The 334,449-nt window shown below is 51.3% G+C and carries 332 protein-coding genes, 5 tRNA genes, 2 pseudogenes and 1 riboswitch (1 of these 340 only partly in view); of the genes and pseudogenes, 169 read left to right on the forward strand and 170 right to left on the reverse strand.

The window, feature by feature from the left end; translation table 11 throughout:
• Window positions 1-172 carry the 3' portion of an arsenate reductase family protein gene (locus HRQ87_RS06635; protein ID WP_174136550.1) on the forward strand. 152 nt of this gene lie to the left of the window's left edge, so 172 of the gene's 324 nt are visible here — the last part of the coding sequence; the start codon falls outside the window, past its left edge; its stop codon occupies window positions 170-172.
• Here HRQ87_RS06635 and HRQ87_RS06640 read toward each other — a convergent pair.
• From HRQ87_RS06640 to HRQ87_RS06695, 12 genes are all read right to left on the reverse strand, one after another.
• Window positions 156-692 (reverse strand): DoxX family protein, encoded by a 537-nt coding sequence (locus tag HRQ87_RS06640; protein WP_174136552.1) that lies wholly within the window; start codon window positions 690-692, stop codon window positions 156-158. The genes HRQ87_RS06635 and HRQ87_RS06640 overlap by 17 nt on opposite strands.
• Window positions 693-694: 2 nt before the next feature.
• Window positions 695-1,441 (reverse strand): HvfC/BufC N-terminal domain-containing protein, encoded by a 747-nt coding sequence (locus tag HRQ87_RS06645; protein ID WP_174136554.1) that lies wholly within the window; start codon window positions 1,439-1,441, stop codon window positions 695-697.
• A complete protein-coding gene (gene bufB / locus HRQ87_RS06650) occupies window positions 1,438-2,295 on the reverse strand; it encodes an MNIO family bufferin maturase (RefSeq protein WP_174136557.1) in 858 nt (285 codons plus the stop codon). Before bufB ends, HRQ87_RS06645 begins: the two co-directional genes overlap by 4 nt.
• 59 nt (window positions 2,296-2,354) lie before the next feature.
• On the reverse strand, window positions 2,355-2,660 hold the full coding sequence (locus HRQ87_RS06655; protein ID WP_174136559.1) for a BufA1 family periplasmic bufferin-type metallophore: 306 nt from the start codon (window positions 2,658-2,660) through the stop codon (window positions 2,355-2,357).
• Window positions 2,661-2,920: 260 nt separating this feature from the next.
• A complete protein-coding gene (gene thrS / locus HRQ87_RS06660) occupies window positions 2,921-4,870 on the reverse strand; it encodes a threonine--tRNA ligase (protein ID WP_174136561.1) in 1,950 nt (649 codons plus the stop codon).
• A gap of 104 nt (window positions 4,871-4,974) precedes the next feature.
• Window positions 4,975-6,069 (reverse strand): TFIIB-type zinc finger domain-containing protein, encoded by a 1,095-nt coding sequence (locus tag HRQ87_RS06665; protein ID WP_174136563.1) that lies wholly within the window; start codon window positions 6,067-6,069, stop codon window positions 4,975-4,977.
• A 6-nt stretch (window positions 6,070-6,075) separates the two neighbouring features.
• Window positions 6,076-7,185 carry an SPFH domain-containing protein gene (locus tag HRQ87_RS06670; RefSeq protein WP_174136565.1) on the reverse strand — a complete coding sequence of 370 codons (1,110 nt, stop codon included), beginning with the start codon at window positions 7,183-7,185 and terminating at the stop codon, window positions 6,076-6,078.
• A gap of 90 nt (window positions 7,186-7,275) precedes the next feature.
• Window positions 7,276-8,205, reverse strand: a complete 930-nt coding sequence (locus HRQ87_RS06675) for a DUF2927 domain-containing protein (RefSeq protein ID WP_343035161.1) — start codon at window positions 8,203-8,205, stop codon at window positions 7,276-7,278.
• Between the two features lie 44 nt (window positions 8,206-8,249).
• A complete protein-coding gene (locus tag HRQ87_RS06680; RefSeq protein ID WP_174136567.1) occupies window positions 8,250-9,443 on the reverse strand; it encodes a toxic anion resistance protein in 1,194 nt (397 codons plus the stop codon).
• Between the two features lie 22 nt (window positions 9,444-9,465).
• Entirely contained in the window at window positions 9,466-10,350 is an 885-nt protein-coding gene (locus tag HRQ87_RS06685; RefSeq protein ID WP_174136569.1) for a 5-bromo-4-chloroindolyl phosphate hydrolysis family protein, read from the reverse strand.
• 152 nt (window positions 10,351-10,502) lie between these two features.
• Window positions 10,503-11,321, reverse strand: a complete 819-nt coding sequence (locus HRQ87_RS06690; RefSeq protein ID WP_174136571.1) for a TerC family protein — start codon at window positions 11,319-11,321, stop codon at window positions 10,503-10,505.
• Window positions 11,322-11,399: 78 nt separating this feature from the next.
• Window positions 11,400-12,176, reverse strand: coding sequence for a pseudouridine synthase (locus HRQ87_RS06695; RefSeq protein WP_174136573.1), 777 nt, complete (start codon window positions 12,174-12,176; stop codon window positions 11,400-11,402).
• A gap of 66 nt (window positions 12,177-12,242) precedes the next feature.
• On the opposite strand from HRQ87_RS06695, the gene HRQ87_RS06700 reads away from it, so the two are divergent.
• Window positions 12,243-12,692, forward strand: a complete 450-nt coding sequence (locus HRQ87_RS06700; protein ID WP_174136575.1) for a nucleoside deaminase — start codon at window positions 12,243-12,245, stop codon at window positions 12,690-12,692.
• 352 nt (window positions 12,693-13,044) lie between these two features.
• Entirely contained in the window at window positions 13,045-13,809 is a 765-nt protein-coding gene (locus HRQ87_RS06705) for an MgtC/SapB family protein (protein ID WP_174136576.1), read from the forward strand.
• 157 nt (window positions 13,810-13,966) lie between these two features.
• Here the strand turns inward: HRQ87_RS06705 and HRQ87_RS06710 are convergent, their stop codons facing one another.
• Window positions 13,967-15,652: an acyl-CoA dehydrogenase family protein gene (locus HRQ87_RS06710; RefSeq protein WP_174136578.1), complete on the reverse strand. Its 1,686-nt coding sequence runs from the start codon at window positions 15,650-15,652 to the stop codon at window positions 13,967-13,969.
• Window positions 15,653-15,799: 147 nt separating this feature from the next.
• Here HRQ87_RS06710 and HRQ87_RS06715 point away from each other — a divergent pair, with 147 nt between their 5' ends.
• Entirely contained in the window at window positions 15,800-16,567 is a 768-nt protein-coding gene (locus HRQ87_RS06715) for a sulfite exporter TauE/SafE family protein (RefSeq protein WP_174136580.1), read from the forward strand.
• Between the two features lie 45 nt (window positions 16,568-16,612).
• Here the strand turns inward: HRQ87_RS06715 and HRQ87_RS06720 are convergent, their stop codons facing one another.
• Window positions 16,613-18,211, reverse strand: a complete 1,599-nt coding sequence (locus HRQ87_RS06720; RefSeq protein WP_174136582.1) for a phosphoenolpyruvate carboxykinase — start codon at window positions 18,209-18,211, stop codon at window positions 16,613-16,615.
• A 287-nt stretch (window positions 18,212-18,498) separates the two neighbouring features.
• Here HRQ87_RS06720 and HRQ87_RS06725 point away from each other — a divergent pair, with 287 nt between their 5' ends.
• The 7 genes from HRQ87_RS06725 to HRQ87_RS06755 are packed head-to-tail and all read left to right on the forward strand — an operon-like array spanning window position 18,499 to window position 23,869.
• Window positions 18,499-19,200: a response regulator transcription factor gene (locus HRQ87_RS06725; RefSeq protein ID WP_174136584.1), complete on the forward strand. Its 702-nt coding sequence runs from the start codon at window positions 18,499-18,501 to the stop codon at window positions 19,198-19,200.
• Window positions 19,200-20,930: a sensor histidine kinase gene (locus HRQ87_RS06730; RefSeq protein ID WP_174136586.1), complete on the forward strand. Its 1,731-nt coding sequence runs from the start codon at window positions 19,200-19,202 to the stop codon at window positions 20,928-20,930. The genes HRQ87_RS06725 and HRQ87_RS06730 overlap by 1 nt, the downstream gene beginning before the upstream one ends.
• 15 nt (window positions 20,931-20,945) lie before the next feature.
• Window positions 20,946-21,377, forward strand: a complete 432-nt coding sequence (locus HRQ87_RS06735; RefSeq protein WP_174136588.1) for an HPr kinase/phosphorylase — start codon at window positions 20,946-20,948, stop codon at window positions 21,375-21,377.
• Complete coding sequence (gene rapZ, locus HRQ87_RS06740) at window positions 21,377-22,282, forward strand: RNase adapter RapZ (RefSeq protein WP_174136590.1); 906 nt, start codon at window positions 21,377-21,379, stop codon at window positions 22,280-22,282. Before HRQ87_RS06735 ends, rapZ begins: the two co-directional genes overlap by 1 nt.
• A 7-nt stretch (window positions 22,283-22,289) precedes the next feature.
• Window positions 22,290-22,694, forward strand: a complete 405-nt coding sequence (locus HRQ87_RS06745) for a PTS sugar transporter subunit IIA (protein WP_174136592.1) — start codon at window positions 22,290-22,292, stop codon at window positions 22,692-22,694.
• Window positions 22,691-22,969 carry an HPr family phosphocarrier protein gene (locus HRQ87_RS06750; RefSeq protein ID WP_174136594.1) on the forward strand — a complete coding sequence of 93 codons (279 nt, stop codon included), beginning with the start codon at window positions 22,691-22,693 and terminating at the stop codon, window positions 22,967-22,969. Before HRQ87_RS06745 ends, HRQ87_RS06750 begins: the two co-directional genes overlap by 4 nt.
• 27 nt (window positions 22,970-22,996) lie before the next feature.
• Window positions 22,997-23,869: a lysophospholipid acyltransferase family protein gene (locus HRQ87_RS06755; RefSeq protein ID WP_217430403.1), complete on the forward strand. Its 873-nt coding sequence runs from the start codon at window positions 22,997-22,999 to the stop codon at window positions 23,867-23,869.
• A 68-nt stretch (window positions 23,870-23,937) separates the two neighbouring features.
• Here HRQ87_RS06755 and HRQ87_RS06760 read toward each other — a convergent pair whose 3' ends face one another.
• The 4 genes from HRQ87_RS06760 to HRQ87_RS06775 form a co-directional block, all read right to left on the reverse strand.
• Entirely contained in the window at window positions 23,938-24,813 is an 876-nt protein-coding gene (locus HRQ87_RS06760; RefSeq protein ID WP_174136596.1) for a 3-hydroxybutyryl-CoA dehydrogenase, read from the reverse strand.
• A 64-nt stretch (window positions 24,814-24,877) separates the two neighbouring features.
• Window positions 24,878-26,107, reverse strand: a complete 1,230-nt coding sequence (locus HRQ87_RS06765; protein ID WP_174136598.1) for a cytochrome b/b6 domain-containing protein — start codon at window positions 26,105-26,107, stop codon at window positions 24,878-24,880.
• A gap of 96 nt (window positions 26,108-26,203) precedes the next feature.
• Entirely contained in the window at window positions 26,204-26,701 is a 498-nt protein-coding gene (locus HRQ87_RS06770) for a hypothetical protein (RefSeq protein WP_174136600.1), read from the reverse strand.
• Between the two features lie 21 nt (window positions 26,702-26,722).
• Window positions 26,723-27,154: a hypothetical protein gene (locus HRQ87_RS06775; protein WP_174136602.1), complete on the reverse strand. Its 432-nt coding sequence runs from the start codon at window positions 27,152-27,154 to the stop codon at window positions 26,723-26,725.
• 146 nt (window positions 27,155-27,300) lie between these two features.
• Between HRQ87_RS06775 and fabD the strand changes: the two genes are divergently transcribed.
• From fabD to HRQ87_RS06890, 23 genes are all read left to right on the forward strand, one after another.
• The gene (fabD, locus tag HRQ87_RS06780; RefSeq protein WP_425501523.1) at window positions 27,301-28,236 is read left to right on the forward strand and encodes an ACP S-malonyltransferase; all 936 of its coding nucleotides are present in this window, start codon (window positions 27,301-27,303) and stop codon (window positions 28,234-28,236) included.
• A 10-nt stretch (window positions 28,237-28,246) separates the two neighbouring features.
• On the forward strand, window positions 28,247-28,984 hold the full coding sequence (gene fabG, locus HRQ87_RS06785) for a 3-oxoacyl-ACP reductase FabG (RefSeq protein ID WP_174136606.1): 738 nt from the start codon (window positions 28,247-28,249) through the stop codon (window positions 28,982-28,984).
• 289 nt (window positions 28,985-29,273) lie between these two features.
• Window positions 29,274-29,510 carry an acyl carrier protein gene (locus HRQ87_RS06790; RefSeq protein WP_174136608.1) on the forward strand — a complete coding sequence of 79 codons (237 nt, stop codon included), beginning with the start codon at window positions 29,274-29,276 and terminating at the stop codon, window positions 29,508-29,510.
• Window positions 29,511-29,742: 232 nt separating this feature from the next.
• Window positions 29,743-31,002, forward strand: a complete 1,260-nt coding sequence (gene fabF / locus HRQ87_RS06795) for a beta-ketoacyl-ACP synthase II (protein ID WP_174136610.1) — start codon at window positions 29,743-29,745, stop codon at window positions 31,000-31,002.
• Window positions 31,002-32,168: an endolytic transglycosylase MltG gene (gene mltG, locus HRQ87_RS06800; RefSeq protein WP_174136612.1), complete on the forward strand. Its 1,167-nt coding sequence runs from the start codon at window positions 31,002-31,004 to the stop codon at window positions 32,166-32,168. The genes fabF and mltG overlap by 1 nt, the downstream gene beginning before the upstream one ends.
• A 292-nt stretch (window positions 32,169-32,460) precedes the next feature.
• Window positions 32,461-32,994 (forward strand): NuoB/complex I 20 kDa subunit family protein, encoded by a 534-nt coding sequence (locus HRQ87_RS06805; RefSeq protein ID WP_174136614.1) that lies wholly within the window; start codon window positions 32,461-32,463, stop codon window positions 32,992-32,994.
• Window positions 32,991-33,596 (forward strand): NADH-quinone oxidoreductase subunit C, encoded by a 606-nt coding sequence (locus HRQ87_RS06810; protein WP_174136616.1) that lies wholly within the window; start codon window positions 32,991-32,993, stop codon window positions 33,594-33,596. Before HRQ87_RS06805 ends, HRQ87_RS06810 begins: the two co-directional genes overlap by 4 nt.
• A 291-nt stretch (window positions 33,597-33,887) precedes the next feature.
• Entirely contained in the window at window positions 33,888-34,787 is a 900-nt protein-coding gene (locus tag HRQ87_RS06815) for a sulfotransferase (protein ID WP_174136618.1), read from the forward strand.
• A 55-nt stretch (window positions 34,788-34,842) separates the two neighbouring features.
• Window positions 34,843-35,079: a DUF805 domain-containing protein gene (locus tag HRQ87_RS06820; RefSeq protein ID WP_174136620.1), complete on the forward strand. Its 237-nt coding sequence runs from the start codon at window positions 34,843-34,845 to the stop codon at window positions 35,077-35,079.
• Window positions 35,079-36,290 (forward strand): NADH-quinone oxidoreductase subunit D, encoded by a 1,212-nt coding sequence (locus HRQ87_RS06825; protein ID WP_174137179.1) that lies wholly within the window; start codon window positions 35,079-35,081, stop codon window positions 36,288-36,290. The genes HRQ87_RS06820 and HRQ87_RS06825 overlap by 1 nt, the downstream gene beginning before the upstream one ends.
• Window positions 36,290-36,448: a hypothetical protein gene (locus tag HRQ87_RS06830; RefSeq protein ID WP_174136621.1), complete on the forward strand. Its 159-nt coding sequence runs from the start codon at window positions 36,290-36,292 to the stop codon at window positions 36,446-36,448. The genes HRQ87_RS06825 and HRQ87_RS06830 overlap by 1 nt, the downstream gene beginning before the upstream one ends.
• 271 nt (window positions 36,449-36,719) lie before the next feature.
• Window positions 36,720-37,829, forward strand: a complete 1,110-nt coding sequence (gene nuoE / locus HRQ87_RS06835; protein WP_174136623.1) for an NADH-quinone oxidoreductase subunit NuoE — start codon at window positions 36,720-36,722, stop codon at window positions 37,827-37,829.
• Between the two features lie 125 nt (window positions 37,830-37,954).
• Entirely contained in the window at window positions 37,955-38,734 is a 780-nt protein-coding gene (locus HRQ87_RS06840; protein ID WP_174136625.1) for an NADH-quinone oxidoreductase subunit E, read from the forward strand.
• Between the two features lie 127 nt (window positions 38,735-38,861).
• Window positions 38,862-39,608: a hypothetical protein gene (locus HRQ87_RS06845; protein WP_174136626.1), complete on the forward strand. Its 747-nt coding sequence runs from the start codon at window positions 38,862-38,864 to the stop codon at window positions 39,606-39,608.
• Complete coding sequence (locus tag HRQ87_RS06850) at window positions 39,609-39,833, forward strand: DUF5337 domain-containing protein (RefSeq protein WP_174136628.1); 225 nt, start codon at window positions 39,609-39,611, stop codon at window positions 39,831-39,833. It abuts the gene before it with no gap.
• Between the two features lie 6 nt (window positions 39,834-39,839).
• The gene (gene nuoF / locus HRQ87_RS06855; protein WP_174136630.1) at window positions 39,840-41,138 is read left to right on the forward strand and encodes an NADH-quinone oxidoreductase subunit NuoF; all 1,299 of its coding nucleotides are present in this window, start codon (window positions 39,840-39,842) and stop codon (window positions 41,136-41,138) included.
• 282 nt (window positions 41,139-41,420) lie between these two features.
• On the forward strand, window positions 41,421-42,458 hold the full coding sequence (locus HRQ87_RS06860; RefSeq protein WP_174136632.1) for a LacI family DNA-binding transcriptional regulator: 1,038 nt from the start codon (window positions 41,421-41,423) through the stop codon (window positions 42,456-42,458).
• A 106-nt stretch (window positions 42,459-42,564) separates the two neighbouring features.
• The gene (locus tag HRQ87_RS06865; RefSeq protein ID WP_174136634.1) at window positions 42,565-43,881 is read left to right on the forward strand and encodes an ABC transporter substrate-binding protein; all 1,317 of its coding nucleotides are present in this window, start codon (window positions 42,565-42,567) and stop codon (window positions 43,879-43,881) included.
• A gap of 149 nt (window positions 43,882-44,030) precedes the next feature.
• The gene (locus tag HRQ87_RS06870; protein WP_174136636.1) at window positions 44,031-44,903 is read left to right on the forward strand and encodes a carbohydrate ABC transporter permease; all 873 of its coding nucleotides are present in this window, start codon (window positions 44,031-44,033) and stop codon (window positions 44,901-44,903) included.
• Window positions 44,904-44,906: 3 nt separating this feature from the next.
• Window positions 44,907-45,737, forward strand: coding sequence for a carbohydrate ABC transporter permease (locus HRQ87_RS06875; protein WP_174136639.1), 831 nt, complete (start codon window positions 44,907-44,909; stop codon window positions 45,735-45,737).
• Complete coding sequence (locus HRQ87_RS06880) at window positions 45,737-46,741, forward strand: ABC transporter ATP-binding protein (protein ID WP_174136641.1); 1,005 nt, start codon at window positions 45,737-45,739, stop codon at window positions 46,739-46,741. Before HRQ87_RS06875 ends, HRQ87_RS06880 begins: the two co-directional genes overlap by 1 nt.
• Window positions 46,738-47,511 carry an L-iditol 2-dehydrogenase gene (locus tag HRQ87_RS06885; protein ID WP_174136643.1) on the forward strand — a complete coding sequence of 258 codons (774 nt, stop codon included), beginning with the start codon at window positions 46,738-46,740 and terminating at the stop codon, window positions 47,509-47,511. Before HRQ87_RS06880 ends, HRQ87_RS06885 begins: the two co-directional genes overlap by 4 nt.
• Window positions 47,511-48,977 (forward strand): mannitol dehydrogenase family protein, encoded by a 1,467-nt coding sequence (locus tag HRQ87_RS06890; RefSeq protein ID WP_174136644.1) that lies wholly within the window; start codon window positions 47,511-47,513, stop codon window positions 48,975-48,977. The genes HRQ87_RS06885 and HRQ87_RS06890 overlap by 1 nt, the downstream gene beginning before the upstream one ends.
• 12 nt (window positions 48,978-48,989) lie before the next feature.
• On the opposite strand, the gene HRQ87_RS06895 is transcribed toward HRQ87_RS06890, so the two are convergent.
• Window positions 48,990-49,421 carry a DUF1489 family protein gene (locus HRQ87_RS06895; RefSeq protein ID WP_174136646.1) on the reverse strand — a complete coding sequence of 144 codons (432 nt, stop codon included), beginning with the start codon at window positions 49,419-49,421 and terminating at the stop codon, window positions 48,990-48,992.
• Window positions 49,422-49,532: 111 nt separating this feature from the next.
• Here HRQ87_RS06895 and HRQ87_RS06900 point away from each other — a divergent pair, with 111 nt between their 5' ends.
• Entirely contained in the window at window positions 49,533-51,809 is a 2,277-nt protein-coding gene (locus tag HRQ87_RS06900; RefSeq protein WP_174136648.1) for an adenosylcobalamin-dependent ribonucleoside-diphosphate reductase, read from the forward strand.
• Between the two features lie 227 nt (window positions 51,810-52,036).
• Window positions 52,037-52,579 carry an aldo/keto reductase gene (locus HRQ87_RS06905; RefSeq protein WP_246251837.1) on the forward strand — a complete coding sequence of 181 codons (543 nt, stop codon included), beginning with the start codon at window positions 52,037-52,039 and terminating at the stop codon, window positions 52,577-52,579.
• 182 nt (window positions 52,580-52,761) lie between these two features.
• Here the strand turns inward: HRQ87_RS06905 and HRQ87_RS06910 are convergent, their stop codons facing one another.
• From HRQ87_RS06910 to HRQ87_RS06945, 8 genes are all read right to left on the reverse strand, one after another.
• A complete protein-coding gene (locus tag HRQ87_RS06910) occupies window positions 52,762-53,907 on the reverse strand; it encodes an iron-containing alcohol dehydrogenase (RefSeq protein ID WP_174136653.1) in 1,146 nt (381 codons plus the stop codon).
• Window positions 53,908-53,911: 4 nt separating this feature from the next.
• Window positions 53,912-55,297 (reverse strand): aldehyde dehydrogenase family protein, encoded by a 1,386-nt coding sequence (locus tag HRQ87_RS06915; protein ID WP_174136655.1) that lies wholly within the window; start codon window positions 55,295-55,297, stop codon window positions 53,912-53,914.
• Window positions 55,298-55,300: 3 nt separating this feature from the next.
• Entirely contained in the window at window positions 55,301-56,665 is a 1,365-nt protein-coding gene (locus HRQ87_RS06920) for a glutamine synthetase family protein (protein ID WP_174136657.1), read from the reverse strand.
• A gap of 95 nt (window positions 56,666-56,760) precedes the next feature.
• Window positions 56,761-57,795, reverse strand: a complete 1,035-nt coding sequence (locus HRQ87_RS06925; RefSeq protein WP_174136659.1) for a TRAP transporter substrate-binding protein — start codon at window positions 57,793-57,795, stop codon at window positions 56,761-56,763.
• A 50-nt stretch (window positions 57,796-57,845) separates the two neighbouring features.
• Window positions 57,846-58,556 carry a hypothetical protein gene (locus tag HRQ87_RS06930; protein ID WP_174136661.1) on the reverse strand — a complete coding sequence of 237 codons (711 nt, stop codon included), beginning with the start codon at window positions 58,554-58,556 and terminating at the stop codon, window positions 57,846-57,848.
• 3 nt (window positions 58,557-58,559) lie between these two features.
• Window positions 58,560-59,885, reverse strand: coding sequence for a TRAP transporter large permease (locus HRQ87_RS06935; RefSeq protein ID WP_174136663.1), 1,326 nt, complete (start codon window positions 59,883-59,885; stop codon window positions 58,560-58,562).
• Entirely contained in the window at window positions 59,885-60,454 is a 570-nt protein-coding gene (locus tag HRQ87_RS06940) for a TRAP transporter small permease subunit (protein WP_174136665.1), read from the reverse strand. Before HRQ87_RS06940 ends, HRQ87_RS06935 begins: the two co-directional genes overlap by 1 nt.
• On the reverse strand, window positions 60,454-61,221 hold the full coding sequence (locus HRQ87_RS06945; RefSeq protein WP_174136667.1) for an N-formylglutamate amidohydrolase: 768 nt from the start codon (window positions 61,219-61,221) through the stop codon (window positions 60,454-60,456). Before HRQ87_RS06945 ends, HRQ87_RS06940 begins: the two co-directional genes overlap by 1 nt.
• Before the next feature lie 113 nt (window positions 61,222-61,334).
• On the opposite strand from HRQ87_RS06945, the gene HRQ87_RS06950 reads away from it, so the two are divergent.
• Window positions 61,335-62,207 carry a MurR/RpiR family transcriptional regulator gene (locus HRQ87_RS06950; RefSeq protein ID WP_174136669.1) on the forward strand — a complete coding sequence of 291 codons (873 nt, stop codon included), beginning with the start codon at window positions 61,335-61,337 and terminating at the stop codon, window positions 62,205-62,207.
• A 35-nt stretch (window positions 62,208-62,242) separates the two neighbouring features.
• Here HRQ87_RS06950 and HRQ87_RS06955 read toward each other — a convergent pair whose 3' ends face one another.
• From HRQ87_RS06955 to betI, 7 genes are all read right to left on the reverse strand, one after another.
• The gene (locus HRQ87_RS06955) at window positions 62,243-62,563 is read right to left on the reverse strand and encodes a hypothetical protein (protein ID WP_174136671.1); all 321 of its coding nucleotides are present in this window, start codon (window positions 62,561-62,563) and stop codon (window positions 62,243-62,245) included.
• A 580-nt stretch (window positions 62,564-63,143) separates the two neighbouring features.
• The gene (gene gcvP / locus HRQ87_RS06960; RefSeq protein ID WP_174136674.1) at window positions 63,144-65,987 is read right to left on the reverse strand and encodes an aminomethyl-transferring glycine dehydrogenase; all 2,844 of its coding nucleotides are present in this window, start codon (window positions 65,985-65,987) and stop codon (window positions 63,144-63,146) included.
• A 22-nt stretch (window positions 65,988-66,009) separates the two neighbouring features.
• Window positions 66,010-66,369: a glycine cleavage system protein GcvH gene (gcvH, locus tag HRQ87_RS06965; protein WP_174136676.1), complete on the reverse strand. Its 360-nt coding sequence runs from the start codon at window positions 66,367-66,369 to the stop codon at window positions 66,010-66,012.
• A 19-nt stretch (window positions 66,370-66,388) separates the two neighbouring features.
• Entirely contained in the window at window positions 66,389-67,513 is a 1,125-nt protein-coding gene (gene gcvT, locus HRQ87_RS06970) for a glycine cleavage system aminomethyltransferase GcvT (RefSeq protein WP_174136678.1), read from the reverse strand.
• 161 nt (window positions 67,514-67,674) lie between these two features.
• A riboswitch (glycine riboswitch) is annotated at window positions 67,675-67,760 on the reverse strand.
• Window positions 67,761-67,812: 52 nt separating this feature from the next.
• Window positions 67,813-69,459, reverse strand: a complete 1,647-nt coding sequence (gene betA / locus HRQ87_RS06975; RefSeq protein WP_174136680.1) for a choline dehydrogenase — start codon at window positions 69,457-69,459, stop codon at window positions 67,813-67,815.
• The gene (betB, locus tag HRQ87_RS06980) at window positions 69,459-70,910 is read right to left on the reverse strand and encodes a betaine-aldehyde dehydrogenase (protein ID WP_174136682.1); all 1,452 of its coding nucleotides are present in this window, start codon (window positions 70,908-70,910) and stop codon (window positions 69,459-69,461) included. The genes betA and betB overlap by 1 nt, the downstream gene beginning before the upstream one ends.
• 6 nt (window positions 70,911-70,916) lie before the next feature.
• Window positions 70,917-71,498 carry a choline-binding transcriptional repressor BetI gene (gene betI, locus HRQ87_RS06985; RefSeq protein WP_174136683.1) on the reverse strand — a complete coding sequence of 194 codons (582 nt, stop codon included), beginning with the start codon at window positions 71,496-71,498 and terminating at the stop codon, window positions 70,917-70,919.
• Between the two features lie 92 nt (window positions 71,499-71,590).
• On the opposite strand from betI, the gene HRQ87_RS06990 reads away from it, so the two are divergent.
• From HRQ87_RS06990 to choV, 3 genes are read left to right on the forward strand one after another with little or no spacing between them, the layout of a single operon-like run.
• On the forward strand, window positions 71,591-72,514 hold the full coding sequence (locus HRQ87_RS06990) for a choline ABC transporter substrate-binding protein (RefSeq protein WP_174136685.1): 924 nt from the start codon (window positions 71,591-71,593) through the stop codon (window positions 72,512-72,514).
• Window positions 72,515-72,555: 41 nt separating this feature from the next.
• A complete protein-coding gene (gene choW, locus HRQ87_RS06995; RefSeq protein WP_174136687.1) occupies window positions 72,556-73,386 on the forward strand; it encodes a choline ABC transporter permease subunit in 831 nt (276 codons plus the stop codon).
• Window positions 73,383-74,393 (forward strand): choline ABC transporter ATP-binding protein, encoded by a 1,011-nt coding sequence (gene choV, locus HRQ87_RS07000; RefSeq protein ID WP_174136689.1) that lies wholly within the window; start codon window positions 73,383-73,385, stop codon window positions 74,391-74,393. The genes choW and choV overlap by 4 nt, the downstream gene beginning before the upstream one ends.
• A gap of 4 nt (window positions 74,394-74,397) precedes the next feature.
• Here the strand turns inward: choV and HRQ87_RS07005 are convergent, their stop codons facing one another.
• A complete protein-coding gene (locus HRQ87_RS07005; RefSeq protein ID WP_174136691.1) occupies window positions 74,398-75,309 on the reverse strand; it encodes a LysR substrate-binding domain-containing protein in 912 nt (303 codons plus the stop codon).
• Window positions 75,310-75,421: 112 nt separating this feature from the next.
• On the opposite strand from HRQ87_RS07005, the gene HRQ87_RS07010 reads away from it, so the two are divergent.
• The 6 genes from HRQ87_RS07010 to HRQ87_RS07035 are packed head-to-tail and all read left to right on the forward strand — an operon-like array spanning window position 75,422 to window position 81,692.
• Window positions 75,422-76,480 carry a dipeptidase gene (locus HRQ87_RS07010; RefSeq protein ID WP_174136693.1) on the forward strand — a complete coding sequence of 353 codons (1,059 nt, stop codon included), beginning with the start codon at window positions 75,422-75,424 and terminating at the stop codon, window positions 76,478-76,480.
• 46 nt (window positions 76,481-76,526) lie between these two features.
• Window positions 76,527-78,125 (forward strand): ABC transporter substrate-binding protein, encoded by a 1,599-nt coding sequence (locus HRQ87_RS07015; RefSeq protein ID WP_174136695.1) that lies wholly within the window; start codon window positions 76,527-76,529, stop codon window positions 78,123-78,125.
• Entirely contained in the window at window positions 78,126-79,184 is a 1,059-nt protein-coding gene (locus HRQ87_RS07020; protein ID WP_174136697.1) for an ABC transporter permease, read from the forward strand.
• On the forward strand, window positions 79,184-80,101 hold the full coding sequence (locus tag HRQ87_RS07025) for an ABC transporter permease (protein WP_174136699.1): 918 nt from the start codon (window positions 79,184-79,186) through the stop codon (window positions 80,099-80,101). Before HRQ87_RS07020 ends, HRQ87_RS07025 begins: the two co-directional genes overlap by 1 nt.
• Window positions 80,098-80,952 (forward strand): ABC transporter ATP-binding protein, encoded by an 855-nt coding sequence (locus HRQ87_RS07030; protein ID WP_174136701.1) that lies wholly within the window; start codon window positions 80,098-80,100, stop codon window positions 80,950-80,952. Before HRQ87_RS07025 ends, HRQ87_RS07030 begins: the two co-directional genes overlap by 4 nt.
• Window positions 80,949-81,692, forward strand: coding sequence for an ABC transporter ATP-binding protein (locus tag HRQ87_RS07035; protein WP_174136703.1), 744 nt, complete (start codon window positions 80,949-80,951; stop codon window positions 81,690-81,692). Before HRQ87_RS07030 ends, HRQ87_RS07035 begins: the two co-directional genes overlap by 4 nt.
• Here HRQ87_RS07035 and HRQ87_RS07040 read toward each other — a convergent pair.
• Window positions 81,689-82,285 (reverse strand): lysozyme, encoded by a 597-nt coding sequence (locus tag HRQ87_RS07040; protein WP_174136705.1) that lies wholly within the window; start codon window positions 82,283-82,285, stop codon window positions 81,689-81,691. The two genes, HRQ87_RS07035 and HRQ87_RS07040, sit on opposite strands and share 4 nt — an antisense overlap.
• 253 nt (window positions 82,286-82,538) lie before the next feature.
• On the opposite strand from HRQ87_RS07040, the gene HRQ87_RS07045 reads away from it, so the two are divergent.
• From HRQ87_RS07045 to HRQ87_RS07070, 6 genes are all read left to right on the forward strand, one after another.
• A complete protein-coding gene (locus HRQ87_RS07045) occupies window positions 82,539-83,888 on the forward strand; it encodes an MATE family efflux transporter (RefSeq protein WP_174136707.1) in 1,350 nt (449 codons plus the stop codon).
• Between the two features lie 75 nt (window positions 83,889-83,963).
• Window positions 83,964-84,629, forward strand: coding sequence for a helix-turn-helix transcriptional regulator (locus HRQ87_RS07050; RefSeq protein ID WP_174136709.1), 666 nt, complete (start codon window positions 83,964-83,966; stop codon window positions 84,627-84,629).
• Between the two features lie 364 nt (window positions 84,630-84,993).
• Entirely contained in the window at window positions 84,994-85,557 is a 564-nt protein-coding gene (locus HRQ87_RS07055) for a hypothetical protein (protein ID WP_174136711.1), read from the forward strand.
• Between the two features lie 5 nt (window positions 85,558-85,562).
• On the forward strand, window positions 85,563-87,221 hold the full coding sequence (locus HRQ87_RS07060; protein WP_174136713.1) for an ATP-binding cassette domain-containing protein: 1,659 nt from the start codon (window positions 85,563-85,565) through the stop codon (window positions 87,219-87,221).
• Window positions 87,218-88,177: a GNAT family N-acetyltransferase gene (locus HRQ87_RS07065; protein ID WP_174136715.1), complete on the forward strand. Its 960-nt coding sequence runs from the start codon at window positions 87,218-87,220 to the stop codon at window positions 88,175-88,177. The genes HRQ87_RS07060 and HRQ87_RS07065 overlap by 4 nt, the downstream gene beginning before the upstream one ends.
• Before the next feature lie 236 nt (window positions 88,178-88,413).
• The gene (locus tag HRQ87_RS07070; RefSeq protein WP_174136717.1) at window positions 88,414-89,610 is read left to right on the forward strand and encodes a DegT/DnrJ/EryC1/StrS family aminotransferase; all 1,197 of its coding nucleotides are present in this window, start codon (window positions 88,414-88,416) and stop codon (window positions 89,608-89,610) included.
• 64 nt (window positions 89,611-89,674) lie between these two features.
• On the opposite strand, the gene HRQ87_RS07075 is transcribed toward HRQ87_RS07070, so the two are convergent.
• Complete coding sequence (locus HRQ87_RS07075; protein ID WP_174136719.1) at window positions 89,675-90,133, reverse strand: Lrp/AsnC family transcriptional regulator; 459 nt, start codon at window positions 90,131-90,133, stop codon at window positions 89,675-89,677.
• 108 nt (window positions 90,134-90,241) lie between these two features.
• On the opposite strand from HRQ87_RS07075, the gene HRQ87_RS07080 reads away from it, so the two are divergent.
• Window positions 90,242-91,123: an EamA family transporter gene (locus HRQ87_RS07080; RefSeq protein ID WP_174136721.1), complete on the forward strand. Its 882-nt coding sequence runs from the start codon at window positions 90,242-90,244 to the stop codon at window positions 91,121-91,123.
• 48 nt (window positions 91,124-91,171) lie between these two features.
• Here the strand turns inward: HRQ87_RS07080 and HRQ87_RS07085 are convergent, their stop codons facing one another.
• The 8 genes from HRQ87_RS07085 to HRQ87_RS07120 form a co-directional block, all read right to left on the reverse strand.
• On the reverse strand, window positions 91,172-91,666 hold the full coding sequence (locus HRQ87_RS07085) for a copper chaperone PCu(A)C (protein WP_174136723.1): 495 nt from the start codon (window positions 91,664-91,666) through the stop codon (window positions 91,172-91,174).
• A 53-nt stretch (window positions 91,667-91,719) separates the two neighbouring features.
• Complete coding sequence (locus HRQ87_RS07090; protein WP_174136725.1) at window positions 91,720-92,049, reverse strand: hypothetical protein; 330 nt, start codon at window positions 92,047-92,049, stop codon at window positions 91,720-91,722.
• A 101-nt stretch (window positions 92,050-92,150) separates the two neighbouring features.
• The gene (gene rpmB / locus HRQ87_RS07095) at window positions 92,151-92,438 is read right to left on the reverse strand and encodes a 50S ribosomal protein L28 (protein ID WP_174136727.1); all 288 of its coding nucleotides are present in this window, start codon (window positions 92,436-92,438) and stop codon (window positions 92,151-92,153) included.
• A gap of 166 nt (window positions 92,439-92,604) precedes the next feature.
• On the reverse strand, window positions 92,605-93,873 hold the full coding sequence (locus HRQ87_RS07100) for an amidohydrolase family protein (RefSeq protein ID WP_174136729.1): 1,269 nt from the start codon (window positions 93,871-93,873) through the stop codon (window positions 92,605-92,607).
• Window positions 93,873-94,817: an ABC transporter permease gene (locus HRQ87_RS07105; RefSeq protein ID WP_174136731.1), complete on the reverse strand. Its 945-nt coding sequence runs from the start codon at window positions 94,815-94,817 to the stop codon at window positions 93,873-93,875. Before HRQ87_RS07105 ends, HRQ87_RS07100 begins: the two co-directional genes overlap by 1 nt.
• 2 nt (window positions 94,818-94,819) lie before the next feature.
• Window positions 94,820-95,869, reverse strand: coding sequence for an ABC transporter permease (locus tag HRQ87_RS07110; protein WP_174136733.1), 1,050 nt, complete (start codon window positions 95,867-95,869; stop codon window positions 94,820-94,822).
• Entirely contained in the window at window positions 95,859-97,400 is a 1,542-nt protein-coding gene (locus HRQ87_RS07115) for an ABC transporter ATP-binding protein (RefSeq protein WP_174136735.1), read from the reverse strand. The genes HRQ87_RS07110 and HRQ87_RS07115 overlap by 11 nt, the downstream gene beginning before the upstream one ends.
• Before the next feature lie 6 nt (window positions 97,401-97,406).
• Window positions 97,407-98,360 (reverse strand): BMP family protein, encoded by a 954-nt coding sequence (locus HRQ87_RS07120; RefSeq protein ID WP_174137181.1) that lies wholly within the window; start codon window positions 98,358-98,360, stop codon window positions 97,407-97,409.
• 329 nt (window positions 98,361-98,689) lie between these two features.
• Here HRQ87_RS07120 and msrB point away from each other — a divergent pair, with 329 nt between their 5' ends.
• A complete protein-coding gene (msrB, locus tag HRQ87_RS07125; RefSeq protein ID WP_174136737.1) occupies window positions 98,690-99,154 on the forward strand; it encodes a peptide-methionine (R)-S-oxide reductase MsrB in 465 nt (154 codons plus the stop codon).
• Window positions 99,155-99,399: 245 nt separating this feature from the next.
• A complete protein-coding gene (locus HRQ87_RS07130) occupies window positions 99,400-100,050 on the forward strand; it encodes a DJ-1/PfpI family protein (protein WP_246251840.1) in 651 nt (216 codons plus the stop codon).
• A gap of 107 nt (window positions 100,051-100,157) precedes the next feature.
• Here the strand turns inward: HRQ87_RS07130 and HRQ87_RS07135 are convergent, their stop codons facing one another.
• The 3 genes from HRQ87_RS07135 to sseA form a co-directional block, all read right to left on the reverse strand.
• Window positions 100,158-100,637, reverse strand: coding sequence for a hypothetical protein (locus HRQ87_RS07135; RefSeq protein WP_174136739.1), 480 nt, complete (start codon window positions 100,635-100,637; stop codon window positions 100,158-100,160).
• Between the two features lie 241 nt (window positions 100,638-100,878).
• Window positions 100,879-102,060 (reverse strand): amino acid aminotransferase, encoded by a 1,182-nt coding sequence (locus HRQ87_RS07140; protein ID WP_174136741.1) that lies wholly within the window; start codon window positions 102,058-102,060, stop codon window positions 100,879-100,881.
• On the reverse strand, window positions 102,060-102,917 hold the full coding sequence (gene sseA / locus HRQ87_RS07145; protein WP_174136742.1) for a 3-mercaptopyruvate sulfurtransferase: 858 nt from the start codon (window positions 102,915-102,917) through the stop codon (window positions 102,060-102,062). Before sseA ends, HRQ87_RS07140 begins: the two co-directional genes overlap by 1 nt.
• Before the next feature lie 163 nt (window positions 102,918-103,080).
• On the opposite strand from sseA, the gene HRQ87_RS07150 reads away from it, so the two are divergent.
• Window positions 103,081-104,346, forward strand: coding sequence for a sensor domain-containing phosphodiesterase (locus tag HRQ87_RS07150; RefSeq protein WP_343035171.1), 1,266 nt, complete (start codon window positions 103,081-103,083; stop codon window positions 104,344-104,346).
• Window position 104,347: 1 nt separating this feature from the next.
• Here HRQ87_RS07150 and HRQ87_RS07155 read toward each other — a convergent pair whose 3' ends face one another.
• The 4 genes from HRQ87_RS07155 to HRQ87_RS07170 are packed head-to-tail and all read right to left on the reverse strand — an operon-like array spanning window position 104,348 to window position 108,411.
• Window positions 104,348-105,613 (reverse strand): glutamate ligase domain-containing protein, encoded by a 1,266-nt coding sequence (locus HRQ87_RS07155; RefSeq protein WP_174136744.1) that lies wholly within the window; start codon window positions 105,611-105,613, stop codon window positions 104,348-104,350.
• Window positions 105,610-106,563, reverse strand: coding sequence for an acetyl-CoA carboxylase, carboxyltransferase subunit beta (gene accD / locus HRQ87_RS07160; RefSeq protein ID WP_174136746.1), 954 nt, complete (start codon window positions 106,561-106,563; stop codon window positions 105,610-105,612). Before accD ends, HRQ87_RS07155 begins: the two co-directional genes overlap by 4 nt.
• Before the next feature lie 57 nt (window positions 106,564-106,620).
• On the reverse strand, window positions 106,621-107,517 hold the full coding sequence (locus HRQ87_RS07165) for a CPBP family intramembrane glutamic endopeptidase (protein WP_174136748.1): 897 nt from the start codon (window positions 107,515-107,517) through the stop codon (window positions 106,621-106,623).
• Between the two features lie 3 nt (window positions 107,518-107,520).
• Window positions 107,521-108,411, reverse strand: coding sequence for a CPBP family intramembrane glutamic endopeptidase (locus HRQ87_RS07170; protein ID WP_174136750.1), 891 nt, complete (start codon window positions 108,409-108,411; stop codon window positions 107,521-107,523).
• Between the two features lie 86 nt (window positions 108,412-108,497).
• Here HRQ87_RS07170 and ilvD point away from each other — a divergent pair, with 86 nt between their 5' ends.
• The 6 genes from ilvD (at window position 108,498) to HRQ87_RS07200 (ending at window position 115,298) form a co-directional block, all read left to right on the forward strand.
• Window positions 108,498-110,231 carry a dihydroxy-acid dehydratase gene (gene ilvD / locus HRQ87_RS07175; RefSeq protein WP_174136753.1) on the forward strand — a complete coding sequence of 578 codons (1,734 nt, stop codon included), beginning with the start codon at window positions 108,498-108,500 and terminating at the stop codon, window positions 110,229-110,231.
• Complete coding sequence (locus HRQ87_RS07180; RefSeq protein WP_174136755.1) at window positions 110,212-110,910, forward strand: hypothetical protein; 699 nt, start codon at window positions 110,212-110,214, stop codon at window positions 110,908-110,910. Before ilvD ends, HRQ87_RS07180 begins: the two co-directional genes overlap by 20 nt.
• A 31-nt stretch (window positions 110,911-110,941) precedes the next feature.
• A complete protein-coding gene (locus HRQ87_RS07185; RefSeq protein WP_174136757.1) occupies window positions 110,942-111,715 on the forward strand; it encodes a DUF6478 family protein in 774 nt (257 codons plus the stop codon).
• Window positions 111,716-111,729: 14 nt separating this feature from the next.
• Window positions 111,730-112,083, forward strand: a complete 354-nt coding sequence (locus HRQ87_RS07190; protein WP_343035173.1) for a hypothetical protein — start codon at window positions 111,730-111,732, stop codon at window positions 112,081-112,083.
• A gap of 149 nt (window positions 112,084-112,232) precedes the next feature.
• Window positions 112,233-114,260 carry an NADPH-dependent 2,4-dienoyl-CoA reductase gene (locus tag HRQ87_RS07195; RefSeq protein ID WP_174136761.1) on the forward strand — a complete coding sequence of 676 codons (2,028 nt, stop codon included), beginning with the start codon at window positions 112,233-112,235 and terminating at the stop codon, window positions 114,258-114,260.
• A gap of 132 nt (window positions 114,261-114,392) precedes the next feature.
• Window positions 114,393-115,298 carry a LysR family transcriptional regulator gene (locus HRQ87_RS07200; RefSeq protein WP_174136763.1) on the forward strand — a complete coding sequence of 302 codons (906 nt, stop codon included), beginning with the start codon at window positions 114,393-114,395 and terminating at the stop codon, window positions 115,296-115,298.
• 3 nt (window positions 115,299-115,301) lie between these two features.
• Here HRQ87_RS07200 and HRQ87_RS07205 read toward each other — a convergent pair whose 3' ends face one another.
• From HRQ87_RS07205 to HRQ87_RS07225, 5 genes are read right to left on the reverse strand one after another with little or no spacing between them, the layout of a single operon-like run.
• Window positions 115,302-116,249 (reverse strand): 1-phosphofructokinase family hexose kinase, encoded by a 948-nt coding sequence (locus tag HRQ87_RS07205; RefSeq protein WP_174136765.1) that lies wholly within the window; start codon window positions 116,247-116,249, stop codon window positions 115,302-115,304.
• Window positions 116,250-116,277: 28 nt separating this feature from the next.
• The gene (locus tag HRQ87_RS07210) at window positions 116,278-117,231 is read right to left on the reverse strand and encodes an OmpA family protein (protein WP_174136767.1); all 954 of its coding nucleotides are present in this window, start codon (window positions 117,229-117,231) and stop codon (window positions 116,278-116,280) included.
• Window positions 117,228-117,800 (reverse strand): peroxidase-related enzyme, encoded by a 573-nt coding sequence (locus HRQ87_RS07215; RefSeq protein ID WP_174136769.1) that lies wholly within the window; start codon window positions 117,798-117,800, stop codon window positions 117,228-117,230. Before HRQ87_RS07215 ends, HRQ87_RS07210 begins: the two co-directional genes overlap by 4 nt.
• Window positions 117,797-118,519: a GNAT family N-acetyltransferase gene (locus HRQ87_RS07220; protein ID WP_174136771.1), complete on the reverse strand. Its 723-nt coding sequence runs from the start codon at window positions 118,517-118,519 to the stop codon at window positions 117,797-117,799. The genes HRQ87_RS07215 and HRQ87_RS07220 overlap by 4 nt, the downstream gene beginning before the upstream one ends.
• The gene (locus tag HRQ87_RS07225) at window positions 118,516-119,238 is read right to left on the reverse strand and encodes a competence/damage-inducible protein A (RefSeq protein ID WP_174136773.1); all 723 of its coding nucleotides are present in this window, start codon (window positions 119,236-119,238) and stop codon (window positions 118,516-118,518) included. The genes HRQ87_RS07220 and HRQ87_RS07225 overlap by 4 nt, the downstream gene beginning before the upstream one ends.
• Before the next feature lie 46 nt (window positions 119,239-119,284).
• Between HRQ87_RS07225 and sfsA the strand changes: the two genes are divergently transcribed.
• Window positions 119,285-120,010, forward strand: a complete 726-nt coding sequence (sfsA, locus tag HRQ87_RS07230) for a DNA/RNA nuclease SfsA (RefSeq protein ID WP_174136775.1) — start codon at window positions 119,285-119,287, stop codon at window positions 120,008-120,010.
• Between the two features lies 1 nt (window position 120,011).
• Here the strand turns inward: sfsA and HRQ87_RS07235 are convergent, their stop codons facing one another.
• A complete protein-coding gene (locus tag HRQ87_RS07235; protein ID WP_174136777.1) occupies window positions 120,012-120,611 on the reverse strand; it encodes a hypothetical protein in 600 nt (199 codons plus the stop codon).
• Between the two features lie 135 nt (window positions 120,612-120,746).
• On the opposite strand from HRQ87_RS07235, the gene map reads away from it, so the two are divergent.
• The 4 genes from map to HRQ87_RS07255 all read left to right on the forward strand — a co-directional run bounded on the left by map (window position 120,747) and on the right by HRQ87_RS07255 (window position 123,219).
• A complete protein-coding gene (gene map / locus HRQ87_RS07240) occupies window positions 120,747-121,559 on the forward strand; it encodes a type I methionyl aminopeptidase (RefSeq protein WP_174136780.1) in 813 nt (270 codons plus the stop codon).
• A gap of 163 nt (window positions 121,560-121,722) precedes the next feature.
• The gene (locus tag HRQ87_RS07245) at window positions 121,723-121,992 is read left to right on the forward strand and encodes a type II toxin-antitoxin system Phd/YefM family antitoxin (protein WP_174136781.1); all 270 of its coding nucleotides are present in this window, start codon (window positions 121,723-121,725) and stop codon (window positions 121,990-121,992) included.
• Window positions 121,993-122,410: 418 nt separating this feature from the next.
• The gene (locus HRQ87_RS07250; RefSeq protein ID WP_174136783.1) at window positions 122,411-122,779 is read left to right on the forward strand and encodes a DUF4258 domain-containing protein; all 369 of its coding nucleotides are present in this window, start codon (window positions 122,411-122,413) and stop codon (window positions 122,777-122,779) included.
• Window positions 122,776-123,219 carry a helix-turn-helix transcriptional regulator gene (locus HRQ87_RS07255; RefSeq protein ID WP_174136785.1) on the forward strand — a complete coding sequence of 148 codons (444 nt, stop codon included), beginning with the start codon at window positions 122,776-122,778 and terminating at the stop codon, window positions 123,217-123,219. Before HRQ87_RS07250 ends, HRQ87_RS07255 begins: the two co-directional genes overlap by 4 nt.
• Window positions 123,220-123,249: 30 nt before the next feature.
• Here HRQ87_RS07255 and lepA read toward each other — a convergent pair whose 3' ends face one another.
• Window positions 123,250-125,049 (reverse strand): translation elongation factor 4, encoded by a 1,800-nt coding sequence (gene lepA, locus HRQ87_RS07260; protein ID WP_174136787.1) that lies wholly within the window; start codon window positions 125,047-125,049, stop codon window positions 123,250-123,252.
• Here lepA and HRQ87_RS07265 point away from each other — a divergent pair.
• Window positions 125,048-126,172 carry a TraB/GumN family protein gene (locus HRQ87_RS07265; protein ID WP_174136789.1) on the forward strand — a complete coding sequence of 375 codons (1,125 nt, stop codon included), beginning with the start codon at window positions 125,048-125,050 and terminating at the stop codon, window positions 126,170-126,172. The two genes, lepA and HRQ87_RS07265, sit on opposite strands and share 2 nt — an antisense overlap.
• Window positions 126,173-126,181: 9 nt before the next feature.
• On the opposite strand, the gene HRQ87_RS07270 is transcribed toward HRQ87_RS07265, so the two are convergent.
• On the reverse strand, window positions 126,182-127,090 hold the full coding sequence (locus tag HRQ87_RS07270; RefSeq protein WP_246251843.1) for an acyl-CoA desaturase: 909 nt from the start codon (window positions 127,088-127,090) through the stop codon (window positions 126,182-126,184).
• A gap of 68 nt (window positions 127,091-127,158) precedes the next feature.
• Between HRQ87_RS07270 and HRQ87_RS07275 the strand changes: the two genes are divergently transcribed.
• The gene (locus HRQ87_RS07275; RefSeq protein WP_174136793.1) at window positions 127,159-127,470 is read left to right on the forward strand and encodes a metalloregulator ArsR/SmtB family transcription factor; all 312 of its coding nucleotides are present in this window, start codon (window positions 127,159-127,161) and stop codon (window positions 127,468-127,470) included.
• 123 nt (window positions 127,471-127,593) lie between these two features.
• Here the strand turns inward: HRQ87_RS07275 and HRQ87_RS07280 are convergent, their stop codons facing one another.
• From HRQ87_RS07280 to HRQ87_RS07340, 13 genes are all read right to left on the reverse strand, one after another.
• Complete coding sequence (locus HRQ87_RS07280; RefSeq protein WP_174136795.1) at window positions 127,594-128,520, reverse strand: electron transfer flavoprotein subunit alpha/FixB family protein; 927 nt, start codon at window positions 128,518-128,520, stop codon at window positions 127,594-127,596.
• Window positions 128,520-129,281: an electron transfer flavoprotein subunit beta/FixA family protein gene (locus tag HRQ87_RS07285; RefSeq protein ID WP_174136797.1), complete on the reverse strand. Its 762-nt coding sequence runs from the start codon at window positions 129,279-129,281 to the stop codon at window positions 128,520-128,522. The genes HRQ87_RS07280 and HRQ87_RS07285 overlap by 1 nt, the downstream gene beginning before the upstream one ends.
• Window positions 129,282-129,456: 175 nt before the next feature.
• Entirely contained in the window at window positions 129,457-130,227 is a 771-nt protein-coding gene (locus HRQ87_RS07290) for a glutathione S-transferase family protein (protein WP_174136799.1), read from the reverse strand.
• 24 nt (window positions 130,228-130,251) lie between these two features.
• A complete protein-coding gene (locus HRQ87_RS07295; RefSeq protein ID WP_174136801.1) occupies window positions 130,252-131,613 on the reverse strand; it encodes a cytochrome P450 in 1,362 nt (453 codons plus the stop codon).
• An 18-nt stretch (window positions 131,614-131,631) separates the two neighbouring features.
• Entirely contained in the window at window positions 131,632-133,293 is a 1,662-nt protein-coding gene (locus tag HRQ87_RS07300; protein WP_174136803.1) for a Dyp-type peroxidase, read from the reverse strand.
• Between the two features lie 18 nt (window positions 133,294-133,311).
• Window positions 133,312-134,325, reverse strand: coding sequence for a hypothetical protein (locus HRQ87_RS07305; RefSeq protein ID WP_174136806.1), 1,014 nt, complete (start codon window positions 134,323-134,325; stop codon window positions 133,312-133,314).
• A 1-nt stretch (window position 134,326) separates the two neighbouring features.
• Entirely contained in the window at window positions 134,327-135,013 is a 687-nt protein-coding gene (locus HRQ87_RS07310) for a hypothetical protein (protein ID WP_174136808.1), read from the reverse strand.
• 582 nt (window positions 135,014-135,595) lie between these two features.
• Window positions 135,596-136,534 (reverse strand): phosphate ABC transporter substrate-binding/OmpA family protein, encoded by a 939-nt coding sequence (locus HRQ87_RS20565; RefSeq protein WP_343035191.1) that lies wholly within the window; start codon window positions 136,532-136,534, stop codon window positions 135,596-135,598.
• 45 nt (window positions 136,535-136,579) lie between these two features.
• Window positions 136,580-136,654, reverse strand: a tRNA-Glu gene (locus tag HRQ87_RS07320).
• Between the two features lie 76 nt (window positions 136,655-136,730).
• Window positions 136,731-138,473: a single-stranded-DNA-specific exonuclease RecJ gene (recJ, locus tag HRQ87_RS07325; protein ID WP_174136812.1), complete on the reverse strand. Its 1,743-nt coding sequence runs from the start codon at window positions 138,471-138,473 to the stop codon at window positions 136,731-136,733.
• A 9-nt stretch (window positions 138,474-138,482) separates the two neighbouring features.
• A complete protein-coding gene (gene glpX / locus HRQ87_RS07330; RefSeq protein WP_174136814.1) occupies window positions 138,483-139,445 on the reverse strand; it encodes a class II fructose-bisphosphatase in 963 nt (320 codons plus the stop codon).
• A 51-nt stretch (window positions 139,446-139,496) separates the two neighbouring features.
• The gene (locus HRQ87_RS07335; protein WP_174136816.1) at window positions 139,497-140,783 is read right to left on the reverse strand and encodes a homoserine dehydrogenase; all 1,287 of its coding nucleotides are present in this window, start codon (window positions 140,781-140,783) and stop codon (window positions 139,497-139,499) included.
• A 144-nt stretch (window positions 140,784-140,927) separates the two neighbouring features.
• Window positions 140,928-141,158 carry a hypothetical protein gene (locus tag HRQ87_RS07340; protein ID WP_174136819.1) on the reverse strand — a complete coding sequence of 77 codons (231 nt, stop codon included), beginning with the start codon at window positions 141,156-141,158 and terminating at the stop codon, window positions 140,928-140,930.
• Between the two features lie 79 nt (window positions 141,159-141,237).
• Here HRQ87_RS07340 and HRQ87_RS07345 point away from each other — a divergent pair, with 79 nt between their 5' ends.
• The 3 genes from HRQ87_RS07345 (at window position 141,238) to xsc (ending at window position 145,216) form a co-directional block, all read left to right on the forward strand.
• The gene (locus HRQ87_RS07345) at window positions 141,238-141,825 is read left to right on the forward strand and encodes a TetR/AcrR family transcriptional regulator (protein ID WP_174136821.1); all 588 of its coding nucleotides are present in this window, start codon (window positions 141,238-141,240) and stop codon (window positions 141,823-141,825) included.
• Window positions 141,826-141,869: 44 nt separating this feature from the next.
• Window positions 141,870-143,342, forward strand: a complete 1,473-nt coding sequence (pdxR, locus tag HRQ87_RS07350) for a MocR-like pyridoxine biosynthesis transcription factor PdxR (protein WP_174137186.1) — start codon at window positions 141,870-141,872, stop codon at window positions 143,340-143,342.
• Window positions 143,343-143,446: 104 nt separating this feature from the next.
• Window positions 143,447-145,216: a sulfoacetaldehyde acetyltransferase gene (gene xsc, locus HRQ87_RS07355; RefSeq protein WP_174136823.1), complete on the forward strand. Its 1,770-nt coding sequence runs from the start codon at window positions 143,447-143,449 to the stop codon at window positions 145,214-145,216.
• Window positions 145,217-145,240: 24 nt separating this feature from the next.
• Here xsc and HRQ87_RS07360 read toward each other — a convergent pair.
• Together HRQ87_RS07360 and HRQ87_RS07365 are read right to left on the reverse strand one after the other, a co-directional pair.
• Window positions 145,241-145,317, reverse strand: a tRNA-His gene (locus HRQ87_RS07360).
• Between the two features lie 74 nt (window positions 145,318-145,391).
• Window positions 145,392-146,807, reverse strand: a complete 1,416-nt coding sequence (locus tag HRQ87_RS07365; protein WP_174136826.1) for an extracellular solute-binding protein — start codon at window positions 146,805-146,807, stop codon at window positions 145,392-145,394.
• Window positions 146,808-146,896: 89 nt separating this feature from the next.
• Between HRQ87_RS07365 and HRQ87_RS07370 the strand changes: the two genes are divergently transcribed.
• Together HRQ87_RS07370 and HRQ87_RS07375 are read left to right on the forward strand one after the other, a co-directional pair.
• Complete coding sequence (locus tag HRQ87_RS07370) at window positions 146,897-148,825, forward strand: ATP-binding protein (RefSeq protein WP_174136828.1); 1,929 nt, start codon at window positions 146,897-146,899, stop codon at window positions 148,823-148,825.
• Complete coding sequence (locus HRQ87_RS07375) at window positions 148,815-149,198, forward strand: response regulator (protein WP_174136830.1); 384 nt, start codon at window positions 148,815-148,817, stop codon at window positions 149,196-149,198. The genes HRQ87_RS07370 and HRQ87_RS07375 overlap by 11 nt, the downstream gene beginning before the upstream one ends.
• Here the strand turns inward: HRQ87_RS07375 and HRQ87_RS07380 are convergent.
• Both HRQ87_RS07380 and HRQ87_RS07385 read right to left on the reverse strand, forming a co-directional pair.
• A complete protein-coding gene (locus HRQ87_RS07380; protein ID WP_174136832.1) occupies window positions 149,195-149,596 on the reverse strand; it encodes a response regulator in 402 nt (133 codons plus the stop codon). The two genes, HRQ87_RS07375 and HRQ87_RS07380, sit on opposite strands and share 4 nt — an antisense overlap.
• A gap of 147 nt (window positions 149,597-149,743) precedes the next feature.
• The gene (locus HRQ87_RS07385) at window positions 149,744-150,415 is read right to left on the reverse strand and encodes a YARHG domain-containing protein (protein WP_174136834.1); all 672 of its coding nucleotides are present in this window, start codon (window positions 150,413-150,415) and stop codon (window positions 149,744-149,746) included.
• Window positions 150,416-150,707: 292 nt separating this feature from the next.
• On the opposite strand from HRQ87_RS07385, the gene HRQ87_RS07390 reads away from it, so the two are divergent.
• The 3 genes from HRQ87_RS07390 (at window position 150,708) to HRQ87_RS07400 (ending at window position 154,299) form a co-directional block, all read left to right on the forward strand.
• A complete protein-coding gene (locus tag HRQ87_RS07390; protein WP_174136836.1) occupies window positions 150,708-152,066 on the forward strand; it encodes a DEAD/DEAH box helicase in 1,359 nt (452 codons plus the stop codon).
• A 183-nt stretch (window positions 152,067-152,249) separates the two neighbouring features.
• Entirely contained in the window at window positions 152,250-153,542 is a 1,293-nt protein-coding gene (locus HRQ87_RS07395) for a hypothetical protein (RefSeq protein ID WP_343035175.1), read from the forward strand.
• Window position 153,543: 1 nt separating this feature from the next.
• Entirely contained in the window at window positions 153,544-154,299 is a 756-nt protein-coding gene (locus tag HRQ87_RS07400) for a COG3904 family protein (RefSeq protein ID WP_174136838.1), read from the forward strand.
• Window positions 154,300-154,304: 5 nt separating this feature from the next.
• Here the strand turns inward: HRQ87_RS07400 and HRQ87_RS07405 are convergent, their stop codons facing one another.
• The 3 genes from HRQ87_RS07405 to HRQ87_RS07415 form a co-directional block, all read right to left on the reverse strand.
• A complete protein-coding gene (locus HRQ87_RS07405; protein ID WP_281356597.1) occupies window positions 154,305-155,684 on the reverse strand; it encodes an aminotransferase family protein in 1,380 nt (459 codons plus the stop codon).
• A gap of 110 nt (window positions 155,685-155,794) precedes the next feature.
• A complete protein-coding gene (locus tag HRQ87_RS07410) occupies window positions 155,795-158,986 on the reverse strand; it encodes a reductive dehalogenase (RefSeq protein WP_174136840.1) in 3,192 nt (1,063 codons plus the stop codon).
• A 9-nt stretch (window positions 158,987-158,995) separates the two neighbouring features.
• On the reverse strand, window positions 158,996-159,487 hold the full coding sequence (locus HRQ87_RS07415) for a MarR family winged helix-turn-helix transcriptional regulator (RefSeq protein WP_246251849.1): 492 nt from the start codon (window positions 159,485-159,487) through the stop codon (window positions 158,996-158,998).
• Between the two features lie 125 nt (window positions 159,488-159,612).
• On the opposite strand from HRQ87_RS07415, the gene HRQ87_RS07420 reads away from it, so the two are divergent.
• The 4 genes from HRQ87_RS07420 (at window position 159,613) to HRQ87_RS20470 (ending at window position 163,724) form a co-directional block, all read left to right on the forward strand.
• Window positions 159,613-160,317: an HAD family hydrolase gene (locus HRQ87_RS07420; protein WP_174137193.1), complete on the forward strand. Its 705-nt coding sequence runs from the start codon at window positions 159,613-159,615 to the stop codon at window positions 160,315-160,317.
• Between the two features lie 92 nt (window positions 160,318-160,409).
• Window positions 160,410-161,969 (forward strand): trimethylamine methyltransferase family protein, encoded by a 1,560-nt coding sequence (locus tag HRQ87_RS07425; protein ID WP_174136841.1) that lies wholly within the window; start codon window positions 160,410-160,412, stop codon window positions 161,967-161,969.
• A 126-nt stretch (window positions 161,970-162,095) separates the two neighbouring features.
• Window positions 162,096-162,686, forward strand: a complete 591-nt coding sequence (locus tag HRQ87_RS07430) for a heme NO-binding domain-containing protein (RefSeq protein WP_174136843.1) — start codon at window positions 162,096-162,098, stop codon at window positions 162,684-162,686.
• A gap of 3 nt (window positions 162,687-162,689) precedes the next feature.
• The gene (locus HRQ87_RS20470; RefSeq protein ID WP_174136844.1) at window positions 162,690-163,724 is read left to right on the forward strand and encodes a diguanylate cyclase domain-containing protein; all 1,035 of its coding nucleotides are present in this window, start codon (window positions 162,690-162,692) and stop codon (window positions 163,722-163,724) included.
• A 79-nt stretch (window positions 163,725-163,803) separates the two neighbouring features.
• On the opposite strand, the gene HRQ87_RS07440 is transcribed toward HRQ87_RS20470, so the two are convergent.
• The 10 genes from HRQ87_RS07440 to HRQ87_RS07485 all read right to left on the reverse strand — a co-directional run bounded on the left by HRQ87_RS07440 (window position 163,804) and on the right by HRQ87_RS07485 (window position 173,477).
• A complete protein-coding gene (locus HRQ87_RS07440) occupies window positions 163,804-164,499 on the reverse strand; it encodes an RraA family protein (protein WP_174136846.1) in 696 nt (231 codons plus the stop codon).
• Window positions 164,496-165,191, reverse strand: a complete 696-nt coding sequence (locus HRQ87_RS07445) for an alpha/beta fold hydrolase (RefSeq protein WP_174136848.1) — start codon at window positions 165,189-165,191, stop codon at window positions 164,496-164,498. The genes HRQ87_RS07440 and HRQ87_RS07445 overlap by 4 nt, the downstream gene beginning before the upstream one ends.
• Window positions 165,188-166,312: a cobalamin-independent methionine synthase II family protein gene (locus HRQ87_RS07450; RefSeq protein WP_174136850.1), complete on the reverse strand. Its 1,125-nt coding sequence runs from the start codon at window positions 166,310-166,312 to the stop codon at window positions 165,188-165,190. Before HRQ87_RS07450 ends, HRQ87_RS07445 begins: the two co-directional genes overlap by 4 nt.
• Before the next feature lies 1 nt (window position 166,313).
• The gene (locus HRQ87_RS07455) at window positions 166,314-167,276 is read right to left on the reverse strand and encodes a cupin domain-containing protein (RefSeq protein WP_174136852.1); all 963 of its coding nucleotides are present in this window, start codon (window positions 167,274-167,276) and stop codon (window positions 166,314-166,316) included.
• A 76-nt stretch (window positions 167,277-167,352) separates the two neighbouring features.
• Window positions 167,353-168,327 carry a nuclear transport factor 2 family protein gene (locus HRQ87_RS07460; protein ID WP_174136853.1) on the reverse strand — a complete coding sequence of 325 codons (975 nt, stop codon included), beginning with the start codon at window positions 168,325-168,327 and terminating at the stop codon, window positions 167,353-167,355.
• Window positions 168,324-169,346 (reverse strand): LacI family DNA-binding transcriptional regulator, encoded by a 1,023-nt coding sequence (locus tag HRQ87_RS07465; protein ID WP_174136855.1) that lies wholly within the window; start codon window positions 169,344-169,346, stop codon window positions 168,324-168,326. Before HRQ87_RS07465 ends, HRQ87_RS07460 begins: the two co-directional genes overlap by 4 nt.
• On the reverse strand, window positions 169,346-170,110 hold the full coding sequence (locus HRQ87_RS07470; protein WP_174136856.1) for an SDR family NAD(P)-dependent oxidoreductase: 765 nt from the start codon (window positions 170,108-170,110) through the stop codon (window positions 169,346-169,348). The genes HRQ87_RS07465 and HRQ87_RS07470 overlap by 1 nt, the downstream gene beginning before the upstream one ends.
• Entirely contained in the window at window positions 170,107-171,114 is a 1,008-nt protein-coding gene (locus HRQ87_RS07475) for an ester cyclase (RefSeq protein WP_174136858.1), read from the reverse strand. The genes HRQ87_RS07470 and HRQ87_RS07475 overlap by 4 nt, the downstream gene beginning before the upstream one ends.
• Window positions 171,111-172,421: a histidinol dehydrogenase gene (gene hisD / locus HRQ87_RS07480; RefSeq protein WP_174136860.1), complete on the reverse strand. Its 1,311-nt coding sequence runs from the start codon at window positions 172,419-172,421 to the stop codon at window positions 171,111-171,113. The genes HRQ87_RS07475 and hisD overlap by 4 nt, the downstream gene beginning before the upstream one ends.
• A 12-nt stretch (window positions 172,422-172,433) precedes the next feature.
• Window positions 172,434-173,477 carry an ABC transporter ATP-binding protein gene (locus HRQ87_RS07485; protein ID WP_174136862.1) on the reverse strand — a complete coding sequence of 348 codons (1,044 nt, stop codon included), beginning with the start codon at window positions 173,475-173,477 and terminating at the stop codon, window positions 172,434-172,436.
• 252 nt (window positions 173,478-173,729) lie between these two features.
• Between HRQ87_RS07485 and HRQ87_RS07490 the strand changes: the two genes are divergently transcribed.
• From HRQ87_RS07490 to cobO, 12 genes are all read left to right on the forward strand, one after another.
• Window positions 173,730-174,965 carry an ABC transporter substrate-binding protein gene (locus tag HRQ87_RS07490; protein WP_425501531.1) on the forward strand — a complete coding sequence of 412 codons (1,236 nt, stop codon included), beginning with the start codon at window positions 173,730-173,732 and terminating at the stop codon, window positions 174,963-174,965.
• 53 nt (window positions 174,966-175,018) lie between these two features.
• Window positions 175,019-176,047 carry a carbohydrate ABC transporter permease gene (locus HRQ87_RS07495; protein ID WP_174136865.1) on the forward strand — a complete coding sequence of 343 codons (1,029 nt, stop codon included), beginning with the start codon at window positions 175,019-175,021 and terminating at the stop codon, window positions 176,045-176,047.
• Entirely contained in the window at window positions 176,047-176,928 is an 882-nt protein-coding gene (locus HRQ87_RS07500) for a carbohydrate ABC transporter permease (protein ID WP_174136867.1), read from the forward strand. Before HRQ87_RS07495 ends, HRQ87_RS07500 begins: the two co-directional genes overlap by 1 nt.
• 1 nt (window position 176,929) lies before the next feature.
• Entirely contained in the window at window positions 176,930-177,937 is a 1,008-nt protein-coding gene (locus HRQ87_RS07505; protein ID WP_174136869.1) for an ester cyclase, read from the forward strand.
• Complete coding sequence (locus HRQ87_RS07510) at window positions 177,934-178,575, forward strand: phytanoyl-CoA dioxygenase family protein (RefSeq protein WP_174136872.1); 642 nt, start codon at window positions 177,934-177,936, stop codon at window positions 178,573-178,575. Before HRQ87_RS07505 ends, HRQ87_RS07510 begins: the two co-directional genes overlap by 4 nt.
• 85 nt (window positions 178,576-178,660) lie before the next feature.
• Window positions 178,661-179,362, forward strand: a complete 702-nt coding sequence (locus HRQ87_RS07515) for a hypothetical protein (RefSeq protein ID WP_174136874.1) — start codon at window positions 178,661-178,663, stop codon at window positions 179,360-179,362.
• Window positions 179,363-179,473: 111 nt separating this feature from the next.
• The gene (locus HRQ87_RS07520; RefSeq protein ID WP_174136876.1) at window positions 179,474-180,727 is read left to right on the forward strand and encodes a sarcosine oxidase subunit beta family protein; all 1,254 of its coding nucleotides are present in this window, start codon (window positions 179,474-179,476) and stop codon (window positions 180,725-180,727) included.
• Window positions 180,728-180,904: 177 nt separating this feature from the next.
• Window positions 180,905-181,168 (forward strand): sarcosine oxidase subunit delta, encoded by a 264-nt coding sequence (locus tag HRQ87_RS07525; protein WP_174136878.1) that lies wholly within the window; start codon window positions 180,905-180,907, stop codon window positions 181,166-181,168.
• The gene (locus tag HRQ87_RS07530; RefSeq protein ID WP_174136880.1) at window positions 181,165-184,089 is read left to right on the forward strand and encodes a sarcosine oxidase subunit alpha family protein; all 2,925 of its coding nucleotides are present in this window, start codon (window positions 181,165-181,167) and stop codon (window positions 184,087-184,089) included. Before HRQ87_RS07525 ends, HRQ87_RS07530 begins: the two co-directional genes overlap by 4 nt.
• Complete coding sequence (locus tag HRQ87_RS07535) at window positions 184,082-184,621, forward strand: sarcosine oxidase subunit gamma (RefSeq protein WP_174136882.1); 540 nt, start codon at window positions 184,082-184,084, stop codon at window positions 184,619-184,621. Before HRQ87_RS07530 ends, HRQ87_RS07535 begins: the two co-directional genes overlap by 8 nt.
• A gap of 194 nt (window positions 184,622-184,815) precedes the next feature.
• Window positions 184,816-185,001 carry a hypothetical protein gene (locus tag HRQ87_RS07540; protein ID WP_174136884.1) on the forward strand — a complete coding sequence of 62 codons (186 nt, stop codon included), beginning with the start codon at window positions 184,816-184,818 and terminating at the stop codon, window positions 184,999-185,001.
• Window positions 185,002-185,101: 100 nt separating this feature from the next.
• Window positions 185,102-185,698: a cob(I)yrinic acid a,c-diamide adenosyltransferase gene (cobO, locus tag HRQ87_RS07545; protein WP_174136886.1), complete on the forward strand. Its 597-nt coding sequence runs from the start codon at window positions 185,102-185,104 to the stop codon at window positions 185,696-185,698.
• On the opposite strand, the gene HRQ87_RS07550 is transcribed toward cobO, so the two are convergent.
• The 5 genes from HRQ87_RS07550 to fliF all read right to left on the reverse strand — a co-directional run bounded on the left by HRQ87_RS07550 (window position 185,695) and on the right by fliF (window position 189,758).
• Window positions 185,695-186,414: a hypothetical protein gene (locus HRQ87_RS07550; protein WP_174136888.1), complete on the reverse strand. Its 720-nt coding sequence runs from the start codon at window positions 186,412-186,414 to the stop codon at window positions 185,695-185,697. The two genes, cobO and HRQ87_RS07550, sit on opposite strands and share 4 nt — an antisense overlap.
• Window positions 186,415-186,528: 114 nt before the next feature.
• Window positions 186,529-187,257 carry a flagellar type III secretion system pore protein FliP gene (fliP, locus tag HRQ87_RS07555; protein ID WP_174136890.1) on the reverse strand — a complete coding sequence of 243 codons (729 nt, stop codon included), beginning with the start codon at window positions 187,255-187,257 and terminating at the stop codon, window positions 186,529-186,531.
• Window positions 187,254-187,547, reverse strand: coding sequence for a FliM/FliN family flagellar motor switch protein (locus HRQ87_RS07560; protein ID WP_174136892.1), 294 nt, complete (start codon window positions 187,545-187,547; stop codon window positions 187,254-187,256). The genes fliP and HRQ87_RS07560 overlap by 4 nt, the downstream gene beginning before the upstream one ends.
• A complete protein-coding gene (locus HRQ87_RS07565; protein WP_174136894.1) occupies window positions 187,519-188,133 on the reverse strand; it encodes a FliH/SctL family protein in 615 nt (204 codons plus the stop codon). The genes HRQ87_RS07560 and HRQ87_RS07565 overlap by 29 nt, the downstream gene beginning before the upstream one ends.
• Window positions 188,133-189,758, reverse strand: a complete 1,626-nt coding sequence (fliF, locus tag HRQ87_RS07570) for a flagellar basal-body MS-ring/collar protein FliF (protein WP_174136896.1) — start codon at window positions 189,756-189,758, stop codon at window positions 188,133-188,135. Before fliF ends, HRQ87_RS07565 begins: the two co-directional genes overlap by 1 nt.
• Before the next feature lie 124 nt (window positions 189,759-189,882).
• Between fliF and HRQ87_RS07575 the strand changes: the two genes are divergently transcribed.
• The 10 genes from HRQ87_RS07575 (at window position 189,883) to HRQ87_RS07620 (ending at window position 199,620) form a co-directional block, all read left to right on the forward strand.
• On the forward strand, window positions 189,883-190,365 hold the full coding sequence (locus tag HRQ87_RS07575) for a flagellar basal body-associated FliL family protein (RefSeq protein ID WP_174136898.1): 483 nt from the start codon (window positions 189,883-189,885) through the stop codon (window positions 190,363-190,365).
• A gap of 11 nt (window positions 190,366-190,376) precedes the next feature.
• The gene (locus HRQ87_RS07580) at window positions 190,377-190,751 is read left to right on the forward strand and encodes a hypothetical protein (protein ID WP_174136900.1); all 375 of its coding nucleotides are present in this window, start codon (window positions 190,377-190,379) and stop codon (window positions 190,749-190,751) included.
• Window positions 190,752-191,321, forward strand: coding sequence for a MotE family protein (locus HRQ87_RS07585; RefSeq protein WP_174136902.1), 570 nt, complete (start codon window positions 190,752-190,754; stop codon window positions 191,319-191,321).
• A 73-nt stretch (window positions 191,322-191,394) separates the two neighbouring features.
• The gene (gene motA, locus HRQ87_RS07590; RefSeq protein ID WP_174136904.1) at window positions 191,395-192,261 is read left to right on the forward strand and encodes a flagellar motor stator protein MotA; all 867 of its coding nucleotides are present in this window, start codon (window positions 191,395-191,397) and stop codon (window positions 192,259-192,261) included.
• A 2-nt stretch (window positions 192,262-192,263) separates the two neighbouring features.
• Window positions 192,264-194,447: a tetratricopeptide repeat protein gene (locus HRQ87_RS07595; RefSeq protein ID WP_174136906.1), complete on the forward strand. Its 2,184-nt coding sequence runs from the start codon at window positions 192,264-192,266 to the stop codon at window positions 194,445-194,447.
• A gap of 77 nt (window positions 194,448-194,524) precedes the next feature.
• Window positions 194,525-195,325: a transglycosylase SLT domain-containing protein gene (locus HRQ87_RS07600; RefSeq protein ID WP_246251852.1), complete on the forward strand. Its 801-nt coding sequence runs from the start codon at window positions 194,525-194,527 to the stop codon at window positions 195,323-195,325.
• A 2-nt stretch (window positions 195,326-195,327) separates the two neighbouring features.
• Window positions 195,328-197,418: a flagellar biosynthesis protein FlhA gene (gene flhA / locus HRQ87_RS07605; protein WP_174136908.1), complete on the forward strand. Its 2,091-nt coding sequence runs from the start codon at window positions 195,328-195,330 to the stop codon at window positions 197,416-197,418.
• A complete protein-coding gene (locus HRQ87_RS07610; RefSeq protein WP_174137199.1) occupies window positions 197,418-198,188 on the forward strand; it encodes a flagellar biosynthetic protein FliR in 771 nt (256 codons plus the stop codon). Before flhA ends, HRQ87_RS07610 begins: the two co-directional genes overlap by 1 nt.
• Window positions 198,188-199,273: an EscU/YscU/HrcU family type III secretion system export apparatus switch protein gene (locus HRQ87_RS07615; RefSeq protein ID WP_174136910.1), complete on the forward strand. Its 1,086-nt coding sequence runs from the start codon at window positions 198,188-198,190 to the stop codon at window positions 199,271-199,273. Before HRQ87_RS07610 ends, HRQ87_RS07615 begins: the two co-directional genes overlap by 1 nt.
• The gene (locus tag HRQ87_RS07620) at window positions 199,270-199,620 is read left to right on the forward strand and encodes a hypothetical protein (protein ID WP_174136912.1); all 351 of its coding nucleotides are present in this window, start codon (window positions 199,270-199,272) and stop codon (window positions 199,618-199,620) included. The genes HRQ87_RS07615 and HRQ87_RS07620 overlap by 4 nt, the downstream gene beginning before the upstream one ends.
• Here HRQ87_RS07620 and HRQ87_RS07625 read toward each other — a convergent pair.
• The 9 genes from HRQ87_RS07625 to HRQ87_RS07665 are packed head-to-tail and all read right to left on the reverse strand — an operon-like array spanning window position 199,617 to window position 204,196.
• Entirely contained in the window at window positions 199,617-200,132 is a 516-nt protein-coding gene (locus HRQ87_RS07625) for a flagellar basal body-associated FliL family protein (protein WP_217430406.1), read from the reverse strand. The genes HRQ87_RS07620 and HRQ87_RS07625 overlap by 4 nt on opposite strands.
• Before the next feature lie 9 nt (window positions 200,133-200,141).
• Complete coding sequence (gene flgH / locus HRQ87_RS07630; protein ID WP_174136914.1) at window positions 200,142-200,867, reverse strand: flagellar basal body L-ring protein FlgH; 726 nt, start codon at window positions 200,865-200,867, stop codon at window positions 200,142-200,144.
• A 12-nt stretch (window positions 200,868-200,879) separates the two neighbouring features.
• Window positions 200,880-201,305, reverse strand: a complete 426-nt coding sequence (gene flgA, locus HRQ87_RS07635; protein ID WP_174136916.1) for a flagellar basal body P-ring formation chaperone FlgA — start codon at window positions 201,303-201,305, stop codon at window positions 200,880-200,882.
• Entirely contained in the window at window positions 201,302-202,087 is a 786-nt protein-coding gene (gene flgG / locus HRQ87_RS07640) for a flagellar basal-body rod protein FlgG (protein ID WP_174136917.1), read from the reverse strand. The genes flgA and flgG overlap by 4 nt, the downstream gene beginning before the upstream one ends.
• A 15-nt stretch (window positions 202,088-202,102) precedes the next feature.
• Window positions 202,103-202,816: a flagellar hook-basal body complex protein gene (locus HRQ87_RS07645; protein WP_174136919.1), complete on the reverse strand. Its 714-nt coding sequence runs from the start codon at window positions 202,814-202,816 to the stop codon at window positions 202,103-202,105.
• A gap of 2 nt (window positions 202,817-202,818) precedes the next feature.
• Window positions 202,819-203,088 carry a flagellar biosynthetic protein FliQ gene (locus HRQ87_RS07650; protein ID WP_174136922.1) on the reverse strand — a complete coding sequence of 90 codons (270 nt, stop codon included), beginning with the start codon at window positions 203,086-203,088 and terminating at the stop codon, window positions 202,819-202,821.
• A gap of 3 nt (window positions 203,089-203,091) precedes the next feature.
• Window positions 203,092-203,379 (reverse strand): flagellar hook-basal body complex protein FliE, encoded by a 288-nt coding sequence (gene fliE, locus HRQ87_RS07655; RefSeq protein ID WP_174136924.1) that lies wholly within the window; start codon window positions 203,377-203,379, stop codon window positions 203,092-203,094.
• Window positions 203,380-203,396: 17 nt separating this feature from the next.
• Window positions 203,397-203,789: a flagellar basal body rod protein FlgC gene (flgC, locus tag HRQ87_RS07660; RefSeq protein WP_174136926.1), complete on the reverse strand. Its 393-nt coding sequence runs from the start codon at window positions 203,787-203,789 to the stop codon at window positions 203,397-203,399.
• A 14-nt stretch (window positions 203,790-203,803) separates the two neighbouring features.
• Window positions 203,804-204,196 (reverse strand): FlgB family protein, encoded by a 393-nt coding sequence (locus HRQ87_RS07665; RefSeq protein WP_174136928.1) that lies wholly within the window; start codon window positions 204,194-204,196, stop codon window positions 203,804-203,806.
• A gap of 89 nt (window positions 204,197-204,285) precedes the next feature.
• On the opposite strand from HRQ87_RS07665, the gene HRQ87_RS07670 reads away from it, so the two are divergent.
• Both HRQ87_RS07670 and HRQ87_RS07675 read left to right on the forward strand, forming a co-directional pair.
• Window positions 204,286-205,665: a FliI/YscN family ATPase gene (locus tag HRQ87_RS07670; RefSeq protein ID WP_174136930.1), complete on the forward strand. Its 1,380-nt coding sequence runs from the start codon at window positions 204,286-204,288 to the stop codon at window positions 205,663-205,665.
• A 227-nt stretch (window positions 205,666-205,892) separates the two neighbouring features.
• Window positions 205,893-206,651 carry an SDR family oxidoreductase gene (locus HRQ87_RS07675; RefSeq protein ID WP_174136932.1) on the forward strand — a complete coding sequence of 253 codons (759 nt, stop codon included), beginning with the start codon at window positions 205,893-205,895 and terminating at the stop codon, window positions 206,649-206,651.
• A 108-nt stretch (window positions 206,652-206,759) separates the two neighbouring features.
• Here HRQ87_RS07675 and HRQ87_RS07680 read toward each other — a convergent pair whose 3' ends face one another.
• The gene (locus HRQ87_RS07680) at window positions 206,760-208,418 is read right to left on the reverse strand and encodes an NAD+ synthase (protein ID WP_174136934.1); all 1,659 of its coding nucleotides are present in this window, start codon (window positions 208,416-208,418) and stop codon (window positions 206,760-206,762) included.
• A gap of 176 nt (window positions 208,419-208,594) precedes the next feature.
• Here HRQ87_RS07680 and HRQ87_RS07685 point away from each other — a divergent pair, with 176 nt between their 5' ends.
• The 5 genes from HRQ87_RS07685 to HRQ87_RS07705 all read left to right on the forward strand — a co-directional run bounded on the left by HRQ87_RS07685 (window position 208,595) and on the right by HRQ87_RS07705 (window position 214,313).
• On the forward strand, window positions 208,595-209,977 hold the full coding sequence (locus HRQ87_RS07685) for an MORN repeat-containing protein (RefSeq protein ID WP_174137204.1): 1,383 nt from the start codon (window positions 208,595-208,597) through the stop codon (window positions 209,975-209,977).
• 11 nt (window positions 209,978-209,988) lie between these two features.
• Window positions 209,989-210,972: a cbb3-type cytochrome c oxidase subunit I gene (locus HRQ87_RS07690; protein WP_174136936.1), complete on the forward strand. Its 984-nt coding sequence runs from the start codon at window positions 209,989-209,991 to the stop codon at window positions 210,970-210,972.
• A gap of 197 nt (window positions 210,973-211,169) precedes the next feature.
• The gene (gene ctaD / locus HRQ87_RS07695) at window positions 211,170-212,846 is read left to right on the forward strand and encodes a cytochrome c oxidase subunit I (protein ID WP_174136938.1); all 1,677 of its coding nucleotides are present in this window, start codon (window positions 211,170-211,172) and stop codon (window positions 212,844-212,846) included.
• A gap of 5 nt (window positions 212,847-212,851) precedes the next feature.
• A complete protein-coding gene (locus HRQ87_RS07700; RefSeq protein ID WP_174136940.1) occupies window positions 212,852-213,391 on the forward strand; it encodes a DUF2244 domain-containing protein in 540 nt (179 codons plus the stop codon).
• A 1-nt stretch (window position 213,392) separates the two neighbouring features.
• Entirely contained in the window at window positions 213,393-214,313 is a 921-nt protein-coding gene (locus HRQ87_RS07705) for a glycosyltransferase family A protein (RefSeq protein WP_174136942.1), read from the forward strand.
• A gap of 20 nt (window positions 214,314-214,333) precedes the next feature.
• On the opposite strand, the gene HRQ87_RS07710 is transcribed toward HRQ87_RS07705, so the two are convergent.
• Window positions 214,334-214,792 (reverse strand): GatB/YqeY domain-containing protein, encoded by a 459-nt coding sequence (locus tag HRQ87_RS07710; protein ID WP_174136944.1) that lies wholly within the window; start codon window positions 214,790-214,792, stop codon window positions 214,334-214,336.
• A gap of 187 nt (window positions 214,793-214,979) precedes the next feature.
• On the opposite strand from HRQ87_RS07710, the gene carA reads away from it, so the two are divergent.
• Window positions 214,980-216,131 carry a glutamine-hydrolyzing carbamoyl-phosphate synthase small subunit gene (carA, locus tag HRQ87_RS07715; RefSeq protein ID WP_174136946.1) on the forward strand — a complete coding sequence of 384 codons (1,152 nt, stop codon included), beginning with the start codon at window positions 214,980-214,982 and terminating at the stop codon, window positions 216,129-216,131.
• A 69-nt stretch (window positions 216,132-216,200) separates the two neighbouring features.
• Entirely contained in the window at window positions 216,201-218,177 is a 1,977-nt protein-coding gene (locus HRQ87_RS07720) for a glycosyltransferase (protein ID WP_174136949.1), read from the forward strand.
• On the opposite strand, the gene HRQ87_RS07725 is transcribed toward HRQ87_RS07720, so the two are convergent.
• Window positions 218,065-218,718 carry a GntR family transcriptional regulator gene (locus HRQ87_RS07725; RefSeq protein ID WP_174136951.1) on the reverse strand — a complete coding sequence of 218 codons (654 nt, stop codon included), beginning with the start codon at window positions 218,716-218,718 and terminating at the stop codon, window positions 218,065-218,067. The two genes, HRQ87_RS07720 and HRQ87_RS07725, sit on opposite strands and share 113 nt — an antisense overlap.
• Before the next feature lie 98 nt (window positions 218,719-218,816).
• Between HRQ87_RS07725 and HRQ87_RS07730 the strand changes: the two genes are divergently transcribed.
• From HRQ87_RS07730 to HRQ87_RS07740, 3 genes are all read left to right on the forward strand, one after another.
• Complete coding sequence (locus HRQ87_RS07730) at window positions 218,817-219,461, forward strand: pyrimidine 5'-nucleotidase (RefSeq protein WP_174136953.1); 645 nt, start codon at window positions 218,817-218,819, stop codon at window positions 219,459-219,461.
• Between the two features lie 77 nt (window positions 219,462-219,538).
• Window positions 219,539-219,775, forward strand: a complete 237-nt coding sequence (locus tag HRQ87_RS07735; RefSeq protein ID WP_174136954.1) for a hypothetical protein — start codon at window positions 219,539-219,541, stop codon at window positions 219,773-219,775.
• A 60-nt stretch (window positions 219,776-219,835) separates the two neighbouring features.
• Window positions 219,836-221,038: a UbiH/UbiF family hydroxylase gene (locus HRQ87_RS07740; RefSeq protein WP_174136956.1), complete on the forward strand. Its 1,203-nt coding sequence runs from the start codon at window positions 219,836-219,838 to the stop codon at window positions 221,036-221,038.
• Here HRQ87_RS07740 and HRQ87_RS07745 read toward each other — a convergent pair.
• Window positions 221,035-221,493, reverse strand: a complete 459-nt coding sequence (locus tag HRQ87_RS07745; protein WP_174136958.1) for an Lrp/AsnC family transcriptional regulator — start codon at window positions 221,491-221,493, stop codon at window positions 221,035-221,037. The two genes, HRQ87_RS07740 and HRQ87_RS07745, sit on opposite strands and share 4 nt — an antisense overlap.
• Entirely contained in the window at window positions 221,490-221,945 is a 456-nt protein-coding gene (locus HRQ87_RS07750) for an Lrp/AsnC family transcriptional regulator (protein WP_174136960.1), read from the reverse strand. Before HRQ87_RS07750 ends, HRQ87_RS07745 begins: the two co-directional genes overlap by 4 nt.
• Before the next feature lie 124 nt (window positions 221,946-222,069).
• Here HRQ87_RS07750 and ilvC point away from each other — a divergent pair, with 124 nt between their 5' ends.
• The 3 genes from ilvC to HRQ87_RS07765 all read left to right on the forward strand — a co-directional run bounded on the left by ilvC (window position 222,070) and on the right by HRQ87_RS07765 (window position 225,121).
• On the forward strand, window positions 222,070-223,092 hold the full coding sequence (gene ilvC / locus HRQ87_RS07755; protein ID WP_174136962.1) for a ketol-acid reductoisomerase: 1,023 nt from the start codon (window positions 222,070-222,072) through the stop codon (window positions 223,090-223,092).
• 80 nt (window positions 223,093-223,172) lie between these two features.
• Window positions 223,173-224,111, forward strand: a complete 939-nt coding sequence (locus HRQ87_RS07760) for a CgeB family protein (RefSeq protein WP_174136964.1) — start codon at window positions 223,173-223,175, stop codon at window positions 224,109-224,111.
• A 95-nt stretch (window positions 224,112-224,206) separates the two neighbouring features.
• Window positions 224,207-225,121: a DMT family transporter gene (locus HRQ87_RS07765; RefSeq protein ID WP_246251855.1), complete on the forward strand. Its 915-nt coding sequence runs from the start codon at window positions 224,207-224,209 to the stop codon at window positions 225,119-225,121.
• A 10-nt stretch (window positions 225,122-225,131) separates the two neighbouring features.
• On the opposite strand, the gene glmM is transcribed toward HRQ87_RS07765, so the two are convergent.
• From glmM to HRQ87_RS07810, 9 genes are all read right to left on the reverse strand, one after another.
• Window positions 225,132-226,469, reverse strand: coding sequence for a phosphoglucosamine mutase (gene glmM, locus HRQ87_RS07770; protein WP_174136966.1), 1,338 nt, complete (start codon window positions 226,467-226,469; stop codon window positions 225,132-225,134).
• The gene (gene folP, locus HRQ87_RS07775) at window positions 226,466-227,476 is read right to left on the reverse strand and encodes a dihydropteroate synthase (protein ID WP_174136968.1); all 1,011 of its coding nucleotides are present in this window, start codon (window positions 227,474-227,476) and stop codon (window positions 226,466-226,468) included. Before folP ends, glmM begins: the two co-directional genes overlap by 4 nt.
• A gap of 9 nt (window positions 227,477-227,485) precedes the next feature.
• Complete coding sequence (locus HRQ87_RS07780) at window positions 227,486-228,403, reverse strand: dihydroneopterin aldolase (RefSeq protein ID WP_174136970.1); 918 nt, start codon at window positions 228,401-228,403, stop codon at window positions 227,486-227,488.
• 60 nt (window positions 228,404-228,463) lie between these two features.
• Window positions 228,464-229,129: a cell wall hydrolase gene (locus HRQ87_RS07785; protein WP_246251858.1), complete on the reverse strand. Its 666-nt coding sequence runs from the start codon at window positions 229,127-229,129 to the stop codon at window positions 228,464-228,466.
• Window positions 229,130-229,284: 155 nt separating this feature from the next.
• Window positions 229,285-231,825: a putative PEP-binding protein gene (locus HRQ87_RS07790; protein WP_174136971.1), complete on the reverse strand. Its 2,541-nt coding sequence runs from the start codon at window positions 231,823-231,825 to the stop codon at window positions 229,285-229,287.
• Window positions 231,826-231,998: 173 nt separating this feature from the next.
• The gene (gene glyS, locus HRQ87_RS07795) at window positions 231,999-234,212 is read right to left on the reverse strand and encodes a glycine--tRNA ligase subunit beta (protein WP_174136973.1); all 2,214 of its coding nucleotides are present in this window, start codon (window positions 234,210-234,212) and stop codon (window positions 231,999-232,001) included.
• On the reverse strand, window positions 234,213-234,743 hold the full coding sequence (locus HRQ87_RS07800; RefSeq protein ID WP_174136975.1) for a DUF6446 family protein: 531 nt from the start codon (window positions 234,741-234,743) through the stop codon (window positions 234,213-234,215).
• A gap of 77 nt (window positions 234,744-234,820) precedes the next feature.
• Window positions 234,821-235,519 carry an FkbM family methyltransferase gene (locus HRQ87_RS07805; RefSeq protein WP_174136977.1) on the reverse strand — a complete coding sequence of 233 codons (699 nt, stop codon included), beginning with the start codon at window positions 235,517-235,519 and terminating at the stop codon, window positions 234,821-234,823.
• Complete coding sequence (locus HRQ87_RS07810; RefSeq protein ID WP_174136979.1) at window positions 235,512-236,465, reverse strand: glycine--tRNA ligase subunit alpha; 954 nt, start codon at window positions 236,463-236,465, stop codon at window positions 235,512-235,514. Before HRQ87_RS07810 ends, HRQ87_RS07805 begins: the two co-directional genes overlap by 8 nt.
• A 152-nt stretch (window positions 236,466-236,617) precedes the next feature.
• Here HRQ87_RS07810 and HRQ87_RS07815 point away from each other — a divergent pair, with 152 nt between their 5' ends.
• Window positions 236,618-238,357 (forward strand): serine protease, encoded by a 1,740-nt coding sequence (locus HRQ87_RS07815; RefSeq protein WP_174136981.1) that lies wholly within the window; start codon window positions 236,618-236,620, stop codon window positions 238,355-238,357.
• Between the two features lie 196 nt (window positions 238,358-238,553).
• Here the strand turns inward: HRQ87_RS07815 and HRQ87_RS07820 are convergent, their stop codons facing one another.
• From HRQ87_RS07820 to HRQ87_RS07835, 4 genes are read right to left on the reverse strand one after another with little or no spacing between them, the layout of a single operon-like run.
• Window positions 238,554-239,084: an adenine phosphoribosyltransferase gene (locus HRQ87_RS07820; RefSeq protein WP_174136984.1), complete on the reverse strand. Its 531-nt coding sequence runs from the start codon at window positions 239,082-239,084 to the stop codon at window positions 238,554-238,556.
• Window positions 239,071-240,090, reverse strand: coding sequence for a DUF418 domain-containing protein (locus HRQ87_RS07825; RefSeq protein WP_174136986.1), 1,020 nt, complete (start codon window positions 240,088-240,090; stop codon window positions 239,071-239,073). Before HRQ87_RS07825 ends, HRQ87_RS07820 begins: the two co-directional genes overlap by 14 nt.
• Complete coding sequence (locus HRQ87_RS07830; RefSeq protein ID WP_174136988.1) at window positions 240,087-240,959, reverse strand: S-methyl-5'-thioadenosine phosphorylase; 873 nt, start codon at window positions 240,957-240,959, stop codon at window positions 240,087-240,089. The genes HRQ87_RS07825 and HRQ87_RS07830 overlap by 4 nt, the downstream gene beginning before the upstream one ends.
• Before the next feature lie 16 nt (window positions 240,960-240,975).
• Window positions 240,976-241,581: a flavin reductase family protein gene (locus HRQ87_RS07835; RefSeq protein WP_174136990.1), complete on the reverse strand. Its 606-nt coding sequence runs from the start codon at window positions 241,579-241,581 to the stop codon at window positions 240,976-240,978.
• A 74-nt stretch (window positions 241,582-241,655) separates the two neighbouring features.
• Here HRQ87_RS07835 and HRQ87_RS07840 point away from each other — a divergent pair, with 74 nt between their 5' ends.
• Window positions 241,656-242,138, forward strand: coding sequence for a GNAT family N-acetyltransferase (locus HRQ87_RS07840; protein ID WP_174136992.1), 483 nt, complete (start codon window positions 241,656-241,658; stop codon window positions 242,136-242,138).
• Window positions 242,139-242,300: 162 nt separating this feature from the next.
• Window positions 242,301-242,747, forward strand: coding sequence for a hypothetical protein (locus HRQ87_RS07845; RefSeq protein WP_174136994.1), 447 nt, complete (start codon window positions 242,301-242,303; stop codon window positions 242,745-242,747).
• Window positions 242,748-242,837: 90 nt separating this feature from the next.
• Here HRQ87_RS07845 and HRQ87_RS07850 read toward each other — a convergent pair whose 3' ends face one another.
• The 7 genes from HRQ87_RS07850 to HRQ87_RS07880 form a co-directional block, all read right to left on the reverse strand.
• On the reverse strand, window positions 242,838-245,177 hold the full coding sequence (locus tag HRQ87_RS07850; RefSeq protein ID WP_174136996.1) for a methyl-accepting chemotaxis protein: 2,340 nt from the start codon (window positions 245,175-245,177) through the stop codon (window positions 242,838-242,840).
• 107 nt (window positions 245,178-245,284) lie between these two features.
• Window positions 245,285-247,471 (reverse strand): phosphoenolpyruvate--protein phosphotransferase, encoded by a 2,187-nt coding sequence (gene ptsP / locus HRQ87_RS07855; RefSeq protein WP_425501532.1) that lies wholly within the window; start codon window positions 247,469-247,471, stop codon window positions 245,285-245,287.
• Window positions 247,472-247,546: 75 nt separating this feature from the next.
• Window positions 247,547-248,287, reverse strand: coding sequence for a DUF4344 domain-containing metallopeptidase (locus HRQ87_RS07860; RefSeq protein WP_174137001.1), 741 nt, complete (start codon window positions 248,285-248,287; stop codon window positions 247,547-247,549).
• Window positions 248,288-248,327: 40 nt separating this feature from the next.
• Window positions 248,328-249,566, reverse strand: a complete 1,239-nt coding sequence (locus HRQ87_RS07865) for an aspartate kinase (protein ID WP_174137003.1) — start codon at window positions 249,564-249,566, stop codon at window positions 248,328-248,330.
• A 143-nt stretch (window positions 249,567-249,709) separates the two neighbouring features.
• The gene (locus HRQ87_RS07870) at window positions 249,710-250,363 is read right to left on the reverse strand and encodes an SDR family NAD(P)-dependent oxidoreductase (protein ID WP_174137005.1); all 654 of its coding nucleotides are present in this window, start codon (window positions 250,361-250,363) and stop codon (window positions 249,710-249,712) included.
• The gene (locus tag HRQ87_RS07875; protein ID WP_174137007.1) at window positions 250,363-250,803 is read right to left on the reverse strand and encodes a DUF1178 family protein; all 441 of its coding nucleotides are present in this window, start codon (window positions 250,801-250,803) and stop codon (window positions 250,363-250,365) included. The genes HRQ87_RS07870 and HRQ87_RS07875 overlap by 1 nt, the downstream gene beginning before the upstream one ends.
• Before the next feature lie 47 nt (window positions 250,804-250,850).
• Window positions 250,851-251,333 carry an NUDIX hydrolase gene (locus HRQ87_RS07880; protein ID WP_174137009.1) on the reverse strand — a complete coding sequence of 161 codons (483 nt, stop codon included), beginning with the start codon at window positions 251,331-251,333 and terminating at the stop codon, window positions 250,851-250,853.
• Window positions 251,334-251,513: 180 nt separating this feature from the next.
• On the opposite strand from HRQ87_RS07880, the gene HRQ87_RS07885 reads away from it, so the two are divergent.
• Both HRQ87_RS07885 and HRQ87_RS07890 read left to right on the forward strand, forming a co-directional pair.
• Window positions 251,514-252,008: a glutathione peroxidase gene (locus HRQ87_RS07885; protein WP_246251872.1), complete on the forward strand. Its 495-nt coding sequence runs from the start codon at window positions 251,514-251,516 to the stop codon at window positions 252,006-252,008.
• Window positions 251,998-253,110: an acetoin utilization protein AcuC gene (locus tag HRQ87_RS07890; RefSeq protein ID WP_343035184.1), complete on the forward strand. Its 1,113-nt coding sequence runs from the start codon at window positions 251,998-252,000 to the stop codon at window positions 253,108-253,110. Before HRQ87_RS07885 ends, HRQ87_RS07890 begins: the two co-directional genes overlap by 11 nt.
• Here the strand turns inward: HRQ87_RS07890 and HRQ87_RS07895 are convergent.
• Together HRQ87_RS07895 and HRQ87_RS07900 are read right to left on the reverse strand one after the other, a co-directional pair.
• Window positions 253,101-254,354: a 3-deoxy-D-manno-octulosonic acid transferase gene (locus HRQ87_RS07895; RefSeq protein ID WP_174137013.1), complete on the reverse strand. Its 1,254-nt coding sequence runs from the start codon at window positions 254,352-254,354 to the stop codon at window positions 253,101-253,103. The genes HRQ87_RS07890 and HRQ87_RS07895 overlap by 10 nt on opposite strands.
• A gap of 14 nt (window positions 254,355-254,368) precedes the next feature.
• Window positions 254,369-254,454 (reverse strand) — tRNA-Leu (locus tag HRQ87_RS07900).
• A 165-nt stretch (window positions 254,455-254,619) separates the two neighbouring features.
• Between HRQ87_RS07900 and HRQ87_RS07905 the strand changes: the two genes are divergently transcribed.
• Window positions 254,620-255,348: a rhomboid family intramembrane serine protease gene (locus tag HRQ87_RS07905; protein WP_174137015.1), complete on the forward strand. Its 729-nt coding sequence runs from the start codon at window positions 254,620-254,622 to the stop codon at window positions 255,346-255,348.
• A 121-nt stretch (window positions 255,349-255,469) separates the two neighbouring features.
• Here HRQ87_RS07905 and HRQ87_RS07910 read toward each other — a convergent pair whose 3' ends face one another.
• Window positions 255,470-255,685, reverse strand: coding sequence for a DUF1127 domain-containing protein (locus HRQ87_RS07910; RefSeq protein ID WP_174137016.1), 216 nt, complete (start codon window positions 255,683-255,685; stop codon window positions 255,470-255,472).
• 218 nt (window positions 255,686-255,903) lie between these two features.
• Here HRQ87_RS07910 and HRQ87_RS07915 point away from each other — a divergent pair, with 218 nt between their 5' ends.
• On the forward strand, window positions 255,904-256,980 hold the full coding sequence (locus HRQ87_RS07915) for an Mrp/NBP35 family ATP-binding protein (protein ID WP_174137018.1): 1,077 nt from the start codon (window positions 255,904-255,906) through the stop codon (window positions 256,978-256,980).
• A gap of 163 nt (window positions 256,981-257,143) precedes the next feature.
• On the opposite strand, the gene HRQ87_RS07920 is transcribed toward HRQ87_RS07915, so the two are convergent.
• Window positions 257,144-257,476: a DUF1801 domain-containing protein gene (locus HRQ87_RS07920; RefSeq protein ID WP_174137020.1), complete on the reverse strand. Its 333-nt coding sequence runs from the start codon at window positions 257,474-257,476 to the stop codon at window positions 257,144-257,146.
• 726 nt (window positions 257,477-258,202) lie between these two features.
• Here HRQ87_RS07920 and mraZ point away from each other — a divergent pair.
• The 8 genes from mraZ to murD are packed head-to-tail and all read left to right on the forward strand — an operon-like array spanning window position 258,203 to window position 267,276.
• Window positions 258,203-258,706 (forward strand): division/cell wall cluster transcriptional repressor MraZ, encoded by a 504-nt coding sequence (gene mraZ, locus HRQ87_RS07925; RefSeq protein ID WP_174137022.1) that lies wholly within the window; start codon window positions 258,203-258,205, stop codon window positions 258,704-258,706.
• A 3-nt stretch (window positions 258,707-258,709) separates the two neighbouring features.
• Complete coding sequence (gene rsmH / locus HRQ87_RS07930) at window positions 258,710-259,705, forward strand: 16S rRNA (cytosine(1402)-N(4))-methyltransferase RsmH (RefSeq protein ID WP_174137024.1); 996 nt, start codon at window positions 258,710-258,712, stop codon at window positions 259,703-259,705.
• Window positions 259,702-260,049, forward strand: coding sequence for a cell division protein FtsL (gene ftsL / locus HRQ87_RS07935; protein WP_174137026.1), 348 nt, complete (start codon window positions 259,702-259,704; stop codon window positions 260,047-260,049). The genes rsmH and ftsL overlap by 4 nt, the downstream gene beginning before the upstream one ends.
• Entirely contained in the window at window positions 260,046-261,830 is a 1,785-nt protein-coding gene (locus HRQ87_RS07940; RefSeq protein WP_174137027.1) for a peptidoglycan D,D-transpeptidase FtsI family protein, read from the forward strand. Before ftsL ends, HRQ87_RS07940 begins: the two co-directional genes overlap by 4 nt.
• 14 nt (window positions 261,831-261,844) lie before the next feature.
• The gene (locus HRQ87_RS07945) at window positions 261,845-263,338 is read left to right on the forward strand and encodes a UDP-N-acetylmuramoyl-L-alanyl-D-glutamate--2,6-diaminopimelate ligase (protein ID WP_174137030.1); all 1,494 of its coding nucleotides are present in this window, start codon (window positions 261,845-261,847) and stop codon (window positions 263,336-263,338) included.
• A complete protein-coding gene (locus tag HRQ87_RS07950) occupies window positions 263,335-264,777 on the forward strand; it encodes a UDP-N-acetylmuramoyl-tripeptide--D-alanyl-D-alanine ligase (RefSeq protein WP_174137032.1) in 1,443 nt (480 codons plus the stop codon). The genes HRQ87_RS07945 and HRQ87_RS07950 overlap by 4 nt, the downstream gene beginning before the upstream one ends.
• The gene (mraY, locus tag HRQ87_RS07955) at window positions 264,778-265,869 is read left to right on the forward strand and encodes a phospho-N-acetylmuramoyl-pentapeptide-transferase (protein WP_174137034.1); all 1,092 of its coding nucleotides are present in this window, start codon (window positions 264,778-264,780) and stop codon (window positions 265,867-265,869) included.
• A gap of 3 nt (window positions 265,870-265,872) precedes the next feature.
• Complete coding sequence (gene murD, locus HRQ87_RS07960; protein WP_174137036.1) at window positions 265,873-267,276, forward strand: UDP-N-acetylmuramoyl-L-alanine--D-glutamate ligase; 1,404 nt, start codon at window positions 265,873-265,875, stop codon at window positions 267,274-267,276.
• Window positions 267,277-267,346: 70 nt separating this feature from the next.
• Here the strand turns inward: murD and HRQ87_RS07965 are convergent, their stop codons facing one another.
• Complete coding sequence (locus HRQ87_RS07965; RefSeq protein ID WP_174137038.1) at window positions 267,347-268,531, reverse strand: DegT/DnrJ/EryC1/StrS family aminotransferase; 1,185 nt, start codon at window positions 268,529-268,531, stop codon at window positions 267,347-267,349.
• 108 nt (window positions 268,532-268,639) lie between these two features.
• Between HRQ87_RS07965 and HRQ87_RS07970 the strand changes: the two genes are divergently transcribed.
• Window positions 268,640-269,032, forward strand: coding sequence for a hypothetical protein (locus tag HRQ87_RS07970; protein ID WP_174137040.1), 393 nt, complete (start codon window positions 268,640-268,642; stop codon window positions 269,030-269,032).
• Window positions 269,033-269,098: 66 nt separating this feature from the next.
• Window positions 269,099-270,022: a DoxX family membrane protein gene (locus HRQ87_RS07975; protein WP_174137043.1), complete on the forward strand. Its 924-nt coding sequence runs from the start codon at window positions 269,099-269,101 to the stop codon at window positions 270,020-270,022.
• A gap of 37 nt (window positions 270,023-270,059) precedes the next feature.
• Here HRQ87_RS07975 and HRQ87_RS07980 read toward each other — a convergent pair whose 3' ends face one another.
• The 5 genes from HRQ87_RS07980 to HRQ87_RS08000 all read right to left on the reverse strand — a co-directional run bounded on the left by HRQ87_RS07980 (window position 270,060) and on the right by HRQ87_RS08000 (window position 275,834).
• Window positions 270,060-271,067 carry a serine hydrolase domain-containing protein gene (locus HRQ87_RS07980; protein WP_174137045.1) on the reverse strand — a complete coding sequence of 336 codons (1,008 nt, stop codon included), beginning with the start codon at window positions 271,065-271,067 and terminating at the stop codon, window positions 270,060-270,062.
• Window positions 271,068-271,150: 83 nt separating this feature from the next.
• A complete protein-coding gene (locus HRQ87_RS07985; protein ID WP_174137048.1) occupies window positions 271,151-272,440 on the reverse strand; it encodes an NAD(P)/FAD-dependent oxidoreductase in 1,290 nt (429 codons plus the stop codon).
• Window positions 272,437-273,792 (reverse strand): glutamine synthetase family protein, encoded by a 1,356-nt coding sequence (locus tag HRQ87_RS07990; RefSeq protein ID WP_174137050.1) that lies wholly within the window; start codon window positions 273,790-273,792, stop codon window positions 272,437-272,439. Before HRQ87_RS07990 ends, HRQ87_RS07985 begins: the two co-directional genes overlap by 4 nt.
• Window positions 273,792-274,481, reverse strand: coding sequence for a type 1 glutamine amidotransferase (locus HRQ87_RS07995; protein WP_174137052.1), 690 nt, complete (start codon window positions 274,479-274,481; stop codon window positions 273,792-273,794). The genes HRQ87_RS07990 and HRQ87_RS07995 overlap by 1 nt, the downstream gene beginning before the upstream one ends.
• A gap of 60 nt (window positions 274,482-274,541) precedes the next feature.
• A complete protein-coding gene (locus HRQ87_RS08000; RefSeq protein WP_343035185.1) occupies window positions 274,542-275,834 on the reverse strand; it encodes a glutamine synthetase family protein in 1,293 nt (430 codons plus the stop codon).
• 260 nt (window positions 275,835-276,094) lie between these two features.
• On the opposite strand from HRQ87_RS08000, the gene HRQ87_RS08005 reads away from it, so the two are divergent.
• Window positions 276,095-276,943: a hypothetical protein gene (locus tag HRQ87_RS08005; RefSeq protein WP_174137055.1), complete on the forward strand. Its 849-nt coding sequence runs from the start codon at window positions 276,095-276,097 to the stop codon at window positions 276,941-276,943.
• Between the two features lie 6 nt (window positions 276,944-276,949).
• Here HRQ87_RS08005 and HRQ87_RS08010 read toward each other — a convergent pair whose 3' ends face one another.
• The 6 genes from HRQ87_RS08010 to HRQ87_RS08035 all read right to left on the reverse strand — a co-directional run bounded on the left by HRQ87_RS08010 (window position 276,950) and on the right by HRQ87_RS08035 (window position 281,520).
• Complete coding sequence (locus HRQ87_RS08010; protein ID WP_174137057.1) at window positions 276,950-277,756, reverse strand: ABC transporter permease; 807 nt, start codon at window positions 277,754-277,756, stop codon at window positions 276,950-276,952.
• Window positions 277,753-278,634, reverse strand: coding sequence for an ABC transporter permease (locus tag HRQ87_RS08015; RefSeq protein ID WP_174137059.1), 882 nt, complete (start codon window positions 278,632-278,634; stop codon window positions 277,753-277,755). Before HRQ87_RS08015 ends, HRQ87_RS08010 begins: the two co-directional genes overlap by 4 nt.
• A gap of 45 nt (window positions 278,635-278,679) precedes the next feature.
• Entirely contained in the window at window positions 278,680-279,414 is a 735-nt protein-coding gene (locus HRQ87_RS08020; RefSeq protein ID WP_174137061.1) for a transporter substrate-binding domain-containing protein, read from the reverse strand.
• Between the two features lie 33 nt (window positions 279,415-279,447).
• Entirely contained in the window at window positions 279,448-280,221 is a 774-nt protein-coding gene (locus tag HRQ87_RS08025; protein ID WP_174137063.1) for an ATP-binding cassette domain-containing protein, read from the reverse strand.
• A 127-nt stretch (window positions 280,222-280,348) separates the two neighbouring features.
• Window positions 280,349-281,062: a phosphate/phosphite/phosphonate ABC transporter substrate-binding protein gene (locus HRQ87_RS08030; protein WP_246251876.1), complete on the reverse strand. Its 714-nt coding sequence runs from the start codon at window positions 281,060-281,062 to the stop codon at window positions 280,349-280,351.
• A 14-nt stretch (window positions 281,063-281,076) separates the two neighbouring features.
• Complete coding sequence (locus HRQ87_RS08035) at window positions 281,077-281,520, reverse strand: tellurite resistance TerB family protein (RefSeq protein WP_174137214.1); 444 nt, start codon at window positions 281,518-281,520, stop codon at window positions 281,077-281,079.
• A gap of 165 nt (window positions 281,521-281,685) precedes the next feature.
• Here HRQ87_RS08035 and HRQ87_RS08040 point away from each other — a divergent pair, with 165 nt between their 5' ends.
• Complete coding sequence (locus HRQ87_RS08040) at window positions 281,686-282,813, forward strand: efflux RND transporter periplasmic adaptor subunit (RefSeq protein WP_174137067.1); 1,128 nt, start codon at window positions 281,686-281,688, stop codon at window positions 282,811-282,813.
• A gap of 12 nt (window positions 282,814-282,825) precedes the next feature.
• Window positions 282,826-286,002, forward strand: coding sequence for an efflux RND transporter permease subunit (locus HRQ87_RS08045; RefSeq protein ID WP_174137069.1), 3,177 nt, complete (start codon window positions 282,826-282,828; stop codon window positions 286,000-286,002).
• 277 nt (window positions 286,003-286,279) lie between these two features.
• Here the strand turns inward: HRQ87_RS08045 and HRQ87_RS08050 are convergent, their stop codons facing one another.
• Together HRQ87_RS08050 and HRQ87_RS20570 are read right to left on the reverse strand one after the other, a co-directional pair.
• Window positions 286,280-286,540, reverse strand: a complete 261-nt coding sequence (locus HRQ87_RS08050) for a hypothetical protein (RefSeq protein WP_174137072.1) — start codon at window positions 286,538-286,540, stop codon at window positions 286,280-286,282.
• 364 nt (window positions 286,541-286,904) lie between these two features.
• Window positions 286,905-287,066, reverse strand: coding sequence for an RHS repeat-associated core domain-containing protein (locus HRQ87_RS20570; RefSeq protein ID WP_343035193.1), 162 nt, complete (start codon window positions 287,064-287,066; stop codon window positions 286,905-286,907).
• A 291-nt stretch (window positions 287,067-287,357) separates the two neighbouring features.
• Between HRQ87_RS20570 and HRQ87_RS08060 the strand changes: the two genes are divergently transcribed.
• Window positions 287,358-287,966: a hypothetical protein gene (locus tag HRQ87_RS08060; RefSeq protein ID WP_174137074.1), complete on the forward strand. Its 609-nt coding sequence runs from the start codon at window positions 287,358-287,360 to the stop codon at window positions 287,964-287,966.
• 285 nt (window positions 287,967-288,251) lie between these two features.
• On the forward strand, window positions 288,252-289,697 hold the full coding sequence (locus HRQ87_RS08065; RefSeq protein WP_174137076.1) for a TrkH family potassium uptake protein: 1,446 nt from the start codon (window positions 288,252-288,254) through the stop codon (window positions 289,695-289,697).
• Here HRQ87_RS08065 and HRQ87_RS08070 read toward each other — a convergent pair whose 3' ends face one another.
• A complete protein-coding gene (locus HRQ87_RS08070) occupies window positions 289,698-291,572 on the reverse strand; it encodes a monovalent cation:proton antiporter-2 (CPA2) family protein (RefSeq protein WP_174137078.1) in 1,875 nt (624 codons plus the stop codon).
• Between the two features lie 9 nt (window positions 291,573-291,581).
• Window positions 291,582-292,040: an Lrp/AsnC family transcriptional regulator gene (locus tag HRQ87_RS08075; RefSeq protein ID WP_174137080.1), complete on the reverse strand. Its 459-nt coding sequence runs from the start codon at window positions 292,038-292,040 to the stop codon at window positions 291,582-291,584.
• Window positions 292,041-292,174: 134 nt separating this feature from the next.
• On the opposite strand from HRQ87_RS08075, the gene hppD reads away from it, so the two are divergent.
• On the forward strand, window positions 292,175-293,275 hold the full coding sequence (gene hppD / locus HRQ87_RS08080) for a 4-hydroxyphenylpyruvate dioxygenase (RefSeq protein ID WP_174137082.1): 1,101 nt from the start codon (window positions 292,175-292,177) through the stop codon (window positions 293,273-293,275).
• Window positions 293,276-293,281: 6 nt separating this feature from the next.
• On the opposite strand, the gene HRQ87_RS08085 is transcribed toward hppD, so the two are convergent.
• Complete coding sequence (locus tag HRQ87_RS08085; RefSeq protein ID WP_174137084.1) at window positions 293,282-295,387, reverse strand: hypothetical protein; 2,106 nt, start codon at window positions 295,385-295,387, stop codon at window positions 293,282-293,284.
• A gap of 162 nt (window positions 295,388-295,549) precedes the next feature.
• On the opposite strand from HRQ87_RS08085, the gene HRQ87_RS08090 reads away from it, so the two are divergent.
• Window positions 295,550-296,239 carry an SIMPL domain-containing protein gene (locus HRQ87_RS08090; protein ID WP_174137087.1) on the forward strand — a complete coding sequence of 230 codons (690 nt, stop codon included), beginning with the start codon at window positions 295,550-295,552 and terminating at the stop codon, window positions 296,237-296,239.
• A gap of 6 nt (window positions 296,240-296,245) precedes the next feature.
• On the opposite strand, the gene HRQ87_RS08095 is transcribed toward HRQ87_RS08090, so the two are convergent.
• The 4 genes from HRQ87_RS08095 to HRQ87_RS08110 all read right to left on the reverse strand — a co-directional run bounded on the left by HRQ87_RS08095 (window position 296,246) and on the right by HRQ87_RS08110 (window position 299,043).
• Window positions 296,246-296,878 (reverse strand): CAP domain-containing protein, encoded by a 633-nt coding sequence (locus HRQ87_RS08095; RefSeq protein ID WP_174137088.1) that lies wholly within the window; start codon window positions 296,876-296,878, stop codon window positions 296,246-296,248.
• Between the two features lie 81 nt (window positions 296,879-296,959).
• Window positions 296,960-297,712, reverse strand: coding sequence for a triose-phosphate isomerase (gene tpiA, locus HRQ87_RS08100; protein WP_174137090.1), 753 nt, complete (start codon window positions 297,710-297,712; stop codon window positions 296,960-296,962).
• A 70-nt stretch (window positions 297,713-297,782) separates the two neighbouring features.
• A complete protein-coding gene (locus HRQ87_RS08105) occupies window positions 297,783-298,148 on the reverse strand; it encodes a HesB/IscA family protein (protein WP_174137093.1) in 366 nt (121 codons plus the stop codon).
• A 46-nt stretch (window positions 298,149-298,194) separates the two neighbouring features.
• Window positions 298,195-299,043 (reverse strand): LysR family transcriptional regulator, encoded by an 849-nt coding sequence (locus HRQ87_RS08110; protein WP_174137095.1) that lies wholly within the window; start codon window positions 299,041-299,043, stop codon window positions 298,195-298,197.
• A gap of 89 nt (window positions 299,044-299,132) precedes the next feature.
• Between HRQ87_RS08110 and HRQ87_RS08115 the strand changes: the two genes are divergently transcribed.
• Complete coding sequence (locus HRQ87_RS08115; RefSeq protein WP_174137097.1) at window positions 299,133-299,297, forward strand: hypothetical protein; 165 nt, start codon at window positions 299,133-299,135, stop codon at window positions 299,295-299,297.
• A 9-nt stretch (window positions 299,298-299,306) separates the two neighbouring features.
• Here the strand turns inward: HRQ87_RS08115 and HRQ87_RS08120 are convergent, their stop codons facing one another.
• The 3 genes from HRQ87_RS08120 to gyrA form a co-directional block, all read right to left on the reverse strand.
• The gene (locus tag HRQ87_RS08120; RefSeq protein ID WP_174137099.1) at window positions 299,307-299,669 is read right to left on the reverse strand and encodes an SUF system Fe-S cluster assembly protein; all 363 of its coding nucleotides are present in this window, start codon (window positions 299,667-299,669) and stop codon (window positions 299,307-299,309) included.
• 133 nt (window positions 299,670-299,802) lie between these two features.
• On the reverse strand, window positions 299,803-300,525 hold the full coding sequence (locus tag HRQ87_RS08125) for an outer membrane beta-barrel protein (RefSeq protein WP_174137101.1): 723 nt from the start codon (window positions 300,523-300,525) through the stop codon (window positions 299,803-299,805).
• 171 nt (window positions 300,526-300,696) lie between these two features.
• Window positions 300,697-303,432, reverse strand: a complete 2,736-nt coding sequence (gyrA, locus tag HRQ87_RS08130) for a DNA gyrase subunit A (protein WP_174137103.1) — start codon at window positions 303,430-303,432, stop codon at window positions 300,697-300,699.
• A 190-nt stretch (window positions 303,433-303,622) separates the two neighbouring features.
• On the opposite strand from gyrA, the gene HRQ87_RS08135 reads away from it, so the two are divergent.
• Window positions 303,623-303,892, forward strand: coding sequence for an usg protein (locus HRQ87_RS08135; protein WP_174137216.1), 270 nt, complete (start codon window positions 303,623-303,625; stop codon window positions 303,890-303,892).
• A gap of 3 nt (window positions 303,893-303,895) precedes the next feature.
• Here the strand turns inward: HRQ87_RS08135 and HRQ87_RS08140 are convergent, their stop codons facing one another.
• Together HRQ87_RS08140 and HRQ87_RS20475 are read right to left on the reverse strand one after the other, a co-directional pair.
• On the reverse strand, window positions 303,896-304,225 hold the full coding sequence (locus HRQ87_RS08140; protein ID WP_174137105.1) for a NirD/YgiW/YdeI family stress tolerance protein: 330 nt from the start codon (window positions 304,223-304,225) through the stop codon (window positions 303,896-303,898).
• Window positions 304,226-304,249: 24 nt separating this feature from the next.
• A complete protein-coding gene (locus HRQ87_RS20475) occupies window positions 304,250-304,384 on the reverse strand; it encodes a hypothetical protein (RefSeq protein ID WP_281356602.1) in 135 nt (44 codons plus the stop codon).
• Between the two features lie 254 nt (window positions 304,385-304,638).
• On the opposite strand from HRQ87_RS20475, the gene HRQ87_RS08145 reads away from it, so the two are divergent.
• From HRQ87_RS08145 to HRQ87_RS08165, 5 genes are all read left to right on the forward strand, one after another.
• Window positions 304,639-305,679, forward strand: coding sequence for a TRAP transporter substrate-binding protein (locus tag HRQ87_RS08145; RefSeq protein ID WP_174137108.1), 1,041 nt, complete (start codon window positions 304,639-304,641; stop codon window positions 305,677-305,679).
• A 50-nt stretch (window positions 305,680-305,729) separates the two neighbouring features.
• Window positions 305,730-306,983 (forward strand): flavin-dependent oxidoreductase, encoded by a 1,254-nt coding sequence (locus HRQ87_RS08150; RefSeq protein ID WP_174137110.1) that lies wholly within the window; start codon window positions 305,730-305,732, stop codon window positions 306,981-306,983.
• 11 nt (window positions 306,984-306,994) lie between these two features.
• A complete protein-coding gene (locus HRQ87_RS08155) occupies window positions 306,995-307,570 on the forward strand; it encodes a TRAP transporter small permease (protein WP_174137111.1) in 576 nt (191 codons plus the stop codon).
• Entirely contained in the window at window positions 307,567-309,096 is a 1,530-nt protein-coding gene (locus tag HRQ87_RS08160) for a TRAP transporter large permease (RefSeq protein WP_174137113.1), read from the forward strand. The genes HRQ87_RS08155 and HRQ87_RS08160 overlap by 4 nt, the downstream gene beginning before the upstream one ends.
• Window positions 309,097-309,201: 105 nt before the next feature.
• Window positions 309,202-309,287, forward strand: a tRNA-Leu gene (locus HRQ87_RS08165).
• A 177-nt stretch (window positions 309,288-309,464) separates the two neighbouring features.
• Here the strand turns inward: HRQ87_RS08165 and HRQ87_RS08170 are convergent.
• Window positions 309,465-309,620, reverse strand: coding sequence for a hypothetical protein (locus HRQ87_RS08170; RefSeq protein ID WP_174137115.1), 156 nt, complete (start codon window positions 309,618-309,620; stop codon window positions 309,465-309,467).
• Between the two features lie 259 nt (window positions 309,621-309,879).
• Here HRQ87_RS08170 and HRQ87_RS08175 point away from each other — a divergent pair, with 259 nt between their 5' ends.
• The 3 genes from HRQ87_RS08175 to HRQ87_RS20215 all read left to right on the forward strand — a co-directional run bounded on the left by HRQ87_RS08175 (window position 309,880) and on the right by HRQ87_RS20215 (window position 310,922).
• Complete coding sequence (locus tag HRQ87_RS08175; protein WP_174137218.1) at window positions 309,880-310,134, forward strand: recombinase family protein; 255 nt, start codon at window positions 309,880-309,882, stop codon at window positions 310,132-310,134.
• A gap of 22 nt (window positions 310,135-310,156) precedes the next feature.
• Window positions 310,157-310,498 (forward strand): AAA domain-containing protein, encoded by a 342-nt coding sequence (locus tag HRQ87_RS20210; RefSeq protein ID WP_343035187.1) that lies wholly within the window; start codon window positions 310,157-310,159, stop codon window positions 310,496-310,498.
• A 130-nt stretch (window positions 310,499-310,628) separates the two neighbouring features.
• Complete coding sequence (locus HRQ87_RS20215) at window positions 310,629-310,922, forward strand: hypothetical protein (protein WP_246251883.1); 294 nt, start codon at window positions 310,629-310,631, stop codon at window positions 310,920-310,922.
• Here HRQ87_RS20215 and HRQ87_RS08185 read toward each other — a convergent pair.
• Window positions 310,811-311,593, reverse strand: a complete 783-nt coding sequence (locus HRQ87_RS08185; protein WP_246251886.1) for a DUF4123 domain-containing protein — start codon at window positions 311,591-311,593, stop codon at window positions 310,811-310,813. The two genes, HRQ87_RS20215 and HRQ87_RS08185, sit on opposite strands and share 112 nt — an antisense overlap.
• Window positions 311,594-311,758: 165 nt before the next feature.
• Between HRQ87_RS08185 and HRQ87_RS20220 the strand changes: the two are divergent.
• A pseudogene (locus tag HRQ87_RS20220) lies at window positions 311,759-311,875 on the forward strand (IS3 family transposase); the annotation flags it as partial.
• A 47-nt stretch (window positions 311,876-311,922) separates the two neighbouring features.
• Here the strand turns inward: HRQ87_RS20220 and HRQ87_RS08195 are convergent.
• On the reverse strand, window positions 311,923-312,696 hold the full coding sequence (locus HRQ87_RS08195) for a substrate-binding periplasmic protein (RefSeq protein ID WP_174137119.1): 774 nt from the start codon (window positions 312,694-312,696) through the stop codon (window positions 311,923-311,925).
• 362 nt (window positions 312,697-313,058) lie between these two features.
• Between HRQ87_RS08195 and HRQ87_RS20225 the strand changes: the two genes are divergently transcribed.
• From HRQ87_RS20225 to HRQ87_RS08220, 4 genes are all read left to right on the forward strand, one after another.
• Entirely contained in the window at window positions 313,059-314,627 is a 1,569-nt protein-coding gene (locus tag HRQ87_RS20225; protein WP_246251889.1) for a hypothetical protein, read from the forward strand.
• A gap of 78 nt (window positions 314,628-314,705) precedes the next feature.
• Window positions 314,706-315,587: a hypothetical protein gene (locus HRQ87_RS08210; RefSeq protein ID WP_174137121.1), complete on the forward strand. Its 882-nt coding sequence runs from the start codon at window positions 314,706-314,708 to the stop codon at window positions 315,585-315,587.
• Between the two features lie 3 nt (window positions 315,588-315,590).
• Window positions 315,591-316,925 (forward strand): glycosyltransferase family 25 protein, encoded by a 1,335-nt coding sequence (locus HRQ87_RS08215; RefSeq protein ID WP_174137123.1) that lies wholly within the window; start codon window positions 315,591-315,593, stop codon window positions 316,923-316,925.
• On the forward strand, window positions 316,915-317,814 hold the full coding sequence (locus HRQ87_RS08220; RefSeq protein ID WP_174137125.1) for a hypothetical protein: 900 nt from the start codon (window positions 316,915-316,917) through the stop codon (window positions 317,812-317,814). The genes HRQ87_RS08215 and HRQ87_RS08220 overlap by 11 nt, the downstream gene beginning before the upstream one ends.
• A 79-nt stretch (window positions 317,815-317,893) precedes the next feature.
• Here the strand turns inward: HRQ87_RS08220 and HRQ87_RS08225 are convergent, their stop codons facing one another.
• The 7 genes from HRQ87_RS08225 to HRQ87_RS08255 form a co-directional block, all read right to left on the reverse strand.
• The gene (locus tag HRQ87_RS08225; protein WP_174137127.1) at window positions 317,894-318,661 is read right to left on the reverse strand and encodes an energy transducer TonB; all 768 of its coding nucleotides are present in this window, start codon (window positions 318,659-318,661) and stop codon (window positions 317,894-317,896) included.
• Window positions 318,661-319,041, reverse strand: a complete 381-nt coding sequence (locus tag HRQ87_RS08230; RefSeq protein ID WP_174137130.1) for an ExbD/TolR family protein — start codon at window positions 319,039-319,041, stop codon at window positions 318,661-318,663. The genes HRQ87_RS08225 and HRQ87_RS08230 overlap by 1 nt, the downstream gene beginning before the upstream one ends.
• Window positions 319,042-319,044: 3 nt before the next feature.
• Window positions 319,045-319,428, reverse strand: coding sequence for an ExbD/TolR family protein (locus HRQ87_RS08235; RefSeq protein WP_174137133.1), 384 nt, complete (start codon window positions 319,426-319,428; stop codon window positions 319,045-319,047).
• Window positions 319,425-320,078, reverse strand: coding sequence for a MotA/TolQ/ExbB proton channel family protein (locus HRQ87_RS08240; RefSeq protein ID WP_174137135.1), 654 nt, complete (start codon window positions 320,076-320,078; stop codon window positions 319,425-319,427). The genes HRQ87_RS08235 and HRQ87_RS08240 overlap by 4 nt, the downstream gene beginning before the upstream one ends.
• A gap of 94 nt (window positions 320,079-320,172) precedes the next feature.
• Window positions 320,173-320,430, reverse strand: coding sequence for a PAAR domain-containing protein (locus HRQ87_RS08245; RefSeq protein ID WP_174137137.1), 258 nt, complete (start codon window positions 320,428-320,430; stop codon window positions 320,173-320,175).
• Entirely contained in the window at window positions 320,430-322,523 is a 2,094-nt protein-coding gene (locus tag HRQ87_RS08250) for a type VI secretion system Vgr family protein (protein ID WP_246251892.1), read from the reverse strand. Before HRQ87_RS08250 ends, HRQ87_RS08245 begins: the two co-directional genes overlap by 1 nt.
• Before the next feature lie 343 nt (window positions 322,524-322,866).
• Window positions 322,867-324,360, reverse strand: a complete 1,494-nt coding sequence (locus HRQ87_RS08255) for a hypothetical protein (RefSeq protein WP_174137139.1) — start codon at window positions 324,358-324,360, stop codon at window positions 322,867-322,869.
• Window positions 324,361-324,513: 153 nt separating this feature from the next.
• Here HRQ87_RS08255 and HRQ87_RS08260 point away from each other — a divergent pair, with 153 nt between their 5' ends.
• The 12 genes and pseudogenes from HRQ87_RS08260 to HRQ87_RS08315 all read left to right on the forward strand — a co-directional run bounded on the left by HRQ87_RS08260 (window position 324,514) and on the right by HRQ87_RS08315 (window position 333,475).
• Window positions 324,514-325,167: a thiamine diphosphokinase gene (locus HRQ87_RS08260; RefSeq protein WP_246251895.1), complete on the forward strand. Its 654-nt coding sequence runs from the start codon at window positions 324,514-324,516 to the stop codon at window positions 325,165-325,167.
• Between the two features lie 107 nt (window positions 325,168-325,274).
• Entirely contained in the window at window positions 325,275-326,729 is a 1,455-nt protein-coding gene (gene guaB / locus HRQ87_RS08265; RefSeq protein ID WP_174137143.1) for an IMP dehydrogenase, read from the forward strand.
• Window positions 326,730-326,978: 249 nt separating this feature from the next.
• Complete coding sequence (gene infA, locus HRQ87_RS08270) at window positions 326,979-327,197, forward strand: translation initiation factor IF-1 (protein WP_007205486.1); 219 nt, start codon at window positions 326,979-326,981, stop codon at window positions 327,195-327,197.
• 1 nt (window position 327,198) lies between these two features.
• Window positions 327,199-327,774, forward strand: a complete 576-nt coding sequence (locus tag HRQ87_RS08275) for a Maf family protein (protein WP_174137145.1) — start codon at window positions 327,199-327,201, stop codon at window positions 327,772-327,774.
• Window positions 327,771-328,796 carry a ribonuclease E/G gene (locus HRQ87_RS08280; protein WP_174137147.1) on the forward strand — a complete coding sequence of 342 codons (1,026 nt, stop codon included), beginning with the start codon at window positions 327,771-327,773 and terminating at the stop codon, window positions 328,794-328,796. Before HRQ87_RS08275 ends, HRQ87_RS08280 begins: the two co-directional genes overlap by 4 nt.
• Entirely contained in the window at window positions 328,793-328,966 is a 174-nt protein-coding gene (locus HRQ87_RS08285; RefSeq protein WP_174137149.1) for a DNA gyrase inhibitor YacG, read from the forward strand. Before HRQ87_RS08280 ends, HRQ87_RS08285 begins: the two co-directional genes overlap by 4 nt.
• Window positions 328,967-329,046: 80 nt before the next feature.
• Window positions 329,047-329,121, forward strand: a tRNA-Phe gene (locus HRQ87_RS08290).
• Between the two features lie 769 nt (window positions 329,122-329,890).
• Window positions 329,891-330,541, forward strand: coding sequence for a hypothetical protein (locus HRQ87_RS08295; protein ID WP_174137150.1), 651 nt, complete (start codon window positions 329,891-329,893; stop codon window positions 330,539-330,541).
• Window positions 330,542-330,781: 240 nt separating this feature from the next.
• A pseudogene (locus tag HRQ87_RS08300) lies at window positions 330,782-330,922 on the forward strand (ATP-binding protein); the annotation flags it as partial.
• Between the two features lie 339 nt (window positions 330,923-331,261).
• The gene (locus tag HRQ87_RS08305) at window positions 331,262-332,164 is read left to right on the forward strand and encodes an ArdC family protein (RefSeq protein WP_174137152.1); all 903 of its coding nucleotides are present in this window, start codon (window positions 331,262-331,264) and stop codon (window positions 332,162-332,164) included.
• A 238-nt stretch (window positions 332,165-332,402) separates the two neighbouring features.
• The gene (locus tag HRQ87_RS08310) at window positions 332,403-332,867 is read left to right on the forward strand and encodes a mobile mystery protein A (RefSeq protein ID WP_174137154.1); all 465 of its coding nucleotides are present in this window, start codon (window positions 332,403-332,405) and stop codon (window positions 332,865-332,867) included.
• On the forward strand, window positions 332,864-333,475 hold the full coding sequence (locus HRQ87_RS08315) for a mobile mystery protein B (RefSeq protein WP_174137155.1): 612 nt from the start codon (window positions 332,864-332,866) through the stop codon (window positions 333,473-333,475). The genes HRQ87_RS08310 and HRQ87_RS08315 overlap by 4 nt, the downstream gene beginning before the upstream one ends.
• Window positions 333,476-333,579: 104 nt before the next feature.
• Here HRQ87_RS08315 and HRQ87_RS08320 read toward each other — a convergent pair whose 3' ends face one another.
• Window positions 333,580-333,918, reverse strand: a complete 339-nt coding sequence (locus HRQ87_RS08320) for a hypothetical protein (RefSeq protein ID WP_174137157.1) — start codon at window positions 333,916-333,918, stop codon at window positions 333,580-333,582.
• Window positions 333,919-334,449: the final 531 nt, after the last annotated feature.

The raw sequence follows: 334,449 nt of genomic DNA on the forward strand, positions 1-334,449 counted from the left end.
TCTGCTGAACAAAAGATCAAAGACATGGCGCGATCTGGATGAAGATCAGCGCGCACTTGTACCGCTTGCGCTTTTACAGGCCCACCCGCTTGTGATGAAACGCCCCGTCATTGATGACGGAACGCTTTATTTGGGGTGGGGCAATGATGTGCAGGCTAAGCTGATCGGTTAAGCAATCGGTCCAGCGACAGTGGTCCTGCACCGCGTACGATCAGAACGATCAATAAAAAGACCCAGAATGCGCGCTGATCAGAAATAATGCCGGATGATACATTGTCGAACCACGCACCGGGTGCCTGTCCATGGCCCGTAATGTCCACCAGGCTTTGCATGGCGACAAATCCGATCATACCCAAGGCGGCCAAACGGGTTAGCAAGCCTACAACGATCAATGCAGGCAGAATAAATTCTGCCCATGTCCCGGCCACGACGACAAGCCAATGAAAGATACCAAGTTGGCTGGCGTCATAGCTGATGGCCTCCATCGTTTTGGGAAAAATTTGTGCATATGCATTGAAGGATGGGCTAAACAGCCCCGTAAATCCTTCGCCTAGTTTGGTCATCGCTGAATTCCAGTAATAGATCAGTAAGACACCCGCAAAAACGATCCGGGCCAATGTTGGCGTGATCCAGTCGCCAACATTCTGAATAGGGGTGAAAATAGAGGAGTGGAGTGCGGCGATACGGTTCATTCTTATGTCTCGATTATGTTTGTGATGGCGCCACCAGCAAGCAGTGCGCCAAGCGTTATGGTCAGGTCGAAATCAGGTGTCAGTTCTGCGGCATCGCTAAAAGCTTCGCCGAAGGATTTCGTGCGCAAAGCCGTGATAAACGTTGCTGCGCCGGGCGGCAGCAGTGCGACTTGCGGATCATACTCGGGCCGGGTGATCAGCACCTCTTCGGCCTGCATCTGTGGCTTGGGTGCGCCAGATGACATGTTCACTTGCCAGATTGCATGGATTGGCCACGGGGACGTTACCATCTGCATAGATGGGGCAAGCGATAGTCGCGCCGTCATCAACTGATCTGGTGGCATGTTTTGCAATACATCAGGTGCAATGGCACTGCTGTCGGCGGCATGGTAAGATTGACGGATCGCCAGTTCTAACTGTGCGATATCCGGCAGATAGCCAATTTTCTGAGCAGGTTCAAACTGTTGCAGGAATGCAGGCATATCTTGGCCGTAAAACATCATCATCGGTGTTTTTGGCGGATGTTGCCGCAAATAGATTCCAGCCATAGCGCGAAAGAAATCCGGGCCGACCAGTTTATAGATGACCGGAAACGCGGCCTCTAAAGCATCTGTCAGACTGACGGCCACGTTGTTACGATAAACAGCGAAACGTTTCGGTGTCGGCAAGCCCTTGGGGTCCAGAAGGCCGGCAGGCAAAGCCATGGATGGATCCAATAAAGCGGCTGTAAATTCGGTTTGATCGGTCATTGGACCAGTGCAGCAAGGGCTGCATCTGCGCGATCGGCTTCGGCGGCCAGTATGGGCCATTCGGGCACATCGGTGTCCCATTCGATTAATGTTGGCACGGGTCCGGTGCGGCTAATTGTGTGGGCATAAAGGGCCCAAACCGGATCAACGACTTCGCACCCGTGACTGTCGATCAACAGCGGCGCACCATGATCATCTTTGTCTTCATCGTGCCCACCAAGATGGATTTCGCCGACATATTCCACTGGAAAGCTGTTGATATAGCTGACGGGATCGGTGTGTTGGTTTGTGGCAGATACAAACACATTATTCACATCCAGCAGCAGCCCACATTCTGTACGGGCGACGATCTGTGCAAGAAAGTCAACCTCGGCCATGGTTGACGCTTCAAACGCCAGATAATTTGATGGGTTTTCCAGCAGCATCTGACGGCCAAGAAAATCTTGCACATGTTTGATGTGATCTGCCACGCGGGCCAGGCTGGTTTCATTATAAGGTACGGGCAGCAGGTCGTTCAGGAAATGGGTGTCATGTGTTGACCAGGCTAAATGTTCTGAAAAGCTGGCGGGATTCAGCCAGTCAATCAGATGCTTTAAGCGGGCAAGGTGATCGGGGTCCAACTGGGCCTCTCCGCCGATGGACAGGCCAACGCCGTGAACAGAAATTGGAAAACGCTGTGCAAGATGTTTCAGCTGCGCGATGGGGCGACCGCCGTCCCCCATATAGTTTTCAGCATGAATTTCCAGCCAGCAAACAGGGCCGGGGTCTTTCATGATATCAGAAAAATGCTGGGGCTTGTATCCAACACCGGGTTTGGCAGGCAGGGCGTCAAAACAGGGGCTGGTGTCAAGCATGAGCAAGTCTCCGAAGCAGTGTTGCGCCCCCCGCAAGATAGGGGAGGGCGCAAAATGACTTATGCAGGCAGGTCGCGATCCAGTGCTTCAAGCGAACCTTCACGCTCTGATCCGTCAGCCATTGCAGGTAGTTCGATGTCTGCACATGTGCCAGCTTCAACCAGGGTCCATGCGTTACCTTGGTAATCAACTGTTGATGTACCGGCGCATGATGTGCCTGGGCCAGCTGCACAACCGTTTTCACCAGCAAGAGATACGCCATAGCATTTTTCTTGGGCTTGAGCGTTAACAGTTGTTGTAGAATATGCAGTCAGAGCAGCTGCGACAGCGCCGGCAACGGCAAGAGTTTTAACTTGGTTGGACATGGTGTTCCTCGTGTTTTTTCATTCGCATACCGCTTGTTGCGGTGTCTTAGTGGTAGCGAACTATCATACTATCTTACCACTCACGACGGCGTGTGTCGCATGCGCGTCAGCAAATGTGAGCTTTTTGTGAGGAATGTTTCAGCATATTCTGGCCAATCTTATGAAAATAGCGCATCTTTTCCCTGTTTAAAGGAATGGAATGTGCGACAGATTGGCACAAATGTTACAAACTCGATCACGAGAATCGGGCATATAAAAGATTATTTCAACAAATCTGGGGGCGTTGCTTCCTTGGAAAGCTGATCCGTCAGTTCTTTTAGCTCCTGAACCGATGTCTGTTTTTCACCCAAACGTCGTACCGATACAGTCCGATCGGCCACTTCCTTCATTCCACACGCCAGAATGACAGGTACTTTGCCAACAGAATGTTCACGGACCTTATAGTTGATCTTTTCATTGCGAATATCTGCCTCAGCTCGGATGCCTGCGGCTTTCAGCGTTTCTACGACTTCACGCACATAGTCATCAGCGTCCGACACGATCGAGGCCACAACAATCTGACGTGGGGCCAGCCAGAATGGTAATCTTCCTGCTGAGTTTTCGATCAAGATGCCGATAAAGCGTTCAAAAGACCCAAGGCAAGCGCGATGCAGCATATAAGGGCGATGTTTCGCGCCATCTTCACCGATGTAAGTTGCTTCAAGCCTTTCCGGCAGGTTTGGATCAACCTGGAAAGTACCGCACTGCCATTCGCGACCAATCGCGTCGGTTAGTTTGAAATCAAGCTTGGGTCCGTAAAACGCCCCTTCGCCTTCATCCAGCGTATAGGGGTGACCTGTTGCTTTGATCGCATTTTCCAACGCGCTTTCGACATGATCCCAGCTTTCTTCGGATCCGACCCGTTTTTCAGGTCGCGTGGCGAACATGATCTCGAATGTCTCGAACCCAAGGTCTTTATAAACGCCGGCCAGGTAATCGATAAAGGCGGCGCATTCTGCCTCAATCTGGTCTTCGCGGCAAAAGATATGCCCATCATCCTGTGTAAAGCCCCGCACGCGCATGATGCCATGCAGCGCGCCAGAGGGTTCATAGCGGTTACAAGATCCGAATTCCGCCATTCGCAGCGGCAGATCGCGATAGGATTTCAGGCCCTGATTATAGATCTGTACGTGGCACGGACAGTTCATAGGCTTCAGCGCGTTGATCGCCTTTTCGCGGGCGTGTTCTTCGTCAACCTCAACGATGAACATGTGTTCCTGATATTTGTCCCAATGCCCCGAGGCTTCCCAAAGTTTGCGATCTACGACCTGAGGCGTGTTGACCTCTTGATACCCTGCCGCACGTTGTTTGCGGCGCATATAATCTTGAAGTTCTGTATAGATCTGCCAGCCGTTGGGATGCCAAAAGACCTGGCCGGGGGCCTCTTCCTGCATATGGAACAGGTCCATTTCGCGGCCCAGTTTGCGGTGGTCACGCTTGGCGGCTTCTTCCAGGAAATGCAGATGCTTTTTCAGCCCTTCTTTATTCAGAAATGCCACACCATAAATGCGTTGTAGCATTTGGCGATCGCTGTCCCCACGCCAATAGGCACCGGCGACTGACATCAACTTGAATGCATCGGCAGGCACTTGGCCAGTGTGCTGCAAATGTGGCCCGCGACACAGATCTTGCCAATCTCCATGCCAATACATCCGTAAAGGTTCATCCCCCGGAATGGCGTCGATCAGTTCGACCTTATAAGGCTCATTATTATCCTGATAGTGCTTTACAGCACGGGCGCGATCCCAGACTTCGGTCGTCACGACATCACGCTTGTTGATGATCTCTTTCATCTTCTTTTCAATGGTGGCCAGATCTTCGGGGGTAAATGTTTCCTTGCGATCAAAATCATAATACCAGCCGTTTTGGATCACAGGACCGATTGTGACTTTCACGTCTGGCCAGATTTCCTGCACTGCGCGGGCCATAATGTGCGCCAGATCGTGGCGTATTAGTTCCAGCGCCTGTGGTTCATCTTTCAATGTATGAATAGCGATGGAGGCATCAGCTTTAATCGGCCACTGCAGATCCCAATGTGTGTCATTCACAGTGGCCGAAACTGCTTTTTTCGCCAAAGAACTGGAAATGCTGGCCGCAACGTCAGCAGCTGTTATGCCAGCTTCATAACTGCGCGCATTGCCATCGGGAAAAGTAAGGGAAATCTGTGCCATTGTCTGGCTCTCCTCGTCGGTTTGGCGCCCACGGAACGCCCGATTGCGGGTTAAAATCTGAGCTGTCTTTTGACGAGTGGGCCGAAACAAGTCAAGCCGTGACGTTATCCATCCATTGCGATAACAAAACCAACAGCGCCAGCCACGATAGCAAATAAGATAACAGCCATTGCAATTTTCCAGGCGGACCAGGGGCGTTCGCCCTGGACACGGCCAGTGCAGCCGTTCACGACAAAGCGATAGGTTTCACCGCGATATTTATAGGCGGCCAGCCAAACCGGTAACAGAACATGTTTGAATGTAATGGCGCTTATTTGCGTATTCATATCGCTGATACGTTGCCGATCACCACCGATGTCAAATTTCACGTCCCGCTCAATCACACGGTTCATAATCTCACGTGCTTCAACAAAACCGTCGTCCAGTTCGACCGTGTATCCTTCGGCGCGAAACCCTGCCAGAAATTCGGGCTGATAAGGTTCAAGCTGCGACAGATCCCAAGGCTGCAAAGCGTCTGTATATCGCTTTGGCAAACTGTGTGATGCCAGAACAAGCACGTCATCGAAAAAGCGACCGACCCGCCCAGACGCACTGGTCCAGCGGACCTTGGCAACCTGTTCCTTACGTCGTTCACCATTCACAACGCGCGTTCGGGTTTCATAGTAAACCGTCCCGCGCTGGCCACGGTATTGGGTCTTTGTATCGGCATCAAAGGTCCAATAGGGCACGTAGATACCATCCATTTTCCGACCCTTACGTGCAAATTCCTGCAATCCATTAGGGGCAAACCACAATCGTCCCAGCCAATTGGTCATCGCTTTGCGTGCGTCGGTTTCATCCAGAATAAAGGGCAGCACACCTTTGGGTTTGATATGGCGATGGATGCCGGTGCCTGTGACAATAGGCGTTGCACAGAATGGGCATTCAGTGGCGTGTGTTGCGCCATCAAATTCCACCTGTGCACCGCAATTATCGCATTGAAGCACACGGGTTTCTTCGATTTCATCATCCGTCAGATCGTGAGCAAGCGCTTTGCGAAAATCCAACTCTTTGATTGAATTGCCCCAGAAACCTTTTTCGCGCAACTGTTCCTGATTACCACAATGATCACAGATCAAAAGACCTTCGCCGGGCGCGAACCGATAGTCTGCGCCACAGTTATCACAGGGAAAGCGGTGTTCCTGAACACCGTCAGCCATTGTGGTTTACGCCCCTGGCGGGGGCGGGGGTGGCATCACAGTGAAAAGCTGCGCCAATTCGTTCACATCTTCGGCTTTCATCCAGCCATCCTGACCTGCGGTCCAAACGAAGGTTTCGCGCGTCAGATTGCCGTCAGATGCCATACGGCCCATATCCGCCTTGGAATAGGGGCCTTTGGTTTGACCGTTTTCCGCAACATGCCAGACGTGTTCGACAGGTGGCGGCGGCGGTGCGGCAGAAGCGGGCTGTTGCCCCCATTGCCCGGCATTATTCATCTGGTTGGCCATTGCCATGCCCATACCCAAGCCCATGCCCGCACTCATTTCGCCACCGCCACTTGGATTGCTGGCAGCTGTCGTCATGGCTTGGGCTGCGGAATATTGTGTGAACTTGTTCAGATCGCCCGTAATACCGATCGACGTACGTTTATCCAATGCCTGTTCCACCGCAGGGGGCAGTGAGATATTTTCGATATAAAGTTCAGGCAATGACAGGCCATAACTTGCGATGGTTTCAGTGATCGCGGCAGCAACCAGCTTGCCCATTTCACCTGTATTGGCGGCCATATCCAAAACCGGCACACCGGATGAGGCCAGTACACGACTGAATTCCTGCACGATGATATTGCGGATCTGAAAGCTGATCTCATCCATCGTGAATTCGCCGTCAGTGCCCACGATTTCCTGCATGAACTTTGCGGCATCCGTCACGCGCACGCTGTAAGTGCCAAAAGCACGCAAACGCACAGGGCCAAATTCCGGATCACGACACATGATCGGGTTTTTCGTACCCCATTTCATGTCATTGAAGCGGGTCGTATTTACGAAATAAATCTCGGACTTGAACGGGCTTTGAAAACCATGATCCCAATGCTGCAGCGTGGTCATGATCGGCATGTTGTTGGTCTCAAGCATGTAAAGACCGGGCTTGAAAACATCGGCCAACTGGCCTTCGTGAATAAATACAGCAGCCTGACCTTCGCGCACGGTCAGTTTGGCGCCGTATTTGATAGCATGCCCTTGCCGTTCAAATCGCCAGACCATGGTGTCACGCGTGTCATCCGTCCAATGGATAACATCGATCAGTTCGCCTTTTAGAAAATCCAGAATACGCATGGATACGCCTACCAATGATAAAGTTTCTATGTCCCCATAAAGCTGGGCATTGTTTGTATTTAAGTCAACATCCTACTGCAAATTCAATCGTTATGACTGGTTGCGGCCAACGATAAGTTCTCGTGCAACCTTTTCTGCAATTGGGCGTGCTTCACGTGCGGTCATTCCACTTTTCATGCGTGGATCATAAAGCATTTTCAAAAGAAATTCGTCATGATCAGTCAGAAGCCCAAATTCTTCGTCATCATTAAAGATAGATGGCCGCGCCAGCGCGCTGTCGTTGGCCAGCCCAAGACCTTGGGCAAGTTCTTCGTGAATGCACGATAGCCGCATCAGATCAGGATGTTCGCCGCGAATGATCGCAATCGCTTTGGAATACGAACTGCTCTCTGCATCGGCAGAAAACGCAAAAACCAGACATAACGTTGACCTTGGCATATCCACGACTGTACGAATGGATGTGTCTGAAATACCCGGTACAATTTCTTTCAATCGCGGGGCAATGGCGCGCCTGTCGTCTTCGTTCAGAAGTAAAACATGAAAGTTTGCAGTATCGTTAGAAACTGATATCGGCACCTTTGTCAGGTTCGATAGACGACTGGAATAGGATATGACGCGATTCATATCCAACGTGCGCTGTGCTTTTGGTATCGTACGTCCGAATTCGATTTTCATACGAATGGGTTGTTCCCATTTTCGCAGACGACTTTCCGTTTCGCGCGCGATCATGATGTCACCAGCGGGGCGGTATTCATCAAAAAGTGCGATCCGGATGAAGTTTTCAACCAGATTGCGCGTGTTGAAGGGGACATCAGGGCCACCGCCATCTTGGCGTAACAGACCTTGTGCGACCAGATCACGCTCAAGCTCATTGTAATGGCGTTCAAGCGCAAAACTTTCGGCAGACCGTCGAATAACGCGTGGCGCAGGCTGAGTGCGCGGGGCGATATTTGCCTCGGCTTCAGGCGGGGTTTCGGGTGCTTCTAGCTGAGTACACCCGGCAGCCCCTATCAATCCCACGATCCCGGCCGTTCGAAGAAATGTTTGCGCCCCCAGCAATGTGTTTAGCCTTGCGTCTGGGTGTCAGCTGCATCCGGACGCGCGCGGACTTGACCAGCGCTTGCGGCGGATAATGTATCGCGCAGTTCGACTTCCATGTTTTGCAGCTCTTTTTCTGCTTCGGCCCGCTTGCGTTTACCTTCATCAGCAATTTGCAGGCTTTCTTCAATCGTAGCGATCAATTCTGAATTAGCGATTTTGACAGCTTCAATATCGAAAACGCCGCGTTCCATTTCCTGGCGAACCTGCTTATTGGCCTCGCGCAGGTTTTTCGCATTTGCCGTCAATAGTTCATTCGTCAGATCGGTGGCATCGCGCACGGCGGCGGCGGCTTCTGACGAACGTTGGATCGTTACAGCTTGTGCCAGTTGGGTTTCCCAAAGCGGAACTGTGTTGACCAGCGTCGATTTGATCTTATTGACCAATGATTTGTCATTTTCCTGGACAAGACGGATCGACGGCAATGATTGCATCGTCACCTGACGTGTTAGTTTCAGATCATGAACACGACGTTCCAGATCGTCACGGGCGGCGCGTAAATCACGTAATTCCTGCGCTTCCATGACCTGTTTGTCTTCGTCAGCGGCTTTGACTTCGGCCTCTTTCGCCGGAATAATCTGGGTATCCAGACGTTTGATTTTTTCTTCACCTGCCGCGATGTAAAGCGCCAGTTCATCATAGAAATTCAGTGTTTTTCCATAAAGCTGATCGAGCGATTCAATATCTTTCAAAAGCGTGTGTTCGTGGCCCAGAAGCTGGTCCGTGATCATATCAATCTGATTTTGCACGCCTTCGAACTTTGCCATGAATTTGGCCGCAGGTGCCACGCGTCCAAGAAGCTTTTCCCACCAAGACAGCTTGCGATTGGTATCCAGTTCGCTGACATTGAACCCCCGAATTGTTGTCACGATTTCACGCAGGCTATCGCCAGCAGGTCCGACATCTTTGTTACGGACATCGGCCAGCATAGATTGGCTGATCTGTTGAATTTCAGACTGCGAGGCGGAGCCAAATTCGATGATCGACTGTGTATTGGACATGTCGATTTCAGCCATACGTTTTTCGATCTCGGCGCTGGATGGCGCATCGGCCTGGTCAAGCGTGATTAATTCGCCTTTGGGTTCGGGCAAAACTACTGCTGTGATCTTTTCTACGTCCTGAAGCGTTGCTTCGGCCTTTTTACGCACATCTTCTGACATCATTTACTCCTTAATTTGGGCTTTAATCTGTTTTCAGCCCTTCACGCTGCAAGCGATCACGCAGCACTTTAATTTCAATGTCCATATCACTACGATCATCAAGTAACATTTTTTCGGTTTTGGCCGCAAAGTTGTCTTCAAGATCGGTTAAAAGGGTTTCATATTCGGTTCGGATTTCCCCATCCCTCTTGCGGGGATAAAGATCGGAAAACTTAATCGTCGCGTCCCGCGCGCCTTTTAGATAAACACTTAGATACTTGCGCGCAGCCGTCAGATCGCGCGGGTCATCTTCGATTGTGCGAAACATCTTGCGGGCGGTTTCGGAAAACCGATCCACCCGTCGTTCTAACGCCCTGTCCCCAAGTCGTTTGATCGCATCGTTCATCGCCACCACATGTTTTTCAGCATCGCCAACAGCCCGTGCGACACGGTCCTGCTGAAAGGTATCGACATCTTCCATGCCCTTGTTGGTCAGCGGATCGATGCCAAAAGCGAACATATGCAGCGCGGTGCCAACAGTGGCAAAGATGATCGGCGTAAGCAGCGTATCAAGCCCTGAAAAACCAGCCAAACCCAAACCCCAGCCCGTCAGGATTGAGGCAAAGATTTTGCGCGGGATTGCAGGGCGCTTGGCAACACGCCGCGCGTCATAGGCTTCGTGGGCCAGCATTCCTTCGCGCGTCAACCAGGCGGCCAGGATCAACAAACCAAACGCAGTCAGGTTCAGGGCAAGACCGACCGGTTCGGACCAGAATGCCCGTATTGCCAAAGGAAAAGGTGCGAAAAACAGCAGATTGACACGTCCGCCGACACGCGTTCGCTTTTTGCCAGTATAGGCATTGGGAACGTCAGCTGGTGTTTCAGATTTTCCATCGGGGCTGAATTTGCCGCCAAATCGTTGCGCCATTACGCCCCCCCGGACAAGGAAACATATAAAATAAAGGCAATGAGCAGAAAAAAAGCAATCTTCTGCAAACCAGTTCCAGACATTTATTCCCCCGGTGTGTGGCACCACATGTGCTTATACATAGGCGATGCCCTTTGATGTTGCCAGATAATTTAGCGTTGTTGGCCTGTCCGGCGTTCTGCATTAAGCTTGCGCGTGTATCCAGATTGCAGAATTTCGACGGCGACCAAGACGATCACAGCGAAGTAGAATGTGGTTTTCGACATTGGGATCAACGGATAGCCAAAGATTTTCAGCTGAAGATCATCATCATGCATGGCGTGTGATGCCGCGACGCCAGCTTCGCCCAATAAGACAACTCCGACGATCAACAGAATAAACAGGCCAAGAACTTCGTACATGCGATTTTTTTCCAAAAACCGCGTAACGCCATCTGCAAGAACAAGCATTGCAAGCCCCGATAGAAGGATCGCTGTCGCAAGGATGGGGAAGACATCCGTGATTGCAATGGCCGATAGAACAGAGTCAAAACTAAAGATCAGGTTCATAAAGACAATCAAAAGAACGACCTGCCGCGCTGACTTGCCGGATTTTGCTTCAACATCCGTATTCAGATGTTCGATAGACAACATGTGGCCGATTTCTTTGACTGCTGTGTAGATGATAAAGATACCACCGACGATAAAGACGCATGTGGCAAAGTTTATCCCGCCTTCCAGAATACCTGTCCAATTGAAGATATAAAACGGTTCGGCCAGCATTTCGATCAGCTGGATCATCACAAACAGCAAGATAACCCGCAAGGCAACGGCGATAATGATCCCCCAGAAACGTACTGCTTTTTGTTGCGCAACGGGCGCGCGTTGGCTTTCGATACTGATATAAAGCAGGTTATCAAATCCCAAAACTGCTTGTAAAAAGCACAGCATCAACAGATTGCCAAGGTTCTCGATGGTCAATAAATCAGCCATAGTCACGTGTCCCAGAAATTATTGTTTAAAAGCAGCAATAACGCCACGGCTTATAAAAGCAACTGTTCTAAGGTAAGATCAGTTCCGTCTTGGTCTGCGTCTTTTGGGCTGTGGCTTTGGTGTTTCGTGTAATCCAAGCTGATCTTTGACCACGCGCTGTTTGATTTCTTCGACCTCGCCGGGTTTCAGATCTGCCAATTGAAACGGGCCATAGCTGATCCGCAAAAGCCGGTTGACCGTGATGCCGACAGCCTCCATTGCACGGCGGATTTCGCGGTTTTTACCTTCGCGCAGGCCAACGGTCAGCCAGACATTTGCGCCTTGCTGGCGGTCAAGACGCACGTCCATCGGTTGATACCGGACGCCGTCGACTGTCATGCCTTTGCGCAATGGCTCTAGCGTTTCGTCTGAGGGCGTTCCCTTGGCGCGAACGCGGTATTTCCGCACCCATCCTGTTGAAGGCAGTTCCAGTTTTCGTTTGACCTCACCGTCATTTGTCAGCAGCAACAGTCCTTCTGAATTCAGATCAAGCCGCCCGATTGACATCACCCGCGGCAAATCATCGGGCAGCGTATCAAAAACAGTTTCGCGCCCCTTTTCATCGCGCGCACTGGTCACAAGGCCAATCGGTTTATAATAAAGCCAAAGACGCGGGGGTTCGGGGTCGGCCAACGGCTTGCCGTCAAAGGCAATTTTATCTGCTGTGGTTACGTTCAGCGCAGGGCTGGTGATTGTCTTACCATTGACGCTGACGCGCCCGGCTTCGATCAGCCGTTCGGCTTCGCGCCGGGATGCAAGGCCAGCACGGGCCAGAACTTTGGCGATCCGGTCGCCCTTGGGTGTGTTTTCGGTCATGATCGCCGATGTAGCGGGTTTTGTTATGTCTTGCCAGCGTATCCTGTTTTGGGGCATTTGCGGATAATGGTCTTTAAAAGTCATATGGATTTAGCGTTAGATCAGGCACGTTTGGCCGCAGATCGGGGCGAGGTGCCAGTGGGCGCTGTGTTGGTCGCGCCTTCTGGTCAGATCGTGGCAAAAGCAGGTAACCGAACACGTGAATTATCAGATCCCACAGCCCATGCCGAGGTTTTGGTATTGCGCGAAGGCTGCAAGGCATTGGGCAGTGAACGTCTGTCCGGATATGATCTGTATGTCACGTTAGAGCCGTGTCCGATGTGCGCCGCTGTCATATCAAATGCACGGATTGCACGGTTGTATTATGCGGCGGCTGATCCAAAATCGGGTGGTGTTGCGCATGGGGCCAAAGTGTTCAGCCATTCGCAATGCCATCACAGGCCAGAGATCTACGATGGGCTTTCAGCAACCGAAGCAGAAGATTTGCTAAAAACATTCTTTGCAAACCGCCGTTAGGGGGGAACCTCAGGTGCGTTTGACTTTTCGGTCAGAGTTTTGCCCATGAAAGCCTGCCGCTCGTGCGCTTCGCTGTGAAGGGCAGGCTCATACTTTTCAATTCGGTTTTCTTCACTACAGCAAATGGCGACTTATATAAGCGGCGGCGGACTCATACGCAAAACGAATGCATCTTCACCAGTTACCTTGTCACACCGAACGATACGGTCAGTGGCGGTGATTTTCTCGGCTAGTATATGAACTTTACCAGTAAACGGCTTGAAACGCACGATTGCTTCAAGAGTATACGCCGGCTGAGCGATGATAGGCTGTATTTACCCAAGCGGGTGTTGTGTTCTTTTAACTGGGCAATATGATCACTCAGCTCATAATCGTGGAAAGCCTTGCAGTGGTTCAAGTTTATTCTGACATCAATATATCTTTGCTTTTTGCAACGATTAACATGGGTTTTGCGTTAGCTATGGGCGCCATCATCGGATCCGAGCGGCAGTTTCGCGGGCGGATGGCGGGGCTTCGGACGAATGCATTGGTTGCCCTTGGCGCTGCTGGCTTTGTTGTTTTTGCAGCACTGTTTCCCGATGATATTAACCCCACACGTGTCGCGGCTCAGGTCGTTTCGGGCATTGGGTTTCTGGGGGCCGGCATCATCTTTCGAGATGGATTTAATATCCAGGGTATAAACACTGCAGCCACGTTATGGTGCTCTGCTGCGGTTGGATTGATTTCGGGGTCTGGGCATCTTGGTTATGCGGCAGTGCTGACATCTTTGATTGTATTTGCGAACTTGGGGCTGAGGCCGGTTGTTCGAAAGTTAAAAAAGGCTGAAATCAGAAACGCACAAGGCTTTCAAACGTATCAGTTAAAGGCGGCTTGTCTTCATAAAGATGGTAAGGAAATTCGTACGATCCTGCTTGGCAGTCTTGGCGATCTGGGGCTTGGCTTGTGCCAGATTGTAAACCGTGGGGACGGTGACACCGCAGAGATCATCGTAGAGGTTCAAGGTATGGCTGCCGATACTGGTAAAGTAGAGAAGGTAATCGGTCAGTTGTCGCTGGATTCCCGTGTTTTACGCGCAAGTTGGAGCACTATGGATGATGACGATATTACAGCCGTTTGAATAGATGACTGGGGTCAGTCCAACCCGTCAAAAACTGCCATCAGCTAGTATAATCGCGTTCAACATCTTATCAAACATGAGACCTGAAAAGTGAATTGATCGCTTTTTCCGGCCAAGTATTCAGCGCTTGTCCTGCTAGGCGATGATAGGCTGGTATTTATCCAAGCAAACGGCGTGCAATCACTTGTGCCTGAATTTCAGCGGCCCCTTCGAAGATGTTCAGGATACGTGCGTCGCACATGATGCGACTGATCGCGTATTCCAGCGCGAAACCGTTCCCCCCGTGAATCTGCAATCCGTTATCTGCGGCAGCCCACGCCACGCGGGCACCAAGAAGCTTGGCCATGCCAGCCTCAAGATCACAACGGCGACCCTCGTCTTTTTCGCGTGCAGAAAAATAGGTCAGCTGGCGTGCAACCATGATTTCGACCGCCATCATTGCAAGTTTACCGGACACCCGGGGAAATTCGATCAGCGATTTGCCGAATTGTTTGCGATCAATGGCATATTGCATGGACACGTCCAGCGCGGATTGTGCGACGCCGATTGCGCGGGCCGCTGTCTGAATGCGCGCAGACTCAAACGTCTCCATCAGTTGCTTGAAGCCTCTGCCCTCTTGCCCACCAAGCAGATTTTCACCTTTTACATGAAAATTATCAAAGGCCAGTTCGTATTCCTTCATACCGCGATAACCCAGTACTTCAATTTCCCCCCCCGTCATTCCATCGGTTGGAAAGGGATTTTCATCAGTGCCGGGTTCTTTTTCGGCCAGAAACATTGAAAGGCCTTTGTAATCGGTCGTGTCTGGATCTGTCCGCGCCAGTAGCGTCATCATTTGAGTGCGTGCAGCATGTGTGATCCAAGTCTTGTTGCCAGTCACACGATAGTCGTCACCGTCTTTCACGGCGCGTGCACGCAGACTGCCCAGATCAGAGCCTGTATTAGGTTCTGTGAAAACGGCTGTCGGCAGGGTTTCTGCACTGGACAGACGGGGCAGCCATTTCTGTTTTTGTTCTTCCGTACCACCGCACAGGATCAGTTCAGCGGCGATTTCAGACCTGGTACCCAAAGACCCGACCCCGATATAGCCACGCGATAGTTCCTCGGACACGACACACATGGCCGATTTCGACATGCCAAATCCGCCGTATTCCTCGGGGATGGTCAGGCCGAAGACACCCATTTCGGCCAGCTCCTGAATGATCTCGATCGGGATCAGTTCATCTTTCAGATGCCAGTCGTGGGCATAGGGTTCGACTTTATCCACGCTGAACCGGCGAAATTGTTCACGCACCATTTCCAGTTCGTCATCCAGTCCGGTCGCGCCAACAGTAATATTGGCTGATTGTTCCTGCATCAGTTCGACAAGGCGTGTGCGCGCAGCTTGTGTATTTCCTGACTGAGTCAGTGTCATGATCGCGGGGACCATCATATCGCGCTGGTCATCCTGGATCAGACCGATATCCTGCAACCGCAGGATTTCCCCCTGGTTCATGGGAATGCCACCATAAATCTGCCAAAGGTATTCACCAAAAGCGATTTGATGGATCAGTTGTTCTGTCTCACCAAACTTATCATCTGCATTCAAGCGTTCTGCCCAAGTCTGCATCTGACGCAGTCCTTCGACATATGTGGCCAGCCAGGCAAATCCGTGGGCCGCTGTCTGATTTTCCTCGATCAGGTGTCCAGACACCCGACCATTTTCGATGACGTGTGCCTGCAATGCCGACTTGGCTTTTTCAAGAATTGCTTCGATCGGTGCAATGGACGCAGCCGTTAAAGCCAGCAAATCAGGTAAAAGCGCAGTATTGGCTTTGTGCATATCCTGTCCGTCGTGTGCCATGAATCAAGTCCTTGTATAAGTTGATCCTGAGATAAGATGTTTGCAAGTGCGGCGCAACAATAATTCAATAAAACGTTAAGTTAAGCACGAAAATGTCGCATAAATTTTTGCGATGCAGCGAGATTCAAAACTGGCTATGACGCTTGAATGGATATGTTTTTCCCAATGATTTCGGTCACAACGTTTGTATTTGCCTTTCTGATCGCCTTTGTCGCTGGATGGGTGAAGGGCGTTGTTGGGTTTGCGATGCCGATGATTATGATTTCAGGGCTTGCATCAGTCGTGGAACCACAGTTGGCGCTTGCCGGGCTAATTTTGCCGACACTCGTTACAAATACCATGCAGGCGCTGCGCCAAGGAATTGCGCAGGCTTACAAAGCCTTGCGCAAGTTCTGGGCTTTTCTACTGGTCGGCTTGGTCTTTTTGCTGGCCAGTGCTCAGCTGGTTGCGGTTTTGCCGACGCGGTGGTTGTTTTTGGGGATTGGCGTGCCGATCATCCTGTTTTCAGCCGCGCAATTGCTGGGATGGAAGCCGTCACAATTGACGCAATCGTTTCGTTTGGATGCAATTGTTGGGGCATTTGCTGGTTTTATCGGTGGATTGTCGGGCATATGGGGGCCCCCAACGGTAGTATATCTGACGGCCCTTAATACCCCAAAAGAAGAACAGATCCGGCTTCAGGGGGTTATCTATGGTTTGGGTGCGTTCGCCTTGTTGGGCGCGCATTTTCAGTCAGGCGTAATAAGTGCAGAAACATTGCCATTTTCGGCAGCCTTGATCGTGCCAAGTGTCTTGGGCATGTGGTTGGGTCTGAAAGTGCAAGGCAAGATCGATCAGAACGCCTTTCGAATGGCGACGCTTGTCGTTTTGCTGGTAGTCGGACTAAATTTGGTCCGCAGGGCATTGATGGGCTAGCGGATGAGGACAGAAGCCCCGGATCACATCCGGGGCAACATATGGTTAACCGATTGCCGCTGCTTTCACATCATCATCAATGAACGGCACATATTGCGCAAAGTTTTCGGCAAACATTTCAACCAACTTCTTGGCTTGCGCATCATAGGCGGCCGTGTCAGCCCATGTGCTGCGTGGGTCCAAAAGGCGGGCATCAACGTCCGGCACAGTAACGGGCACTTCAAAGCCAAAGTTATTGTCTTTGCGGAAGGTAGATTCGTTTAGTGACCCGTCCAATGCCGCAGTCAAAAGCGCGCGTGTGGCCTTGATCGGCATCCGCGATCCCGTGCCATACGCCCCACCGGTCCAGCCCGTATTCACCAGCCAACAAGTTGCGCCGTGCTTTGCGATCTTGTCACGCAACAGATTACCGTAGGCTTCGGGTCTGCGGGGCATAAAAGGCGCACCAAAGCATGTGCTAAATGTTGGTTCTGGTTCAGTCACGCCGCGTTCGGTGCCCGCAACCTTGGACGTGAAACCCGACAGAAAATGATACATCGCCTGTGCAGGCGTCAGCCGCGCGATGGGGGGTAAAACGCCAAAAGCATCGCATGTCAGCATGATGATATTCTTGGGATGCCCGCCAAGCGCCGTGTCCGATGCGTTTGAGATATAGTCCAGTGGATAGGCACAGCGCATGTTTGCAGTCAGGCTGTCATCATCAAAATCCAGCTCAAGCGTTTCTTTATCAAAGACCATGTTTTCAATGACAGTGCCGAATTTTTGGGTCGTGGCATAGATCTCTGGCTCGGCTTCGGGATTTAGGTTGATAGTCTTGGCGTAACATCCGCCTTCAAAATTAAAGGTTCCGCGGTCAGACCACCCATGTTCGTCATCGCCAATCAAGGTACGGGCGGGATCGGCAGATAATGTGGTTTTACCGGTCCCCGACAGACCAAAGAAAACAGCTGTATCCACAGGATTGCCATTTGCATGATTAGCAGAACAATGCATCGGCATAATTCCCTTTTCCGGCAGCAGATAATTCAGCAGTGTGAAGACCGATTTTTTGTTTTCACCTGCGTACTCTGTCCCGCCGATCAGGATCAGCTTTCGTTCAAAGTTCATGGCAATGACAGTATCGCTGCGACAATCGTGTTTGGCAGGATCTGCTTTGAAGGTCGGGCAGTTGATTACTGTGAAGTCAGGGGTAAAGCTGTCCAGCTCTGCCCGGTCGGGGCGGCGCAACAGATGGCGGATAAACAGACCATGCCATGCCAGTTCTGTGACAACACGAACGTCCAGCCGGTGGGCGGGATCGGCGCCACCGAACAGGTCTTGCACAAAATAATCGCCGCCCTTCATATGGGCGAGCATATCGTTATAAAGGGCATCGAAGCCTTCGGGTGACATGGCCGCGTTGTTATCCCACCAGATATGCGGCTCAACCGAGGGTGTCTTGACCACATGTTTGTCCTTGGGGGACCGCCCGGTGAATTTTCCAGTGGTGACAAGAAATGCCCCACCGTTGCCCAGGGTGCCTTCATCGCGCTGTAAAGCCGCCTGAATAAGCGCAGGTTCTGTCAGATTATAGCGGACGGTTTTCAGCCCGGTGATCCCTTGATCTTCCAGCCTATGGTCTGGGTTGACGCGTCCGATAATCATATTCTGTCTCCTGTCATCGCGCAAAAACAAGCGCGTTTGAGGTTCCATTAACATGATGATTTATCAATTGAACAGGATACAAAACGCAGTTAGCGCAACCAACCGCAGGTTAGCGCAATCACTGGCGGATCCTTGCGTTAAATTGACCCAAGGACGCTTGTTTCAGGGCGCTATATGAAAAGACTGCTGGGCCGAATCGCACTTAACAGTTGCGTCTTATTCAGAAAAACGTGACATTGGCCAAACAGTCGAACCCAAATGAATTGGGCTTTAAAGAGGAAGAAAATATGTCGAAGATCGCGTTGGTTGATGACGACAGGAATATTTTAACGTCCGTGTCGATCACCCTTGAGGCAGAGGGTTTTGAGGTTGAAACCTATAATGATGGCCAATCAGCGCTGGATGCTTTCAACAAAAAGCTTCCCGATATTGCGGTTCTTGATATCAAGATGCCGCGCATGGATGGTATGGATCTGTTGCAGCGTTTGCGTCAGAAAACCAAGATGCCAATCATCATGTTGACTTCAAAAGATGATGAGATTGACGAAGTGCTCGGGTTGCGAATGGGGGCTGATGATTATGTCAAAAAGCCATTTTCACAGCGTCTTCTGGTTGAACGCATTCGGGCGCTTTTGCGCAGACAGGATGCGCTTGAAACGAACGAGGTCGGGCAAACTGAAGAAACTAAGATCATGGTGCGCGGTGAACTCAGCATGGATCCACTAAGACACTCGGTCAGCTGGAAGGGCCGGGACGTGTCGCTGACGGTCACAGAATTTTTGCTACTTCAGGCTTTGGCGCAGCGCCCTGGATTTGTAAAAAGCCGTGACCAGCTGATGGATGTGGCCTATGATGATCAGGTCTATGTGGATGATCGGACAATCGACAGCCATATAAAGCGACTTCGCAAAAAGATGCGTACCGCCGATAATGAGTTTTCCGCAATCGAAACCCTTTATGGGATCGGATACAGATATAACGAAGAGTAATGGCTCTTTCACCGAAGATCGACGTACATGACTTAAATTCCGTCCGCGACGCCGATGTTGTTTTGGGCGATGATTTTGTTGCGCCAGAAGGATCGGTTGATAAAGAATTGCGTGCTAGACGCGAACGTCGCCGCGTTGTGTCGATCAACAGATCACCTTTGGCGCGGAAAATTATCACATTCAATCTGCTTGCGCTGATTTTGCTGGTTTCGGCTGTTCTTTACATGAACCCCTCACGCGACAACCTTGCGTTTCAACGTGCATCTGCCCTTGTAGGCGAAGCCGAGTTGATTGCAGATGTCTTTGAAGCACAAATTCCGGATGGGCAGCTGGTCAACCTGGATGTCAGCGCAATGGTTGATGTAGACAAAACACTTGTCGGCCTTGATTTGCGCAATGCAATTGATGTGTACGTGTTTAGCGGAAATCAGCAATTGTTGGTATCTACCATCGGAATGGAACGCACTGGATTAACCCAAATTGATGGCCTGACTTCTAATATAAAAACAACGTTTATTACGGATTTCTTGAATTCTGCCTGGACTGGTCTGACAAAGATTCTTTCGCCGATTTTGATCCAGGAACCTGATCTGACATCCGAACAACAAGCACGGTTGCTTTTGCGTGACGCGCTTCAAGGTGTGACTAAGGTCAGTGCTGGTCGTGATAAATTCGGTTTGACAGTCTTTACCGTTGTCACCCCGATTTTTCACAACGAAACAATTATTGGTGCTGTTGCCATCAGCAGTGCGACGGGCGAAATTGATTTGCTTGTTCGCGCAGAACGAGAACAGGTTTTACAGATATTTGTCATCGCGATGTTGGTCTCAATAGGTCTCAGTCTTGTTTTGGCTTCGACTATTGCCAATCCGCTGGCTGATCTTGCGGCTGCGGCTGAATTAGGGCGTGATCGGAATGCGCGTAAAATGTCACCGGGTCGCATCCGTATTCCTGATCTAACGGCTCGCCCCGATGAAATTGGTCGTTTGTCGGGTGCGTTGCACGGCATGGTGGGCGCCTTATACGACCGTATTGAAGCCAATGAACAGTTTGCGGCAGATGTCGCGCATGAGATCAAAAATCCACTGGCCAGCCTTAGATCAGCTGTGGGTACAATGCGTGTTGCCAAGCGCGAGGATCAGCGCGACCGTTTGCTGGATGTAATCGAACATGATGTGCGCAGATTGGATCGCTTAGTTAGTGATATTTCAAATGCATCGCGCTTGGATAGTGAGCTGGTCAAAGAAGAAGAAGAGACGTTTGATTTGATCAATCTTCTTCGACGCCTAAGTGATCATTTGGGCAAGGAAGCACAGGAAAAAGGTGTCGAATTCGTTATTGATCTGCCCGACAAGCCAACGCGAATACAAGGCTTGGAAGAACGCTTGGCACAGGTTTTTGTTAACTTGATTACAAATGCTGTTTCCTTCTGTGAAAACGGCGATGCAATACGTATTTGGGCCCGCAAACGCGAAAACCGTGTGTTGGTCGTGGTCGAAGATACAGGTCCAGGTATTCCGGAACAGGCACTGACAAAAATATTCAAACGCTTCTACTCGGAACGTCCTGAAGGACAATTTGGTAACAATTCCGGTTTAGGCTTGGCGATTTCAAAGCAAATTGTCGAAGCACATGGTGGTGTGATATGGGCAGAAAACATTCGTGCAACCGAAGGCGATGGATCGTCAGCGTCGTTAGGCGCACGCTTTGTCGTGGGCTTGCCGGTTTAGACGGCGATATCGCCAATGTCTGATACCCCTTTTCGTGGAACAACGGTTGCATTCAATCAATACGCCTTGACGATCATTGGGGTATCGGGGTCGGGCAAGTCATCTCTTGCGTTGCAAATGATGTCTTTGGGTTGCCGGTTGGTGTCAGATGATTACACTGTTTTGAAAAAATCAGGCGATGCTTTGATAGCAAGTGCCCCGTCTTCCATCAAAGGAAAGATCGAAGTGCACGGGATTGGCATTTTAGCCGCCAAGACCATTGATGAGGCAAAAGTTATTGGAATTATCGATCTTGACCTAACAGAAACGCAACGATTGCCTTTGCTGTGCTATAAAACAATTGATGGGATTGCCATTCGTCTTTTTCACAAAATCGAGGGGTGCCATTTTCCCGCCGCTCTTTTACAATACATAAAGTCATACGGTGATAATCAGGATCACATGTGATGGATCAATCTGCTAAAGAAACGAATGGGAACAGGATTGTTCTTGTCACGGGCCCATCTGGCGCGGGACGTTCTACAACAATCAATGTGTTGGAAGATGCCGGGTTCGAAGCCATTGATAATCTGCCGCTTAGTTTATTGCCACGACTGCTAGATGGTCCGCCACTATTGCGCCCCATGGCTTTGGGCATTGATGTGCGTAATCGTGATTTCAGCGCAACAGCCTTGATCGAGATGATCGATAAGTTGCGCGACATGCCAAATCTGACCAGCGAGCTTTTGTATATCGATTGCAGAACAGATGTTTTGTTGCGCCGCTATTCTGAAACCCGCCGCAGACACCCGATGGCACCAGGGGAAAGCCCTGAACAGGGTATCACGCGCGAACTTGATCTTTTGGCCCCGATCCGTGCGCGGGCAGATGTTTTGCTGGATACGTCTAATCTGACCCCACATGATCTGCGCGCCGACATCGAAAAATGGTATGCGCCCGGCGGAATTGTGCAACTGGCAATCTCAATTCACTCATTTTCCTATAAACGTGGTTTGCCACGCGGCATTGATATGGTCTTTGATTGTCGGTTTTTACGAAACCCCTATTGGGATGAATCACTTCGCGCAATGACAGGGCAGTCCAGTCAGGTTGCTGATTACATTGCTGCAGATGATCGGTTCACACCGTTTTTTGATCACGTCAACAGCCTTGCACAGATGCTGTTACCTGCCTACATCGATGAAGGAAAAGCGCATTTTTCAATTGGCTTTGGCTGTACCGGAGGGCAACACAGATCTGTTGCCGTGGCGGAACAGCTTGCAAAGGCACTTGCAGACGCGGATTGGCAGGTGTCTATAAGACACAGGGAATTGGAACGTCACGCCGGGGCAGCTGTGGCACAGGAAAGGTAAGACCCGTTTGATCGGTATTGTGATTGTTGCGCATGGTGGGTTGGCTAAGGAATATCTTGCCGCCGTTGAACATGTTGTGGGTAAACAGCCCAAAATGCGCGCGATATCCATTGACAGCGATGATGATCGTGGACTGAAGCAAGACGAAATCTGTCGCGCGGCTGATGATGTTGATACAGGCGACGGTGTTGTGATTGTGACTGATATGTTTGGTGGATCGCCGTCAAATTTATCTTTGCGTGCCTGCGGACCCGAAAACAGACGTATTTTATATGGTGCAAATTTGCCGTTATTGGTTAAATTGGCAAAGTGTCGGAACAGTAATGTTGATGATGCCACGGAAAAAGCGCGTATTGCAGGCCGTAAATACATTGACACACTAGATGTGAGTGCCAAAGAACAGTCTTCATGATTAGTACAAACGCCCGTGTTTTTGAAATTGTCAATGAAAAGGGGCTTCATGCCCGCGCTTCTGCCAAACTGGTCGAGGTTGTTGAAGCCCATGATGCTGATGCTGATGTGTCAAAAGATGGCTTGAATGCATCAGGCGACAGTATAATGGGTCTTTTGATGTTGGCAGCATCGAAAGGAAGTTTTATTAAAGTTGAAACTAGCGGGCCCGAAGCCCAGAAACTAGCGGATGCGCTTGAAGCGCTTGTTGCCGATAAATTCGGCGAAGACGTTTGACGCGGCGCAAGGTACAGGTGACACACTTTGGTCGACAGCTATCAGGATATAACAGTGCGCCCTGAAGATGACCCGGATTTTGTGCCCTATGACAAGCGCAGGCTTTCTTATGCGAATACATTTCGCAATCCGTGGAAATCAAATCTGATCCGGACGATGGAGTGGGCAACGGGCAAGTTGACCTTATTGCGTTTGATCCGAAAGTTTGAACGCATTGGTGCGCCACACGGACAAGCGTTCTGGCGCCAAGCGTTGGACCTGATGGGTATTCCGCTTCTGACGCCGCAAAATCAAATTGAACACATCCCCGCATCGGGTCCTGTGATAATCGTGGCCAATCATCCGCATGGCCTTGTGGATGGTATGGTTCTGGCTGATCTGATTGGACGTGTGCGTACAGACTATAAAATCCTGACAAGGTCTCTGCTGACAGGCGTTGAGGAAATTGAGCAATTCATGATCCCTGTGCCGTTTCCTCATGAAGAGGATGCATTGAAGAAAAACTTAGAAATGCGCAAAGACGCGATGGATCATCTGAAGAAAAATGGCGCAATCATTCTTTTTCCATCTGGTGTTGTCGCATCTGCAAAAACCATGTTCGGTCCCGCGATTGAGGCTGAGTGGAATCCATTTACTGCAAAGATGATCCAACGATCCGGTGCGACTGTGGTGCCCGTTTATTTCCCAGGGCAAAATTCACGCCTGTATCAGATTGCCAATAAAATCTCGGCCACGCTGCGGCAGGGATTGCTGATTTATGAAGTTGTCCACGCGTTGAACAGGCCGCAAAGCCCTGTTGTTGGCGAACCGCTTGATGGTGATGAGATCAAAGAATGGTCGGACAATCCGCGCGGGTTTGTAAGTTGGCTACGCGATCACACTTTAGGCCTTAAACCATAAAGTATCATACACAGGCTTGCTGAGCGCTGTCTCGTATTGTTTGAATACTTGGCAAAGGTTAGGCACTGCTAGCGCGTTGGCACTGGTACATCACCACGATAATCATAAAAGCCGCGATCCGTTTTACGGCCAAGCCACCCAGCTTCAACGTATTTTGTCAGCAAAGGGCAGGGGCGATATTTTGTGTCTGCAAGACCGTCGTGAAGCACATTCATAATCGCAAGACAGGTATCCAGACCTATAAAATCAGCCAGCTCAAGTGGGCCCATTGGGTGATTGGCGCCAAGCTTCATGGATGTATCGATTGATTTGACCGATCCAACACCTTCGTAAAGGGTATATATCGCTTCGTTAATCATGGGCATCAAAATGCGGTTCACGATAAAGGCGGGAAAATCTTCGGCTGTGGCTGAGGTTTTTCCGAGTTTTTCAACAACTTTCAAACAAGCATCAAAGGTTTGGGCATCGGTGGCAATCCCACGGATTAGCTCAACCAGCTGCATAATGGGCACAGGGTTCATAAAGTGGAAGCCCATGAATTTTTCAGGTCTGTCTGTGCGTGACGCAAGACGGGTGATCGAAATAGACGACGTATTCGATGTCAGTATGGTGTGTGGCAGTAAATGCGGTTGAAGATCTTCAAAAATCGCGGTTTTGATCGTCTCGCGTTCTGTTGCGGCTTCGATCACCAGATCACTTTGCCCAAGATCGGGTAGCTTCAGGGTTGTCGTAATGCGCCCCAATGCATCATTTTTCTGGCTTTCGGTGATTTTATCGCGGCTTACCTGACGGTCCAGATTTGCGGAAATCAAGGCTTGGGCTTTATCCAGGTTATCCGCGCTGACGTCATTCAAAAGGACATCATATCCTGCCAGCGAAAAGACATGAGCGATGCCACTGCCCATCTGCCCTGCGCCAACAACGCCGACTTTTTGGATTTCCATAATCACGTCCTTTAGCCTGTTTGCGTGCAACTATGCCCAGCTGGGGACCGGCTGCAAGGGCGAATTACGGGGTTCGGGTGGCTGTCAGTTCGATATTCACCTGAACCTCAAACGCCAGGTTGCTGGCATCGCTGATATTGTCGCCAATGCCAAAGGTGCGACGATCCAGCGTCGTTCTGCCGGTCATGTCTGCGACATCACCATCAACGGTTAAGGTGAATGGAAAGCTGATCGGTGTTTCGACATCTTTCAGCGTCAAAACCCCATCAGCGACATATATCCCATCATCCTGGGACGTAATGTCGGCTGTGAATGTCGCGGTCGGAAAGTTTTCGGCATTGAAAAAATCTGGTCCAAGCGCTTGGCCCGTGACTGACCCAAGGCTAAGGGACGGGATTGCGACTGTTACTTCGACATCGCCCGCCGGTGTAAACGGATCTTGTGGTTCAAAATTGATCGCGGCGGTCCAATCGGCAAAGCTGCCTGTCACTTCATTACCGAACTGCGTTACAGATATGCCTAGTGTTCCGGTTTGAACCTGCCAGCCGGTTTCAACCTGATCAAGCTGCGCAATGGGGGCAGACGTACTGTGATCATGTGCGAAAAGCCCAAGTGCCATGCCAACACCCAAGGCCGCAACATAGACGCCTATGGCCGTCACAAACGGTAAGATCACCCCTTTGTGCTGTGCAGTGTTAGCGGTTTGTGCCCGGCCCGGTAACATCCGGCGCAGGGTGGCGTCGCGGTCAACAAAATGATGTTTCAGCGCACCTGCGACATGCAGCAGGAAGGCCAGCACAAGCACACGTTCAAAAATCATATGCAGGCTGGCAAATGTATGTGCGATACTGGGATCCTTAGGTACAAAAGGCAGACTTTGGCCAAAGGGCCACCATATGGGTGCAAAACCTGTGGTCGCCGCGTGATGTATCCAACCTGTCATGGGCACAAGCACTAAGGATGCGTAAAGTAGCCAATGCACAGTTGCGGCTGCGAAGTGTTCAATTGGTTTATGGCTTGCCAGGGGGGCGGGTTTAGGTTGGGTGATCGTCCAAAGTATACGCCCCAGGGCCAGGAAAAAGATCGTTACGCCAATTGTTTTATGCATTGAAAACAGAAATGCGGCCAATTCCACTTGGTCTTGTGTTGTCGCGATCGACGGATCTTCGATCTGATGGGCTATGTTATGGCCGATCACGCCAAGGGGGATCACCGTCAGGATCAGCAAAACGATCGCCCAGTGAAAGGACTTTGCCAAAGTTCCATAAGATGTTGTCGTGTTCGAAAGTGCCATAAGTCTACCCTTAACCAGTTATGGCCAAGGTAACCTGTTCTGAAACATGTTCAAACCAAAGTTCTGCACATGGTATGTGCAGAACTTTGTACCAGCTTAGGATGGCGCAGGCGTGCCACCACCAGGATTTGTCGGGTCTTTTGATCTGACAAACTTCATTAGTATTGTCCGCAGTGCGTTGAAAATTGGCCAGGATAATGTGCCCATCATCATTACGATACCCAAAGCAAACATTTTCTTGGACAATGGCGCTGCGCCATCTGCATAGGCCAGGATTTGATCTAAAACCGGCATTGGGCTTGATCCCCAATCGCCGGACAACGTGAAAGACCATGCCGGGCTGGATAGAAAAAACATCACAACCGAAGCGACCCCGACCTTGGACCAATGCGTTTTCCCGTTCAGTTTTAAAACGCAAGCAACCATGACGCCGAATGCGAAAACGCACGCTGCTAAAACAATAACAGCCAATTCACGACTCATATCTATGCCCGCAAAGCTGACCAGAGTTTGCAAAGCCCCTTCGATATTGGCGTCTTGGGGGGTGATGACAGTTCCAGCTGTAAGTTGTTCAGATGAAATTGTGGGTGCCATATCTAATTTCCTTTCCCACTCTTATTGTTGTGTAAACAGGTTGCTGGGACGCGATGCTTTGCCCCATTCTGTCCATCCAAGCGTTGCTTTTGACGCATTAACTGCGCGTGGGTTCTTGATCTGAATCCAGCGTATTGTCTGGTTATTCTGCCAGATGTCGACATAGTCGCCGACAATCAGCGTATTTGGCAGCCGCATGGTTGCAGGTTGTACAACGAACCCGTTGCCACTTTTGGGGTCGGGTTTAAGTGGATGAAGGGCAATACCACCACTTTCAACGCGCAAAGCTGCTTTGGCACGGGGCATTTGTGTAAAAACAGCGTTCGGAGGACCAGAATAAAGAACCACATTTTGGCGTGGTGTGATCATCATTCCTTTGGGGGAGGGCAAGACCTTTTCGGCAATCGCAACTTGTGTAAATAACATAAAAAACAGCAATAATAAGCGTTTCATAGCAATCTCGATTCTAAAATAAATTTTGCAAAAATAAAAAATGAATGAGGCTTGATATCATAGAATCGCAAAAGCTCCAAATTTTATCCTGACCATTGCCCGTACAGGGCGCGCTTGTTAGACCGCAGTGGGACAGGAGGAGTTTGATGAAAGCATTCGTATTTCCGGGCCAAGGGGCCCAGACGATCGGAATGGGTAAAGCCTTGGCCGATGCATACCCTGCATCCAAAGCGGTGTTTGATGAGGTGGACGATGCGCTGGGCGAAGCCTTAAGCGTATTGATCTGGGAGGGTGATCAGGACCAGCTGACACTGACCCAGAACGCACAACCCGCGCTGATGGCAACATCTTTGGCGGCTGTACGTGCCCTTGAAACCGAAGGCGTGACCATCGATGCTGCATCTTTTGTGGCGGGCCATTCCTTGGGTGAATATTCGGCACTGGCCGCAGCGGGTGTTTTTAGCGTTGGTGACACGGCCAGACTTCTGCGCACACGCGGATTGGCCATGCAAGAGGCGGTGCCAGTCGGTGTCGGTGCCATGGCGGCTTTGCTTGGTCTTGATTTTGCGACGGCCCAGACCGTTGCTGATGAAGCATCACAAGGTGAAGTTTGCCAAGCGGCTAACGACAACGATCCCGGTCAGGTTGTCGTATCTGGCCATAAGGCAGCAGTTGAGCGTGCAGTTGAAATCGCCAAGGAAAAAGGGGCAAAGCGCGCAGTTTTGTTGCCAGTCAGCGCCCCGTTTCATTGCAGCCTGATGGAGCCTGCTGCGAAAATCATGGCAGATGCCCTGTCAAATGTGAACATGAATGCACCCGTCGTACCATTGGTTGCCAACGTTCTGGCCAGTGATGTCAGTGATCCAACCACAATCAGATCGTTGCTTGTTGAACAGGTCACAGGATCAGTGCGTTGGCGCGAATCTGTGGAATGGATGGCAGGCAAGGGCGTGACCGAAATATGGGAAATTGGGGCAGGCAAGGCTTTATCGGGCATGATCAGGCGTATTGATAAATCTGTTGTTATGCGTGCAATTGGCACACCAGATGATGTCAAAGCCGCAATTGAAAGTTTAAGCTGAAGGGACGAACATGTTTGATCTAAAGGAAAAAAATGCGCTGATCACGGGGGCGTCGGGTGGAATTGGCGGCGATATTGCAAAGATGTTGCACGGGGCAGGTGCCACTGTCGGGATTTCGGGAACACGTGTTGAACCGCTTGAGGCATTGGCCGCTGAACTGGGTGAGCGCGTTCATATTCTGCCCTGTAATCTTAGCGATGCCGAAGCGGTCGACGCGCTACCCAAACAGGCGGCCGAAGCGATGGGATCAGTGGATATTCTGGTCAACAATGCTGGTATTACCCGCGATAACCTGTTCATGCGCATGTCAGATGACGAATGGCAAAGCGTGATCAATGTAAACCTGACGGCGACCATGAAACTGTGCAAAGGCGTGTTGCGTGGAATGATGAAGGCACGTTGGGGTCGGATTGTGAATATCAGCTCGGTCGTGGGTGCAACGGGTAATCCAGGACAGGCAAACTATGCTGCGTCCAAAGCAGGTATGGTTGGTATGTCAAAATCCCTTGCCTATGAGGTTGCCAGCCGTGGTATCACCGTCAATTGTGTGGCACCTGGCTTTATCACTACTGCAATGACTGACAAGCTGACCGATGATCAAAAGGATGCGATTCTCAAGCAAGTCCCCGCCGGTCGCATGGGCGATCCTTCGGAAATTGCATCGGCTGTTTTATATCTGGCCAGCGCTGAAGGTGGCTATGTCACAGGCACCACACTGCATGTGAATGGTGGCATGGCAATGCTTTAGAAATAAGCTGATCCCCTGATTTTTGATACATCTGATAGGATGTGCAAAAGTGGGGGAATTGCAGTATTGACTTGAAACTTGGCGCTGGAATAGGCACGTACTGCAGACTGTTGCCGCTAAGTTGAAAGCGTTTGCCTTCGCGTATTGTTGTGCTATAGGCGGCGCAGATTGGCCGCGAGGTCGCGAGAATGCGATGGACGGTGGGGCCCTGGATCAGGGCCGATGAGACGCCCGTTTGGGCATTGAAAAAAGACTGGGCCATTGCCCTTGAACATAATGAGGACTGGATATGAGCGACGTCGCAGATCGCGTTAAAAAGATCGTTGTAGAGCACCTTGGTGTTGAAGAAGACAAAGTTGTGGACAATGCATCTTTCATTGATGACCTGGGCGCAGACAGTCTTGACACTGTTGAGCTGGTTATGGCGTTCGAAGAAGAATTCGGCATTGAAATTCCCGATGATGCGGCTGAAACCATTCAGACGTTTGGCGATGCTGTAAAATTCATCAACGAAGCAGCAGCTTAGTCATCATAACGATATTTCGAAACAACGGCGTCCTTTGGGCGCCGTTTTTTGCTTTAATACAAAACCTTTGCGTTTTTTTCGTAAGGCCATAATGGTTGGGAATGATCAGTTATTTATCATTCACGCCGTAAGGTTACGGCATAGCCTTGCTTAAACTTAGATATGTGGTCTTGCCCTGTGGGGCTATCGCGCGGTATCTAGGGCGAAACCTGACGGAGAGATGGGGGACAATATGCGACGAGTGGTAGTAACGGGCCTGGGAATGGTCACCCCGTTGGCATGTGGTGTAGAACACACATGGAGCCGCCTTTTGGAAGGCCAATCTGGTGCAGGCACCATCACACGATTTGATGCAGGCCATCTGGCAACGACTTATGCTTGCGAGATACCGTTTGGCGACGGTTCGGATGGTACTTTCAACCCAGATGATTGGATGGAACCGAAAGAACGTCGCAAAGTCGATGATTTCATTCTATACGGCATTTCTGCGGCAGAACAGGCCGTGACAGATGCGGGTTGGACGCCCGAAGATGAAGAAAGCCGCGTGCGCACGGGGGTCATGATTGGATCCGGCATTGGTGGTTTGAACACGATTGCAGAAACTGCCCTTCTTGTTAAAGAACGCGGTCCGCGCCGTGTTTCGCCGTTTTTTATTCCTGGCGCTTTGATCAACCTGATCAGCGGGCAAGTCAGCATTAAATATGGCTTCAAAGGGCCAAACCACGCGGTTGTGACAGCCTGTTCCACAGGCGCACACGCGATCGGTGATGCGTCGCGTCTGATCATGATGGATGATGCGGATGTTATGATTGCTGGTGGTGCGGAAAGCCCGATCAGTGAACTGGGTATTGCCGGATTCAATGCTTGCCGGGCGCTTTCCACGAAGCGTGGAAATGAACCCGAAATGGCCAGCCGCCCCTGGGACGAAGACCGTGATGGCTTTGTCATGGGCGAAGGCGCGGGCGTGGTTGTTCTGGAAGAATATGAACACGCAATGGCGCGTGGTGCCAAAATCTATGCCGAAGTTCTGGGTTATGGGATGTCAGGTGATGCATATCACATTACAGCCCCGCCCCCCGATCACGAGGGGGCCGAACGTGCCATGCGGGCCGCTTTGCGACATGCCAAGCTAAAACCGTCTGACATCGATTATCTGAACGCCCATGGTACATCGACTATGGCCGACACGATTGAGTTGGGTGCGGTTGAACGGATGATGGGGGATGATGCAGATCGTGCCACGATGAGTTCAACCAAGTCGTCAATCGGTCATTTGCTAGGGGCCGCAGGCGCCGTGGAAAGCATATTTTCGGTGCTGGCGATCCGCGATCAGGTTGCGCCACCCACGATTAATCTGGATACGCCATCTGTGCAAAGCCCGATTCATCTTGCGCCAAACGCAAAGCATGAGCGTGAGATCAAAGTGGCCCTCTCAAACTCATTCGGGTTTGGCGGAACCAATGCATCACTTGTTTTTGGAAAGGTCGACTGATGTGGCGTCACATCGCCTCTAACGCGCTGACTTTGTTTGTGTTCCTGTTGTTCATCGGCGGTGGTGCCGTTGTTTGGGGAACGAACAAATACACCAGCGAAGGTCCTTTGGACCAGGCGATATGTTTGCAGGTGCCATCAGGTTCATCCATGTCTGGCGTATCACAATCTTTGGTGGAAAAAGGTGCGATCAGCGATGGGACCATCTTTCGTATCGGTGCTGATTACGAGGGAAAAACAACAGCGATCAAAGCTGGCAGCTTTTTGATCCCAGAAAATGCATCGATGTCTGACATATTGCAATTGATCACCCAAAGCGGTCGCAGCACCTGTGGCACAGTGATCAACTATCGCATTGGCGTGCTTAGCAATAGTGTGCAGGTGAATGAGCTGAACACTCAGACACAGGCCTATCAGGAAATCGCGCGCTTTAATCTTGAAAGCGAAGAGCGCCCCGCAGAATATCAAATCGCTAAAGACTCTGCAGGAACACGGTTTCAGATTGTCGTTGCCGAAGGCACCACGACATGGGGTGTAGTTGAGGCATTAAAACAGATCGATATTCTAGAAGGTGAAATCGAAGAGGTTCCGACCGAAGGCAGCTTGGCCCCCGAAGGTTACGAGGTGCGCGCCGGCATGGATCGGAACGCCTTTATCGCACAACTGGCTGCGTTGCAGCAGCAGCGTGTTGAAAAAGCATGGACCGAACGTGTAGATGGTCTGCCATTAGAAAACCGCGAAGAAGTGCTGATTCTTGCGTCAATTATTGAAAAAGAAACTGGAGTGGCGCGCGAGCGTGGTCAGGTTGCTTCGGTCTTTGTCAATCGCTTGAATCAGGGTATGAAATTACAAACTGATCCCACGGTAATTTATGGAATTACCAATGGTCGTGGCGCATTGGGACGTGGTCTGCGCCGCAGCGAATTGCGCGCGGCGACTGAATACAACACCTATGTCATTCCTGCGATGCCTCCGACCCCAATTGCCAACCCTGGCCTGGCCAGTATCGAAGCGGCCGTGAATCCCGAAAATACGGATTATATTTTCTTTGTAGCTGACGGAACGGGTGGTCATGCGTTTGCTGAAACACTGGATGAACACAACCGCAATGTAGCACGCTGGCGCGAAATCGAGGCTGAGCGTGCAAATCAAAGCAGCAATAATTAACAATTATACAAGGCTGTTTAGCTTTTAAAAATATCAAGAGCCTGCGCATTCAGGTATTCAGTAACTTTTGCCTGTTTCGTTCATGATGCCGTGTTCTGCTTACAAATCGGTGTCATAAGTAAGTATGACGCGACTCAGATGTGATAATTGTCCTGTTCATCATTGGATTAGAAACATTCTGGGCGCGCATGTCGCGTTGCAACGGTTCAAACCATTCGTTAGACAGATATCGTAACACATACATTCTATTTCGCTGCGAAAGTTTGGCGCAGCAACCCAGGAGGTTCAGCACATGTCAGTTGCTACAAATGCCAACACGGCGGGCCCCGACCGCGAGGTCGCAACACAAGAGTTGAACCGCGAGTTGCAGGATAAAGGATTTCTTGTCACCTCGACCGAAGATATCATTAACTGGGCGCGTACCGGGTCGCTGCACTGGATGACGTTTGGTTTGGCCTGCTGTGCGGTTGAGATGATGCACACCTCAATGCCGCGCTATGATCTTGAACGTTTTGGCACAGCCCCGCGCGCCAGCCCACGCCAGTCGGATCTGATGATCGTTGCTGGCACGTTGACCAACAAGATGGCCCCGGCATTGCGCAAGGTTTATGACCAAATGCCCGAGCCACGTTATGTGATCAGCATGGGGTCCTGCGCCAACGGGGGCGGTTATTATCATTATAGCTATTCGGTTGTGCGTGGTTGTGATCGCATCGTGCCAGTAGACATCTACGTACCAGGCTGTCCGCCCACAGCCGAAGCGCTGTTGTATGGTATTTTGCAATTACAACGTAAAATTCGCCGCACAGGGACGATTATACGATGACTGAAGCCTTGCAAGAACTCGGCGCACTGATCGCCGCAAAGCGCCCGGATTGTGTTTTAACTTTTGCTGTTGAACATGACGAACTGAATGTTGATGTTGCACCTGCGTCGCTTTTTGGATTGATCGAGTTTTTGAAAAATGATCCGTCCTGCCAATTTTCGACTCTTGTGGATCTAACGGCTGTTGATTATCCATCTCGGGCAAAACGGTTTGATGTCGTTTACCACTTCCTGTCGATGTATCAAAACCATCGTATTCGTCTGCGCGTATCGATCCGCGAAGAGGACATGTTGCCGTCGATCATCGACGTGCACCCAAGCGCCAATTGGTTTGAACGCGAAGTCTTTGATATGTTTGGAATTTTATTTTCCGGCCACCCTGATTTGCGTCGTATCCTGACGGATTATGGGTTTCGTGGACACCCATTGCGTAAAGATTTCCCAACAACGGGTTATACCGAAGTCCGCTATGACGAGGCGGAAAAGCGTGTGGTATATGAGCCTGTTAGCCTTGTGCAGGAATATCGTCAGTTTGATTTCATGTCGCCTTGGGAAGGTGCGGAGTATATTTTACCAGGTGATGAGAAAAAAGACACACCATAGTGTCAGAGACAGATATACTTGCATCACAATTGGCATGGAGGATTTTCCTTGATCTTATCCCATTGCTTATTGGTTGGCTTGTGATGGCCATTCCTGTTTTTTTGCTCATGATGCGTTTAAAGCTATCGTATTGGTGGAATCTTCTGCAGCTGATCCCATTCTTCGGTACCTTGATCTTGTTATGGATTGTGACATTAAAGCGTTGGCCGGGGCGATGATTTTGTTCTAAGTTTTAAACGAGTGGCATTGCAAAAGTGATTGTTTTGTTTCGATCCAAAGGACTGAAATCAGGTGACAACGTCTAAGCCCACCGTTCTTTTTTGTGTTGGTGCGACGAAAGCTGGGACAACTTGGCTGCACCGTTACCTGCAGGATCATCCGCAATGTGCCACGTCTTTTCTTAAAGAGCTTCATTATTTCGATTTTGTTGAAAACGAGAATTTCATGCGATCTGTTGATCGTATTATCAAGCGGCGTGTTGAAATGCGCTTTAGACTGCAAGAGGCAGAGCAAGAACAGCGCGCTTATTTGTATCGGCAGTTAGCTGAATTGGACCGATGGTTGTCGATCATAGCCGAGCGGGCAGAAAATATACCACGTTATGTCGCCTTTCTGCATTCGCTTAATCCGACAGCTAAAGTGGTTGCTGATATCACGCCAGCCTATTCAACGCTGCAGGCATCAACGATTAAGAGTATGGTGCATTTGAATGGCGGTGATACGCGCTTCATTTACATCATGCGTGATCCGATAGACCGTATGTGGTCGCATATCCGGATGAATACGCGGCGGGCAAAATATAAATCAAAGGACATGGCTGTAAGTGCAGATGTTATTTTAACCCAAGTTGAAAATGGCCAAGATCCTTTGATGATTGCGCGAAGTGATTATGCTGAGGCTTTACAGAAATTGGAGTCTATCGTTCCAGAACGGCAAAGGCTGGTGCTGTTTTTTGAAGAGTTTTTCAATCAAGATGCTTTGAACCGCATCTGCAATTTTCTTGAGGTTGATTTTGAACCCGCACAGTCGGATGACCGGATTCATGAAGGTATTCAACTGAACTGGACGTCAGAGCAATTTTACCGCATGGGCCGATTGTTAAAACCGCAATATACTGCTGTTGAAAAGCAGATGGGGTCGTTACCAGCACGATGGCATCAACATTATGATATGCTGAAAGTGGCTTTATGATACAATCCATGGAATTGCAGCGCTTAGTGACGCTGCACCTTATAAAAGACGTACTATGCTTACAGAAAGCTATTATATGCTGAATATACCTATTGCGACATTGATCATCATTATGGTGCTTTGGTCAGCCATGAGTGTGCCCGTCTTTATCGTTATCAGACGATTGGGTCTTTCGCCGTGGTGGAATGTGATGCATATCGTCCCTTTCTATGGTGGTTTGATTTTGCTATGGATTGTTGCCTTAAAGCGTTGGCCAGAACACAGCGTTGATCCAGTGGAGGTTTTTGAATGATGGATGGTTCTAAATTCGATGATGTCCTGACGGGCGAACAGAAGATCCGGAATTTCAATATCAACTTCGGGCCACAGCACCCCGCGGCACACGGGGTGTTGCGTTTGGTGCTTGAGTTGGACGGCGAGATTGTTGAACGTTGTGATCCGCATATTGGTCTGCTGCATCGTGGCACTGAAAAGTTGATGGAAAGCCGTACCTATCTGCAGAACCTACCTTATCTGGATCGATTGGATTATGTGGCCCCGATGAACCAGGAACATGCCTGGTGTCTAGCGATTGAAAAGCTGACCGGCGTTGAAGTTCCGCGTCGCGCATCTTTGATCCGGGTGCTGTATTCCGAAATCGGACGTATTTTAAGCCATCTGCTGAATGTCACGACGCAAGCCATGGATGTGGGGGCGCTAACGCCACCGCTTTGGGGCTTTGAAGAGCGTGAAAAACTGATGATCTTTTATGAACGCGCGTGTGGCGCGCGTTTGCATGCCGCTTATTTTAGACCCGGTGGCGTGCATCAGGATCTGCCTGATGATCTGCTGGATGATATCGAAGAATGGGCGATTAACTTTCCGTCTGCACTGAACGACATAGACGAATTACTGACTGAAAACCGCATTTTCAAGCAACGTAATGCAGACATCGGTGTTGTGACCGAAGAAGACATTCAAGACTATGGTTTCAGCGGTGTTATGGTGCGCGGATCTGGGTTGGCGTGGGATTTGCGCCGTGCACAACCCTATGAATGCTATGATGAATTTGATTTCCAAATCCCCGTGGGTAAAAATGGCGATTGCTATGACCGTTATCTATGCCGGATGGAGGAGATGCGCCAATCTACAAGCATTATCCGCCAAGCGATTGTAAAGCTGCGCGAAGCCACGGGTGATGTGCTGGCGCGGGGTAAAATCACACCTCCAAGTCGGGGTGAAATGAAAACGTCGATGGAGGCGCTGATCCATCACTTTAAACTTTACACCGAAGGCTTTCACGTACCTGCAGGTGAGGTTTATTGCGCGGTTGAGGCGCCAAAGGGCGAATTTGGTGTCTATCTGGTGGCTGACGGAACAAATCGGCCTTATCGCGCGAAGTTGCGGGCACCGGGTTATCTGCATCTTCAGGCGATGGATTATATCTGCAAAGGCCATCAGCTGGCTGATGTGGCAGCGATTATCGGTACTATGGATGTGGTTTTTGGCGAGATTGATCGGTGATGACAACAATTACGATTAACCTTTGGCTTTTGTTTGTTGGCGCTGCTGCGGGTTTGGCTGCAGCTTATGCCGCAAAAGGGCGTAACCGATTGATCAAGGCTGCTGTAATAGGTGCTGTTGTTGCATTCGTTATTGGGCTTGCGCGAACATATCTTTAAAATAACAGAGGCGCGCTGACGCGCGCCACATCTTTTATCTCGTGTCCTATCCGACACTCGGGGTGCCTTCGGCGAGAATATTTTTACCAAGAAGAAGGCGATTGGCCGTGATTGATCGACCAGTGTGGTGTTAAGTGATCAATGTCTGACTTTGATCAACCTGCTCTTTACGATTTCAGCGCCATATTGTAAGGCAAACGCCAACCATGGATTGTGTGTTTGTAAGCTGTGAAAATGGTTTACGCGAAGAAATGAAAAGGACGTTCCAGGGATGCTTCGCCGACTTCACCACGAACAACCTGATATATTCGCTTTCACCCCAGCCAATCAGGCTTGGGCAGAAGCGCAGATGACAAAATATCCAGACGGTCGTCAGGCCAGCGCGATTATCCCGCTTTTATGGCGTGCGCAGGAGCAGGAAGGTTGGCTGTCGCGCCCTGCAATTGAACACGTAGCCGAGATGCTCGGCCTTGCTTATATTCGCGCGCTTGAAGTGGCTTCATTCTATTTCATGTTCCAACTTCAACCTGTCGGATCTGTTGCTAATATTCAGGTATGTGGCACGACATCCTGCATGATTTGCGGGGCCGAAGATTTGATTGGCGTATGCCAAGAAAAGATCGCGACCGAGCCACATCAGCTAAGTTCAGATGGCAAATTCAGCTGGGAAGAAGTTGAATGTCTGGGATCTTGTGCGAATGCGCCAATGGCACAAATTGGCAAGGATTATTACGAAGATCTGACAACCGAACGCCTGGCGGAAATCATTGATGAATTGGCCGCAGGTAACGTGCCAACTCCAGGGCCGCAGAATGGGCGCTATGCGGCAGAGCCTGCTTCGGGTTTGACCAGCTTGACAGAATACGAGGCGACCAAGCCACCACTGAACGCATCTGCGGCACTTGCTGTGGATATCGGGGATACGGTTAAGCGCATTGATGGGACCGAAGTACCGCTTTTGACGCCATGGAAAGCGCCAGGAAACGCCGCAAATTCTAAAAAAACGACGCGTGGGCAAGGAATGGCCCGCCGTTCAGAAGCGGCCGTATCAAAGGGTGCCAGCGATGCAAAACTTGCAGCTATTCCATCTGATGTTGGGCAAAAACCAAAGACATTGGATAAGCCGCGTGAGACTGGCGTAGACAATCTGAAGTTGATAAAAGGTGTGGGCCCTAAATTAGAGAAAGTGTTGCATTCCCTTGGGTTTTACCATTTTGATCAGATTGCAACCTTGAGCGCGGATGAAATCGCCTGGGTTGATGAAAATCTGGAAGGTTTCAAAGGGCGGGTTAGCCGCGACGATTGGGTGTCACAGGCAAAAATTTTGGCGAAAGGCGGAGAGACGGAATTCTCAGCTAAGTCCAAAAAAGGAGAGAACTGAGCGGGGCGAATTGAATTAGGGACGGGGAGACGGATGATATGACGCAAAATTCAGGGGGTGCGGGTGCCGCGCTGACATGTTGGGCAATCGCAGGATTGGGCGCTTTCTTGGCGTTGGTCCTGCTGATGCTTTTGGGCGATTGGTTGTTTATTCAAGCGGCATTTGTTGCGTTCCTTATATTTTTCATTGCAGGCGGTCTTTTGTCTTGGGTCATGCTGAAACCACTCCCGGGCCCGAATGAAGTGAGCGTAAATCGTGCCGGCCAGGCACCGACAGTTGGTGACGCGATTGCTGCAAAGCCCGTTTCTGATGAAGTGGTTGAACCCGCTGCTCCGACGCCGCGTCCGGCGGCGGCTAAACGCACTGTAGAACGTGCGGCTGCACAAGCGGCAAAGCTAGATGACACCTCTGAATCGGAGCCTGTTGTTGATGAGCCCGCCGAAAAGCCAGCTGCTAAGGCTACGCCAGTTGAAAAAGCTAAAGCGCCAAAGCCTGAAACGCCTAAGCCAGTGCCTGCTAAGAAAACTGTAACCAAAAAGCCGCCTGCTAAGAAAGCGGCTACTAAGAAGCCAGCAGCGAAAAAACCTGCTGCGGAAACAGAAAAGGCTGTTTCGGCAGATGGAAAGCCGGAATTCATGAAAGCAGCACGCAAAGGTGGCCCTGATGATCTGAAGCAGATCAAAGGTATTGGACCTAAGCTTGAAAAATTGCTTCATTCGATGGGAGTTTTCCATTTTGATCAAATCGGCGGCTGGCGCAAAAAGGAAGTCGAATGGGTTGACCAAAACCTAGAAGGCTTTAAGGGCCGCGTTACCCGTGATGAATGGGTCAAACAAGCAAAGCTGTTGGCAAAAGGCGAACAGACTGAGTTTTCTAAGAAGGTGAAAAAAGGCGATGTCTATTAACGCCTTTCGTGATTTGCTGCGATCCGGTTAATATCGGGCCACAGTGACCAGCACCGGTGGGAGGAGCGGGGCAGCAACAGCAGCCACATGGATATGTGGTCTGTCCTCTTAATCATTGGAGCAAACGATGAGCGATACGATACGATTTTTTAATAAACCTTCAGAACTGACAGCGACTGCGATCAGCATGACAGCCCCAACTGCTGCGATGGCTGCTGTTGGTGTCTATTACTGGCGTATGGCATGGGCAGCCCCTGTGCTCAATATGCGTGCGATGACAGGCCTGCCTGTAGTGTCTGATGATGGTGTTATGGATATACCAACGAAAGCTGTAAAGCCTGTGAAATCAGCCGTTAAAACCGCGCAGCCGACCAAACTTGTTACGAAAAAAGCGGCTGTTAAAAAAGCAGAACCGGTTATGGCGAAGGTGAACGTTAAGAAAACAGTTGCAAAACCAAAAGCGGCTGAAACCCAGGCCAAGATAGTTTCTAAGGTTGCAGCGCCCAAAAAAGCGGCCAAGGTTGATGTAAAAAAGCCTGCGACTGAAATTTATCAAGCGAAATCAAGTAGCGGTGCCAAAAAGGGTCCTGTTACACTTGCTGCAATGCCTAATGTCAAAAAGGTAGATAATACCAAACCTGCGCTTTTAAAGGTGGCCAAGAATGGCAAGGCAGATGATTTAAAGTTGATAAAGGGCGTTGGTCCAAAGTTGGAAAAGCAGCTAAATGCACTGGGCATATACCACTTTGATCAGGTTGCCAGTTGGAACGATAAGCAAGTGGGTTGGATTGATGATCAATTGGATGCCATTAAAGGTATGCCAATGCGCGATAAGTGGGTCACACAAGCTAAATCGCTGGTGAAAAACAAATAAATGACGAAGCAAGACGATAAGGTTCGCGCAAACCAAGGCTTAACCGCGGGCCTGGTGATGGCCGGTGCGGGGGTGTTAACGATTGTTGCGCCCTGGCTTGTCCAAATTCTTGGTTTGGAACCGCGCGTCGAGTTCTTGTTTTATCTGATTTCCATGGCTGCGTTCATTTGGGCACTTTTCCTGACATGGCAAATCTGGCAAAAGAACCGCAAACCAAAAGGATGATATTGGATGCTGGACGATAAGGATCGTATCTTTACCAATCTTTACGGGATGCATGACCGGACACTTGCTGGCGCCAAAAAGCGGGGTCATTGGGATGGTACGGCCAAGCTGATCAAAAACGGTCGCGACTGGATCATTGACCAAATGAAGGCCAGCGGTTTGCGGGGCCGTGGTGGCGCGGGTTTCCCTACCGGTCTGAAGTGGTCTTTTATGCCCAAGGAAAGCGACGGGCGCCCTGCCTATCTGGTTGTGAATGCAGACGAATCTGAACCCGGTACCTGCAAAGACCGCGAGATTATGCGTCATGATCCGCACACATTGATCGAAGGGTGTCTGATCGCCAGCTTCGCGATGAATGCGAATGCCTGCTATATCTATATTCGGGGTGAATATATCCGCGAAAAAGAGGCTCTGCAGAACGCCATTGATGAGGCTTACGATGCGGGGCTATTGGGCAAGAATGCCGCCAAGTCGGGTTGGGATTTCGATCTGTATCTGCACCATGGCGCTGGCGCCTATATCTGCGGCGAGGAAACCGCGTTGCTCGAAAGCCTTGAGGGTAAGAAGGGTATGCCACGTATGAAGCCACCATTCCCTGCCGGGGCCGGGCTTTATGGGTGTCCAACGACTGTGAATAATGTTGAATCCATCGCTGTTGTACCAACAATCCTGCGGCGTGGGCCTGAATGGTTTTCCAGTTTTGGTCGTGCGAATAATGCGGGCACCAAGCTGTTCGCGATCTCGGGCCATGTGAATAACCCATGCGTTGTTGAAGAAGCGATGTCGATTCCGTTTGCAGAATTGATTGACAAGCATTGCGGCGGCATTCGGGGGGGCTGGGATAACCTGAAAGCAGTGATCCCGGGCGGATCATCTGTGCCGATGATCCCGGGCAAACAAATGCACGAAGACGCAATTATGGATTTCGATTGGCTGCGCGAACAGAAATCGGGTTTGGGTACTGCGGCGGTTATCGTGATGGACAATTCGACCGATGTGATCAAAGCGATCTGGCGTCTGTCAAAGTTCTATAAACACGAAAGCTGCGGTCAATGTACACCTTGTCGCGAAGGTACAGGTTGGATGATGCGTGTAATGGATCGTCTGGTCAAGGGCGAGGCTGAAGTTGAGGAAATCGACATGCTTCTTGATGTCACCAAGCAGGTTGAAGGCCATACAATCTGTGCCTTGGGCGATGCAGCAGCGTGGCCGATTCAGGGATTAATACGCCATTTCCGAGATGAGATTGAAGATCGCATCAAGCATAAACGTACAGGCCGGGTAAGCGCGGTTGCTGCAGAGTAATTGATATAATTGATCCCATTAATTCAGAAATGTACGTGCTTTTGGGACGATGAATTATTTCTGACTGTGGCAATCAATCAAAGCGATATGTTTCTACAACATGGAAATCTGCTAATTGGTATGGCTTGATCCGTCATATCAATTACTGCGTTGTGTATGTGCTAAAGCTTATATGTATATTCCAGCCGCAAAAATAGTTTACGCGTGTTAAAATATTTTGATGTAATATGCTAAACTAGACTAGCTTGTGGTGTGAGTTGCTAAAATGAGGTTTGACAGTCGATGAAAAAGCCAAAAATAAAAACAATGGAAGAGCTTTCAGTCGCAATCGGCGTGTCCCGTCCAACCCTATCGCGCTATTTTCAAAGCCCTGACAGTGTGCGCGGATCAACAGCGAAGAAAATTCAACTTGGGTTGGAGCGTGTTGAATACGTTCCAAATTTCTTTGCAACGCGGTTGAATCGGAAGTCGACCGGAATGATTGGCGTCATCATTCCGTACTTGAATGATTTGTTTTTCACGAAACTACTTGAGTCCATTGAAATGGCTGCAATGGATGCGGGATACACCGTTATTACGCAGTGTTCGCATTCAGATCGAGCCATCGAAGCACGTGCGGCAGAGACTTTCATGTCAATGAATGTCGACGGTACGCTTGTCGTGCCATTGGGCAACCGAAGCGATCTAGTTGTGCATCAGCGCCTACAATCCCGATTGCCATTTGTACTTGTGGATTCAAGACCTGCGACGATGCTTGAGGTTGATTTCGTTGGGACGGACCACAAGCAAAGCACTGGTTTAATTACAAAATATTTGTGTCGCGTAGGCAAACCGCCAATCTTCCTTGCTATGCCCCGGGTGAATTTCAACGCGATGGAGCGTGAAAAAGCATACATGGACTGTATCACGGCGTTAGGGCACAAACCTGTCGTCATTGGAACCGATTTGGTCGAAGATCAGTGGTATTTCGAAGCTCACGGTGAAGCTGTTTTGAATGATTTCTTTGCCCGTGGACAGTTTACTGACAGATCGATTCTGTGTGTGAATGACCGTGTTGCAATCGGCGCGCTTCGCGCTGCATCGCGGCACGGGCTAGTTCCTGGTCGCGGCGCCAAAGGCGGATTACGCATCGCAGGGCATGATGATTACCCACTGTGCCCATTTACGACCCCAGCACTGACGACAGTTGCCCAAGATTTCGAAGCTATTGGAAAGGCAGCGGTTTCAAGGCTGATTGAGGTGATCAACAACGAAGACACCGATGATACGCCGCGAATTCAGCTTTTTGATGGGGTATTAAAATTGCGCGAGTCCGCATGATTTCAAAATAATGCTGCAATGCAGAAGTTTCGGTTGAAAATTTTTAAGTTGACGTAACTGTCATATCCCTAGTAAATTTTACACACGTAAAAATGGGAGGTCACTTATGATTATCAGACGCGCATTGCTGAATACAGCTGCGGGAATAGGGCTTGTGGCTGGTATTACATCCGCCGTTTCAGCCGAGGAAATTACCATCGCGACAGTCAACAACGGTGACATGATCCGTATGCAAGAGCTCTCTTCGCAATGGGAAGAAGCAACGGGGAACACGATTGAATGGGCTGTTCTAGAAGAGAACGCCCTGCGTCAGCGGGTTACAACCGATATTGCCACAGGTGGTGGTCAGTACGATGTTATGACCATCGGTACATACGAAGTGCCGATCTGGGGCAAGCAGGGCTGGTTGATGTCATTGAACGATCTGCCTGCTGAATGGGATCAGGCTGATATTTTGCCTGCGATTGCTGGTGGTTTGACAGTAGAGGGTGAGCTTTACGCAGCCCCTTTTTATGGCGAAAGCTCTATGGTCATGTATCGGACGGACTTGATGGAGGCCGCCGGTCTTGAAATGCCCGAAGCGCCGACCTGGACGTTCATTCGTGAAGCGGCCGCCGAAATGACGGATCGCGAAAATGAAATCTATGGCATCTGTGCGCGTGGAAAAGCGGGTTGGGGTGAAAACATGGCTTTTCTGACAGCCATGTCGAATTCGTTCGGGGCACGTTGGTTTGATGAAGAATGGAATGCACAGTTTGACGGGGAAGCCTGGGCGAACACCCTGAACTTCTATGTTGATATGATGAACGAATCCGGACCTCCTGGTGCATCAAGCAACGGATTTAATGAAAACCTGACGTTATTCCAGACAGGTAAGTGTGGTATGTGGATTGATGCAACTGTTGCTGCATCCTTTATAACCAATCCTAATGACAGCCAGGTGGCTGACAGTGTCGGGTTTGCGTTGGCGCCTGACAATGGTCTTGGTCCACGTGGCAATTGGCTTTGGGCTTGGTCACTTGCTGTGCCCACAAGCACAGATGCACCTGATGCAGCCAAATCATTTGTCGCATGGGCAACATCCAAGGAATACACGGAACTTGTCGCTGAAAACGAAGGGTGGGCAAACGTACCTCCGGGAACGCGGACGTCGCTTTACGAAAACCCCAACTATGCGTCTGTTCCTTTCGCAAAGATGACGCTGGACAGCATCAATTCTGCTGATCCGAATAATCCAACTGTGGATCCGGTTCCATACACGGGCGTTCAGTTTGTTGCGATCCCGGAATTTCAGGGCATTGCAACAGCCGTTGGTCAGCAGTTTTCGGCGGCCCTTGCGGGTACGACAAGCGTTGAAGACGCACTTGCAAACGCGCAAGAGTTGACGACGTCGGAAATGCAGGACGCAGGTTACCAAGACTGATCTACGCCTCATGATGAGCAGGGCTAACGGCCTTCCAATTGGCCCTGCTTGTACAGCATTTGCACGATAGGCGTCATGCAGTGTCAGATGATCTGACGCCAAGCATGTGATGATCAGCAAGGTCGGCCTTTCCAAGGGGGGAAGACAAAATGTCTACACAGCATTCAAGATCCGCAGCCCGTATAATGATCGCACCGGCAACATTTCTTTTGTTGGCATGGATGCTGATTCCCTTGTGTATGACGCTTTATTATTCGTTCCGTCGTTATCGACTATTAACACCTGACCGCCAAGGCTGGGTAGGGTTTCGAAACTATGAAAACTTCCTGACAAATCCGGCGTTTACAAGTGCGCTGATTAATACCCTTGTCCTTGTATTAGGCGTTTTGATCATAACTGTGGTGTTAGGTATTCTGCTGGCCATATTGCTGGACCAACCTTTCAAGGGGCAGGGGATTGTTCGAATACTGGTGATCGCGCCGTTTTTCGTGATGCCAACAGTGTCGGCCTTGGTCTGGAAGAATATGTTTATGAATCCGGTCAATGGGTTGTTTGCCTATGCTGCAAAAGCCGTGGGGCTTGAACCTTATGATTTTCTGTCTCAGGCACCGCTTATGTCGATCATCGGCATCGTTAGCTGGCAATGGCTGCCATTCGCAACTTTGATCCTGCTGACAGCTATTCAGTCGCTTGATAGTGAACAGATGGAAGCCGCCGAGATGGACGGTGCCAGTGCGCTGAACCGGTTCTGGTTCATTACATTACCACATCTGTCCCGCGCGATCACAGTGGTGATCTTGATCCAGACGATCTTCCTTTTGTCGATCTTCGCCGAGATACTTGTGACCACAAACGGCGGCCCAGGGACGGCTAGCACGAACCTGACCTATCTGGTCTATGCCGAAAGCCTTCTGAATTATGACGTGGGCGAAGGTTCCGCCGGTGGCGTTGTCGCCATCATCCTTGCAAACATTGTTGCGATCTTCCTGATGCGGGCGATCGGCAAGAACCTGGACGCTTAAGATATGGCACGCGCAATCTCAAAACGTCGAACCGTCATCGTAACAATTCTGGCTTGGACCATCGGATTACTGATCTTTTTCCCGATCCTGTGGACGGTGATCACCAGTTTCAAGACAGAAGCCGAAGCCATCGCTGACCCGCCGTCCCTGTTCTGGTTCAACTGGACGCTAGAAAACTATAATGTTGTTAATGCCCGGTCGAATTATCCGCTCCACTTTATGAATTCGGTGATCATTTCGTTAGGATCAACGCTGATCGGTCTGGCAATTGCAGTTCCTGCTGCATGGTCTATGGCGTTTGTGCCAAGTAAGCAGACTAAGAATATATTGATGTGGATGCTGTCCACCAAGATGTTGCCATCCGTTGGTGTGTTGATCCCGATCTACCTGATCAGTCGCAATCTTGGGCTGTTGGACAGCCGCATTGCGCTGGTGGTTATTCTGACCCTGATCAATTTGCCGATCATTGTGTGGATGCTGTACACATATTTCAAGGAAATCCCCATCGACATTCTTGAAGCCGCGCGCATGGACGGGGCAAGCCTGAAGTCAGAAATTCTGTATATTCTGACACCGATGGCCTTGCCTGGTATCGCGTCGACGATGTTGTTGAATATCATTCTTGCCTGGAACGAAGCGTTCTGGACACTCAACCTTACGGCTGCAAAAGCGGCCCCTTTAACGGCGTTCATTGCAAGTTATTCCAGCCCAGAAGGGCTGTTTTACGCCAAACTCAGCGCTGCCAGCACGATGGCAATCGCACCAATCCTGATTATGGGTTGGTTTTCACAGAAACAGCTCGTTCGGGGCCTTACATTCGGAGCGGTTAAATAATGGGCCAGATAAGTCTTAACCAAGTCACAAAAAGCTTTGGTGATGTCCAGGTCATTCCTCCGCTTGATCTGGATATCAACGAAGGTGAATTCGTCGTTTTTGTCGGCCCCTCAGGATGCGGCAAGTCCACATTGCTGCGGCTGATCGCCGGGCTTGAGGATACGACATCAGGTGTGATCAAAATTGATGATACGGATGCGACTGCTCTGCCACCCGCCAAGCGTGGCCTTGCCATGGTGTTTCAATCTTACGCCCTTTATCCGCATATGTCGGTGCGCAAGAATATCGCGTTTCCATTGCGCATGGCCGGGATGGATCAGGCGGCACAGGATGCCAAGATAAATGCCGCGGCCACAGCTTTGAACCTGACTGATTACCTTGATCGCCGTCCTGGGCAGTTGTCTGGTGGTCAGCGACAGCGCGTTGCAATTGGCCGCGCGATTGTGCGGGAACCTTCGGCGTTTTTGTTTGATGAACCTCTGTCCAACCTGGATGCAGCCTTGCGTGTCGGCATGCGGCTTGAGATATCGGAACTGCACAAAAAGCTTGAAACGACGATGATTTATGTCACCCACGATCAGGTTGAAGCGATGACCATGGCCGACAAGATTGTTGTGTTGCAGGCTGGTGTGATTGAACAGGTCGGTAGCCCGCTTGAGTTGTACCATAAGCCACGCAACAAGTTCGTGGCTGGTTTTATCGGCTCACCTAAAATGAACCTGATTGAAGGGGCGGAAGCTGAAAAGCACGGCGCGGCAACGATCGGTATTCGCCCTGAACATATGACGGTTTCCAAATCCGAAGGTACTTGGAAAGGTGTTGTTGGTGTGGCCGAACATCTTGGGTCTGATACATTCATACATGTCCACGAAACGGGTCTGATGGATACAATGACCCTGCGGATCACCGGCGATATCGAAGCGCGCCATGGGGACACGATCTTTCTGTCGCCCGAGATGGATAAATTGCACCGGTTTGATGCACAGGGGTTGCGGTTGGTATGACGCGACTGACTGGAAAGTCAGCTTTGATTACCGGGTCTGCCCGCGGTATTGGTCGTGGCTTTGCGCAGGCCTATATTGCCGAAGGGGCCACGGTTGCGATTGCTGATGTGAACGATAGCGCGGCCCAAGATACAGCCGATGAACTTGGCGATCAGGCCTACGCGGTGTACATGGATGTGACCCGTCAGGACAGTATTGATGCCGCGATCAAGACGGTTGTGGCCAAGGCTGGTAAGCTGGATATCTTGATTAACAACGCCGCGATTTTCGATGCCGCGCGAACCGTGGATATCACGCGCGACAGCTATGAAACGCTTTATGCCGTCAATGTTTCGGGTATGCTTTTCACCCTACAGGCCGCCGCCCGCCAGATGATTAAACAGGGTCATGGTGGTAAAATTATAAATATGGCCAGTCAGGCTGGACGTCGTGGTGAACCGTTGGTTGCTGTCTATTGTTCGACCAAAGCGGCTGTTATTTCGTTAACGCAATCAACAGGTCTTGATCTGATTAAGGACGGCATAAATGTTAATGCCATTGCGCCGGGTGTGGTCGATGGGGACCACTGGGACCACGTTGATGCGATGTTTTCAAAGCTTGAAGGCAAAAAACTGGGCCAGAAAAAATCTGAAGTTGCAGCAGGCGTCCCTGCGGGTCGATTTGCTGTTCCAGAAGACCTGACAGGGATGGCGGTTTTTCTGGCATCAAAAGAGTCCGATTATATCGTATCCCAGACGTATAACGTCGATGGCGGCCAATGGATGAGCTGATGAAACTTGGCTTGAACACCATTAATGATTTACCAACTGATGTCGCGCGTCCATCCTATGATCGTGGTGATCTTAAGCCAGGCATTGTACATGTCGGGCTAGGTAACTTTCACCGTGCGCACATGGCGCTGTATCTGCACGACCTGTTCCAGCTGGGTCGTGACCATGATTGGGCTATCATTGGCGCTGGTGTGCGTGCATCTGATCATACAATCCGCGATGATCTTGCTGCCCAGGATTGGCTAACAACCGTATACGAGATGGATCCGTCAGGTGATCGCGCCATTGTGACGGGCACCATGATCGACTTTCTGCCCGTACAGCAAGACAACCGGCCACTGATTTCCGCTATGTCCGGTAAAGCGATCCGCATCGTATCGCTGACCGTAACCGAAGGTGGATATTACATTGATGCATCAACGGGACTGTTTGACCCGACCCACCCGGATATGCAGCATGATGCCAAAAATCCTGATACGCCGCGCAGCGTCTTCGGTGCGATCATCGCCGCGCTCAAGATTCGACGGGCGTTGGATATACCCCCGTTTACGGTGATGTCATGCGATAATCTGCCTGACAATGGCCATGTCGCACGTGCAACTGTCATTGGACTGGCCCAGCAAATTGATGTGGATTTGGCGGATTGGATTACCGATCATGTGGTCTTTCCATGTGCGATGGTTGATCGGATTACACCGGCCACTTCTGATCGCGAACGTGCAATGATCCGCGACCGCTTTGGTATCCATGATCGACGCCCCGTAACGTGCGAAAGCTTTCGTCAGTGGGTGTTAGAGGATAACTTTCCGACAGGGCGCCCTGCTTTTCATGCGATAGGTGTCACGCTGACCGATGATGTTGCACCGTACGAGCTTATGAAAATCCGCATTTTGAACGGCGGTCATGCAGCCATGGCCTATCCTGCAGCGCTGCTTGGCATTCATTTTGTTCATGACGCAGCGCACCATCCGTTGATCCGGGGTTTTCTGAACAAGCTTGAGACAGAAGAAATCCTGCCCAATGTGCCACCTGTGCCGAATACTGATCTGGCAGAGTACTATAAAAAGGTGATTGAACGCCTGGAAAACCCAGGCGTGGCCGATACAATTCCGCGTTTGTGTCAAGATGGCTCGAACCGTCAGCCCAAATTTATACTGCCAACAGTCCGAGATCAGTTGGCACGGGGTGGATCTATAAACGGGTTATCGCTGGTGTCTGCATTGTGGTGTCGTTACTTGCAAGGAACAGACGATAACGGGGCTGCTATCAAAATTGATGATCCGTCAGCGGATCTGTTGAAAGATCATGCAAAGCGCGCCAAGACAAATCCACAGGCTTTTTTACAGCTTAAGGTTATTTTTGGCGACCTTGCGGACAACGCGGCATTTTCATCCAGTTTTCAACGCAACCTAGAAGCGTTATATACACAAGGCACCGAAGCCGTTCTGAAAACATATATCGGCTAGCTTTGTAAGCGATTATCTGACACCGATATCGGCAAGTGCAGCACTAAGTTGCGGGGGTAATTCCTGTTCGTTTTGGCGTGCCTGGGTCAGGTCAGCGGGCGCATCTGCAGGGCTCAGATAGCGCCAGCCTTGAAAAGGGCGTTTGTTCACAGCCTCAGTCCGGATGATGTCGGGTTTCAGTACAATTCCACAGCGGCGGATGCCGTCTTGGCTAATCACTTCATCCAATCTCAGGATTGTTTGGCGGCACAGGATCACGCCTTTGATCACCCAGTAAATCGAACCACCGTTCAAAATCTCGGCCTCGCGCTTGGGCCACATGCGCGTTACATGGCGGGGCATGCCATCTGGTCCCTTGGCCCGCGATTGCTTTTGCCAGTTCATCAGGGTTTCAACAGTTTCGCTGCCCACGCTTAATTTCACAAGATTGACGAATTTTGTCATGAAGAACCCAAGATATGGTGATAATCTTTAAACTTAACCTAGTTATTGCGAAGATCAACCAAAAGCCTTATCGTAGAACCCCTGCCACGTTTATCTAAGGATCCTGCGCCCATGAGCCGTTTCACTGCCCCCATTGCTGAGCAGATCTGGGACATGAAATATCGTTTCAAACAGGCGGATGGCATACCTATTGATAAAAGGGTCGAAGATTCGTGGCGTCGGATCGCGCGTGCACTGGCGGTGGTTGAAACGGACGCGGCGCATTGGGAAGAAAAATTCTATCACGCGCTTGAAGATTTCAAATATCTGCCTGCCGGTCGCATCACAGCGGGTGCTGGCACCGAACGGTCGGTAACGCTGTTCAATTGCTTTGTCATGGGCACGATCCCTGACAGTATGGGCGGCATTTTCGATATGTTGAAAGAAGCCGCACTGACCATGCAACAAGGTGGCGGGATCGGTTATGATTTCAGCACGATCCGGCCCAAGGGTGCAGATGTGAAAGGTGTGGCTGCGGATGCATCTGGCCCCTTGTCGTTCATGGATGTTTGGGATTCGATGTGTCGCACAATTATGTCCGCAGGCAGCCGTCGCGGTGCGATGATGGCCACGATGCGCTGTGATCATCCTGATATCAAAGATTTCATCACTGCCAAATCTGACCCCGTCCGCCTGCGTATGTTCAATATGAGTGTTCTGATCACGGATGATTTCATGCAGGCCGTGAAGGCCGACACAAGCTGGGATCTAATGTTCGAGGACCGAGTTTACCACACGGTTCAGGCACGTGATTTATGGAACAACATCATGCAGTCGACATATGATTATGCCGAACCGGGCGTGATTTTTATCGACCGCATCAACGCGATGAACAACCTGAATTATTGTGAAAACATTGCGGCGACCAACCCATGTGGTGAACAGCCCTTGCCGCCTTATGGGGCCTGTTTATTGGGGTCGGTCAATATGACGCGATTGGTGCAGGACCCGTTTGAGGAGGACGCCGCGCTGGATCAGGACGCGCTGGATGATCTGGTCGCCACCGCCGTTCGGATGATGGATAATGTGGTCGATGCCAGCCGCTTTCCGTTGGACGCCCAAGCGGCTGAGGCGCAGGCGAAGCGGCGGATCGGGCTGGGCGTCACGGGCCTGGCTGATGCGCTGCTGATGGTCGGGCTGCGCTATGGCTCGGATGAGGCCGCCGCACAGACGGAACGCTGGATGCGCCAGATCGCGCGGGCCGCCTATCTGGCCTCGGTCGATCTGGCCCGCGAAAAGGGCGCGTTCCCGCTGTTTGACGCAGACAAATTTCTAGCCACCGGTCACATGCAGGACATGGACGACGACGTCCGCGCCGCTATCGCAGAACACGGCATCCGCAACGCGCTGCTGACCTCGATCGCGCCGACGGGCACGATCAGCCTTTACGCAGGCAACGTCAGTTCAGGGATCGAGCCCGTCTTCGCCTATGCCTACACCCGCAAAGTGCTGCAGAAAGACGGATCGCGGACCGAGGAAGAGGTCGTCGATTACGCCGTTCAGCTGTGGCGCGACAAATTCGGCGATGCGCCCTTGCCGGATTACTTCGTCAACGCCCAGACCCTGCCCCCACTGGATCACGTCAAGATGCAGGCGGCGGCTCAGAAGTGGGTGGACAGTTCGATATCCAAGACCATCAACTGCCCGGAAGACATTGGTTTCGACGATTTCAAGGACGTCTATATGCAGGCCTGGGACACCGGCTGCAAAGGTTGCACGACCTACCGCCCGAACGACGTGACGGGGTCAGTTTTAAGCGTGTCGGAAAAGGACGAAGCGCCGCTGTCCGAGGCCCCGGAGCAAGTCCGGGGCGATGGCGAAGTCGTCTATATCAGCGAACCGCTCGACCGCCCGCAGGAACTGGAAGGCAGCACCTATAAACTGAAGTGGCCCGATAGCGAACATGCGATCTACATCACGATCAATGATATCGTGCTGAACGGCCACAGGCGGCCCTTCGAAGTGTTCATCAATTCCAAGAATATGGAGCACTTCGCCTGGACGGTCGCCCTAACCCGCATGATCAGCGCCGTGTTCCGGCGCGGCGGCGACGTCAGTTTCGTGGTTGAAGAACTGAAGGCTGTCTTCGACCCCCGCGGCGGCGCTTGGATGAATGGGAAATACGTGCCTTCGATCCTGGCAGCGATCGGTGGTGTCATCGAACGCCACCTCATCACGATCGGTTTTATCGACGGCGAAGGCATGGGTCTGAAAACCGACCCACAGGCCGCCGTCGTCAACCTGAACGGCCCCCGCGGCAAAGCCTGCCCCAACTGCGGCAGCTACGACCTGCGCATGATCGAAGGTTGCATGACCTGCGGCAGCTGCGGCCATTCGAAATGTAGTTGACCTTAAAGAAATGTAACTTCTGGAATGACACGTAAGGTGACACTTGTTGACGCCGAGTTGCCACTTTTTGACAGCTAACATGCAATTTCTGGGCTTTGACGTCGATGTGACGTTAGCAATGCTACCTCATTGAGCGTCATTCTGTATTTATGGCGCGGACATATGTCAGTCTTGCTGTTGTTCCGGGTGACCTGCCTCCCGAAACTTCCCTCACTTTTATGTGGAGTTTGCTCAACCTGAATACCTTGCGGCGGGCGCACGCCGAACTGCCTGTAAGTGCCGTGCAGAATGAATATTCGATGTTGTGGCGTGGGCCGGAAGACGAGTTGCTCGCGCTCTGCGATGAGCTCGGTATCGGCTTTGTCCCGTTCAGCCCACTGGGATACGGATTTTTGACCGGCGCTATCGATATGGGGACAAGCTTTGCCCCGGGCGACTTCCGCGCCGGCACCTCTCGTATGGACCCCGAAAACAGACAGGCAAACATGGCTTTGGTTGAATTGCTCCAATTATGGGCTGTGCGCAAGAACGCAGCACCCGGTCAGATCGCGTTGGCTTGGCTTCTTGCACAGGGACCTTCGGTTGTGCCCATCCCTGGAACAACGCAGATGCCGCATTTAATGGAAAACATTGGCGCAACCGAGATAGATTTCACATCTGTCGAGCTAGCCGAGCTGAACCGCGCGGTGGCCGCCATCGAAATTCAAGGCACGCGCGCACCACAGATGGTCGCGGAATGGTCAGATGTAGAGGCGCCTTCTAGGATCTAAAGGTATTGAAATCTAAGCGTTTGGGCCGTTTAAAACGGGCGGTCCAAATTCAAAAAAGTTAGTGCCATTCCATCAGATCTTCGATTGCACCAATTAGATCTGCCGTTGTCGTCGCTAACCCTGTGCTGAATAGATTGGTCAAAAGCACTTCATATCAAAGATCTATTAATCGCCATCACTCTTCAAAGGCATGCCATAAGCAATTTTCTGGTATTTTCCCTTGTTAGCTCAATGGGATTACCGCCACAACTCGGGTCTTTCAAAGCAGATGTGACAAGGACGTCGATATCGGGGTTTTTGACACCCAGATCAGTCAGGGATTTTGGAATACCCAACGTCGTGTTAATCTTGCCCACAAAGTCATAAAACCCGTCAAAACCGCCTGATATGCCCAGATAGTTTGCCGCCATGGCAAGCCGATCTGCAATTGCAGGCTTGTTGAACAACAGCACCTGTTGCATGACAACGGCATTGGTTGTGCCGTGGTGGGTGTGGTGGACAGCGCCTATGGGGTGCGACAGCGCATGGATCGCCCCCAGACCCTTTTGAAAGGCCGTGGCGCCCATAGCGGCGGCCGACATCATATGGGCGCGGGCGTCAATATTGGTACCGTCGGCATAAACCAGCGGCAGATTTTCTTTGACCAGCCGCATGCCTTCCAGTGCGATACCTTGCGACATAGGGTGGTAATGCGGGGAACAGTATGCCTCAAGACAATGGGCAAAGGCGTCCATTCCGGTGCCTGCGGTGATGGCGGGTGGCATCCCAACGGTCAGTTTTGGGTCGCAGATCACGATTGTAGGCAGAAACTTCGGATGAAAGATAATCTTTTTTTCATGCGTTTGGCTGTTGGTGATGACAGAAGCGCGCCCAACCTCGGACCCGGTACCGGCAGTGGTGGGCACAGCCACAATGGGGGCGATGGCATCCGCATCTGCACGGGTCCACCAGTCACCGATATCTTCAAAATCCCAGATCGGGCGGGTTTGACCTGCCATGAACGCAACCAGCTTACCAAGATCCAATCCCGAACCGCCGCCGAACGCGACCACACCGTCATGCCCACCATCGCGGAACATCTTTATGCCCGCGTCTGCATTCACCTCGGTCGGGTTGGGGTCCACATCTGAAAACATAGCGCGGCCCAGTCCGGCGGTCTCTAGCAGGTCCAGGGTATTTTGGGTGATTGGCAGACTAGCCAGGCCTTTGTCAGTAACAAGCAATGGCTTAGTGATCCCGGCCGATGCACAGGCATCAGCGATTTCTGAAATACGGCCAGCGCCAAAACGGATGGCGGTGGGGTAGGACCAGGTTGCGGTGATCGTCATAACGTCAGGCTTTCTTAAGGTGATAGGATTTGGGACGGGTCAGATTGTGATACCCGATCACTGACAGCCCACCACCACGTCCGGTGTCCTTGCAGCCAGTCCAGCACAGGGCGGGGTCAAGGTAATCGGCCCGGTTCTGAAACACGGTGCCGGTGTCGATCTGATCGCCAATCGCCTCCGCCCGCGCGCGGTCTTCGGTCCAAAGCGATGCGGTCAGGCCGTAAGGGCTGTCGTTCATCAGATCAACCGCTTCGTGGTCGTCTTTCACAGGCATGATCCCAACCACAGGTCCAAAACTTTCTTCACGCATCACGCGCATGTCGTGGGTCACATTGGTCAGAATTTGTGGCATCAGATAGGCACCGCTATCATTGGGGAACAGCGCGGGATCAATATGAGCCTTGGCACCTGCCGCGATGGCCTCGGCCGTTTGGGAACGGACGGTGTCGGCAAAGCGCGTTTGTGCCATCGGGCCAAGTGTTGTGTCAGGGTCCAGCGGATTGCCCAGCTTATAACCATTGACAATATTGACCGCCTTTTCGACGAACGCGTCAAACAGCGGCTCGGCCACATAGATCCGTTCGATCCCGCAACAACATTGCCCTGAATTGAACATCGCGCCATCGATCAGCGTATCGACTGCGGCGTCCAGATTTGCGTCTTCCATCACATAGCCCGGGTCTTTGCCGCCCAGTTCCAGACCAAGCCCGGTGAAGTTGCCCACTGCGGCTTTTTCAATGGACTTCCCACCCTGAACCGAGCCTGTGAAATTCACGTAATCGATGACGCGATAATTCAGGGGCCGGGCATTGATCATATGCGATGTAAGCTGATGATCCCAGAATACATTGCGAAAGATGTCTGGCCAAATCCCGGCATCCTCGAACGCCTTGGCCATGCGTTCGCCCACAAGCGGGGTTTGCGAAGCATGTTTCAAAATAACGGCATTACCAGCAATCAGTGCTGGGACGACCGTGTTGATCGCCGTCATATAAGGGTAGTTCCACGGTGCGATCACAAGAACAACACCATGGGGGACACGCTTGATCATGCGGTGAAATTTTTCACTGTCTTCGACCGTGGTCGGGGTCAGGCCTTCTTGTGCAATCTTGGCCATATGGCTGGCCCGTTCATTCACGCCGCCGAATTCACCACCATACCGGATCGGTCGCCCCATTTGCCATGCCAGTTCTGGCACGATATCGTCATTCATTGCGCCCAGATTTTCGACAGCCTTCATGACCAGATCAATCCGCGTTTCAAGCGGGGTTTGCGCCCACGCCCGTTGTGCCGCCTGTGATCGTGTGACGGCAATAACAGCGTCTTCCTGGCTCATTACCTCACGCTCTGCGTAAATGGATCCATCGATCGGGGAAATACATTTGATCATAGTTCAGGCCCTTTCAAAGCCACGGGCGATTTCCCAATCGGTCACCGCCTTGTCGAATTCTTCCTGTTCCCATTCAGCCGCGCGGACGTAATGGTCGATAACTTCATCGCCCATTTCTGTGCGCAACATATCAGATCCACGCAGGGTTTCCGTTGCCGCGCGCAACGTGCGGGGGATTTCCTGGGCACCTGCATCCTCGTATACATCGCCCTTGGTGGCGGGGGCCAATTCCAGCTTATCTTCAATGCCCTTTATCCCGGCCGCCAGCATCGCGGCTTGTGCCAGATAGGGGTTCAGGTCAGACCCACCGATGCGACATTCGACCCGGATCCCATTGGTGTTATCACCGCAAAGACGGAAGCCTGCGGTGCGATTGTCCACGGACCAAACGGTTTTTGTTGGTGCAAATGTCCCTTTGGCAAACCGCTTGTAACTGTTTACATATGGGGCCAGAAAGTAAGTGTATTCAGGGGCATATGCGATCAGTCCGGCCATATAATTGCGCATCAGATCGGACATGCCAAGTGGGTCGGATGTGTTGACAAAGGCAGGCATGTCATCTTGCCAAAGGGACTGATGCACGTGGGATGAACTGCCCACGCGATCTGCAGACCACTTGGGCAGGAACGTTGCCGCGTGGCCCTGCGACCATGCGATTTCTTTGACCGCGTGCTTGGCAATTGTGTGATGATCCGCGCAATCAAGGGCAGCAGCATAGCGGATATTCAGTTCTTCCTGACCTGCTTCGGCCTCGCCCTTGGTGTTTTCAACAGGGATACCAGCGGCATACAAATGGTTCCGCAAAGGCCGCATGATGCCTTCTTCCTTGGTGGTCTGAAGGATATGGTAATCTTCGTTATAGCCGCTGATTGGTTGTAGGTTTCTGAACCCGTCTTTGCAAATTGTATCAAGGCTGCCTTCAAACAGGAAAAACTCTAGTTCGGTTGCCATCATGGCGGTGAACCCCAAACCTTCTAACCGGGCAATCTGCTTTTTCAAAATCGCGCGGGGGGAATGGGGGATCGGGTCATGTGTGTGGTGATCCAGCACATCGCACAGAACCATCGCGGTGCCTTCCAGCCATGGAACGGGGCGAATTGTTGTCAGGTCCGGCTTCATGACGTAATCGCCATATCCGGTCTGCCAACTTGTTGCGGCATAGCCATCCGGTGTGGCCATTTCCAGATCAGTGGCCAGCAGATAGTTGCAGCAATGGGTTTCTTTATAAGAGGTTTCTATGAAATTAACCGCATGAAAGCGCTTTCCCATCAGGCGACCCTGCATATCGACAAGGCAGACAAGAACCGTGTCAATCGTACGCTTTTGAACGCGCGATTTCAGATCATCAAAACTTAGGGTGCCGGGCATGAATGTGTCCTTTATCGCGAAAGCTGCCCCGGATTTACTCCGGGGCCTCTGAGTGTGTATGATAAGGTTCCGGGACAAGCCCGGAACTTCACGGATCAGGTATAGCGGTAAGGTCTGCCCGCTTTTTCCATGTCTTCGTTATACTTTTTGATAATATCCACGACTTTGCGTTTGGTCGGGGATTCAGCCGCAATTTCTTCCCAGAATTCGCGTGCAGCAGATTCAACTGTGGCCCATTCTTCATCAGGGATCGTGGTTAGCTGCAGCTTGTCGCCATTCACGCGCAAGTTGGCTTCTCCGCCCCAATACCACCATTGCCGATAGTAATGCGATTGATCACAGCAAACGCGGAAAAGGGTCTGCAGATCTTCGGGCAGTTCATTCCAGCGTTCCATATTGGCAAAGAAAGATCCGGCCCATGCGCCCGAAATGTTATTAGTTAGGAAGTAATTCGTCACATCGGCCCAACCAACGGTATAGTCTTCTGTGATGCCCGACCATGCGATTCCATCCAATTCGCCGGTTTGTACAGCCACTTCGATATCTTCCCAAGGCAGGTTCACCGGAACGACGCCGAACTGCGACATAAAGCGACCCGCAGTAGGGAACGTAAAGATGCGCTTGCCTTCCAAGTCCGCCAGGCTGCGGATAGGATCTTTGGTCGCAAAGTGACACGGATCCCAAGCGCCGGCACTGATGTGTTTAACGCCAACAGCGGAATATTCTTCGTCCCAAATTTCGTTCAGGCCATATTGGTTAAACAGCACCGGCACATCCAGAGAATAGCGACTGGCAAACGGGAAATAGCCCCCGAAAACAGTCACTTCGGTGGGGGATGCCATGCTGTCGTCATCCGATTGTACGGCATCAATTGTGCCCCGTTGCATAGCCTGAAACAGCTCGCCCGTTGGAACAAGCTGGTCAGCATAAAACAATTCGATCTGCATGCGGTCACCTGCGATGGTATTGAACATTTTGATCGCAGGGTCGATCACATGTTCGGCCAAAGCCGCCCCGGCATAGGTCTGCATTCGCCATTTGATCTGGCTTTGGGCCAGTGCGGGTGTCGCCAGCGTTGTTGCCGCCGCGCCGATTGAAGCGGTGGCTAGAAACTTGCGTCTTGTTGTCATTTTTCCGTCTCCTTGTTGGGTGATGCGCCGTTTGCGGCGTCTTTTGGTTTTTAATAATACGGCTCGGTTCCGTGACCGCGGTCTGACCAGAAAATGGCCCATCTTGCAGCCTGATCTACGATATGTACTTTCCCTTCGGGGCTAGTTTCATCAAAATCTGCATTTTTCTGACCCAGAATATGTTGAACCTGATGCGTCTCGGCATAGGCATCAGCCGCGGCGCGAAGGTCTTTCCCATAGGTCGCCAGATCATAGGCCAGCATGGGGTCCCAGGCTTTTTCCAGCAAAGCAGAGCCAATCACGTCCTTACACGTCTTCAGAAATTTGCCGCGAAAACTTGTGCGGTCCACGCCATCATAAAGGCCTGCATGCGTATAAATCGGAAAGCCGTCGCAATCGGGCATGGCTTCAAGGGCATAGTACCCGTCCATTGCCAGCATGGCATCTTCAAGTGTTTTGGCGTCTTTGATTGAACCAGCTTCAAACTGTTGCTGAACCCATTCATTGGCGGCGGCATCTTTGCCAACAACAGGCGCACCGATTGAGATATAGGCCGGAATGCTGATCTGTTGGAACCGTTCAATCAGCGTATCAATGTCGACCTGCGGTCGTGTTGCAAAAAGGCGTTTGAAAAAGCCCATATCAACCGTGTCAGGGTTTGGCAGTTTCCCATCATAGATCTTAATTTTAGTCCAGATCTCGGCGAACTCATCCTCGTTTCCGGGTGTGGGTTTTGGCAAAAGATTGATGTCTAAGCCCATGATTTATTTCCCGTACACATAATTTGGCAGCCACGTTGCGATGCCAGGGAAAATCATGACCAGCGTCAAGGCCAGTACCATCACCAACACAAACGGCGTGATCGATGCATAGATGTCGCGCAATGCGATCTCAGGCGGGGCCATGGCGCGCATCAGAAACAGATTATAGCCAAACGGCGGTGTCATATAAGCGATCTGGGTCGTGATCGTATAAAGGATGCCATACCAGATCAGATCAAACCCAAGTGCTGCCACCAACGGCACATAAAGCGGCGCCACGATGACCAACATGGCTGTATCATCCAAAAATGTGCCCATGATGATAAAGCTAAGTTGCATCAGGATCAGAATGACCCACGGGTTTAGGTTCAGTCTGTCTGTAAAAACGCTTTCGATGGCTTTGACTGCGCCCAGGCCATCAAACACTGCGCCAAACGCCAGTGCGGCCAGAATGATCCACATGAACATGCAGGTGATGCCAAGCGTATTGCGGACAGAGTTCTCAAACACCTCGCGTGTCATACGGCCTTTGAATACGGCCGCCATGAACGCCGCCAGCGCACCGATTGCAGAGCTTTCGACCAGGGATGTCCAACCATTGATAAAGGGCACCATCATGATTGCAAAGATAACCAGCGGCAAAAGTCCTGCGCGCAGCAATTTAAGTTTATCCGCCATCGGCATGTTGCGGTCACTTTGATCCAGCACAGGTCCGAGGCCGGGGTTCATACGGCAGCGGATCACGATATAGGCAACAAACATCGCTGCCATCATTAGACCCGGAATGACACCAGCCAACCACAGCTGTCCCACAGGTTGGCGCGCGATCATCGAATACAGGACCAGAACAACCGAAGGCGGCACAAGGATCCCAAGCGATGACCCGGCCTGAATCACGCCCGTGACCATGCGTTTGTCATAGCCACGTTTTAACAGTTCCGGCAGTGCGATGGTGGCTCCGATGGCCATGCCCGCCACGCTAAGCCCGTTCATCGCCGAAATCAGGACCATCAACCCGATGGTGCCAACTGCCAGCCCGCCACGCAGTCCGCCCATCCAGACGTGAAACATCTTGTAAAGATCATCGGCAATTTTGCTTTCCGACAGAACGTAACCCATGAAAATAAACATTGGCAGCGTCAGAAGTGGGTACCATTTCATCAGCTTCATCGCGGCTGCAAAGCCCAGATCATAGCCACCACGATCGCCCCACAACAGCAGTGCCGCGACAACGGCGACAAAGCCGATTGCACCAAAGACACGCTGGCCGGTCAGAAGCATCAGCATCATGGTGGCGAACATCAGGGTGGCAATCAGCTCATAGGGCATCAGATCGTTTCACCCTTTAATCGTAGTATGTCTTTCAGCAGTTCGGATGTGCATTGCAGCAGCATTAGAAAAATGCCCACGATCATCACCGTTTTGATGGGCCACAGATATGGACGCCAGGCTGTTGGGGATCGTTCTGTTCGGCCAATTTCTTCGGATCCGGTAATCAGACCTGCAAAGAATGACATCGGCTCACTGCCCCAATACCCCAATGAATAAGCGGTTGAGGCGATGGCGCCGTACAAAAGCACACCCAGATAAAATATCAAAAAGAGAACTGTAAACAGATCAACCCAGGCCTTTTTGCGCAAAGACCAATTACCATACAGCAGATCCATTCGCACGTTTGAGCCCATCTGGATGGAATAAGGCCCGCCCAAGATGTAATAGGCAACCATAGCGAACTGCGCCATTTCAAGTGTCCAGAGTGTTGGGTTCAAAAAAGTTTTGCTAAAAGACGACCAAAGCAAAATACCCATCAGGACAAAGATGCCGTACATGACAATGCGACCTATACGGTGATTAACAGCATCTACAGCGCGGATGTATCCCAAGGCTGCTTTGTGCATCACGCTGTACTCTTTGTTTGTAGATGTGCCAGTGCGGCGGTCAGCCATGCGGCCAGCATTTCAGCCATTTCGGCCTGATCATGTTGCGTAATGATCAGATCATTGCGAATTTCCAGCATGACATTCAGATGGCCACCGGAAATGGCATGCTCTTTCAGGGTATGTGTGACCCCATGTTCCGGGCCATACGGCTGATTTCGGCGAACTTGAAGGTGCGTATGCTTTGGGGCGATATCTAAAAGAGCATTGGCAAGGCGCATGTCACTATCATGCAAAATACCGATATCCACATCGCGTTTTTCGCCATGATAGACAGGCGTAAAGCTATGAATTGTCATGATGATCGGGGCTGAGGTTGCGGCTATGGTCTGCGCCAACGTTGTGCGAAATGGCTCATAATAGCGCGCAGCGCGGTGCGCACGGGCAATGACATCAAGGCCCTTATTGCCGGGAATTTCGATTAATTCACTTCGGTCGGGCATCGCGTCAGGCGCATCGGGGGGGCGGTTGCAATCATAAACCAGCCGCGACACACCGCTGATCACCAGCTTTGCGTTCAAGCTTTTGGAAAGCCGTTCAGCGATAACAAGTGCGCCAGGATCCCAAGCTGCGTGACTGTCACGATCTTTTTGCGACAGCCCCAAATGATCAAGATGGTCGGGAATAAACCGTGATGCGTGTTCACAAACCAAAACAACGCGCGATGTCGCATCCGCATTCACCACGCGCACGATATCATAAGAGTTTTTGATCTTGCTTTGCGCCATTCATCCCCCGGTTCAAATAAACTTCTTGCGCAAAGTGGATTCTGTCAACAAAATTATGTAATAAAAAACAACAAGACAAATCATGCTGTAATTTTAATCATCAAAAAGATGCCATGACCGATACTGATCTTACCATCTCGGACCGAATTCAGCTTGAGCTGGATAGTCTGACACGCGCAGAACGGCAGCTGGCTCATTCCATATTGGAAAATTATCCTGCGTCAGGGCTTGGTCCGCTGGCGCAATTGGCGAAAGACGCAAATGTTTCGGCACCTACGGTGGCGCGTATGGTTCAGAAACTGGGATTCAAAGGATATCCCGAATTTCAGACCGAACTGCGCAAAGAGCTGCGCGCCAAGGTCAAAAATCCCATCGCCAAACATGACACTTGGGCAGAAGGCGCGCCGTCGGGTCACGTACTGAACCGCTTTACCGATGCCGTCATCGACAATATCCGGCATACGCTGGCCCAGATCGAACCTGAGACATTTGATCAAGCCTGCGCATTGATCGCAGATCCCAAAAGGGCACTTTATATCGTTGGTGGCCGGATTACCCATACGCTTGCGGAATATCTGTTTCTCCATGCACAGGTTATTCGCCCCGCGGTGACGCATATTCAATCCACATCAAACGCCTGGCCGCATTATCTGCTGGATGTGCAGCAGGGGGATGTATTCGTCATTTTCGACATGCGGCGATATGAAAATAATACCCTGAAACTGGCTGAAATGGCGCGGGACAAAGGCGCAAAGATCATCCTGTTTACCGATCAGTGGCGATCACCGGTCCATTCGATATCTGACATCTGCTTCAGTGGCCGGATCGTCGTGCCGTCTGCATGGGATTCCGTCGCCACAACGCTTTTGCTGGTGGAAACAGTGATATCGTCGATCCAGGACATCAACTGGGCCGATACAAAAGACCGGATGGAGGGACTGGAAGATATGTTCGATCAGACCAAGCTGTTCCGGAAGTTTACTTGATGAGTGAAGCGCTTGTATGCTGACTTCTTAGCATCCTATTTATCTCTATTGGACTTGCCACAAAGTATGCTGAGCCAATACAGATTGTGGACTTCATTGGATGGATCAACCTGAAAATTTTGATGATCTGCGTCCTGACATTCATATACCGCCGCGCCCGCGCTGACTAATGCGCTTCCCATATTGGTCCGTTCTCGTGTGCGCGCATATTCAACATTGGGCAAATGTTTCGTATCAAATCCCCAAAAATCAATGCCGCAATCCACCCTTTTAAATTCAACCGTTTCATACAGCACAAAACAAGAGAGGTCTCTGTTCAATGCCGCAAGTTCGAGTGTGAAGGGTGGCACGTCCATTCCTGCGAGCTTAATTCTTACAAGATCGGCTTATGGATCATCCGCTGGCTGAAACAACATGATACGCTCACTATTGATTATGTCGACCACGCGACCGTTAAGACGCAGCCATGAGTCTTTCATAAGATCTGCGTAAGTCTCTGTCGTCCAAACAAACGAAAGGATCAAAGCCGTAAGTAGTGAATATGTAATTGAATTAGATCGCATGACGAACAACTCCCAATACCTTTGTCAGTACACACCACTTCAATTCCTGAATATCTCTCATATTTATAGTGGATCAAAACCCATGAATTCGATCATTTTGAAAATGCCGCAGATTCTGTAATCTATGAACATACTTCAAAAGTACATTATTTGGTCAACAATCCCAGCCATGATCATAACTGGAACGTTGCAGCAGCTTTTGGGGTTTTCTGGAATGGTTCTGGCAATTCTCTTGTTTTTCGGTGGCATCGTTATTTGCGTCAGATCCGCAAAATAATAACAAATATTGCACCATCTCTAATCTCAACCGGATCAATTGCGCGATCCGGTTGAGTGGGCTTTATAAATTCAGTCGCCTTGAAAGATGTTCTGGTTACTCTGCCGCCTCGGCGTATTCCTCCATCGGGGGGCAGGTACAGGTCAGGTTGCGGTCGCCCCAGACGTTGTCGACGCGGTTGACGGGCGCCCAGTATTTGTCCACGCGGAACGCACCGGGGGGAAAGCACCCAGCTTCGCGCGGGTAAGGGCGGTTCCAATCGCCGACCAGATCTTCGACCGTATGTGGGGCGTTTTTCAGCGGGTTATTTTCCGCATCCATCGTGCCGTTCTCAATGGCCGCGATATCAGCGCGAATGGACAGCATCGCGTCGCAGAAACGATCCAACTCGGCCTTCGTTTCGGACTCTGTGGGTTCAATCATCAGCGTACCTGCAACTGGCCAACTCATCGTGGGGGCGTGAAAGCCGCAATCAATCAGGCGCTTGGCGATGTCGTCCACGGTCACATGAGCGCTTTCGTTGAAAGGCCGTGTATCGATGATGCATTCATGCGCGACGCGGCCTGTCGGACCTTTGTAAAGCACATCGAACGCCCCTTCGAGCCGTTTGGCAATATAATTTGCATTCAATATCGCGACGCGCGTGGCTTGCGTCAGACCTTCGCCGCCCATCATCAGACAATACGCCCATGAGATCGGCAGCAAAGATGGTGACCCATAAGGGGCTGCGGACACAGCGCCGGTGCCAGTGTTGGGGTCACCGGGCAAATAATCGATCAAGTGGCTTTTTACACCAATCGGACCCATGCCGGGCCCACCGCCGCCATGGGGGATGCAGAACGTTTTGTGCAGGTTCAAGTGGCTGACATCACCACCCAGATCACCGGGGCGCGACAAACCGACCATTGCATTCATATTGGCCCCATCAATATAGACCTGACCGCCGTTATCATGGGTGATCTTGCACACCTCGATCACGGTTTCTTCGAACACACCGTGCGTCGACGGATAGGTGATCATGCAGCCCGCCAGATTATCCGCGTGTTCAGTCGCTTTGGCTTTGAAATCTTTCAGGTCAATATCGCCGTTTTCATCGGACTGGATTGGTACGACCTTCCAACCAACCATCTGTGCCGAGGCCGGGTTGGTGCCATGGGCGCTCATCGGAATAAGGCATATGTTTCTGTGGCCCTGGCCTTGGGCTCGGTGATAGCCCGCGATGGTCAAAAGACCCGCATATTCGCCTTGCGCGCCCGAATTTGGTTGCATCGAGATCGCATTATACCCGGTTACATCACATAGTTTTTCTGACAGATCCTCGATCATTTCGAGATAGCCTGCTGCCTGATCTTTAGGCACAAATGGGTGCAGGAGAGAAAATTCATCCCATGTGACGGGCATCATTTCTGCAGCTGAATTCAGCTTCATGGTACAACTGCCAAGCGGGATCATCGCGCGGTCTAACGCCAGATCGCGATCCGCCAAACGCCGCATGTAACGCATCATTTCGGTTTCGGCGCGGTTCATGTGGAAAACCGGGTGGGTCAGATAGCTGGACTGTCGGATCAGCGGATCGGGCATGCGGTATTCTGCCGTCAGATCGGTGCCACGGTCCGTGATGCCGAAGGCGCGCCAGACTTGCCGGATCGTGGCGGGGCGGGTGCGTTCATCCAGCGTAATGCCAACCTTGGTTGTGCCGACACGGCGCAGATTGATACCTTCGTCCACCGCCGATTTCATGACCGCTTCCTGCAAGGGACCTACATCGACAGTGATCGTGTCAAAGAATGTGTCGGGTTCAATTGAAAAGCCTGCATCTTGCAATCCACGGGCCAGACGAACTGTCTTGCGATGGATCCGCTGCGCGATGGCTTTCAGACCATCCGGGCCATGAAAGACCGCGTAAAAGCCTGCCATAACGGCTAAAAGAGCCTGAGCCGTGCACACATTTGATGTCGCTTTTTCCCGGCGGATATGCTGTTCGCGGGTTTGCAGTGACAAACGATACGCACGATTGCCGCGACTGTCGATTGATACGCCCACAATACGACCTGGCATGTTGCGAGCATAATTGGCCTTGGTCGCCATATAGGCTGCGTGCGGTCCGCCATATCCAACCGGCACCCCAAAGCGTTGCGTTGACCCCACCGCGATATCAGCGCCCATTGCGCCTGGTTCCTTGAGTAATGTCAAAGACAATGGATCGGCAGCGATGATGCCAATGGCCTTGTGTTCATGCAGTTGCGAAATTTGGTCAGTGAAATCGCGCAGATGTCCGTGTGTGCCGGGATATTGGAAAATTGCACCAAAGACTTGGGCTGCATTCAGTGTATCAGGATTACCGACAATGATGTCTATCCCCAAAGGAGCTGCGCGGGTTTTCATAACGGCAATGTTTTGTGGATGGCAGTTTTCGTCGATAAAAAAGCCTTGCACTTTGGTTTTGGCAACACGTTGCGCCATTGTCATCGCTTCGGCACAGGCGGTCGCTTCGTCCAGAAGTGACGCATTTGCGATGTCCAGACCCGTGAGGTCAGATACCATTGTTTGAAAGTTCAACAAAGCCTCAAGCCGACCTTGGGAAATTTCCGGCTGATAGGGGGTGTAGGCCGTATACCACGCCGGATTTTCAAAGATGTTACGCTGAATTGCCGGGGGCGTGACCGTGCCATGATAGCCTTGCCCAATAAGTGATGTCAGAACTTTGTTCTTCGCCGCTGTTATTTTCATGTGGTGCAGCAACTCACGCTCGGATTTGGCCTTCCCAAACTCAAGCGGCTCTTTTTGCCGGATTTTTGCAGGAAGCGTATCGTCGATCAGTGCGTCCAGATCTTTGGCGCCAACGATCTGCAGCATCTCGGCCATCTCAGCGGGTGAGGGGCCGATATGGCGGCGATTGGCAAAATCATAAGGCAGATAGTCGGTTGGTACGAAAGTCATCTGGTCACGCTCCGCAATGGCTTTAGGAAATCAGCTTCTGGTACGCAGCAGCGTCCATATAGGTATCCATCTGACTAAGGTCAGAGGCCTTGATCTTGAAAAACCACCCCGCACTTAGCGGGTCTTCGTTCACAAGCGCTGCATTGGTGGTCAGTGCATCGTTGATCTCGACAATTTCGCCATCAATGGGGGCCATAATATCTGAGGCCGCTTTGACGCTTTCGATAACGACAATTTCTTCGTCTTTGGTCACTGTTGTCCCTTCTTCGGGCAGTTCAACAAAGACAATATCGCCTAACTGTGTGGCCGCATGTTCGGTAATGCCAACTGTGACAATGTCGCCTTCGACATCAAGCCATTCGTGTTCTTCTGTGAATTTCATATGTTTGATCCCTGTTTTCTTATCGTTTGAAGTTGGCAGGCGTGAACGGCAATTTGATCACCGTCAGCGGTAATCGTTTGCCACGTAATTCGCCATAAATCGTTGTTCCAAGTGTGGTGTGGTCAGCTTGGATCATACCCATGGCCACCGGGTGTTCAACCGTGGGGCCAAATCCACCAGATGTGATCTTGCCTATTGTATCAGTTGCGGTTTCCGAGGTGAAAAGTTCAACGCCCTCGCGCATGGGTGCACGACCTTCGGGCTTTAAGCCAACACGTTTGCGCGGCGCACCGTGATCCAACTGTTCCAAAATGCGCGATGCACCTGGAAAACCGGCCGCCCGGTCACCGCCCAATCGTCTGACTTTCTGAATGGCCCAGGTCAACCCGGCTTCAACCGGGGTCGTGGTCGTGTTGATGTCGTGACCGTACAGACATAATCCTGCTTCCAGCCGCAGTGAATCGCGCGCGCCAAGGCCGATGGGCTCGACATCGTCATGGGCCAGCAGTGTCTTTGCAAGATCAGTCGCCTGTTCTGCCGGGACTGAGATTTCATAGCCGTCTTCGCCCGTATAACCAGATCGCGATACCCAGCATTCCGCACCGTTCAGCATCAGCGTAGCCACATCCATGAAGCGCATATTCGCAGCTTTTGGATCAAGGGCTGCCAACACCGCTTCGGCACGGGGGCCTTGTAGTGCCAAAAGTCCGCGATCTGTAATCGGTGTTACTGTCAGTTCGGGCTCAAGATGGGCCTTCATATGGGCAATGTCAGCGGTTTTGCACGCGGCATTCACCACCACAAACACATGATCCTGACGATTTGCCAGCATCAGATCATCCATGATGCCGCTCTGATCATTCGTAAAAAAACCATAGCGCTGACGATTTTCGCCCAAACCCGAAATATCGACAGGGATCAATTTTTCCAGACCCAACGCGATAGTTTCATAGGTGGGGCCGTCTATGCGCACTTGACCCATATGACTGACATCAAACAGCCCGGCCTTCGTTCGCGTGTGCTGATGTTCCTTCATCACGCCAAGCGCATATTGCACAGGCATCTCATAGCCTGCGAATGGCACCATTTTGGCACCCAGTTCAACGTGCAGCGCATACAGTGGCGTTTGCAAAAGGTCAGACATTGATCGCCCCTTATTCCATTCGCCTGTCCGATTTCGCAAGATCAAACGGCATCACTATGTTTGCACATGGATAGTCCATATGCGTGATGCCCCCTCTGTCCTTTCGCCTGAGATCGTTATCCCTTCGGCGGACGCAATCGCGTCACTCTCCAGAGTCTGTCGTCGGCACGGCGGTCCCTTTGGCCTGAGAGTTTCCGAGGCGGTTGCTCCTTCGGCATCAGCGATCTGATTCTCCCGTCGTGCTTTGGATAAACTAGCCCAGCCAAATGCGGATCGCAACGCGGGTGACTTATGTGCTTTTATCTTTGCGCTTTTTCCCAGTCCGGATGTATCCATGGTCTGCTATCATCCGCAGGCAGGGGCGCGCGCCCAAGAACATGATCGCTGGCTTTTTCGCCAACCATAATACTGGGACCGTTTAAATTACCGTTCGTAATGCGGGGAAAGATTGAACTGTCTGCGACCCGCAATCCGTCCACGCCAATCACGCGGTTTTCAGGGTCAACGACAGCCATCGGATCGTCTTTCGCACCCATTTTGCAGGTTCCGCAGGGGTGATAGGCACTTTCGGCATGATCGCGGATAAATGCATCCAATTCGTCATCGGTGTGCACAGCATTACCCGGTTGTAATTCGTATTTCACAAATGGTTCAAAGGCTTTTTGCGCAAAAATTTCACGGGTCAGGCGGATGCAGGTGCGAAAATCCTGCCAATCCTCGGGGGTGCTCATGTAGTTGAACAGAATATTTGGCGGTGCGGATGGATCAGCGCTGTTTAGCGTCACGGCCCCACGTGACGTTGATCGCATGGGGCCAACATGGGCCTGAAATCCATGCTCTTTCGCGGCGATTGTACCATCATAGCGCACGGCAAGCGGTAGAAAATGGTACTGGATATCAGGATAATCCACCCCTGCGCGCGATCGAATAAAAGCCGCACTTTCAAACTGGTTTGATGTCCCAAGCCCGGTTTTTGTGAACAGCCATTGCGCGCCGATCATCGCTTTGCTGACGTAGTTCCAATATTTATAAAGTGTGATGGGCATGCGTGACGCCATCTGGATATACAATTCAAGATGATCCTGCAGGTTTTGACCCACACCGGGGCGATCTGCAATGACATCAATCCCATGTTCAGCCAGATGCTGTGCCGGGCCAATGCCTGACAGCATCAGCAGTTTTGGTGAATTGATCGAAGACGCTGCCAAAATGACCTCGCGCCTTGCACGGATAAATTCGCGTTTGCCTGCGCGTATAACTTCAACCCCGATTGCACGGCCATCTTCGATGACAATTTTACTGGCAAGTGCACGGACCAGATTACAGTTATGACGCTTTAGCGCAGGCCGAAGATAGGCATTCGCCGCAGACCAGCGCCGCCCTTGATGGACCGTTTGTTCCATTGGGCCGAAGCCCTCTTGTTTTTGGCCATTATAGTCGTTTGTCAATTGATACCCAGCCTGGCGCCCCGCCTCGACAAAGGCTTGGTACAGAGGGTTTTTACGCGGGCCGCGTGTTACATGAAGCGGGCCGTTTGTGCCGCGCCAATTCGGATCGCCCGCGGTGGCGGTTTCCATCCGCTGAAAATAGGGCAGCACATCCGCATAGGACCATCCTGTTGCACCGCTGTCGCGCCAGTGATCGAAATCTTTGGCGTGACCACGCACATAGACCATACCGTTGATGCTGGATGATCCGCCGATAACCTTACCGCGCGGCGTGGCCAGTCGGCGTCCGCCCAGATGGGGTTCGGGTTGGGTGGAAAACCCCCAATCATAGGTCGACATATTCATCGGAAAAGACAACGCAGCAGGCATCTGAATAAAGGGGCCGATATCAGTGCCACCGTATTCGATCACAAGCACATATGCGCCGGCTTCGGCCAAACGGTAAGCCATGGCGCAGCCAGCACTGCCCGCGCCAACGATGACGAAATCGGCCTGCATCAGTAGGGTGCCTCGACATCACCCATGCGGACATAGACGGATTTCAACTGGCTATAATGATTGATGGCTTCTTTTGAATTTTCACGCCCCACGCCGGACAGTTTCATACCGCCAAAGGGGGCCTCAACCGGTGCATCGTTATAGGAATTGATAAAACAACTGCCAGCCTCCATTTGCGCAATCACACTGTGCGCACGGGTCAGGTTTTGTGTGAAGACACCGGCGGACAGACCAAAGTCGGTGGCATTGGCGCGGGTAATCACCTCGTCTTCTGTCTCAAAATCCAGAACGGCCATGACTGGACCAAATATTTCGTCTTGGGCAATGACCATATCATCGTTGACATCGGCAAAAACAGTGGGTTGGATATAGAAACCGGGCTGATCCAAGGCGCCGCCACCATAAATCAGACGTGCGCCTTCGGCTTTGCCTTTGGCGATGTAATCCAATGTGATTTGCAGCTGCGCTTGATTGGCCATCGGACCGAATGTGGTGGCCTGATCCATCGGATCGCCAATCACAGCATTCTTAAGACGTTTTGCCAAGCGTTTCAGAAACTGATCTTTGATACCCTTTTGTACAAAAACACGCGTGCCGTTCGAACAGACCTGACCCGAGGAATAGAAATTCGCCAGAATTGCCCCGCCAACGGCATTTTCCAGATCGGCATCATCAAAGATAATCAGGGGCGATTTGCCGCCAAGCTCCATCGTGACATGCTTTAGATCCTGGGCTGCAGCGGCATAGACCTTGCGCCCTGTCGGCACGGATCCGGTCAGCGATACCTTGTTGACGCGGGCATCAGAAATCAACGGTGCCCCAACAGGTCCGCCGCCTTGAATGACGTTGAATACACCTGCGGGCAGGCCAGCTTCGATTAGGATTTCTGCAATTTTCAGGGCGCAAAGTGGTGTTGTTTCTGATGGCTTGAAAATCATCGCATTGCCGCAAGCCAAGGCGGGTGCTGCTTTCCAACAGGCGATCTGAGTGGGATAATTCCAGGCCCCAATACCCACACAAAGCCCCAAAGGTTCGCGCCGTGTATAGACCCAATCCTGCCCAAGCTGGATATGTTCACCGGTCAGCGACCCGGACAGACCGCCAAAATATTCCAGCGCATCCGCGCCGCTTGTGGCATCTGCGACCAGAGTTTCCGACAAAGGTTTGCCGGTGTCATAAGTTTCCAAAACCGAAAGATCATGGTTTCGTTCGCGAATGATATCAGCCGCCTTGCGTAAGACGCGGCCGCGTTCGGTGCCTGACAGTGCCGCCCATTGCTGCTGTGCGCGGTGGGCAGATGTGATCGCCTGTTCAATGATGGCTGGTGTTGCCTCGTGCAAATGCGCGATTGTTTCGCCTGTTGCCGGATAGATTACGGGCAAGGCGGTACCATCGGTGTCTTCGACATACTTACCATTAATAAAATGGCTGGCTTTGGGTTGGATGTGCATCGTTTGTCAGGCCTTGTTAGGTGAAATCAGGCGATCTGCTGTTGCCATGATACGGGCTGTTGCCTCTTGTGCAGGAACGGATGTGTCGTTCAAAGCCTGGCGCAGATAAAGTCCGTCGATAAGGGCGGACAGCGTATCGGCGACCATCTCGGGAGTATCAGTCAGGGGGCGCAGCGCGAACGTCAGATTTGACCGTAACCGGCATCTATAGATATTCAGCAGGCGTTGTGCTGCCGGTAATCGCTGGGCCAGAACATAAAAATTCAACCATGCCGAGATCATGGCAGGCTGGAAATGCATTTGTGAAAAACTGGTGTGAATGATCATTTCCAGACGCTGTCGCGGGCAGTGTGTACCTTGCATAGCATTGCGGGTTTCGGTGCCATACAGGGTCAGAATATGGCGCATGGCAGCGATAAAAATGTCCTCTTTGCCGCCCAGATAATGATGTGCCAACCCCGATGACATACCCGCGCGACGTGCAATTTGCGAAACTGTCACATCAAGAGTACCGCGCGCGCTAATTTCCGCTATAGTCGCGTTCAGCAAAGCGTTGCGGCGGATGGGTTCCATTCCAACTTTGGGCATTTTATATCCTGACGCACATGGTGATTTGAATTGGTTTTTAATTGACTGATCAATCAACAAAACGCAAGTTGAATGAGTAGAGGGAGATAAGAATGAGAATAAAAGCAACAATTTCGGCGCTGGCCGTGTTGATCGCATCACCTGTGTTTGCCAATTGCGAAAAGGTCACCTTTTCCGATGTGGGTTGGACTGATATCACGGCCACGACCGCTGCGACCACAGTTGTGCTGGATGCGCTTGGATATGAAACGGATATTAAAATTCTTTCTGTTCCAGTGACTTACACATCCATGGCCGCCGGGGATATTGATGTGTTTCTTGGCAATTGGATGCCAACCATGGAAGGGGATATCGCAAAGTATCGCGATGAAGGCAGCGTTGATACAGTGCGTGCAAACCTTGAGGGTGCAAAATACACGCTGGCCGTCAATAAAGTTGCCGCCGACATGGGCATCAAAAGCTTTGCCGATATCGCGACAAATCAGGATGCGCTTGAGGGTAAGATCTATGGGATTGAACCAGGCAATGATGGTAACCGTCTGATCCAGTCCATGATTGATGACAACGCGTTTGGTCTTGGTGATTTTGAAGTCGCTGAAAGTTCGGAACAGGGGATGCTTGCACAGGTTTCAAGGGCCAGTCGTCGGGGTGAACCAATTGTCTTTCTTGGATGGGAACCGCATCCGATGAATACCAATTTTGAAATGTCCTATCTGACAGGTGGCGATGATTTCTTTGGACCAAATCTGGGCGGTGCAACTGTTTATACGAACACTCGTGCGGGCTATGCTGCGGAATGTGAAAACGTGGGCAAGTTGCTGAACAACCTGGAATTTTCGCTGGCCATGGAAAACGAAATCATGGGCGCTATCCTGGATGACGGACTTGATCCGCCCGAGGCTGCTGCGACGTGGCTAAAAGCCAACCCCGATGCGTTCATGGCCTGGCTTGATGGTGTCACAACACTTGATGGTGGCGATGCTGTTGCAGCTGTCAAAACCAAGCTTGAGATGTAGGCAAAACGCCCCGGAGAAATCCGGGGCATGCCAATATTTTCATGGATTTTTTGACCGATTATAAAATTCCGTTGGGCAAATGGGCTGAAGTGCTGTTTGATTGGCTGCAAGCCAATGGCGCGTGGTTTTTCGATTTTTTGTCCGATGTTCTGGAAGGCATGATTGATGCAATCCTGTGGTGTCTGCAAACGCCCCATCCGTTTATGATTATTGCGGGTTTTGCGGCTATCACCTGGGGTCTGCAACGCAATTGGTGGACTGTCTTGGGTGTTGTTATTGGCCTGATTTTCATCGTCAACCAAGGCTATTGGGAAGAAACCACCGAAAGCCTGACACTTGTTTTATCAGCTTGTGTGGTTTGCATGGGCATCGGTGTTCCGATCGGGATTGGACTGGCGCATCGTCCGCAGCTATATCGCTTTATCGCCCCAATTCTTGATCTGATGCAGACATTGCCGACTTTTGTTTATCTGATCCCGGCGATTGTGTTCTTTGGCATCGGTATGGTGCCGGGTCTGATCGCGACGGTTATCTTTGTATTACCTGCGCCAATCCGGCTGACGCATCTTGGGGTCACATCGACGCCCAGAGCCCTGCTTGAGGCGGCAGAGGCCTTTGGCGCGACACCCACACAAAAGCTTTGGAAGGTCGAACTGCCGTATGCGCGGCCACAAATTATGGCGGGGTTGAACCAGACGATCATGCTGTCACTTTCTATGGTCGTGATCGCAGCCCTTGTGGGGGCAGATGGGCTGGGCGTGCCGGTTGTGCGCGCGCTTAATCAGGTTAATACGTCTCTTGGATTTGAAAGTGGTTTTATCATTGTGGTGATCGCAATCATTCTGGACCGCATGCTTAGGATCACGAAATGAGCGCCGTCATTTTTGATGAAGTTTGTATTGTTTTCGGAAACCGTCCCAAGCGGGCTTTGCCCCTGATGGATTATGGCGAAACACGCACTGAGGTTGAGCAGAAAACGGGTCAAATTCTTGGAGTGCACAACTGCTCTCTTAAAGTCAGCGAAGGCGAAATTCTGGTTCTGATGGGCTTGTCCGGATCTGGGAAATCCACGCTTTTACGTGCGGTCAACGGTTTGAACCCTGTGGTTCGTGGTGCCGTTCATGTGGCTAAGAACGGCAAAATGGTCAATATCACGGATGCAGATCCCAAAACCCTGCGCAATATGCGGTTGCGGACGATTGCAATGGTATTTCAACAATTTGGACTATTGCCTTGGCGGACGGTCGCGGAAAATGTCGGACTGGGTCTTGAGCTTGGCGGTATGCCCAAAGCGCAGCGGCGCGAAAAGGTGTTGGAGCATTTGGATATTGTTTGCCTGTCAGACTGGGCCGACCGCAAAGTTGGCGAATTGTCGGGGGGTATGCAGCAGCGTGTCGGTCTGGCGCGTGCCTTTGCGACCGAAGCGCCTGTCTTGCTGATGGACGAACCGTTTTCAGCTCTTGATCCACTGATACGGACTAAATTACAGGACGAATTGCTGGACCTGCAGTCCCGACTTGGGAAAACGATTATTTTTGTCAGTCACGATCTGGACGAGGCCTTTAAGTTGGGCGATCGCATCGCCATCATGGAAGGTGGCCGGATCGTGCAATGTGGCACCCCGCAAGAAATCTATTCTGACCCAGCCAATGATTATGTCGCAGATTTCGTGGCTCATATGAACCCGCTTGAGGTTTTGGTGGCGCGCGATGTCATGGCGCAGGGCAGTCCTGGCACAGATCGTCAGATCGCATGGGATACGGATTTGAAAACCGTCATGACGTTATTGTCTGTAGATCCGAAACCGCTTGCAGTTATCAAAGAAAATCAGATTGTGGGACAGATTTCACCTTGTGATGTTTTTTCACGGCTGGCTTGAGACTTTAGCCTTTTTGCGAAAATGGATCGGCAGGGGTGTTTAACCGCAAGTGGCGCATAAAGGCCCGTGCGATGCGCGGTACGGGGCGCTGGTCGGACACCACAAAGTGCGTCTGATAACGGATTGGTGATGCAAATGGCACAAACGCCAGATCATTTGACCGATAATAATACAGCGGAAAAGGGTTCACCACGGCAAGCCCAAGACCACCCAATGCCAAATCTGCAGCCGCGAATGAGGTCGAGACCTCGGCCAATATGCGCGGAGTGCTTCGGGCCTGTTGCAAAATGCGTTCCAACTGACCCCTGCGTGCGTGGCGATGGGTTAGGGCAACGATATCTTGATTATGCAAATCTTTTGGGTCGATCTCTTTTTTCGGTGCCAGCGAATGATCCAGTGTCATGACACATACAGCTTGTGACTGGCGATAGCGTATTAATTTGACGCCAGCGCGCGACAGTTCAACGCCCGTCACACCAAGATCGAAACGATCATCCAGAATGCCGCGCGTGACCTCATCAGATGTATTGACCTCAAAGCTTACGAAAAAATGTGGGTTCGTTTTCAGAAAACTACTGATCTGCGTAACCAGAAACCGGTGTGCATAGGTGGGTGGTGAAATCAGGCGCAGGGTTTCCTGAACTGGCTCAGCAGGGCCATCAATACGGTTCAGTGCATCAAACAGCGGATCAAGCCTGCGATTCAGACGCACGGCTTCTTGTGTGGGGCTTAGCCTGCCACTATCGCGTTCGAACAATGTGGTGCCAACGCGATTTTCCAGATTGGCAATTGACCGGCTAACCGCAGATTGTGACATGCCCAGGTGACGTGCCGCCGCGGTTGTTGTTCCCACCTGCATCACCGCACGCAATGCCTGGTATTCTGGGATCGAGTGCCAATTTTTGGGTTTATTCACTTGTGTTTGGCCTGTTATGACTAGATTTATGATTAAAACGCATAGCATTTTATGTACGATATGCAAAAGAGGTCTGTTAACCTTTCGTTAACTTGGGGGAAGGTCAACGTCTTTGTCGTACACAACGCCTATCATTTTTGATGGCCATAATGATGTATTGTCCAAACTTTATCGCGCGGGCGGTCTGCCTGCTGCGGAAACATTTGTGACGGGTCGTGATGGTGCAATTGATCTTAAAAAAGCAGCAAAGGGCGGTTTTGGCGGTGGTTTTTTCGCCCTTTATGTCCCGTCCCCCATTGATGTAGATTTTAAGTTTCAGCAAATGACCAAGCCGCAATACGATCTGCCCTTGCCAGAGCCGATTGATTGGGAAGATGCGCTGCCTGTTGTGATGTCACAGGCCGCTATCCTGTTTGATCTGGAACGGCGGGATGTTCTGAAAGTGTGCCGCACAGTGGATGACATTCGAAATGCGATGGCTGCAGACAAGATCGCCGCCATCTTTCATATCGAAGGGGCTGAAGCGATTGATCCGGATTTGCACACTTTGGAGGTGCTCTATCAAGCAGGGCTGCGGTCCCTTGGCCCAGTTTGGAGCCGTAATACAGTCTTTGGTCACGGTGTACCATTCCGGTACCCGTCGAGCCCCGATATTGGCGATGGTCTTACGGATCACGGCCTGCGGCTGGTGCGGCGTTGTAGTGAATTAAGCATTATGATTGATCTGTCGCATCTGAATGAAGCTGGGTTTTGGGATGTTGCACGTCATTCGCAAAAACCGTTAGTCGCAACCCATTCGAATGCGCATGCCATTTGTCCACATGCCCGCAATCTGACCGATGATCAGCTAATGGCTATCGCAGAAAGTGACGGTATGGTGGGGGTGAATTTCGCTGTTGCCTTTTTGCGCGATGACGGGCGGATGGTGGCGGATGTACCGATAGAACAGATGCTGCGACATCTGGATCATCTGATCACCAAATTGGGCGAAGACCGCGTTGGGCTTGGCTCTGATTATGACGGTGCGGTTATGCCTGAAGGTTTGACCAGTGTCGCTGACTTGCCGAAACTAAGACAAACAATGAAAGAGCACGGATACGATAATATGCTTATCGAAAAACTGTGCCATGCCAACTGGTTGCGCGTTCTTGAAAAGACCTGGGGGTCATGAACAAATGCGTTTCCACAACAAAAACGACAACAGAAGAGGTAACTTTATGAAAACCTTAAATACCCTTATGAAAGGCGCCGCACTTGGGCTGGCGCTTGGCCTTATGGCGGCTCCTGCGACATTCGCGGAAACGCCATCTAACATGCTGGTGATTGCGCACCGAATTGATGATCTGACGTCGATGGATCCGGCTGAAAGCTTTGAAATTCAAGGCTCTGACGCAAGCCGTAACATGTATATGAAGCTGGTCAATCTTGATCCGACGAACCTTGACGGTGGCTATGTCGCTGAGCTGGCTGAAAGCTGGACCGTCAGCGAAGATGGACGCACGATCACGTTCACAATTCGGGATGATATCAATTTCCATTCGGGCAATCCCGTGCGTGCTGAAGACGCTGAATTTTCACTGCGACGCGCAATTCTTTTGGACAAAACGCCCGCGTTTATCCTAAAGCAATTCGGCTTTACCCCCGAAAATGTAGAGCAGACTATTGTTGCAGACGGCAATACGTTGTCGATCACAACTGACAAGCGTTATGCGACATCTTTTGTTCTGAACTGTCTGACCGCGACCATAGGTGGAATTGTAGACAAAGAACTGGTTATGGCCAATGAAGTTGACGGTGATATGGGCAACACATGGTTGCGCACAAACTCAGCGGGATCTGGTGCATATCGTCTGGTTAGCTGGAAGCCAGATGAGAGCCTGACACTGCAATCCAATCCTGACTTCCATCTAGGCGCACCTGCGATGGAACGTGTGATCGTCCGTCATGTGATCGAAAGCGCGTCCCAAAGACTGTTGCTGGAACGCGGTGATATTGATGTCGCCCGCAACCTGAACCCTGAAGACGTTGCCGGTGCATCTAATGCTGACAATGTTGTCATTCATGACGAACTGCGCGGCAGACTGATGTACGCAGCTTTGAACCAAAAACACCCAGAGCTGTCAAAGCCGCAGGTGCGTCAGGCATTCAAGTACCTAATCGACTATGAAGGCATGCAAAACAGTTTTCTGAAAGGGCAGTACACAACGCATCAGAACTTCTTGCCCAAGACCTATCTGGGTGCAGTTGATGAAAATCCGTTCAGTCTTGATATCGAAAAAGCCAAGGCGCTTTTGGCGGAAGCCGGTGTCGATGGCATGGAGCTGGAACTGGGTGTGCGTGAAGCACAGGAACGTATCGAGATCGCGCAATCCTTGCAAAATACAGCCGCTCAGGTTGGGATAAAGATCAATATAACCGTAGGGACATCCAAGCAAATTCTGGCACGCTACCGTGCGCGCGAACTGGATATCTATGTGGGCGCTTGGGGGCCGGATTACCCTGATCCACATACAAATGCGGGTACATTTGCCTATAACCCTGACAACAGTGACGAAGCGAACGCCACAGGTCTGCTGGCGTGGCGCAATGGTTGGGATACTGGTGGTTTAACTGAAATGGTCGATGCAGCCGTTGTCGAGAATGATCGTGAAACACGTGCGCAGATGTACCGTGATATTCAGGCACAGTTCCGCGAAACATCGCCCTTTATTGTGATGTTCCAGCTGACTGAACAAATTGGTCGTCAGGAAAACGTACAGGGCCTTAGCCTTGGTGGGCCGATCACGAATGCTGCTTACTGGAATGTGACCAAGTAAATGGCCGTAACCGACACAAATCGTGAAAGGCGCCGTCGTGCGCCTTTTGCAAAATGGGTCAAAACCACGCTTTTGACGCTTGGCTCAATCGCCGTGACGATGCTGGGTCTGGTCTTTGTGACCTTTATCATCGGCCGCGTGATGCCGATTGACCCGGTTTTGTCGATCGTGGGCGAACGCGCCTCGCAATCGACGTATGATGCAGTTTATCTGCAGCTTGGGCTGGATAAACCGCTGATCGTGCAATTCTGGTATTATCTTTGGGATGTCATACAGGGTGATTTTGGCATGTCATTGCGGACAGCCCGTCCTGTGTCGGATGATATCGCCCGCGTTTTTCCTGCAACGCTAGAACTGGCAACCATTGGTGTTTTCATAGGCATTTTTCTGGGTGTACCTCTTGGCGTAATCGCAGCCGTTCGTCGTGGATCGTGGATCGACCAGATCGCGCGGGTTGTGGCGTTAGTGGGATATTCCATGCCGATCTTCTGGCTGGGACTGATGGGGCTTTTGCTGTTTTACGGCATTCTTGGCTGGGTCAGCGGACCCGGCAGATTGGGTATTTTTTACGAAGACATCGTACCCACCCGAACCGGCATGATCCTTATCGATTCCGCCATTGCAGGGGAATGGGCCGTTTTCCGAAATGCCTTTAGCCATATTATTCTGCCTGCATCGCTGTTGGGGTATTATTCACTGGCCTATATCAGCCGAATGACCCGGTCGTTCATGCTGGAACAGTTAAGTGCCGAATACATCACCACTGCGCGCGTCAAAGGCATGTCGGAAAGTGCTGTGATCTGGCGCCATGCGTTCAAAAACATCCGTGTGCAATTGATCACTGTGATCGCCTTGTCTTACGCAAACCTGCTGGAAGGGTCGGTCCTGACCGAGATAATCTTTTCCTGGCCTGGCATCGGTAGCTATATCACAACGTCCCTTCTTAGCGCGGATATGAATGCGGTTTTGGGTGGCACCGTTGTTGTAGGGCTGATCTTTATCCTGCTGAATATATTTTCGGACCTGCTTTACAGGTTCTTTGATCCGAGATCGAAATAATGAACACGCCAACCTCCTATCGTGCATGGTTGCTGACGGATGCGCCGACATCGCGAAATCATGCACGCCTGTCCAGCTTTTACAAAGGCTGGCTGTCGTTTCGATCCAATCCAATGGCGATGTTCGGTTTGGGTATTCTGATCGCCTTGCTGTTGATTGCCCTTTTTGCGCCCATTCTTGCCCCCCATGATTGGCAAGCACAGGATTTGTCAAACCGATTGCAACCCCTGGGCACGCCGGGTCACATCCTAGGCACCGACAGTCTGGGTCGCGATATTCTAAGTCGTTTGATCGAGGGCACTCAGATCACACTTTATATCGTGACGCTGGTTGCCCTGATTGCACCAGTGGCCGGGTTGCTGGTCGGAACGGTGGCAGGATATGCCGGTGGCTGGGTTGATGTGGTCCTGATGCGGATTACAGATATATTTCTGGCTTTTCCGCGCCTTGTTCTGGCGCTGGCGTTCGTTGCCGCTCTTGGGGCCGGAATCGAAAATGCAGTGCTGGCGATTTCGCTGACGGCCTGGCCGCCTTATGCGCGGATCGCGCGCGCGGAAACGCTGACAATACGATCATCCGATTATATCGCTGCGATCAGATTGCAGGGGGCAGGTCCGTTTAGGATCATCATCAAACACATCTGGCCGCTTTGTATTTCGTCGTTAATTGTGCGCGTGACGCTTGATATGGCCGGTATTATTCTGGCCGCAGCTGGCCTTGGCTTTTTGGGGCTTGGCGCGCAACCCCCAAGCCCGGAATGGGGTGCGATGATTTCCGAAGGGCGTCGCTTTATTCTGGATCACTGGTGGGTTGCCACTATGCCTGGTCTTGCAATTTTTACCGTATCGTTGGCGTTCAATCTTTTGGGGGATGGTTTGCGTGATGTGCTGGATCCAAAAGACGGGGACAGCCAATGACCCTGCTTGATGTACAAAACCTGTGGGTGAAATTCCCAAACCGGCAGGGCGTCTTTGACGCTGTGCGCGGTGTTTCGTTTTCGCTTGGTCGTGAACGGTTAGGCATTGTTGGGGAAAGCGGGTCGGGCAAATCCATGACCGGGCGTGCCATTCTGCGGCTGATCCGTAAGCCTGGCATTGTTCAGGCTGATCATATCGCATTGGAAGGCCGCAATCTGCTGAACCTGCCCGAGGTCGAGATGCGCAAGGTGCGCGGGCAGCAGATTTCAATGGTGATGCAGGATCCAAAGTTTTCATTGAACCCGGTGATGCGTATCGGTGATCAGATTATGGAAGCCTATCTGCTGCACAATCGTACCTCCAAAGCGCAGGCGCGCGCCAAATCGCTTGAGATGCTACGCGCGGTATCCATCAACGACCCGGAACGTGTCATGCGTGCCTATCCGCACGAGATGTCAGGCGGGATGGGGCAACGTATCATGATCGCAATGATGCTGATCCCCGATCCGAAAATTCTGATTGCGGATGAACCAACATCCGCTTTGGATGTATCGGTCCAGCGTCAAGTGCTTGATATCATGGATGGCTTGGTCAAAGAGCGTGGCATGGGGTTAATCTTTATCAGTCACGATTTGAACCTTGTGTCCGAATTTTGTGACCGCGTACTGATCATGTATGCAGGCCAAATTGTTGAAGTTTGCGATGCTGATAAATTGCACGATGCACAACACCCCTATACGCAAGGGTTATTGCAATCCTTGCCGCGTCTGGACCAGCCACGGAAATATTTGCCCGTTCTGCAACGAGAAGACGACTGGCAAAAGGCGCCAATTGCAGGGGATCAGGCATGATCAAAGTTGAAAATCTGAATGTCTGGTTTGATGATGGATATGACCGCGTTGACGCTGTGCGCGGCGCAAGTTTTAACGTCAATCAGGGCGAAAGTTTTGGCCTTGTCGGCGAAAGCGGGTCAGGAAAATCGACTATTTTGCGTGCAATGACAGGGCTTGCACCAACGTGGTCAGGTCGGATCGAAATTGATGGGTTGGCCTTACATGGCCACAAACGGAACCGTGATTTTTATAAAACTGTACAAATGGTGTTTCAGGACCCCTATGCATCGCTGCACCCACGTCATTCTGTTGATCAGGTTCTGGGCGAAGCCCTGCACCTGCAAGGGTTTCGCGATATCGATACGCGTGTTGTTAAACTGCTGGATGATGTGGGGTTGGATCGTAAGTTCCGGTTCCGATACCCCCACCAGCTGTCTGGCGGTCAACGTCAACGCGTCGCCATCGCCCGTGCATTGGCAGGTGAACCCAAGGTGCTGTTGCTTGATGAACCTACATCCGCGCTTGATGTGTCAGTGCAGGCCGAGATTTTGAATCTGCTTACCGATTTGCGCGAAGAACATGGGCTAACCTATCTGATGGTGTCACACGACTTGCCTGTTATCGGCCATATGTGTGAACGTCTGGCTGTGATGAAAAGCGGTGAAATTGTCGAGGTGATGGATGTCACACAACTGCGCCAAATGCAGGCCAAACATCCGTATTCCCAAGAACTTATCGGCGTTTCCGTGGCGCATTAAGCATTTGCGTCTGCTGATATCGGTTTGCCAGATTCCACAAGTGCGGGCCGTCCCAGAAGCGCATCCAATTCATTGCGAATATCAATCTGTATGGCGCTGCTGAAAATAGGGCTGTAATTTGCGGTAAGACGTGTGATTTCAGTGATCGTTCCGCGGTTTGACCAGATGCCATCAAAAAACAGATCGCGTTCTTTTTCCCGACGTGGAATAATTTCGGGCGGTCTGCGCCAATTCAAAAAAGCGCGCCGTGCGCCGGAAATATCATCTGCTTTCCAAAGCTGAACCCAAGTCGCACGGGTAATACCACCGGTGTTATAATCAAATGACAAGGCGGCGGCGAATTGCGGCTCGGTCAGTTCAAACCCGTCAAAGGCACTGCGCACCCTGCGTGCATAGCGGTCCAATACCCAAAGCCAAACTTCAAGACAGCGAATGAGCGGTTGCGGATTATCGATATAACGCTCGACACTATGACCGCTGGAATTGGTTACCCCAATGCTCCAAGTCCAGACACCAACGCTATCGCGATAGGCTTGTCGAACCAAAGCCTCGTGATGGGCAATTTCAAGTGCGGTTCTTACGGTAATCTGCATATGTGGCCCATTCATTGCAAAAACGATCAACATAGCTAGGCTGTGCTTGATACTTTTTATGCGTTCTGTTTGTCATACTTGTGGACCTGCCGCATCGGACTGTCCCTATTATCGATATTTTTGGCCGTTCCCTGCTGAAACTGATCAAGCCGATACGCAAAACATCGCAGACAGTAGAATCTGCCGGTACGGCAAACTTTGCACTGTCACACTAATCTGGTGTCAAATCATCAAAATCTGTTAAGGGCGGGCTATGACGCTGCTTACCCCCCTTCGGCAGGCCTTGTCCGAGGTTCCCGATACGCTTCGTTTGGCCGTTCCGATTATTGTCGGTTTATCAGCGGCAATGCTGATTGGCGTGGTCGATACAATTATGATTGCCCCTTTGGGCACAACCGCTTTGGCGGCGGTGGGGCTGGCAAGCGCTGCTTTGGTTATCCTGTACTCTGCGCTTTATGGATTGGTGTCAGTGGTCGGTATCGAAATCGCGCGTCGCTATGGTACCGGGCGATCCGATGATGTTGCATCATCGCTTCGCAATGGCACGGTTTTGGGTTTGGTTGCGGGCAGTCTTGCAGCGGTTGGAATGATGGTTGCATTTCCACTGCTTAGATATCTGGATCAACCGCCTGAAGTGCTGCCGGTTTTGTGGCCCTATTGGGTTACGATGGCCATGGTTCTGATCCCGTTTTCAATGCTTTATGTGTTCAAGGGATTTTATGACGCCATTGGCCGCCCTTGGGTTGGCGCAGGTTTTGCAATGCTAAGCGTTCTGGTCAACATTCCACTGAATTGGCTGTTGATCCATGGTGTTGGGGGCTGGCAAGGACTTGGATTGATGGGGGCAGGGATCGCGAGCTTTCTGTCAGAATGTACGGCCCTTCTGGCTGCTTGGGCCTTTTGGCGATACAGAAATACCATGGCTGAATTTCGAGGCGCAGCTGCGATATCAATTCGCGATATGAGCCGCCAATTGCACGATGGAGGGCCAATTGCGTTGGCTTATACCGGCGAAGGTGCATCCTATTCCTTTGTTGGTATTATGCTGGGCTGGTTGGGGGTCGTCGCCCTTGCTGCCAATCAGATTGTTGGTTCGATCAGCACGGTGATTTATATGCTACCGCTTGGTATGTCTGCGGCGGTGGGTATTCGTATCAGCCTGGCAATGGGTGCGGGACAAGTCGAACGCGTCCGTAGTATCGGCATCGGGGCAATTGCAGCAGTTGTTGTTTGGATGCTATTCATAACGCTTCTTTTGATTGCATTTCGCGATAATATTGCGCGTGGCCTGTCAGCGGATCCCGCAGTGATAACCGTTGCGTCCACAATGTTTTTGAGCGTTGCACTCATGCAGGTCTTTGATGGTGTTCAGTCCACGGCCCTTGGTGCATTGCGTGGCCTGATGGACAATCGCGCGCCTTCAATCATCTCATTGATTGCATATTGGCCCGTGGCTTTGCCAGCAGCCTATTTATTCGGTTTCGTTCTGGATCTGGGCCCAAGCGGAATCTGGATTGGATATGGTATTGGCCTGTCGGTGGCGGCCTTTGCGCTTTTGTTCAGGTTCTATCGCAAATCGCAACTTTCCAGCGAAGATATATGATGCCCATAGACAAAGGCACATTCTATATTAAGTATACAGAAACGCATTGATAGCTTTGGGTGCTGGTAACACAATATGCTTGCAACACTCATTCCCAACTTTGATGAAGAAATTGCCAAAATTCATGAAATTGGGCGATCAGGTGTGTTCATGGTTTTTGGTTTCTCATTTTTTGGACCAGAACATGTTTACCAAAATTATCCCAAGGAATGGAGCGAGCTTTACCAAAAGCGCAATTATTATTTCGCGGATCCTGTTTTTGCATGGTCGCTCTCTTATACCGGCCGTAAACGGTGGTCTGATTTAAAGATGCATGACATGCGCAATGTCATGAAGGATTCCAAACAATTTGGACTAAAATATGGGGCAAGCTTTTCCAAGAAAAATGGCTTGACGCAATCATTTCTGTCAGTGGCTCGGCCAGATCGCGAACTGACAGATGTTGAGATGGAATTCATTGATGCAAAGTTTTGCACATGGGTGCAGCTGGTAATGGAAAAGCCACGCCTGACGGATGCCGAGTTAGATGTTCTGCGATGCCTTAGGGACGGGTTTTCGCAAAGCGAGATTGCAGAGATTTTGCAGATATCGGAATCTACCGTTAAACAGCGTGCGATCAAATCATGCAAAAAGCTAAATGCGCGCACTAGAACGCAAGCTGTGGCAATTGCTGTTGCGCGCAATTACCTGACCACTGAATATGGTCAGCAAAGCAAATTAGCTGTCCAATTATCCAAGTAATTAAGGCATTTTTATATTTTATAAAAACCGATCAACCACTAAATATAATTTAATTGTGTAGAATATGTCTTATTGGACATGCCCAAAAGACATTTTAACGGTATTTCTCTTTTTTAACGCAATGCAATAAAGTATAAAAGTTACGTTAATTATCTGTATCAGGAGTATTATAAATATGACGACCAATACAAAAAAAGTAATCGGTGTACGTTTCTGTGGTGGTGATGACTCTGGTAAATCCGGTGGCGGTGGAACAACCCCTATTGGCGTTTTCCGCTAAGTTATTTCAGCAGCATGGGCGGGCCGCATCTGTGGCTCGTCCTATTTTTATTGTAGTTTAAAACAAGTTTTTTTAAGGTGTGCAGTGGTTGATCTTGCGATTGATGGACACATTTTAAGACAGTCCAAAATAGAAGACTGTGAAACCCTTGGCCCGCATTTACGCAAAGCTGATATTGAAGAATTGCATCTTGCTGAATACCCAAGCTCTGTCGAAGCCTTGATAAAAAGTTTCAAAAATTCAAAAAAAGCGATCACTGTTTTGTCGCAAGATGGACAAGCTCAGATGATGTTTGGTGTCGGTTGGACCAGAACACCACGTGTTGGTCTGGTTTGGCTTTTGGCTTCGGATTATATTTTCGAGTGTCAGAAAACATTTCTTAGGTATTCACGGCCAGCGGTTAATTGGATGCTTGAAGATCATGATCTTATTCTGAATTGTGTGCACGATGAAAACACAGTCAGTTTGAATTGGTTGCGCTGGCTATCTTTTGAGGCGATTCAACATTATCCAGATTACGGTATTGGCGCACCGTTCACCGAAATGGCGCTGTTCAAGGACGAGGTAACAAAGTCCATGTATCTTTCCAAAAGCTGGCCACAAGGGCGGTCGTTTGAAGATGTTTTTGCACCGACGCGGCACGTGTGACGAACGTGTCCAACATCAAAACAATCTCGCCTTGGCGATCTTTGCACGGACCGGTTTTATTTCGATTTGCGGTGCTTGGCGTGGTATCGATTATGTTGGGCGGTGTCGAGATATTGCGCCTGTGGGAATTGTCGCGCCTTGTGTCTGACCTGTTGCAGGACAATACAGAAACGCCCGCAACCTGGCGATTGGTTTATGTTCTGGCCTTGTTTTGCATCGTACATCCAGCGTTATACGCAGCGACAGTCTATACTCGAAATGTGTTGATCCAGCTCAAATCCTATAATGAAATTCGCCAGGATTTCTTTACCAGGGTTCTGACACAACCCTACCAAACAATGCGCCGTTTGAGCACGGGCAAGGTGCTGGCTTATGCCACCTCTTACCCGGGATCTGTTGTGTCATTGGGCAGTGTCCTGTTGTCTGATTTAGGGTATTTTATTGCGTTCTTGGTCATGCTTGGCATTGTCTTGGTGAATGCCAGTAACCTATTGATCATACCGGTTTTATTCTGGATCATCGCTTTGTTTGTTGTGGCCGGGATCAGTTATCGCAGTATTGATCGTGCAGCATCTAAATCTATTGCGGCCAGCTCTGATCTGAATGGGGCCAAATCTGATTTTCTAGATAATTTCGCGCTGATCAAGACCAGTGGCAATGACAGCTTTCATCACAATGAATTGGACCGCCGCTTTTCAGATGCAAAGGCCAAGGCAGTTGCTGTTGGTAATCGCACAACGGGTTTACTAAGTGCTGTAAATTTCGTCAATTCCACCACAATTGCAATGGGCGTGGGCATTCTGGCCTTTCTGCAGATGCGTGGCGAAGCGGATGTTGCACTTTTTGTGCTGTTCGTTCCGGTCATGTTGCAATTGGCGGCGATTTCGCAGATTGCGATGGGCTCAATTAACTCTGGCCTGATTGCGATTGGTGAAATTCGTGCTGTGCGCAAATCATTTTCTGACACCGATGTCACACTGGCAGATCATAACGCAAACCAGACGGGTGAAATCACAGCCAATGCGATGACGATCATTCATCCGCGCGGTGATAACCCCATTCTTAAAGACATCGACTTCACCTTTACATCTGGCAGCCGTATTGGAATTGCAGCGCCATCAGGGGCAGGTAAAAGCACATTGTTGTTGGCAATTGCAGGTCTGGTGCCGCGTCAGTCTGGTGCCCTGAATGTTGGCAAAATCGAAGATCGTATCGCGATTTGTATGCAAGAGCCGCAGGTGCTGAACACCAGTATTTCCAATAATTTGCTTTATGGCGCAGCGTCTGATGCCACAGATCGCTTGACCGAGATCTTGCATGTCGTTGAGCTGGACGAGGTTCTGATCCCCGGCGGCATGGCTGAAAATGGTTTGGAAACAGTCATTAGTCCGAATGGTAGCAATTTATCAGGTGGACAAAAGCAACGTCTTGCTTTGGCGCGGGCTATCCTGTCTAGGCCAGAAATCCTGATTTTGGACGAGGCATTATCGGGCGTTGACGAGGCACAAGAACTTCGCATCCTGGGTGCTATAGATACACTTTTGCCAAATACCACGTTCATTATCGCATCACATCGCGCAAGCAGCCTGTTTCATTGTACACGGATGTTTTCAATCGAAAACGCGCGATTGGTTGAGATCGACAAAGCACCTTTGGCCCAATGAAATTGTTGCATTACTTTCGAAATTTAAAAGCGCCGGTTGCAGCTGAGATCCCGACCATAGATGCGATAATCGATGATCACAAAGTTCAGCTAAGACAAGCCAAAGCCGCAGATGCGCCAATCGCGACAGCAATGTTCCAGCGGGCCTTTGTCGAAGAACGGGCAGTGCGTTTGAGCGATGATATAAGTCCTGATCTTGCAGCAAATGTTGAGCAGGCCCAGGATTATTCAAATTCGACTGTTATTCTGGTTGATGATCAAATTGTTGGCTTTAGCTATTTTATGATTGCGGGAAACGATATGCGCCGGGCTCGTGAAATGCTGATAAAATATATCTATATCGTGCCGGAACATCGTTCTATCCATCTGATCAAACTTGCGATGGACCAGTTGGAAGGCGTGGCCCGTAACACCGGGTGCGCGCGACTTTATTGGGGGTTTGATACTGGTAAAGATCTGAAGCGCAAACGCAGTTTGGCCCGTTTTTTGGGGTTTAAGCATATTGATGATACGCTGTTTCTTTCCCTAAAGGATCAACAGCAATCGAATGATGCTCAAAGCGATTTGCAAAGTCTTAGTCGGCGCACCTATACGGCATACAGGCGCGTGTATGATGGGTTATTTTTTGAATTTCTGATCTTATCTATACTATCTTTTTTCGTATTTCGAAGCAAAGCCAAGAGTGGAATGAAGTTCTTTGAGACTCGTCAAAATGGTTATCTTTTTGCGTTTCTTTCAAAGAATTTCGAAGAAAACCTGATTTTCTGCCACGTCAATCACTGCTATCGCCCAACCAAGGATAACGTTGACGATTTGATCCAATGGGGGCTGGGCAACAACTGCAAATACATTTTGGTCGATACACAGCCCGTTGCACCACTGGATACTGAAAGTAAGAACGATCTGATCGAAAGCGGCTTTGAGGTATTAGGAGCTAATTTTTACAAGATAATTTGAAAGCCGCTGATTTCCCGGGTTTGAGCTATCCATTGAACGCCTCAAAGCCGATCAACTGATTTTTTAAAATTCTTCCTAATCAGTTTGCGTGTATGCATTGATACTAATTATACTTAGCGACATGCTTCATAGCATGCGGGCTTTGCCCACAAGTCTGCGATTGAACTACAAAATAATTTATAGACGCGAAAAACGGTGATTGACGCAAGGATGGTTTCCATCCCAATGTCCAATGCATGAGCGAGATATTTGATGGATCCTTCACCCAGCAAGAGCCTATCCCCGAAGAGGGTATTGCCGCGGCCATGAATGTGCTGCGGCATGGGCGTTTGCATCGCTATAATGTTGATGTCGGCGAAACGTCTGAAACGGCATTGCTTGAGCTTGAATTTGCACGGATGATGGATGCCAAGTATTGTCTTGCAGTGGCATCGGGTGGCTATGCGATGGCAACGGCATTGCGCACAGTTGGGGTCAAGCCGGGCGATAAAGTTCTGAGCAATGCATTTACATTGGCCCCTGTTCCAGGTGCGATTGCAAGTTTGGGCGCACAACCTGTTTTTGTGGATGTGACCGAAGATCTGACAATTGATCTGGATGATCTTGACCAAAAACTGGATCAGGCGAACGTGCTGCTGCTAAGCCATATGCGGGGCCATATCTGCGACATGGACCGTCTAATGGCGATGTGTGATGCGGCAGGCGTTGTGGTGATTGAAGATTGCGCACATACGATGGGCGCCAAATGGGGGGATACCTGGTCAGGGCGGTTTGGGGTATTTGGATGTTATTCCTGCCAGACCTACAAACATATGAACTCAGGCGAAGGTGGCCTGCTTATTAGTGATAATCCCGAATTGATGGCCAAGGCGATTATGCTGTCGGGGTCCTATATGATGTATGGTCGGCATGATGCAGGACCACCAGCAGAAGTGTTCGATCAGATCCGTTTTGAGACGCCGAATATTTCGGGCCGGATGGATAATTTACGGGCGGCAATTTTGCGGCCACAGCTGGATATTCTGATGGATCAGGCTGCACGCTGGAATGAACGGTATTGTGTTTTGGAAGACGGTTTGAAAAATACACCCGGGTTGACGGTGATCGACCGACCAAATCAGGAACATTATGTCGCGTCCTCTTTTCAGTTTTTGCTGTTGGATTGGAGCCCTGTGCATATCCGTGACGTCATCACACGATGCCTGAACCGCGGTGTTGAATTGAAATGGTTTGGCGCTGACGACCCCGTGGCTTTTACATCGAAATACGACAGCTGGCGCTATGCTGACCCGGCACCGATGCCCAAAACGGATCGTATCTTGCAAAGCGTGATGGACATGCGTCTGCCGCTGACGTTCAGTCTTGAAGATTGCGCCATGATCGCCCGCATCATCCGTGCCGAGGTCAGCGCCGTCTGGCAGGGGCACAGCTGACGGTTATCAAATCATGCTGAATAATCTTGATCGGCTGTATAACTTTCCCGTGCTTGCGCAATAATCATGAAAGGGGCGGGGCACGCCGTTCAATGATCGTTCTTTTTACCAAAGAAGTACTGGTAGATGCCTTTTCGGAAATCTTCTCTAGAATTATGTCGATTTCGTCCATTGATCTAACATAAAGCGTGGCAACGAAACAGTCATCACCAGTAACCTTGCTGCATTCTGTGATCTGTGGGGTTTCTATAATCAGTTGTTCCACAGGCTGAACTTTACCTGGCATAGGCCGGATCCGGACGATAGCTTTCAACACATAACCAAGTGCATGTGAATCCAGATCAACTGTGAAATTACGGATAATACCAATCTTTTCAAGTCGTCGTATTCGTTCAGCCACACTTGGGGCGCTTAGCCCTATATCCCCTGATATTTCCTTTAAAGACGATCTGGAGTCGTTCAGTAGGGAAATTATGATTCGTTGGTCTTTTTCATCTAAGCTTAGGTTTTGAATATCATTCAAAGGTTTTGCCTTTCAATAAATGGTAATCCGGTGTTCAAGCCTTTATGAAATTATATATGAGATAAGCGTGTTTAGCTATCCTGTGTTTTTCGCAAGACAGGATAGCACGTGACAACACATATACGCGGCGTAACTGAAATGACGTTGGCAATGACAATCTCCGGTACAATCGGGTGGTTTGTGCTGGCGTCCGCCCAACCTGCAATAGATGTCGTATTCTGGCGTTGTGTCTTTGCCGCAATTGCGTTGATGCTCTATTGCTATGTTACCGGGGCGTTTTCGGCGCGTGTAACAGGCCGGCAGTTTATGATCGCAATCCTAGGCGGTATCGCTATTGTGCTGAATTGGCTCTTTCTTTTTGCCTCGTATCGTTATGCTTCCGTCTCGATTTCAACGGCTATCTATAACGTACAGCCGTTTATTTTGCTGGGCTTCGGTGTGTTCATATTTGGCGAAAAATTTTCATTGGCAAAAGTTGGTTGGTTGGCTGTAGCTTTTGCAGGCTTGCTATTGATCCTGCTTGAAAGGCCGACGGCCGATTATATTGGCGGTAGCTATGCCTGGGGGGTGACGCTGGTTCTTGCGGCTGCTACGGGATGGGCCATTGCCGCTGCGACTACAAAGTACCTGTCAGAAGTGCCGCCGCAACTGATTGCGCTGATCCATGTTGTTACTGGCATTTTCATTTTACTGCCCTTTGCGGATCTTACCAATTTGCCAAGTGGTGGACGCACTTGGGCTATGCTTATTATTTTGGGGGTGTTTCATACGGGTCTGATGTATGCGCTGATGTACAGCGCAGTTCAGCGATTACCAACACATCTTCAAGGTACGCTAACCTTTATCAACCCGGTTATTGCGATTTTGACAGATGTATTCGCACTTGGTCATATCTTGCATTGGATACAGATTTTAGGGGTTGTTGTAATCCTTATTTCCGCAGCGGGAACGACGGTATTGCCGCGTCTTATGGCCAGACGCTCGGCGTAGGTTTTGTATGAATAAAAGCCCCGAAGAATATTCGGGGCCCATTCTTTTTTACATATTATCGCTGTGTCCGTTGTGATCGGCATGACCATTATGGTTCGGCTTACGTTCAAGATCGACAGGGATTTGCACCTGAACCTGGCCTGCCTTTTCGAACGTCAGTGTGACGTCGATCATTTCACCCTGAACCAGCGGCTGTTTTAGGCCCATAAGCATTACATGATCACCGCCGCGTTGCAGCATGTGGGTTTCACCGGCGGCGATGGGAAAGCCTTCTTCGACCTCCAGCATCATCATAATGCCGTCTTCTTCTTTGTGTGTATGCAGTTCAACACGTGCGGCCGCATCTGAACTGGCTGAAATCAGGCGATCATCCTGATCGGTGTGGTTCATAATGCTCATGAATGCCGCGCCCGATTTGGAGGTCGGTGTAGAAGATCGCGCATAGGGATCCGTAACCATGATTTTGTTCATCTTCTCGGCAAAAGCAGGAAGAGCAAGTGAAACTGCAACGGCTGTTGCAAGCAAAGTTTTCGATAAAGACATCCGGATGTCATCCTTTGATTTGTTCTGAATATAGAAAAGGAGTTGAACAAAACTCAGGCAGGGGGCGCACGTGCTCCAACTGTGTAAATAGCGGATAAATCAGCATGCTGAAGGGTGGGAAGATCAATTCTACATACCTGAAACCGCATCCGCAGCATCAAAGATGCAGGTTCTGAAATATTAGCAATCAGCGTTGCTGTGCAATCGGGGCAGATATGCGGATGGTCCACAGGGTTGCCGTCTGCATCGATCAGAACGGTCATTGTGCCATTGCCGTTGCAGATCACCATTTCGCCTGCAACAGCAGCCTGTCCGCGGGCCACAGCCATGCTTTGGCTGGTTGCCACGATCAACAGTACAAAGCAGATGGACAAAAAGCGCATGATCATGTGCGCCATATATCTGCACTGGGCGAAAGACCCAAGTGACAAAATGAAACAGCCCCGCCGGATGGCAGGGCCGTTTCAATTACATCAATCAAAAATCAGGCTGACGCCTGAGCCTTGGCAATGTCTTTTTTCACTTTCAGTGCCGAAGCAGACAATTCAGCGTCTTTTGCTTTGGCCATAAAGGCATCAAGTCCACCACGGTGATCAACGGTGCGCAGGGCAGCGGAAGACGCACGGAACTTGAATGAGCGGCCTAATACTTCGGACTGAAGGGTCACATCCTGCAGGTTTGGCAGAAAGCGACGCTTGGTTTTATTATTTGCATGGCTGACGTTGTTACCAGACATGGGACCTTTACCGGTCAATTCGCAGCGGCGCGACATAGGTGTATCCTCAGGTTTTTTAAACAGGCGAAAGCCTCGCAGGCGCAAGGCTGGAATTCAGTTCGTGCCGTTTAAGCGCCAATGCCCAATAGGTCAAGCGATTCATTTATGATTTGACCCAAAGTTTCATATTTTAAACTGGCATTTTAGGATCAGCAGCAATGATTTAATGCCGTCTTCGGATATTGCCTGGACGGCCCTTTATTTGAAGCACGGCATCGGACCGTTCAGATTGACTGATCACGCGGCCATTTGCGATGACAAACAGGCGATTGGCCCTTAGGCGCAATGCCTCGATCGGGTTGCCTGCATCCAGGATAACAAGCGATGCTTTGGCACCAATTTTCAAGCCGTAATCTGTCAGGCCCATCGTTTTGGCATTATCGACGGTGATCATGTCAAAGCATTTCCGCATTTCGTCAGGACTGGTCATTTGCGCGACATGCAGACCCATAAAAGCCACGTCCAGCATATCGGCGGTTCCCAATGAATACCACGGGTCCAGAACGCAATCCTGCCCCCAGCCCACATTGATACCCATTGCCAGCATTTCTTTCACGCGGGTCAGGCCGCGGCGCTTGGGGAATGTATCATGCCGCCCTTGCAAAACGATATTGATCAGTGGGTTCGGAATGACCGAGATTTCGGCTTCGGCGATCAGGGGCAGCAATTTTGAAACATAGTAATTATCCATCGAATGCATCGACGTCAGATGCGATCCCGCAACACGCCCCTGCAAGCCAAGGCGCTTTGTTTCATAGGCCAGCGTTTCGATGTGACGCGACAGCGGGTCGTCGGTTTCGTCACAATGCATATCAACGGGCAGGCCGCGATCTGCTGCAATCTCGCATAGCTCTTTCACCGAAGCAGCACCATCCACCATGGTGCGTTCAAAATGGGGTATGCCGCCCACAACATCCACGCCCATGTCCAAAGCGCGGATCGTGTTTGCGCGGGCGCCCGGGTCGCGGTAAAAGCCATCCTGCGGGAACGCGACCAATTGCAGGTCGATATAATTTTTGACCTGTTCGCGGACCTCAAGCAGCGCCTGAACGCCTTTCAGGCTGTCGTCGCATGTGTCGACATGGCTGCGAATGGCCAAAAGCCCCATGCTGGCGGCCCAGTCGCAATATTGCAGCGCGCGTGTGACAACATCGTCCTGCGTCATGACCTGTTTCAGTTCATTCCACAGACCGATCCCTTCCAGCAGTGTGCCAGACGCATTTATGCGCGGTGTGCCATAAGACAGTGTGGCATCCATGTGAAAATGTGGATCAACAAAGGGTGGGCTGACAAGATCGCCGCTTGCGTCGATGATCTGTGCGGCTTCTGCACTGCCTAAAAGTTCTATCGCTTTGATCCGGGTGCCGGTTATTCCGATGTCGGCGACCGTCCCATCGGGCAGCGTTCCACCTTTGACGATTAGATCAAACATCACCGTTCTCCTTTGTTGAATGGGACCATAAGGGCGGCGGGAACCTGTGCGCGGCGCGACATCAGCACCAACGCGAGGATTGACAGGATGTAAGGCATCATCAGGAATATCTGATAGGGAATATCGGCAGCAAGGCTTGTCTGTTGCACACGAATTTGCAACGCATCAAAGGCTGCAAACAGCACAGCCCCCAGCAACGCTTTACCGGGCTTCCACGACCCAAAGACCACAAGTGCAATGCAAATCCAGCCACGTCCGTTGACCATTTCGAAAAAGAAGCTGTCAAAAGCGGACATGGTCAGAAAGGCACCGCCCATTGCCATAAAACCGCTGCCAATGATGACGGCCCCCATGCGGATCGCAGTGACTGATAGTCCTTGGGCCGCCACGGCTGCGGGGTTTTCACCAGCCGCACGGACGGCCAGACCAAGCGGGGTGCGATACAGAACCAGACTAACGACCAGCACTAAAATGAAAGCCAGATAGGTAAAGGGCGTTTGCGAAAACAGCGCCGGGCCAAGCAGCGGAATGTCGGATAAAAGTGGTATATCCCACGGCTGAAAGGCTTGGATTTTCGGAGGGCTTGTGACCTCGGGCAGGGCAAGGCGATAGGCGTAATAGGTGGCGGATGTGGCCAGCAGTGTGACGCCAAGCCCAACGACATGCTGCGACAAGCCGAATGGCACTGTCAGTGTGCTGTGCAAAAGGCCAAACAGCATCCCCACCAGCATCGCAGTGCCGACGCCGATCCAAAGCCCAGTGCCCGAATAAACTGCCATCCACCCTGCGAAGGCACCTGCGACCATGATCCCTTCGATCCCAAGGTTCAGCACCCCGGCACGTTCGCATATCAGTTCGCCCAATGTAGCGAAGATCAGCGGGCTGGCGATACGGATGGCCGCGGCCCAAAAGCTGGCAGATAGCAGGATATCGATAATCTCCATATCTAGCCCCTGACAATCCGAAAGCGCGTCAACATAATGGCCAGAACCATCAGCAACAGCGCAGTGGCCAGCATTATGTCAGCTAGATAGGTGGGCACGTCTGCCGCGCGGCTCATACTATCGGCGCCAACAAAGATGCCTGCCACGAACAAGGCGGCCATGATCACGGCCAGCGGGTTCAGCAAGGCCAGCATTGCGACGATAATCCCAGTATATCCAAACCCCGGACTTAGATCGAGCGTCAGGCTGCCTTTTAGCCCTGCCACTTCAGAAAAGCCGGCCAGTGCGGCCAGACCGCCGGATAGAAGAGCGGTTTTGATCAAGACAAGGTTCACAGGAATTCCCGCAAAAGCGGCGGCTTGCCGGTTCAGGCCAACCGCGCGCATCTCGTACCCCAAAGTGGTGCGCGCTTGGATGACCCAAACGATAATGGCCGACATGATTGCCAGCGCGAAACCCCAGTGCAGCCGAAGCCCGTCAATGATGCGGGGCAAGCGGGCCTCGGGCAGGACGCGGGCGGATTTTGGCCAACCCATGCCCATTGGGTCCTTTAGTGGGCCTTCAAGCAACATCGAGATGAACAGCAGAAAAATGAAGTTGAACAGCAGCGTAGTCACAACTTCATCGACGCCAAAGCGCGTCTTTAAAAGGGCTGGGATCAAAAGTAGGATGGCGCCTGCTAAAATCGACAGAATCGCAAGCGTCGGCAGAATGGCAAAGCTGGGCCAGGCCAGTGCCCCGGTGCCCAAAAGAACCGTGATCAACGCGCCTGCATAAAGCTGTGCCTCGGCCCCGATATTCCAGAATTTGGCGCGGAACGCGACGGCGACGGCAAGGCCTGTGAAGATCAAGGGTGTTGCGCGGTTCAGCGTTTCAAGCAATGCGAATTTTGATCCGAATGCACCTTTGACGATCAAACCCAATACGGAAAAAGGATTGGCCCCTGCGATCATTGCCAGAAGCGCTGTAATCACGACTGTCGCAATTATTGCCAAAGCAGGTGGGACCAGTTTGCGCGCCAGCGTCGGGTTTTCGATGGGTTCAAGACGCATGGGCAACCCCAGTGTCAAAGCCCTGACCCGACATCCAAATACCCAGCTCAGCCGGGGACATCTGATTGCGCAGAAAGGCTGGCGACAGTTGTCCGTCTGCGATCACATGGATGATATCCGACAGTGCGATGATTTCGTCCAGATCTTCTGAGATCAAAAGTATCGCGGCCCCACGATCCCGTGCGGCCAGAAGTTGACTGTGAACATAGTTTACCGCCCCGATATCAAGACCACGCACAGGTTGATTGGCAAGAACGATCTTGGGGTCAGCCTCAAGCACGCGGCCCAGGATCAGCTTTTGCATGTTTCCGCCGGACAGCAACCGGATCGGTGTATCAGGCCCAGGGCATCGCACATCGTATTTGGCAATGATATCCTTGGCAAATAGACGTGATTTTCGCCAGTTCAGCCAGCCACCTTTGCTGAACGGTGCGCCGACATAACGTTCCAAAATAGCGTTCTCGGTCAGATCAAAATCTGACACAGTTCCAGTTTTATGACGGTCTTCAGGAATACGCGCGATGCCGTTTTTCACGGCCTCGCGCGGGGTCCATTTCTGTATGGTTTTCCCGTTCAGGCTGATCGTGCCCGTGTGCGGAAAGTGTACGCCGCCCACAATGTCAGCCAAAGGTGCTTGGCCGTTACCGGATACCCCTGCAAGGCCTATGATCTGACCGGCTTTTAAAGCAAGGGATATGGACTTTAGGCCCGGTGCGGTACCGATATTTGGTGTACTGACATTCTCCAACACTAACAGTGGCGCGCCAGTGGTTGCAGGGGCGATATTCGGTGGGGTTGCGTTCGCCCCCATCATCATCGCAGCCAAGGCTTGTTTGTTTGTATCCGTGGTATTTACGCTGCCCACCAGTTTGCCGTGCCGCAACACGACCACACGATCTGATATCGCCATCACCTCGTGCAGTTTATGCGAGATGAAGATAATCGACAGGCCGTTTGCGATCGCTTGTTTCAGGGTTGCGAACAGATCGTTTGTTTCCTGTGGTGTCAGGACTGCGGTTGGTTCATCAAGTATCAAGATGCGCACATCACGATAAAGCGCCTTGAGGATTTCGACACGCTGGCGTTCACCCACCGTCAGATTGCCCACTTTTTCGTCAGGTGAAATAGCCAGTTGAAAGGTTTCTGACAGCTCTTTAATCCGATCACGGGCTGCATTGATGTCCAGTCGGGGGACGAACAGCGAACGCGTGCCAAGGATGATATTCTCCAGAACACTCATATTATCCGCCAGCGTAAAATGCTGATGCACCATGCCCACACCCGCATCCAAAGCTGCGCGCGAATTGCCGGGTGGCAGAGGGTTTCCAAATACCTCAACAGATCCGCTATCGGCTGTGTACTGGCCGAAAAGGATATTCATTAATGTGGTCTTGCCCGCCCCGTTTTCCCCGAGCAGGGCAACAACTTCACCCTTGCGCAGTGAAAAGCTGATCGCATCGTTTGCGACCAGCTTTCCGAAGCGTTTGGTAATAGCATCAAGGCAAAGAACCGTGGGCGCATCGTGGTCCATTACAACCTAGGATGACTTGGGTTCTTCATCATTAATTTCGACAACAAAGTCGCCCGATTTAATTTCAGCCTGACGCTTCATCACCAATTCCATAGCGTTTTCAGGCACTTTGCCTTCGAACGTACCCAGTGGCGCTAGCGATGCGCCGCCTTCGTTCATAAACGAATAGATACCGTAATCCGCAGCGGTGAAACTGCCAGCCTGAACTTCGGCGATGGCTTTATCCAGCGTTGGCTCAAAGTGCCAGATGGCTGATGCCACAACTGTGTCGGGATATTCTGCTTGCGTATCGATCACATTTCCGATGGCCAGAACGCCTTTTTCCTTGGCTGCATCCGAGACCCCGAAACGTTCTGCATAAAGCATGTCCGCGCCGTTTTCGATCATCGCAAAGGCCGTTTCTTTTGCCTTGGGTGGATCGAACCAGCTGCCGATAAAGCTAACCTGAAAGGTGATATCAGCGTTCATTTCGCGCGCGCCAGCCATGAAGGCGTGCATCAGGCGATTCACTTCGGGGATGGGAAAGCCACCGACCATTCCGATATTTCCAGTTTCGGTCATAGCCCCCGCGATGATGCCTGACAGATAGGATGCATCCTGAATATAATTATCAAAGACAGCAAAATTAGGCAGGGCGGCATCTTCTTTGAAGCTAGATCCCATCAGGAATGCGACATTTGGATAGTCCGCAGCAACTTCGCGTGCTTCTTGTTCGGCGCCGAAAACTTCGCCTATGATCAGTGTGTTACCGGCTTCGGCGTATTCACGCAGCACGCGCGCATAGTCGGTATTGCTGACATTTTCCGAAAAGCTGTATGCGATATCGCCACGGGCCTGCGCGGTCAGGGCGGCCTGATGAATGCGGCTGACCCATTGCTGTTCGACAGGCACGGTATAGACGCCTGCGGTTTTAATGGGTTCGGCAGCCATTGCGCGTGTGGCACCCAAAGGTCCGATCATCAGCGAAGTCGCCGCAGTTGTTGCAAGAAAATACCGGCGGTTGATTTCAGATTTATGTTTCAATTCAATGGTCCCCCTGTGATTCCTGCTATGTAGCAGGCAATCGGAACAATGGGTCAAGGATTGAATAGCGCTGCACCCTTCAAGTGATTGAAATTTCGCATCAATTATCTGACCTTGATTGAAAACTGTGCGGTGTGATCTGCGTTTACGGTGACGCGGAAATTGCTTTGCACTTTATGATTGTACTCACTTATCAGTCACATGAAAGTGCATCGTCTGAAATACTATTTTCATATAAAAGTAATACGAAATCAGAAGGTTATATTATGCAACGTCGTTCATTTATCGCAGCAACTCTTGCTGTTACAGCCGCCCCGGGTGCCATGTTCGCTGCCACGGGAAAATTCGAAATCACAAGGACCAAAGCCGAGTGGCGTGCAATGCTGACGGACGCGGAATATCGCGTCATGCGGGATGAAGGAACAGAGCGTCCTTTTTCAAGCCCGCTGGATAAGAATTATGTCGATGGCACCTATTTTTGCAGGGGCTGTGATCTGGCGCTTTATAGTTCCGAGACCAAATATGACAGCCGCACGGGTTGGCCAAGTTTCTATGCCAGCCTTGATAATGCGATTGGCACCAAGCCTGATCGCAAGCTGTTTACAGTGCGCACAGAATGCCATTGCCGCCGCTGTGGCAGCCATCTGGGACATATCTTTGATGACGGCCCCAAACCCACCGGAAAGCGGCATTGCCTGAACGGTGTCAGTCTGGTGTTTCGCGCGGCCTAAGGGGTGAGCAGGCCCTGCGTGCGGTGCTTATGAACGCACCGTACACAAGAAGTACGGGCATCAATTACCATCTGATTTCACGAGATTTGTATAATTTGTACATAGGTTTTGTACCAAAAATTTTGTACAAAATTCTGATAAAGCGCGATATCTGTCCGGTATCGCCACTAAAACGGCGTCTGGTGGTGTAAGGAAAAATTAAGGGTTAACCTTGGTTATATTTGCGTTAATTCTGCTGAGAATTGATGGCAGATTTTGTCGCAGTGTTTAGACATGGGAATAAGAATATGCGTACAATTGCGGCGTTGGTTTTTCCTGGTTTTGAGTTGCTTGATTTGTTCGGACCAATGGAGATGTTCGGATTATTGGACAAGGAATTCGATCTAAAACTTGTAGCTGAAAGTATGACACCCGTTGCAAGTAACCAGCGTCTTAAGGTGAAACCTGACATCACAACAGACGCCAATATTCAGTATGATATTCTTTTCGTTCCTGGCGGCGCGGGTGTGCGGCGGGAGGTTAACAACAAAGCTCTTATCGAATGGATAGTACAGACGTCTAATACTGCAGAGTTTACGCTTAGTGTGTGTACGGGAAGTGCTTTGCTTGCAAAATCGGGCGTTCTTGATGGTCATCGTGCAACGACGAATAAAGCCGCATTTTCTTGGGTTGTTGAGCAAGGTCCGAAAGTTGAATGGATTCGACAAGCCAGGTGGGTTGAAGATGGACCTTTTATCACGTCATCCGGCGTGTCTGCGGGCATGGATATGACGCTTGGTGCGCTTGCTTTAATGCATGGTATTGAGATCGCCGAAAAAGTGGCGATGTGGTGCGAGTATACATGGCATCGTGACAAGGAAAATGATCCATTTGCCAAACTGCACGGGCTTGTTTGATATCGATACGCACAGCCAAATCAAAAAAATTAAGCATAAAAACCCCTGACATTGTGATACGTCAGGGGCGGTATAGCTTGACCAAGGGCAGTCAAGCACAGGGATTGTTATCTTAGATTTTCCACGACATTTTCGGCAAATGCGCCGACCATGGCTTCGTAGAATTCGGTGCTGCTGGTCGTGATGACTTTGGTATCGGATCCAGCGGGCAGATACGGGGTTGCCTGTTTTGCGGACACGGTCAGGGTGTATTTGTCATTATTCAGAATGCCGGGCACTTTCACGTTCACTTCGCCTGCCAGAACAGAGCTTTCGACACCCATTTGGGTTTCAAATATATTGGCAAGTTCCAATTCATCAATATCAATGACGATACTTGCGCCTTCTTCGGAAATCCGATTGACCAAACGCTGCGCGATTGCATTTTCCAGATCGGCGGACAGATTGGACCAGTTTTGTGCTGCATCCATATCCTGGATGGCGGTCAGATCTGCTTCGACCTCGACTTCGCTGATCATTGTTCGGGCCATGGCAGATGTCGCGGCAAGGGTCAGGGCCAGCGTAGTTCCCAGAAATATCTTTTTCATCGGTCGTCTCCGTTCTGTTTTCGTATCTGATGGCATTAACTGACCAGCTAACCAAAGATGGATGCAAAAGTTCCCGACATTTTGGATGTTTGTTTTTACGTGCAGGATGCCGCGCAAAATCAGATTCAGATTGCGCAAATCTCCGCCCGGTGGGGCGGGTAGGCCACACAGGGGTAATGCCCTTTGCCGTTGGTTACACCTGCAAAAAGGCGGTAACCACGAAGGTGGGATGCCTTGTGATTTACGATGCTACTTTGACAATGGCCTTGGCCAGCACAGGGATTGTGTCGTCGTTCAGGCCTGCGATATTGATGCGGCTGTCGCCCACCATATAGATGGCGTGGTCACTGCGCAGTGTTTCGACCTGATCAGTGGTCAGACCAAGGCGTGAAAACATACCCCGGTGATTGGCCAGAAAATCAAAGCGGTCGGAATTGGTCAGCCGTTTCAGTTCGCCCGCCAATGCGGTACGTAGGCGCAGCATGCCATTGCGCACATCCTTCAATTCGGCCTGCCAATCGGCACGCAGGTTGTCGTCGGACAAGATTAATGTGACCAGTCGCGCGCCATGATCGGGTGGAAAGGAATAGTTCTGGCGGTTCAGAAAGGCCATGTTGTCCTGGGCCATTTTGACGCTTTCGCCCTGAGCCACGGCCATCAGGATGCCGGTCCGTTCGCGGTAGATGCCGAAGTTTTTCGAACAGCTAGCCGCGATCAGAGTTTCAGGCAGCGATGACGCCACAAGCCGGGTGGCGGCTGCGTCTTCGTCCAGACCGTCGCCAAAGCCCTGATAGGCGATGTCGATCATCGGTTTCAGATCCTTGTCCTGCATCAGGGTGACCAGTTGGCCCCATTGATCCATGGTCAGGTTCGCGCCTGTCGGGTTGTGGCAGCATCCATGTAGCAGAACGACATCGCCGGGTTTTGCTTCGGACAGATCCTGTCGCATACCTTCGAAATTGACGGTGCCTGTTTGCGCGTTGAAGTATCGATATGTACGGGTGGGCATCCCAAGGTATTTCAGAATGCTGATATGGTTTGGCCAAGTGGGGTCGGACACCCATATGACGGCTTTTGAACTGGCCATGCGGATCAGCTCAAACCCTTGCCGAACGGCGCCTGTGCCGCCGGGTGTGGCGATGGATGCAACATTGTCGCGCATCACACTGTCAGACAGCACCAAATCCACCATCGCGTCGTTAAAGGCCGGATCCCCCGCAAGACCGACATAGGTTTTGGTATCTTCGCGGTTCCACCATTGCTGTTCGGCGGTTTTCACAGCGCGCATGATCGGGGTGTGGCCGTCAGCGTTCTTATAGACACCCACGCCAAGGTCGATTTTCGTCATACGTGGGTCGTCGCGATACATCTGCATCAACGCAAGGATTTTGTCTTTGGGCTGTTCCTGAAGGGCTTCGAACATCAGTCGTTTCCTGTTGCGATAGGCAAGTCGGGGTACATGCCCCATTCTGCCCATGATCCATCATAAAGCGCGTGGTCGGTTTTGCCGATCCGTTCCATGGCCAGACTCAGAATGGCGGCTGTTATGCCTGACCCGCAGGTGGTGATCGCGGGTTTGGTCAGGTTGACATCGGCATTGCGAAACGCGGCGCGAATGCCGTTTTCGTTTTTCATCGTCCCGTCGGCGTTCAGCAATTCCGAATAATGAACATTTTTCGAATTGGGGATATGGCCTGCACGCAGACCGGGGCGGGGTTCGGGATCATCGCCGCGGAACCGGCTGGGGCTGCGGGCATCAACAATTTCATAATCGCCCAATTTTGCAGCGGCGGCGACTTGGGTGACATCTTTGATCAACTGATTTTGCTTTTGCACAGTCATATGGCGATCGCGGATGATGGGGGGCAGGTCTTCGGTCTGGCGATTTTCAGCCAGCCATTTGGGCAAGCCGCCATCCAGCACTGCCACATTACGTTTACCCATCAACCGAAACAGCCACCACACGCGGGCAGCAGAAAAGATGCCCATGCCGTCGTACACCACGACCTGATGGCCGTCGCCTACACCCATGGCGCGCAGGCGGCTCATGAATTTTTCGATGGGCGGGGCCATGTGGGGCATGTCGGATCTGTTGTCGCTGATATCGTCAAGATCGAAAAAGCGGGCACCTGGGATATGCTGATCACGATATTCGGCCTTGGCATCGCGGTTCATATCCGGCAGATACCAGGACGCATCCAGAAGACGCAGATCAGGATCGTTCAGATGATCGGCCAACCAATCGGTTGAAACGAGTGTTTTTGGATCGTCACCAGACATGAAGGCCCCCCAGACATAGTTTAACTAACTGAGTAAACGGGCAAAACCTTGCTTGCAAGTGTCTATAGCTTTTGAAGGTTTATGGATGACCGTAAAAATTTTAATTTATTCTTATGTAAAATTTGCAGCGGATTAAGGGTTTCGTATCGACTTGGAAGCTAGCGTGACGGTGACTGATAAAGAGGCTGACATGCAACCAGAAACCCCGCTTATAACGACGGCGCTGATTTCAGACGCTGATGATGATATCATCCAGACATCCTTGGATTTTGTGCGTGAACATCTTGATATGGAGGTGGGCTACCTTTCAGAATTCGTGGGTGAAAACCTGGTTTTTCGCCATATCAGTGCGCCGGGACTGGAAGACATGATCGCAGTGGGCGATGGGATGCCGCTGGATCAGGTTTATTGCCCATATATATTGGATGGGCGTTTGCCTGAACTGATCCCGGATACGGCCGATGTGCCACTGACCCAGGATATTGCAATGACCCATGCGCTACCAATCCGGTCGCATGTCAGCATTCCCATAAAGCGTCGTGATGGGTCGACTTATGGGATGTTTTGCTGTCTTAGCCGCACACCACGTCCGTCGTTGAATGATCGTGATCTGAACGTGATGCGCGCCTTTGCGCGGCTGTCCAGCGAAACGATCAATGGTGTTCTGGATGAACGCATGCGTCATACGGAAATGCGCAACCGGATCAGTCAAGCTATCGACGGTAAGGAATTTACTATATTTTATCAGCCGATCATGGATGCAAAAACACGTACCGCCAAAGGGTATGAGGCCTTGTGTAGGTTTCATCATGAACCTTACCGCACACCTGATTTGTGGTTCGAAGATGCACGTCAGGTCGGTTTGCAGGTCGATCTTGAGATTGCCGCCATTTCCAAAGCGTTGAGAGCGCTGAACAAATTGCCTGAAGATATCTATGTTTCGGTCAATGCATCGCCGAAAACTGTGGAAAGCGGCAGGCTTATGGATGTATTTGCCGATTTTCCCTGTGATCGCATTGTGTTGGAATTGACCGAACACGTAGAGATTGGTTGCTATGACAGGCTGATGAAAAAGCTGGAAGTGTTGCGCTTTCATGGTATTCGGATTGCGATCGATGATGCGGGTGCCGGATATGCAGGCCTGCAGCACATTGTGCGCCTGCGCCCCGATATTATCAAACTGGACATATCGCTGACCTCGAACATTGATCAGGATCTTGTGCGCCGGTCACTGGCCACAGCTTTGGTTGGATTTGCGAATGAAACCAACGCTTTGATGGTTGCCGAAGGGGTCGAGACCGAAATGGAATTTGCCACCCTGAAGTATCTGGGCATCGACTTGATGCAAGGATATCTGCTGGGGCGACCGGCTGATCTGTCTGTTGCGATGGTTGATTTTGGCAGTGTGGCCCGCCGCAAGGTTGGCTGATCTAGCCGTTATCGCGCAAAATGCGGCCCGCCAGGTAAAGTGATCCGCAGATCATCACACGGGCGCAGGGGCTGTGGGCTGTGATATCCTGAAGCGCTGTTATCACATCGGGGGCCGTTTTTGCAGCAAGGCCCACGGATTTGGCAGCCGCAACCGTATCTGCCGCGTCAAGGGTGTTGGGTTCACCGGGAATATCCACGGCAGTTAAATCAATGGCCTGTTCGGCCAGGGGTCTTAGAAAGCCCGCGACATCCTTGGTGTTCATCATACCGCAGATCAGGTGGGTGGGTCGTTTGGGAAAAGCCCCCAATGCTGCTGCAAGGGCGTGGCCAGCGGCGGGGTTATGGCCACCATCCAGCCACAGATCGATATTGGGGGCGATATCTTTCAGTGGACCGGTATGCAGTTTTTGCATGCGGGCCGGCCAGGTGGCATCCTGCATCGCAGCATCCGGGTTTCCCTGGCCCAATTCGCGCAACACTGCCAGCGCCATGCCTGCATTCTGAATCTGATGCGCGCCGATCAGACAGGGCAGGGGCAGATCAAGCAGACCTTTTTCATCCTGAAAAACCAACCGCTCATTCTCGCGGTAGACATGCCAGTGCTGATTGTGCACCTGAAGCGGCGCGCCGAGACGTGTGGCTTTGTCTTCGATCACTTCAAGTGCTGGATCCTGTTGTGGCCCGACGATACAAGACACGCCAGGTTTTATGACCCCGGCCTTTTCACCAGCGATTTCGGGCAGTGTGTCGCCTAGATATTGCTGGTGATCCAGATCAACGGGGGTGATCACCGTGGCGCGGGGTTTGGCGATCACGTTTGTTGCATCCAGACGCCCGCCCAGACCGACCTCAAGCAAAGTATAGTCAGCGGGTGTTTCGGAAAAAGCCAACAGGCCTGCGACGGTCGTAATTTCAAAATATGTGATGGGCGCGCCATCATTTGCGGCCTCGCACCGGTCCAGCGCATCGGTCAAGGCTGCTTCGCTGATCAGATCGCCTGCCACACGGATACGTTCGTGAAAACGCGCCAGATGCGGCGATGTATAGGCGTGACAGGTCAAGCCCGATCCTTCGAGTCCTGCGCGGATCATCGCAAGCGTGGATCCTTTGCCATTCGTGCCCGCGATATGAATGACGGGCGGTAATTTTTCGTGTGGATTGCCCAAAGCATCCAGCAGACGCCAGACGCGGTCCAATGTCAGATCAATGATTTTAGGATGCAATGACATCATCCGGTCAAGGATCATGTCAGAGCCAACCGTCACGGTTTGTTGTCCTGAGACAGGGCCTCCTCGACCAATTCGGCAGAGTCAGGTCCGGCATCCGGGCCTTCGGCGGGGGCAGGCAGATCGGCTTTGATGGCAGGGGGCAGCTGCATCATCATGCGGGTGATTGTGATCAGTTCATCGCGCATTTCAACGCGTGGCGTCACACGGTCCACCATACCATGTTCCAACAGATATTCGGCGCGCTGGAACCCTTCGGGCAGTTTTTCGCGGATGGTCTGTTCGATCACGCTTGGGCCAGCAAAACAAATCAGTGCGTTGGGTTCGGCGATATGAACATCACCCAGCATCGCGTAACTGGCGGTCACGCCGCCGGATGTCGGATTGGTGAGCACGACGATATAGGGCAGGTTTGCTTCTTTCAGCATTTGTACGGCGACAGTGGTACGGGGCATTTGCATCAGGCTTAAGATGCCTTCTTGCATGCGCGCGCCGCCAGTTGATGAAAACAGGATCAGCGGGCGGTTCAACTTGATCGCACGCTCGGCCGCTGCAATCACGGCATTGCCCACATACATGCCCATCGAGCCACCGATGAACCGAAAATCCTGACCTGCGGCCACAACCGGCGTACGGCCGATTTCGCCTTCGACCACCAGCATGGCGTCTTTTTCACCGGTGGCTTTCATTGCCGCGCGCAGTTTGTCGGGATAGCGCTTTTGATCGCGGAAATGCAGCGGATCCTGAATGGGTTCGGGCACGTCGACTTCGCTGAAGATGCCGCCATCGAACAGGCTGTTGAAGCGGTCGCGCGGGGAAATATACATGTGATGCCCGCAGTTTGTGCAGACATTCAGATTTTCGGTCAATTCGCGGTGAAACAACATTGTGCTGCATTCATCGCATTTATGCCACAGATTTTCAGGGATCTCGCGGCGCGAAAAGATCGAATTGATGCGTGGGCGGACGTAGTTGGAAATCCAGTTCATCGGCGAACCTTATTTTACTGTTAATGCTCATTTAATCGGGGTTCAGACAAATTGCAATCAGCGCCGCAACGCATTGCGGGCTGTAAGCCATATGATCAGAAGAAAGCCAAGTTGATAGATCAGGCCTATCGAAAGGATTGTTTCAGCGGATTGGCCTTGTGCGATGTCAGCGTCAACGGATGGAAACAAGATCAACGCCAGGCCCGAACCTTGACCGCCGTGTTCACCATAAAGCAGCATGGCCGCAATATTATTTGCCAGATGCAGTGCGAAGGCAGGGCCAAGATTGCCAGACCGCGCAGTCAGATCAGATGCCACAAGTCCAAAGCTGAACGTCCAGATCATAGTTTGCATATTGCTGGTATAGTCTGCTTCGCTTGAATAATGCGCCCATGCAAACAGGATGTTCGGGACGATCAGCCAGATCAGCGGGCTGTTGAAGCGGGCGGCCAGTTGTTGCTGGACATAGCCGCGATAGAACAATTCTTCGGATCCGGTTTGGATCAGCAATGCCAGAACCGAGATCGGCAAAAGGGCGGCCCACCTAAAAACGTTCCGCACCTCAAGAATTTGCGATCCATAGAATGTCAGATAGATGACTTCTAACAGAACCATGATCATGCAAAGCGCGATAAAGGTCGCCCGGAAGTCACGCACCACATGAAATGGATTACCGATCAGGCTGAGAAAATCGCGATTGTGGCGTAGTTCGGCGACCAGAATGACCGCGATGCCAAAGAAGGCAAAGGTGAAAAGCTGTATCAGCATGCCGCCCGCTGTGGTGCCCTGGTAAATAGCGTCAGGATCTTGGGACAGCACAGTCATAACGCCGTACATGATGATAAAGCCAAAAATAAATGCCAGCTCTATAAAGATAATGCCAAGGATCAGGGAACCCAGATCGGATTTTGGACGCGCAGGGTCTACAAAGGCATCGTGATTGCGATAAGCCATCCGTTATCTGCTGATCGCGACGCGTGCAGCCAGCCAGCCCACAACAATTGTCGCAAAATCCTGGGGCAGGTGGGCCATAATTTCGGCGTCTGCCATCCCAAAGGGATAGGTATAAAGCGCCACACCTGACAGCGGCCCTTGGGTTGAGATAAAGGTGATTGCAATGAGATTGTTCAGAAAATGCATCGCGATGGCCGGGCCCAGGTTTCCAGCGCGCGCGGTCAAATCAGCGGCGATGACACCGAAAAGCGTGGCCCATCCCACAATGAACCAAGTGTTATCACCCGCCATTTCAGGGCTGAAATGCATCAAGCCAAAGATCACAGAAGGAACGATCATCCAGATCAAAGGTGACGCAAAACGCGCTGCAAGCTGACTTTGAAGATAGCCGCGAAAGACGATTTCTTCAGCACTGGTCTGGATCAGAACACCAAGAATGGCGATGGGCAGCAATTTCAGCCACAGGCCTGTATCAAGGTTTTGCACCGGTGTTTCGTCAGGGCCGCTTGGCAACGGTAACATCAGCAAGACAATGCTAAGCAGCATCAACACACCTAACACCCGCAGGAAGTCAGCCGCCATCATTCGAAACGGTCCCAACAGCGACAACAGGCCGCGCCGATGCAGTGCAAGGGTCGCGATAACGATCCCGCCGGTCATGCACACAAAGCTAAACAACATCATCAGTGTGCCTGCCGGCGTGGCTTGCGCTTCCGGGTCTGCAAAGCTGAGAAGGCTTTCGATATCGCCACTTAACGCACCGAACAGCGCAACAAACATCATCGCCAGGATTGCGTAAATCGCAAAACCCAGCACAAAACCCAATAAAGTGCGCCACAATTGGGCATAACTGCGGGCGGGTTGAACCATATATTCGTGATCTTGATAATTCATGGAAATATCCATGGCGATGCAAACCCGCTTGTGCAAGAGGCGGCGCTATCTTATTCCCGGATTATCGCATTTTCGGGAGGCCAGTGATGCTGAAAGGCAAGCAAGACAAATCCAGACTGCCAAGTCGCCACGTAACCGAAGGGCCATCGCGCGCGCCGCACCGGTCCTATTACTATGCCATGGGGCTGAGCGAGGACGAGATTGCGCAGCCCTTCGTGGGCGTGGCCACCTGCTGGAACGAGGCAGCACCTTGCAATATATCGCTGAATCGACAGGCGCAGGCGGTCAAGTTGGGCGTGAAAAGTGCCGCTGGCACCCCGCGTGAATTCACAACGATCACAGTGACAGACGGGATTGCGATGGGTCACGAAGGCATGCGGTCATCGCTGGCCAGTCGCGAGGCGATTGCCGATACGGTCGAATTGACGATGCGCGGGCATTGCTATGACGCGATTGTGGGGCTTGCGGGCTGCGACAAATCGCTGCCGGGCATGATGATGGCAATGGTGCGGCTGAACGTACCGTCGGTTTTTATCTATGGGGGTTCGATTTTGCCGGGTCGTCTGGATGGCAAGGATGTGACCGTTCAGGATGTTTTTGAAGCCGTGGGCCAACATCAGGCGGGGAACATGTCGGATGATGCACTGCGCACGCTAGAACGCGTCGCTTGCCCATCCGCAGGCGCTTGTGGTGGCCAGTTCACCGCCAACACGATGGCTTGTGTGTCCGAGGCGATCGGGTTGGCACTGCCCAATTCGTCAGGTGCCCCGGCCCCTTATGAAAGCCGCGATCAATATGCGATTGCATCTGGCGAAGCGGTTATGGAACTTTTGGAAAAAAACATTCGCGCCCGCGATATCGTGACGCTGAAGTCACTGCAAAATGCCGCGCGGATCGTGGCTTGTACGGGTGGATCCACCAATGCAGGGCTGCATCTGCCCGCGATTGCCCATGAGGCCGGAATTGATTTCGATCTGGATGATGTCTGCGAGATTTTCCGCGATACGCCCTATTTCGTCGATCTGAAGCCTGGCGGCAGTTACGTGGCCAAAGATCTTTACGAGGCGGGCGGCGTGCCTGTTGTGATGAAAGAGTTGCGCAAAGCCGGTCTGATCCATGAAGATTGCATGACTGTAACGGGCCGCAGTATTGGTGAAGAGCTTGATATCGTCACGAAAGAGGCCGACGGTACCGTGATCTATCCGGTGGAAAATCCGCTTAGCAAAACTGGCGGCGTTGTCGGACTAAAGGGTAATTTGGCCCCCGAAGGCGCGATTGTGAAAGTGGCGGGCATCGACAGCCAGCACCAGATTTTTACGGGTCCAGCGCGCGTGTTTGAGTGTGAAGAAGATGCCTTTGAGGCCGTACAAAAGCGCGCATATGAGGAAGGCGAAGTGATCGTGATCCGCAACGAAGGCCCCGCCGGTGGCCCCGGTATGCGCGAAATGCTGGCGACTACGGCGGCGTTGTCGGGTCAGGGCATGGGCAAAAAGGTTGCCCTGATCACCGATGGGCGTTTTTCTGGCGCGACGCGCGGGTTCTGTGTGGGTCATGTCGGCCCCGAGGCGGCCCATGGCGGGCCCATTGCACTGATCAAAAATGGCGATGTCATCACGATCAATGCGATCGAAGGTATCCTAAGGGTTGATCTGACAGAGGATGAATTGGCCGAACGCAAGGAAAACTGGACAGGTCCCCGCGAAACGATCTATGCCAGTGGCGCACTGTGGAAATTCGCGCAGCTTGTAGGCGGCGCGAAATTGGGGGCGGTGACACACCCAGGGGGCAAAGCCGAACGGCATGTCTATATGGACCTATAAAGCAACGCTTTGCGCGCTTGTGTTTGCCATCGCGGGATGCAGCGATGGCGGACCGCAGGCATTTTTAAGCATGTCGAACCTGAATGGGTCTGCGAACACAGCCCTGCGTGAAGTGCGACTGGCAGACCGCAACGTGACCATCAGTGGTTTGTCAGACTATTGCATAGACAAAACACTACTGCGTCCCAATGTGGCGGCGCTGTTTCCATGCGCCAACCTTGGGATGCGTCGTGCAGAATGGCCGCAAACACGGGCGGCCTTTGTTGTGACGGTCGGGCAACCGGGCGGCGCGGATTTGCTGGTTAACCCTGATGATACGCAGGCATTCCTGAAATCAAATCGCGGTCGTCAAGTGCTAAGTCGGACCGGTAATGCTGCCACTGTGACTGTTGCCAGGACAGTGGCGCGCCGGGATGCAATTTATGTTTTGGCCAGTGATACCAGTCCCAATCCCTTTGGGCAAAATCAGCTGCGTCACTGGCGTGCGTTTACTATGCTAAACGGACGGTTAACCACTGTCAGCGCAACCGGATATGGCGAAGTGTCTTTAGCTGAAGATCAGGGTTTTGCCATGCTTGAACGGTTTGTAAAGCGTTTGCGTTCAGACAATGGCGCAGTGTCGGAAATTGTTGTGACCAGATCAGGAAAAGCGGCCGCACTGGCGGGCTATGCGCCCTGATTGGGCACTTGCGTTGAAAGGTTAAGACAGAATGGGCCGGTCTGGCAGCAAAATCACCGAACGCGTTTTGCACCGTATGGCGCGGCGGCATTGGGCGCGTGTGGCAGATCAGGCAGACAACATCAATATCTCAAATCTGCGCACGTATCGAAAAGATGCGCGAGAATTACGCAAACATATCAATGCGTTGATCGCGGTCGCAGACGGCAGGTTGGCCTTGCCGCGCTTAGGATCAAACCTGACTCAGTCTCCTGCGCACAGTGATTGGGTTTGGCGGCCAGAGATCTGGGCTGTTCCGCTGGAGATCCCCGGCGTTGTGGATACGCAGAACAATGCAAAGATCGGAACGCAAGCGCAGTTATTTCATGATGGTACACATGGTGATCTTATGTTGCGCCAGATGCGCAACAATAGCCGCTCCGACCTGGCGCCATTCAGTCTGAAGATGGATGTGTTTGACACAGGTGGCAGCTATGTGTCGGTTGTGGTGGACCTGCCGGAAAGCGCATTGGACGGGTTAACCAAAAATCATATCATTCGGGCAGATATCTGGGCCCAGATTGAACGCCCGATTGGCACATCGTTCCGGCTGAACATCCAGCATGGACCGAATTCGGAACAGATTTTGAATTATGCGCAGTTTGATCAGGATCATGCTGTTGTAGAATTTGATCTGGCCTATGCCAAAATACATGAAAAGCGGGTGGAAAAAATCTGGATTGATTTGATTTTTGAAAAACCGTGGATGACACAGATTGTGTTGCGGGATGTGACGTTCAGCCGCCAGATCAGAGCCGAGCTTTAGTAGGGATGGCACATATGACATTAACTAAGACACGAATGCAGGACGGTATTTGGGAGGGATTATTGCAATCGCCCGGTGATCCACCCCGATTGTCGGTTACTTTTCTGGATAGCCCTGTTGATGGTGTCGAAATTCTGCCCTGTGACGAAGGATTTTTGGTGCGCATTCCCATTCCCCGTCAGGCGATATCAGATGGTGTCCAGACGATTGTGATCAGTGTTGCCGACAGCGGGCTTGTGTTGGACCATATTCCGCTGATGGCTGGTGATCCGCAGGCTCATGATATCCGTGCCGAAGTCGATCTTTTACGCGCGGAACTGGACGTTCTAAAGCGTGCTTTTCGTCGGCATTGCAAGGAAACAATGTGACATTCTTTGATGTGTTGTGCGCATTTGGTTTGCTGACCCAAATCCTAAAATACTCGAAGAACAATGACCTGATTTGACTATGACGCGGCGTTTGGGATGACTTTGGCGCCAAAGCAAATCAGATTACCGCTATGCTATGGGAGGCCCGCATGACTGATTATCCACATCTTTTGGCACCACTTGATCTTGGGTTCACGACCTTGAAAAACCGCGTGTTGATGGGGTCGATGCATACCGGATTGGAAGAGGCCAAAGACTGGGACCGGTTTGCGGAATTTTACACTGAACGCGCGCGCGGGCAGGTGGGTTTGATGGTCACCGGTGGCATGGCCCCCAATCTTGAAGGTGGCGTTTATCCGGGTGCGGCGGGGCTTTTCAGCGATGAAGATATCGCCAACCATAAGATCATGACGGACCGTGTACATGACGCAGGCGGCAAGATCGCGATGCAGATTTTGCATGCGGGGCGGTATGCGTACGGGCCGGAATGCGTCAGTGCATCGGCGATCAAATCCCCGATTTCGCCATTTCCACCCAAAGAGCTGGATGAAGATGGGATCGAAAAACAGATTGCTGATATCGCAACGTCTGCTGTTCGGGCACGTCAGGCAGGTTATGACGGGGTCGAGGTCATGGGTTCAGAGGGATATTTTCTGAATCAGTTTTTAGTGACCCATACGAACAAGCGCACAGATCGTTGGGGTGGATCTTATGAGAACCGGATGCGCTTGCCGATTGAGGTGGTCAAGCGTGTCCGACAGGCTGTTGGTGATGATTTTATCGTGATTTACCGACTGTCGATGATCGATCTGATCCCCAATGGATCGACCTGGGATGAAGTTGTTTTGCTGGCCAAGGAGATCGAAAAGGCAGGTGCGACCATAATCAATACCGGTATCGGCTGGCACGAAGCGCGTATTCCGACGATTGCCACATCGGTGCCCCGGGCTGCGTTTACATGGGTGACCAAAAAACTGATGGGCGAGGTGTCGATCCCGGTGATTACGTCAAATCGGATCAATACACCTGGTGTAGGTGAAGAGGTGTTGGCTGAGGGCTGTGCCGATATGATCTCGATGGCGCGGCCGTTCTTGGCGGATAGTCATTTTGTGGCCAAGGCGATGGAGGCGCGCGCCGCCGAGATTGCGCCTTGTATCGCGTGTAATCAGGCTTGCCTGGATCATACGTTTAGCGGCAAAATCTCAAGCTGTTTGGTTAACCCACGGGCGTGCCATGAGACGGAATTGGTGATCAAGGCCGCCGACCTGATTAAGACAGTGGCAGTTGTGGGCGCAGGCCCTGCTGGGCTGTCGGCGGCGCTGACAGCTTCGGAACGAGGGCACAAGGTGACTTTGTTCGATAAAGCTGATGAAATTGGCGGTCAGTTGAACATGGCCAAACAGGTCCCGGGCAAAGAGGAATTCTGGGGCTTTGTCGATTGGTATCGCACGATGGTTGCACGATCGACCATTGACCTGCGCCTTAAGACGGAAGCATCCGCAGATGATCTGGCCGGATTTGACGAGGTGATTATCGCCACCGGCGTCTTGCCGCGCGATCCAGGGATTGAGGGGCAGGACGGCCCAAATGTGCTGGGCTATATTGATGTGCTGCGCAAAAAGGCGCCGGTCGGTAAAAAGGTTGCTGTGATCGGCGCGGGTGGCATTGGTTTTGATGTGTCTGAATATCTTGTGCACGAAGGCGAAAGCCCGACCGAAAATCTGGACGAATGGCGCGAAGAATGGGGCGTGGGTGATCCCGCAGAACAGCGGGGCGGCTTGGTGCCCGAAGGACCGCAACCAGATGCGCCGGCACGCGATGTGACGTTGTTGCAGCGTAAGTCGGAAAAACTGGGAAAACGGCTTGGAAAAACCACCGGTTGGATCCACCGCGCCAGCCTGAAGATGAAAGAGGTCCAGATGATCGGTGGTGTAAATTATGAACGGATTGATGATCAGGGCTTGCATGTCAGTTTTGGTGAGGCACGGGAAAATCCGCAGGTGATTCAAGCTGATACAGTCGTATTATGTGCAGGTCAGATACCAGCACGTGACCTGGCCGATGAGTTGGAAAGACGTAACGTCACATTCCACCTGATCGGGGGTGCAAATGTGGCGGCCGAACTTGATGCAAAACGTGCAATTGATCAAGGAACACGGGTTGCCGCGGCCCTTTAGTGGGGTTTGATGTGGCACAAAAAGTGCCTAATTTTGGTCACGAAATCCCGATAATGTCTGCTAAGTGTCCAATTCCTGCCCGAATTCGACACAATAGTTGTCACAAGCAAGTATTGGGGACAGAGGTACGGAATGGATCGGCTGACCGAGATGGAAGCATTTGCGACCGTCGTTGACCAGGGCGGGTTTACAGACGCTGCCAAGAAAATGGGTATTTCGAAGTCAGCTGTGTCAAAGCACGTGTCTTCGTTGGAAGCCCGCTTGGGCGCACGCCTTTTAAATCGCACGACCCGTCGGGTAAGCCCGACTGAAATCGGATTGGCTTATTATGACCGTGCACGCCGCGTATTGAATGACGCTGGCGAAGCGGACGCTTTGGTCACATCCATGCAAAGCGCGCCATCAGGTGTGTTGCGTATTTCGGTGGCCACAGATTTTGGCGTGAACCACCTCTCACCGGTTTTGGGCAGTTTTTTGCAATCCTATCCGGATATCACAGTAAATATGGTGCTGAACAATCGCTATGTCGAACTGATTTCCGAAGGCTTTGATATGGCCATCCGTATTGGTGAGCTGGAAGACAGTACTCTGCGCGCGCGCAAATTGACCGATACCACACGCCGTATGATTGCCAGCCCTGAATATTTTGCACGCCACGGGCGGCCAACGCGCATTGATGATCTGAATGAACACAAGCTGTTGCATTATTCGAACCAAAGTTCTGGCAATGTGTGGAAACTGACTGCGCCATCTGGCGAAAAACGTCAGGTGCGTACGGCCGGATGGCTGACCGTCAATGACGGGCAATCGCTGTTGAATGCTGCGATTTCGGGTCTTGGTATCGCTTATTTGCCAAGTTTTCTTTATGCAGATGCTTTGGAAACCGGTCTGGTTCAGGAAGCAATGCCCGATCTGCCGATCGAGATGCAGGGGATCTATGCCGTCTATCCGCCGGGTCGTTTCACACAGCCCAAAGTGCGTGCATTTATCGATTTTCTTGTAAAATCATTCGGTGAAAAGGGTCCTGAAATCTGGTAAATCTCAGATGTCGCTTAGGGTGCATTGACTTAATAAACGCTCAACATCGTCTTTTATACATAATGCGGTCGCGTCCGTCATGACTGCAGCACTTGCTGCTGCAACGCCGTATTGAAGCGCAATATCAAGGCTTTGGCCTTCTGCCATCTTTAAAGTAAATCCACCAACAAAGCTGTCACCGGCCCCGGTTTTACTTTTCACAGAAACCTGTGCCGCCTTGCAAAACAAACGTTGGTTTTTCGTCGCCAGAACAGATCCCTGGTCACCGCGGGCGAGAATAATGATATCTGCAACACCGTCCAGAACACTTTTTTGCGCAAAATCAGCACTATCTTTAAATGTGCGCAATGGACCGCCAGCGGCCTGTTCTGCTTCAAGCATATCAAGGCGCAACAACGTTGGTTTATTTTGATGCGGCTGAAACAATGCGGGCAGGGCAGGACCCGCAGTATCAATGTAAAGGCGGATATTTTTCGCCGCCAATGTATCTGCGATCTGTTGGGGTAAATTATCGGCGACGCCTGGTGGCATGCTGCCGCTAAGTACGACGATACTTTCCTGCTGTGCATAATCGGGCAGCTTGGCCAACAAACACAATGTATCATCTTTAGACCATTGCGGCCCGGGCATGACAAAGCGATATTGCGCGCCATTTTGTGTATCTGTGACCGACAGACTTTGGCGCGATTTCCCAGCCATTGCAAATGGGATATGCGTGATCTTTTCGGCCTGTAACAACGCACAAATCTGGTCACCCGTTGAGCCTGCAACAGCAATGATAGCCTGACTTTGACCACCCAGATTGGAAATGGCGCGGCTGACGTTGATACCACCACCACCTGGATCGATGACAGGTTCTGTACAACGCAGTTTTGGGCCAGGCAGAACTGCCGGGGCTGACGTGGACAGATCAACGCAGGGGTTCAATGTCACTGTCAAAATATCGGTCATGATGCCCTTTGGCTTAAGAAACGATGTACTATTCTGTCGAGGTGATGATCACTTCAACGCGTCTGTTCAATTGGCGGCCCACTTCGGACAAGTTGCTGGTCAAGGGGGACAGATAGCCCATGCCTTCGGCCTCAAGCTGATTTGGGGACACATCGTAGCTATCTACCAACCTGTTCAGAACCGATGCCGCACGACGTTTGGACAAGGCGATGTTGTTTTCAAGTGATCCCTGACTGTCGGTATGTCCGACAACGGCAATTGTACGGTTTGGATTTTGCGCCAGATAATCCGCAATGGCCCCAAGGGACGGGAAATCGCCGTCGCCCAATTCAGATGACCCTGTTTCAAAGGACAGATCAAACAACACAACCCGTCCCCGTGTTTCCAAGGTTTCAGCCAAAGGTCCATCGTCAACATTGGGTTCAGTGACGCGCGGATCTGTTTGCGCCTGAGGGTCGAGTTGGACTGTTGTTTGCAAGGACCTTTCACTGCCCACCGGGACAATCTGGACAATTTGGATAAAGCCGGCCGTGGCAGACTTACTGACCAGAAGTCCCAAATGTTCGATGCCATCATCGGTTTTTTGGACGGCAAGATATCGAAAATCGCCAAGATCCACATGCATTTTGGGTTCGCGCACAACGTCCATGCCGTACCGAAAATCAAAGCCGCCGCAATCATCGGTATTACAGCTAAAGATGACCTGATATCCGTTGGCCAGAAGCTGGGCCCGCAACGGGATCAAAAGCTGTAGCGTGGTCAAGCCGTTTGTATCAATGCGCCATGCTTGGCGGGTCACTTCGCCTTCGACCACTTGAAATGGCATGTCGCCATCATCAAACGGGCCGGTTGGTAGGCTGTAACTTGTCGGCGCCTCGACAGTTTCAAGCGTTTTCAAAGCGCTGCCGGGCAATTCCAGCGTTGCGGCCATGGCTGGCCATGGCAAAAGCAATATGAAAAGAAGGGCTGTCGTGTGCTTCATCTGGCTTGGGTATGATAGTCGTCATTGGGTCGCATATCAGTGGCAGATGCGATGCGGTTGGTCATGTTAAAAAACCCTGCAACCGATGCAATATCCCAAATATCACGGTCGTTAAAGCCAACTTTGCGCAAGACTGCGCGGTCAGTTTCTTCGACTGCGGCGCTTTCTGTGGTTATCTTGGCTACGAAATCCAGCATTGTGCGCTGGCGTGTATCCAATGGGGCGACGCGATAATTCATCACCAGCATCTCGCCCAGTTTTGGATCGTCCGACAAGCTGCGCACAGCGGCGCCATGTGCAGTCAAACAATAATAGCATTTGTTGATCGAACTGACGACAACAGCGATCATCTCGCGCTCCAGCTTGCTGAGCCCGCTTTGGGCCAGCATCAAATCGTTATACATCGCGGTGAAGGTGTTTAGTTTGTCGATATCAAAAGCATAGGCTTGTAGCACATTCGGGACCATGCCCAGCTTTTCCTGACAGACCTCAAAATATTTCTGCGTATCGTCAGGCAAAGGATCAACCATCGGTAAATCCAGGGCAGTCGGCTGGTCAGGTTTGCTCATCTCACAGTCTCCGTCAGTTCCCTGTAATGGTAAGCAGCCACGGGCGACATTCCAAGACCACGATACAATCCATTTGCACCTGTATTGTCTTGGGTGACAAGCACAGAAACGTAATCTGCGCCCTGTTCTTGCGCCCAAAATGCCGCAGCCCGCATCATATGTTGTCCCATACCCTGACGGCGTTGATGGGGCAGGACTTCCAGCGCGTGCAGCATTGCGATGTTTTCGTGTAAGGCAACAAAGGCTGCCGCAGCAGGACTGTCATTCAAGCGCCCCAAGATGCCGGTCTTGGCAGTTTGCACACGGTCCATCACATCGATCCGGGCTGCATTGATCCCGCCTGCCGCCCAGATATCGCGCATGATTTGCAAAGGTTCCCATACGGTAAAGCAGGTGACAGGCGGGGGGCGATCCGTCGCCAATTCAGCAGTTGGGATCGCATAAAGTGTGACAGGCTTGCTGATCGCATAGTCTTTTTCAGCAAGGGCTTTGTCCAGATCTATTTCACCATCACGCACCATGAACAGCGGGGTTTGACCCAAGACGCGCATCGCGTTTTCAGCTTGGGTGATGTCATCCAGATCGCCATTAAGCGTCGCGGCCGAAACCCGGCTGCCACCGCCGCGCCCTTCACGCAACAGCCATGGGCCTTTGGTATGCCAACTGGCGGGTGGCCAAGTGATATCAATGGCTTTGTAAAGTGCGTCTGCTGTGATCATTCGGGGAATAATCCAGCCAATTGCATCATGGCAGCGTCAACTTGTGTGCCATCGGTTCCGCGGATCACGATATTGGCGCCATAAACACCGTTTTTCTGAAAAGGATAAGAGCCGATGGACAGACCAGGAAAATCTTGCGCCAGTGCGCCCAAAGGTCCGGCAATGTCGCCTTCGCCCCGATTAATGCGTAGGGTTTGCGACAGCAACGGCGCGCCGCCAGTCAAGGTGGGCAGAATGCTGGCGACCATGGCTTGAAAGACCGCGGGCACACCCGCCATGACATGCACATTCTTGATGCTGAAACCGGGGGCCGCGCTGACGGGGTTTTCGATCAGGGCCGCATCGTCAGGAATGCGTGCCATGCGCAAACGGGCTGTGTTCAGTTCAGTTCCGGCTTTTTTGTAATGGGCTGCCAGAATGGCGCGGGCGTCATCGCGAATGTCGATATGTGTATCAAAAGCCCGGGCCACGCAGTCGGCTGTGATATCATCATGCGTGGGGCCAATACCGCCACTGGTAAATACAGTATCAAAGCTTTGGGACAACGCTTGAACCGCCGCAACGATCGCGTCAGGATCATCTGAGATCACGCGCACCTCTTTCAGATCAATGCCGATTTTCGCCAGTTCGCCTGCCAGATAATGCATATTGGCGTCGCGAGTGCGCCCTGACAGGATTTCATCCCCGATCACAAGCATGGCTGCAGTTGGATTGGTCATTCTGTTGCTCCTTGAAGGCGTGTTGCTTGCGGTATAAATGCCGATCATGCGCTTTCAAACCCCCCTTGTGCCCGGACATCTGATCCGCCGTTATAATCGCTTTTTATCTGATGTTCGACTTGAGAACGGTGATGTGATCAAAGCCCATTGCCCGAACCCCGGATCTATGATGGGCCTTAAGGACGAAGGGCTGAAGGTGTGGCTTGAACCAAATGATGACCCAAAGAAAAAGTTGAAATATGGCTGGCGGCTGGTGGAATTTGAAAATGGGCATTGGTCAGGGATTGATACATCTGTGCCGAACCGCGTCGTGAAAGAGGCGCTGTTGGCCCGGCAGATTACAGAGCTGTCTGACTATCATACCGTCCGGCCCGAAGTGAGATACGGCGAAAACAGCCGTATTGATTTTCTGCTGACCCAAGCCGGATTGCCCGATGTCTATGTCGAGGTGAAGAACGTGCATCTGTTGCGACAAGATGATTGGGCCGAATTTCCGGACTCGGTCACAACACGTGGGGCCAAGCATTTGGCAGAGCTGACAAATATGGTGTCAGAAGGCCACCGCGCCGTGATGCTGTATCTGGTGCAACGCACCGATTGCGCGCGCTTCAAACTGGCCCCTGATCTTGATCCCGGCTATGCGCTTGCGTTTGACAAGGCCCGTGCAGCTGGTGTTCAAATGCTGTGTTATGATACCAGAATTGACGTCACCAGCGTTCGCTTAGGGCGTACTTTGCCGATTGATACAGCCCAACAAGTCAACGCTGATTAGGTCATTCTAAGGCAGATAAAGGCAGTACGATCAGATGCAATTTATGGGACAGATCATAGCTGCTTGGCCGCAAGATCACAAAATACTGCATGTCCGTATCCGCAAAAGATCGAATATCCGCAGGATCGGGGCGTTCGGGACGATTGGATTGAACACCTGCGGGCAGGGGCGGATATTCAAACTGAAACGCATTCTGATTTTCAGTCATCGGGCGGGACAGGCGTGTATCGGTGAATGTAACAAACTTTGGGTGAATAACGGTTTCGATATCTTCAAAGCTGGTGAAAGATATAATGCATTCAGATCCGCCATTATCGGGGCGTATCAGCGATATCCCAGACACAGGCCATCCCGGCATTTTATGCGAGGCGCCTCTTATATCCGTCAAACCCATTTCCACGAACGCGCCATTTATGTCGTCAGGTTGCAATTTATAGACGGTGCGTTCCATGCAGGTTTTATCAAATAATTCAATAGCATCAGCGATATCGAAATCCATATCAAGATGGCTTTTGGGGCCGAACTGTTTCCAAAGAGCAGTGGCGCCAAAATAAAAAATAACAGCCACAACTGCGGCGATCAGAAAGAAACGTTTTTTCATGTGTTTTATACAACTCTGATATGATCTTCCCTGGGCGATACCAACAATCGGATAAATGAACAATGTTATCTGTGGGCTAGCAAATTCCTGCCAATGCGATTAAATAACGCCCGAACCGTATGACGGAGAGCCCTTGTGGACGAAAAAACACGCGGCCGTCTGACCAAAGACGGAATCCGAATTTATGACGCCAGCGACTTTGCAGGAATGCACAAGGCAGGTGAGCTTGCGGCCAGCATTCTGGACCGTATTGCGGAATATGTGGTGCCGGGCCAGACCACGGGCGAATTGGACCGTCTGATCACTGAATGGGTCAACGATGCTGGCGCACGGTCGGCAACGATCGGGTACAAAGGCTATAAGCACGCCAGCTGTATCAGCGTGAACCATGTGGTGTGTCACGGCATTCCGGGTGATAAGCGTTTGAAAGAAGGGTCAATTCTGAACATTGATGTCACGGTTATTGTCGATGGATGGTTTGGTGACACCAGCCGGATGTATGTCGCAGGCAAGTTGCCCCGCAAGGCCGAACGGTTGATCCAGGTGACCCATGACGCCCTGATGAAGGGGATTGAGGCGGTGAAGCCTGGCAATACGTTTGGTGATATCGGGCATGCCATTCAAACCTATGTCGAGGCGCATCGCATGTCAGTGGTGCGGGATTTTTGCGGGCACGGGCTGGGTCGTGTGTTCCATGCGCCACCCAATGTTTTGCATTACGGACGCGCCGGAACAGGCCCGAAACTGGAAGAGGGCATGTTCTTTACGATTGAGCCGATGGTCAATCTGGGTAGGCCCGAAACGCTGGTGTTGGACGATGATTGGACAGCGGTGACGCGGGATAAATCGCTGTCGGCGCAGTTTGAGCATTCGGTGGGTGTGACCGCCAATGGGGCCGAAATTTTCACCCAATCGCCGACTGGGAAATTTCACCCGACTTACAGCTAACCCATAGTTTTGTATATTTTGTACACGGGTTTTGTACTTAAATTTTTGTACAAAACTGCGGTCCGGTACACTGAGACCGGGCGCGTTAAGATATATTAATCCATTCAGCTGATCCTACATATTCGTTTCAAGTAGGAGTCGTTAAATGTAACGAGAAATCACCATGAGCCTGGTGCGCAAACACTTCGCCGATTGCGTGCATCGGGTGAATTTTCATAATGACCGGATCGCCCTGATGCGCCACGGCCAGCAGGTTGCAGTGTTGGTGTCGGTCTATGATCTGGACAAATTGCAGGCGTTGGATGACACGCCGGAACGTGAACGGATGCTGGCCATGCAACTTGAGGTCGAACGTCTGAAGCGTGTCGAAGAGACAGTGGGTCCGCCGCCAGCCGAACCCCCTTTGGCCCGTCCGCGTATACGGTCGCTTTGATCTTTCGGTAGAGCTATTCATCTAACTTATAAAATGCTGACCACCTTATACCTACCGGTGTGAAACACTGGGCAGCACCCGGCTGCCCTTTTGAGCGGGCTCTGCTCCATACGCTTTGTTCTTGTTGTTCAGATTGAATGTACAAGTGCTTTTTAGGGTGTCATGTGTGCCATCGTTATAGAAGCTTAATGGCATGATAAATTGCGATGTTGTTTTTGTGGATATCAAGTTCGTTTTATTCTGACTGATTTAAAATTACGGAAAGCAAAATTAGTTTTATAGTTTTGATTGTGGAAATATTATATCTTTGCTCTCTATGGTTGATGTTTTGGAGTGCGCGGATGTGTAAGTATTTAAAGTTAGCTCGAAATAAGATTTTAATCTATGTAGTTGACAAAAAGTATCATGGTGATATGTAATGTCTCAGAAAGTTGAACCATGGAACCCGACAGAGGCAACCTATGCTATTCGCGAAATCGCGCAACATCCTGCATTATCTGTTGCGTATAAAGTACATGCAACACAGCGTCTTATAGAACGTGGCCTGATAGTTTCGGACATACTTTATTTAATGAAAAATGGTTTTGTTTTAAAAGATGCAAAACCGGCAACAAAAAACGGATATTTCAAATATAATATTGAATGTTCAACACCTAATAGCAACGGTAGGCAAATATGCGCGGTGGTTATACCAAACTTTAATTCCATGACCATAAAAATAGTTACGGTTTTTTGGGTTGATGAAACAGACAATCGTTCTGGAACTTTGATGGAGGTCCAAAAATGAGCAAATATCAATATATCGAAAGTGGCCTAGATAATGTTTACATAAATGGGTTAAGCCCTGTTGTTGATGATGACGGGGACGAAGTCATTACGGTCCCTTATATTGCAGGTCTACATGTTGAGATTGCTCGTGGTATCGTAACTCGTGATGGTCAGATTTCAGGACGCGAACTTAGGTTTTTACGTACAGAAATGGGAATGACACAAGCTGAACTTGCTGCAAAAGTAAATGCAGACGCTCAAACCATTGGGCGTTGGGAGCGTGATGAATATGACATCGATCCAACAGCAGAGACTGTTATTAGAAGGTTAGCTGGCGAAAAGCTGATTGATGCTTTTGATCAAAGTATTGATCAATTACTTAGCCATGTACAAACATCTAGTAATGACTCCTCGATCATAATTGATGCGCAAGGTAAAGATTATAAACTTTGCGCTTAATGATATTGGGTAAGTATTTAGCTTAAATGCTCACCCATCCATCTTCAGCGCTGAGATGAACGCTTCTTGCGGGATGTCCACCTTGCCGAACTGGCGCATCTTTTTCTTACCGGCTTTCTGTTTATCCAGCAGCTTTTTCTTGCGGCTGACGTCGCCGCCATAGCATTTCGCAGTCACGTCCTTGCGCAGGGCGGCCAGGGTTTCGCGGGCGATGATGCGGCCCCCGATGGCGGCCTGGATCGGGATTTTGAACATGTGGCGGGGGATCAGGTCTTTTAGCTTTTCGCACATCGCGCGGCCGCGGGCCTCGGCCCGGTCACGGTGGACCATGGTGGACAGGGCGTCGACGGGTTCGTCGTTGACCAAAATCTGCATTTTGACCAGATGGTCCTGACGATAGCCGATCATCTGATAGTCAAAGCTGGCATAGCCCTTGGTCACGGATTTCAGGCGGTCGTAGAAGTCAAAGACGACCTCGTTCAGCGGCAGATCATAGACGACCATCGCGCGGCTGCCGGCATAGGTTAGATCCATCTGGATACCGCGACGGTCCTGGCACAGTTTCAGCACATCACCAAGGTAATCGTCGGGAACAAGGATCGTGGCCTTGATCCTCGGTTCTTCCAGGTGATCGACATGGGTCAGGTCGGGCATATCAGCGGGGTTGTGCAGTTCGATCATCGTGTCGTTGCGCATGTAGACGTGATAGATCACGGATGGCGCGGTGGTGATCAGTTCGATGTTGTATTCGCGTTCGATGCGGTCGCGGATCACCTCAAGATGTAGCAGCCCCAGAAACCCGCAGCGGAAGCCAAAGCCAAGCGCGGCTGATGTTTCCATTTCAAAACTGAAACTTGCATCATTCAGGGCCAGCTTTTCGATGGCGTCGCGCAGATCTTCGAATTCGGCATTGTCGACGGGAAACAGGCCGCAAAACACAACCGGCTGGCTGGGTTTGAAACCGGGCAGGGCAGTGTCGGTGCCCTTGCGTTCATGAGTGATCGTGTCGCCGACGCGTGTGTCGCGCACCTGCTTGATGGATGCGGTCAGAAAGCCGATTTCGCCGGGCCCCAGTTCGTCGATGACGTCCATTTGCGGGCGAAACACACCGATGCGGTCGACGGGGTGGATGGTGCCGTTGGACATCATCTTGATCCGGTCGCCCTTTTTGAGAACACCGTCGATGATACGGACCAGAACGATCACACCCAGATATGCGTCGTACCAGCTGTCGACCAGCATTGCTTTTAGCGGTGCGTCGCGGGTGCCTTTGGGGGCGGGCAGGTGGGTGACGATCGCCTCAAGTGTGGCGTGAATGCCCTGGCCGGTTTTCGCGCTGACCGGAATGGCGCCCGAAGCATCGATGCCGATGACATCTTCGATCTGTTCGGCCACGCGATCCAAGTCTGACGCGGGCAGGTCGATTTTGTTCAGGATGGGGACGATTTCATGATCTGCATCAATGGCTTGGTATACGTTTGCCAATGTCTGCGCTTCGACGCCCTGGGTGCTGTCGACGACCAAAAGAGACCCTTCGACAGCGCGCATGGACCGGCTGACCTCATAGGCGAAATCGACGTGACCGGGGGTGTCGATCAGGTTCAGCACATAGTTTTGTCCGTCGTCGGCTTTGTAATCAATGCGGACGGTGTTGGCCTTGATCGTGATGCCGCGTTCGCGTTCAATATCCATCGCGTCCAGCAGTTGTGCCTTCATATCGCGATCTTTGACAGTACCGGTTTCCTGGATCAGGCGGTCGGCCAAAGTGGATTTGCCGTGGTCGATGTGGGCCACGATGGAAAAGTTGCGGATTTTTGATAACTCGGTCATGAATGAGGATATGATTGAGGCCAGAACATTGGTCAAGCGCCACGCTGCAATTGTCTTTAAAATATGGTGGTTTATTTTGAATATGAGATATTTGATTTTGATCGGTTTGCTATTCCCAACAACGCTTTGCGCACAAGATTGGTTCACGCGTGAGGCCTGTTTTGTTCAAACTCCTGTTTTGGACGAACAGGTTTATACACCACAGTTGATTGCACAGGCTGCTGACTATGCAGAAAGCATGCCAAATTCTGTTGGTAAGCTTTGGAAGATAACATCCGCGCGCGGTCAGGTGTCCCACCTTTGGGGAACGTTCCATTCAAACGATCCCCATATTCTGGATCTGCCTGATAAATTTCGTGATATTCTGGCTGGCGCAAAACTGGTCGCGACCGAAGTCGATTTTACAGCCATGACGCGGCAGGATTTAAACGTAGTTAATTCAGCTGAATATCACTATGCCAACGGGCGGCAGATATTTCAAATGTTTGAAGATATTGATGATGAAATTCAATCGCTTATCAAGACCCGCATGGCGTCGATTGGATATGATGCAAGGTCGATGTATTCGATGAAGCCTGCAACTTTGGCAAGCGTTCTGTTGAGTGATCCGTGCAATGATTTTGCATTTGCCAGTCTGCCCATTCAGGATGATCGCATTGCATTGTTGGGTCACGATGCTGATGCAAAGGTGATTGGGTTGGAACATCACAGGGCGTTTGGCGAAAAACTGAACAGCCGATCAGGGTTCAGGTTAGCCCAAGCCATTATTGAAGTGTATGGCAGTTATTTGGCTCCGAATGACGTCAAAACCAATCGTGCGGGCGCCTATTTTTTGTACGACCAGGGCCGTATTGGTGAAATGATGGCACTGGACCGGATGTATCTTTCAGAAAGTTTGGGCGACAGGTTTGAAACGTCTTATAGTCTGATGCAGGGATATCTGGTTGATGAAAGGAATTTGAAGTTCATTGAGGCAGCACATTCCTTTTTGCAGGAAGGCGATGCTGTGATTGCGGTGGGCAGTTTTCATTTGCCAGGTGAAATGGGTTTGATCGAATTGCTGCGCCAACATGGCTATCAGGTTGAGCGGGTCTTTGTTAAAGGTGAAGCTGCAGATCCTTGAATCTGGCTGTCAAAAGGTTTCGGTACGCTGCAACCCATCCCGCATCGGCTCTGATCCGGGATATTTAATATCACTTGCAAGCCCAACCAGACCCATGGCTCGGATCAGGATATAGCCGGGATCAAACTGGCCTTTCTCAACGCCAAGTTTTGCGGAATGCGGAAAAGCGTGGTGGTTGCCGTGCCAGTTTTCGCCGAATGTGACCAAGCCAAGGCCGGGCAGATTATAACCTTGCACGGGCAGGTTCTTGATATACCAGCCCTGTTGGCCACGCCGATGGGCGAAATGGCCAATCATCCAGTGCCCTGTCAAAGACAAGGCGATGCGCAGGGATATGCCCCACAGAACAAAGGCCCAGCCGCCGATCAGCCATAATATAATAGCAAGAGGCAATTGCTGGGCCATCCATGTCGCTTCCACGAAGCGGTAAAAGCGATCTTTGGCGACCTTGGGTTCGATTTCAAATCGGGGCGGATGGGTCAGCAGGTATTCGCAGTGTATTTGCCAATAGGCGTCTTTCCAAAAGCCAGCGTCATGCGACGGGTGGGGCGGACATTTGATTTGTCGCTGATGCCAATCGCGCATGTCATGGGCGCGGATCATACCAAAGGGGCCAGCCATGCCGACCAAGGTGCCCAACCAGACCAGAAGATGTTCCATCCAAAGGGGCGTTTTGAAACTGCGATGGATCAGAAGGCGGTGCATCCCAACAGAATGGCCAGCACAGATAGTGATGGCGGTCAGAATAATGAACACTGCCAGCGCATCCCATTGCGGGAAAAGAAAAATGCCAGTCAACCCGGCAATCGTATGCAGTATTGTCCAAATTGATTTTGCAGGGGACCATCTAACGTGACCCGTTAGATTGTCTGTATTAGGCTTGGCAAAAACACGGTCTGTATCAATGAGTTTAGGCATCTTGTACATCCAAGCTCTGTAGGCTATAATTAATAAGATATATAGCTAATAAGTTAAAAGGTTTTTTGATGTCAAGCCCGGATAAAGTTTTTGAGGCATTAGGATCGACAACACGCCGTCGTATATTGGCGTATTTGTCAGAAGCGCCCTTGGCTGCCGGAGAAATTGCAAAACGGTTTGATATGTCACAACCTGCTGTTTCTAAACATCTTTCTATACTGGAAGGGGCTGGTTTGGTGTGGCGTGAACGGAAAGGTCAGTTTGTGACCTATGGGATGGAACGGGCCACGCTTGCCGGAACATTGGCCGGGTTTCTGCAAGAGGTTTGCCCACCTTCGCGGGCTTTGAAGAAAGAAGCAAAGGCAAGAAAAGGCAGTTAGGTGATCGCTTATCAGACCTTTGCAAGTCTTCTGCGCAAAGAAAGCCCGGATAGGGCTTGATGAGCGGTCCAAAGAAAAAGCCCGCAAAAATGTGCGGGCTTTTATTTCTAATTTCGCCAAAGCTTATAGCTTTTCGATCAATTCAGGCACAGCTGTGAATAGATCTGCCACTAGCCCATAATCTGCCACCTGAAAGATTGGCGCATCTTCATCTTTGTTGATCGCGACGATGACTTTGGAATCCTTCATGCCTGCCAAGTGTTGGATCGCACCTGAAATACCAACGGCGATGTAAAGATCAGGGGCGACAACCTTGCCAGTTTGTCCAACTTGCCAGTCATTTGGCGCATAGCCTGAATCTACAGCGGCGCGTGATGCACCGACTGCGGCGTTCAGTTTGTCGGCCAGCTTTTCGATCAGGGCAAAGTCATCTTCCGATCCGACGCCACGCCCGCCAGATACGACGACACCTGCGGATGTCAGTTCTGGTCGGTCGCTTTCGGCGACTTTATCTTCGATCCATTCAGAGAGGCCCGGATTTGCGGTCGCTTCAATCGTTTCGACAGCAGCGGAGCCGCCTTCGCCAGCCACATCGAAGGTCGATGTACGGATGGTCGCGACGATTTTTGCGTCTGCTGTTTTCACCGTCTGAATTGCGTTTCCCGCATAGATCGGGCGTTCGAAAGTGTTGGCATCTATAACGGCCGTCACTTCGGAAATCACCATCACATCAAGCATGGCGGCTACGCGAGGCAACAGGTTTTTCGACGCAGCTGTCGAAGGCGCGACGATATGACTGTAATCGCCCGCAAGCGATACGACTAAATCAGCAACCGGTTCAGCCAGATCATGGCCGTAAGCCGCGTCAGAGGCACAAAGGACTTTGGTCACGCCGTCCAGTTTGGCCGCCGCATCCGCAGCACCCGAACAATCGGTCCCAGCGCAAAGAATTGTAACCTCACCCATTTGTTTGGCAGCGGTCAGGGCTTTTGCGGTTGCATCAACGGACAGTTCGCCATTGGATATTTCTGCAATAAGAAAAACAGCCATCAGATTACACCCGCTTCGTCTTTGAGTTTCGTCACAAGTTCATCAACCGATCCGACCATGACGCCCGCTTTGCGTTCTTCGGGTTCGGAGGTTTTGACAATTTCCAGTCGTGGGCTGACATCAACGCCATAATCGGCAGCTGTCTTTTCATCCAACGGCTTTTTCTTGGCCTTCATGATATTGGGCAGGGATGCATAGCGCGGTTCGTTCAAACGCAGATCCACAGTGACAATTGTTGGCATTTTTACCTTGATCGTCTGCAGGCCGCCGTCGACTTCGCGCGTTACCGTGGCATGATCGCCATCCAAATCCAGCTCTGATGCAAAGGTTGCCTGACTCCAACCCAGTAACGCTGACAGCATCTGGCCAGTTGCATTCATATCGTTGTCGATGGCTTGTTTGCCACACAAAACCAGCCCGGGCTGTTCTTCGTCAATCACAGCTTTAAGAATTTTCGCAACAGCCAGCGGTTCGATATCCTGGTGGACATCATCGGCAGCAATGACCAAAATTGCGCGGTCCGCGCCCATCGCTAATGCGGTGCGTAGCGTTTCTTGCGCCTGTTTTACACCGATTGACACAGCGACGATTTCGTCTGCTTTGCCTTTTTCCTTTAGACGGATCGCCTCTTCTACAGCGATTTCATCGAAAGGGTTCATCGACATTTTAACATTGGCCAGATCGACACCGCTGCCGTCCGCCTTGACGCGGACTTTTACGTTATAGTCGATCACGCGTTTGACTGGTACAAGGACCTTCATTGGCGTAATTCTCCCATTTTTTGTGGGCCGTTTGGGCCCAATCTTTAATCTCAGGAATGTGTTAGCGGGTTGAGGCGTCGGAAAACAGGGTAAAATCGACACGCCCTGATCTTTAGACGTCGCGTTTTTTGAAAACAGGCCCAAATCTCAACGGTCTGACGCGGGCTGCGGTCATTTAACCGCGTCGATGGTCATCATAAATCCTTTGCACAAACTGACCTGTTGGTCGTTCGCGCAACTGTCTGTAAATGACTTGCATATCATCTGGGCACATCGCCTGATTGGGCAAAAATCCCTGATACCCCTGCGCCAGGATCATCGGCGCAAGAGAGACCGCGACGGCCAGATCAGCATAGGTCATATGCCGCCCGACCAGATATTGACGGCCATCGGCCAGCAAAGCATCGAACCGATCAAAGCCCGCATAGATCTGTATCAGGGCCTGATCGGCAGTGGCTTGGTCCAGTTTCAGACCCTTGTACATAAGGCTGCGTACCAGTGGAAACGCAATCAGGCAGGTCAGTTTTTCGTACCATGGCACACCTGTCGTGATTGATGGCCACACGGCTGACTTGGTTTTCAGAAGGTGGAAATAGGACCAGTTCACCACACAATCACCAAGGGTGAAGCGGGCATAATGTTGCAGCTCGTCCGCTGTTTGATTGGCTTCAGGGTCGGTTTGTGGATCAGGCATCAGTCGTTTTGCCGGATCGCCGTTGGTTTCGTAATAATCCATTATCTGCGGAACAGTTGGGATTTTTTCGCCGTTTTTGACCCAAAGCGGGTAGTCTTCCTTGCCCGACCCCCATGCTTTCAGTGCCAGGATATGAAAAATCGGTGCGTGGGGGCGTTCAGTATAACTGACGCCGTGATGCTGCAAAATCCAACGCCCCAGATCGACATCGGTCGAGGGCAGCAATGTGATCAGCAGATTTTCAGTGCTCATATGCTGGGCTTTCCTGGTGATGGTTCAAACATCGAATTCAAGGTGAAAATGCTGCGGATGCGGCGTGCTGCCTGTATCGATCTGCCCGGCAGGTCCTGGTGCGCGGCGCAGGTTTTTCTGGCGCAACAGGGGTTTCAGAATAGCGGGGATAATAGATTTGTTGATCGCAGCCCCAAAGCAGGTGTGCATGCCGTACCCCCAAATGATGTAATCCTGCCAAGGGCGATCCGTGCGAAATTCATTTGGCTTTGCAATGGCATAGGGATCAAATGTCGCGGATAGCGTGGCCGCAAAGACGATGCTGCCTTTGGGCGCAGTGCGGCTGCGGAATGCGGATCGCGCGATCACGGCATCGCAGGTTGCACGGCGATAAATGACGGGGTTGTGGGGGTTAAAGCGCAATGCCTCCCAAATGTATTGGGTGAGCAGAGCATCGTTATCTTCAACAGCTGCTTTATGTGCGCCCGCAAGTGCATCGGGGCGGTTCAGTAGTTCATCCAGTGCGAAGCAACTGGCTTTGGATATCGTGGGGATCGCACCAATTAAAAGCCCAAGAATATTGTTACGAATGCCCAGATCATCCATGCCGGGCGTGTCTGCCTGTTGCAGTGCAAGGCAGCGGTTCAAAATATCGGGTGTATCGGTGGGGTTTGCTTTACGATCAGAGATAGTCTGATCCAGATAGTCCCGCATCTGGCTGGCATACTTCATCGCTTTGATGTCAAAATCGGGATCTGCGCCCAGATCTTCGAACAGATACCAGAACAGGATCGTGGTCCAGTCTTGCATCGTGGCTGCATCCGGACCACCGGTGCCGAAGTAACTGTCGGTCATATCCCAGGGGATTTGCAGCGTCAGGTCAGGGGGCAGGTCGATTTTGCCATTGCTTTCATTGACCGACTTATCGGCCAGTTCTTGGGCGCGCGGCTGAATAATATCGGCAACATCTGTCATGCGCATCGCCAGATGCATGGCCGAAGTATCACGTGTGTAATCCCAGCCTGGCTGCATTCCCAGAAAGAAGTTGTTGCCGTCGGTCAATTTACGCATGCGGGTGCCGTAGACGACCTCAAATTCATCATTGCGGTTCAGGATATCCACGCAATCTTCGTGCCGTGTCACAACGACAGTTCCTGTGTTGTCATAGGCTTTGACGAATTGCCGTTTCAGCACAAGGTTTGGCAAAAACGCCCTAAGAACAGACAAGGCCATTCGCTGTGTGCTGGCCTGTGCGAACGCTGCGGCAAGATTTACTTTGGCGCCACCTTTTTTGAAAACAACGCCCAGACCAATGCCGATCAGGCGGATCAGGGCCCAAAGTCCCTGACCCCAGACCGACAATGTGCGAAAAATCGAAATGAATTTATTCTTAATACTATCAAACATGTGTCTTATCCCTGTCCACTAGGTCGGATCGACAATGCCCATCGCAATCATGCGAAGGGCGGTCATGGAGGGAATGAAAAAATAATCCCCCCCGCGACATTCGACAAAGGTTTTCAATTTGCTCATCACATAAGGCGGTTTGCCTGATGCGGGATCGGCGGGAATGGTATGGCGGGGGTGGTGATCGTGATTGCCAAGAAGGGGGCAGGTGTTGTTGCCTTGATGAAAATCCAGCCCGTATTCGATCCATTGTTGTTGCACGAATTCAAACTGGCGGAACAGGCTGGTGCCCATCAGCATCATCGCCACCCCCTGTTCCACATCATCTGAGACATGATCGAAGTTCGGCGGGCCATAGGGCAAACCGCGTCGCAGAATGCGGCGGCGTTTGTTAAGTGCGCTGGTGGCTTTTTCGTTTGTATGGGGTTTGCCGGTTTTCGGATCAATTCCGACCTTGTTCAGCGGATCAAGATAATCGCGCGTGTTCACCCGCCGGATATGCGCCCCGACGGGGCATTTTGTGCCTTCCATATCATCGGCAAAGCGGAAATCCATCGCCTCGGGTGATCTGACATAGGCCATCAGTTTGGCCAGCGCCGTCAACGGATCAGGGTCATCAAAGCCTTTGTTCGTGCGGAATTTCTGCCATTCAGGATAAGTCGACACCTTGGAAAGCGGCACGCCATCCGACCAGCGCCCGCACATCTTGGCGCGCAAGGTTTCGTTGGCTTCCTTAAGGGATACGTTCATTTCCTTGGCGTATCGCTTGGCCTCGTTGGTCAGAACAGTGTTAAACGTTTCGACGTTTTCATGCAGCTTGCGATAGGCCATGAAGGTTCCGTTACGCATAAACTCTGGCGGGACAGACGTGGGCGGCGATTCCTGGCTTTCGTCTGGATGACCCAGAATGAACTCACCAGCTGCAATGGGTTCCCATTTGCCATTCACCCGCTTACCGCGTCCGATCACAGCTTTTGGCATTTCATCGGGGCGATATTGGCCTTCGAAGACCGGATCGCTAATGCCGTCGGTAAATCCAAAATGTTCCTTGGGCGTTGGGATTTTAGCGCCGTTATGATCTTCGAAAATAGCGGATGCCGCCTGATATTCCTGATCACCATTGCGTCCGTTGGTGGCCAGAATGCGAACACCGCCCTTTGAGGCATGGCAAACTCCGCGCAGCCAGTTAGTTTGATCTTCCAGCGCATCAACAGGGTCAGTCGTGCCGGGTGTTTTCAGTTGCGCATTCATGGAAACCCAGATGTGCACATCATTGCTGTCGCCCGAACGATTTTGTTTCCAAATCGGGTCCCAATGATCGTCCCAGCCGGTATCTTCGGCCTCGGTCTTTGTTGCATCCCTATCGCCAAGAACAAAGGCGCGGGCTTTCATGCCTTGAATGAATTCGTCCGGCATCCCGTTCAAGGTGCGCGATGGCAATTGAAGTTGCATCAACCCTTTGGCGGTGAAACCTATGTTCAAGGTGCAGTCCGGTTTGGGCACTTGTTCGGGCCAGCGGGCCGATGTTGTCACCTTGCGCCGGACGATATCGACAAAATTGCGTCCAGCTTCGCAGTTTGCGATATGCAAAAAGAAATACCGGGCAAAAGGAAAGGAAAACCGGCCATAGGCGCGGGTAACATTGCCCTGAATGTCATCAAGATTAAGCGAGCGTGTCATATCAAAAATCCGATCTTATCAAATATTTTTGGGCACTGGCCGGGATGAAATAATGCCCGGACCCTGGGTTGGCGTAGTTGTGTCATCAGGTTTATGACGTTTTAGAAAGGCCCCGAAATCCTTGTGTAATTTTGCAGCTGTCGTGCCTTGATGTTTGACGACGAAATCTGAAAAATGCTGTTGCAGATAAAGCGACTTCAAAACCGATGGCAGATCATCGTATTTGCCTGGAGCTAATGGCTTTTCCCCGTTTTTGATCGCAAATCTGATCGCCCAAATGGAAATACCAACGGTCAAGGTGGCTGCGATAACAAAGGTCCAAAGCGTGCTGAAACCGATCCAAGGCAGTGTCAGCAAACCAAAAACCCGCATAAGCAGAGACAAAATAGCGATGACTGCCGGAACCAGAACTGCGGCTAACAGCGGTTTGACGGCCAGATTATGAAAGGGTGGTAGTTCAAGATAATAGTCATGAAATGGCATAGTCGTTTCGACATGACATCTTTCAAGATACGCCGCGAATTGATCGGCATCATCAACGTTTTCAAAACCTACGCAGTTGGAATAAACATCCTGGATTTCAAACTCCATCGTGTGCCAAAGTTTGCGGGCATATGCGGCACGAACCTGCTTTTGCTCATCGGGTGAAAGATCTGTGGGCAAAGGCGCACCGTCTTCTGTGATCGCATCAATTTCAGCGCAAAAGACCAGGTAAGGCGCATTCAGCTTATCGACTTTTTGCAGGTCTGTTGGGTTAACGCCCATGATGGTGCCAACCACTGGGTTCTGCCCGGTGCGGCCGTTATAAATCACGTCACTCAGTACAAACATGCGCGCCAGATGATTGCGTGTATTACGTGCAAAGGGGCTGTTGATGCCGATGTTTTGAGTGGCGGGCGATTGCAGGGCGGTTGGCAGTTTTGCCAGCGCAATCCGGGCTTGCTGTTCGAACGATGTGGATCCACCGGTATTGGATGTTTTGATCGGGGCGAGTGTGGTCAGAAAAATATGGCCGGTATCAAGATCAGGCATATCAATGTTCCTTATTCATTGCATCGCGTACGCTGTCAAATGTCTGCTGAGCATCTTTGACGTAATGCGCGCGGTTCACATCAGCGCGTTCGGTTTCCAGGCTGGCCACCGGCCCAAACCCCGGATCACCAAGGGCAAGCTGAATGGCCGAAAGGGCCTTGTGATATGTTTTTTGGAAATCGCCCGGGCTTTGCGTAGCATGGGCGTCTTGCAGGGCCAAAAGCGTATCATAGACCTGAAGGCTGGACTTGATATCGCGCTGTGCGGCACCTGGTGTTGCGTTGTAATAATAATCGGTATTGATTTGATTATAGGTGATATAATTTTTGAACGGCGTCACTGGGATTGATTTTGGATATTTAGTGGCCGAATACCAAAACAGGTCCAGACCTTTGGGGATGCCATCTGAAAAAGCATCGATATACTGGTCCCATGTCCCGTTGAAATTTGAACAAAACAGGACATAATCATTATCCAAGTTTTGCTTGCCCTGACCTAGATCGGGCCAGTCTTGCGGTCGGATAATGACCCAACGCGCAAAGTGAATCAGGGACAACCCCAAAAGACCCATCAGGTTCGAAGGCAACCCACGTGCGGCCATAAACAGAAGTCGATTGATCCAGGTGATTTTAGGATTGCTGGGCGTCACGACATTCATCGCATACGCCTTTCCTGCTATATTAGACATAATAATGGTCCTGTCTTAAATCTTCACTTGATTGGGTGAGCCGACAGTCAGATATCAAAGGCGGTCACGGCTTAGCATTGCGTGGATTTAATCCCCACGTTCATTGCAGCCCGCAAATGTCTGAACTTATTTAGCTCCCCAGCTAATACTCTTCTTCAAAACAATTTCTATTCAAATGACGTTCTGGATAATAAAGCCAGATCGCGGTTTTGATCACTTTGACAACTGGATCGGATCCCATAAAATTCTGACCCATTTATAGTAAGATCAATGCGTGCATATAAAAGCGCAAGCAATGGTTTGTAGCTGTCTCAGCAATCGCGCTGAAAATATTCGTCTTAAAATAAACCCGCAGTGTGTAAATATCGCGAGCTATGATCGTTCAAAATTCGCAAAGTCTTTCAACTTTACCGAAGATATCTTAATCGCTGATCTTCCCTTGGGTCAACCTTTTGTTTTTCCCGGTATACGCTGGGTGCCGCGATTGTGCGTATTGTGCGCTTTAAAAAGCGTTGTATTCCATAAGAAAAGGGCTGTCTGTTTTTATAACAGACAGCCCTTTATCGATTTATTCAGAACGGGTTAGCGCACCCAAACTTCTACTCTGCGGTTGATACGACGACCATTAAAGGTTTCGTTACATCCCAATGGAGATACCTCACCATATCCAGATGAGATAATATTCACGTTTGACAAAGCAGATTGCGGAAGACGTTGCAGCAGTTCGTTGCGAACCTCTTCTGCACGTTGCTGGCTAAGGAGTTGGTTCAATTCGCCTGGACCAACTGAGTCTGTGAAGCCAACAAGCAAAATGTCTTTGCGGTTAAAGGATCCATCTGCGATCAGTTTCGCAAGCTGATCAAGGTCAGAAAGCGCGCGACCATCAAGGCTTGCGCCGCCCTGTTCAAAACGGAACGTTATACTAAGGCGCTCCGCCGCAATCAGTGACTGCATCATGACTTGAAGGTCTTCCATCCGCATTTCTTCGTCGGATGCCAGAAAGATCGATGCAAAGCGGTTGCCTTGTTCGTTTACTTTTACCGATGCTGCAGCTTCGCTGACAAATCCGTTTTCACGCAGAATCTCTTCGGCGGCGTTGGTGTCAAGAAAGTTCAGGAAACTATCAACGACAGCCGGTGATCGGGTTGCGTTTTTATATGTGTAAAGACGAAAGGCCAGTGGATATTCTTCGGTTTTGATTGTGAATGGGTTGGCTTCGGTACGAATGCCACATGTACCCCCGATGGTCATCGGCTGTGCGTTGCCAAGTTTTGAATATGTCGTGACGCCGATCCCAAAATTATCACTGGCCAATGCATCAGCAACTTCGGCATTGGTTTCAAGAACATTGGCTGACGCATTCAGGCGCGCGCGTTCTGCCCGCATAACTGTATTGTCAAATGCCACCCAAGTATTTGAACGTGCTTGTGGCACGTAAAGCGTGATGGATGCATCCGGACCACCCAATTCAGACCAGTTATTGATCTGGCCTGAAAAAACAGCCGCTGATAAGCATAAAATAACCTATCAAACAAAAGCATTAAAATACAGCGATGTATGAATGAGTGGTAGCCCGTAGGGGAATCGAACCCCTCTTTCCAGGTTGAAAACCTGGCGTCCTAACCGATAGACGAACGGGCCATACCATGGCGTGAGACGCTATTTAGGCAAAGCCTGCGTATAGAGCAAGAGGGTTTTTGCGTCATTTTATGAAAAATTATGTCGCAGGGGCTGCGTCTTCCAATCGCAACTGGACCGATTGGCGTCCGCCCCAATTATTAATCTCAAGCCGGCCGGCCAGATGGAACCGTGCGCCTGCGTGTTGCATCAGTCTGGGTCCAAGATCGGTTTCAAAAGCGCCAAAGCAGATGGCATCCAGTTTTGCGCCCAATCCATCGCCGATGTTCAGCTTTAGATGTGTTTCGCCCACTTGTTTGGCAAAGCCGATTTGCATATCGGGGAAAGCAAAGCGCGGGGCAGGGGCACCTGCGCCAAAGGGGCCTGCTGCGTCGATCTGCTCAATCAGTTCGGGCGTTGCAGCACCGGGCATCAGTACGCTGTCCAATCGCAGATCAGCCGGACCAGATGTGCCTGCACCTTGCTTTGCCAACAGATCAGATAAACGTGCCATTGCGTCATCCAGTTGGTCGCGTGCAACAGTCAGGCCTGCAGCCATCTTATGTCCACCGCCCTTGATCAGGTGGCCCTCAGTGGCCAATCTTTGGATCGCGGCCCCCAGATCAACACCTGATACGGATCGTCCTGATCCTTTGCCTTCGTCACCATCCAATCCAATAATTATGGCGGGGCGATTGGTGGCTTCTTTCAGTCGCGAGGCAACGATGCCGACGACACCCGGATGCCATCCTTCGCCTGCAGCCCAGACCAGTGGGGCATCAAAACCCCGCGCCTCGGCTTGTTCCATTGCTTCGGCCCTGACACGCATTTCGATATCGCGGCGTTCAGTGTTCAATTCATCCAGACGTTCCGCCCAAGCAGCTGCCTGGTTTGGATTATCTGTCGCCAAAAGGCGTGCGCCCAGATCGGCTTGACCAATGCGCCCGCCTGCATTCACGCGGGGGCCCAATAAGAACCCAAGGTGATAACTGTTAGGGGGGCTGTCCATGCGCGCGATATCCGCCAAGGCCACCAGACCGGGGCGTTGTCTGCGCGCCATGACTTTCAGACCCTGGCGCACCAAAGCCCGGTTGACGCCAATTAAAGGGGCCACATCCGCGACTGTTGCCAATGCAACCAGATCCAGCATTGCCATCAGATCCGGGCCGTTTTGACCTGCGCTGCGCATTTGACGGTTCGCTTCGACCAGCATTAGGAACACGACACCTGCGGCACAAAGATGTGCCAGATCACCGCTTTCATCCTGTCGATTGGGGTTCACCACCGCCAATGCCGAGGGCAGGGTTTCGCCGCCCAAATGATGGTCCAGAACGATCACATCCGCGCCTTTGGCGGCGGCGATGGGCCCATGGCTAAGCGTGCCACAATCGACACAGACGATCAGATCGTGCTGTGTCGCCAGATCCGCCATGGCCGTATCATTGGGACCGTATCCTTCGTCGATGCGGTCCGGAACATAAAGCGTTGCCTGCACCCCCATTTGTCGCAACCAGACAATCAGCAGTGCAGCCGAGCTGCCGCCATCCACGTCATAGTCGGCAAAGATTGCAATGCGTTGGCGTTGATTTGCTGCGGTCAGAAAACGTGTCGCTGCTGTTTCCATATCCCGCAAACTGCGTGGATCAGGCAGCAGATCACGCAAAGCAGGTGAAAGATAAGCCTGCGCATCATCGGCACTGACGCCAAGCCGCACCAGCGTTTTGCATAGCGCATCTGGCAGGTTGGTAGTCTGTACCATCGCTTGGGCCATACGATCCTGATCGGCGCTCAGTCCAACCCATCGCCGCCTGGTCAGGGATGATGTGACGCCCAGAAAACTCAAAACGTAAGCTCAGACCGGATTGCGATAGGTCATACGTCGGACAGATCCGGTTTTTGATCGCATCAGGATTGTGGTCGCGGTCAGATATCCGACTTCGCGCTTGATACCTGGCACGATTGACCCGTCAGTGACGCCGGTTGCTGCAAAAATCACATCTTGGGTCACCATGTCGTCGCGATCATAAATACGGTCCAGATCGGTGATGCCTGCCTTGGCAGCCCTGTCTTTTTCGTCGTTATTACGAAAGATCAGGCGCCCGTAAATCTGCCCGCCCATGCATTTCAGCGCAGCGGCAGCCAATACGCCTTCGGGCGCGCCGCCTGACCCCATGTACATATCGATGCCGGTCACGTCGGCTTCGGCGCAATGCATGACGCCGGCCACGTCACCATCTGTGATCAGCCGAATACCTGCGCCTGTCGCGCGGACTTCAGTAATCAGATCTTCGTGGCGAGGGCGTTCCAGAATGCATACCGTAATATCGTCAGCCGTGCACGCTTTGGCCTTGGCCAGTGCAGCAACGCGTTCCGACGGTGTCATGTCCAGTGACACCACACCTTGGTCATATCCCGGCCCAATCGCTAATTTATCCATATAAACGTCAGGGGCGTGCAGCATTGATCCGCGCGGCCCCATTGCAATCACCGCCAATGCGTTCGGCATATCTTTTGCGGTCAGTGTTGTGCCTTCAAGCGGGTCAAGTGCAATGTCAACGCCGGGGCCTTTGCCAGTTCCGACCTCTTCGCCGATATAAAGCATGGGGGCTTCGTCGCGTTCGCCTTCGCCTATGACCACAACGCCGTTGATGTCCAACATATCCAGCTGTTTGCGCATGGCATCCACAGCAGCCTGATCGGCGGCTTTTTCGTCGCCGCGTCCGATCAGCTTGGCCGATGCCAATGCGGCTGCTTCTGAAACGCGGGCAAGCCCAAGCGATAACATCCGGTCGTGAAATTCTACTATATCGGCCATGTCGTTATCCTGTTGCTGATAGTGAATGTTTGAGTGAAGCAGATGAAATGATTATAAAACCTCGATCCGCAGGGAAACGGGATCGCTTACCAGAACATCGGTTTTCGCAAGACCTGCGGTTGCCTGTTCCAGCGCCGCCGGAGTTGTCTTGTGCGTCACGATCAGAACGGGCGCAGTTGTGTCTGCATGGCCGTATTGGCGCATGCGGTCGATGGAAACGCCTGCTTCGCCCAATATGCTTGCCACTTTGGCAAGAGCACCGGGTTTGTCCTGAAGTTCCATCCGCAGGTAATAGGGGGCGGGTGTGGCCGATCTGGATGGCGGCGCGTTTGTCAGTGTTTTTGCAGGCTGACCAAAGGTCGATACCCTGATGCCACGTGCAATGTCAGTGATATCAGACATCACTGCACTGGCGGTTGGACCTTCGCCAGCGCCGGGGCCACGGAGGACGATCTGTTCGATACTGTCGCCTTCCAGCACGACCATATTGGTCCCACCTTCCAGCTGACCCAAGGGCGATAATGTGGGCACAAGACAAGGCGTCATGCGTTGTTCCAACCCACGCGCGGTCATTTGTGCGACGCCCAGAAGTTTGATCCGAAATCCCATATCGGCCGCTCGGGTTATATCATCAAGGCTGATCCGCTGAATGCCTTCCAGCACGACATTGTCAAAGCTGACCTTGGTTCCAAACGCGATGGATGCCAGCAACGCCAGCTTGTGGCCCGCGTCAATACCCCCTACGTCCAGATTGGGATCGGCTTCAAGATAGCCCAGCTTATCAGCTTCATCGAACAGTGCATTATAGCCTTGGCCCGTGGCCTCCATCCGCGTTAGGATATAATTGCAGGTGCCGTTCATCACGCCCATGACACGTGTGATTTCATTGCCGGCCAAGCCTTCGGTCAGGGCTTTGACAGCAGGAATGCCGCCTGCGACGGCGGCTTCAAACCGGATCACGGTCCCTTTTTCTTCCGCGGTTTCCGCCAGTGTCTGACCGTGTAATGCAAGCATTGCCTTATTCGCGGTCACCACATCTTTACCAGCTGCAATTGCGGCTTCGGTTGCCGCCTTGGCGGGGCCATCACTGCCGCCCATCACCTCCACAAAGACATCGACATCATCGCGCTTTGCAAGTGCCACCGGATCATCTTCCCAGTCATATCCACTTAATGAAACACCACGATCCTTGTCGCGCGTTCGTGCAGATACGGCGCTGATGACAATCTTGCGTCCCGTGCGCTGTTCCAAAAGCTGGGCATGTTTGCGGATAATCTTGACGACACCGACACCAACGGTCCCCAGACCAGCGATACCAAGGCGCAGGGGATGGTTCATGTTCTTCTCCGTCATTGTCTGTTCGCACTTCCTTTAGCTGGATAACTTCACCGCCGCAACGCAAGGGTGCGTTCTGGGCAGACCTACGCCATCTTGATATTCAATGTATTTCCAAGATGCTGAAAATTAAGCCGATATTAGCTCTTATTGATTACGCATCTGATCCGCCCGCCTGCGCAGCCGTTCTGCGCGATCTTCCAGATCAGCTGTTGTATCAGGCGTAATCTGCGTGTCGTTGGCCTGTTCAACGATTTGATCCAACGGCAGGATACGCGGGTAATCAGACGTACGTGCGCGTTCCGTCACCGTATCATCCAGATCAGGAAACGATGTGCAGGCAGTTAAGGTGAAACATAAAAGCAGAATACGGATCATGGCGTTTTCTAGCCGTATCGGGGTTGCAGACGCAAGCAAACCGTTGCACTGAACGCTTGTTCAGTTAAAAGTTGTCCGTATGGCGCGTAAACAAGGTTCTCATTCGGAAATTACTGGCCCCAAGGTCCATGGGGCGGCGCTGCGGCTGTTTGCGCAGCATGGATTTGCCGCCGTTTCGATGCGCCAGATTGCCGCCGAAGTCGATGTTCAGGCAGGTGCACTTTATAATTACACCCCTGATAAACAAAGCCTTTTGTTCGATCTGCTAAAGGTCCATATGGATGAATTGCTGACTGCACACGCAGATGCTGGCATCAAAGGCACGCCGCTTGAACAGCTTGAGGCGTTCACTCGTTTCCACATCGCTTTTCATCTTGAACGGACCGATCTGGTTTTTATTTCGTATATGGAGCTGCGCAATCTGACGCCCGATAATTTCAATATTATCGCAAACCTGCGTCGGGTTTACGAAAATGCACTTGAGCAGATTTTGATACAAGGGCAAGACGCAGGATATTTTGTGCTGCAGGATACCAAAATTGCGACCATGGCTTTGATTGCAATGTTGACGGGGGTGGCACACTGGTACCGTGAAGACGGCAGGCTTGATCTGGATACTGTGGCTGATTTGTATTGGGATATGGTGCGAAAGTCGGTGGGCGCATAGATATCGTCTGTTAAGTCCAGTATTTCAGCGATATAATGCCAGATATGGCAGTTGCGGTTGAAACCTTTTTCCTTGATGAAAACTATGGCGGGACCTTGCAGAAACAACTGCAAGAGATTGTAACGTCAGGCATATTGTCGGGGCGATTTCTGCCAGGTGAACGGATGCCATCTAGTCGGAAACTGGCTGCACACCTTGGAATCAGCCGTATAACGGTCACGCTGGCGTATACGGAACTTTTGTCCAATGACTATCTGACAGCACTTGGTCGTTCCGGTTATTTCATATCGGAAACGGCCCCTTTGCCGCCGCGATTTGAACCCTCTGCGCAAAATGGGGAAAACCAAGTTGATTGGTCCCGCGCGCTGGGCCAGCGTTTTACGACATATTCCGGTGTGGGCCGTCCGTTGGATTGGCGGAACTATAAATTTCCGTTCATTTACGGCCAAACCGATGCCAGCCTGTTCGATCACGGCAATTGGCGCAGATGTGCATTGCAGGCGCTGGGTCAGCGCGATTTTGAGGCGCTGACCGCAGATTATTATGATCAGGATGATCCTAAATTGATTGAATATATCGTCCGGCATATTCTGCCCCGGCGTGGAATTACTGCGCGCCCTGAACAGATCTTGGTCACAATGGGTGCGCAAAATGCCCTTTGGATGGCCGCGCAGATATTGCTGACACAGCGGCGAACGGCTGTGATCGAAAACCCATGCTATCCTGAACTGCGCGAGATATTGAACCAGACGCGATGTAATACATTGTCCATTGACGTCGACATAGATGGAATATCGCCAGATGCCATTCCAGCCGATGCCGATGTGGTTTTTACAACGGCCAGTCATCATTGCCCGACCAATGTGACAATGCCATTGGATCGCAGGCGCGCGTTGTTGAATTGTGCCGAAAAGCATGACTTTGTTGTAGTTGAAGATGATTATGAATTTGAAATGTCATTTCTGAAACCTGCGTATCCTGCATTGAAGTCGTTGGACCACAGGGGTGCCGTTATCTATATTGGTTCGTTTTCCAAATCACTGTTTCCGGGATTGCGGCTGGGATATATGGTGGCATCTGAAACCTTTATCCGCGAGGCCCGCGCGCTGCGCGCGCTTTTACTGCGCCACCCACCAGGCCATATCCAACGCACAGCAGCGTATTTTCTGTCATTGGGGTACTATGATGCGCAAATCAGTCGGATGTCCAAAATCTTTGCGCAACGGCGCGAGGTTATGTTTGACGCAATGCAAGCTGCAGAGCTGCACATTGCCGGGCAAAACAGTTTTGGCGGATCCAGCTTTTGGATGGCAGCACCAACGGGTGTTGATACAACACAATTGTCGCTTGATCTGCGCCAGGATGGTGTATTGATTGAACCGGGTGCAGCCTTTTTCCACCCCCATGCCGTAAAGGCGAATTACTACAGGCTGGCATATTCATCCATCCCAGCATCGCGTATTGCCGAAGGGATTGAAAAAATTGCAACGGCCATGCGAAAAACTGGCTATACCTAGGTGTATGAATTGGCCCTAACAGCAAGGGGGGCATACCGGGTTAATTGCGAAAAATCGGCTGTGATTGCAGCCCTGTTTTGCGATCTTTCGATGGAGCACTAATCATGAAAATGACAACCGAAGAAGCCTTTGTGAAAGTATTGCAAAGACACGGTATTGAACACGCGTTTGGTATTATTGGATCGGCATTTATGCCAATCAGTGATCTTTTTCCAAAGGCAGGTATCCAATTCTGGGATTGTGCGCACGAAGGGTCAGGCGGCATGATGGCAGATGGATACACGCGCGCGACTGGCAAGATGTCGATGATGATTGCGCAAAACGGGCCGGGCATTACAAATTTTGTGACAGCGGTTAAAACGGCCTATTGGAACCACACACCCCTTTTGCTGGTCACACCGCAGGCGGCCAATAAAACATTGGGGCAGGGCGGATTTCAGGAAGTTGAACAAATGGCGTTGTTCAAGGATATGGTTGCCTATCAGGAAGAGGTCCGCGATCCATCGCGCGTGGCCGAAGTGTTGAACCGCGTGATCCTTCAGGCGAAGCGGGCATCGGCCCCAGCGCAGATTAACATGCCACGGGATTTCTGGACGCAGGTTATTGATATCGAACTGCCGAAGATCGTTACATTCGAACGCCCTGCAGGTGGTGAAGAAGCCATTCAAAAGGCGGCTGATTTGCTGAGTTCTGCAAAGTTTCCAGTTATTTTGAACGGTGCAGGGGTCGTTTTGGCCGATGCAATTCCCGCATCAATGGCACTGGCCGAACGTCTGGACGCGCCTGTGTGTTGCGGCTATCAGCACAATGATGCTTTCCCGGGATCACACCCGCTTTCGGTGGGGCCATTGGGCTATAATGGATCGAAAGCTGCGATGGAATTGATCCAGAAGGCCGATGTTGTGTTGGCCCTTGGCACCCGGCTTAATCCGTTTTCGACGCTACCAGGCTATAATATCGATTATTGGCCCAAAGACGCCGAAATCATTCAGGTAGATATCAATCCAGATCGGATCGGGCTGACCAAAGCGGTAAGTGTTGGCATTGTAGGCGATGCAAAGAAAACCGCCGTTGCACTGCTCGCAAACCTCTCAGACGCGGCGGGCGAGACGGGCCGCAAGGACCGACAAGCGCTGATTGCCCAAACCAAATCTGCCTGGGCGCAACAACTGTCCAGTATGGATCACGAAGACGATGATCCAGGCACCAGCTGGAACGAACGCGCGCGCAGCGCCAAGCCCGATTGGATGAGCCCTCGTATGGCATGGCGTGCGATCCAATCTGCTTTGCCGAAGGATGCGATTATCAGCAGTGATATTGGCAATAATTGCGCCATTGGAAATGCCTATCCAACGTTTGAAGTCGGGCGTAAATATTTGGCACCAGGGCTGTTTGGACCTTGTGGATATGGTCTGCCATCTATTATCGGGGCCAAAATCGGCTGTCCGGACACCCCTGTTGTAGGATTTGCTGGTGATGGTGCCTTTGGGATAGCCGTCACGGAATTAACGGCAATTGGTCGCCCGGAATGGCCTGCCATTACAATGATTGTTTTCCGAAATTATCAATGGGGCGCTGAAAAGCGTAATTCGACCTTGTGGTATGATGATAATTTTGTGGGCACCGAACTGGACGATGGCGTCAGCTATGCCGGGATTGCTAAAGCGTGCGGTCTGAAAGGCGTTGTTGCGCGCAGTATGGATGATTTGACAGACGCATTGTCGGTCGCGATCCGCGATCAGATGGAGAACGGCCAGACCACATTGATTGAGGCTTTGATCAATCAGGAATTGGGGGAACCCTTCCGTCGCGACGCGATGAAAAAGCCGGTTGCAGTTGCAGGTATTGATTCGGCTGACATGATGACAGGATGATTTATGGCGCGCTGTAGTTTTGGATGGTACCGTCTGGTGGGTTCGAACCACCGACCTCTGGTACCACAAACCAGCGCTCTAACCAACTGAGCTAAGACGGCAACGCGTGGTGAATACCGCCCTGCCGCTTTTATTGCAAGTGGATTAAGCCCGCCAAGTTGCAGTTTATTTCATTTCACCGTTGATGATCTAAAACGTGCTTTGGATAGCGCGCTTTGCTGGCGCGCCACCGGTCTGCCTGATCTTCAAGTCCGAAATCAAGGCTGATCAAATTCCAGTCTTGTGCCGCCCGTCGCAGAGCATCTTTTGGACTGCGTTGTCTATCCATTGCTTCTACCAACCATTTGGAAAGGCTTGAAAAATAGCTGTTGTGCCCCGGTAGATACAGATCCGGGATTGGGTCGTTAATAGCCATTTCATGGACTTTCAGAAAATCACTGGAATAGGTGTCTTGGATAATTTCATCTTGGTAATGCTGGCGTTGAAATGGATCAAAGTATCCGTCGGCTTCACGTACAGCATTCAACGATATCTCGGGCGATGTGGCAAAGGCTGCAAACAGATACGCCAACTCACGCTTTTTCGATTGCGTTGGCAGTACGAATGACCATCCCCAATTGAAATAGGATGTCGCCGCAATCTTTTCACCACCAGGCAGCAGAGAAAAGGCCAGTTTATTGCGGATTGGGGATTGCGCTTGATTGAAGTATTTTTGCGATCCACCCCATCCAATATTACAATAAGTGTCGCCCTTTGCATAATTTGTCCAATTGTCAAAAAGCCCTGCTGTTTTAGCCTGCGGATGCAAAAATGAACTGATTTCCAGCATGTCTTCAACGGCTTGCACTGCGCCATCGCTGTCGATTTGAGGGGTCAGAGCATCATCAAAGGGCAAAACGCCATTGGCATGCATGCGTGACCAGAATTCCCAGACCAGATAAGCAGGTGTGCGAAACAATGCGCCGCCGTATCTGTTTTCATCAGGCCGATGAAAAAACCGGATTTGACGATCCAGTTCCTGCCATGTCTGTGGGATATCAAGAACCTTGCCATAGAGATCCTGATAAGAAGTGACCTCGGTTTCATCCGTCAGCCAATCTTTTCGATAAAACATCAGGTAAACGTCGCCATCCGTTTGAAACCCAAACCGATCCCCACCAATAATGTTTCCGTTTTCGTAAAGACTATCAAACAGTTGGGCGGAATGCCCGAAGGTTTCTTCATATTTGGTCATGGGGTGAATAATGCCGGACCACGCCAGATCGGCCACAGCAAACGTAGCAGGCAATGCAAGATCATAATCCGCCCGGCGGGCCAGATGATCAACGGTCATGCGGTCGTTGATTTGATCGACATCAACAATTTCCAATTCAACTTTGATACCAGTGGCCGCCTGCCAAGCTTCAACAGTGGGTCGCAAGTTACTTTCACTTCCAACAGGGATCAGGCACCGCAAACTATCAGACATGCCTGAAGCGAACGACTTAGCGGTTTGGGCAATATCGTTTGCGGCTGGTTGCATTGCAAATGCAGGAAGGGTGCATAAGCCAATCCCAGACGCTGCAGACATTAAAAAATCACGACGTTTCATCAACCAGCCCTCGCTGCGAAAGTATTAATCCAAGTTAACACACCGTTAATCCCTATTGGTTAACAATCAGTTTAAGGATTGGAGTGCACATGCGCGCAGTTTCTAAACTTAGATTGGGGTTTCTGGCGTTGGCGTGCTTGACGTTACTTATCGCTGTGGTTGCGATTGCAGGGGTAAGTCGTGTGCAAACTCTTAATGCTAATTTGTCTGAGCGGGCTTTACCGGTCTTGTTCGAACTGGATGCGATAAGTGCAATTTCCGTAGACATCGCGCAGAAGGCGCAAAGTTTTGGCAATGCAAGAAATTTTGAACAAATCAGTACAATTGCAAATCAGATTAGTCAAAGCGATCAACAATTCCTTGCGTCATTTGAAAAGCTTGAAATCCAAGACCCTTCATTGCAATTGGGTGATCTTGCAAATGCAATCAACCGTATTCAGGATCTGACTTTTAACGTTGAAGATCTTGCCAAGTCTGAACTAAAGCAAAACGCGAATTTTGATCTGTCGGTGTCTGATTTGAACGACAGTCTTACGCAGCTTGCAACGCTTTCCGAAGATGCCCGTACATTGGCAAGCCTTGCGATCAGTCGCAGTCAAATGCAGCAATTGGATATTGATCAGTATCGTAAATCGCTGGCGATACACAGCACTGTTGAAAGCCTTCTGGCGGAAGCCCGATCTTTGATGCTGATCAATAATTTACAGGATTTAAAAGAAAATCGCGAACTGACAGCGCTGTATTTGCGTACACTTTTCAGCACAATCGCACGTTTGCCAGATAATGATTATCGCAACCAGATATCAGATCTTGCGGTAGGTATTTACGATATCTTATCCGACCAGGGTATTTACACACCAAAGCGATCAGCAATTCTGATCAATACAGATTTGCGGTTCCAGTTGGCCAGGCTTTTGGAAGAAACGTCAAACCTTCAATCTGCGACGGCTGCAATTGTCGAAAAGCAACGCAATCTGACCTTTTTGCAAAAAGAACAGATGTCGCGAACTGTGCGTGGTGTGTCCTTGACGCTTATTGTCGTTTGCACGATCTCTTTAACCGCTGCGGGATTGTTGATTTTTGAAGTGGTTGAACGTCAAATTTCTAGGCGCCTAAAAACAGTCTATGAAAATGCTGAACGGATTGAGCAGGGGATTTATACTGAGCCTGTGCATTTTGAGGGTAAAGATGAAATAGCGGCGTTGGGGCGGTCGGTGGATCGGCTGCGAGAATTATCGCAAAAGCAGACTAAAATCGAAGAAACACTCCGAATTGCACAAAAAGCTGCAGAAACGGCAGCACAAACCAAGTCTGAATTTTTGGCAGTGATGAGTCATGAGGTCAGAACACCGCTGAATTCGATTATGGGTATGTTTGAATTGCTTGAAAGGGCTGACATCCCTGAAAAGCAAAAAAAACGTGCAGGGATGGGGCGCAAGGCGTCAGATAACCTTTTTGAACTGCTGAGCAATGTCCTTGATGCGTCTAGAATTGAGGCGGGCAGTATGGATTTAGCGAAAAGTAATGTGGATACAGCGGAAATAACCGAATATTTATCATCGCTTTTAGAGGGCGTTATCGCGAAATCTGGCAAAAACCTTATGGCCGAGGTTTGCGTGGCGACGAAATTACCGCCATTTATTCACACTGATGGTGTTCGTCTTAAGCAAATACTAACGAACTTAATTGATAACGCTGTCCGATTTACCACAGATGGTAGTGTTGTCGTGCGTATTGAAAGTATGATCTCATCTAAAATCGTATCATTCCAAGTCATTGATACTGGTATAGGAATTCAACGTTCTGACCAAGAGATCATCTTTGAACCATTCCGTCAGACTGACAGCGGTATTAAACGGCGCACCGGCGGCAGTGGTCTGGGGCTAGCTATTTCTAAGAATCTTGCTAATCTACTTGGGGGCGAATTGCGGTGCGAAAGTTCACCTGGAATTGGTTCTACATTTATTCTTTCAATTCCAGCTGAATTTTCACCAGGAGAGACGACAGATGAAAAGTAAGAAAGTCCTACTGGCTGAAGATAATGAGATGATGCGTTTCATGTTGTCTGAAATGCTTGAAGAATTGGAATATGACTTTGATGTTTGCCGGGATGGTCAAGAGTGTCTGACGATGCTGAACGATGCACCAAATGATTATGCTATCGTTCTTATGGATATCCACATGCCTTTCAAGTCAGGTCTTGATGCTGTTAGCGAAATTCGCAACAGCAATTTACATCCCCCTAAGGGTATTCCTGTGATTGCAGTTACGGCAGATCAGCATTGGCAGCATCTGGAACGCTGTATTAAAATTGGATTTAATGATGTTATGCCAAAGCCGGTTTCAATGAACCGGCTAAGTGAAGGCATAAAGACGCATCTGGTCGCCTAATGGAAGACTTCCTGGGATAAATCTTCAATAATTTGATTGGTATCTTTTGTCAGATAAGTTGCAATGGCTTCAAGTTCGCTTGGCATAACGGGTTTCCGTAAAATCCAGTCAACACCACTTGCTACGGACCTGTGATCACCATTCGGAAAAGCTGATGATCCTGTAATCATAATGATAGGTGCATTGGGATGTCGTATTGTAATCGTGTCCGATAATGAGATTGTATTTCCGTCCTCGACAAAAAGATCCAGAATAAACAAGTCATATTTCTGTTCTAACAGTCGCGGAAAGGCAGCCTTGGCACCATTGCATGTCACCACTTCGAAACCGGCTGATTCAAGACTGTCTGTCCAAAGCTCGCAAATAATCGGATCGTCTTCTACTATAAGTGCTCGCATCTCACGCCTCTCTTGTTAAGGACGTAATATTTGTTAAAAGTTACCAATCTGTAAATTTTTACATTAATTCGAATTTTTCCGTCAATAATTCGTCAATAATAAAAATTCCTTTATATTTTGCGTAAAAACGACTGATCGAACGATGATTTATCCAGTAACGACGTCACAAGACCCACCTTGGCTTAGGGGCGTTCTGAATGCGGTCGGTGACATAAGTATCCAACCTGTTTTACCAATTGCTTCACCTTCGGCGAAGACTGTTATGAACTGCCATACACGTTCATTTGTCGTTCTGACCGGCCGCAAGACATCAAATGTCCCATCGCGCAGCATGAATTGATGGCTAAAGGAAATATCCCCATCGACATTTATCGTCGCTAAAACCTGCGAAGATCTGTCCGGGGCCGAATAAACAGAAATTGGCTCGCCCTGGTAATCGATACAACTGTACTGAGATTGCCAGTCTTCTGGTATCGGTGGCTGAACGTCCAATTGCATCCGTTCTGACATAAACCGTAAAAATGGGCCAGCATCCGTAACGTTTGTATCAACCGAACATCCCAGATCGCGTTCATCTTTTCGAATTTCTTCGATCATCTCTCGTGCCGCCTTGCCAATAGACGGGCTTTGAGTTGAACAATCTTCATTGTTAAAAATTGATTGGCCTAACGGAGATGAAAAACAATATCCGCCGCGATCAAGCATAGCATTCCGTGCAAACCAAAGTTCATTACAGCTTTGATTTATATTCGCCGCATAAAGCGGGGATATAAAAATCAAATACAAAAATACGACGAATGCCTGTTTCATTAGATCCATGTGTGTTGTGTTATCAATATAATGTCAGTCATACTTAAACGACGCTGATGACGGAAATCAAATTTGCCTGAAACGCGATAACAAAATGTTATGGTGTGCTTTGACGTTAGGTTATATCATCCATGTGGTGAACAGGGATCACAAAAAATATTGTAAAAACCAAGTTTATTGACCTTTGATAATAAACCCGCTAGGCGATATGCGACGGGAAAATGCACTTGGATTGCATGGGCCATACGGGCTATCCCGCGAAGAAGTGCGGGCCAAATATGTCCGCAGACAGCGGATATACATGATAAAATTTACAGACCTTAAACTGGACCCAAAGGTCCTTAAAGCCGTCGAAGGCGCCGGATACACTGAGCCGACGCCAATTCAGGCGGGCGCAATTCCGTCGGCATTAGAAGGGCGAGATGTGTTGGGCATTGCCCAGACCGGAACTGGTAAAACAGCCAGTTTTACGCTTCCGATGATCACACTTTTGGGCAAAGGGCGCGCACGCGCACGCATGCCACGTAGCTTGGTGTTGGCCCCCACACGGGAACTGGCCGCGCAAGTGGCTGAAAACTTCGATATTTATGCCAAAAATACAAAATTGACCAAGGCCCTTTTGATCGGTGGTGTCAGTTTTAAAGAACAAGACGCACTGATTGATCGCGGCGTTGATGTTCTGATCGCAACGCCTGGGCGTCTGCTTGACCATTTTGAGCGCGGAAAGCTGTTATTGACAGGTGTTCAGATCATGGTTGTCGATGAAGCTGACCGGATGCTTGATATGGGTTTTATTCCTGATATCGAACGTATCTTCAATCTGACGCCTTTTACCCGCCAGACCCTGTTTTTCAGCGCCACCATGGCCCCTGAGATTGAGCGGATCACAAATACCTTTTTGTCCAACCCCGCTAAAGTAGAAGTGGCGCGCGCGGCAACAACGGGTGAAAATATCACCCAAGGCGTGGTTATGTTCAAAGCCAGCCGTCGCGATCGGGAAGGCACTGAAAAGCGCAATGTACTGCGGGCTATGATTGATGCAGAAGGCGATGCATGCAGCAATGCGATCATCTTCTGCAATCGTAAGACAGATGTAGATATCTGCGCAAAATCTTTGCAGAAATACGGTTATGATGCATCACCTATCCATGGTGATCTGGATCAGTCCAAACGGACCGAAATATTGCAAAGCTTCCGCGATGGAACACTTCGTTTTCTGTGTGCGTCTGATGTCGCAGCACGCGGGCTTGATATTCCGAATGTCAGCCATGTTTTCAATTATGACGTTCCAAGTCACGCTGAAGATTATGTTCACCGCATTGGCCGTACGGGCCGCGCAGGACGGACTGGTAAGGCGATGATGATCTGTGTGCCTCGTGATGAAAAGAACCTGGCGAACATTGAAGCGTTGGTCAAAATGGAAGTGCCGCGTCTTGAAAATCCAATCAAGGACGCAAAACCACCAAAAGAAAATGCCCCCAAGGAAAAAGCGCCAAAGGAAAACGTAAAGTCCAGACAGGCGCGCGCCCCGAAAGAGGATTCTGCGAAATCCGGTGGACCAAAGCGCAGAAACAATCGTGAGGACAAATCGGTTGTTGGGATGGGTGATCACTTGCCCAGCTTCATTGCCAAAAGTTTTGACGAACGCAGGGCAGACTAACTTATTCTTTCAAACCAAAGGCGTGCTGGCACACGCCATTTCGTTATCTCGTGCACCTTGGGGGCACGTGCGTTTGGCTTCAAGCGGCGAACGCGTATTAAATTCAATATCTGCATGAGACGTTGCAACTGCGTGAGAATTTATTAGGCTTGTCCGATATATCTTTTGGATAAGGTGGGTTCAGTGGCGGAATTGCATAAAGATCATATTGAAACGCAAAGTCTGAAATACGCGAAAGAGCTTGAAGGCCATTTGTCTTGGCTGGATACCTTTACAGGTGCAGCGCTTGGTGTTTTGGCAGTAGCGTCTGGTATCTATACCTATCTTGGTGTGTCATCCTTATTGGATGATAATGGGGCGCTTAGTTTTTTTGCGGCTATGGCCTATTCTATTGCGGTCTCTGTCGGGATCTTTGTTTTCTGGTCTTATCTTATCAGGCTGTTACCCGCAGTGCGTACGGCATCTGCGCGTATGGGGTTATTTTTATCGATGTTGCTGGGTTGTGCAGCGATCATCGCGATGTCGTCCTGGCTGAACGCGGCTGCTTTGGCAGGTGCGGCGGCCGTTGAACAACATCTGGCGCGCACGGTTCAGGATTATCAGGCATCGCTTGAGCAAGCTAACAGCATTGCGATTTCGGCCCAAGGGCTGGAACGTGACGTATCCCGTGTGCGTCAAAGTTTTGAAGATCTATCCGAACAAGAAGCCAGCGGCAATCTGTCAGGTCTGGCCGGGCGTGGTGCTGTTTTTCGCGTGTTGCGACAAAAGTCTCAGGAACTGGAAACACTGGAACGACAAATTGCAAGCCAACAGCCTTTAGTGGAAACGGCCTTTGCCGAGGGTAATCTAATTTTAAGCCGTATGCGGTCGCTAACTGTGGAACAGGGATCTGTTGAAACACGGTCAGTCGAGTTTTCAGAAGAAGCCGTACGCCTTGCAGGCGTCATTGCACAGTTGCGCCAATTGTCTGTTGCGCCGCTGGTTGAACGGGCCGCACAGGATTTATCGGCATCCGTCGTTTTGCCAGAACTTGATGGTAATACGGATTCGAACAGATCCGATCAGGCCGCAACGATTACATCAGTTTTGGCCGTTTTATCGCAACGCGCTGAAACGCTTCGTGTTGCAGCACAAGAGGTCATGGCGATGCCCGCCCCGACCGAGCCGGTTTACACGCCTATTTCAACCGCAGATGCTGTGATCAAATATGCACGTAATTTTGCCCCAAGCTGGGCCGGTGCCATCGCAATCGACCTTTTGCCTGGGGTTCTGGTTTTTATCTTGGCGGTCACGCAAGCTGCGATCCGGAACAGCCGTGGATATACCACGCTTGAAGATTCAATGACTTTGGCAGAGCTGCGTGTTGCACGGGCGGCGCTTGAAGATATTGAAAGCGGCGCACATCAACCTGCACCAGCAGATACAAAGCCTGTTACTTTGCCGCTTGAGGCAATCAGCCCTAGCACAAAACGCTGATATGGCCGACGTTCAGATAAAGCCAAGACGGGGTTTTACGGTCGTCACCGGTATCAAGCTGATGCTGTTTGCACAGCTTGGGATCGCTGTCTTTTTGGCTGCCGGTGATCTGTTCAGTCTTCGGTTTAATTTTCAGATGCCCACCCAGACCCCTACGTTGGAACGCCCGATCGCACCAGGGGATCAAACCCGCAGATATCGCCCCGAACAAGCGCCTGTGACGCCTTATACTGGCCCTGATATTGGCCCAATGGCCGAGCGTTTGCAGTTCGAAAAGTTTGGTGAAACGCTAAAGCTAAACGGTCAGATTGCACCTGGGGATGCAAAGCGCTTTGTGGATTATATTGATGGGTTGCCAAGTAAACCTAAGATGATTGAGCTGTTTAGCCCCGGTGGGTCCGTACAAGACGCGCTTGAGATCGGGCGACGCATTCGCGCCGATGAAATGAATACCAAAATTGTATCTGGGGCGGTGTGTCTGTCAGCCTGTCCCTATCTATTGGCGGCAGGGGTGGACCGTACGGTTGATGCCGAAGGATTTGTTGGCGTGCATCAGCATTATTTCGGTCAGAATACAGTTTTACCTGCATTTATGGCAGTCGAAGATATTCAGCGCGGTCAAGGTGAAGTGATGGGATATCTTGAAGAGATGGGCATTGATCCTTTGATCATGCAGCCAGCCTTGTTGACTCCACCGGATGAGATTTACATTCTAACCCCCGAGGAATTGGTGCAGTTCAATGTCGTCGGTGCTTAACGCATTCAGTTGAATACAGCTGTTAAAGCATAATCAATTGCGTCAGTAATTTGATCAATATCATCCGACGTAGCAATCAACGCAGGTGACAGACAAAGTGTGTTGTTAAAGCCTGGCACCGACCGATTTGTCGCGCCTATGATCACGCCATGCGACATGCAGTGGGCAACCACGGCTTGGACCATTTTTTCACCTGCAGGTTCTTTTGTTTTGCGATCCGCAACCAGTTCGGCCCCTGCAAAAAGCCCTTTGCCGCGGATATCGCCGATAACGTTATGCTTGTTCTGCAGCGCGCGCAGATTTTCCATCAGCCGATCACCCATCTTAAGGGTGTTGTTCAAAAGATCTTCGCGTTCGATAATTGCCATATTTTCAAGTGCTGCGACAGGTCCAGCCGTGCACCCGCCAAAGGTTGAAATATCACGAAAATACCCAAGCGGGTCGGTATCGTCTTTAAACATCTGGAAAACTGCATCTGTTGTCACTGTACAGGATATTGCGGCATAGCCAGAGGCAACCCCTTTTGCCATTGTCACGAAATCAGGCTTGATGTCATAGTTCTGATATCCAAACCATTCGCCAGTCCGTCCGACACCACAGACGACTTCGTCAATATGCAGTAGAATATCGTATTTCTCGCAGATCTCCTGAACACGTGGCCAATAGCCATCTGGTGGTGTGATAACACCCCCACCTGCTGTGATCGGCTCAAGACAAAGCGCACCGACGGTATCGGCACCTTCGCGCAGGATCACCTGTTCGATGGCGTTTGCCGCTGCCACACCATAATCAACGGCATCCGGAAACTGGTTGCGATATTCCAGACAGTGCGGAACGGATACAAACCCGGGCGTAAAGGGGCCATAATGCGCATTACGTTCACCTTGCCCACCTGCAGAAAGCGCCGCAATGGTCGTACCGTGATAGTCGCGTTCCCGGAACAGGATTTTGTATTTCTTACCGCCATGCACGCGGTGCGCAATTTGGCGCACCATTTTAAAGACTTTCTCGTTCGCTTCGGATCCTGAATTCGAATAATAGACACGCGATAATCCAGGCATTTTTTCGATCAGTTTTTTGGCAAACTGCGCCCCGGGGATTGAACCGGCCGAGTTGGAAAAATAGTTCATTTTGATCAGTTGATCGCGTACAGCATTCGCAATAGATGTACGGCCATACCCGACATTCACTGTCCAGACGCCACCGGATACAGCATCCAGATGTTCCTTGCCAGATGCATCCCAGACACGCATACCCTTGCCTTCGACGATAATCTTGGGGTCGTTTGTTTCCAATGATTTGTGCTGCATAAGATGATGCCAAACATGCGCACGATCCGCCTGAATAACGCCCGAGATATCATTGCCAAGATCTGTCATATCCATTGGATCGCCCCTTATCCCACACAAACGTGCTGCTTGTTGTGATAAAGTACCGTGCATGAATTCAAGATTTCGAATAGGGCCAGTATACCTGTTGGCTTAGTGCCAGATCGTTATAAGTCGATGGTGATTTCACCATCCATTTTCGCAGCTCGGGACTGGCATAGGATCATATGTGTATCGCGATCTTTATTCGATAGTACAAAATCGCGATGTTCGACATCGCCGTCCAGAACCTTGCATTTGCAAACCCCGCACAGACCATCTGCGCACTTTACATCCACATGAACGCCTGCCGCTAACAACGCATCTGTCGGTGCCTGATCTGCTTTAACTAGGATCGTTTTGCCCGTTTGCGCCAAACGCAGTTTGAAATCATGGTTGATATAGTCCGGCACATCCGGGGTCGAAAAATATTCTAGATGCTGCGCATCTTCCGGGAAGCCATTTGCGATGGCTGTTTCCATCACAGCATTCATATAGCTTTCTGGGCCGCAGGTATAAACATGGGCGTCATCGCGGTATTTCAGTACTTTGGGTAAATCCGCGCGTGTTCCTTCATCCGAAAAATGCAGATGCACCTTGTTGGCCCATGGCATGGCTGGAATGTCAGTCAGAAAGCCAGCCGTATTACAGGATGAACAACTATAATGCAGCGCGAAATCTGCACCGATGGCGTGTAAACGGTGCGCCATAGCGATCATTGGCGTGACCCCGATACCGCCCCCCATTAGATAGGTAAAACTGGCGTGTTCGTTCAATGAAAAATGATTGATCGGGTGCGATATGAATACGCGACGACCTTTTTCGAAAATGCGGTGCATCAGTTTTGACCCACCTCGACCAGAATCTTCGCGCAAAACGGCGATCTGATATTTACTGTTATCCGATGGATCGCCTGACAATGAATATTGGCGGAAAAACTCAGGCGCTACGACCACGTCGATATGCGCCCCTGCGGTCAATGGGGGCAGGGGGCTGCCATCGGGTTTGCAGAATTCGTATTTTGTTATGGCGTCGGTCATGGCTTCGACCTTGGACAGGATCACCTGAATAACCGGTGCAGCGCCTTTGTCCGCAGTGTATATATGTTCCGGTGGCAAACCTGCCGCGCGGCGGCGTTTGTGATCATCGGCTGTGATCATCAACCTATATGCATCAATTCCGGCTTCACGGTTCATTGGATAAGGCCAGGCATAGGGTGGTGGTGCCAGTGGGGCGGGATATACGGCCAAAGTTTGATCTTCGAACTTGAGATCAAGATCCTTCTGCAAGGGCCTTGCATTCACCGGGTTGGCCGAAGGGCGATAAGCCCCGTCATCCACCATCTCAAGGTCCCACCACCATTTCTTAACCGGATTGATCTGTCCGTTGCCAACTATGTCGTCCAGCTTTGCCAAAGCCTTGGCTGTCGCAGGCAGGTTCATCGCGACCCATCGAAATGGGGCTTCTGCAAACAAACCTTCAAGGTTCCAGGGGCAGGTTTTCATACACCGCCCGCACATCGCACCATTTTTCTGACTAACGCGATAGGTCGTGCATTTTTGGCTGTCCGATTTCCAAATCTCATAGCCGTTGAACATCAGCTTTGGTCCAGCCGTAATCGCACCGCTGGGGCATTCGCGGGCACATTTATTGCAAGCCTCGCAGAATTTTTGCAGGCCAAAGTCGATCGGTTTGTCGTGCGCCATCGGCATGTCGGTGGTTACGATCCCCGATTTCAGACGTGGCCCAAGGAAAGGGTTCAGGATCACCTCTCCGATGCGGCTGACTTCACCCAGGCCGGACAGCAATAAAAGGGGCGGGTGCAGAACTTCGTCATCCATGACCGAATGCACGCGTGCGGTATGACCCAAGTTGCGCAGATGTTGCGCCAACACGCCGCCAAGAAGTGAAAACCGCAGATAGGCGCGCATTGATTGGGCGCAGGCGATCCAATCGTCACCCGATGCGCCTTCCATTGTTTCATGACCTTGGTCGATGATCATAGAAATCGCGTTTTTATGATAGGGCGTGATGGGATTACCGACCGCATCATGACTGTAATATGTCCAATCTGGGCAAGTGCTTAGTCCGACAGCATCGACGCCCAGAAAATAAAGTGCTGCCTTGATATTATCGGCATTCCGGACGGGATCATTTGTGGATGCATGGATCTGCGCCGCGTCACCATCCTGTAATAATACAAATGCCCCAAGCGACGGGCGAAACGCAAAAGCCGATGCAGACTTACGCACGTAATTGCCGTTTTTCGTCGCTTCTTGCACCGATTTACCAAGATCACCGAACAGCCCCCGTGCAAACATATTGGCACGTTTGGGAACACGGGCGACATTCGCGGTATCGATATAGGTGGTGGGGTCATCCACCCGTTTCAAAGTTTCAAACGGATGTGGACCATCCTTGAAGTCACGCTTGGCAAAAGCATCACGGCGATGGGCTGATTTGTCGTGTCTGCCGGTTCCAAGACGATAGCTGACGGGTGTGTTTTGATCTGACGCCAAAGGTTGGTCCGGTGTCATGACAAGCGTTGTGGTCAAGACGGCGACGCCAAAATCCGACCCGACGAATGGGTTTACGGTGCGGCCATCCTGCACAATCGCCAAACCTGCCTGCACAGTCAGTTTGTCCAGATGTACATCGCTGGCCGCAGCCGAATGCGCACGGGCATCCCAACCCAACGTGCGGATATAGTTGGCCAGTGTTACAGCCGTTTCCATACCGCGCAGGCAAGCCCGATGGGGCAGTGCATCCTGTATCCAATCGCCGCCCACTTCAGCCTGGCCCGGCGCGCGCGGATGATCGTAAAGAAACACAATCGCATGGGTGTGATGGCGACATTCGGCAGGTGGCGCGCGCATACTTTCCCTTAGGCCGGCCATAATCACATCAATGCCAGCCGCCAATGTCTTGGGCTGCATCGTTTCGATTTTTTGTGCCAAACGATCCACATCGGGGTTGTGCAGTGGGTCATCCAGCCACGCATCTTGCGGAATTTCACATATGCCCACCATCGCCGCATCGCAATAATAGCCAAAAGCTTTCAGATGTTGTGCACGTTCTTCCTGGCTGACAGGGATTTCAGCTGTCTCTTTATTAATCAATCCATCGCGTGTCGCATCCAGCATGGCCTGATAGTCCTGCATGGCGTTCACGATGCTTAAAGGATCATCGGGTCTGCGAAAGGAAAGCCCCTGCATGGGACCAAGTCCGCTGGTATCAACCGCCACCATGCGTTTCAGCTTTTCCAATGGATAGCCACCCAGATGAACCGGACGGTTGCGATATGAAAACAGCTTGCCCATGGGCCGTTGTCAGAACCTGTTCAGGCTGATGTCTTCGCCCTGATGCAGCTTTTGAAGAAGCGCATGTAATGTCGCAATTTCACCATCTGCCAGCTTGGCTTGCATCCTTGCGTTATTCTCAATCGCAAAGGGTGTTCCCTTTTGAACAAGCGCTTTACCAGAATCACAAATTTCGACTTTGGTTGTTCTTTTATCGTCAATGCCTGCTTTTCGGGCGATTAGACCATCATTTTCCATCTGTCTTAATGCACGGCTTGTTGACGTACGGTCAATGCCAACAAAGTTAGCAATATCAGAGGGATAGCATAGGTTTTCATTATTGATTGCAAGGAGGATACACCATGTCGTTCTGGTCAAACCTAAAGATTTAAGCTTTTCATCTAGGAATTTTTCCTGCAACCTAGACGCGAGGGTGAGCTGATAACCAAGCGATCTATGTAATCTGTATCGTGATGACTTTGACATGATAGGCACTGTCAAACATGTGTCGGCAAGTGTCAAACCGTGATCAGAAAGCGTGATTTCAAAAAATTGATCTGTTACAATCAGGTTGTATCTTAAGTTGTATTTCGTGGTGTGATTTTTAGATTTACGACACTCGGGGAGGAATACACTTGCTGCAAACTATGGGGGTCCTTTTCGATAAGGACGGTACTCTTTTTGATTTTCACGCAACTTGGGGCGCATGGACCGGCGGGCTGTTGCTGCGGCTGGCGGGTGGTGATCATGCACGGGCTGACATATTGGCGCGGGCTGTGGGATATTGTTACCAAACCCGCAGTTTCGCAAGTGATAGCCCGATTATTGCAGGGACACCTGGCGAAATTGCTGAATGCTTGTTGCCCTACTTACCAGGGACGACGCCGTTTGCATTGATCACACGAATGAACGCCTCCGCCGCTACGGCACCACAAGTGGAAGCGGCTCCATTGATACCGATGCTGGGGCGTTTACGGGCACAAGGGATGCGTCTTGGCGTGGTCACAAATGATGCGGAAAGCCCTGCAAGGGCGCATTTGCAAAAAGCGGGCGTGGCAGATTTATTTGATTTCATCGCCGGATTTGATAGCGGCTTTGGTGCCAAGCCGCAGCCCGGGCAATTGATTGCCTTTGCCGACCGTATGGGGCTTGATCCTGCGGACGTGCTGATGGTTGGGGATAGCAGGCATGATATGTTGGCCGCCCGCGCTGCTGGAATGCGCCGGATTGGTGTTTTGACGGGGCTGGCCACTTATGACGATCTAAGTTCGCTGGCCGAAGTTGTGCTTGATCACGTGGGGCTTTTGCCTGCGTGGATGAATGATCAGACAAAAACTGAAACTGCGGCCTGATATTTAAAAACGACACAATTCGTCGTTTTCTGAAGGGCCTTTTCTTGGCGCTGATGTCTTTTTGAAGACGGAAGACAGGGAAAGGATACCGCATGGCAGACGCTGGAACACGCCGTCGCAGGGGTGGGGGACGCGCCGGTGCCGTAACACGGCGCGGTCATGCTGTGATCGAACAGATGCCATGGAGCATCCCTATCAATAATGATCGCCCGACCGAGCCTTTGACCGAAGATGGTGTGCAGGCAATCCACGAAGGCGCCATGCGTATTCTAGAAGAGATTGGCATCGCGATTTACAACGATGAAGCGCGTGCAATTTTCAAGGAAGCGGGCTGTATCGTTGATGGAGATAACGTGCGTATGGGGCGCGAATTCATTATGGAGATGGTAGCGCTGTCGCCAAGTGAGTGGACTATAACCCCACGCAATCCAGATCGGAAAGTCACCATTGGTGGCAAGAATATGCTGTTTACCAATGTATCGTCCCCGCCCAATTACTGGGATCTTGAACTTGGGCGGAAAATCCCTGGCCGCCGTGAACACTGTCAGAATTTGCTGAAACTATCGCAGTATTTCAATTGCATTCATGTCATTGGCGGGTATCCGGTTGAACCCGTCGATTTACATCCAAGTATTCGCCATCTGGATGTGATATTCGATAAATTGACACTGACGGATAAAGCAATTCATGGTTATAGTCTTGGCAAAGAGCGCATCGAAGACATTATGGAAATGGTTCGGATTGCAGGTGGTTTAACCCAGGAAGAATTCGAAGAAACGCCACGGATGTTTACCAACATCAACTCGACGTCGCCTTTGAAACACGACATCCCGATGCTGGATGGCTGGATGCGATGCGCGCGTCGTAATCAAGGATTAATCGTGACACCTTTTACCTTAGCCGGTGCGATGGCCCCCGTCACGATGGCAGGTGCTGTGGCGCAATCTTTGGCCGAAGGGTTGTGTGCTGTGGCTTTGGCCCAATATATCCGCCCTGGTGCCGCCTGTATGATTGGGACATTTACATCCAATGTTGATATGAAATCGGGGGCGCCAGCCTTTGGCACGCCTGAATATATGCGCGCCACTCAGATGACGGGGCAGCTGGCCAGGTTTTACGGGCTGCCCATGCGTGCGTCAGGCGTTTGCGCCGCCAATGTTCCCGATGCTCAGGCCACATGGGAGACATCGAATTCACTTTGGTCAGCTGTCAACTCGGGTACGAATTTTGTTTACCATGCGGCCGGTTGGCTGGAAGGTGGTCTGATCGCCAGTCCCGAAAAATTCGTAATGGATTGCGAGATTTTGCAGCATATTCAGAAGTATTTCGACCCAGCGATCACTGCGACAGGCCCTGATGAAATCGCATTGGATGCCATTCGCGATGGCGATGCCGAAGGCAACTTCTTTGGAATTGCACATACCCAAGAACGGTATTCCACAGCATTTTATCAGCCGTTTCTGTCAGATTGGCGAAATTTTGAAGGGTGGGAGCTGGACGGCGCTGTCTGGACCCACGAACGTGCGCACCGTATTTTCAAAGAAATCATCGAAAATTTCGAAGCGCCCGCACTGGATATAGCGATCCATGAGGAATTATCAGATTTTGTAGCGCGCCGAAAAGCCGAAGGTGGTGTTCCCACAGACTATTAAATTTTCAGTCAAAATCGACATATTTTACGCGCCAGATATATCAAAATAGATCTAAACATTCTGAGTTGTTTGGTCTTTTTTAATAAGCTCCCGCCTATTTTAATCTGAGGTATGGGAGAGACTTGAATGCACGGCTTGATAAATTGCGCGCTTGAACGCTTTGTGCGCGATACATATGGATCGCCGATCTGGGCAGATGTGATACGCGCATCCAATATTGAAATCGATACGTTCGAGGCAATGTTGAGTTATAAAAACAATATAACTTTTCAAATTCTGACAGCCCTTAGCCAAACGCTTGAAAAACCTCCGGGCGAGGTTCTTGAAGATATCGGTATGTATCTGGTATCCCATTCAAACAATGAAGCCCTGCGTCGTCTGATGCGCTTTAGTGGCGTGACGTTCGAAGATTTCCTCTATTCGCTCGATGACTTGCACGACCGGGCAAGGCTTGCAGTTCCTGATCTAACGTTGCCTGATCTTGAACTTCTTGAAGAGGTGGGCGGACAATTTGAGCTGCTCGTTCGGGCAAATATGCCCGGTATTGGTTTTGTCCTAATGGGGGTTTTACGTGCAATGGCTGATGATTATGGCGCGTTGGTTTTTCTGGAACATAAAGGTAATGTGGCCAATTGTGAAAAACTCTCTATCAGCTTGTTGGAAAACAGTTTCTCGGAAGGTCGTGAATTCCACCTTGGTCGCGCTGTAGGGGAGTAAATAATGCAAATACCAACATCCCTGATTCCAACCTTCAATAAACTGTTGCCGATGCATTTGTCCTTAAGCGGCAATGGTGAAATTTTGCATACTGGACCAACACTGGAAAAGCTTAATATCTGTACCAATATTTGTGGTCAGAATTTTCTGGATCTTTTTACAGTATCACGCCCCAGGAACATCAAAACCATTGACGCACTTTTTGCGTCAAACGGACGTAATTTGCATCTGCATTTGCGCAACGACGAAACGGTAAAACTGAAAGGTGTTATTATTCCAGATGCGGATGACGATGGTGGATTGATCAATCTGTCCTTTGGGATTGGCGTGATTAAAGCTGTGACGACATTCGGTCTGACCAGCGCTGATTTTGCACCAAATGATCTGACCATCGAAATGCTCTATCTGATCGAAGCGAAATCAGCAGCTATGGATGAATCGCGAAAGTTGAACCGACGTCTTCAATCGGCCCGGATCGTAGCCGAAGAAAAAGCATTTACTGATGGTTTGACGGGGTTGAAAAATCGCCGTGCAATGGATGATTTGCTAAAACAACTGATTGATAAGGGCATTCCTTTTGCACTGATGCATTTGGACTTAGATTATTTCAAAGCGGTCAATGATACTTTGGGGCACGCGGCTGGGGATCATGTTTTAAACCGAGTTGCCAAAATCCTATCAGAGGAAACGCGCGACAGTGACACTGTTGCACGTGTGGGTGGGGATGAATTCGTTGTGATCCTTCCTAAAAACCCGCCGATCGAAAAGATTGAACTTTTCGCTAATCGTATCATCAAGCGTTTACAGCAACCCATTCCGTTCAAGGGGGATTTTTGTCATGTTTCCGTAAGTGCAGGCACCACCATCAGCAACTTTTATACAAAGCCTGATGTGGATCAGATGTTGCTGGATGCCGATCTGGCCCTTTATGCATCCAAGCACAAGGGGCGTGCTGCCCATACACTTTATACGGGCGATCTAAGGAAAAATGAAACTGCAGGATCTGAAACAGAGGCGTCACATCAAAAAATTGCTTAAAGACATGGTTATGCAATCAATGCCTTGTGATACCTTTTCTAAAATCAAACATCTCTGCCGTTGGCTTGGGCAGGTTTCATTATGTTCTGGCTTTTTCAAATCGCGCCCAAGCGATCTCAAAGTCTTTGAAATCAAAATCAGGCATTCTGGCTGCATCAAGAATGATGCGCTCTGTTTCGATTAACTTGGTAATAGCATCTTCTAGCTTGTCGATCAAAATGCCCGGAATGACCAGCGCACCATGGCGGTCCGCATGAACCAGGTCGTCTGGCCGTACTGTCAGACCAAAGACTGTAACGGGCGTGTCAATTTCGGTCACGTGCACAAACCCATGACTGGGGCCTATGGACCTTGCGATAACCGGGAACCCATCTGGAAGATCGCCAAGGTCACGCATCACACCGTTGGTCAAAGCACCCGACAAACCAAAACCCTTATGAATGGTCGTGTTGATTTCACCCCAATATGCACCGATAGCCGCATCGCCGTCCTGATCTTCGATTACAGCAACCGCGGGATCAGAGCATTGGGACATGTAACGGTAATACTCCGTTCGGCGCGCTCGGATTACCTCTGCATCCTCTGCCGGGGGTGCTGCAGCTTTTATCTTTGCCGTGCGGGCATATCCTACGATCGCGCCGTTTTTCGGCGCTGATGATAAAACAGTGCCGCGTGTGAAATCATCAAACCCGCGTTTGCCTTCGGCCACTTCAATGGCGTTGCAGACTGTCGGTGTGTCGACCTGACGAAGTAGATCCAGAAGGGTTTGTTTCATATATCCTCTAACCAGCGAAGCAGTGCCGCTGTTGTCTGTTCAGGTTGTTCCAAAGTCGGAAGATGTCCTGCATTCTGAATGATTTGCAAATTAGATTTTGGGATAAGGCTGTGTATTAGTTGATGCCGTTCGACAGGACAAAGCGTATCATTCTTGCCGCATAAAACCAGCGTGGGAACGTGGATCTTTTGCAATGTATGTTGCTGATCCGGTCTATCCCGCAAGGCAATGGACTGACGGACAAAAACATCGGCGCCAAGATCCATCGCCATATCCATGCACAGATCAAGGATTTGATCACGATCCGGACCATCGGCCAGATAGTTGGGCTTCATCTCATCGCGCATGATGGTGCGTAAATGGCCCTTGCGCACTTTTTCAATTTGGGGTTTTCGGCGCGCTTTTACGTCGGGCGCCTCGGCAAGTGCATTGGTATCCATCAACGCAAGGCCAGCCACTCGGTCCGGGGCTTGGGTAAATATCTGCATAGCGACGATCCCACCCATACTTAGGCCCGCCAAAGCAAAACGAGGCGGCGCATTTTGCAATACGTCAGCGGCCAATGCCTGAACGGTATCGTAGTCGGTTATGGGCGCAACATGTATGGCCCGCCGTTTCCCCAGCACAGCAATTTGTGGCATAAAAAGCCGTGCATCACACATCATTCCGGGTAACAGAACAAGCGGTGTCATGTCACCAGCGACGCGCCTTCAGACAAAGCGCTAAGCTTGGCGTAAGCGATATCCGGGTCCACTGCGCCAAACCCTGCAAAGGTGCCAAACCCGCAATCGCTGCCTGCGATCACACGTTCTGCGCCGACGATATCAACAAAGCGCGCGATACGTTCTGCGACAAGTTGTGGATGTTCCACGAAGTTCGTTGTCGTGTCGACCACCCCTGGCACAAGCACCTTGTCATCTGGAATATCGGATTTGCGGTCACGAAAGACTGCCCATTCATGGCCGTGGCGTGGGTTTGAGGTTTCAAACAGCACGTAACGCGCTTTGGTTGACATCAACGTGTCGAACATTTTCGACATAGGAATATCGCAGACATGTGGCCCTTCGTAATTACCCCAACAGATATGAATACGGACCTTTTCAGCAGGGATATCGGACAGGGCGTGGTTTAGCGCCTCGACATGGCTGGCAGCGATTTTGATAAAATCTTCGTCCGACAAATCTGCAAACAGCATGTGCCGTGACAATGCCAGATCCGGGCAATCCAGCTGCAGATCAAGCCCCGAGGCGATGATGGTTTCATACTCGGCCTTCATGGCATCAGCTAATGCGGCAAGATAGGCATCGCGGGTTTTATAATAATCATTCTGCAAAAACAGTGATATAACCCCAGGTGACGCCGCATTCATGAAACCACGCTGCATACCATGCGTAGTCATGGCCGTTTTTAGATTGCTGATATCTTTTTCCAGTTCACCCTGACCCTTTGATTTGACCTCGCCCACGCACATGGGGCGAGCGTACTTAGGGGTCCCACCGTCATTGGCAAGACGTTCCAGAAACTTTGGGAACAGTTTCAGATCGGCCGGAGGATTGCGCGGACTGTCGCCGTCAAATCCGGTATAGCGATCTTTCACATATGTGGCATAGCTGATTTTAGATGTCTCACCATCCGACACGATATCCACGCCGGCTTCGACTTGCTTGCGGACAGTCTCAGATACGGCATTTGTCATGGCCGTGTCGAATTTATCTGTGTCATAGGGTGTCTGGTTTTCGCGTGCAAAAATGAAATCGACGACTTCTTGGGTACGGGGCAGGCTGCCAACATGTGTTGTCAGGACTTTTGTCATACTATTTCCCTTTCCATGTGGGGCCAGCAGGGTCAGTCGTGGCGGTGATGCGGTAAAGGCTTGCTTCGCCCGTCATGCACGGCGCGATAGTATAGGGTGTTTCAGCATGAATGGAGGCCGTATCGCCCGGGTTCAACGTCTTTTGCAGATCCCCGCAAGTCAAATGCCAATGCCCGCGCATCGGCATCAAAACAGTCGGCATCGCGGCACTTGCAGGGTTGATCTGGGCACTTTGGCGGGTCAGAAAATCAACTTCAAACCCCGGTTTATCTTTCAATATGCCATGCTCACCAATAACCAAGGCAGGGTTACGATCTGCCAGGGCCACCATATTCAGGTATCGCGCAACATGGTTTGGCACGACATCATGACTTGTGGGCTCTGGAAAGGTGGTCAAATCTTGGTCTGTCAGCACAGGCATAGGCGCGACGCCATCTGGTAATTTTTCGCCCTTTTTCGTATCATAAAGCTTACCTTTTTCCGACAGGATCAACCCGTGATCTGCAGCGTCCTGAATGACCTGCGGCGCCCAGATTACCCCGCCACCTGCATCATCCCCGCCAAGGATCGCCATGATCATTCCGTAATCGGTGCCAATATTTTCAAACCCGCGAAAAATGCCGGTGGGGATATTGATGATATCCCCTTCCTCTAATACGACTTCGCCAGCCGTGCCCCAACGACCCCAGAAAAACCGCCATCGGCCTTTCAGAACAAAAAAGACTTCGGCCGTGCGGTGGGAATGCAATGAGTTACGACATTTCGGAGGCTGCCCCGCAGCGCCAATGTTAAACCCATGTGGGATATTGATATGTACATGCTGATCAGGGCTTTCTGACACGCCGCCCCCGATGATCGTGAAATTTTCCTTTTGATTTGATCCAGGCGTATGGGCATCAATAAAGGCCGTTTTACAAGGAATCAGGTCACCATATCGAACAATCTGTATGTTGCCTTGGGTCATCGAATGCTCCTGTCATACAGATGAAGTGGCGCGGTTATGCATTGGGTTGCGCAGCTTTGTGCATCAACGTTGTGTTTCATAAGGCACCTGTATGCAGCAGGATTTGTTTCCAAACAGCCGTTTCATCGAATAAGACATATTCGCGGCGCAGCCCCCAAGGGCCGAATTCAGCATGGGATATGCCCATGACATAGACATCCGTGCCGGTTGGTTTGCCAAAGCTGCCCCAGCCTGAATGTCTACCGTGTAGTGACCAACGGATTGCAGCACGGGGCGGCATCATCGGGTCATCACGGCCAATCTGATGGTGGATTGTGAAGGTTGCATCGGGCAACGCCGCGCGCAGGCCCATCCAGAAACGATCGGCTGCGTCTGGGCTATGGGCGGTTATCCCACCGGGATATTCAAGCTGGCAGGCACGATCGTATTCCGCGGGAATTGCCGCCATGTCTGCCCCCATGATCCGTGTCAGCAGATCACCATAACGCTGACCCCATTCGTTTTCATTTCCATGTCCTTGATAGGGGCCCGGTTGGTCAATGGTAGGGGAAAACGGTTCAGATGCCATCTGTGGTCCGCCCTCAAACGCGATGATATCACGGGCATACTCTGCCGGGTCCAGACCCATCTGACGCACAATCGCGCCTTGATCCCGGATCAGCCATTCATCATTGATCTGATTGTTGATCGCATGACAATCCGCGATGATCCGATAACCCAGCTTGCGACCTGACGCCTTGCCGTAAACACCATCGCCCAGATGTGTGGCTGTTGAATAAAGCCGATGCGATGACAACATCCCGTCCTCGGGTGTTCCGCTCCAGATAACGTCTTCACCAAGCAGTGTTCGATCGGGAAATTCGGCCAGCGTTGCCATTGTTGCAGCGATGACGTCCTGATTGCCTATCACGACTGAGCTAGGCGACCGCACAACAATATCGTCAGAGTAATAGGCATGCAGTGTCGCGATTTTGCGATCTTCCCAAATCTCTTTCGTGATGCCGATGATATAGTCAGGGAAGTCTTTGAATTTTGGGTCAAAGCCCTTCATGTGTGCCATCCTTCGGGAATACGGGCCGAACTACGAATGATCAGCGGGCCGTCGATTTCGATTTTCTGCGTCGGGCGGTTTTTATCGCCAATTTGGGCAAGAATGGTTTCAACCGTTGCATCGACCATCCTGTTGACCGGCTGTCGCACCGTGGTCAAATCATAGGCCGCCCAGCTTGCCAAAGGCACATCGTCAAACCCGATGACCGAAACATCATCAGGGACTGACATATTATATTCGTGTCTAAGCGTATCAAGCACGGCAAAAGCCATATGATCATTACCAACGAAAATGGCGTCCGGTCTATTGGGCAGGGCCATCAGATCGCGCGTTGCCTGTGCGGACACATCGCGACTGTACATACCGTCTATCACTGCGACGGGTGTTTTTTCATGTTTGGCTAGCCCGTCAATGAAACCCCTTATACGGTCACGGCCGGTCGAAGACCCGCCCCAACCTGCAATGTGGGCGATATGGCTATGTCCGCCTGCAACAAGAAAATCCGCGATTTTGCGTGCGCCATTTTCGTTGGCCGAGGTCACACTGGACAGCCCTGATCCATCCTGTGCACGGTTGAACATGACAACAGGAATTCCTGCTGCCGCACAGCGTCCAGTCAGTTCGCTGGTCATTCCGACGCTTGCGGTGATGATGCCATCGACCTGATAATCGATCAATTCTTGCATTACCTTATCAATCGCTTCTTGTGTATTGGTCGCAGTAAAAATCAGGATGTGATAGCCACGATCCTGGAGCGCATTTGACAAACGTTCCAGGGCAATTGGGTAAAACTGGTTATCCAGGTAGGCGACAACCAATCCGATGATCCTGCTTTTGCCCGTGATCATTGCGCGCGCCAAGGCATTTGGGCGATATCCTAACTTCTCGGCGGCTTTTCGAACTTTCGTAATCGTCTCTTTTGACGCCGATGCGCCTGGGGTGAAAACACGGCTAACGGCTGACTGACTAACCCCGGCCAGTTTTGCAACGTCCAACGATGTGACCCGCAGTTCTGTCATTAATCCGCCGTCCAACCCCCATCAATCAAAAGCGATGTGCCTGTAATCAGCGCAGCTGCGTCCGAGGCCAGAAAAACTACTGCGCCCATGATATCTTCAACCTCGCCTATGCGGCCCAATTTGATTTTCTCATTAATCCATTTCATGCGGTCTGGGTTCGAAAATGTCGGTTCTGTTAGGGGGGTGCGAATGAAGGTTGGGCAGATGGTATTTACCCTGATCTGATGCGGTCCCCACTCAATCGCCATGGATTTTGTAAAACCTTCGACGGCGTGTTTGGTGCCACAATAAACCGCACGATCAATGGCGCCCACATGGGCCATCTGGCTTGAAATATTGATCAAACTGCCCGGTTTATTCGCAATCAAAAGCCCTTTTGCAATGGCACGGGTCAGGAAATACGCGCCTTTGACATTCAGATTTGTCACCGCATCATAATCAGGTTCAGTTGTATCTGTCGCAGGGGTGTGGCGCGCCAGACCGGCCGAATTTACCAGAATATCGTATGGTCCCTGATCGGCGACCGCGGTTTCCGTTTTTGCAATGTCGCATATATCAAGGGGCAGTACGCTGACTTGCATTCCTTGTGCCGTCATTTCGTCTTTCAGGGCATTCAACTTGCCAGTTCCGCGCGCAACCAGTGTCACATGTGCGCCTGCTTCGGCCAAAGCGACGGCGCAGGCCTGCCCGATACCCGAAGACGCCCCCGCCACCAAAGCGCGTTTGCCATCAAGGCGGAAAGATGGGGTTTTTGGCAAAGTCATTGGAAAACCTTTGAATTTTGGGCTTTATTGAATTCACGCATGCGTGCCATGACATCAATGCCAATCTGATCATAGACATGCAGCAAATCGACAAGCACCCAGTTTTCGCGGATCAAGCCATTTTCCAATCGCCAAAAATCCAGACTGCGTAATTCAATTTGTTGACCTGTGGGCGGCAAGCCAAGCCAGCCATCTTGTGACAAGGTCTGGCGCATGTTCGGCCATCCGGTTTCTGCAACATATTGACCTTGAGCGATCCAGTGCGACATCAGCCCGTCTGGGTCCAATGCACGGTCTGGCATGGCATTCAAAAAAGGGATCTGATGCCAGTTTCGAAATCCATCAATCCCGCGACATGTTCCAATACCGGCTGGGCCGTACCAATTAAAATGTGGATGCCAAAAGTGCGGCAGTTTCATAATCTCGGGCCCGCCCTGGCTAGGATGTTGAACCATTGCGGCCAGCATCTCCAATACGTGCTGCATGGGTTTGTTGCCGTCGCCATCGGTTGTCAAACCGTCTTGCGATGCTGGTGCAGGCGTTGTCATAAATCGCCCCAATTGTGGGGCAAGGGGCCATGCAGCGGCTTGCATCATCAATTCGGGGATGTCCCAAATAGCCTGTATTTCGACAATTTGACTGGCTTTGATCCGAAAGAATTCATGGTATCGCATATGGACCAGATGGCCTGTGGGCAGGATATCCAGAAACGGATGCGTGAAGGTGCCCATATAATTTCCGCAAGTGCCAACCCAATCTTGCCCTTCAGGTGTGGTGCCAGCCAAAACAATCATATCACGGCGTTCAAGGTCGGGCAGGGCAGTCAAAAGTGGCTTATAAGTCTTGTTATAAAAGGGCTGTGAACCTTGCAGCGTTCCAAACGGATGACACATGTGGATGGTCGCGCCAGGCGCGATAATCTGGCCCAATATTTCTTGAAGTGTGCTTTCCTCAAAACCTTGTAATGGTGCGATGACGTCTTTCAGCGCAGCCGACAGGGTCATTCCACGGCCTTTCCATAGGCCACATTCCGCCCCCCGTATCGGCGTACGCGGATATTGCATTGTTCAGCGTGGCCCACGAACCCTTCCAACATGCACAGACGTGATCCATATTCACCGATTTCAGCGGCAGCCTGGTCTGTTGTGATCCTTTGATAGCTGTGCGTTTTCAGAAACTTGCCAACCCAAAGCCCGCCAGTATAGCGCCCGGCTTTTTTCGTGGGCAAGGTATGGTTGGTGCCGATGACCTTGTCACCATTTGCCACATTGGTACGCGCTCCCAGAAACAGCGCTCCATAGCTGTGCATATGCTCCAAAAACCAATCATCACGATCGGTCATGACCTGAACATGTTCAGACGCAATATCATTGGCCACATCCAACATTTCATCATAGGTATCACACAGGATCACTTCGCCGTAGTCACGCCAACTTATGCCTGCAGTATCAGCTGTGGGCAGGATCTCCAAAAGTCTGCCGACTTCGGTCAATGTGTCTTCGGCCAATTTGCGGGAATTTGTCACCAGTACTGCAGGTGAATTATATCCGTGTTCGGCCTGCCCCAAAAGGTCGGTCGCACAAAGTTCGGCATCTACAGTTTCGTCTGCGATCACCATGGTTTCGGTGGGGCCGGCGAACAGATCAATTCCCACCCGCCCATAAAGCTGCCGCTTGGCTTCGGCGACAAAAGCATTGCCGGGGCCAACCAGCATATGCACCGGATCAATTGTCTGAGTTCCGATCGCCATGGCACCCACAGCTTGCATGCCGCCCAATACGTAAATCTCATGTGCGCCGCCCATATGCATCGCGGCCACGATGGCGGGATGCGGCGCGCCATTCACCGGCGGGGCTGATGCCACAATACGCGGCACCCCCGCAACTTGCGCCGTTAGAACCGACATGTGAGCTGACGCAACCATTGGGAATTTCCCCCCCGGAACGTAACACCCCACGGATTGCACCGGAATATTTCGGTGACCCAATATAACACCAGGCATCGTTTCGACTTCGATATTAGTCATTGAGGCGCGTTGTGCTTCTGCAAATGTTCTGATCTGAGTTTGGGCGAACCTGATATCATCCATGTCGCGGGCCGATACCTTTTGTATTGCGGCTTCAATCTCTGATGTGGTTAACCGAAATGATGCGGGTTCATATTTATCGAATTTTGCAGACAGCGCACGAATGGCGGCATCGCCGTAGTTTTCAATATCTTGTAATGTATCTTCGACAATCTTGCGGGTTTTTGCATCATCTTCGGCGCGCTCAGCGTCGGGTTTCCCTTGTTTAAGATAGCTGATTGTCATGCGTGCCTCGGGTCAGATCCGGGTGCCAGTCGTGCTGTCAAACAGATGGCAGATTGAAGGGGGAATAGCGGCCATAAACGGGGCGCCAATGTCTGCACGAAAATCCTTGGGGGCTTTGACGGACACAAGATTACCATCAACCTTAACCGTCACCATTGTCGCATCACCCAAAAGTTCCAGAGAATAAATGGGCGCGTTCAGTTGACCTTGATCTGCGATTTCAGCATCTTCCGCGCGAAAGCCAAGTGTCACAGGACCACCGACAGATGCGGGCAATCCCGTTATCGTGACATGTTGGGCAGTGAATGTGCCGTTTTCCAAATGTCCCATCATCAGGTTCATGGCGGGGCTGCCAATGAAGCTGGCAACGAATGTATTCGCAGGATTATCGTAGATATCAGTGGGCGTGCCCATTTGCTGCACGATGCCTTTGTTCATGACCACGACGCGGTCGGCCAATGTCATCGCCTCGATCTGATCGTGGGTGACGTAAATCGTGGTTACTTTAAGTTCATGGCTTAAATTTTTAATTTGTGCACGGGTTGATACCCGCAGTTTCGCATCCAGATTGGATAAAGGTTCATCCATCAGAAAGACATTCGGTTCACGGACAATTGCGCGTGCCAAAGCCACACGTTGGCGTTGCCCGCCAGACAGTTCAGCCGGTCGGCGGTGCAGAAAATCTGTTAATTCAACCATTTCAGCCGCGCGGCGCACACGTGCATCGTGGGTCGCAACATCAGATTTGCGGACTTTCAACGGAAAGCGAATGTTTTCATAGACATTCATATTCGGGTAAAGCGCATAACTTTGGAACACCATCGCAACATCGCGGTCTTTCGGATCCAGATCGTTGACCCGTTTTCCATCAATCAGAATGTCGCCTTCGGTTGCCTCTTCCAAGCCTGCAATCATGCGCATCGTCGTTGTCTTGCCACAACCAGACGGGCCAAGCAGAACCAGAAACTCACGATCTTTGATGGTCAGATCAAAGTTGGCGACACCAACAAAGCTGCCCCATCGTTTCGATATATTTTGCAGCTTGATTTCAGCCATTTCAGCTCGTTGATTTGCATACGATTGCATATGTTTAGGCGCGAATTAAAAATACATCAAGCTATATGTAAAAGTAATAATCTGTCGTGGTCGGGTAAAAATTCTTGCTTTTCACAGTAATCTCCAAGATTAATTGCAAACGTATGCAAGCAAAATTCGATTCGAATATGTGTGGTCTTGGCGCAGTAGAACTATAATAAAAAGTACGCATCCTGATTTTGGCAGGACATCAACAGAGGGGTTAAAACCGTGATAACTTGGAAAACTACGGCTTTGGCATCGGCGTTTGCTGTGCTTGGAACGACTGCGTCAATGGCGGATTGTGGTATAACAAGCGGCAAGGTTTCGATACTTGGAAATGACTTCCCTGCCATACAGGCGTTGGTCGAAGCAGCAAAGGAATGTGCCGGGAACGGTGTCAGCGTATCATCCAATCTGACCACAGAACACCGCGACATCCAGGTTGCCGCCTTGACTGCAAATCCTGCGCAATACAGCAGCGCGATTGTTGCTAACAGCTCGATCGTTCCTTTGATGAATGACGGCTTGATCCGGCCCCTAGATGATTTGGTTGCCGAACACGGACAGAACTTGAAGCCAAGTCAGTTGATTACAATTGATGGAAAAGTGATGGCAGTTGCTTTTATGGCAAATGCACAGCACATGTTTTATCGTTCAGATCTGATCGAACAGGCGGGTGTTACGGCGCCCGAAAGTTATGAAGATGTTCTGGCAGCTGCAGAAGCCATTCGATCCGCAGGAATTATGGAACATCCGGTCGCGTTGAATACAAAGACCGGCTGGAACCTGGGTGAAGAGTTTGTAAATATGTATTCCGGTTATGGTGGCGTGTTTTTCCAGGATGGCACTGCTGAGCCGAATATTAACAATGAAACCGGCGTTGCTGCGCTGAATACGTTAAAAGCGCTGACTGAATATTCAAATCCTGATTTCCTGACCTTTGATTCAAACGCGACACAGGCGTTGTGGGAATCTGGCGAGGTTGCAATTGCCACCCTTTGGGGGTCGCGGGCTGCGGGCATCTTGGATGCCGAAGGATCAACAAGTGATGTAACGAGTACAACTGTTCTTGCCGGGGCCCCGACCGTTGGTAACGGAACGACCCCGGCCACAACGCTTTGGTGGGATGGTTTTACGATTGCGGCAAATATCAGTGACGAAGACGCTGAAGCCACATTTATTGCTATGGTGAATGGTATTTCCCCCGAAGTGATTGCGGCCAATAACGATGATGCTGTCTGGCTGGGCGAAGGATATACGCCCGGTGATGCCTCTGTCGGGATATTTGCATCTGTTCAAGGGGGCGCTGCACCCTATCCAATGCTGCCTTACATGGGGCTTATGCATACTGCACTGGGGGATGAATTGTCAGATTTCCTTCAGGGTCAGGAAACGGCTGAACAGGCACTTGCAGACGTAGAAGCGGCATATCGCACTGCGGCGAAAGAACAGGGCTTTCTGCAATGAAAACCTGATGCAAAGGCCCGTGGGCCTTTGTTTTCATTTCAAGGACCTGCGTAATGCCTCATCGGACATTTCTGTGGTTCATTTTCCCGTCCTTGGCGGCGATGATCCTGTTTATTGCGATGCCCATTGCATCGGTTTTGATCCAATCGCTTTATGTCGAACATGAACAGGTTATCGTTCTTGGCGAAACCTGTGGGCCGTTCGGATGTACGCCAAGTACGACGGTTGATGTCGAAGCCACTGCTCAGTTAAAGGAAGATGCGCCACTTGGGCGTTTCAACGGGCTTGGTACATATCTGGATCGTGGCCATTTGGCTGTAAATGAATTGCGAATGGCTTGGGCCATATCCGATGGTTTGGGCGATTTTCTAAGCCGGGTCATGAACCTGCCGTTTTACAAGGCATTGGCGTTTACAATGACCTTTACCTTTGTAGTCACACCTTTGGTCATCGTTTTGGGGCTGGCAATTGCCCTTGGGGTCAATGGGTTGCCTAAAATGCTGAAAGGTCCCACCATTTTCGTATCACTGCTGCCGATGATCGTCACACCGCTGATTGGATCGCTGATCCTGTTCTGGATGATTGATGCGGATGGGATTATTGGCAAAACCTTGCAGGTGATTTTCGATGACCCGGATCTATCGCTGAAAGCATCGCCGACACTGACTTGGATTGTTCTGATCATTTACGGTGTATGGCATTCGGCACCTTTTGCATTCATCGTTTTTTACGCCGGCCTGCAAACTGTTCCCGAAGAAACGCTTGAGGCTGCGATGATTGACGGGGCAAGTCGATGGGAACGCATTCGTTATGTTGTAATCCCGCATATGGCGCCGTTGGTTGTTTTTATATCGCTGATGCAGCTGATGGATAATTTTCGCGTGTTTGAACCCATCGTCGGATTTTCAGCACAGGCGAATGCCACATCACTAAGTTATATCATCTACAGTGATCTGCGGGGCGATCAGCAGCAGTTTGGGTCGGCCGCTGCGACTTCAATGTTGACCATTCTTGGGGTTGCCGTTTTGCTGACGCCTGTGTTGATCCGCACATGGCGCGATTTTAACAGAAAGCGCGCCTGATGAGCATCGCATCCCAACGCCGATCACCTGCATTGATCGTTTTTTCGACAAGTTTCGTGATCTTATGGGTCATTCTTGCGGCCTTTCCGTTTGTCTGGACGCTTTGGGGGTCTTTCAAGGTTCAGGCAGATTTCTTTTCCAAAGCAGACTGGACGAATGCACTTTGGGGTGTACGTACGGTGGCGGAAACAGGCGCAGCCTTCACGGGTGACGGATATTACGGGGCCTGGGTTGAACAAGATTTCTGGCGTGCGGTACTGAACACACTGATTGTTGTTGTATTCACGGTGATCATATCGCTGACGTTTGGAACTTTGGGGGGCTATGCGCTGGCGCGATCCGGATATCGCTATGCTTTCTGGCTGCTGATGATTGCGCTGGTCTTTCGTGCGATGCCGCATATCACGCTGGTTTCGGGTTATTTGCTGCCATTCTTTGAATGGAATCTATGGGGGCATCTGCCAACGGCGATTATTGTTCTGGTTGCCATCAATCAGCCTTTCACGCTGTGGATGCTGCATTCATTTTTCCTGAATATTCCCAAGGATCTGGACGAAAGTGCGATGGTGGATGGCTGCACCCGATTTCAGGCGTTTCGCCATGTGATCATTCCGGTTATGTGGCCTGGGGTGATCACGACAGGGCTGTTCAGTTTCCTGCTGGCCTATAATGATTTTGCAGTCACGGCGATGTTGTTAAGTCAGGATAATCAAACGATGGTGCCCAAAATCGCAAGTTTTCTGGGATCAACGCAGGTCGAGGGTAACGTGATGTTCGCAGTTGCCGCTGTTGTTTCGGCCACAGCACCGTTATTTGCTTTGATCATGTTTTTCCAACGCCAGATCGTCTCGGGCCTGACCGCAGGTGCCGTGAAAGGATAAGATGACAGACTTTCAGACTGAAAAGGCGCTGGTTCTGGCGCATTACAAAGCCCTGACTGATGCTTTGCCAGATACGGCAACCGCACAATTGTCAAAACATACTGCGCCCGATTGGGATTGGCGTGGTGTGGACCCGTTTAATGAACAAACAGGCGTTCAAGCCATAGCAGATGTTTTCTGGACACCGTTTTTGACCGCAATGTCACGGGTTCAGCGCCGACAGGATATCTTTATTGCAGGTCTGAACGAAATTGACGGCTTCAAATCGGTCTGGGTTGTTTCAATGGGCCATCTGATGGGGCTTTTTGACCAATCTTTTCTGGGTATTCCGCCCACAGGTAAAATCGCGATGCTGCGCTATGCGGAATTTAACTGTGTGGAAAACGGCAAAATCACCCGTACAGCGTTCTTTTGCGATATCCTGCATCTGATGCGGCAGGCGGGTGTTTATCCATTGGGTCCGCAAACCGGCGCGCATCTGATCCAACCTGGGCCTGCGACACATGATGGGCTGCTAATGACGGCGCAAAACCCGCAAGAGGGGACAGAAACATTACGGCTGATCAACAGCATGGTCGGTGATATCAACGAAAGCCACAGCTTTACCACGCCGCAACAGGAACTGGCCCGCTGTTGGCATGATGACATGATCTGGTGGGGCCCTGATGGCATCGGCGCGACCTATACAATTGATCGTTATATCGAACAGCACCAACGCCCGTTTCGAACAGCTATTTCAGACCGTGTGTTCAATGGCCACATTTGTCGTTTGGCCGAAGGCAGTTTTGGAGGCTTTTTCGGCTGGCCTAATCTGACAGTTACGCCGACAGGGGGATATATGGGGTTGCCACCAACCAAGCGCCCCGCTGATATGCGGGTTGTCGATATGTATCGCCGTGACGGTGATAAATTGGCAGAAAACTGGATTTTCATCGACATGCTTCATTATCTGAAAATTCAGGGATTAGATGTTCTGGACCGATTGCAGACATTAAATCCCAAACGATGAAAAACGAACTGCAAGAAAATGGGTGTGTTTGGATAAGGCGTGCGCTGGATGAAAGGGCACTGAGCCGGTTTGACGCGGCGTGTGATCTTGGCGCAAAGCCTGGTGCGCGATTACAGCTTGATCGGGATGTTACGGCAGATCTTGATAGTTTAATCGCAGCTATTTTGCCCAAATCACGCCCCGTGCGGCTGGTTTCATTTAATAAAACTGCTGACAGCAATTGGGCTGTTCCGTGGCACCAAGATCGCGTGATTGTTGTTCGCGAAAAACACGATGTCGAGGGTTTTGAGAACTGGTCGCAAAAGTCGGGCGTATGGCATTGCGAACCGCCGGTCGATGTCTTAGAAAATATGTTGTTTGTCCGGGTACATTTAGATGCTGCAGATGCAGAAAACGGCGCGATGCAGATCGCCTTGGGCAGCCACAAAGAAGGGCGTGTTACGTCGGAAATGGCGGCGAAAATTGCAGATCGCTATCCTGTAGAAACATGCGTGGCGCAAAGGGGTGATGTTTTGATCTTGCAGATGCTGACTTTGCACAGGTCTTTGCCATCGCAATCAAAATCAGATCGTCGGACGTTTCGTATTGACTATGCGGCATGCGATTTGTCGTATCCTTTGACGTGGGTATCGGCATAACTTATTGCCTTTGTGGGTTTATGTATTCTTATATTCTAACGGGGATTGATATTTGAAAGTTATTTTAAAAGTTTGGGCAACTTTCATGATGCTGTGCGCACCTTGTTTTGCGGGACCTTCCGGGCAGGTTTGGATCGAAGAAGATATCATTGCAGTCAACGACACACATATCTTCATCATGCGCGACATACAGGATAATTTAGCGTTTCATAACGTTTTGCGGACCGACACGTTTCTGGTGTCAAAGGATATTCAAACAGGGCTGGATGATCAGATCTGGCCCGTAAGAATTGTTGTCTATTATGGTCGCGATACGGACACTGGAAACGAAGGCAGGCTGACAGAAACTGAACCTATGGGGCGTGTTGATCCTTATGTTGTTCTGATCGAGAATTTTGCGCGCCCAACTACGTTTCGGTTGAAAGGGTATTCTTTTACAAACCAAAAAACCCTTGCTATGGAAAATGGTAATCTGGGCTTTGTGTTGACGTACGTTGGTACTGAATATCGCATCCGCTTTCAGGATGTGCAGGCACAAGTGTCATCAAATATGACAAAAATCTATGATTTTATGGTTCAGCGGGATCCTGAATTAGCATATATGTTGCCATTGGGTGGACTTGTTGAATTGGAAGATATTCAGCCGAATATCGATGAAGAATGCAAGATAGTGGATAGATTTAAGGAACAAGGCACAAAGCGCGCATGGGCTTTTCTGCAATTGAATTGTGAGCGGGAAGAGAGTTTTGGCCTGTCTGTGTGGGTTGCTGTCCCACCTGCACAATAAAGCCGCTTGTGAACAAGCATTTGTCGGAAAACGGCACAGCTGCGTCCAAGGGTGTTGATACTTCTGTCACAAATTGATTGAGTTGCCCCGATTGATGAGTGAGGTGATCAGATGCGCTATTCCGCCCTGCGGGTGATCAAGGAAGGCCTGACCGGCAACCGCGGCTGGCAGCCCGTCTGGCGCGATCCCGAACCCAAGGCAGAATACGATATCATCATCATCGGTGGCGGCGGGCACGGGCTGGCCACGGCCTATTATCTGGCCAAGGAACATGGGGTCACCAATGTTGCCGTGCTGGAAAAGGGCTATCTGGGCGGCGGCAATGTGGGGCGGAATACGACTCTGGTGCGAGCGAATTACTTCCTGCCCGGCAATTCGGAATTCTATTCGCATTCCCTGAAACTGTGGGAGGGGATGGAGCACGACCTGAACTACAACGCCATGCACTCGCAGCGCGGGCTGATCAATCTGTTCCATTCCGACGCGCAGCGCGATGCTTTTGTGCGACGCGGCAACGCGATGATCAATCAGGGTGATGATGCAATCCTGTTGGACCGGGACGGCGTGCGGAAAATGGTGCCCTATCTTGATTTCGACAACACGCGCTTTCCGATCTATGGCGGGCTGTATCACCCGCGCGGCGGCACGGCGCGGCACGATGCGGTGGCCTGGGGCTATGCCCGCGGGGCCGACCAGCGCGGTGTCGACTTGATCCAGCAGTGCGAGGTCACGGGGATCGACATCGAAGGCGGCGTGGTCAAGGGCGTGCAGACGACGCGCGGTGCGATCCGGGCGAAGAAGGTGGGGATTGTCGTGGCGGGCCGGTCGGGCCAGGTGGCGGCAATGGCGGGGATGCGGCTGCCGATCGAAAGCCACGTGCTGCAAGCCTTTGTGACCGAGGGGTTGAAGCCCTGCATCGACCATGTGGTCAGCTTTGGCATGGGGCATTTCTATATCAGCCAGTCCGACAAGGGCGGGCTGGTCTTTGGCGGTGATCTGGATTTCTATGCCAGCTATGCCGCGCGTGGCAATCTGCCCATGGTCGAACACGTAATGGAGGCCGGGATGACCCTGATGCCCATGATCGGCAAGGCGCGGGTCCTGCGCAGTTGGGGCGGGATCATGGACATGACACCCGACGGGTCGCCGATTATCGACAAAACGGATACTGAAGGCCTGTTTATAGATTGCGGCTGGTGCTACGGCGGGTTCAAGGCCGTGCCCGCCTCAGGCTTCGCCTTCGCCCACCTGATGGCCACCGGCCGCCCGCATGATACGGCCGAGAAATTCCGTCTGGATCGCTTCCGCACAGGCGTCAGCATCATGGACGAGGAGGGCACCGGTGCGCAGCATAATTTGCATTAGGGTGTTGATCTATCTCATGACCATGTTTCTTTATTCAAGCTTGAGAACCCGCCCGGTGGGCACCACCGGGCAGCGCCCGACCCGCCCCCCCAGGGCGGGCGCTTCTCGCCCACCCTCGGGCCGGTCGCTGCCCTTGCTTTCGGTGCCCGATATCAGTCTTAACGAGGGGCAACCCCAATGCGCATAACATGCCCCATCTGCGGCGAACGGGACCGGCGCGAGTTTTATTATCAGGGCGCGGCGGTCGCGCTGGACCGTCCCGCACCTGATGCGGGACCTCAGGCCTGGGATGACTATGTGCACCTGCGCGACAACCCCGCCGGGCGGACCTGCGACCTGTGGTTTCACGAAATGGGCTGCGGCGCCTGGATCGTGGTCGAACGCGATACCGTGACCCACGAGGTTTACTCCACCGAACTGGCAGAAAAGGCCGCGCGATGAGGGTTAAGGACAAGGGCCTGATCAACCGCGCGGTACCTTTGCGGTTCACCTTCGACGGGCGGCATTACGAAGGGTTTCAGGGCGACACGCTGGCCTCGGCCCTTTTGGCCAATGACGTGCGGCTGGTGGGGCGGTCGTTCAAATATCACCGCCCACGCGGTATTCTGACGGCGGGGTCCGAGGAACCGAACGCTCTGATGACGATCACCGACCGGGCCGAACCTAATGTGCGCGCCACGGTGCAGGAACTTTATCAGGGGCTAAGCGCCAAAAGCCAGAACAACTGGCCCTCACTTGCGCGCGATGCCCTGTCGGTCAACGATCTGATGGCGCCTTTCCTAAGTGCCGGATTTTACTACAAAACCTTCATGTGGCCGCGTGCCTTTTGGGAACGGGTCTACGAACCCCTGATCCGCCGCGCCGCCGGTCTGGGGGCACTGGACAAGACACATAACCCGGACCTTTATGAAAAAGCCTATGCTTTCTGCGACGTGCTGATCATCGGGGCGGGGCCTGCGGGCCTGATGGCGGCGCTGACGGCCGGACGTGCAGGCGCGCGGGTGATCCTGGCGGATGAAGATAGCCTGATGGGCGGGCGCCTGAACAGCGAAACCTATCAGATCGGCGATCATACGGGTCAGGACTGGGCGGCCGCGGCGGTTTCTGAACTGACCGCCATGGACAACGTTCGCCTGATGCCGCGCACCACGGTCACCGGTGCCTATGATCAGGGCACATATGGCGCGCTGGAACGGGTGGCGCATCATATTGCCAAGCCCGCGGACGACCTGCCGCTGGAATGCTTCTGGCGCATCGTGGCGAAACGCGCGATCCTTTGCGCGGGCAGTCTGGAACGGCCCATTGCCTTTCCCATGAACGACCGTCCCGGCATCATGACGGCCAGTGCCGTGCGCAGCTATCTGAACCGCTATGGCGTGGCGCCGGGCAAATCCATCGCGATTTACGGCAATAACGACAACGCCCATCAAACCGCCCACGATCTGGCGGCTGCTGGCGTCAAGGTGGCCGCCGTCATCGACAGCCGAGCGGATGCGCAGGTGCAGGGCGATTTTCCCGTCTATACGGGGGCCGAGGTGATCAACACAACCGGCCGCCTGGGGCTTGAAGAAATCTTGGTGCGTCATAACGGCGAAAATCTGATGGTGAATGCCGACTGTCTGGCCATGTCGGGCGGCTGGAACCCGACGGTGCATCTGACCTGTCATATGAACGGGCGGCCTGTCTGGCGTGAGGGAATTCTGGCCTTTGTCCCCGCCGATGATGCCATTCCAGGTCTAAGTGTTGCCGGTGCCGCGCGCGGTATCTTTTCGACCCGCGGCTGCCTGCAGGATGGGGCGAAGGTCGCGCTGCAGGTGCTGGATGATCTTGGCATCAAGGCCCGGGCCGATGTGCCCGAGGCAGAAGAAACCCCCTATCAGATCAGCCCGCTTTGGGCGGTGCAGGGCAAGGGCCGTGCCTGGCTGGATTTCCAGAACGATGTGACAGTGAAAGATGTCAAACAGGCGGCTGCCGAAAACTTCCGTTCCGTCGAGCATATGAAGCGCTACACGACCCAAGGCATGGCCACTGATCAGGGCAAAAACTCGAATGTGGGGGCTTTGGCGGTACTGGCTGACGTCACGGGCCGTGCAATCCCGGAAACCGGCACGACCACCTTCCGTCCGCCCTTTAGTCCGGTGTCGATTGCCGCGCTGGGGGCAGGTGCGCAGGGCAAGGGCTTTGCCCCCGAACGCTTCACGACGTCCCATCTGCCTAGCATTCAGCGCGCAGCCCCCATGATTGAGGCGGGCCTGTGGTATCGCCCCAGCTATTTCCCGATGCCCGGCGAACAGACCTGGCGGGAAAGCTGCGACCGAGAGGTCAACATGGTCCGCACCAAGGTCGGCATCTGTGATGTCAGCACCCTTGGCAAGATCGATATCCAGGGCCCTGGCGCGGCCGAGTTTCTGGATTTCGTCTATACCAACACCTTCAGCACGCTAAAGGTCGGGCGCGTCCGCTATGGCCTGATGCTGCGCGAAGACGGCTATGTGATGGATGACGGCACCACTGCGCGTCTGGGGGATCATCACTATGTCATGACCACAACGACCGCCGCGGCGGGCCAGGTCATGCGGCACCTGGAATTTGTCCACCAGTGTTTAAAGCCCAAGCTGAATGTGCGCTTTATTTCTGTCACCGAACAATGGGCGCAATTCGCGGTCGCAGGTCCACGGGCGCGTGATGTGCTGAACGCGCTGCTGGACGATCCGATTGATAACGACAGTTTCCCCTTCATGGCCTGCGGTCAGGTTAAGGTGGCCGGGACGCCCGGCCGTCTGTTCCGCATATCCTTCAGCGGCGAACACGCCTATGAAGTCGCGGTACCCGCCCGCTATGGCGAAAGCCTGTTCCGACTGCTGTGTGCCCAGGCCGAGGCGATGGGCGGTGGCCCCTACGGGATGGAGGCGCTGAATGTTCTGCGCACCGAAAAGGGCTTTGTAACGCATTCGGAAATCCACGGGCGCACGACGGCCTTTGATATCGGGGCGGAACGAATGGTCAGCGCCAAGAAAGACTGCATCGGCAAAACCATGGCCGCGCGTCCGGGGCTGATTGATGATCATCGCGAACAGCTGGTCGGCCTGAAACCCGCGGGTGCTGTCAAACAACTGATCGCAGGCGGACATCTTTTTGCACCGGGGGCCGAGGCTGTGCGCGTGAACAGTCAGGGCTATGTGACTTCGGTCGGCTATTCGCCCACACTGGACTGCTATCTTGGGCTGGGTTTCCTGAAAAACGGCCGTGCGCGTCATGGCGAACGGGTGAAAATGGTCGATCACCTGAAGGGCGTCGAAACGCTATGCGAAGTCTGCGATCCGGTCTTCTTTGATCCAGAGGGGGGACGCCTGCGTGGTTAAACTGGTTGCCAAAGCCCCATGCGAAGGACTTTTGCCCTTTTCCTATGGGACAGTTTCACTTAGCGAAGTTACCTATGATAGCCTGACCTCTGTCGCCCCATTTGTAGGCAAAAGCAAAGCGGTGGCGGATGTTTTTAAAGCTGCGGGAACACCCATGCCTGCAGTAGGCCGCGCGACAGGCAAGGACGGACAACGCGCCATCTGGTTCGGTCGTGGCCAGGTTTTGCTGGCGGGTCTAACGATCGAAGGCCTTGAGGGTCTGGCCGCCGCGACGGACCAGTCCGACGCCTGGGCTGTGGTCCGGTTGGAAGGTGAAAACGCTGATGCTATCCTAGCCAGGCTGATTCCCCTTGATCTCGATAAGGGGGTGTTCAAGCGCGGCCATACGGCCCGGACACAGGTCCAGCATATGATGGCGTCGATCACACGGACCGGTGTGCAGACCTTTGAGATCATTGTCATGCGATCCATGGCCCGCACATTGGTGCATGAATTGGAAGTCGTCATGAAGGCTGTTGCAGCACGACACTAGGTTTCGCGCCGCATGGTCACGTGCTCGAGGCCTCTGCCAGGAATATTACGCCAAGAAGAAGGCGATTGTTTTTATAAATATCTATTGTAAAGCGTGTAAAATCGCGCGCGATAGTGTGCCCAATTGGATCATGCCCCTAAAAAAGTGGATTGTTTTATGGTATAGAGCGTCATCGGCCACTGGGAGGAACGATCATGACACGACATATTTTCGACCAAACACACGCCCGTAACGGCGCAAGCCGGCTGCGCCAGTTCATCATGTTAGAGCGTCGCAATACCACACCATCAGTTGTGCAAGATTTGCGCCAGCGTCGACGTGTGCGCCATAATGTGCATCTTAGAAAATACTTGCGTATTGCGCGTGGCCATTTGGCTTAGGTCTTGTTTTTAAATTAGTAATGGCCGTCCTGTTGGGCGGCTTTTTCATGTTGCCTTCTTGCGGCGCCATGCCATGTTGCGATGCAAAAGGATGACAACCATGACAGACACCCACAAAGAAAAAATGAAACAGTTGCAGACAAAGCAGCGTGAAAAAACCACTCAGGCTGTTGATGCAGATCGGGGTTTGGTGTTGGTTCACACAGGCAACGGCAAGGGTAAATCCAGTTCGGCTTTTGGTGTTGTCGCGCGTGCTTTGGGATGGAAGCAAAAGGTCGGCGTTATCCAGTTCATCAAGGGAAAATGGATTACCGGCGAGCGGCAGTTCTTCAGTAAATTTCCCGATGATCTGACATGGCACACGATGGGTGATGGGTTTACATGGGATACGCAGGACAAGGATCAGGATACAAAAGCAGCAGTGGCAGCCTTTGCAAAGGGGCGCCAGATGATGGAAAGTGGCGACTTTGATCTGATCGTTCTGGACGAGATCAACATCGCATTGCGCTATGATTATCTGAATGTGCAGGATGTATTGGACGGGCTAAAGGCGCGATCTAATCGAACGGGCGTTATTTTGACAGGCCGTGACGCCAAGCCAGAGCTATGCGATTACGCGGATCTTGTAAGCGAAATGCAAGAGGTCAAGCATCCGTTCCAAGCGGGTATCAAGGCGCAGCGTGGTGTTGATTTTTAAAGCTTATGCCGCAAATTTAGATACTCAAACAGTACGCCAAAAGATAGGGCGCATAGGATTGAGATAAAAATCATTTCTCCTCCGTCCTCTAAAATACCAAGGATGGTGTTCAAAAGCCCGACGGTTCCCGGGGTGATAAGTGTTGCGTGAACGGCGTCAAAGATAACACCGCAGACGGACAATGCGATCAACGCTATGAAAAAGGGGATAAGTTTGGCGCGTATATCCGGATTTGATCTGATCCATGCGATTGCAATCGCCCCGAAAACAAGGATGCCCATTCCAGCAAGAACGATCAATTCTCCTATGACCTGTTGATCCAGTCCAAAAAAAGATGTGACCTGTAGATATTCAAATACGGACAGGCCTGCGGTTGTTCCGAATGTTTCATGGCCTGATTGACTGTCATCCAATCCCAAAAGAATGAAACAGGCCATTAAAACGGCCCAGGCCCATTTCCTGCTGAAAACAAAAGCGGCGGCCAGTGCCATGGCTGCCAATGCCCATTTAAAGACATTGAATTTTTCAGCGATTGCATAGTCTATCTCTATATTCAGTCGACCTGGCATATCAGATAAAATGCCCGCAGAAACGGCGATCTGCCCTGCGACGTAAGCAAAAATCAGCAAAATATCGATTGCAATAAGCGCACACAGGATTTTTGTGTGAGGGCGAACGCGAACAGCAAATACTTTATCTTGGGTCAAAATTGTCATTTGTAACAGATTTGTAAATATTGTTAGGCTTGTCGATGTCTTAGTTACGAACAGCCCCCAGGCGGCGCATTTCTGCGCCACCATGATATTAGCTGCAGCAAACTATCGCCAGCTTTACTGAAAGTAACTTCGTACCAGACTGCTGGCAATCAATGTCCAACCATCGGCGACGACAAAAAAGGCCAGTTTGAAGGGTAAAGATACGATCGCTGGTGGTACCATCATCATACCCATCGACATCAGTACTGCTGCTACGACCAGATCAATGATCAGGAACGGCAGAAAAATAAGAAAGCCGATTTTGAACGCTCGTTCGATTTCTGACAACAGGAAAGACGGGATCATCAGCGACAAAGGGGCATTCACGCTAAGGGGGGGGTGTTCGGTTGGTCGCAGTTCAGCAAGGGACGCATATGTATCAGGTTCAATCCGTGCTGACATGAATTCGCGAAAGGGCTGCATCGTACGCACAAATGCCTCGTCCATTTCGATTTCCTGATTGGTCAATGGCTTAATGCCACTTTCATAAGCTTCGGTAAAAACAGGCTCCATCACGAAATAGGTCAGAAATAGTGCAAGACTGACCATTAGCATATTTGGCGGGGATTGTTGTAGACCAATCGCCTGTCGCAGGATAGCCAAGACCGTTACGATGAACGGAAAGCACGTGATCATAATCGCAATGCCAGGCACAAGGCTAAGCACTGTAATCAATGCCATCAGTTGAACCGCACGCCCTGATACAGATGCATCGTCACCAAGCGAGATTGACACCTCTTGCGCGGCAGCAGGTCCGGCAAGAAAGGCAATCAAAAGCGCCAAAAGGGGAAGAAGCCGGATCATTCCAGACCGTTTTTTAGATCGGCGACTTCGGTCAAACGAACTGCCAATTGACCTTCGCGTTTGCCTTCCTGTTCTTCCAGAACGCCGCGGGCGATGAGGCGGTTACCGATGAACAACTCAACCGGATCATCGACGGATCGGTCCAGCGGCAGCACTGCGTTTTGCGATAGTTCAAGCAGTTCCTTGACCTTCGGACGCGCGGTCCCGACTGAAATCGTGATTTCAATTGGAACCTGTGTAAACGGATTTTGCGGGGCGTCTTCAGAAGGATGTGTGTTCAGTTCGGTCATTGCCAAGCTCCTTTTGTGACAACTGGAAAAAATTATCGACCAGTTGCCGGATGGCAGTAATTGTGTGGTCCATATCGATTTGCTGTGCGGTGTTATTATGGGTTAGAAATGCCTGTCCGTTGCTTAAAGATGCGTCAGGTGTCAGGCGGGTGGGCAGGGTGCAATCCTGTGGGATCAAGCTTTCAAGCTGCATCAGATTATTAGGATGCGTACGTATTTCCATAGGTGTTTCTGACGGGCTTTGTGCTGCATTCAGAATTTGATCCACGATATGTGGTAACAAGGTTTGACTGGCAATATCTGGCAGCACCTTGGCTGTCATGGCGTGAAACACAGGCTGCAGCGCGCCCATTATGTGGCTGCGAGCTTCATGATAGGTAAAGCTAAGATCTTGCAGGCTTTGCGCGAATTCTGCCGAGATTTTTCTTTGTTCATTCTCAGCTGTCTTAGTCGCATCATCCCAACCGGCACGATACCCATTTTCAAAAGCCTCAACCCGGGCTTCTTCAAGGGCTGCCTCGGTAATAGTTGTGGGATGAGGTGAGGTGATGACCCCAAAATCTTCAAGATCCATCAGAATGGTCATCAGGCTTTCTCCTCTTCATCTTCCATCCATTTACGCAGGATTTCGACGGTTTCTTCCTGACGATCATCAATCATGGATCGAAGGCGTGTTACCGGATCATTGGATGGCGATGGCAGCGGTTCAAAATCATTGCCCATTGCATTTGCAACTGGGAAATCAAAGTCAGACGCTGTTGCCATCTGGGGCATTTCACCATCGTCAATCTCGCCGGTAAGCGTTGGCAGGCTGAAGCCGGTGTCTTCGTGTGGTGGTGGGGGCAATTCCGGCAAGGCTGGTGCTGGCTTTGACAGTAAGATGGGACGTACAACAAACAGGCCCAACAAAAGTGTTACAATCGCAAGGACGAAGAGTTGGATTAACGTCATAACATCGAAATGAAGCCCTGAGAAAGCAGATGATGTCGCGGATGTCCCCAGTTCTGCCATTGGTTGAAAGGCCATGGATTTGATTGTGATGACATCGCCGCGTGCCTCGCTGAAGCCAACGGCTGATGCGACCAATTCCTGCAATGCGGCCAATTCTGCATCCGGACGCGGTTGAAAAACAGCGGTGCCTGCCGCGTCTGTTTGTGTCGTGCCATCAACTAAGACCGCAACGCTTAACCGTTTTATTGCACCTGGGCCGCGCAAAATTTCGCGCTGTGTTTCAGAGACTTCGTAGTTCACTCGTTCACGGGTTTCTGAATTTTGACTTGAGTTTGTGCCTGGTGTTGCTGTTGCATCCCCTTCGGGCAGATTAGATGCTACTGTGACACCACCGCCATTATCACCGCTTGCCGTGTTTGTCCGTTCTTCTGTGTCAGTACTGATGGCGACACGGCTTTCAGGATCAAAACGCCGCTCTACAATCGATTCGCGGTCTGTTATGGTTTCCAAACTCACCTCAACAATGGCATTGCCTGCGCCAACCCGAGCTTCAAGCAGGCGTTCCACACTTCTTTTCAATGCCTCTGATTTGTCTGAGTTTGATCCGCTTTGCGCACTGGGTTCATCTGATGCACCGATCAGTCCACCCTGGCTATCAATGATTGACACATCGACCGGGTCCATTGCTGGCACAGCCGACGCGATAAGAAACCTTAATGCCTTGGCCTGGTTGGCATTAATGCTGCCACCCGAGGATGATACTGTCACAGATGCGGTCGGTTTGACATTACGGGCAAAGGGCTGGGCGCTTGGGCTTGAGATATGAACGCGCGCTGTTTTGATATTAGCGTTTGCTACGATAGTTCGTGCCAGTTCACCTTCTTTTGCACGCCAATATGCGGCATCAAACATTTGCGAAGTGGTGCCAAAGCCAGACAGCGAATCAAGTAGTTCGTAACCAGCGCCACCGGTTGCGGGCAGTCCTTCGCCCGCCAATGACATGCGCAATATATCGCGTTGATCTGATGCGACATAGATTGCATCACCACGGACTTGATATGGTACTCCGCGCGCTTCAAGTGCTGTAATCACTTCGCCCGCTGAGGTGCTTTCCAATCCGGAATACAACAATGTCATTGATGGGTTTGAAGCCATCCGCGATAGTCCAAGAATTGCTGCAAACATACCCACAGTGGCGAGCACAATGATCATGCGTCGCTTATTATCCATGGTTGTCCAGACAGATTGAATCTGCTGCAAGACGAAACTCCCTTAAGTTCGGGCATTCTGCCCCCGTCGAGCCAAAGTCATGGGCCATGCTTATTAACAATCGGTTAGCTTCCTGCAGTTTATAGATGGTTCGTCAAAACAAGCTGGAAGCATCATGGCTGAGATCGAAGAAAACAGTGAACCGAAGAAGAAAAAATCAAAATTACCTTTTTTATTAGGGGTTATTTTGGCATTTTTGGGCGCTGGTGGCGGTTTCTTTGCTGTCCAATCGGGTATGATTCTTGGATCCGGATCGCATTCCGCACATGCAGAAGAAAAAAAATCTGATGCCCTGCCAAAGGTCGCTTTTGTCGCAATGGATCCGCTGCATATTTCATTAGGTCGCGGCGCTGAACGTTCACATCTTAGATTTCAAGCTCAGCTTGAGGTTGAGGCCGGTGCCGAAGAAGATGTTCAAGTGCTTTTGCCACGCGTAGCGGATGTACTGAATAGTTACCTGCGCGCAGTTGAACTGTCCGAGGTCGAAGACCCAAGTGCTTTGGTCAGATTGCGTGCACAAATGCTTCGTAGAGTTCAGTTGGTCGTCGGCGATGAGCACGTGAAAGACCTGCTGATTATTGAATTCATACTTACCTAGAGGACGTACAAATGGGCTTGGTTGCAGATATTTTACTCGTAGCGGGCGCTTTGGGCACCGCATTTTATTGCATGATATTGTCGCGCCGTTTGCGCCGTTTCAATGACTTGGAAAAAGGGGTTGGGGGGGCTGTCGCAATGTTGTCGGCGCAAGTCGATGATATGACTAAAATGCTTGAGAAGGCGCAGCAAGCGGCCCAGTATTCTGCCGGTTCTCTTGGTGAGCTGACAGAGCGTGCCGAAGCTGTTTCAAAACGTCTTGAACTGATGGTTGCGTCAATGCATGACATTCCGGACGCGCCTTCGAAACCTGTTCAAACCACTGCAAATGGATCATCCGATTCCGTTTTTGTTCGACATCGCGAACACGTAGCTGGGGTACGCTAAATGGCAAAAAAGTCTATTAAGCGTCGTAAAGGTACGCTTTTTATTATCGCAGGATTGCTTTTGGCTTCTGGAGTTTTTCGCCTTACCGGCGGCGTTGGACAGGCTGTTGCACGTGAATTCGAAGAGTTTGGGGCGAGTGAAGTACATAGCGGAACCTGTGTTGCGGATCTGGAACCTGTTCTTGATGCTATCAGGCAACGTGAAAATACTGTGGCTGCCAGAGAAGAAGAATTAGCTGTGCAATTACAAAAATTGTCATTGGCCAAAGCAGAAATTGAAAAAAACTTTAATGCTTTGATTGCTGCAGAAGCAGAACTTGCAGCCACGTTGACCCAAGTTGAAACTTCTGCAGAAACAGATCTTTCGAAACTTACGGCAGTTTACGAAAGTATGAAGCCCAAAGACGCCGCTGCATTATTTGAAGAAATGGCCCCTGAATTTGCGGCTGGCTTTCTGTCGAGAATGCGTTCTGACACAGCGGCCGACATTATGGCAGGGCTAAAGCCTCAGACGGCATATACAATCAGTGTTCTTTTAGCCGGGCGAAATGCGAATTTACCCAAAGAATAATGCATCTGCTTACCGATTCTTAATATGGCCCTGAAAAAGTGCCGCTAACGCAGTTTGATTCAGAGGCGGTCCTATGATCGGAATAATCGGTATTGTCATCATTTTCGTCATGGTTTTTGGCGGTTACCTTGCTGCCGGCGGCAAGATGGGCATTATTCTGAAATCACTTCCCTATGAGATGACGATGATTGGTGGTGCCGCAGTTGGCGCTTTTGTTATCAGCAATGATATTTCGGGCATCAAGCATACAATCAAAGATCTTGGCAAGGTCTTTAAAGGTCCAAAATGGAAACCAGACGATTATCGTGATTTGCTTTGCCTTTTGTTTGAGTTGATCCGTTTGGCACGTCAGAATCCAGTAGGCTTAGAAGAACATATCGAAAACCCGACGGAAAGTTCGATCTTCTCGAAATATCCGAAAATACTTAAAGATCACGAAGCCACAGATCTGATTTGCGATACCCTTAGATCAGCTTCCATGAACTACGATGATCCGCATCAGGTCGAAGAAGTTTTAGAAAAACGGATGGAAGCAAACTTTCATCATGCTATGCATTCAAGCCACGCTTTGCAGACAGTTGCAGATGGATTGCCAGCACTTGGTATTGTTGCTGCGGTTTTGGGTGTGATCAAGACAATGGGGTCAATTGATCAACCCCCAGAGATACTAGGTAAACTGATCGGTGGTGCGCTTGTCGGCACATTTTTGGGTGTTTTTCTTGCCTATGGTCTTGTTGGACCTTTTGCGGCGAAAGTAAAAACGTTGACCGAAGAAGACAGCCATTTTTATCAACTCATACGTGAAGTGCTGGTTGCAAACCTACATAAACATTCAGCAAACATTTGTATTGAAGTTGGACGCCAAAACACACCGTCACATATTCGGCCAAGTTTTTCAGATCTTGAAGACGCCTTGAAAGGTGCGAAACAGGCAGCTTGAAAATGCGCATACTGTTAATATTTTTTGCATATTTTTGCGTATCTGTGGCGAATGCCGAGGTCGCCGCAATACGATCAGGCGAACACACTGATTTTTCCAGACTTGTAATTCAGTTCTCTGACAGACCAGCTTGGGATCTTCTGCAAGTTGGCGATAACTATACGCTTAGCGTTACCGACACAGGTCAGCGTTTCAATACATCTGTTATTTTTGATAAAATTCCACGCACTAGAGTCAGCAATGTGGCCGATTTGAAAAATGGCAGTATTGTTTTGGAGGTTGAATGTGATTGTTATGTTGATGCCTCTAACTACAAAGAAAATAGCATAATTATTGATGTTGTCGATAGTTCTGTACCTAAAGATAGCCGTATCCTACTCGAAGCTGATGATCCGCTTCAAACTATGAAAGAGCGGCTTCCTGTTGTTTTTGAAGATTCGGAAACCGTTGATGCAAAGCACAGTGTCTCGGATGGTTTCAAACGCCATATTGAAGATATTCAGGCCCAAAAGAACAAAGTCGCCCTGGTTCAAGCTGATCTGGTAAAACAACTTGGAATGGCTGCAGCAGATGGACTAGTAAATGTTGATCTTAAGCAACCAGATCCAGCGATTGAAAACAAAGAAAATCATACACCAGACTTTTCTTTGCCAGATTTGCCATTGAACTCAAAGGGTCATGTACGTTTTACCAATGGTGCTGCAAATACGCAGCGCGAAACGGTTAAATTACAAGACCAACCAAACTGTATTCAGGATGATCGGCTGAATATATCATCTTGGGGGAAGCCGGATCAATTTACGTTTGGCTTATCGCAGTGGCGTAGTCGTCTTTTGGGCGAATTTGATCGTCCGGAAGCGGATGCGTACATTGGTTTGATCCGTCATTATCTTTACTTTGGTTTAGGCGCAGAAGCACGTGAACTGATCGAAAATATCGAAATGGATTTCCCCGATAAAGCTATTTTGTATGAACTGGCGCAGATCTTTGAAAAACAAGAATTTTCAAACAGTAACGTTTTTGCGTCTCAGTTGTCATGTAATAGTGTTACAGCATTATGGGCGATTCTCGCAATTGGATCAGAACCACACCCAGATATAAATGAAACGGCTATTTTGCGTGGCTTTAACACCTTGCCGCTGCACCTAAGACAATATTTGGCGCCAACACTTGCAGAAAATTTGTCGCGCAATCAGCGGCAAGATGTTGCACGCCAAATTCTAACTGCGGCAACACGTATTGATGATGTCTCAAGCTCTCAGCTTGTCATGGCTGAGGCCGAGCTTGAAATAGAAGATGGTCGCGCAAAGCAGGCTGAGGCTAGATTAGAAACTTTGATAGGTACCAACAGTCACATCGCAGTTGATGCTTTAATTGCGTTGATAAACGGAAAAATATTACGAAATGAGGCCGTTACGGCTGAACAAATAACTCAGATTGCTGCATTTGCGTTTGAGCATAAAGGGTCCAAACGAGGATTGCGTTTGTCTGAATTGCACGTAAAAGCAGCGTCAAGTGCTGGTATGTTAGATGAAACTGTTCGTGCTCTTTCTTCAGCAGAGCGTTTGACAAGTGATCTTGCATCGAAAGCTGCCATTAATCTGGCAACCAATGCAGATGAAATGGACTTCTTGTCAATTGCATTTTCACCACCAAAACAGTTTGATCCGTCAAACTTAACTATTTCTGCAAAGACGGCAATTGCGGATCGCTTAGTTCAGACAGGTTTTTTTAGACAGGCGCAAAACTGGTTTGAAAACGTAGCATTCGAAGATATGCCATTAGATGCTAAGCTAATTTTAGCGGAAAGTCATTTGGGTGTTGGGGATTTTCAGGCAGTTATTTTGACGCTGAAAGATATAGATAGTCCTGCTGCTGCAAAACTTAATGCACGCGCTGAATTTGCCTTGGGAAATTTCACCACTGCGCATGCGGGATATAAAGAGGTCGGACAAGATGACATGGTACGTGTATCGGCCTGGAATTCTGGTGATTGGGATTTGATTGAACAGACTGAAACGCAAATTCAGCCAGAGATATCACTAGTCGCGTCTCAGCAGGAGCGACTAGAGACGATATCTGAAAATCAAAAACTATTGGAAAAAAACAGGATGCTACTTGAGCAAAGCAATCAAACAAGGGAAGCGCTGCGGGTTTTGCTATCAAGCGAGATTACAGACGAATAATCTGGTCAATACTTACGATTTCTAAAGATTTACGCCGCTAACATGCTGCAAAACCCAGCAGCAGAAGGCGGCTGAATATGCATATGAGTGAAATGCCTAAAGGTGTGTTTTTTTTAAAACATTATTCGCGGCAGATCAGAAGTGGGAATTTCACCAAGCCTGACTTGATCAGGCTTATTTTTCTTTTCTTGATAATTATAGCTTTTGCATTTGCGCATCCTGTATCGGCTGCTCAGTCGAAAATTTGCGATGATGCAGTAAATTTTGCATCAAAACAAACGGGCGTGCCGGTTTCAGTTCTTAATGCGATCACGCTGACTGAAACGGGTCGTACCAAAGCGGGCAAGACAAATTCTTGGCCGTGGACCGTTAACATGGAGGGAAAGGGCGTTTGGTTCGACGATAAAGATAGTGCTTTATCCTATGTTTTTCATCACTTTAAAAGCGGCGCACGCAGCTTCGATGTTGGCTGTTTTCAGGTAAATTACAAATGGCACGGACAAGCATTTTCATCGATAGAAGAAATGTTTGATCCGCGTCAAAACGCTGTTTATGCGGCAAATTTTTTAAAGCAGTTATATCAGGAACTTGGTGATTGGAGTTCGGCTGCTGGCGCATATCATTCACGCACACCAAAGTTTGCCACTAGGTATCGCAAACGGTTTGATCAATTTCATGCTCAGTTAAAACAAACCTCGACACCGGATTTAGCGAAACAAGACGGGTTACCAGAAGAAAAATCCGTGCCGATATCTGATAGTGCTGGATATCCGATCGCGCGGCTTTCGGGTGCCCCAACTGGTTTAGGGTCGCTGGTACCAATGGGGTCTGGATCATCAGCCAAGCCATTCTTTTCACAAGCACAGCCGGGAATTTGATCATGCCAAAAATGACAATCCGCGCTATTTTCCAACCAACAATTTTACTCGCCCTAGCTTTGATGGCGGTTATCGTAATGATGATTTTGCCTATGCCATCTTGGGTGTTGGATGTCGGTCTTGCGACATCTTTTGCATTGGCTATTTTGATTTTTACGATCACGCTTTTCATTGAACGCCCCTTAGATTTTTCAGCGTTTCCAACAATTTTGCTGGCATCGCTTATGCTGAGATTGTCGCTGAATGTGTCTTCAACAAAATTGATCATCGGTCAGGGGCACACGGGTACAAATGCTGCTGGTGATGTAATCGAAGGCTTTGCCATGTTTGTGATGAGCGGCAGTGTTATGCTGGGACTTGTTGTGTTTTGTGTTTTGTTGATCGTGAACTTCATGGTCATCACAAAAGGCGCTGCGCGCATGGCCGAGGTTGGCGCCAGGTTTGCGTTGGATGGTATGCCTGGCAAACAGCTTGCGATTGACAGTGATATGTCTGCCGGCGCGATCGATCACGAAGAAGCCAAATCGAGACGTGAAACGGAACAGGCGGAAACCACGTTTTTTGGATCGCTTGATGGGGCATCGAAATTCGTTAAAGGCGATGCGGTTGCAGGGCTTCTGATCACATTGCTTAATCTGGTAATGGGCTTGATCATTGGCACTGTAATACACGGAATGCAATTAGCGCATGCCTTTGAAACCTATGCTATTTTAACCGTTGGTGATGGATTGGTATCGCAAATCCCGGCTGTCATTATTTCAATTGCATCTGCCCTGCTTCTGGCGCGTGGTGGGTCAAAAGGTGCGGCAGATATGGCTATGTTCAGTCAGCTGGGTCGTTATCCGCCAGCATTGGCAACGGTCGGCGGATTGATGGTTATGTTCGCTTTGGTTCCCGGCCTTCCATTTATTCCGTTTGTTGCAGGCGCGATTGCGTTGCTAAGTGCAGCATTTTTTGTTCACCGCAAACAAAAAGCCGAACGCGAGGCGCCTGTCGAACGAATGGACAGTGAAGAGGATGTAAAATCTGAAAAGTCATTGGGCGATGTTCTTGATCTGGATGATATTCACGTTGAATTTGCGTCGGACCTTATCCCGATGGTTCTGGATCCAGGCACAGGGCTGGATGCCAGAATTTCGAATATGCGCACACATGTTGCAACGTTTTATGGGCTAATATTGCCCGAAATTCGTTTGACTGACGATGCATCTTTACCACCTAACATGTATGTGATCCGTATTCAGGGTGTGGAACAGGTCCGTGATCGACTTCAGCCAGAACGCGTCTTGGCGCTGACATCCGGGGACAGTCATATCTTGCCACCGGGGCAGGATGTGAACGAACCCGTATACGGTGCGCCCGCGCGTTGGATTTCCCCGGATCATGAAGAAGACGCAGCGCTTGAAGGATTGACGGTTGTCATGCCAACCGAAGTGCTGGCGACGCATCTGTTAGAGGTGATAAAGCGCAATTTCTCGCGTCTTTTGTCATTGCGCGCACTTCGCCGACTTTTGGATGAAATGGTTAATTTGACCGACCCTACAAGATCAGAAGCGAATAAAAAAATGTTGGAAGAACTGGTGCCTGACAAGGTTCCAGTGGATCTGCTTTTGACGGTTCTAAGGCTGCTTTTGGAAGAGCGCGTATCGATCCGGAATCTACCATTAATCTTGGAATCGATTGCCGAAGCACGGGGTGTTCACCCGACAGCCGAAGGGATCTGTGAACATGTTCGCCAACGTCTGGGTTTTCAGCTTGTCGCAGAGTTGCGCCGGGATGATGGAACAATTCCATTGGTGCAATTAGCCCCTGAATGGGAAGAAAAATTCGTTAGTTATCAGATTGAAGGCGACCGGGGGCAACATGACATCGCATTGCCGCCAGATATGTTTAACAGACTTGCGACAATGCTTGCTGAAAAAGTCGCCAAAGCCGGTGAAAAAGGCATGTATCCTGCCGTCGTCACATCCATGCGGCGCAGACGGTTTCTAAGAACTGTAATGATTGCCAAAGGTTTGGCAAACCCTGTTTTGTCGTTTGAAGAAATTGGAATTGATGCCAAGCCAGCTTTGGTTGGTATGGTGCCTACATGATGCAAGCGGCCGAGCAACTCATCGGTTTTTCACAATCCACTCTTTGGAGCGGCTTTATCGTTTTTTTGCGGGTGGGGGCCGTAATGGCAGTGCTGCCGGCATTTGGTGAACAGTCGGTTCCAGTACGGGTCAAATTGGGTGTGACAGTCGCATTCACTTTCATTGTCGCACCCGCCGCTTTGACGACCTTCGAAGTGCCGGATCAAATGCTGACAGGATTGCCAATTTTCGTGACGACCGAGGTGATTGCAGGACTTGCAATCGGTTTGTCTGTGCGCCTTTTTGTGCTTGCGCTGCAAATCACCGGTACTATCGCGGCACAATCAACATCGCTTTCACAGATCTTCGGCGGTGCGGGTGTCGATCCTCAGCCCGCGATGGGGTATATTTTGGTTGTTGCCGGGCTGGCTTTGGCCGTCATGACCGGCCTGCATGTCCGGGCGGCAGAATTAATTGTTTTGTCATATGATATTATGCCCGCGGGCGAATTCCCCGATGCCCGAATGTTATCCGTTTGGGGTGTTCAACGTGTGGCCCATGCCTTTGCTTTGGCATTCACGCTTGCAGCCCCATTTTTCATCGCGTCGCTAATTTATAATGTGGCCCTTGGTGTTATTAACCGTGCAATGCCCCAATTGATGGTTGCTTTTGTGGGTGCCCCTGCGATCACTGCGGGTGGATTAATCTTGTTAATGCTCAGCGCGCCCGTTTTGTTAAAACTTTGGGTTGAAAGCATGAATGCGTTTATGGCCAATCCGGTGGGTGTCTGATGGAGGAAGATGAAGATAAACAACACGAACCCACGCAGAAAAAGCTGGATGATGCGCGCAAAAAGGGCGAAGTTCCACGATCTGCTGATTTGACGACGGCTGCCTCATATGCGGGGCTTTTGACAGCGTTTATGGTTTTGGGCGCATGGTCTGTTCAGACAGGCGGCACGGCTTTGATGCCGTTTTTGCAAAATGCTGATGGGTTGGAGCAGCTTTTCTTTTCGGGCCATGGTGTAACAGTAACGGCCGGTATGATGTGGGATTTGTTCACCGCCATCGCGCCATGGTTTCTGGTACCTGCTGTTTTTGCCCTGGGCGCAATTATTGCCCAACGCAGTTTTGTGGTCTCTTCGGATAAAATTAAGCCTAAGCTGTCGAAAATCTCTTTGATCTCGAATGCTAAAAATAAATTCGGACGAAACGGTCTGTTCGAATTTGCGAAAAGCTTTGTAAAGCTGATCATGATTTCGATTATCCTGGGTGTTTTCCTTTGGATAAAGTTGCCCCAAATCATCCAATCGCTTAGTCTTAGCCCAGGTATGATCAGCGCTGTTTTGGCCGAATTGTGTTTGCAATTTCTGACCATTGTCTTGTTTGTCGCTGGTGCAATCGGCGTGGTTGATTTCTTTTGGCAGTATCACGAACACCTGCGCAAAAACCGGATGTCTCATAAGGAGCTGAAAGACGAGGCAAAAGATTCCGAGGGCGATCCGCACATGAAACAGGAACGCAGGCAACGTGGGTATGACATTGCGATGAACCAAATGCTTGCGGATGTGCCAGACGCAGATGTGATTATCGTTAACCCGCAGCATTATGCGGTCGCGCTAAAATGGGACAAATTCCAAAATGCAGCGCCCGTTTGTGTGGCCAAAGGTGTGGATGAGATTGCCGCGCGTATCCGCGAAGTTGCCAATGAAAACGGTGTTCCCATTCATCGCGATCCGCCAACGGCGCGGTCACTTTATGCAACTGTTGATATCGGACAAGAAGTGCCGCCAGAAACATATGAAGTCGTTGCTGCGGCCATTCGGTTTGCTGAAAGTATGCGACTGAAAGCACGCAAAAATGGATGGGGTAAATGATAGATAAGCGCTTAAAAGATTTGGCGCAGATCACAGATTTAGCTTATCAGGCACAAGCGCAGAAATCGCAAGCGTTGTTGCGTCAAGACGCGCAAATTCAATCTGCTTTGGTGCAAATTACCCAAGCCGAACAAAGCCGTGCAATGGAATTAAGATCAGCCAGCAATCTGGATGCCGCGACACGCGCACGCGCAGATATTCACTGGCAACTTTGGCTGGAACGGCAAAAAGCGCAGCTAAACCAGAAGCGAACCGAAATTAGGTTGAAGCTTGAAGAAGAACGTCATGCCACGGCTTTGGCCTTTGGCCGAAAAACCGTGGCGGAAAAGTTGGCAAAAAAGATCTAGATATCTTGCCGCACGATATCTGTGATCAAGACATCATTGGCAATGTCACCCAAAACGTTTTTTGCGACCTCACGCAACCCCATTCGCAGGGTGTTCATATTGTTGCTATTGGTGAACGTGCCTGTGAAGCCGCCCAAGTTTGCGTGATCGAACAGGATTTGTAAAAAACCATCTCGCAAACGCGGCTCGCGTTGAAAAACAGCGCTTTGCTGACCTTCTGAAATCTCAAGGCTTAGAGATAGAACGACCAAAGCACTGACAGCACCATCATCTACAATGGGCACGACAAACTGGTTGTTCATTTTGACGTATTGAAAATCACCACTTTCTTCATATTTGGCATCGCCCTGATCATCGTCTTTCTGGGCATCTTGCGCATGGGTTTCGTCTTTTTCTCCATCGGTGTGTTCAGCCGTTTCTTCGGGTGGGGCTTTCAGAAAAATGCCCGCACCCACACCGGCGGCTGTCCCTATGCTTGCCAGCAAAAGTGGAAGGATAATTTTTTTGATCATAATACTGTCCTAAAAAGGTAAAACCTTGTCGACGATTTGCTGGCCATAACGCGGTTGCTGCATATCTGAGATATGCCCGCGCCCCCCATATGAAATCTGCGCCGATGCGATCTTATCGTACGTAATTTCATTCAACCGCGAGATATCTTCAGGCCGAACATACCCGCTGACCAGCAGTTCACGCAGTTCAAAATTGACCCGAACCTGCTGGACGCCCTGGATGGACAGCACACCGTTTGGCAATACATCCACGATCGTTGCAGCCACACGAAGCGTCAGTTTTTCGCGACGCCTGACGGACCCATCGCCTGCGGATGAACTGGACGAATCTACACGAACGGCATCTGACAATGTCGCACCTACTGGAAGCTTTGGTTCAATCCGTTGCGGGATGCCAAAAAGTGATGGCACGCTAAGACTTTCAGAACCGTTTCTGCTGCGATCAGTTGAATTTGAAATCTCGGCCCGGTCATCGATTTCAATGACCACAGTCATGATGTCACCGCGCTGGACCGCACGACGGTCGCCCAGTAATGACTGTTTCTGGGCGCTCCAAAGTGATGCGTTGTCGATATTGCGGTTGGGTTCTTGGACCTGGGGCAGCGATGGCGTCAACATCGCGCGGCGTTCCCGGCTTTCTTCGGGCGGTGTGAACTTGGGTTCGCGCCCAATCGTATCAATACCTGTACAGGCACCGGTTAGGCATAAAATCGCTAAAACAGGTAGTTTTTTCATAGAGATAAACCTTTATCTGGAAACAATAACTGTGCCTTGAGGGGTCACAGTACCGCTGACAGTGCTGCGGGAACTAAGATTCATGACGCGGATTAGATCGCCAATACCACCACGCCCCAATGCACGGCCTTCGGTGGCGATGGTCAGACCGCCCTGTTTGAACAGCAAAGACACAATCTGATTTCGCTCAACCAAGGCGGGCGGCCCGACCTCTCCGGGGCGGATCGGGCGGCCTGCGTATAAAACGACGCGCGCCTCTTGCCCGATGACCTGAATGGGGTCGGTAAATGCGCCAGCAACCGCAACGTCAGTCACCGTAATATCGCCAGGCGTGATGATGGATTGCGCGCGGATCGTTTTACTTGCGATCAATGTTTCGGCCATTGCGGGCATGGCCAAGAAAGCCATAGTGAATAATATGATCAGCGGCTTTATCATCGGATTTGCGTCGTCGCGCCAAGCATTTGATCGGCGGCTGTGATGACTTTTGCGTTCAGCTCATATCCGCGCTGTGCCTCAATCAATTCAGTAATTTCGCGAACGGAGTCTACTGAACTGTCCTCCAAATATCCTTGTCGTAAGGTGCCAAGACCATCAGCGCCCGGGGTCGTGACAAGAGCGGGGCCAGATGCGCCGGTTTCCAGAAACAGATTGCTGCCAATCGCCTCAAGACCTTTGGCATTTGTAAAACCGGCCAAAGTGAATTGACCCAGCAATTCCGGTTCGACCCGATCATTGAAATAGGCGTAAACCTCGCCATCGGCGTTCATTGAAATGCTGCGGGCGTCACTTGGAATGGTGATTTCAGGCACAACAGGGTACCCGTCTGCAGTCACGATCAGACCATCCGCAGATCGGTTCAGACCACCATCGCGGGTATAGGCCGATGTACCATTGGGCAACGTTACCTCAAGGTATCCCTGACCTTCTATGGCGATATCCAGATCCCCGCCAGTTGCAGACAAGGATCCTTGTGCCAGATTAACCGAAATCGCAGCGGGTCGAACGCCAAGACCCAACTGAACACCCGTTGGCAAAATCGTTCCATCCGCGGCATTAATCGTACCTGGGCGGGCCAATTGTTGATAATGCAGGTCTGCGAATTCCGCACGGCGGGCGTTATAGCCAGTGGTATTGGCATTGGCGAGGTTGTTTGAAATTACCTCGACTCGCATTTGTTGGGCGCTCATGCCTGTTGCTGCAATTTTCAAAGCCTGCATAATGTTTCCCTTGCCTTAATTACTTAATGTTTTCAGAACATTGCGGATGCGTTCATCTTCTTTGTCCAGAAAGTTCTGGCCAAGCTCATAGGCGCGCTGCACCTCAATCATCCGGGCAATTTCCGAGACCGCGTTGACGTTCGATCCTTCCAGAAACCCCTGGATCATCGATGATCCTTCAATCGGTTCCGCCCCGTTTTCAGCATTGAACAATGTGCCGTTCTGCCGCGTCAGATCGTTAGGATCAGCGGGGGTGTAAAGACCGATTTGCGTCAGGGGACGCCCATTGGCGCTAAGTGTGCCATCCGCCGCAATACTGATCGTGCCTGCATCGGGTGGAATGAATATCGGCGCGCCACCCGCATCCAGAACGCGGTGACCATCCGGTGTGACCAGATCCCCTTCGCCGTTCGGGGTAAAATGGCCCGCGCGTGTCAGTCGTTCGCCGTCAGGCGTTTCGACCATGAAAAAGCCATCCCCCTCGATCGCCAGATCAAAAGCGCTGCCGGTTTGGGTCAATGTGCCCTGCAACGTGCTGGTATTGCGCACGGCGGCTGTGGCCATGGACAAGGATGGTTGGCCATCGATTGCTTTGACATGTTCGGCGAAAATCACGCCTTCGCGGCGGTATCCTGTGGTGTTTGAATTCGCGATATTATGTGCAATCGCCTGCATTTCGCGCATTAAGCCGGATTGTCGTGTGATTGTGCCGTACGTTGCGTTTTCCATGACTAAAACCCTTGCGCGATCAGTGGAATAAGTTGGTCTTGGAAAAAACTGACCAGGGATTCGGTCATAAAGCCCATCGAAATCCAGAACACACCGATCATTGCGCCAACTTTGGGCACGAATGTCAGGGTCATTTCCTGAATTGATGTCAGCGCCTGAAACAGACCAACTGTCATACCGGCAATCAACGCCACAGCCAGCATCGGGGCCGATATCACGACTGCCAGCCAAAGCCCTTGGCGAAGGGTGTCATAGAAGAACACTTCCTCCATCGATTATACCGGCATCCGCAGAATTTCCTGATAGGCTTCAACGACCTTATCACGCACAGTCACCGCCGTTTCGACAGCCAGTTCTGTTTGCGCCAGTGCCTGAACCAATGCATGCGGATCAGCACCGCCTGCCATTGCAGCTTGTGACAGCTGTTCGCTTTGCTGCAGCGTTTGTGTAAAATCTTTGGCCAGCTCTGCAAACGCACTGTTGGCCCCTGCGTCAGGGTTGGGGGCGGTCGCGGGTTTTGTCGCGCTGTATTGTTGCGCGGCGATTGAGGAAAGAACGTCCATTCTGGATCTCCTTTAGGTTAACGGCGTAGTAAATCTCTTAGGGATGATGACATTTGTCGTGTCTGATCAAACATGCGCAGATTGGCTTCATAACTTCGTTGCGCTTCGCGTGCGTCGGCGATTTCGATCATCAGATCGACATTTGATCCGTCGTAATGACCCGTATCATCTGCAAGCGGGTGGGTGGGGTCGTAAACACGCTCAAGCGCGGTTTGGGACAGTTTGACATCCCCCATCTTGACCTGGCCTGTGGTTTGACCTGCATTCATAACCCGTTCAAACGCAGCCGTTTTTCGGCGATATCCGGGCGTATCGGTATTGGCGATATTTTCGGACGTCAGACGCAGGCGTGTGGCTTGGGCTTTCATGCCACTGACGGATGCGGAGAGGCTTTGGGATAAATCACTCATAATGTCAGGAATCCTTATCTGCGACCAATGGCGCTGCGCAAAACGTCAAGCGAGCTTTTGTAAATCATGATAGCGCGGTCGTGCTGGCGCTGGTTGTCCACGGATTTTAGCATCTCGGCTTCAAGCGATACCGAATTGCCGCTGGGGGACATGTTGCTTTGATCTGCTGCAAGTGTGATGCGCGTTTTGCCGGGGCTACGATCATCGGTCATGTGGCCAGCGCGCGTTGCCTTTTGTGCGGTAAACTGATCGGGTGCGCGATAAACGTCAGTGAACGGCGCGACATCACGGGCCTTGTACCCGGGGGTATCGGCGTTCGCGATATTCCGTGCAGTCACATTTTGCCGCTGACTGGCATGGCTCGCCATCGCATGAGCCATCTGAAATACTTTCAGGTTTTCAAACACCGGGGCTTCTCCCTCGATTAATCTCAACGAAGGCTTAACCCTGAGTCCCTTAATAAAGTGTTTCAGAGAGTCAGTTTTCGGAGAATCCGATGTCCACTATAGATTTTGATTGCCTTAAAGCTGAGATCGCTCAGCTTTCCCCAACCCGCCGCATTGGTCGTGTATCGTCAGTCTATGGTGGCGTGATTGAGGTGGAAGGCCTGTCTGACGAAGGGCGCTTGGGCGATCAAACTGAAATTATGACGTCTGATGGTATCGTCAGCGGTGAAGTTCTGCAGCTTAGGCCTGAAACACTAGCGATTCTGCCTGACCATGATCCGGTTGGCGTGGCGATTGGGGACACGGTTCACCTGAACGGCCAAGCTGGGTTGGCCCCGCATGATGGATGGATCGGGCGCGTGATTGATCCGTTTGGAAAGCCGTTGGACGGTAAGCCCCTGTTGCGCGGGCCTGAGGCGCGCAATCTGCGATCTGCGCCGCCCGAACCGACCAAACGCCGTTCTTTCGGGGGGCGGCTGGAAACTGGTCTAACCGCCTTTAATACGATGTTGCCGATCGTATCAGGGCAGCGGATTGGGCTTTTCGCCGGGTCCGGTGTGGGCAAATCGACGCTTTTGTCGCAACTGGCACGGGGGCTTGAGGCAGACGTGGTGGTCATCGCGCTGGTCGGCGAACGCGGGCGCGAGGTTGGCGAGTTTATCCAGAACGTCCTGGGGCCTGATGGGATGAAGCGCAGCGTTGTTGTTGCTGCGACATCGGACCGGTCGCCCCTTGTGCGCAGACGGTGTGCCTGGGCGGCGATGACTGTGGCAGAGCATTTCCGCGATCAGGGTAACTCTGTGTTATTCTTGGCAGATTCCATTACGCGCTTTGCTGAAGCCCACCGCGAAATCGCGTTAGCCAGTGGCGAAGCGGCATCATTGCGGGGATTTCCGGCGTCCACGTCACAGGCGATTATGTCGCTGTGTGAACGTGCGGGGCCGGGGCAGGATGATCAGGGGGATATTACGGCGGTTCTTAGTGTTCTGGTCGCCGGATCAGACATGGACGAACCCATCGCCGACATCACTCGCGGGGTTCTGGACGGCCATGTCGTACTAGACCGTGAGATCGCTGAACGGGGCCGCTTTCCGGCTGTTGATCTGTTGCGATCTGTATCGCGCAGTTTGCCACACGCGGCAAATCCTGAGGAAAATCAAGTAATTGAGGAGTTTCGCCGCTTGATGGGAACCTATCAGCGGTCCGAGATGATGATCAAAGCGGGGCTGTATGCGGCGGGCTCTGACCCGGAACTGGACCGCGCCATCCGTCTTTGGCCGCGCCTGGATGCGTTCTTGTCCGAGCATGAAGAGGCCGACACGGCAGCCAGTTTTTACCGTCTAGCCGAAATCATGGGCCGTACGTCACTGTTCCCTGCACCGGAAATTCCGGATAATCCAGAGGATGAGAGCGTCGCCAATCCCGCCTAAATCACGAGTTTTGTATATTTTGTACATGGGTTTTGTACTTAAAGTTTTGTACAAAACTTTTGAGGGTTTTGGGCTGATTTTATATTGAATGGACATTCGGAACGCCCTGTTTTTCGTGAAATGTGCATCTTGAACATTTTGGTAGATAAAGTTTTATTCACTCAGATGAATGGCCGCTTTTCGTAAAAAGCAAATTGAAGTAACCAAAATCGATAAAGTTGATCCTTATGACATCAAAACCATCAAAGACGATTCTGATAACGGGCGGATCACGTGGCATCGGCCGTGCCGTCGGATTGCTGGCAGGATTAAAGGGATGGTCTGTTTCTGTTAATTATCGCTCTGGTGCAGCTGAGGCCGAAGAAACGGCGCAATCGATTCGGGCCAGTGGTGGGCGCGCGCATGTCGTTCAGGGGGATGTTTCTAATGAAGAAGATGTTGTGCGACTGTTTGCAGAAACCAATGACGTATTCGGAACGATTGATGCGGTCGTTGTGAATGCTGGTATCGTTGGGCCTTCGCTGACACTTGCTGAAATGACAGGCCCGCGTCTTCGCAATATGATCGATACAAATGTGCTTGGGGCGCTATTTTGTGCACGTGAAGCAGCCCGGATCATGCCGCGCCCGGATACAGAGCCATCTGGGTCGATCGTTTTCGTGTCCTCGGCAGCGGCAAGGCTTGGATCACCATTCGAATATGTGGATTATGCTGCCTCAAAAGGGGCGTTGGATACTTTGACTATCGGGCTGTCCAAAGAACTGGCTGAAAAGAATATACGTGTGAATGCTGTCAGGCCGGGCCTGATTGAAACGGATATTCATGCAAGCGGGGGGCAGCCAGACCGTGCCCAAAGACTAGGACGTCAGGTCCCGATGAGGCGACCGGGTACGGCCAATGAAGTGGCCGAGGCGATCTTGTGGTTATGCAGCGACGCGGCGTCTTACACCACCGGGGCCATTATTGATGTAGCCGGAGGACGGTGAAGCCGCGGCCGAGAGGTTGATTTCCATGGGTACGATATCGGGCGTGTGAGGTCCCGGATCAGGTCCGGAACTGCGCGAGGCGCGCGTTTACGGTGTTCAGGAAATGCCCTAAGATCCATCCCGCCAGCGGTTCACGATGGGATAGCGTCGGTCCAGCCAGAAGGCGCGGCCGGACAGGCGGGTGCCGGGGGCGGACTGAAAGCGTTTGTATTCCGAGATATAGATCAAATGTTCGATCTTTTTCACCGTTTGCGCATCATATCCAGCGGCGACGCAATCGGCGATGGATGCCTCTTGGTCGATCAGCATGTCCAGAATGCCGTCCAGCACGTCATAAGGGGGCAGGCTGTCTTCGTCTTTTTGATCTTCGCGCAGTTCAGCTGAGGGTGGTTTGTCGATCACCCGGGGCGGGATGACGGTGCCGGACGGGCCCATCATCCAGTCGCGGTGATTGGCGTTGCGCCAACGGCAGATGTCAAACACGCGCGTTTTATACAGATCCTTGATCGGGTTATAGCCGCCCGCCATGTCGCCATAAATCGTGGCGTATCCTACGGCGACCTCGGATTTATTTCCCGTTGTCAAAAGCATTTCGCCGAATTTGTTGGACTGCGCCATTAACAGTAGACCGCGCAGGCGGGACTGGATGTTTTCTTCGGTCAGATCAGCCGCCATGCCATTGAACAGCGGCGCCAGCGCATCGGTCACGGCGGCACGCGGACCGGCGATGGACACGCTGTCCAGATGGGTGCCAAGGTTCTGTGCAACTTCGGCCGCGTCATCCAAAGAGGCTTGCGAGGTATATTCCGACGGCAGCATCACACAGCGCACATTGTCGGGGCCAAGCGCGTCGGCGGCGATGGTGGCGACGATGGCGCTGTCGATGCCGCCCGACAGGCCAAGCAGCACCTTTTTAAAGCCGGTCTTGCCCATGTAATCGCGCAAGGACTGGACCATCGCGCGGTAATCCTGTTCAAAACTGTCGGGGTGCGTGGTCTTGTCGCCGGTCAGCGCGCGCCAGCCCTGATCGGTGTGTTCAAAATCCACATGGGCGATAATTTCATCAAAAACGGGCAGCTTCACCGCCAATTCCCCGCCTGGGTTCAACACGAATGATCCACCATCAAAGACCTGATCATCCTGCCCGCCGACCATATTCAGATAGACCAGCGGCAGCCCGGTCTCGATCACGCGGCTGACCATTTTGTTCAGGCGAATGTCGAATTTATCGCGGAAATACGGCGATCCGTTGGGCACCATCAGCACCTGCGCGCCGGTTTCGGCCAGCGCCTCGGGGACGTCTTCGTGCCAGGCATCCTCGCAGATCGGCGTGCCGATGCGCATGGGGCCGATGACATAGGGGCCATTGATATCACCCACGCTGTAGTGGCGCAGTTCGTCGAAAACATTGAAGTTGGGCAGGTTGTGTTTCAGGATCCGCGTCAGCACCTGCCCACCTTGCAAAACGTGATAGGCGTTATAGCGTTGCGTACCTTCGACGCAGGGCGCGCCGATGCCCAGGGCGGGACCATCTGCGCAATCGGCGGCCAGTTTTTCGATGGCTTGCATGGCCTCGATCACAAAGGCGGGTTTCATGACAAGGTCCTGCACCTGATAGCCAGTCAGGAACATTTCTGGCAGCATAACATAATCAGCGCCCGCATCGCGGCCCTGTTGCCAGGCGTCTTTGGCCTTGGCCATATTGCCTGCGAAATCACCCAGTGTCGGGTTGAGTTGTGCAAGTGTGACGCGGAATTTCTGTGGCATTCGTGCAAGCCTTATCCAAATTTATGTGCTGCATTTATCCACATCAGCGCCGGAACGAAAGGGTCGGTTGAAAATCATTGCCCCTTACGCATGGGTCAATTAGGCTTTGTTCAAAATCTATCAATGGCGCGGGGGCGCGCGTCAGATACAGGGGGATAACGGTGCGTCATTTTCTTATGACGACTGCGGTTTTGGGGCTGCTGGTCACAAGTGCAACTGTCGTTGCGCAGGAAATTTTTACGAAACAGTATGAAGATGGTGGCGTCTATGTCGGTACCATTCAGGATGGCAAGCAGCATGGGCAGGGCACATATACGCTGCCCGATGGCTATGAATATTCTGGTGAATGGGTCGACGGGGAAATCACAGGGCAGGGCACGGCCACCTTTCCCAATGGGTCGGTTTATGTCGGTCAATTCAAAGATGGCAAGCTTAATGGCTTTGGCAAACTGACCTTTGCGGACGGGCGCGTCTTTGATGGTGATTGGGTGGATAGTCAATTTACTGGTGTCGGGCTGATCCTTTACACCAGCGGCGCTGTCTATGAGGGCAGCGTTGAAAATGCCAAGCATCACGGGTTTGGCAAGATGCAAAACCCTTCGGGCTATATCTATGAAGGCAATTGGGATCAGGGGCAGCGCATGGGCGAGGCCAAGATCACGTATCCGGATGGATCCATTTACGAAGGTATGGTCGAGGATGGTCTGCACAATGGTTCCGGCAAGCTGAAAATGGCGGATGGGACTGAATTTGAAGGCAATTGGGTCGATAATCAGATCCAGGGCGAAGGCAGATTGCTGCTGGCCAATGGCGATGTTTATCAAGGTAATTTTGATGCTGGCAAGCGCAGTGGCCAGGGCAAAATGACTTATGCCAATGGCAATACCTATGTCGGCGCTTTTATGGATGATCGGCGCCACGGCCAAGGCGTTTTCACCGGTGCAGACGGGTATAAGTATAATGGCGAATGGACCAATGGCGTTATCGAGGGGCAGGGCACTGTCACTTATCCCGATGGGTCAGTGTATACAGGCACTTTTGTTGATGAACTGCCCGAAGGTCAGGGCAAAATCGTTTACGCCGATGGCAGCACATACGAAGGCAGCTGGTCCGCCGGGGTGATCGAAGGTGCGGGCACCTCCATCTATCCCAGTGGTTTGGTCTATAAGGGCGAATTCCAGAACGCAAAGCACCACGGCCAAGGGGTGATGACCTATCCCAACGGATATGTGTATGATGGCCAGTGGGTCGCAGGCGCGCGTGATGGGCAGGGTAAATTCACCATGCCGGACGGTTTTGTTTATGAAGGGATCTGGACCGCTGGGGAAATCACGGGCGAAGGGACAGCAACCTATTCCACAGGGGACGTGTACGAAGGCAGCTTTGTGAAAAGTATACGCCAGGGTCAGGGAACCATGACATTTGCCGATGGCAGAACGGTCAGCGGTCTTTGGGAGGATGGTGAATTGGTACCAGAATACGCGCCCGAAGTCGCGGACGAACCCACTGCGGATCAATCCGAAGCCCCCGCAGAAGATACAGACGGGTCAACCAATTAGAGCGCGATAAAGTGAGTATCGCAGTCAGCATGCGCAGGATTTTATTCCCGTATCATACCTTTGTTGGTATGCTTTATATGGGTGTGGCGGGCACAATCGGGTTATTTGGCATCGTTTTGGCCATTTATATCCAGCTAGAAATGATGAACCCCAGCTTTCAGTATTTTTGTCTTGATGGTTTGCAGCTGTCACAATCTGGCGATCTTTGTGGACCCAATCCCTATCTGTTTGGTTTTATTGTGAATAATGGGCTGACTTTGCTGGTTTTTTTCTGTTTCATACCTGCCATCTTCGGCGGATTTGGCAGCTATGTCTTGCCGCAACAGATCGGCGCACCGTCATTGATGTTGCCATCGATAAACGGACTTTCTTTCTGGTTGTTTGCCATTTCGATGGCTGTCGGCATTCTGTTCTTGATCAATCCAAGTCATATTGAACCCCAAACCGACGGTATCGGATGGCAGCTTTATCCACCGCTGTCTTCCACACAACAAAGCGGGCTTGAGCCGCGTGCCATTTTTGCGATCAGCGGTGTGGCTTTGTCGATTGTTCTGAATATCGTGGCCCTGATCGTAACGTTCATGAAAGACCGCCCGGCAGGGCAGCGAATGTCCGACACGCCGCTGTTTTCAATGTTGGTTTTTGTGACCAGTTGGCCTGTACTTCTAAGTCTGCCGCTCATGATGTTTATGTTTGCAGTTTCGCAAATTGATCGTAATTTCGGGATGACGTTTTTTGATCCCAATGCTGCGGGTGATCCTGTTTTATACCAACATGTCTTGTGGTTTTTGGGGGCGCCTGAAATATCGGGCACGGTTGGCGCTTTGATGTGGTTGGCTCTTCTTTTATTAGTGTTGGGCGTGATTTCGCACTTTAAGAAAAGTCTGAACAAACCCCCAATTCTGCATTATGCCGTAATGGTTTACAGCCTGCTGCCGATGATATTGGTTGGCTTGGCGATGTTGCTGCATATTGTTTTGACGTCCGGATTATAACGGCCCGACACACCCGAAAACCGCAGATATATCGGGATAATTCCCTGTCCCTGCAATAGGGTGAGGCATTTTATCCCAGCGTAAATGCATCAGAATGATTGCCCTGCGCGCCAAGGCCAACTAGAACCCCTTTTGAATGTGTCGCAATGCGAGTCACTCAGACGTTGCGATCTAAATCAAGGAACCGGGAGATACGCATGGCAGACGCAGCCATCCACGGCCACGACCACGAAGACGAACGCGGCTTCTTTGCCCGTTGGTTCATGTCGACCAACCATAAGGATATCGGGATACTTTATCTGTTCACCGCAGGTATCGTTGGTTTCATATCCGTTGCTTTCACCGTTTATATGCGGCTGGAACTTATGAACCCCGGCGTTCAGTACATGTGTACCGAAGGCATGCGGTTCATTGCATCCTCTGATCCATGCAGCCCGGACGGCCATCTGTGGAACGTTCTGATCACCTATCACGGTGTTCTGATGATGTTCTTTGTGGTTATTCCCGCGCTTTTTGGTGGATTTGGTAACTATTTCATGCCGCTTCAGATCGGTGCGCCTGATATGGCGTTCCCGCGTATGAACAATCTTTCTTATTGGCTGTTTGTGGCTGGGACAGCGCTGGGCGTGGCATCGATGTTTGCGCCCGGGGCGCCCGGTGGCAGGTTGGGATCGGGCGTCGGATGGGTACTTTACCCGCCGTTGTCCACATCCGGGGCACCCGGCATGTCGATGGATCTTGCGATTTTTGCGGTTCACGTATCGGGGGCGTCTTCGATTCTGGGTGCGATCAACATGATCACCACTTTCCTGAACATGCGCGCGCCGGGCATGACCCTGCATAAAGTGCCGCTGTTTGCATGGTCGATCTTTGTCACATCCTGGCTGATCCTTCTGGCGCTGCCTGTTCTGGCTGGCGCGATCACCATGCTGTTGATGGATCGGAATTTCGGGTTCACCTTCTTTGATGCATCAGGTGGCGGTGATCCGGTATTGTATCAGCACATCCTGTGGTTCTTTGGCCATCCCGAGGTTTATATCATCATTCTGCCCGGCTTTGGTATTATCAGCCACATCATTGCAACCTTCAGCCGCAAGCCGATCTTTGGCTATCTGCCGATGGTCTATGCGATGGTGGCAATTGGTGTTCTGGGATTTGTCGTCTGGGCGCACCACATGTACACGGTGGGTATGTCGCTGTCGCAGCAGTCGTACTTTATGCTGGCCACGATGGTGATTGCGGTTCCGACAGGGGTCAAGATTTTCAGCTGGATCGCCACTATGTGGGGGGGATCGGTTGAATTCAAAACCCCGATGCTTTGGGCCTTTGGTTTTCTGTTCCTGTTCACCGTTGGCGGTGTGACGGGTGTGGTTCTAAGCCAGGCCGCCGTGGACCGGGCGTATCACGACACATACTATGTTGTGGCGCATTTCCACTATGTGATGTCGCTGGGTGCTGTCTTTTGTATCTTTGCCGGGATTTACTTTTATATCGGCAAAATGTCGGGTCGTCAGTATCCTGAATGGGCCGGTAAGCTGCACTTTTGGATGATGTTCATCGGCTCAAACCTGACGTTCTTCCCACAGCACTTTCTGGGTCGTCAGGGGATGCCGCGTCGTTATATCGACTATCCCGAGGCGTTCGCCTATTGGAACTATGTGTCAAGTTGGGGTGCATTCCTGTCGTTTGCATCGTTCCTGTTCTTTATCGGTATCATTGCCTACACGCTGCTGGCAGGGCGCCGTGTGACCGAAAACAACTATTGGAACGAATATGCCGATACGTTGGAATGGACCCTGCCTTCGCCACCGCCCGAACATACGTTCGAGCAGCTTCCAAAGCGTGAAGATTGGGACAAGGAACATGCGCATTAGGTCGGATGCCTCTTGAACATACCATAAAGATAAAAGAGGCCCCGGATAATTTCGGGGCTTTTTTGCATCAGGACGGCGCAGGGCAACCGCTGGCGAAACTGTCGATGTGGCCGTATCGGTCCTTGCCACGCAAAGGGTTTGTGATTTTTATCGGCATCACGGCAGCCCTTGTTCTTATGCCTATTCTTGCGGTGATCGGGTCGCCGGTCGTATGGGGGCTGTTGCCGTTTTTCCTGCTGATGTTATGGGCCGTCTGGTATGCGCTGGAACGTAGTTATATTGACGGCAGCATACTTGAGGAATTGACGATTTGGTCAGACCATGCTGAATTGATCCGCCACAACCCGCGTGGACCCAGCCAACACTGGGCGGCGAATACTCATTGGGTGAATGTAAAGATGCACGAAAAAGATGGTCCGGTTCCCTTTTATGTGACCCTAAGCGGGGCGGGGCGCGAGGTGGAAATCGGCGCTTTTCTAAGCGAGGATGAGCGCAAGATCCTGTTTGCGGATCTTTCGGATTATCTGCGGCGCGTAAAGACCTGATATGGCACAGATACCTGCAACGTCGAAAGCCAGACGGCTTATGATATCCGCCTGCGCCCGTCTGTTCGGACCAGATGCGGCGTTGCGTATCAAGGATTTGCAAAAGTCTGAAATTGCGGCCCTTTATCTGAACAAAACCGGCACGCCACCACCGCCGAAAATTCCCAAGGTCATGTTTCTGATCCCGTTGGTTGGCAAACACCATGTGTCGGATTGGGATGCCGTACAACGCCGTTTGGCCGCCACAATCGCATCTTTTCGCGCGCAGACCTCGCCCTATTGGTCCTGTGTCGTATGTGGACAGGATGAACCCGATCAGATCGATTTTGGTGAACGCGTGGTTTTTCTGCCGTTTGAAGCGGCCGTCGAGGGTAATGATAAATGGGCCAAGCTGGCGGCATTGGTGCGTAATCTGCCCACTGATGGTATGTGGGATGGCTATGTCATGCCGTTTGATGCGGACGATTTACTGCATCCTAATGCTGTGGCCGAAATGATCGGAACGGCAGCACCTGGCGGCTATTTGATCTCAACGGGGTATATCAAGGATGTAGCTGCGGATCGGGTCGGGCTTGCTGGCCCACGGACCGTCGCGATGCCCCTGCGCAAGCCGTTTTGGAAACTGTGTGGCAGTACGGCGGCGTTCAGGTACAGCGATACCCAGATGGAGGCGGATTTTTTGCACGACGTCACCCAGCATGAACACCGCATGTTCCCGTATTTGGCGAAACTTGCCGGGCGTGGGTTGACCGAAATGAATATCCCGGCTGCCATGTATATGCTGAACCATGGCGAAAATTTCGGAGTGCGCCGGGGCCGCGTTGGGTTCAAGCCCCGGTTTGTCGAACGGTTTCAGATAAAAGACCCCGATGAACTGGTACGCATTGTGGATAATTTCCCCGGTGCTGCGTCGGATAGGTGACGCATTTTCGAGGTTGGCTGTCAGCCAAGCCGGTCTTTGACCATCGGCCCAACGCGGCCAAAATCCATCTGACCGGTATATTTGTCCTTTAGCGCAGCCATAACACGGCCCATGTCACGAATGCTGTCTGCGCCCACTTGGGCAATCGCTGCGTCGACGGCGGTTTGTTCTTCGGCTTCGTCCAGCTGTCTGGGCAAAAATTCTTCGATAATGCCAACTTCCGACCGTTCTTTTTCGGCCAACTCCAGTCGCCCGCCTTCTTCATATGCGCGCGCACTTTCGTGACGTTGTTTAACCATTTTGCTAAGGATCCCAAGGACATCGTCATCGGATACGCCTTGGGCTTCGCTGTTGCCGCGTGCCGCAATATCACGATCTTTAATTGCAGCGTTGATCAGGCGAAGGGTTGATAGTCGTTCGGCATCTTTGGCCTTCATCGCGTCTTTCAGGGCAGACGTAATGCGTGTTCTCATATCCATTTTAGTCCGATCTTTGCGGCTGTAGACAAGCCTGCAGCTTAGATTTTGCAGCTTGAAATGGCAAGCCGGAACGATAAAGATAAGCCCTTGTTTTAAAGGCGGAACATAAATTGCATTGGCCCTTGACCGCCCAAGCTGTCAGACTTAGGTTCCCGACAATTTGCGCATCGGGAGAGTCGCTTCGATCATGAAAAAATCATCACAGACCCCCACCGCCTGTCTTGTTCTTGCAGATGGCACGATTTTCTTCGGTCACGGTTTTGGCGCAGTGGGTGACACACAGGCCGAGTTGTGCTTCAACACGGCTATGACAGGTTATCAAGAGATTATGACCGATCCGTCATATGCCGGCCAGGTGGTGACGTTTACCTTCCCTCATATCGGTAATGTGGGTGTGAACCCAGAAGATGACGAAGCTGCCGATCCTGTTGCGGCCGGAATGGTTGTGAAATGGGACCCGACTGACCCATCAAATTGGCGCGCGGCTGAGGATTTAGTGGCGTGGCTGACCCGGCGTGGCCGGATTGGGATTGGCGGTGTGGATACCCGTGCCCTGACTCGTGCCATTCGTCAGCAAGGTGCGCCACATGTGGCACTTGAACACAATCCCGAAGGCATATTTGATATTGAGCGTTTAGTCGAAAAAGCGCGGGCCTTTCAGGGGCTTGAAGGGCTTGATCTGGCCAAGGATGTGACTTGCGCACAGTCCTATAAATGGAACGAAATGCGGTGGAGCTGGCCCGAGGGATATGTCGCGCGTGACACGCCAGGCCACCGGGTTGTGGCGATTGATTACGGGGCTAAGCGGAATATTCTGCGGTGTCTGGCATCGGCAGGTTGTGATGTGACAGTACTGCCCGCAACAGCCACAGCAGATGACGTGATGGCCCATGATCCGCAAGGGATTTTCCTGTCGAACGGTCCCGGCGATCCAGCGGCGACGGGAAAATATGCAGTTCCGATGATCCGCGACATTATGGATCGCAGTGATATTCCTGTTTTTGGAATTTGTCTGGGGCATCAGATACTTGCTCTGGCGCTTGGGGCAAAGACGATCAAGATGAACCACGGGCATCATGGCGCAAATCATCCAGTGAAAGATCTGGAAACCGGCAAGGTTGAAATCACGTCTATGAACCATGGGTTTACGGTGGACAGCCAGACGTTGCCGCAAGGGGTGATCGAAACGCACGTATCCCTGTTTGACGGATCCAACTGTGGGATTCGCATGCGAGATCGGCCTGTTTTCTCGGTTCAATACCACCCAGAGGCGAGTCCGGGGCCGCAAGACAGCTATTACTTGTTTGAACGCTTTGTAAAAGCGATAGAAGCGGCTTAAAATTCCTGTCTTAACCGTAGGTTAACTGTGCGTACCCCAATATAGCCTAAGTGCGTAAATGGGGATGTCATGAGTAATCACGCCGTTCGGCTTGTAGATCCCAGACCGGTTTATGACCGGTCGGGCAAGCGTGTACGACGCCCCAAACTGCTTGGCCAGATTTTGATCGAAATTGGCGCGATCACCAATGCTGAACTGATACAAGCGCGCGCCATGCAGGAACGGCAGCGGTCGCATATCGGAGAAATCCTGCTAGCCCATCGCAAGATCACAGAACAGCAGCTTTTCGACGCGCTTAGCATTCAGTATTCCGCGCAAATTGTTGACGTGCAATCCGTCCCACCTGATCCGCGGTTGATTGATCTTTTGGGAACGGATGAGTGTCTGAAAAAGAATATCTTGCCATGGAAAAAACTTGGTAATCATACGGTTATAGCGACCAGTGATCCTGCAAAATTTTCGATGTACCGCGATCAGTTACAGGATGCATTTGGTCCCGTTCTGATGGCGCTTGTTTTAAAAACCAAACTGCAAGATACCGTTGCAAAGGGCCGAACAACCGCTCTTGTGACACTTGCTGAAACCCGCGTGGATGACGCGAACAGCTGCCGAAACTGGAACACGCGATCTTTGATGAAAACCGGGCTTTTCGTGGTGCTTCTTGCGGCGGTGACCATGACTATATCGCCGCCGGCGATTTTTGTGGCTTTGTGTTTGTGGGCGATTTTAACGCTGATTTTATCCGCAGGTTTAAAAATCGCGACAGCGGTAGCGGTGTTGGGGCGCAAGAAACCTGCGATGGCCCCCTATACAATCGTCAAATATCCCGTGGTGTCGATCATGGTGCCGCTGTTCAAGGAAAATCAGATTGCAGGCAAACTGGTCCAGCGTTTGGCGCGGTTGGATTACCCGAAAGAGGCATTGGATATCTGCCTTGTCGTTGAAGCCGAAGATGACACCACCCGTCAGACGATTGCAAAGACCGTATTGCCGCAATGGATGCGTACAATCGTTGTGCCACAAGGCAGCTTGAAGACAAAGCCGCGCGCACTGAATTATGCGTTGGATTTTTGCCGCGGGGATATTGTGGGGGTTTATGACGCCGAAGATGCACCGGCCCGTGACCAGATCAAACGTGTGGTGCGCAGGTTCGAAGTAGCGCCGGATCATGTGGTCTGTCTGCAGGGGGTTCTGGATTTTTATAATGCTAAAACCAACTGGCTGTCGCGCTGTTTTGCGGTGGAATATGCGACCTGGTTCCGGATTGTTTTACCTGGGCTACAACGGCTTGGAATGGCGGTGCCGTTGGGTGGTACGACGCTGTTTTTCAAACGAAAAGCGCTTGAAGAGCTGGGTCGTTGGGATGCCCATAACGTGACCGAAGATGCCGATCTTGGCATTCGTTTAGCCCGGTGCGGATACACGACAGAGTTGATCGACACCGTGACCGAGGAAGAAGCAAACTGCCGCCCTTGGGCCTGGGTCAAGCAAAGATCGCGTTGGCTGAAAGGCTATGCGATGACCTATGCGGTTCACATGCGGTCGCCGGTCAAGCTGTGGCGTGACTTGGGTTTCAAACGTTTTTTGGGCTTTCAGATTCTGTTTTTGGGGGCGCTCTCACAATACGCTTTGGCGCCGGTTCTTTGGTCATTCTGGCTGATCCCAATGGGGTTGTCGCATCCGATGCAAAATGTGCTGTCGGGGGGCATGCTATTGACCCTAGTGGTGATATTTGCCCTGACTGAGGTGGTGAACATCCTGCTTGGCATATGGGCGGTGCGTCAGACGAAACATCGCGGGTTGATGGGCTGGGTACCGACGTTACACCTCTATTTTCCGCTTGGCGCGACGGCGGCTTATAAGGGATTGCTTGAGATGGTGACCAAACCGTTTTACTGGGACAAAACGGCACATGGGCTGCACGATTGCGCCGCTACTCCGCCGCCTGCGCGGCCGTTGCATCAGACTTCAGGCGCGTCTCAAACGCCGCAGAAAGGTGATGCTTTAGGGCTTGATACGCCGCCTCTCCATCCGCTTTTTCGATAGCAGAAACAATAGCTTCGTGTTCCTCTAGCGCCAGTTCTCCGCGCCCATCCACAGCCAATGATGTCGTTGCCAGCAGCGCCATGGAGCGGTGGACCAGATCAAGTTGCTGTACAAGATATCGGTTGTGCGACGCCAGATGAATTTGTTTGTGAAAACGCCGGTTTGCGCGCGCTAAAGCGCCGGGATCACCCAACAGCGCACGGTCTTCTTGCACCATTTCACGCAGCACACGTATTTCTTCAGGGGCGGCGTGACGAGCTGCCAGACGGGCAGCCAACCCTTCCAGTTCGGTACGTACAACATAAAGTTCGGCCAGTTGATTGTGATCCAGTGATGCCACAATCAAGCTACGCCCATCGCGGGTCAAAAGGGATTGCGTTTCAAGGCGTTGCAACGCTTCGCGAATCGGGGTGCGGGATACGCCAAAACGGTCGGCCAACTCACTTTCCACCAGCCGATCACCGGGTTTATAGACCCCGATATCAATCGCATCCAAGATCAGTGCATAGGCATCTTTGTGGTTGGATTTTAGCATTTGCATGTGGTTTGCCCCGTTTCATATCAAATGGTGCCTGACGTGAGCGGCGCAATCAAGTGTTAGTGATTGTTGTCAGCCCGTCAGGCGGATAACGTCCCCCCATGATTGCTGATAATTTTAAACATATTGAGACCTGGGTTTTTGATCTGGACAACACACTTTATCCGCCATCGGTGCGTCTGTTTGACCAGATCGAAGTGCGGATGACCGATTATGTTGCGCGCACCCTGGATGTGTCACACGCTCATGCCGATCATCTGCGCGCAAGCTATTGGCAGGAATATGGCACCACGCTGGCTGGACTGATGACCGAACATGACATCGATCCTGATCCCTATTTGCACGATGTCCATGACATTGATTTCGGCCCTTTGACGCCTGATCCCAAGCTGACGGCAGGGTTGCAACAGCTTGAAGGACGCAGAATCGTCTATACGAACGGATCAAAACCCTATGCACATCAAGTGCTTAAGGCACGTGGTATCGATCATCTGTTTGATGCAATCTACGGTGTTGAGCATGCCGATTATCGCCCCAAACCAGACCGCGCGGCGTTTGAAACGGTCTTTGCGATGGATGGTTTGGCCCCGGACCGCGCCGCGATGTTCGAAGACGACACGCGCAATCTGGCGGTGCCTTATGCGATGGGGATGCGGACGGTGCACGTGGCGCCTGACGCGCAGCCGGCCGATCATATTGAATATCACACGGCTGATTTAAGCGATTTTCTGACCCTGGTAAAATAATGTACCTGCGGCAATTCATCCTCTTATGATGCGGGCAAAAAGACATAGGTCACTTCTGACATAAACAGGAGCTTTCGATGACCACGCAAACCCGCCCGCTTTGGCAAAGATTTTTCTTTTCATTTCCAGTGATTGGCTGGATCGCACGTGATGTCAGCGATGGTGATGAAAGCAATATCTACTATGCTTTGGTGATCTTTCTGGCCAGTTGGCTAAGTGCGATTTTGCTGTTTGGATACCCTGGGCTGATCATTCCTGCGCTTTTGATGGTGCCGACAATGTTTGTGGTGCTGATCCTGATCTCGCGTGGGTGACGACCTGTCGCTTTGATGTCTGGCGCACGACGGCTATCTTGCCGTATGTAAGGACGTAATATGCAAAGACAAACGACAGATATTCTGATTTCCGGTGGTGGTGTGGCAGGTCTGACGGCGGCGGCTGCTTTTGGCGCGGCGGGCTTTGACGTGATTTGCGTGGATCCCGCGCCGCCGATTACAGACCGCGATACCGAAGGCGCTGATTTGCGCACGACGGCGTTCTTGCAGCCTGCGCGCGATTTTCTGGCGCAGGCTGGCCTTTGGCCACGTTTGCAGGATTATGCTACGCCGTTGCAGGTGATGCGGATTGTGGATGCAGGCGGGGCAGAGCCGCAACCGCGGATTACTAAGGATTTTGATGCAGCTGATATTTCCGACAAACCCTTTGGTTGGAACCTGCCCAATTGGTTGCTGCGCCGCGAGATGATCGCCCGCCTGAAAGATCTGGATTGTGTCGATTTCCGCCCCGGCGTTGAAACGCAATCGGTTTTGACTCGTCAGGCGCATGCGTTGGTTGGCCTGTCTGACGGATCACAGGTGGCCGCCAAGTTACTGATCGCGGCTGATGGGCGAAATTCTGTTGTGCGTCAGGCGGTTGGAATAGGGGCCAGCACCAAAAGATATGGCCAAAAGGCCTTGGCTTTTGCAGTCACGCACGCGCTGCCGCATGAAAATGTATCGACCGAAGTACATCGTTCTGGGGGGCCGTTTACGCTTGTGCCATTGCCTGATCACGATGACCGCCCGTCCTCTGCCGTTGTCTGGATGGAGGAAGGGCCAGAGGCAAAGCGCTTGTTTGAGTTGCCTGTTGAGGCGTTTGAGGCAGAGATGAACGTACGGTCTTGCCATCTGTATGGGCCACTAACGTTGGCGTCACGGCGCACGATTTGGCCGATTATTAGCCAGATTGCAGATCAGTTTTATGCAGAACGTACGGCGTTAGTGGCCGAAGCGGCCCACGTGGTGCCGCCCATTGGTGCACAGGGGTTGAACATGAGCCTGGGTGATCTGAGCCTACTTTTAAAGCTGGCGCAGGATAAACCGGATCAGCTTGGGTCGGCCCAGATGTTGCGGGCCTATCACCGTGGACGCTATCCTGAAGTTCGTGCACGCGTGGCAGGCGTTGATATGCTGAACCGCGCGTCAATGCTTAAGGCGCAGCCATTGCGGGATCTGCGGGCGATGGGGTTGAACACGCTGTATTCTGCAACGCCAGTGCGTAAAACGCTGATGCGGCTTGGTTTGGGCGCCAAAGGTTAACCAATCGGGCCGATCAGACGTTCTTCACTTAGCAAGACGTTCGCTTCGACATTGCCCACACCGGGCAATGTCATCACGCGGCGTCGCAAGATCCGTTCAAAATCCGAAATATCGCGGGCAACGACCCGTAGGCGATAATCGTAAAGCCCAAGAACATGTTGGACTGTCTGTACTTCGGGAATGGCGATAACGGCGCGTTCAAAATCATCCAGACTGACACGTCCTTTTGTGGCCAGTTTGATACCCAGAAAAACGGTAACACCAAACCCCAGCTTTTGCAGATCCAGATCAAGCCGTTGACCGCTCAAAACATCGCTGTCTTGCAGCCGTTTGATCCGCCGCCAACTGGCAGATTGGCTTAACCCCAAGCGCCGCCCAATTTCGCCCGCACTAAGCGTTGCATCATCGGCCAAGGCGCGCAGAATGTTGCGATCTGTATCGTCGAGGTTGATCATATCGGCAAACCCTGGGCTGATTTGATCTCGGCAACCTGCATCAATGCTTCGATGTCAGCGATATGAGGAAGGGTCAGGATTTTGCTGCGATAGATGGTTTGGTAATGACCCATGTCACGTGCCAGAACGGACAGTCGCACATCAACCTGCCCTAGAAATGTTTGTATTTCAATAACTTCTGGTATTTCGCGGGCTGTCGCCAGAAATTCATCAAAGGCTTGTGTTTGCGTCTTGTCCAATGTGATACGCAAGCTGACTTCGACCTCGTACCCCAAGGCCCGCCAGTTGATAATGGCACGCCGCCCCAGCAAGACACCGCGTTCATGCAGTTTTTCAATCCGGCGCCAACAGCTGGCAGCTGAAATATTCGCCAGATCGGCCAGCTCCTTGGTTGGCAGATCAGGTGCGGCCTGAAGTTGGCGTAACAATCGACGATCGATGTCATCAAGCATGATTATTTCTTTTTTAGATAATTTTTGAATGATATTTTCATTACAATAGTAATACTATCGAACTTTGAAAACCTTAAAGTGTTAATAATGGTAAAGTGTGCGCAGACATCAATAGGAGAGACTGATGCGCGTTTACTATGATCGTGACTGCGATGTGAACCTGATCAAAGACAAGAAAGTGGCCATTCTGGGTTACGGCAGCCAGGGCCACGCCCATGCGCTGAATCTGCGTGATAGCGGTGCAAAGAACCTTGTCGTGGCGCTGCGTGAAGGCTCTGCCAGCGCGAAAAAGGCCGAGGCTGAGGGGCTGCAGGTCATGGGTATCGCTGAAGCAGCGGCTTGGTGCGACCTGATCATGTTCACAATGCCCGACGAATTGCAGGCCGAGACATATAAGAAATACGTGCATGACAATATCCGCGAAGGTGCGGCGATTGCTTTTGCCCATGGCTTGAACGTGCACTTTGGTCTGATCGAACCCAAGCCCGGTATCGATGTGATCATGATGGCCCCCAAAGGCCCCGGTCATACGGTGCGCGGCGAATATACCAAAGGCGGCGGCGTGCCCTGTCTGGTCGCTGTGGATACAGATGCCAGCGGTAAGGCGCTTGAAATCGGCCTATCATACTGTTCTGCGATTGGTGGCGGCCGATCTGGGATTATCGAAACCAACTTCCGCGAAGAATGCGAAACTGATTTGTTCGGTGAACAGGCCGTTTTGTGTGGCGGTCTGGTCGAATTGATCCGCGCTGGTTTTGAAACATTAGTCGAGGCCGGGTATGCACCCGAGATGGCCTATTTCGAGTGTCTTCACGAGGTCAAACTGATTGTCGATCTGATCTATGAAGGCGGGATCGCGAATATGAATTATTCGATCTCAAACACGGCCGAATATGGCGAATACGTCAGCGGCCCACGGGTTCTGCCTTATGACGAGACGAAAACACGGATGAAAGGTATCCTGAAGGATATCCAGACCGGTAAGTTCGTACGTGACTTCATGCAGGAAAATTCAGCTGGTCAGCCGTTCTTTAAAGGCACACGTCGCCTGAATGATGAGCATCAGATCGAAGAAGTTGGCAAAAAACTGCGCGAAATGATGCCGTGGATATCTGCGGGTAAACTTGTGGATCAAGACAAGAATTAATTCCCTATACTGCGTTAGGGTGGCGTGCCCCGGGTCCTATTGGCCCGGGGTATTTTTGTTTAATGACGCAAGGGGATATAATGGCAAACGCCTGTCTGATCGTTCAAACTGTAAGTATGGGATACATCCGTAACATTGTTACGTTTATTCATGATTCTATAAAGCAAAGCTTTGGTGCCGACGCCCCGTTGTTTTTAGTGAATGAAATTGATCAGGCCAGCTATCCACCGGACAGTGCGGTTTTTGTGATAGGAGAAAGTTTTCAAAGGCATACACGGCGTGACGGATGTCGCTATATTTATCTGAATTTCTCAGTTTTGCGGGTGATGGGAAATCCGCTGATGACAGGACGACAGGGGTGGAAGGCGGTACAGCGCAAGAAAGCATTGTTGGCTGATAAGCTGGACTTGTACGACATGCTTTTGGATTATCTGCCGCCGCAAACGCGGATATTGCAGCGGCAATTGGATCTGCCAGTGCGCTCATTCAAACCTTGCATAGACCCCGCTGCGATGCCGCAAGCTTTGCCGCTGCAAGAACGGCTTTATGATGTTTGCTTTGTCGGAAAACCAACGAAGCGTCGCAGCGAAATTACAATGGCGTTGCAAGAAAAGGGTCTGAAACTATCCCCACAAACAGACGTCGTTTTCGAAGAAATGGCGGCGCAATCAAAATGTTGTTTGAATTTCCATGCGGAACGATCAAATCATCTTGAAACCCCACGGATTGTTGGGGCACTGGCCGCGCAATGCCCTGTGGTGACAGAAAACAGCTATGGTCTGCGCGATCTTCTGCCCCCACATTTAATTCTACAGGCACGCAAATCAGCTTTGCCGGGTGTAGTGGCAGCACTGCTGCAAGACAAAAGACGACTGCAAGATTTATGCAATGCGTCACATAAGTGGTTCCGCGACACCTATTTACCTCAGGCCCGATCCGAATGGCGCAATCTGTGCCAAGAAATCATAAAACTGGACATCGATACGACGCATCTAACGTCACTGCGAAACGTCAGTTAAAGCAGCGATACTTCGACGGTATTCGAACCATTTGGCATTGACCGCTGGCCCGTGCACAGGTCATCTGCGTAAGCACAGGAATTAAGGTTAAACAATTGGAAAACCCAGGGTTACTGAATTGGGGCCGCATTTGTCTGGTCGCGATTATCTGGGGCGGGGCATTTATGACCGTCAAGATCGCATTGCGCGACATCGATCCGCTGACATTGGCTGCAGCCCGGGTCGTGATCGGTGCTTGTGCGCTTTATACGTTGTTAAAGCTGCGCGGTGGGCGGCTGCCTGCGCTGAATAACCGTGTGGTTTGGGGCTTTGCGATCGGGATTGGCGTGTTGTCATCGGCTTTGCCCTTTGCATTGCTAAGTTGGGGACAACAATATGTGCCATCGGCGTTTGCTGGCATGACAATGGCGGCTTTGCCGATTTTCGTGCTACCATTGGCGCATGCATTTGTACCAGGCGACCGGATGAGCACGCGCAAATCCATCGGCTTTGCGGTCGGTTTTGCAGGAACGGCCGTGTTGGTCGGCACTGGTGGCTTGGGCGAAGTTGATGGCCCATTAGAAATATGGGCGCGGTTTGCCTGTGTAGGTGCGGCATTATGCTATGCTGTGGGGTCGATTGTGACGCGTCGCTGTCCTGATGTGGATCAACTTTCCTTGTCCACAGCCGCATTGTTGACGGCAGGTATTATTTTGACGCCCATTGCGCTGATTGTGGAAGGTTTACCAGGTTCAATATCACTCAGCCCCTTGATTGCGTTGATTTATCTCGGTTTGATCCCTACGGCAGTTGCATTCATCATCAAAGTTGCGGTGATCCGATCTGCAGGGCCAAGTTTTATGACGCTGACGAATTATCAGGTACCTGTGTGGTCAGTCTTATTTGGATTTTTGTTCCTGAACGAGGCCCTGCCGCCGCAGCTTTTTCTGGCGCTTGTATTGATTTTGTCCGGCATCGCGATTAGCCAGTGGCGTACTTTGGTAGGTCTCATATTAGGGGATAAAACCTGAAAACCGGGACCTAAACCGCCGCTTCGACTTCGGCCACGATGCCATTGACGACGCTGTTTAGCATGGCTTCATCTTCGCATTCTGCCATTACGCGGATCAGGGGTTCGGTGCCTGATTTGCGGATCAATAGACGGCCTTTGTCTTTCAGATCAGCTTCGGCCTGTGCGATGGATGCTTGCACGGCAGCCGATTGCATGGGGTCGGTTCCATCATATCGAACATTTTTAAGTAGTTGCGGAACACGGTCGAAATTCTGTGTTAGGCGGCCGGCAGGCATTCCTGTGCGCACCATTTCGGCCAGAAACTGCAAACCTGCGATCAGGCCGTCGCCTGTTGTGGCGTAATCGGTCATGACGATGTGGCCGGACTGTTCCCCGCCCAGGTTCCAGCCGCCCCGGCGCATTGCCTCGACCACATAGCGGTCGCCGACGGGCGTGCGCTCCAGCCGCAGGTTCTTGGCGTCCAGAAACCGTTCAAGACCCAGATTGGACATAACGGTCGCAACCAGTGTATCGCCCTTTAACTTGCCCTCGGTGGCCCATTTTGCGGCCAAAAGCGCCATGATCTGATCGCCGTCTGCCACGTGACCGGTTTCATCCAAGATCATCACGCGGTCTGCGTCGCCGTCCAAGCAAATGCCCACATGTGCGCCATGGCTGATGATAGTTTCAGCAGCGGTTTGCGGCGCGGTCGATCCGCATCCATCGTTAATATTAAAGCCATTTGGGGCAGTGCCTACGGGGATCACATCAGCGCCCAATTCCCAAAGCACTTCGGGCGCGGTTTTATAGGCAGCACCGTTTGCGCAATCTATGACGACCTTCAGGCCATCCAAACGCACGCCAGGCACCGTGGATTTGACCCGCTCATTATACCTGAACCGCCCGTCATAGACGTGTTTGGCGCGCCCGATGTTTTGCGATTTCGCAGGCGCCACGCCTTCGTGCAGCAGGCGTTCGATTTCGGCTTCGGCGTCGTCGCTTAACTTGAACCCATCGGGGCCGAAAAATTTGATGCCGTTGTCGTGGTGTGGGTTGTGACTGGCCGAGATCATGACACCCACATCGGCGCGCATGGATGGTGTCAAAAATCCAACGGCAGGGGTTGGAACAGGACCAAGCAACAGCACATTCATACCGGTTGAGGTAAAGCCAGCGGTCAGTGCGTTTTCAAACATGTATCCCGACAAGCGCGTATCTTTCCCGATAACAACACGGTGTGCGCGGCTGTCGTCACGGCGAAAAAACCGGCCAGCCGCCGCACCAAGACGCAGGGCCATATCAGCGGTCATGGGGTGACTGTTGGCTTCGCCGCGCACACCATCTGTACCGAAAAGTTTGCGTGTCATGGGGGGCCCTCTAGAATGGCTTTGCTAAGTGCAAAGGCTTGTTTTATGGGTTTGATATCATGGACACGGTGCAGTTGCACGCCCTGAGCAATCGCATGAAGGCTGACGGCCAATGTTCCGGGCATCCGATCATGCGCGTCGGGAACATCCGCAATCGTACCGATAAAGCGCTTACGGGATGCGCCCAACAAGATGAGGCATCCAAGACCGTGAAAAAGGGACAAACCGCGTAAGAGCTTCAGATTGTGATCCAGCGTTTTGCCAAATCCTATGCCAGGATCGACTATGATCTGGGTGCGGGCGATACCAGCGTTTTCGGCAATAGCGATACGATTTGACAGAAAATCATATACATCCAGCAGGACATCGTCATAGACCGGGTTATCTTGCATCGTTTCAGGATCGCCTTGCGCATGCATCAGACAAATAGGCGCATTCGCGTGGGCAGCGGTGGCTGCAATCGTGGGATCGAAAGACATCGCAGACACGTCATTGATCAGATTGACGCCTGCATCAACGGCAGCGTGCGCCACTGTGGATTTGCGCGTATCAATGGAAATCGGGATGCGGCTTTTGGCGCGCAGGGCCTGTATGATCGGAATGGTCCGGGCGATTTCTTCGGTCACTGTGACTTCGGCCGCACCAGGGCGTGTACTTTCACCACCAATGTCAATGATGTCGGCCCCGTTGGCCTGCATCTGGTGGGCATGCTGAAGGGCGATGTCAAAAGTATCGAATTTGCCGCCGTCCGAAAAGCTGTCAGGCGTGGTGTTCAGTACCCCCATAAGCCGTGGTTCATCAAAGTTTAATTCAGCAACAGATGCGCGCGGGGCACATATCGCGTGAATGATAGCATCAGGAATTTCAGTGACCGGAACAATGTCACTTGGCCGTTCACGTTCGATACGTTCGGCGTGTGTGAACCACGACCAGCCATCTGCGATCTTTTGTGCATTTTGCGGAATCATCAGCCCGGTTTGGGCAAGTGGGCGATAATAGCATGTCATGGGCGCTTATCAGTCCTGACGGCCTTCTTCGCTTGGCATAAGAGCGATGGATCGGATCGGTCCTGTGGCAGTATCGATGATCATCATTTTTTGCGCATGGATGTGGTGTGCGAACCATTGGCTAAGGGCGAAGGCATCTGACGCAGGCGTATCAGGGCCGTCGACAGCATCAAGAATGATCTTGGACGGGGCCCATACAGACATCTGGTTGTTTTTCATTGACCAATCCAATTCTGTCATCGTTTCGACGACAACACATCGATGATCAAAACCTGCCAGAACCCAGGCATTTTGTTCAATGGCCAGCAGATCAATGCGACGTTGGGCGGCAGGGGCCTTGGATTGTGGCGCGGGTTGATCTGCGGACCCCACGCAAAAGATAACGGGATCGCCCGTCTGTTCCAATTCGTCAATCCAGCGGGTTAGTCGGTCGCTGGTGATTGCGGTGTTCGATAAAAAGACGATAATTGGGTGGGGCGCGACTTCTGCCACCTCATCAACCGACCCTAGGGCGCGTGAACGCACAATTTCGACCCCAAGGGCATAGGGGCCACGGTCCAGTTTTTCGATCCGGATAAAGGCTCGCATAGCCTGTGGTTCCAGCAAAATTCTGTCAGCCACGCGTTCGGCTAGTGTTTCAAGCAGGTTCAGACGTTCTGCCGCAAGTTCCAAGCTGACCGCTTCGGTAATGCGGTCATACGACAGGATGCGATCCACATCATCATCAATCGGACCTGTTAGCGGCGTAACTTCGACCACAATGTTAAAACAAACCCGTTGGGTCGTGCCACGTTCAGCCTGAAAGGCACCGATTTCCACGTCGACCACGTGATCGCGCACGGAAATACGATCAAGGGGATCATCCGTGCTGGTCGCAGCAGAGCGCTCAGATGGATGTGCAAAAGCCAGATGAATGTCTTGCGTCATAAGGTGGCCTCCGACCGATGGTATAGCCGGAACGCCATGTCGCGAACAGCAAAACCTGACTTAGCGCTGAGCAGTTTGATAGCTTTGTCTATAGAAGTGATGAAAGCCGATCGTCGTGGTGCGCGGATACACATTGGACCAATGCGGACGAACCGCTTTGGTGTGATAATGCGTGGCCCCTTGTGTCAAGTTCTTGGGGGCGGTGCCATTCAGCATCATCATGGCGATCTTTCCGACACGTTCAAACGCGCGCGGCTCACCGATCACCTCATTTTTGCCATCACAGGTATAGCTGAACTGACACGCATGTTTGCGGCCTGTTCCCTGATTGATCACGCCACAGACTGATGCGGGATATTTGCGGTTGGAAACACGGTTCAAAATAACCTCGGCCACGGCAAACTGGCCTTTTACGCTTTCGCCGCGGGCTTCAAAATAAAGCGCCTCGGCCAGACAACGCCATTCTTTGTCGCCTTTTACAACGGGTTGGGATGCCAGCCATTGCTTTGTATATTGGATGTTGGACGTCTTCGTATTCGATGATGGCTTAACGGCCGATAAGTCATGGATCCGGTCCGGGTCCATCATATCAATGACAAAATGTTCGTTATTCATCAGTGACGACAGTTGAATTTCGGATTGGTCTGAAATGGATTCGTTTGAATAAGCACTCAGTGGCAAAATACCAATAAAAATACCAATCCCCAAAGAGATAAAATTCTTCATATTAAATCACCCAGTCTTTTGGCAGCGCGGGAATTATTCCGCAAGTGCCGCGCATTTACGCTATGGTTTCCGTTTCGTCCAGTCTGGAATCCGTTACTGTAACAAACTGAAACGTTGATCGCCGCGTCTTTAGCGGGACAATGTTTCTATTTGGTTCATTTGTCCCGCAATGCAAGCTGGGCTGCGGCAAGCCGCGCAACAGGTACACGAAAAGGGGAACATGATACGTAATCATACCCTGCTTTTCGGCAAAAATCGATGGATGCTGGCGTACCACCATGTTCACCGCAGATAGACAGAACAATATCAGGTTTGACAGATCGGCCGCGACTGGCGCCGATTTCCAGTAATTCACCAACGCCGTCCAGATCCATCACGTGAAATGGATCTTCGGGATAAACGCCCTGTTGGACATATGCTGCCATAAATCGCCCCGCATCATCGCGCGACAGGCCATAGGTCATCTGTGTCAGATCATTTGTCCCAAAGCTAAGAAAAGCAGAATGCTGGGCAATGTCTGCCGCCCGAAGTGCCGCACGGGGTGTTTCGACCATGACGCCAAGGCGATAATCGAAACTGGCACCAAGTTCAGTGCGTACGGCAGCGGCAACCGCATCAATGCGCGTTTTAACCAGCTCAACTTCGCGTTTTGCCGTGACCAGCGGGATCATGATTTCTGGCACAATCGCTTGACCACCTTTGCTGGCTTCCACTGTGGCTTCAAATATGGCGCGGGCCTGCATATCGTAAATTTCAGGTACAGTGATGCCCAACCGCACGCCGCGCATACCCAGCATCGGGTTGAATTCTGACATTTCTTCGACCCGTGCGGTCACGTCCGACATTGGCAGATCAAGCGCTTCGGCCAGTTCGCGCAGGCCTTCGCGCGAGCTTGGCAGAAATTCATGCAAGGGTGGATCAAACAGGCGAATACAAACCGGCATACCCTGCATTATATCGAAAAGCTGCACAAAATCGGCGCGCTGCATGGGCAGCAATCGTTCCAATGATGCGCGTCTGTCTTGGGGGCGATCTGCAAAAATCATTTCCCGCATAACAATCAGACGGTCTGTTTCGAAAAACATATGTTCGGTTCGACACAGACCAATACCCTCGGCTGCAAAGTTGCGCGCGGTTTGGGCATCGGCCGGTGTATCAGCATTCGCGCGCACCCCGATATCGCGATACGTATCGGCCCAGCCCAGCAATTTCTGAAAGCTGTCGTCCAGCCCGGCCTCGACCATTTGGGGTGCGCCTGCCAGAACCTGACCGCGGGTTCCGTCAATCGTCAGAATATCGCCTTCTTGAAACAGGCGCCCATCTGAACCGATCAGCGTTTTGGTACGTGTGTTCAACTTGATATCCGTCGCCCCGACAATACACGGCAACCCAAGACCGCGTCCGATCACAGCGGCGTGGCTTGTCATGCCGCCACGTTCGGTCAGAACACCCTGCGCTGCGTGCATGCCGCGGATATCTTCGGGCGTGGTTTCGCGGCGCACAAGGATACAGGGTTCTTCGCGGGCCGCACAGGCCTGGGCGTCGGCGGCAGAAAAGACCAGCTTGCCGCTGGCAGCGCCAGGGCTGGCCGCAATGCCGTGACCGATACAATCCCGAATGGCTGTATCATCGACTTGACGGTGCAAAAGTTCGTTCAATGCCGACGGTTCAATCCGCAAAATCGCATCTTGAGTCGAAATAATGTTATCTTCGGCCAGATCTACAGCAATACGAACGGCCGCGCGTGATGAGCGGGGCAGGCGGACCGCATCCAGAATATGCAGATTGCCGTTTTCAATCGTAAATTCGACCTGCATTTCTTCGCGCAAACGCTGACGGCATTTATGACCGCAGGTGATCAGTTCTTCGAAAGCGGCGGGCGTCAGATCTTCCAGCGATGGGCCGCGCTTGTCTTTGGTGATGTAAATCGCCTTGCTGCCTGCTGACAACGCATCGCGGCCCTGACTTTGGCTTAGATAGCGACCTGCGATTTTTGCCAAACCCGTCGTGGCATCGGCAAATTGAATAACGCCTGACCCGCTTTCGCCGGCCCCCAGCCCCAAAGCCATTTGCTGCACGACCAAACCCAGTCCCGCATCCGCCGGCGCCCCTTTGGCCTGGCGCAGCAGACGGGCGCTTGTGCCTTCCCAGGCGCGAGCCATGGATCTTAGGACCTCGGCCAATTGCTGATTGGGGTCCTGTGGAAACGGCTCATAGGTTTCATCTTCGTATGCGGCCAGGGCCAGTTGTGCGGCGTCAGAATTTGATTTTTCCGGGAATTCAAATGCTTCGGCATCAAGTCGCGCGACATGAACCGCATAGGATTGAATAAAACGCAGATAAAGCCGACTGGCCGCCCCATGACCGATTTTGTTACATAAGATGTCGTAAAGCGCGTTGTTCATGCCGATGTTCAAAATCGCACCGGGTCCACCCCAGTCAGGATCTTGCGAACTTGGACGCACCGATACCAATGGAAATTTTCCAAAAGGGGCCATCATTCCGGCGATATCGGGCAACTGACCTGCGGCGATAGCGTGAACCGCGGCAAAGGACAAAGCGACAGTTTTGGGCACAGGCATATCCAGGCGGATCAACCGCTGAAGACACTTCGCGCGTCCGCCATATTGATCGTTCGAGATCGAAGCCGTGGGCGTGATCAGCGTGAAGTCTTTGAAATTGCTATGTTTCTGCACTGCGGCATATCCTTGTCATGGGTGCAGCATAAATGTTCCGCGATCTCATACAAGAAAAAGCTGGTCGTATGGGCGAAGATGCCCCAGCCAAGGGGCATCTTCGCACCGCTCATCAGGCCCTGTGCCGGGCCTTTTTCGCGAAGAAAGCCCGGACAGGGCTTGATAAGCGATGGTTAGCCGTCGATGCGCGTCAGATCGGCGACGCTTAGGCAAATGGTGCGAATACGGCTGAGCAGGTTCAGCCGATTGCGGCGCAGGATTTCACTTTCGTCATTCACCTGGACGGCCTCAAAAAACGCATCAATCGGTGCGCGCAGGGCGGCCATGGCGGTCATCGCGGTTTCGAAATCCTCGGCGTCCATGGCGGGTGTGATCTTGGTGTCGGCGGCATCAAGGGCCGTAAACAGCGCCTTTTCTTCATCCATTTCCGCAAATTTGATATCCGCACCGTATGAATATTCAACGCCATCCTTGTCTTCGGCTTGCGTCAGAATATTATTCGCCCGCTTGAACCCCTGCAGCAGATTTTCCCCATCGTCGGTTTTCAGGAACGCGCTAAGCGCCCTGGCCCGTTTGACAAGAAGGGTAAGATCGTCATTGCCGGGCATCGAGATACAGGCGTCGATGACGTCGTGGCGGATACCTTCGTCACGCAGGTGGACTTTGAGGCGGTCGTGGATGAAGGCGAGGAGGTCGGCTGCATCCGCGCGGAAGACGTCCCACAGTATTTCGTTATCCTCATAGTCATTACCATCCTCAGTTTGTCCGCTTCCGGTAACTTCTAAATATTTTTCATGTATTTCTGGGTTTGATTTAAGTGATGCAGGTGACACTTGGCCGTAGTGAACTGATAGGACGATTGTTTTTTCCAGCCAGTTATCTAAGATCTTTAACAAAGGAGCAGTAATGCTATTTTCAAATACCAACCGAATGACACCCAAAGCCGCGCGTCTCAGCGCATAAGGATCCTTACTTCCCGTCGGCTTATCATCAATCGCCCAAAATCCGGTCAGAGTGTCGATCTTATCGGCCAACGCCACGGCCACCGATACCGGATCGGTGGGGACATCATCCGATGGACCAAGGGGGCTGTAATGGTGTTCTGCGGCTGCTGCGATATTGTCGCTTTTGCCAGCGGCCTGCAGGTAATAGCGGCCCATAACCCCTTGAAGTTCCGGGAATTCATAGACCATTTCGGATGCCAGATCGGCCTTGGCGAACCGGGCGGCTTCTTCTGCCTGATCCGCATTCGCCCCAACAAGCGGCGCGATTTCGCGGGCAAGGGCGGCGATGCGGTTGATCCGGTCGCCCTGTGATCCCAATTTGTTGTGGAATGTCACATTGGCCAGGCTGTCCAGCCACGGCTGCATGTCGGCCTTGGCCACGCGCAGGTCGTTTTCCCAAAAGAACTTTGCGTCGGCCAAACGGGCGCTGAGCACCTTTTCATTACCCGCCAGAATGGTCGCGCCATTGTCAGTGGTTTCACGGTTCGCCACGGTTACGAATTTCACGATCTTGCCCGATTTCGGATCACGGACGGAAAAGAATTTCTGATGCTCTTTCATCGAGGTTTGCAAAACCTCGGGGGGTAGGTCCAGATAATCGGTGCCGATCTTGCCCATCAGAACGACGGGCCATTCGACCAGCCCTGCGACTTCGGCCAGCAGGCCCTTGTCCTCAACCACTTCAAGTCCTTGCGCAAAGGCCATATTGGTGGCGTCGTGCCAGATTTGATCAGCACGCTCAGCGGCATCCAGCACTACATGGGCGCGTTTCAGCTTGGTCTCGTAATCCTCGAACGAAGTGACTTTGATCGCGCCTTTCGACATAAATCGGTGACCCTGCGTGACATCGCCAGAGTGGATATCGTCAACCTGAAACGGCACAATCTGCGCGCCATCCTCCGCATACAAAATGCACAGGATCGACTGCAATGGCCGCACCCACCGCAATGTACCTGCGCCCCACCGCATGGATTTTGGCCATGGGAAATTGCGGATCGTGTCTTCCAGCAGCTCGGCCACGATATCGGCTACGGGGCGGCCCGGTTTTTCGATTATGGCAAAATACACCTGGCCTTTTTTGTCATCACGCACCTGCAACTGATCTTTGGTCAAGCCTGCGCCGCGCAGGAACCCGTCGATTGCCTTTTCGGGCGCATCTGTGCGCGGGCCTTTGCGTTCTTCGCGGATCGTCGGGCTTTCCGCCGTCAGGCCCGATACTGTCAGCGTCAGCCGTCGCGGCGTGGCAAAAGCGCGTGCGCCGGCATAGGTCAGCCCAGCCTCGACCAGACCGTCAGTCATGCGTTTTTGCAGGTCGCTTGCGGCCTTGGCCTGCATGCGCGCGGGGATTTCTTCTGAGAACAGCTCAATCAGCAGGTCGGGCATTTATCTATCCGTAACAGGGGGTTCGGGGCAGCCATCGGGCGTCGGGCGGCCGTCAAAAACGACTTCGCCACAGGCATTGATCTGGTGCCAGACAAAGCCGCGCCCATCGTCCATGATCGCAATCACGCGGTCGATGCCATAGGTGATGTTTTCGGTGCCCATAAACGCAAAGGCGGTTTCATTTTCCAGCGCCGCCCCGATGTCATCGGCGTTAAAGCAATCGAACCAGCCAGGCGCTTCCAGCGGTTCAGCGCGGTCATAGGTAACATAGGTTTCGGTCATCATCGCCTGGCTTTGCGGTGTGGTAAAACACGCGCGATAGCGAACGGGCGAACTGTTGGCATCGATAGCCTGAAAATCGTCGTAAAGAATCGGTTCAGGCTGGCCGCCAATGATAGGAGTCATCTGCACATCAGACACACCATTGGGTTCGACGGCGGCGTAAAATGCATAAACTTGCAGATAATACAGCGCGCCGCCGGCGATCAGCGAAACGATCACAATAAATATCCCTATGATTTTGCCTGACATGCGCCTTACCTCAGATCCAGCTTTGGCCAATAGCATTTAGGATGATTTTTACTATGAAAAGTAAGTTCATCGGATGCTCAGTACCAGTTTAGATTAATAATAGGACGCTTCAATTTTCGAACTTTTCGAAAAAGCTTATCGATCGGTATCTCAAGATCAGGTATGCGCTTTTCATGAGTTTCGACAAAAATATAGTCAATGCGATTCAGTATCGGTGCTTCAAGAAGCGCGTTCAAAACAGCAACCTCTGATCCTTCGATGTCCATTTTTATCACACCTATGTCAGTATTAAGATCAGCCAGAAAGCGTACAAAATCAATTTGCTGAACCTCTATTGCATTGTTTAAGTCAATATTCGTTTTATCGGCAAACGTGCTTGTGCTTTGTGAACTTGTGATCTGATCCGATTCAAAATCGTTGTGCCGATACATCGAAATTGTACTGTCTTCTACACCGACAGCTGCTTCGACGACTTCGACATTATTGATGCTTATCAGATTTTTACGCAGTTGCTCTGCTGTCCAGGGGTCAGGCTCAAACGCATAGACGGTGCTTGCTTGTTTTGCCATGATCTTGCTGATTTCGCCAATATTGGCCCCAAGATCAATGCATAGTTTTCCTTCACTGGCAGCCAATGCAGCCTGCAAGTCAGCCATGCTGGCGCTTGGGGTATGGCGTCTATGTATCTTGCGAAACTTCAGGCCAATTTTTCCTGGTAGGTGTCCCAAGAAAAAAGCTGTAGTCTTGCGATATTGCTTCTTCAAAGAACTAGCCATTCTGCAGCGCTCCTGGTCTTTGTATAATTAAACCCCCGGCTTCCGTCTGCACAAAGGCATCCGCGCATTGCTTGGCCAACGTACGAACGCGCCCGATATAGGCCTGCCGTTCCGTGACTGAAATCACGCCGCGCGCATCCAGCAGGTTGAACAGGTGGCTGGCCTTGATGCACTGGTCATAGGCGGGATGCGCCATGATGATGCGCAGACCGGTTTTGGGATCTTCGGCGGGTTCTGACAAAATACGTTCGCATTCGGCTTCGGCATCTTTGAAATGCTGCAGCAAAGTATCTGTATCAGCCACATCGAAATTCCAGCGGGCATATTCCTGTTCGGTTTGGCGAAAAATATCGCCATAGCTTAACGCAATTGGCGTTTGCGGATCATTGAAGGGCATGTCCATCACGTGATCCACCCCCAAAACGTACATCGCCAAGCGTTCAAGGCCATAGGTCAGTTCGCCCGAAACCGGTTTGCAATCATGGCCACCGACTTGCTGAAAATAGGTGAACTGGCTGACCTCCATTCCGTCGCACCAGACCTCCCATCCCAGGCCCCAGGCGCCCAGTGTCGGGCTTTCCCAATCGTCTTCGACAAAGCGGATGTCGTGCAGATCCATATCAATGCCAATGGCTTGTAGTGATCCCAGATACAAATCCTGCAGATCGGCCGGGCTAGGTTTGATCAGCACTTGATACTGATAATAATGCTGCAACCGGTTGGGATTTTCGCCGTACCGTCCATCGGTCGGGCGGCGTGATGGCTGAACATAGGCCGCAGCCCAGGCGTTTGAGCCTAAAGCGCGCAAGGTTGTGGCGGGATGAAACGTACCTGCGCCCACCTCCATGTCATAGGGCTGCAGGATCGCACAGCCTTTTTCTGCCCAATAATTCTGCAAACGCAAGATGATTTCCTGAAAACTGCGGGGCGGCGTTGGGTTTGACATGATTTTTCCTGCGTCTTGACGGGCGAGTGTGTCCTAACTGTCAGTGCAGCAAGGGTCAATTGTCCGCAAGGGCAATTATCCGCTCGCAACTGCTTTGGGATTTGCTAGGTATTAGGGAACTGTGAAATCAGATTAAACGGGTATGTTTGGCGATGATAAAGGTTTGGGCGGGTGCACTGGCAGCAATATTTTGTCTTGCAGCCCTATCGGGTCAGGTCTTTGCGCAAGATCGTGTGTGGGTTCAGATCGAAGCCCAACCAAGCCTGGCCGAAGCGCAGGAACGCATTCGTGATTATTCGTCCAGTCTTGATAATTTGCATGGGTTCGCTTTGGGGTCGGGCTGGTATGGCATTGTGCTTGGGCCATATAATTCAGAAGACGCTGATCTTGTTTTAGGGCGATTGCGACGTCAGGGTTTAATCCCACGTGACAGTTTCATTGCATTTGGTCGAAATTTTCAGCAACAGTTTTGGCCCATTGGCGGCAATGCGTTTACGGCACTGGCCGCCCCCAGTCCCCAGATCACAATCGACACAATCCCGCAAAACCCAACATTGCAGATTATCGACGAAACGCCGCAGCAGGCCCGCGCAAGTGAACGGCTTTTGACCCGTGAAGATCGCGAAGTATTGCAGAAGGCTTTGAAATGGGCGGGGGTATATACTGCTGGCATTGATGGATCATTCGGGCGCGGAACACGAAATGCGATGGCAGAATGGCAGCGTCTTCAAGGGCTTGAAGAAACGGGTATCCTGACGACGGCCCAACGCGGCCAGCTTTTGAGCGATTATAACGCCGTTCTAGAAGGTTTGGATCTGCAAGCCGTGACCAACACAGATGCTGGCATCCAAATCAAGCTACCGCTTGGGGTGGTGGTGTTTGACAAGTATGATCCTCCGCTGGTTCATTACACCGCGACGACGGATTTGAATGTGCAGATCAGCCTGATCAGTCAAAGCGGTGACGAAAACAGTCTGCTTGCGCTTTATGATCTTTTGCAAACCCTGCAGATTATGCCCCTGACAGGCCCACGCAACCAAGAGCGGACCAGTTTTCAGATTACGGGCGTGGATGCGAAGCGCCACTCTTACGCCTATGCTGAATTGCGCGGGGGTGTGATCAAGGGCTTTATCCTTGTATGGCCCGCAGGCGATGAACGCCGTCGCAGTAGGTTACAGGATGAACTGCAAAGCAGCTTTACACCCATTGACGGTGTACTGAACCCATCTATTGTGCCGCCATCTGCGGATCAGGCAATTGATCTGATCGCAGGATTACAGATCAGACGACCAAAATTATCCCGGTCCGGTTTCTATATCGATAACGCTGGAACACTGATCACCACAACCGAAGTGACGGATCAATGTCCACGTCTGACACTTGATGAAACCTATGAAGCGCGCGTGATCGCGACGGCTCCGCAATTTGGTCTGGCAATTTTGCAACCAACGACAGATTTGGCCCCCGCAGGTTTTGCATCATTTCTGGGTGGTATCGCGCGAATACAGCAGGATATTGCTGTGGCAGGGTATTCCTATGAAGGGGCATTGGATGCGCCAACAGTAACGTTCGGCCAGATTGCGGATATTCGCGGGTTGAATGGAGATGACGCGTTGGATCGGCTGTCAGTGTCGGTGCTTGCGGGTGATGTCGGTGGGCCTGTGTTGGATGCATCGGGTACTGTTGTGGGAATGCTGCTGCCAAATTTGGATGATGGTCGCCAGTTACCACAAGATGTTCGTTTTACGGTTGATGCAGAGGCGATCAAACAGGTTCTTGCAAAGGCAAACATCAGTTATCAGATTGCCGATGCGTCAGCGCCGATGCGTGCCGAAGATCTGTCAACAAAAGCCATTGAATTAACAGCGCTTGTAAGTTGCTGGGATAATTAATCCAAGCATCTTCAAAACGTAAAATGCCCTACTTAAAGCAGGGCATTTAAGGCTGTGTTAGCCACAGCAAAGCGAATGTATTTCGTCGGAGGCAAGGACGAATTTGCCCTAGTATGCTTAACAATATGCTAAAGCATCGTTCTTGGATCGTTAGAAAACCATAAATTTAAGTCCAGTTTTAGACATATAATACCCATCATTCCCCATCGAATGCGCAAAGGGCGTGGACATTTATGCCCAGCTTTTCCAACAAAGCGCGCCCGCCAAGATCGGGAAGGTCGATCACGAAGGCACAGCCGACAATTTCGGCACCAAGCTTTTCGATCAGTTTGATCCCAGCCTCAGCTGTGCCACCCGTTGCCAGCAGATCGTCCACCACCAAAACACGTTCCCCGGCTTTCAGGGCATCGTCGTGTATCTCCATAACCGCCTCGCCGTATTCCAGCTTGTAATCCTGGCTGATCGTCTGGCCTGGCAGCTTGCCTTTTTTGCGAATGGGCACGAACCCGACCGTTAATTGATGGGCAATAGCCCCGCCCAGAATAAAGCCGCGCGCTTCAAGCCCGATGACTTTATCAATCTGTTGATCGGCATATGGGTGCAGCAATTGATCGATGGCCATGCGAAACCCGCGTGGGTCGGCAAATAATGTAGTGACATCGCGAAACATAATTCCGTCATGGGGGAAATTGGGAATTGTACGAATATAATCTTTAACGGTTTTCAAGACGGGATCCTTTGCGTGTCAGAAATCGCATAAGTTGTTCAAGTGGGCCATGGGATGACAGATGATCCCAAAGCCAAGCATAAATGACCGATAGCGCAATAAATGCAATTGCAGCAAGCAACATATCAAGTGCTGATCGCGTACCAGAAAGCCATCCCATTACATCAAGAATGACCAACCCCAAAAGAATATGTGCGATGTAAAGTGTCAAAGCCTGACGTCCGGCCAAAGCGGCAGGTCGTAAAGCCGTTTCTGACCGGATTAGGCGTAAGCAAAGTCCCAAAACCAACGCAGCTGTTCCCATGCTGCCTGCAACATAGAACGGATTTGGTGGGATCGGGGACAGGGCGACGACCTCAATCAGTTCAGGATCGGCATAGCCTAATGCCAGGCTAAACACCGTAACAGCAGCCCATGTGGCAAATCCCCAAACAATCAAGCGCATTTGCATGCGTGGCCGTGCCAGGTTGCGGCGGCCCAGCCATAATCCGAACAACACAAACGCAAGCCACGGGAAAACCGGATGCCAGCCATTGTAAAACAGATTTCGTACGAAGCCGACTGGCGTCCAAAAATCGGTATATGTCAGGGTGTCCCAATCCCAGCCAGCTTCATAATTCAAAGTGAATAGCGCGATATATGCCGCGATCGTTACACCAACTGCCAACCATAAAAACACACGCCCTGAAAAGCCCATCACTAATGCAGCAAACAGGAAATATACACCATAATAGTGCAAAATGTCGGCGGGAAAGATCAGCATATTCAGCAGTCCAACCGCAAACAAAATGGCTCCGCGCAGGATCAGATCGCGTGGTGCGATTTTTGAAATCGAAATGCCGACACCAGCCAGAATAACAAATAACGCGGCCGCCCGACCTTGAAAGATTTCGGTGACAGGACTGGACCAATCCGGTTGCGGATGGGCTGCCACGTTGAAATTGACGATCACCATACCTGAAAACGCAAGAAAGCGCGCGATGTCCAGTCCATGCAGGCGTGTCACAAAACGCGACCTGCTACAGCGTCCAGTTTTGCGACAAGTGTGGGGTCGCGGCTCTCAGGCTTAGTCATGATGGCATGATCAAGCGCGCGGTCACAGTTGTGCGGGCAGGGCGTACGTATGTGATCTAAAAGCGCAGGCAGTTGTTTAATCAGAGATCGCGCATTTTCTGAATTGCCTCTCAAAGTAGTGATAATCTGATTGATATCAACAGCCCCATGATCAGGATGCCAACTGTCATAATCGGTGATCATAGCGACCGAAGCATAGCAAATTTCAGCCTCGCGGGCCAGTTTTGCCTCGGGCATATTGGTCATGCCAATCACGTCGCAGCCCCAGTTTTCGCGGTACATCTTGGATTCGGCCAGTGTTGAAAACTGTGGTCCTTCCATCGCCAAATAGGTGCCGCCCTTGTGGATTGTGATCCCGGCTATTTTGGCAGCCGTTTCGCAGACATCCCCCAATCGTGGGCAGGTCGGATGTGCCACACTGACATGGGCCACACAGCCGGTGCCAAAGAACGATTTTTCGCGCGCGATCGTTCGGTCAATGAATTGATCTATGATCACGAAATGCCCAGGTGCCATGTCTTCGCGAAATGACCCACAAGCGGAAACCGATATAATGTCGGTCACACCAATCCGCTTTAGCACATCAATATTTGCGCGATAGGGAACGGTGCTTGGTGAATGGACGTGACCGCGGCCATGGCGCGGGAGAAAAACCATTTCGATATCGTCCAATACGCCCGTCAGAACATGATCGGATGGCGCCCCCCAAGGGCTTTCGATATTTTGCCAAGTTGCGTTCTTCAGCCCATCTATTTCGTATACGCCCGAACCTCCGATGATACCGATTTTCGTCTTTGTCATGATCGGGTTCCTTTTGTCAGCTGTCAGGGCGTTTCAGGCTGAACAATTCTGTCACGCGAGTGTAATCGTGATAACCCAAACGGGCGAGTGGTTCATATTTTGTGACATCAAACATGCCGTCCTTCAGGCAATCATCACGCATATTGATGCCAGTTACTTGGCCAAACACAGCATAATTTGTCTCGCCTGGCAATTTCAGGATCTGTGTTAATTTACATTCAAGGCTGGCAGGTGCATGCGCCACGCGAGAACAGGCAATCGTCTGGCATTCTTCACGCTTGATATCAGCCAGCGTAAATTCATCCGTCGTTTTATCCCATGCGCCAGATGTTTGATTCATGGCATCCCGCATGGCGTATTCAACGATATTGATGCAGAAAACACCCGTATCGCGAATATTGGCGACAGTGTCTTTTGTCCCGTCCCGGTCCGGTTTCGCCGAGGTCGAGGCAAACATCACCTGAGGGGGTACATATGCCACAGCGTTGAAAAATGAATAAGGCGCAAGATTTTCAGATCCATCTGCCCCCCGCGTTGCAACCCAGGCAATGGGGCGGGGTGACACGATCGCATTGAATGGGTTATGGGGCAGGCCGTGCCCATCTTCTGGCTTATAGAACAATTCTATCTCCTGTTGGTTTGAACAAGGCGTACCTGCGTGCTAGGGGCGTTTCCAGTCAAAAATGAGGAACACGCGTGTACCGGCTTGCGCAGGAAACGAAAGATGATTGGTGGGAGGTCGAGGCGCTGTACGATCTGTGTTTTGCACCGGGACGTGAAGCTTTGTCATCATATCGACTGCGTGACGGGGTCGATCCCATTGCTGAATTGTCGATGACCGCTAGAGATGCAGATGATATTTTGGCCGGCGCAATTCGGTATTGGCCGGTCCGGGTCGGCACGCATCAAGCTTTGTTATTGGGCCCGATCGCCGTTCACCCGACACGACAGGGCGAAGGCTTAGGTGGTGCACTGATCAGCGATAGCCTGAAGCTGGCGCAAAAACTTGGATGGACAAGGGCATTGCTTGTCGGCGATGCACCTTACTATTCAAAATTTGGATTTAATGTGACGACCGATATCAAAATGCCGCCTCCTACAAACCCGTCTCGTGTCCTTGCGCTGGAAATTAAACGCGGCGCCTGGCGTGGTATTCAGGGTCAAGTGGAACATTTTTGAAAGTTAAATTGACTTTTATTCTGAAATTTATCTTTTTAAAAACATAAGCTTAAGGTGTTATTTGGAAAAATTTTAAAAATCGATTGGAACTCTTATCACACATTTTCCGTTGTGTATCCGAACGACGCAGCAAGCGTCACAACAAATTGAAGGAGTATGGAAATGAAACGTTTTCTAGCAACAACAGCATTGGTAATGACAACATCAGCAGCAGCTTTTGCAATGTCAAACGAGCAACTGAAAGATAGTGTCGAGAATGAATTAAATTCATATGAAATGGAAGTTAATGTCGATGCGTTAACTGATGACCAGATCAGCGCAATTTACGTCATTATGACAACAGGCGATAGCCCATTGGACAAGCAACAGCGTATTGAATCAATTCTTGAAGATGCAAACAGTGCTGCTGTCGTGGACGAAAAAGGTATGGTGATCACACTACCGGCAAATGACATGCGCGCTCAGGTTCAAAGCCGTCTTGCGATCATGGGTTTTGATGTAGACGTTTCCGAACTTGATGATGAAACTATACAAGGTATCTATTTGGTTGCAACATCAGGTGAAAACCCGAACGACAAAAATGCAAAAATCGAAGCAATGCTACAATAAGAACTACTGTATTTAGTTTTATTGGCTGGCCATATTGGCCAGCCAATTTTCATTTTGGGTACTATTATGACGACAGTTTGATCGCGTATATCAGCTGGCGATTGATACGATTTCAGCCGAATTTGATAATTCAATATTCTGTTCAGAGTATTTAAAATGAGCAATTAAATCCTGCATGCGTATAGACTGATCTCTTAGCATAGTTGAATTTGCCTGAGTTTCTTCAGCGACTGCAGCATTTTCTTGTGTAATTGATTCTAGCTGTGTCAATGCAAGTGTAATTTCATTCACGGCGCGCGCCTGTTCGTTACTGGAACACTCAATTTCCTGAAGGTTATTTGTAACGTCTTTGATACGTTCCAGCATCATGTTCAATGTTTCGCCGGTTTCATGAACCGCTGCCGCACCTTTGGCAACTGATGCAGAACTTTGCTGAATTTTAGATTGCACTTTGCCAGAGGCATCTGCCGACCGTTGGGCCAAAGCACGCACTTCATTTGCAACAACAGCAAAACCTTTACCTGCTTCCCCGGCACGTGCCGCTTCGACGGATGCGTTAAGCGACAGCAGATTTGTTTGAAAGGCGATATCGTTGATAACATCGACAATATCTTCGATTTCCTTTGCGGCTTTCTCAATATCGTTCATGGCATCAATGGTTGAATTGACAATACCAGCGGCGTGGTCTGCTTCGCTTGACATCGTATTTGCAACTTCGGTCGTCCGGCTTGCAGATTTGGCATTCGTATCAACGGAAGCTGTGAATTCCGTCATGGCAGCAGATGTTTGTTCAAGTGATGCAGCTGCTCTTTCTGCACGCCCTGCCAGATCTTCTGCTCCTTGATTCAATTCGGCCGAACGCCAGCTGACCCCTTCGGATTCGGTCATGACCTGACTGATCATCCGTGTCAGCGATACAATCATTTCATCTATGTTTAACTGAAGGTCTGCAAAAGTACCCGAGAATTGACCAACCATACCAGTCTGCAAATCACCATCTGCCAGACGTTTTGTAACATCGCCAATTGCTTCAAGACCGTTATCAACGTTGTCCATAAGACGGTTAATTTTTTCGACCAACGCGCCTAGCTCAGTGTCAATCGCATCTGGATCAACACGTTTGGTAAAGTCGCCATCTGCAGCTGCACTGACAACATCGCTGACGGCTGCTTCAAGCTCCTGAAAAATCGCTTTCTTGCGTTCTTCATCAGCAATTCGTGCAGCAACTGCCTGAGCCTGTTCTCGTTTAAACTCTTCTTCTTTACGTGTTTCTTCTTCGATGCGGCGCTGCTCTTCCATTTTTTTCTGCTGAGCTGCCAGTTCACGAGATTCGATCGCATTCGTCCTGAAAACTTCAAGCGCGCGGGCGATCCGTCCCAATTCGTGGTCTTTATCTGCACCTGTGATATTTATCTCTAAGTTGCCATCTGCAAGCTGATCAATATCGGCCACTGTATTATTCAGACTTGATGAAACCTGACGAATAATTTGCCAAGTCAAAAGACTTGCCACGACCAATGAAAAGACGGACAAAGCAATGATAATCAGCTTTGTATCTGTCATGATGGTGCTTACGCGTGGACCAATGATATTTTGTTCGGCAACGACGGCTTCGACAACCAAATCGACCTGATCCAGTGCACTGGCACCCATCGCATTCATTTCAGAATACTGTGCATTTCGCGCAAGAATTTTGGTTTTAACCTGTTCAGAAAGGGCAATGTAGCCGTCAATAAGCTCAAGTGCATTGGTTGTTAGCATCTGCCTGGACGGATCCTGCAGTTCGGCCATCAAGGCACTAGTTTCTTGACTGGCTTTTGCGAGATGAGATTGCGCGACTTCAAATTCATCAAGTTGATTTGTCAGCAAAAAACGTTCGACATAAAAACGACCCAGCAAAAGATGTTGTTGTACGACACCACCATAGTAAGCTGCGACCGGATCGCCGTCAGTATAAGCAGATTCCATAACTTGAGTTAGATTTTGACGCGCTTCAACGCCTTTCGTTGTCATGTTTTCAACGAGTACATCACGGTCAGATTGCGCAGCACGTGCAGCGTCGAATGCTAATTGAAATTCATCAAGACCGGATTTGACGTCTGTTAGAATTTTCAAAGCCTCTGGCCGTTTGGCGAACAACTCCCTAGCGCGTTCTTCTGTTTCAAGAACTTCCTGCAAATTAGAAGCAAGTACTTCAGCAACAGAATCTGATGGCGTTTTCTGATATGTGATCGCAGCGATTTGAGCTTCAAACAAATCTTCTGCAATTCCATTAGCCATAAGGCTTTGTCTTGCGGTTTCCCTGTATTGGGTAAAATTTGAACCGAACATGATCGCCGAAATGATGGCTATAGTTGCGACAATTGCCAGTAGAAAGGCCAAGCCGCCCATGCCAATAGATATCTTGCGGGAAATTGACCAATTACTCATTACTGACTCCGTGTGCTATGATCTGATTAGATTCGTTAGCCCACGAACATTGAAAAAGAATAAATTATTATAGCCTGATTTTAATCAAAACCATCCGTTTGCCTTGATCAATTCTGTCCTTTTAACCATTCCATAATGGCGGGGCGTACAGATTGATCACCTCTGTTTCGGGCGTCTTCAATAACTGATCGTGCCTCATCCAGGTTTGAACGCCGCAACAAATGTTTGACCGGGCCAATAGACGCAGGGCGCATCGATAGGGTGCGTAAACCCATGGCAGCAAGGCATAATGCCTCAACAGGGCGACCCGCATCTTCACCACAAAATGAAACTGGTGTATCGGTTTCGCGGCACCGATTAACGATGTCTTCGATGAAGGTCAGAAAACTGACATTCAATGTATCATATCTTCGGCGGACCCGTTCATTTTCCCGATCAGCGGCAAAGAAAAACTGTTTCAGATCGTTGCCACCAATTGAAATAAATTCCACCTCTTCGAAAAATTTCCGCGGCGCAAAGGCCAGGCTGGGTGTTTCCAGCATGGCACCGATTTCAAGCGTTTCGGGCAGGACATGGCCAAGTTTTTCTTCACCCGCCACGGCTTTATCGACCTGTTCACGTGCGGCGCGGTATTCTTCAAACTGGGCAACGAACGGAAACATGACTGTTAAAGGACGCCCGTTTGCGGCCCGTAACAAGGCCTGTAATTGCATCCGCAATACGCCAGGTTTGTCCAGCCCCACACGAATTGCGCGCCATCCCAATGCAGGATTAGGCTCATCCTGGGGTTTCATGTAAGGCAGCACTTTATCAGATCCGATGTCCAGCGTGCGAAATACGACGCGACGTCCGTCAGCTGCATCCAAAACGCGCGCATAAAGCGCGGCTAGTTCTGATCTGCGGGGTACCTTATTGCGAATTAAAAACTGAAGTTCGGTCCGAAACAGTCCCACACCTTCGGCGCCAGACCCAACAAGCGACGGCAGATCAGCCATAAGGCCAGCATTCATCTGAAGGCAAACGGTCGATCCACATCGTGCTGTGGCGGGCAGATCACGAATGGACGCATAACGGCTTTGCGCTTCGGCTAGCATGGCAATCTTGTCGCGAAAGGCCGTTACGATATTTTCATCAGGACGCAGGTGTACCTGACCTTCATCGCCGTCAATCATGACATGATCGCCGTTCAGTGCTTCTGCGACAATGCCAGTTGCATTGATCACCAATGGAATGGCCAAAGCTCTTGCGACAATGGCCGCATGGGACCCAACCGATCCTTCCTCAAGTATAATGCCTTTTAGTTTTGAACCGTATTCCAGCAATTCACCAGGGCCAATGTTGCGTGCCACTAACACAGGGTCATCGGGCATTTCAGCGCCGGTATTCGCACCCTGGCCGGTCAGAATGCGCAAAAGTTTATTGGACAGATCATCCAGATCGTTCAACCGTTCGCGCATATAGGCATCAGGCACCTGCGCAAAACGCGCACGTGCTGCGGATTGTTCTTTTTCGACTGCGGCAGCGGCTGAAAGACCATTGTTGATGTCGGCCTCCATCCGGCGCAACCAGCCACGCGAATTGGCAAACATCCGGTACGCTTCCAGCACTTGAAGCTGATCTTTGTCGCCACTTTTAGCACTGCTAAGAAGATCATCAACAGACACGCGCAACGTATCGACAGCCTCGCGCAGATTAATCAGTTCAACTTCCGTATCGTCAGCAATCGGATTGGTGATCACAACGCGTGGTTCATGCAGAAAGATATGACCTTCGGCGGCGCCTTCTTGACCTTGAATACCACGGAACAAGGCAGGTTGCTGGTGGCGGGCCGACAGCGCGTCGCCTTCGCCGATAAAAGCACCAAGTTCGGTCATTTCGGCCAAAACCATGGCAACAACTTCCAGCGCATATAATTCATCGCTGGAATATTCGCGGGCATCTTTGGATTGCACGACAAGCACTCCAAGCGATTGCCCCAGTCGTTGAATCGGCACCCCAAGGAATGATGTATAAATCTCTTCCCCTGTTTCAGGCATATACCGAAAGCCGGGTTCTTGCGGAGCATTTGCGGTGTTTATCACACCCGAGGTCTTGGCCACACGCCCGACAAGCCCTTCGCCCAGACGCATCCGGGTCTGGTGAACGGCTTCGGGTTTCAATCCTTCACTTGCGCATAGCTCAAGCGTTTCGTCATCCCGAAACAGATAGATCGAACACACCTCTGTCTGCATTGAATGCGCTATCAGATGTGTAATCTTGTCCAGGCGCTCCTGTCCGGCACTGTCTTCGGCCATGGCGTCGCGTAGGCGCCCAAGCAGCTTCCGGCTTTCTGTTTCGGTTCTCTCAGGCAATGGACGGGCTCCGCAGGATCATGGCGTTATCTGCCCCGCTTGTTCGTTGAAGCGTTCGATATAGCTATCGCATACCATCAGAACCCGACCGTTGCGCTGCCAATACGCCGTGTCTTCGCAGCTTTCGATACGCAGCGTGATCATCGAATGCCAATCAAAAGTCGCCAAAAGGGTATAGGCCTGCTGCATCGTTTCACTGTCTGACAGGGCCTGTGGTATATCTGTTTCGGCATATCGGATTGCGACTTCGGTCACAGGCGCATAGTCTGGACGTAGCAGTGGGGCCGTCAGCCGACGCCAACTGCGGGCTATCTCAGGGGCCGTGCCCCGGCAATTTGTTGCGTCATCGCCTGTAAGCCCGAATTCCTGGGCAAACTCTGTGCGATCTTGTGATGCAAGACCATAATACAGGCAGAGGATCTGGCCCGCGCGGTCATAATCGTCAGGGTATTCAGAAAACACACTTTCATCATCGCCCTCAAGCAGTAGCGATTGCACCCGTGCGCGGATCACAGCATCAGATCTTTCCGGGAAAAGCAATGAAATTGCCAGCGTCGCGAACATATCGGCCTGCATTTCCTCGCGCGCCAGAATGGGCAGATCGAATTCGCGGATAACCGCGTGGCCGATTTCATGGGCAATCACATGCAAAAGCACATCTTCGGCAAAGGGTGTCACCGGGTCCTGAGCCTGCACAGGCCACGCCACAAGGGCAGGCAAAGCCAGCGCACAGCTTAGAACCTTCAGACAATGTGCCATTATATGTCTCCGATGCCCTTGCCGGCCATCTGCCGGTTCTTCAGGATGCTTTTTCCAGCTCAAATGCATCATGCAGGGCTTGAACGGCAAGTTCCATGTATTTCCGATCAATCAGAACAGAAATCTTGATTTCGGACGTGGTGATCACCTTGATGTTGATTCCTTCTGAATGCAAGGCATTGAACATTTTGGCGGCAACACCCGCGTGTGATCGCATTCCGATGCCCACGACAGACACCTTGGCCACACCTTCATCTGCAACCAGGTCGTGGAAATTGATTTCCCCCCGATCTTTGGCGTCGTTCATGGCCTTTTCGGCGCGCATCACTTCGTTCGTGGGGCAGGAAAATGTCATATCGGTCCGCCCCTCTTCGCTGATGTTCTGTACGATCATATCCACGTTCACACCCGCTTCGCTAAGGGGGCCAAAGATCGCGGCTGCAATGCCCGGGCGGTCAGCAACACTGATCAGGGTCATTTTGGCTTCGTCGCGGCTGAAGGCCACGCCCGATACAACATTGGATTCCATGATATCCTCCTCGGCACAAACCAGTGTACCGGCATGATCAGATTGTTCTTCAAAACTGGATAAAACACGCAGGCGCACACCATAACGCATCGCGAGTTCAACAGATCGCGTTTGCAAAACCTTCGCGCCAAGCGACGCAAGTTCTAGCATTTCCTCAAACGCAATTTTATCCATCTTGCGGGCTTTTTCGCAGATGCGCGGGTCGGTCGTGTAAACGCCATCCACATCGGTATATATATCGCACCGTTCAGCCCCAAAAGCTGCAGCAAAGGCCACAGCTGTCGTGTCAGACCCACCGCGCCCCAGCGTTGTGATACGACCTTCGGGGCTGATCCCCTGAAAACCTGCGACTACAGCAACACGCATGCCTTCGGCGAATTTCGCATTCAGGTTATCTGGCGGAATATCTTCAATCCGTGCTGCCGAATGGGCCGAGGTCGTCTTGAGCGGCACTTGCCAACCTTGCCAACTGCGTGCAGGTACATCCATTTCCTGCAAGGTCAGCGCCATCAGACCCGCCGTGATATTTTCCCCCGAAGACACAACGGCATCATATTCGCGTGCATCGAAAAGGGGCGACGTCTCATTGACCCAACCCACCAATTCGTTCGTTTTTCCGGACATGGCCGACACGATCACAATGACATCATAGCCCCTTGCAACCTCAACACCCACGCGTTTTGCTGCACGTTTGATGCGATCAAGTGTGGCCACCGAAGTGCCACCGAATTTCATCACCAGAACCGGCATGGTCCGTCCCTTTTATCCGTCTGGCGCTTCCTAGGGGATGGGCGTGGCAAGGGCAAGTATTGCATTGCGCAATCCGGCTTAGTCGAAAATTTGCGAAAGACTTATCAGCGAAGAAAGCCCGCACAGGGCCTGATAAGCGGTTCTTAAAAGTCGTGTGGATGCCCGTCCCAGGTTTCAAAAACACCTGTAGTATCAAGATCAAGCGCATCAAAACGTGTAATCAGACCTTTTGCAGCCTGATCCACCGTAATTTCAGCAGATGAACCACCCATATCTGTTTGGACCCAACCGGGATGATAAATCCCGACGGCAACACCGATATCTTTTAAATCTGCCGCCAGATTGCGTCCTAAATTCAAAGCCGCCGCCTTTGACGCGCGATAGATATAGCTGCCACCTGGTGCACGTGTGTCAGACGCCATCTGGCTGGAAATAATTGCAATCTTGCCTGCATCTGACATCTGCAGATTGGGCAAAAGGTTCTGAACAGTCAGAAAAACACCTGTGACATTGGTTGCAAACCCTTCAGCCCACATTTCAGGTGGATAGCCATCTGCCAAGCCTTGGCTTTTGTCCGGATAAATTCCGGCATTACACACCAGCAGATCAATTGTCTGACTGTCCAGCGCTTTGCACATCTTAAGATGTGAGGCAGGATCAGTCACATCAAGATAATGCCAGTTCGGGTCAGGCTGTTCTGATCTGGTTGTGCCATGAACATTTTCGCCACGTGCCTGATATCCATCAAACAAAGCGCGACCAATTCCACGGTTTGCGCCGGTAATAAGAACTGTCATCAATTCGTCTTTCTGTTTGGGACAAAGGGCAGGGGTGCGACAGGCACACCGTCTTCGATCAGTTTCTTTGCCTCTTCCGGCTTGGCCTCGCCATAGATGGACCGCACTTCGGCGTCACCGTCATTCATTTTGCGCGCTTCAGCTGCAAAATTCATGCCAACATATTCTGAATTCTTTTCAATATGTTCACGCACTTTGGACAGGGCATTTTCTTCGGGGGACTGCGGCTTGGACAAAGGGGAATCCATAGGCGCTCCCTCAGACGTCACTGCTTTTGACGATGTTACCCGCGGTGCCATCAAGGTTTTCTCAACATCACCCGTTCCGCAGATGACGCAATTCAGATGCCCTGTCTTTTTAAGTGTGTCAAAAGCTGCGGCCGATTGAAACCAGCTTTCAAAATTATGATCATTCGCGCATTTCAAGGCATAGCGGATCATCGGAACCTCAGTTCAAATATAAATCAGTTGCATGGCTTAAGCTAAAGTCAGGGCTTTAACCGGCGTGGATCGAAGTTAAGGATAATATGACGCAATTCCGGTTCATCAATGCGGGCAGCGGCCTTTTTAAGGGTAAACCATTTGCGGCGACGCTCTTGGGCTTCAGGATAATCATTGACCAGATGTTTAACTTTAATCGGAAAAACCATTGCCAAAATAGGCAGATTATCACCGCGTGGTATCGCTTTTATGTATGAAAACACACCAATACAGCTGTCATAGGTCTTGCCTTCAACACCGGCTTCTTCAAAGGCTTCGATCCCGGCACATACGGCGGGGGTTTTGCCATCCATCGGCCAGCCTTTGGGCAGGATCCAACGCCCGGTTCCACGGCTGGTGATTAGCAAAATCTGGGTTTTTCCGTTGACCACACGATAACACAACGCCGCAAATTGCGTACGCACATCTGTCTTTTGGGCGCCCGATAAATTGATCGGAGCAGGAGTGTATTTCAAAAACGGAATGGCCATCGCTCTTACTTGTACTATTTGCCTTTATACACAGTGTTGGACAGGTTTACGCTTAAATTACAGTGTTTTCCAGTCTTAGAGGATGGTTATGCCTTTTTTGTGGTGTTTGTGCGATACCAGCAAAAGTGAAAACAGAAAGGTGACGGGATGCGATATTTGATCTTTTTGGTGATATTTTTAATGGCAGCCCCTGTCGCATGGGCACAGTCAGAGTTTCGGTTTTCCTCTATCGATGGCGGCGATCTGGCTTTGTCCGATTGGCGCGGACAGCCAGTTTTGATCGTTAATACGGCGTCTTTGTGCGGATTTGTCGGACAATATGAGGGGCTACAAAACCTTTACGATCAGTACCGCGATCAGGGTCTTGTCGTGATGGCGGTGCCATCCAATGATTTTCGCCAGGAATTGGGATCCGAAAGTGAAGTAAAGGATTTTTGCGAAAATACATTCGGCTTGGATTTGCCGATGACCGAAATCACATCTGTGACCGGACGCAACGCACATCCGTTTTATAGGTGGCTGCGTGCGGAACATGGTTTTGTACCCCAATGGAATTTCAATAAGGTTTTGATTGGTCCCGATGGTGATCTAATTGAAACATGGGGCAGTCGAACACGCCCAGAAAGCCGCGCAATTACCGATAAAATAAAGGTACTGCTGCCCCGTGACAGCTAAACCGCGACCGATTTTCATCGGATCTGAAATTTACCGCACTTCAAGTTATGGCGACTGGCATCCATTACGTGTGCCGCGCGTCTCAACCGTGATGGATTTGACGCGGGCAATGGGTTGGCTGCCTGTGTCGCAGTACATCAACAGCCCGCGCGCGAAACCGGCGGCTTTGCATATCTGGCATACGTCGGACTACATCGCCGCTCTGCAAAATGCCGAAGCAAGCGGAAACGTCAGTGATGCGGTCAAACAGCGCCACAGCATCGGGACGCATTCCAATCCGGTTTTTCCCGAAATATTTCGCCGTCCGGCTACTGCGGCGGGCGCGTCCCTTTTGTCGGGCGAATTGTTGCGTGATGGTGGCGTTGTTTATTCGCCCGCTGGCGGCACACATCACGGTATGCCGGATCGGGCCAACGGCTTTTGTTATCTGAACGATCCTGTTTTGGCGATTTTATCGCTGCGGCGACAGGGTGTGCATCGCATCGCCTATGTGGACATTGATGCCCACCACCCCGACGGTGTTGAATTTGCCTTTGCAGATGACCCCGACGTGCTGATGCTGTCGGTGCATGAAGAAGGCCGTTGGCCCAGAACTGGTGCGCTTACAGATCGGGGGGTGGGTCAGGTGTTCAATCTGCCGGTTCCGCGACAATTCAATGACACTGAAATGCAGTATATTATGGATCAATTGATCTTGCCAAAGGTGATTGCCTTCAAGCCCGATGCGATTGTTTTGCAATGTGGCGCCGACATGGTGGAAGAGGATCCGTTGTCGCGGCTGTCCCTGTCAAACAACGCCCATTGGGCCGTTGTCGCAGCACTGCGCCCCTTATCTGATCGCTATCTGGTTTTGGGTGGCGGTGGATATAATCCATGGTCCGTCGGTCGATTATGGACAGGGGTTTGGGCCATTTTGAATGGGAATGAGATACCTGAGCGGCTTTCGGCAGAGGCAGAGAACGTTTTGCGATCCTTGCGCTGGTATGGAAACCGCCGTGGCAAAAACCCACCAGATCACTGGTTCACAACGCTGCGTGATCCACGTAACCCTGGCCCCATCCGCGATGAAATACGGACCCGGGTGAACGCCCATCAATCATGACGGGTCTTTTTGCGAACATCCTGCGTCATATCTTCGATTGCTGTTACCATTGCATTCAGATCCCCTGGCGCAGGAAGGCAGGCCTTTGCTTTTTTACGCAGCACATCTTGCACCTGCGGGTCCAGCAAAGCCATCAAATCGCACGACAGATTTTCCGCATCGGTCAAAATTGCCCCGCCGACCGTATCAAGACGCTCGTAAATTGCCGCAAAGTTATGACGGCTTGGCCCGTGAACAACAGCACAGCCATGGCGGATCGGTTCATAGGGGGTATGGCCCCCCTTTGGCACAAGCGACCCACCCACAAAGCAAACACCAGACAACCGATACCATAATGGCATATCCCCCATCGTATCTGCAAGTGTCACACGTATATCTTCGGCGGGCATCTGACCTTTTGAATGCTGGACAAAAGGCAGGCCCATCTTTTGTAAAACAGCGATCACCTCATCCCGCCGTCTTGGGTGGCGCAGTGCCAAAATTAACCGCGCCTTTGAGAATGATTTTTGAACAGTTGTGAATGCATCAAGCATAATCTGTTCTTCGCCTTCATGGGTCGACGCCGCCAGAATGGTCATTTTCCGATCATAATACGGCTTATGGGCGTCATATTCCGGGGGAACAGGCGGTATTTGATACAAAGCCTTCAGATCTATCGAAGTTCGCCATTTTTCAGGCGTTAAACCCAAGTCTGTCAGTCGTTTTTGGGATGCATCGTCTTGGGCCGACGCCAATGTGACATCAGCCAAAACCGTGCGAAACAAGGTTCCAAATTTTGCCCATCGTGCAGAACTTCTGGCCGACAGACGTGCACCCACCATCGCAACAGGCACGCCTGATCTGGCACAGGTTGCGATGCGGTTTGGCCAAAGTTCATTTTCAACAATGACAAGCCCGATGACCTGCCAGTGGGTCAATAAAAAACGATGCGCCCAACGCAGATCAATCGGGGCCAGCAATATATCGCATCGTGCCATGTTCCAGTTAACAGCCATATCCCTGGCCGTGGCGGTATTGGTTGTGATCAAAATGCGCAGATCAGGTCTGTGGGCCATCAACGCATTGATAACAGGGCGGGCCGAGTTCAATTCACCATTGCTAGCCGCGTGAAACCACAGCCGCGCGCCTGTTTCATCAGGTACAGTTAGGCCCAGCCGATCCGCAAAGCGGCCCATTTTCACAATTAAAAATAAAAGAATAAAAGGGGCAAGACTGCTGATCAGAACACGATACATCATAACCATCTTGTCGCCTTTTGTGGTACCCGCGGCCGGATTCGAACCGGCACGGCATTTCTGCCTGGGGATTTTAAGTCCCCTGTGTCTACCATTCCACCACGCGGGCCCCGCACCAGACAATACGTGCCAAAAAGCAAAGTAAAGTCAAACTGCGCCCGCGACTGATATGTTGCAAATATTTTTTCTGCAATCCTTCGTTTCAAGAAAATTGTCATAAGATGCGTGGCGACTTGTGGTTGACCCACACCTGGCCTTCAGCAAAGGTCGCCCCATGTTTCCAATCCGCGATCACAATCCGTCTGAAAAAATACCCTTTGTGACCTATATTCTGATGGCGCTGAATATCATTATTTTCGCAAGCTACTGGCGGTTTTTGGATGATCCGATGGCACTGAACCAAGTGTGGTTTGACTGGGCGATGGTGCCGATGTTTATCAACAATCAAGAAAATATATACACGATTTTCACATCAATTTTCCTGCATGGTGGCATATTGCATTTGGCTGGAAATATGCTGTTTTTGTACATCTTTGGTGATAATCTTGAAGAAGAATTTGGCCACTTTGGTTTTCTTGTTTTTTACCTGTTTTGCGGCGTTGCGGCTGGAATGATTCATGTTTTGGCTGATCCAGCATCTATGGTGCCGACAGTGGGTGCGTCTGGCGCCATTGCAGGCGTAATGGGCGGCTATCTGCTTTTGTTTCCAAAGGCGCGCGTGGATATATTGATTATTCTGGTCATCATCATCCGCATTGTACCGATACCTGCGTGGTTGATGCTGGGACTATGGTTCGGCTTGCAGTTGGCGAATGGATTGGCATTATTTGCCGTCGTGAATTCAGGTGGCGTTGCCTATTGGGCGCATGTCGGCGGGTTTGTGACGGGCATGATCTGTGTCATTCCGATATGGCTTTATCGCGGTGGTCTGCAATTTTGGCGCCGGACCCAAGGGCATCCACAACACCCCGAAGCGCAATATTCTTATTTCAAATATCGCTAAAAGATTATCACTGGAAAAAAAGGCAAAAAAAAAGCGGTGACACCAGGGAGGAGGAGAGGTGCCACCGCAGATTTACAGAAAGCCCAGGGAGGAGGAGAGGACTTCCTGAATGCGAATTCGTTTACTGGTCGTAGACCGCGTGTCGTGCGACATCAAAAATGATCGACCGATGCAGGCCAAGATCACTCAATTCGCGATCCGACAAGGATCTTAATTCATTCACAGTTGCGCGATACTGGCGATAGCGGGCATGCCTTGCCTGCAGGCCAGAAACGACAGTTTTCAGGTTTTCAAACAGACCGCTGTGTGCGGTATTCATTTCACTCGTATGTGCCATAACTTTTCTACTTCTTAATTACATGTTGCTGCGTTGATCTTAGAAATAGGCATTTGCTGCAGTTGCACAATAGTTTCTTGAACAATGCTGCTATGCAGAAAATGCAATGCGCAGCAGCCTGTTTTTCTACCACCGTGCCCAAGATTTCATCATCACATTTGGGGCTTGTTCTTCTTTCAAAACATGACATCTAAAAGACAACGAATAACGGGGATAGGATGATGGCGACGAAGGACCTTGTTTTACAGGCGCTTGGGCAGATAGCGCTACCAGATGGGGGCAGCTTGACTTCGCGTGATATGGTCCGCGCGTTGTCTGTTACGGGTGGTGCTGTAACCTTTGTGATCGAAGCGCCAAGCCCCGAAATTGCCGCATCATTGGAAAATATCCGGCAAAAAGCCGAAGAAACTGTGCGGGATTTGGCCGGTGTGACCAGTGTATCTGTTGTATTGACGGCACATGGTCCTGCTGCCGCGCCCAAAACACCGCCACCTAGCCTGAAAATTGGGCAGCATCCGAAACCGCAGGCCGGACCTATGGCCGTGTCTGGTGTGGATCGAATCCTTGCAATCGGGTCTGGCAAGGGGGGGGTGGGCAAATCGACGGTGTCTTCTAACCTGGCTGTGGCACTGGCCAAGCAGGGGCGCAAGGTCGGTTTGTTAGACGCTGATATATACGGTCCTTCGCAGCCGCGCATGATGGGGGTGAACAAGCGCCCCGCATCGCCCGATGGCAAAACCATCATCCCATTGCAGGCCCACGGCGTGACGATGATGTCGATTGGGTTGATGGTGGATGAAAAGAAAGCTGTCGTTTGGCGCGGCCCGATGTTGATGGGCGCATTGCAACAGATGCTAGGTCAGGTCGAATGGGGCAAGTTGGATGTTCTGATTGTCGATCTGCCGCCCGGAACCGGTGATGTGCAGTTGACCCTGTGTCAGAAAACGCAGCTAACCGGCGCGATTGTTGTTAGCACCCCGCAGGATGTGGCGCTTTTGGATGCCCGCAAGGCTCTGGATATGTTCAACACGCTGAAAACGCCGGTGCTGGGGCTGATCGAAAACATGTCTTCTTATATATGCCCCGAATGCGGTCACGAGGCGCACTTGTTCGGTCATGGCGGCGTTGCGGAAGAAGCCAAGCGCATCGGCGTGCCTTTCTTGGGCGCGTTGCCGCTTCATCTGGACGTACGTCTCGCGGGAGATGCGGGCACTCCGATTGCAGTAGGTGATAGCCCCGAAGCCAACGCCTATGCCCAACTGGCCGCGCGTTTGGTGGCGGGGGGCATGGCTTAGGGAATAGTCCGCAAATGATAGGATGCCGTTAAACGCGTTTGTTTCACTTTGAACACACCGTCATATCTGCCTTGTATTTATCATGCTTTCGTTGACCGTGATGCCATGCATAAAGGTCAGCGATCCGATTAATGGTAATCAACGACGAGTCGTAATTAACTTGTCAGGTTTCTGGTTGGTGATTCAGTCGGATTGCTTGATCAAGATAATATCCAACAAGGTTGGGATCGAAATCGGACAAAGATAGCACGCGGATTGCTTTTCCTTTGCCAGTCAAACGTTCAAAAGTGTCTTCCATTCGTGAACCTTTAAGAAAGCCGATATCAATACCGTGTGGCATTGTTCTAAGGTGGCATATGCCGCCATTTGGATCCGAGAAGGTCGTAATTCGGGGTTTTTGGTTTTCAACAATGCCTTTCGTTGCCAGTAGAAAGGTTCGCACCTCTTGAAACAAGCTGCGGTAAGGCGATGCCATATCTTTATTGAACTGTGTCATGGTTTATCCGAATTTGGTGTTGATCCAATCTTGCTTAACGCGCCGCTGCTGACACCTTTATGTCAGTAACGTCTGCCATTACCCAAAAAAAAACGGTCTTAAGCGGATTGCAAACCGCTTAACCTTGATATCCGATCATGTAATTTCCGCGCTTGTGCAGTAATGGGAATTCACGGGAGATGACTCCGATTCTTTCGAATCGAACATCCAAAAGTACTAAATTATCAATAATTTCTATTTCTATTCCCTCAACTGCGGGCTAAATTCTTAAACGTAAGCAAAAAAAATCGCATTTATGGGATTTCGCGGGATAATCTATATATAGTATCAATTTATGTAAAAAGCACAAATTAAGCTAAAAATTTCCTAGATTTTAGCTTTTTGTTAATCTCTAAATAGCGACTAAGCCCATTAGTTCCCATGTTTTCCCATTTTTTTGTTGATTAGTGTGGAAACCCATGTCATCACTGTTCTCACAAGATGAGGACGGGATAAGGGGCGACAAAGAACCCCGTATAAGAGCACCAGTCAGGTTTCATACAGGCACCCGCTTTCATCAAAATAAGGGCCGACGCGCGAGCGAGCAGACATCCCCCCAGGTGGCGCGCGCAATCGGACTTCCCGCGAGGGACCATACGGCGGATTGGGCAGTGGCAGCAGCTCAATCCGCCGTTTTCCTTACCGGATCATGAAATTTTGGGGGCAAGCAGAAGGGGCCGCAGGACAGTGGTTCGCAGGTTCAGAGGCGAAAGCCACCACAAGGTGGACAGTAAGGGCAGGGTGTCTATCCCAGCCCTGTTTCGCCGTGTTCTGCAGACCGGTGATCCTGAATGGGTCGAAGGCCGCCAGCCCCAGCTTGTCATCGTATACGGCGATCATCGCAAAAAGCGGTTGGATTGCTATACAATGGAAGCCTTTTACGAAATCGAAGACGAGATTATGTCGCTGCCCCGTGGGTCGATGGAACGTAAAATCCTGACACAAACCATGCTTGGGCCATCGCTGACCATTGAAATTGATCGCGACGGGCGGCTGGTTCTGCCCATCAAACAGCGTGAAAAAATCGGCCTTACGTCCGAGGCGTTTTTTATCTCCGCCGGTGATCATTTCCAGATCTGGAACCCTGATACATATGAGGCCGAAGAAAAGGTCGATACCGAAGCGTGGCTGGATGAACAATCCGATGACTTCGATCCGCTTATCCTTCTGGATCAAAAGAGAGGGGACTGAGGCATGGCGGCAGCAGCGCAGATCCCTGCGGATGCCCCCCATATCCCGGTTCTTTTGCGTCCGCTTCTGGCCGCAGTCGCGCCCATTTCCGGTATATGGTTGGACGGCACATTCGGGGCCGGTGGCTATACCCGCGCGCTTTTGGACGCGGGCGCGGATCAGGTGATTGCCGTGGATCGTGACCCAAGTGTGTTCAATATGGCGAAACCATGGGCCGATGCGTACGGTGATCGTCTGCGATTGGTCGAAGGCACATTTTCACAAATGGATGCATATGGCGATGATCTGGACGGGGTCGTTTTGGATCTTGGTGTCAGTTCTATGCAGCTGGATCAGGCCGAGCGCGGATTTTCATTCATGAAAGACGGCCCCCTTGATATGCGTATGGGCACAACGGGACCAACGGCTGCGGACATCGTGAACACCGCAGACGAGACCGAGATCGCAAATATCCTGTATCTGTTCGGCGAAGAACGGGCATCGCGCCGGATCGCACGGGCTATTGTCAAAGCGCGCAGTCAGGCGGCTATCAGCACCACGCTGGAACTGGCAAAGATCATCGAAGGTTGCCTGCCGCGGTCAAAACCGGGTCAAAGCCATCCGGCCACACGGTCCTTTCAGGCGATCCGCATTGCTGTGAACACGGAGTACGAAGAACTTTATCAGGGGCTTATGGCGGCTGAGCGTGTTTTAAAGCCTGGGGGCAAGCTGGCTGTTGTCAGCTTTCATTCCATCGAAGATCGCATGGTCAAACGGTTCCTGCAACTGCGGTCTGGAAGTCAGGGGCGCGCCAATCGCTATGCGCCTGAAATCGAAGAAACACCTGCGCCCTTCAAGCTGAAGTCACGCAAGGCGATTGGTGCCGATGATCAGGAATTGGCTGAAAACCCAAGGTCCCGATCGGCCAAGCTGCGCGTGGCCATTCGCACGGATGCACCCGCAGGTCAGGTCGATGCGGGTGACATCGGAATGCCGCGTCTGAATGGGGGTAAGGCATGAAAACCTTTTTGTTCATCACATCAGCGCTGGCGGTTATGGGGCTGGCCTTTTGGGCCTATCACGAAAACTATAAAACCCAACAAGCCTTGGCCGAAGTGCGCACCCTGAACAATGCCATCGCGGAATCGCGTGAACGCCTTTCGGTGCTTCGGGCCGAATGGGCGTATCTTAATCGTCCGGATCGTTTGCGCGATCTGGCGGATCTGAATTTTGATAGTCTGGGGCTTTTGCCATTATCACCTGAACAATTCGGCCAAGTAGATCAGATCGAATTCCCCGATGATCCGCAGATTGCCCTGACAAACGAAGTTGAAATCTTTGCCACGCAAGAGGCCCCGCAATGATCAGAACGCCCTTGCGCCCCTTGACCCGCGTTTTGCAAGCCCGCGAACATGGCGAAAACCCGGATGCGATTGAACGCGAAAACGTGCGTCTGCGGCATGAAGATATGCGTGACCGCGCCCGCACACGCGCCGAAGGTCGTTTGTTGGTTTTGGGGATATTTTTCCTATGCGCCTTTATGTCGGTTAGCATCCGTATGGCTGTGCTGGCCGCAAGTGATCCGGTTGAACCGCGCGCATCAGCATCTGCGGCATCCATCATCAATCAACGCAACGATATTGTGGATCGTCATGACCGCATCTTGGCGACCAATCTGCAGACATATTCGCTTTATGCGCAGCCACCTGTGATGATCGACAAAGCCGAAGCCGCGCAAAAACTGGTGGCTATCTTTCCAGACCTGAATGAAACCAAACTGCTTGAACAATTCTCGGGCAGTCGCAAGTTTATTTGGATCAAGCGGCGGATCAGCCCTGAACAGAAACAGGCCGTCCACGATATTGGTGACCCCGGCCTTCAGTTCGGGCCACGCGAAATGCGGCTTTATCCGAATGGCGCCATCGCGTCGCATGTGTTGGGTGGGGCCAGTTTTGGCCGCGAAGGCGTATCTTCGGCCGAAGTGATTGGCATCGCTGGCGTGGAAAAGCAGTTTGACAGATATCTGCGTGATCCGGCCAATGGCGGTGCGCCGCTGCAATTGTCACTGGATTTGACCATTCAGGCCGCAACCGAAGAGGTGCTGGCCGGTGGCATGCGTCTGATGAACGCCAAAGGGGCGGCGGCGATTCTAATGGATATCCACACAGGTGAAGTGATCGCCCTGACCAGCCTGCCGGATTTTGATCCCAATGATCGGCCACGACCACTGACCGAAGGCGATCAATCAGACAGCCCGCTTTTCAATCGCGCAGTACAGGGGGTTTATGAGCTTGGCTCGACCTTCAAAATCTTTACTGCAGCACAGGCGCTTGATTTGGGTCTAGTCACACCCGACACCATCATGGACACCAAAGCGCCGATGAAATGGGGCCGCTTTACGATCAATGATTTTCGCAATTACGGCCCGAAATTGTCCGTAACGGATGTGATTGCAAAATCGTCAAACGTCGGCACTGCCCGCATCGCGCTTGAGATCGGAGCGGACAGACAAAAAGCATTTTTGGATCATCTTCACCTGATGAAACCACTACCGTTCGAGATGGTCGAAGCCCATGGTGTCAACCCGCTTTATCCGCGCAATTGGTCAGAATTGTCAGTGATGACAATATCTTATGGCCATGGCATTTCGACCAGTCCGCTGCATCTGGCCGGGGCTTACGCGTCGCTTTTGAATGGTGGCACACGCATCACGCCCACGTTGATCAAACAGGATGGTCCGCAAAATGGTGACAGGATCGTATCAGAACGCACCTCAATACAGGCACGTGAGATGTTGCGCAAAGTGGTCACCGACGGATCGGCCAGTTTTGCCGAAGTGCCGGGATACTTTGTGGCAGGTAAAACTGGTACTGCCGACAAGCCGCTGACCAACGCTGCAGGCTATTATGAGGACCGTGTCATTGCCACATTCGCCAGCGTTTTTCCCCATTATGACCCCAAATACGTATTGGTCGTTACGCTGGATGAACCCGTTGAAACATCAGGCGAAGAACCCAGGCGTACGGCGGGTTGGACAGCAGTCCCAGTCGCCGCTGAAATCATTCGCCGCACGGCCCCGTTGCTGGGTCTAAGACCACACATTGAACCCGGTGGCGTAACCAGTGTATCACTGACCGCAAATTAAGGCGGACGGTGGACATGGGCGCAGCAGGGATCGAAACCAAATCACTTTCAGCCTTAGGGCTGACCGCTCAAGCCGGGCGCGAGGCGCAGATCACCGGGTTGACCGTGGACAGCCGCGACGTAAAGCCGGGGATGCTGTTTGCAGCTTTGCCCGGGACGCGTGTTCACGGTGGGGACTTCATTCAATATGCCCTGCGCATGGACGCAGCTGCGATCCTGACCGATCCTGAAGGTGCGCGCATTGCAGCAGATGTTTTGGCGGGCTCTGATGTTGCCTTGATCATTGCCGAAGATGCGCGCGAAACTCTGGCTTATGCATCTGCCCTTTGGTTCGGTCGCCAGCCCGGCACGATGGTTGCTGTCACGGGCACGAACGGCAAAACCTCTGTGGCCAGCTTTACCCGTCAGATTTGGATCGAGATGGAGTTGACAGCTGTCAACTTGGGTACTACCGGGGTCGAAGGCGCTTGGACCGCACCTTTGGCGCATACCACACCGGATCCGATCACTCTGCATAACGCCTTATATGGGGCAGCTCAGGCGGGTGTAACCCATGCCGCGATGGAGGCATCGTCGCACGGATTGGACCAGCGCCGCATGGATGGCGTGCATTTGATGGCCGCAGGATTCACCAACTTCAGTCAGGATCATTTGGATTATCATCATACCTTCGACGCCTATTTTGATGCCAAGGCTGCGCTTTTTACCCGCATTTTGCCTGATGATGGAACCGCAGTGATTAATATCGATGATCCCAAAGGCCGTGACATGGCCGATATTGCTGAAAGCCGAGGGCAAAAGCTGTTGACAGTTGGGCGCAAGGATGCCGCTGATCTGTATTTGCGCAATCAGCGTTTTGACAGCACTGGGCAGGATCTGCTGTTCGATTGGAAAGGCAAATCCTTTCATAAACGCCTGAACCTGATTGGTGGTTTTCAGGCCGAAAACGTTCTGTTGGCCGCGGGCCTTGTCATTGCAACTGGCAGTGACCCGGCTGCAGTTTTCGACACTTTGCCACATCTGGTCACTGTGCGCGGACGGATGCAGTTGGCCGCAACGCGTAAAAATGGCGCCGCCGTTTTCGTGGATTATGCCCATACGCCCGATGCGGTTGCCACCGCGCTCAAGGCTATGCGCCCCCATGTCATGGGTCGGCTGATCGTTGTGATTGGTGCGGGGGGCGACCGTGATCCGACCAAGCGCCCACTGATGGGGCAGGCGGCGGCGGAAAACGCAGATGTGGTTTTCGTCACCGATGACAATCCCCGCAGCGAAGATCCTGCCATCATCCGACAGGCCGTTATAATGGGGGCCCCGGACGCGACCGAAGTGGGCGACCGCACAGAAGCGATTTTGCGCGCCGTTGATGCACTTGGTCCCGGTGACACGCTGCTTATCGCAGGTAAGGGTCATGAAACTGGTCAGACCATTGGCGATGATATCTTTCCCTTTGACGACGCTGAACAGGCCAGTGTCGCTGTTGCCGCATTGGACGGAGCAATCCCATGACCCTTTGGACATCCGCCGATGCACAGGCCGCGACGGGCGGGCAAAGCACCCACGACTGGACCGCAACGGGCGTATCTATTGACACTCGCACCTTGCAACCGGGTGATCTGTTTGTTGCCTTGAAAGACATCCGTGATGGTCACGATTTTGTTGCCCAAGCGCTGGAAAAAGGGGCTGCAGCCGCATTGGTCAGTCACAGACCCGATGCCGTATCGGATGACGCACCCCTGTTAATCGTGGATAATGTGCTGGATGGGCTGACGGCCCTTGGTATCGCAGCCCGCGACCGTACCTCTGCCGGTGTCGTCGGCATCACGGGATCTGTTGGTAAAACATCGACCAAGGAAATGTTGCGCGATGTGCTATCAGCCCAAGGTATGACCCATGCGGCCGAGGCCAGTTATAACAATCATTGGGGCGTGCCGCTGACCTTGGCGCGTATGCCCGTTGACACAAAATATGCCGTGATCGAGATTGGCATGAACCATCCGGGCGAAATTGGTCCGCTGTCACGTATGACGCGCCCGCACGTGGCCCTGATCACGACGGTTGCCGCTGCACATCTTGAAGCGTTCGACAGTATCGAAGGGATTTCGCGCGAAAAAGCGGCCATCATCGACGGGTTGGTGCCCGGTGGTACGGCCATCCTGAACGCCGATATCGATACCGCCAGCATCCTGCAATCCAAAGCCGCCAAGCGCGAGGCCAAGCAGATCCTGTTCGGTCACATGGGTGCGGATTTTCGGCTGAACACCATCAAAATGACGGGCGATGCCACTGTAATACAGGTCGAAATCCACGGCGAACCTTTAGTTTTCAAACTGTCGTCAGCAGGGCGTCACTTTGCGATGAATGCGGTTGCTGTTCTGGCAGCGGTTCAGGCGCTTGGGGCGGATATCGCGCGGGCGGCCTTGGATATCACCACATGGCAGCCCCCGGCGGGGCGCGGTCGTCGCGAACGGCTGGTTCTGGATGACATTGATGATGATGCTGTGGTTGATCTGATCGATGACGCCTATAACGCAAATCCCACATCCATCACAGCAGCACTTGAGGTTCTGGCCGCAGCAATACCCATTGATAATGTGGGCCGCGTCGCTAAGGGCCGCCGCATTGCCATTTTGGGCGATATGCTGGAACTGGGCGAAGACGAAATGAAACTGCATCGCGCCATTGCCGATGATCCGTCGCTGCCTGCCATCCATCGCATTCATTGTGTCGGGCCACGGATGCAGCATCTTTGGCAGGCATTGCCATCAGAAAAACGCGGTAACTGGGTCGAAACCGCCACAGAGCTTGCGGAAAAAGCCCATAGTCTGGTGGATCCGGGGGATGTGGTGCTGGTCAAAGGCTCAAAAGGTAGTCAAGTCAGCCGCGTGGTTGATGCGCTTCGTAAACTTGGCCGCTCCAAAAACAATAAACCCCGAGGGACAGATTAAATGCTTTATTGGTTAACCGGCCTGTCAGACGGTGGCGATTTTTTTAATCTTTTTCAATATATCACTTTTCGCGCTGGCGGTGCGTTTCTAACATCCCTGATCTTCTGTTTTCTGTTTGGTCGGCCGCTGATCAATGTTCTGCGTAAGCGCCAGGGCAGGGGTCAACCGATCCGCGATGATGGCCCCGAAGGGCACTTTGTCAAAGCTGGAACACCGACAATGGGTGGGCTGTTGATTGTAGGGGCGCTTTTAACCTCGACCTTGCTTTGGGCGCGTATGGATGCTGAAAACCCCCCATATGTCTGGATCGTTCTGTTTGTAACGATCTGTTTTGCGGTAATTGGATTTGCGGATGATTATGCGAAAGTGTCCAAGCAAAATACGGCCGGTGTGTCGGGTAAACTGCGCCTTTTGCTTGGCTTTATCATTGCCGCGATTGCAGCCTATCTTGCAGCTGTAAATCATCCGGATGCGCTGACAAACCAATTGGCATTGCCGGTGTTTAAAGACACGCTTTTGAACCTTGGATATCTGTTTATTCCTTTTGCGATGATTGTCATCGTTGGATCAGCCAATGCTGTAAACCTGACCGATGGTCTGGACGGGCTGGCCATTATGCCTGTCATGATTGCCGCAGGGGCGCTGGGCGTGATTGCCTATGCCGTGGGTCGTGTGGATTTCAGCGAATATCTGGATGTGCATTATGTGCCCGGAACGGGCGAAATTCTGATCTTTTGTTCGGCCCTTTTCGGGGCGGGTCTGGGTTTTTTGTGGTATAACGCGCCACCCGCGGCGGTCTTTATGGGCGACACTGGATCACTGGCCCTGGGCGGTGCCCTTGGCGCGATCGCTGTCGCAACAAAGCACGAGATCGTTCTGGCCATCGTTGGTGGCTTGTTCGTGGTCGAAGCATTAAGCGTGATCATTCAGGTTCTGTACTTTAAACGCACCGGCAAACGCGTCTTTCTGATGGCACCGATCCATCATCACTATGAAAAGAAAGGCTGGACCGAACCGCAAATCGTGATCCGCTTTTGGATCATTGCAGTTATCCTGGCGATGATCGGCTTAGCGACGTTGAAAGTGCGTTAACCCATGATCCCTGTTCAAGGATATCGGGGGCGCAGTGTTGCTGTGTTGGGGCTTGGCCGATCAGGTTTGGCGACAGCGCGGGCCTTGCAGGCAGGGGGTGCGACCGCGCTGGTCTGGGATGACAGCGCCGAGGCGCGTGAGGCGGCAGAAGGGCAGGGCATGATCCTGTACGATCTGACCCGCGCAAATGCATGGGATGATGTGGCAGCACTGATCGTATCCCCTGGTATTCCGCACCTGTACCCCGAACCTAACAAAATTATCGCGGCTGCCTGGGCCGCAGGCGTGCCGGTTGATAATGATATCGGGCTATTTTTCAGGTCTTTTGCCACGCAGGACTGGGATAATTTCGATGTCACCCCGCGTATCATTGCTGTGACCGGATCGAACGGAAAATCCACGACCGCGGCCCTGATCCATCATATTCTGGCCGAAGCCGGGCGCCCCACGCAACTGGCCGGTAACATCGGACGCGGTGTTTTGGATATCGATCCTGCCCATGACGGCGAAGTGGTGGTGCTGGAGCTGAGTTCTTATCAAACCGACCTGGCGCGTGCGTTGACGCCGGATGTGGCTGTTTTCACCAATCTTAGCCCCGATCATCTGGATCGTCATGCTGGGATGGGGGGGTATTTTGCCGCCAAGCGTCGCTTGTTCGCCGAAGGTGGGCCGGATCGCGCTGTGATCGGAATAGATGAGCCCGAGGGCCAGTATCTGGCCAACCAAATGGTCTATACCCTTAGCGATGACCGGGTGATCCGCGTATCGGTTGAGCATAAGCTGAAAGGCGCGGGCTGGAATGTCTTCGCGCGCAAGGGGTTTTTGGCGGAAACGCGCAAGGATCGTCAATTGGCATCAATTGATCTGCGTGAAATTGTGGGGCTTCCCGGGTCGCACAATCACCAAAACGCTTGCGCCGCCTATGCGGCCTGCCGTGCGATTGGGGTTGGCCCCAAGCAAATCGAAGGGGCATTGCGCAGCTTCAAGGGGCTTCCCCATCGCAGTCAGGTTATTGCAGAAAAAGACGGTGTGCGCTTTGTGAATGACAGCAAAGCTACGAATGTGGATAGCGCCGCCAAGGCCTTGCAAGCATTCAAGAATATTCGTTGGATCGCTGGCGGGCTTGGCAAAGAGGGCGGTATCGAAAGTCTGGCCTTGCATCTTGTGAATGTCGAAAAGGCCTATCTGATTGGCCATTCTGCGCGGGATTTTGCGTTGCAACTTGGCGATACGCCGTATGAGATTTGTGAAACAATGGACCGGGCGGTTGCGTCCGCTGCGGCTGAGGCATCTGCAGGCGATACAGTATTGTTGGCACCGGCTGCTGCATCTTTTGATCAATACCCGAATTTTGAAAAACGCGGCGATGATTTTATCACCTGCGTTCAAGCTAATCTGAAAAATTGAGCGCGCTGGTCGAACGCATTTGGCCCGCGTGGTGCCACGCGATTATCTCGCTTTGATCAAAGCCCGGACCTTAGCTGGCCGCCTTTAGCGATGTCACATGGTCTGCTGCGGCTGTGATGGCATTCGCAATAAAGTCCAAATCTGATTTTTGTAACCGGGCAGGTAGCCTTACATCACAGGCGCGCATCAGCATGGCGCGGGTTTGCGGCAACTCAGGCAGATCATTCAGAAATTGCCAGTTCCAGAAGGCACGGGCATTATCTTGGCTTTGACCAAAAATCTGCACTTTAACACCACCTGCCAATGCCGCTTTGGCAAAGGCTTTGATCTGGGTGTCGTTCATGCCAACCAGATTGAACTGGATCGAATCTGGCGCGCGTTCTTCTGGTGCAAGTTTGTCAGGCACAGCCAACCAAGGCGATACGTTCAGCCGTGCGGCCACATAATCATGATTGGCGCGTCCATCCTGAACACGGCGCGGAATTTCTGCCAATTGAGGCCGGATCACTGCTGCAGACAGGTTCTGCAGCCGCAAATTATAAAGCGGCAGTTTGTTTTGCCATTTGACGAACGCCTCCTGCAAAACAGGATGCTTTTTCCAGTTATGTTCGTATGCGCCAGACATGATAACGGCCTGTGCGGCAAGGTCAGGATCATTGGTAATCAAAATTCCCCCTTCGCCGGCATTGACCAGTTTATAAGACTGAAATGAAAAGCAACCTATGCGCCCGATTGTACCGATGTTGCGACCGTGCCATGTGGTGCCAAGGGAATGGGCGGCGTCTTCGATTACCGGAATATCGCGCGCATCACACAGCGCCATAATTGCATCCATATCCGATGTATGCCCACGCATGTGGCTGATGATCACGGCCTGAACGTCGGTCAATTTTGCCTCAAAATCATTCAAGTCAATGCGATAGTTTTCGCCAACCTCGCACAAAACAGGAATACAATCGGCATGAACAATGGCCGATGGCACAGCTGCAAACGTGAAAGCAGGGATCAGTACACGTGCATCTCGGGGCAAGCCCAAAGCCTTAAGCGATAAAAACAGGGCCGCCGAACAAGAAGATACCGCAAGTGCATAATCTGTGCCTATCAATGTGGCGAATTCCTGTTCTAATAGCGATACAGGGGATGCCGAAGCTGACGTATAGCGAAACAGATCACCGCTTTTCAGCAGTTGGTCAATATCGGCCCGTGCAGCATCAGGGATGGGTTCGGCATCATAGACATTTGGTATGATAGTCATTTCATATATTCCGAATAATAGTTTCGTAAATTATAAATTAAACATAGCCAAAGTGCTATACAAATTTTCACATCGGCGATATTCTGACGCCACAAGCAATTTTGAGTTGTGTTTGCCCAGGTAATTCAACACGGTCTGATCACGCATATTGAAGATACAGGACAGATGCTGAAACAAGGCTTTATCACCGTATTGCTGATGTCATTGATCTGGCTTTTTACAGCATTTTATATTCTGCAAATTCCGCCCCCATCGGGCTTGGCAGGGTATGCACATCAGCAAGACGCGCAAGGCGATGTACCGTCCTGCCCAGGTTGCCCTGGCAGCACTTTGGGTACGGCTTGTTTTGCAAAAATCTGTGCGGGCCCTTTGCTTGAAAGTGCGGAATTGATCCCGGTAATGCACAACCTAAGCGTAAAGCATACGGTAAAATCAGATGTTTTTCCCAGCATCAGATACCAGCCTGATCCACCACCTCCACGTACGCTGTTCCAAATCTAGAACCATTCATTTGTATGCTGTAACCCTTTGCAGTTGCATAATTTTCTGGATAATAGGAACATAAAAATGTACAAATTTTCTTCTCCGTCTCAGGCGGACACTCAGGCGTATCTTGCGCTGACCCTTCGTGTGGGTCTTGCGAGCGTTTTTATCATCGGCGGTATCGCCAAACTTGAACGTCTTCTGACGGCTTCAAAAGCCCAGGGCATCGTGGATCAGTACACTGGCGCCCTTGGGTATATCAATGAAACCTTTATGGCGTTTCTCTTTTCTGGCAATTTTCCTGACTTCATCACACCTTGGAGTTTTCTGACAGTCTTATCGGCATTTGAACTGATTTCGGGCCTCATGCTTTTGGCAGGTCTGATGGTTCGGCCGCTTTGCCTGATCTGGGTGCCATTGTTGTGGTCTTTTGTCTTTTCATTGCCTGTTGTGACAACCCCAGGTTTTATTCCGCCCGAGGCGACCTATACATCGCCTGCGTTGTTTGTACAGATCAGGGATGTGGCATTATCGGGTCTTTTTGCCGTGCTTTATAATCTTGGATCGGGCGCACGCAGTGTGGATGCGGCCTATGGGTTGCCTGTAGCAAGGGGCATCAACTGGGATCCTCTGGCTTATTTGATGCGGATATCACTGGCATTGATCTTTGTGATTGGTGGCGCTTTTCATGGATTTCACAAGGTGATGACCTTTGGTGCCCCTGCGATTATCTTGCTGATGATCGGTTTTGGTCTGATTGCCGGTATCGGTGTATGGTGGTTTGCGGCAGCCGCTGTTGCGGTCATCGGTTGGTACATGATCACCAAGCTTGGTGTGGCGAGCAGTGTGTTGGGATATGCCAATTCAATCAAGCGTGAAATTGCATTGTTGTTGGGCAGTGGCATCATTGCTTACGCGGGGGGCGGGCGTTTGTTCACAGCCCATGGATTGTTGCAGTCTTTGCGCGATGGATGGCTTACATATGCCCGCAACCCAATGAAATCATGAATTTGCCCTTGGGCGACGACACTTGTTGCCCAGGGGGTCAGGCCATTTCAGCGATGGGAACAATCTGGTTGATCAGCCGCATCAGTGCCCCGAAGTATCCGCCACTGCGGGCGGGTCTGTATGGATCGGATGTGATGGCGATTGTCATTTCAAGATCGGGAACGACGCAGATAATCTGCCCACCATAACCGCGCGCAAGGGCAAAATCATGCCCATTTGACTGGCCCAAAAACCAGCCATAGCCATAACCAAGCCCAGAAAACAGCGACCGCGTACGACGTACAAAGGACTGTTCAACCCAAGCCGGGCTAAGCACCTGTTGTCCGTCCCATTGACCGTCCATACGGTACATTTCGCCAAAGCGGATCATGGCCATCGGCGACAGCGACATCTCGTTTCCACCCAGGTAATAGCCTTGCGGGTCACGCGACCATGCGCGGATTTCAATCCCCAATGGGTCACCAAGCCGCCTGCGGGCCTGTGTCAAAAGGCTTTGTCCCGACGCTTTGGCCAGTGCTGCACCAAGCACATGAAAACTGCCTGTTGAATACAGCATACCTTTTCCTGGCTGCCCAACCATGTCCCGGTTTAATGCATAGGCGACCCAATTGCGACTGGATACCCAATCCCCGTAATTCGCGCCTGACGTACGGGCCAGACCAGCCTGCATCGTGATCAGGTGTTCTAGCGTAATATCCTGGACGCGGGGATCGGCGGTGGCGGGAATAAGATCGGGGATCACTTGGCCAAGTGTTTGATCCACGCCGGTAATTTCGCCCCGGTCCAATGCCGCACCCGTCAGGGCCGCCACGACCGTTTTTGAAACTGATTTGACATTCACAGGGCGATCTAATGCGGGTCCGCGAAAGACCTCGCCCAGTGTAATCTTGCCGGATTGTGCAACGACAAGGCTGTGAATCTGGTCGTATTCGCGCGCAAGGCTTAATGCAGGTGCCCATTTCGTCGTGGCAGCCTGTGCCCAAAGCAGATGGGGGGCAATGCTAAGACTGGCGGTCGAGGTCAGAAAAGAACGGCGATTGAACATAGGGTATATCAAACTCTTTGGGTCGCATTGCTGTCAATGTGTTCGTTTTCGCGACAATGCCCAATCAGAAATTCGTGAGCAGGCTAAATCCCCAACCGATCCCGCAATCCAAATGCCATCATTCCAAGGTTTGCAATCGCAGGCCCGAAGATCGAACCGCCGGGCAGCGCTGGGGTGGGTAGGCTTGCCATTAGATCAAACCGGTCTCGCGTGCCACCCGCCGCTTCGACCACCAGTTTGCCGCATAATACCGATAACGCCACCCCGTGCCCCGAATAGCCCGAGGCCGAAAAGACCCCGGGTATAACTTCGGCAAGATGGGGCAGCCGTGTGGCTGTGACCGCCAATGTGCCGCCCCAAGCATGGCTGAACGTCACATCGGCCAGCCTGGGATAGACTTGCGCCAAGTTCCGGCGCACCTTGGCGCGAATATTTTTGGGAAACCGTTTGCCATAGCTTTCCCCTCCGCCATACACCAATCGCCCGTCATCGGTCTGCCACCAATAATTTACGACAGATTTCCCATCGGCGACAGCAATTGGTCGGATCATGGGTGTACGATCGCCAAGCGGTTCGGTCACGGCAATATAGTTGTTCAGCGGCATAACGCGTGCGGCGACTTTGCGGTTCAGCCCGGGCATATAGCCATTGCAGGCCAGCAAGATATGTCGCGCCTTGACCTGACCGCTGGCCGTTTTGACCATTCCGGCGGTAACGCTTTGAACTTCGGACCGTTCATATAAAACCGCCCCAGCCTCAGCGGCAGCGCGCGCCAATCCCAAAGCTAAGCGCAATGGATGGCAATAGCCCGCGCCTTCGTCCAGAACACCACCCTTGAAAACATCTGATCCGATCATCGTCGCGATCTGGTCGCTGTCCATCTTGGTCATTTGCCCATAGTCATAGTTAAACGACAGATGATCTGCCATCGAGTGCGACACGGCGACATCGCCCGCATGATATTCAGCATATAAAATGCCAGGCCGATATTGTGCCGCCGGGGCGTGATCCGCGATCAATCGGCGGATCAGGGCTTTGCCTTCTTCACTTAGCCGCCACAGATCATGTGCCGCATCTCGGCCCATACGGTCCACCAGCCAATCGACGTCTTTATTGAAACCCGATCCGATCTGCCCACCGTTGCGCCCTGACGCACCAAAGCCCACCCGTTGCGCCTCCAATAGAACAACCTTCAGCCCCGCTTGCGCGGCATGCAAGGCCGCCGACAGTCCGGTGTAACCACCGCCGACAATGCACAGGTCAGCCTCGGCCGTGCCGTTCAGCGTATCAAAGGGGGCCAAGGCATCGGTCGTGGCCGCATACCAGCTGTCGGGGTATTGTCCGGCTTTATCATTGATGTGCAGCAAACTCATACGTTTAACAGCAGATGCTCGCGTTCCCACGGGCTGATGACCTGCAAAAACTCATCATATTCCGCCCGTTTCACAATCGAATAAACCCGTGCAAAGTCGGAACCCAGAATATTATGCAGGCGGGGGTTTGCGTCAAACAGATCAAGGGCTGCGTAAAGACCGCGCGGGATATCCTCTTCCCCGTCATAGGCTTCGCCGCGCAGCGATTTTCCTGGGCGCGTTTCATCCATCAAGCCCATATATCCGCACGCAAGCGATGCCGCGATGCCCAGATAGGGGTTGCAATCCATACCCGCCAATCGGTTTTCGACCCGCCTGCTTTCTGGCTCTGATATCGGAATGCGGATGCCTGTTGTCCGATTGTCGCGCCCCCATTCAAGGTTAATGGGCGCTGCATGGTCTTTCACATAGCGCCGATAGCTGTTCACATATGGCGCCAAAAGGGCGATTACACTGGGCAAATGGGTCTGCAATCCGCCGATAAAATGGAAAAACGCATCGGTTTCGCCCCCCTGCGGGCCTGAAAAGATATTCTGACCATCGGTATCTGTGATCGAATGATGCATATGCATTGCGCTGCCCGGTTCGCCAGCAATCGGTTTGGCCATGAATGTTGCATAGCAGTCATGACGCAACGCTGCTTCACGGATCAGTCGTTTAAAGTAAAATACTTCGTCGGCCAGTTTGACGGGGTGTCCATGCCGCAGGTTAATTTCAACCTGACCTGCGCCGCCTTCTTGGGTAATCCCGTCAATCTCAAAACCCTGGGCTTCGGCAAAGTCATAGATATCGTCGATTACGGGGCCATATTCATCCACGGCACTCATCGAATAGGCTTGTCGCGCCGCCGCAGGACGCCCGGACCGACCCATCATCGGATGCACCGGATTGGCCGGGTCCAGATTGCGGGCGACCAGAAAGAATTCCATCTCAGGCGCCACGACGGGCGTCCAGCCCTGTTCTTCATACAGTTGTACAACGTGTTTCAACACATTGCGCGGGGCCATTGAAATGGGCACGCCTTTTTGGTCAAAGGCGTCGTGGATCACCTGTAATGTCCAATCCGCCGTCCAGGGGGCCGCACGCGCGGTACTGAAATCAGGGCGCAAGATCATATCCGGCTCAGTAAATCCGGTGGTTCCCGCAGCTTCGCCCCAACCGCCTGTAATTGTTTGAAAAAAGATCGAATTGGGCAGAAAAAACGATGTTTGGCGTGCAAATTTTGACGCAGGCATTGCTTTGCCGCGCGCGATGCCGGGCAGGTCTGATATGATGCATTCTACTTCGTCCAGCCTGCGCCCTTCCAGATAGTTGCGCGTTGCCTCGGGCACGTGATCCATCCAATCTTCCATCAAAACGCCCTTTCCCGTTTTAAAAACAGCGCCAGATCCGTGGCCATCTGATCTGAATTCAGCGGCACATCGGTCAGTGCCATCGCTTGATCCATCAGTGCATCGGGAAATGTGCCCGTGCCGCGTCGCGCGGTGATATAGTCCTTCATGACCGAGTTTGTCAGTTCCGGATGCGGCTGTACCGTCAGGATACGGTTGTCGTAAACCAGTGCTGCATTGGCACAATGTGGGCTGGATGCAATGACCTTGGCCCCTTGTGGCACCTGGATCACCTGATCCTGATGCAGCGCGTTCACCGCCATATCGCCGCGCCCGTCAAAATGGTAAACATGTCGGCCCACGGCCCATCCGCCGCTGAATTTTTCGACCCGCCCGCCAAGTGCTTGCGCGATGATCTGATGACCAAAACAAATGCCCACCATCGGCCGCCCATCAGCATAAGTATCGCGGATAAACCCTTCCAACAGGGGGATAAACGCATGATTTTCGTAGGCGCCGTGCTTTGATCCGGTCAAAAGCCAGCCGTCCGCCTGATCGATCGTATCCGGGAAGATCATGTCAACCACATTCCACGTCTGAAATGTAAAGCCGTGACCATCCAGCATCCGTTCAAACAGCACCGAAAAAGCCCCATAACGCGCCGCAATTTCATCCGGCGTATGGCCGCATTGCAAAATACCAATCTTCATCGTGAACCCCAGCCCATTTTAAACGACGCTATCCAAGGTTTGCATCAAGTGAAAGGGGGATTAAAGCACTTCAAGCAGATGGGGCATCCAGTTATCGTGGGGTATATCGGCAAAGCTGCGCAGTTCCTGCTGTTTGGTGCGGCGCAGGTTATCCAGCAAATCAGTGTGAAAGATGCCGAACAAAATCGGATCAGCTAATGCGGCAATCGCCTGATCCCAACTGTCTGCCAACTGCGGTAATTTCAGATCATAGGCGTCACCGATCACAGGGGCGGGTGGCATCGTACCGGCTTCGATCCCCTGTAAAGCTGCCCCCAGGACGGCGGCCAGAACCAGATAGGGGTTCGTATCCCCGCCCGCAACGCGATGTTCGATCCGGCGTGCGGCGGGTGGGCCGGCAGGAACCCGTACCGCGACCGTCCGATTATCAAAGCCCCAAGCCGCCCCCGTCGGCGCATGTGCACCCGGCACCAGTCGATCAAACGACGCGCCAAACGGTGCAAAAAACAGTGTCTGCGCAGGCATCGCCGCCAGACATCCCGCAATCGCATGTCGCAAAACAGCCGTACCCTGATTGCCTCCGTCATCAAAAATATTGCGCCCATCTGTGTCCAGAACGGAAAAATGCACATGCATCCCATTGCCGGGCGCATCCGTTATGGGTTTGGCCATAAAGGTCGCGGCCATGTCATGATTGCGTGCCACACCTTTAACCAACATCTTGAACAGCGCGGCATCATCGGCAGCGCGCATCGCGGGCTGGTGGGTCAGGTCAATCTCAAACTGGCCTGGACCTGCCTCGGATGTGGCGGCTTGGGCAGGAATACCCATTGCTGCGAAGCTGGCATAAAGGTCGTTGAAAAACGGCTCAAACTGATCCAGTTCGTTCAGGCTTAGGATATTGTCATGGACCAGCGCGTGCCCTGTGACCGGATTTTCGATAGGACCTTGCGCGTTGGATAACAAATGAAATTCGATTTCAGTCGCAGCCATGACCTGCCAGCCTTTGGCAGAAAACCGATCTAGCACACGGGCTAAAGCCTGACGTGGATCGCCTGCAAATGCCTGACCGCTTTCGTCAAACATCCAATGCGGTACCAGGTGCGCATCACCGTCCAGCCATGGCATCGGGACCGCCCCGCGATCAGTGGGCTGCAAAAGACCGTCAGCATCCCCACTTGCAAAAACCAAGGGGCTGCCTTCAATATCGCGCCCGAAAATATCAACATTCAGTACTGAAAAGGGCATCCGTGCAGACGCACCCACTTTGGCCCCCGGCACACGCTTGCCCCGCCATTGCCCGTTCAAATCAACAGCCGCAATGCGAAGGCTTTGGTGGTTATTCGCCGTCACGATAAATATACATTCCTATATTATTGAACCTTACAGACTTGCCCGGTATCCTGATATCAGGATGAATACTTTTATTTTCCGGCTTTGCATCGTGATGTTTTAAAAATTTAAATAAAACAAGGCCTCTATATCACGCATGCCTCAAATTAAGATGCTTTGCCTGTGTGTATACTTCCCGACAGCGCAATGTATCGAAAAGCTGTAAGTTCGTGGTTTTAGTATTTTGGTTCCAGATCAATTTTTGAAAAAGGATGAACAATATGGTTCAAAGTATGGCTCGCAAGATTATTGATGATCAAACGGATCCCAATGCCAAAATTGTATTGGAATGGTTGGACGCGCGGCATGATCTTTTGAAAGGTATGACGTTGTCATCAATAGTAGTTTTGCTCTTGAACAGCGGCCCGAATGATCGTGTTATTAAGGCCGCAGCCGAGCTTGCGCGCGTTGGAAAGTTAAGACCGCTTATCGAAACATGGTACAACAAGATCGACAAGCCGATCCATACAGTTACCAAACGCATTTCACTTTCTAAACCAAGCTTAGCCCTATCGGCCGAGGTTACCAACCTCGCATATAAGACCCAGCTAGAAACCAGTTCTGAAATCATTTCCATTTTCAGGAATAAAAATATCAAGCCAAGTGTGAAAACTGGAATATCCTACAGCAATTCTTATGACAAAAGTAAAAAGTATAACGCGTACGGCAGCTTTGGAACCCAAATTACCACTCAATCACTTCAGTTCAACTTTGCCCTAAAAGGCAATCATGAATGGTCTGAAGGTAATACAAAGTTAACAGGAAATGTTGCTGCGGATGCGCGTTACATCATGGCGGATATCGGTGCATTTACGTCGATCAGATTCGACAGCTCCTCAGGGTTTGCGGTTTTCCCGATGGGTCTGAAATTCAAAAATGGCGAATATCGCGCCGGTGTCGGATATGACAGCGCCAGTGATTACGGGTACATGTCAATCGGTGTGCAAGATGTGAAATTCGTGCAAAATAAATTCTCTTTTTCATTAATTGCAAATGCGCCGTTAGGGGGCCGTCTTGAGGATCACAAGTATTTCACGTTTGGGCTGAAGTACATCTTGGGCGAAAAATAACTCCGATTACCGAATTATCTGTGGTCTGATCCGCATTTTGGCGCGCTTGTCTTGCGGCAAATGGCGGTTCAGGCGGTCATTGACCAACCCGAACACACCAATGATCGCCAGTGTGGTCAGAATGAAATAGACCGCCAGAATGGGATAGGGAACAAACGGATTAAACGTTTTATCCGCAAAATAGCTGGCATAATACAGCGCATCACCGCGTTGTTGCAGTGCCGGAAAGCCCGAGAAAAATACAAGCGTTGTGGCGTGAAACAAAAAGATTGCCTCATTGGTATAGCCCGGCCATGCCAGCCGTAACGTGGTGGGCAAGACAACGCGCCGAAACCGTTTCCAGCCCGACAGACCATATGCATCCGCGGCTTCTGTTTCGCCCCGCGGAACGGCCATTAGCGCGCCATAGAAAATCTCGGCTGAATAAGCGGCGGTGTTCAAAAACAACACGATCAATGCGCCCGCCCAGGCATTTGTCAGCCAATCGGGTCCAAACCCCACCTGTTTGAATTTCAAAAACAGGTAATAGGCAAAGAAAAACTGGATAAACAGCGGCGATCCCCGAAAAATCAGTACGAACGTGTTAGCGGGTGACCGCAGCCACCAGTGGCGCGATGCTTTGCCAAGCGCCAGCAGCAGGGCCAGGAAAAATCCACACACCAGCGCCATCAATCCGAAATAGATATTCCAGATCATGCCTGACCCGATCAGCGTGATCTGTTCGCACAGCGTAAAATCGCTGCGAGGTAATCTGTCTGCGCCGTATCCAAGCGATCGAAATGCATAATCCTGAATGGTATCCCAACAGCTCATGCGGCGTTCCTTAATGCGTCACCGCCAGTCGTGGCCTGTCCGTGGCTTAGCTTGCGTGTTAGTCGGGCCAGTACAATTTCAGACAGTTTGGTGAAGGCTAGGTAAAAGACCAAAAGCCCCGCGAAATACCACAGCCGCCAGTCGCCATGGGGATAATCGGTAAACCGCGATGTTTTGGTGCCGCCCAATTCGCGCGCCCAGTAAACGATATCTTCGATCCCAAGCAGAAACAAAAGCGGTGTCGATTTGATCAACACCATCCACAGATTGCTTAATCCCGGTAACGCATAAACCCACATCTGCGGCATTAGAATGCGCCAGAAACTTTGGCGCGCGCTCATCCCATAGGCGGTTGCGGTTTCCAGTTGCGCCACCGGAACGGCCCGCATGGCACCAAACAGAACATTGGCCGAAAACGCGCCGAACACGATCGCAAATGTTAAAACGGCCGTGGCAAACCCGTATCCTTCATGCACCCATTGCGGCGCACTGCTTAGCGGCAGTTTGGCCGCCGCACAGACGACAAAATCATTGCCCTGCCGAATGGGCTGACCCCAGTTCGGGCATAAAATCTGATGACGGATCCATTCAAAAGCCTGATCCAACGCAATGACGCAAAACAGAAAAATCGCGATATCGGGTACACCGCGGACGACGGCGATATAGGCTTTGCCAATCCAGCGCAGGGGGACAAATGCTGATCGCGCCGCTGTGGCGCCAAGAAGTCCGAAGCCCAGCGCAATCGGGGCCGTCACAGCCAGCAACAAAAGCACTGTCCCGAAGCTTGCATAGAAGGCCATGTGTTTGCCTGTGGTCAGGTAACACGCCATCCACTGCAAGTTCGCTAAGGTTGAAGGGTCAGTACAAAATGAAAACATGATAGCTATGGTGGGGCCTTTGGTTCAAGGCCCCAACCGTTTTGATCAGTATGTGGCCGCGTCTTCGCCAAACCATTTGATGATCAGTTCGTTCAGCGTACCGTCTTCTTTCATCGACGTGATGGCCGCGTCAAGTTTTGCTTTCAGTTCTGTGTCAGATTGACGAACACCCACACCGATACCATCGCCCAGTGGAACGTCTTCACTGACGAAAACCAATTGCCCGCCGCTTTCTTCAACGATAGGGGACAGAAAATCCTTGTCCGCGAAAACAGCATCGGCTTCGCCGTTACGCACGGCTGCGATGGTTTCTTCGGGTGTTGCAAATTCCATAACAGTCGCGCCGCTGGCTGCAACGTGAGACGCCTGAACGGTGGTCGATTGTGCAGCAACCACACCGCTGTTGATATCAACGCCATCGTTCAGCGCGACATAGGCAGAGGCTGCAGGCGGATAATAGTTTTGTGTGAAGTCAATAACTTGTTTGCGTTCGTCTGTGATCGACATGCCGGCCATGATTGTATCATAGTTTGATGACACCAGGTTTGGAATGATCGAATCCCAGTCGTTCGTGACCCATTCGCAAGTCAGTTCGGCGCGCACGCACAACTCATCGCCCACTTCACGCTCAAAGCCATCCAGCTCGCCTGCGTCATTCAAGAAATTATAGGGGGGGTATGCGCCTTCGCTGCCCATACGGACCGTTGTGCCATGACCGGCCGCAAAAGCCATGCTTGCGGTCAGGGCAAGCGCGGCAGTGGTTAAAATAAGGTTCTTCATTGTGTTGGCTCCAGTTGGATTACAGTTTTTTGGTTATGCAGCTTTGCCAGCAGACAAAAATTGCTGCAGGCGATTGGATTGCGGGGTATCAAAGACAGCCTCTGGTGTGCCTTCTTCTTCGATCAGCCCTTGGTGCAAAAAGACCACATGATCGCTGACATCATGGGCCAAATTCATATCATGCGTGACGATCAGCATGGTGCGCCCTTCGGCGGCCAAAGCCTTGATCACACGAATGACTTCCTGTTCCAGTTCGGGGTCCAGCGCCGATGTGGGTTCATCAAACAACAGCGCCTTGGGTTCCATCGCAAGGGCGCGCGCAATCGCCGCGCGCTGTTGCTGGCCCCCGGACAGTTGCGCCGGATAGACGTCGCATTTATCCCCGATCCCGACTTTATCCAGATAGCGGCGCGCCGCTGCTTCAGCTTCGGCTTTGTTTCGGCCCAGAACGGTGACAGGCGCTTCCATCACGTTTTGCAAGATCGTCATATGGGCCCACAGATTGAACTGTTGAAACACCATCGACAGATTGGTACGAATACGGATCATTTGCGCGCGGTTGGCGGGATGACGCGACAGACCGCTGCCTTTCCAGTGCACCGCTTCACCTTCAAACAAAACTTCGCCCTGCTGGCTGTTTTCCAGCAGATTAACACAGCGCAAAAGCGTTGATTTTCCAGATCCCGATGATCCGATCAAAGACACCACATCGCCACGTTTGGCTTTGATATCGACACCTTTCAATACTTCAAGTTCGCCATAGCACTTATGAAGGTCTTGAATTTCTATAACCGGGTGTTCTGCCACTCGTTATCTCGCTATTGGATTGAATTCACAGTAGGGCGTAGTTTTCCGTTAATTGCAATGCTCACATAGCGCGTTACGCAACGAAAAGCGGAAAAACCCGTCAAATTTGCTTAAATTGAACACACTGTTAAGGTGTATTCACCAATAAGTACTCGCTTTTAGGAATGTCCACCAGATCGCGGATAGATAAAAGCGCGCGGTCCTCGGGTGACAGCGCGCTAATTGCCGATCTGACGGCATCAGCGATTTGATCGGCGTATGATTCTTTTGCGGTGATCAGCGGCAGGCCTGGCGTGGGCGGGGTACGGGTGATTTCCTGCAGTGCAGACACATCGTCCCACCGCGTCATCATCCGCCACGTCTGCGCATCGATTGATGCCAGATCTGCGTCGCCTTCGATAATGGCGGTGATCGACGCCCGATGTGATCCTGTGTCAAACGTGTGATCAAACGCAAATCCTGTGCTTTGGGCCAGCTGTTGTGGCGCGGCCCAACCCGATTGCGACATCGGATCATTGACCGCCAGACAGGCATCATCAAATTCTGCGAATGTACGGTCGTCGTTGATATGCGCGACAATCACACTGTTGTAATACCCCGGCGGGCAATCCGGCAGATCATAGTCGGGCGTACCGACCAATGTGACCTGATCATGCAATTTTTCGCGAAACGGAAAGCCACAGGTTTGCGCCAGTACCAAATCGGGGGATGTCCATAAGTCCCAAAGTGGCATGTCATGTGACAGGACCCCGGGTGCATCAATGCCCCTTTCAGACAAGCTGTCGCGAATGAATATCCAAAATCGGTCTAGTGCGCCGCGCAGTTCCGGGCGGTCGTACATGGGCAGTCCGGCAATCATTTCTGACGGGCTTCAACACGTTGGCGTGCCAGCGCCGAATCGCGATCATTGACGCCCAGCAAATTTGACACCATCCGCAGCAACGCATCTTCCAGATCATCGCGGGTGCCATCGGCCAGAACAACATCCCACAATGCCTCAATAACCTTTTCGCGGTCATCATAAGGCACGGAATCCTTGATCGCGCGGGTAAAGCGGACGGTATCCGGTGCTTCGCTTTCCAGAACTTCGGCCTGATCACAAAGGGTCTTGGTGTCATCACCAGACAGGCCGTACCGCGTGGTCACGATCCGTTCGATGCGCGCGCGTTCGTCGTTGTCAAAATGCCCATCGGCACGGGCCACACGCACCAAAAGGGCGGTCAGCGCAAGCCGGGCATCAATATCCTGCAAGGGGGCGGGGTCGGGGGCGGTCAGCCGTTTTAGAAAATCTGCAAACATTATTCGCATATATGCCGATCCTGCGTCCGCGCCAAGCCCATCGCTAAATTGCTGTGCACTTCTGTGTTAACCCTGTTAGATGTGATGTCATTCGGGACATTTTCCCTTGCAGTGGGTCGAAATGATCTAACTCAATGACAGCAGTATGTAAAAAAGCGAGACACCATGCAGCACAGGCAGGCTATTTCCAAACTCGGGTCACTGGCCCTGATTGCATTTCTTCCCGTCGTGGCACTGGCACAGGGTGGTCCGTCGACAGTGGGCGTGGAAACGATTGAGGTTCGCGAATTATCTGAAACTGTACCTGTGTTCGGCGAAGTCGTTGCATCGCGCGACAGTGCCATCGCGGCACGGGTCAGCGGATTGGTGGATCAGGTCAACGTGTTGACTGGCGATACGGTTGCGCAGGGCGATGTGCTGGTCCAGCTGGATGACGATATCCTTCAGATCGAACGGGATCAGGCACGCGCGGCCCTGGCCGAAGCGCAGGCCGGTATTCAGGTGGCAAATGCCCGATTGCAACGGACCACAAGCGGTTTTGACCGGGTCGAGGCCCTGCGCGGGACCTCTGCTTTTTCCGAAGGCCGCTTTGACGATGCCCAGGGCGATCTAGCCGAATCCCGCGGTCAACTGGCCGAAGCCGACGCCCGACTTTTGAATGCCCAGGCCGCGTTGGCGCAGGCGCAATATAATCTGGACCGTGCAAGTGTTGTGGCCCCGTTCCCCGGCACTGTTCTGTCGGTCGAAGCTGACCCAGGCCAATATATCCAGCTTGGATCTTCGGTCGCGCGTCTTCTGGACACCAGCGCGCTTGAAATCGAAGCAAACGTTCCGTCCCAATATATCGCGGCGCTGACCCCTGATCTGACAGTGACCAGCCAGACCGAAGATGGCATCGACGTTATCCTGACTGTCCGCGCCGTTTTGCCCACCGAATTTTCAGCCACCCGCACGCGACCTGTGCGGTTTATGGCCAGCTTTCCCGAAAACGGGCGCCCGATTGCGGTGGGCCAGTCGATTACACTGTCTGTGCCAGTGGCTGCCCCGCGCGATGTGCTGTCGGTACCCAAAGATGCGCTTGTGCAAGGGCGTGGCGGTTGGACCGTTTTCGTCAACGCCGATGGCACCGCACAACCGCGCCCGATCTCAATCGGGGTTGCGATGGGCGATCGGTTCGAAGTTCTTGACGGTCTGTCCGAAGGCGAACAGGTCGTCGTGCGCGGTAATGAACGTCTGCGCCCGGGCCAACCTATTCAGGCGGCGGGCAGCCCGCAAACAACCCAAGCAAACTAAGGGGCTTATCTTATGGATCCGATCCGCTTTGCCATCGAACGCCCTATCGCGGTTATTGCCGCTGTTGTCATGGCTGTGCTGTTCGGCGCGCTGGCGCTGACGCGCATCCCGATCCAGCTGACCCCTGACGTACGCAAGCCTGTTGTCGTGATCTCCACCGGCTGGCCGGGCGCTGCCCCGATCGAGGTCGAGCGCGAGATCGTCAATCCGCAAGAAGAAGCGCTGCGCGGGCTTGAAGGGCTTGAGATCATGACCTCAAGTTCCCAAACCGGCGAGGCATCGATCACGCTGGAATTCGCCATTGGCACCAATATGACCGAAACGCTGTTGCTAGTGTCCAACCGTCTGGACCGCGTCGGCGATTACCCGGACGAGGCAAGCGAACCCACGCTTGATACATCAGGCGATGATGACAGCCCGATTGCTTGGGTGCTGGTCACTGCAGCCCCGGGCAATACACGGTCCATGCCCACCTATGGCGACTTTATCGAAGACGTTGTGAAAGACCGGCTAGAACGTGTCGAAGGTGTGTCTGCAGTCAATGTCTTTGGGGGTGTGTCCCGCGAACTGCAGATCGTCGTTGATCCCCGCCGTCTGGCTCGTTTCGGCCTGACCGTACCCGAGGTCGTGAACCGCCTGCGTGCCGAAAACATATCTCTGTCTGCCGGTGATATCGAAGAAGGCAAACGCCGTTATGTTGTGCGCGCCGAAGGCAGTCTGGACACTGTTGATGCCATCGAAAGTGTGGTGCTGCGATCACAGGCCCAAAACGGCGGGCAGGGGGCCATAAGTCGCGTGAGTGTGGCGGATGTGGCAACTGTGCAGTTTTCATTCTCGGAACCCGGCGCACGCCTGCGGTTTCAGGGCGAACCGGGGCTGGCCTTTAATATTGTGCGCGAACAAGGCGCTAATGTCATCGAAACGATGGAGGAAGTCCGCCGTGTGATTGCCGAACTTGATGCAGGCCCCGTTGCTGAGCAGGCGCTGCAGTTGGAACAGGTTTATGATGAAACGATCTATATCGAAGGTGCGATTGATCTGGTGACGCAAAATATCTGGATCGGCGGTCTGTTGGCGGCCATGGTCCTGATGCTGTTCCTACGCAGCCCGCGCGCCACGCTTGTCGTGTCACTGGCGATCCCTGTATCAATCGTCGCCACTTTTGTTGCTATGGCCGCAACGGGCCGCACGCTGAATGTGATTTCGCTGGCGGGCATTGCCTTTGCCGTGGGTATGATCGTTGATGCGGCCATCGTGGTGCTGGAAAATATTTACCGCCTGCGCGAACAGGGCTTATCCCGACGCGAGGCCGCGTATCGCGGGGCAAAACAGGTCTGGGGCGCGATCCTTGTGTCGGCGCTGACAACCGTGCTTGTTTTTGTGCCGATCCTGATCATGCAGCTTGAGGCGGGGCAGCTGTTCCGTGACATCGCCGTTGCAATTTCCGTTTCAGTTCTGCTGTCACTGGTTGTGGCCGTTACCGTGATCCCAGCATTGGCCAGCCGTTTGTTGGTCAGGGGCAACCAAACCACAATGAAATTACCCGGGATCGACCATCTGGCGAACGGGTTCAAAGCTGCTGTCATGGCTTATGTCCGGGCTACTGTTCGCATCCGCACTTTGGGTATTCTGATGGTTGCCATCATTGGTGGCGCTGCTGCTGCGGCCACATTCATCTTTTTGCCGCGGCTGGAATATCTGCCCGAAGGCAACCGCAATCTGGTTTTTGGTCTGATCATTCCACCACCCGGCTATAATCTGGACACTACCGAAACCATCGCCAACCGCATCGAACGCACCGCCCAACCTTTGTGGGAAGGCGCGCCCGATCTGGCATTGGAAGACGGCACACCAACCATCGACAACTTTTTCTTTGTGGCCACACCTGGCAACAGCTTTGTCGGGGCAACAGCTGTCGATGGTACGCGCGTCGCTGAACTGATCCCGATCCTGTCGCAACCGATCTTTGCCGAACCCGGCACCTTTGGCTTTATGACGCAGCCGTCGCTTTTCGGACGTGGTATTGGCGGCGGGCGTACGATTGAACTGAATGTCTCGGGCCAGGATCTGGATGAAATTCTGGGCGTCGCAGGGCAAGCGGCTGGCATGGTTTCAGGCCTGTTACCCCGGTCCGAGGGCCACCAGTTCCGCCCCATCCCCGGTCTTGAGCTTGGCGCGCCCGAGGTCCGATTGATCCCCAACCGCACGCGTCTGGCAGATGCCGGTCTGGACGCAGGGGCGCTGTCGGTCACGGTCGATGCCTATAACGATGGCGTTCGCGTGGCCGAAATTACCGAAGGGGCCGATCGTCTGAACCTGATGCTGATGGGCGACAGGTCTATGTTGTCTGAGTTGCGTACGCAGGATATCGGGTCCTTTCCCGTGGTCACCCCGTCCGGCCAGATCGTGCCTGTGTCAGCCTTGGCCGAGGTCCGCGTGACCGCTGGCCCCACCGAAATTCGCCATCGCGACCGATTGCGTACCATCACGCTTGAGGTCCGCCCATCGGATGGCCTGCCGCTGGAATCCGCAGTCGAGCTGCTGCAAACCGAAGTCGTCGCGGCGCTTGAGGCCCAAGGCTTGCCCCCGGGCGTACGCATCACTGTGTCGGGCACGGCTGACCAATTAAGCCAGACATGGGGCGCCATTCAGATTAACTTGATCGTGGCGCTGATCATCGTCTTTCTGGTCATGGCGATCCTGTTTGAAAGCTTCGTGCTGCCGCTGGTCATTCTCATCTCGGTTCCTGTTGCGGCAGCGGGTGGTGTCGGGGGGCTGGCGTTGTTGAACACCTTCCAGACGCAACCGCTGGATATGCTGACGCTGCTAGGGTTTATCATACTTGTGGGCATCGTGGTGAATAACGCGATCCTGATCGTGCACCAGACGCTGTTTCACCTGCGCGAAGAAGGCATGAGCCCCATTGACGCCATCGAAGAAGCCACACAAAACCGTATCCGTCCGATCTTTATGTCAACGCTGACCAGCGTGATGGGCATGTTGCCTTTGGTGGTTTTCCCCGGCGAAGGATCTGAACTCTATCGTGGTCTTGGTGCTGTAGTTGTGGGCGGCCTGTCGATGTCGGCCTTCCTGACCCTGCTGACCGTACCCCCACTTTTGCGCCTGTGCCTGTCTGCGCCTGTTCCGGACGAAGACATGCCCAACACCGCCGCGGCCCCCGCAGAATAGAGGCCGCTTATCAAGCCCTTGCGGGCTTTCTGCGCTTAAGCCGCCGCTCGGTTTTCGGTGTCGCGACACTGTCTCCGCCACAACATCATATTCATACTCCGCGATCCGGTTGCCGTCCAGATCATGAACCGAACAGCGTCCGACCCTCTTGTGTCAGCCTGCGAATGACCTGCTGACCGGCGGTGTTGTAGAGGTATTCAGCTTACATTACATTACCGTATAACTTTATCATTAAGTGAAATAGTATGATATGTAGGGAATTAAATGTCTTATGACGTTATTTTGTATTTCTACTAATCCAATCCTCGAATTGTTTTAGGATTTCATTCTTGAGGGATTGTTCGTAGACTTGGTCTCTTTTTCGAATGTCGGCATCAGCCCAAAAATGTGTAATACTATGTAAAAAAACCGGGTATTCCTTTTGATTATCTAAAAGACCAGTTTTATAGAAATCTACGATTTTTGGATGAACTTCGGAACAATTTGAAAGTGAAAGCTCGACTAAATTTCGAAGGCGTTTTATGTTTTCAGTATCCATCAGTCTCTCCACAGGCGTCGTGGATCAAGTGGAATATGAGTTTTCATATCCGGCGTACAATGACAATGTAACTCAGCACCTTTACCAGGTCTATATTCTTCATAATCAAGTCGGAAGAATGGCTTACTACTTTGCCCCTTTCCTCTGTATCGCAATTGAAAAACTCTACCATGCCCATACTGCCATAGAGTTTTGTTTGGGCCATCAAAGTTGAAGCGCCTGCAAAAGTCACCGAAGCGTTTCATTATTTTATCAATGGGCCTTATTATACTTTTGCCAATACTACTCTTCGATAACCTATTGATAAACTTTCGTAAAATTTTATTCCTGCCGTCAGGATCTACATAAACCATTGGATTTTGACTTACGTATCCATAGACGCTTGCCCATCCAAAAGCCCAAGCGGATCGGCTTGGATATACCACCCTGTGGTCGGATCATAATCCCGCATCCAGTTTTGATGGAGGCCTGCCTCGGACTGGAACCATTGGTCGGGGAAGCGCAGCGCTTGAAGATAACTGACGATGTATGCACCCCGCCAAAGAGGGCTTAGGTGACCTGCTAGATTTTGGTGTCATCACCCAAGTATTCCGCGCGTGCCTAAAACCTTGCCAGCTTCGCCAACGGTTCTAAGCCTTATTCTTTCGATGCCTACATTGCCAAAGAACCGTTTTTAAGTGTCGAAATCACACGTATTTTTAATGACCCGCCAGCTTTTGTTGTCAACTTGAACAAAATAGCTACTATCACGTCTGCGACGCTGCCATGCGGGCCTGTTAGAATTGATCACGAGTTTAAAGCGGAGTGAGGCATAGAGATGTGGAAGTTCTTCAAAAAGAAAGACACGCCCGACGCGCAGGATGGCCCTGACGATCGCTTTATGATCATTGCCCAACTGAATGCGCGGGTTCAGCCGATGGACCGGTACGATTGCTTTGAAGAGCCGCTTAATAAAATCCTGAAGGAACAAGAGATCGGCGAAGTGACCGGCGGCGGTACGCAGATGGCCGACGAGCCCGATGGTATTGCCCATTGCGATCTTGAGATTATGGCCGTCAACACAACGCAGATGACAGTGACTACGATTATTGAGGCACTGGAAAAAATCGGCGCACCAAAGGGATCGCTGCTTAAAATTCCCGGCCAGGATAACATCCCATTCGGTACACAGGATGGTCTGGGGCTGTTTTTGAACGGCACCGATCTGCCAGATGAGGTCTATGAACAGGCCGACGTGAACCAACTGATCACCGATTGCGATCAGCTTCTGGTCGGCATCGGCCAATTCCGCGGATACTGGGAAGGCAGCAAGGAAACGGCGCTTTATTTCTATGGCGATAATTTTGATGCGATGAAATCAGCGTTGCAGGATTTTATCGAAAAAACCCCCCTGTGTGAACGCAGCAGAACAGTGCAGATTGCATAAAGCAAAGATCTCCGCGTGATCAATATCGAATAAGTATCGCCAAGCATTGAAGGCAGTATATTTTAAATTTGGTCAATCTAGTCCCTCTGCGTGACTGAAAATAAAGTTTTGTACAAAACTTTCGGTACAAAACTCGTGTACAAATTATACAAAACAGCGTGACGGTGCATGGCGACTGCGCAACGGTCTGGGCATTTACCTTTTGTGGTGCTTAAAATATCGCCACGTCACACAGGTACGCTCTGTGCTTGACAGCTGCTTGTCCACCGTCCAACCTTGTCGCTTATGTTTGATCTTCGCCCTGTCGGATATGTTATCGGTTTGCTGGTCACGGCGCTTGGGTTAACCATGCTGGCGCCTATGGCAATGGATCTGTTTACTGGCGATCCACATTGGGCGACCTTCATGGAAAGTGCAATTATTACAGTGGTTTCTGGGGGGTTGATTGCCTTATCATGTTCCAATGGTGTGAAAGAGGGCCTGACGATTCAGCAGACCTTTTTGTTAACCACAAGCGTCTGGTTGGCATTGCCGCTTTTTGGAGCGCTACCATTTCTTCTGGGCGATACCGAAGCCCGTTTTGTTGATGCTTTCTTTGAGGCGATGTCGGGCCTGACCACCACTGGTTCCACGGTCTTTTCCGGCCTCGAAGATCTGCCGCAGGGCCTTATTCTGTGGCGCGCGATTATGCAGTGGCTGGGCGGTATCGGTATCATCGTTGTCGCAATGGTTTTCCTGCCCGAACTGCGCGTGGGTGGTATGCAGATTTTCCGCACTGAAAGCTTTGACACCTTCGGGAAAATTCTGCCTCGGGCGACCCAAATATCATCGCGAATTTCTGTAATTTACATAACAATTACAGTACTTTGCACCTTTTCTTATCTGGCATGTGGGATGCGTATGTTTGACGCTGTCGTGCATGCGATGACCACTGTCGCAACGGGTGGCTTTTCCAGTTATGATGCGTCGTTTGCGGCGCTTCCACCAGCCGCAGAATATGTCGGCGTCGTCTTTATGTTGGCCGCAGCCCTGCCGTTTGTACGCTATGTTCAGATGATTTCCGGCTCACCAACAGCCCTGTTTCACGACAGTCAAATCCGTGTTTTTCTGATCACGGTATCTGTGCTGGCGGCGTTGATTACACTGTACCTGTGGCAGCAAGCCGGAATGACAGAACGGAGTTTTCGCAAGGCGATTTTCAACGTCACTTCGATTATGACGGGCACCGGATACGCCAGCGATGACTATATGACCTGGGGCGGATTTCCGATTATGGCGTTCTTTTTTATTGGTCTTATCGGTGGATGTGCGGGGTCAACTGCTTGTTCTATAAAGATTTTTAGATATCAACTTCTGTTTACATCCATCAAGGCGCAAATCCGTCAATTGCATTCCCCCCACGGTATTTTCACACCGCAATATGATGGCAGAACAGTCAGTGAAGACATTTTGAATTCAGTAATGGCCTTCTTCATGCTGTTCATTCTGACCCTTGGGGTAACGGCAGTATTGCTTGGAATGACAGGTTTGGATTTCATCACGTCGATATCTGGCGCCGCAGCCGCATTGGCCAATATCGGCCCCGGATTGGGCCAAGAGATTGGCCCTGCAGGGAATTATTCCGGTCTGAATGATACAGCAAAGTGGATATTATCAGTTGCGATGTTGATCGGGCGGCTTGAACTTATGGCGGTCTATGCGATCCTGACTATCCAGTTCTGGCGCAGCTGATCAGGCTTCTTTTACCTCTTTTTCATCGTTCAATTGCGTAACAATAGCGGTTTCCAGTTCTTTGTTTAATTCGCGTGCGCGGCTGACATAGTCTTCGTTTTCTGCAACCGGGACACCTGGTTTCCAAACCTCGGCCAGATCGCGCAGTGACTGGCGATCCATTTTATAGAATGTCTTTTCCGCTTCCGAGGCTTCAAATTCGGAAAGCCCCATATTTTCAAGAACATACCGTGCTGTACGCAGACTTGAATCAAACATTTCACGCACAATGTCATCTGCACCCGCACGGTATAATTCATAGACATGCACGCGGTCATAGGCGCGCGCCACGATATGCAAATCGGGCCGTTCGCGACGTGCATTTTGCACGATTTTCAGCGTCGCTTTAGGGTCATCCATCGCCACGACCAAAACTTTGGCGGTACTCAATCCAGCGGCATGCAACAACTCGGGTCGGGTTGGATCGCCGAAAAACCCTTTGAACCCGAACTTGCGCATCAATTGAATGGTCGAAAGATCGTGATCCAGAACCGTTGTCTGGAACCCTGACAGCTGCACCATTCGATTTACGACCTGACCAAAACGCCCCACGCCGGCGATAATAATCTGACCCTGTTCATCAATTTCATCAGGGGCCTGTTGTTCTTTTGGCGTCTCCATCTTTTTGCTCAAAAAGTCATATAGAATGAACAAAAGCGGGGTAATCAGCATGGAAAGTGCAATGATCAGAAGGATTTGCTGCGATAAACCCGGTGGAATGACATTTTGCTGAAGTGAAAAGGACACCAGTACAAAGCCGAATTCCCCGGCCTGGGCCAAACCAAGTGTAAACAACCAGTGATCCCGCCCGCGCAGCCCAAACAACTGCCCGATGGCAAAAAGAATACCGCCCTTTAACAGCATCATGGCCAACGTCAGCCCAATAATCGTGACCGGCGCACCAAATAAAACGCCAAAGTTAATGCCCGCTCCAACGGTGATGAAAAACAGACCCAGCAAAAGACCTTTAAAGGGTTCGATATCGGCCTCAAGCTCATGCCGGAACTCTGAGTTTGCCAAGACTACGCCGGCCAAGAATGTGCCTAGTGCGGGCGACAATCCCACCAAAAGCATTAATGCAGCGATGCCCACAACAATTAACAAGGCAAAAGCGGTATACATCTCACGCAGTTTGGCGGCGTGAATGTATTTGAACAGCGGCCGGGTCATATAAACACCTGCCAGGATAATCGTTCCGACGGCGGCCAGTGTCACAAGGGTGACGCCCCAACCGGGCAATCCTTCGACCAAGGACATCGACGCATGACCGTCATCACTGTGCCCCGATTGCAGCGATCCATCCGGCGCAATATGCATGCCTGTGCCAATTGCCAACAGGGGCAACAGGGCCAGCATTGGGATCACGGCGATATCCTGTGTCAGCAAAACCGAAAATGTACTGCGACCACCATTGGTTTGCATAAGGCCTTTTTCTGATAGTGTTTGCAGTACGATAGCGGTTGAACTAAGGGCGAAAATCAGGCCAACGGCCAGTGAAACTGTCCACGTCAAGCCAAGCAGCATTGCCGCGCCCATAACAACCCCTGTGGTCACACCCACTTGCAAACCGCCAAGCCCGATTAGCCTGTCGCGCATATTCCACAGGGCTTTCGGCTCTAACTCAAGCCCGATCAGAAACAACATCATCACCACGCCGAATTCCGCAAAATGCTGAAGATCCTGCGTTTCCGACCCGACCCAACCAAACAGCGGGCCGATGATGATGCCAGCCAAAAGATATCCAAGGACCGATCCCAGTCCAAGCCGGGATGCGATGGGCACTGCAATGACGGCCGCCCCAAGGTAAATCGTGGCCTGAAACAGAAAACTTTCCATGCGTCCCCCTTATACCGGCAAAGGCGCATCGGCCTTAAGCTGGTCCATCACGATCTGGCTTTGCACACGGGCCACAACGGGATTTGGTAAAATAATGTCGTGTATCAAAGTATTTAACGCCGAAAGATCATCGGCATAGACACGCAACAGGTAATCTGCTTCGCCGGTCAGGGTCCATGCGCCTGTGACTTCGGGTCGGGTGTTGATCATGCGCGCAAAGGTGCGGGCGCTTTCGGGGCCGTGCGCCTCTAGCTGGACTTGAATAAAGGCTTGGACGGTTAAGCCCAATTTGCGCGCATCCAGACGTGCTGCATAATGGTTGATGATGCCACAACTTTCCAACCGCTGTCGGCGCCGTCCAACTTGACTAGCCGACAGGTTCAGCATTTCGCTCAGCTCTTGCGCAGTCAGATGCGCGTTCTTTTGCAGCGCTGCAAGCAGGCGTTGATCTGTTTCATCCAATGTCATGCGGCGAATTCCCGATTTTGGATCATCACAAGCGTACTTGCCGCATTTTTCCTAACAATCATATGGTAAAACGCGCAAAAATCGCGGTTAATATGGCATATTTTTGTATAAAGCCGCTTTTTTAGGAGAATGCGATGGGCCCGTTCCCGCATGATGCGCCAAAATCAACGATTACGGATGAAAATCCAGCAGGAACTGATGGATTCGAATTTGTTGAGTTTGCTCATCCCAATCCAGATGAATTGCGCGCGCTTTTTACGAAAATGGGTTATGTGCACACCGCAACGCATAAAACCAAGGCAATTGAACTGTGGCAACAAGGCGATATCACTTATGTGTTAAACGATGAACCGGGCAGTCACGCGCGCGAATTTGTCGCTGAACATGGCCCATGCGCGCCGGCAATGGCGTGGCGCGTTGTGGATGCAAAACACGCTTTTGATCATGCTGTGGCCAAGGGCGCGACGCCCTATGAAGGGGTTGGCAAAACCATGGACGTGCCTGCGATTGTGGGTATTGGCGGGTCTTTGCTTTATTTCATCGATCAGTATTACGACAAAAACCCCTATAATGACGAATTCGATTGGTGTGATAACGCCCACCCCGAAGGTGTTGGTTTTTATTACCTGGATCATCTGACCCACAATGTTCATCAGGGAAATATGGATGTCTGGTTCAATTTTTATGGGGATTTATTCAATTTTCGCGAAATCCGCTTTTTCGATATCGCAGGCAAATATACGGCACTTTATTCGCGTGCGCTAACATCCCCCTGTGGCCGCATTCGCATTCCGATCAACGAAGATCGCAGTGAGAACGGGCAGATCGTCGAATATTTGCGCCGCTATAATGGGGAAGGCATTCAGCATATCGCAGTTGGGGCCAAAGATATTTATGCAGCGACAGATGCCATTGTAGATCGTGGTTTGAAGTTCATGCCAAAGCCGCCGCAAGCGTACTATGCCCAAAGCCACGACCGGGTCAAAGGCCATACAGAACCATTGGATCTGATGATGAAGCACGGCATTCTGATCGATGGTGAAGGCGTTGTTGGCGGTGGAGAAACACGTATTTTGTTGCAGATATTTTCCAAGACCGTTATCGGGCCGATCTTCTTTGAATTCATTCAAAGAAAAGGGGATGACGGCTTTGGCGAAGGCAACTTCAAGGCGCTGTTTGAATCTATTGAACAGGATCAGATTGATCGCGGTGTTTTGGGAACTGCTGCAAAATAATCGGGTCTAGTTTCCTGGCATTTGCAGGGCGATGTTGCGGCCACGTTTGACGTACCGCAATTCGCCATTGCCGATTGCGGTGACCTGACCGCCATCCAGCGTGTCGCCTACCGATACATTCACATACCGTCCGTTACGCAGCCGAACCAATGCTTCGCGTGATGATGGCTTGCCAAACACGCCGATCAGATTGATTTTTCGCAGATTGATCGCATCGGTCAATGTTGCGTTCCGCGCGACCGTTGCCCCAACCGGGCCTGAAGGCTGTGCAACGACGGGTGGCGGTGCTGCTGCTGTGACTTGAACATCAGGCTGGGTGTTTTGGGGCTGTGGCCTTGCGTTTTCGACAATGCGACCAAAGCCACTCGGTCGCGCACGCGGTTTCGGTGATCTGTTTACGGCCTGTGCTGAACCTGACAATGCTTCGGCGACAGCATTGTTAGTATCGGCGGCAAGATTATCCAAAACAACGGTCGATCCCAAAGATTGCGGTGCCTCAGGCGTAGGTATCGTTAGTGTTTCGGGGCGTGCCTGCGGGCGAAGCGTTGCAAGTTCGGCTAAAGTACGCCCGCCGTTTCCGGATCGTTCCGACTGATCGGTCAGATTTTCAGGGCGCAATCTGGGGCGGAATTGCGCCAATGGATCAACGGTATCGTCAAGGGCTGCGGTTTCTTCGCCTTCTTGATTTACTGTCTGATCGTCGCGAACCGGCGGAATAATAGGAGGGGAACCTGCGTAAACTGTTACGCCTTCTGGTGTCTGGGCACCTTCAGGTGTCGGTTCGACTAAATCTGTTGTTGTGGGCGATGTGTCTTGTTGGATGATATTTTCGGGATAGATCGGTCGCAAGGCGGCCAAGGCAACCGCATCTGATATCGTCACTTTCGGATCAATCGACGCGATATAGACGTCATTCAGATCATTGGGGGTGGGTTCAACAAAACGATCCGGCGTTTGTGTAAATGCCCGAACTGGATCACGTTCAATTTGTTGCGCAGGGATCGCGACAGGAATTCCCACCGCTGGCGATGCGGTATTATCCTGCGAAGCTGTGGGTTGTGCGTTTTCAGTATCGTTGGTTGTCCATAAACTGGCAAACGCCGTACGCCTATCTTCGTTGGCGAATACCACAGCAAGAATGGCCGAAAGACATAAAACCCCAACTAGGCTGGCAGCGATGTAAACAGACTGTTTGTTCGGTTGCGGCGCTTTGCGGGTGTTTAATGGGGCGCCAAAAACAGTTTTATCTGCCGGTGGTGTTTCGCCAACCGTGGGCGCGGTATCCGCAAGCGGTTCAGCGATAATGGGTGGCGGGGCAGGTGGTAATGTGGGCGCGTTGTTCTGCGCGATGTCCGTGTCCGGTTCATTTTCCACAACAACGGGGGCAGCTTCGTGGTCTGATACCTCTGTCGTATCTTGCGCAATGACAGCCGGCGTTTCGTCGTCATCAGCCAATATCGATGGGCCGATATCTTCGTCGTCATCGGTCAAGGGGCCATCCAGATCGGAAAACAGATTTTTCTGATCCTGATCATCTAATGTCTCTTCAATGATATTATCAGATGGGATGATCGCTTCAGCCGGAATTATCTGGTCAGGCTCAACATGATCGCCATCTTCCAGAATATCGTGTGAAAACTGTGTGGGGCCGAAAAACGGCTCGCCAGTATAAGTCTTTTGATCAGGATCTGATACAAAACTGACGGGATTGAACCCGTGTGCCACGGCAAAGCCTTCGGCCTCTTGCAGAGTTTGGCGTGCAACAGCTGCCACTTGAACAATATGATCTTGAACGACGAAATCAAAGGCCAGCTCATCCGTCTTATAGGGTGTTGCACCTTGCAGTTTTTCAATAGCGGATTGTTCGATACCTGACTGATCTGCTTCTGAAATATCAAATTCTAGATATTTTATCTGATCTTCTGGCAATATAAGTTTTGTCGTGACCGGACCGCGATCCAACGAAACAGCAAGGCTGTGCAACTCTGCCAGTTTTTCGCTTAGATCGATGTCTTCAACGTCAACATCACCCAAATCGTCCCACCCATCAGGCGTACGAGACAGTAATTTTATTTTGCCCACAGTAAGGGAAAGAGCAAAATTAGGTTTCATAAATCACATCACCTGTCGATGCAGGAAAGGGGTTCTTTTTTATCAACCAATCATTGATTAATAATTTATTACAGCAGGTTTTCGCCATGTGAAAGTATTTGCCAAGGAATAGGCGGCAAGATGCGTCATAAGAATAGTGAAAAATGAACGGAGATCACTGAAATGCGTGTTTTATATGCTATTTTTATTGCCTGTCTTGCTGCGCCATCGATCGCAGAGATAGACCGACACATTACTGTGACCGGCACTGCAGAAGTGTCTGCACAACCTGATATGGCGACAATACAGCTAGGGGTTGTCAAGGAGGCACAGGATGCCACACAAGCATTGAACGACAGTTCAGCGGTGATGACAGAGATGCTGGAAAAACTGGCCGCTGCCGGTGTTGAACCGCGCGATATTCAGACATCAGATCTTAGTCTGTCCCCAGTTTATTCCAGAAACAGTCTTGAACAGAATGAAGCCCCACGTATTACAGGGTTTCGCGCGTCGAACACGCTGCGCGTTCATGTTCGCGACATGGACAGCCTTGGAAACATCATTGGATTGGTAACCGATGGTGGCGCCAATCAGTTCTATGGGCTGACATTCGGTCTGCAGGATACCTCAACGGTTCTGGACCAAGCACGGCGCGAAGCAATCGCAAACGCGCGTTCCAAAGCAGACCTTTATGCCTTGGCGGCACAGGTTCAAGTTGGGTCCGTTCTGTCGATTTCTGAAATGACCCAAAACGCGCCATCCCCTTTTGCACGCATGGAAATGCAATCGATGGTCAGTGATAATGTGCCTGTTGCATCGGGCGAAATGCAATTTAGTGCGTCGATCAGCGTCACTTACGGCATTGCTGAATAAACCAGATTAACCCGCAAAGTTTTGCGTGGCAAAATATGCCCCGCAATTGCGGTACTTCGCATCGAACTGGATGGCAGTGCCCACATATTGGACATTGCTGTCCATGATATTGCGACGATGCGATGGCGAGTCGACCCATAATTTGACAATCCGTTTTGCCAAAGACGCATAGGTATGCGGGGGAATGCGCTGTCTGTTTGAAGTCTCAAAATGACAGTTTTGAACATTTTTCGGGTAATAAACCTGCCCGTTATCAATCAGAAACCGCTGAACGCTTGCGATGTTTTCGGATGCACGGGAAAATTTCCCGTATGTGCGGCGAATGCGCTGACCAATGTCGCGCTGTCCGCGTTGCGATGATGTATGGCTCAGCTTTTGATTTTTGGCCATCCACGCGCTGTGCCCATTGGCAGATTTCACCAGCGCCTGACTTCCACGCAGTGACTTGCGTCCATTGCGGCAGCGATAGTAATTGACCTCGGCCAACACGGCCTTGTTGAACAATGATTGATTGATCCGCGATGTTGGTACAACCTTATCTGCGCCGCGTGGCATATTCGGCCTTTGGCACGCCTCTGCCATGCTGGCACCCAAAGTCGCAAAACTTAAAATCACTACAATAAACAACCCGCGCAGCATCGCATTCTCCAAAACTTAGACAGGCAGTATACTTGGTTTTCCTAAGAAAACATCAAAAATCCTGCGGTCTTTATCAAGATGTCAGTTTGCCTCTTGCAATGCATTGATAATCGGCGAAAAATCGTCTGCTTTCAGGGATGCCCCGCCGACCAAAGCACCGTCAACGTTTGAGACATCAAAGATATCACCGGCATTTGATGCCTTGACTGACCCGCCATAAAGCAAACGCACAGATCGACCCACGCCGGACCCAAACCGGCGCTCTAGGCGGGTGCGGATCAGGTCGTGAACCTCGCCTATGTCGTCCAATCCGGGGACTTTTCCAGTGCCAATTGCCCAGACGGGTTCATACGCAACGACCAGATTTTCGCCCGTCGCGTTATCCGGGATCGATCCGGCCAATTGGCCGACGATGATATCAAGCGTATTCGCCGCCTCGCGCTGTTCCAAGGTTTCGCCGATGCACACAATAGCCTTCAGGTTGGCCCGCCAGGCGGCTTTTGTCTTGATCCGCACCTGATCGTTGGTTTCCCTATGATCTGTGCGTCGTTCAGAATGGCCAACGATCACATAAGACGCCCCGCAATCAGCCAGCATTTCCGCCGAAACATCCCCTGTATGTGCGCCTGAAACATCCGCATGACAATCCTGACCGCCTGCGAATATCGGTGCATTGCCAATAGAGTGCATCATTTTGTGAAGCAGCGTCGCAGGGGGGCACAGTACGATGTCAATGCTTGGATTTGTGTGGTCGGATTTAAGCTTTTCCACCTGATCCAGCGCGGCAGACGTGCCGTTCATTTTCCAGTTTCCGGCAACAAGTTTGCGGCGCATGTGTCATTCTCCTGCAAGGGTCACGGATTGAATGACAAGCTAAACGTGCCGCGTCAAGGCTTGCAAAACTTTAGATATCAGCGGTCAGCTTTTCATCAAACTTGATGGATTCGCCGCAGCCACAGGCATCGGTCACATTGGGATTACGAAACTTGAAACCTGATTCCAACAGGCTGATTTCGTAATCAATTTCTGTGCCGAACAAAAACATCTGCGCCATCGGGGCAATCATCACACGTGCGCCATCCTGTTCGACGACTTCATCCATCGGGTCCACAGATGTGACATATTCCATAGTGTATTCCATGCCTGCACAGCCCCCTTTTTTGACGCCAATGCGAAGACCCTGATGGCTGTCCTTTTCCATCAGTTTTGCGATTTGCTTGGCGGCCGCAGATGTGATCGAAACGGCTTGCTTGCCCGGAATGGAAAACATTGTGATGCTCCTTCAATGCTTAATCTAAGGGACGTGCGGCGCAGTCTCAAGCCCTTGTGAGGGATGTTCTTGGCATTCGGCTGGTTAAAAACCGTTGAAGGGCGTTCAATGCATGGCGTACGGCGGGTTCATGTCGTCCTTCGTGATGACTGACAAGCCATTGTTCAGATTGTAATTCTTTAATTGTATCAGTTAGTTGAATAAGATTTTTGAACGTGAAGCCCACAAATGTCGGTAGCACGATACGCCCAATACCAGCCTGCGCCATGGCCAAGGCCAGTCTTGGATCATTTGCTGTGGTTTGAACCTGATCGCCATGATGTTTTTGCACCCATCTGGCCGAGGGCGTTGTGGGGGCATCATCACTGGTGCCAATCCATGCGGTCACATCAGCGGATGTGGCATAAACCGCGAAGTTGACATCGGATGTTTTACGACCGGCCAGCCAAGGTTGTTCAGGGCGGCGATTGCGGATGCCGATGTCAATCTCGCGCCTGGCGATGTCCATATCAAGGTTGCACTGCAGGAATTCAGGTACCCAATCACAGTCTGTCTGCCAGAATTCTTGAAGGTTATCAGCCAGTTGCAATGCGGTCCATGTGCCTGCTGATATGCGTACGCGGGTCGGGCCAGACTTTTGCTGTTGCCATTGTGTGATGCCTGCGGCGGCCAGTTCCATCTGTTCGGTTTTGGCCAGTAAGGCCCGCCCGTCGGGTGTCATAGTATAGCCGCCGGATCCACGGAGGAAAAGTCTGCGGCCCAGATTAGCCTCTAGTGCGGTCATACGGCGACTAAGCGTCGCAGGGCTTGAGCTTGTTGATTGCGCCGCAGGGCCCAAAGCGCCCGCACGCGCCACGGCTGCAAAAAGCGCAAGATCATCCCAGGGTAATTTCATTTTCATATTTGAAAATATACTTTCTGAGTTGGTTCTAGGCAAGTCAGGGCGTTTTTCACTATTTATCAGATATAAACAAGGGGATTACTATGGATCATACATATATCGTTCACCATAAGGATTGTCAGTTTTGTATGTCAGGTTATGAAAAAGAACTGTTATGTTTTGCAAAAATGAAATCCGAATTGCAGAAAGAAAAACGCCGCCAGCAATGGTCAAACATGCGGCGGCGGGTATTTTTCTGGCTGGGTTGAGCAGTGGGGTTACATGAACCCCAGCTCAAGTCGGGCTTCGTCGGACATCATATCCATACCCCAGGGCGGTTCCCAAGTCAGTTGTACATCAACCTGTTTGACACCCGCAAGTGGCTCGATTGCTTCGGCGACCCATCCTGGCATTTCGCCCGCAACGGGACAGCCTGGTGCTGTCAGTGTCATCATCACGGTTACTTCGTTTTCGTCATTAATTTCAATGGTATAGACCAGACCCAAGTCATAGATGTTGACTGGTATTTCGGGGTCATAGACACTTCGACAGGCTTCGACAATGTTGTCATACAAGGCGTGATCCGTTGATGATGGCTTGATAAGTGGCGTGCCTTCAAGGGCGGGGGTGGCCTGTGTCATGGTGCTGCCTTTCCGATTACTTGATAAAAGATATAAGGAATGGCAGCCCAGACGTCCAGAGGTGCGTCACATCCTATTTTGTATAAATTTTACACGTGTTTTGTACAAAAAACTTTGTACAAAACAGCCCAATTTACAAATTAGGAATGCTTTCGAAGACACTGCGTGTGCTGAAAGTCGTGCCGTTGTTCGGGCCAAACGTCAGTGATGCGCCAATCTGAACATAAGGTTCATCGGCATCATTGCCATCGGCGTCCAGTTCAAACTGCCCGACTTTTGCAAAAATCTTGGCACGGTTTTCAAATTCATACGCCAGCCCAATCGCTAGCCTGCGTCCTTTAACATCACGGCCATCGATAAATGTGCGATCAAAATCACCGAAAACCGATACCGCGTCGGTCAGGGCAAAGTCGCCTTGAAGGCCAAAAAACGTGGCTGTGTCACCATCTTCGTGGTACTGGCCGAAATACCATTCCGTGTCGAGCCGCCCCAAGTTATAGGCGCCTTCAAGTCCGAACAAAGTCGTGTTGTCATCATCTGACTGCAGGCCATAATCAAACCCAGCAAATAAACCGAACGAGAAATAATCGCTGACGTCATAGATGGTGTGCAGCATGACGTTTTCGGTGTTGTCGTCGAATGTATAGCCGTCATAGATATTTGCGTCGATTTGGAATGACAGCCGTTTGGACAGGCCGATTTCAACCGATCCATACAGCTGATTGTATCCCAAGTCGCTGTCGTCGGTCAGGGCAAAGGTGCTGACGCCAATTTCAGCCCCATCAAACTGTTGCGCATTGACCGAAGCAGCCATGATGCCGAACGTAGACAAAAATACAAAGAATGGTTTGATCATTACTAATCTCACAGAATATCGGACTTGTTACAGTATATAGTAACCTGACAAGGTCCATCAGACCATTGTCAGATATTTTTTGCTTTGTTCAAGATGCATGAAAAACACTTAATGCGGGGCTGCGAATTGCGAAAAGCCCAAAAGGGCTGATCTACAATTCGCTTTCCGGTCTTAGACTTCGGTCTCGTCTGCCTCGTCTTCTTCAGGGTCTTCGGCGATCCAGGCCACCGATACGACCACTTCCTTTTTGGCTGTATTGAACACTTTCACGCCACCTGCGCTGCGCGAGCGGAACGAAATACCATCAATGGGCACACGGATGGATTGGCCTTGTGATGTGACAAGCATGATCTGATCGTGAATGTCGACCGGGAAGGATGTCACAATCTCACCCCCGCGCATGGCTTTGTCCATCGCGGCCACACCCATCCCGCCGCGTCCGCGGACGGGGTAATCATGGCTGGAACTCAGCTTGCCAGACCCGCTTTTGGTGATTGTCAGGATCAGATCTTCGGCCGCAGACATTTCGGCATAGCGTTCGGGTGACAGGGCCACATCGGCAACGGCCTCTTCGTCATTTTCCGTCTCTTCTGTCACACCTGCCACAGCGCGGCGCATTTTCAGATAGGCAGCGCGTTCTTCGGCCGTGGCGTTAAAATGGCGGATCACGGCCATAGACACCACATGGGCGTCATTCGTCAGCCGAACACCGCGAACCCCGGTTGAATCGCGCCCCTTAAAGACGCGCACATCAGTGCTGCGAAAACGGATCGCGCGACCCGAGTTGGTGACCAGCATCACATCATCATCTTCGGATGTGATACGCGCGTTCACCAATTCGACGCCTTCGGGCAGTTTCATGGCAATCTTGCCGTTGGCGCGCACATTGGTGAAATCTGAAAGCGCATTGCGGCGCACATCACCGGCCGTCGTGGCAAACACCACTTGAAGGTCGGACCATTCCGCTTCGTCGCGATCCACAGGCATGATGGCGGCGACCGACACACCGGGCGGGATCGGAAGGATGTTGACGATGGCCTTGCCTTTGGACGTGCGGCTGCCAAGTGGTAAACGCCATGTCTTGAGTTTATAAACCATGCCTTCGGTCGTGAAGAACAAAAGCTGGGTGTGTGTGTTGGCCACGAACAGGGTCGTGACGACGTCCTCTTCCTTGGTTTGCATGCCACCCACGCCTTTGCCGCCACGACGTTGCGCGCGGAAATCGGCAAGCGGGGTACGTTTGATGTACCCACCCGAGGTAACGGTCACGACCATGTCTTCGCGTTCGATCAGGTCTTCATCTTCCATATCGCCGGACCAGTCGACGATTTCGGTGCGACGTGGGACGGCAAACAGGTCTTTCACTTCGCGCAGTTCATCGGCGATGATGCCCATGATCCGGTCGCGCGACCGCAGGATGTCCAGATATTCAGTAATCTTGCCAGCCAGTTCTTCCAACTCGTCGGTGATTTCCTTGACGCCCATCGCGGTCAGACGCTGCAGGCGCAGTTCCAGAATGGCGCGGGCCTGAATTTCAGACAGATTATAGCTGCCGTCTTCGTTGACCTTATGGGTCGGATCATCAATCAGCTTGATATAAGGAATGATGTCATTGGCTGGCCAGCGCCGGGTCATCAGCCGTTCGCGCGCTTCAGCCGGATCCGCCGAGCTGCGGATGGTGGCGACGATTTCATCGACGTTTGACACGGCCACGGCCAAGCCACACAGGATATGACTGCGTTCGCGCGCTTTGCGCAGGTTAAAGGCAGTGCGGCGGGCGACGACCTCTTCCCGGAATGAGATGAAATAGGTCAGGAATTTGCGCAGTGTCAGCTGTTCAGGTCGGCCACCATTCAGGGCCAGCATGTTACAACCAAAGTATGTCTGCATCGGGGTAAAGCGGAATAGTTGGTTTAGCACCACATCCGGCGTCGCATCGCGTTTCAGTTCGACCACCACGCGCACACCGTTGCGATCAGATTCGTCCTGAACGTGAGAAATGCCTTCGATCTTTTTCTCGCGCACCTGTTCGGCGATTTTTTCAATCATCGAGGCTTTGTTCACCTGATAGGGGATTTCGTCCAGGATGATCGCATAGCGGTCTTTGCGGATTTCTTCGATCCGGGTCTTTGCGCGGATAATCACGCTACCGCGCCCTTCAAGATACGCTTTTCGTGCGCCAGCGCGGCCCAGCATGATGCCGCCCGTTGGAAAATCAGGGCCGGGCACATAGTCGATCAGGTCTTCGGTCGTCAGATCGGGGTTTTCGATCAGGGCCAATGTGGCATCAATCACCTCGCCCAGGTTATGGGGCGGTATGTTGGTGGCCATACCAACGGCGATACCAGCGGCACCATTGACCAGCATGTTCGGAAAACGTGCGGGCAGAACGGTGGGTTCGCGGTCCTTGCCGTCGTAATTATCTTGAAAATCAACCGTTTCTTTTTCGATATCTGCCAGAAGGGACGCGGCGGGCTTGTCCATCCGTACTTCGGTATAGCGCATGGCGGCGGCATTATCGCCATCCATCGACCCAAAGTTACCTTGCCCGTCCAAAAGCGGCAGCGACATCGAAAAATCCTGTGCCATCCGCACCAGGGCGTCATAAATCGCACTGTCGCCATGCGGGTGGTATTTACCCATGACGTCGCCGACAGGCCGCGCGGATTTGCGATAGGACTTATCGTGCGTGTTGCCCGTTTCGTGCATCGCATACAAAATGCGTCGGTGCACAGGCTTCAGGCCGTCACGCAGATCGGGGATGGCACGGCTGACGATGACCGACATGGCGTAATCCAGATAAGATGTTTTCATCTCATCTGTGATTGAAATTACCGGGCCATCATGCACCGCGCGTTCAGGTGTGTTTTCGTCATCGTTTTCAGGGGTTTCGGGGGTATCGTTCACTATTTCCGCCGTTCTTACTGCTATACGCTATATTTTGTTATGTGTCGTATATCAGACCACAGATGCTGCGTGCAATGGTTCTAATGCCTGATTATCAGCAGCCAAGGCAAACCAGTGATAACATATTGTTTTTATTGAAATTTAAATCTTTTTCAGGTTGAATTTTACAAGGCAAAAATAAAAAGGAGATATCATGCGTTCCGAGACCGAGCTTATGTTGCGTGGATACGGGCTGACGACGGCGGAATTTTTCTATCGTATGCCTGACCATCTAAATGTCTTGAATACCTTTGTCTGGCAGGACTATGATCTGGCCCCCGACCATCCCAAACTCTTTAAATTCATTGAGTTCTGGCAAGATGAGATCGAGGGGCCACTGCATTCGGTACGTTTTGTTCATCGCAAGGAACTAAGCGATGGTGAGTGGAGGCATGTTACCGGCGAATTTACCGTTCACTAAGCTTTATTCATAGTTGCGATCAAAGCTGACTGTTTCACCGGAGGGCAATTGCATCTGGCGGGCATAAATTTCCAGACGCAAGTCATCATCAACAAAACCCGTCACAGTGACCTGATCACCCGCGTTGGCTGGTACTATGTTGGGGCCAATATAGACTTTTACACTGCCTGTATCATCAGACATGCGAAATTCGTCTTCGTCCAACAGGCGGTCTATTGTACCTGATACCGTCACATTGCTGTTGCGCTTCAGGTCCCCAATTGGGGTGATATCAGCGAAGACAGCAGTGATGGGAAGCAAAAGGGCTGTTGTGGCGATAAGTAAGGTTTTCATATTGTCCTCATACGTCTGGGTTAGTTAATCGAGTGCGATCAATAGTAAAACGATGGCCGCAGCCCCCGCAGATGCGACAACCCAACCGGGCGCAGTTATGGTCACATTTGACGTCAGCCAGGCTTTGATTTTTTCGGTTTTGATGGTCATTTCCTTCATATCAGGTCTCCTTTCATAATCCTGTGCATTTTACTTGGGTATTGGCCGCGGAGGATACAATTATGACCCGTGGAAATGATCCGTTTTCCGCTTATTGTTTGCCGTAAGCAGAAAACAAAAACCTTAAAATAGTTGACGTAGCCAATTATCTTCGTACGCTTCATTATGATACAAATTTACTTGCCAGCATGTGGCTACTCTGATCTGACTTTGCTGGACACAATAAAAAGACTGTCATCCGTGGGAGGAAAACAATGAATAGATTTTTAAGATCGGCCTTGGCCGGTGCGTTTATCGCAGGGCTTGGTGCCGGGGTCGTTATGGCGCAAGAGGTCACATTACGGTGCCAGCACTTCCTGTCGCCCAAGGCATCCATTCCGGCGGGATTTATCACGCCATGGGCTGAAAAGATCGAAGCTGAGTCCGGCGGGCGTATCAAAGTTGAAATTTACCCGTCAATGCAGCTTGGGGGCAAGCCGCCAGAGCTTTATGACCAGATGCGCGACGGCGTGATTGACTGTGGCTGGGCACTACCTGCCTATAACCCTGGCCGTTTTCCTGAGGCCGAAGTGTTCGAATTGCCTTTTATGACCTCGATGAGTGCGGAAGGATCATCCAAGGCGCTGTGGGAATTCTATGACAAATACATGCAAGAGCGGTTTGGTGATATCAAAGTCATGGCTATCCATCTGCATGGACCGGGTATCATCCACACAAAGGGTGATCCGGTCACAAGTCTGACCGATTTTCAAGGGCTGAAGTTACGCGGGCCGTCACGACAGGCTAATGCCTTGTTGGAAGCCGTTGGGGCAACAACGGTGGGTATCCCCGTGCCTGCGTTCCCCGAAGCATTAAGCAAAGGCATCGTGGACGGCGGCGTTATCCCATGGGAGGTGGTGCCACCGCTGAAAGTGCATGAACTGGCCAACAGCCATACCCAGATCAGTGGGGACCGCGCGCTTTACAACACGGTGTTTGTCTGGGGCATGAACAAAGCCAAATACGATAGTTTGCCCGATGACCTGAAAGCTGTGATTGACGCAAATTCAGGTCTTGAAACATCGGCCTGGGCGGGGCGTGCGATGGACGAAGGTGACACGGTTGGTGAAAAAGTCGTGGCCGATCGCGGCAATAGAATCCACACCTTAAGCGATGATATCGTCACTGAATTGAAGGTGATTGGTGATGATCTAACTGCCAAATGGATCGCTGAGGCATCTTCGAAAGGGTTGGATGCGCAAACCATGGTTGATGATGCACGCGCAATGGTCGCCAAGCATTCTGACGGCATGTAAAGACTAAGGCCGCCCCGGCCACTGCACCGGGGCCTCTTTTTGGATTTCTTATGACTGTTTTAATCGCAGGGGCCGGAATTGCGGGGCTGACCTTGGGGCTGTCACTGCATCAGGTCTGTATTCCGTTTCGCATTTTTGAAGCTGTGCGTGATATCAAACCACTGGGTGTTGGCATCAATCTGCAACCCCATGCAGTGCGCGAATTCTTTGAGTTGGGGCTGGAAGACCGTCTGGATCAGATTGGATTGCGCACCGAAGAAGTCGCGTATTTTTCCGCCCATGGCCAGTTGATCTGGCGCGAACCGCGCGGGGCATTGGCGGGGTATAACTGGCCGCAGTATTCCTTGCATCGTGGCGGGTTGCAGATGTTGCTGTATCAAACTGTGCTTGATCGTTGTGGCGACGTGATCGCAACAGGGCAGGCGGTGGATCACTGGCGCGAGACAGCTCAAGGCATTACCATCAGCCTGACGGATCGCAAAACCAGTGCGGCACTTGGCACAGTGCATGGCCAGGTTCTGGTCGCGGCGGATGGTATTAATTCGACGCTGCGGGCGGGGCTTTATCCAGACGAAGGTCCGGCCAAATGGGGCGGCACAATGATGTGGCGCGGTGTGACCCGTGGTCCGCGTTTTCTGACAGGTCGCAGCGTTACGATGACGGGACGTAAGGACGCGAAATTTGTGGCCTATCCCATTGCTGATGATGGCGATGGATCCGTGATCAACTGGATCGCTGATCTGACGATGCCGCCTGATTATAATTGGGCGAAACAGGATTGGAACCGCGCAGGTGTTCTTGCGGATTTCCTGCCGACCTTTCAGGACTGGTCCTTTGATTGGCTGGACATCCCCGCGATTATTCAAAATGCCGAACAGATCTATGAATATCCGATGGTCGATCGGGATCCATTGGACCGATGGACACATGGGCCGATGACATTGCTGGGGGATGCCGCGCATGCCATGTATCCGATTGGATCTAACGGCGCATCACAAGCCGTTTTGGACGCACGCATTCTGGCGCGCGAATTCCAGGACAAGGGTATCGGGGCTGGGGCCCTGGCTGCTTATGAGGCTGACCGCCGACCCAAAGTAAACCAGCTTGTGTTGACAAACCGCGGCGATGGCCCCGATAAAATTCTGGACATTGTCCATGCACGTGCACCAAACGGATTTACAGATATTGATCAGATTATGTCGCTTAGCGAACGACAAGCCTTTGCGGATGGATATAAAGCTGTGGCAGGAATGGACATAGACGCGCTGAATGCGCGCGCGCCGTTGATCGCGGTGGCAGGATAAGAGGCAGGCAGATGGCATTGGCAAAAGCCACGCAGGAACGCGTTGGTGTTGGGATTGAGATCGTAGCGCGCTGGTTTGCCTATACGGGCGGATTGATACTGGCGTGCATGGCGGTGATGACGGTTGTATCCATCATAGGCCGCAGTGCTTTTTCTCAAGGGATCCCCGGTGATTACGAACTGGTCGAACATGGCTGCGCGCTGGCGGTTTTTCTGTTTTTGCCACTTTGCCAGTTAAAGCGCGGCCATGTCACGGTTGATATTCTGGTCGATGCGTTTCCTGCGCGGATCAAGGCGCTGTTCGGGTTTTTGGGGGATTTGCTGATTGCTGTGGCTGCCGTTGTGATCTTGCGGCAGTTTTGGTTTGGATTTGGGGAAAAGGTGCCCTTTGGCAGTGATGCGGTGCGCAATGCGCTGGGTATGGGGTACAAACCGTTTTTCCCCGAAACGACCTATGAATTGGAAATTCCGATCTGGATGTTATACGGTGCTGCACTTTTGGGTGCCGTCCTGTTTGTCATTGTCAGCCTTTACACCGTCTGGCGCAGTCTCAACTGGGTACTGGACGGGCGCGAGGGCACACTATGATCGACGTTGCCATCATTGCCTTTGTTATAATGCTGATCGGTATTTTCTTGCGGGTTCCGATTGCACTGGCCATGGGGCTGACTGGTTTTTTCGGCAGCTGGTACGTGATGGGCACGCCAAATGCGTCGCTGTCACAGTTGAAAACCCAAGCCTATACGACGTTTGCATCGCAAAGTCTTGCCATTGTGCCGTTGTTTCTGCTGATGGGGCAGTTGGCCACAAAAACCGGTATGAGTGCGGCGTTGTTTAATGCCGCCAGCGACTGGCTTGGGCACCGTAAGGGCGGCATTGCCATGGCGTCGGTCGGGGCCTGTGCGGGCTTTGGTGCGATTTGCGGGTCGTCATTGGCAACAGCGTCGACAATGGGGCAGGTGGCTTTGCCCGAAATGCGCAGACGTGGGTATTCCGACAGCTTAAGCACGGGCGTTCTGGCCGCAGGTGGGACATTGGGCATTCTGATCCCGCCGTCCATCATTTTGGTAATCTATGCCATCCAGGCCGAAGCGAACATCGAACACATGTTCGCCGCCGCCCTGATCCCCGGTTTGGTGGCTGCTGCCGGATATCTGATCACAGTGGCGATTTATGTGCGTGTCAAACCGAGGTCTGCCACATCGGCTGATCGTATCCCATACCGTGACCGGTTCCGCACTTTGGCGCAAACCTGGCCTGTAATCGCGATTTTCGGTCTGACCATGGGCGGGCTGATCGGGGATTGGAACTGGGTGAAGCCCGGATCGCAGGCACTGTTCACACCTAATGAAGCCGCCGCATTCGGGGCGACCTCAACCGCGTTTTATGGCATCGTCACGCGGCGCTTGGGCTGGTCTGCATTCCTACAAGCGATCATTGAAACGGCCAAGGCCACGGGCATGATCTTTTTCATCCTGCTGGGCGCCGAGATCTTCAAAGGCTTTTTGGCGCGTACCCGCACGCCGGATTTTTTGGCCGATTGGGTCATGACCCAAGGCTTTACGCCGATTATGGTGCTGACGGTAATGCTATTGTGTTATTTGATTTTCGGCTGTGTGATGGACAGCCTGTCGATGATCCTGCTGACCATCCCGATTTTCCTGCCGATCATCGAGGCACTGGATTTCGGACTTGTTACGTTGGAAATGCTGCAAAACGAAGCCGCGTGGGAGGTTTTGCGATCTGACATGGTGGCCGCCTTGCCGCCTGATCTGGTGCAATCTGTGCAATCTGCGTTGCGCGATGGGGCACCTTTGACAGCAAGTCAAATGGACGGTCTGGGCGTGAACATTACAGATAGTATGTTCGAGTCTGCCAAACGCGATGCAGCATTGATCTGGTTTGGTATCTTGGCGCTGATCGTTGTGGAGGTCGGGTTGATCACGCCGCCAGTGGGAATGAATTTGTTCATTATCAACGGCGTTGCGCGGGATATTCCGATTTCCAAGACATACTGGGGTGTTGCGCCCTTTGTTGCATCCGATCTGGTGCGTGTGGTGCTTTTGGTATCATTTCCCGCGATCACGCTTTGGCTGGTCAATATACTGTTCTGAAGCGCTGCTTATCATGCCCTTGCGGGCATTCTTCGCTTTTGTCAGGTCGATATTCATTTTGGCCCGTTGACGCCGCTGAAAGAGAAAGCTAAACCCCCCGAATTGGCCGATGTGGCGGAATGGTAGACGCAGGGGATTCAAAATCCCCCGATGGCAACATCGTGAGAGTTCGAGTCTCTCCATCGGCACCATTTCACATTTTTCCCCCAAATTCCCCAAAAAGTCAAATATTACAGATGTTTGCGGAGTTCGAAATCCACTTTTGCGGTCATAGGCCAAGGGTGCCTGAAATGCTGTTTTCAGGATAGTTTTTCGCATGGCAAGCGTACCTTTTTCATAGATATTACAAGGACTTGAGAGGAAGATTTTCAAAAGTTCGAAAATTCTCCCTTGGTGTGCTTCCGCTTGGCGTTTTCGGTGAGTTTATCGCTCAGCCGCAGCTTGCCTTCTTCCAGTTTCGCGATCTTGGATTCGAGTGCAGTCATCACCTTTGGATTTGACGTTTCAACCAGCCTTTCCAGCAAAGCGTCCTGTTGCTTGTCCAGGTCTTTGATCTGGCGCTTGCGGGAGGCGGGGCGCTGACATCAAAAGGGGTCCCTTTCGGATACCCATACCATATTCACATTATCGGAGTCCGGCATCGCTGTTTTCCACAGCTTTCTTGACGGAGTCCGGTGAACACAACCGAGGCAGATCGCGGATCGCAAAGGGACCCCTTTTGTAATGAGGAAAATCACCATGATTAGCCGTTGTTTGGAACATGAATCGGTTCACACTTGGAGGATGAACAAGGAGACAGAGCAAGGAAGGAAGATAGGCTATATCCGTGTGTCAGACATCGATCAATCGGTCGCTTTGCAAGTCGATGCACTCAAAAGAGCGGGATGTATCAAGCTCTATCGCGACCATGGCATATCGGGTGCGAAATTGGCCCGACCTGGTTTGGAGCGCATGATGTGCGATCTCAGGGAGGGCGACATACTTACGGTCTGGAAACTGGACCGGCTCGGGCGTTCATGGACGAACCAATGTAGATGAGGCACGGGCTATTGTAACGCTTGTGCATGAGCGCCTGACCCAGTGGCTAGATTTGCCAGAGGACCAGCGCCTGACGCTTGTCGTAATCTCGTTCAATGGCGAAAAGCAATCGTTGATCCTTGACCTGCTTAATCAGGTACGACGCAGCGATCCGCGACTTGAATGGTTTTTTGAGGATGCGCGTGAAGAACCCGTAATCGTCAAAAACCTGGAGAATATCCAAGGTGACGAATGCGACATCATGCTGTTTTCGATCACCTTCGGTCCTGATATGGCGGGCAAGCTGACCATGAACTTTGGTGCGTTGAACAGTGACGGGGGCGAGAAGCGTCTCAATGTCGCGGTAACCCGCGCCCGGCAATAATTGCATATCTTTGCATCTGTTTCTGCCGATCAGATTGACGTAACGCGAACGCGGGCCGTAGGTGTGCGCCACTTGAAGGCTTTCCTGGATTATGCCGAACGTGGTGCGGTTGCTTTAGCAGCACAAGATGATGAGTCGTTGGGGCCAGCCGACAATATATTTGGAACAATCCATCGCTAACGCGCTGGCCGCAAAAGGGCGGGAGGTGCGAACCCAAATTGGAGTTTCTGGTTTCCGTATTGATCTGGGGATCGTACACCCGCAACTCGCAGGTACCTATCTGGCTGGTGTCGAATGCGACGGCGCACAGTATCATTCCTCTGCCTCTGCCTCTGCCTCTGCCTCTGCCTCTGCACGTGATCGTGACAAGACAGACAGTTCTGGAAGGGTTGGGATGGAATATACTGCGGTTAGGGTCAGATAGGGTATGCGTTTGATGGGATGTTTGGTTGAAACAGAAAATATATCTGCCGTGCCAGACCGACCACGCACAGAAATCAAGCTATGAATGTCGACTGTATCTGATCTGAAAAATGACGCACACAGATCCACATCTTGCCGATTATGCTTGAAAAAATCAGAGGCAATCACGGGATCATAAAAGCGAAAAAAATGCCATTGGCCTGTTTCGCTTTTGACCTTGGTGAATTTGCGAAAGTGTTTCAAGACGTCTTCAAGATCAGCAGCTGTGCGGATGAAAATACCAGGTTCACGCGCCCAATGATATCCCATCGCATCATTGGTTTCTTCATCATGGGTAAAAAGACGTCGCGAGAAACTGTTGCCTTCTTGCAGTTGAACAAGCCAAGGTGCGACATGTCCAAGATCATCCTGGGCCTGTCCCTTGTACATGCAGCGGTGATGCAGGTCTGTCGCCGCAAGCTGGTCGAACAGATTGGGTACTTTTGCGGCGTCAAGAATGGCATATGTGCGCAGTTTTGTGGTCAGATCAAGTTGACCCCAAAGGGACTCATAAAGCGCATCAGGAACAGTTTTCTTGTCATCAACACCGAACTGATCGTCTAGCGGCGTAACCCCATTGATTGTCTCGATAATCAAAACAGGTGTTTCAGCCTGTACTCCTGGCTTTTCCATCAGGTCCCATTGACTGAAGTTCGTGCCATCGTGGTCACTCATTGTGAAATTGATACCCAATTTTTTGAAATACAAAGTAATGAAAAATACATTGAAAATAGAATCCTTAACAAAACAATCTTGCATGAATCCCAGGCTACAAAGCAAACCTGTTCCAGACAAACAAAAGCCAGATTTGGTGGTATGAATGCGTCAGATGCAAAGAAGCTGCGAGCGCTTGAAGATGAGGATTATTGTCTGAAGCAGATGCTAGCCGATGAAATGCTGGACACCGCCGCGTTATATCAGGCCTGACCGATTTCCAGATCAGGCCTGAAGCTCATTGGTATTCAGCTGGACCCGGATGTCGGGGCCTGTGTGGGATTTGCCATGTCATAGATTGGAAGGTCACCAAAATAGCGCTTATAAAGTGCTGCATAGGTACCATCAGCCTTTAAACGTTCCGAAGCCGCGTGCAGTGCTTGAATAACATCACGATCATATCCCTTGCTGGCAGCCAGCCAAATGTCGCTGCGACCGATCTCATCCCCGAGTGTCAGTTCGGCAGAATCAAAAGACAGCTCGTTTGACCAAACAAACACAGCACGCGCCGACACGGTGAATACTGCATCGGTTCGACCGGCTTTAAGTTTCTTGAAGTTCGAGTGCGTTCCAGATTCCTCGACATTTGTGAAACCTGCTTTTACAAGCGAACGTTTATATACGGAACGTGCTGAAATTGTTTTCAGTTCTTTCGCTTGATCCATTGAGTTCACAGGCTCGCCAATGGTCAGGAATGTTCGGCTGACAGTAATCAGGTTTGTAACCCAATCATATTTGTCTTCGCGGGCCGCATTTCGTGTCGCGCCAAATATCAAAAGCCCAGGCTCTTCTGCAACAACGGCTTGCGCGCGTTTCCATGGCAGAAATTCAATTTCCAGTTCGTACCCGGCTTCTTCGGCAACAGCCGTCATGAATTCATAATTGAAGCCTGGAAGGTCTTCGTCAGCGCTTCTGGTAAAAGGCGATAGAGTATCTGCTGTGACAGCACGCAGTGTTTCTTTGGCAGATACGGCTGTTGCGCCCAAGGCAATCAGCGCGGTGGTGATTATTATTTTGAACATGATGATCCTATCTGGTTTGCTTTAGGCGAAATGGTGCAAATCGTTCTATACAAAGGCGTGTAAATAATGCGTTGCCACTGATTGGGGGGGCGTATTCACTGCGATTTGCTACAAAGTTTTACAAGTGCTGGCGCTTGTAATTCATTATAGTTTTTAGATGTGGATCGCACTATTCGTCAAAGGATGCAGTTTGATGCCACGCTGGTAAAATTTATTGGTTTGTATGCTTTCTGTCGGTTTCGTACCTTATCAAGCTTCTTGATTTCCACCAATTTAACAAAGCGGTAAGCATTTGTTTTGATATATCAAATCAAGCGCGGTAATCGTGTTGCAAGCGAGACCGCAGAAGGTGAGACACGGTTATGAGTGAATTCAGCAAAACAAAGGCAGACTATATCATCGCGGCCCTTTGGATGGAGGGGGCATTAAGCTATCTTGAGCAGCTTTGCTTGAAGTCATTTGTCGATGCGGGACACAATGTGCTGTTGTATCATTATGGCCCATTGCAAAATGTACCTGACGGGATCGAATTACGTGACGCGAATGATATTCTTCCACGTACCAATTTTTTGACCCACAGCCGTACCGGCAGCCCGGCGCTGCATTCTGACCTGTTCCGCTATAAGATGCTTGAAAAATCAGATCGTACGATCTGGGCAGACACCGATGCCTATTGCGCCAAGGCGTTTGAAACGCAGAATGGGCATTTTTATGGGTGGGAGTCGGAAAAACACGTCAACGGTGGCGTTCTGGGCTTGCCTGCAGACAGTGAAACCCTGCGCGAATTGCTGGATTATACCAGTGACGAATTTGCCATTCCGACCTGGTATGGCGATGAATACACACGTGAATTGGAAAACGCACGTGATGCGGGCAACCCGGTTCATGCCAGCGAACAGCCATGGGGTGTATGGGGCCCGCATGCTGTGACGCATTTTCTGAAAAAGACGGGCGAGATCAAATATGCCCTGCCGCAAGAGGCGCTTTATCCGTTCACATTCAAAGATCGTCGTCTAATGTTGCGACGCAACTTCGATGCCTCGTCATATGTGACGCAAAATACGTATTCGATACATCTTTATGGCCGCCGGATGCGAGCGCGTTTGGTTGAAAAGGAAAATGGCAAGCCGCATCATAAAAGTCTATTGGGTCAGCTGGTCAAATTGCACGATATTGACCCTGATCTTGCACCCTTGCCGTTACCGAAATCTGAGATACCAAAGCCCGTACCGGCCGTGCCAATGGCACCTAAAACGGGGCAGTTGAACCTAACGGATTTGGCAGATGGTTTTGGGTCTGACAAAGGGTCGTCAAAGCACCGCTATACTGAACTTTATCAGATGCTTTTCTTGCCGTTTCGAAAGCGGAAAATCAATTTTCTGGAAATGGGTCTGCTGATTGGCGGGCCGGAACATGGCATTGATAAGGATCGGAAAACCAATGATCTGCCGTCGGTCAGAATGTGGCTTGAGTTCTTTGAAAAAGCAAACGTTCACGGCCTAGACGTATCAGATTTTTCCTGGTTTCATCATGATCGCTTTAAGTTTTTCCGCTGCGATATGGGCGTGCGTGAAAACATTCGCAAGGCTGCTGAACAGATGCCTGACATGGATATCATCATTGATGATGCATCTCACGCATCTCACCATCAACAATTCGCATTTTTGGAGCTTTTCCCGAAACTGAAGTCAGGTGGGCTTTATATTATCGAAGATATGCGATGGCAGCCCCCCGCAATGGAACAGACTGGTATCACCAAAACCGCACAGCTTTTTTACGAATTTCAGACACATAAAACCTTTAGCCACAGTGATCCTGCGATCACTACAGAATTGAATACCCTTGCTGCAGACATATCCGGATGTTTCGTGTTTCAGGCGGGATACAATAAGAAAAAACGCGATCAGGTTGCGGTTATCCACAAACGTTAGCGGGTGCGTATGACTGACACAATGACATCCGGGACATAGATGTTTATACTTAGTTTTTGCCTGCAGTGAGTGAGTTTGATGACTAAGCTGTTATTACATCTGGGTGCGCATAAAACAGCAACAACCCACTTCCAAAATTCACTTTTCTTATCCGCTGACAAACTTAAAGCTAAGCAGATCAAATATGTGCCGCTGTCCAGATGCAGAAATACATATTCACGCGTGATCAAGGCTTGTATTAGAAAGAAAATTACAGTGTCTGAAGCTAAAGATCGTTTCAATCGATTTTTTGCAGAAGATGCAGTGAACAATCATACTGTTATCGTCTCGGATGAGAATATTTTAGGTCAATTCAGCCGCACATTGTTAACGGGTATAATTTATCCTGAGGCTGAAGATTATATGGCACTCGTCAGGCAGATTTTTGAAGATGCGGATTTGAGCGTCTTTTTAACTGTACGATCTTATGACACTTTCTTTTCGTCATTGTTTTGCGAAGCTTTGCGTTGGCAAAAGTTGAATGATGCGCGGGAATATACCCAGAATTTTATTCAGAATGCAGATTGGCGTGATCTTAACCGCCGAATATCGGTTGCACTTGATGCTGATATTAAACTTTTATTTTTTGAGGATTATATTAAAAATCCACATGCACATCTGGTTACTTTTACAAAATGTGATTTTCAGGATATCACTATTGAACAGCAAACAAATCTTCGCAGTTCTATGACTGGGGATGCTGTAAACACTGTTGTTGCAATTGCTCCGTTTGTGTCTGGTCAAATGGAATATAGAAAAACTGTCGCTGCCATTGAACAGGCTTTACCGCAATCAGAGTTTCGTAAGAAATTCGATCCATGGACGATAGATGAAAAGGCTATTTTGAAAGACCGTTATACGGATTTCAAATCAGATCTTTTACAAAGGTGCGACCTAAATGAATTATTGATGGTATGTTGATCAATGCAGATTGTGACTTTAGATCAACTACGTAAAATTGCCCCTTTCTCAAGATATGTCAGTATGCAGGGCCGCCAATTTTTTAAGCCTTGCCGATATGAACTATTGCATGTTGATAAAAATGATATTCAGCATGCTGGCCTAAAAATTACAAAATGCCTTCAGATGTCTGCGGTTTTCACAACACCAGCCTTTACTGACAAACTGGCAAGACGTCTGCGGCAGCGCTTTGGTGATGATATGGTTATGCCAGCTTGGTTGAACGCTTTGGCATATCAACGGCGCTTCAGCATCGCGTTACGATGGGCAGATCGATATGCGCAGGAAAATCCAACAAATATGAATGCTCAGTTTGAGTCTGTAAAATATGCGATGTTGGCAGGAAACGTGCCAAAGGCGATTGATGTTTGCAAAACGACCCTTTTATCAATGACAGCGTTTGAAAATTCACAGGCCAAAATAATTATCGATATTCTGATTGAAGCGGGTGAATTAAGCTGGTTAGAGCAAAATATATTTCCACATACGCAAGCGCATCCTTTCGCAAACACGATACATTCTTTAACACCTCCGAATGATCAAATTAAAACGTATTGCATCAGTCTTGAACAGGACAGTCTTAGGATGTCAGCCACACGGCATTTCCTAAGCTACGGTCAGCCATTTTACAGATTACATGCGGTTTATGGATCTGCATTACCTCAAACATTGAAAAAAACCGTTGTTCACGGCAACCAATCATTGGTTTCAGATGGTGAAATAGGCTGCGCGCTTTCTCATCTGGCGGCATGGGAAAAAGTCGCCTCTGAGTGCGCTGAAGATGAATATGCATTGATCACGGAAGATGATGCCCGTTTTATATATGGACCTGGCTTTGGAATAAACGAAATTGTTGCAGCAGCGAAAGCGCGTTCTGCAGGGTTTGTTTTCGTGAACATGCGCGCGTGTTTTGATGCATGGAGCCATGCAAAAGACAAGCCGATTGATGTTTTCCGAGTGAGCGAACCAATGGATGACAGTATTCTAGATGTTGGCCCCAAAAACCCTGGATGGGGAACGGATGGCTATATTTTAAATGGTGAAACGGCTCAGTTTCTGATGACATCCTTTTGGAAGATTGGTGTTGTAGGGGCAATAGACTGGCATATTTATTCTATGTGCTTTGATACTGTTCCCAAATGGTTAAACCGCAAGATGACACGTAACTTGTATAACGTTCTTTCTGAACATGATGGTTGGCCCAAGTTGGACGGATATGTCACAAACAGACCAATAATCACCTGCCGTGACTTTGGTTTCAGTACAATAAACGCAATGAAAAGTTCCAATGGCTCCTAACGATCCGACTTCAGAAAATCCAGATTTGGGATCTTTGCCCAATTGGTACACCGAAATATTTCCAGCAGGGGCACGTAATGGCTTTTACGAAAAATTTGGCGATCATAGTGCAGTTTTTGTTGAACGCGATACGCACCAACTGATTATATCATTCGATAACCTGTCTGATGCGGGCAATCCGCGGTATGATCGCGAACCCTGGGCCGCTAAGTTCTGCCGCGACAATGGTTGGAGCCATCTTGGCATTTTTGCACAAGGGCCAACTTGGTTTCGATCAAAGCAACTGATTGCATTGTTTGATCGCTTGCGGAACGAAGGCTTTTTTCAAAGATTTAAAAACGTGACGTTGTGCGGGGCTTCAATGGGTGGCTTTGCGGCAATGGCTTTTTGCGACTTTGCACCGGGTGCCACTGTTATTGCCTTTAGTCCGCAAACGACGCTGGATCAAACTGTCGTCCCTTGGGAAAACCGATTTCAGAAAGGGCACGATCAGGATTGGTCGTTGCCGTATTCTGATGCGGCCGATCAAGTATCGCGGGCTGGACGGCTTTATATCATTTTTGACCCCATGGACGCCAATGACCGTGCACATGTGGACCGTCTGCAATGTTCCAATCTGGTCAGACTTACAGCGATTGGTCTGGGTCATAAATCAGCAATGACGCTGCGGCGCATGGAACAGTTGAAAACGGTCATGGCCGAGGGTGTCAGCAACCAATTGACCCAGGCCCGATTTCAAAAAATCACGCAGGGTCGCAAAGATTTATATATTTACCGTACAACGATCGAAGGGTATCTGGCAGCTCGGGGGAAGCATGACGTATTGAAAAAGTTTCGGCGCACATTCAAGACTCGCCGTCGCTTGGCCAAGGAAAATACGAATGGTTGATTTGTGCCTGTGACAGTCAATTCGACAAATTACACCATTTCCAAATCAATCAGTTTGCGCTGTTATTTGACATATTCCATTATCGTTTAAAACGGATCGGGATCCGAAACGGATAGCTGGGTTGTGTCAGCATATTGGGGGCTGTGGGCAAAGGACCTATGCGCCGAAGGGCCTGTAGCACAGACGCATCAAGTTGTGCATTTCCTGATCCCTGAACAAGCCGCGCGCTGCGCAAGACGCCATTTGGAGTGATATCCAAATCAATAACAATGGTTCCCTGCGCCGATCTGCTTTGCCGTGGCGGCGTCATCGATTGATGCAATTTACGCTGGATCCGTGCGGCCCATTCTTGTTTTGCGATCGTACGCTGTGCATCTGAAAATGCCGATGACAATTGTGAACCTGTCCCTGTGACGCTTTGATCGCCACGTCCCATTGCGGTGCTGTTTGGACTTGCTGGTCTGGATTGCGGTCTGACAGAAGATTGCGGGGCAGAACGCACAGGTTTTTCTGCAGATGTTGTGTCGATATCTGGCATTTCAGGCTCGGCTAATCGCGAAACTGTCATATTTGGCAGTTTTGGCGCAGTCAGCTGCACATCCGGCGCGGGCATTGTTATTGGTAAGGGTTGTTCTGATACTTGAACATCACGCTGTACTTCTGGCGCCGTTTCCCAGTCACGCACCATATCAGTGATGGCCCCGGATGCCCCGATGATTGTCACGCGGGCTTGTCCGTCTGTACCGCCAGATGTGTCGGCCCCGCGCGTATGATCCCAGATCAAAAAAGGTATCAGATGCACAGCGAATGCAATGCCAGCAAAAAGGGATATGTGCAAAAAACGCATCAGGGGCTGGTTGTGATTAATCTGATGTCAGTTGCGCCTGCTGCTGAAAGGCGGGTGACCAGACGCGCAAGTTCTGCTGCGGGTGCAGCCGCATCTGCACGCAAGGACACTTGTCCATCCATTGTCGCAGCAAGGGCCGCATCAATGGCTGCCTGACCACGTTCATTGCCAAATGCGATGTCTTTGGTTTGTGACAAAAACAACATCGCTTGACCCTGTGAAACGTCAGATGTGGTGGCAGATGGCGGGGTGATTTCAAAAGGGTCAGGCGGCACAATTTGTGCCGTCATTAAAAAGAAGATCAACAACAGAAAAACCACATTGATCATCGGAACGATGCTTTCACGGTTTTTACGGCGTAGCTTTGTTGCAAATTTCATGGCTTATTCCACAACGGCAATTTGGTGTATTCCTGCGTTTTCAAGTGTGCTGATCACATCCACTAAGCGTTGAATGTTTACATCATCATCGCTGCGCAAAACGACAATATCCGTCGATGTTTCCATAAGTTCAGACAGTTTTTCCGGCAATTGGTCAAGATCAATCGCGAAACCATTTAATGTAAGATCATCTGATCCGATCTGTATCAACCGGGGCGGGCCAGAATAATCAGCTGCACTGCCGCCACTTGACAAAGCAAGGCTTCCGTCGTGTCCAAAACGTGCAGCAAGCATGAAAAAGACCAGCAACAAAAATACCACGTCAATCATCGGTGTCAGGCTGGGATGTCTGCGACCACGTTTTTGTCCGAACGACAGGCCAGTCATTCTGCAGCCAGTCTGATATCGTTTTTCCCTGATCGGATCAGGATACGAGTTGCGGTATCTTCCATGTCGTGGCGAAGCTGGTCAATAATGCTTTCAAACCAAGTCAGGGCCGCTGATGCGGGTATCGCCACGGCCATGCCCGCCGCCGTGGTCAAAAGGGCTTCCCATATACCGCCAGCCAATGCGGATGGGTCTGCGCGGTTGCCTGCCTCTTGCAATGCCTGAAACGCTGCAATCATCCCCAAAACCGTTCCCAACAAACCTAACAATGGGGCAATGGTTGATATAAGTTCCAGCACGCGCAATCCACTTTGTGCTTTGATCAGATGCAGGCGCGCAATGCGCTCGATCTCTTCCTTACGTGTTTCAGTGGATAGATCAGGGTCAAGCGATACATCCATTGTTTGTTTGGCGAAATCTGCGCGCACCCCTGTTTTCAAAGCGTTTCGGGCGGCGTCATGTTGATCTTTTTGCCAAAATCCGATTGCGCGCTGCAACCCCGCCCTGCGCCAAACGCCAAGTTGCACAAAAGTCCAGGTTTTCCATAAAATTAACGTCACAGTGATGATCGACAGCGCAAATATACCCCACATGGCAGGGCCACCCTGGTGTAAAAAATCGATCAAGTCAGAAAAAGCGCCTGTGAACATTTTGCCAAACCCTGTGGACCACAGGAATTGGATTAAGGGATTAACGCCTATACATCAACGATATTGGGTTGGATATTTTAAACCGAACGGAAAATCAGGGTTTGATTTTATGCGTGGATGAACCGGTTGTAATCGTACCACCATGACTTGTTTTACACCCAAGATAGGCAATGGGCTTTCCATCATCTTTCCCATTGGCCGAACCCTGGACGATGGTAGCCCCGCACCCGCACTTATCCCCGATACGGGCAACAGGGCGCTTGTCAATAATGCCTTTTCCGCCCTTTACAATTGTATTGGTTCCGCATTTTGGGCAGTCATGTTTGTCGCCAACACGCGCTATCGGAAGCATTAGCTATCCTCCCCCTTTTGCGCCAGACATTCTTCACACAGTGGCAAGGCGTCGTTTGCAGCGCCCGCCAATGTGGGCACCTGTGCCCCGCCAGATCCGCCCATGGACACGCTGCCCTTCAGATTGATCTTGGCGGCTTCAAGAGTGATGCCAGAGCTATCGATGGTAATCTTTCCACCGGGTCCTTTGATCTCAAACTTGTCAAAGGCCATCAGAACATGGTGTTTGGTGTTGTTTGTGATCGACTGGTTCACGTTCAGCACATATTTGCCTTTAACCGTTTCTTCGACATTACGGCCCACGGACAGCAAATGGTCGGCATAAATATCCTGTTTGTGGATATTCCCTACATAATGAACGTGGTCTTTACCGTATTTTTCCTGCTGCGTTTGCGTCACATTATAAGTGACATCGCGCCCGATTGTATGCCGCGCATCGCGGACAACATTTTCAGTGTGATCCTGCCCCACCGTGATTGATTTATCACGACCAACGCTTTCCATCTGATCATTGCCAATGGTCTTGGTGCGGTCGTTCAGAATATCGATCTGCTGGTCTTTTTGACCGTGCATATAGATCATTTCCTGTTCGGCTTCATCTTCAAAGCTTAGCTCATTAAAACCGCTGCCTTTATGGGTTTGCGTACGGAAGACCGATTTCGTCTTATTGGCAGGCAGATCATAGGGCACTTTTTGTTCTGCATTGGGTACGACGCCCGTCACGATGGGGCGATCGGGATCACCGTCAAGATAGGTAACCATAACTTCCATGCCGATGCGGGGGATTACTTGGCCACCCCAGCCTGCACCCGCCCAGTTTTGCGTCACACGCATCCAACAGGTATCACTGCCATCTTTTTTGGCGCGGCGGTCCCATGGGAACCAAACCTTGATCCGACCATAATCGTCGGGATGAATCTCTTCGCCATCGGGACCTGCGACAATGGCGACTTGCGTGCCGTCAATGCGAGGTCGTGGCGTGGTGTGATGCGGGGTTGCAGGGGTCGTTGCCGGAAGCGCAAGAAAGCGATTATTATATGTTGCCTGCGCACTGCCTGTTTCATAACCGGACTCTATCACATGATGTTCGATTGCCAGAATACAGTGTTCTTCGAATTTGTTTTCGGGGTCTGTCACATCAAATGGTGTAAACTTTCCGCCCGGCACTAGTGTGCGAACATCGCCGCCACCTTCGACCCTTTGGTACTGCGCCTCGTCCGCTTGCATCCGCAATTTCGCCTGGCGTTCGACCGACGCATCATCAATCTGGTCAGAAGCCGCACCACTGCCGTATCCACCCGTATGGTGAAAGGTATAGCGATCATATTGCGCATTTTTGGGCAGATTATGCAGCGATGGCGCATTTGCGCCGGGGACAGAGCCGGGCGTCTGAAAGTTCCAGTCACGGCCCGAATGAACGCCAGGAATATAGTTGAAGCTGGTTTCAAAGCGATTGATATGTGCCCGATCCGCTGAGCCCATTTCGTAGCGAACATCCTGCCCGTCGGTATATCCAGAAGCATGGTTGGCAATATGCAGAACATGTTTGCCTTCTTCATGCTCAAACCAATAGAAAATGCCGTCTTCTTCTAGCCGCCTCAATAAATAGTCAAGGTCGGTTTCGTTGTACTGAACACTGTAATGCTGTGGATTGGGTTTTGTCACAACGCCTTTAGTCACTGGTGCGGGCAGACCATGTTCCGACAAAAGAATTTCGCAGACTTCGACACTGGTTTTATCCTGCCAGATGCGGCAATCGGATTTTTGCGACAACAGCCATAATTGCGGGCGCAAAACCAAGGTATATTTGTATAATCCACGCGCTATTTGCGGACCAGCCGACATTTGGGTGACAAGTGCATTCCAGATCCGCAATTTGCCATCGCCCAGCTCTAGACTGATGTCTGCCAATTTGCCGACCACCTGATCGGGGGCAATATTGTTTTCTTTGGACCGCACGTTCAGCGTGATCTGAAACAAATCATTCATGCTTTCGCGAAGGGTAAGCTGTTCGGCCAAAAGCTGATCAGACCCAAGCAATCCATTAAGACGCAAAACCCGGTCTGACTGAATGAAATCCGCTACGTTCATCATGAAATCCTCATGCAGATTAATTTGGACAATACTTCAATAAGCTTAGGATAGTTACACAGATGGAAAGAGTCACGTTATAAGTTTACGATTTCATTATAACCGGCACATTTGCAGTTACATAATGATCAAATCCTAATGACCATTATGTATCTTTAGCGGATTTTAGTCGGTAAATACTGTCAATGCAGTCTTGTGGCCGGGTCGATACCACGTTCAAAACGATTTGAGGCCAACGGGAATTGGCTTAGTCAGCTCAAACGACATAAGCGAAAAGCCGCTTTTATACCGTATATGAATAAAGGGATGGATGTCGGCAAACAAGAATGACTCAAAAGGTCAATTCTTATTCGCCAGCCAAACGTTGCTGTGGTTTGAAGCGGGTTTTCTGTGAAACCGTGTATTGACCGTTGCTTGCCTTTTGGATCTTACCTTCACGCAGCAGTTGACCAAAAGCGCACAGGCCTTCTTCGCGAGAAAACCCATCTTTGCTGTTTAGCAATGCAACATATTTCAGAACCAAGGGGCGCGTGAAGTGTTCGCTGCCCTGCACATAGGAAATATAAGCACCAGCCGCTTCGATCATATCGACCAACTCAAGGTTTTCGATTTCACTGATATAGGTTGCAAAGCCGTCTACATCTTCTTTTGAGATGTTAACCTTACTATACAGATTGGCCGCCACACGACTTGGGCGCAGTGGTTTGCGAATGCTTTCTGTGTTGTCGATACGATTTTCGGCAACCAGTTGAAGCGGCGCAACAGACGTTTTTCTTTCGTCTTCGGCAGCTTCGTCAAACACATGGGCCAGATCTTCGCGGTAATGCCCCAAGGCTTCACCATCATCGTCCAGTGGTACGCCAGCTTCACGATCAGCCGATGTCACTACAACTGCCGCTTTCAGATGCGCCAGCGCGTTCTGGCGACGACCGGTTTCCGGCGCATCCAACTGACGATTGGTTTTATGGAAAATGCGCGAAATCATGTCTTCGCGTTCATTGCCATTCTCATCCAGCTCAAGAAATGCGCGGGCTGGTTTATGATGCGTATCGGCCGTGCTGTCTTGAAGCATAGGCGTCTGCGGTTCGATTATCTTTTCAGGTGCGACGTCGTCTGTTTCGATGGTCTCAGCAACCGGATCTGCAATCGGGATATCGTCTTGCTCTATTTTTGCATCAAGATACTCTTCGACGTTATTTTCTAGTGCATGGCCTTCTACTTCTAATGTATGTTCTTCTACAGCGTCTTCAATTTCAACTGTATCTGATGGCATTATCTCAAAAGAATTTTCAACAACGTGCTCTGTTTCAGACACAGAAACATCGTCTGTTTCCGGCAAGACTGATTTATCGTTGTCTGCCGCCTCGGATTTACTACGGGAAATCGCGCTTAAGATCGAATTGATGTCCAAATCTTCTGATTTTGGACGTGTTGTTTTGTAAACAGGCTTCTTTGCGCCAAACAGCGGCTGATCTGACCCATCATCTTGTGTTTCAGTCAACGAAATGCGTTGGGACGGTGGGATTTGATCCTGTTTTGCTTTTTCTTCAAGAAAACTACCGTCAAGAATGCGATCAAGCGATGCAAGGGATCTTTGATATAAAATTATGGCAGACTGACTGGCGCGAATGTCGATATGATGTCCAGAGACCTGCTTGGCAATGCCTGCGATCTCATCTGACTTTTCGGTGATGTCAATGTCAGAAAGCGCTTCGTCATCCGCCAGATCACACATCAAATCTGCGATGGCCTTCATCGTTGGGAATGGATCATCGAATCCATTTAACGTAAACGAAAAAGGCCCGTAAGTCGTTACCAAGACTGAGGTGTTTTCTGACATATTCCAACTCGCATTCCAGATGCGTGCCTGTGCGAATGATCAAATTGCGCTGACAGCACGCTTTATTAAGACACTCATAGAAGATACTAAGTTCAAGGCTTAAATATGTTCAGTTCATGAAAATACCAGTCGCAAACAATGACTTCTGCCCTGATGAAATCTGACAAACCCATTATTTTACTGGGCGCAGGACATGCGACGGTTGATATGCTTGGGGATGTTTTACGATTTGGTAACTTAATCGTGGCGGCGGACGGTGGTGCCCGATTCGCCCTTGATAATGGTCACATACCTGATGCCGTGATCGGTGACATGGATAGTATCAGCGATGAGATTCGCGCAAAAATCCCACAATCTCATGTCCATAGGTTCCATGATCAGGACAGCACGGATTTTGATAAAGCCTTGCGCAGTATTGATGCGCCACTGGTGCTGGCTGCTGGCTTTCTGGGTGCCCGCACAGATCATACGCTTGCGGCCTTTAATGTGTTGGTGCGACGTGGTGGCTGTGTTTTGCTGGGGGAAGAGGATATCATTTTCCGATGCCCGCCAAACATCGCGTTTGATCTGCCCAAGGGATCGATCTTTTCTCTGTTTCCGATGGGGTCTGTCAAAGGGCAGTCCGAAGGTCTGAAATGGCCAATCCAGGGCATTGATTTCAGCCCAAATGGTAAAACCGGAACGTCCAATCAAGTTATAGGGCCGGTTTCATTAAAGATGACGTCCAGGGATATGCTTGTGATCGTGCCACGCGCGGCGTTGTCCACTGTTGTGACGCAGCTTCTTGCCACGCCTGAATGGGATTGACACTGCGCGTGTTTCGAAAAGTGCGCGATGTTTCAAAATAGGGGTTTCCCAAGGTTAACTTCCATGCGATAGGGACGCGTCAAACGAAGTATCCAAGGAGAGCCCCCATGGAAATTCGCGAGGCACTTACCTTCGACGATGTCCTGCTTGTTCCAGCCGCTTCAAGCGTGCTGCCATCCACGGCGAATACTGCCACGTGGGTTACCAAAAGCATTGCGCTGAATATACCGCTGCTGAGTTCTGCGATGGACACCGTGACCGAGGCCCGGATGGCCATCGCAATGGCACAGGCAGGCGGCATGGGGGTTATTCACCGAAATCTGGATATTGCCGCGCAAGCGGCCGAAGTAAGGCGGGTGAAGCGCTTTGAAAGTGGTGTGGTCTATAACCCGATCACCCTGACGCCGGATCAGACGCTGGCGGATGCCAAGGCGTTGCAGGAACGGTACCGGGTAACAGGCTTTCCTGTGGTCGGCGAAAATGGTCTTGTGGTGGGCATTGTGACAAACCGTGACATGCGGTTTGCAACTGATGATAAAACGCCTGTGCGCGTTATGATGACATCTGATAATCTGGCCATGCTGCGCGAACCTGCGGATCTTGATGAGGCGAAAAGCCTGATGCAGGCGCGTCGGATCGAAAAGCTGCTGGTAATTGATGCGGCGGGCAAACTGACCGGGCTTTTGACGATCAAAGATATCGAACAGGCCGTGCTGAACCCACAAGCCTGCAAAGACAAACTGGGCCGATTGCGTGTGGCTGCCGCGACAACCGTGGGCGACGCTGGATTTGAACGGTCCGAGGCATTGGTGGATGCGGGTGTGGACCTTGTTGTGATTGATACGGCCCATGGCCATTCCGAAGGGGTCGCCCGCGCCGTCGAGCGTGTCAAAACACTGTCAAACGAAGTGCAGGTCGTCGCGGGTAATGTGGCCACCGGTGAAGCGACACGTGCATTAATCGATGCAGGCGCGGATGCGATTAAAGTGGGCATCGGACCGGGGTCCATCTGTACAACACGTGTTGTCGCTGGGGTCGGGGTGCCGCAACTGACGGCGATCAGGGATTGTGCAAGTGCTGCAAATGCTAGCAATACACCTGTGATCGCGGATGGCGGCATTAAGTTTTCGGGTGATTTCGCCAAGGCGATTGCTGCAGGTGCATCCTGTGCCATGGTCGGATCCATGATTGCAGGTACCGATGAAAGCCCAGGCGAAGTGATCCTGTACCAAGGCAGATCCTTTAAAAGCTATCGTGGCATGGGCAGCCTGGGTGCTATGGCACGCGGATCTGCGGATCGGTATTTTCAAAAAGATGCCGCCAGTGACAAGCTGGTTCCCGAAGGGATTGAGGGGCAAGTGCCTTATAAAGGATCTGCAAATGCGGTCATTCACCAGCTGGTTGGCGGATTACGGGCCGCCATGGGATACACGGGTTGTGCCACAGTTGAAGAGATGCGCAAGAATTGTTCTTTCGTGAAAATCACAGGTGCGGGGCTAAAGGAAAGCCATGTGCATGATGTGCAGATCACACGGGAAAGCCCAAACTATAGAATGGGTTAGCCGGGATCGTTTCCAGATTGAGACACGCGGTCGCTTGTTATGCCTTTTATCTCGTACCCTGCGGACACTCGGGATTTGTGCATCTCGCACGAGCGTTTGGGACCCCAACATGGGGATCGCAGACTGTGTATCGGGAACACATTTACGTCTTCACGGGTTGTACACACAGATTTTCCTTGAAAATCTTTGCATAGAGGCTCATATCGTGCCGCACCTGCACACTGGCAGGAAACAAACAAAGGAGTGAACATGGCCAAGGAAGAACTGCTCGAATTTCCCGGCGTCGTGAAGGAACTCTTGCCAAATGCGACATTTCGGGTCGAGCTGGAAAACGGCCATGAAATTATCGCTCATACGGCAGGAAAAATGCGCAAAAACCGCATTCGTGTTCTGGCTGGCGACAAAGTCCAGGTTGAGATGACACCATACGACCTGACGAAGGGTCGGATTAACTATCGCTTCAAATAATATGAAGCTGATATTGGGCTCAGGCAGTCCGCGCCGGAAAGAGCTTCTGGCGCAGCTTGGGCTTGAACCGGACGAAATCCGATCCCCCGATATTGATGAAAACCCGTACAAAGGCGAATTGCCGCGGCCGTATTGCAGCAGGATTGCAAGGCAAAAGGCTGATGCAATTCCTGTTGGAGTAGACGAAATTTTGCTGTGCGCCGATACAACTGTTGCCTTGGGACGCCGCATTTTGGGCAAACCCGCTGATGCAGGCGAAGCCGCGCATTTTCTGACCCAGCTTAGTGGGCGCAGGCACCGGGTGATCACGGCGATTGTTGTGAAAACCGCCCACAGAGTTTGGGAAAAAGACGTTGTGACAACGGTTCGTATGAAGCAGCTGTCTGATCTTGAATTGAATGCCTATCTGGCCAGCAACGATTGGCAGGGCAAAGCGGGCGGTTACGCTATTCAAGGGCTTGCCGGTGCATTTATTCCGTGGATCAGCGGGTCTTATACCGGCGTAATGGGGTTGCCTGTTACTGAAACAGCGCAACTTTTGGCGACAGCGGGCATTCCGCTGTATCAACCCGCATGAAGGGCCGACTGATCGCCCTTGACCACATTAGTGGTCAGGAAGCTGCGGCCTTGATGGTTGATGGCCGCCTTGAGGATCTTTTGATCGACACCGACACGGCGCCGCGCCCTGGTGCCATTTTCCGTGCCATCGTTGATCGTCAGATCAAAGGACAGGGCGGTGTCTTTGTCAAATTACCGGACGGAACCGGATTTTTACGAAATGCCAAGGGCTTGCGTCCGCGTCAAACCGTGTTGGTACAGGTCACTGGCTATGCCGAAGCGGGTAAAGCAACACCTGTCACGATGAAGGTGTTGTTCAAAAGCCGTTACGCGATCATTACGCCCGATGCGCCAGGCCTGAACATCTCGCGCTCTATTCGTGATGAAGATACACGCGATACGCTGCTTGAGATCGCTCATGATGCGATGGCTGGGCTGCCCTACGGTCTGATACTTCGGTCCAGCTGTGATGGCGCCGCATCAGACGACATTGCCGAAGATATTCAAACCATGTCCGATCTTACCGCACGCGTTTTGGAACATGCATCCGGCACAACTGCGGAGCGTTTGACCGATGGCGATGGCCCGCATCTGGTGGCCTGGCGCGAATGGGGTGATGCCGAGATGATTGAAACGACCGCTGGTTGCTTTGAGGACCACGGTATCCTTGATCAGATTGACGCGATGCGAACCTCAAAGGTGTCCCTGCGGGGATCCGGCCATATGTTTATTGAACCTACACGGGCGTTGATTGCCGTTGATGTCAACACCGCAGGTGATACATCCATTGCCGCAGGCTTAAAGGCAAATATCGCCGCCGCGCGTGATTTACCCAGACAGCTGCGGGTGCGTGGTTTGGGCGGACAGATCGTCTTGGATCTGGCGCCACTTGCTAAAAAAGATCGTCGCCAGTTTGAAACCACTCTTCGTGCGGCTTTCAAGGCAGATTTGATCGAAACATCTCTTGCTGGATGGACCCCTTTGGGCCATTTTGAATTGCAAAGAAAACGTGAACGCCTGCCCTTGGATGACTTGCTATGACCTGTCCGATCTGCACGAAAGACACTGACCCGAAATTTCGCCCGTTTTGTTCAAAACGCTGTGCGAATATCGATTTATCAAAGTGGCTATCGGGCAGTTACGCCATCCCCACTAATGAACCGGATTTGGGTGATGAGGACGAGATAGTACTCTCTGAGCGCTTAAACTGAATTTCTCATCAAAAAGACTCTGGACACCCTGCGATACCTCGCCTAAAACCCGCAAACCCAAGGCAGTGTCCTTTACCCGTGCCCGGGTAGCTCAGGGGTAGAGCAGTGGACTGAAAATCCTCGTGTCGGTGGTTCGATTCCGCCCCCGGGCACCATTTTACATTTTTCTGAAATCTCACCTAAAAATTCAAATATTACAGACACTTGCGGAGTTCGATAACCAGTTTTGTAGTCGTATGCGACAGGGCCCTCAAAGGCGAGTTTTAGCACAAGTCGTTTCATTGCAAAGCTGCCATTTTTATAAAGATTCCAAGGGCTTGCGAGGAATGCCATAGGTGGTTCGATAACTTCAGCGAATGTGCGCTTTGGCTTTGTTGATGTTTCACATCTTTCAACCAAGGCCGTCTTTTCGATTTCCAGGTTCTCAATCCGCTTTTCAAAGGCTGCGATGACGGTTGGTGTGTTGGCGCTCATGATCTTGTCCAGGGTTTTCTCGATCTCTTTGTCGATGGCTTTGATCTTTGTCTTCAGTGCCGTCTTATGCTGCCCTTGTTGAGCAAACGCTGCGATAGATGAAGTCTCCGCGCTTCCCGCCTTTGCTACCGTCGCATTTGCTGAGATGAAATTGATTCCATGCTGCCGTTAAAATGGACGGCATGCAGTGTGCCTTTGGAATACGCATGCGTTTCGTGCTGAGCAATTGCAGCTCCTTTGTGAATGGCGAAATCATAGAACTATACAGCTGGTCCAAATCAGCGAAGAACACTTGGTAAAGGCACAAATAAAGCAAGTCAGAAAATCCTGACTTGTGTATTTTCAGGCCTGCGCTGATACATGTTGGACGCGTTCATTTGTAGCCAGTTTTACGTTAATTAAAACAGTTAAATTTGTATTCACAGTGGATACAGAAATAAGGCTTTTTTCATGACTAAAAATCAATCTAATAGTGTTAAGAAAATACGCCCTCCAAGCAAATCAGCATTCGTTGCTTTATCCATTTGTATGCTGTCACTGTCCGCCTGCGGACCTGTCAGCCGGGCAACTACTGGCATACCTGTCACCACGCAAGAACAACAGGATAGTATTGACTATATTCAGAAATTATTTGTCGATGCATGTGTTTCAAATTTTCAAAACCTCACGCGATCCGCAGAAGTTTTTAAGGCAAACGGACTGCCTTACGTGCAGGTCCAACCTGCCGTAGGAGATGGAAAAGACGTTATTTATGCAGATCAAAGAACATCTCGATATGCGTCTTTCGCTAAGTTCCGTGGGGGGCCTCTTATAGACCCGAAATACAAGAACTTGCAATTGTACAGCTGCCGTGTGGGATCAGCACAGATCTCTTTAAGCGATGCAAATCAAATTAGAAAAAATGTATCCGAGCAGTTAACAAGAGTGATGTATAAAGGGAAACCTCTTGTAACAAAAAACGGCGGCGATTATTCAAGCGACTTCATTACAATCGTGGCAGCGAGTGCGAATAGTTACCTTAACGATAAAAACGTTCGAGCAGCTGAAATCAGTCTAATAGTAAGTCCGGCACTGTTGGAAAATACTGACTTAATAAAATAACAGATTTTGGCTCAAAAATCAGATTTGTAGTGGGGTAATTGGCTTTGATGATAAGTACAGCACAGAAAAGCAGACGATCGCGGTCCCTGACATTATGATGTCAATTCAGTACGACAGTTGGTTTTCAAGTGAGACATCAACGACTATTTCGTTAAAGCCTTCCCACTATGGTCAGTTATCGCTTACAACTCAGACTATCTTGGCGATTATCTGAGTATCCTTCTGCGCTTGTCGGGATCTATCCGAGAAGGTCGGCGAGGCCGGTTCTTCAACGTCGTCGATCTGGTGAACAAACTTGACGCCGAGGCACGCGCTGAGCGCCAGCGACGCACCGCCGACCTGATCTCGCGTCTCGACTTTCTGATCCTGGATGAACTCGGCTAAGATCAGAAACCTTGTTGAACCGAGCCAGTCTGTGCCTTTCCCGGCCATCCGGCTTCCATCCCTTGCGCAGTAGTTGAGCTGTCAGCCCCATTGGGCTGGCGGCTTTTTTGTTGATTGGGGGTCTAGTGACCCCATCAGCTATCAAGACCAAGCCCTTCGTTTCTCTGCGGGCGAATACGGCGGTCTCCCCATCCTTCCTTTTTCGCTTTGCTCTCTTCGTGCAGGACGGGTGATCCCCCTCCGCCGTCTTCGGTCTTTGACAGCCTCCCCCCACTCATTGGCGTGGGCCTAGTTCGGTTGCATGCGCAACCAACTAACCAAGAGGAAGAAAAGACAATGAAACAAGATATTTACCAGAAAGTGACAGACAAAATCATCGCTGATTTGGAGAAAGGCCAGCTCACATGGCTGAAGCCTTGGAGCACTGGCAATCTTGACGTGCGGATTGTGAAACCGTTACGCCACAATGGCATGCCCTATAATGGGATCAATGTGTTGATGTTATGGGCGGCGAGTGTTGAGGCGGGGTATGTCTCACCCCACTGGATGACCTATAAGCAGGCCAAAGAGCTTGGCGCGAACGTCCGCAAGGGCGCGCGTGGGTCTTTGGTGGTCTATGCCAACAGCATCACCAAGACCGAGGAGCAGGACGACGGCAGCGAAGAAGAACGCAAAATCCCGTTCATGAAAGGCTATAGTGTTTTTAACGTCGATCAGATCGAAGGTTTGCCAGAGCAGTATTACACCAAGCCGGAACCCATCATCGATGGTGCAGAACGGATTGCGCATGCGGATGCATTCTTTGCCGCAACCGGTGCCGATCTTCGCCACGGTGGCAATCGTGCTTTTTATAGCGGTGGGTCTGATCATGTGCAGATGCCCGCCTTTGAAAGCTTCCGCAGTCCCGAGGCCTATTATGCAACCCTTGCCCACGAGCTCACACACTGGACCAAGCACAAAACCCGTCTTGACCGTGAATTCGGGCGCAAGAAATGGGGGGATGAAGGCTATGCTAAGGAGGAGCTGGTCGCAGAGTTGGGCGCGGCATTCCTTTGCGCTGATCTGGCACTGACACCAGAGGCAGGCGAGGATCATGCAGCCTATATCCAAAGCTGGTTGAAGGTCTTGAGGGACGACAAGCGCGCGATCTTTGCAGCGGCAGCGCATGCGCAGCGCGCGGCTGATTTCTTGCATGGCTTGCAGACCATCAGTGATGCTAACGAAGAGGTCGCCGCCTAGTGCGGCGGCTTCGCCTTTCCAGGAAGGCGGAAAATTGGGTGGATCGGCTCGTAACCGTCGCTCTCATCCGCGCTCTATCAGTAGGCTTGCATATCTTTCGATGGGCAGAGCAATAAATATTGTACATTAAACGATAAGCGAAGTGAATGTACGTGCATATCAATAAATTGACAGTATAAAGAATATTGCATATACTTAAATATGCGAAAAAAATAAAACGCCCATAAGGTGATAGGCAATGAATGTGAAAGACACTGCAAGACGGCAATATCTGCGCCTCGTTGACAACGCGGCAAAGCAGCTGCGCAGTCTTCGCATGCCCGCCAATGGCTGGCTTGTAACTGTACGCAAAGCCCTTGGTATGTCCGGAGCTGAAGTAGCCGCACGCATGGGCGTCAGCCGCAATGCGATCTATCAGGCCGAGCGAAATGAACGCGATCAAGCTATCACCATCGCGCAGATGGAAAAGGTGGCCGCAGCCATGGGCTGTCGCTTTGTCTATGCCGTTGTGCCCGAGAAAAGTCTTGAAGACGTCATCCGCGCGCAAGCCTTCAAGAAGGCGGAAGCGCGCATTCGTCGTGTCAGCGCCCATATGTCGCTGGAGCAGCAATCCTTAACTAAGGCGCAGACCGATGAGCGCATCGCGATGCTTGCCCAAGAACTGGTTCGCGATATGCCCCCCGATTTCTGGGAGGTCAAATGACCTTCGTCGAACCGGACGGCGCAACGCCTCTCCATCCTGATGAACGCCAAGGGCTCAAATTCCCGCACATCACGACGCGCGGCGAGCTCGATGAGCTGGAACAGGCCAATATCGAGCAGGGCCTTGCTTGGCTAGACCGACGCCGGAAGATCGACATCTTTGACGATGCTTTCGTCCGCGAACTCCACAAACGCCTCTTTGGCGATGTTTGGTCATGGGCGGGTGGGTATCGCCAGACCGAGAAGAATATTGGGATCGACCCCTATCAGATTTCGATGCAGTTGCGCATACTGCTTGATGATGCGCGGTTCTGGGCCGACAACGCCACCTATCCACCGATCGAGGCGGCGGCACGCTTTCATCATCGGATGGTGCAAATCCACCCCTTTCCAAATGGGAACGGGCGACACGCGCGCATCGCCGCCGACATTATGCTGGAGAAAACATACGATCACGCCCCAATCGCATGGGCGAGCGGCTTTGATCTTCAGGCCGACAACGCGCGCCGTACAGCCTACATCGCGGCCCTGCGCGCCGCTGACGCAGGAGACATGAACCTACTGCTTGCCTTTGTTAGTGCCAAGGAAATGTCTACCCAGTCAGAGTGAAAGTGCAGGTCTCGCATTTCGGCGATTGCAGACAAGCTGAATGTTTTCCGGCGATGCAATGCGTAGTTCGCGCACGAAAGCATCGACTATCTTTGTCATTAAGCCTATTCCTTGGAAACAAAAGGAGATTTTTCAATATACTCTTGGAGCACTACATCAAATTCAGCATTTTCATACAAGACTTTTTCCATATACCAGCCATTAAATTCACTCAAAGCTGTAAATTTACCTGACAATCTAGCTTCATATGAATCCATTCCGGCATCTTCTATGACCTTTGTCATCAGTTGGGATACTAAAGCTCCCAAATTGGAATATTCTTCATCCGAATAATCTTCAGAATTAGCTTCATGTGCTTTTTTCAGATCAGATACAACATATGAATTATTATTAAGCTCGTGTGCATATTTAGAAATAATATCGACTGAAATAGTTTTCATCATTTTGCAAGCAACTATCATAGCTATAGCGAGTTTTTCTCTTCATTTAAATTCACCTGTAATTATAATCTTAATTTTGCGCATAGCTATCTGAAACATGAATTTTACCGTTCTTGCGATTTACAGGTTCACTTAATTCTCTATACTTTATTTTTCTAGTAATTATGCTCTCGCCTAATTTTCTAATAAAGGTAAATTCCACACTTTTTGTAGAAAGCCAACACATAGAATTCGCCTTATAGCTATTTATTTTTAGAACATCGTACACACCAGTCGAGCGGCAATTTAACTTTAAAAACTAAATTTAGAACCTTTTCGGAGCTGCTTTCAAGATTGCATACTATTCAAGCTGGGCCAGCCGTATCGACCAGCCCAACCTTTTGTCACTTATGACTTATTCTGCTGATACGCGGCCATGCGGGTTTGATAGGAGGTATAGCTTTCGCCCGCTTGTTGTGGGGAGGGCTGCCAGCCTTTTTGTGCCTCATCGTGGCCCTGGTTGGTGGACCCGGCGTGGGTGTTTTGGCCGTTGGT

It is taken from the genome of Parasulfitobacter algicola (assembly GCF_013315265.1).
Classification (GTDB): domain Bacteria; phylum Pseudomonadota; class Alphaproteobacteria; order Rhodobacterales; family Rhodobacteraceae; genus Parasulfitobacter; species Parasulfitobacter algicola.

Bases quoted from the DNA above. Each gene is read 5' to 3' on its own strand.
- HRQ87_RS06640 (WP_174136552.1), bottom strand. From the start codon at position 692: ATGAACCGTATCGCCGCACTCCACTCCTCTATTTTCACCCCTATTCAG.
- HRQ87_RS06645 (WP_174136554.1), bottom strand. From the start codon at position 1,441: ATGACCGATCAAACCGAATTTACAGCCGCTTTATTGGATCCATCCATG.
- bufB (WP_174136557.1), bottom strand. From the start codon at position 2,295: ATGCTTGACACCAGCCCCTGTTTTGACGCCCTGCCTGCCAAACCCGGT.
- HRQ87_RS06655 (WP_174136559.1), bottom strand. From the start codon at position 2,660: ATGTCCAACCAAGTTAAAACTCTTGCCGTTGCCGGCGCTGTCGCAGCT.
- thrS (WP_174136561.1), bottom strand. From the start codon at position 4,870: ATGGCACAGATTTCCCTTACTTTTCCCGATGGCAATGCGCGCAGTTAT.
- HRQ87_RS06665 (WP_174136563.1), bottom strand. From the start codon at position 6,069: ATGGCTGACGGTGTTCAGGAACACCGCTTTCCCTGTGATAACTGTGGC.
- HRQ87_RS06670 (WP_174136565.1), bottom strand. From the start codon at position 7,185: ATGCGTATTCTGGATTTTCTAAAAGGCGAACTGATCGATGTTATCCAT.
- HRQ87_RS06680 (WP_174136567.1), bottom strand. From the start codon at position 9,443: ATGTCAGAAGATGTGCGTAAAAAGGCCGAAGCAACGCTTCAGGACGTA.
- HRQ87_RS06685 (WP_174136569.1), bottom strand. From the start codon at position 10,350: ATGGCGCAACGATTTGGCGGCAAATTCAGCCCCGATGGAAAATCTGAA.
- HRQ87_RS06690 (WP_174136571.1), bottom strand. From the start codon at position 11,321: ATGGCTGATTTATTGACCATCGAGAACCTTGGCAATCTGTTGATGCTG.
- HRQ87_RS06695 (WP_174136573.1), bottom strand. From the start codon at position 12,176: ATGACCGAAAACACACCCAAGGGCGACCGGATCGCCAAAGTTCTGGCC.
- HRQ87_RS06700 (WP_174136575.1), top strand. From the start codon at position 12,243: ATGGTCTTTAAAAGTCATATGGATTTAGCGTTAGATCAGGCACGTTTG.
- HRQ87_RS06705 (WP_174136576.1), top strand. From the start codon at position 13,045: ATGATCACTCAGCTCATAATCGTGGAAAGCCTTGCAGTGGTTCAAGTT.
- HRQ87_RS06710 (WP_174136578.1), bottom strand. From the start codon at position 15,652: ATGGCACACGACGGACAGGATATGCACAAAGCCAATACTGCGCTTTTA.
- HRQ87_RS06715 (WP_174136580.1), top strand. From the start codon at position 15,800: ATGGATATGTTTTTCCCAATGATTTCGGTCACAACGTTTGTATTTGCC.
- HRQ87_RS06720 (WP_174136582.1), bottom strand. From the start codon at position 18,211: ATGATTATCGGACGCGTCAACCCAGACCATAGGCTGGAAGATCAAGGG.
- HRQ87_RS06725 (WP_174136584.1), top strand. From the start codon at position 18,499: ATGTCGAAGATCGCGTTGGTTGATGACGACAGGAATATTTTAACGTCC.
- HRQ87_RS06730 (WP_174136586.1), top strand. From the start codon at position 19,200: ATGGCTCTTTCACCGAAGATCGACGTACATGACTTAAATTCCGTCCGC.
- HRQ87_RS06735 (WP_174136588.1), top strand. From the start codon at position 20,946: ATGTCTGATACCCCTTTTCGTGGAACAACGGTTGCATTCAATCAATAC.
- rapZ (WP_174136590.1), top strand. From the start codon at position 21,377: ATGGATCAATCTGCTAAAGAAACGAATGGGAACAGGATTGTTCTTGTC.
- HRQ87_RS06750 (WP_174136594.1), top strand. From the start codon at position 22,691: ATGATTAGTACAAACGCCCGTGTTTTTGAAATTGTCAATGAAAAGGGG.
- HRQ87_RS06760 (WP_174136596.1), bottom strand. From the start codon at position 24,813: ATGGAAATCCAAAAAGTCGGCGTTGTTGGCGCAGGGCAGATGGGCAGT.
- HRQ87_RS06765 (WP_174136598.1), bottom strand. From the start codon at position 26,107: ATGGCACTTTCGAACACGACAACATCTTATGGAACTTTGGCAAAGTCC.
- HRQ87_RS06770 (WP_174136600.1), bottom strand. From the start codon at position 26,701: ATGGCACCCACAATTTCATCTGAACAACTTACAGCTGGAACTGTCATC.
- HRQ87_RS06775 (WP_174136602.1), bottom strand. From the start codon at position 27,154: ATGAAACGCTTATTATTGCTGTTTTTTATGTTATTTACACAAGTTGCG.
- fabD (WP_425501523.1), top strand. From the start codon at position 27,301: ATGAAAGCATTCGTATTTCCGGGCCAAGGGGCCCAGACGATCGGAATG.
- fabG (WP_174136606.1), top strand. From the start codon at position 28,247: ATGTTTGATCTAAAGGAAAAAAATGCGCTGATCACGGGGGCGTCGGGT.
- HRQ87_RS06790 (WP_174136608.1), top strand. From the start codon at position 29,274: ATGAGCGACGTCGCAGATCGCGTTAAAAAGATCGTTGTAGAGCACCTT.
- fabF (WP_174136610.1), top strand. From the start codon at position 29,743: ATGCGACGAGTGGTAGTAACGGGCCTGGGAATGGTCACCCCGTTGGCA.
- mltG (WP_174136612.1), top strand. From the start codon at position 31,002: ATGTGGCGTCACATCGCCTCTAACGCGCTGACTTTGTTTGTGTTCCTG.
- HRQ87_RS06805 (WP_174136614.1), top strand. From the start codon at position 32,461: ATGTCAGTTGCTACAAATGCCAACACGGCGGGCCCCGACCGCGAGGTC.
- HRQ87_RS06810 (WP_174136616.1), top strand. From the start codon at position 32,991: ATGACTGAAGCCTTGCAAGAACTCGGCGCACTGATCGCCGCAAAGCGC.
- HRQ87_RS06820 (WP_174136620.1), top strand. From the start codon at position 34,843: ATGCTTACAGAAAGCTATTATATGCTGAATATACCTATTGCGACATTG.
- HRQ87_RS06825 (WP_174137179.1), top strand. From the start codon at position 35,079: ATGGATGGTTCTAAATTCGATGATGTCCTGACGGGCGAACAGAAGATC.
- HRQ87_RS06830 (WP_174136621.1), top strand. From the start codon at position 36,290: ATGACAACAATTACGATTAACCTTTGGCTTTTGTTTGTTGGCGCTGCT.
- nuoE (WP_174136623.1), top strand. From the start codon at position 36,720: ATGCTTCGCCGACTTCACCACGAACAACCTGATATATTCGCTTTCACC.
- HRQ87_RS06840 (WP_174136625.1), top strand. From the start codon at position 37,955: ATGCTTTTGGGCGATTGGTTGTTTATTCAAGCGGCATTTGTTGCGTTC.
- HRQ87_RS06845 (WP_174136626.1), top strand. From the start codon at position 38,862: ATGAGCGATACGATACGATTTTTTAATAAACCTTCAGAACTGACAGCG.
- HRQ87_RS06850 (WP_174136628.1), top strand. From the start codon at position 39,609: ATGACGAAGCAAGACGATAAGGTTCGCGCAAACCAAGGCTTAACCGCG.
- nuoF (WP_174136630.1), top strand. From the start codon at position 39,840: ATGCTGGACGATAAGGATCGTATCTTTACCAATCTTTACGGGATGCAT.
- HRQ87_RS06860 (WP_174136632.1), top strand. From the start codon at position 41,421: ATGAAAAAGCCAAAAATAAAAACAATGGAAGAGCTTTCAGTCGCAATC.
- HRQ87_RS06865 (WP_174136634.1), top strand. From the start codon at position 42,565: ATGATTATCAGACGCGCATTGCTGAATACAGCTGCGGGAATAGGGCTT.
- HRQ87_RS06870 (WP_174136636.1), top strand. From the start codon at position 44,031: ATGTCTACACAGCATTCAAGATCCGCAGCCCGTATAATGATCGCACCG.
- HRQ87_RS06875 (WP_174136639.1), top strand. From the start codon at position 44,907: ATGGCACGCGCAATCTCAAAACGTCGAACCGTCATCGTAACAATTCTG.
- HRQ87_RS06880 (WP_174136641.1), top strand. From the start codon at position 45,737: ATGGGCCAGATAAGTCTTAACCAAGTCACAAAAAGCTTTGGTGATGTC.
- HRQ87_RS06885 (WP_174136643.1), top strand. From the start codon at position 46,738: ATGACGCGACTGACTGGAAAGTCAGCTTTGATTACCGGGTCTGCCCGC.
- HRQ87_RS06890 (WP_174136644.1), top strand. From the start codon at position 47,511: ATGAAACTTGGCTTGAACACCATTAATGATTTACCAACTGATGTCGCG.
- HRQ87_RS06895 (WP_174136646.1), bottom strand. From the start codon at position 49,421: ATGACAAAATTCGTCAATCTTGTGAAATTAAGCGTGGGCAGCGAAACT.
- HRQ87_RS06900 (WP_174136648.1), top strand. From the start codon at position 49,533: ATGAGCCGTTTCACTGCCCCCATTGCTGAGCAGATCTGGGACATGAAA.
- HRQ87_RS06910 (WP_174136653.1), bottom strand. From the start codon at position 53,907: ATGACGATCACCGCAACCTGGTCCTACCCCACCGCCATCCGTTTTGGC.
- HRQ87_RS06915 (WP_174136655.1), bottom strand. From the start codon at position 55,297: ATGATCAAATGTATTTCCCCGATCGATGGATCCATTTACGCAGAGCGT.
- HRQ87_RS06920 (WP_174136657.1), bottom strand. From the start codon at position 56,665: ATGCCCGGCACCCTAAGTTTTGATGATCTGAAATCGCGCGTTCAAAAG.
- HRQ87_RS06925 (WP_174136659.1), bottom strand. From the start codon at position 57,795: ATGACAACAAGACGCAAGTTTCTAGCCACCGCTTCAATCGGCGCGGCG.
- HRQ87_RS06930 (WP_174136661.1), bottom strand. From the start codon at position 58,556: ATGGGCTTAGACATCAATCTTTTGCCAAAACCCACACCCGGAAACGAG.
- HRQ87_RS06935 (WP_174136663.1), bottom strand. From the start codon at position 59,885: ATGCCCTATGAGCTGATTGCCACCCTGATGTTCGCCACCATGATGCTG.
- HRQ87_RS06940 (WP_174136665.1), bottom strand. From the start codon at position 60,454: ATGCACAAAGCAGCCTTGGGATACATCCGCGCTGTAGATGCTGTTAAT.
- HRQ87_RS06945 (WP_174136667.1), bottom strand. From the start codon at position 61,221: ATGGCGCAAAGCAAGATCAAAAACTCTTATGATATCGTGCGCGTGGTG.
- HRQ87_RS06950 (WP_174136669.1), top strand. From the start codon at position 61,335: ATGACCGATACTGATCTTACCATCTCGGACCGAATTCAGCTTGAGCTG.
- HRQ87_RS06955 (WP_174136671.1), bottom strand. From the start codon at position 62,563: ATGGACGTGCCACCCTTCACACTCGAACTTGCGGCATTGAACAGAGAC.
- gcvP (WP_174136674.1), bottom strand. From the start codon at position 65,987: ATGACTTTCGTACCAACCGACTATCTGCCTTATGATTTTGCCAATCGC.
- gcvH (WP_174136676.1), bottom strand. From the start codon at position 66,369: ATGAAATTCACAGAAGAACACGAATGGCTTGATGTCGAAGGCGACATT.
- gcvT (WP_174136678.1), bottom strand. From the start codon at position 67,513: ATGTCTGACCTTTTGCAAACGCCACTGTATGCGCTGCACGTTGAACTG.
- betA (WP_174136680.1), bottom strand. From the start codon at position 69,459: ATGCAGGCCGATTTCGTCATCGTTGGCGCGGGCAGTGCTGGCTGCGCC.
- betB (WP_174136682.1), bottom strand. From the start codon at position 70,910: ATGCACATCCAACCCAAAGCCAGCCATTTTATTAATGGTAAGTATGTC.
- betI (WP_174136683.1), bottom strand. From the start codon at position 71,498: ATGCCCAAAGTTGGAATGGAACCCATCCGCCGCAACGCTTTGCTGAAC.
- HRQ87_RS06990 (WP_174136685.1), top strand. From the start codon at position 71,591: ATGAGAATAAAAGCAACAATTTCGGCGCTGGCCGTGTTGATCGCATCA.
- choW (WP_174136687.1), top strand. From the start codon at position 72,556: ATGGATTTTTTGACCGATTATAAAATTCCGTTGGGCAAATGGGCTGAA.
- choV (WP_174136689.1), top strand. From the start codon at position 73,383: ATGAGCGCCGTCATTTTTGATGAAGTTTGTATTGTTTTCGGAAACCGT.
- HRQ87_RS07015 (WP_174136695.1), top strand. From the start codon at position 76,527: ATGAAAACCTTAAATACCCTTATGAAAGGCGCCGCACTTGGGCTGGCG.
- HRQ87_RS07020 (WP_174136697.1), top strand. From the start codon at position 78,126: ATGGCCGTAACCGACACAAATCGTGAAAGGCGCCGTCGTGCGCCTTTT.
- HRQ87_RS07025 (WP_174136699.1), top strand. From the start codon at position 79,184: ATGAACACGCCAACCTCCTATCGTGCATGGTTGCTGACGGATGCGCCG.
- HRQ87_RS07030 (WP_174136701.1), top strand. From the start codon at position 80,098: ATGACCCTGCTTGATGTACAAAACCTGTGGGTGAAATTCCCAAACCGG.
- HRQ87_RS07035 (WP_174136703.1), top strand. From the start codon at position 80,949: ATGATCAAAGTTGAAAATCTGAATGTCTGGTTTGATGATGGATATGAC.
- HRQ87_RS07040 (WP_174136705.1), bottom strand. From the start codon at position 82,285: ATGCAGATTACCGTAAGAACCGCACTTGAAATTGCCCATCACGAGGCT.
- HRQ87_RS07045 (WP_174136707.1), top strand. From the start codon at position 82,539: ATGACGCTGCTTACCCCCCTTCGGCAGGCCTTGTCCGAGGTTCCCGAT.
- HRQ87_RS07050 (WP_174136709.1), top strand. From the start codon at position 83,964: ATGCTTGCAACACTCATTCCCAACTTTGATGAAGAAATTGCCAAAATT.
- HRQ87_RS07065 (WP_174136715.1), top strand. From the start codon at position 87,218: ATGAAATTGTTGCATTACTTTCGAAATTTAAAAGCGCCGGTTGCAGCT.
- HRQ87_RS07070 (WP_174136717.1), top strand. From the start codon at position 88,414: ATGAGCGAGATATTTGATGGATCCTTCACCCAGCAAGAGCCTATCCCC.
- HRQ87_RS07085 (WP_174136723.1), bottom strand. From the start codon at position 91,666: ATGTCTTTATCGAAAACTTTGCTTGCAACAGCCGTTGCAGTTTCACTT.
- HRQ87_RS07090 (WP_174136725.1), bottom strand. From the start codon at position 92,049: ATGCGCTTTTTGTCCATCTGCTTTGTACTGTTGATCGTGGCAACCAGC.
- rpmB (WP_174136727.1), bottom strand. From the start codon at position 92,438: ATGTCGCGCCGCTGCGAATTGACCGGTAAAGGTCCCATGTCTGGTAAC.
- HRQ87_RS07100 (WP_174136729.1), bottom strand. From the start codon at position 93,873: ATGTTTGATCTAATCGTCAAAGGTGGAACGCTGCCCGATGGGACGGTC.
- HRQ87_RS07105 (WP_174136731.1), bottom strand. From the start codon at position 94,817: ATGGAGATTATCGATATCCTGCTATCTGCCAGCTTTTGGGCCGCGGCC.
- HRQ87_RS07110 (WP_174136733.1), bottom strand. From the start codon at position 95,869: ATGCGTCTTGAACCCATCGAAAACCCGACGCTGGCGCGCAAACTGGTC.
- HRQ87_RS07115 (WP_174136735.1), bottom strand. From the start codon at position 97,400: ATGGACCACGATGCGCCCACGGTTCTTTGCCTTGATGCTATTACCAAA.
- HRQ87_RS07120 (WP_174137181.1), bottom strand. From the start codon at position 98,360: ATGATCGGACCTTTGGGTGCCACACGCGCAATGGCTGCCGAACCCATT.
- msrB (WP_174136737.1), top strand. From the start codon at position 98,690: ATGCAACGTCGTTCATTTATCGCAGCAACTCTTGCTGTTACAGCCGCC.
- HRQ87_RS07130 (WP_246251840.1), top strand. From the start codon at position 99,400: ATGGCAGATTTTGTCGCAGTGTTTAGACATGGGAATAAGAATATGCGT.
- HRQ87_RS07135 (WP_174136739.1), bottom strand. From the start codon at position 100,637: ATGAAAAAGATATTTCTGGGAACTACGCTGGCCCTGACCCTTGCCGCG.
- HRQ87_RS07140 (WP_174136741.1), bottom strand. From the start codon at position 102,060: ATGTTCGAAGCCCTTCAGGAACAGCCCAAAGACAAAATCCTTGCGTTG.
- sseA (WP_174136742.1), bottom strand. From the start codon at position 102,917: ATGTCTGGTGACGATCCAAAAACACTCGTTTCAACCGATTGGTTGGCC.
- accD (WP_174136746.1), bottom strand. From the start codon at position 106,563: ATGAACTGGATTTCCAACTACGTCCGCCCACGCATCAATTCGATCTTT.
- HRQ87_RS07165 (WP_174136748.1), bottom strand. From the start codon at position 107,517: ATGGCTTATCGCAATCACGATGCCTTTGTAGACCCTGCGCGTCCAAAA.
- HRQ87_RS07170 (WP_174136750.1), bottom strand. From the start codon at position 108,411: ATGAATTATCAAGATCACGAATATATGGTTCAACCCGCCCGCAGTTAT.
- ilvD (WP_174136753.1), top strand. From the start codon at position 108,498: ATGCTGAAAGGCAAGCAAGACAAATCCAGACTGCCAAGTCGCCACGTA.
- HRQ87_RS07180 (WP_174136755.1), top strand. From the start codon at position 110,212: ATGTCTATATGGACCTATAAAGCAACGCTTTGCGCGCTTGTGTTTGCC.
- HRQ87_RS07185 (WP_174136757.1), top strand. From the start codon at position 110,942: ATGGGCCGGTCTGGCAGCAAAATCACCGAACGCGTTTTGCACCGTATG.
- HRQ87_RS07190 (WP_343035173.1), top strand. From the start codon at position 111,730: ATGACATTAACTAAGACACGAATGCAGGACGGTATTTGGGAGGGATTA.
- HRQ87_RS07195 (WP_174136761.1), top strand. From the start codon at position 112,233: ATGACTGATTATCCACATCTTTTGGCACCACTTGATCTTGGGTTCACG.
- HRQ87_RS07200 (WP_174136763.1), top strand. From the start codon at position 114,393: ATGGATCGGCTGACCGAGATGGAAGCATTTGCGACCGTCGTTGACCAG.
- HRQ87_RS07205 (WP_174136765.1), bottom strand. From the start codon at position 116,249: ATGACCGATATTTTGACAGTGACATTGAACCCCTGCGTTGATCTGTCC.
- HRQ87_RS07210 (WP_174136767.1), bottom strand. From the start codon at position 117,231: ATGAAGCACACGACAGCCCTTCTTTTCATATTGCTTTTGCCATGGCCA.
- HRQ87_RS07215 (WP_174136769.1), bottom strand. From the start codon at position 117,800: ATGAGCAAACCTGACCAGCCGACTGCCCTGGATTTACCGATGGTTGAT.
- HRQ87_RS07220 (WP_174136771.1), bottom strand. From the start codon at position 118,519: ATGATCACAGCAGACGCACTTTACAAAGCCATTGATATCACTTGGCCA.
- HRQ87_RS07225 (WP_174136773.1), bottom strand. From the start codon at position 119,238: ATGACCAATCCAACTGCAGCCATGCTTGTGATCGGGGATGAAATCCTG.
- sfsA (WP_174136775.1), top strand. From the start codon at position 119,285: ATGCGCTTTCAAACCCCCCTTGTGCCCGGACATCTGATCCGCCGTTAT.
- HRQ87_RS07235 (WP_174136777.1), bottom strand. From the start codon at position 120,611: ATGAAAAAACGTTTCTTTCTGATCGCCGCAGTTGTGGCTGTTATTTTT.
- HRQ87_RS07245 (WP_174136781.1), top strand. From the start codon at position 121,723: ATGAGCCTGGTGCGCAAACACTTCGCCGATTGCGTGCATCGGGTGAAT.
- HRQ87_RS07250 (WP_174136783.1), top strand. From the start codon at position 122,411: ATGTCTCAGAAAGTTGAACCATGGAACCCGACAGAGGCAACCTATGCT.
- HRQ87_RS07255 (WP_174136785.1), top strand. From the start codon at position 122,776: ATGAGCAAATATCAATATATCGAAAGTGGCCTAGATAATGTTTACATA.
- HRQ87_RS07265 (WP_174136789.1), top strand. From the start codon at position 125,048: ATGAATGAGGATATGATTGAGGCCAGAACATTGGTCAAGCGCCACGCT.
- lepA (WP_174136787.1), bottom strand. From the start codon at position 125,049: ATGACCGAGTTATCAAAAATCCGCAACTTTTCCATCGTGGCCCACATC.
- HRQ87_RS07270 (WP_246251843.1), bottom strand. From the start codon at position 127,090: ATGCCTAAACTCATTGATACAGACCGTGTTTTTGCCAAGCCTAATACA.
- HRQ87_RS07275 (WP_174136793.1), top strand. From the start codon at position 127,159: ATGTCAAGCCCGGATAAAGTTTTTGAGGCATTAGGATCGACAACACGC.
- HRQ87_RS07280 (WP_174136795.1), bottom strand. From the start codon at position 128,520: ATGGCTGTTTTTCTTATTGCAGAAATATCCAATGGCGAACTGTCCGTT.
- HRQ87_RS07285 (WP_174136797.1), bottom strand. From the start codon at position 129,281: ATGAAGGTCCTTGTACCAGTCAAACGCGTGATCGACTATAACGTAAAA.
- HRQ87_RS07290 (WP_174136799.1), bottom strand. From the start codon at position 130,227: ATGAGCACTGAAAATCTGCTGATCACATTGCTGCCCTCGACCGATGTC.
- HRQ87_RS07295 (WP_174136801.1), bottom strand. From the start codon at position 131,613: ATGTTTGATAGTATTAAGAATAAATTCATTTCGATTTTTCGCACATTG.
- HRQ87_RS07300 (WP_174136803.1), bottom strand. From the start codon at position 133,293: ATGACACGCTCGCTTAATCTTGATGACATTCAGGGCAATGTTACCCGC.
- HRQ87_RS07305 (WP_174136806.1), bottom strand. From the start codon at position 134,325: ATGCCTGATCTTGATACCGGCCATATTTTTCTGACCACACTCGCCCCG.
- HRQ87_RS07310 (WP_174136808.1), bottom strand. From the start codon at position 135,013: ATGTCTAATATAGCAGGAAAGGCGTATGCGATGAATGTCGTGACGCCC.
- glpX (WP_174136814.1), bottom strand. From the start codon at position 139,445: ATGGCCGATATAGTAGAATTTCACGACCGGATGTTATCGCTTGGGCTT.
- HRQ87_RS07335 (WP_174136816.1), bottom strand. From the start codon at position 140,783: ATGAACCATCCCCTGCGCCTTGGTATCGCTGGTCTGGGGACCGTTGGT.
- HRQ87_RS07340 (WP_174136819.1), bottom strand. From the start codon at position 141,158: ATGATCCGTATTCTGCTTTTATGTTTCACCTTAACTGCCTGCACATCG.
- HRQ87_RS07345 (WP_174136821.1), top strand. From the start codon at position 141,238: ATGGCGCGTAAACAAGGTTCTCATTCGGAAATTACTGGCCCCAAGGTC.
- pdxR (WP_174137186.1), top strand. From the start codon at position 141,870: ATGGCAGTTGCGGTTGAAACCTTTTTCCTTGATGAAAACTATGGCGGG.
- xsc (WP_174136823.1), top strand. From the start codon at position 143,447: ATGAAAATGACAACCGAAGAAGCCTTTGTGAAAGTATTGCAAAGACAC.
- HRQ87_RS07365 (WP_174136826.1), bottom strand. From the start codon at position 146,807: ATGAAACGTCGTGATTTTTTAATGTCTGCAGCGTCTGGGATTGGCTTA.
- HRQ87_RS07370 (WP_174136828.1), top strand. From the start codon at position 146,897: ATGCGCGCAGTTTCTAAACTTAGATTGGGGTTTCTGGCGTTGGCGTGC.
- HRQ87_RS07375 (WP_174136830.1), top strand. From the start codon at position 148,815: ATGAAAAGTAAGAAAGTCCTACTGGCTGAAGATAATGAGATGATGCGT.
- HRQ87_RS07380 (WP_174136832.1), bottom strand. From the start codon at position 149,596: ATGCGAGCACTTATAGTAGAAGACGATCCGATTATTTGCGAGCTTTGG.
- HRQ87_RS07385 (WP_174136834.1), bottom strand. From the start codon at position 150,415: ATGGATCTAATGAAACAGGCATTCGTCGTATTTTTGTATTTGATTTTT.
- HRQ87_RS07390 (WP_174136836.1), top strand. From the start codon at position 150,708: ATGATAAAATTTACAGACCTTAAACTGGACCCAAAGGTCCTTAAAGCC.
- HRQ87_RS07400 (WP_174136838.1), top strand. From the start codon at position 153,544: ATGGCCGACGTTCAGATAAAGCCAAGACGGGGTTTTACGGTCGTCACC.
- HRQ87_RS07405 (WP_281356597.1), bottom strand. From the start codon at position 155,684: ATGGATATGACAGATCTTGGCAATGATATCTCGGGCGTTATTCAGGCG.
- HRQ87_RS07410 (WP_174136840.1), bottom strand. From the start codon at position 158,986: ATGGGCAAGCTGTTTTCATATCGCAACCGTCCGGTTCATCTGGGTGGC.
- HRQ87_RS07420 (WP_174137193.1), top strand. From the start codon at position 159,613: ATGGGGGTCCTTTTCGATAAGGACGGTACTCTTTTTGATTTTCACGCA.
- HRQ87_RS07425 (WP_174136841.1), top strand. From the start codon at position 160,410: ATGGCAGACGCTGGAACACGCCGTCGCAGGGGTGGGGGACGCGCCGGT.
- HRQ87_RS07430 (WP_174136843.1), top strand. From the start codon at position 162,096: ATGCACGGCTTGATAAATTGCGCGCTTGAACGCTTTGTGCGCGATACA.
- HRQ87_RS20470 (WP_174136844.1), top strand. From the start codon at position 162,690: ATGCAAATACCAACATCCCTGATTCCAACCTTCAATAAACTGTTGCCG.
- HRQ87_RS07440 (WP_174136846.1), bottom strand. From the start codon at position 164,499: ATGAAACAAACCCTTCTGGATCTACTTCGTCAGGTCGACACACCGACA.
- HRQ87_RS07445 (WP_174136848.1), bottom strand. From the start codon at position 165,191: ATGACACCGCTTGTTCTGTTACCCGGAATGATGTGTGATGCACGGCTT.
- HRQ87_RS07450 (WP_174136850.1), bottom strand. From the start codon at position 166,312: ATGACAAAAGTCCTGACAACACATGTTGGCAGCCTGCCCCGTACCCAA.
- HRQ87_RS07455 (WP_174136852.1), bottom strand. From the start codon at position 167,276: ATGACCCAAGGCAACATACAGATTGTTCGATATGGTGACCTGATTCCT.
- HRQ87_RS07460 (WP_174136853.1), bottom strand. From the start codon at position 168,327: ATGAAGGGCTTTGACCCAAAATTCAAAGACTTCCCTGACTATATCATC.
- HRQ87_RS07465 (WP_174136855.1), bottom strand. From the start codon at position 169,346: ATGACAGAACTGCGGGTCACATCGTTGGACGTTGCAAAACTGGCCGGG.
- HRQ87_RS07470 (WP_174136856.1), bottom strand. From the start codon at position 170,110: ATGACTTTGCCAAAAACCCCATCTTTCCGCCTTGATGGCAAACGCGCT.
- HRQ87_RS07475 (WP_174136858.1), bottom strand. From the start codon at position 171,114: ATGACCCTGTCGGCTGCGCTGAAAGACGTCATCGCACCATTACAAGGT.
- hisD (WP_174136860.1), bottom strand. From the start codon at position 172,421: ATGACAATCAGCTATCTTAAACAAGGGAAACCCGACGCTGAGCGCGCC.
- HRQ87_RS07485 (WP_174136862.1), bottom strand. From the start codon at position 173,477: ATGGCTGAAATCAAGCTGCAAAATATATCGAAACGATGGGGCAGCTTT.
- HRQ87_RS07495 (WP_174136865.1), top strand. From the start codon at position 175,019: ATGCCTCATCGGACATTTCTGTGGTTCATTTTCCCGTCCTTGGCGGCG.
- HRQ87_RS07500 (WP_174136867.1), top strand. From the start codon at position 176,047: ATGAGCATCGCATCCCAACGCCGATCACCTGCATTGATCGTTTTTTCG.
- HRQ87_RS07505 (WP_174136869.1), top strand. From the start codon at position 176,930: ATGACAGACTTTCAGACTGAAAAGGCGCTGGTTCTGGCGCATTACAAA.
- HRQ87_RS07510 (WP_174136872.1), top strand. From the start codon at position 177,934: ATGAAAAACGAACTGCAAGAAAATGGGTGTGTTTGGATAAGGCGTGCG.
- HRQ87_RS07515 (WP_174136874.1), top strand. From the start codon at position 178,661: ATGATGCTGTGCGCACCTTGTTTTGCGGGACCTTCCGGGCAGGTTTGG.
- HRQ87_RS07520 (WP_174136876.1), top strand. From the start codon at position 179,474: ATGCGCTATTCCGCCCTGCGGGTGATCAAGGAAGGCCTGACCGGCAAC.
- HRQ87_RS07525 (WP_174136878.1), top strand. From the start codon at position 180,905: ATGCGCATAACATGCCCCATCTGCGGCGAACGGGACCGGCGCGAGTTT.
- HRQ87_RS07530 (WP_174136880.1), top strand. From the start codon at position 181,165: ATGAGGGTTAAGGACAAGGGCCTGATCAACCGCGCGGTACCTTTGCGG.
- HRQ87_RS07540 (WP_174136884.1), top strand. From the start codon at position 184,816: ATGACACGACATATTTTCGACCAAACACACGCCCGTAACGGCGCAAGC.
- cobO (WP_174136886.1), top strand. From the start codon at position 185,102: ATGACAGACACCCACAAAGAAAAAATGAAACAGTTGCAGACAAAGCAG.
- HRQ87_RS07550 (WP_174136888.1), bottom strand. From the start codon at position 186,414: ATGACAATTTTGACCCAAGATAAAGTATTTGCTGTTCGCGTTCGCCCT.
- fliP (WP_174136890.1), bottom strand. From the start codon at position 187,257: ATGATCCGGCTTCTTCCCCTTTTGGCGCTTTTGATTGCCTTTCTTGCC.
- HRQ87_RS07560 (WP_174136892.1), bottom strand. From the start codon at position 187,547: ATGACCGAACTGAACACACATCCTTCTGAAGACGCCCCGCAAAATCCG.
- HRQ87_RS07565 (WP_174136894.1), bottom strand. From the start codon at position 188,133: ATGACCATTCTGATGGATCTTGAAGATTTTGGGGTCATCACCTCACCT.
- HRQ87_RS07575 (WP_174136898.1), top strand. From the start codon at position 189,883: ATGGCTGAGATCGAAGAAAACAGTGAACCGAAGAAGAAAAAATCAAAA.
- HRQ87_RS07580 (WP_174136900.1), top strand. From the start codon at position 190,377: ATGGGCTTGGTTGCAGATATTTTACTCGTAGCGGGCGCTTTGGGCACC.
- HRQ87_RS07585 (WP_174136902.1), top strand. From the start codon at position 190,752: ATGGCAAAAAAGTCTATTAAGCGTCGTAAAGGTACGCTTTTTATTATC.
- motA (WP_174136904.1), top strand. From the start codon at position 191,395: ATGATCGGAATAATCGGTATTGTCATCATTTTCGTCATGGTTTTTGGC.
- HRQ87_RS07595 (WP_174136906.1), top strand. From the start codon at position 192,264: ATGCGCATACTGTTAATATTTTTTGCATATTTTTGCGTATCTGTGGCG.
- HRQ87_RS07600 (WP_246251852.1), top strand. From the start codon at position 194,525: ATGCATATGAGTGAAATGCCTAAAGGTGTGTTTTTTTTAAAACATTAT.
- flhA (WP_174136908.1), top strand. From the start codon at position 195,328: ATGCCAAAAATGACAATCCGCGCTATTTTCCAACCAACAATTTTACTC.
- HRQ87_RS07610 (WP_174137199.1), top strand. From the start codon at position 197,418: ATGCAAGCGGCCGAGCAACTCATCGGTTTTTCACAATCCACTCTTTGG.
- HRQ87_RS07615 (WP_174136910.1), top strand. From the start codon at position 198,188: ATGGAGGAAGATGAAGATAAACAACACGAACCCACGCAGAAAAAGCTG.
- HRQ87_RS07620 (WP_174136912.1), top strand. From the start codon at position 199,270: ATGATAGATAAGCGCTTAAAAGATTTGGCGCAGATCACAGATTTAGCT.
- HRQ87_RS07625 (WP_217430406.1), bottom strand. From the start codon at position 200,132: ATGATCAAAAAAATTATCCTTCCACTTTTGCTGGCAAGCATAGGGACA.
- flgH (WP_174136914.1), bottom strand. From the start codon at position 200,867: ATGAAAAAACTACCTGTTTTAGCGATTTTATGCCTAACCGGTGCCTGT.
- flgA (WP_174136916.1), bottom strand. From the start codon at position 201,305: ATGATAAAGCCGCTGATCATATTATTCACTATGGCTTTCTTGGCCATG.
- flgG (WP_174136917.1), bottom strand. From the start codon at position 202,087: ATGCAGGCTTTGAAAATTGCAGCAACAGGCATGAGCGCCCAACAAATG.
- HRQ87_RS07645 (WP_174136919.1), bottom strand. From the start codon at position 202,816: ATGGAAAACGCAACGTACGGCACAATCACACGACAATCCGGCTTAATG.
- HRQ87_RS07650 (WP_174136922.1), bottom strand. From the start codon at position 203,088: ATGGAGGAAGTGTTCTTCTATGACACCCTTCGCCAAGGGCTTTGGCTG.
- fliE (WP_174136924.1), bottom strand. From the start codon at position 203,379: ATGGACGTTCTTTCCTCAATCGCCGCGCAACAATACAGCGCGACAAAA.
- flgC (WP_174136926.1), bottom strand. From the start codon at position 203,789: ATGAGTGATTTATCCCAAAGCCTCTCCGCATCCGTCAGTGGCATGAAA.
- HRQ87_RS07670 (WP_174136930.1), top strand. From the start codon at position 204,286: ATGTCCACTATAGATTTTGATTGCCTTAAAGCTGAGATCGCTCAGCTT.
- HRQ87_RS07675 (WP_174136932.1), top strand. From the start codon at position 205,893: ATGACATCAAAACCATCAAAGACGATTCTGATAACGGGCGGATCACGT.
- HRQ87_RS07680 (WP_174136934.1), bottom strand. From the start codon at position 208,418: ATGCCACAGAAATTCCGCGTCACACTTGCACAACTCAACCCGACACTG.
- HRQ87_RS07685 (WP_174137204.1), top strand. From the start codon at position 208,595: ATGACGACTGCGGTTTTGGGGCTGCTGGTCACAAGTGCAACTGTCGTT.
- ctaD (WP_174136938.1), top strand. From the start codon at position 211,170: ATGGCAGACGCAGCCATCCACGGCCACGACCACGAAGACGAACGCGGC.
- HRQ87_RS07700 (WP_174136940.1), top strand. From the start codon at position 212,852: ATGCCTCTTGAACATACCATAAAGATAAAAGAGGCCCCGGATAATTTC.
- HRQ87_RS07705 (WP_174136942.1), top strand. From the start codon at position 213,393: ATGGCACAGATACCTGCAACGTCGAAAGCCAGACGGCTTATGATATCC.
- HRQ87_RS07710 (WP_174136944.1), bottom strand. From the start codon at position 214,792: ATGGATATGAGAACACGCATTACGTCTGCCCTGAAAGACGCGATGAAG.
- carA (WP_174136946.1), top strand. From the start codon at position 214,980: ATGAAAAAATCATCACAGACCCCCACCGCCTGTCTTGTTCTTGCAGAT.
- HRQ87_RS07720 (WP_174136949.1), top strand. From the start codon at position 216,201: ATGAGTAATCACGCCGTTCGGCTTGTAGATCCCAGACCGGTTTATGAC.
- HRQ87_RS07725 (WP_174136951.1), bottom strand. From the start codon at position 218,718: ATGCAAATGCTAAAATCCAACCACAAAGATGCCTATGCACTGATCTTG.
- HRQ87_RS07730 (WP_174136953.1), top strand. From the start codon at position 218,817: ATGATTGCTGATAATTTTAAACATATTGAGACCTGGGTTTTTGATCTG.
- HRQ87_RS07735 (WP_174136954.1), top strand. From the start codon at position 219,539: ATGACCACGCAAACCCGCCCGCTTTGGCAAAGATTTTTCTTTTCATTT.
- HRQ87_RS07740 (WP_174136956.1), top strand. From the start codon at position 219,836: ATGCAAAGACAAACGACAGATATTCTGATTTCCGGTGGTGGTGTGGCA.
- HRQ87_RS07745 (WP_174136958.1), bottom strand. From the start codon at position 221,493: ATGATCAACCTCGACGATACAGATCGCAACATTCTGCGCGCCTTGGCC.
- HRQ87_RS07750 (WP_174136960.1), bottom strand. From the start codon at position 221,945: ATGCTTGATGACATCGATCGTCGATTGTTACGCCAACTTCAGGCCGCA.
- ilvC (WP_174136962.1), top strand. From the start codon at position 222,070: ATGCGCGTTTACTATGATCGTGACTGCGATGTGAACCTGATCAAAGAC.
- HRQ87_RS07760 (WP_174136964.1), top strand. From the start codon at position 223,173: ATGGCAAACGCCTGTCTGATCGTTCAAACTGTAAGTATGGGATACATC.
- glmM (WP_174136966.1), bottom strand. From the start codon at position 226,469: ATGACACGCAAACTTTTCGGTACAGATGGTGTGCGCGGCGAAGCCAAC.
- folP (WP_174136968.1), bottom strand. From the start codon at position 227,476: ATGACATGCTATTATCGCCCACTTGCCCAAACCGGGCTGATGATTCCG.
- HRQ87_RS07780 (WP_174136970.1), bottom strand. From the start codon at position 228,403: ATGACGCAAGACATTCATCTGGCTTTTGCACATCCATCTGAGCGCTCT.
- HRQ87_RS07785 (WP_246251858.1), bottom strand. From the start codon at position 229,129: ATGAAGAATTTTATCTCTTTGGGGATTGGTATTTTTATTGGTATTTTG.
- glyS (WP_174136973.1), bottom strand. From the start codon at position 234,212: ATGCCCGACCTGCTGATTGAGCTGTTCTCAGAAGAAATCCCCGCGCGC.
- HRQ87_RS07800 (WP_174136975.1), bottom strand. From the start codon at position 234,743: ATGTCAGGCAAAATCATAGGGATATTTATTGTGATCGTTTCGCTGATC.
- HRQ87_RS07805 (WP_174136977.1), bottom strand. From the start codon at position 235,519: ATGGCTAGTTCTTTGAAGAAGCAATATCGCAAGACTACAGCTTTTTTC.
- HRQ87_RS07810 (WP_174136979.1), bottom strand. From the start codon at position 236,465: ATGTCAAACCCAACGCCGCCCCGCAGTTTTCAGGAAATCATCTTGCGT.
- HRQ87_RS07815 (WP_174136981.1), top strand. From the start codon at position 236,618: ATGATAAAGGTTTGGGCGGGTGCACTGGCAGCAATATTTTGTCTTGCA.
- HRQ87_RS07830 (WP_174136988.1), bottom strand. From the start codon at position 240,959: ATGACAAAGACGAAAATCGGTATCATCGGAGGTTCGGGCGTATACGAA.
- HRQ87_RS07845 (WP_174136994.1), top strand. From the start codon at position 242,301: ATGAAACGTTTTCTAGCAACAACAGCATTGGTAATGACAACATCAGCA.
- HRQ87_RS07850 (WP_174136996.1), bottom strand. From the start codon at position 245,177: ATGAGTAATTGGTCAATTTCCCGCAAGATATCTATTGGCATGGGCGGC.
- ptsP (WP_425501532.1), bottom strand. From the start codon at position 247,471: ATGGCCGAAGACAGTGCCGGACAGGAGCGCCTGGACAAGATTACACAT.
- HRQ87_RS07860 (WP_174137001.1), bottom strand. From the start codon at position 248,287: ATGGCACATTGTCTGAAGGTTCTAAGCTGTGCGCTGGCTTTGCCTGCC.
- HRQ87_RS07865 (WP_174137003.1), bottom strand. From the start codon at position 249,566: ATGCCGGTTCTGGTGATGAAATTCGGTGGCACTTCGGTGGCCACACTT.
- HRQ87_RS07870 (WP_174137005.1), bottom strand. From the start codon at position 250,363: ATGACAGTTCTTATTACCGGCGCAAACCGTGGAATTGGTCGCGCTTTG.
- HRQ87_RS07875 (WP_174137007.1), bottom strand. From the start codon at position 250,803: ATGATCCGCTATGCCTTGAAATGCGCGAATGATCATAATTTTGAAAGC.
- HRQ87_RS07880 (WP_174137009.1), bottom strand. From the start codon at position 251,333: ATGGCCATTCCGTTTTTGAAATACACTCCTGCTCCGATCAATTTATCG.
- HRQ87_RS07885 (WP_246251872.1), top strand. From the start codon at position 251,514: ATGGCAGCCCCTGTCGCATGGGCACAGTCAGAGTTTCGGTTTTCCTCT.
- HRQ87_RS07895 (WP_174137013.1), bottom strand. From the start codon at position 254,354: ATGGTTATGATGTATCGTGTTCTGATCAGCAGTCTTGCCCCTTTTATT.
- HRQ87_RS07905 (WP_174137015.1), top strand. From the start codon at position 254,620: ATGTTTCCAATCCGCGATCACAATCCGTCTGAAAAAATACCCTTTGTG.
- HRQ87_RS07910 (WP_174137016.1), bottom strand. From the start codon at position 255,685: ATGGCACATACGAGTGAAATGAATACCGCACACAGCGGTCTGTTTGAA.
- HRQ87_RS07915 (WP_174137018.1), top strand. From the start codon at position 255,904: ATGATGGCGACGAAGGACCTTGTTTTACAGGCGCTTGGGCAGATAGCG.
- HRQ87_RS07920 (WP_174137020.1), bottom strand. From the start codon at position 257,476: ATGACACAGTTCAATAAAGATATGGCATCGCCTTACCGCAGCTTGTTT.
- rsmH (WP_174137024.1), top strand. From the start codon at position 258,710: ATGGCGGCAGCAGCGCAGATCCCTGCGGATGCCCCCCATATCCCGGTT.
- ftsL (WP_174137026.1), top strand. From the start codon at position 259,702: ATGAAAACCTTTTTGTTCATCACATCAGCGCTGGCGGTTATGGGGCTG.
- HRQ87_RS07940 (WP_174137027.1), top strand. From the start codon at position 260,046: ATGATCAGAACGCCCTTGCGCCCCTTGACCCGCGTTTTGCAAGCCCGC.
- HRQ87_RS07945 (WP_174137030.1), top strand. From the start codon at position 261,845: ATGGGCGCAGCAGGGATCGAAACCAAATCACTTTCAGCCTTAGGGCTG.
- HRQ87_RS07950 (WP_174137032.1), top strand. From the start codon at position 263,335: ATGACCCTTTGGACATCCGCCGATGCACAGGCCGCGACGGGCGGGCAA.
- mraY (WP_174137034.1), top strand. From the start codon at position 264,778: ATGCTTTATTGGTTAACCGGCCTGTCAGACGGTGGCGATTTTTTTAAT.
- murD (WP_174137036.1), top strand. From the start codon at position 265,873: ATGATCCCTGTTCAAGGATATCGGGGGCGCAGTGTTGCTGTGTTGGGG.
- HRQ87_RS07965 (WP_174137038.1), bottom strand. From the start codon at position 268,531: ATGACTATCATACCAAATGTCTATGATGCCGAACCCATCCCTGATGCT.
- HRQ87_RS07975 (WP_174137043.1), top strand. From the start codon at position 269,099: ATGTACAAATTTTCTTCTCCGTCTCAGGCGGACACTCAGGCGTATCTT.
- HRQ87_RS07980 (WP_174137045.1), bottom strand. From the start codon at position 271,067: ATGTTCAATCGCCGTTCTTTTCTGACCTCGACCGCCAGTCTTAGCATT.
- HRQ87_RS07985 (WP_174137048.1), bottom strand. From the start codon at position 272,440: ATGAGTTTGCTGCACATCAATGATAAAGCCGGACAATACCCCGACAGC.
- HRQ87_RS07990 (WP_174137050.1), bottom strand. From the start codon at position 273,792: ATGGAAGATTGGATGGATCACGTGCCCGAGGCAACGCGCAACTATCTG.
- HRQ87_RS07995 (WP_174137052.1), bottom strand. From the start codon at position 274,481: ATGAAGATTGGTATTTTGCAATGCGGCCATACGCCGGATGAAATTGCG.
- HRQ87_RS08005 (WP_174137055.1), top strand. From the start codon at position 276,095: ATGGTTCAAAGTATGGCTCGCAAGATTATTGATGATCAAACGGATCCC.
- HRQ87_RS08010 (WP_174137057.1), bottom strand. From the start codon at position 277,756: ATGAGCTGTTGGGATACCATTCAGGATTATGCATTTCGATCGCTTGGA.
- HRQ87_RS08015 (WP_174137059.1), bottom strand. From the start codon at position 278,634: ATGTTTTCATTTTGTACTGACCCTTCAACCTTAGCGAACTTGCAGTGG.
- HRQ87_RS08020 (WP_174137061.1), bottom strand. From the start codon at position 279,414: ATGAAGAACCTTATTTTAACCACTGCCGCGCTTGCCCTGACCGCAAGC.
- HRQ87_RS08030 (WP_246251876.1), bottom strand. From the start codon at position 281,062: ATGTACGACCGCCCGGAACTGCGCGGCGCACTAGACCGATTTTGGATA.
- HRQ87_RS08035 (WP_174137214.1), bottom strand. From the start codon at position 281,520: ATGTTTGCAGATTTTCTAAAACGGCTGACCGCCCCCGACCCCGCCCCC.
- HRQ87_RS08040 (WP_174137067.1), top strand. From the start codon at position 281,686: ATGCAGCACAGGCAGGCTATTTCCAAACTCGGGTCACTGGCCCTGATT.
- HRQ87_RS08045 (WP_174137069.1), top strand. From the start codon at position 282,826: ATGGATCCGATCCGCTTTGCCATCGAACGCCCTATCGCGGTTATTGCC.
- HRQ87_RS08050 (WP_174137072.1), bottom strand. From the start codon at position 286,540: ATGGATACTGAAAACATAAAACGCCTTCGAAATTTAGTCGAGCTTTCA.
- HRQ87_RS08060 (WP_174137074.1), top strand. From the start codon at position 287,358: ATGTGGAAGTTCTTCAAAAAGAAAGACACGCCCGACGCGCAGGATGGC.
- HRQ87_RS08065 (WP_174137076.1), top strand. From the start codon at position 288,252: ATGTTTGATCTTCGCCCTGTCGGATATGTTATCGGTTTGCTGGTCACG.
- HRQ87_RS08070 (WP_174137078.1), bottom strand. From the start codon at position 291,572: ATGGAAAGTTTTCTGTTTCAGGCCACGATTTACCTTGGGGCGGCCGTC.
- HRQ87_RS08075 (WP_174137080.1), bottom strand. From the start codon at position 292,040: ATGACATTGGATGAAACAGATCAACGCCTGCTTGCAGCGCTGCAAAAG.
- hppD (WP_174137082.1), top strand. From the start codon at position 292,175: ATGGGCCCGTTCCCGCATGATGCGCCAAAATCAACGATTACGGATGAA.
- HRQ87_RS08085 (WP_174137084.1), bottom strand. From the start codon at position 295,387: ATGAAACCTAATTTTGCTCTTTCCCTTACTGTGGGCAAAATAAAATTA.
- HRQ87_RS08090 (WP_174137087.1), top strand. From the start codon at position 295,550: ATGCGTGTTTTATATGCTATTTTTATTGCCTGTCTTGCTGCGCCATCG.
- HRQ87_RS08095 (WP_174137088.1), bottom strand. From the start codon at position 296,878: ATGCTGCGCGGGTTGTTTATTGTAGTGATTTTAAGTTTTGCGACTTTG.
- tpiA (WP_174137090.1), bottom strand. From the start codon at position 297,712: ATGCGCCGCAAACTTGTTGCCGGAAACTGGAAAATGAACGGCACGTCT.
- HRQ87_RS08105 (WP_174137093.1), bottom strand. From the start codon at position 298,148: ATGTTTTCCATTCCGGGCAAGCAAGCCGTTTCGATCACATCTGCGGCC.
- HRQ87_RS08110 (WP_174137095.1), bottom strand. From the start codon at position 299,043: ATGAAATTACCCTGGGATGATCTTGCGCTTTTTGCAGCCGTGGCGCGT.
- HRQ87_RS08115 (WP_174137097.1), top strand. From the start codon at position 299,133: ATGGATCATACATATATCGTTCACCATAAGGATTGTCAGTTTTGTATG.
- HRQ87_RS08120 (WP_174137099.1), bottom strand. From the start codon at position 299,669: ATGACACAGGCCACCCCCGCCCTTGAAGGCACGCCACTTATCAAGCCA.
- HRQ87_RS08125 (WP_174137101.1), bottom strand. From the start codon at position 300,525: ATGATCAAACCATTCTTTGTATTTTTGTCTACGTTCGGCATCATGGCT.
- HRQ87_RS08140 (WP_174137105.1), bottom strand. From the start codon at position 304,225: ATGAAAACCTTACTTATCGCCACAACAGCCCTTTTGCTTCCCATCACT.
- HRQ87_RS20475 (WP_281356602.1), bottom strand. From the start codon at position 304,384: ATGAAGGAAATGACCATCAAAACCGAAAAAATCAAAGCCTGGCTGACG.
- HRQ87_RS08145 (WP_174137108.1), top strand. From the start codon at position 304,639: ATGAATAGATTTTTAAGATCGGCCTTGGCCGGTGCGTTTATCGCAGGG.
- HRQ87_RS08150 (WP_174137110.1), top strand. From the start codon at position 305,730: ATGACTGTTTTAATCGCAGGGGCCGGAATTGCGGGGCTGACCTTGGGG.
- HRQ87_RS08155 (WP_174137111.1), top strand. From the start codon at position 306,995: ATGGCATTGGCAAAAGCCACGCAGGAACGCGTTGGTGTTGGGATTGAG.
- HRQ87_RS08160 (WP_174137113.1), top strand. From the start codon at position 307,567: ATGATCGACGTTGCCATCATTGCCTTTGTTATAATGCTGATCGGTATT.
- HRQ87_RS08175 (WP_174137218.1), top strand. From the start codon at position 309,880: ATGAACAAGGAGACAGAGCAAGGAAGGAAGATAGGCTATATCCGTGTG.
- HRQ87_RS20215 (WP_246251883.1), top strand. From the start codon at position 310,629: ATGAGTCGTTGGGGCCAGCCGACAATATATTTGGAACAATCCATCGCT.
- HRQ87_RS08185 (WP_246251886.1), bottom strand. From the start codon at position 311,593: ATGGAAAAGCCAGGAGTACAGGCTGAAACACCTGTTTTGATTATCGAG.
- HRQ87_RS08195 (WP_174137119.1), bottom strand. From the start codon at position 312,696: ATGTTCAAAATAATAATCACCACCGCGCTGATTGCCTTGGGCGCAACA.
- HRQ87_RS20225 (WP_246251889.1), top strand. From the start codon at position 313,059: ATGAGTGAATTCAGCAAAACAAAGGCAGACTATATCATCGCGGCCCTT.
- HRQ87_RS08210 (WP_174137121.1), top strand. From the start codon at position 314,706: ATGACTAAGCTGTTATTACATCTGGGTGCGCATAAAACAGCAACAACC.
- HRQ87_RS08215 (WP_174137123.1), top strand. From the start codon at position 315,591: ATGCAGATTGTGACTTTAGATCAACTACGTAAAATTGCCCCTTTCTCA.
- HRQ87_RS08220 (WP_174137125.1), top strand. From the start codon at position 316,915: ATGGCTCCTAACGATCCGACTTCAGAAAATCCAGATTTGGGATCTTTG.
- HRQ87_RS08225 (WP_174137127.1), bottom strand. From the start codon at position 318,661: ATGCGTTTTTTGCACATATCCCTTTTTGCTGGCATTGCATTCGCTGTG.
- HRQ87_RS08230 (WP_174137130.1), bottom strand. From the start codon at position 319,041: ATGAAATTTGCAACAAAGCTACGCCGTAAAAACCGTGAAAGCATCGTT.
- HRQ87_RS08235 (WP_174137133.1), bottom strand. From the start codon at position 319,428: ATGACTGGCCTGTCGTTCGGACAAAAACGTGGTCGCAGACATCCCAGC.
- HRQ87_RS08240 (WP_174137135.1), bottom strand. From the start codon at position 320,078: ATGTTCACAGGCGCTTTTTCTGACTTGATCGATTTTTTACACCAGGGT.
- HRQ87_RS08245 (WP_174137137.1), bottom strand. From the start codon at position 320,430: ATGCTTCCGATAGCGCGTGTTGGCGACAAACATGACTGCCCAAAATGC.
- HRQ87_RS08250 (WP_246251892.1), bottom strand. From the start codon at position 322,523: ATGATGAACGTAGCGGATTTCATTCAGTCAGACCGGGTTTTGCGTCTT.
- HRQ87_RS08255 (WP_174137139.1), bottom strand. From the start codon at position 324,360: ATGTCAGAAAACACCTCAGTCTTGGTAACGACTTACGGGCCTTTTTCG.
- HRQ87_RS08260 (WP_246251895.1), top strand. From the start codon at position 324,514: ATGAAATCTGACAAACCCATTATTTTACTGGGCGCAGGACATGCGACG.
- guaB (WP_174137143.1), top strand. From the start codon at position 325,275: ATGGAAATTCGCGAGGCACTTACCTTCGACGATGTCCTGCTTGTTCCA.
- infA (WP_007205486.1), top strand. From the start codon at position 326,979: ATGGCCAAGGAAGAACTGCTCGAATTTCCCGGCGTCGTGAAGGAACTC.
- HRQ87_RS08275 (WP_174137145.1), top strand. From the start codon at position 327,199: ATGAAGCTGATATTGGGCTCAGGCAGTCCGCGCCGGAAAGAGCTTCTG.
- HRQ87_RS08280 (WP_174137147.1), top strand. From the start codon at position 327,771: ATGAAGGGCCGACTGATCGCCCTTGACCACATTAGTGGTCAGGAAGCT.
- HRQ87_RS08285 (WP_174137149.1), top strand. From the start codon at position 328,793: ATGACCTGTCCGATCTGCACGAAAGACACTGACCCGAAATTTCGCCCG.
- HRQ87_RS08295 (WP_174137150.1), top strand. From the start codon at position 329,891: ATGACTAAAAATCAATCTAATAGTGTTAAGAAAATACGCCCTCCAAGC.
- HRQ87_RS08305 (WP_174137152.1), top strand. From the start codon at position 331,262: ATGAAACAAGATATTTACCAGAAAGTGACAGACAAAATCATCGCTGAT.
- HRQ87_RS08310 (WP_174137154.1), top strand. From the start codon at position 332,403: ATGAATGTGAAAGACACTGCAAGACGGCAATATCTGCGCCTCGTTGAC.
- HRQ87_RS08315 (WP_174137155.1), top strand. From the start codon at position 332,864: ATGACCTTCGTCGAACCGGACGGCGCAACGCCTCTCCATCCTGATGAA.
- HRQ87_RS08320 (WP_174137157.1), bottom strand. From the start codon at position 333,918: ATGATGAAAACTATTTCAGTCGATATTATTTCTAAATATGCACACGAG.